The following is a 456,543-nucleotide window of genomic DNA, read 5'->3' as shown; positions in this document are numbered from 1 at the left end:
GCCCGGGGCATGTCAGCCTGCATGATCAGTGCGCCCTGGGCCCAGTACACCATCCCGCGATAGATCGCGGACAGGTCGCGCAACAGTGTCCAGGCCTCGGCCTTGCCCTGCAGGTTCAGATCACAGAGATAGCGAGGCTCCATGCCGCCAACGCCGTCGGGCACAAGCTGGTCACAATACTGGGCGATGCGGTACATCTCCCACTTGTCCACCATCCAGCTCTGGATGCGCTTGCCCAGGCCGAAACGGTCTTCGACGCAGATCCCGTAGGTCGCCCACACCGGATTGTTGGTCCAGGCCTGCTTGAAGGTTCCGTCCCAGATCCCGGTATAGGCCCGGGTTTCCGGATCGTAGTTACTCGGCACCGGCCAGCGCCGGGCTTTGCAATCGACTGTGACGGACGGGATGTTCTGGAACTGCTGGGCATCGAACTCGATGTAGAGCAGCGCGGTGTTCGGGTAACGCAGCTTCTGGTCGATGATCTCGGTGTAGCCGGCGATCATCATTGTGTCTGCGACACGGTCACTGCCGCTATTCGGCGTCAGGCGACGAACGCGAAGCAGCCAGCCCGAGGTCGCCGCTGGCAGGTCAACACGCACAGAGCGCTGATAACCGCTGGTGGTCTTGCCGTCCACAGCGCCAGGCTGGGCCTCAACATAGGGACCGCCGTCGGTGGCCACGTCAATCGCGTAGTCGATGCGATAGCCGTTGGTGTTGCCCGCATTGTCCTGGCTGGCCAGGCGCGGCCAAGAGAAGCGCAGGCGCACGGCGGAGAGCTGGGTGTTGCTCAGCGAGCGCACGAACGGGTTGTCGCTGCGTAGTTCGACGTTGGTGGTGGTCTCGCTTTCGATCGCGGGAATGCCCTGGATGTAGTCCTGCTCAACAGAGCCACGCCGCCACTCCCACTTCACGCCCGGAAAATTCACGTTGCCGCTGGCATCCATGATCGGGGTGTTGTCCAGGTAGATATCCCGATCTGTCGGCGCACCCTCGAACTCACCCTCGCCCACCGCGATCAATATCTTGGCGATGTTGGTGGACCGGAGGCTGTCAGGTGCCTCTACCGGGGTTTTCGGCTTGCTCTCGCCGCCCTTGGCGCCGACGACGTCGAGCTGAAGTGCTGCGCCCATGTTTCCTCCAGGCATAAAAAAACCGCCCGGAGGCGGCTTGTGAAAACGCAATTCAAACGAATATTGTGGAGACGCTAGTTGTGAAGCGTAATCTTGATATTGCTTACAGCAATGTCATATCGGAGGCTAAGCGCCTCGACAGCCTCATTGATCGAAATATTTAGCTTGGGGTCTTCTTCCGTACGAATATGTTCGGATTGCTCGAACAGAGCAAAGACCTCGGAGTCCTTACCAGCGTCGAGCCACTCTGTCCGACCTCCCATTCCTTCGGCCGAAAAACTCAATCTGGGATTTTCTTTGAAACTCGAAAACTCAATCGTCCAACGACAGTCATCTTCATTGGGATATTTAGTAACGCTCAGAACTTTCGCAGCGCAAACAAAGCGCCCATACTCAGCGAACAAAACGTAATTCCAAGTCAGCGAGAGAGCCTTGGCGTGCACTTCCGTGACCTGCAACCGCCAATTCCGACGGACTTCTAATAGATCATTCTTGGCTAGAAACTGAACAATCCCTGGCATGGCAACCTCCTTGTTTTTTCCATCTATAACTTATCCTCCGCGTAAATACTAGCACTGATAATCGCCCCGCCCCACCGGCGCTTTCCTATGCAGATTGGAACCGGGTTGCCGCTGGCAGTGGTGTTCTTGGCGCTGCCGAAGGCGTAGCTCGGTAGGTTCTCCGGTGCGGCACTCTGGGAGAGACCCTTGGCCTGGGGACTGAGCATCTGGATTACCCCGCCAGCGACCAGCGCCACACCCCCTGAACAGCCCAGGCCTGCCCGCTATAAGTTCCCACAACGATCATTACCGCGCCGATGATGGTCTGAAGAATCCCGCCTCGCTTGCTACCTGCAATCACCGGCGCGATCCGAATCTCACGAGTGCCGCCCAGTTCGAAACTCTCGAGACCAACGTTCTTCCGATTACGGAACACGGCGAAGCGCAAACCAAGTCCATCGAGGCGCCTGATCTCCGCTTCGAAGCCCTGAATCGTGGCTTTCAGCGCCCTGAAAACCTCCCAGGCCTGACCACTATCGATCTGCCGTCGGTGCGTTCGGCCAAACTTCTGCGCCAACGATCCAGAGAGCTTGATAATGGTCATCGGGGAGTAGTGAGCAACAGTTGCCGCCATGCTTCCTCCAGGTAAGAAAAAGCCGCCCGTAGGCGGCTTGTGTTAATAGGCTGTCGGCGACAAGTCGAGACTCATCGCTGAATCGATCGATATCCTGAATCGCTTCGTGCCTCCTGGCTGGATGGTGGTCTCACGTTCTTTCAAGCCGCTTCCGCAGGAGGAGGCGGAAAGCATCCGCTCACCAGGGGACACATAGAATTTTGCTGTCTCACCTGGACCAATCTCTGCTGCGCGACGACCGTCAATGCTGACCTTGGTGTTGCAGCCGCCTCCGGTAAAACCCGTGTCTCTCGTAACCACGATGACTGCCTGATCTTTTGACGGGGACTGGAAGGCGAACAACCGGGAGCTCGGCACCGGGTCCGCTTGCTCCGCCGGAATGGGTGAAGTTGCACACCCCGCCACCGCCATCAGCGCCAAGCCTGCAATCAAAATCCGCATGGTTCTCCCTCCATTGAAAACCTGGACTGTATCACCGTGCATCCCGATGTCGCAGCACCAGGCGCGTCCGGTCGAGCCAAGGCCCGCCGAACACGATGATTTCTGATGGCCTGCCATACAGGTGGTGGAGGAGGAACGGCCCAGGCCCGAACACCTCCGCGCGCTCGCCGGGGAGCGCCGCGTCGACGCCCAGGTAGATGCCAGCATGGTTCGGGTGCACAGTCCGCCCCACGGCCATGACGATCATATCGCCACGCTGTGGCTGGCTGACCTGCTGGAATCCGGCAGCCTCGTAGGCCTGCTCATAGAGGCTCGGGCCTTCCGCTCTCTCCCACCACCCCTCTTCCCGCGCGTAGGCCGGGAACTCCAGCCCCCATTCCCGCGCATACCAGTCTGCGCAGATCTGCCAGCAGTCCCATGCGCCGTGCACGAATTGCCTACCGAGCAGCGGCGTGTCGCCGGTTGGGGTGATCGTTCGCAGATCGCCCTCCGGCCAGGACAGGATGTGCCAGGGCAACCCTGTGGCCTCGCACATTGCCAGGTCGCGCGGCGACGGCCTGCTGGTGGCGTCCGGGTGCGAGTGCACGATGCCGATCACCTGGCCGTGGTCTTCCGCCTCGGCGTACTGCTCCGGCGCAATCCTGAACTCCTCGGTCGGCTCGGTAGCCGTATTGTTGCACGGGAAGTAGACCTGCTTGGGCCCGACCGCTAGCAGCAGCCCACAGCACTCGCGCGGATACTCTGCCGCGGCGTGCTGCTGCACGGCGGCGAGGATGTGCTTCAGCATCATCAGCTCCTGGCGATCAGGGACACGGCGGGGAAGCCGCCGAAGGGGATAGGGTTACCAGTGCCATGGCGGACGATACAGCCGCTGTCGAGACAGCCGTTGCACTGGTCCTTCGCGGGGTCATCGGTCGGGTTGCCGTCCATGTCGTAGTAGGGGCCGGTGTAGCCACAGTCAGGGCCGCGGTATCCGTTGGTCATGGCCCAGTGGCAAAGCTGGGTCATCTGCCGGCCAAGGGTCTCACCACCCACGTCGCCGGGGCTGGCCAACTCCCAGGCCACCACGCTCCCGTTCTCGGAGACCTTCTGGTCAAGAAACCAGACCTCTATGCTCTCCTCGGCCGGATCGGCCTCAGGATTACCTTGAGGGAAGTTTTCTGCGTCCAGGTACCGCTTCAGCGTGTGCCGAATGGTCAGCTTGAACTCCAAAAGATCATCGAAGGCGAGGCACAAGGCGGTGATGCGACCGTTAACGTTGCCTACCGAGAGATTCGGACGCACCGCGGTACCGTCCGAGTTGGCACTGATGCCCTCGATCTGCATCGGCCAGGCGCCATATTCTTCGCCCTGCCACCAGATCGACTTGGCAGGGAGCTGGTCAGCATCTGCGCCAGCAGCCTCCAGTTCTGCCGGGGTGTGCGGAATCGCGTGCCCGTGGAACCGGAGGATGTCAGCTCCCCAATCCGAGCCGTCGAGTTCGAACAGCAGCACTTCGCTTCCCGGCTCGAGCAACTGGGTATCGTGAGTCAATGACATGGATGTACCTTACGGGTGAAAAGCCCGTTCGAAGGTGGCAGCGACCTTGAACTGGTCGCCACCCAACGGGGTAGGCTTCGGGTCTTTGCAGGTGAATAGGCCCAGCTCACCCAGTGGAGTGGTCCAGAGGAACGCCTTTGCGCCGGCGTGACGGTCGAAGAAGTCCATGACATCCTTGGCCCTGGCCTTTCCGCCGGTGATGGTCACCGGGTAGCTGTCTTCCTTGTTGTTGGGGCCATCACCGACCACTTGGCGGTAGCCGTCGCCGAACCGGGACTCCCTCACTCGGTACTGGATGTCTGGTGTCTCGCCGCGCTGGGTGGCCCAGCGAAACGTTTCGATTGCCATCAGCCTCTCCTGTTTACGTTGCGGTAACTCAGTCCTCCGGGGCGCCAGGAGTCGGCCACTGCCTTTTCAGCAGCAGCCTGCATCTGCTTCTGCATGTTCTGCTGGAGCAGCGCTTGGTCAAGCTCCATGCCCTGCCCGCCCTGATCCTGAGTGCTGACGCTGACAGCCGCGCTGACCTGGATGGATGCTCCACTCGCAGCCTGACCGGAGACCTGCCGAGGTACTGCAAGCGGTGTGACCAAGCCGCCGTCGGCATAGCCGCGGGTGTTGAGCATTTCGAGATAACCGAGCATGCCAGGCTGGCTCACCACCTCCCGACGAAGCACGAACTCACCCGCATGGACGATACCGGCAGGGTCGTACTTGCCACCCTCACCGGTGAAGCCGCCATCCGAGAACGTCGGGGTGTAGGTCATGCCCGATGACGCACTGCCAAGGCTGTAGTCAAAACCGCTCGAGCCCGCTGCGCTGGCTGCCCCCGAAGCTCCGGACGAGGCAGCGCCCGCCCCACCTCCAAACCAGGCGCCGATTGCGGTACCGGCGATACTCGACAGCAACCCAGATGCGGCTTGGCGTGTCGCGATCCTCGCCATATCCGCCAGGATCGACTTGGTGAAGTCCGAGAACGAGAACTTGCCAGCTAAGGCGAAGTTCACGACAGCGTCTTCCATGCTGGTGAAGGCACTGGTGAAGAGCGCCCTCGTCTGGCCGGCAACATCCCTAGCCTGGTCCAGATAGTTCTGGAAGGCGGAGGATGCACCCTTGCGCCAATCGCCCTGCGCGACCGTCATCTGGTCGTAGTTGGCGATGGTGGTTTCTTGCAGGTCCTTCTCGGTCTTGCTCAGGGCTGCCAGCTTCTGGTTGTACTCGTCGAGGCTCATGCCACGGGAGCCGTCGCCGTACTGATTGGCCAGGTCCAGGCGCTGCTGGTTCATCCGGTCGGTGATGCCGTTCTGCTGATCCTGCAGTCCGCGCCGCCGATCACCGAGCCCAAGGCCATCGGCCGAGCGCTGGCCCTGCAACCTCAAAGCCAGGACCTGCCGGTCAAGGGCGTCGGTGTAGGTCTGCACTGCCCTGGCCTGCTTGGCCAGTCGGCCCTGCTCGTTGGTCGCCAGCACCGCCAGTTCGGTGTCGGCGTCCTTCTGGGCCTTGACCATGGCAGCGCGGGCATCAGCGATCTTCTGGTCCAGTTGGATGCGCTGCTGGGCACTGGTAGTGCTCTTCCCTTTTGCCTCCTCCAGAGCCTTGATCTCAGACTCGTAGGCGTGGGTGACCTCGCCCTTCTGCTGCTCGATGATTGCGGCTCGCTGGGAGGCGTACGACTCCTGGGAGATGATCCCGGCCTTCTGCGCCGCATCCAACTCCTTCTGGTGGTTCTTGTACTCAGACAGGATGGCGCTCAGCGCGTTTTTCTGGTCGTTGAAGCCTGAGAGATCAATCGGAGCGGTCTTTCCGACCTTGTCCTTGTTCCTGTCTGCAATGCCCTTGGCAAGAGTGTCGAATGCACCTCCTGAGATTTTGTCACCATCGAAGGACACACCATCCAGTAAAGGACTCTGTTTGCCCGTTTCCTTCACGGCGTCACGCAGATCAATGAATTGCTGCTTGAGGTCTTGCAGCGCCTCTCCTCTCTTGCGCTCAGGGTTGGCCTTGTCGAGCTGATCGTTCAGCTTCTTCTGGAGGTCGACTTGCTTCTGTATCGCCGCTTCACCGTCCGCGCGATCCTGGCGCTCTTTCACGCCGGCAGCGATTCGCTTCTGGATCAAGGCAATTTCGTCGGTGTACTGCTTCTTCAGGGCGTCCCGGGAGCTATCGCTGAACCAGAACTGCTTGTCGATATCAGCAACCTGCTGCTGCAGTACTTGCATCCGAAAATGATCAGGATCAGCCGCTACCCCCTGCTTCAGCTCATTCCAATACCTACGCACAGCACTGGTTGCGTCATCCCACAGCTTGGCGATTCCCCTAGTGGACTCACTTATCTCCTTGTTGCGACGGGTCATCTCCTCCGAAACTTCGCCTGCCAGGAGCTTCAAGGCATCCATGTGGCGCCCCTGATCTTCAAGGGCCTGAATCTGCTCAAAGGTAGCCAAGGTGACCGCGTGATACTTGGAATTGAACTCCAGCGCAAAGGCCGTGACCTCGCTCTTGGCCTCGACAAACATCTGCGTGAACTTTCCTGCGCTTTCGCCTGTGGCGGCGGACAGCTGGGTGGCTGCTGCCGCAACGGCATCAAATGTCTCGCCAGTGAGCTTTCCAGAGCCGACCAGTGCGAGCAATGCTTCATTCGCTTGGCTGAAGTACTTTCCATTGGCTAGCTTGTTCTGCAACTCAACCAGCTGCGAAGAAGACTTCCCTGCAATCCCGCCTGTGGCAACAAGGGTCTTGTTGAGTTCGTTGAGATCACTTACCCCCGCAGCCGCTGCCACCGCCAGACCAGTTACGGCTGCAGCGCTCAGCGTTAGCGGGCTGATAAGTCCGGCGATATACCCTCCCATAGCCTTCGCTGCTGGACCGATGCCCCCAAGGGAGTCTTTCAACTGCCCGCCTTGTTGAATGGCCACCATCATCAGAGGCTGGCCGCCTGCGATGGATGTCACGATGTCCGTGAACTGCATCGGAACCATGCGCAGTGCTGCAGCGGTCTGCTTGGCCGTCATGCCGGTTCTGTTCAGCGCAGCGTCGGCGCCGCCAAGCGCAGTACGCGCCTGATCAATCTTCGCCTGGTACTCGCCGAACGTCTCCGCGTCGAGCGCACCGCTGGTGCGGAAGCCCTTCAGCTTCTGCTCCATCTGGTCCAGCCGGCTCATGGCCGCGATGGTCGGGTCGATCTTGCCCAGCAGTTCTTCGAGCGCCCGGCCTTCTTCCCGGTGAGCGCCAGCGGCCTTCTTCGCCGCCTCCGCCTGGCGCTCCTCCGTGGCGATGAGGGCCTGAGCACGGCTGTTGATGGATGCCTGGCGGCTGGCACTGTCCGATAGAACGGCGTTCGCCTGGGCGGTGACTTCGGCGCTATGCTCGGTCGCCCGGTTGAGCGACTGCACGTACTGACTGGCCTCCAGCGAGGCCTTGGCCACGGCCAGGATCCTGGCCTGCTGCTCGTCGGCGGATTCGGCAGCTCGCCGACCAGCTTGGGCACCGGCATCCGTAGCGCTGGTGAGCGCCTCCTGCACCTTGCCCGCCTGCGCGGCCTCGGCCCGAAACGCACCCATGTTCGCTGCAGCGCTGCTGAACGCAGTGGAGGCGTTGGTGACGGCGCGCCCCACGGTAGCTATCTGCTGTGCCAACTCGGTCTGCTTGGCGTTGAGCGCCTGCAGCTCCTGCACAATCTGCCGGGTGTCACTCTGCAGGCTGCCCAGGGCAGTCTCCCAGGCACGCCCGGTTCGTGCGGCCGATTCCTCGCTGCGCTTGCCGGCATCAGTCAGCTGGTCGAGGTTGTCCTTGGCCTCGACGGCATCACCGGAATCGATCTGTAGACCGAGGGAGGCAATGGTGGTCATGATCTACTCCATCGATTCGGCCATGACGGCCAAGGCCTCGACCTCCATGACGCGGAGATCGGGAAAAATGTCGGTGAGGTCGCGGCGCTTGATGCCGAGCATCGAGGCCGTTGCGGGTATGGCGGTGTAGTCCAGGCCAGAGGGCCCTCCAGAAGCCACCCGCCACTGTGTGCCCAAGGCATCGAACAAGCGGAAGGCTGACCATGCGTCTGGCCAGACCTCCACCACTTCCTCCTCGATGTCGCCCGGGGTAAGCCCAAGCACCGCCAGTTGCTCGGCGGAGGGACCGCGCTCGTAGCAGGCCCTGGCCGCCGCTCTCAGTTTCCCAAGCGGGCCGGGCTGTAGGCGGCCTGGTAGGCATCGATGACCGCCTTCGGAGCGCCGGTGCAGGTGCGCACCAGGTCAACGATGGCCTCAGCACTGAACTCGTCTTCCAGGTCCCAGCCAATGACGATCTCGCCTAACTGCTCGGCCTGCAGGGCGATTTCGCCAGTGGTGACCTCCTCCCAGCTCGCACCGTCCTTCTGGACCTTCACTGCCCAGGCGTCCCGCGCCTTGTTCCAGCGATCGAACATCGAGGAAAGGGCAACGCGGTCCATGTAGCGGAACTGGAACTCTACTGGAGCCGGCTCGGCGCCAATGCGCGGAACCTGCACCACAGCGGCGAACTTGGGGTTCTGCGCGATCTTGATCTTCGCCATGAGTGCTCCTTACGCGCCGGCCAGGATGCGAACAGGGCGGCCCGACAGCGCGATGCTGATGGTGCGCGTCATGAGGCTGTTCCGGTCCATGGTTGGGGTGGTGGTGATGCTCACGTAGCCCGGGTAGAGGATCTGGTCGCCGCCTGGCAGCTTGAGGCGCACCACCACGAGTTCCTTGCTGTCACCGTAGGTCTCTACCAGGGCGACGTAGGCCGCGCTTGGCTGGTCCTCGACGGTGATCGACAGGGTGATCGGGTTGCGGTTGGTCGGGAACTGGCGGTCGTCGTCATCCTCCAGATAGCCCACGGTCAGGTACTGCTGCTCACCGCCGGCCGAAGTGAACGCGGTCACCTTGGAGATCTGCGCCCAGGCAGTCACGGGGAGGACCGAGCCTACGCCAGCGCCCGGCGTGTACTTGTCCACGTTGGTGGTATTGAGGCCCTTCAGGGCAAACGTGTCGGCTGCGACGCTGGTGGCGCTGACAGCGCGATCGGCGATGAGTGCCCAGCCGGAACTGACCAGCAGGACGTCGCCGTTGGCAATGTCGTGGTCGGCGGCAGTGGCCATCGGTGGCGCAGCATTGGTCAGGGCGGTGAAGGCGACGGCAGCGCCGAAAACGCTGGCGATTTCCAGCGCAGCGCCGTTCGGCAGCGGGAATTTTGCGGCCATGGAATGTTTCCTCGTTGTTGCCCGCCGGGCGGCGGTTGGTTATGCCCCAGCGGGCGGTTGGTCCGCGACTCCGCGGTAAGTGAAGCTGGCCGGGACCGTGTAAGTCGCCGACTCGGGTATGGTGGGGCCCTGGTCAATTGGCTCGGTGACCAAGCCCTCGAAACCGTTGCGGCTGAGCACCGAATCCACGCGGAAGAGGCTCGAAAGCTCGTCCACCAGAGCCTCAGCGGTTTCCAGAGGTTGGCCCGCCGGGCAGACGATGCTCACCTGGTAGACGCCGGTGTACTCGTAGGCTTCGCCGCCAAGGTAGCGGCAGGTGGTTGCCCCTGGCAGTTGATAGGCCTGCAGGTAGGTTTCACCTGGCAAGGCAGAAAATTCTTGCTCGAAGTTCGCGACCCGGATCGGGCGCGCAGTCGCCCAGGCCATGAGCTTGATCTCGATGGCCTGGCGCGCTCGTGCATGGCTCATACGCTGTTGTTCCTGGTGGCTTCGTCGACGATGCGCTGGAAGTTGGCTAGGGTGACCCGGACCATGCCGGCTGGCGCCTGCGTTGAATGTCCGTACTCGAGCGGAATGGCGTACGGCAGATTGTTCACGATGTAAGCGGTTTGGCCGATGGTCAGGGCCTGCACTCGGGTGATGAGCGCGGTAATGGCCTCGCTACCCGACGGGTCTATTCGGTCGAGCTCCTCAGTAGCCGGCGAATCGATGGAGAACTGCCAGTTACCCCGGAAGCGGCCACCGACGTATCCCTTGCCCGCTACCAGGCCATTGGTGGCGAAGTTCTGCTCGCGCTCGGTCTTGGTGAGGGGCTTGGCGTACTTCACGCCTTTGCGCAGATTGCCGGCCTTGGTGAAGTTGTCCTGGTTCAGATTGATCAGGGTGTTGCGTACCGCGACCTTGAAGTCGTAGTCATCGGCAGCCCTGTTGGCCTTGGCCCGGTGGGCCACGTTGGCCGCCCACAGCTCCGGGTTGCCGACCGGCGACATGCGGATCACGCTGCTGCCGATCTCGATCACAATCTCGCGGAAGGTGGCGTCCAGGGCTTGCTCCGCCTGCTCGGCGAATGCCCGTATTGCTTCGGCGAAGCCACCCTGCTGCCCGCCGTACCGCTGGGCCATGTGTGAGCCGCGCGCCATGTCACCTCCTCAGCTGAATGGTCCAGGTCGCCTGGGCTGGGTCCTCTGAAACATTGAGCACGCGATAGCCGCCCACCTGGTCGCCAATCTTGGGCGCTGCCGGGACATCACTGACAGCGCCGGCCTGCCCCTCGAATAGTTCGCTCTGGAGTACCAACAGCTTCACATCCTCGGTCTGGATGCGGGTACCGTCGATCTCCTTGGCCAGATAGCTGCCGAACACGCCGCGGCCGTTGTAATAGGTGGTCGAGGCCGGGACGGTGCCGCCGATCTCGGGGTCGTATCCGCCCTTTACAGCACGGCTCCCTACAACCGGCTTCACCGCATCGGCCAGGCCATCTGGATCGTCGAACGCTTCCGCCAACTCGGTCTGGAGTTCTTCGCGCATGCCCATGGGTCAGATCCTCTTGAGCATTACGGTCCCCGAGCGCCGGATCCAGGGAGCGATGAGGTCGAGGGCGAAGTTCTCGCCAGCGGAGCGATCTACAGATCCAGCGACGTAGGTCTTGCTGGTCGAGGTGCCAGCCTGGGCCGACACCGTCTTGCTCTGCACCTCGCGCTGGGTGTCCTTGTAGAGCTTGCCGGCCGCAGCCAGCTTGGCCACCTGTGCGCCGGCAGTCACGATGGCATCCGGCACTTGGTCTGGCACCGGTCGCTTGATCTTGGCCGTGAGCCAGGCATTTGCCATGGCAACGGCGAGGACCGCATCACCGTTGCCTGCCCAACCCTGCCCGAGCGCCTGGTCGACGTCAGCGGTGGTGATGAAGTCGGTCATGGCTTATTCCTTCGACGGGATGAGGGCCTGGAGATCGGGCTTATTGAGGGCTGGGTCGAAGGTGATGCCCTGGGCCGTCAACCACTCCTTCAGCTCCGGCACCTTCATCTTGTGAGGGTCGGTCTCGTCGCCGCCCTCTTCCCCGATCGCCTTGTCGATCTCGGCCTGGCTGCTGACTGGGGCGTAGCCGTTCGGCGGGTAGTTCGACGCTTTGTAGCCCTGCTCCACCCACTGGGCGATAGTCGGGCCATCTAGGCGCAGACCTTCCTCGATCTCGCTCACGCTGATGCCCTGGCGTTGGTACGCCTCGCCGATGTGGGGAGCATCGCCCTGCACGGACACCGAGGTAGCGCCGTCGATCACGCCGAAGAACTGGTCCAGGCGGCGATAACAGGTGCCGCGCTCGATGCCCGGGGTGTTGGTGTAGATGACTTTCATGCTGATCTCCTGCGCAGGGCGCCAGGCCGGCGCCCCGCATCATGGGGTCAAGGGGTGGCGGTGCCGCTGATGACGGCAGCGAACGGAACCTGCTTGCGGTCGAAGACGCGCTTCCAGTTCGCTGCGGCGGCGTACTGGACTGCAGTCGGGCTCAAGTTGCGGTTCTCGCTGCCCTGCCAGCTGAAGCCAGCCGGCTGAAGGATGAAGGTCTTGCGCTCCCACAGGACCTCGGCGCCGCCGCCGTTGCCGCCGCCAGGCTTGCGCTCCAGCTCGACTGGCTTGGTCGGATCGCCCTCGCCATAACCGAAGGCTCCCTGGCCGAAGAACAGCGACAGATACTGGCCCGGCGCGTAGGTCAGGGCGTCATCCATGAACACTGGTTTGCCCAGGTAAGTGGCCAGGATGATCTTGCCCTGCGAGTCGCGCAGGTACTCGATCATGTCCTGCTTGACCATCTGGTTCATGACCACCGAGTGCACACCGATAGCGGCGAACATGTCGGCGGCGTCGCCGGCGGTGAAGGCGGCGTCCTGGAAGGCATTGGCGCTGATCGAGGCGCCCGAGTCCTTGACCATGTCGCCTCCGTTCTGGGCGATGTTGGCCGCGATGATGCCCCGGCCGGCGCCCATCAGGTAGCGCTGCCACTGACGAGTCCAGTAAGTACCGAAGCGGTTGCGGATGTGCTGCATCGGCTCGGCGTTGGCCAACTCGGCAGCCAGATCGGAGACACCGTAGCCCTTGTTGAGGTACAGGGTGCGGGCACGCATGCTGCCCTGCTCGGCCTTGCCTACCGCGCCCTGGTCATCAGGGTCGTCGTTGGAAATGTTTGGCGCCTCGTCGGCGTCGAGATCTTGCCAGTAGCTGATCTCGGAGGTGCCCTGGCCGTTCTTGGCGATGTCGTCCAAGGTGGCCGAGCGGGTGATGATGCCCGACTCGAAGACGGCGGTCTTCTCAGGGGAGTTCACCGGCTCCAGGGTGCCGTAGTAGTCGGAAACGAAAATGTCCGACAGTTGGGTGGTTGCCATGGGTTAGGTTCCTCGGGTGGCTTGGAGTTTTTTGAATGCTTCGGGGTTGTCACGAGCCATCGCAGCGCGTTCGGTCTCGGTGTACTCACCCCATTTCTTCGTGGCCTTGCCACCGTTGTCGCCGGTCTGCCCGGCACCCTGAGCCCTTGGCCACAGGTGGGTAGCGGTTTCGCGCAGCGATTCCGCCCATTCCAGAGGAGACAGTGGGGTTTTGCCGTCCTTCCCGTACACGACTTCGCCGGCACGGTCGGTGGCAACGGGCTCGCCGTCTTCGCTCAATTTGAAGGTGCCGCGGGCGCGGAGGATGATGTCCTCGGCAGCCTCGGGCAGCGCACCGGCCTTGATGGCAGCAGCGCGGATGGAGTCGGCCAACACCTTGTCGCTGTACTTGGCAGCAAAGGCTTCGGCCTTGTCCGCACGTTCGTTGGCGGCCTTGACCTGTTTGTCCAGGTCGGTGCGCAGGCGCTCGGTGCGGCGGTTGATTACCTCGTCCAGCTTGCCCTCGGCGATCAGCTTGGTCTCTTCGTCCTGACCGGCTTTGGCCAGCAGGCCTTTGACCGCTTCGATGTCCAAGCCGTCGAACTGGCCTTTCAGCTTGTCCAGTTCGGCCTTGATGGTCTTGTTGGAGCCGATCAGCTCGGTGTTTTTGGACTTGAGGCCCGAGACCTCGCCGTCCAAGTATTTCTGGACCTCGCTACCAAGGACTGCCTTGAGAGCGGCGGCTTGGGTTTCGTCGAGAGTCAGACCGTGGGCGGATGGGTCAAAGTCGAATGGCATGTGGCTATCCCCTGGGGACTGGTTGGCCCGCCTCGCGGGCATAAAAAAACCCGACACTTGGCCGGGTTCAAATTGAGGTTTAACGCTTGGGTATTCGCTCGCAGTCGGGGACTAGCTGGTTCACCCGCTTGAGCATCGACATGAGCCCACCATGCAGCCCAGTCTTGGTCGCTTTCCGACGAGACAAATGCTCTTTAACCAGAAGCCCGGGCCCGTTGTAGATCTCTTCGAATGTGCCGTCACGATTCATTCGAATGCCTAGGTAGTAGTCAGGAACATGATGTACTGGAAACGTGAGGCTTGTTCCGAACGTTGTTTTGATCTGCACATTGCGTCCATCATCAGTAACCGCATCGTGGTGCTTGGTTAGCCCTTCATTCAGAGTCAAGCAGTAAGCCAGACTCGCCACGACCTCCCCGATGTCTCCGACCAGGCGTCCATCAGGAGTGAATGGCTTGCCCGGATAGGCCTCTTGAAGCATTGCGACTGCGGTGAAAAGCCCATTCAAGGCCTCTTCAATCTTCGACTGGATGGCTCGGTCCATGCTAGCTCCTTAAGTGGAGCTGAGATGCTAACTCAGATTCCCGCCCTCTCGAACGCCAACGGCTCCAGCTCCTTGAGCTGATCCAGCGTCAGCGGCTTGAAGTTCTTGTCCAACTGCAGCGAGGCGAACCGCTCCGCAGTAAGCCCGCCATCGCGGAACAGCTTTGCGCGCACCGGTCCCAGCGCAGCGTCCTGGAACGCCGGTGGCTGCGTTTTCAGCCATTGGTAGTAGCTGAGGCTGGCGGAGACCTGCGCGCCGCCAGATGCGCCCACAGATGCGCGCGTGGCGCCCTTCGCGAATGCTGCTGAAAGCTTGGTGATGGGCGTGATGGTCGTGCGGCAGTTGATGTGAAAAGGCGGCACCGGCCCCTTCCCTATCTCGAACTCACGCCCGTCCAGGCTCTTGCACTGCTGGCTGGTCTTCCGGTCGAGGGTGGCCACGATGCGGTAGCCCGGAACGAGTTCGGCGTTAGCGGCGAGCGTCTCCATGCGTGCCGTCGCGGACACGTGCTGCACGGCGGTGTGCACAACCGACCTGGCGTTGCGGTTACTGACCGCCAGCACGCCATCGGTGAAGTTCTGCGCAGCAGTACCCCGAATGGCCTGGGTGATCTCTGCGTTGGTCTGACCCTGCACCACGCCAAGGCGGATGGCGTTGGTCACCCGGGTAGACTCAGTGCGCGTCCAGCCGCTCAGGAAGGGCTTCAGCAGCGTACCGCCGTCGATCCCTGCCACCTGAAGGGGCTGCGTATTGATCGCGGCCCGGATCAGCGAGTCGGTCGGCATGATGGCATTGATGAGCAGTGCCTTGGACAGGCTCCGGCTTTCGAAAGCGGCCAGGTATAGCGCGATGTCCACCAAGTCTGCCTGCATGCGATCGCCAAACGCTTGGTAGATGCCCAGCAGCTTGCCGCCTACACGGCCCAAAAATTCTTCAAGGCGCGTCCGGCTGTATGTCGTCAGTTCCCGGCGCGTAAGCTGGTCACGCACTTGTGTGTCCACCAGGCGCAGGACCGTCTCGAACTTCTTGACCTCACCCGCTTTAAGCCGCTCCAGCAGCACCGCGTGCCGACTGACCTGTTCCAGCAGCATCTCGTCCGCCGTTTGCGTCGGTTTCGTCGCCATCGTCTTTGTCCAGGTTGATGCCGGCCGACTCACGTTCTTCGCTTATCAGTCCGGCCTCTTCGTCGTAGGCCCGCTCGGGCAGCTTGCCGGTGGTGAGGTACTGCCAGTAGGTCTCGGCGCTGATCGTGCCGGCCATGACGCTCTTCTGCAGCTCAGCCAGCACCTGGGCGTTGGCCTCTGGGATTACGAACTCGGGCTTGACCGTGAAGACGACATCATCCGGGTTGTAGCCAGTCCACTCAGCCGCGTAGCGCAGTGCTTGCTCGATGGCGGCCGCCGCGGTGATGACGATGCTGTGCAGCGTGGCGTGCTGGTCGTTCTGGCGCGTCTTGCGGGCCTCGCCCGATTCCGTGCCGGACACGTCCATGACCTTGGCGCCTGCCTCTAGGGCCGCGTTCTTCTGGTCTTCCATCGCAGTGCGGACGGCCTGGATGCCAGCGCCCTGGAACTCCAGATAACCGCACGCCCCCTTAGGCCCCAGATCCCAGGCTGCCGATGGTCCGGTTACGCTGAGTTCCACGCTCTCGTCCAGGCCGGACACCCACGGCTGCGGGTGGCTGGTCTGGTGCAGTGCGGTGAAGTAGTCGGCGCTGAGCTGGTACGACTTCAGCGCGGCCCGGGCCATGGTCAGCAGCGGGATCTCGTCCACGTCCGGGGAGTTGTCGGTGGATCCGCAGTAGATGACCGGGATGTAATCCAGGGCGCGCACCAAGTTGTTGCTGCCGTCGACAGTGCCCAGTGGGCGGTCGTCCTCGATCAGCTCGCCGGCCTCGTTGCGCACGCCAGTACGGCAGACCGAGCCGTCCATGTAGAACTCGCGATAGACCGTCTCGCATTCGTGGCTGTATCGATCCTGCTCCTTCCGCCTGAACTCGCGGAACACCGACAGCACCAGGTCCTGACGACCACCTTGGTCGGCGGTGTCCCAGTTGATAGCGTTGCGCACTGCGTAGGTGGCGAAGTACGGCTGGCCCGCGTCATCGATGTTGACCACCAGCGGCACCCGGCCATGGGAAATGGCTTGGCGCACGATCCGCAAGAACAACTGGGTCAGGCCGAATCCATCAGCCGTGGCGTTATCCTCCAGGCTTTTGAGGCCGGCGGGCAGCTTCACCTCGGGGATTAGACGAGAAACCAAACCCATCATCGAGCGCAGGGAATCCCGCACCCAGTGTTCGTACTGGGCCCTGGCGGTGTAGTTCAGGTACAAGTAGGCATTGCCCGCGCCGTCCAGCTTCTCGGCCTCGGTCATTCCGCTCGGTTTTGGCAGATTTCGCGGATTGCGCTTGATCGCGCCCTCGCCTTCCAAGGCGTCGTCCATCATCCGCCACTCGTCGATGTGAGCGTCGTAGTCTGGGTTGGTGGATTGAACAGGCATTACGCCAAACCTCCGATGCGGCGGGTGCCGGCGGACTGAGTCTTGATCGGGAACCGCTTGGCGATGAAATAGCCTGCGGCGTCGTTCATGTGGTCGTGCCCCTTCTTCGGGTCTTTGTCCGGCTCACCCTTGTCGGTGTAGGTCTGCCGCTCCAGGCATTGGGTCAGCTGCGGGCATTGGTCGATGTTGACCTTCAGGCGCCTCTCCCCGTAGGTGTTGAGGAACATGGAGTTGACCGCGTTGATCCGGTCTTTCACGCCGGGGTTCTGTGAGTCGACCACGACGGTGAAGCCGGCCTTCTTGAGCAGGGACAGGTCCGATTCGCTGGCGTTCTTGCTGCTGGTGTTCTGGCCGCTGGCGTCGGGGTACACGGAAACGCTGTGGCCGGAGAAGCGAACCTTGATCTTCTCGATCATCTCCGGGGTATCACGCACCGAATGGAACTCGTCCAACGCCAGCGGCAAGCCGTCGCGAACCACGTACACGACCGCGGCCATCTTCATGACGTTGAAGTCCATGCCGATGTGCACGGCCTCTCCCGGCTTGATGCGCTCGCTGGTGCGGCACTCGGCACGGTCGAAGGTGTAGTAGACCACCCCTGCGTAGTTCTCGAACCCTGCCTCGTATTCCTGGCGGAACGTGCGCGGGTCCATCTTGCGGCGAGCCGCGTCCAACTCTTCAGCCGGGACGTTGCCGCCCTGCAGCGAGGTGTACTGCCAGCTCTTGTGGTCTGGCTCACCACCTGGCTGGCCGTCGCGATAGGTGTCGTAGCAGTGGTTGAAGCCCTTCGGAGTGCCGATCCGCAGCGCATGTCCGCCCTTCCTCGACTCCCCGGTCTGGGGGATCGTGTACTGGCAGGTGGAGAGCATTGGCCTGAGCACTTCTTCCCAAGCCGCCCACGGGCAGTCCGCCCATTCATCCACCAGGACGAAGAACAAACCGGAACCCCGCAGGTTGTCGTAGTTGTCGAGACCGACCACACGCATGATATGGCCGGACTTGAGGGTGATCGAACATTCGGTCTCGTTCGGCCGGGTGGCGCGCCATGCTTCGGGGATGGCCTGCTTCAGCCGACGCCAAAAGACCCGTTTGGCCTGCTTGAACGTCGGCGCGCCGTACCAGATCTCGTCCTCGATGCTGACGCCCCACTCCGCCGCCAGCCGGGCCGCGCGGCGCATCTCCGCCTTGCCGAGGAAGGTCTTGCCGAATCGCCGCCCACACACCGCATCGCGGAAGCGCGCCTCAGGCTGAAAGCCCCAGACGTAGATGTTCGCCTGCTTCGGCGTCAACTTTACCGGCGGGTCATAGGTACGGGGTAGTCGGGACACCTTCGTCTGGCTCCAGCTTGTACTCAGCAACTGCGTGCTGCTGGTCCGCCTGGGAGCCCAGGGGCTTGTCGGGTTCGATCTTGCGGTTGACGTACATGTCGCCGCATTCCTTGGCGGCCTGCTCCAGCAGTTGGGCAGTCAGCGCCATATTCCTCATGCTCTCGGCCTTCTCAGCCATCCGACCCAAGGCACGCAATCTAAATGCACGATTGGCGATTGGGATCTCCGCCGTCTCCTCCCGGAAGCGCTTGCGAGTGTCCTCGAACAAGGTCCGCCACTTAGCTGCCAGGTTGGCTCCGGCGCGCTTGGTCGGGTCGTGTTGCTCCACCTGCTGGCGGGTCACATCGATGTCAAACTCTTGCTTTACAGCTTGTGAGACCTGGGTGGGCGTGTCGAAGCACGCTAAAGCCTGAACGATGAAGGCTTTCACATCGCTTTTCAGGGCTGCCATAGATTGGGTTCCGTCTCATGCCTGTCTCACATCAGGCCGACTTGAGCAGACAGGTTCCGCAGGCCCTCGAAATGTTGATCTTGGCCACCTCGGGCGGCCGGCTTGCAGCGTCGATCAGCTGCTGTACGTCATGGCTGGCACCGTAGCGCCTCACCACGCCAACGAATTCCTCGACGTCGTGGCCACGCAGGTAGAGCTTGGGCAGCCCGTCGCGGGTGAACTTGGGTGCGCCGAACTCATCAGTCGCTTGAGCGATGTGATAGAGCTCGTGTTCGACGAGGGCGCAGAACTCAGCGTCGGTGCACTGTGCGCAGTAGTCGGCGGCCAGGGTGATTAGGTAGTCGGGCTCCTCACCGAACCATTGCCGCATCTGCTGCTCTTGCCGGGCCTTCTGCCAGCCACCGGCGCGGAACATGAGCTGCTCGGCCTGCCCAAGGACAATTCTCCCCTGCTTCGCGAACCCGTTGGACGCCCACAGCACGCCGATGTTGGCGTCAATCAGGTGGGCATGCTCCGGGTTATGGATGCTGCCTGTGTCCGCAAGGATCTCGGCTTCCGCCCACTCCCAAACCTCAGGCGCCGGGCGTAGAGTCAGCCACAGCGATTCCAGCAAATCGGCCGGCGGCATCGGTCTACTCATAAGTCACGCTCAGCTTGATAACGGGGCAGGTTGACGCTATTGATGGCAATCCACTCATGAGCAAGGAGCCCAAGATGAACGAGCGCTACGCCGCAAAGAAAGTAATTACCGCAAGTGTGCAGGGGAACAGTGGCGGCCAAAACACCGGCACCAGCTCCACCTTTCATTGGGAGGTACAGGAAAGGTCTACAGGGCACAAAGTCGAAGGCCCCTTCGTGGGCCAGGCAGAAGCAGAGAATGCTTGCCTAAGGTTGAACTATCCTCGCCCTTGATCCTGAAGTGCCGCACACCTGCGGCACACCTACCTTGCCCCAGGAGAGCATATGGATTTTGACCGAGACGAGGCTGTAGCAATCAAAGCTGAACTGCAGCGATGGCATGACGAAGCTCGAAGTCTTATCAACGACGCTTCCGACAAGTCAAGGCTGTCCGGAACTAGCATCGACTCTCTCAAGTCAAGGTTTGTAACACTGAAAGCCGAGATTAAGGAGGCTGCAAAACACGAGACGCTTTCCCGGCGCAAGGCTGAGAAAACAGATCTCGAACGATGCTACTTTGGTCCCGCAGTCAGAAGCACCTCGGCGAACTTCCGCATGCGGACAGATACAAGTCCACACAGTGAGCTTTGGTCGAGAGGGCTTTTCGAAGTGGAGATGGAGCTTTTGTACAAGCTGCACAGTATCGAGAAACTGCTTAGCGACCACTCTTAGGTGCGCGCCACAAAACGGAGCAACTCTGTTTTGTGGCGCGGCTACGGACTTACCCGATTGAGGGCCTCATCAGCCTTGTCGGCGGCCTGGGTGGCGGTGGTCGCGGCTTTCGACGCCTTGGTTGCTGCGCTCTCGGCCTTCCGGGTCAACTCATCCAGGCGCTGGTCGCGCTCTGTTATAGCTGCATCGTAGGCAGCACGGATCTCGGCTACCTGGTGGGCCTGGGTACTGGCCATGGCCCAGTAGGCCGACTGCCAGCCGAGAACTGCACCACCTGCGATCAGCAACGCAGCAATCACCCACACCTCAGCCCGGCGCCACCAGCGGCGAGCAATGAATTCAATTGCGCACTTGTCCATCAGGCTGTGCCTCCAAGCTGGGAGCGAAGCCGGGAGATTTCGGCGCTCTGGGTGGTCACCTTCTCGGTGAGCTGGCCCACCTGGCTGGTGAGAGCTTCGATCTTCCCCTCCATCCGCCCTACGGCTGCTGCAAGCTCGTTGCGCTCCTTAGCGAACTGGTCGGCGCGAGCCTCGGCCAACTTGCGGGCCTCGCGCTCGGAGTCGAGCAGTTCATTCAGCCGGCGGACCGTGCCGATGTCGGCATTGTCCATGGCGCGGTCTGTGGCGTCCTTGGAAAGGAACTTGCGCAGCCACAGAAAGCCGCCCAGCAATACGGTGCCCGTTCCGCCCAGCCAGGTGGCTGTGCCTGGGCCGAGGTCGGTCGGGTCCATCCAAGATCTCCAGAAATGAAAAAGCCCGCACAAGGCGGGCAAGGGGAGCTACGCAGAAAATGTTAAATCTGGTGACTGTAGAAGAGCGAGTACGACTCGATACCGTCGTTGGGCTGCTTTATGCCAGCGTTGGAATAGTGAATGGCTCGGATGCCCACCTTCTGGGTCTCCCCGATCTTCAGGCCTGCACCGATCCGGTCTTCGAAGTTGAACCCAGAACCGAACTCCTGATCGCCTGCTGATGTGCCGGAGAACACCGCCACACCGACGCCCGCTTCAACGAATGGTTTCACGTTGCCGCTGCCGAATTCATAAACAAAGACCGGGGAGAAGGACAGCGAATGCGCACCACCAGAAGCATCGCCTGCTTCCCAGTAGGTGTAACCTGCATCCCAGTAGCCAGTTAGGCGCCCGGTGCTCGACTCGAGCCAGGTTTTATCCCAGTTGAAGCCAAGGCCTATGCGGGCAGTGATGCCACCTTGGCCAGTTGCGCCGATGGCGCCAGAGAGTTCGGCCGCGCCAGCTGAGGCGGCAAAGAGGCTGAAAATCGCCGCAGCGATAAAAGTTTTCATGATCACGGTCTTCCATGGTTGTTTGTTAGCAAACTATCAGAAGCAAAGTGAGATCAAAACGTTCAGCACCTTTCAACCACTTTTTTGGCGCCTATGCCGCGAGGTTTGGCTGTTATAGCGATCAGCGGCGAAGATGCTTGAAATAGCCGTGGTAGACAACCGCATGCGCTTTCCTACGGGCAACAAAAAACCCGACACGATGGCCGGGTTATGTGTGCCACTCCTCAACACGCGCAGGAATGACAGGATGGTGATAATTTCGCTCAATCGCTCACCGGTGTCAACAGCCAATTACGCGGCGTGACTCATGAGCAACCCTTCTGCTTCCAGAATGCGCTGAACCTCCCCTAGCGCTTCTGCCACCAGCTCGTTCAACCTCTCGTTGATATCTGCCCTCCAGCGCCGCCGGGTGGACTCAGGTGCGGCATCCAGATCCCATGTGTTCATGTCGTAGAAACTGTCGGGCAGGATGATCACATCTTCCTCCACGGCCTCGACGCGCTTCTTGCCAGCGACTCCAGCAGCAACCGCGGCCCTGATGAGGGCCTCTCGACGCCATGCCGGAGTATCCAGTGGAATGTCCACAGATACCGCCTTGCCACCCTTTCGCGATGCCCCTGGTAGCTTAGGAATGGCCCAGGCCGTGACTGCCTTGAACACGAACAGTGGCTTGGCGGGGCTCGGGATCAACGGCTTCACCGCAGCGATCGCCTTGACCTTCATTGCTTTGCTGGTGCCGTACTTCGCCACCAAGGCGTCCCAGTGACGCGGGATCAGCTGGTGGTGAATGCGCGCCGCCAACCAGTAGTCGACTTGGGTTCGGTCCAGATCTCCACTGGTGGACGACAGCGAAGCGAGGCAGCCGCCCTCCTCCTCGTTCGGGTTGTAAAGCTTCTGCCAGGCCTGGCCCTTCGCCGCGCCTTTCTCACCTGCCGCCAGGGCGGCAACCACTGCTCCGGATACATTCGAGTAGATCATGCTGCTGCCCTCCTAAGGTCCTTAAGTTTTTGCCTGTACAGCGCCTTGATGGCCTGCAGGTCTTCGATGGTCAGGCGCTGGGGCTTATGAGGCCCTTCTAGCCAGTCGACCTGGTGGGCGCCGATACGCTTCACCAGGCGGATGCGGTACTCGATCGCGTTACCCGACAGGTTCCGGTTGCACTTGACGCACTGCCGGTGGACGTTAAGCGGCTCGAAGCGCAGCTCCGGGCAAGCGCCTACCGACCGGTAATGGCCGGCATCCCAGCGGCTGCCGGTGATGAGGTCTTGGTCGCTTGGGAGCGAGTCGCAGCTGATGCATGGCAGGCCAGCGTCTCGCTCGCGGATGTACGCGTTGAACACCTTCTGTGCTTCGGCTATATGCTCGCGCCGATCCTTGAGCTTCTCCCGTCTCTCCTTGAGGTCTTCCCGGGCCTGCCTGGTGATGGCCTTAGCCGCGATCTTCTGGAGCTTCGGGTCTTTGGCTATGGCTCGGGCGCAAGCGATGCTGCACACCTTCTGGGTGCTCATGGTTGGCCTGAAGGGCTTTCCACAACCTGGCGCCCTGCACTTCTTCGGCTTGATCTCCTTGGCCAGGGTCATGCGGCCTCCTCCCCTAGCAGATCACCGAAGAACACGCCCTTGGCTGTGAACTCGACAGCGATGCGATCGGTGTACATGCAACCCTGCTCGCGATTGAACAGGCGAGTCACCGGGAACCCGTCGGGACCGAACATGGCGCAAGCGCCCATCCAGCGGAGCTTGATCTCGTACGGCAGGTGCAGCAGCGCCAGGTTGTAGCCTTCACGGAACTCGGCGCTGGCCGAGCGCATGATCGGCACACCGTGGTGAAGCTTGCAGTATCGGCGGACGTCCTCCACATCACCCATCTCGGTGGACTTCGCGATCCGCTCGTACATCGCGAACCAAAGAGCGTTCTGGTCCAGGGTGCGGTCCTTGCCCGGGCGCATGCTGACCACGACGAACTTCTTGTCGCGGAACATGCGGGTGAGCATGGTCACGGCCTCGGACAGTTTGGCCTGGCTGTTGACGCTGATCTTCTCGGTCATGCGGCCTCCGCAGGCTGCCCATTGCGAGCAGAAAGAATCCAGTCTCGCGAGATGAAGGCATCGACCACGAACCCACCGAGGTCAACTGCGAGTGGGTCACCTTCGCCCTTACCCCGGGCGACATAGAACATCCGGCCCTCGCGCCCCTGGACCGGGTCGAAGACGAAGTAGCCGCCGTCCGTAACCTCAATCAGTATCTGGTGATTTCCTGCCTGGATGTTCAGCGACGGCGCTGTGCACAGATACACGCCTTCGTCAGCCAACGGCGGGCAGTCCACGCTGTAGAACGCGGTGTAGCCAACGCCGAGGAACTCCAGCATGTTGCGAAGCGTGATGGCACCATCCCGGTAGGCCTGGTGGAACTCTTTGATCAAGTCGGCCGCCGGCCGCTCGACGATCATCGCCATGCAGGTAGATACGCAACTGACTGGGCAAGGCTGCATTTGCAAAGTGATCAGTGGTTTCATTGGGCGCTCCCGAGATAGTTGGCGATCGCAGTTCGTGTTTCACGCTTACGGAGATAGATTTCGACGCGGTGGCGCTGAGCCTCCTTGCGACGGGCTTGGTCCTTCCGGATATTGCTCGCCGAGAGAATTGCGCGGACCTGGTCCAGCCTTGCGCGAAGCTCAGGCGACACCTGCGGGCGCACCTCGCCGGTGAGCAAGCCAGCGATGGCCTGCCCTTCGCTGGTGATCGGTTCGAGGCGAAGGTCAGCCAGATACCGGGTTCCGGTTTCGTGGCTGATTAACTGCGAACGAACCGCACCCTCGATCGCGGTGACTCGCCGTTGGGGGTCGCAGCCCAGAGAGACCTCCCACTTCACCGGTTTGGCTTCGGATCGCGCGAAAGTGACCAAGCGCTCGTAAGAGCTAATGAACGCCATGCGTGCTCCAACCTTGTCGCCGGCCCGAAGGATGGGGTTCGAAGCGGACATGGCCTGGCGAATCTCCTGGGTCAGCACCACGGTTTCGAATTCATCGCTGGCGGAAAGCGCTATGGACCAGGCCTCGTCCTTCCCTGGGCGGCCGTCAGCAGCCTGGATGCGTTGCAAGATCGCACCCATGGTCAGCCGAGTAGTCAGCTCCCGGCGGCAGGACTTGAGCGCAGCGGCGACGACATCCGGAGGGAAGTCAGCCAGGTCGTCGGCCATGACTTCGGCTGCCGTCGGCGTGACGGTCTGCCCCAAAGCCTCGGCAGTTGCGCAGATGGCCAGAGCCAAGCGGGCAATCTGGTCGGGCGCCATGCGGTTAGAGGAATTCATTCGACTGACCTCCGGCGCGGTCCATGATTCGCTGCGCGGCCTCGAGGCCGGCGTTCAGGTTGGCTTGGGTCTGCTCCAGTTGACGGGCCGTCGTCGAATTCATCTGGCGGTTGGTCGCCCACTGGGTGTGGTAGGCCTCAGCCCTCGCAAGCAAGTCGCCAAGTCCATGGCAGCCGTTGATGAGCTTGGAGTCGTTGATGCCCACGAAGAAAGCAGCGACGTGGTGTGCGACAGCGACGCCCAAGCGGTCGACGAGTTGACCCATCTGTCCTGCGACCCGAGCGTTCCATACTGGCCAGGCGTCATAGCGCTTGCGGTAGGCCATCGCGTAGTTGGCCCAGGACTTGTAGGTCTTGCAGGATGGATCTTTCGGGCCCGGCATGTCGGCTGGGATTTCACACCGTGGCGTCTCGACCGGAACGACCGCCAGCACGGCAGGTTGCTGCGGCGCAGCCGGAGCGTCCTGCAAACTGTGACTGGTACCCTGATTGGTACCATGATCACTGGTATCCTGATTTGTCGGAGATTTTTCCGACCTTGGATCGGATTTTTTTCCGACCTCGCTCGGAGATTTTTCCGACCCAGATCGGATTTTTTTCCGACCTACCACCTCGGATTTTTTTCCGACCCTCGCCTTCTTAGAGGTCGGATATTTTTCCGACCCATCTTGCTTTCGGTTCCACTCCTTCCCTTTCGCGGTCAGCCTGATCAGCGTGACGCTGGAAGTGCTCGATAGTTCGATCAAGCCGGCCTCGCTCAGCGCCTTCAAGAGGCGGTACGCAGTGTCAGGCTTGTCGGTCAGCAGCGGCAGTTCCTCGATGATCTTCGCTTTGCTGAGGGTGTAAAAAATCCCTGCGTCAGTCTTCATCGAGTTCGCCCAGCTGGGTACCTCGTAGACAAACGCGAAGAGCAACGCCTGCTGGGAGTTGAGCCCCCACTCGAGCGCCTTCGCCTGGTTGATCGTGACGGTGTATTGCATGTCAGCCCTTCTTCGCTGACGGCGCCAGCTGGAAGGAGGCTTGGCTGAAAGGATGTGCACGGGTATGCATGATTTCCCCCGTAACGCTGAGGTGGATAGCTGCCTACTTTGGGCAGCAGTAGATGCCCGCTCTCCGGGCTTATCAGGGCCTGGTCAGGCCCTGCGCTGGAACGGCGTGACCGTCCCCCTCGCGTTTCGAGGTTTCGTTCGGCTGGCCAGCTCTCGATCGATCAACTCGGCAGCAAGCGCTTCCGGGGTTACCCCCCTTCTCATCGCCTCTCGCTCAAGCAATTCCATCGAGCCCGGATCCAGACCGAATTGTTCGGTCGGCATAGGGCCTCCTCGCGGCCTTCAGGCTGCGGTCTGATCGCCGGTATTCTCCGAAGCCAGGGCAGCCAGCTGCGCTTCGAGCAGTTCGCGGCACAGCACGGCACGCTGGGTGCGGTGGTACGCGGCAAGCGCTTGGATCAAATTGAACGTGTCCTCATCGACCCGGACCTTGATCTCGCGGTCATGCAGGTGATTGCGGTTGGCGTACATGCGGGAGTAGCTCCTTGCAGTTGGAATTGGTTAGGCGGCGACTTGTGCCGGCGGGAACGCATCATCGAGGGCGCAACTGGCTCCCAGGACGTTCAGCGCTTCCACGATCTGGCGTGCCTCTTGAAGGCCTGGGTTCCTGAGGCCTGATTCGTAATTCGCCAGGCGGGACTGATTCCAGCCGAGCTGACGGCGCAGCGCTGCCTGGGTAACGCCAGCCCTTTCGCGGATCGTTCGGACTTGGTTCATACGGTCTTCCTCCATTGATGACCGAAGGATAAACACGCATCGTGTTAGTTGCAATCACAATAAGTGAAAGCCGGGTATTTCGTTTCGTGATGAAATTCCGCGCATGAACGAATCATTGAGCCAGCGCATCAAGCGCCTGAGAAAAGCCAAAGGGATGTCCCAGGCCCAGCTTGCGGAGGCCTGCGGCTGGAAATCCCAATCCCGGGTTGGCAACTATGAGGTCGGCACTCGCGAGCCGACCCTGGCCGATATCGCCTCGATGGCAGCAGCCTTGGGCGTGGACCAGTCCGAGCTGCTCCTGAATTCGCCGGCGCCTGAACCAACTGCCGCACCTGAGCGGAGCATGGTCGATCTTGTGAAGCAGATGCTCGCGAAGAGCGGAAAAGGCTTTTCAGAAGAGGCGCGCCGCCGGCTTCTCGCAGCAGCTGAGGAGCCGCAACCGTCAAACGTGATTGAGGCTGACTTCTCCCGCCCAGGCCTGGTAGGTGATGAGGTCTGGATTGCCCACTACGATGTCCGGGCATCGATGGGCGGTGGTCAGAGCGCGCACGACTTTCCAGAGCTGCTCAAGGACATCCGCGTCAGCCCGAGCCATCTACGGGAGCTGGGCGTTGAGTTCGAAGAGCACTTCCACCTCAAGTTGGTCACCGGCTGGGGCCAGTCGATGGAGCCCACCATCAAGCACCGCGACCCGCTGATCGTGAACATCAACGTCCGCGAGTTCGTGGGCGACGGGATCTACCTCTTCGTCTGGGATGACCTTCTCTACATCAAGCGCCTGCAGGTGGCTGATGAGGAGCACTTCGAGATGATTTCGGACAACCCTCGGCACAAGGATCGGCTGATCCGTAGGGATATGACCTACATTCAGGCACGGGTTCTACTGGTGTGGAATGCCCATTTAGTATGAAGCCACAACCCCCACTCCACTTGAGGGTGGACTTCAAATCAGCTACGAGAAACGGATAACTCATGAAGCGCCCTCTGATTGAGCCGAGATTGGTCGGCAAACGATTCGATGACCATACGATCCCGTTAGAATTGCTCAAAGACCTTGCGGTCCTAGAGGAATTTCTGATCGCCGTCGCAAAATGGATCTATGTCCAAGACAATGGCCGGCAACGCTCGCCGAAGGGTTTCACAAGCCCGCTGACCCTGGCTTTGTCCGAAGTGAAAAAAGGCAGCGCCTGCCCAGCGATCGTCATCGAATACGAAGATCCCTCCGCAGGGCTGTTCCCAGCTGCCAATGAAGACTTCTTTTACCGAGCAGCAAACGCTATTGGCAGAGCGATTGATGCGGCGGAACACAATGAACCCATCACTCAGCTCCCGGCGAATCTACTCGGATATTTTGATCGTTTTGGGCGAGGGTTGCGTGACGGGGAGATTCTTGAGTTCTTTCCAGGAGAAGCGAGGCCAGCAAGGCTCACCAAGCTAACGCGCAGACGCCTCCTGCTCGCATCGCAGAATGAGGAGATCACTGAGGAGGTGACCGTTCGCGGGCTGGTTTCAGAGCTTGATCAAGCGAAAATGAGCTTTGAGCTTCAGTTGCCGACTGGCCGGAAAATTACGTCATCTGTAGATGCAATCCACCTCGATACCATCCTCGAGGCAACGAGTGGCTATAGGAAAGGAGTGAAGGTTTCGATCTCGGGTGTTGCTCGATTTGACCGCCACGAGCGGCTAGACTCATTCGACATGATTGAGGATGCTGTCATCATCGACACCAATGATCCTTTAGCACGAATTGATGAGCTCAGGCTTTTGAGACCTGGGTGGCTCGACGGTATAGGCTCCGTCCCTAGCAAATCTGAGTTCGATTGGCTCGAATCATTTTTCGCTACAAGCTATCCGGCCACTCTGCCAACTCCTTACATCTATCCAACGGAGGATGGAGGAATTCTGCTTGAGTGGAGAACGGCTAACCAAGACATGAGCATGAACATTGACCTTGGAGCGCTCCAGGGTGATGTGCATTGTTTCAATACCCAGACCAAACAAGAAATCGAAGAAGTGTTCGACTTGAGTGACCCTGAGCACCTGCAAAGTCTGATCGACCTGATTTCTAAGGCTGCAAAGGGAGAGATTTGATGAAAGGAAACACGCGTCTTCTGCGTCAGATAAATCCAAACTGGATTCAGGACGGCCGAATCACCTCTCAAGCTTTCAGCCCTACGCCCAAGGATGAGATGAAGCTATCCTGCTATGATGGAGATCTGATTGAGCCGCCTGAGGCTCACGAACATTTCGTAGATACACTTGGACTGCGCTCGGTGGGTGTTCTGGCAGTCACTGTGGACGAATGTACAGCGTTGGAACTTCCAGCTTTACCCGATCCAGCTCCTTTCAAAGAGCACGCTATCATTGATTTTGAAGGCAATGGGAAGGGCGACATCAGGCGAAAGTCAAAAGAACTACGCTCGCTCGCTGAGGCCCGTGATTGGCTCTACAAGCCCTGAGAAGCCATAGCCCGCAAGTGCGGGCTTTTTTGTGGGTAGCTTAGAGCGATTCTGGGCTTATTCCGATCTTCCTGAGCGATTGGGCCAGAGTTGGATCTATCAGCACTTCGCCAGTTGTAGACGCTGCCTGATTGATGCCAACCGTCCGGTATTTCAATGTATGCCCGGCGAGCATCTGCTTCAGGATTTTCTTGGCCTTGTCGCCGCCAGTGATGGTATATGGGCTCATCAGCTGAGTGACATTGAGCATGGCCTGGTCTTGGGTCTGCTTCACGAGAGCTGCCTGCTCAGGTGGCAGGTTCAGAGTGTATTGAGGGGCCGAAGGCATCATGCTTACCGGGGTTTCCTGCGGTGTTATCGTCCAGGCTTCATTCTGATCAATACGCAGCTGCACTGTACCCACTGGGATCTTGAATCGGCCCCCGGACATGAGTCCGACGAAGATCTCATCGCCTTCCTTGCGCACCACTGGATAGAAATGGAGCGACCTGGTCACGATTGAGCCGGACGATGGAAATTCACTTGTGGTAACCATCATGGTGGTCTTGTCGGTGAACTCATCCGTGCTTCCGGTTGCTTGCCAGGTAGGGCCCACTGCGCATCCGCTGAGTAACAGGGCGGCAAGCGCTGCAGTAGCAGTCCTTTTCATTGCGATGCTCCGTTTTGAGATGACGCATTGTAGCAGTGCGCCATCACCATTCAGAGAGCCTTTTTCGATCAGAAAGGCGCCTCCTCCTCCACCCTCTCCTCCTCCCAATCTCGCTCCGCGACCAGGTCGTCTCGATCGTCTGCGCTCTGCGGCTCCCACCGAACGGTCACGCTCTCGTCGTCATTGAACGTCAGGTCCAGCTCTGGTGTTTCGGCCAGCAGCCCCATCACCTCCTCCCACTCCATGTCACCGTCCGTGTCCAGGCGATGGATCGTCACCCAACGCTGAGCCTGCGCGATTGGGTGGTTGATCATCGACGATACCCGCAGGCCCAGGCGTTCCAGTCCGGTCATTTCCTGCCGCGACTGCGGCGCCGACTTCTTCTGCTTCGCCATTCCTTCCTCCATTAACTGTACATACATCCAGTACCGAGCAGAGCATACATCACGCCTTGTGAAAGGTGAACACGCTTCGCTTGGAAGAATTTCAACACGGCTTCGAAAATAAATCACATTTCGTGTTGACAAAAAAAACACATTGCGTGGTATTTGCCTCAACACCGCAGTCACTCACGAGGGACTGCAGAGGCCCTCACAGGCCGCCGCTCTTTAACAGCCAGCGCCATGCCCGACTACCCGGCCCAGCCGGTTAGGTCACTCCCGGCTCCATCGGTGGGAGGTCAGTAAACCGATGAACAAAACCGCACTTGCCTCTACCGGCGACCAGCGATCCGACAGGCCCGAAAGCCTGCCAACGCGCAGCCCACTGCGACGGCGGACGAGGTGTTGACCGAACTGAGTGAATGACCTGGTAAGCGGGTGCGTAGAAACACCACGAGATTCACTGAAGCACCTGGGCGACCGGGTGCTTTGGGAATCCACTGGAGGAACACGACATGCGCAATTTCAATCAGCTTCGCACCGAAGGCGAAACCATGGAGCAATTCAAGGCTCGTCGTGCTCGCGGCGTAGCAATCAACCTCATGGGCTTCATGGCCGAGTGCCGCGAAGGTGCCGGCTGGGGGCCAGCGAAAGCCGAAATGATCCGAGCTTTCCACTACCACCGCGCTCGACTGCACACACGCTTGGCGCTGGCACCGCTACTGCCATGACGATTTCACTGGCTGGCCTTGGAGACAGGGCCAGACGGGAAATCAACCGAACAGAGGTATAGGACATGAAGCTTGCAGAATTGGAAAGACAGCGAATCAGCCTGACCGCGCTGATCGGCGAAGAAAACGATCGACACAAGAAGCAAATGGACAACCTGAGCAAGGATCTGGCAGAAACGAACCGGCTGATCGCGGCATCGGCCGACGGCCTTGACCTGGACGCGCTGAAGATTGCCGAGTCGGTGCTTGAGGTTCGTGGCTCCTACGATAAGGCCGGCAACGACAGGGCTTTCGCACTTCAGAAGGCTGTCGACGATCTCGCCAATGGCGCGGCCGCGCTGAAGAGGACGTACTTCGGCACCAAGAGCTACGCGCACTGGCACGGCCAATTTGTTGAATGCAGCTACGGCATGGCGCCATCCCATGGCAGCGTGATCTTCTCCATCGGAATCCGTCGAAGCGAACTCGGCCGGGATCTTTCGGAAAGTGAAATCGAAGCATCCCTGTACTACCTGCGAAATCTACAGCGCATCCAAGCGGCATCCGTACAAACAGCCGCCTGAACAACCAGCGCCACGTCAGCCTGACGTTAACTGCCCGATTCACCTGGCCCCCCATCACCAGGCTGCATCGGTGTGTGACCCGGCAAGGCCGCTTGATCAGCGGCGAGGGCTACACCGGTTGACGCGGTTCGAATCCGCGAGCCGGGTTACACACCAATGCAGCCCATCAACTGGAAGTTAATTGCATGGCCAAATCGTTCAAGCAAATGATCAAGGATGGCGAGGTGCGGCGCGCCGACGCCATGAAGGTGCAGCTCGAAGACCTTCATGAAGAGTCGGGCTTCAACCTGCGCATCGAAGGCGAAGCGCTCGAAGCAAGCATCGACGCTCTGGCCGAGTTCATCGCCAACGGCGGTCAGATCCCGGCCCTTGAAGTTCGACCTCGGGCAGAAGGTGGCGTGTGGATCGTTGACGGTCACCGTCGGCGGCGCGCCCTGATCAAGCTGGACAAGGCTGGTCGCCTACCTCGTACGCCGAACAAAGACGATCCAAGCATCCTTGAAGCCTGGGTCGCCGTCACCGCATTCGAAGGCAGCGACGCAGATCGCGTGGCTCGGATCATCAGCAGTCAGGAGAACGAGAAGCTCTCCCCGCTCGAACTGGCCGAGGGCTACAAACGGCTCAGGGCGTTCGGCTGGACCGTGGACCAGATCGCGAAAAAGGTCGGCAAGACTCGTCAGCATGTCGAGCAGGTCGTTACCGTCGGCAATGCAAACACCGACGTACAGAGCCTGGTCGCCGCCGGCCAAGTATCAGCAACAACTGCCGCTCAGGTAGTCAGGGCGCACGGAGACAAAGCCGGCAAGGTGCTTGGAGCCGAGCTCCAGAAGGCTCAAGCCAAAGGGAAGACCAAGGTGACCGCCGGCACTATGCGCGGGCCGTCGATTTCCCGGCCGAAGCTTGAGGCCATTCACGCTGCAGCCGATGCACTGCTCCTGGCTATCCCGCAGGACAAATCTTTCGGCCTCCCTACCGACCAGTTGCAGGCGCTCCGGGATGCAGTAGCTGCCGCAGGTTCTCCACCACGCAATTGAATTGCACTCCCCCTTTACGCAGGCGAATCCGGGGCCCTAACAGGCCAGACCAGATGCATCCCGGGTAGCGCCGGGCGCCTGCCCCATCTCCCCTTCACCTTCGACCGCATTGGCAGGTACCAAGCCAGCATTTCACGGCTGGGTTTGGTCACCCGCGCTTGGTGCCTGACCAATGCGGTCCCTCCCTGGAGGCAACATGAACGCAGCTCTGCAGTCCGCTCAGCACGAATGGGACAACCGCCAGCCGGACGAGCCAGATGACGGTGAAGCTGAACGCATCTGGATCGACAACGCTACGGAAGATCTGTTGCGCGGCGTCGACGTGGAATTCAAGCGCCACGGCCATCCCAAGCAAAGCGTGACTTTCGAACAGTTTGCCGGAGCAGTTGACGAGCACCTGAGCACCTTGCTGCTCTGGTCCACCGAGAGCGGCTCCGTCCTGGGTCGCCTCTACCTGGCTGCCCGCGCCGGCTGGAAATCGGAAGGCCAGGCCGCTGCCGCTGAAATCCTGGATGACGACGACAAGCTTCGGGAACTTGCCCGCACGCTGCTGGAGCCGCTTGCCAAGGACGCCCTCATCGCTGAAGCCGAGGCTGCGGAATGAGCCCCTACGTCCTCATCGACCAGCAGCTCGAAGCCCTCGCTCATCCAAGTAGCCCAGTCAACTTCGCCGCCACCATCCAGCGCCAACTGGTCGAGATGATGAAGGACGAGCGCATCACGATTGAAGAATTCGAACACTACTGCGCACGCCTCAACAAGATCGTTGACGGGCGCCAGGAGGCTGCATGACTACGCCAGTTGTGAAATCGCTCATCGACGAGCAGCTCGAAGAAGCCAAGGCCGCCCAGGTCCGCGGCACCTTGCAACTCCCGGTCGGAATGCGCGTCGCTGACCTGCCCTACCCGATCAAGGCCGACTGGCTGAAGCGCCGGCCGATCAACCTCGGTCGTCGACAGTGACCTCCTTCCAGCGGGCCCGCCGAATCGCCACTTGGCGCGGCTCGTTCTTCGCCATCACCTTCTTTGCTCTCTGGATGCTGCTGAGCTCGCTGGCTGGCGGCATCACTTCCTGAATCACACCCGAGCACGGCGGGCCCTTCGGGGATAACCGTACCCATTCGGGAGCGTAAGCCGGCAAGAGCGCGCAACCATCACCGGCAGCCAGGGCGTCCGCCTTACTTCACGGGCGTGACCTGGCATTCCCCCTTTCCCGCTTCCCAACCGCAGGCGCCGCCCTGGCGCGAGGTATTTCAATGTCTGCGCAAACACAGCTCGTCGAGGTTCCACCGAAAGAGACGGCCCTCCAGGTGTTTCAGGCCGCCAACGGCCTGGATCCGTTCCTCCAGAAGATTCGCAACGAAATCGACGCATTCATACCGGATGTCACGACCCGCAAGGGCCGCGAGGCAATCGCCTCGATCGCCTATAGCGTGGCCCGCTCCAAAACGGCGCTGGACAACGTTGGCAAGGATTTGGTCGCCGAGCTCAAGGAAATCCCGAAGAAGATCGATGCCGAGCGCAAGCGGATGCGTGACACCCTCGATGCCTGGCAGGAGGAGGTTCGCCGCCCGCTGAACGAGTGGCAGGCCGCAGAAGATGCCAGGGTGGACAGGCACAACGAGCAACTGGATCGATTGAAGTCGTTGGCGGAAGGCTTGGCCGAACTCAGCTCGGCGCAGCTCAAGGGTCTGATCAGTGACGCCGAAAGCGTGGAGCTCGGCGAGCACTGGGAGGAGTTTGAGCCAGAGGCAGCCCGTGAGAAGGACAAGGTGGTGACTGCTCTGCGCGCCGCCCTGGTGAAGCGGGATAGCTACGAAGCTGAACAGGCCGAACTGGCCCGTCTGCGCGCCGAGGCCGATGCCCGCGAGAAGAAAGACCGTGAAGAGCGAATCGCTCGCGAGGCGGCCGAGAAAGCTCGCCTGGAAGCCGAGCAAAAAGCCCAGACTGAACGAGAGGCCGCACACCGCCGAGAGCAGGAAGCCAAGGCAGCGGCCGACCGTCGCGAGCTGGAACTGAAGCTGCTGGCCGAAAAGGCAGAGCGCGCCGCTGCACAGGCCGAAGCAGATCGACAAGCCGCACTGCGACAGGCAGAGCAGCACCGCCAAGAAGCTTCACGTCGCGCCGAACAAGCAGCCCAGCAGGCTCGCGAAGACGAGCGCCGTCGCGCTGACGCCGCTGCCACCGAGATTCTTCGGCAGCAAGAAGCCCGGGAACGGGATGAAGAGCACCGCCGCGTCATCAATCGTGCTGCCCTGGACGCCTTTGTCGAAGGGGGCATGACCGAGGAATGCGCCAAGCAAGCGATCACCCTCGTCATCCAGCGCAAAATTCCCAATATCACCATCCAGTATTGAGGTAGCCATGAGCAATGCAGCCTTGGCCGAACGGCAGAATGAAACCCAGCTTCTGGACGCTCCCGCCGGAGCGGTACAAGCCACCGAATCGTCCATGATGATTCAAATGATTCAACGCGCCGCGGCTGACCCGGCAGTGGACGTCGACAAGATGGAGCGCCTGATGCAGATGCACGAGCGCTTTGTCGACCGCCAAGCCTCGGCTGCTTTCAACGCTGCCATGGTCCGCGCACAACGGCGGATAAAACCGGTTGCCCGACGGGCGCTTAATGTTCAGACCAATAGCACCTACGCCCGACTGGAAGACATCGACCGAGAGATCAGCCCGATCTTCACTGAAGAAGGTTTCTCGCTTTCGTTCGGTACCGGCGACTCCCATCTGGCTGGTTACATTCGGGTGATTTGCGACGTGATGCATGACCAGGGGCACACCAGGCAATACAAGATGGACCTGCCGCTGGACGCCACCGGCATTGGGGGTAAGACGAACAAGACCGGCGTCCACGCTCATGGATCCACCAACAGTTACGCCCGCCGCTATCTCACGATGAACATCTTCAATGTCGTCATGGCGAACGAGGACACCGACGGCAACGCGGAGCCGCCCGAAGAGCCCGTCATCACCTCCCGCCAGGCAGCACAGCTCGAGGCGCTGTTGAAAAAATGCAGCCCAACGATGGCTGGCCTGTTCATTGAAAAGTATGGCTGCGCGTCGAACGTCTACAAATCCGAGTTCGACGAGGTACTGGCGAAGCTCACCAGGTCAGCCAATCGCACTCAGCAGGAGCCCGTTGATGCAAATCATCACTGATATTACTCAAGGCACACCTGAATGGCTGGCCTTGCGCCTTGGCATTGTGACCTGCTCCGAGCTCGCGTGCCTCATGGTGAACGGCAAGGGGGAAGCGGGTTTTGGCGTTGAGGCCTTCACGTACATGCATACCCTGATCGGTGAGCGGATCACTGGAGAAGCGGCTGACACATTCAAGGGCAACCGCCACACCGAACGCGGCCATGAGCTCGAAGCTGTAGCGCGGCGGCTCTACCGCGATCGCGAAGAGGTCGAGACCACCGAGGTCGGGATTATTCTGAACCACGGCATCGGCTACTCACCTGACTCGCTGGTCGGGGCCCAAGGCCTCACCGAGATAAAAACAAAACTGCCGAAGCTGCAGGTGGAAGTCATCCTGGGCGGCGAGATTCCAAAAGAACACGTCGCGCAGTGCCAAGGCGGCCTATGGGTTTCCGACCGCGAGTGGATCGACTTCATTTGCTACTGGCCCGGCATGCCTTTGTTCATCAAGCGGGCGTATCGCGACGAGGCGATGATCCGCAAGCTCGCGGAACGCGTGAAGACTTTCTACGAGATCTTGGAGGAACGCGAGAATCGCGTCCTGGGGCTAGCAGCATGACTAACAACTACATCCTCGCCGGCGCCGAACGCCAAGCACAACTAGAGGCAGCGAAAGCTGCCTTCTTCGCATCTGGCAGGCAGGTGATCCAGTTGGGTAACTGCCCTGCTCTCCCGCTTCCTGTGAGGAGCGACAAGATAGACCCTGAAACGGTCCTGGTGCGAAAGCGTCGACGCCCCACCGCTACCGATCGGGCGAGGCTGCGCCAGATGGCGGACGACTTATGAGCAAGCGCAAGCCTCACAACTTCCGGGCGCGGATGGACCGCGCCTGCCGAGCCCTTCTCTCCAGCAACCACGTCGCGGTGGTCAACATCGACCCGAGCGGTCAGCAGATCATGATGAGCTGGAAGAGCTGCAAGCAGATCCGTAGCCGCCAGATCGTCGATGCCGTCTGCGACATCGCGCACCGGTGGACGATCTACATCAGCGTGATGTGCCTGAAGCCTGACGGCGAGCAGTACTACAAGTCGAAGGAGTTTGCCACCGAGGGCAACTACCTGGCCTCGCACCTGACGGACGTCATTGAGGCGACCTACACCGATCTATGCCGCACGGCCAACCCGAACCACCGGATTGCCTCCGGCTGGATTGCCATCCCTACCAACACCACGCTCGACGAGCCGCAGGCAGCCAAAGTGTTTACCGCGGCCGGAGCCTGGGTCCAGCAGAAAGCAGCATGAGCAAGATTTCCAACCGCGTTCGGCATGGCCGGCGCCAGCAGTTTATTCATCTGCCGCCCAGCGGCTTGGGAGGCGCCTATGGCGAACAAGGACAAAGCGAAGGGTGCGGAGTATTCGCGCCGGGCCAGGGAGAAGAAGAAGGCAGAGGATGCCCGACTAGGTGTCGAGTACGTTGTGTTCGAGAGCCAGCCGGGATCAAGAAGCTGCTCGCTGCCGAGGTGAAGGCTCACGGCTACGATCAGGTGCAAGCGCTTTGGCAGGACATGGCGCTGTCCTGGGCTGCTGCTGATCCAGAAGAGCGGGCGCGCCGACTGCAACGACCTGACGCGCCAGCTTTTTACATCTCGCCAAAACTAGCGCGACAGTTCGAATCGTCGAGTATGGCGGAATTGAAGCGATTCCCCGGGTGCGAGGTCATACCCCCGGATTGCTAACACCAAGCACTCGCCGAATGACCGCGGAGAGGACTTTGTATTCGCGCAGGTCTTCGGTGTTTGACAGGGCAACTTCACCATCGGCGGTGTAGATGGCGCCATTGGGGCCTACGTGGAACTTGCCTACGAGAACTTCGTTCTCAGGAGCAAATTCCTTAACAGCTATCCGAGCTTCGAGCAGCGCTTCTCCTCCCCGATACAGCATCGTCGAGTAAATGCTGAATGGCTTTCCGGACACATTTCCGGACACGAGCACGCCATCCTCTTCAAGCTTGAAGGTAACCTGATCGTTAAAGTGCTTATTCCCTAAGTCCTTCCAAAGCTCGATGAGCTCGAGATATCGATCCCTGGAGCGCTTGTAGCTATAGGCGGCACGAGAAACCAGGGTCTTCAGCTCGTTAACGTCTTCATCAAAATCCGATTTTTTCACCGAAACACTCCATTTAAACCGGGCGGATTGCCACGCACTGGTCTACCTCAAAAAACATCAAATTGCCACCACGCCGCATCCGGCCACGGAGGGCGGCGCATGCATGGAGAAAAACAATGCCACAGCTCAATCGCAGCGCCAGCATCATCTTCGGTGATGCCGAGATCATCATCCGTGAGCCCCATCCCGGTCGTCAGCCCTGGGATCAAGAGAAGGCCTGGGAGCGCGAGTACCGCAACCAGGTGCTGAAGCGCATAGTGCAGACGCTCAACCGCCTGGGCTGGACCTGCGCCATGCCAGAGCTGAAGGAGCGTGACAAGCGCGACCAGTACGGCATTGCCGAGAACTTCCGCCGCAACAAGCGCGTGTGCAGCAAGGGCGACCTGAAAGCCGATCTGGAGCTTTCCGGCGCCTCGATCACCTTCCAGATGTTCCAAAACGTTAACGCACCCGATCGGCCTGACCACGATGGCCGGTACCAGAACGACAAAGAAATGCACATGCCGTACCTCATGCGCCTGGAGATGGAGCGCACCCGCCGACGGATCCGTACCTACCTCTGCAACATCTTCAGCGGCTACTACTTCGACGAGGAGTGGATGCGCCAACATGAACGCAAGGTCGGTCCTGGGAACCTCACAGCCATGGAGCGTATCCAGCTCCACTACGAGAGCAGCGTGCACTTCAAAGGTGTCGACTGGGAAAAGTACAAGTCCGGCTCCTGGATGAGCAGCAACCTGCGGTCGGCGGACGGCCAGATGCTGGAGCATGGCCAAACCGTCTGGTTCACCGACTACGAGGGTCGCTGGCAGCGCGGGACCGCGCTCTACAACATCAACAACATGTGGTGGGTGGCCACCGGGCCGTACAGCTACACCAACGAATGCTGCCGCGAGCTGTACGTGGCTCCGCCTGAGCTTCCCCGGGTCAAGGTGAATCAGGCGCGACGCCGCAAGCGACTGGAATCACTGATGTCGGCTGCCGCGGCGAAGCTGGACTTCAAGCGCGCCGAGGTACTGAAGAACATCCTGTTCCCGCCCGAGGAGTCGCTCTACATGATCTGGACTGACCGCCACGGCGGAGCCTACTTCGGCCCGAATTACAGCGGCTACACCAGCGACACGACCCAGGCTGGCAAGTACACCCGCGCCGAGCTGAAGCCGTACCTTGGCGATGCCGACGAGAACGACCACCTTCGCGCCGTACCTGTTCGCAAAGCCGCCTGATCCGCGCGCGCCGGAGTTCGTTTCAATACCTAGACTACTTCCGCTCGTACTTGAACTTGCCGAACTCGATCTTTGTGCCGGACTGAGTGAGCCGGTAAATCCCGTAGCCAATAGTTGCGACTGCGGCGACGGAAGCGGTGAGTTTAGGGTTGGCGACAGCTACTCCGACCGCTGCAGACCCTGCGGCCACAAGCGCCTCCTTATTCTGAACAGCCAGCGTTATCAGCGTGGCAGCTCCGGCTCCAGCTGCAACAAGCTCGCCATCAATAGGTCGGCCCGACTTGTGATCAATGGTATCCGTCATCTGATTTCTCCGAGGCATTAGATTGCCAGCACATACAACACTAGTCGGAGGCTTCTGACTAGCTACCCAATCCTTTTTGAGAACGCCTATCCAGCTAGGGCAGCGCCTGCAAGGAGCATCCATGGCTAAGTTTTATTACCAGATCAAAGGCCGCCGCCCGGCAAAGGGCCCTTATGGGGAGGCTGAGTGGGCTTGGCCGCCAGTGTTCAGCGGAATGGTCGAGGCTACTGACCGAAAGGCGGCGAAAGCCACGGTCGAGGATCAATACGAACGCAAGTTCCCGTCACGCGTACTGCGCAAGGACATGGAAGCGCACGAGTATCTCTTGCACATTCAGCCGATCGACGAGAGCGACACGTACCTACTGGGCCGATTCGAAAGCAGGTCGTGCAAGGAGTGCGGCACCGCCTTCAGATTGATCGACAAGTACAACGACCCGCACACGGAAACGAAAAGCCACGACTACTGTACCGAGGCGTGCCAGACGGCCGCCAAGTTTCGAGACCTGTCGGAGTTCCGCCTGGCCAGCGAGGGTCGGTCGCCGCCAGTGATTTACCAGGTGCGACAAAAGTCCAGCGGCCGCGTCTACATCGGCCAGACCACCCAGCCATTTACGCTGCGCTGGTGGCAGCACCTGAGCAACCCAACCAGCTGCAAGTTCCACGCGGCACTGGGCGGATCGGACATAACCGACTGGGAGTTTTCCGTTATCGAGGTGATCGCTTACCCGGATGATTGCACAAACCGGGCAGCCTACATCACCGAGCGCGAAAGCCACTGGATCAGGGTTTTATCGTCAGTAGAAACCGGCTTCAACACCGTTCGCCCTGCCGGCTCAATTGATCCATCTCAGGTTCTGCTGCCTATCGCAGACCCCGCCTGACCCTCCGGCGCTGCCCGCCAGCGCGTCAGCACAGGCCACCAGGCCAAGCTGCTTGGACGAGCTCATTCCACAGCTGAAGCAGGTTCAGCGCCAGCAGGACGATCAGGTTCAGCCGTTTCAGTTTCTTCATTTGGTAATGCTCCAAGAGGTGGTGTCCTGGTGTGTCACATCAAGGATTCCAGTTGGCCGTCGCCATTTCCTCTTGGGTTTTTTCCAAGCGCTGCCCGCCAGCGCCTTCCCCTCTCAAACGATAACGAATCACGCCGCCCAGGCGAGGACCGCCCATGTCTGCATTCCAGAAAAAGAATCCGTTCGACTTCAAGACCCAGTACGGCCTCGGCCTGGATCCACAGGATGACGAGATAGTCGTTGACTTCTTCTGCGGTGGCGGCGGCGCCGGGACCGGCCTGGAGATGGGCCTGGGCCGTCCGGTGGACGTGGCCAAGAACCACAGCCCGGCGGCGATCAGCATGCACACCGCCAACCATCCGCACGCTCGCCACTTCACCACCGACGTGTTCGAGGGTGACCCGGACGAAGAGTGCCAGGGGCGCCGCGTCGGCTGGTTCCACATGAGCCCCGACTGCACGCATCACAGCCAGGCCGCCGGCGGGCAACCGCGCAAGCGTGAGATCCGGAACCTGTCGTGGATCGGCCTGAAGTGGGCCGGGAAGAAGCAGCCCAGGGTGATCAGCCTGGAGAACGTGAAGCAGATCCTGCAGTGGGGCCCGCTGATCGCCAAGCGCGATAAAGCAACTGGCCGGGTCGTCACCTTGGACTTGGTCCCACACCCGACAAAGCCCAAGAGCAAGATCAACCGCGTGGCCGAGCCCGGCGAACAGGTGCCCGTGTCGAACCAGTTCCTCGTGCCAGACCCAAAGCGCAAGGGCACGACCTGGAAACGATTCGTGGCACTCCTGGAAGGCCTGGGTTACCAGGTGGAATGGCGCGTGATCAAGGCCTGCGACTTCGGCGCTCCGACCAGCCGGGAACGCCTGTTCATGATCGCTCGGTGTGATGGCCAGCCAATCGTCTGGCCGGAGCCTACCCACGCCAAGAATCCGAAGAAGGGCCAGCAGAAGTGGCGCACTGCAGCCGAGTGCATCGACTGGTCCTTGCCAAGCAAGAGCATATTCGGACGGTCCAAGCCGCTGGCCGACGCCACAATGCGACGGGTCGCCAAGGGCATGCAGAAGTTCGTACTGGACAATCCGAACCCTTTCATCGTGCCAATTGCGAACTGGTCCAGGGAGGCGGCTCAGGACATCAACGACCCGCTGCGCACGGTGACGTCTTGGCCTCGCGGCGGTTCATTCGCCGTCGCCAGCCCAACACTGGTGCAAACCGGGTATGGCGAGCGCGACGGCCAGCAACCTCGAGCGCCCGGCCTTGATCAGCCGCTCGGCACCGTCGTCGCCGGCGGGGTGAAGCACGCGCTGACAAGCGCCGTCATCTTGTCGGCGACCCACCAGGGTGCCGACCGGGTCAACGATCCAACTGAGCCACTGCCCACGGTAACCGCTGCCAACCGCGGGGAGCTCATGGTCGCCAGCCCTGTTCTGGTTGGCGCCGGCGGCTTGTCGTACTCAGGAAAGCCCACCGCTGCGGATCAACCCGTCGGCACGCTGATGGCCCAGAACCATCGGGCGCTGGCAGCAGCCCACCTGGTCAAGTTCCGCTTCGATAGTGCTGGCGCGCCCATCGATGAGCCGACCCCAACCATCACCAGTGGCGGCAACTACAAGCGGCCGGCGGGTGCGGCCCACGCGATGGGCATCAGCACCGCGTTCATTGAGCAGGCCAACGGCGGGTTCAACACCACGCCAGCCAAGGGCGCCGACGAGCCGATGAGCACGGTCACCAACAGTGGCAGCCAGCAGCGCCTGGCAATTGCCTCGCTGCTCCACCTACGCGGCAACTGCGACGGGCGCTCGGTCGAGGATCCTCTCCGTACCGTCAGTGCAAGAGGCCAACATCACGGAGTAGTCGAGTACAAGCTGTCGCCGGAGCACGAAGAAGGTGCCCTGCGTGTGGCTGCATTCCTTGTCAGCTACTACGGCGCCAGCCACGCGCAGCCAGTGGGTGAACCGCTTCCGACAATCACGACGAAAGATCGTCTGGCCCTGGTCACCGTCTACGTGAAGGGTACGCCCTACGTCATCGTCGATATCACCCTGCGCATGCTGAAGCCCCACGAGCTCTACCGTGCCCAGGGATTCCCCGCTACCTACAAGATCGACAAGGGTGCAGATGGAAAGCCGTTCACGGTAACCGAACAAGTGCACATGTGCGGTAACAGCGTGAGTCCGCCGCCAATGGCTGCTCTATCCCACGCCAACAATCCATGGCTCATCCCAACCCGGATTGCATCAGCTGCATAGCGCAGTCCTCACCAAAGCGCAGAGCCAACCAATGAAGTCGACCATGCCTTGAGCAAGGGCCTGAATTAAAACTTCTTCGAGTACACGCTTCATCGATCCCTCCATCAGGTTAGTGATTAGTCAGGAGTGAACGATGCGCTGGCGATAATGTTCGATGGTCTGCAACGTTCTGCCGATGCGCAGGACTGCCGACTGCAACCTATCCAGATCATGGCAGTGGGCTGAAGCGATCGAATAGCCGAACGAGCTCATTCGCCAATCTGGCGACGAGGACAAAAATCTTGAGGATCTGGAGAAAGTACATGAGGACTCACCGAGGGATGTGTGGTGAGTCCATTGTATCTAGCCAGATTTTCTCGCAACCTTCAATGCCTGCGAGGCTCTATGAATCCATACCTACTCACCGGACCGGCACAGATCGGCGTCAGTGGTGGTCGCACCAGCGGGCACATGCTCTGGAAAATCCTTGAGGCCCACGGCGGCAAGCTCCCGAAAGATGCGCATGCCTTCTTCCAGAACACCGGCAAGGAGCGCGAGGAGACGCTGGTCTTTATCGACGCCATGGCTAAGCACTGGGGCGTCAACATCGTCTGGATGGAGTGGTGCCGGGTTTACGGCCAGCCGGACGAAGCGCCCTGGTACAAGATCGTCGACTTCGAGACGGCCAGCCGCAACGGCGAACCCTTCACGATGATGCTCGAGTACTACGAGGCCTACCGGAAGGCGGAGAAGAATCTGCCGGCGGTGCTGCCGAACTTTAGCAACAACATGTGCACCGCCTACCTGAAGGTGAAGATCGGTGAGAAGCACATGCGAGCCCTGGGCTACGACGAGTGGGACTGTATCGTCGGCATTCGATACGACGAGCCTCGCCGCTACAGCCGGATGATGACCGCCAACGAGCGCGGCAATGCCCGATGGGACAGCGTCTGCCCGTCCTACGTCGCTGGCATCATCAAAGAGGACGTGGCCGCCTTCTGGGCGGAGCAGCCTTTCGACCTGGGCATGGATTCGGACTACGGCAACTGCGACCTGTGCTGGAAGAAGAACGAGGCCAAGCTGATCAGGACCATTCAGGAAGACCCGTCCAGTGTTATCTGGTGGTCTGGAACCGAAGAGCGGTTCGGCCAGGTGTTCCGGCAGGATCGGCCCAACTACCGAGCGCTGGCGTGGTCAGCGGACCAGCGCGCCAGGCAGACGGATTTCGATTTCGACTACCTGGCGGAGGACATTGGCTGCTTCTGCGGCGATTAGAGCAGCATCATTTTTTGGGTAGCAGTTCGATCGACGACGAGTTCATGGTCCTGAACTCATGAGCAACTGCATCAAGAGCGGAGGACAGGCCTCTATCGATGAATGCTACCTCAGTCCTCCAACCCTTCTGGCCAGCCTTGATCAGAGGAGGAACGTAGTCAGCGTCCCCAGCGACCAAAACGATAGTTGACGGCCCCTCTTGCTCATACAGCGTCGAGGTAATCTCGGTAACGAGGTAAGCGTCGTCTTGCTTGGAACGCTGTGAACCGGGGCTTCCGCTGAGATAACCGCGCATTACCTTGAAACCCTGTTTCTCGGCGACCGTCCAGAAACTGTCGTCGTCAGGAATGACGCCAGCGATGTAAGCGCTTTTCACGTATCTGGTTTTCCCATTGGCGTCCTTAGCTGCAGCCAGTAGCAGCCTTCCAAAATCGATCCGGTAACCCCGGCTCTTCCCTGCGTTCAGCAGTCCCCAGAATAGATTCTGGTCATCCACGAAAACATGAACGGATTCATTCGCCAGTTCTCCGTGGGCTGCAGCATTCCCCGCACGAACAGACGGCGTAAGTGCCGCAGACTTTTTCTTCTTGGTCATCAACAGCTCCATGTTTGGTTAACGATTCAGCGGCCCACCCTAGCCCAACAAATGGCTTAACGCCACTACAGGTATCCCCATGCCCACAGAAAACCGATCCAGCACCGAAATGGTCAGCGTGCCGCGCGACCTGGCGGAAGAAATCAACAGCGCTCTGTACGACCACGACCTGAAGGGCCTGACTGTTAGGCTGCAAGAGCTGCTGGATAAGCCAGAGCTGCACCAGGGCGATCCCGTTACACTTCCTGCCTGCATAGCCAAGCTGGGCATGAGCCACGACTGGGACCAGGGTTACGCAGATGGCTGGAAGGGATGCCTGGAAGAAGCGGCCAAACTTGGCCCGCTCTACACCCATCCAGCGCCAGCGGTGGCATCGAGCAAGACGAGATCCACTTCGGTACCGCGCAGCAGCGCATCGCCGAGGCCATCAGCATTCGCGACACCCAGGCCTCGCAGATCGAACTGTTCGAAGCGCGAGCCTAACCCCTCCCCTTACAACTCAAGCCCGCCGGCGATACCCAGTGACCAACAGCACGAGGCCCGGCACCAGGAGGCCGACCGACGTGTATCCGAACGCAGCCTGGCCTGACGCTCCAACGGCGGCGAACGCAGCGCCAATCACAATGAGCGGCACGGCGGCGAAGTAAAACGGTTTGGCTGTCTTGCCCATATCGATCCTCCTGTTCATTCCCTCTTTTTTAACACATGAGCCCGCCGACATGCGCGGGCATGGAGAGCTATTGCCATGCCAATCATCACGATCACCACCATCGTGAAGTCCGTACACGAAGTGCCAGAGGGTCTGACCATCGAGCAGATTCGGCAGGAAGCCCTCTCGGTCCTGAGCGAAGACGAAGAGGCCAATGATGACGTGGTGTGCCGTCAAGACAGCGCTATGTGCCAGGTGTACATGGGTGGCCACGATCCAATCAAACAGTCGATTGAGGATTCGATCATCGAAGGCGAGGCCTGACCACCAACTGCCGCCACCGGCGGCGTGGAGACCATCCCATGGAAACCGAAAGCACCGGTGACGTCGACAAGGTCACCGAACAGCGCATGGCCGATCTTCTCGGCTGCACCAAGCGAGCCCTCGAGGGCCGACGCCAGCGTGGGGCGATCCCTGAAGGCGTCTGGATGCGACATGGCCGCCGAATCATCTACAGCAAACGGAGATATGACGAATGGCTGGAAAGCCTCTGGATCTACCCCCGGGAATCGACGTCCATTACGGATCGCTCAGAATTCGCTTCACCTGGGAAGGTTCTCGTAGAAGCGAAACCCTTCCCTACCCCGCGACACAGAAAGGGATCAAAGCTGCATCCCAGCTTCGCGATAAAGTAAACAGCCTGATCAAGCTGGGCCTTCTCGATCATGACAAATATGCGGAGCTTTTCCCGAGCTCCACCGCTGTCGCTGGCGGAACGCCCATGTTTGGCGAGTATGCCCAGCTCTGGCTGGATAGCCGCGAGATAACCGCCGGCACTCGCCTCAACTACAAAAGCGCGCTCAACCTCTACTGGATGCCGCACTTGGCCATGGTTCGGATCGATCTGATCACAACAACTCTGCTGAGGCGGATTATCGCCGCCATCTCGTGGTCATCACCGAATGTGAAGCGAAACGCGATCACTCGTCTCTCCACGATTCTGGAGGGGGCGGTTCGTGAGGGGCTGATTCCAAAGAATCCGGCTGCCATTCTCGACCTGCCAAAGCGGTCGAAGAAGGAAATCGATCCCTTTACCCTGGATGAAGCCAACGCCATCATCGCCAGGCTGTACCAACACAAGCACTGGCCAAGCCTCATCTATGCCGCTTTTTTCGAGTTCGTGTTTTTCTCCGGCCTGCGCCTCTCGGAGGCGCTCGCGGTAAGGTGGGACGCTGTCGATCTCGAAAAGAAGACCGTTCACGTGAAGAGGACCGTCGCCCAGGGCTTGGTGGAGGAAAGGACGAAAACAGGAAAGGATCGGTTCGTACTGCTGAACGACCGCGCGCTGCACGCTATCGAGTATGCAAAGCAATACGCCGAGCGGCGCAAGGATAGGAAGGGAAAAGTGACCGAAATGCCGTACGTATTCCCGCCGTCAAAGAGCAGCGAGTACGTCAAGCAGACGTCCGACCTGCACAAGCAATGGGTTCCTGTGCTGAATGAGCTGGGTATCCGTCGCCGGCCGCCATACAACTGCCGTCACACCTATGCGACAATATGCTTAATGTCTGGCCTTAACCCCGCATTCATCGCCCAACAGCTCGGGCATAGCGTGCAGATGCTTTTATCGACCTATGCACGCTGGATTAACTCGTCCAACGACTGGCAGGAGCTGCAAAAGCTCCAAATTGGTCCGAAATTGGTCCGTAGCTGCGAAGAAACCACTTAAGTTATTGATAGGTAATACCCTTGATTTCAACAGCTAACATCACCATGCAGTTTGGCGCCAAACCGCTGTTCGAGAACGTTTCCGTCAAGTTCAACAACGGCAATCGCTACGGCCTGATCGGCGCCAACGGCTGCGGCAAGTCCACCTTCATGAAGATCCTCGGCGGCGATCTGGAGCCAAGCGCTGGCCAGGTCATGCTCGAACCCAACACCCGGCTCGGCAAGCTGCGCCAGGACCAGTTCGCCTACGAGCAGTTCACCGTGATCGACACCGTGATCATGGGCCACGAAGAGCTGTGGAAGGTCAAGGCCGAGCGCGACCGCATCTATTCGCTGCCGGAGATGACCGAGGAAGACGGCATGGCCGTCGCCGAGCTGGAAACCGAGTTCGCCGAGATGGACGGCTACACCGCCGAATCCCGCGCCGGTGAGCTGCTGCTGGGCCTGGGTATCCCGCTGGAACAGCATTTCGGACCGATGAGCGAAGTCGCACCCGGCTGGAAACTCCGTGTGCTGCTGGCCCAGGCGCTGTTCTCCGATCCTGAAGTACTGCTGCTCGACGAGCCGACCAACCACCTGGATATCAACACCATCCGCTGGCTGGAAAACATCCTCACGGCGCGCAACAGCACCATGATCATCATTTCCCACGACCGTCACTTCCTCAACTCGGTCTGCACCCACATGGCCGACCTGGACTATGGCGAGCTGCGCCTGTTCCCGGGCAACTACGACGAGTACATGACCGCCGCGACCCAGTCCCGCGAGCAGTTGCTGGCCGACAACGCCAAGAAAAAGGCGCAGATCGCCGAACTGCAGACCTTCGTCAGCCGGTTCTCGGCCAACGCCTCGAAAGCCAAGCAGGCCACGTCCCGTGCCAAGCAGATCGACAAGATCCAGCTGGCCGAGGTCAAACCGTCGAGCCGGGTCAGCCCGTTCATCCGCTTCGAACAGACCAAGAAGCTGCACCGCCAGGCCGTGACCCTGGAGAAAGTCTCCAAGGGCTTCGAAGACAAGCAACTGTTCAAGAACTTCAGCTTTACCGTCGAAGCCGGCGAGCGCGTTGCGGTAATCGGCCCGAACGGTATCGGCAAGACCACCCTGCTGCGCATGCTGGTAGGCGAAATGGCGCCGGACGCCGGCAGCGTGAAATGGACCGAAAGTGCCGAAGTCGGCTACTACGCCCAGGACCACGCCCACGACTTCGAGGACGACGTCAGCCTGTTCGACTGGATGGGCCAGTGGACCCAGGGCGAACAGGTGATCCGCGGTACCCTCGGGCGCATGCTGTTCTCCAACGACGAGATCCTCAAGTCGGTGAAGGTGATTTCCGGTGGTGAGCAAGGCCGCATGCTGTTCGGCAAGCTGATCCTGCAAAAGCCCAACGTGCTGGTGATGGACGAACCGACCAACCACCTGGACATGGAATCCATCGAGGCGCTCAACCTGGCCCTGGAAAACTACCCGGGCACGCTGATCTTCGTCAGCCACGACCGCGAGTTCGTGTCGTCGCTCGCCACCCGCATCATCGAGCTGAGCCCGGATGGTGTGGTGGACTTCAGTGGCACCTACGACGACTACCTGCGCAGCCAGGGCGTCGTGGTCTGATAAACCAATGGGGCCGCTTTGCGGCCCCAACGCCCAGTCCCACATGCCGGGACTAGAGCAACAACTGATCGATTAATTCGTTAGCCTGCTTTCTTTTATTTCCGCACGCAGCCATGATGCAAGACTTCAACCGCTTGCCTGCGAACGAAACCCCATGCCTGCCGCACCCTCCGCTTCGCCCTCGTCGCTGTCCATCACCCTGCGCATTCTCTCGATCGTCTTCTACACCTTCATAGCCTTTATCTGCATCGGCCTGCCGATCGCGGTATTGCCCGGCCATGTCCACGATGTGCTCGGCTACAGCGCCGTGGTAGCCGGGCTGGTCATCGGTATTCAATACCTGTCCACCCTGCTCAGCCGGCCCATGGCCGGGCGCCTGGCGGACAGCCTGGGGACGCGGCGGTCCATCGCCTACGGCCTGATCGGCATTGCCCTGGCCGGCCTGCTGACCTGGGCTTCGGCACTGGTGCTCAGCCTGCCGCTGGTGAGCCTGATGCTGTTGCTGGTGGGTCGGGTGCTGCTGGGGGTGGCTCAGGGGTTGATCGGCGTCGGCACCCTGAGCTGGGGCATCGGCCAGGTCGGCGCCGAGCACACGGCACGGGTGATCAGCTGGAACGGCATCGCCTCCTACGGTGCCATTGCCATCGGCGCACCGGTCGGGGTGTTCCTCGCCGGCGAGAGCGGTTTCTGGAGCATCGGCCTGGCATTGACCGTGCTGGCCCTGATCGCCTTGCTGGTGATCCGCAGCCAGCCTTCGCTGCCGGTCGTGCGTGGCGAGCGCCTGCCGTTCTGGGCCGCCTTCGGCCGTGTCGCACCGTGCGGCCTGGCCCTGACCCTGGCGTCGATCGGCTACGGCACCCTGACTACCTTCGTCACCCTCTTCTATCTGGAACGCGGCTGGAGCGGCGCGGCCTGGTGCCTGAGCGCATTTGGCGTGTGCTTCATCTGCGCGCGGTTGCTGTTCGTCAACGCGGTTAACCAATGGGGCGGCTACCGCGTGGCTATCGCCTGCATGACCGTCGAGACCCTGGGCCTTGCGCTGCTCTGGCTGGCCCCCTCGCCGGTGCTGGCTCTGGTTGGCGCCGGCCTGACCGGCTTCGGCCTGTCGCTGGTGTATCCGGCCTTAGGGGTAGAGGCGATCCGGCAAGTGCCGACCACCAGTCGCGGCGCCGGGCTTGGCGCCTACGCAGTGTTCTTCGACCTGGCCCTGGCGATCGCCGGGCCGGTGATGGGATTCGTCGCCGCCCATTTGGGCTATGCCTGGATCTTCTGCGTGGCGGCGCTGCTCTCGCTGTTCGGCGTGGCGCTGGTGACGCTGCTGTTGCGCCGCTCAGTTACCGGCGGTATGTAGGCCGGCGCGAGCGGAAACGCCCAAGGCCTTGTTGAAGAAGTGCGAGGCCTCCGACTGCAGCGACAGATGGATGCCAAGGCGATCGACACCTTCGGCATCGGTGCAAAGGGCGGGCATCCGCGCCCGCTGCACCTCATCGCAAGGTGACATGAAGACGAAATGCCCGGCGCCTTCCAGGCGGCGGTAGTTGGGCGTCACCGGCAGCTTGCGCGCCAGGGCCTCGGCGTTCTTGTCCACCGCCAGCAACTGGTCATGATCGCCACTGTAGATCAGCGAAGGCACCTTGACGTCCGCCAGCGCCTGGCGCCCGAAGCTCAGGCTCAGCGGGGCCATCAACAGCAATGCGCGAATCCGCGGGTCGGCTTCGGGGAGCAGGTCGTCGCGATCGGCGATCAGCTCACCCTGCCGGGTGCAGGCGTCGGCATCCTGCGGACGCTCCTGGCAGTACCGCCGCAGCCGCTGCAGGTCGGGGCGTGCTCCGGAAAGGATCAAGGCGGTCTCGGCGCCGGCCGAATAGCCGATCATGCCCACCTGGTCGGGGCTGACCTCGGAAGCCAGCAGTGGATCGTCGAGGGCGGCAGTGATCGCCGCGCTGATCTGCAAAGGACGGCCATAGAGATTGCTCAAGGTGCCGAGACGGCTGTGGTCCTTGTTGTTATCGCCGGGATGCACGGCAGCGACCACCACGAAGCCGCGCCGCGCCAGGGCACTGGCCAGGTCGTGCAGGGCCATGGGCGTGCCGGTATTGCCATGGGACAGCGCCAGCAGCGGGAAGCGCCCCATCACCACCGGCCCCTCGGCCGCTACGTTGAGCCGATAGCCATCGATACGCCGTACATGGGGCTGGCCGCTGGAGGGATAGAACGCCAGCACCTGCATCGGCTGGCCGTCCAGTGGGTCGGGCACCGTCATGCGATGCAGGCCGACGCTCCAGTGCTGCGCCGGTTCGGCCTGCACCAGCAGGCTGCACCCAAGCAGCGAAAGCACCAGCAACGTCCGCAGAACCTGCATTTTCGTTTCACCTTGACCCAAACGGCGATGGCCCGCTCCATGCCAAGCATAGAGCGGGCCAAAACGCAGCGTATGAAAGCTGGATGAAACTCCTGACAGCAGGATCAGGCGGCAGCGAACAGCTCGTTGGCAATCTGTGCCTGGGCCGCCTGGATTGCGCTGTTGCGCGGCTCCTCGCCATAGGCCAGGCCGTGGGCGCGGACGAACTCGACATCGGTGATGCCGATGAAGCCGAGGAGCACCTTGAGGAATTCTTCATGGCCGACACCGGTAGGCTGGCCAACATGCAGGCCACCGGCAGTGGACACCACGATCACCTTTTTGTTACCGCACAGGCCTTCAGGGCCGGCTTCGGTATAGCGGAAGGTCTTGCCGGCGACGGCGATGCGGTCGATCCAGGCTTTCAGCTGGCTGGGGATGCTGAAGTTGTACATCGGCGCACCGATCACCACGGCGTCGGCATCCAGGAACTCCTGCAGGGTATCGGCGCTCAGCTTGGCTTCATGGGCCAGGGCGGCGTCACGGGCTTCTTCCGGGGTACCGGCGGCCAGCAGGGTTGCCGAAGAGAAGTGGCTGATGGCGTCGGCAGCGAGGTCGCGGTAGATCACCTCGACACCCGGCTCGGCGGCCTGCCAGGCCTGGATCACTTGCTGGCTCAGCTGGCGCGAAGCCGAGTTGTCGCCGAGGATGCTGGAATCGATATGCAAGAGCTTCATGGGATTCTCCCTGATGTGAGGACCGCGGGTCAGCGGTGACGATGGAGTGAATCCTACCGGCATGATCAATGAGTGATAAGATGGCGAATTCGCGCCAGTTCGTCCCACCAATGGAACAATCATGCAAGACCTCAATGACCTGTTCTACTTCGCCCGCGTTGTCGAAGCCGGTGGCTTCGCCGCCGCCGGACGCCAGTTGGGCATTCCCAAGTCGCGCCTGTCGCGGCGCATCGCCGAGCTGGAAGAGCGCCTCGGCACCCGACTACTGCAACGCACCACCCGCCAGCTCAAGCTGACTGCCGTGGGCGAGCGCTACCTGCGGCACTGCCAGGCCATGCTGCTTGAGGCCGAAATGGCCGACGAGGCGGTGGCCAGCATGACCAGCGAACCTCGTGGACGCTTGCGGGTATCGAGCCCGGTCGGCCTGGCCCATGCCTTCCTGCCGGAAGTCATCACGCGCTTTCTGGCCTTGTATCCGCAGGTGCAACTGGAGATGGTCCTGGTCAATCGTCGTGTCGACCTGATCAACGAGGGCATCGACGTTGCGCTGCGCGTGCGTGATGTCGGGGATGAAGACCCCGCCCTGGTCACCCGCCGCCTCAACCGGGCACAGATGCAACTGGTGGCGTCGCCGGATTTCGCCCGCGCGCACCCGCTCGGGCACCCGTCCGAGTTGGCCGGGCTTCCAGTCCTGGGGGCAGTGGAGGCCGATCGCCTGGTGCACCTGCGCCTGCTCGACGGTAACGGCAAGCGCGAAGAACTGGCCCTGGAAGCGCGCCTGGCCATCGACGATTTCGTCGTACGCAAGGCCGCCGCCCTGGCCGGCCTTGGTTTCACCGCCCTGCCCCTGTTGCACTGCGAACAAGAGCTGGCCCGGGGCGAACTGGTCAATCTGCTGCCGGACTGGTCGATGCCCAGCGGGTTCCTGCAGGCGGTCTACCCTCATCGACGCGGTGTGCTGCCAGCGGTGCGAGCCTGGATCGACCATCTGGTGGCGTCCTTCGAGGAATGTGGAGAGCGGTATGTCTGAGCGGCTATTGAACGAAGAACAGGTAGCAGCCTTCTGCCTGGGCTTGCCAGGTGCCCGGGAAGACTACAAATGGGGCGGTGTACGGGTGTTCTCCGTCGCCGGCAACAAGATGTTCGCGGTGATGGACCTGGCGGGAGCGGGATTGTCCTTCAAGGTCGACAAGGACCTGTTCGTGGGTTACGTGGACATGCCTGGGGTCAGGCCGGCGCCGTATCTGGCGCGGGCGCACTGGATCAGTGTGGCCTGGCCTTATGCCTTGGGAAGGGAAGCACTGGAGGATCTGTTGACTCGCTCGCACCAGTTGGTAGTGAGCAAACTGCCGAAGGCGCTGCGGGCAGGGCTTACCCGGGACCTGTAGGAGCGTGGCTTGCGTCGCCCCGGCTCAGAAAATGTGCTTCCACTGCCCGAGAAACAGCCAGTCCACCCAAATGGCCTGGTGGATCAGCACAATCATCCAGAACACCAACTGGTAGGAAAGCTTGCGCGTCTTGTGCCGCCAGGCCTGCTGCCCGACCAGCGCCCCTGGCCATCCGCCGAGAAACTCAAGCAGATGCAGCACCTTCTCCGGAATCCGCTGCCCCTGCGCCAGTGCCTGGCGCTTGTCGTGCCAATAGAGCCCAGCACACACCAGGCTCGCCAGCAGGTAGACCAGCGCCGGCAGCCAGAACTGCCCGGCCAGCCCAACCTTGAGTGCTCCGCCCACGGGTAGCAGGCAGAGCATCACGAAGGCGACCAGTTTCAGGCGCGGGTAGCGCATCACCCCTGGGCCACCGACCAATCGACCCAGCCGAATACCCAGGTCGCCAGGATCAGCAGGCCAAAGCCGATGCGATACCAGGCGAACGCCGCGTAACTGTGGCTGGCGATGAATTTGAGCAGGCCGCGCACGGCGATCATGGCGAAGATGAACGAGACCACGAAACCGATGGCGAAGACCATGAAATCATCCGGCTGGAACAGGTGCCGGTATTTGTAGCCCGAATACACTGCGGCGCCGACCATGGTTGGCATGGCCAGGAAGAACGAGAACTCGGTGGCGGCCTTGCGCGACAAGCCGAACAGCAGGCCGCCGATGATGGTCGAGCCGGAACGGGAGGTTCCCGGAATCATCGCCAGGCACTGAGCGCAGCCGATCTTCAGGGCGTCGGTCCAGCGCATGTCGTCGACTTCCTGGACGCGGATCACATGCTCGCGGCGCTCGGCCCAGAGCATGATTACCCCGCCCACCACCAGTGCCACGGCCACGGTGATCGGGTTGAACAGGTAATGGTGGATCAAATCGGCAAAGGCGACGCCGAGGATCACCGCCGGGAAGAAGGCGATCAGCAGGTTGGCGGTAAAGCGCTGGGCCTGGCGCTGCCTCGGCAAGCCAACCACCACGTCGAGTATCTTGCGCCGGAATTCCCATACCACTGCCAGGATCGCCCCGAGCTGGATGATGATGTTGAAGGCCATCGCCCGTTCACCACCGAAGTCGATCAGGTCGGCCACGACGATCTGGTGGCCGGTGCTGGAGATCGGCAAAAACTCTGGGGTATACGGATTTAATGGTTGATGGGGCACCTTTACCCCACCAACCTGATACCATTATCAGATGGTTGATAGATCGACTCCGTAGTTGAGTTCCTCTGCGAAGTCCGGCAGTCCGTAACCGATGGTTTTCTTGTAGAAAGGAGAGACCTTCGCAGTCGGTGCCTTCTTCTTGTGCTTCGTGGTGTAGAGCATTCGTGCCCGCATCACCTCGAAGGAGTAACCGCGCCCTTCACGGTTCTTGTCCTTGGCCAGTCGGTTGATGGACTCCGTGTAAGCGTTGGTGACGGGCATGTCCGTCTCGAAGTAGGTCATGGTCTCTTCGCGCCAGTTTCCCACTGCCCTGACCAGATCGCTCCAGACTTCCTTTTGGCCCTTCGGGATGGTGGCTATCCACTCGTCCAGGGCGGCTTCTGCCTGGAGCCGTGTGGTGGCGTCCCAGATGCCGTAGAAGCGCTCCTTGTGCTCGTAGGCGGCCAGCAGTTGCGGGAACGCGCCTGTCCAGGTCTCCATGATGAGGCGCTCCCGGTCTGAGACTTCGTGAGCGCGTTTCAGCAGGATTTTCCGGTCTCCCTTGAGAGTCCGGCTCTGGGACGGTTTCAGCTCCTTTCTGAGGCCCTTGCGCACTCTCTCTAGGGCATCGTTGGCCATGCGCACCACATGGAACTTATCGACCACGATACGGGCCTGGGGCAGCACAGCCTTGACCGCTGCCCGGTAGGGGTTCCACATGTCCATGCTGACGATCTCGACCTTCTGCCGGTCTTTCAGCTTCATCAGGTAGTTGGTCACCACGTCCTGGCGGCGGGTGGCCAGCAGGTCGAGCAGGGTTCGCTCCTCAATGTTGGTCAGAATGCAGCGGTAGCGCTTGTTCAGGTATAGCTCGTCAATGCCCAGGATGCGGGGCGTCTCGAAGCGGTGCCAGCGCCCCAGGAACTCGGCGCGGGCGTTGAAGATGTCGCGCACCGTCTTCTCGTCCAGGCCGGTCTGTGCCGCCACAAAGGTGTAGGGGTGGTTGAAGGATTCCTTCTCCACGTACTCATGCAGCCGCAGTGTCATACGGAATCCGTCCACCATCTCCGGTAGCTGGGGCCTGAATGTTGTCTTGCAGGCCCGGCAGGTGTATCGGCGGCGGACCACCCAGAGAGTGACCCGCTTGCCGTGGATGGGCAGATCACGATAGGGAACGTCACGCTTGCCGAACCGCACGAACTCACCCTGCACGCCGCACCCCTCGCAGGCTACTGGTGTAGGTGCTTCAAGCCGAAAATGTATGTCTTCATTCTGCTCATCAGAATCCACCAACTGGTACCCAGGAAGGCTTAACGAATTAATCATCTCCCGCCTTGATCAGAAAAACAGGTAGGTGGCGTAACCGGCAATCATCGCCATAGCAAAAATGACTGCTAAAAACGCCGCTAAAAGCTTCAGCGTGAACAAAGAGCGCAACAGAATGAGCTCAGTCAGGCTGGCTCCGGCACTGCCGATGATCAACGCTAGCACCGTCCCGGCACCCACGCCTTTGGCCATCAGAGCCGCTGCCAGAGGTATGACGGCTTCAGCGCGAATATACAACGGCACGCCGATGACAGCGGCAACTGGAATGGCAAAGGGATTATCTGGGCCTGCATACTGCTCCAATAAGTCAGTGGGCATGAAACCATAGATCACGCTGCCAATCGCAATACCGATGAGCAGGTAAGGCAACACATCGATAAAGTCCGACCAAGCTTCCCGCCACACACCACTGTACTTCCCTTCTTTCTTAACCGTGACAGTGGGTTGACTGTCACAGCATTCGCTAGACGTAGAGACTGTTGTCTTCCTATCAGCCCCGCAAGAAGCCGTCTTCGGAGTGGTGTCGCAGCTGTTGGTGCCGCAACTCGATGCGGTCGATGTAGCACTGCACGGGCTTGCTGATGAACTACATCCACTGCTCTCTTGTGTCGCCGTCCGGCGCACATAACGCTCGAAGCCAAGCGTGTGAAGCAGCCATCCGGCACCTACCGCGACCACCAAAGCGGCGAGCACATAGATAGCAGTAAGTGTCCATCCAAACGTGGCAACCAGCAGGCCGACGACGATAGGATTCAGCAACGGAGATGAGAAAAGAAACACCATCATCGGCCCAAAACCGGCCCGTGCCCGAATCAACCCTTTCAACATGGGGATAGTCGAGCAACTACAGAAGGGCGTTATAGCTCCTAAACCAGCAGCAAGAAAATAGCCTCGCTTCCCACTGGAAGTCAGTAACGCTTCCACCTTGGATGGTGGGATGTGACGTTGAAGAACTCCGACCAGCAAGCTAATGCCAATGAATAAAACCGATAGCTCGATAGCGAGAAAGGCGAACATGCCTAGAGCGTCTTGGAGTTGAGATGACATTCAATATTACTCCTATATTTCTAGTATTGTCGAAATGATGTACGCAGCCTACTTGCGTTTATCCGACCTGTCAACTATAATTCTAGAAACATCGAATTATTGGGGCGTGCTATGGATCACGAAAAGGTTGCAGCCAGCTTAGCTGAGCTAGGGAATAGTCACCGACTGTCCGTGTTCCGCTTTCTGGTCAAAGCTGGCCATGATGGGGCTTCGGTCGGAGATATCCAGAAGGGGCTGGGTATTCCTGCTTCGACGCTATCACATCACCTTGCGCGCATGGCCAAGGTAGGGCTGATCCGGCAGGAGAAACATAGCCGCACGATTGTCTGTATACCCGAGTATGGGCACCTAGAGAATTTGATCGGTTTCTTACAAGAGGAATGTTGTGCAGGTGTCCGGATTGCGCATGAACCAGAACCGCTTTGACGCTTGCCCAGCTCTCGCTGTCCTCCCTAGTCAGCATCGCTATGAAGACTCAGGCGAAGGTGGAAACAGAAAATTGGCAGTAGAGTAGGCTGAAGAGGATCAATCAGATAATCCGCTGAGAAAGATTTTCTTCTTTACATCTTTGGCATTTTATCAACCAGAAATTCCGGATACCCAAACTCTGTAAGTCCCTCGACGATGCCGAGAATCACTGCCTGCATGGCGGTCCAAAAATCCATCATTCCCCGTGAGGCGATGCTCGCGGCATGCCCCTTTGTAGTATTCGTTGCTTGGTTTAGAGACCCAGACTCGCTGAGCGCCGCAGAAAAAAGCCGGCGTACCCTTCAGTTTTGGCCCGCAAAGGCCGAGATCCTATCAGACCCGTCGGACAAACGCTGCCCGGTCGTACGCAACGGAGCCTGCCGAATCAACGACTTATCCATTGGTCGAGTAGGTAGAAGCGGCAAAGCGTGCTTGGATGCTCGTGACAATAACAAGAACTCGAGGCCACTTTTATGAAGACTTTACGCGGTATGTCGATCAGCCGGCGCCTGTGGCTCATCCTGGTGCTGGCCGTAGCGATGCTGGTGACCCTCGGCTTGCTCATGCTCAACCAGATCCACACCGACCTGTACAAGGCCAAGGCCGAGAAAACCCGCCATGTGGTGGAAACTGCCGCCGGTATCCTGGCCTATTACCAAGGCCTGGAAAGCGCCGGTACCCTCAGCCGCGAAGCTGCCCAGCAACAGGCCATGAATGCCGTGCGCGGGTTGCGCTACGACCAGAACGACTACTTCTGGATCAATGACCTGGGCCCCAGGATGATCATGCACCCGACCAATCCGAAGCTCGAGGGCCAGGACCTGTCGGCGATTCGCGATCCGGACGGCTTCGCCCTGTTCAACGAGATGGTAGCGCTGGCCAAGGCCAAGGGCGCCGGCAGCATCGATTACCGCTGGCCCAAGCCCGGCGCCAGCGAGCCGGTGGAAAAAACCTCCTATATCCAGCTGTTCCAGCCCTGGGGCTGGGTCATCGGCTCGGGCATCTATATCGACGACATGCAGGCCGAGTTCTACCGCCAACTACGCGACGCCTCGCTGGTCGGAATCGGCATTGCAGTGATCCTCGCCCTGCTGGTGATCATGATTGCCCGCAGCATTGTCCGGCCCCTGCGCGAAGCCGAGGACGCCATGGCCACCATCGCCAGTGGCGAAGCCGACCTGACCCGCCGGCTCGACACCCACGGCAACGACGAAATCACCCGCCTCGGCCAGCATTTCAACGCCTTTACCGGGCAACTGCAGCAGGTGGTCAGCCGCCTGCGCGAGGCCGCCCATGAACTGGACGGCTCCGCCGGTGCCGTCGGCAGTACCGCCGAGCAGACCCGCCAGTGCAGCGAACAGCAATCGCAGCAGATGGAACAGGTAGCCACGGCAATCAATGAAGTCAGCTATGCGGTGCAGGATGTCGCCAAGCATGCCGAACAGGCCTCCGGCGAGACCAGCGCCGCCCAGGATTGCGCTCGCCAGGGCCAACAGAGTATCCAGGGCAGCCTGCGCAAGATCGACGAACTCTCGGCCACCATCGACGAAGCGGTCCAGGTCATCCAGGCCCTGGCCGGGCAGAGCACGCGGATCGGCAGCGTACTGGAGGTGATCCGCTCCATCGCCGAGCAGACCAACCTGCTGGCGCTCAACGCCGCCATCGAGGCGGCCCGGGCCGGGGAACAGGGACGCGGCTTCGCCGTGGTCGCCGACGAAGTGCGCCTGCTGGCCCAGCGCACCCAGCAGTCCACCGCCGAGATCCAGGCGATGATCGAACACCTGCAAGGCCAGTCGGAAGCAGCGGTCAAGGCCATCGACGCCAGCAGCCAGGTTTCCCGCGAGACCGTCGCGCAAGCCAGTGAAGCCGGGGCCAGCCTCGATGCCATCAGCCAGGCGCTGCATAACCTCACCGCACTCAATGCCTCGATCGCCAGCGCTACCCTGCAGCAATCCCATGTGGTGGAAGACATTAACCGCAGCGTCACCGAAACCGCAGGGCTGTCCCGCGAGACCACCCTCGCCGCCCAGCACTCGAGCGAGTCGGGGCGTGCGCTGAATCGGCTGAGTGCGCATCTGGAGAATGTGCTGGGGCAGTTCCGGGTGTGAAAAAAAACGCCGCCGACACCCATGGAAATGCCCCTGCCGGCAGCGGGTGCCGACAGGGGCATGATTGGCCGTTCTATTTTCCGGCGTCGGACGGCAGGGGGTTGCACATGTACTGCAAACGCAGCGAAGCCTCATGGGAAATGTAAGGCCGTGCCGGCTCGAGGTTCCAGTACTCCTTGAAGGGTACACCCACCACATGGCAAACGAATTGCCTGCGCATGGAGCCTGGATTGATTTGCTCGGTCCAGCGCGGATCGTTCTTGAACATCTCGTACAGCTCGCTGTAGGCCCGGTCGGTCTGGTCAGGGCCCATGCGGCGTGCACACTCCGTCGGCTTGACCTGCAGCGACCAGATCAGCCCGTAGCCCGGCTCGTCACGCTGGACCCAGGTGGCACTCTCGATGTACTTCTGGCAGTAACCCGCCTGCGCTGCGGCAGTTGCCGCCCCCTGAGCCTGCGCTGCAGCGGCTGCCGCCGCCTGAGCCTGGGCCGCTGCATTCGCGGCATCTTGCGCGGCCTCCATTTGCGCTGCGGCCATGGCGGCCTGCTCGGCCTGGGTCATTGCGAGCGCCAGCGTCGTCTGTAGCAGCAAGGGCAATGTCGCTATCAGTACCCATCCATTGATGCGTCTGTTCATCATCCTGTCTCCGGAGCTATTGATAAGTGATCCGACGCAACAACGACTGGACAGCCACAACTCGACGCCGCAAGCACAATCTGCGCGCAACGGCCGGGAGGCGAAACTGACAGAAATATCAGGTCAGGCGGAAAACCGATCGGAGGCCCCATGAAATGCCCCTGCCGGCAGCGGGTGCCGACAAGGGCATGGCTGGCCGGTTTATTTACCGGCGTCGGACGGCAAAGGGTTACAGATGTACGGGAGGCTCAGCGAAGCCTGGTGGGAAACGTAAGGCCTTGCCGGCTCGATGTTCCAGAGCTCCTTGAAGGGTACACCCACCACATGGCAGACGAACTGCCTGCGCATGGAGCCTGGATTGATGTTCTCGGTCCAGCGCGGATCGGTCTTGAACATCTCGTACAGCTCTTGATACGCGCGGTCGGTCTGGTCAGGTCCCATCCGCCGTGCGCACTCCGTCGGCTTGACCTGCAGCGACCAGATCAGTCCGTAGCCCGGCTCGTCACGTTGTACCCAGGTGGCACTCTCGATGTACTTCCGGCAGTAGCCCGCCTCGGTCTGCGCCGCCGCCGCTGCAGCCGCGGCCGCCTGGGCCTGGGCTGCAGCGGTTTGCGCTGCCACGGCACTTTGCGCGGCCTGGGCCTGGGCAGCCGCCAGCGCGGCCTGCTGGGCCTGGGTCATCTGGCCACTCTGCGCAGCTGTCTGTATCGCCTGGGCCGACTGGGCAGCACTTTGCGCCGCCTGGGCGGCAGCGGCGGCAGACTGGGCGAAGGCTGCCGCCTGGGCGGCGGCCTGAGCAGCAGCCTGCGCAGGTGATTGCCCGGAAGCCTGCGGATATTGACCGGAAGATTGCGGCGTCGGCCCGAGGACTGTGGAAGCTGGCCGGAAGATTGCCCTGTCTGGGCAGCTGCAAGGGCTTGCGCTGCCTGGGCCGCAGCCTGTGCCTGTTGCGCCGCCTGGGCCGCCTGTTGTGCGGCCTGGGCCGCCTGGGCCGCAGATTGCGCCGGTGTCAGTACTGGCGAGCCGGGTACACCAAAGCCCGGGCTGGAGGGTTTGCCAGGCCGGCAGAAGCCCGCCGTCTTGCTGTAGCCCGGGAAAGCCATCTGCTGACCATCGCACAGGAACTGTACTTGTCCGCCCTGATACTTGGGCAATATCACCTGGACGACCGGCCGATAGTTGCCCGTCACCCGGAAATAATCAGCCTGGTTCTTGAGTGCATCCGCGCGCCCGGCGGGGTCGGTGTACATGAACGCTGTGATGTTGGGCGGCTGGTCGTTCGACCTCAATATCTCGTTGGCCATCAGAAATTCGCGGCCGCCGGTAAGCTTGTAGGCGTCGATGAAGTCGCCGAAGGCTTCGGCCCGCCCCGCCTTGCCCCGGGCTTTGGACATGTCGAACGAGCATTGCATCTGGTACGGTTGCGGCCCCCAGGCGCCGTCCGGGGTCTGGTTGCGCCGGAATTGGTCCCACCAAGCCTGGCCGCTATTGACACCGACATTCTGGCAATGGGTTTCGGTTATCGAGGTTTGCGGGCTATCGCCGCAGCCTCGATCAGGGCGGTTATAGGTCCAGCCGTCCTTGGGGTAGGCGCACTGCGTATAGGAAATTGGCTGGCCCGCGCAAACATTGGCGTTTGGCGCGATGATGTAGCCGTTGTTGGTGTACACGGCGAGGTCGGCGAAGTTGATGTCGGCACGAATATAGGAATACGAGTCAGTTCCCCGCTGCTTGCTGCGCGGGCTCGACTCCCAAACGTTCCAGGCTTCGCCTTTCGCCGGGTCGGCACGGGTGGTCCCGCGCAAGGTCACTCCCGAACAGCTGTCGGCGGCCTCGCCGTCAGGGCATATGCGCGGTGTGTAGCTGTACATCTCCTGAAGAAACTTCACGGTTTCCGCACACGTCTCCGCCCGCACCACCGCCCATGGCAGCAGCAAGGGTAGCGTCGATAACAACAGGGCTTTTCTGGCAGTCGCTCGCATGGCAAGGGTCTCCTTCGCATGCTGGATTAAAGGTCCCAGGCGAAAAGGAAAACGACAAACCACTGACCCACGCCACAGAGCAAAGCCTGACATAAAGCATTCGGATGGATAACTGACAAAAATGTCAGTCCTGCCCACCGGCAAGCGCTGTCAGAAAAGTCTCATGCAGGTACAATCCGCCCCCTCTTTTCCGCTTGTAACAAGGAGCGCCGATGTCCGGCCTCGAATGGCTCGCCGTGGCCTTCAGCGCTTTCTCCGTGTGGCTGACCGTCAAACAGAACCTCTGGTGCTGGCCGGTCGGCCTGGTGGGCGTGTTGCTGTTCGGCTGGCTGCTGCGCGACAACCATCTGTATTCGCAAATGGCCCTGCAAGGCGTTTATGCCGTGCTGCAGGTCTATGGCTGGTGGCAGTGGACGCGCCCGGACAGCGTACGCGAGGCGCGCAAGGTCACCCTGCTGGCGCCGGCGCAGGTCCACCTTGGCCTGCTGGCGGGCCTGCTGATGAGCGTCGGCCTCGGTGCCGTCATGAGCACCTGGACCGATGGCCAACAACCCTGGATCGACGCCATCATCACCGGCTTCAGCCTGGTGGCACAGTGGTGGATGGCGCAAAAGCGCGTGCAGTGCTGGGCGCTGTGGATCGTGGTCGACCTGGTCAGCGTCGGCCTTTTCCTTTGGCAGGGCCTGTACCTCGCCGCCGGGCTCTACGCCCTGTTCACCCTGCTGGCGATCCAGGGTCTGCGCGAATGGCGGCGGGATCCGGCCCTGGTAGCCGCAGCATGAAAGTCCTGGTACTGACCGGCCCTGAATCCAGTGGCAAAAGCTGGCTGGGCGCGGAAATCCAAGCACATTTCGGTGGTGAACTGGTGGGCGAGTATGTCCGCCATTTCATCGATGAGCAGCAACGCGATACCTGCTACGCCGACATCGCTACCATCGCCACCGCGCAACTGGCCTGGGAAGACGCCGCCCGCCGTCGCCAGCCGCCACTGCTCATCCTCGATACCCACCTGCTGAGCAACATGCTATGGAGCCGGGTACTGTTCCACGATTGCCCTGACTGGCTCGAACCGGCGCTGCTTTCCCGCCGCTACGACCTGCACCTGCTGCTCAGCCCCGACGGGGTGCCGTGGATTGCCGACGGCCAGCGCAGCCAGCCGGCACTGGATGATCGAAGGGTGTTCTTCGAAGACAGCCGCCGATGGCTGGAGCAGCACCGGCAGCCCTTGCAGATCATCCAGGGCGATTGGTCCGGCCGCCGCGCCACGGTGCTGGCCGCCGTGCAACGCCTGCTCGACGACAAGCCGGCGGATTGCCCCACCGAGTGTTAACCGGCTGAAACAGCTCGCAGCCGGCCAGGCCGCCGGGTAGAGCCTTTGCGCGCCGATCAGCCGTGGTTGTAAAAACACTGATACACATCCCGCCAACGCCTTTGCGAGCGCCCTCCTCCCTGTGCTTCCCGGCCACATGCGGCCAGCTTGTCTCAGCGGCTTTACACCTGTCCCCGGCGTAATTCCGTCACCTTCGCACAAGCCTCTGATTCTTCTGCAAAAGCCAAAAGCGGCACAGCTTCTGCTCTGTCTCTGGCAATGCTGAGCAGGGCCAGCGAACAGAAGAAGGAACCGCCACCGTGGGGACTCACAATAAAAGCCTGCTTCACCTCATGCTTGTCGGATGCGCGCTCGGCGCCTCCCTTCTGGCCGTGCAGGCCCAGGCCGCCGGCAATGGCGTGGTGGTCCTGACCCGCGATGTGCATACCCGCCCCGCTATCCGCCAGGACCGCCCCGACCCCAGCCCGACCACCGTCAACCTCAATGCCTCCAAACGCATCGTCGGCCAGACCGATAACGAACTGAGCGACGGCGACTTCGCCAATGTCGCCAGTGGCTCGACGGTCAGCCGCATGCTGTTGCCGGACGCCGGCGGCGTGCGCGGGGTCAATGCGGTACCCGCCACGCTGCCGGGCATGGGCGGTGCCAACGGCCTTGGCGGTGGTGCGGCAGCGGGTGGCGGTGGCGCCGGGGCCGGCATCTCCAATCGGGTCGGCGGTGCCATCGGTGCCGGCCTGGCTCCCCTGCAGATGCTGACCGGAGGCAAATAGGATGGATGCCCGTGCGCTGTTCCTCGTGTTGTTCTGCTCCGCCAGCGCCTTGGGCGCCCCACCGGTACAGGACAACGCCAACATCGACGGCAGCGCCCACGGCTACAAGGGCAACCTGTCGATCAACCAGGCCGCCGGCGACCAGCAACAGCAGGCCAACAGCCGGGCCATCGCCATCGGCCACGAAGCCCAGGCCAGCACCCATATCCTCCAGCGCATCGACACCCCGGCCAGCCGCGCCGTGGATGCCAGCGCCACTATCGGCGGCAACGCCTTCGGCAAAGGCAACGGCATCCTGGGGGTCAACCAGTCCGCCGGCGCCGGGACCCAGCAGGCCAACGCGGTACGCATCGCCATCAGCGCGGTACCGCAAAGCATCGATGACAGCGTCCTGCTGCAGCAGAACGTGGCGCTGTCCAACAGCTCCGATCCAGCCGGACAAGCCCCGGGCAGCCGCCAGGTCAGCACCAGCGACCAAGCGTTCGCCAATAACCGGGGGTAGTCCAGTTGAATCAGAGCGCAGGGGTGGGGAACCGAATGGCCAACACCCTGAGCGTACGGGTCGCCGACTGACCCGAAACCGGCAACACAACACTTAACAATCAAAAACGATAATGCGGAGAAACACCATGAAACCAACAATGGCACTCAAGCCCTTGGTATTCGCACTCGCAGCGGTCATGGCAGTTGCTGCACAAGCGGGTGGCAATAACGAACACGGCGGGCATAACGGCGGCCACAATGGCGGCCACGACGGCAATACCAGCTACCTGCTGAGCCTGCTGGTCAATGCCGGGTCCGCCGCCACGGTGATCGACACCCAGACCAACGCCGCCAACTGGGTGAACAACGAGGCCACCCGCAACGACGCGAAAATGGACAACTCGGCCAACGGCTCGCAGGGCAACCTGGGCGCCAACACCGCCGCCGGCGACGGTAACCAGCAGGACAACGTCGCCGCCATCGCCACCGCTGACGAAAGTTTCGTCTTCGGCAGCGCCATGGCCGTGTCCAGTGCCACCCAGAACAACATCGGCAACGGCGTGGCGAACTTCTCCACGAAAAACACCGCGTCCCTCAACAGCTCGGCCAACGGCAGCTCCGGCAACATCGGCGTCAACGTTACCGCCGGCGACTTCAACCAACAGAAAAACAACCTCGCCATCGCCGTATCCGGCGGTCGGGTAGCCGTGGCCAGTGCCGCTGCCAACCAGACCACCACCGGCCTCGGTGTGAGCAACAGCGCCGACCGTACCTACAAAACCGATACGCTGTACTCCGGCTTCGCCGCCTACGGCAAGTATCAAGGCAACGGCTGGGGCTACGTAGAAGACGAAAGCAGCAACGGCCATGGCCATGGCCAGGGTCATGGCGGCGGCCGTACCGACAAGGACCCGCTCAAGTTCCACGAGGAAGGCGACTTCGCGCTCTTCGGCGTAGCCTCCTACCAAGTGCTGACGCCAACCGGCTGGGTCAACCCGGTGACCAACACCGCATCGCTGACCAACTCGCTGAATGGCGTGTCGGGCAACGTCGGGGCCAACGTCTCGGCAGGCAACGCCAACCAGCAAAGCAACTCGCTGTCCATCGCCGCAGGCTGCCGCGCCTGCACCGGCATGTAACAGCCACCTTGATCGGGGCCCTTCGGGGCCCCTTTCCTTGAGTTCATGGAAGGGGAAGCCCATGCGTGCGCTTTTGCTGACGCTGCTGGTAGTACTGGGCCTGCCGCTCGGCCAGGCCGTCGCCGTGCAACGCATGGCGGTCGCCCTGCCAGGCGGCACCATGGTCTACAAGCCGGTGCAAAGCATCCGCGAACGCCGCTTCGCCAATATCGTCCAGCAAAAGACCGACTTCAGCTGCGGCGCTGCCGCCCTCGCCACCATCCTAAAGCAGGCCTATTGGCTGGATGTGGATGAAGCCCACATCATCGAAGGCATGCTCGCCCACTCCGACCACGACCAGGTCCGCGTCCAGGGCTTTTCCATGCTCGACATGAAACGCTACGTGGAAAGCCTGGGCATGCGTGCCCGCGGCTACCGGATACCAGCGGAAAGCCTGCAGAGCGTGACCATACCGGTGGTGGTGCTGATGGACATCCGCGGCTACAAGCACTTCGTGGTGCTGCAGCGCACCCAGAACGACTGGGTCTATGTCGGGGATCCGGTGCTGGGCAACAAGCGCTACAAGTTCGACGATTTCGTCAAAGGCTGGAACGGCATCATCTTCGCCGTCATCGGCCCCGGCTACGACAAGGGCAATGCCCTGCTCGCCCCGCCGGCGCCGCTGACCGCCAAACACCGGATCAACGACTTTCAACCCATCGACGACGCCCAGTTGATGGAATTCGGTTTCATCCAGAGCGACTTCTTCTAACCAAAGAAAAGCGAGCAGGGAGCTCCGGGAGCACGCGATGAAGACTTCAAGCTGGCTGGTGGCCCTGTGCATGGCGGCCAGTCTTCCTCTGCCGGCGCTGGCGCAATTCAAGCCGATCGAGGTCAAGGACCAGGAACTGGCGCAGTTGCGCGGTCGCTATGTGATGCCGGGACGGATCATCAGCTTCGGCGTGGTCATGAGCAGTACCTGGCAGAACGCCAATGGTGACCGTCTCGGTGCCACGGCCTCGCTGCAGGTGCAGCAGTCCACCTTCAAACCGCAGTTCTATGTTTCCACCACCAGCGAAGCCGGTACCGGCACCTCCACGGCCCAGGGCTATGGCAGTGTCACCGGCGGCGCCGGCCTTGGCTCCGGCCAGGGGGTGGTCCAGGTCACCCGGGCCGCCGGCGACAACAACAGCGCGTACAACGACGTGCAGATCAACGTCAAGGAAGCCAACCAGGCTCCCCCGATGGGCGCCCCGCAAGGCCAGGCACTGGCCAGCGGCGGCACCATCACCACCGGCAACGGTGCTGGCACCCTCAGTGTTTCTTCCACCGCCACTGGCCTGCAGATGGGTATCCAGGCCGCCAACGGCCAGGGTTCCAGCCTTCAGCGCCTGGCCGACGGCGGCCTGATGCAGAACACCACGCTGCTCGGCGGCAACAATGCCGTGCACAACCTGACCCAGCTCAACGTGGTGCTACGAAACAACCTGCCTACTGCCGGGGCGCTGAACTGCAATCTTGACCAACTGAAGGGCCTTCGTCTTTCAGGATATTGATCTACGCTCTGTTGCAACTTATTGCGCAGTTGGAAAGGATGGCTGACCTATGCACCGCTCGTTGTCATTCAATGCAGTTGTTTGTCTGAGCACGCTCGTCCCTTCGTCGCTGATCTACGCGGCGCAGGATCCCCAGGTAGAGGCGCTGAAACAGGAGTTGCAGGCCCTCAAGCAACGTTACGAGCAACAGCAGCAGGCGCTGATGGTACTCGAACAGCGCGTTCGCCAGGTCGAGGACCAGCCGGCGGCCCCTCCCCCGAAGCGCCTGGTGCGTTCGCCGGCGTCGAAACCGGCACAACCCCAGGGTTCCGGGCAAGCGGTCGCCGCCGCCGGCAGCTCTTACGGCGAATCGCTTAAGGATGATTCGGAACCGGCGCAAAGCGTATCCAACCTTTACGACGAGGCCAGCGGCTTCTTCGGTGGCGGCAAGTTCAGCTTCGAGACCGGCATCACTTACGCGCGCTACGACACCAAGCAACTGCTGCTCAACGGTTTCCTGGCGCTGGACTCGATTTTCCTCGGCAATATCAACCTCGACCGCATCAAGTCCGACACCTGGACACTTGATCTGACCGGACGCTACAACTTCGACCAGCGTTGGCAGTTCGACATCAACGTGCCCGTGGTGTACCGCGAATCCACCTTCCAGTCCGGCGGTGCCGGCGGTTCGGGTGCGGCCCTGTCGGACGAAACCGTCACCCGCGACCCGACCATCGGCGACGTCAACTTCGGTATCGCCTACAAGTTCATGGACGAGTCGGAATATGCTCCGGATGCAGTGGTGTCGCTGCGGGTCAAGGCTCCCACCGGCAAGGAGCCCTATGGGATCAAGTTTCGCCAATCGCCCGGCAACGACAGCCTGAGCTACCCGGAAAGCCTGCCCACCGGCAACGGCGTCTGGTCCATTACCCCGGGCATCTCGCTGGTCAAGACCTACGACCCGGCAGTACTGTTCGGCAGCCTGTCGTATACCTACAACATGGAAGAGTCGTTCGGCGATATCAGTTCCACGGAAAACCAGAAGGTGCCGGGGAAAGTCAAGCTGGGTGACAGCTTCCAGATCGGTGCGGGCGTCGCTTTCGCCCTTAACGAGAAAATGAGTATGTCGTTCTCGGTCACCGACCTGATCCAGCGCCGCTCCAAGGTCAAGGCCGACGGCGAGGACTGGAGCACCGTGGTCGGCAGCGACGCCAATGCCGGCTACTTCAACGTCGGCATGACCCTGGCCGCCACCGACAAGCTGACCATCGTACCCAACCTGTCCATCGGACTCACCGACGACGCCCCGGACTTCACCTTCAGCCTGAAATTCCCGTATTACTTCTAAGCGCACAACCTCAGGCACCACTGCTCTAAAAAGCAGTGGTGAACCTGTAGGAGCTGAGCGCGTAGCTACGAAAACCCTCAGCGTATCTGATGCTTGTGCAGCAACCGGTAGAACGTCGGCCGCGACACGCCCAGTACCTTGGCCGCGACACTCAGGTTGTCACTGTGGCGGTCCAGCACATCGCACAACGCCTGGCGCTCGGCCTGGTGCTTGTAGTCTTCCAGCGTGCCCATCGGCACCACCAGGTTGCGCTGCTCATGCAGCCCCAGGTCCTGTGGTTCGATCTGCCGTCCCTCCGCCAGCACCAGCCCGCGCCGCACACGGTTGGCCAGCTCGCGCACATTGCCCGGCCAGTCATGCTTGCCCATCGCGCTCAAGGCGTTCTCGCTGAAGGTACGGGGGCGCCGCCCGGTTTCCTGGCTGTAGAAACGGGAGAAGTGGCTGGCCAGCATCGACAGGTCGCCATGCCGGTCACGCAAGGGCGCGGTGACCACCTGCAGGACATTCAGGCGGTAATACAGGTCTTCGCGGAAACGCCCGTTGGCGATGGCGCTCTCCAGGTCCACATGGGTCGCCGCCAGGACGCGCACATCCACCGCAACGGGCTGGCTGCCGCCGACCCGTTCGATGTGTTTTTCCTGAAGAAAGCGCAGCAGGTTGGCCTGCAACTCAAGCGGCAGGTCACCGATTTCGTCGAGGAACAGCGTGCCGCCATGGGCCGCCTCGATGCGTCCGACCTTGCGCTGGTGCGCGCCGGTGAAGGCGCCCTTTTCATGGCCGAACAGCTCTGACTGGATCAGGTGCTCGGGGATGGCGCCGCAGTTGATCGCCACGAAGGGCTTGTCGTGGCGCTGCGACTCGCGATGCAGGGTGCGCGCCACCAATTCCTTGCCGGTACCGCTTTCCCCGCGGATCAGCACCGGCGATTCGGTCGGCGCCAGCTTGGTCAGCAGCTTGCGCAGTTCGCGAATGGGCCGGCTGTCGCCCAGTAGTTCATGCTGCGCCTCATCGATGCGCACCGCACCCTTGCCGCGCAAGCGCCCCATGCCGAAGGCACGACCGAGGGTCACCTGGACCCGGGAGACATCGAACGGCAAGGTATGGAAATCGAAGAACCATTCGCAGACGAAATCCCCGACCTTCTGCGCCCGCAACTCCTGGGGGCTGAGCACCGCGATCCACTCGGCGCCGCTGCGGCTGATCAGGTCCTTGACTGCGTCGGGATGCTGCACGTGCCTGGCCTGCAAGCGCAACAAGCCGACATCGCATGGATGCTCCAGGGCCGTGGCCAGGGTACAGCTGTGGACTTCCCAGCCAATGCCACGCAGCCCGGGCAATAAACGATGACAATCGTCACAGGGATCGACCACCAGCAAACGACGGTGCGGGGCAGGCTCGAGCATGATCTTTCCTTGACGTCAATTTTTGGAAAAACGAATGGAAACAGCATCTTGGCAAACCCGCTTGTAACAGTAGCAACGAACGTCGGGATCCCCACTACCGTCTGTCCGTTGAAAAATCGCATTACATTTCCTTCATGGAACATTCTTCGCAATTCGCCGTCACAAGCGCCAGGAAAAAGCGAATGGCCGAAGAGGGAATAAAAAATTTTCCCGACAGGTGTGACTTACCCCGTTACTTCGGACATCAGTACAAGTAACCTGCCGCCGCGAATCACGCCCGGCAACTTTCTTTCGATGTTTGGGACCACAGAGAGACCGAACCCATGAACGCTCCGCTGCGTGTCAACGAAGCACTGCTGATTGCCGACCATGCCTTCGAACCCTTCCAGTGCGTTGCCTGGGATGCGCCAAACGGTACCGGTGAGCTAAGCCTTGCCGTGATTGACCGGACCAGCACCCGGATCGGCAGCAAGCAGGTATCGAGCAGCACCTACTCCGACCCGGCACAGTGGGCTCACCTGATCGAGGAAGTGCGCGCCGAACTGCGCCAGAAGGGTTACGACCTGCAACCCTGGACCATGCCGAAGTAACTTTCCCGAATGAAAAAAGTGCACTCCAGGGTGCACTTTTTTCTTGTCGCGAAGTTGTACCTTATTGTCGCTGCGACACATCACCGCAGTTAGCCAACTGCCAGCTCATCGATATGCCGGTATTCTGCCTGCAAACTTTCCGCCAGCTGACGGGCCCGCCCAAGACGAATGGGCGCACTTTCCATATCGAGCAATAACGTGCTGCACGGCAACGCTTGAAGTGGTTGGTCGAGGGCCAGCCGTCCGTCGGTCAGTACCAGGCAGCGTTGCGCTTCCGCCGGAAACTGCCGTTGCCGATGCGACAACCACTGCCGCGCTTGCTCCAGCGCCGCCAGCAACGGCGTCCCGCCACCCGCCCCCAGATCCGCCAACCATGGCTGCAACGCCGCCGAGGCTTTCAGGCCGTGGCGTTGCCAGCGTGGCGTGCTGCCGCTGGCCGTCAGCAGCGCCAATCGTGCCCGGGCCCGATACGCCTGGTCGAAAAAATTCGCCAGGACGCCCTTGGCCTTGCTCAGGGCTTGATAGCGCCGGGTCGAGGCCGAGGCGTCGACGATCACCAGCCAGAGTTCCGGGCTGGCAGCATGGCGCTGCGTCCAGCGCAGGTCGCCGCGCTTGCCTGGACGCCCCTTGAGCAAGGTCGCCGGCCAGTCCACCTTGCCCTGCCCCGCGCTACGCCCACGACCGCGCGCGCCCTTCTCGAGCATGCCGGCCCTGGGCCTGGCATCCACGCTGGCGCGGGCGCGGATGCTCAGGGCTTTTTTGGCCAGGCCGGCACCTCGCGCCGTGGCCCTGTCGCGACCGGCTGCGCCGGCATTTCACCCCATTGCCCGGCTAGCGTTGCCTGGCTCTGCTGCGGCTGGCCAGCCTGCGGTGCCGGTGGCTGAGCGTCGGCGGGCGATTGCTGGCGACGGTGGCGCAAGGCGAACTCGGCCACCGCCTCGATATCCGCGTCCTCGATTCGCTCGCCGCCACGCCAGGCAGCATGGGCCCGAGCCGCACGCCACCAGACCAGGTCGGCACGCAGGCCGTCCACCCCTGCCGCGAAGCAACGCTCGGTGATCAGCGCCAGCGAACGATCATCCAGTTCGATGCTTGCCAGGCGCTGGCGGGCGTCCTGGCAGCGCTGGCGCAGCGCCGCCTGGGCCGGCGCCCATTGAGCAACGAAGCCCGCAGGGTCGCCATCGAACGCCAGGCGCCGACGCAGGATCTGCCGCCTTGCATCGGGCACGGGTTGCCCGTGCAGCGCCACATTGAGGCCGAAGCGATCGAGCAATTGTGGGCGCAACTCGCCTTCTTCCGGGTTCATCGTGCCGATCAGCACGAAACGTGCGCTGTGCCGGTGGGACAGGCCATCGCGCTCGATGCGGTTGGTGCCGCTGGCCGCGACATCCAGCAACAGGTCCACCAGATGGTCGGGCAGCAGGTTGACCTCGTCGACATACAACACGCCGCCGTCGGCCTTGGCCAGTACACCCGGGGAAAACTGCACGCGGCCCTGGCCCAGCGCGGCATCCAGGTCCAGGGTGCCGACCAGGCGCTCTTCGCTGGCGCCCAGCGGCAAGGTCACGAACGGACCCTCGCCAAGCAGGTCGGCCAGGCCGCGAGCCAGGGTGCTCTTGGCCATGCCGCGCGGTCCCTCGATCAGCACGCCACCGATCTTCGGGTCGATGGCGGTCAGGCACAGGGCCAGTTTCAGGTCCTCGGCGCCGACCACCGCAGTCAGGGGAAAATGCACGGGTTCAGTCATTTCAAGCCTCTTCCTCGCCATCCAGCAGCTGTTGTTCAAGCGCCTCGCGATAAGCCCCCGGGTCCTGCCAGAGGCCACGCTGCTGGGCCTCGACCAGGCGCTCGGTGATATCGCGCAAGGCTTCGGGATTATGCTGCTGGATGAATTCGCGGGTCGCCGGGTCGAGCACATAGGCATCGGCCAGCGCCTGGTAATGGTGATCGTCGATCAGGTGGGTGGTGGCATCGAAGGCGAACAGGTTGTCCACCGTCGCCGCCAGTTCGAAGGCACCTTTGTAGCCATGGCGCTTGACCCCGTCGATCCACTTGGGATTGAGCGCGCGGGCACGGATCACCCGGTTCAGTTCTTCCTTGAGGGTGCGGATGCGCGGGCGCTCCGGCTGGCTGTGATCGCCGTGATAGCTGGCGACGCCTTGCCCGCCGAGGCTTTCCACCGCAGCGAGCATGCCGCCCTGGAACTGGTAGTAGTCGTTGGAATCGAGCAGGTCGTGCTCATGGTTATCCTGGTTCTGCACCACGGCCTGCACCTGGCTCAGGCGCCGGGCGAAAGGCGCCCGTGCCTCGGTACCGTCATCGGCGCCACCGTAGGCATAGCCACCGTGATTGAGGTAGACCTCGGCGAGGTCCTCGCGGCTGTGCCAGAGGCGTCCGTCGATGGCGTTCTGCACCCCCGCTCCGTAGGCGCCGGGCTTGGCGCCGAACACCCGCCAGCCGGCCTGGCGCCGCGCCTGCTCTGCGTCCAGACCGCTGGCGAGCAGTTCGGCGTGCTCGCTGCGCACCCGGGCCGCCAGGGGGTTCATGTCGTCCGGCTCGTCCAGCGCCGCCACGGCCTGTACCGCTGCGTCGAACAGCTTGATGAGGTTGCCGAAGGCATCGCGGAAGAAGCCGGAGACGCGCAGGGTCACGTCCACCCGAGGGCGGTCCAGCAGGCTCAGCGGCAGGATCTCGAAATCGTCGACCCGGTGACTGCCCGCCGCCCATACCGGGCGCACGCCCATCAGGGCCATGGCCTGGGCGATATCATCACCGCCGGTGCGCATGGTCGCCGTGCCCCAGACCGACAGGCCGAGCTGGCGCAGGTGGTCGCCGTGATCCTGCAAATGACGTTCGAGAATCAGGCTGGCCGAAGTGAAGCCCAGGCGCCAGGCGGTGGCCGTGGGCAGGTTGCGCACATCGACGGTATAGAAGTTGCGCCCGGTGGGCAGCACATCGAGGCGTCCGCGGCTCGGCGCACCGCTGGGGCCAGCGGGGACGAAACGCCCTTCGAGGGCCGACAGTACGCCGTGCATTTCCGCCTCGCCGCAGGCGTCCAGTTGCGGCGCAACACGCTCGGCCAGCGCCTCCAGCACCGCGCGCACATCGGTCCACTGCGCGTCGTCCGGCACCGCCAGTTCGCCTGCAAGGGTCTGCTCGATCAAGCGTGCCGAAAGCATTTCCAGACGCTCGCGGGTATCCCCCGCCGTGCGCCACGGCGTGTCGTCGAGGTTCGCCAGCCAATGTGGTCGCGGCCCGTGCCAGGGTTCCCCCAGCTCGCAGTCCAGCGGATCGAAGCCCAGCGCCAGGGCGCGGGCCAGCGCCCGCGGCAGGCTGGCATTAGCTCCGCGACCGTCGCCACGGGCTACCCGCAGCAGTGCCGCCAGGGTATCGATGCGCAGCCGGCCCGTAGGCGACTCGCCGAACACATGCAGGCCGTCGCGGATCTGCGATTCCTTGAGGTCGCACAGGTAGGTGTCCAGGCGCGGCAGCCACACCGCCGCATCGTCCAGCGCGCCGTCCAGTTGCAGCTCGCGGTCGATATGGTTGTCGCGCACCAGTTGCAGGATCTCCTTCTGCAACTCCACGGCACGCCGCGGGTCCAGCAACTGCGCCTCGTAGTATTCGTCGGCCAGGCGCTCCAGGTTGCGCAACGGCCCGTAGGTCTCGGCACGGGTCAGGGGCGGCATCAAATGATCGATGATCACCGCCTGGGTGCGACGCTTGGCCTGGGCGCCCTCACCCGGATCGTTGACGATGAACGGATAGATATTCGGCAGCGGCCCGATCAGCGCATCCGGCCAGCACCGCGCCGACAACCCGACGCCCTTGCCCGGCAGCCACTCCAGGTTGCCGTGCTTGCCGACATGGATCAGCGCATCGGCGGCAAAGCCATGGCGCAGCCAGAAATAGAAGGCCAGGTAGCCATGGGGCGGGACCAGGTCGGGATCGTGATAGACCGCACTCTGGTCGAGTTGATAACCCCGCGCCGGCTGGATGCCGACAAAGGTCAGGCCCAGGCGCAGCCCGGCAATCATCATCCGCCCGCCACGGAACATCGGGTCCGCCGAGGGTTCGCCCCAGCGCTCGCGCACCGCCCGCTGGTTGGCCTCGGGCAACTGCGCGAAGGCCGCCAGGTAGTCATCCAGGGCCATGCTTTGCATGCACGGGCGCTGGTCGAGGCTGTCGAGGTCGTTGCTGACGCCACCGAGCAGGTCGTGGATCAGCCGGGTGCCGCTGTCCGGCAGCTCGCCCACCGGGTAATCCTGCTGTTTCAGGGCACGCAGGATATTCAGCGCCGCTGCCGGGGTATCCAGGCCGACACCGTTGCCGATGCGGCCATCCCGGGTCGGGTAGTTGGCCAGTACCAGGGCCACGCGCTTCTGCCGGTTGGGCAGGCGCGCCAGCTCGCACCAGCGCTGCGCAAGCTCCGCAACGAAGTCCATGCGCTCGGGCTGCGGCCGGTAGCAGACCACATCGGACTGGCTGCGCTCGCTGCGCCAGGCCAGGTCCTTGAAGCTGATCGGCCGGGTGATGATGCGTCCGTCCAGTTCCGGCAAGGCGATGTGCATGGCCAGGTCGCGGGCGCCGAGGCCTTGCTCGCTGGCCTGCCAGCCGGGTTCGTTGTCCTGGGCGCAGATCGCCTGCAGCACCGGGATATCCCGGCGGAACGGGCGCAGGTGCGGCTGCTCCGGGCTCGACTGGGCGAAACCGGTGGTGTTGATGATCAACGCCGCATCGGTTTCGTCCAGCCAGTCTTCGACCTGGGCCAGGCAGCCAGCCTCCTTCAGGCTGGCCACGGCGATCGGCAGCGGATTCAGCCCGGCGCCTTCCAGCCGCTGGCAGAACACATCGATAAAGCCGGTATTGGCCGCTTGCAGATGGGAGCGGTAGAACAGGATCGGCACAACGGGTCGCCCGGCGTGCCAATCGGCGCGCCAGTGGGCCATTCCGGCCTCGGCATGACGCGGGTGATACAGGCTGGTACGCGGCAGTTGCCGTGGTTCGTCCCAGGGGTAATCGCGCCCCAGCCAGGAACTGGCGAGGCAGTTGAACAGGTTCCGGGCATTGGCCTTGCCGCCCTGGCGCAGGAAGTGCCAGAGGCGCTCGGCCTGCTCGGCTGCGACGTTGCCCAGGCTGCTCAGCTCCGGGTCCGGGCGATCGTCGCCCGGGACCAGGATGAGCTTCACGCCACGGGTCGCCAGCTCGACAAGCTGCTCGACGCCATAGCGCCAATAGCCGATGCCGCCGTGCAGCGACACCAGGATCACCCTGGCGTGGCGCAACACCTGGTCGACGTACAGGTCGACCGACGCGTGGTTCTGTACCTGCATGGGGTTGGCCAGGCGCAGGCTGGGGTAATCCTCCGGCAGCTCGCGGGCGGCTTCCGCCAGCAACGCCAGGTGCGAATCACCGCTGCAGAGAATCACCAGTTCGGCCGGGGTCTGGCCGAGGTCGGCAATGCTGTCGTCCGGCACGAAGCCGCCGGGCTGGGTCCGCAGCAGGTGCATGGCTCAGGCGCCCAGGGCCGCGCGCAGCCGCGCTTCGAGGGCCGAGGCATCGAGGTCCTGGCCAATCAGCACCAGGCGGGTGATGCGTGCCTCGTCGCTGCGCCAGGCGCGGTCGAAATGCTTGTCGAAACGGCTGCCCACGCCCTGGATCAGCAGGCGCATCGGCTTGCCCGGAATCGCCGCGAAGCCCTTGACGCGCAGGATGCCGGTCTCGCTGACCAGTTGGGTCAAGGCGTCGAGCAGCAGGCTTTCGTCGGCTTCCGGCAGGTCGAGGGAGATAGAGTCGAAGGCGTCGTGGTCGTGATCGTCGTGGTCATCGTCGCCGTCATGGTGCGAATCATGGTGGGTGCGGCGGCCGTCGATATGGGCCTCGGACTCGGCACCCAGGCCCAGCAGCACTTCCAGCGGCAGCACGCCCTTGCTCGCTTCGACCACCTTGACCGCTGGCGGCAGCTCTTCCTCGACCTCGGCGCGCACGGCGGCCAGGGCTTCAGGGGCGATCTGGTCGCACTTGTTGAGGATCACCAGGTCGGCGCTGGCCAGTTGGTCGGCGAACAGCTCGTGCAGTGGCGATTCGTGGTCCAGGTTCGGGTCAAGCTTGCGCTGGGCATCGACCTGGTCGGGGAAGGCGGCGAAGGTGCCGGCGGCCACGGCTGGGCTGTCGACCACGGTGATCACCGCATCGACGGTGCAGGCGTTGCGGATTTCCGGCCACTGGAACGCCTGGACCAGCGGTTTGGGCAAGGCCAGGCCGCTGGTTTCGATGAGGATCTGGTCCAGGTCGCCACGTCGCGCTACCAGCTCGCGCATCACCGGGAAGAACTCTTCCTGCACCGTGCAGCACAGGCAGCCGTTGGCCAACTCGTAGACGCGGCCATTGGCCTCTTCCTCGGTGCAGCCGATGCTGCACTGCTTGAGGATTTCGCCATCGATGCCCAGCTCGCCGAACTCGTTGACGATCACCGCGATGCGGCGGCCGTTGGCGTTGTCGAGCATATGGCGCAGCAAGGTGGTTTTACCCGAGCCGAGGAAGCCGGTGACGATGGTAACGGGAAGTTTGGCCAGTGTTTTCATGTCGGATGCCCTTGGCAGCATGGCGGGCATGGGGACGGAGGCCAGGCACCGTGCGGTCTGGACGCGTTCGCCACCGGATCACCCCGCCCGGTTAATGTGGAATCTGGTCGAGGCAGGTCTCCTGGCTTGCATTGTGTCCTCGGGACGCCATCGACGCCTTCCCGCCTTATATAACCGGCAGTGGCAATGGTCGGTGGGCTCAACGCCTACAGTTGCGGGGGCAGCCGCGGCATCGGCACCGCGTTCCCGTCTTAGCTCCGACCCGTGTCGGAGAACCTCGAACCGGCAAGGCTACGCAGTGCCCGGAGGCCGGTCAACCGCTGTATTGACGGATGTCAACGCGCGTGATTTCCTAACGCGATTCGTTTGGGTGCCTTTTTATTGCAAAAGGTGAAACGGGAAACCGGTGCGCCATGGTCTTCAAGACCGTGGCAAGTCCGGTGCTGCCCCCGCAACGGTAATCGAGGAAAACGTCTGATCCACTGTGCCAGCAGTCCGGCATGGGAAGGAGACGCCCAGGCCCATGGCCCCTTGAAAGCCCGGAGACCGGCCCACGACCGATTTGACCAAACCCGCGGTGGGCGGGCGACGTTGCACTCCTGGACTTCCATGCCCCGGAGTTCTTCGCGCTTGCCTGTTGCCACGACAACTGCAAAAGGAAAGCGCCATGCCCGTCACCACCACCGCCAGTCACGCCAGCAGTACCTCCACCACCCTCAGCCAACGTGTCATCGCTGCTGTCAGCGCCTCGGTACTGGGCCTGTGCCTGGTCTATTTCGCCGGCTTCTCGCATATCGAAGCGGTGCACAACGCCGCCCACGATACCCGCCACAGCGCCGCCTTCCCTTGCCACTGAGGTCGCACCATGTTCACTCGCATTGCCCGTACCGCGGGCTTTACCGGGCTGCTCGCGGCTTTGCTGCTGACCGTGCTGCAAAGCTTCTGGGTCGCGCCGTTGATTCTCCAGGCGGAAACCTACGAGGGCTCCGCGCCGGCTGCCGCCCATGAGCACGAGCATGCCGACGCCGCCGCTGGCGAAAGCCATCACCACGACGCCGAAGCCTGGTCGCCGGAAGATGGCTGGCAGCGCGTGCTGTCCACCACCGGCGGCAACCTGGTGGTCGCGGTAGGCTTCGCCTTGTTGCTGGCGGGCATGTACACCCTGCGCAGTCCACGCAGCATCGGTGCCGGCGCGCTTTGGGGCCTGGGCGGGTTCGCTGTGTTCTGCCTGGCGCCTAACCTCGGCCTGCCACCGGAACTGCCCGGCACTGCGGCCGCAGACCTGGCCCAGCGCCAGTTCTGGTGGGTTGGCACCGCCGCTGCCACCGCTGTCGGCCTGGCACTGATGGTGTTTGCCGGCAACTGGGTGCTGAAAATCGCCGGCCTGATTCTGCTGGCGATTCCCCACGTGATCGGCGCGCCGCAGCCGGAAGTGCATGAAAGCCTGGCGCCGGAAGCCCTGGAATCGCAGTTCATTGTCGCTTCGTTGCTGACCAATGCCGGTTTCTGGCTGGCCCTGGGCCTGATCAGCGCCTGGCTGTACCGGCGGCAGTCCGCCTGATGGCCGTCCCGCCCGGCGTAGCGCCGCTGTATGCCGGGCTGGGTTGCCGGCGTGGCGCTCCGGCCAGCGAACTGGCCGGATTGCTGCGCGATGTCATGCAGTCGCGCAACCTGCCTTTCGCCGCGCTGGTCGGTCTTGCCAGCATCGATCTCAAGCGCCAGGAACCCGGCCTGCTGCAACTGGCTGCCGATCTCGGCCTACCCCTGCACTTCTTCAGTGCCGTGCAACTCGCTGCCTTTACCCCGCGCCTTAGCCATCGTTCGGCCATTGCCTTTCAGCACAGCGGCTGTTACGGCGTGGCGGAAAGCAGCGCCCTGGCCCTGGCCGAACAACTGGGCGGCGGGCTGGCCGCGCTGCGCGTCGAACGCATCGTGCGCGACGATATGACCCTGGCATTGGCCTGGCTCCCTGCTTCTGGCGGATAATCCGTCATTCCGTTTTCCAGAGACTTCCCATGACCGTCTATTTCATCGGCGCCGGCCCTGGCGATCCGGAGCTGATCACCGTCAAGGGCCAGCGCCTGATCCGTCAGTGCCCGGTGATCATCTATGCCGGCTCGCTGGTACCCGCCGCCGTGCTCGACGGGCATAACGCCGAAACCCTGATCAACAGTGCCGAACTGCACCTGCAACAGATCATCGAGGCGATCGCTGCCGCCCATGCCAAGGGCCAGGATATCGCCCGGGTGCACAGCGGCGACCCCAGCCTGTATGGCGCCATCGGCGAGCAGATCCGCCACTTGCGCGAGCTGGGGATTCCCTACGAGATCATCCCGGGGTCACGGCCACGGCGGCCAGCGCCGCCCTGCTCGGCTGCGAACTGACCCTGCCGGACATCGCCCAGAGCGTGATCCTCACCCGCTTCGCCGATTCCTCGCCGATGCCCGAGGGCGAAGCCCTGGCCAGCCTGGCCAGCCACAAGACGACGATGGCGATTCACCTGGGGGTGCGCCATCTGCCGAAGATCGTCGAGGAACTGCGCCCGCATTACGGCGGCGACTGCCCGATCGCCGTGGTCCACCGCGCGACGTGGCCGGACCAGGACTGGGTGCTGGGGACGCTGGACGATATCGTCGCACTGACGGCGGCCAAGGGCTTCCGGCGTACCGCGCTGATCCTGGTGGGTCGTGTTCTGGCCAGCGACAGTTTCAGCGAATCGGCGCTGTACCGCGCCGGGCATGCCCATCTGTACCGGCCCTGAGGCCCCTTGCACTGCCGTTGGCGGACCTGCACTCTACGGCAACCACCACCCGAGAAAGGATTGCCCCGATGCTGGAACTTCGTCCTTGCTGCGAATGTTGCGCCACGCCACTGCCAGGCGACAGTCGCGACGCGATGATCTGTTCGTTCGAATGCACTTACTGCCGTAGCTGTGCGGGCGACCAATTGAAGGGCAAATGCCCGAACTGTGGCGGTGAATTGCAGCCGCGACCGGCGCGGGTCGGCGAGAAGCTGGTGAAGAATCCGGCGACGACGGTGCGGACGGTGAAGGCCGAGGGGTGTCCTGCACACTGAAGCTTTTAAGGCGTTGCTGATGGTGTTTGAGACTGAGATAAACCCTAGGGAGTGGACGAGATAAATCCGGGACAGTCCGGTAAGGGATGGGCCAAGGTGGGACGGTGGCTGCAATAGTGTTGCACAGGATGCAAGGGTTGGGGCATTGCTGCCCCGGTCCTCATTCCTCCAGATTGGCGTGGAAGAGATCGCCCTGGTTGCGAGCGATCACGGCCAGCCGCATGCGCTTTACGACCTTGTAGACAAACGCCAGCGAGATGCCGTGCTTCATTGCGATCTCGCGATGGTTGCGTCCGGTCCATTCATCGAAGATCTGCTGATGCAGCTTGGACGCTTGCAGATGGATGCCCTTCGGGATGTACAGTTGCTGCCCGCCCCAGACTGCCGCCATCTGCATCGCGACCTCTACGCCGTGAGCCTCGGCAACCTCATCGCTGACGTGCAGTGTCTCCTTCGCTGATTTCGTGACGTGGTCGGCGAGCGCCTGGAGCAAGTCGCCGGCAGTGCTCGACTCTTTCATACCGCCTCCTGTTGAGCCCGTTGCAGCCACTGTTTGAGTTGCTCGATGACCAGGCTGGCCTGGGCAGCGGTCAGCCATTGCAGCGCAGCCACACCCGTAACGCCTTTGACGAACTTCACCAGGGATTCCTCTGACGGATCGCGAAGCGCACCGGCATCCCGTAGTGACAGCCACAGCGAGCGGATCTTCCTAGACTGGCCGTCCTTCGCCCTTGGTCGCTTGCTGCCAGCGGTTGGACGAACCTTGAAGCCCTTCAGTTTGAGCTGTTCCAAAACCTGCATCAGCTTTGGAACGCTCAGGTCTGCTGTGGATGTGCAGCCTTCCAGCGCAGGCATTCCCGACAGCATGAGCCGATAAGTGTCGTCATCCATCTGGAGTTCGCGGCGAGCAACATGGATCGTCTTGATCAGACGCAGACGGTTGGCATTGGACTGAACTGTACTCACAGGCTGCCCTCCTGTTCGCTCACGATAATCCAGGCATCTGGATCAAGAGGCGTACGACTGTAGGCGCTCAGTAATGCACCATTGTCGCCACGGTGAGCCCACCCGATGCATTCATCATCGCTGTGATACTTCAATTTCACCGTGATGCCGCAGGGATACTCTGTAGCTGAAAGCTTCTCCAACTGACGAATGCGGCTGAGCAGTTTCTTCTCGACCGTCTTTTGCAGATGCGGAACAGCAAGCGCGGCGCGGCACTGCACCAGATCGAAACCTTCCAAGGCGCGCAAGCGGTTTTCAGTATCAACCGCACCATACTCCCGGCCTGGTGGAATAAAGGGGTTGGCTTGCGACATATCACACCCCCTGGGTCAATCGCGCGACGGGTTGGTGGCCAACCGCGTGATGCAGTTGAGCCGAACGGCCAGCCTTGTACCCGGCGTCACCCGCCACTTCGTCGCGCGCCTTGAGCTTGCGGCGCTTCATCTTGGCCGGGGCGAGATCCGGGTACTTCTTGTCCATGTAGGCCTGTATCGCTTCGACAATGTTGTCTTCGACGCCCGCGAACTGCTCGACCTTGGCCTGCACCGCGTCGATCCAGCCGTGAGCGAATGCGTCCCCCGCGCAACCTTGGTGGAGCGTTTGCAACGTTTCTGCGTTGCAAGGTAGTCCCGCCGCGCTTTCTGCAACTGGCGCTCCAGCACCTGGTACGCATAGCAAGCCAGCTCTGGCGATGCGCCGCACCCGATGTAGATAAATGAGGCTTCTTCGAACCAGGGCGCGTTGATGATGAAGGTCGAACCGAAGGCTTCAGCGCAGACTCGGGCCAGTCGCACACGCCACGCCGGGGGCTCACCCTCTGACCCTGCTGCAACCTTTACCTCTCCAGCCATGCTTGCCAGCACGTCACCCATCTCTAGGTTGTAAGCCTCCATCAGCTTGTGGGCCTGGCGCAGGGCGATCTCTGCTTCGTTCGGGTTAGAACCCTTGCCCTTGGCCATTTCCAGACACTTCTTGATCTTGTCGAGGATGCGGTCCTGGTCCATCTCACACCCCCGCCAACGTCAGGTTGATCGGCAGGTACTGGTCGGTATTGCCATGGCGCTTGTAAACCCGAATGTAAACAGCGGTACCGTTCACTTGGATGGAGTCCTTCAGGGCCTGCATTGCGGTCTTCCAGACGACATCGTTGATTTCGACCCGCAGCAGGCTGAGCACGTCCTTGACCATGAGTTGTCCCTGTTTGTTGGCTCGGAACGCTCGGTCAACCAACACCCGCAGGTGACTGTTGGCGCCCTCCGACCAGGCGCTGATGCACTTGTTGATCAGTTCGCGCGCCGCCAGGATCTCTTCGGTGAAGACAATACGGTCAGCGAAGGCGCGCTCGATCTTGTACTGCCCGTCATAGGTGGTGATCGAAACATTGCCTTTCTGGCCACCAAGCGTCACGCCATAGCGCTCCGAGGACACCGTGATCAGGTCAGCGATATCCGCCAGCGCTTGCTTCTTGAAGTTGGCCAACGCCGCACTGAGCTGCTCAGCGGCATTGCCAAGATCGCGGGCAACGCTATCACGCAGTTTGTCGTGGTCACGCACCTGGTTCTCAGGCACCAGGTGGCCCGCCGCATTCATTACAAAGCCAGCTGGAATTTCCACAGCACTCACTGATTGGGTAGTGGTACTCATTGGTCTTGCTCCTTCACGGGGGTGAACCACACGACGCGCACGCCATGAATGGTGACGGTGTTCCTGGTCTGTTTACCGACCGTCCTCCAGCAGACGCCTTGCCACTGCTGCCGAAAGGCAGCAGCAAGCGAGTCGGCGCTTTCTGCCTTGATGAAAATGGTCAGGTCCAGGACAACGGTGGCCTCAATGCGCACGCCTGCGGTGCGCAGCCCACGGGACACTGAGTTGACCGCTGCGAGCTTCTCGGCGAGTTCCGGCGTCAGTGTGTTGCAGGCCGGTAAGGCCGGTTCGATGGCAGTGCTGGGAACAAGCCGTAACCGCCGCGCAGAATTGGTTGGGTTAATGCTGGTCATCTCACACCCCCGTCACTACATCAGCGGTCACGACCGGTACGCCCAGTTGGGCCGCAAGGTTCAACGCTGCGGTCATCAGGTTGCCGATCGCCAGCGGGTACAGCAGCGAAACTTTCTGCTCACGCCCACCCGCCCGGACGGGCTGAGAAAGACGTGAAGCGATGGCGCTGATACCGGATTCGTCGATCACTTCGGCCAATGCCTTACCCGCGCTCTTGAGGCGAAACGCGAGGAACTCTTCCAGGCGGTTGCCTTCCACCGGCCCCAAGGTGACCCGCTCGCACCTTTGCACAACTTCCCGCACATCAGCATTGCGCTCACTCAACTTCACCCCCAGCTCGGGCTGGCCGATCATGATGATGCTGACCAGCTTGGTGAACCCGACCTCCAGCTCCAGGATGCGTTTGAGATGCTTGAGCGTAGGGATCGGCAGGCTGTGTGCCTCTTCGATCACCAAGCAGTGCCGATAACCGGCAGCATGGGACTCCTTCAACGCGCGGTGCAGTTGTGCGAAGCGCGCCTCCGGACTGCTCTTGGGCTTCTCCAGGGGAGCGACCGCCGCCATCATCGCTTCGGCAATGTGCGTGCTTTTCAGCGTCTTGCCCCTGGTGTCGTTGTCTTCCGAGGCCAGGACATAGGGCTCGATGATGATCACCGGGTCGTTGTTCTCGTTGATGCGGTTCACCAGGTCCCGTCGCAGCGTGCTTTTGCCGGCCCCGGACTCGCCCTCAATGGCCAGGAAGCCGCCGTGCCGCGCGGTCTGATACATCACCTCCCGCACATAACGGATATCAGGGCTAACCCACATATCCGCTGCACTCTGCAACTCGTCGAACGGATCGCGGAACAGCCCGAAGGCCTTGCGGGTGGTTGGCAGCAGGGTTTGCTTTGGCAGTAACATAGGTTCGTCCTCCCCGGACGGCTCTTGCGAAAGGGCCGGATCTGCTGTGTTGGCGCACGGCAGATCCACTTTTTCAACTTCTTCAAAGGCGTTGGCGATATCGGCGTCGTTGACACCGGCAGCACCCAGGAATACCGCGATCCGAGCTTTCAACTCGGCCTGATCCAGGCTGCGAGGCCATTGGTTGTGGTTCACCAACTGGGCGACCGTCGCCGAACTCAGCCTGAGCGACTCGGCCAAGGCCGACTGGCGCTTGCCCACGTCGATCAGCACTTGCTTCAACTTCAACATCACTCACCTCCTGCCGCCGCCCGGACAAGGGTCAGCGGTGCGCGGGCGACCTCTACAGGTCGTTTCAGCTCGGACTCGATAGCGTCCAGCTGGTCTTGAGGTACTCCTTGTGGGTACCGCTGTTGCAGCCACCCGAAGGTTTCGGATGACCAGAGAGCGCCGAGCCGAGGCCGCAGGATCTTGGCGGCCTCAACGTGGCTGTATGGCTTGAGTTCGATATCAGGCGCATTGACGTCAAGGCTGGTCCCGCGACGCGGCAGATAGGCCGGCAGCACGGTGTCGGTGACATGCTTGTGCGGATCGATCCTGCCACCAAACGGGATGGCCTTCGCCTTGCGTGCAGCTTGAGCCTCTTCCTCGCTGGTGGTCCCGGTCGCTAGCTGCTCAAGGACTTTGCGCGACAGCTGGGCTGGCGTCTCTGCATGGCGCTTGTACTGCTCACCGATGATTGCCGAGGTCTGCGCGAAGCCGAACTGGTCAGCTCCAATCCGGTCAATGACGTGGTACTGCTCCCGACCGTCTTCGCCGACCAGGACAGCAATCGCAGAGTCCTGGTCGCGCCAGCAGTTGCGGGTGATCAGCAGCTTCTCGCCGACCATTACATCCGGCACCGAGCGGACATCGAACTGAGCACCACGGAACGACACCCGCAGCATGTTGCTGACCTTGCGCTCTTCCGGCGTGCTGACGGCCAGGTCGCGGCAGACCTCAACAGACGGCGCGAGGCGCAACTGGTCAGCGGTGATCAACTGCCAGACTCCGTACCGCGTGCGACGAGTCCTGGTGTGGATCGAGGTCGCGTTGTAGTAGCGCATCCACTTTCCGGCCCACTCGTTGATCTGCTCTAGGCTTCCAGCGGACTGGAATCTCAAAGCACTCTCGAACTCGCGTTCGACAATGTTGTGAGCCTGTTCGACCTGGCCTTTCGCTCGCGCATTGCCTGCCTGGTTGATGATCAACTCGATGCTCATCGCCCGGCATAGATTGCGGAACAACCCGCTTGTCATAGCGGCACCGGGGTCGGTCATCAGCATCCACGGTACGCCGTGGAACGGGTCCGCTTCGTGGCGCTTCTGCATCGCGTTGATCAGCACGCTGCACAGGTTCTCGGCTGACTCGGCACCCAGCACGTACTCCAGGTACAGCGTGCCGCTGGCATGGTCTGTGACCACGTACCGCCACAAGCGCTGGCGTTCGATCTTCTTCAGGTTGCCCGGCTTGCCGTCGTAGAACTCGGCCTTGTCCATAGCCTTGGCACCGTCATCCGCTAGGTAAAACTGGGTCGAGATCGAGGCGTCGATCTGCCAGACGTGGTTCGGGTGCTTGCTCGCCAGCGATACCGCCGGGGCGTCGTGCAGCAGTTGCTCCGGGTGCAGCTTGTAGGCTCGCAAAGCGCGGGCGATGGCACCGTTGCTAAGGGATTTGAACTCGCCGGTCGTTTCGTCAGCCCGTCCGGCCAGGATCATGTTGTTGCTGCGCAGGCGTTCAACGGCACGTACGATGGTCGAGAGCTGCTTGTTGTTGGCCCGGATAGACTCCAGGAGCACGGCGGAAATCAAGCGGGCTTCCTCCAGGGGAAGCGCGCTATTCCCTGCATCGCTCCGGCGCTTGCGCTGATTCCTCACGGACACCTCCTTGAGCTTGCGCTGAAGGGTCTGAACCGATACGCCCAGCTCTGCTGCACCGGCTTTGTACACGGCGGTACGCTGACCATGCGGTGCCTTCGCAGCACGCTCCGCAATCTGGCTCAGAAGCTGGATCTCGATGGGCGTCATGGCTCAGTCCTGCCCCATCCAAGCGGGAGTACCGTCCAGCTCGGCGGGCAAGTGAAACTCGCTGCGCACCTCAGCCAAAGTGATCTCCAGCTGGCGGATCAGCCCGGCAGCGAACACACGCTGGTCATCGCCCCCAGCGCTGCCCAGTTCTGCGAGTTTCGAGAACCCCTCGCGCAGTGCTCCACGGATCTTGGCCTCGGCCTCGAAAGCAACTGCAGTGGTTTCCAGGCGCAACTCCGATACCGCCTCACTGGCTGGCAGTGCCTGGATGCGCTTGCGCAGCTTCTCCAGTTCCTGCCTGGTCTTGTCCAGGTCGTCGGTCTTCTTGGCCATGACCTCGGATTGAGCCTCATAATCGGCGTTCACGTCGTCGAGGCGCTGGGTCAACTCCTGCTTTTCCTTGGCGTGCTTGGCGATGATCTCTTCGGCCAGATCAACGAAGGCTTCTTTGTCGCCGGTCTGAGCAACTTCGATCAGGGCGGCTTTCTGATCGTCGGGGAGCCGGCGGTACTGGCGCATTTCGCGGTAGCCGATGCCCATGCGGGACATAGACTCAAGGGCCTCCTCACCGAAGGCTCGCAAGTTGGTAATGTCCATGTCGGCTTTGTCCACCGAGATACCAAGCATTGAGCAGAACTCTTCCCAGGTGCCGGAAAGTTCCGAACCGTTCGGAGTTTTCTTACCTGCAATGGCCTTGTAGAGCTTGTTTTCCTTGACGTAGGCAAGCTTGGAAGTCCGAACGGTTCGGGAAAACTCTTCAAAGGCACCTGCCATCTGAGCTTGGCCAAGGAGCTGATTCAGCAGGTCGCGTTCGTCGCTATGCGAGGCCAGTGTGGCCGCCATCGCATTCTGCGTAGCAGTGAGAACCTCACCGTTCAGTGCGGGCAGTTGTTCCTGCTCTGCGGGTTTAGCTTTGCTGCGTGCCATGATGTTCCCCTCAATTCATCGAGCCAGCGGCAATGCGCTGATTGATTTCCTGCATCCGGCTTTGCAGCCGAGCCATGTGTTCCGCGTGTGCCTGGGCTATCTGAAGTACGCCTACCGAATGGGCGAAGCGCCCGTTGTCCAGCTTCACGGCCAAGCCCTCTTCGATAAGGGTCTGCATCGCACGGGTGATATTGCTGGGGCTGTCACCCGTCAGTTGAGCCAGCTCGGTGTTGCTCAGGCCCGTTACGGTGTGCCCCTTGAGAGCCTTCAGTACGCGCAGCACGCGCGCAGCAGCAGAGACGGTGCGGCTCATGGCTGCCCCTCCAGTTCAAGTTGTGGTTGTTCGCTTTGCTTGACGTTGCCTTTGTGCCAAGCCAGTCCTTCCATAGCGGACTGGATAGCCGCGAGTGTGTCGTCTGCATCGACGCGCTTGGTGTAGAAGGCCAGCAACTTGCCTGCGGCAGTGGTGAGTAGTTCCTGCAGCGCCTGCATATCCTGAGCGGTGCAAGTGCGACCGGTCGGCATATCGATGGTCAGCCGGCCTGCGCTGGCGGCGATCCAGCGGGTGACGAAGTCACAACCGCAAGCCTGCTCATAAGGCCGGATCAAGTTCGCAGGCATGCGACCGCTTTGCAGCCACTTGTACAGCGCCCAGTGATCTGCCAGGCCCATCTCGTCAGCGATCCTTTCGACCCCTTTGTTGAGGTTCTCCCGTGCGTGGTCTTTGCATAGCTCAAGGGCGTGGCGCAGAGAGGTCGGACGCAGGGATTTCCAACGGCGGCGGCTCATTGGAAGCCTCCCCGAGGAAACCTTTCCAAACAAACCCGGGCTTTGCAGGTAGGCAAAATGATTTCGGTGCGTGCAATCTTTTGCTGTAAATTGACAGCCGAGGTCACCGATGGACGTGCGAGATTTCGAAGAATTGGCAGGCCGTATTGAGGGGCTTGCTCGCTGTGTGATGGTCCTGGCTGGGTCACTCCAACGTGCGGGATGCTTGAGTGAGCTGAAGCTACAAGCCGATCTGCGGATCGCAGGCCTAGGGTTGGAAGGCACTGTGGCCTGTACGTTGGATGAAATGGCCGAGCAGCTTTTGGCTGATTATCGGTATTGTTCGAGACGGGATGTATGAGCGTCATGATGGACCTCATGCGGCCAACGCCGGCTTGGCTTTCAGGCCCAGCTTGACGGCGATGTCATGAGCCTTCCCGTAGTGGGCCTTGGCTTGACCATTCAGCACGCGGTACACCTCGTTGCGGGTGTACCCGTTCTCGGTGGCCCATTCAGTGATCGTTTTACCGGCGCGACGAAAGTTTTCTTTCACTTGCTCGGCGCTTAGGGCTTTGGCATGGGTGGCCATGGCAGTGGCTCCTGTGATGCAAAGATGATTTAGGTTTGTGTAGATGATTATGAGAACCAAAGTTCTCTTAAGCAAGGGGTTTATGTGACCTTTTCTTCTCTTTCCGCTGATCGGATGAAGGAAGAGCGCGTGCGGCTGGGCTTGAAACAGGCATCAGCTGCTGAGCTATGCGGGGTATCGCGTGAGATTTGGGGGCGCTACGAACGTGGCGCTGCCGTTCCCGGCGGAGAAGTTTTGTTCTCCTTTGCCCAGGCTGGCGCTGATATTCAGTTCGTACTGACCGGACATCGCTCTAGCCAACAGAGCAACGGGGAGCCCGAGCAGATTGATGTACGGCGTTTGGAGCGCATCACTGAGATGTTGGAGAGCGCAGCCCGTCTAGCCGGTAAGCGTTGGCCTGCCACGAAACTCGCAGCGGTGGCAGCCGAGGTTTACAACGTGCTGGGCGGGGATCGAACACTGGACGAGCCTCAGGTCGAGAGGGTCTTGAAGCTGGTGGTGAATCGCTGAAGTAGCAAGGAGCGTTATGCGTAGCGATGATGAACTGGTGGCAAAGTTGTCGGTCAGGCTCACGGAGGAGATCAAGAATCTCCCTGCCGATGGTCGCGATCACGAGTTGATCGTCAAGATCAAAGGTGACTACGGGAACATCAACCTGGGAACTCAAAATTTTGAGATTCACTCAGGGAAGCAACCCCCACCTCGTGGCAGCGATCGAGAACGCGAGTGCCCGCAATGCGGCCAGCCAGCTTGGCGGTATACAAAACACTGCATGCATTGCGACTACGATATGCACCGTCATGATGAACTCGTCGCCGAAGAGGAAGCGAAGATCCGCAAATCCGAAACCGACCGGTATCTGCTGAAGGCATTTGGAGTCTTTGCCGCCATCGCGGCGACCAGTTTTTTAATCAAGGATTATTTGCCGGAGTCGTGGCGCAGTTGGGCTATTGGAGTGACCGTAGCCGCAGGGGACTAGCTTTCCTGATACTCCAGGCACATCGGTAAGCCAGCAGACACGATAAGAAAGGAAGCCAACGTGACAAAAAAACAAGCAAAACCCTGGAAAGACATGACGTCAGGAGAGCGAAAAGCCGTCTTGGTAGGCTGGGTCGCCATCGTTGCAGTGGGGGCCTATGTCTTTTGGTCCAGCAAGCACGATGCCCCCACGACAAGCATTGAGCCGGCTGAAGCTTCATCAGCCGTTACCGCTCCAGCAGCTACGTATACACAGCCAAACAGTCAATCATTGGCCAGTGCCCAGCAGTACCTGTCAGAGGTGGATCAAGCTTTGGCTGATGGCGAACCATTGCTAGCAACAACGGATCCGACAGTACTGGGCCAGCATAGTAGGCGGCTTAGTGAACTGACGGAGCAAGGAAAAGCTCTATTTGGTGAAACAGTGTTTGCGCCCTTGGGGAGATGTGGCGTGACAGGGACGTTTGCTCGCACTTTGTGGCAAGCCAAGGTTAGTGCAACTCTCCGAGGGAGCGAAGCAACTCCAGGACAGATACAAAGTGCTGAAGACCAGTATCTTTCGCAGAAAAGAGAGTGTCTCGGTACGTTCAGCCAAGGTACCGAAACGAACGGCTGATCTCTTTAAACCCGATTAAAAGCGCTTCCTGCCCACGCCGCCGATCATGGCGGCGTGTTCGTTTCGGCGCCGCCCTGGCGCCTTACCTGCAGGAGGCGTCATGCGACCCGTCAACACCCCGCGCGGTATCCGCAATCACAACCCCGGAAACATCCGACACGTCAAAGGCACTCGCTGGCAAGGTATGTCGGCGAACCAGAGCGACGCCGACTTCGTCCAGTTCACTGGCGCCCAGTGGGGCATCCGCGCTATCGCGCGCACCCTTATCACGTATCAAGACAAACATGGTCTGCGTACCCCTCGTCTGATCATCGGGCGGTGGGCCCCACCCACCGAGAACAACACCGAAAGCTACATCCGCAGTGTGGCTAACCGCATGGGCGTTTCGCCTGACGGGCGTATCGATGTGTATGACTTCAAGACCATGTTGGTTCTGGTGTTGGGGATCATCGGGCATGAAAACGGCGCCGGGCCACTCCCTGGCGGCGTTTGGTACGGCGAAGCGCTGATCAACGAAGGCTTGCAACTCGCCGGTATCGTTCCCGGTGCCTACCACGGGGAACCGGTATGAAGCTGATCGCGAATTGGCGCCGCTGCTATCGCTTGTACAGCATCCAGCTCGGGCTGCTGATCGCGCTGTTCGGGTTCCTCCAGGTCAGCATCCTGCCTATGTGGGAAGCGCAGCTCTCGGACCGAGCCTACGCGGTGCTCAACAGCGCACTGGCCCTTCTGCTGTTCCTCGCCCGCCTCGTGAAACAGGGCCCCGACCAGGACACGCCATCGTGAAGCTGCGGCTGTTGTTGCCGTTGCCTCTCACCTGGCTTTGTCTTCCACCCACCGCCGCTGGTACCTGGTTGACCTGCGCCACCCGGCGACCTCGAAAGATGCGCAATCGCTGGAGATACAAACATGGCCGCGCTTGATTTCTTGTCCCTGCCGAGCAGCTTGGCTTGGGCGGTCGCCGCCTGCGCCCTGAGTGCAGCTGCAGCTGGCTCTGTCGGGTATGGACTCGGAGATCGCCAGGCCACTGCTGCAGGAGCGGCAGACCTGGCCGACCTGAAGCGAGAGCACGCAGAGCGGGCGTTGGCCAGCGGGCAGCGGAACCTAGACGACCTCTTGAGCGAGATGCGCCGCGCCAACGACGCGGAAGCCCAGCTCTTGGCGGCTAAGACCCAACACCAAACCGAGCTGGAGCAGCTCCAGGAGCGAATCCCCAATGTCACGACCGTCTACCTGCCAGCGCCTGCGGCAAAGCCTGTGGCCATTCCTCGTTGCGTGTTCACTGCTGGCTGGCTGCGCGACTACAACGCCGCCCTCGGTGTGCCAGCCAACACCAAAGGCACCGCTGCCGGCAACGCTGAAGCAGCGGCCAAGCCCGCCCCGGCACTGATGCCGAGCTACTGGAAAGCGGCGTCACTCCCGCAGACATCCTGGCCCACGCCCAGGACTACGGCATGTGGGCTCGCAACAACCTGGCGCAGCTCAACGCCTTGCTCGACCTTCAAGAACAAAAGGACTGACCGTGTATGGATGTAGCTGATCAAGCGCAGGACAACGACTTCACTGAGGCCGCGCTGCTGGCTCATCGCAGCGGTCTGCAACGCCGCTCGGGACCGTCCGCCTATCGCTGCGAGGAGTGCGGTGATGCGATCCCTGAAGAGCGCCGCCAGGCCGAACCTGGTACCGAGCACTGCATCGAGTGCAAGAGCTCCCTGGAACACTTGGCCAAGCGAGGGCTGCGATGAACCTGAACGAACTCAACTTCGGTTTCCAAACCGTGCAGTGGCTGATCCTGACCGTGCTTGGGATCTACACCTGGCTGACAAAACGCCAGGCCGCCAGCGGTCAAGAGCTGCTGGAGCTGCGTACACGCATCGTCGCCCTGGAAGAGCGCGTGCGCCATTTGCCCGACCAGGCTGCCATTGCCGAGCTGCTCGGCGACATGAAAGCCGTGCGGGCTGAGCTGGCAGGAATGCAGTCCATCTCCCGTGCCGTGGACCGGATCAATGACTACCTGTTACGAGAAAAACCATGACCCAATACGCCGAATTCCTGCGCCAAGACATGCGCCTTGTGATCCTGCGTTTGCTTGCTGAAATGCCTGCGTACCGGGCTAACAGTTCTGTGCTCAACGCCGCCCTGGACAACTACGGCCACAGCGTCAGCCGTGACCAGGTGAAGACCGAACTCCACTGGCTTTCCGAGCAAGGGGCTGTGGCCCTGGAGGACATCGGCCCTGTTCTGGTTGCCTGCCTCACAGAACGCGGGCAGGACATCGCAGCTGGCCGGGCCCGAGTGCCTGGCATCAAGCGTCCGGGGGCCTGAATGGCGGGTAAATCGTCAGTCAGCCGCCTGCCGCCGGTGGTCAAGGCGTACTTGCAGAAGCTGTTGCGTGAAGACCGGATGACGCTCGACGAGATGATCGAGGATCTGCGCCGCCGCTTCCCCAACGAGAAGGTGCCCAGCCGATCAGCCCTGGGGCGTTTCAAGGTTGGTTTTGAACAGCTCACCGAGAAAGCCCGCCAGCATCGCGAGCAGGCTGAAGCGTTCGTTGGTGCGCTGGGTGAAGACTCCAGCGACAAGACCGGCGCACTGCTGGTTGAGGCCATTTCAACGCTCACCTACCAGGCTGCGATGGGCGCGCATGAAAAAGACGAGGTAACCATCAAGGAGGTGGCCACCCTGGCCCGTGCGGCGAAGGCGACCATGGAAGCCCGAACCCTCAGCGTGAAAGAGCGCCAGTTTATCGAACGCGCTGCCCGCGAACGTCTCCTGCAGGAGCAGGCCGCTGAGCTGGACAAAGAGGTCCGTAGCGGTGGAATGGACGAAGAACAGGCCTTGTTCTGGCGCCAGAAATTCCTGGGCGTGAAGGTATGAGCGCCCCAGCGGTAAAACCAAGCACCAGCACCCTGCGTGTCGTTGAATGGGACGAGCTGCCGGACTCCGTTCGGTCGATCCCTCAAGGCTACAACCCCATCACCGAAGGCCTGCTGATGGCCCACCAGGCCGACTGGCTGGCTATCGACGCCCAGATCAAGCTGTGCGAGAAAGGCCGTCGTACCGGCATCACCTTTGCTGAGGCTCTGGACTCGGTGATCACCGCAGCCTCGCGCAAAAGCGCGCACGGCATGGACGTGTTCTACGTCGGCGACACCAAGGAAAAGGGGTTGGAGTTCATCGGCTACTGCGCGAAGTTCTCCCGCGTCATTGCCGAAGCCCAGGCGTCGGGTGTCAGCGAGATCGAAGAATTCTTGTTCGAAGACCAGGACGAATCAGGCAACACCCGCCAGATCAATGCCTACCGCATCCGCTATGCCTCGGGCTTCAAGATCGTTGCGCTGTCGAGCAACCCGGCCAACCTGCGTGGCCTGCAGGGCAAGGTGATCATCGACGAGGCCGCCTATCACCGGAATGTGTCTGCGGTGCTCGATGCCGCGACCGCATTGCTGATCTGGGGCGGTCGTATCGTCATCATCAGCACTCACAACGGCAAGGCCAATGCCTTCAACGGCATGATCAAGGACATCCAGGAAGGCCGCTACGGTGATGCCGCGGTGGTCTACAAAGCGACCTTTGATGACGCTGTCGCCAATGGTCTGTTTGAGCGCCGCTGCATGATGCGTGGCGAGGAGCCGACCGCCGAAGGCAAGGAAGCCTGGTACAAGAGCATCCGTAACGCATACGGCCCGCGTAAGGCGCAGATGCGGGAAGAGCTGGATGCAATCCCCCGCGACGGTAACGGCGTGTGCGTACCTGGTGTGTGGATCGAGGACGCCATGCGTCCAGATCGGCAGGTACTTCGGCTTGCCCTGGACGAGAGCTTCACCCAGCAGGCGGTCTATCGTCGTGAGGCCTACATCGATACCTGGATGGAGCCGAACCTACTGCCGTTGTTTAAGCAGCTCGACCCTGAGCTGCGCTGGTATCTCGGCATGGACTACGCCCGACACCGCGACTTCTCGGTCATCTGCCCGATGTCTGTCGATCAGCAACGCCATCGTGACGTGCCGTTCGTGATCGAGATGCATAAGGTGCCGACCCGGCAGCAGCAGCAAATCCTGTTCACCATCCTGCGCGGGCTTCCCAATTTCATCAGCGCCGCCCTGGATGCCTCGGGCAACGGCGAGACACTGGCCGAGGACACTGCAGACGAGTTCGGTCATGAGCGTATTCACCAGGTGAAGCTATCGCGTGCCTGGTACGGCGCCTGGATGCCACGCTTCGTCGGCCTGTTCGAAGACGGCACGATCACGCTGCCCAAGGATGACTCGCTGCAACAGGACATCCGTGCAATCGAAACCGTGGATGGCATCCCGATGATCGTCAAAGCCCGCCAGCAAGACCTAAAAGACCCGGAGCTGTACCGCCACGGCGACTTCGCCGGGGCTGGTGTGCTGGCCAACTTCGCCACCCTGGACAGCGCGTCTGCTCCAGTCCAAGTGAAATCCCGCCGCAGTCGTGCGGCATCTCAGATCTTCCAGGGGTACGCATGAGCAGCAAGGGCCTGTGGGTCAGTCCCACCGAGTTCGTCACCTTCGCCGAAGCCCGGCGCGACAAGAGCCTGACAGAACACATCGCCAGCCGTGGCCGCAGCTTCGATGCGCAGGCCCTGGGCATGTACCTGCCCAACCCAGATCCGATCCTCAAGGCCCAGGGCAAGGACATCAAGGTCTACCGGGACCTGCGCAGCGCCGCCCTGGTTGGCGGCAACATTCGCCGTCGCAAGTCCTCAGTGCTCGCTCTGGAGCGGGACTTGAAGCGCGGGCAAGCACCTGTCCGGGTAGAACGCTTCGTCCGTGACTGGCTGGCCGACCTTGACCTGGACCGCATTGTTCGCGAGCTGCTTGATGCCGCGCTATTCGGCTATCAGCCGGTCGAACTGATGTGGAAATCCGTGGGCTTGCACCTCATACCCGAAGACCTCCTGGGCAAACCTGCCGAGTGGTTCCTGTATGACCAGGACAACCAGCTGCGCTTCCGGGCTCGCGATGCCGGCATCCAGGGCGAGCTATGCGACCCGCAGCGATTTATCGTTGCCCGGCAAGACGCGACTTACAATAACCCGTACGGATTCGCCGACCTGTCCATGTGCTTTTGGCCGGTGGTCTTCATGAAGGGCGGGCTGAAGTTCTGGGTCCAATTCACCGAGAAATACGGCAGCCCTTGGCTGATCGGCAAGCACCCACGCGGTGCCGCGACCAAGGAAACCGATGACTTGCTCGATAGCCTGGAGCAGATGGTCCAGGACGCAGTTGCTGTGATCCCGAACGACTCCAGCGTCGAAATCAAGGAGGCCGCTGGCAAGACCGGCAGTGCCGATGTCTATCGCGAGCTGCTGATGTACTGCCGCAGCGAGATCAACGTTGCGCTGCTCGGCCAGAACCAGACCACCGAAGCAACCTCGAACCGGGCCAGCGCGATGGCCGGATTGGATGTGACAGAGGACATCCGTGATGGTGACGCCAGCATCGTCGCCGCAACGCTCAACGCCGCGATCCGGGTGGTGGTCGATCTGAACTTCGGCGAAGACGTTGATGCCCCGGTCTACGAGCTGTGGGAGCAGGAGCAGATCGACAAGACGCTGGCCGAGCGTGACAAGTCTCTGACCGAGTCGGGTGTGAAGTTCACTGCCGCATACTGGCAGAGAACCTACAACCTCCAGCCAGGCGACATCGTCGAAGTCGCCCCGGTCACCCAGCCCGAGTTTGCCGAAGCTCCAAGTGTGCGCCCGGTACTGGATCAACACGCGCTCGATCAGGCGATTGAAGGGTTGGCGGCAACGGAGTTGCAGCAGCAGGCCGAGCAGGCGTTGCTTCCTGTGATCGAGGCGCTGCAGCAGGACCGCGACGAGCCCGAAGTGCTGGGCTTGCTGGCTGAGCTGGCTCCAGACCTGGACACCAGAGGACTGCAGCAGAACCTTGCTCGATTGATGTTCATCGCTGACACCTGGGGCCGCCTGAGCGCCTCGGCAGACCTGGAGGACTGAGCATGGCCAAGCCAGTCAATCCCGTTGACCTCAAAGCGATCTTCGGCCTGGAGCCTGCTGCCGCGATAACTTACCTCAAGAGCAAAGGTTACGCGGTCACCTGGGACTGGCAGGATATGCTCGATGCTGCCCACGACCAGGCTTTCACTGTGGCCAAGGCGATGCGCCTGGACCTGCTATCTGATATCCGTGAGTCCCTGGAGCGTGCGCTGAAAGAAGGCCGGACATTGAAGCAGTTCACGACCGAGCTTCAGCCGATCCTCGAAAAGCAGGGTTGGTGGGGTAAGCAGGTGATCGTCGATGGTCAGGGCGAGGCCGAGCTGGTGCAGCTTGGTAGCCCGTACCGGCTCAAGACCATCTACCAGACCAACCTGCAAAGTGCCTACATGGCTGGTCGCAAGGCTGCCATGGAAGACGCGGCGGAATCACATCCGTACTGGCGATATGTGGCGATCATGGACGGCAAGACACGGCCAAGCCATGCAGCACTCAACGGCGTCGTATACCGCCACGATGATCCGATCTGGTCAGCAATCTACCCGCCGAACGGATTCAACTGCCGCTGCCGCGTGACGGCACTTTCTGAAGCTGCCATGAAGCGTCGCAAGCTGACGCTCGCATACAGCGCCGACACCGTCCGCCGGGAAACTGTTGAGGTTGGAGTGAACAAACGCACCGGGGAAGTCAGGACCGCTGAGGTGACCGTAGTGAGGGTTACCGGATCGGATGGCAAGGTTCGCCAGTTCCGCACTGACCCAGGATTCAACCACAGCCCAGGCGAAGGCCTGGCCGACGTACTGAAAGCGAAGGGGCTGCATGATCACGCTTGAACTCGATCACCAGAATATTCAGCGTGCGCTTTCCCAGGTCGAATGGGCAGTCGGAGAACTGGCACCGCTGATGCGCGGTATCGCAGCCGAGTTCGCCAGCATCACTGAAGAAAACCTGGAAGACGAAGGTCAATCAGGTAACGCATGGCCAACGCTATCCGATGTCACTACAGCGATCCGCGAGGCGGCAGGGACATGGCCAGGTCAGATGCTCCAGATCACCGCAGGCGGCTTGGCTGCGTCGATCACCACGCATGCCGATAGCAGCAGCGCGCTGGTGGGCAGTAACAAGGTCTATGCAGCGATGATGCATTTCGGTGGAGAGAAACAGGAGTTTCCCAATCTGTGGGGCGATATCCCTGCTCGTCCGTACCTGCCCATGGACGAGGATGGCAAGCTGCAACCCGAGGCAGAGGAGTCGATCCTGGATCTCGCCCTGGCTCACCTGGAAAAGGCTGCTCGCCGGTAGCGGCCCCTGGAGCGCTGGACCTGCTCAGCCGCTCCGGTTCATCCCGCAGCGGCCTCGCATCGCTGTTTGGTGCTTTACAGGAATTTATAAAGCCACGTCCAGACGCTGCCCGACGCTTCGTTTCTCACCTCTCACCAGATTTGGCCTGACGACACTCTTTAAACCCGATTAAAAGTCAGTCTGCCGTTGACCGGTCAGGCTGTGCGTATCGTCATCAACGCAGCGCACAGCTCATGAAACCACTGCATATTTTCAAGCCCGGCAAGCACGTCGCCATGAGCGGTGACAGCTTCAGCTTCAGCGAATCAGATCTGACGGCCACCGTCTTGGCCTACGACCCTGCTCGACATGAAGCGCCCCTGGTGATCGGTCACCCCAAGCACGACGCACCAGCAGCTGGCTGGGTTCAATCGCTCAGTGCCAGTGCCGAAGGGCTGGTCGCCACGCCCACGCAGGTTGATCCGGCGTTTGCCGAACTGGTGAGCAAGGGCAGCTTCAAGAAAATCTCCGCCTCCTTCTATCACCCGGACTCACCAAACAACCCCGTCCCCGGCGTGTACTACCTGCGCCACGTCGGTTTCCTGGGCGCACAGCCGCCTGCAGTAAAGGGCTTGCGCCCCATCGAACTGGCTGACGGTGAAGGCGGTGTCATCGAGTTCGGCGACTTCGGCCATGAAGCCAGCGCGTCCCTGTGGCGACGGCTGCGTGACTTCCTGATCGGTGATCGCGGCCTGGAGATCGCCGATCAGGTGATCCCCGACTGGCAAATCAACAGCCTCGCCGAGGCTGCGCGTGAGCATGAGCCGCGCCCGTCCTTTTCAGAACCCGTCCCACCCATCACCGAGGAATCCACCGTGAAACCCGAAGAGATCGCCGCCATGCAGGCGGAAAACGAGCGCCTCAAGGGCCAGGTCCAGCAGCATCAGGAACAGAGTCGCAAAGCCCGCCTGGATGGCATCCATCAAAGCCACATCGCCTTCGCCGAAGGACTGGTCAGCGAAGGTCGCCTGCTGCCCAAGCATGCCCCTGCGTTGATCGCAGTCCTCGACTTCGCCGAGTCCAACGACAAGCCCTTGGAGTTCGGTGAGGGCGACGAACGTCAGCCGGTCACCACTGGCCTCAAGGCGATCTTCAGCGACTTGCCCAAGCAGATCGACTTCGCCGAGAAGGCCAGCAAGGAGCGCCACGGCGGTGGCTCGGTGAAGGCCGACCTGGAGTTCGCCGAGAAGAACACTGACCCCGACCGCCTGGAGCTACACCAGCGCGCAACTGCACTGGCCGCAGAGAAGAACATCCCTTACGAGTCGGCAGTCCGCCAACTCATCTGATCCCCAGGAGCCAATATGGCCGATCGTTTGAAGCAAATCCGGATCGTCGATCCGGTCCTCACCAACCTGGCGCGCGGTTATCGCAATGCCCAGCTCATCGGCGAAGCACTGTTTCCAATTGCGCTGATGGACAAGGAAGCCGGGATCATTCCGCTGTTCGGCAAGGAAGCGTTCGAGCTGTACGACACGGAGCGCGCGATTCGAGCGCAGTCCAACATCATGAACCCGGATGATGCTGACGGACTGGACGTGGTCCTGCGCGAGCACGACATCGCTTATCCGGTTGACTACCGCGAGCAGGCCGAAGCCCTGTTCGACGCTCAGGCGCGCGCTTCGCGCCGCGTCGTCGATGTGATCGATCTCCGCCGCGAGGTTGCGTGCGCCAAGCTCGCTCAAAGCCCGAGCACCTACCTGCCCGGCGCCAAGGTGACCCTGGCCGGAAACAGCCAGTGGAGCAACGGCGGTGGTGATCCGATCCAGGATGTGGAACGCGGCAAGGAAGTGATCCGCAGCCGGATCGGCGTTCGCCCAAACACCATCACCATGGGTGCATCGACCTATGCATCGCTCAAGTTCCATCCCAAGCTGCAGGAAGCACTGGGCAGCAACGAGCGCAAGCTGATCACCGTCGAGCATCTCAAGGCGCTGTTCGGTATCAACGACATCCACATCGGTGAAGCGCTCGCCAACACCAACTCGGTGGGTGACATCTGGACCGACACCCTGCAACTGGCTTACGTCGCCAAGCCACAGGGTGGCTCCCAGACCAACTACGAAGATCCTAGCTTCGGCTACACCCTGCGTCGCAAGGGCATGCCCGAGATCGACACCTTCGATGCGTCGGGCGGCAAGCTCCACTACGTGCGCAACACCGACATCTACAAACCGGTAGTGGTCGGCGCCGATGCCGGCTACCTGATCTCCGACATTAACGGTTGAGGTGGACCATGGCTGCGAAATCCACGCCACAAGACAAAGAGCCGAGCCCGGAGATTGCCAAGGATCAGGCACCTGAAGTTCGTAAGGCCCCCGATACGCCGGCCACCGAACCGCAAGCCTCGCCCCCTGCCGAGGCCAACGGGGCGCCAGAGTCCGAGCCAGAACCCGAAACGCGCGCCTACCGCGTTACTTCCCGCAGTGATGTGCTGCTCAACGGCCAACTGTACACCCAAGGTGACGAGCTTCTGCTGACCGACGCCGTCGCACGGTCCTTGCTGAGAAACCGCTGCATCGAACCCGAGGACGACTTCAAATGAAGACCAAACAGACTGTGCTCACTACCTCATTGTTGGCCCTGGTCGATCTACCTCGTCATCGCTTCGCCGGCCTGGACGGCGGCCTGTGTGCTGCAGGCGCCAAGTCCCTGGGCGCGGTTGCAGCGGATACCGAAGAGGGTAACGCCGCTCCCGTAGATGTCCTGGGCATCTGCCTGGTTTCTTCAGGCGGCGCTATCGCGGCAGGTGCCGAAGTCGAATCGGACGCCACTGGCCGTGCCGTCGTGCACGCGGAAGGTGTCAGCAATGGCACTGCGCTGGACGCCGCGACGGCAGCGGGCGACATCATCCGCATCGTGCGCGGGATCTGATCATGCGCTACTGCACCCGCGACGATGTAGGCCGGGCGATCCCTGAACTGACACTTGTTCAGCTCTCCAATGATGACCCAGCAGCTGAGCTGCCCGACGAGCGCGTGATCGAGGATGGTGTAAGGCAGGCCGAGGAGCTGGTAGACGGTTACCTGCGCGGTCGCTACGACCTGCCGATTGATCCGGTACCAACAGTGTTGCGGGATGCAGTCGTACTACTGGCTCGGCACTGGCTCTACCAGCGCCGGCCAGAAGGCGCGATGCCGGATGCGGTCAAGGACAGTCGCAAGGACACCATCAAGCTGCTGGAAAGCATCCGTGATGGTGTCGTCACCCTGGGCATGCCCACCGGTCAAGCAGCACCTGAGCCAGGCGAAATTCGTGTCCGCTCCCGTCGTCAGCAGTTTAGCGATGATGTTTGGAGGGGCTACTGATGATGCCGAAGACCCAGACCACGGTACTGCAGGACGCCTTGCTGACTCGCCTGCAGGAGCACTTCGCTCGGGAACTGTCCGTTGAGTTGTTTCCGGAAGCACCAGGACAGTACCGGCTGAACCACTCCCGTGGCGCCATCCTGGTGGCATACGGGCGCAGCAAGTTCAACAACTCCGAGGCAACCGATGCGGCCTTCCAGGAACGCCAGTTGGTCTTCCGGCTGACCCTTGTGTTCCGCCAGCTCAATGGCAAGGACGGCGTCACCAGTTACCTGGACCGCATCCGCAAGGTGCTGACCGGCTGGTATCCACCCCACTGCGACCGTGCATGCCAGCCGTTGATGGAGCAGTTCCTGGGGCACACCCAAGGCGTCTGGCAGTACGCCCTGGACATCACCACTGGCGCAACCCAGATCCAGGTCGTTGCCCCACGCAGCGATCCGCTTCTTACCCGCGCTGACTTCGAACATGAGGGTTTCCAATGAATCTCACTCGCTACCGCTACAGCGGTCCGCAGAGCGCAGCCTGCCTGCGCGTTGACGGTGGACTGCTCGACGTCCAGCTGCTACCAGGCCAGCTGGTCGGACTGCCTGCCGACCATGACTACACGAAAGTCCTGCTGGAATTGAAGCATTTGGAGCCAGATGCAGAGCCAGCAAAGGCAACCAGCCAACCCGCGAAGCCGAAGGCAGCCGCGAAGGATGAAGGAGTTCAAGCCAATGGCAGCTAATTACCTGCATGGCATCGAAACGACGGAAGTCGAACGCGGCCCTCGGGGCACGAAGGTGGTCAAGTCGGCAGTCATCGCCCTGATCGGCACCGCACCCACGGGGCCGGTCAAGACGCTGACGCTGTCGCTCAATGATATAGACGGCGCCCAGTTCGGCGGTCACCTGCCGGGCTTCAGCATCCCTGAGGCGCTGGATGGCATTTATGACTTCGGTGCTGGCACTGTCCTGGTCTACAACGTGCTCGACCCCGCCGTGCACCGGAGCAACGTCGCAGGTGCGTCGAGCACATTCGCTGACAACGACCGGCTGCAACTCGACCACGCTGCCTTGCAAGCCCTGGTCGTTAAGAGCGAGGACGGGGCGACCACCTATGACTTGGACATCGACTACAGCGCAGACATGCTGAGCGGGCTGGTCACGCGCATCAGTACCGGTGCAATTCCGCTCAATGGGAAGGTCAAGGCCGACTACACCTATGCCGACCCTACAAAGGTCACCCCGGAAGACATCATCGGTGCGGTGTCAGTGGCTGGCCAGCGCAGCGGGTTACTCGCTTTCCAGGACAGCTATAACGAGTTCGGCTTCTTCCCGAAGATCTTCATCGCACCGGGCTTCAGTACGCTCAACTCCGTGAGCGTTGAGCTGATCGTTTCGGCAACCAAAGTCGGTGGTATCGCCTACATCGACGCGCCTATCGGCACCACCGTTCAGCAAGTCATCGCCGGGCGCGGGCCATCCGGCTCGATCAATTTCAACACCAGCAGCGACCGTGTTCGCCTGTGCTACCCACATGTGAAAGTCTACGACGCGGCAAACGGCGAGCGTCTGCAGCCGTTGTCGATCCGTGCCGCTGGCCTGCGGGCGAAAGTTGATAATGACAACGGCTACTGGTGGAGCAGCTCCAACAAGGAACTCCTCGGGGTCATCGGCCTGGAGCGTCCGCTGACGGCCCGCATCGACGATGCCGGCAGCGAGGTCAACCTGCTCAACGAAAACGGCATCACCACTGTCTTCAACTCGTTCGGCACGGGCCTGCGCCTGTGGGGCAACCGCACGGCGGCCTGGCCGACCGTGACGCACATGCGCAACTTCGAAAACGTGCGGCGCACCAAGGACATCATCGACGAGTCGATCCGTTACAGCTCGCTCCAGTTCGTTGATCAGCCGATCACGGATTCCTTGATCGAGAGCATCACCGAGAGTGTCAACCAGTTTATGCGCAAGCTGATCGGTGATCAGGCGCTGATCGGTGGCGAGTGTTGGTACGACCCGGCCCGTAACCCGCAGACTGAGCTTGAACTGGGGCACGCCCTGTTCAACTACAAACTCACCGTGCCGTTGCCGTTCGAGCGGGGCACCTTTGAAACCGAAATTACCGGGGAGTACCTGGTCAACTTAGGAGCGTCCTGATGGCAGGGTTCAGCGCACACCGCATCACCAACGCCTCTCTCTACCTGGACGGCAACAGCTTTTTCGGACGTGTTGAGGAAATCGACCTTGGCACGGTCAAGGCCGTGATGAGCGACTTCCAGGGGCTGGGCATGGTCGGCCTGATCGAGCTGCCGGATGGGATCGACAAGCTCGAAGGCAAGATCGTCTGGAACAGCCTGTACTACGACGCGGCCAAGCGCTTCGCAACGCCGTTCAAGACTGTCCAGTTGCAGCTCCGGTCGAACGTACAGGTCTTCAACAGCGCCGGCCTGGTGGACGAGATGCCACTGGTCACGCTGATGACCGTCATGTTCAAGGAATACCAACTGGGCACGTACAAGCCACGCGACCCGACGAAATTCGAGTCGCCGTTTTCGGCGATCTACGTCCGGCAGATGCTCAACGGCAGCGAGGTGGTGTTGCTGGATTACCTGGCCAACATCTTCAAGGTCGGAGGTGAGGATCAGTTGGCCAGGTATCGGAAGAATATTGGGCAGGCTTGATTCGCTCAAAGAACCAAAGCCCCGCCATTGTGCGGGGCGTGTTTTTCCGGTACTCATATGGCCTAAGATGATGCCGCGTTGGCTACATCAAGTGCAGGGAGCATGTAATGATGACTAGACTCATGAGGGACACGATTAGTGTTCAGAAGCAAGATGGCAACAAAATTGTAGCGATCAAAGCAAGCGTTCAACCTGGGAAAATTTTTGCTGCGACTACTGCGTTGATTAATGTCGGAGACTTGATTGAGCGGCGAATGTCGAATGGCGGTGCGGAGACTTATGAGGTCATTGATCCGGTGTTTTATGAAAAAGGACATCAGATACCAGCGCACTATCAGATAGTGGTGAAAAAACTAGGGGTACCGGAAGCAGCAGCGAGAATCCAGAGCATCACGTACAACATAAGCGGGCACAACGCGCGCGTTAATCAAGACTCAGTCGATAACTCCTCCAACAATGTGACCATCGGTGCTGACCTACAGCAGTACGTGGAAGCTCTCAGGCAGACGGTGGCTACTCTCGACAGTGTCCAACGTGAAGAGGCCACTGACCTTGTAGATGCTCTTGAACAAAACCTAACGTCCGCGAAACCGAGCAAGAAGGTTATCTCAACCCTGCTTGACTCGTTATCACACATCGCCAACATCGGTACGATTGCCACTTCAATCTTGGCACTGATTTAAATCAGCCCCGCCACTGCGGGGCTTTCTCTTTAAACCCGATTAAAAGTCGGCACCTAGTCCAGGTGCGATGCTCAAGGCTCATTCAGAGCAACTGATCAGATTGATCAGCCTTGGAGCATCAGATGGCCGACTCACTCAACATCCCTCTCAAGTTCCCCTTCGACACTGCCGCCGGCACCCGTATCGAATCGCTGCCGATCAAGCGGCTCAAGCGCAAAGACTTGGCCGCAGCACACAACTTTTCACCGAAAGACGAAGCCGCCCAGGAAGACTTTCTGTTCGCAAAGATGACCGGCCTGACTGTTGAAGACCTGGGCGAACTCGACATCGCCGATTCCCGGGTCGTCAGTGATGTATTTCGGGAAATGGCTGGCGGCGGAGACATCGCTGTTGTCCTGGGACGAAGCGCTGCTCCTGGTGCTCAGGATGCAACCGTCGGAAATCCGCAAGCTGACAATGGATGACTATTGGCGCTGGTGCGAGGTGTGCGAGCGGGAGATCAACCGCCGCGTTGAGGCCGCCGAGCAACTGAGGCAATAAGCGTGACCAGCCCAGCGATCAGCCCGGCCAGCAAGGCACCACCCGCCGCAATGGGGGTGGCTGCCATGGCCAGCAACGGCAGGCCGAGACAGAACATCAGCACCGCCAGCCAGAACGGCAGGTTCACCAGGCACAGCCAGGCGAGCCAGATCACACCGGCGCCGATGGCGAGTGCATAAAGGGTGTTGGCGGTGATCAAGGCGACTTTTTCGAACATTTCAGCAGCGTAGCAAACTATGGCCAATGAAGTCCTGGTTGGATTGAAAATCGGCGCTGCCGTATCGGGCAGCCTGCATGCCGCGTTCGGTACAGCCAAGTCCACGGTACAGCAGCTTGGCCGGGCCACCGATGGCTTGACTGCCAAACACAAGACCTTGGGTGCAGAGTTGTCTGCCGCTTTGGCAAGTGGCGGTGCCGGCTTGGGTCGAATGCGCCGCCAATACGACCAGATCGGGCGAAGCATCGATCAGCTCAAGCTTAAGCAGGAACGCCTCAACACCAGCATCGCGCGCGGCGAAACACTAAAGAACGCTCGCGCGGACCTGCGTGGCCAGGCAATGGAGACAGTCGGAACCGCAGCAGTCATGGGAGCGCCAATAATCCAGTCGATGCGTACGGCCATGGATTTCAAGGACCAGACCAACGACATCGCAATCACGGGTGGCTTTGACGGAGCGGAAGAGGAGCGTCTGAGCAATGTCATGCGCGGTGCTGCCTTGAGGTGGAACCAGACTCAGACCGAAGTCGCTAAAGGTGCAGCCGTGCTCATCGCCGGGGTATATCGGACGCGAAAGAGCTAGCGGACTATTCACCTCTAATGGCCAAGTTCGCGACTGCAACGCGAGCCAGCATGGATGATCTAGGTTCGGTGGCTATTGCCCTGAATGACAACCTTGGCATCAGCGCTGCAGGGTTTGAGCGGTCTATGAACATGCTGGCTTCGGCGGGCAAGAGCGGGCAATTCGAACTGGCGGACATGGCCAGATGGCTACCTCAGTTGACCCCCAGTTCGCGGCTCTAGGCATTACAGGCGAGCGAGCGGTCGCCGAGATCGGGGCTTCTCTACAAATCGCCCGACGCGGCGCGGGTACCAACGACGAAGCTGCGAATAACTTCAAGAACTTCCTCTCAAAGCTAACGGCCAAGGACACGCTCAAGTCGTTTGAAGGCGCTGGTATAGACCTTCAGAAATCCATGGGCAGCCTAGTCGGCAAAGGCCTTACGCCCGTCCAAGCGATGCTGGAAATCATCACCCAGTACGTCGGGACCAAAGGGCCGAAGGCAGCAGGCGAGTTTCAGAAAGCGATGGAAATAAAGGACGCCGCCGAGCGGGAAACGGCTCTCAAACGCCTGAATGAGGCATACAAATTGGGCGAGCTGTTTGCTGATATGCAGGTGCTGTCCTTTGTACGACCTGCGTTGGCAAACCGAAAGGATCTCGCTGGAATTCAGCAGACTAGTATTGATGACGCTGATAAGGGCGTTGGTGATGCCGATTGGAAAAAGCGGATGGAGAGTCCCAAAGAGCAACTGAAGCAGCTTGGGGTCAACCTGTCTGATATAGGCATTTCCATCGGTAGTGCATTGATTCCGGCCCTGGTGGATGTCACCCAGGCAGTGGTTCCGGTGATGCAATCCTTCTCCGCCTGGGCCAGCGAGAATCCAGGCATCATTAAGGGTGTCGTGGGGCTGGTCGCCGGCTTGCTTGCCGGCAAGCTGGCTTTCATAGGCCTGGCCTACGGCGTGAACCTGATGCTGTCGCCTTTCGTTGCCATGCGCACTACCATCACCAGCCTCTCCGCTAAATGGACCCTCATGCGGGCCATATGGCAAATGGGCAAGTTTGCTCCAGCGATCAACGGGCTCAGGCGCGTGGGCTCAGGCATCGGCGCAGTATTGCGCGTCAGCGGACTGTTTCTGCGCGGAATAGCGATGGCATTCGGCGCGCCGTTGATGATGGCTGCCCGAGGCGTACTCGCCCTGGGCAAAGTCCTGGGCGGTACCTTGTTGTTCGGTCTTAAGCTGGCCGGCCAGGCCGTTCTCTGGCTTGGGCGGGCCCTGTTAATGAATCCAATTGGTCTGGCGATCACCGGAATCGCGGTTGGTGCCTACCTGATCTACCGCTATTGGGAGCCGATCAAAGGATTCTTCAGCGGGCTGTGGACGGAGATCAAAGCCGGGTTCAACGGCGGCCTAGCGGGCATCGCCGGCCTGATCGTCAACTTCTCGCCCATGGGACTGTTCTACCGGGCATTCAGCGGGGTCATGAGTTACTTCGGAATTGAGCTGCCGGCGAAGTTCAGCGAATTCGGCGGCATGATCATCACGGGCCTTGTGAACGGCATCGGCAACGCCCTCAGTGCAGCGAAAGAGTCGATTGTCGGTGTTGGCACTTCGATAAAGGGCTGGTTCACCGAGACGCTCGGCATCCAGTCGCCGAGTCGAGTCTTCATTGGCTACGGGGCGAACATCAGCGAAGGTGCAGCCATTGGTATCACTGGGCAAGCGGGGCTTGTTCGCCAAGCTACCCTTGGCCTGTCTGGGATGACGGCGGTTGATCTGTCGGCACCTAGACTTGGCCAGCCTGCAGCACCATCCCCAGTACCCACACCGCCTTCTCCTGATCGTGTGTCAATCGCTAGCCGTATGGGTGCTCCTGGGGCGGCGTCTCCCGCACAGGGCGAAAGCGGCATGGTCGTTCACTATTCACCGAAGATCGAACTGCCCCCCGGGGCGAAATCCCAGGAGATCCAGCAGGCGCTAAAGGGTGGCTACGACGAGTTCGTGCGCTTTATGGAGCGCTTCCAGCATGACCGGCGTCGTCGCAGCTACGGCCCGGATAGCGGAGGGTTCGCCTGATGTTCGCGATCCTGGGTGATATCGAGTTCAACGTTACCGGCGGTATCGTCGGAATGGAGCTGCGTAGTGCTGCCGACTGGGCCGAGCATGCGCGAATCAAAGGCAAGCCGCTCCTGGAGTGGATTGGCGACGGCCTGGACGAGATCAATCTGAGCATTGAGCTAAGGGCACAGCTTGGTGATCCAGAGGCGCGCTGGCGAGCACTGCGCGAGGCAAAGACGAAGCATCAGCCGCTGGCGCTGGTGCTGGGCAATGGGGACTACCTGGGGCCTCAGGTAATCGCAGAGCTGAATCTGGTCCACCGTCGTATGTCTCCCACTGGCCAGCTCGCTGTCGCGGCTCTGCAACTGAGCCTGCGCGAGTACACCGGCACCTTCGTCCGCAAGGTGCTTCCGACACCCGGCCTGATCAATCCCGCAGTCAGTGGTACGCCTGCCGCTGCAGCTGGCTCACCAGGTCTGCTGTCCAAGTTCATGCCATCGCCGAGCACCACGCAGACGGTGATCAGTCATGCCAAGACTGCCGCGAACGTCCTGCAGGCTGGCAAGAGCCTCTATGACCAGGTGAAGGCCGGCAACGCCTCGATGATCCTGGGACAGGTTCCTCAGTTGCTCGGCGTCACTGCCCGAGCGATTGAGCCCCTGCAGGGGCTCGCCGGCGCTGCGGGGCTTCTTACTGACGGCGCGGACCTGGCGAAGCTGGGTGATGACGTACTGGGGAATGTCATGGGTGCCCGGTCCAGCCTGAACGCCGTGGACTTGGGGAACATCGTCGAGCGCTTTTCGGCATCGAGAGATTCCCTCGACCAGGCACTGACCACCATGGACGGCGCCCGCACCCGACTTGCCGGCCTGGCCGCACAAGTCATCACCAGGAAGGCCTGATCGCATGTACATCCAACACATCACGACCGAGGGAGAACGCTGGGACTCATTGGCATGGCACTACTACGGTGATGCCCACCGCTACCAGCCGATTGTCCAGGCAAACCCGCACGTTCCGCTCGATGCCGCCCTGCCTGCCGGCCTGACCCTGGCCATTCCACTGCTTGAACAACAAGCGACAACCGAGGACCTGCCCCCATGGATGCGTTGACACCGAACCAGGTGCCGGAGGCTCGCTTCGTACTGAGCTACATGCACCGCAACATCACTCATGACATCAGCCAGCACATGCTGACACTGACATATTCAGACTTTCTGACGGGCCAGGCCGATAGCCTCGACATTGAACTGGAGGATGTAGAGGGGAAGTGGATCGACGCTTGGTATCCAGGGCACGGCGACATGCTGACCCTGTCAATGGGGTGGCAAGGCAGACCGCTGCGGGTCCTGGGCAACTTCGAGATCGACGAAGTGGAGCTGAGCGCACCGCCTTCGACAGTCAACATCCGGGCCTTGGGCGCGGGCATCCAGTCCGCGCTGCGCACAACTGAGCACCGCGCTTACGAAAACATGACGCTCGAAGCGGTGGCCAAGCAAATTGCCTCTCGCCAGGGATTGGAACTGGTGGGACGTGTCGAGCCGATCAAGCTCGACAGGCTCACCCAGCAAGAGTCCGACCTGGAGTTCCTACGCAATCTCGCCGGCGAATATGACTATGCGTTCAAGGTCACCGGCAAGCGCATGGTGTTCCACTCGATCAGTGATCTGGCCAAGGGCAAGCCGGTGGCCAGCTTTGCTCTGACCGATCTGGGGACTGTGCGGGTGCGGGACCAGATCACCGTCGTGCCTCAGAAGGTCGCGGTCAAGCACAAGGACCCGGCCAAGAAGAAGCTGATTGCCTATGACATCGTCAATGGTGAAACAGTGGCGGTGCCCAGCAGCTCCAGCAAAGCCACAACCAGCGCTGATACCAAGAAGCAACGTAAGCGTGCGGCATCTGAGGAGGTAGCCAAGGCCAAGGCTAAGGCAGACCTTGCGCGCGCAAACCGGGAGCGTACAACCGGTACCTGGACAACGAAGGGGCGACCTGACCTGGTCAGCGGCAATCTCGTGACGCTGATCGCTGCCGGCAAGCTCGGCGGCGATTACCTGATCACTGCTGCTCATCATCGAATTACCCGTAGCGGTGGTTATACGGTTGACCAGGAGACGTGCCGAGTGGGTGCCGCGTCGATCTCGTTGAACAAGGACAGCATCAAGCCGGACCTGGCGCTATCCAGTTATGGTCCGCAGCGTGAGGTAGTGGCCTGATGGGTGTTGAGCTTGAATACGGCGAAGTCAGCGCCGTGGACTACATGACGTGCCGTATCCGTGTGCGTCTGGATGACAGGGATGGGGTCGAGAGCTACTGGCTCAATGTGCCGCAGCGGAATTCGCAAGGGACCAAGCGGCGCCCACTGATGCCAGAGATAGGGGAGCAGGTGGCTGTGCTGCTCGATGCTGATGGCGTGGGTGGTGTTTGCCTAGGCGGGATCTACTCGACCGCTGAACCGCCGCCCGTAGTTGACCAAGATACCGACTACGTACGATACAGCGATGGGACGGTTGTCAGCTACAACCGGGCTCTAAGCGTCATGACCGTAGAATGCGTAGGGGACACCTTACTCAAATGCGTCCGAGGTCTTGTAGTCGAGTCCACTCAGTCCGTTGTCATCAAGGCCCCAGTAGCAACGCTGGAGATTCCATTGGTCACTGTCAAAGGAAATCTGCGAGTTACAGGAGATATTCATGCAGACGGCGCAATCATGGACACTACGGGTAATTCCAGTAATCACAAGCATTAGGAGTGCTACTGGATCAGCTTTGCCATTTTTTCCAGATCGTTGGCGACATATCTCCAGCCGAAATCATTGACCGCGTTCTCGTAGGAGCGCTGTAGACCATTCGTGTCGGGTTTATAGTCTTTCAGCCTGCTCCGTAGCTCGTCTCGAAGAATAATCGCATCCGTTTTGAACTCTCTGTCATACGCTGCCATTTTCTCAGAGTGTGACTGCCACGACCTTTGCCCATGGTGTTTAAATCGTCTGGTCAATTCCTCCCTATCGCTACCAGCCAGGAGCATATCTTGTTCCCTGTAGGCCATCTCGGTCAGTTCCATTCGCTGATGCTGGTCTAGGAAGTCTTTCAAGCGTTTCACGAAATCCAAGGTCTTTTGCCGCAGCTCAGGAGGCTTGGCGGTCGCAAACTCGCGAGCTTTTTCAGCGTTTCGTAGGGCTTCCTCTTTGTAAGTTTCAGCTTGCTCATGCTTGAGCTCGATTCTTCCCTTGAGTGATGCAATGACCGAGGCATAGAACCACTTTGCCGCCGCATAGCCCAACGCAAAGCACATTACACCGAAGACGGTAAACACGTACGGAGCCTGTGAGATCACGCTCCATTCATCCTTGAAAAGCTTGGGTATCCGGAATTTCTGGTTGATAAAATGCCAAAGATGTAAAGAAGAAAATCTTTCTCAGCGGATTATCTGATTGATCCTCTTCAGCCTACTCTACTGCCAATTTTCTGTTTCCACCTTCGCCTGAGTCTTCATAGCGATGCTGACTAGGGAGGACAGCGAGAGCTGGGCAAGCGTCAAAGCGGTTCTGGTTCATGCGCAATCCGGACACCTGCACAACATTCCTCTTGTAAGAAACCGATCAAATTCTCTAGGTGCCCATACTCGGGTATACAGACAATCGTGCGGCTATGTTTCTCCTGCCGGATCAGCCCTACCTTGGCCATGCGCGCAAGGTGATGTGATAGCGTCGAAGCAGGAATACCCAGCCCCTTCTGGATATCTCCGACCGAAGCCCCATCATGGCCAGCTTTGACCAGAAAGCGGAACACGGACAGTCGGTGACTATTCCCTAGCTCAGCTAAGCTGGCTGCAACCTTTTCGTGATCCATAGCACGCCCCAATAATTCGATGTTTCTAGAATTATAGTTGACAGGTCGGATAAACGCAAGTAGGCTGCGTACATCATTTCGACAATACTAGAAATATAGGAGTAATATTGAATGTCATCTCAACTCCAAGACGCTCTAGGCATGTTCGCCTTTCTCGCTATCGAGCTATCGGTTTTATTCATTGGCATTAGCTTGCTGGTCGGAGTTCTTCAACGTCACATCCCACCATCCAAGGTGGAAGCGTTACTGACTTCCAGTGGGAAGCGAGGCTATTTTCTTGCTGCTGGTTTAGGAGCTATAACGCCCTTCTGTAGTTGCTCGACTATCCCCATGTTGAAAGGGTTGATTCGGGCACGGGCCGGTTTTGGGCCGATGATGGTGTTTCTTTTCTCATCTCCGTTGCTGAATCCTATCGTCGTCGGCCTGCTGGTTGCCACGTTTGGATGGACACTTACTGCTATCTATGTGCTCGCCGCTTTGGTGGTCGCGGTAGGTGCCGGATGGCTGCTTCACACGCTTGGCTTCGAGCGTTATGTGCGCCGGACGGCGACACAAGAGAGCAGTGGATGTAGTTCATCAGCAAGCCCGTGCAGTGCTACATCGACCGCATCGAGTTGCGGCACCAACAGCTGCGACACCACTCCGAAGACGGCTTCTTGCGGGGCTGATAGGAAGACAACAGTCTCTACGTCTAGCGAATGCTGTGACAGTCAACCCACTGTCACGGTTAAGAAAGAAGGGAAGTACAGTGGTGTGTGGCGGGAAGCTTGGTCGGACTTTATCGATGTGTTGCCTTACCTGCTCATCGGTATTGCGATTGGCAGCGTGATCTATGGTTTCATGCCCACTGACTTATTGGAGCAGTATGCAGGCCCAGATAATCCCTTTGCCATTCCAGTTGCCGCTGTCATCGGCGTGCCGTTGTATATTCGCGCTGAAGCCGTCATACCTCTGGCAGCGGCTCTGATGGCCAAAGGCGTGGGTGCCGGGACGGTGCTAGCGTTGATCATCGGCAGTGCCGGAGCCAGCCTGACTGAGCTCATTCTGTTGCGCTCTTTGTTCACGCTGAAGCTTTTAGCGGCGTTTTTAGCAGTCATTTTTGCTATGGCGATGATTGCCGGTTACGCCACCTACCTGTTTTTCTGATCAAGGCGGGAGATGATTAATTCGTTAAGCCTTCCTGGGTACCAGTTGGTGGATTCTGATGAGCAGAATGAAGACATACATTTTCGGCTTGAAGCACCTACACCAGTAGCCTGCGAGGGGTGCGGCGTGCAGGGTGAGTTCGTGCGGTTCGGCAAGCGTGACGTTCCCTATCGTGATCTGCCCATCCACGGCAAGCGGGTCACTCTCTGGGTGGTCCGCCGCCGATACACCTGCCGGGCCTGCAAGACAACATTCAGGCCCCAGCTACCGGAGATGGTGGACGGATTCCGTATGACACTGCGGCTGCATGAGTACGTGGAGAAGGAATCCTTCAACCACCCCTACACCTTTGTGGCGGCACAGACCGGCCTGGACGAGAAGACGGTGCGCGACATCTTCAACGCCCGCGCCGAGTTCCTGGGGCGCTGGCACCGCTTCGAGACGCCCCGCATCCTGGGCATTGACGAGCTATACCTGAACAAGCGCTACCGCTGCATTCTGACCAACATTGAGGAGCGAACCCTGCTCGACCTGCTGGCCACCCGCCGCCAGGACGTGGTGACCAACTACCTGATGAAGCTGAAAGACCGGCAGAAGGTCGAGATCGTCAGCATGGACATGTGGAACCCCTACCGGGCAGCGGTCAAGGCTGTGCTGCCCCAGGCCCGTATCGTGGTCGATAAGTTCCATGTGGTGCGCATGGCCAACGATGCCCTAGAGAGAGTGCGCAAGGGCCTCAGAAAGGAGCTGAAACCGTCCCAGAGCCGGACTCTCAAGGGAGACCGGAAAATCCTGCTGAAACGCGCTCACGAAGTCTCAGACCGGGAGCGCCTCATCATGGAGACCTGGACAGGCGCGTTCCCGCAACTGCTGGCCGCCTACGAGCACAAGGAGCGCTTCTACGGCATCTGGGACGCCACCACACGGCTCCAGGCAGAAGCCGCCCTGGACGAGTGGATAGCCACCATCCCGAAGGGCCAAAAGGAAGTCTGGAGCGATCTGGTCAGGGCAGTGGGAAACTGGCGCGAAGAGACCATGACCTACTTCGAGACGGACATGCCCGTCACCAACGCTTACACGGAGTCCATCAACCGACTGGCCAAGGACAAGAACCGTGAAGGGCGCGGTTACTCCTTCGAGGTGATGCGGGCACGAATGCTCTACACCACGAAGCACAAGAAGAAGGCACCGACTGCGAAGGTCTCTCCTTTCTACAAGAAAACCATCGGTTACGGACTGCCGGACTTCGCAGAGGAACTCAACTACGGAGTCGATCTATCAACCATCTGATAATGGTATCAGGTTGGTGGGGTAAAGGTGCCCCATCAACCATTAAATCCGTATACCCAAAAGCTTGAGCAATTCCATAGTGACCTCGCTGGGCGGCAGACATCTCTGATATTGACGTTCCGCCGCAATGGAAACAAGCCGTCAGCCTGTTTGAACTCGATTAAAAGCTACTTCATGAGCTGTACTGCAGCATGAGGTCATGACCACGACCTCCTATCTACCCATTACCGCTAGCCATTGGCAACCCGCCCTAGGGAGTTCCGGCGAGGTGGTCCAGGGGCTGCGTGACATTGATCAAGCTATCCGCATTATCTTGGCAACCCCCAAGGGCAGTGACCCCCACCGCCCGGAGTTCGGCAGCGATCTGCACCTTTATATCGACTGGCCAAGCCATCAGGTCACCCCGTATCTGGTGCGCGAAACCATCGAAGCCATCCGCCGCTGGGAAACCCGCGTGTCCGTAGTGCGTGTAGACGTCCAGTTGGACGCCGAGCGTATTACTCTGCGTGCGGTCTGGTGCGTTGCAGATGGTGTCACCCAGATCACCGAGGTGCCCTATGCGCGAGCTACCTAAGCCCGAATTCGTCAAGATCGATCCGGCAGGTGTAGAGGCTGATCTGATCGCCCGCTACGAAGCGAAGTCTGGCAAGACCCTATACCCCGCACAGATCGAGCGCCTGTTCATCGATCTGATCGCGTACACGCGCTCGCGGCTGGACATGGCAATTCAGAATGCCGGCGAACAGCTCCTGGTACGGTTTTCCACTGGTCCGATTCTGGACTACCTCGGCGAACTGGTGGCCACGCCCAGGCTGCTGGCAAAACCGGCCACGTGCCTACTGCGCTTCAGCATGCCGTCCGCCCGCTCTCTCGCGCTGCTGATCCCGGCAGGCACGCGAGTCAGCACTCAGGACGGAAAGCTGACATTCGTCACGGACTATGACGTCCAGATCATCCCAGGACAGACCCAGATCACAGTGAGCGCTACCTGCGTTACGGCGGGCACTCTGGGTAACGGCTGGGCGCCAGGTCAGATCATCGTTATCAGCAACAGCCCGTTGCCAACGCTCGTTGCGACGAATGTAAATGAGACTGCCGAGGGTGCCGAGGATGAAGGCGACGACCGCTATCGAGAACGGATCATTCTAGCGCCTGAGGCCTTCAGCAACGCCGGCAGCCGGGGGGCCTACCGTTATCACGCCTTGGCGGTACATCAGTCGATCATCGACGTTGCGGTACATGGCCCTGACGAGGGGCAACTGGACGGCCATGTTGCACTTTTTATTCTGACCAGCACCGGTCTGCCGTCCGAGTCGATCCTAAATGAGGTCAAGGTCCGGTTAAGCGCGGAAAAGGTCCGCCCTTTGTGTGACACCGTACATGCCCTTGCTTGCACTGAAGTCACCTACACCATCAAAGCCCGGTTGACCTTCTATGCCACCGCCGAGCAGTCCGACACGCTGTCCGCTGCCCAGCAGGCTGCCGAGGCCTATGCCGCCGAGCGGCGAGGCAAACTCGGCCTCGACCTGGTGCGCGAACAGTTGACCGCCGCCCTGCAGGTGACTGGCGTATACCGCGCCGATCTGGAGTTACCTGTCGCGATGCGCGAGCTGAAGAGTAATGAGTGGGCCAATTGCACCGCCATTGAGCTGATACCCGAAGGAGTCGCGTATGGCTAAACAGCAGCTACCGCCTGCGCTGACCGGTGACGAGCGTTTCGCATGGTTGCATGAGCTTCTCGACGAGAGCCTGTTTGAGGCTGATCTCGGCGTCATGCTTGTTTACCTGATTGACCTGGTTAAACCGAAGTTGCTGCCGTTTCTAGCTGACCAGTTCTCCATGCTTGATGAGGCTGCCTGGTTACTTGCGGAGTCTTCTGGTGCCAGGCGCGACCTCATCAAAAATGCAGCGGCGCTACACCGTTTCAAAGGTACACCGTGGGCTATTCGAGAAGTGATCCGGCTATTGGGGTTCGGTGAAGTCGGCCTGCAGGAAGGCTTGAGCAATAAGACTCACGATGGGGCGATCTATCGCGACGGTGAGTATGTGCATGGTGACCCGACAGCGTGGGCTCGCTATCGCGTATTCCTTGAGCGTCCCATCACGAATGACCAGGCGGCGTTGGTACGCAGACTACTCCTTTCAGTCGCCCCCGCTCGCTGCCGCCTTGTTTCCCTCGATTACACGACAGTCGCCATCCGTCACAACGGGGTCGCTCGTCGTGACGGCCAATATAACCATGGGAGCAGCTAATGGCAGCGTTACCTGAAAAAGATGAGTGGTCCCCCGAAATTTATCAGATCGAGACCTCTGACCCTGTGTTGGGCGGGCCAGACGGTATCGATAACTTGCAGGCTAAACAGCTTTCGAACCGCACCCGGTGGCTGCGTGATCAACTTCAGAAGATCGCAGCCGGCGTCATCAGTGTCGGAAAAGCAACGCAGCTGACCACGGCCAGAACCCTTAGGATCAAAGGCGCAGCAACGGGCAGTGCCACCTTTGATGGCAGCGCAGATGCGGAAATCAATCTGGCGCTGGCTGTTGACCCTCTGCCGATTACCGGGGGACGTTGCGTGGCAACCTGTATCTTGATCCGGGCTGGAGTGTTGCTGTTACTCCAGGTAACTCCGAAAGCTGGGCTGCAGGAGTTCACGTAGCCGATCCCGATGGGACCGTGTTTGCGAGTCTGGGCTTTTGGGGGAACCACAAGACCATGCGGTCTGCTTACCTCGGGCTCGGGCCCACCGCGTGGGCGACGGGGAACGGAGTGCGAGTCACTCCCGAAGCCGTACGTGTAACGGGACCGATGATAGCCACACTCGATGCCGCATCCTCGGTACCGTTCTCAACACTCTCAGGCCTACCTAGGACACTTCCGGAGTACGGGGTTAACTTCGTGCCGTTCGCGCTGCTGCGAGATCTACCTGCCACGCTATCTGAGCACGGAATATCGGCGGCAACCCAAGCTGATGCTGAAACGGGCGCCGATAATGTGAAGCCAATGACTGCACTTCGCGTTTCCCAAGCCATCAACAAGCTCGTACGGCAGGCCAGTGAAAGCGTTTCCGGTTTGATGAAGCTTGCTAATCAGGACCAGACGAATGCTGGCGCAGACGATTCTGTAGCCATCACGCCGAAGAAACTTCGGTTTGGGTTTCAGGCTTTGTTTGACCGCAATGGATTCATAGTCTTTCCACGTTGGCTTGGAGGTTTAACGCTGCAGTGGGGGGTTACTCCGACCTATCTAGTCAACACGATAGGCACGCTGACTACGCGGATTACCTATCCCATCCAGTTTCCAACAGGTGCCTTTACCGTATTTGTAGTGCACGAAGGCACGACGAGCGCCCTCAGTAGCGCCGCGTTGGCGAACGGATTTGATGAGTCAGGCTTTGTCGTGTCGCTTGAAAACACGCGTAATGACCAGAGCGTGGCGGGCCGTTGGATCGCAATTGGGAGCTGAGATGAAGAAATACATCCTGTTTGACGAGTCGGGCGCTTTGGAGGCCCGGCTACTTGAAGGCATTCACACCGTCCCGGTTGGGGCAGTACCTGTTACTGACGAACTCTGGAATCGTACAATTCAAGAGCTGGATGGCGTCTGGAAGATCGACGACAACGGCCTGGTAATAAAGGACATTCCTCTGGTCGTTATCGATCAGGCCGCGTTGGAGCGAGCATGGCGTGACAGACGGATTGAGGACATCAAATGGTTGCGCGAGCGCCATCGTGACGAGCAGGACCTGCAAATGACGACGACCCTGACGTCAAGCGAGTTCCTGGAGTTGCTGGCCTACATGCAAGCGCTACGCGACTGGCCGCAATCAACTGAGTTCCCAGATCAGACCGTAAGGCCGGTGGCTCCAGCATGGTTGACCGGCGATTCATGATATTCCATTGCAGCTGGTGCAAAAACTTGGGAGGTCATTTATCTCGCCTTCCAGCTAGGATTTTTCGCGCGCGGCATCATGATGGCCTCATCGCTGGCAAGCCAGCTCCCACAGGTGTAGTGGTGCACGCGATCACTGTGGGAGCTGGCTTGCCAGCGATGAGGCCATCGAACTCACATCAATGCGTCTGCATCTTGCTCTTGATGAACCCAGCCACCCAGGTCAACACCGCGCCACCGGCACCGCCGCCGATCACGCTGCTGATGATGGCCGGGATATCCAGGGTTCCTGCCGCTCCGGCCTCGGCCAGGGATTGATCGCCGGTCAGGTGGGCCAGCACCTGCCCCAGCAGCACCCCGCCGATTGCACCTGCTACGGAGTTCAGGGTCGGCCCCATCCCCTCCTTGCTCAACCCTGCCACGTTGCCGCCAACCACACCGCTGATGATCTGGATGATCAGAGTCATGATGTCCATCGCAATAGCCCCTCTTAGCGTCTGTAAGGACACCTCGCGTGCGGGCTACTACGGATACGGCACTACCAACGGGCATCGAGGCGTCGATGTCCGACCGACGACGGCAAGCTGTGGCGGATAACCGACAGTATATGTAGGACTTTTTACTTGCGCGAATCGGCGTCAGGGCTTGACGTTTTTCAGTTCGTTCAGCAAGCCCAGCAACGCTTGCAGTTTCTCATCGCCGAACTGTTCAAGGATGCGCTGGTAGTTGCGCTCCATATCCTCGCTCATGGCGATGAAGCATTGCTGGCCCTGCTCCGTCAGACCGACGAAAACACGGCGCTGGTCGGTACTGGACTTCTTGCGCCGCACCAGGCCATCGCGCTCCAGGCGAGCGAGCACGCCGGTCATGCTCGGCTTGAGGATGCAGGCCTGCTCGGCCAACTGATGGCTTTCCAGTTCACCCTGCTGGCGCAGGATGCGGATCACCCGCCATTGCTGCTCGGTCAGCCCGTGCTCGTTGAGGGATGGGCGGAAGAAGGCCATGGCGGCTTCGCGGGCCTGAAGCAAGGTGAGGGTCAGGGAAGGTCTTGGTTTCGACATGGTCAGACTGATATCAACGATGATGGGGCAGCTTAAGAGCCGGGGTTACCGCCTGCAAGGCCCTTGGCAGGCACGGCGAATCGAGCCGGGCCAATCGTCAAATATAATGAACTGCCTCGCCCGATATAGGACCGATTTATTTCTTTATAATCAGGATGTTATAACTAATACCTAGCTCAGAACGTTAATAAATACGCACACAAAAGCATGAATCCGCTTGATATATTTAACGGCTCTGGCAAGCTATGGGGCAGGTTTCGACCGGGAACAGAGCTTCGCGTGCCTCCCGGCAGTGCTCGAAACCCCAGGCAGCGCCAGCTCGATAGCGGCGCGCCTGCACAACAATGACAGGCTGCGCCTGTCCCAAGGTGACATATGCCCAACAGCAACATTGGCAATAAGAATCAGAAATCCCGCAAACCCGTGGTCCTGATGACCATGGGCACTCAAGAGCGCAAGGGTCACGACTACCAGGTGATGACCCACAAGTACATCACTCCGCTGGTGGAACACGCCGGCTGCGTCCCGGTCCTGGTCCCCACCTGCTGCGGCATCGAAGACCTCGAGCAGTACCTGGACATGGCTGACGGCGTCTACCTGACCGGTGCCGGCAGCAACATCGACCCGGCCCTCTATGGCCAGGAAAACGAAACCCCGGGCAAGGCCCAGGACCGTGACCGCGACCTGTTCGACCTGCCGCTGGTGCAACTGGCGATCGCCCGCGGCCTGCCGATCTTCGGCATCTGCCGTGGCATGCAGGAAATCAACGTGGCCCTGGGTGGCGATATCTACCAGAAGGTATACGCCGAACCCGGCTTCAACGATCACCGGGAGAACCCCGAGGATCCGGTGGACGTGCAATATGCCGCCTCCCACAGCGTGCGCCTGAAGCCAGGCAGCTGGCTGCAGGAATTGCTGCAGAGCGACGAGATCCGCGTCAACTCGCTGCATGGCCAGGGCCTGAAAACCCTGGGCGACGGCGTCGAGCCCCTGGCTCATGCCGAAGACGGCCTGGTCGAGGCGATCCATGCGCCAAGCCTGTCGCCGTTCCTGTTCGCGGTGCAATGGCACCCGGAATGGCAAGCCGCGAAGAACCCGGATTCGGTGCGGATGTTCGAGGCATTTGGCGACGCTTGCCGGGTGCAGGCGAGCAAGAAGCAGCAAAGCAAGACCCAAAGTATCGCTTGAGATAATCACCTCAAGACACTGATTTAGAAGAGCTTTTAAATCCGAAAGGCCGTATCGAGCGCACATCGATACGGCCTTTTTTGTGCGTACCGCACCGCCCTTCCAAACAAGTGACTTTACATTAGCCACATAACTCATTGTTTTTAAATGATTTAACCCAAAACAGAATCAACCTTAAGAGCATCGCTCAAGCTGCTGTCTGCGCTAGGGACTAGCATCCATCCTCGGCTCCATTCCCACCCTTCCCGTCAGCTCGCCTTCGATCTGCCCCGACAACGACCAGACCCCGGCCATCACCCCGGTGCCATGGTTCTCCATCAGGTTCTGCCACTCCTCGTTCAATGCTGCATTGAGGATCACCCGCAACTGCTCGACCATCTCCGGTCGGTCGCTCTCATGCATCATCGCGCCGATCCCGGCCGAGGCCACCGAGATCGCCATCCCGGCCGCCTTGCCCACCGCCGCCGCCACGGCGCTGAGTGCACCCCGGGGCGCCAGGGTCGCCTCCAGGCGTGTGCTGGCTTTGCTGGCTACCGATGACAGTCCGTTGTCCGACGCCGTCGCATTGGCCGCTGCGGCCTTGCGAATCTCTTCGTGCAGGGCCAGCCAGGCCGGCAGTTGCACGAAGGGCTTTGCCGTCAGCACGCCGCGCAGGCTGGCATCCCGCGCGGCAGGCGGGCCCAGGGCAATGGCGGGAATACGCTCAAGGTGCAGGGCGAACTGGTCTGGCGCAGGCCGATAGCGCTCGCCAATCCCCTGGATCTGCTGGCCGAGCAATTGCACGTACAACTCGGTCGCACGCTCGCGGATCAGGTCGGGATTGATCTGCTCGGCCACCGGTTCCAGAACGCGCTCGCGATAGGCGTCCTGTAGATAAAGGGCCAGGCGGTTATCGGGCTGGTCGCGGTGCTGGCTCATCTTGTACCAGGCCACCCTCAGGGTCAGCCATTGCTGGGTCCAGTAGCCGGTGAACCAGGGAATGAAATTCTCTTCGGTCTGTACCTGCACCTGCTCGCGCCAGACCCGCATGGAGCGCCGTGCATAGTCCCGGCCGAACCGGCGGCGCCGCGCGAGGCCTGGACGATCTCCCGGTCCACCTGCTGCCACGCGGCGGGTGACAGCACCACCGGCGGCACCTCCGGCACGCGGTTACGCGAACCGCAACCGCACAGGATCACCAGCAACGCCAAAAGCCACACCCGATACAGGGAACGCCGGTTCACGATCGCCACCCCTTCGCCACGCTTTCTGGAGTATAGGAACGGCGTGGCTGCGGCGATCTAACTTCTGGCGATATCCAGCAGGGGCCAGTGCGCCAGGGGCTCGTATTGGCCTTTGCTGGACTCGTAGAGCATGAACTCCCTCGCATTCCAGCGAAACTCGGGCGCCACCGCTGCCTCGGGTACTTCGTGGCGGAAATCCCGGGCCAGCGTCAGGTGCGGGCGAAACGCTTTTGAATCGGCGACGAAGCCCAGTGGCAACAAGGCCTCCTGCAACTGGTAAACCCAGCGCAGCAGCGCTTTTGGTGGTTCCTGCGTGGTCAGCACCAGCGCCTGGCTGCGCCGCCAGACCTCCAGGCGATCAAGAACCAGCGGTTGCGGACGCTCCAGCGGGCGCAGCCGTGCGGCTACTTCGAAAATCGCCGGCAACTGGCTGACACCGACTGCGCCGAGAAACATCAGGGTCACATGGAAATTCCCGGTTGGTACCGGCTTGCCGCTGCGCAGGCGCAGGTCGCTGCGCCAGCGTGACAGGGCCTTGCCTTGCGTCGGGGTGCAGGGCAAGGCGAAGAACAGGCGCTTGAAGGGTTCGTTGGGTCCGGGGTCGAGACTGATCACGAAAGGCTCCTTGGGTGTCTCGCGGCACTATGACTCAAGACAGTGCCGCCCTGCCCGGCTATCGGACCTGGCCAAGCCTGCTGATATGCAGTGTTGCTGAGGGCCTCATCGCTGGCAAGCCAGCTCCCACAGTCGCGTAACCCTGTGGGAGCTGGCTTGCCAGCGATGAGGCCCTCAAAGCCGATAGAGATCTCAAACCGGCGAAATGGTCCCCAACGCCCCGATCACGATCGCCAGTGCCAGAAACCCGAACAGAAAAATCGCCATCTTGCCCATCACTGCCTCCACGTACCGAAAATAAACCTTGCATGGGGCCTATTCTCGGCAAGCATCTGTTTGCATAACAGATTCAGAAAGCACTGAAAAATACGGATCAGATCAGCAACGGAAATGCCCGACCATGCCGTGCAGACGGCTGCTCAAGTGGCTCAACTCGGTACTCGCGGCGGAAATCTCGGCACTGGCGGTGGCCGACTCCTCGGCGGTCTCGCGCACCCGGGTCACGCTTTGGTTGATCTCCTCGGTCACCGCGGCCTGCTCTTCGGCAGCTGTGGCAATCAGCTCGCTCATCTGCTGGATATTGGAAACCTGGCGGGTGATCTGTTCCAGCGCAGTGCCGGTGTCACGCACGCCATTGACCGACGCGCTGGTCTGCTCCAGGTTGGTCTGCATCATCCCGGTACTCTCGTTGGCGATGTGCTGCAGCGTGACGATCAGTTGCTCGATCTCGCTGGACGAGGCCTGGGTACGCTGGGCCAGGTTGCGCACTTCGTCGGCGACCACGGCGAAACCACGCCCCGCCTCGCCGGCCCGGGCCGCCTCGATCGCCGCGTTGAGGGCCAGCAGGTTGGTTTGCTCGGCAACGGCCTTGATCACATCGAGGATTGCGCCGATGCGTCCACACTCCTGCTGCAGCCGGCCAAGGGATTCGGCAGAAACGCCCACGCCATTGGCCATCGCCTCGATCTGGCGGATCGCCTGCTGGGACATCGCCAGCACGCTGGTCACTTCATGGTCGGCGCCCTTGGCCGCACTGGCAGCCTCCTCGGAATTGCGCGCCACCTCCTGCACGGTGGCGGCGATCTCGTTCATGGCCGTGGCGACCATATCGGTCTCGTTGCGCTGGCTGTCGATGCCTTCGCGGGTGGTGCTGGTGATCGCCGCCAATTGCGAGGCGGAAGCCGCCAGTTGCTGCGAACCACAACCGATCTGCGAAATCACCTCGCGCAGGCTCGCGGTCATGCTGTCCAGCGAGCGTAGCAGCACACCCAGTTCGTCGCCCCGCTCGGTGTGGGTTGCGCCGGTCAGGTCGCCACCGGCGATGCGCTGCGCGGTCTTCACCGCTTCGCGTAGCGGGTAGACGATCTGCCGGCTGATCAACAGGGCCACGGCGATGCCGCAAAGAATCGCCACCAGGGTGATCACCGCCAGCAGCATATGAGTGCTTTTCACCTGGGCGGAAGCTCGCTCTTCCTCGGCGTAGTACAGGGCATTGGCGCCGTCCTGGAGCTTGGAGAGCAACTGGTTGGCCGCCGTCAGTTCGGCCACCGAGCGGGCCTGCTCGCGGGCCTTGCCGTAGGTTTGCAGGTCGGCCTGGAGCTGCTGCGCCGCCCCCAGGTCCTGGGCCGGCCAGCGGCCTTCGCGGGCGTCCAGCAGCAACTGGTCGAAACCTTCCTTGAGCTTGGCGTGATGCTCCTGGTGCAAGGACTGCTGTCCGGCGTCACCGGTCAGCGCCAGGTTGTAGTTGGCCTCACGGGCGAACACGATCTCGTCGAACAGGCCGCTGATGAAACTGATGCGCTGCAACGACGCGCTGCTGTTCTGCAAGCCAACACCACCAAGCAGCGACAGCAGCAAGGCGAAGGCCAGCAGCAGGCCGAAGCCGAGGCCGAGTTTGCGGGTAACGCTGAGGTTCTTCAGCGTGAATGCCTGGGACATAGCTTTCTCCAACCAGTGAATTCGCCCTCGCCGGTCCGCAGGTGACGGTGACCGGCAAGTCTGTCATGACGCCGAAGCCGATGAGGCGCGGAGCCCGTACGAACGGCACGGGCCCTGGTGCACAGGAGTGTTCCGGAGGGGATTCACGCGCTGGGCATCCATGCAGTTCCCCAAGGATGGGAAACTTCCTTTTGCCCGGGCTTCCAAAGCCCGGCATTACCCTACTTGCAGCAAGGGAATAGTAACATTCACAAATGAATGATACCAATATGATACTACGACTGGTTCGCGGCCACGCGCCGCGCAGCCAGGTGCTTGAGCGGGTACGCAAGGTGCCTCACTGCACCACCCCGACCGGATAAACGAACGCGTTCACGTCATAGAACGGCGTGCGCTGATAGAACCAGTTCAGCCGCGCCTTGGGGTCCTGGGCGAATGCCATGTCGTCCTTGAGCTTCTTGTCGAATTCCGCCTTGAGCCCCGCATCCTCTTCCAGCATCTTCCTCGCCATCGGCTCCATCACGTATTCCTCCGGCTCCTCGGCGACCACCAGGGTCGAGTTGAAGAAGCCCCAGGACCAGAACGAATCCGGGCTTTGCGGGTGCAGCAGGTTGATCGCCAGCACACCCAGCGGCTGGTCGGTATCGATCACCACCGAGCCCGCCGGGAAGGTCTGCAAGCGCTCGAACGGCTTGCCCGTGCCGCTGACCAGCAGATGCCCTTCATACCCTGGAATCTCGTTGCTCTGCGCCCGGTCCGGCTCGAAGCCGCCGGCCACTTTCACCTCGTCCATGCGATAGAGCGTCACGGCGACGGCAGTCGGCTTGTCGAGGGTGCGCATGACGATACCGTGGGCCTTGAGCCGGGCAATCACATCGCGCCATTGCGCCGGAACGATGTACTGCCTTGGCCGCTTCACCACCAGGTCCGGCTCGGTATTGCCGGTGACCGGCACTTCGAGGTTCTTTGGCTGGTTGCTCCAGACGATGGTTTTCACACCGGTGATCGGTGAGGTCTCGTAACGGTAGTCACCGACGGTGAACGGCACCGTCTGCGGCGCACCGGCTTTCCAGGTGAGGATCACGTCCTTCTGCGCGGCGAGCCGCGCGCGGTCCTTGTCGATGGCGGCACGCAGGGTTGCCGCCTGTTCACCGATCACCTGGAACATCGCCTTGAGCATCACATAGTTGCCCAGCACTTGGGTGCGGTACGGGTGCAGGGCATGCTGCTCGATCAGGATCGAGGGCACGTTGCGGATATCGCCGTACTGGTTGGAGAAGCGCGCCAGGTCCGTGCGGTACGGATAGTAGCCTTGGGTCGGGTCCTGGTTGTCGTTGAAGCTGATGCATTCGTGGACCACGTGCCCTTCATCCTGCAGCGCCTGGTACACCGGCGTGCGCATGACCTGGTCCATCCACGCACTGCTGGCCGGCGACCAGCCGTTGCCGTTATGGCAATAGGAACTGTCGTAGGGGTACATGGCGCCGTCGGTGGAGTGGGTGTCGGCGAAGAAGCTCAGCTCGTAATGGTTGAAGACCCAGGCGACGTTGCGGATCTCGGCACTGTCGAGCTTGGTGAAGTCGCGGTTGAGGTTGTAGTTCAGGCCGTTGACCCGCCAGCCGGCGATATCCGGGCCGTTCTGGTTGATCCGGCCGTAGGCACTGCGGCGAATGTCACCATCGATGTTGACCGTAGGGATGAAGAGGATATTGACCCGTTCCAGCAGCGCGGCGAGAGGCTTGTCGCCTGCGGTCATATCACGCAGGAGCATGAACATGGCGTCCTTGCCGTTGGATTCGCCGGGGTGGATCTCGGCCTCGACGAAGATCGTCGGCTTGCCGGACTGCTTCAGCCCCGCCGGGGATTTGTCCTTGGACAGGGAAGCCACGGCCAGCACCATCGGATGGCCTTCGGCACTCCTTTCCGGCAGTTCGCTCAATACCACCTTGCCGCCCGAGGCAGCGGCGAGCTTGCGCAGCCAGGCGCGGGTCTGTTCGTAGGTGCTGGTCTGCTTGAAGTCGCTGGCTTCGGCCACGGTGATCAGTGGGTTGTCCGCCTTGGCGATATAGCGGGTACTGCTGATCTGCTGTTCGAACATCGCCGGCAGGATCCGCTGCCTGGCCGCTTCCGGGTACTTGCTGTCATCGATATAGGCCGGGGCCGAGGGCAAGGCAGCCAACGCGGACTGACCGGCGCCGAGCAGCAAAGCGGTGAAAAACAGCCTGGAGTGCTTCATGGGGGAGTTCCTTCTCACGCGGGAACTGGCAACCTTAGAACAGATTGCCAAAGGTTACGAGGAACCAGCTGCCATGTTGCACAACCTGTTCGAAGGCATCGCCGAAGCGGCGGTGGAGGAACGTTTCGATGATCTGCTCAAGCGGCCGGGGCTGCGCATCGAACGCATCGTCTCCAATGGCCAGAGCAGCCCGGAGGGATTCTGGTATGACCAGGCGGAGGGGGAATTCGTGCTGGTGCTGACGGGCTCGGCGGGCTTGCGCCTGGAGCATGAGGCCGAGGTGCGGGTGCTGGGGCCGGGGGATTTCGTGGATATTCCGGCAGGCTGCAGGCATCGGGTGGAGTGGACGGATGCGGGGCAGCCGACGGTGTGGCTGGCTGTGTTTTATGCGGTGAACTGAAGGGCCCTATCGCTGGCAAGCCAGCTCCCACAGTGTGGGAGCTGGCTTGCCAGCGATGAGGCCCTAAAGAGCAACCACGGGCTCAGACCGCCCGCAACATACCCCGATCCACGATGAAGTCGATCAGCGTCTGCAAGCCATGCCCAGTCTTCAGGTTGGTGAAGGCCCAGGGCCGCTCCGGGCGCATGCGCCTGGTGTCACTTTCCATGACCTCCAGCGAAGCCCCGACATAGGGCGCCAGGTCGATCTTGTTGATCACCAGGAAGTCCGACTTGGTAATCCCCGGCCCGCCCTTGCGCGGGATCTTCTCGCCTTCGGCAACGTCGATCACGTATACGGTGAGGTCCGCCAGTTCCGGACTGAAGTTGGCGCTGAGGTTGTCGCCGCCACTCTCGACGAAGATAACCTCGAGGTTGCCGAACTTGCGCGCCAACTCTTCCACCGCCGCCAGGTTCATCGAGGCGTCCTCGCGGATCGCCGTGTGCGGGCAGCCGCCGGTTTCCACGCCGACGATGCGCTCCGGCTCCAGGGCGCCGGCCTCGGTAAGGATGCGCTGGTCTTCCTTGGTGTAGATGTCGTTGGTGACCACGGCGATCTCGTAGTGGTCGCGCATGGCCTTGCACAGCGCTTCGAGCAGCGCGGTCTTGCCGGATCCGACCGGGCCGCCGACGCCGACGCGCAGGGGTTGCTTGTAGCTTTGCATAGGGAATTCCTCAGGATCGGAACAATCGGGTGTATTGGGTTTCGTGGCGCGACGAGGCGATCGCCAGCAATGGCAGGCCGCCACCCAGTTCTTCATCGGGCAGCAGCAGGGCGCGCTCGAGCACGGCGCTCAGGTCGTCGGAGAGATCGCGCAGCAGGCTTTGCGCGGCCTGCTGGCCGAAGGGCACCAGCTTGACCCCGGCCATTACCGCGCCTTCCAGCCAACTGAAGCCATGGCCCAACAGCAGGTCGCGCAGCGGGATGTCCCAGTACGCCGCCAGCCAGGCCATGCCGCCCAGTTGGGTCAGCTCCAGGCTGGTGCGCCACTGCGGCGCCTGGCCCAGTTGCCAGCCATCGAGCATCCGCGCCAGGGCCGCGCCACGTTGGCGTTCCTCGGTACGCAGCTCGGCGGTTTCGCGATTGGCCAGGAGGAAACGGCTCCAGTGCGCGAACGCCTCGGCATTATTGGCTTCACAGGCCCGGTACAGGCGCACCAGCAACGGCCAGTCGAGATAGCCGAGGGTGTCGTCGATCTGCTGCCGTTGCCAGGTCCGAAAGCCATCGGCGCCCTTGACCCAGCCCGCTTCCACCGCCCACTCCAGGCCCTGCGAGTAGGTGAAGCCACCCACCGGCAGGCCCGGACTGGCCAGTTGCAGCAAACGCAGGAGCTTCAGGTCGCTGTTCATCAGCCCGCCAGCAGCATCGCCGCGCCAGCCAGCAGGCCGCCGCCGAAGGCCTGTTGCAGGCGGGTATGACGGCGCAGCACGCAGCCCAGGGCAAAGCCGGCCACCAGCAGCAGGCCGCTGACGGTGACGAAACCGGCGCTGAACACCCAGAACGCGCCCGGGCTAGCCTCGACGCCATGGGCCCAGCCATGGAACAGGGCGAACAGCGGCATCACCAGCGACAACAGGACCTGGCGCCGCGGCAGCAACAGCGCGGCAGCAGCCACCAGCAGCGAACCGAGGATCATCTCCTCCATGCCGATCACACCACCGAACAGGTGGCCCAGCACCGCACCGCCGAACATCGCTGCCAGGGTCAGGGCCGGCAGGATCAGGCGGCTGCGGGTCAGTGCGGCGAGCACGCCGGTGCCCAGCAGCATCAACAGGTGGTCGAGGCCGGTCAGCGGATGCAGCAGGCCATCCTGCAGCGGATTGGCGTCATGGCCCGGGTGGGCGAATGCCGGAACGGCGACCAGCAGCAGGGCAAGGGCAAGACACTTCTTCATGGAAAACTCCTTGTTGTGATTTACAGCGCCTGGGCAGGCAGGCGGACGAACAGATGATCGGAATGGTTATGGCTATGCGGGGCGCTCTGGTAAGCGCCCGCCTCGGGTTCGAAGGGTGCCTGCTCGACACAGACCTCAAGGCCGAAGCCACGGACCATGTCGTCCAGCACATAGTCATGCTGGTAACGCAGGAAACCCGCCTCGACCTGCAGCGGCACATGACGGTTGCCCAGGTGGTAGGCCGCGCGCGCCAGCGCGAGGCCATCGGCGCAGTACACCGTTGACACCTCCTCGGCAGCAGCGATGACACGAATCACCTCCCCGCCCGCCTCGTCCGCCAGCAGTTCGCCGCCACGGATCAACTGGCCGCGTTCCAGCATCAGCCCGGCATCGCGGCCATCGTCGAGGGTGATGCGTATGCGGCTCTTGATCCGGGTATCCAGGCTCAAGGTGGCGGTGGCCGTCACGGCGCCCTCGCCCACCTTGCGGGTCAACAGAATCATCGGATTCTCCTTGCTCAAAACAGAAAGTAACGCTGGGCCATCGGCAGCACCGTGGCCGGTTCGCACACCAGCAGCTCGCCGTCGGCGCGTACCTGGTAGGTCTGCGAATCCACTTCGATATTCGGCATCAGGCCGTTGTGCACCATGTCGCCCTTGCGCACTGTGCGGCAGCCGTGGGCCAGGCCGATCAGGCTGCGCAGGCCAAGCTGCTGATGCACGCCACGGTCCAGCGCCTCGCGCGACAGGAAGGTCATGCGCGTGGCATGCCGCGCCGCGCCCAGGGCACCGAACATCGGCCGGTAATGCACCGGCTGCGGGGTCGGGATCGAACCGTTGATATCGCCCATCGGCGCCGTGGCGATCATCCCGCCCTTGACCACCAGGGCCGGCTTGACCCCGAAGAAGGCCGGCGCCCAGAGCACCAGGTCGGCCAGCTTGCCGGCCTCCAGCGAACCAACTTCATGGGCGATGCCATGGGTCAGCGCCGGGTTGATGGTGTACTTGGCGATGTAGCGCTTGACCCGGGTGTTGTCGCTGTACGACGAATCCCCGGCCAGCGGCCCGCGGCGCAGCTTCATCTGGTGCGCCACCTGCCAGGTGCGCAGCACCACTTCGCCGACCCGGCCCATGGCCTGGGAGTCCGACGAGGTCATGGCGAAGGCGCCCAGGTCGTGAAGGATGTCCTCGGCAGCGATGGTCTCGCGGCGGATGCGCGACTCGGCGAAGGCCACGTCCTCGGCAATGCTGGTGTCCAGGTGATGGCAGACCATCAGCATGTCCAGGTGCTCGTCCACGGTGTTCACCGTGTACGGCAGGGTCGGATTGGTCGAGGACGGCAGCACGTTGGCGAAGCTCGCCGCGCGGATAATGTCCGGCGCGTGCCCGCCGCCGGCGCCCTCGGTGTGGAAGGTATGGATGGTGCGGTCACCGATGGCCGCCAGGGTGTCCTCGATGCAGCCGGACTCGTTGAGGGTGTCGGTGTGGATCGCTACCTGCACGTCCATTTCCTCCGCCACGCCCAGGCAGCAGTCGATAGCCGCCGGGGTCGAGCCCCAGTCCTCGTGCAGCTTCAGGCCCACGGCGCCGGCGGCGATCTGCTCGCGCAGGGCCTCGGGGCGGGACGCATTGCCCTTGCCCAGCAGGCCGATATTGATCGGCAGCTCGTCGGCAGCCTGGAGCATGCGCGCCAGGTACCAGGGCCCGGAGGTGCAGGTGGTGGCGTTGGTGCCGGTAGCCGGTCCGGTGCCGCCACCGATGAAGGTGGTGATACCCGAGGTCAGCGCCTCTTCCACCTGCTGCGGGCAGATGAAGTGGATATGCGAGTCGATACCGCCGGCCGTAACGATCTTGCCTTCGGCGGCGATCACTTCGGTACCCGGGCCGACCGGCAGGGTCACGCCGGGCTGCACGTCGGGGTTGCCGGCCTTGCCGATGCCGAAGATGCGGCCGTTCTTCACGCCGATATCGGCTTTTACGATGCCCCAGTGATCGATGATCAGGGCGTTGGTCAGCACCAGGTCCATGGCCTCGTCGGCGAGCATCTGGCCTTGGCCCATGCCGTCGCGGATCACCTTGCCCCCGCCGAACTTGACCTCTTCACCGTAGATCGTGAAGTCCTTCTCCACTTCCACCCATAGCTCGGTATCGGCCAGGCGCACGCGGTCGCCGACGGTGGGGCCGAACATATCGGCATAGGCCCTGCGGGAAATCCGGCTCATGCGCCTGCCTCCAGCTTGCCCATGACCTTGCCCTGGAAGCCGTACACCTCGCGCTTGCCCACATAGGGCACCAGGGTCACGCTGCGCGACTGGCCCGGTTCGAAGCGCACGGCGGTGCCGGCCGGGATGTCCAGGCGAAAGCCACGGGTGGCCTCGCGCTCGAACACCAGGGTGTCGTTGACTTCGTAGAAGTGATAATGCGAGCCCACCTGCACCGGACGGTCGCCATGGTTGGCGACGCTGACCACCAGGGTCTGGCGGCCGGTATTGAGTTCGATATCGCCATGCTCGGCGACCTGAATTTCTCCGGGAATCATGCCGTCCTCCTAGACGATCGGATCATGGACGGTGACCAGCTTGGTCCCGTCGGGAAAGGTCGCTTCGACCTGGACGTCGTGGATCATCTCGGCCACGCCTTCCATCACCTCGTCGCGGCTCAGGACTTCGCGGCCGAGGTTCATCAGTTCGGCGACGGTGCGCCCGTCACGGGCACCCTCCATCACCGCCGCGCTGATCAGCGCCACCGCTTCCGGGTAGTTGAGCTTCAGGCCGCGGTCCCGGCGGCGCTCGGCGAGCAGCGCAGCGGTGAACAGCAGCAGTTTGTCTTTCTCTCTCGGGGTCAGCTCCATGGTCGCTCTCTCAGGTGGCCCAGATCCGTGGCGGGCACGGCGCCAGGCCAAGGATGGCCGGACGCAGCGCGCACCACAGGCGCAGCAGTGTGGATTGAAGGCGCTGGTTGTCGTGGTCGAGCAAGCGGACCACCAGCAGGTGCCCCAGCAGGGTTGCCCCGGCAGGGACGGCAAGATGCTCGATTAGGGTGCGTGTCTGTTCCAGCAGCTCCGGGGTGGCCGGTGCCGCGCAGAAGGTGGCTTGCAGCGGGTAACCCGCGAGCTTGTGCAGGCTGTCGCCGTCGATACGCAAGCGTTCGTGCAGGCCCGGATCGTCGGGCATGTCGATCTGCAGGCGGCTGTCCACCGCACCGTGGCTGAAGGTTTCGCCCATCACCGGACGTCCCAGGCACAGGGTTTCCCAGGCCAGCAGGCGCGCGCCCGGGGCCAGGGAAAAACGGTTTTCCAGACGGGTGCGGGCCCCGGGGAAACAGATATTGCCGTGGGGCAGCCATTCCAGCGTGCTGCCCTCGGCCAGATGGAAATGCTGCTTGAGCACCGAAACGGGGCCGGCGCTGCGGTAGAACTTGGTCGCACCGGGCATGGTCAGCAGCGCATGGGTGCCGGGGTCGAGGGTCACGTCCAGGGTCAGGCGATCGCCGCCGACCACGCCGCCTGGGGGGTGCAGCACATATACATGGCAGGGCGCGCCCTCGGGATAGAACGGCCGTTGCACCAAAAGAGGTCCGAAATGTCGACGCGCACCAATACAGGTCCTCTCCCCGCGCTGGATAAAGCGCAACTTCAGCTCGGCGCTCCAGCCTGCGGCGTCATCCGCTGGGGTGAGCAGTTCGGGTAGGGACATTCCAGTGCTTCCGAAAAACGCCGCGTTTATTGGGAAATGTCTGACATCCCGGAACTACGCGGCTGATTAAGAGCGCCTGCGAAACCCTTGTGATTGACGGGTTTGCGCGGACCTGATCGATCGATCAGTATCGATGGAAGCTGTAAAAGCATATTGCGGGCCAGAATGGCGCATGTAGGGGATTTCTTGCGGGGGATGTGCACTGGGATGGGGATGGAAGCAGAATTTGCTGTGTTCTTCAGGGCCCTATCGCTGGCAAGCCAGCTCCCACAGGTACAGCGGTGCTCTTGAGGACGCCTGTGAACCTGTGGGAGCTGGCTTGCCAGCGAAAGGGCCGTGACATTCAGCGCTGGAATTTGGCCTGTGCGACAAGGCCTTTCACATACTCCGTCCCCGGCCGGTCCAGCACCTCGGCAGTGCCGCCCTGCTCGATGATGCGCCCGTCCTTCACCACCACGATGCGATCGGCGATCGTCCTGACCACCCCCAAGTCATGGGTAACGAACACCAGGGTCATGCCCTCGGCCTGCAACTCCCGCAGCAACGCCAGGATCGCCGCCTGCACCGAGACATCCAGCGCCGAGGTGACCTCGTCGCAGATCAGCACCTCGGGTTCGCACACCAGCGCCCGGGCGATCGCAACCCGCTGGCGCTCGCCGCCGGACAGGTGATGGGGATACTTCGCCGCCGTTTCCGCCGGCAACGCCACCCGCGCCAGCGCCGCATCGATCCTTGCCCGGCACGCAGCGCCCTTGAGCCCGAAGAAATGCTCCAGTGGCGCTTGCAGGCATTGGCCGATGCTCTGCCGGGGGTTCAGCGCGCGATACGGGTTCTGGAAGATGTACTGGATCCGGTGCCGGGTCGCCGCGTCGCGCTTGCGCGCCATCAGGCTCAGGGGTTGTCCGTCGAAGCTCAATGCCCCGACGCCGCCATCGCCCAATCCGGCCAGGGTTCGCGCCAGACTGGTCTTGCCCGACCCCGATTCGCCCACCACCGCCAGGCATTCACCGCGATGCACGTCCAGGGACAGGTCGAACAGCACCTGGCGGTCATAGCTCAGGTTAAGGCCGCGCAGTTCCAGCAACGGCGTGCGCGCCTGGTGCACAACCTGCACCGGTGCTATCTCCTCCTCCGGCACTGCAATCAGTTGCGGGTGCAGGCAAGCCACCTGCTGCACGCCGTCCAGCCCCTGCAACGCCGGCTCGATCGCCGAGCATGCCGCACTGCGTCGAGGGCAGCGGGGGGCGAACGCGCAACCGGCCGGCCGCTGCCCCGGCGCCGGCGCATGCCCGGCAATCGCCCGCAGCACACGCTGACGTCCGACCTCGGGAATCGCCGCGAGCAACCCCAGGGTGTAAGGATGCCCTGGCCGCGAGAACAGCCGCTCACGGCTGGCAACCTCGACGATGCGCCCCGCGTACATGACCATAACCCGGTCCACCAGGTCCTTGATCACCCCAAGATCATGGGACACATACACCGCCGCCACGCCCTGCTCCTTGCACAGCCGGCGCACGGTAGCGAGGATATGCGCCCTTGTGCCGACATCCAGCGCGGTGGTCGGCTCGTCCAGCACGATCAGCTTCGGCCGCAACACGAACGCCAGCGCCAGCATCACCCGTTGTTGCTGCCCGCCGGACAGTTGATGCGGGAAGCGCCGCAGGAACTCCCGCTCCCCTGGCAGCCCGACATCCGCCAGGGTCTGCGCCAGGCGCTGCTCCCGCGCTGCGCGATCCAGCCCTGGCTCATGGGCCTGCAAGGTTTCCAGCAACAGCTTGCCGATACGGATCGCCGGGTTCAGGGCCAGCGCCGGGTCCTGGGCGACATAGCCGATCAAACCGCCACGGGCCCGGCGTAACGCCTCGCCGTCGAGGGCCAGCAGGTCGGTCCCGGCCACGCTCACCCGTCCGCCATTGATCCGAGCACCACGACGGGCATGAGCGAGCAAGGCGGTCGCCAGGGTGGTCTTGCCCGAGCCGGACTCACCGACCAAGCCGAGGATCTCCCCCGGCGCCAGGCTGAAATCGATGTGCTCGATCACATCGGCACCACTGTCCAGCTCGACCCGCAAGCCCTCGACCTGCAAAGCCTCGGGGTAGAAAGAACGAATGCGTTCATGAGCGCGCTCCCGCGCTGTACCGGGCAATGCCTTCGGCCAGCAGGTTGGTGCCATAGGCGAACACCGCGATCAGCAACGCCGGGGCCAGCACGGCCCAGGGCTGGATCAGCAGGCCGGCCTGGTTTTCATTGATCATCAGGCCCCAGTCCGCCGCCGGAGGGGCAACGCCGTAGCCGAGGAAACTCAAGCCCGAGAGCATACCGATGCCCCAGGTCAGCATGTTGCCGAAATGCACCAGCAGCGGTGTGAGCACATTGGGCAGGATCTCCCGCAACAGGATGCGCGTGCGGGAAAAGCCCATCATCTGCGCGGCCTCGACGAACTCCTGGCTGGCCACCGATACCGCACTGCCCCGTGCCAGGCGGATCACCCCGGGGGTGAAAGCGATGGCCACGGTCAGCACGATCAGCCACGGCTGGCGCCCCAGCATCGAAACGATCAGCAGCACCAGGATCAGGTCGGGAAAGGCCAGCCAGACATCCGCCAGCCAGGTGATCGCCTGGTCCAGGCGCTGGCGCGACAGCCCGGCGAGCATGCCCAGCGCACTGCCGACGATCAGTGCCAGGGACGCCGCGGCCACCGACATCCAGAGAATCGACAGGCCACCGGCCAGCAGCCGCGAAAGCACGTCATGGCCAAGGAAGTCATGGCCAAGCGGCGCGCCCGCCGTGGGTGCACCGTAAACGCCGCCAAGCATGTCGGTCGGCGCATGGGGCGCCAGCCACGGGCCGAAAAGGGCCAGCAGGACTACCGCCAGGGTCACCAGGCCCCGCGGCGTATCGAAGGTTCACGCCAGAATCGTGCGCTGAACATAAGCGAATCTCCTTATCAAGGTGCCTTGGCCGCCGGACGTCGCCACCAGCTCTGGATACCGCGGCGGTTGCGCTGGATAAGGCTGGCCCGGCGCGCGGTACGCAGTTTAGGGGTGAGCAGGACGGTGAGCAGGTCGGCCAGCAGGTTGACCAGTACCACGCCCAGGGTGATGACCAGCACCGCGCCCTGGATCAGCGGCAGGTCGCGCATCTGGATCGCGCTGTTGAGCAAGGTGCCGATGCCCGGGTAGCTGAATACCACCTCGGCGAGCAACGCACCGCCGATCAGGGTGCGCAGAGTCAGGGCCACGCCCTGGATCGCCGGGACCAGCGCATTGGGCAAGGTGTGGCACCAGACCAGCCGCCACTGCGGCACCCCGCGCAGGCGGGCGGCACCGACATAGTCCGAGTCCAGTGCTTCGATCATCGAGGCACGCACCAGCCGCGCCAGATACGGCAGCGCCGACAGGCTCAGGGCGAACACCGGCAAGGCCAGGTAATCCAGTTGGCGCCATAGCGGCCGGTCCGGATCGATCAGCGACACCGCCGGCAGCAGGTCGAAATGCGGCATGGAAAACAGCAGTACCAGGCCGATGGCGATCAGGTAGCCGGGCGTGGCCTTGAGCACGATCAAGGTCGCCAGGCCCCAGCGATCCAGGCGCGAATCGCGGCGCAGGGCCAGGCCGACGCCGATCGTAAGGGCCAGCGGCAGTACCACCATCAGCACGCCGAGCAGCAGCGCCAGGGTATTGCCGAAGCGGATGAACAGCAGCCCCGCCACCGGTTGCGCCGAATCCAGGGAAATCCCCAGGTCGCCGCGCAACACCTGGGCCAGCCAACTGAAGTACTGGACCAGGATCGGCCGGTCCAGCCCCAGTTGCTGGCGCAAGGTCAGGATACTTTCCAGCGGCGCCTCGGGCCCGAGGATGACCCGGGCCGGGTCCGACGGCAGCGCCTGGGTGGCGATGAACACCACCAGGCTGATGACCCAGGCCGTCAGCAGGCCATAACCGAGGCGGCCGATGAACCACGGCAGCCAGGCGGGCAAACGGGAGGTACGGATAGGCTCAGGCATGGTTCAACCACAGGCTGTCGAAGCGCCAGGAGGCGAAGGTGGTCTGTTCGCCGTGCAGGCCGCCGACTTTCTGCGAGGCGGCATCGAGCACGTCGGTAAAGCCCCAGATCAGCAGGCCGCCACGCTGGTGCTGGATGGTCTGGGCCTCGTGCACCAGCTCGCGGCGCAGGGCCAGGTCGGGCTGGCCGAGGGCCTGGGTGAACAGTTGCGAGAAGCGCTCGTCACGGAAGTTGCTGCGGTTGTAGATCGCCAGGGGCGCATCGTTGTGCAGGCCGGTGGCGAGGAAGCCGCGCGCCGGCGTCGAGCACGGCGACATCAGCCACTGCTCCTTCTGCGGGCCATTGAACACCGAACCGTCCACCGGCGTGACCTTGATCTCGATCCCGGCCTTCTTGGCCTGCTGGGCGAACACCAGCGCCGCGTTGACCTCGTTGGCGGTGGTGGTCAGTTCCAGGCGCAGGTCGGTAGCGCCGGCCTGGCGCAGCAGCGAGCGGGCTTGTTCCAGGTCGTACGGACGCTGAGCGATGGCGTGGTTGTAGGTCGGGTCCTGGGGCGAATACAGGTCGTTGGCGATCCGCCCGAAGCCATTGAGGCCACGCCCCACCAGTTCCTGGCGGTCGGCCAGCAGGCGGAACGCCTGGCGCACCCGCTCGTCCTGGAACGGCGCCTTGGCGGTATTCAGGTTGAAACCGCTGAACGAAGTGGTCGGCGAAGCCACCAGTTGCAGGCGCGGATCGGCCTTGATCAGCGCACTGTGCTCGGCCTGGATGGCACTGGCGATATCGATCTGCCCGGCGCGCAGGGCGGCGACCCGCGACACCTGGTCCTTGAATTCGATGATCTCCAGCTCGTCGGCATAGGGCTGGTTGGGCTTGAAGTAGTTCTCGAAGCGGGTGAACAGCGCCCGCTGCCCCGGCACGAAGCGCTTGAGCCGGTACGGCCCCGCGCCCACCGGATTGTTCGGATCGTAGTCGGTGGGCACGATGCCGCCGAAGGCGATCAGGGTTTCGTCGAGGGGAAGAAGCTGCGGCCTTCCTTGAAGCGGATCTCGATGGTCCGGTCGTCCAGCTTGCGCAAGGCCTGGCGATCGATGGCGCCGACCAGCCCGGCATAGGGCGAGGCCAGCTTCGGGTCGGTCAGGCGCAGGATCGAGAACAGCATGTCGTCCGAAGTGATGGTCTTGCCGTGATGGAACTCCAGCCCCGGCTTGATGCGGATGGTCCAGGCGCTGGCGTCGGCGTTGGGCTCGGCGAACTCGGCCAGGCCCAGGCGCGTGCTGACATCGTCGTTCCATTCCCAGAATTTGCTGTACAGCGCCCAGCCGCGAATGATCCCGCCGCCGGACGGCTTGTGCGCGTCGAGGTTGCCGGCCTGGTCGCCGTCGATGATGCCGACCCGCAGGCGACCGCCGCGCACTGGCGTGCCGGGGGCGACTGCCGCCCCGGCCACGGCAGCGGGTTCGCCGCCACCGCAGCCGCTGAGCAGGCTGGAACCGAGGATCAGGCCACCACCGACGACCAGGCCGTTGCCGAGAAACGCCCGGCGGGAAAATTCGTTGCGCATGGGTACTTCCTTAGGCCGGTTCGGCGGCCGTGCGGGCCTTGAGGCGCGGAACCTCGAAGCCATGGTCCAGGTCGAGCAGCGGGAACAGCAGGTCGGCGACCCGGTGCGCCTCATCGATCAGCGGGAAGCCGGAAAGAATGAAGGCGCTGGTGCCCTGGGCCTCGTACTCGCGAAGGCGTTCGGCGACCTGTTCGGCGCTGCCCACCAGGTAAGTGCCGGCAGCAGGACCGAGCAGGTTGAAACCGAACAGGCTCGGGCCGGTCCAGACGTTCGGGTAGATTTCCAGGTCGCGGGCTTTCGGCAGGCGACCTTCGCGGATCGCCTGGACATTGGCCTGGATCCGCGGGTCGTCGCTGTGGAAGCTGTCGAGGGTCTGGCCCGGCGGCAACTGGCGCTCGATGGCGACGCGGGCGGTGGCCACGGAGGTGTTGTCCAGCAGCTTCTGGGCATGGGCCCAGGCTTCTTCCTCGGTCTCGCGGACGATGATCTGCAGGCGTGTGCCATAGGTCAGCTCGCGGCCGATCTTCGCCGCTTCGGCGGCCACCTTGCGGAACTTGGCACCCAACTTCGGCGGGGTGTCGGCGAAGCTCAGGTAGACATCCAGCAGCTGCACCGAATGGGCCACGCCCGGATCGGAGGTGCCGGCGCCCCACAGCGGCACGGAAAGACGCTTCGGCGGATGCCAGCCACCCAGCGGGTGCCGTGCAGCCGCGGCCGGACGTGGCGCCAGCTTGACGAACTGGCCGTCATAGCCCTCGGTGCCACCGGCATAGATCGCCTGGAAGGCCCGCCAGTATTCAAGGCTGAACTGGTAGCGCTCGTCATGCGGGTAATGCACGCCCAGGGTCGCCAGCCCGGCATCGCTGCCGTTGACCACGTTGAACAGCAGGCGCCCGCCGGAGAACTCGTCGAAGGTCAGCGCCCACTTGGCCAGCACGGCCGGCGACACCTCGCCCGGATGCTGGGCTACCAGGAAGCGCAGGCGCTCGGTGGCATCGATCAGCGAGGCCGCCACGGCCAGGCTTTCGTTGGGGCTGGTGCCGAGCAGCGAGCCGTAGTAGCCGAGTCGGTCGGCGCTCACGGCCAGTTGCTTGAGGTGGTTGAAGTCGGTGCGCCAGCGGCCTTGCTCTTCCCATGGATAGGGGCCGTCGGGGCTGGTGAGGTACCAGAGGATCTTCACTGCCATGGTTCGATGTCCTTATGCGCGCGGGCTGTCGTTGGCGGGCACCAGGCCCAGTTCACGGGCCTGGCCGAGCAGCTTGCTCATGGTCCATTGCTGGGTGAGCACGCCCGGGCCATAAGGCCGCGATCCACCGATGGCCTCGGCCAGCAGTTGCAGTTGCGCGCCCTCCTCCAGCAGCAGGATGAATTCCGCCGTGGCCTGCAGGCCCTGGGTGCCCCACACGGTGGCGCCGCCATTGGCTTCGAGGATCGCCGGGGTGAAGGGGTTTTCCGCAAGGCTGTCGAGGATGAAGTCCACCTCGTCCTGGCGCCGGTCGATGTACACCGGCAGCTCGCGGGCGAGCTGGAAGCGCTGCACCGGCACATAGTTGAACGGCAGCGAGCGCTGGGTCTGGGCCCAGGCGCCGAGGTACGGCGAATGCACGTGGGACACCGTGGTGATCTGCGGCTGCTGGACGAACAGCCGGGTATAGCGGTTCAGCCCGCCCTTGCCCTGGCCATGCACCAGGTTGCCGGCAAAGTCGCTGACCGTGGCCTTCAGTGGCTGGTCCTTTTTCCACGGGCCCTGGTAGTTGACCGACACCAGCAGCTCGCGCCCCGGCACCCGTTCGATAAAGCCGACGGTGCCGTTGGCGGTGATGCTGTTGGTTTCCCGGTAGACCCGGAAGGCCTCGCCGGCGAGGTGGGTGACGTTGTCGACGAAGTCCTTGAGTTCGGCGTCGACCAGGTGTTCGGCAGTCAGTACGGTCATGTCAGATGTCCTTTTCAAGCGTGTCTTGGGAGGTGCGTTGGGCGAGCAGGTCACGGGCGGCCTGCAACGGGCGGTGGTCGACCCACTCGGCCAGGTCGAAGTCGGCCTCAAGGAAGCCATGCAGGTTGAGGAAGGTCTTCTGGATGTCGAGGAAGGCCAGGCGCTGCTCGGACAGGTCCGGGGCCAGGGTGGTGTGGAACTCACCGCGATACGCTTCGTCCACGCCCTCGGCGCCGGCGCGGGTCTCGTCCTGGAGAATGCGCAGCACGCCCTCGCGGTTGTCCCGCGCCCAGTCGGCGGCGCGCAGGGTCTGGGCGAGGAAGCGCACCACCAGGTCGAAATGCTCGTCGAGCAGGCTCTGGTGCACGGTGATCGGCCGCGGCGTACCGTTGTTGATGCGGTAACGCGGGTCTTCGATCTGGTCCAGGTCGATGCCCACTTCCAGGCCCAGGCGGCGCGCGGCATCGGCGGCGGAAGCGCCCTTGACGTAGACCGCATCCACTTCGCCGCGCACCAGGTAATCCAGGCCGGACCACAGGCGCTGCAAGCCCTCTTGCGGATTGGGCGCCTGCTCCTGGTCGTGCAGCGGCACCTCCACCAGGGTGACGTCATCGAAGCTCAGCCCGGCCAGGCTCAGCGCCCCCTTGTAGCCGTGCAGGCTCATGGCCCGGGCGATGCTGCCGGGACGGTTGGCACCCCAGGCCGGCAGGGCCAGGCGCTTGCCTTTCAGGTCGGCAGCGCTGCGGATGCCGGAGCCGGGACGTACGAGGATGGTCTGCCATTCCTCGATCCAGGTCAGGCCGATCAGGCGGCTTGGCGAACCGGCAGCACGGGCAGCCAGGGCCGGCACGTTGCCGCCCTCGCGAAACAGCCCGGGCAACTGGTGGTCGTAGTGATGGTGACCCAGCTGGCGGGCCTCCTGCAGGGTCAGGACCGGCAGGCCGTCGGCGGCGAATTCCTCGCCGAGCCAGCCGAGGGTGTAGGCGATGCCGGAAGCGGTCGGTACCGGGCAACGGGTGAACCAGAGTTGCTCCAGGGGCGCTGCGCCGGGCAGCGGCAAGGTAGCGGCAAGTGACATGAGTTGGCTCCATCAGGGGATCGAACGGGCCGGGTGGCCTTTGCCTGGGCTATTGCAGCGCTCGTGCCAACTCATTAATTCATTGTTTTTAAAAGGTTTTTTGCGATCACCAAGCACCGACTGCTGATCTGCCAGCACTCCCCCAGCGGGACTGCTGCTGCCTGAGCAACAATCGGCCCGGGGCTGCTGCTGGAGCAGCAACAGGGCCCGACGAAATTGCTGCAAGCCACGTCCTGCAAGGGCTTCAGGGCGATGGCACAGAACCTGCTCCAGGGCCTGGACCTGTTCACCCAAGGAAGCTCTATCGTGTCCAACCTGCCCCGCCGCCTGGAAAGCGAAGACCAGGCCATTACCGCCGCCCACGAGATTGCCGGCGAAATCGCCGCCCTCGCCGCCGACCCGCAACACAACCGCAGCCTGCCCCGCCGCCAGGCCCAACTGCTGTCCGACAGCGGCCTCACCGCCATCGGCGTACCCAAGGCCGATGGCGGCCTCGGCGCCTCGGTGGAAACCATCGTCGAGACGGTGCGGATCATTTCCCGCGCCGATGGGGGCGTCGGCCAGTTGCTGCAGATCCACAATGTGATGCTGCGCGGCGTGCTCAGCGGCTATCCGGACGAAGTGCGCCAGCGCCTGATCGACGATGTGCTGGCCGGCAAGCGCCTGGGCAACGCCCTGGCCGAGGTCGGCGGGAAGAACAAGTTCGCCCTCAAGACCCGGGTCGAGCGCCGCGAGGACGGCGTGCTGGTGCTCAACGGCAGCAAGTTCTACTCCACCGGTTCCTACCTCGCCGAATGGATCTCCCTCACCGCCGCCAGCGACGACGGCGGCGCCGGCGTGCTGCTGCACCGCGATACCCCCGGCCTGACCCTGGTCGACGACTGGGACGCCTTCGGCCAGAACAATTCGGTCAGCGGCACCGTGCGCTTCGACAATATCGAGCTGGACGAACGCTACGTGCTGCGCCGCCAGGGCCCGATGAAGCGCACCGGCCTGACCTTCCCGCAGATCCTGCATGCCGCCATCGACACCGGCATTGCCGCCGGCGCCCTGCAGGCCGGGATCGACTACCTCAACCAGCACGCCCGGCCCTGGGTCGAGAGCGAGGTGGAACGGGCCAGCGACGAGCCGCATATCATCCGCCAGATCGGTGAGTACGCCGTGGCGCTGCGTGCAGCCGAATCACTGCTGCGCGATGCGGCACGGGTCTTTGATGCCCACGAGCGCGATCCCGAGAACAAGGCGTTGCAGGACGAACTGATCCTCTCGGTGGCCACCGCCCGCGCCCACTCCGACGGCGCCTCGCTGAAGATCTCCAGCGATATCTTCTCCCTGCTCGGCGCCAGTGCCTCCCTGAGCAAATGGAACCTCGACCGCTTCTGGCGCAACGCCCGGGTGCATACCACCCATGACCCGATCCGCTGGCGCCTGCACCACGTCGGCAACTACTACCTCAATGGCGTCGATCCGGGCGAGTACACCGCGATCCTGGCGGCAAAACAGAAGGTCGGCGCCAGTCGCTGAATCCATCGCGCGGGTCGACCCGCGCGCTTCTTCGTCCTGTTTCGAGTTCTTCATGAGCCATCGACACCCGCTGTTGCGCAGCCTGGCGATCTACCGCGAAATGCCCTGGCGCTTCGCGCTGGTCGCCGGGTTGTTCGTTCTTATCAACCTGGGCCTGGTCTGGCAGCAATGGCTGATCGGCCATGCCCTCAACGACGTTACTGCCGGCGTCGCGGTGCGTCGCCTCGAGGATGGCGGCCTTGACGGCGCGGTGGCCTGGCGCTGGTTCTGGGCCATTCTCGCCGTCGCCTTCGGCCGCGCCGTTTTGCAGTACGCCGCCTCCCTCGGCTCGCTGATCCTCGGCCAGGAACTGCTCACCCGCTTGCGCGAACGCATTCTCGAACAGGTGTTGCGTCTGCACCTGGGCTACCACTGGCAGCACGGTATCGGCGAGATCGTCACCCGCACCACCCGCGATGCCGACAAGGTCCGCGATGCCCTGGTGAGCTTCTGGCGGCAATTGGTGGAAACCCCGCTGGTGGTGCTGGCCACCGTCGGCCTGCTCGGCTGGTACCACCCGCTGCTGGCCCTCGGGCCGTTGCTGCTGACCCTGCTCGGCCTGTACCTGTTCGTGCTGCAGACCGACCGCCTGGTGGAACTGGACCGGGCCGTGGGCGCGGCCTACGACCGGGTCAACCAGGATCTGGCCGAGGGCATCGGCGCGGTGCGGGTGATCAAGTCGTTCGGCCTGCAGCAGCAGCGCATCGACGGTTTCAGCGAGCAGGTCCGGCAGTTCACCGGCTTGGCGCGGCAGGCCCTGGCCTGGGCCAGCTCGCGGATTCCACTGCCCCAGGCCCTGGTGGCGCTGGGGCATGTGTGGATACTGGTGGTGGGTGCCCAGTTGGTCGCGGCGGGCAAAATCGGGATCGGCGAACTGGTCACCTCGCTGCTGATCGCTACCACCCTGGTGTTCCGTATCGAAGGCATTGGCCGGGTAATGCAGACCTTCGCCGATGCCCGCGCCAGCGCCGGGCGCATCTGGCACTTGCTCGACGCACCGACGCAGATCGAAAGCGGCCCGCGCCTGCTGCCACCTGGGCCGCTGGGCCTGCAACTGGAAGAGGTGAATGTCAGCGCCCCCGGCAGCGAGCGGGACATCCTGCGCCAGTGCTCGCTGCTGATCGCGCCGGGCGAGGTGGTCGCCATCGTCGGCGCCACCGGCACCGGTAAAAGCTTGCTGGCCAGCCTGCTGCCACGCCTGACCGACGCCGACAGCGGCCGCGTGCTGCTCGGCAACCACCAAGGTGGCTGGCAGGACGTGCGCGCCCTGGACCTGAAGGACCTGCGCCGGCGCGTGCATGTGCTGCCCCAGGAAAGCTTCCTGTTCGCCGACAGCCTGGCGGCCAACCTGCGCCTTGCCGCGCCACAGGCCACGGACGACGAACTGCTCGACGCCCTGCATCGCGCCGCCGCCGACGACATCCTCGAACGCTTGCCCAACGGCCTCGACAGCCCCCTGGGCGACCGTGGCGTGACCCTTTCCGGCGGCCAGCGCCAGCGCCTGTGCCTGGCCCGCGCGCTACTCGCCTCCCCCGACCTGTTGTGTCTCGACGACGCCACCAGCGCCCTCGATGCCATCAGCGAGCGGCATGTCCTCGACCACCTGCGTCGCCCCGGAGGCCCGACCCTGCTGCTGATCGCCAGCAAGGCCACCACCGTGGAACGTGCCGACCGCGTGCTGTTGCTGGACCAGGGCCGTATCGTCGCCAGCGGCCCACACGCCGAACTGCTGCAACGCAATGCGGCCTACCGCGACCTGCTGGGGATCGACCAATGAGCAAGAACGCCGGCAATACCGCCATGAGCGATATCGAAATCGAAGAACGCCTGGCGAAGAAGGCCCTCGACCGCAGCATGCTGCAACGCCTGCTGCCACTGCTCAAACCGGTGCGCGGCCAGGTGGCCTGGGTGATCGTGCTGGAGCTGGTGCTGGTCTTCACCGTGTTCCTGCGCCCATGGTTCGTTCGTGAATTGCTCGATCGCGGGCTGGTCCACGACGGCACTGCCTGGCTGCTGGACCTGCCGCTGGTGCTCTGGCTGGGTGCCGGGCTGGCGGCGAGCTGGCTGGGGCGGATCCTGCTGGGCGGGCTGTCGCAATACATCGCCGGCAGCGCGGCCATCGCCGTCCTCAACCAGTTGCGGGTGCGGGTCTTCGCCCATGTCCAGGCCCTGAGCATCGGCTACTTCGACCGTACCCGCGCCGGGCGCATCCTCTCGCGCGCCGACCGCGATGTCGATGCCCTCGAGCCGCTGCTGATCCAGGGCCCGCCGGAACTGCTCGGCGCCCTGCTGCGCTGCACCCTGGCGGCGCTGATGCTGTGGCTGATCACCCCGCTGTTCTTCTTCGCCCTGATTGGCAGCGTGCCGTTGCTGTTCCTCGCCACCTGGGCCTTCAAGCGCGTGGCCCAGCGCAACTGGGCCAGGGTCGCCGAGCAGCGCAGCCGCTTTACCGCGCACCTGGTGGAGAGCGTCGGCGGCGTGCGCCTGCTGCAGCAGAGCGGGCGCGAGGCGGACAACCAGCGGCGCTATCGCGGGCTGCTGGACGAATTCAACAACGCCCTGATCACCGGCAGCCTGCGCTCCGGCTGGTTCGCACCCTTCACCGCGCTGCTCGCGGCCGGCGGCATGGCGGTGCTGGTGCTGGTGGGCGCCTACTCGCTGGCACAGGGCACGGTGACCGTGGGCCAGGTCGGCGAAAGCCTGTTCTACGTGATGCTGTTCCTCGGGCCGCTGCAGGAACTGACCGATCTGTTCGAGCGCTACGCCACCGGCTCGGCTTCGGCGCAGCGGATCTTCCTGCTACTGGATACCGCGCCGGAGATCCGCGATCCGGAGCGACCACTGCCATTGCCACGGGTGCAGGGCGAAGTGCATTTCGACAAGGTGCGCTTTGCCTACCAGCCCGACAGCGGGCGACCGGTGATCGATGACCTGGACCTGCGCATCCGCGCTGGCGAGGTGTTGGCCATCGTCGGCCCGTCCGGGCATGGCAAAAGCACCCTGGTGCAGTTGCTGACCCGCTTCTACGAAGTCAACGACGGCGCCGTGCGCCTTGACGGCGTGGATATCCGCCATGTCAGCCAGGCCCAGTTGCGCCAGCATATCGGCGTGGTGCTGCAGGACAACGTGCTATTCGCCGGCAGCATCCTCGACAACCTGCGCCTGGCCGCGCGGGGGCGGACGACGCCAGCCTGATCGCGGCGGCGCGGGAGCTGGGCGCGGACGAGGTGCTGGAGCGCTTGCCCCATCAGTACGCGACCCAGGTCGGCAGCCTCGGCAGCCATCTGAGTCATGGCCAGCGGCAACTGGTATGCCTGGTGCGCGCCTACCTCGCCAACCCGGCGGTGCTGGTGCTGGACGAGGCCACCTCGGCGGTGGACGTGCACACCGAGCGACGCATCCAGCGGGCCTTGCGCAGGCTGTGCCAAGGCCGCACGGCAATCATCATCGCCCACCGCCTGGCGACCATCCGCGATGCCGACCGCATCGTGGTGATCCGCCAGGGCCGCGTGCATGAACAAGGCAGCCACGGGCAACTGCTGGCGGCGGACGGAGCCTACGCGGCGCTGTATCGCAGCCATGACCAGCTGGCCGTGCATGAACAGTGATTGCTTTTGGGGTGCTGCCCAGGCAGCACCCTGTGGTGGTCTTCAGGGCCTCATCGCTGGCAAGCCAGCTCCCACAGGTCCGGCGAACACAGTACCTGTGGGAGCTGGCTTGCCAGCGATGAGGCCTACGAGAACACCGTGGCACACAGGTTGCACCATCCCTTTTCAATTCACCAAAGGACCCGCCATGACCACCGAATTCTTCTGGCGCCTGCCCCTGGGCACCGACGGCCCGCAACTGACCACCGACAAGCACAACCGCGGCAGCTTCGCCGGCCAGCACGGGCATATCGCCCCGGGCCTGCTGGCCGACGGCAGCCCCGACGGCTTCACCTACATCGACTACATCGCCCAGGTGGCCAAGGCCGCCGAACTGGCCGGCTTCGAAGGTGCCCTGCTGCCTACCGGCCCGGAGCCATGGATAGTCGCCGCCGCCCTGGCCCGGGAAACCCGGCGCCTGCGCTTCCTGGTGGCGTTCCAGGCAACCTGGACCCTGCCCGCCTACGCCGCGCAGCAGGCGGCGATCCTGCAGCACCTGAGCCACGGACGCCTGGACTGGAACATCATCACCGGCGGCAGCCCGGCCAGCCAGCGCGCCCAGGGCGACTTCCTCGACCACGACCAGCGCTACCAGCGTACCGGCGAGTTCCTCGACATCATCGATGGCCTGTGGAACCACGAGCGCTTCAGCTACGAAGGCCAGGTCTACCGTCTGGAAAACGGTGCCCTGCCGCCGGGCCTGGGCAACGAGCGTAAACCGGCGGTGTACTTCTCCGGCTTCTCCGACCCGGCACTGGAGGTGGCGGCCCGGCATGCCGACGTTTACCTGAACTGGGCCGAGCCAGTGGACAAGCTCAAGCCGCATATCGAACGAGTCCGCGAACTGGCCGACAAGCAGGGACGCACGGTACGCTTCGGCCTGCGCGTCGATCTGTTCGCCCGGGAAACCGAGGAAGCCGCCTGGCGTGACCTGCGCCGCCAGTTCGAGCGCCTGGAAGGCAAGCCCAGTACGGTCTCCAGTGCCTTCACCCGGGCCAGCGACTCGGTCGGCGGCGCACGGCAGACCGCCTATCACCAGAACATCCACGACTTCGACGACCTGGTCATCGGCCCTAACCTCTGGGCCGGATTCGCCAAGGCCAAGCCGGGGCCGACCGTGGGCCTGGTGGGCAGTCACCAGAACATTGCCGAGCGCCTGGCCGAATACCGCGACGCCGGCTTCTCAACCTTCATCCTCGCCGGCAACCCGCACCTGGAAGAAGCCCTGCGCATCGGCCAGGAAGTCCTGCCGCTGCTGCGTCAACCCACTCCCCAGGCCTTCAAGGATACGATCGCCCCATGAGCACACCACTCGATACCCTTTGGTACACCCACAGCCCGGTGCCCACCGGCCTCGGCATCGCCGTGCAGACCGGGCGCCTGGCCGAAGCCTTCGCCCCGCTGGGCACCTCGATCCAGTCGCTGCGCGAATCCAGCGAACGGGAAGTACGCGAGGCCCACTACGACCACCACCTGCCCAACTCGGTGCGCCATGGCGGCAATATCCCGGCGATCTGGGCCTACTCGGCCGGGGTCGAGACCCGGGTGCTGGGCTTGAGCTGGGCCGATGAAGTGCAGTTGATCCTGACCACCGCCGAGAGCGGGGTGAAAACCGTCCGCGACCTGAAGAACCGCCGTTTCGGCCTGCCCAAATGGGCCAACGTACAGATCGACTTCACCCGCGCCCAGGCCCTGCGCGGCCTGGAAAACGCCCTGCGCCTGGAAGGCCTGAACGTGGGTGATTTGGAACTGGTGGACTATCCCTATGGCGGTACCCACAGCGACGAGCAGGTCACCCATGTCCACGGCGCCGCCGTCTATCTCAGTGGTGCCCGCATCAGCCGGCGCAACAACGAGCTGATCGGCCTGCTGCGCGGCGATATCGACGCGATCTTCCTCAAGGGCGCCACGGCCTTGCAGCTCGCTTATGAACTGGGCCTGCATGTGGTGATCGACACCGGCTCGCACCCCGACCCGCTGATCCGCGCCAACAACGGCACACCGCGCACGCTCACCGTGGACACCCACCTGCTGGACAACCACTTCGGCGCCTGCAAGCGCATCGTCGACGTGCTGCTGCGCACCGAGCAATGGGCCTGGGCCAACCCGGACGAGACCCGACGCTATCTGGCGCGGGAGCTGAACACCAGCGAGTACTGGGTGGCGGCGGCCTACGGCGAGGACGCCCACCGGCGCCTGCGCACGACCCTCGACAGCCGCTCGATCACCGCCCTGCAGGACTTCACCGATTTCCTGTATCGCTGGGAGTTCATCCCACGGCACTTCGATGTGCGGGAATGGATTGATTTCAGGGTGCTGGAGGCGGTGATCGGGTCGACTTCGCGGGTGGCGACCTGAGGGAAACAGCTGTTGTAGCTCATGACCTCATCGCGCATTTTCTGGCGATGGGGTCGAGGTAAAAAACGATGCATAACCACACCGAAACTTATGTTTATAAAAAAGGAAATCTCTTACACCGAGCAATAAGCAAGAAACAAACCTTGAAACAAACGGTATGAATTCCCGGCATTCAATCATTTAAACGCCATCTATAACTACTTCGCCTTACCTTCAAAGCAAGCCAAGCACAGGCGTCATCTCCGAGTGCAGAGTGTGACGCCTAACCCATGGCATTGGAAAATGCGGAGTAAATATGGATCAGTTGAAAGACATCATTTATGCACCCTGCCTGCGATCAAGTACATACGACCTTCTGGCACTAAGAGAAATCGAGGAGCGTCGCCGAAAGAGGATTAGTCCAATCATATCTGCCAGGGGTAATGATTTGACCTTGATAAGCGAGTTCGCCAAGTATTGGGAAGGTGATAGCTTCTGGCTGGACTCATCAAGATTTCCACAGGACAGCCAGACCGAACTGACAAAGAAACTGAACGATCCTAGCGGAAATTTTGACGGCAAGTTTTCTGCCTTCAGTAAGATCAAACAGATCAACCCAGGCACACTGCCCGTTGTAGGTTTCAGTTCCGGTGATAAACCGCGTAACGTGGTGCAATTCGCCCTTCGACTATATAAGGAGTTTTCAGCGGTCGCCATTCGCATTGAGGGTTCTGGTGCAGTTCTTGAACGCAACCTGGCAACAGCGCGCGCCGTTCTGAACGCTGTCAGCGACGAAGATCTAGCACGTACAACCATCATCCTGGATGCCTGGAGCATCAGCCAGATCCCTTCCATGCAGGAAGGAAGCAGCCTTCAGAAAATGCTCCGTCTGACCGAGGAGTACGATGTCGCCAACGTGATCACCCTAAGCACGTCCTGGCCCGACGACCGTCCAGACAGAGGTGTCAACGCGACTGTGCCCTGCATTGACCCTTTCTGGCAGGCGATCACGCACAAACAGTTGGGTACTAGGGGAGTAGCACATGTCTACGGGGACTACGCTGCTACTAACCCGATGCGCGATCTGCTGGACGATTTCGATCCCAAGAAAATGGCGCAGCCTATTCCTTTCGCCGGCTACTACAACGCTTGCTCCTGGCATCAGGAACGCCATGGTGCAGGTGGTGAAAACGAGAAATATCGGGATATCGCCCGCTCATTCAGGGCACTCGATAACTACCACGGTGACGAGTTCTGCTGGGGCACACGTGCAATCGGAGCGATCGCTAGTGGCGCACGTGACAAGCCCGGAAATATGGCATTCTGGAACAAGATCCGTATCAACCAACACATCTGCGCCATGCTTGAGGACCTCTCGGAAGGCTTGCTGCAAGCTCTGGGCAACCCACATGAGCCTGAGTACGACGATCTGGATGACTTGATCTAGCCGCCCTTACGGTCCTTGAGACAAGCCAGTACACAACTGCGAATCGAGTCGATAGGAACAGATCCGGAGACCTTGCCGCGGACTTCCGCCTTGGTCTCCTTCTTTTTCACAACGATACCGTTTTGCTCGCACAAGGCATCCAACTCCTCACGCCAGAGCAGACCAGTGAGGTCGTAGGCATTGGCTTGGCGATTAGGCTTAGCATTGCGCAACAACACGAGCCCTCCCAGGTCATCAGCAACAAGAATGCCGACGCCTTTGGGCGTGACCTCGAGTGCCTTCTCAAGATGGCGGCCATGGGTACACAGCCACACCTCATCGAAGACGTTGAAATAGGCATCACACTGGCTCGGCCAGCGTTTCAACGTATCGGCACCGGATTTGATTTCAAAAGCGACAAGGCGGCCATTGGCAACTGCAAGATCCGCCCGGAAGGTCATGTCGACGGACCGCCCTTCCTGCCGGTTGACGAACCCCAGCTCCTCGATAAGCACATCATTGACGTCCTTGGAGAGATGGGTGGTGACCCAACCTTTCAGGTTGTCCCGGATGGCGGCAGGCGAAAGCATGGCGATTCCTCAAACGATAAGCGGCGGGAGTATAGGAAATCGCCAAGGGCCTAGCCAGCGTCACCTATCGGTAGCAGCCAGAAGAGTTGTTTCTAAACGGCAAAGACCGATTTCGTCTTGCATGGTCGGGAAAATATGCAATAAAGGCCGCCCTACGGATTACCCGGCCTTTCGAGCCGCCATGGACTGCCAAGCCGATGAACATCAATAAGACCTGCATCGCCCTGCTGGGCCTTCTGACCCTGCCCCATGCCTCACTGTCGATTGCCGACCCTGCCAACGGCTCCGACTCAACGGCAATCTGATTCCGAAGACCTTGCAGGAAAATGGCGTGAAGATGCCGCCGTTTACCTGGAAGGTTCAGGATTTCCGGGATTTGAATCAGTACATGGTGGGGGTGATTTCAAGAGCGCGGTGATCCGGGTAGGACAATCAAGGCTGCTAAGCCATTACAGAAAGGTACAGTTGCCACCCTTTGCTTGATTCGCCGCGGCCCCTGTGGGAGCTGGCTTGCCAGCGATAGCGGTGGTGAATTCACCGGCGTCATCGCTGGCAAGCCAGCTCCCACAGGGTCCGTGTCGTCAGGCCGGCTTCCCGCCATATCAGGCAACGAAACTTCACCGATTTCCGACTTTCTTGTAGGCAATTTCCCAAGCATACTTCCGCGGCTTATCAGCTGTTGCGTGCCGGGGAAACGCTGCCTAGTCTTGCTGCCGTCGTTGATGTCTGGCGACCGGCTTTGACAGGCCGAAGGTAAAAGATTCCCCCAGCACCATCCTCACCTTGCTCGGGCGCCAAGCGCCTGGCTCCGTGTTATGGCGGCTGTATGTGGGGCGCACTCGTGCGCGCCGGGTTTTCCTTTTGCCTCGGTCTGTCAACCCACGTACAGCTGCCACCCGCCGTTTGACAGCCGCGTGTAGCAGCCCCTTTTCGCAAAAGGAAATGCTCATGAAAAAGATCGTCCCCGATCCACCCCGTGCCGTCACCGTCCACACCCGCTTTTCCGCCTGCGACGGCCACCATTCCCCGCTGTTCGCCGTCTGCGCCGGTGCCGATGTCGACGAAGCACTGGTCCATCATCCCGGACGTTGGCGGAATCGATGATGCGAGGGACAGCAGAGCAGGCTCCTGGCTGAGCCAGTTGATTCGATGCGGACCCTGTGGGAGCTGGCTTGCCAGCGATAGCGATGGTGAATTCACCGACGTAATCGCTGGCAAGCCAGCTCCCACAAGGTCCGCATCGTCAGGCTAGATACTGCAAGGCCATCGCACCCAGGCAATCCCATAACTGCTCTACCCGTTTCACGCCGAAGGCGCGCAGTCCGGAGTGAACCAAGCCCGCTACCACCTCGACCTTGGCTTCGCCTCCCGCCCCTACAAGCGCCGCCGCATAAGCCAGCCCGTGATCCCGCAACGGATCCACCCCGGCCACGGCAATGAACGCCGGCGCCAGCCCGCTGAAATTCTCTGCCTCCAGCGGCATGGCACAAGGATCCTGCCAATCACTCTGTTGCGGCAGAAACCCCGCCAACGACCGCCGCAATCCCGCCACTGTCATCAACGGTGCCTCGGCATGCTCGCTCATCGACGGCAGATGCTCCCGTGCCGTGAGCACCGGATAGATCAGCAACTGCCCCAACGGCTGCGGCCGGCCGTCACGACGCAGCGCCATGCACAGCCCGGCAGCCAAGGTCCCGCCAGCGCTGTCACCACCGACGATCAGCCGCTCGCGACTCAGCGCCGCATCGACCCGCCCTTCGCGCAAGCCATTCCATGCACCCATGCAATCCTCCAGCGGCGCCGGATAGCAATGTTCCGGCGCCAACCGGTACTCCACCGCCACGATCGCCACCGACACCCTTCGCCCAAGCGCATAGGCAAACCAGTCATGGGTGTCCAGGTTACCCAGGTTCCACCCACCACCATGCAGATACAGCAACGTTGGCCAGCCACCATGCGGTACCGGTCCCGCTGGCTTGTAGACCCGAAGCCTCACGCCATCCAGCACCCGGTCTGCGATAGACCAGCCTACCGGCGCCTCGGGCGTGCAGGCCCGACAAGCCCGCAGAAACGCCTCCCGCCGTGCCTGGATACTGTCATCGAGAGGCACAAACCGCTGGCATGCCTCGACATAGGCCTGGATTTCAGGATCAAGGCGATAACTCATGACAACACTCCAAAAACGCAAAAGCCGCCGCCCGTTCCAGGGCAGCGGCAGGGTTCAAGACAAAGGTCAGAACAACGGCAAGGTATACGCCAGAATCACCCGGTTTTCATCCCGGCGCCCGGTGGCATCGCCTTGCAACTGGACATTGCGCAGGCGCAGGGCAAGGTTCTTCAGCGGCCCGTCCTGCACGGTGTAGGTGATGTCGATATTGCGCTCCCACTCGCTGCCGTCCTCGCCCGCCACCTTGAAGTTGTCGCCCTTGACGTATCGGGCGAAGGCCACCAGTCCCGGCACGCCCAGCGAGGCGAAGTCGAGGTCGTAGCGCGCCTGCCAGGAACGCTCCTGGGCGCGGTCGAAACGCAGCACCTGCACGGCGTTGGCCGCCGCTGGCAGGTCGGTGTCGTGGATGAACGGCAACGCGCTGTCACCGGCGTTGTACTGGTAACCGACGCGGAAGGTCTGCGGCCCGAGAGTGGCGCTGAGCATTCCGGAGGTCATGCGGCTGTCCAGCTTGCCGGCCTTCTCGGCGCCGGACTCACCGGTGTCGAGGTAGTTGAGCGTTCCGGACAGGTTCCAGTCACCGAGCTTCTGCGTATGGGTGACGGTAGCGAGGTTCTGCTGGTAGACATCCTCCAGCCGCCCGCCCCACAGCCCCGCCGACCATTGCGGGGTAATCCGCCAGGTGCCACCGAGGTAATTGAAGCGGTCGCTGAACACGCTGTAGTAGTTGCCCACCTGGATATCCCGGGCGCCTGCAAATTCACGCTGGTTGACCTGGCGCATCTGGCCGACGCTGAGGTCGAGGTTGTCGATCTCCTTTACATCGAGCATGGCGCCTTCGAAGAACTGCGGCAGCAGGCGCGCGTCGCCGGAGCTGACCAGGGGGATCTTCGGGAACAGCCCGCCTACCTTCAGCTCGCTTTTCGAATACTTGAACTTGAGCGCGGCCGTGGCTTCGGAAAACTCGTCCACCGAACGCGGATCGGCATTGCGCGGGCCGCCGGCACGGTCGTAGGCGCCCGGCAGCAAGGCAGTGCCACTGCGCGACGGTGAAGAGTCCAGCTTCAGGCCAAGCCCGGCGTAGAAGTCCACGCCCACGCCGATGGTACCCTCGGTGTAGCCCGATTCACCCTTGAGGATGAAGCCCTGGGCCCACTCCTCCAGCTTGGATTGCGCGGGCTTGGTGGAGTCGCGCAGGTCGTGGTTGTAGTAGAAGTTGCGCAGGGTCAGGTTGGCCTTGGCATCTTCGAAGAACGCCGCATGGGCGCCCAGCGGCGCCAGGCCCAGCAGCAGTGTCAGGGGTTTTGCCGAGCGAGCGAAGCCCGCCCCGTACGAGGATGATTTCATTGTTGTTGTTCTCTTTTTAGGGGTGATGGATCGGTAACGCGCTGCCGGGCTCAGCGCCCGTGCCAGATAAACGTCAGGGTCGTCTCCAGGGCCTCTCCCGGGGCCAGTTCATGGGTGCCGACCTCGGTCCACTCCGCTCTGGGGCGGTTGAAGGCGTCGGCCAGATGGGAAACCGGCTCCAGGCACAGGTAGCCCAGGCCTGCGGGGGCGAAGGCAACCATGTGGGTCAGATCGCTGTGCAGCTCCAGCGTACCCTGCGGATAGTCCACCTTTAGCTTGCCGTCCCAGCGCGACTGGTAATGGGCGACCGCCTCGCCGTTGTCGGCGGCGATCTGCAGGGTTTTCGGTGCGTCCAGGTAGCTGCCGGTAGCGAGGTAGTCGGCATCGATCTGCCATTCACGCCCGACCCGGTATTCCACGCGCATCCCGGGATGACGCTGGAAGTACGGATGCAGCCCGAGCCCGGCCGGCATCGGCGTCTCGCCCTGGTTGACAAGGCGCAGGGTGACCCGCAAGCGAGGGCCCTCCAGCGCAAATTCCTGCTCGGCACGAAACGCCCAGGGCCAGTGCTGGCCCTGGTAATCGCAGCGGATCAGCGCCCTGTCGGCTCCGGCGCTGACTACTTGCCATGGCTGGGTATGACTCACGCCATGCAGGGTGTGCGGCAAGGCCGCGTGGTGGGCCGGCAGACGATGCTCGACGCCGTTGAATGCCAGGCGCGCCTTACGGATGCGGTTGGAATAAGGAAACAGCGGATAGCCCCCGGCCCGCGGCCAGTCCAGCGGGTCGAAGGACTCACTGGTGATCGGCAGCAGCAACTCCAGCCCGTCCGCGCTGAGCGAAGCGATACGCCCGCCCCACGCCGGCAGCAAGGCCAGTTTCCAGATGGCGTTGTTCAGTTCGACACGTTGCATGACACCCTCCGTTACCCCGAAGCGGGCACGACAAGCCCCTGCCGCCACGCCGAAGCGTGGCGGAGGTTGAAAGCCAAAGGACGAGAAAGCCGCTCAGTTGCGGCGCAAGCGCTCGATCACCTGCTGATCGATGTCCAGCCCCAGGCCCGCGCCTTGCGGGATCTGCAACTGGTTGCCGCTGCGCAGCGACTCCACCGGATATAGCCAGCCTGCCGGCTCGACGAACAGGTATTCCACCTGCGGCACCCACGGCTGGACAGCCGCCAGGTGCAGGGTGGCGATCAGGCCGGGGCCGAAGTACGGGCAGTGCGGCAGCACCACCGCGTCGCGCTGGCGCGCCAGTTCGCCGATGCGCAGGCATTCGGAAATACCGCCGACCTTGGTCACGCTGGGCTGGATCGAATCCACCGCGCCCGTCGCCAGGGCCTGTTCGAACTGCACTGCAGTGCACCAGTTCTCCCCCGCCGACAACGGCACGCCCTGCCCGCGCAAACTGGCCAGGGTGGCGAAGTCTTCCGGCGGGAAGATCGGTTCTTCCAGCCACGCCAGCTTGAGGTCACGCAGTGCCGGCAGCCAGTCGCGTGTATCGCTGACCTTCCAGCCGCAATTGACGTCAGTGGCCAGCGGCACGTCGTCGCCGATGGCGCGGCGGCAGGCGGCGATCTCGTCGAGCGTGACTTCATGCAGCTTGATATCGCTGAAGCCCATCTCCAGGGCCTTTTCGCAGATGGCCGGGGCCACCTCGTTGTCGGAATAGCGGACCAGGCTGGCATAGGCCGGCACGCTCTCGCGCACCGCCTCGCCGAGCAGGCGATGCAGCGGCAGGTTGCGCCGGCGCGCTGCCAGGTCCCACAGGGCGATATCGATGCCGGAGATGGCGAACAGGGTCACGCCATAGCGCCCGAACAGGTGCAGGCGCAGTTGCAGTTCCTGGTTGAACGCGGCGATATCGGTGATCTCGCGGTTCAGCAGCAGCGGCGTGATCAAACGGTCTATCAGGGCCTTGGTGGCGTTGGCGACGAAATAGCCGAAGGCATCGCCCCAGCCGACATTGCCCTGCTCGTCCTCGATGCGGACCAGCACGTTTTCCAGGGTATTCCAGGTGGTCGGGGTGATGCCCTGGCCCTTGCCGCCATCGTGGAACGGGATTTCCACGATCTGCGTGTCGATGCGGACGATCTTCATTGCGGGTTCTCCAGCAGCGAAGCCAGGGGCACGCCGGCGTACGCACCGCCGACATGGTCGCGGCCCGAGCCTTCCGCGGCCATGGCTTCATACGGCAGGTAGTTGTCGGCCAGATGCTCGCCGGCATTGTCCTGGGGCTGGTAGCCAAGGGCACGGGCGCGGTTATTGTGGAACAGCGGATTGGGGCTTTCCGAGACGCCATAGACGATCTCGTTGCGCACCTCGGGATGTTCCAGGCCGATCAGCATGAGCTGGGCCAGGTCGCGGGCGCTGGTCCACATGCGCAGGCGACGGGCGTCGGAGACCTTGGGGTCGGCATTGCCGATCCGCACGATGAAGGTCGCCACTTCGCTGCGCAGGGAGAAGGTGGTGCAGGCCGCTTCACCGAACACCTTGCTCAGGGCGTAGTAGCTGTCCGGGGCCACCGGCATGTCGTCGAAAAACTCGGCCCGGTCGCTGCGGTACTGGCCTAGCACATGGTGGCTGCTGGCGAAGACGAAACGCTTCACGCCATAACGCTGCGCCGCTTCAAGCAGGTACAAGGTGCCGTGGTAGTTGGGCTCGACGGTGCTGTTGAAGTGGATGTCGGTGCCATGGGCACAGGCCAGGTGGAGGATGCCATCGACCCCGTCCACCGCGCGCTGCACACAGGCCGGGTCGGTGAGGTCGCCGACCACCGCGGTCTCGCCTTCGTGCAGGTCCGCGACTTGCTGGCGGTCGAGCAGGCGCAGGCTGTAGCGCTGGCGCAGGAAGGGCCGCAGGGCGGTCCCGACGATACCGGCGGCGCCGGTGACAAGAAGCGTAGGCATAGCGAATTCCTGAAATCCTGGTAATTGCACAAGCGGGTTGCGGCCCGCAGGCCGCGTTTTACTATCAGGCTGCCGCGACCACGGCGTCGCGCTTGACCGGCGCCTTGCCGACGAAGAACGCTACGATCAGCGCTCCCAGCACACCGAGGCCGCCGGCCAGGGCGAAGCCGCTGCCGTAGGTGCCGGTGGCCTGGATGATAAAGCCGGTCACGGTCGGCGCTACGATCCCGGAGAGGTTGGCCAGGCCGTGCATGAAGCCGCCGGCAGTGCCCACCTGGTGATCCGGCACCGCGTCCTGGATCAGCGACCAATAGGCCGGTGCGGTGAGCATCAGGAAGCCGATGGCCACGGTCATCACCGCCACCGTGCTGGTGACGCTCTCGACCCGTCCGGTCAGGACGATGCACACCGCCGCCACCAGCAGGCAGGTAACCAGCACCACCTTGCGCGAGAACAGCTGCTTGCCGGTGCGCTTGAACACCCAGTCGATCAGCAGGCCGCCGCAGACGAAGCCGACCGTACCCACGAGCCATGGCAGCGCGGTGACGATGCTCATGGACTTGAGGTCGATGCCCTTGGCGTCGATCAGGTAGCTGGGGAACCAGGTCATGAAGAAATACAGGATGTAGTTGTAACAGAACAGCGAGACACCGGTGACCAGCACCGAGCGTTGCAGGATGATCTGCAGCACCGGGGTGCGCGGGGCCTGCTCGGCGGTCATGACCGGGGCAACACGGCCTTCGTTGATCTCGGCCAGTTCTTCCGGCGAGACCTTGGCGTGTTCCTGCGGGGTCGAGGTCGCCAGGCGATACCAGGCGATGGCCCAGAGCACGCCGACCACCGCGATCACCACAAAGGCCACGCGCCAGCCCAGCCACAGCGCCAGGAAACCGACGATCGGGCCGGCCAGCGCACCGCCCAACGGGCCGCCGGCCTGGTTGATGCCGATGGCGCGGGCGCGTTCCTTGATCGGGAACCAGCTGTTGACGGTCTTGTTCGCGGTGGTCGAAACCGGGCCTTCACCTACCCCGAACAGGGCGCGAACGATCAGCAGCGACCAGAAGTTGAAGGCCAGCGCGGTGGAACCGCAAAGCACCGACCAGAAGCTCATGGACCAGGTCAGGACCTTCTTCGGCCCGAAGCGGTCGGCCAGGTAACCGCCGACGAAGCAGAACAGTGCATAGCCGAAGAAGAAGCTGCTGAAGATCATGCCTTTTTCGGCAGGGGTCAGATGGTATTCCTGGGTAATGAAGGGCATGGCGATGGACAGTGCGGCCCGATCGACATAGTTGATGATCATGGCGATGAACAGCATCGTCAGGATCGTCCAGCGGTAATTCTTTTTCTTGTTCATGTACGTCTCCGTCCGGCGCCAGTAGCGAACCGGATCTTGTTGTTATAGCGCCGGACCCCAGGCAGGGTCCGGCTGCCTGTCGGGTCTAGACGCTGTAATCCACTGCCACCCACTCGAAGTACTGCTTGAGCTCCGCGACCAGTGCCTGGTGCGCGGGGTGTGGCAGGTACCGCTCTACCGCGGCGGCATCGTCGAAGCCCGAGTCGAGGATGTAGTCCCAGCAGATGGGGCGATCCAGCTCGTTGGCGGCGACGGTCCAGTCACGGATGAAATCGATCTCCTGATCGAGGTCGCGCATGCGCGCGACCAGGCGTTGCTCCAGTTCCGGCTGCCGCTCGACCTCGGCGAGGCGGCGAAACAACACGACGTGACGCATCATGGCGCTGCCCTCCCCTTAGCCCAGCGTCCACGCCGGCGCGTCCTGCAACGCGACCGGACGCAGGAAGCGCTCCAGCGCGGCGTAGCCGACCGAGGTGGTTTGCGGGGTGGTGGACGACGGCCAGGGCCCGCCATGCTGCTGGGCGTGGCACACCGCGACACCGGTCGGCACACCGCCGAACAGCACGCGCCCGGAGATCCTCTCGGCCGCACGAACCAACTGGCGATTGTCATCGCTGGCCTGCTCGGCACCCCATAGGGTGGTGGTCAGGCTGCCGCCGACGGCCTCCAGCACAGCCACCACTTCGGCAACCGAAGCGGCACGCACCAGCAGCGCCGCGGGGCCGAACATCTCCTCGCGCAGATGGGCATTGGCGATGAACGCCGCCGCATCGGTGCTGAACAGGCGCGGCGCCGGGCCGGCCCCATCGGCCGCCGGGGTGAACACGGCATCGGCATTTGCGGCCACGGTGGCAGCAGCCGCGTCGAAGCCCTGGCGCATGCCGGCGGTGAGCATACGGTGCGTGGCGATCGGCGCAATGGCCTCGGCCAGCTGGGCGACGAAACGCTCGCTGTGGGGCGAGTCCAGCAGCACGATCAGGCCGGGGCTGGTGCAGAACTGTCCGCAGCCGAGGGTAATCGAGGCGGCCAGCGTTTTCGCCAGGCCTTCGCTGTCTTTTTCCAGGGCGGCAGGCAGGGCCACCAGCGGGTTGATCGAACCCAGCTCGCCGAAGAACGGCACCGGACGCGGACGCTCATTGGCCGCCTGCCACAGGGCCTTGCCACCCTGGTAGGAGCCGGTGAAGGCGACGGCGGCAATGCCCGGATGCTGCACCAGGTAGGTACCGCCAGCACGGGAGGTGGCTTCGACCAGGGTCAGCAGGCCTTCCGGCAGGCCCTGCTGGCGAACCACACCGGCCGCCAGTTCGTATACCGCACGGGACAGCTCCGGGTGACCGGAATGCGCCTTGACCACCACCGGGCAACCGGCGGCCAGGGCCGAGGAGGTATCACCACCCAGCACCGAGAAGGCGAACGGGAAGTTGCTCGCCGAGAACATGGCGACCGGACCAAGTGCACGCTGCACCCGCACCAGCGCCGGACGCCCGGCAGGCGGTGCGCCGGCCACGGCATCGCTGACCACCTGGCGATACGGCACGCCCGCTTCCACCTCGCTGGCGAAACCGCGCAACTGGAAGGCGGTGCGGGCCACTTCGCCCTTCAGGCGGCCTTCGCCCAGGCCACTTTCACGGTCGGCAATGGCGACCAGTTCGGCCTGCCGGTCTTCCAGCGCGGTAGCCAGGCCATTGAGCAGCGCAGCGCGCACGGCGGCCGGGGACTCGGCCCAGAAGTCGGCGGCGGCAACGGCCTTGGCGACCACCTGGTCGATCAGCGCCAGGGACGGATCATGTTGAATATTCATTGAACGCTTCCTTCAGCGGGCCTTGGGTTCAAGGTGATAACCGCGGCCGGTGTAGTCGAAGTCCACCAGCTCGTTGATCGCCACGTCCTTGTCCGCCGGCGAGGCGTAGTAGGCGCGGATCTCGCGGATCAGGCCGCTTTCCTCGTCGAAGACGTACCACTCGTCACCGCGCAGCGCGGTGCCCGGCTTGCTCTTCCAGTGGGTCCACTCGATCACCGCTTCATTACTGTCGTGGCTGACCAGGATCTTCTCGATGGTCCACTGCGAGCCCAGGTTCTCCACGCACCACACCCACTTGCGGGCGATGGTGTCGGCCGTGCGCCAGGGCACTTCCGGCAGGCCGGCGGGGAAGTAATGCACGGCGTCCGGGGTGAAGCAGGACACCAGCTTGTCGTAGTCGCCCTCGTTGCAGGCGTCGAAGTAACGGCGGATCAGTTGCGCGTGCTTGTGCTCGGCCACGGCTCAGGCCTCCTTCTTATCGATGATCGAGGGGATCGCCGGACGGCCGTTGGCGACCCAGGCGTGGTAGTCGGAGACCGAGGCCGGGCTCGGCGGGTAGACGCCCCACAGCGGCTCGCCCGAGGCGATGCGCATGGCCAGGTAGTGCTCGATGTCGTCCTGCACGCTGCACACCTCGGCCAGCTCCTCGGCCAGGTGCGCGGGGACCACCGTCAGGCCATCGGCATCGCCGACGATGATGTCGCCCGGATACACGGCGACGCCGGCACAGCCGATCGGCACCTGCAGGTCGGCGACGTGGTGATAGGAAATGCGCGTGGTGGCGGTGATCTCGCGGGCATAGGCCGGCAGGTTCATGGCAGCGATCTCGCTACCGTCGCGCAGTGCCCCATCGGTGACGATGGCCTTGGCGCCACGTGCTAGCAGGCGGGTCACCAGGATATTGCCGGCGGAGGCTGCGGCTGGGTCGTTGCGGCTGTCGATTACCAATACGTCGCCAGGCTGCACCTGCTCCACACCAACCCATTGCAGGTTGTCGTCGTTGGGCTTGGTGGTCATGGTCTGGTAGGTGTCGATGTCTTCACGGGCAGGAATGAAGCGCATGGTGAAGGCGCGCCCGGCGAACGGCTGGGTGTCGCGGGTCATGGCGCGCAGGCCGACCAGCGCCGGCTGGCGGAAGCCGCGCTTGAACAGCTGGGTGGTCAGCGAACCGCTACTGCACGCGGCCAGCTTGGCCAGGGTGGCGTCGCTGACTTCGACGCGCTTGCCCGAGGCGCTTTCGTGGGCATCGGCATAGGTATGGATGACGGACATTCTTATAGGTTCTCCAGGCGGATTCATCCGATGGGTGGCCGACGTCATTCCCACCATGTGGAACAAGCGCCGGCTTCAACCCCCGTTGAGGCCGATTCTATGGGGGAAAGTCCCAGCAAAAAGGGGCAGAATCGGTGTCACAGCCGTTCCGTTCCAACTGATGGGAATAACCGATGAAACCAGGTGAAGGCACCGCCGCCCTTGAAAAGGCCCTCGACGTGCTCCAGGCCGTGGGCGCCATGCCCAGCGGTATAAGCCAGGCGCAACTGGCCGCCCAGGTGCCACTGCCGCGCACCACCCTGTACCGCATCCTCGCCACCCTGGTGGAGCGCGGGATGATCCGCCGCGATCCGACGCGCAAGGTCTACCGCCTGGGCTTCAACTACCTGGAGATGGTGCGCAATGCCTACCTGGAGCCGGACCTGGTAGCGGCGGCCAGCGAGGAACTGCGCGCCCTGCGCGACCTGACCGGGGAGACTTCGTACCTGGCGGTACTCGACGGCAACCAGGTGCTGTCCCTGGAGCGCTGTGATGGCGCCCATACCCAGCGCTCGGCGGCCAGCCTTGGCCAGGGCAAGCCGGTGTACTGCACCGGCCAGGGCAAGGCGATTCTCTCGGCGCTGTCGGCCACGGCACGGGACGAGATCCTCAAGGGCGTGGTAATGGAGCCGCTCACTCCGCTGACCATCACCGACCGCCGCCGATTGCTGGCCGAGCTGCAGATTACCCGCGCCCGCGGCTATGCCCTCGACGACGAAGAAATCCGCCTCGGCGTGCGCTGTGTGGCGGCGCCGATCATCGACAAGCAGGGTGTGGTGCGTGGTGCGTTGAGCGTGGCCGGGCCGGCCTATCGCCTGACCCTGGAGCGCCTGACCCTGCTCGGCCCGGAGCTGGCGGATGCGGCACGGCGGGTGGGCGAGCAGTTGCGCCCGGAAACCACCCAGCGGCCGTCGGGTGCCTTGAACGTGCTGCCGGCGCCCTGGTCGTTCCATGGCGCCTTTCCGCGCTGGCATGCCGCGAGCGGCCTGCTCTACTGGGCCGACACTCTGGCCCCGGCAATCCATTGCTGGGACGGACGAACCAGCCGCCTGCTGACCCGTCTGGACATGCCGGTGCGAGCCATGGAGCTGCACCGCGACGGCTTGCTGGTGGCCCAGGCCGGGGGCTGGTCGTTGGTGGATTGGGAAGGAAACGAGCATCCGATGCAGGATGTACTGGGCAGTCGCTTGCTCGCCTTGGCCGGGCATCCATCCGGCACCCTTTGGGCCTGTGCACGCACGGCCAGCGGTTGCCTGATCGGCGAGATGAGCAACGAGGGCGAGTTGCGTCATGGCTGGGCGCTGAGCGAGCAGATCAGCGGTTTTCGCTGGGATGCCAGTGGCAGCGCGGTGTATGCGATCGCGCCGGAGACCGGGGCTATCCTGCGCTTGCAACCGGGGAGCACGGTGGTGCGGCGCTTGGCGTCGCTGCCTCGGGGTGGCGGTAGCCTCAGCGGGCTGGCGCTGGATGCACAGGGTGGGGTCTGGACTACCCAGCGTGATGGCTGGAGCCTGGCGCGCTTCGATGCCGAAGGGAACCTGGAGCGGATGATCGGGTTGCCGGTGCCCTGCCCTACGGATCTGTGTTTTGGCGGGGATGGGATGCGGACGCTGTTCATAACCAGTGCGCGGCAGGAATTGAAGCTGGAGGTGCTGGGGAGTGCGCCGGATTCGGGGGGTGTGTTGCAGGTGGAAACCGAGGTGGGTGGGCAGGTTGTGGGTGGGATCAACAGGTTTCCTTGACCTTCCGGGCCTCATCGCTGGCAAGCCAGCTCCCACGGTACACACGATTGAGCTGCGCCCCGGATGTTGGACAAAAAATCCAACACCGGGGTGTTTTGCATGACCAAGTATTCAAAGCAGTTCAAGTTGTCCGCCATCGAAGCCTTCCTCAAGCGAGGCCGAGGTTTCCGTCATGTGGCGAACCAGTTCCAGATAGATCCCACCTTGCTTCGCCGTTGGGTCGTGGCCTATCAGCAACACGGCAGGTCCAGCCTTGAGCGTCGCCATCAGCGCCACAGCGCCGAATTCAAGATTACGGTGCTTCACCGCATGCTAAATGACCGTCTTTCTCAGCGCGCCGCCGCAGCGTTGTTCAACCTAGGTAACTCTAGTCAGCTGGGCAGATGGCTGCGCCAGTATTACAGTGACGGGCTCGCAAACCAGCTTTCTGTAGAAAAGAGTTCAACCCGCACCATGCCTAAGCCTTCCGCCAAGTCCTCCAAGCCTGCAGCCGTGCGTAACGAGGACCTCTCGCCCAAAGAGTTACTAGAGAAAGTTCGCATGCTTGAAGCGGAGAACGCCTACCTAAAAAAGCTCGAGGAGTTAGAGGAGGCGAAGCTCAGGCAGATCCGGGCAGCAAGGAAAAAGCCCAGCTGATTACCGCGCTGCGCCGACAGTTCAGGCTGAAATACCTGCTGATCGCTGCTGGTTTGCCTCGTAGCACTTACTACACCTACTTCGGGGACGAGGGCGCCGAGGATAAGTACGCTCCACTGAAACAGGCGATGCGGGGCATTCAGGAGCACCACAGGGGCCGGTATGGTTATCGTCGCATGACCGCTGCGCTGCGCCAGAAAGGGCACGTGATCAACGGCAAGAAAGTGCGCCGCCTCATGGGCGAGTTGGACCTCAAGTGCACGGTACGACCGAAGAAATACAAGTCGTACAGAGGGCTGATGGACGAAGCATCGCCGAACACCATGAACCGGGAGTTCGCTGCTGATCAGCCGAATCAGAAATGGGTGACAGACGTTACCGAGTTCAAGGTGGCTGGAGAAAAGCTTTATCTGTCGCCAGTTCTGGACTTGTACAACGGGGAGATCGTGGCCTATCAAACGGATACTCGGCCGCGTTACACCCTGGTGGGAACGATGCTTGAACGAGCGCTGGAGAAGCTGCCGGCTGACAGTAAGCCGATGCTGCACTCAGATCAGGGATGGCATTATCGCTATCCGGATTACCGCCAGCGCTTGAAAGAAGCGGGCTTGGAACAGAGCATGTCGCGCAAGGGCAACTGCCTGGACAATGCGGCGATGGAAAGCTTTTTCGGCACGCTGAAGTCGGAGTATTTCTACCGCGAGAAATTTGAGAGCATCGAGCAATTACGCGCTGGGATTGATGATTACATCCGCTACTACAACCACGAACGTATCAAGATGAAGCTCGGCGGCCTGAGCCCTGTAGCGTACAGAGCACAAGCCGCATAGCTTTAGACAAAAGTGTCCAACATCCGGGGCGCAGCTCAGATCCCTGTGGGAGCTGGCTTGCCAGCGATGAGGCCCTCAGGAACAACAGCAAATGGAATTAACAAATGCAAATTCATTATTTCTGGTTCTAAGACCAAACCAGTAGTCTCGCTCTCATGGCCCCCTGCTCCAGACAAGGAATCCCCATGAGCCAAGCCGCCACCATCATCGACTTCACCCTGCAACGCAAACGCAAGCTGGCCCAGCAACAGGGGCGTCTGCTGTGGGCGATGTATGCGCAACAGGCCGGCTTTGCCGCCAGCCCGGGGAGCCTCGCCATCACGTCATCGAAAACTCCGCGCCAGGCGTAATGGCATGACCACGCCCACCCGCTTTCTGATCACCTCCGACGAACCGCCTTTTGCCTTGCCCGAAGCCGTCACCCAGGAAGACGACGGCATCGGCCAGCGAGTCGCCAGCAACCTCCAGCGCCTGCGCGCCAAGCGCCAGCTGTCCCTCGACGCCCTGGCCCGGGCCAGCGGCGTCAGCCGGGCGATGCTGGCTCAGGTCGAATCCGGGCGCAGCGTGCCGTCGATCCGTGTGCTGTGCAAGATCGCCCGGGGCTTGAAAGTGTCGGTGGCGGCGTTTCTGGATCAACGCGAATGCGCCGGGGTCACGGTGCTGCCGGCGCGCGACAGCAAGCGTCTGGTCAGTGCTACGGGGGCTTTCGTCAGTCGAGCGCTGTTTCCGGTGGACGTACCGCAACAGTCCGAATTCTATGAATTGCGCATCAGCCCGTTGGGCGAGGAGCACTCCGCCGGACACGGCCCGGGGGTGCGGGAGAACCTGGTGGTGGCCCAGGGTGCGCTGGAAATCAGCGTCAACGACGAGCGTTTCCTGCTGTCGACGGGCGATTCCATCGTCTTCTACGCCGACCAGCCCCACCGCTATCGCAATCCGGTGGACAGCGAAGCGGTGGCCTACCTGGTGGTGACCCATCCCGAGAGCCGGGACTGAGTCACCCGCCCATCAGCAGGTGCAGCACATCATCGGCATGCCGTTGCAGCTCATCATCATCGGCATGCTGCAGTCGTTCATCATCTTCATCATCAGCATGCAGCAGCTGTTCATCATCTCCATGCTCATGCCGGCCATCGGCATCATCTTGCAGGTCATGCCGTCGGCCATGACGGTGCACTCCATCATGCATTTCATCATCGGCATCATCATGCCGTTCATGGGCATCATCGGCATGGTCATCTGATTGCAGCCCATGAGCATCAGGTTGCCGCACTGCATCATCATCGGCATGCCGCAGTTCATCATCATCTGCATCATTTCCGCGCTGTTGCGGAACATCGCCATGTCCATGCCGGCGGCAGGCTTCATGGTGCACATCATGCCGTCGTCGACCATCTTGCAGGTCATCGTGGCCATCATCATCGGCATGCCGGTCATTGGCATCATCGGCATGGTGGCGTTCATCATCGGCATCTGCATTGCGTTCATCATGGTGAAGTCCTTGTTCAAAGTGACGAGAGGAGATGGATGCAGATTCTAGGGATCGGCCACGAGGCGGCAAGATGGCGGAAAAACAGCGGCTGGCGGTGCGACGACGGGCAAACAGGACGCTTTGGCAACTCCATCCAATGCAATAATGACGATCCGTATAACATTGCAGCCATAACTGGCATCCAGACTGGAAAAACGACGCAATGGATATCGCCAGATGATCCATGCTCATAACCGCCATGCATATTCGGTCTAAGCCGCCGTGAAATAATCGCCGGTGGCGGCTCTTCACCCGCTGGCGGATCACGGCTAACCTTGGCGACCGGTCTTTTGGAATCCCCTGTCACGATGGAAATCTCTGCCCCTCAACCTGCGGCCAACGGCAAGGACAACGCCGGCGGACGCGTCCAGGTCATCGACCGCTCGATCGTCCTCCTGCGTGCCCTCGCCAACCTCAAGCACGGCGCCAGCGCCCTGGACCTGGCACGGCAGACCGGCATCGAACGCTCCACCATCCACCGACTGCTCAAGACCCTCACCTACTGGGGCCTGATCGAATCCCGCGGGGCCACCTACCATATCGGCCCGGAAAGCCTGATCTATTCCGCCGCCTACCTGAACCGCCTGAACCTGCGCCGCCTGGCCCTGCCCTATGCCATCGAATTGCAGCGGGTGATCGGCGAACGGCCGGCGATCGTCTCGCTGTCGGTGCCGGTGGGGGACCAGGTGGTGCTGATCGAGCGCATGTGGACGCCAGCCACGCCGTTGAATGTGATCGTGGACCTGGCGGATCAGTTTCCGATCGAGGGCAGCCCCAGCGGCCGGGCGGTACTGGCGACCTACAGCGAAGCGATGGCGCTTGGAGTGCTCGGGGAAGAGCGCTATGCCAAGGCGCTGCCGGGGTTGCAGTTGATCCACAGCCAGCAGGACTTCGCCTTCGGGCATGGCGAGTTCAAGCCGGGGCTGTCGTCGGTGGCGTTTCCGATCCGCCTCGCGGGCGGGCAGGCGCTGGGAGCGGTGGTGGTGGCCGGGCTGGATATGGAGGAAGAGACCCATCCCGGGTCGGCGCTGGCAGCGCATGTGCGGCGGGCTTGTGAGGGGATTGCGGCGCAGTTGGGGAATCTCTAGCCCTGCCTTGTTTATTAGGAGCACATCGAATGAACAGCGATCATAAAACCCGTGAGGCTTTGGTAGATGTAGATACTGGTCAGGTCGTTGACCACCGCCTCGTTCAGGACTGGGCAAATAGTCTCAGCACTTGCTGCCCCAAACCTGTTCCTCATTTCGAAACCAGCGAAAACGCAGCAAGCCGGGGTGATCAACCCGTTTAGTTTCGCGTCGTTGCCAATGGCCTCATCGCTGGCAAGCCAGCTCCCACAGGAATCGCATGCACCGCGGACCCTGTGGGAGCTGGCTTGCCAGCGATGGGGCCCGAAAGATCAACGCATGTCAGCCCCCAGCACCGCCAACAACCGGTTGCGCTGCACCTTCCCATAATGCGAACGCGGCAGCTCCTCAATGAAGTGCACCTGCCTCGGCACCTTGTAGCGCGATAGCAAACCGCGACAGTGCTCCAGAAGCTCCTCCACCGTCACCACGGCGCCAGGCTCCAGGACCAGGGCCGCACACACCTGCTCCCCCCATTCCAGGTCCGCCCTGCCAAACACATGGGCCTCGCGCACCGCGGCATGGCCGAGCAACGCCTGCTCCACCTCGCCCGGCTGCACCGATTTGCCGCCGCTGCGGATGATGTCCTTGCAGCGCCCGAGCACTTCCAGCAGCCCGTCAGGGCGGATTCGTCCCAGGTCGCCGCTGCGCAACCAGCCGTCCACCAGCACCTCACCGGTAAGACCCGGCTGCTGCCAGTAGCCCGCCATCAACTGCGGCCCGGCCAGCAGGATTTCGCCGATACCGCGCTCATCCACCCGGTCGATCCTGACCGCCGCCGAGAACAGCGAACGCCCGACCACGCCTTCGGCGCTTTCGCCGGACGCACGCAGCGCAACCATTTGCGCCGCCGACAGGTAGCAGCTCCAGGGGCTTCGGTCATGCCGTAGAGCACCGCGATGCGCCCGGCGAACACGCTGAACGATCCCTCCAGTACCTCGCCGGTCAAGGCCGCCGCGCCAATGTCCAGGCTCTTGAAGCAAGGCAGTTCCGCCGGCGCATTGCCGCTCTCGCGCAACAACCGCAGCAACTGGGTCGGCACCAGCGAACTGAACGCCACCCGATACTCGCGCAGCGAATCCAGGAACTGCTTGCTGTCGAAGCGACCACCCAGCACCACCTCGCCACCCGCAAGCAGATGCGCCAGTACCGCCACCGCCGCGATCGGCCACAGCGGCCGCACATTCAGCAGGACATCCCCGGGCAGCGCACCACGGCCCATGACCACGTTCTGCAACACCGCGCAGAGGCTGGCATGCCGGTGCATCACCGCCTTGGGCAGGCCGGTGGTGCCGCCGGTGTAGTTGAGCGAGGCCAGGGACTGTGCCGGCTGGGCGGCGCGAACAGGCAAGGGTGATGCGCAACCGACCGTCAGCGAAGCCAGGTGCCGACACTCGACGCCCTCCCCGCGCAACGCCTCGGCCACCCCCGAATACGCCGAGGAAAACAGCAGCAACGCAGCCCCGGCATCGCGCAACTGGGCCAGCAATTCGCCCTGGGACAAGGCCGGGTCCAGCGGCACCCGCACGCGCCCGTTAGCCATGCAGCCATAATCGGCGATCAGGTAATCGACACTGGCATCGGCCAGCAGCGCCACCCGCGCCCCTGGCTCGATACCCAGGTCGTCCAGGGCCAGGCCGAACGCCGTCAGTGCCTGGTCCAGTTGCGCGAAGGACAGGCGCCGCCCGGTAGCCGGCTCGTGCAGCGCCGACGCCTCCGGCCATTTGCCTGCGGCCTGGCCCAGCAGGGTACTGATATCCATGCTTACCACCCGCTCAGGACGATGCGTCCATTGACCAGCCGCGATTCCAGCAGCGCATGGGCTTCACCCGCCTGCGGGAAGGGCATGACCCGGTCAATCAATGGCCGTACCTGCCCGCCATGGATCAGCGCCAATGCCGTGCGCAACTGCTCCAGGGGCGCACTGCCCGAGCCTTGCAGCTTCAACCTGCGCCCGATCAGCAGCCCGGGATTCACCGGTACGCTGCCCGGCTCGACATTGCCCAGCACCACCACGCGACCGCCCAGGGTCATGCTGCGCAGGGTGTCTTCCAGCGTGTGCCCGAGGTTTTCCATGGCTACATCGACGCCGCGCTTGCCGGTCAGCTTCCACACCTCGGCGCTATAGCCGCCGGCAGAAACCACCACCTCATGGGCCCCCAGCTGGTGCAGGAACTCACGCTTGGCCTCGCTCCCGGTCACCGCGATCACCCGCGCCCCCAGGGCCCGGGCCAACTGGATCTGATGCGCCCCCAGACCGCCACTGGCGCCATTGATCAGCACCGTCTCGCCGGGCTGTAATCCGGCTTCCCCATACAGCGCGCGAACGCTGGTAGCGATCGGGCAGGACGCCAGCGCGGCGAGCGCGTAGTCCAGCCCTTCGGGCAATTCGACCGCGGAAATCGCCGGGATCCGCAGGTATTCGGCGTAGGCGCCCTCGGTATCCACCGACGGCAGGCCCAGGGCGCGGCACAGGTCCTGACGCCCGCGCAGGCAGTCGCGGCATTGCCCACAGAAACGTCGTTGATAGACCACCACCCGCGAGCCGACCTTGAGCTGCAATACGCCGGCGCCGACCTCGACCACCTCCCCGGCCACTTCATGCCCCAGCACCACCCCGGTATGGGCCCCCGGCAGTTGCCCGGCGCGGTGCAGCAGATCGTGATGGCAGACTCCGGCAGCGTGCACCCGCACCAGCACTTCTCCCGGCCCGGCCTGTGGCGTCGGAACCTCTTCGAGTTGCAACTGTTCCGGCCCGCCGAAGGCCTTAAGTACTATCGCTTTCATTTTTTATAACCATTTGAGAGGAATACAAAACATGTTCGTATAACAAACATGTTGTTTGCATTATGAACATACATTAAGTTTTCCCCACTTCGACGCGATGCCGCAAGAGGCAAAACGTCTTTCTTTCACCCGCAGCGAAAATCGTAATGACAGTCGACTACCAACCCCTTGGCGATGGCGTGGTGCAGATCACCCTGAACCGCCCCGAGCGTCTGAATGCCCTGGATGGCCAGGCCAAGCGCGAACTGGCCGAGGCCTGGGCACGTGCCGCCGCAGACCAACAGGCGCGGGCCATCGTGCTGCGCGGCGCCGGCGACAAGGCCTTCTGCGCCGGCTCCGACCTCAAGGAAATCCAGGCCACCGGCGAAGCCGTGGCCAGCGCCCTGCTTGCCCGCGCCCTGCCCGATGTCGGCCTGGACCTGAACAAACCGGTAGTTGCCGCCTTGCACGGCCACACCCTGGGCCTGGGCATCAGCCTGGCGATCCACTGCGATTTCCGCATCGCCCGCCCGGACACCCGTTTCAGCTTCCCGGAAGTGCGCCACGGCATGCTTTCCGGCTTCAGCGCGATCACCCTGCCCAGCCTGATCGGCGAGGCGGCGGCCCTGGACATCATGCTCAGTGCCCGCAGCTTCGATGCCGAAGAGGCCCTGGCCCTGGGCCTGATCAACCGTATTGCGCAGGACCCGCACGCCGCCGCCATCGAACTGGCGACACAACTGGCCGGACATTCGGCCAAGGCCATGGAATGGAGCAAGACCCTGCTGCTGGCCGACCGCAAGCGTCGCCTGCAACAACACATGGCGCTGGTCGACCAGGCCCGACAGGACGTCATGCTGTACCGATAACCAAAAGCCCAACACTTAAAAGCCTCGCCAGTACTGTCAGGAACACCCACCACCAGGAATGGACAGCGGCCCCCGATCCCGGAGCCTCACCATGTCTCGCCCCATTCTTTTCCAGCCAAGGCTCAACCTGCTGACCGCAGGCATCCTCGGCTTGTGCGTCGCGCCCCTGGCCAGCGCCGCCGATACCAGCAGCACCGACACCGCCCTGCAGACGGTAGTGGTCACCGGTGCCCGCGACAGCGGTCGCACCGTGGCCAAGAGCCTGGCGCCGATCGATGTGATCAGCGCCGACGACCTGGCCCGGTCCGGCAAGCAGAACCTGCGCGACGCCCTCGCCGCCAGCGTGCCGTCCTATACCAATGCCGCAGGTTTTACCGGCGGTACCGGGCTGTCGGTGAAGTCCGCGACCCTGCGTGGCCTGGGTGGTAACCATGTGCTGGTGCTGGTCAACGGCAAGCGCCGGCACAACACGTCGCTGATCTTCGTGCAGACCGCCGCCAGTTCCAGCGGCCAGTCGCCGGCCGACCTCGACCTGATCCCGATCAGCGCCGTGGACCATGTGGAAGTGCTGCGCGACGGCGCCGCCGCGCAATACGGTTCGGACGCCATCGCCGGGGTGATCAACATCATCCTCAAGGACAACAAGTCCGGCGGCAGCGCCAGTGCGTTGTATGGCCAGTACGAGAACCGCATCGGTGGCAAGGGCAACTTCGGTGCCCGTGGCCAGGGCCAGATCAACCAGGGCTTCGAGCTGCCCAACGACGGTTTCTTCAGCCTCAGCGCCGATATCGGCATCCAGGAAAGCTCTAACGTCGCCGGCGCCGTGCCGGAGCGCACGCGCATCTATTTCCCGGTCAATGGTGCCGCCGACCCGCGCGAAAACGGCGAAAGCCGCTACCGCCAGCAACTCGGCCAGCCGCGCTCGCAAACCTACAACTTCGGCTACAACGCCGAGTTGCCGCTGAACGACCAGGTCAGCCTGTATTCCTTCTCTACCCTCAGCCACCGCAACTCCACCAGTTGGGGCACCTACCGCACCGCCAACTCGCCGCAGAACATCGTCTCGGTGTACCCGGACGGCTTCTCGCCGCGCTTCGTGGTGGAAGAGGACGACTTCCAGACCGTGATCGGCCTGCGCAACGAGAACGTGCTGGGCTGGAAGCTGGACCTGAGCACCAGCTACGGCTACAACGACGCCAACACCCGCAACGAGAAGTCGCTGAACCCGTCCCTCGGCCCGGACAGCCCGCGCAACATGGACGGCGGACACCTGATCGCCAGCCAGTGGACCAACAACCTCGACCTGACCCGCGCCTTCGACACCGGGCTGTTCGCCAAGCCGCTGAACGTCTCCACCGGCCTGGAGTTCCGCCGTGACGGGTTCGAGATCGAGGACGGCGAATATGCCTCCTACGCCGATGGCGGCTACGTGTTCCCGGCCGGCCACCCGCTCGCCGGCCAGCGCCCGAACCCTGGCGCACCAGGCCTGGTCGGCTTCACCCCGGCCGATGCGCACAACTATTCGCGGACCAACACCGCCGGCTACATCGACCTGAGCCAGAGCCTCACCGAGCAGTGGGACGTCAGCCTGGCCGGGCGCTTCGAGCACTACAGCGACTTCGGCGACACCGCCAGCGGCAAGTTCTCCACGCGCTATGCCTTCACCCCGCAGTTCGCCGTGCGCGGCACCATCAGCAACGGCTTCCGTGCGCCGTCTCTGCAACAGCAGTACTACTCGTCATCGCTGACCGCCTGGCGCACCAGCCCGCTGACCGGGGTACTGGAACAGGCCACCACCCGCTACGTAACCGTGGACGACGCGGCCGGCCGCGCCCTGGGTGCCAAGGACCTGAAGCCGGAAAAATCCATGAACTACAGCCTCGGCTTCGTCGCCACGCCGACCGAGAACCTGGATATCACCGTCGACCTGTACCAGATCGATATCAAGGACCGCATCCTGCAGACCAGCAACCTGCAAGGCACCGCCGTGTCCAACATCCTCGCCGCCAATGGCCTGGACCCGAACCAGATCGTCTCCTATTTCGGCAACCTGGCCGACACCCGCACCCGCGGCATCGACCTGGTCGCCGACTACCGCTACGACCTCGGCGAATACGGCAAGACCAAGTGGACCCTGCTGAGCAACCAGAGCCTGCAGACCATCGAGAAGATCAAGGAACCCGATGCCCTTGCCGGCACCGGCGTGACCGCCGTCGGCCGCGACCGCCAGGGCAACCTGACCACTGCCTATCCGAAGAACGTCACCTCGCTGACCGCCGCCTGGCAACTGGGCGACTTCGACGTCACCCTCAAGGGCACGCGCTATTCCAAGGTCACCGGGCGCAACCAGATCTCCGCCAGCCGCGACGAGGAAATCCGTCCGGCGTTCATCACCGACCTGAGCCTGGGTTACTGGCTGAGCGACTCGGTCAAGGTGACCGTCGGCGGGGAAAACATCTTCGACCGCCGGCCACAGCAATTGAACGCCGAAGCCAAGCGCTTCTACTTCTTCCCCACCGACGACCCGACCTACAGCTGGTACTCGCCGTACGGCCTGGAAGGCGCGTACTTCTTCGGCAAAGTCGACGTGAGCTGGTAACCCGCGATGAACAGCCTGTCTGCAACCACCGACGCCGCGCCTGCGGCGTCGGCACCGAGCTTCGACCAGCGCCTGTACCGCAAGCTGGCCTGGCGCATCATGCCGTTCCTGTTCCTGTGCTTCGTGCTCAACTGGCTGGACCGGGTCAACATCAGCTTCGCTCACCTGCAGTTCAAGGCCGACCTGAACATCAGCGACGCCACCTTCGGCATCATCGTCGGGGTGTTTTCCATCGGCTACCTGCTGTTCGAGATCCCCAGCAACCTGTTGCTGGAGAAGTTCGGGGCGAAGAAGACCATGACCCGGATCATGATCCTCTGGGGCCTGGTCACCATCGCCACCGCCTTCGCCCAGACACCGGCGCAGTTCTATGTGCTGCGGGTGCTGCTGGGGGCGGCCGAGGCCGGGTTCTTCCCAGGGGTGATCCTGTACCTGACCTACTGGTTCCCGGCGGCCTACCGGGCGCGGATCACCTCGCGCTTCATCATGGCCATCGCCGTCTGCGGCATCGTCGGTGGCCCCTTGTCCACCTGGATCATGAGCCACTTCGGCGGGGTCGGCGGGTTCAGTGGCTGGCAATGGCTGTTCGTGGTCACCGGCATCCCGCCGGTGCTGGCCGGCCTGTTCGCCTGGTATTGGCTGGACGACAAGCCGGCCAAGGCCAAATGGCTGAGCGACGTCGAGAAGCAGACCATCGAGCAGGCCCTGGCGGACGAGAAGAGCAAACGCAAGCCTGGCGGCCACCAGCGGTTCGTCGAGGCGCTGAAGGACCGCAAGGTGTGGTTCATCACCCTGGCCTATTGCCTGACCATCATGTGTACCGGCAACGTTACCAATATCTGGGCGCCGTCGATCATCCGCGATTCCGGGGTGAGCAACCTGGGCCAGCTCGGCCTGTTCTCGGCCCTGCCCTATGTGGTCGGGGTTGGCGTGATGCTCTGGGCCTGCCGCCATTCCGACCTGCACCAGGAACGCCGCTGGCATTTCGCCCTGGGCGGCCTCACCGCCGCGCTGGCCATGACCCTGCTGCCGAACCTGATCGCCGGGCCCTGGTCGGCCATCGCCCTGCTGACCCTGATGACCAGCGGTTACCTGGTGGCCACGGCGGTGTTCTGGACCATTCCCACCTATTACCTCTCCGACCGCGCCCGGGCCGCCGGCCTGGCGCTGGTCAACTGCTGCGGGCAGATCAGCAGCCTGCTGACGCCGATCATGATCGGCAGCATCAAGACCAACACGGGCGATATCAGCCTGGCGCTGTACATCGTCGCGGGGCTTGTCACCTGCGGCGCCCTGATCCTTTTGCTCGGCGTTCCGCGCCAGGCCTTGCGCGATGCATCCTGATCCCTTTTTCGAGACATGCCCATGACCGATTACCTGGCACTGGCCAATGAACTGGCCACCCATATCCAACCTGGCGCCGCCGAGCGCGATGCGCGGCGCATCCTGCCCCATGAGCAACTGGAGCTGATCCGTCAATCCGGCCTCGGAGCCGCCCGTGTTCCCGTAGAACTGGGCGGTGGCGATGTCAGCCAGCTCGACGTGGCACGGATCTTCATCACCCTGGCCAAGGCCGACCCGAGCGTGGCCCAGGCGTTGTTTCCGCATTTCGCCACGGTGGAACATCTGCGCCTGATCGCCGACGCAGATCAGCAGCGCCGCTACCTGGGCGCTTTCGCCGAACGCCGGTTGTCCTCCGGCGCGATTGCCGAGCGCAGCGGCAAGTTCCGCGGCGAAATCCACACGCGCCTGGAGCGCGATGGCGAGCGCCTGGTGCTCAACGGCAGCAAGTTCTACAGCACCGGCTGCCTGTTCGCCGACCTGCTGAAGATCCAGGCGGTGGACGAAGCCGGTGACGCGGTGTACGTCATGCTCCCGGCCGATACCCGGGCATCACCCTGCTCGACGACTGGGACGGCATGGGCCAGCGGGTCACCGCCAGCGGCACCACCCTGCTCAAGGATGTGCCGGTGCTGCCCGAGCAGGTCATTCCCCTGGCCACGTGGTACCAGCGGCGCAACTATATCGGCGCCAGCGCCCAGCTGATCCACTGCGCCATCGATATCGGCATCGGCCTGGCGGCACTGGACGATGCGGTGGAATGGTCACGCACGGGGCGCGCCCGGTGCGCGAAAGCGGCGTCGACCAGGCGCGCAACGACCCGTACATCCTGCATACCGTGGGCGATCTTTCCGCCGCGATCCATGGCGCCGAGGCGCTGGTGGAAAAGGCCGCGCTGGCTGTCGATCTGGCCGCTCGTACCCAGTTGCAGGGCTTGCTGGAAGGTGAGGATCTGGACGCCCTGCTCGCCCGGTCCTCCATCGCCGTGGCCGAAGCCAAGATCGCCTCGACCCGCGCCGCCCTGCATGTCTGCGAGCGGCTCTACGAGGTCGGCGGCGCCGCCACCACGCAGTCGCGCTACAACTTCGACCGCCACTGGCGCAACGCCCGTACCCACACCACCCACGACGCGGTGGCCTACAAGTACAAGGCCATCGGCGACTACCTGGTGAACGGCAACTATCCGCCGATCGCCTTTACCTACTGAGGAGCCGGAATGCTGCCGTTTCGTCTTGCAGGGTTCGCATTGCTACTGGTGTCAGGGGCCGTTGCCGCCGAGGATTGGGGCGACCTGGATGCACGGATCGCCAAGGCCTTGCCCGGGGTGATCGAGCTCCGCCACCAGATCCATCAGCACCCTGAACTGGGCAACCGCGAAGTGCAGACCGCCGAGCGTATCGCCCGGCGCCTGCGCGAACTGGGGCTGGAGGTGCAGACCGGGGTCGCCCATACCGGTGTGGTCGGTATCCTGCGCGGCGGCAAGCCGGGGCCGGTGGTGGCGATCCGCGCCGAACTGGATGCCCTGCCGCTGACCGAGCAGACCGGCTTGCCCTACGCCTCCAGCGTGCGGGCCAAGGACGAAGGTGGCGATTTCCGCACCCGGGGCAAGGAGGTCGGGGTGATGCATGCCTGCGGGCATGACGCCCATATGGCCATGGCCCTGGGCGTGGCCGAGGTGCTCGCTGCGCGGCGCGACGAATTGCCGGGCACCTTGAAGCTGATCTTCCAGCCTGCCGAGGAAGGTCCGCCACTGGGCGAATCCGGTGGGGCGAAGCAGATGATCGAAGAAGGCGTGCTGCAAAACCCGGCGCCGGCAGTGATTTTCGGGATCCATGTCACTGCTGGCGCCTCCGGTGGTTTCACCCTGAGTCGCACCCGCACCACGGCGGCGGCGGACACCTTCGTCGCCCGGATCAAGGGCCGCCAGACCCATGCCGCCTTCCCCTGGACCGGCATCGACCCGGTGCCGGTGGCGGCGCAGACGATCCTCGCCTGGCAGACCATCCCCAGTCGCCAGTCGAACCTCAGCGTGTTGCCGGCGCCGGTGATTTCCGTGGGCCGGATCGAAGCCGGCGACCGGCATAACATCATTCCTGCCGAAGTGCGCCTGGAAGGCTCGGTCAGGACGGTCAGCGACGAGCAGCGCGAGGATGTGCTGCAGCGCATGCGCCGCACGGCGGAAAAGATCGCCGAGGCCTCGGGGGCCAGTGCCGAGGTGGACTACCTGCCCGGCAACTACCGCGCCGGCTACAACGACACGGCGCTGGTGGACCGGCTGTTGCCAGTGCTGGAAAGCGTCTCGACAGTGCCGGTCAAGGTGGATAGCGGCACCTACGGCGCAGACGATTTCGCCGAATATGCGCGGCAGATCCCCGGGATCTTCATGCGCATGGGGGTAACGCCGAAGGCATTGGCAGACAAGCCGGTATGGCCGACCCATTCGCCGGGGTTCCAGGTGGATGACGGGGCGTTGGCGGTAGGGATCCGGGCGTTGGCCAGGATGACCCTGAGTTATATGCAGGAGCATTGATGGTGTGCTTGAGGGCCTCATCGCTGGCAAGCCAGCTCCCACAGGGTCCGTGTGGTAGCTGACTTGCCAGCGATGAGGCCCTCAAGGTCTAGACTCAACCAGCCACCCTACCCAGGAGCTGCCGTGATGACCCCGAAAAGCATCATCTCCCACAGTGTCCGGATCGAAGCGGCGCTGAAGGATTAGGCAAGAACCCGGTCGGATCGGGTTACCGGCTGCGCCCGGCGACCACTGAAGATGCAATCGTCACTTACCCTACCGAGGAGTTGCGCATGCAAGTCATCGCCTATGGCGCCCATTCCGGCCACCAGCCGCTGGAGCCGCTGACCATCACCCGCCGCGACGTCGGCGCCCACGACGTGCGTATCGAAATCGCCTACTGCGGCATCTGCCACTCCGACCTGCACCAGGTGCGCTCGGAGTGGGACGGCACCCGCTACCCCTGCGTGCCCGGCCATGAAATCGTCGGCCGGGTCGCCGCCGTCGGGGGCATGTCAGCGGTTTCAAGGTCGGCGACCTGGTGGGCGTCGGCTGTATCGTCGACAGCTGCAAGCAGTGCGCCGACTGCGACGAGGGGCTGGAGAACTACTGCGACGGGATGATCGGCACTTACAACTTCCCGACCCGGATGCCCCGGGCTGGACCCTGGGCGGCTACTCCGAGCAGATCGTCGTGCATGAGCGCTATGTTTTGCGCATTCGCCATCCTGAAGCGCAACTGGCTGCGGTTGCCCCGCTGCTCTGCGCCGGGATCACCACCTACTCGCCGCTGCGCACCTGGGGTGCCGGGCCGGGCAAGAAGGTAGGTGTGGTCGGCATCGGCGGCCTGGGGCACATGGGCATCAAGCTGGCCCATGCCATGGGCGCCCATGTGGTGGCCTTCACCACCTCGGAATCCAAGCGCGAGGCGGCGCTGGAGCTGGGCGCGGACGAAGTGGTGGTGTCGCGCAACCGGGCGGAAATGGCGGCGCACAGCAAATCCTTCGACCTGATCCTCAACACCGTTGCCGCGCCGCACGACCTGGATGCCTTCCTGGTCCTGCTCAAGCGCGACGGTACCCTGACCCTGGTCGGCGCCCCGGCCACCAACCACCCGTCACCGAACGTGTTCAACCTGATCTTCAAGCGCCGCAGCATCGCCGGCTCGATGATCGGCGGGATCCCGGAAACCCAGGAAATGCTCGACTTCTGCGCCGAGCATGGGATTGTCTCGGATATCGAGCTGATTCGGGCGGAGCAGATCAACGAAAGCTACGAGCGGATGCTCAAGGGAGATGTGAAGTACCGGTTCGTGATCGATAACGGAACGCTGGCTGGCTGAGCTTTGTAGTGTTCTTTCTGGCCCCATCGCTGGCAAGCCAGCTCCCACAGGGTTATGCGGTGCCTGTGGGAGCTGGCTTGCCAGCGATGAGGCTCGAATGAACAACACAAACCTGGAAGAGTCCCAACACCATCACCCACACGACAAAGGTGCTGGTCATGTCCCCCATCACAGGCGGCTGCCTCTGCGGCCAGGTCCGTTTCGAAGCCCGCGGCGAGCCTTATCGCGTTGGGCTGTGCCATTGCCTCGACTGTCGCAAGCACCACGGTGCCTTGCTCAATGCCTCGGCGATCTACCCCGAAACCGCCGTCAGCGTCACGGGCCAGACCGGCACCTATCAGAATCGCCATTTCTGCCCCAGGTGCGGTTCCCCGGTGTTTTCCCGCAGCGGCGATGAAGTCGAGCTGAATATCGGCTCGCTGGATGCACCCAGCCAGTTCAAACCGACCTACGAGCTCTGGGTGATACGTCGGGAAAACTGGCTCCCGGAATTTCCCGGCATCAAGCATTTCGAACGTGACCGCACTGGCACCAGTCGCAACGAGGACTAGGCTTTTTGCTTGCTGCGCAACCGCTCCAACACCTGCTGCGCATTCTCCGAGCAGGCCTGGCCCTGCGGCCGGCTTTCGATGCCCTCGATCGCTACCAGCAACTGTGCCTTGTTGCGCGCCAGGCGTTCCTGCAAAACCTCGATCTCCGCAACCTTGCGCCTCAGCCCGGCCAGCAGTTCCTCCTGCGGCCAGGCGCCCCCGGAGGTCGGCAGCAGGCTGCGGATCTCTTCCAGGGAAAACCCGGCGCGCTGCGCACCGGTGATGAGTTCGAGCATCCACAACGCATCCGCGTCATAGCTGCGGTAACCGTTTCCCGTACGTTCTACCGTGCTCAGCAGGCCGCTGGACTCGTAGAAACGGATCCTCGACGCCGATAACCCGCTGCGTTTCGCCAACTCGCCGATTTTCATCCACCACCCCGTAGCAAAGTGCTTGACCTTAAAGTTCACTTTAAACCTAAGGTGAGGCCACGACCAATCGTGGAGCCTCCTCTTATGAACCTGTTCACGCCCCTCACCCTGCCCAACGGCAGCGTGGTCCCCAATCGCCTGGCCAAGGCCGCCATGGAAGAGAACATGGCCGATGCCGACCATGCCCCTTCTGCCGGGCTGCTGCGCCTGTACCGGACCTGGGCCGAAGGCGGTGCCGGGCTGCTGATCAGCGGCAACGTGATGATCGATCGCCGCGCCATGACCGGCCCCGGTGGCGTGGTGCTGGAGGACGACCGTCAGCTCGAACGCTTTCGCCACTGGGCCCGTGCCGGACAGGCTGGCGGCGCGCAGTTCTGGCTGCAGCTCAACCATCCCGGGCGACAGATGCCGGCCAATCTCGGCCAGCCGGCCTGGGCACCCTCGGCCGTGCCCTTGGCGCTGGGCAATATGTCACGGCATTTCGCGCTGCCCCGGGCCATGGATCAAGCGATGATCGCCGAGGTGATCCAGCGCTTCGCCAACACTGCCCGCCTCGCCGAGCAGGCCGGTTTCAACGGCGTGCAGATCCATGCAGCGCACGGTTACCTGCTCAGCCAGTTCCTTTCGCCCCTGAGCAACCAGCGCACGGATCAATGGGGCGGTTCACTGGAGAACCGCGCACGCCTGCTGATCGAAGTGGTGAAGGCCGTACGCGCCGTGGTCGCGAAGGATTTCACCGTGGCGGTCAAGCTCAATTCCGCGGACTTCCAGCGCGGCGGCTTCAGCGCCGAGGACGCCCGCGAGGTGGTGATGCGCCTGAACGAGCTGCCCGTGGACCTGGTGGAATTGTCGGGCGGCAGCTACGAAGCACCGGCGATGCAGGGCGTAGCCCGGGATGGCCGGACCCTGGCCAGGGAAGCCTATTTCATCGACTTCGCCCGGGACCTGCAAAGTGTGGCGAACATGCCGCTGATGGTGACCGGCGGCATCCGGCGTCGCCCGGTGGCCGAACAGGTGATCACCTCCGGCGTGGCCATGGCCGGGATCGGTACGGCCCTGGCCATCGAACCCGACCTGCCGCGCCAATGGCAGCAAGGGCAGGACAACGTCCCGGCACTGCGCCCCATCGCCTGGAAGAACAAGGTGCTGGCATCGATGGGCGTCATGGCGGCCGTGAAGTTCCAGTTGCGCCGGCTGGGTCGGGGCCGCTCTCCCGATAGCACGGTATCGCCGGCCTGGGCGTTGCTGATGCAGCAAATCAGCACCCTGTGGCTGACACGCCGGTATCGCAAACACATGGCCCTGCAGCAATAGTGATCCAGGGGGTGTGCCATCGCCAAATGATTGCAATATGATGCCACCCCACCATTCTGGCCCATGCAAGGAACGCCGGTGAAACGCATCGCACGAGACTTCGTAACCCTCTTCAATTGCCTCTGGTATCGCGACTTTCCCGTGACGGAGGAACACTCCATGGCCAACCCGGCCAACTGGACGATTCATATCGGCCTGGTGGTCAGGCAATGCGCGACCCTGCTCGGGGCTCGTGCATTGTTCGAGCAAGGCGGCCGTACCGATGCGGTCATACGCTTCCCGGAACAGACCCTGTCCTACGTGGAGTGGGAGTGGAAACGCGCCCATACCGATATCAACGAGTTCGAAAAGCTGCTCGAGCGTACCGATGATGCGGTGTTCCAGACCTTCATCGGCTACACGCGGGTCAATGAGCTGGACATGGCGCTGGAGCGCATACACGGGGTATGGGAAAACGCCGACAAACCATTGCTGGTGTTTCTCGTGACCTATGAATGGCACGGGCGCAATCGCTACTTCCAGCAATTGAAGACCTATGAATTCGCCAGGGGCTGCTACAAGCACGTTCGCAGCCAGCCGGCATTGCCCTGGATGGTCAACCGCAAGACCTACAACAACGTCGGCGAGGATGCCTGACGATGAACAACGCCCAGGCGCTGACGCTTGTCGATAGGGTGTTCGCCGACATTCTCCGGGCACGCTCCGTCGCTGAATTGTCGGCCATTGTCTCCGAGCACCCCGGGCTGCATGTCAATCGACTGGACCGCAAGGACTATCCGGAACTGCGGCTATCGATCAACAGCGATGAGATCGCCACCCTGATGGCCGAAGGGCTGCTGACCGACAGCGGCGAGTTTCATCCACGGATCAGCGACAGGGCGCTGTCACCGCTGGAAAAGCTGCTGTATTCCATCGCCTGGAAGAACGGCGACCTGAGCAAGGTGACGCACATCGTCGAAGGCGTGCGTGGCGTGCATGCCGAAACCGTGCGGAAAAACGGCCCGGGCCAGGTGTTCCACCAGTTCGGTCGCCACCTCGCCGACAAGCGCGAGCCCATCATCGACCAGCATGTGCTGCGTGGTTTCCTGTTGTGGCGCGCCGATCGCAACGACGAAAAAAAGATGGACGCGATCCGCCGGATCACCTTGCTCAACAACCAGGTTTCCGGGATCAACGAGTACAAGCGCTGGCTGAAAACCGAACGCTTCGAACCGCAACTGAAAGCGTCGGCGGACTACCTGATGCATATCGACAGCACGCTGTTTGCCCTGGGCAAAACCATCAAGCAGGGCAAGACCGCCGGATGATCTGCGTTTCGGGGTGATGCAACGGGGCGCCGATCAGCGCCCCGCTCATCACTGCTGAAACACCTCGGTGCGGTGATAGTGCAGGTAGTGAGCCATTGCGCCCGGCACGAAGCGCAGCGCCCGTGGCAGCCCCAAGGCCGCCCGATCAGCCTCGCCCAGCCAATGCGACACCAGCATCTGCCCCTGCTCGTCGAAAGACAGCAGGCCACGGTAGAACAGGACGTCGAGGTTCGCCGACAACAGCAACCCGTTATCAGGATCCAGACGCTCCTTCGCCGTCGCCACCGCCCAGGGCTTGATATGCGAGGCACGCAACACCTCGGCACAGGCCAGCCCGGTCACCGCACAGGCCCCGCCCCAGGTTGCCAGCAGGTCCTGGCGGAACTTGCCGCGTCCACGACGGGCTTGAAGGTTAGCCAGTTGCTCGGTCACCGGCTCGCTGCCTTCCAGCAGCGCATCCCGGTCCGAGGCCGCCACCGGTTCGCTCGGCGCGCAGTGGATCGCGTCGATCAAGCGCGCCCAGCGCTCGCCCCGCTGCGACGCGGGAATGGCATCCATGATCCGCCCCACCAGAGCCAGGTCCAGCTCGCTGGTACCTGCGGACGCCAGTTTCTCCGCGCCAATGATCGCGCGCAGATCAAGGGTGACGGGCTCGTCGAACCACCAGAAGTACTCTTCCGGGCAGATCCAGGCAGGAATACGCTGAAGGTTCTGTTTCCAGTTGCGCAGGAAGTGGTGGCGGTCATCCTCGTGGATACGCCGGACCTTGGTCACGGCCCAGGCTTCCTCCCACAGTTCCTGCAGGGCGAGCTTATCGACGATCTGCTGGCGCTGCCCCAGCAGGCGCTCGTCGAACAGGCCGACGGCGTTACCGGCGACGCCTACCAGTTGCAGGATGCCGTTGTGCGCGGCGGTCATGAACACGAAGGTCTGGCCGGCGTTCTCCACCAGCGGCGCCGCACCAGCGCCCTCGGTATGGAAGACCCGGTAGCGCTGGTTGCCCTGGCGCAGGAGCAGGCGTGGCGAGTTGTTCCATTCTTCGTGGCCGTAGCCGTTTTCCCGGGCGAAGCCACTGGTGGCGAAGCCGCCGGACGGCGCGATGTAGTTGTTGGTGTTCCAAAACACCGGCTTTTGCAGGAATAACGCCATGGGACTCGGGATCCTTAGTACAACTCGCTTGCGCAGAGCGCTGGATATTATTTGTGGGCAAATGATAGCAAAAAGACACTAGCCGTAGGAGCCCCCCACAGGGTTGTCGGCACTGCCAACTAAATACTTATTCCTGATTTTGAAAAGCAAATAAATACATAACTCGCATAATTAGCTTAGAACCAAAAAGCCTTTCCCTACCACCTGCTCCCGCGCCTATCGTTCTATCCCAAGACCCGACCCCATTCCCGGCGGAGGCCGTCCCCAACGACCTCAGCCGGAGTGAATGCGCCAATGATCCCCCTGTTTCACAACGCCCCCGCCCCGCTCCAGCTCGCTGCCGATGTGCTGGTGATCGGCGGTGGCCTCGCCGGCACCTGGGCCGCCGTCGCCGCCGCCCGTGAAGGCGCCAAGGTGGTGCTCGCCGAAAAAGGCTGGTGCGGCACCAGCGGCGTGACCGCCACCGCCGGGCCCGGCCATTGGTGGGTGCCGCCCGAGCAGCGCCAGGCCGCGATCGGCAAGCGCGTCGAGAGCGCCGCAGGCCTGGGTGACGCGCGCTGGATGGCGCGCATCCTCGAAACCACCTGGCAGTCCCTTCCGCAACTGGACCGTCTCTACCATTTCCCCAGCGATGAGCAGGGGCGCAAGCAGTACCGTGCACTGCGCGGCCCTGAATATATGCGCGCCATGCGCCAGCTTGCGCTGGAGCACGGCGTCACCCTGCTGGACCAGAGCCCGGCCCTGGAACTGCTGCGCAGCGAATCCGGCGAATTGGCCGGCGCCCGCGGCTGGCAGCGCCAGCTCAAGCGCGAGTGGCAGGTAACGGCCCCGGCCACGGTGCTGGCCACTGGCGGTTGCGGCTTCCTGTCACGCCTGCTCGGCAGCCATACCAATACCGGCGACGGCTACCTGATGGGCGTGGAAGCCGGTGCCGAGCTGTCGGGCATGGAGTTCTCCGCCTACTACTGCATCGCCCCGGCCGGCAGCACCATGACCCGCTCGATGGTCTACACCTTCGGCCGCTATTTCGATGCCGCCGGACGCGAGCTGGATATCCCCCAGGGCCCTGATTTCAACAATGCCCTTGCCCGCCATCTGCTGCGCGGGCCGGTGTTCTGCCGCCTGGACCGGATTCCCGCCGACATCCGCGCACGCCTGCCCTATGTGCAGCCGAACCTGATGCTGCCGTTCGATCGCCTGGGCATCGACCCCTACCGAGACAAGTTCGCCGTGACCTTGCACGGCGAAGGCACCATTCGCGGTGTCGGCGGCCTGCGGGTGACCGACGACCATTGCCAGACCACCGTGCCCGGCCTGTTCACCGCCGGCGATGCCGCCAGCCGCGAAACGGTGACCGGCGCGATCTCGGGCGGCGGCGCGGTGAATTCCTCGTGGGCGCTGTCCAGCGGGCAATGGGCCGGAAGTGGCGCTGCCCAGTTTGCAAAAGCCAACCGTACAGTGTTACGTACCGCGGCACGGTACACAGAAACGCCGATTCCCGCCGCCGACGCCGATTACTGCGAGACCATCCGGGCCGTGCAGAACGAATTGCATCCCTACGACAAGAACCTGTTCCGCACCGGCGCCCAATTGCAGCGCTCGTTGCTGACGCTGGACAGCCACTGGGACCGCCTGCGCGGCGACGCGCCCCACAGCGACCCGGACAGCCTGTTGCGCCGGCGGGAAACCCAGGCCCTGCTGGCCAGTGCCCGCTGGTGCTACTCGAGCGCCCTGGCGCGCAAGGAAAGCCGCGGCATCCATCAACGCACCGACGCACCGCAACGACACGACCGCTTCGACGTGCACCTGCGCAGCGGCGGACTGGACAGCCCTTGGGTCCGCCACGACCCGGTCACGCGCCCCGTGGAGACCCCGGCATGATCGAACTGATCTTCAGCGACCGCTGCAGCGGCTGCAGCCAATGCATCAGCGTCTGCCCCACCAACGTCCTCGCCCTCGGCAGCGACGGCAAACCGCGCATCGCCAACCAGGGTGCCTGCCAGACCTGCTTCATGTGCGAGCTGTACTGCGCCAGCGATGCGCTCTACGTACACCCCGACTGCGAACACCCGGTCAGCCTCGACCCCGCGCAGGTCCTGGCCAGCAACCTGCCTGGCCAATATCGCCGCGATTCCGGCTGGGACGAGTTCGCCAACGACCCGCGCTACAACAACCAGCACTGGCGCATGGAGCACATCTTCGCGCTCGCCCGGGAGCTGGCCACCCCTTCCCCCGACACAGGACCACGCCATGAGTGAATCCCTCAATCACCTGCTTGCCGAACTGCATGCCGAACGCGTGCGCACCTGGGCCCCGGAAGCCCTCAAGGTCAACATCGACCAGCGCCAGCGCCTGGTGGACGAAGCCGATCCGCAGCGCTTCATCAAGGCCGGCGACCTCGTCGAGCCCTTCGAACTGCTGAAGGTCGAAGGTGGCTCCCTGACCCTCGACCAATTGCTGGAAAACGGCCCTGCCGTGCTGGTGTTCTTCCGCTTCGCTGGTTGTCCGGCCTGCAATATCGCCATTCCCTACTACGAGCGAAACCTGCAACCGGCCCTGCAGCGTCGCGGCGTGCCGCTGGTCGCGATCAGCCCGCAGGTGCCGGAGCGCCTGGTGGAAATCCGCGACAAGCACCGCTTGGCCCTGCAGGTCGCCAGCGACCCGGACAACCGGCTCGGCCGCCGCTTCGGCGTGCTCTACAGCTTCGACGAAGCCTCGCGCCAGGCCGCCCTGGCCAAGGGCAACAGCATCGGCGCCGTTACCGGCACTGGCACCTGGGAACTGCCGCAGCCCACGGTGGTGGTGATCGGCCGTGATCGCCGGGTGCAATTCGCCGAGGTCAGCCCCGACTGGCTGGTGCGCAGCGAAGCCCAGCCGATCATCGACGCGGTGGATACCGCCCTCGATGCCGACGGCCTGGTGGTCCGCCACGCCTGGGCCTGAACCCTTCTTCTTCACCAACTACAGGAGTTGCAGCATGAGCACACGGCAATTGCACCTTGGCGCGATCCTCACCGGTGTCGGCACCGATCAGCAGGAATGGCTGAACCCGAGCATTCCCGGCAACGCGAGCATCGATATCGACTGGTACAAGCAGCAGGCCCGGGCGGCCGAAGCGGCGAAGTTCGACTTCGTCTTCATCGTCGACAGCCCCTACATTACCCCGGACTCGGCGCCGCACTTCCTCAATCGCCTGGAGCCGCTGACCTTGCTCTCCGCGCTGGCCGGCGCCACGGACAGGATCGGCCTGGTGGCGACCCTGACCACCTCCTACACCGAACCCTTCAACGTCGCCCGCCAGTTCGCCTCGCTGGACCACATCAGCCATGGCCGTGCCGGCTGGAACGTGGTGACCACCGGACTGGAAGGCGCCGCCGGCAATTTCGGCCGCGAGCAGCATATCGACCACGGCGAGCGCTATCGCCGCGCCCATGAGCATGTGGCGGTGGTCCAGGGGCTATGGGACTCCTACGAGGACGATGCCTTCCCCGGGATCGGGCCAGCAAGCGCTTCCTCGATCCGGCCAAGCAGCATCGACTGGACCATCGCGGCGAGTTCTTCTCGGTCGCCGGGCCGCTGAACATCTCGCGCTCGGCCCAGGGCCAGCCGGTGATTTTCCAGGCCGGGGTGTCGGAGTCCGGTCGAGGGCTGGCCGCGCACATTGCCGAAGGGATCTTCGCCGGGGTCGACAACTTCGACGATGCCCGCGAGTACTACGCCGACATCAAGCGCCGGGCGGCGCAGGCCGGGCGCGATCCGGCGCAGGTACTGGTGTTCCCGGGGATCACGCCGATCATTGCCGATACCGATGAAGAGGCGCAGGCGATCCTCAAGGCCAGGCATGGCGAGCTGGACCTGAACAAGGCGCTGGTGCAACTGGGGCGGCCGTTCAATTACCACGACTTCAGCCAGTACCCGCTGGATGAGCCGTTCCCGGAGCTGGGTGACCTGGGCAGCAATGGCTATCGCGGACATGCCGAGAAGATCAAGCGGGTCGCGCGCGAACAGGGCCTTACCCTGCGCGAGACAGCACTCAGGTTCGCCCGGCCCTTTACCGGCTTCGCCGGGTCGGCGCGGACGGTGGCCGACGAAATCGAACGCTGGTTCAAGGAAGGCGCGGTGGACGGATTCAACGTGCACGTCGGCGCGCCGGCGGCGTTTGCGCGCTTTACCGACGAAGTGCTACCGATCCTGCGCGAGCGTGGGTTGTTCAGGGAGGACTATGCGGGTCGGACCTTGAGGGACCACCTGGGACTGGTGGTGCCGGTGAACAGGAATAGTGTGAAGGCGGCTGACGTAGCCTGATTTTGAGGGCCTCATCGCTGGCAAGCCAGCTCCCACAGGGGTCGTGTGGGAGCTGGCTTGCCAGCGATGAGGCCCTTTCTAAAAATGCAATAATTAAATATTCATCTGATTTTTTATTCTGAAAAATAATAATAAAAATAGATCAAAACAGTATTTCTTCCCTTCCCTTCCCCCTTGCTACAGTCCCTCCAGACCCGACCCCTCGCACGGTGGAGGCGCCCGATTCATCCACCTGCGAGTACGCCCCGATGAGCCATAGCATTACCCGCCTGCCGAACCACAACCATCGCCTGCAACTGAGCGCCCCGACCACCCACGCCGATCTTCACGCCGAACGCCTGCACCGCAAGCAGCGACTCGCTGCGTCCTATCGGCTGTTCGCCGAGCTGGGCTTCGAGGTCGGCCTGGCCGGGCATTTCACCGCCCGCGACCCGATCGAGACCGACCATTACTGGATCAACCCGCTGGGCGTGCCGTTCTCGCAGATCCGCACCAGCCATCTGCTGCGGGTCAACGGCCAGGGCCAGGTAGTGGAAGGCGACGGCCTGCTCAACACCAGCGCCCTGGAACTGCACTACGAGTTGCAGAAGGCCCGTCCGGAGGTGGTCGGCATCGCCCATCTGCATGGTTTCCATGGCCGGGTGTGGTCGTCCCTGGGCCAGTTGTTCCAGCCGATCACCGCCGAGTCCTCGGCCTTCGTCGGCGAGCAGGTACTGTTCGACCGCCATGCCCTGGGCAGCGCCGATCGCGACCTGGTGGCCCAGGCCTTCGTCGAGACCTTCGCCGACAACAACCTGCTGGTCTGGCAGAACCACGGCCTGTGGACCACCGGCCAGACCGTGGAAAGCGCGGCGTGGCGCTTTATCCTCGCCGACGACACCGCCCGCGCTCATCTGCTGGCGTATGCCGCCGGCCAACCGCGCATTCCGCAGGTGGGCGAGGACAGCTTCGATGCGGCACAGCGCGAGCTGTTCGGCTGGCTGAACTTCCTGCCGCTGTGGGACCGCATCGTCCAGCAACAACCCGACCTGCTGGACTGAGCCATGAACATCGACCTTCACCGCCGCCGCTTCATCCAGCACAGCGCCCTGCTCGGCCTCGCCGCAGGCATGGCTCCGGCGCTGGCGAACACCCCGAAGGCACTGCGGGTCTGGCGCTACAAGGGCCAGGCCGCAAGCTTTCTCGGCGATGCCGGGCAGGCCGCCACGCCCTATCCGGTGGAATGGGTGGACATCCCCGGCGGTGCCATGGTGCTCGAGGCGTTCGCCAGCGCCAGCCTCGACTACGCCTTCATGAGCCCGGTGCTGCCGTTGTTCGCCAGCGCCGCCGGCAACCCGCTGGTGCTGATCGCCAGCTACCAGGGCGAGCAGAACCGTAGCGGCGTGATCGTCAAGCGCGGCAGCGGCATCCGCTCGATCACCGACCTCAAGGGCAAACGCATCAGTTTCGTACGCGCCACCGACACCCACTACCTGGTGCTCAACCTGCTACGCCACAACGGCCTCACCCTTGACGATATCCAGGCCCGGGCGATGCCGGCGCGCGATGCGCTGATCGCGTTTCAGAACGGCCATCTCGACGCCATCGTCGCCGGCGGCATCGGGGCGCTCCAGGCCTTGACGCAAATGGACGGCGAACTGCTGGCCGATGCCAGCCGCTACCAGTGCGGCAATTACCTGATCGCCACCAGCGCCAAGGTGTTGGCGCAACCGGGCAAGCAGGCACAGATCGCCGACTTCCTCGAACGCGAACGCGCCACCTGGGACTGGGTGGAGCGCAATCCCGACGCCTGGGCCGCGCGCAACGAAGCCCTGACCGGGATCTCCCGGTCGCTCTACCTGCAACAGTTCGACCAGCGCCAGCGGCCATGCCGCCTGCTCCCGGTCAGCGACGAGGACATCGCCGCGCAGCAGCGCATCGCCGACCTGTTCCATGACAGCGGCCTGCTGCGCCAACCGGTGACGGTCCGCGACTTCTGGGACCGCCGCTTCAGTTCATTGCTCAGCGGCCAGGGATCCGCCGCGGCATAAGCGTACCGGCGCGCGCCGGACGAGACACAGGCACGCCGAACCACGGGAGCAATGGACCTCCCGCAGGCCCGGCCATGCCTGGAAAACGTGAAACAACCTATGAGAGCCCGTTCGATCGCACATCCAGGGCCTGACTGCCAATCGAACCCTTAGGAACCGTCATGAAGTCCGTATTCACTCCCTTGTCCATGGCCCCGGCGCTGCTCGCCGGCTACCTGTTCAACCCGCTGGCGCTGGCCGCCGACAGCGATACCGCGCTCGGCACGGTGATCGTCACCGGTTCGCGCGGTAGCGAGGTGCGCACCGTCACCAGCAGCCCGGCACCGATCGACGTGATCGACAGCAAGCAGCTCGAACAGACCGGCTCCAGCAGCCTGCGCGAAGCCCTGCAGAAAACCCTGCCGTCGTTTCCCAGCGCCCTTCCGGCACCTCCAACGACAGCGTCGCCCGCCCCTACAGCCTGCGCGGCCTGAACGGCTCCAACGTGCTGGTGCTGGTCAACGGCAAGCGCCGCCACAACAGTTCGGTAATCAACCTCGACTCCACCGCCGCCTACGGCACCAACCCGGTGGACCTGGACATGATCCCGATCAGCGCCATCGACCATGTCGAAGTGCTGCGCGACGGTGCCTCGGCCCAGTACGGCTCCGACGCCATCGCCGGGGTGATCAACATAATCCTCAAGCAGAACGACAACGGCGGCTCGGTCAGCACCCAATATGGCCAGTACTACGAGGACGGCGACGGCGGTAACCTGCGCCAGACCCTCAACCAGGGCCTGGCCCTTGGCGACAACGGCGGCTTCTTCAACTACGCCCTGGATGCCAAGTCGGTGCAGACCGCTACCCGTTCCCGCGAGGCCACCGGCAACCTGTACTTCGCCGGCGACCCGCGCAACGCCACGGCCGACCGCGAAGTGCAGAAGAACGGCCTGCCGAAGATCAAGGCGATCAACCTGTCGTACAACGCCGAACTGCCGGTGAGCGACGACCTGACCCTGTATTCCTTCTCGACCCTGAGCCAGCGCGATGCCAAGGGCGGGCAGAACTACCGGCGCCCCAACTCGACCAACATCATTCCGCAGATCTACCCGGACGGCACCGCGCCCTTCTACACCCTCAAGGAAACCGATTACCAGGCCGCTGCCGGCGGCAAGGGCGAGATCGCCGAGTGGCACTGGGACCTCAGCTCCACCTTCGGCCGGGCGAAAAGCCAGGCCGGCGCCGACGAAACCCTCAACGCCTCCCTCGGCCCCAGCAGCCCGACCCACTTCGATACCTACAGCAATACCTTCGACCAGTGGACCAACAACCTTGACCTGACCCGTGCCTTCGAGGTCGGCCTGAGCAAGCCGCTGCAGGTGTCCTGGGGCCTGGAGCACCGCCACGAGCGCTACAAGACCGAGTCGGACGACCCGCTGTCGTGGATCAACGGTGGCTATATCTACCCCAGCGGCCCGCTGGCCGGACAACCCGGCTCGGTGGGCGCCCAGGGCGCGATCACCCTGACCCCGGAAGACGAAGGCCAGGCCAGTCGCAACAGCTACGCCAGCTACCTGGACCTGGGCTTCAACCCCACCGAGAAGCTCTACCTGGGCGCCGCCGCACGCTTCGAGAAATACGACGACAACAGTGGCAATACCCGCAGCGGCAAGCTCACCGCGCGCTATGACTTCACCCCGACCTTCGCCGTGCGCGGCACGGTGAGCAACGGCTTCCGCGCACCATCGCTGTCGCAGTCCACCTACGCCCAGACCGCCAACCAGTACACCACGGTCAACGGCGTGTCGCAGTTCGTCGAGGCCAAGACCGCCCGGGTCGACTCAGCCCTGGCCAAGGCCCTTGGCGCCGAGGACCTGAGCCCGGAGAAGTCGCGCAACATCAGCCTCGGCCTGACCTGGCAGCCGCTGCCCCAGGCCAGCGTGACCCTCGATGCCTACCAGATCGAGATCCGCGACCGCATCGCGCTGACCGGCTTCCTCTACGGCAACGGCGTCGATCAGATCCTCGTCGCCAACGGCTACAAGCCCGGCTACCGCATCAAGTACTTCACCAATGCCGCCGACACCACCACCCGCGGCATCGACCTGGTGGCCGACTACCGGGTCGATTACGGCCAGTTCGGCCGGGTGAAATACGGCATCGGCGCCAACTACAACAAGACCGATATCGACGACATCAAGCAGACCCCGGCCGCCCTCAAGGCCGCCGGCAACAATCTTGAACTGTTCGACCGCGTGGCCCAGGGTTACCTCACCGTGGCCAACCCCAAGACCAAGCTGATCCTCAGCGCCAACTGGCAGATCGAGCGCTTTACCGTCAACGCCGCCGTGACCCGCTACGACAAGGTCACCGCCCGCGACGCCAACCCCAACTACGACGTGACCTACGGCGCCAAGTGGCTCACCGACCTGGAAGTGGCCTATGCGGTCACCGACAACTTCGATATCGCCGTGGGCGCCAACAACCTGTTCGACGTGCGCGCCGATAACAACGCCTACCCGGCCGGCGACGTCAACGGTTTCCCTAAATTCGGTTCGATCTCGCCGTTCGATCCGTACGGCGGCTTCTGGTACACCCGCGTCGCCTACAACTTCTGACCCCAACGATCGAGCGCCCGCCTCGTTCGGCGGGCGCCAGGAGAATGTTCATGAGCCAAGGCCAGTTCGTACTCGGCGCCTTCATCCCCGGCACCCTCAGCGGCAGCGCCTGGCGCCTGCCGGAGGCGCCGCTGGATACCTTCCGCAGCCTGGAGCACTACCAGTACATCGCGCGCAAGCTGGAGGCCGGGCGCTTCCATTCGCTGTTCTTCAACGACACCCTCGACGTCAAGCTCGACCTGGCCCTGCAACGCGGGCCCAACAGCGTGCGCTGGGACCCGCTGATCCTGGCCCCGGCGCTGGCCGCCAGCACCCGTCATATCGGCCTGATCGCCACCGCCAGCACCACCTACAACGAGCCCTACAACGTGGCGCGCAAGTACGCTGCGCTGGACCACCTGAGCGGTGGCCGGGCCGGCTGGAACCTGGTCACCTCCCTGGGCGGCGGCGAGAACTTCAATCGCCAGGAGCATGTCGAGCATGACGACCGCTATGCCCGCGCCGAGGAGTTCTACGACGTGGTCAGCGGCCTGTGGGACAGCTGGGCCGACGACGCCTTTATCCAGGACAAGGCCAGCGGTACCTGGCTGGACATCGACAAGCTGCACGTGCTCGACCACCAGGGCGAGCACTTCCAGGTCCGCGGCCCGCTCAACGTATCGCGCTCGCCCCAGGGCCATCCGGTGGTGGCCCAGGCCGGCGCCTCGGTGGCGGGCAAGCGCCTGGCGGCGCGGGTCGGCGAACTGATCTTCACTGCCCAGCACACCATCGAGCAGGGGCGCGCCTTCTACCAGGAAACCAAGGCCGCGGCCGCTGCTTTCGGACGTGGCGCCAATGAGCTGAAGATCCTTCCCGGCGTGTCCCCGGTAGTCGGCAAAACCCTCGCCGAAGCCCAGGCCAAATACGACCGCCAGCAGGAACTGCTGGAGCCGAAGGCCTTCCTCAGCTCGATTTCGAAGTTCGTCAGCCTCGGCTACGACCTGTCCGAACTGCCCTTCGACGAAGTGGTGCCATTGCCACCGGAGCATTTCACCACCAACACCCACCAGAGCCGGCAGAAGCTGGTGTTCGACCTGATCCGCCGCGAGCGCCCGACCGTGCGCCAGCTATTCAACCAGCTCACCTCCGGCGGCCATCGGATCCTGATCGGCACCCCGGAAAGCATCGCCGATGACCTGCATGCCTGGTACGAAGCAGGTGCCGCCGACGGCTTCAACATCATGTTCAGCGGCCTGCACTCGGCCATCGACGATTTCGTCGACTGTGTGGTCCCCGAGCTGCAACGCCGTGGCCTGTTCCAGCGCGAATATGCCGGTACCACGCTGCGGGAAAACCTCGGCCTGCCCTACCGCACCAACCGGTTTTTCTGAGGAGCGCCCATGATTCGACCCCTGGCAATCCTGGCCATCGCCGTGGCCCTGGCCGGCTGCGACGGCAAGCCCGAGCAAACGGCCGCCACCGGCACCCCGGCGCAGCCGCAGACTGGCGGTGTACTGCGCGTGGCCTTCGACGGCGACCCGAACTGCATCGATCCGCAGCAGGCCGGCAACAACACCGCGCTCAACGTGGGCCGGCAACTGGTGGACTCGCTTACCGACCAGGACCCGCAAAGCGCCGAGATCCTGCCCTGGCTGGCCGAGCGCTGGGAAGTCAGCGAGGACTCGCGACAGTTCGATTTCCACCTGCGCGAAGGCGTGACCTTCGCCGATGGCAGCCCGCTGGATGCGGCGGCGGTGAAGGCCAATTTCGAGGCGATCGTCGCGCTTGGCGCACGCGCGCAACTGGCCGGGACCTACCTGGCGGGCCTTGAATCGGTGGAGGTCACCGGCCCGTCGAGCGTACGCGTCACCTTCAAGCAACCCAACGCCCAGTTCCTCCAGGCCAGTTCCACCATGAGCCTCGGGCTGTTTTCCCTCGACACCTTGAAACGCAATGCCGAGGAGCGCTGCCAGGGCGCCCTGGTGGGCTCCGGGCCGTTCACGGTGAAAAGCTTCGAGCACAACAGGCTGGTGCGCATCGAAGCCCGCCCCGACTACCGCTGGCCGTCTTCGATTGCCCAGCATCAGGGCCGCGCCTGGCTGGACGCCATCGAGTTCCATATCCTCCCCGAGTCCGGCGTACGCCTGGGCAGCCTGCTGTCCGGGCAGATCGACGTGAACACCAGTGTGCCGGTGCAGGACGAAGCGGTGCTGCAAGCCCAGGGCGTGCCCTCGATCAACCGCCCCAACCCGGGCATCGTCTTCAGCCTGACGCCGAATGTCTCGCGGGCGCCACTGGATGAGCTGGCAGTGCGCCAGGCGCTGAACAAGGCCATCGACCGCAGCCAGTTCCAGGGCGTGATTTCCCGTTACCAGAAGCCGGCGACCTCGGTACTGGCGAGCAGCACGCCGTATTACCAGGACCTGAGCAGTCATCTGGCCTACGATCCGGCGGGCGCGGAAAAGCTGCTGGATGACGCCGGCTGGCGCAAGGGTGCCGATGGCTGGCGCCAGCGCGACGGCAAGCGCCTGGGCTTCACCCTCGACTACTGGCAGGCCACCACCCCGGTGCTGGAGCTGGTACAGCAACAACTGCGCAAGATCGGCGTCGAGTTGCGCCTGAACAAATCCACCATCGGCCAGGTCAGCCTGCAACAGACCTCCCTCGACTACAGCCTGTGGTTCTTCAACCTGACCCGCGCCGATCCGGACGTACTGCGCACGGTATTCCTGTCTCCGGGACGCAACGTCAACGTTCGCGCACCGCTGCCGCTCGACCGGCTGCTGCTCGACTCGGCGGCCAGCCTCGATGGGCAGAAACGCGGCGCGCTGATCCAGCAGGCCAGCGCCGAATTGCTGGACCTGGGCCATGTGCTTCCGCTGGTGGAAATGGCCACCGTCACCGCCTTCCGCGACGTGGTGCACGGCCTGCACTACGAGGCCTCGACGCGCCTGCAGTTCTACGACACCTGGCTGGCACAACCGGGAGGCCACTGAGCATGCACACCTCTGCATTCTGGCGTCTGGCCCAGGCCCTGCTGGTGCTGTGGGCGGCCTTCAGCCTGTCGTTCGCCATTCTTTATGCGCTGCCGGGCGATCCGGTCGGCATCCTGCTCGCCCAGGGCGGCGAACCGGGCACGGCGGATCCGGCACAGGTCGCCGAACTGCGGGCTCGCTATCACCTCGACGGCAGTCTCTGGCAGCAGTACGGCGGCGCCCTGTGGCGGTTGCTGCACCTGGACCTTGGCGTATCGCTGCAGACTGGCAAGCCGGTCGCGGCGGCCCTGGCCGCAGCCCTTCCGGCAACCCTGGCCCTGGCCTTTGCCGCACTGCTGATCGCCGTGCCGCTGGGCATCGGCGTGGCCCTGGCGGCCCACCAGGTGCGCCGGCGCCCGCTGCAGGCGGCGCTGCACAATGCGCCGGCGCTGGTGGTATCGCTGCCAACCTTTTGGGTTGGCCTGCTGTTGCTGCAACTGTTCTCCTTCCGCCTGCACTGGTTGCCGGCGATGGGCGATCACGGTCTCGCCAGCCTGGTGCTGCCGGCTGTCACCCTGGCCCTGCCCTGCGCCGCGATGATCGCCCAGGTGCTCGGTCGTTCCATCGCCAGCGTCAGCCAGCAGCCCTTCGTCCAGGCCCTGCGCAGCAAGGGGGTCGGGCGCTGGTCGTTGCTGTGGCGGCATATCCTGCATAACGCCTCGATCCCCCTGCTCAGCCTGACCGGCACCCTGCTGGGCAATCTGCTGGCCGGTGCGGTGGTCACCGAGACGGTGTTCTCCCGTGACGGCGTGGGCCGCCTGGCCCAGGCGGCGGTGGCCAGCCAGGACATCGCCGTGGTCCAGGGCGTGGTGCTGCTGGCCGCGGCCCTCTATGTGCTGACCAACCTGCTCACCGACCTGCTCTACCCGTTGCTGGACCCACGCATTCGCCAAGGGAGCCGACCATGATCCTGCACCCCGCCATTTCCTCCTTGCCTGCGTGGCGCTACCGGCCTGGCTTGCCAGTAGCGCTGAGCCTGGTGCTGTTCGTGCTTCTGCTGGGCTTGGCGTTCTTTCCCGGGCTGTTCACCAGCCTCGATCCGTTGCTGGCCGACCCCACCCAGACCCTGCGCGCGCCCTCGGCGCAGCACTGGTTCGGCACCGACCATCTGGGCCGCGACCTGTATGCCCGTTGCGTATACGGTGCAGCACTGTCGTTGCAGGCCACGGCCATTGCGGTGGTTATCGCCCTGCTGGCCGGAACCTTGCTCGGCGGCATCGCAGGCTGGTTCGGTGGCGCGGCCGACCGCGTCCTGGCGGTGCTGGTGGAGGTGCTGATGGCGATTCCGGCCCTGCTGCTGGCCATGGCCATCGTCACCGCCCTGGGTTTCGGCACGCTGGAGATCGCCATCGCGGTGGGGCTGTCGTCGGTGGCGGTGTTCGCCCGGCTGGCCCGGGGCGAAGTCCTGCGCTGGCGCAGCCGGGTCTTCGTCGAAGCCGCCCAGGTGGTCGGCGTTGGTTCCTGGACCAATCTTTGCCGGCATGTACTGCCCCATGCCGCCGGGCCGTTGCTCGCCCTGGCGGCACTGGAGTTCGCCAGCGCGGTGCTGGCGGTCTCGGCCCTCAGTTTCCTTGGCTTTGGCGCCCCGCCGCCGCAACCGGAATGGGGCCTGTTGATTGCCGAAGGGCGCAACTACATGGTCGCCGCCTGGTGGTACACCACCCTGCCGGGGCTGGTGGTGGCCGGCGTCGTGCTCGCCACCCAGCAGCTTGGCCGGGGTTTGCAACGTCTTCAGGGAGAACATCCATGAGTACGCCATTGGTGCGTATCCGCCAGTTCGGGGTCGAGTATCCGGGGGCGGCGCAGGCCGCCGTGCAAGGGCTGGACCTGGACATCGCGGCAGGCGAGATCGTCTGCCTGGTCGGCGAGTCCGGCTCCGGCAAATCCACCACGGCCGCGGCGCTGGCCGGCTTGTTGCCCGAAGCGGCGCAGCAGCACGGGCAGCTGTGGTTCAAGGGCCAGGCGCTGGACAGCCTCGACGAACGTGCCTGGCGCCAGCGTCGTGGCCGCCTGGTCGGCTTCGTGCCGCAGGATCCGGGTACCTCGCTGGACCCGGTGAAGACCATCGGGGCCCAGGTGGTGGAAGCCATGACCGTGCACGGCATGCCCCTGGCCCAGGCCCGTCCGCGTGCCCTGGAGCTGCTCCGGGACGTCGGGCTCAAGGCGCCGGAAACCCTGCTCGCCCGGTATCCCCATCAACTGTCCGGGGGCATGTGCCAGCGGGTGCTGATCGCCATTGCCCTGGCCAATGACCCGCCGCTGCTGATCGCCGACGAGCCCACCAGTGCCCTGGATGTCAGCGTGCAACGACAGATCCTCGACCGCTTGCAGCAACTGGTCCGCGAGCGTGGCAGTAGCCTGCTGCTGATCACCCATGACCTGGCGGTGGCGCTGGATCGCGCCGACCGGATCCTGGTGATGCGCCACGGTCGCCTGCTGGAAAGCGGTACTCCGGCGCAGCTGTGGCATGCGCCGGCGCACCCCTACACCCGCCAGTTGCTCCAGGCCTCGCCACTGGCGCGCTTGCAACAGCGTCGCGTGGCGCCAGCGCTGAGCCGGGAGCTGCCGCTGTTGCAGGTCACCAGCCTCAACCGGCGCTTCGACAAGCGCGGGGCGGCGGCGGTGGATGGTGTCAGCTTCAGCCTGCAACGTGGCACCACCACCAGCCTGGTGGGCGAGTCGGGCTCGGGCAAATCCACCACGGCGCGGATCATTCTCGCCCTGGAACGGGCCAGCTCCGGCAGCGTGCGCTTCGACGGGCTCGAAGTGCTCGGGGCCGGTCGCCGCCAACTGCACGGTTACCGGCGACGGGTGCAACTGGTCTACCAGAATCCTTATGCCGCGCTGGATCCGCGCCAGGATCTGCTGGCAATCGTCAGCGAGCCGCTGCGTGCGTTCGGGATAGGCCAGCGGCGCGATCACCGGGCACGGGTACTCGCGTTGCTCGAACGGGTCGGCTTGCCGGGCGACCTGCTGCATCGCCGCCCTGCCCAACTCTCCGGCGGCCAGCGCCAGCGAGTCGCGATAGCCCGGGCACTGGCGGCGGAGCCGGAGCTGCTGGTGCTGGACGAGCCGCTGTCGGCGCTGGACGCACCGGTGCAGGCGCAGGTGCTGGATCTGTTGCAGCGTTTGCAGGAGAAACTTGGCTTGACCTATCTGTTCATCTCCCACGACCTGGCGACGGTACGCGGGATCAGTGACCAGGTGCTGGTAATGAGCCAGGGGCGGCTGGTGGACCAAGGCCCGACCGAAGAGGTATTCGGGCGACCGGGAAGCGACTATACGCGGCGGCTGCTGGAGGATATGCCGGGGCGGTTGGTGCCGGAGGCTGAAGTGCAAACCAGGGCAGTGAATCTCTGAACATCCAAGGCTTGCAACCTCCCTGTGGGAGCTGGCTTGCCAGCGATTGGGCCAGATCTCACACCATCATTGCCCGAGCCGGCCTCATCGCTGGCAAGCCAGCTCCCACTGGGTTGCGTGCAAGCTACAGATGCCTTCACCCATTCTTCATCACCACCCGCACACGATTCTCCACCGGCCGGCTCAGCATTGCACCGTCCCTGTGGGAGCTGGCTTGCCAGCGATTGGGCCAGAGCTCACAACACGATTGCCCGTGCCGGCCTCATCGCTGGCAAGCCAGCTCCCACAGAGTTATATGCAAGCCGCAGCTGCCTTCATCCATTCTTCATCATCCCTACCAGCACGCGGTTCTCCACCGGCCGGCTCAGCAGATAGCCCTGCACTTCATGGCACTGGTCGGCACTGAGCAGGTCCAGCTGCCGTTCGGTCTCGACCCCTTCGGCGGTGACCGTCATGCCCATGGCGTTGCCCAGGTTGATGATCGCCTGCACCACGCTGCGGTCGCTGTCGCTCTTGCCCAGAGCCTGGACGAAGCGCTTGTCGATCTTGATGCTGTCGAACGGATAGGTGCGCAGGTAGCCCAGCGACGAATAGCCGGTGCCGAAGTCGTCCATGTTCAGGCGCACGCCCAGCTCCTTGAGGGCGGTCATGGTCGCCAGGGCGTTCTCGATGTCGTTAAGCATCACGTTCTCGGTGATTTCCAGCTCCAGGCGGTGCGCCGGCAGGCCACTGTGCAGCAAGGCCTCGCGGACATCGCGCACGACATTGCTGCGGGTGAACTGCGCCGGTGACATGTTCACCGACACCAGCACCGGCTGCGGCCAGGCCTTGGCCGTGCTGCAAGCCTCGCGCAGCACCCAGTTGCCCAGTTGGACGATCAGCCCGGACTCCTCGGCCAGCGGGATGAACTCGTCCGGCCCGATCAGGCCGCGTTGTGGATGCTGCCAACGCACCAGGGCCTCCACCGACGCCACGGTGACCCCATCGATCAAAAAGCGTGGCTGGAAATGCAGGACCAGTTGTCCGTGTTCGATGCCCAGCGCCAGCTCGCGCTCCAGGGTGCGCTTGCCCTGCACGGCATCGTTCATCTGCGCCGAGAAGTGCAGCCAATTGCCCTTGCCGGCCGCCTTGGCGTTGTACAGGGCAATATCGGCGTACTTGATCAGGTCCGCCGGCTGCCCGCCGTGCTCGCGAGACAGCACCACGCCAAGGCTGGCATCGATATGCAATTGCTGGCCGTCATGCTCGATGGGCCGGCGCAGGGTAACGATGACCCGCTGGCACAGGGCATCCATTTCCTCCCGGGTGCCCGGCCGCGCCACCACCAGGACGAACTCGTCACCGCCCAGACGGGCCACAAGGTCGCTGTCGCGGGTGATGGTTCCCAGGCGCCGCCCCACTTCGATCAACACCGCATCGCCGGCCGGGTGACCGAGGTGATCGTTGATCGGCTTGAAGTTGTCGAGGTCCAGGATAAGCACAGCCAGGTCCGCCTTCCCTTCCAGCAGGGCCTGTTCGATAAAGGCGAACAGCTTGTTGCGGTTGGGCAGGCCGGTCAGGGCGTCGTGCTGCGACAAGTGCTGGATACGGGCATGGGCCGCCACTTCATCGGTGATGTCGAAGCTGGTACCGCGAAAGCCCTGGAGCTGCTCGTGATGCAACACCGGCCGCGCCGTCAGTCGGCAGATACGCTGTTGGCCGAGGTGGTCACGGTACTGGCAGCGCAGGCTGTCGGAGCCGTTGACGCTGCCTAGTTGCGCCAGCCAGTGCTGCAGATGGGCAGTGTCGCAACTCATCAGGTCGGTCAAGGGCCGGCCCAGCCACTCCTGCACCGGGTAGCCGGTCAGTTCGGCGAAACGCCCCGACAGGTAGGTGAGCCGGAGCTGGGCATCGGTTTCCCAGATCCAGTCCGAGGCCGCCTCGGCCACCGCCTTGAAACGCTCCTCACTGACTTTCAGGGCTTCGCGGGACGCTGCCAGTTCCTGATAGTTGCGGTCGTTGCGCGCGCTGACGCTCAAGGCCTGGCGGGCGAAGGCGAGCATGGCCAGGAGGATTACCAGGGTCGCCAGGGCCAGCGGCGGCATCACGGTCAGGGCCAGCTCGCTGCCAGGACGCTGGACCGGCCACACCAGCCAGTAGCCGCTGTTGTCCAGGCGCATGTGGTCCTCGCCCGGCGCGTCATAGCCACGCGCAGTGACCGAAAACGAAGCCAGGCCGACGCTATCGGCCAAAGGCTGCAATACCACCGGGGTCAGGGGCCGGACGAAGACCAGCACCCGTTGCGGCCCGGGGACGTGATGGGGCAACTGCGGCGGGCGGATCACCGCAGCGCTGAACAGCGCCGGGCCATCGCGAAAGCGGATATAGCCCGACGTAGCCTGGTCGTCCAGCAGTGCCACCCGCGCCTGCGCCAGGATCCGTTGCTTTGCCGGGGTCAGGGCCTCCAGCGGCTGGTCGCTGAGCTGCCCGTCGACGACTGCGTAGCTGGTGGTGTTCTCGTCGATGACGAAGACCCCGGCATAGCCATCGCTGCTGTACAGGGTCGGGCCGATATTGTCCTCGGCATAGGCCCATTGGCGGTTGTTGCCGATGCCCAGCTCGTCGTAGGCCGCCTGCCAGAAGGCATGGGACAGCAGGTAGGTCTTCTCGGACTTCTCCAGGCTTTGCCGGACCGAACCGGCGAGAAAGGCGCTGCGCAGTTGCTCGCGTTCATCGAGGGCCACGACGATGCGGTAGAGGGACGCCAGGCCGACCGCGAGGATCAACAGGATGGCGCCGGAGAAACCCAGGATCAGTTGCCGTGTCAGGCGGCTGCGGCTTGCGCTGGTAGAGGTCGTCCCTGCTTGCATGCGTGTCCTCGTTGGCCAGGATCATGCGGACCTTGGGGGAACGGTGGCGCCGGGCCTTGGTATGCCCTACGTGAAAACTGAGGGTCCGCTTGGCCAGGGTGTTCAAACAAGGCGACGGACGGGCATCTGCAAAAAGCCCGAAGGCCGCGTCTGCGGCCTTCGGTGATCGTGCTATTGCTCTCCTTGCGGGTTGATATCCGGGTCGGCTCCGGCACCCGGCTCGCCCAGCGGGTCGATGTTCTGCGGGTTACCCGCGTCCTGGCGCTGGTCGATCCCCGGCGCAGGCGCCAGTTGCAGCACTTCGCTGGTGTAGGCCCACTCCCGCTCCACCGCCGCCGGGTCGTCGTTCAGGTGCGTCCCGTAGCTGGGAATGATCTGCTTGATCTTTTCCTGCCAGGCCGAAGATTGCAGCCGGTCCTTGAATACCTTCTGCATCAGGTCGAGCATGATCGGCGGCGCCGTCGAGGCACCCGGCGAAGCGCCCAGCAGGCCGGCGATGCTGCCGTCCTTGGAGGTCACCACTTCGGTACCCAGCTTGAGCACGCCGCCCTGGTTTTCGTCCTTCTTGATGATCTGCACGCGCTGGCCGGCTTGCCACAGGCGCCAGTCTTCCTTTTTCGCATGGGGGAAATAGGTCTGCAGGGCGGCGAAACGGTCGTCATCGTTTTGCATCAGTTGGCCGATAAGGTATTTGACCAGGTCGAACTCGCGCACCCCGACCCTCACCATCGGCCAGACGTTATGCACTGACATGCTGGCGAACAGGTCGAGCAGCGAGCCTTCCTTGAGGAAGCGGGTGGAGAAGGTCGCGAACGGCCCGAACAGGATCACCCGCTTGCCATCCAGGACCCGGGTGTCCAGGTGCGGCACCGACATCGGCGGCGCGCCGGTGGAAGCGATACCGTAGGCCTTGGCCATGTGCTGGAGGGCGATATCCTGCTTGTCGGTCACCAGGAACGAACCACCCACCGGGAACCCGGCATAGTCCTTGGCCTCGGGGATGCCGGACTTCTGCAGCAGCGGCAGCGCCGCGCCGCCGGCCCCGATGAACAGGAACTTGGCGTCGGTGGTGGTCTTGCTGCCGTCCTTGAGGTTCTTGTACTCGACCCGCCAGGAGCCGTCGGCGTTGCGGGTGATGTCCTCGACCTCGCTGTTGAGCTTGAGGCTGAAATTCTGCTGTTTCTGCAGGTAGCCTACGTACTGGCGGGTAATCTCGCCAAAGTTGACATCGGTGCCGATCGGGGTCCAGGTGACCGCCAGCTTTTGCTGCGGATCGCGGCCTTCCATCATCAGCGGCACCCATTTCCTGATCTGCTCGTGGTCTTCGGAATACTGCATCGGGCGGAACAACGGGCTCTTCTGCAGGGCTTCGTAACGGCGCTTGAGGAAGCTGATGTTGTCATCGCCCCAGACGAAGCTCATGTGCGGCGTGGTGTTGATGAACGAACGCGGGTTGTTCAGCACGCCGCTCTTGACCTGCCAGGCGAGGAACTGACGGGTGATCTGGAACGACTCGTTGATCTCCACCGCCTTGGTGATATCGATCTTGCCGTCCTTCTCCGGGTGTAGTTCAACTCGGCCAGGGCCGAGTGGCCGGTACCGGCGTTGTTCCAGCCGTTGGAGCTTTCCTCGGCCACCTTGTCCAGGCGCTCGACCATTTCCATCGACCAGCCCGGCTCCAGTTCGTTGAGCCAGATGGCCAGGGTCGAACTCATGATCCCACCGCCCACCAGCAGCACATCGACCTTCTTCGGCTCGGCGGCCTGGGCGCCGGCGAGGTTGCATGCCAGCGCAAAGCCGACCAGCGCGCCTCTCCACATGATCCGGTTATTCATCTTTTCTCCCACGAGGCGAGCCCCGATTCGATTGGCGTGTGTTCCCTGCCCGATGGAATGCCCATGTTGTCCTTGATGCACGCAAGGCACCAGGCTTGAGGCTCGAAGGCAGCACTGCAAGGTTCGAGACCCTCCATCGACGAACAGTTCAAAGGTTAGCCGAGACTCCCGGGCTTGCCGGGGCGCGGCGTCCCCTGAGTAGCACGAACGGCGTGGCCGGGGCTTTAGTCGTGGCGGGCAAACATCAATCAAGACTGATGCCAGTCGCAATAATCATGAATTTTTCCTGACCCGACGTCGACATACGCTGTGCCGGAACCTCGAGTGCCCTCAAGAGGCACCGGATCTCGATAACAATTCCAATACCTGCCGAGGATCCCCCATGTCCGTTCCGTCCAATCCCGACGAGCACCTGCTCGCCAGCCACGGCTACCGCCAGGAGCTGGATCGCGGCCTGAGCCTGTGGTCGTCGTTCTCCGTGGGCTTCGCCACCATCTCGCCGGTTGTCGGCATCTATTCGGTGATGTCGCTCGGCGCCATCAGCGTCGGGCCCTCCTGGGTGTGGATCGTGCCGTTGTGCCTGTTGCTGCAGCTAAGCGTGGCACTGGTGTATGCCGAGTTGTCCTCGCAGTTTCCCCTGGCCGGCGGCTGCTACCAGTGGGTGCGGCGCCTGGTCGGTGACCGCCTTGCCTGGTTCACCGGTTTCCTGTACCTGGCGGCGGCGCTGGCCTCGCTGACCACCGTGGCCTATCTCGGCGGTTTCTGGCTGGGTTTGCTGCTGTTCGATGAACCGCCCTCGGCCAATGCCCAGGTGGCCTGCGCAGCCGCGCTGCTGGCGCTGGGGCTCGGGGTGAATCTGCTGGGAATCAATCCACTCAAGTACTTCGTCAACGCCGGCATCCTTGCCGAAGCCATCGCTTCCATCGGCATCGGCGTGCTGTTGCTGCTGTTCTTCCGCAATCATTCATTCGAGCTACTATTGAGCAGCATGGGCGCGGAAAACGCGTCCGGCGGGTCCTACTTGAGCGGGTTGCTGACTGCCATGGCCGTGTGCGGCTGGGCCTTTCTCGGTTTCGACGCCTGCTCGCAGCTGTCCGAGGAAACGACCGATGCGCGCGTTTCCACACCGCGGGCAATCCTGCGCTCGATGCTGGTGGTAGGCCTGACGGTGATGCTCACCGCCTTCGCCGTGACCCTGTCGTTCAAGGACCCCGCCGCGCTGGTCAGCGGGCAGGTCATCGATCCGGTCACTCCGGCGGTGTCCGATGCGTTCGGCCGCTGGGCCGAACGCCCCTTCGTCGCTATCGTCCTGATCGCGTTCGTCGCCTGCGTGGTCTCGGTGCAGACCTACATCGGCCGGGCCATCTTCGGCATGGCCAGGGACGGTATCCTGCCTGGGTCCGGGCTGCTGCGCCGGGTGGACAAGCGCAAGGTGCCGATGGCGGCGATGCTCTGCAGTACGCTGCTGGCCAGTCTTGGCCTGATCCTGGGCCTCAACGCAACCGCCGTGGGCACGCTTATCGCCTTCGGTAGCGGCGGCTTCTTCTTCGTTTTCCTGATCGTCACCGCCAGCGCCTTGTACGCGCGCCTCAGCGGGCGCTGGGACCCGGCCAAAGGCGCCTTGCAATTGGGTCGCAAGGGGCTGGCGGTCAACTGGCTGGCCGTGTTCTGGCTGCTCTTCGAGGCAGTCAACGTGGCCTGGCCGCGGGAACTGCTGGCGCCGCCTGGCGCCCCCTGGTTCCAGGTCTGGGCGGTGGTGCTGGTGTTCTCCGCGCTGGCGCTGTTCGGTCTCACCTACCTGGCGCTGGCCAAACCCCATCGGCGTATCGCCAGAAGCCTGAGCTTCGCCGGTCGCGCCGTCGAGTAATCCTCCCCCGTCCTTGTCCCGTCACCGGCGTCCTGCCCGGCGGGACAAGGCATGCCTGAACACAGGAACCGACCATGATTCACTACTGGAACTACCCCACCGAAATCTTCTGCGGCGTCGATGCCCTCACGGTGCTCGGCGAACGGTGTGCCCTGGCTGGCATGCATCGCCCGTTGCTGGTCACCGATCCTGGCATGCTGGAGTTGCCGCCATTGCGTGCAGTGCGTGAGCATCTAAAAGCGGCAGGCATCGATCACGGGCTGTTCCATGGCCTGTCGGGTAACCCGAGCCTGGAGCACGCTTGTGCCGGGGCAGCCGCGTTCGCCGAGGGCGGTCATGACTCGCTGATCGCCCTCGGCGGCGGCAGCGCCATCGACGCCGCCAAGGGCATCGCCCTGCTCAGTCGCGATCCGCAGGGCGCGGCACGGTTCGAATGGACGCAGATGCTTGAGCATTACCCGACCCTGGCTGATTACCCGCCCCTTAACCTGCCGCCACTGATCGTCATTCCTACCACCGCCGGTACCGGCTCGGAACTGGGACGCGAAGCGGTACTGACCGATACCGCCCAAGGCGTGAAGAAAGTCATTGGTCATCGCGAGATGCTGGCGCGCGGCGTGATTCTCGACCCTCGCCTGACCCTGGGCCTGCCGCCCGGCCTCACCGCAGCCACCGGCATGGACGCCCTGACCCACCATCTCGAAGCGCTGTTTTCGCCACTATGCCATCCGATGTCGGCGGGGATCGCGGTGGAAGGTGTACGCCTGGTCCGGCTACATCTGGAAAACGCCATGCGCGACGGCAACGACCTGCTGGCCCGGGAAGGCATGCTGATCGCCTCTGCCAGTGCCGCCGTGGCCTTCCAGAAGGGCCTGGGCGGCGTGCATGCCCTCGCCCACCCGCTGGGTGCGCGCTATCACCTGCATCACGGCCTGCTCAATGCGGTACTGCTGCCGTACGTGCTGGTGGCCAATCGCAGCGCGATAGAAGGCGATGCTGCACGGCTGGCACGCTATCTCGAGCTGGAAGATGGCAGCTTCGACGGCTTGCTGGCATGGGTGCTGGAATTGCGGGCACGGGTGGGGATTCCGGCAACGTTGGCGCAGCTTGGGTTGAATGGCGACGATGCGGCTCTGGTGGGAGAACTGGCGCTGGCGGATATCTCGTCATCGCAGACCAATGCGCTGCCGCTGGGGGCCGGCGATTATGCGCGGATCTATCGGAATGCGGTGGGTGGCGTATTGAAATAGATGCGCGGTGCCGCTACTGGCTCCATCGCCGGCAACGCCGGCTCCCACAAGATGCCTGGTCGACCACGAAATCCACGCCAGACGCTAGGCCTGTGGGAGCTGGCATTGCCAGCGAGAGGCCCGAGAGACCCGCTTCTCACCTTGGCATTGATGCCATCAGGAACACCTTGAGCCGGCGCCGGGCGCCACTAGTCCGTGCACCGCCAGCAGATCCTCGACAAATGCCCGCGCCGCCTCGCTCCGGGGCCGGCCGCTGTAGGTGATCATGCTGTGCATCACCTCGTACTTCAGGCGCTGCGGCTGCAACGCACGCATGCGCCCGCGCTCGATCCAGATCTGCGCATAGTGGGTCGGCAGATACCCAAGGTGCGTTCCGGCCAGCACCGCATGGGCCACGGCCTCCATATGGTAGGCCGTGGCCCGGCTGCACAAGGGACGCAGCGGCAGGTCCTGGTTTTCCGGAAGGAAACCGTGACTGATCCAGTTGCATCCGGCAATCCGCTGCAAATCCGGGTCAGCCTCTTTGAACAGCGGATGCCGATCACCGCAAAACACGCCAATCTCCTCGTTATACAACGGCAGGTACTCCAGGCTCGCCCGCGAACGGCTGAAATAGGACACTGCCAGGTCGAGTTGCCCATCGATCACCGCCAGCTCCAGCTCGGTCGGCGAGTTGACGTACAGATTCAGCTGCACATCCTGTTCGCGTTGGTGAAACCTTGCCAATGCCTCGCCGAAGCGCGCCTGGGGCAACGTGGCGACATTGTCCGCCATGCCCACATAAAGATCGCCCACCAGGTTGCCCGACAACCCCTGCGCCTCGTCACGGAACAGGCCTATGGCTTCGAACATTGCCTGCGACGCTTCGAGAATTCGCTTGCCCTTGGCCGTCAGGCGAAACCCGCCCTTGCCCCGCTCGCACAGGCGATAACCCAGGCGCTGCTCCAGGCTGCCGATCTGCATGCTGATATTCGACTGGCTCATGTTCAGCTCGGCCTGCGCAGCGGTGAACCCGCCGCAGCGCACCACGGTGGTGAAGATGCGCAGCAGGCGCAGGTCGAGGTCGGTGACGGTACGGAGCATGGTGACAAAGGTCCGGGCAAAGGACGTCCAGTGTACCTATGGCGACGTCCGCCGCCACCGCCCCGTGCCGTAATAGCCGGCTTGGTAAGCTGGAGATTCCAGGCGGTATCCTTTCCGGTCATCAGACCTGGGCAGGCAACGAAGCGGCAGTCGCGCTGTCTGTATAGGCAGCCCCGTCACAAAGGACTTCATCGTGCCCAACACCCCACCCGCGTCGACGATGCTTCGACCGCTGACATCTCCGGCCACCCGAAGGACATCTTCTTCGCCGCGGTGGAAACCACGCGCATGCCGATGATCGTCACCAACCCCAACGCCGCGGACAATCCGATCATCTTCGCCAACCAGGCGTTCCTCGATATGACCGGCTATAGCCCGGAGGAGATCGTCGGACGCAATTGCCGCTTTCTCCAGGGGCCGGACACCGATCCGGAGGTGGTCGGGGCGATTCGCGGCGCGATCGAGGGGCGCTACGACTTTTCCACCGAGATCCTCAACTACCGCAAGGACGGCAGCAGCTTCTGGAATGCCCTGTTCATTTCGCCGATCTTCAATGAGAAAGGCGAGCTGGTCTATTTCTTCGCCTCGCAGCTGGACGTCAGTCGCCGCCGCGACGCCGAGGACGCCCTGCACCAGTCGCAGAAGATGGAAGCCCTGGGCCAGTTGACCGGTGGCATCGCCCATGATTTCAACAACCTGCTGCAGGTCATGGGCGGCTATATCGACCTGATCCGTACCGCGGCGGAGAAGCCGGCCCCGGACATGGAGCGCATCCGCCGCAGTACCTTCCACGCCCGCTCGGCGGTGGACAAGGCCAGTACCCTTACCAAGCAGCTGCTGGCCTTTTCCCGCAAGCAGAAGCTGCAGGGCCGGGTGCTCAACCTCAACCAACTGGTGGACACCGTGCGCCCGCTGGTCAACCGCACCTTCGGCGACGGCGTGCAGGTGGAATATGACCTGGAGCAGACACTGAAGAACTGCCGCATCGACCCCACCCAGGCGGAAGTGGCCCTGCTGAACATCTTCATCAACTCGCGGGATGCGCTGATCGGTCGGCCCAGGCCGCAGATCTTCATCGAGACCCGCAACGTCACCGTGCGCGACCTCGCCACCACCTCCTACGACGGCCTGCTGCCTGGCCACTACGTCAGCCTGGCGATCACCGACAACGGTATCGGCATGCCGGCAAGCATCCGCGACCGGGTCATGGACCCCTTCTTCACCACCAAGGAAGAAGGCAAGGGCTCCGGGCTCGGGCTGTCCATGGTCTACGGCTTTGCCAAGCAGTCCGGCGGTACCGCGCGGATCTATACCGAGGAAGGCATCGGCACCACCCTGCGCCTGTATTTCCCGGTGGACGGCGGCCCGGTGCTGCCACTGGAGCGAAACAAGACGGCGGAGGCCAGGAACGGCCACGAAAGCGTGCTGATCGTCGAGGACCGCCCGGATGTGGCGGAACTGGCGAAAATGGTTTTGGAGGACTACGGCTACCAGGCCGATCTGGTGCTCAACGCCCGCGAGGCACTGAAGCGCTTCGAGGCCGGCGAGCGCTACGACCTGCTGTTCACCGACCTGATCATGCCCGGCGGCATGAACGGCGTGATGCTGGCCCGGGAAGTGCGGCGCAATCATCCGTCGATCAAGGTGCTGCTGACCACCGGCTACGCGGAGAACTCCATCGAGCGCACGGATATCGGCGGTTCCGAATTCGAAGTGATTTCCAAGCCCTACCTGCCCCATGACCTGGCGCGCAAGGTCAGGCAGGTGCTGGACTCACCGGGCGGAGTCTGAAGACCGCAAGCGCGCCGCGTACCCACAGGGTTCTGCGGCGCGCTTGCGATAAAAGAATTAGTTGCAACAGAGTTAATGAGAAGTATTACCATGCGCACCATTCTGTAACCTTTTCATGGAAGCGCGCGCATGCCCTCCTTTGCGTCCCCGCATCACGCCATCGGCGAACTCTATGTGGCCCACCACGGTTGGATCGTCCAGTTGCTCCGGCGCAAGCTGGGCAACCATCAGCAGGCGCAGGACCTGGCGCAGGACACCTTCGTCCGCCTGATGCGCCAGGGCGCACTACCCGGCTTGCGCGAACCCCGCGCCTACCTGGCCACCGTGGCCAGCCGCCTGTGCGCCGAACTCTTCCGCCGGCGCGCACTGGAAAACGCCTACCTGGCGTCCCTGGCAACCCTTGATCCGCAGGAAATGCCCTCGGCAGAGACCCGCCTGCTGGTCCTCGAGGCGCTCGACGCGGTCGGTCGGGTGCTCGACGGGCTGGGCGCGCGAGTGCGGGAAATCTTCCTGCTATCGCAACTGGATGGCCTGACCTACCCGCAGATCGCCGAAGCGCTGGGGATCAGCGTCAATGTGGTGCAGAAGGCCATGCTCAAGGCCTATCGCACCTGCTACGCCGCGGTCTACGAGCTGTGAGGCCGTTACAGCCATTGCAGCGCCAGAGCATCGACGAGCAAGTGCTTGAGCAGGCACTGCACTGGATGGTGCTGCTGCAATCCGGGGTCAGCAGCGCGGCCGATCAGCGGGCATGCGACGCCTGGCGTGCACAGAGCGCAGACCATGAACTGGCCTGGCAGCGTCTGGCCAGCTTGAACCAGGACCTGCGCCAGACCACCCGTAACCTGCCGCCGGCCAAAGCCCGCAGCCTTCTGCAAGCGCGCAGCGGCAGCTCGCGACGTACGCTGCTCAAGGGCATTGCCGGCCTGGCGGTGCTCGGCGCCGCAGGCATCGGGGTGCGAGAAACCGGCCTGGTGCCGGAACTGTTCAGCGACTACCGCACCGGTACCGGCCAGCGCGAGCGCCTGCAACTGGCCGGCGGGGTCGAGTTGCAACTCGATACGCGCAGCGCGGTGGACCGGCACGCCACCGACCTGAGCCTGGAGCTGGGCCGCCTGCTGATCAAAACTGGCCCTCAGCCCCATTGGCGCGTTCGCACCCGGGATGGCTGGGTCACGCCCGGGGCGTCCAGCAAGCTGGTGATCGCCCTGGACCTGCCGCGAACGCCCGGCAGCCAGCTGCAGGTCTTCACTGGCAGTGCAGCGCTGGAACTTGCCCAGGGCGATCGACTGACACTTGGTGCCGGACAGCAGCTGAACTTCAAGGCCGGGCGCGCTTCTCCCCCGCGCTCCGTGCAAACTGCCGAACTGGCCTGGAGCGACGGATTGCTGGTCGCCGAGCGCATGCCCCTTGGCCTGCTCCTGGCCCACCTCGACCGCTACCGCCGAGGAGTACTGCGGTGTGCGCCGGAGATTGCCGAACTGCCAGTATCGGGCTCGTATTCGCTGGATAACCCGCAGGCCAGCCTCGAGCTGCTGGCGCGCATGCTGCCGATCAAGGTGGAGCGGGTACTGGGTATCTGGACCACGGTGTTGCCCGCCTGAATCTCGCTTACGAATAAAAATAATTCGCGATACCTGGCAGTTTTTTCCTGTTCGCGCATCAAGACAGGCAGAACGCTGAAAAACAGTGCCCCTGCCCACTCAACGGATCGTCTTCATGCTCTCACGCCCTACCCCACTGGCCTTCGCCCTGCGCCTGGCCCTGCTCGGCGCTACCCTGGGCGCCAGCCAGCCGTCATTCGCCGCCGAGGCCGCGACCCAGCAACAAAGCCGCAACTACCGGATTCCCGCGGGCAGCCTGGACAGCGTCCTCGGCGCCTTCGGCCAGCAGGCCGGGATAATGATCGGCGTGGATTCGGCGCTGACCGCCGGCCTGCACAGCGACGGCCTGAGCGGTGACTACAAGGTTGCCGACGGCCTGGCCCTGATTCTCCTCGCCAGCCCTCTGCAGGCCATTGCCGACGGCCCCGGCTATCGCCTGGTCAAGCGCCCCGAAAGCGACGCCCTGCAACTGGCCGCGACTACCATCAGCGGCCAGGGCATGGGCGAAATGACGGAAAACTCCGGGTCCTATACCACCGGCCTGGTCAGCATCGGCTCCAAGACCCCGGTCAGTCTCAAGGACACCCCGCAAAGCGTCTCGGTCATTACCAGCAAGCTCATCGAGGACCAGCGCATGACCACCCTGCCCGAGGCCATGAAGCTGGCGCCGGGCATCACCACCCGCAGCGCCACCTATCACTCGAAACAGTTCTACTCGCGCGGGTTCGGCATCGATAACCTGCAGATCGACGGCGCCGCACCGATGGATATCGGCAATGGCGTCGGTACCTTCTACAGCGACCGCCTCTACGACCTGGCCGCCTATGACCATGTCGAGGTCTTGCGTGGCGCCAGCGGCCTGCTTGGCGGCACCGGCGACCCGGGTGGCATCGTCAACCTGGTGCGCAAGCGCCCGCTGGATCACTACCAGCTCAAGCTCGATACCTCCGCCGGCTCCTGGGACAACTACCGCAGCGAGGTCGACCTGACCGGCCCCCTGGCGTTCGACGGCGCGGTGCGCGGGCGTCTGGTGGCCGCCTGGACCGACCGCCAGTACTTCATGGACAACCGCAGTACCGAGAAGCCTTTGCTGTACGGCGTCCTCGAAGCGGATCTCGGCGCGGACACGTTGCTGACCGTCGGCGGCAGTTACGACAAGGTCAAGGAAAACGGCACCGGCGACGGCCTGCCCCGCTACAGCACCGGCGGCGACGTACACCTGCCGCGACACAGTTGGTACACCACTCGCCAGGCCTGGAGCGACAGTTCGACCAAGGAGTGGTTCGCCAAGGTCGATCACTACCTGAGCGAGGACTGGAAGCTCAATAGCTCATACACCTGGAACTACAACAGCTCCACTACCGAAGGCGTGATTCCGTATGGCTCGGTGGACGAAACCAGCAACACCGGCCCGTACTGGTGGGGCAGCTACGTGTCGAGCTGGAGTGAGCAGTCGGTGTTCGATATCAACCTGTCCGGCGGCTTCGATGCCTTCGGCCGCCGCCACGAGGTGCTGCTCGGTGCCGACTACCAGAAGGTCACCAGCCGTTGGCGCGCCGCCGGCGGGATGGTCGGCAAGGGCGGCCTGATCGACCTGTGGAACCCTTCGGCCACGCCGCTGCCCAGTGACGACTCCAGCCATGCCTTCTGGCGTGATTACTCACCGAACACCCGTGAGCAATACGGCGTCTACTCGACCCTGCGCCTGCAATTGAGCGACCCGCTCAAGCTGGTGGCAGGCGCCCGTGCCCAGCGCTACAAGTTCGAGCAGGCCTACAGCAAGCGCAACAGCGACGGCACCGGACCCTGGGCCTTGCAGGACCGTGTGTTCGATCGCGAGCCGACTACCCTGGTGCCCTTCGGCGGCCTGATCTACGCCCTGGACGATCAGTGGTCGGCCTACATCAGCTACAGCGAGGTATTCAAACCCCAGGCACAAAAACTGATGGGCCCGGAAGACGCCGCGACGTCCATCGAGCCGATGACCGGCAAGACCTACGAAACCGGGATCAAGGGCGAGCTGCTCGGCGGCGCCCTGAACGTCAGCGCGGCGCTGTTCCGTACCACCGCGAGCATCAGGCCGCGATCGACCCGGCCTACCCCGACCCAGCCTTCAGCTACAGCGGCGCCTGCTGCTACCTGGCCCAGGACAGGATCGTCAGCAAGGGCCTCGACCTGGAGGCCAGCGGCGAAATCACGCCGGGCTGGGAGGTGCTTGCCGGCTACACCTACAACCGCGTGCAGAACGATACCGAGGAAACCCTCTACAGCACCATCACGCCCAGGCACCTGTTCAAGCTCTGGAGCATCCATACCCTGCCCGGCGCGCTATCGGCAGTACGTGTCGGCGGCGGTATCACTGCCCAGAGCCCGACCTACGTGACCGGCCAGGCCTATCGCCTCGATGCGGCAGGCAATGCCATCGACAGCCGCGCCTACGACTTCAGCCAAGCGGGCTATGCGGTATATGACGCGCTGGTGGAGTACAAGGTGGACCAGAACTGGACCGTCGCGCTCAAGGGCAACAACCTGTTCGACCGTCGCTATTACGAAAGCGTCGGGACATCCGAGTACGGCAACTACTACGGGGAGCCACGCAACTTCACCCTGACGCTGCGTGGCGTGTTCGACTGATCCGCCGCGTCACTCGATGCGCAGGCGCCAGCGGTCGTAGCGGCTGAGGCTGAGCCGCGACAGCGCAAGCACGTCGATGTGCTGGAACGCCGTCGGCGGGCATTGCAACACATGCATCAATGCCGCGCGAATCACCATCGGGTGGGTAATGGCCTGCCAATGCCCGGTGGCCGTCCAGCCCTCCAGCCAGTCCGCCACCCGCTGGCACAGCCGCGCCACGGACTCCCCGCCATGGGGTGCGGCCTGGGGATCATGCAACCATTGCTGCAGAGCATCGGGCTCGTCTTGGGCCAGGCGCTTGAGCGACAGGCCCTGCCAGCGCCCAAGATCGCAGTCGCGCAGCGCTGGCTCGGGCTGCGCGGCGAGCCCCAGCAGCTCGGCAGTCTGTCGCGTACGCCACTCCGGCGCGACCAACGTGCGCGCCTGACCGTCGAGCGCGACGGGTGAGGCGAGCGGTACCAGCACCCCCTCCTCCTCCAGGTGGAAGCGGCCGACGCGCTGGGCATCGCTGCGGGCGTGACAGATAAGGGTCAACTGGCTGTTGTTCATGGACGGGCCTGGACGAGGACGGGGCGGCTGCGCGCATTGTGTCACAGCTGAAGTGGAGCGCCGTTCAAGCTTCTCGCCCAAGCGCCGATAACCCTTGGACAACTATGGACATCACGGGCCCACTCATGAACCCGATCAGCGCAGGATTGCGAATCTCGCCTGTTTACACCGCGCCGCAGCGCGCAGCCGACTCCAGCATCGGCGTACAAGCGCCCGCCGCTACCACCAGCGGCAATGTCACTCTGGGCCAGACACGCAACGATAACGATGGCTACACCTACCCGTCACGCAGTACTGCCACGACCGCGAGCTATGCCCTGGAGCAGGACGCCGTCGACAAGCTCAGCCTCAGCCTGCTGACCGGGGTACAAGGGGCATCACTGGGCGAACGCGTGCGTGGTGTGGGGGCGGCCTTGGTCGAGCAACTGGTCCTCAAGGGTGGAACGTCCGTTTCGCAATCGGCGTTGCGCTACGCTGCCGGCGCCGAACCCGGCGCCGAAGCCGTGAAGCTGCGCGGCGACAGCTTGCGCCATGCGCCAGACAATGCAATCAGCCTGAGCCTGACCACCGCTTCAGGCGCCACCATTACCCTGTCCCTGGCCAGCGACGACAACGGCCTCGCAGTCAGCGCCGAGGTCCAGGGCGGTGAACTCAATGCCTACGAACTCAAGGGCCTGGCAACGCTGGCGGAGGGTTTCCAGGCCGCCATCGACGGCCTGGCCCAGGAACCGCCAAGCCTCAAGCTGGACGGCCTGGTCAGCTTCGATTCGAACCTGTTCAAGTCCTTGCAGATGAATGCCAGCCTGCGAACCGCCAGCGGCGAGCCGCAGGTGTTCGACCTGAGTCTCGATGACAAGGCACGCAACCTGAGCCTGCAAGGGCCGTCGGGGAACATCAGGCTCGATCTGGACACCCGCGACAGCAGCCTGCTGGGCAACGCCGGCCAGCGTCAGGCCGCGATCGACAACTATCTGCAGCAGTTCGACGCAGCGCAAAAGCGCGGCAACGGCGACAAGGACCTGATGAATCTGTTCAAGGACGCTTTCGTCCAGCTCAACCGCGTGGACGATGGCAGGCTCGCCAAAGAGGCCGTTTCGCCCCAGGGACGAAACGATCGGCTACTGCTCAGCGGCCTTGCCGACTTCAGTGCCTCGATCGGCCAGCCGGCGAAGTCGGTCAACCCGTTGCTGCCCGGGGAAACCGACCGCTTCGACTATCGCGTTTCGCAAAGCACCACAGCCCAGGGCAAGGCCCTGTCCAGCCGCTCGATCCAGCAGGACCAGCAGTCGAGCCTCGACGCCGCCTGGCATGTCGGGGCCAACCCGCAAGTGCCGCTGGCCCTGAGCAAGGACTACAAGTCGCAGAACTACAGCTATCACGAGATCACCGACGAAGCGAAAAGCAGCACGCGCCTGGGCTTCAACAAGGACAACCGGCTGGTGGAGGCCAGCGCGACCCAGCAGGCCAGCCAGAACGAGCGGGTGCGCAGCTATGTCGATGGCGTGCTGAGCAGCGAAACCAACACGCCCAAATCGGTCTCGCAGACGCGCAACCTGCTCGGCTTGCTGGATGACGTACTGCAGCGCGAGCGGATCTCGCTCCGGGAAAAGGGCGTCTCGGTGCTGGAGTCGCTCCTGGCGGGCAAGCGCGATGAATGGTGGTTGCAAGGTGATCCCGCGAAAGTCGCAAGCCGCTAAATGGCGACCATGCCAGGAGGAACCACGCGGTATCCAATCCTGCTTTCCAGTTATGACCTAGAGAACAACGCCGTGAGTTTTTTTTGCAAAGACCTTTCCCTGGGCGAAATCACGGCGCTGGCCGCCACAGGCACTTTGTGTCTGATTTTCTGGATCGCCATGCTCAGGGAAATCCACCCGCCCGGCGCAAAAGCCAGAGCAAAACGCCCCCTGTTTTTCAGAAACAAGGTCTACCGTCAGCTGTTCCGTCTTCACCGTTACACCTTGGTAAAAGGGGTCTCCATCGCATTGATGTTGTTCTCACTGGCCGAAGCGCTCGTGCTGGGCTTTGATCTTGTCTTTGGAACCAGCCCATCATGGAGCTACGCGAGCGTGCTGGCTCTCTTCGGCCTTGCTTACCTGTTGGGCTCACTAGCAGGATCGCAAGGCTTGACCGTCGGCCTGGACAAAAGGCTCGGATTGAGCTGGGACAGAGATGACCGCCTGGCCATCCATATCACCCAAAGGACAATCCCCGCTCTGAACGTCCGGTTCATCCGCTCACTGAGCAACGCGGTGATCCGGCATCGCCATGCGTTGCTGGCACAGGCCATCAACCAGCGGCTGGTATTGGAAACCTGGCTGCTTGCGCCTTTGCCTTATCGAAACACGCCAGAAGTGAAGCAACTGCAGTTCTGGACCAGTTGGAAACTCCTCGAGTTCTTCGAACCTTCGTTTAAAGGTGGGGCGATCGGAATGAGGAGATGGGCGAAGAAGCGGTACAAAAAAAGGGCCGTCGAGCGCAAGAACGGCCAACCCCTGAAGGCATTCGGGACACTCCGGGCAATGGCCGCGACGCAAAAATTCATACTTACGATTGTGTCCATGCTATGGCTGACAGTGCTTAGCCCGGTCATTGGCTACCGACTATGGACTTTGCCGAAACCTGCGTTCAGCAGCCAGTTTCCAATGGCCAACGGAACACCGGCTACCCGAATGCTCAACTTCATGGAAAGAACCCTGCGCGGACAGGCACCTCATTGGCAATTGAAGCTTCTGCCCTTGAGAAGGATGAGCCTGTTCAGCGTGATCGCCTTGATCGCCAGCTATCCGAGCGCAGGCCAACAGGTAAGCGGCTGGGTCACCGGACTGGAAATCAGCTAACGAGAACAAGGACCACTGATCACCATGACACCCCGTGAGCAACTGCGCCGAGACGGCTATCTGCTGCTGCGCCAGGCGATCCCCGAGGCCTGGCTGGATGACCTGCGCGCTGCCTTCGACGCCGGTGCCCGCGCCTCGCATGAATGGCCGGTACCCCGTGGCCGCGACTGGCGCCACTCGCTGCTCGACAGCCATCCGCGGATCCAGGACCTGTGCCGCCTGCCCTTACTGTTGGCGGCCACGGGAACGATCATCGACGAACCCTTCTTCCTCTCCCATGTCGAGGGGCGCGAACCCCTCGCCGGCGGTGGCCATCAGCGCCTGCACCGGGATATGTGGGGACACCGACCGGGGGACACGGTAACGGCCATGGCCTACTTCGACGACTTCGGCCCGGATAACGGCGCGACCCGCCTGGTCCCCGGCACCCATCGCTTCGAGCCGGGGAAACGCCGTTCGACTTCGACGATGAAACCGGCGTGGTGCAGGTATCCGGCAGGGCCGGGGATATCCTGGTGTTCGATGTCGACCTGGTCCATGGCGCCAGCCTCAACACGTCGGGCGCACGGCGCCGCTCGGTCCTCATCAACTATTGCGCCGAACCGCTCTACGCCACCCACCTGCAGACCGCACCGATGCGCAATGTGAGCATGGATAGCAGCGAGCGCTTCGAGCCCATGGACTACGCGTTCGAGCAGCACATGCCGGGCAGCAAGGACTGAGTTGTCAGTACCGGCCTCATCGCTGGCAAGCCAGCTCCCACAGGTTCGGCGGCGCACGCAATACCTGTAGGAGCTGGCTTGCCAGCGATGAGGCCGGTACTGAAAAGAAAGATGTCGAATCTTTCATCCAGCCCGCAGCCCACGGCGATCCTGGCGCTCCTGCACTGACCTTGTAGAAACCCCAAGCGAAGCGCTTGACCCGCCTCTCCTGCGCGAGTAAGGTGCGCCGCAATTTCAACCCCCATAGGAGTCCTGCCTTGGACAGTTGTCCCAGTCGATTGCGACAGGTCTGAACAGCGAGCACGTCCGGCAGCACTTTCCCTGCCACTGTCTCGCTGATCACAGCGGACAGTGGCGATCCGCATCCCGTCCGGGATGACGCATCCTCATTCTCCCTTCCGACATTGCCCGGCAGCGTTCGCGCGGCTCGGTGACGCCACGACCTTTCGCCATCCATAACGCGCATTCGCGCCGGCTTGCAGCCGGCGTCAACACCGGACTCTATCCGTAGAGAAACGGAGGTGAATCATGGATTGGAAAATCTTTCTGCTGCGCGCCGCCGCAGCGCTCGTCCTCGGTGCCCTGATCGGCGCCGAACGGCAACTGCGCCAGCGCCTCACCGGCCTGCGCACCAACGCCCTGGTCAGCACCGGCGCCTGCCTGTTCGTGCTGATGACCCAGAGCGTCCCGGGCCTGGCCAGCGACGCCTCGCGCATCGCCGCCTACGTGGTCTCCGGCATCGGCTTCCTTGGCGGTGGCGTGATCATGCGCGACGGCCTCAACGTCCGCGGCCTGAACACCGCCGCCACCCTCTGGTGCACCGCCGCCATCGGCGTGCTGTGCAGCATGGGCCTGCTGCTGGAAGCCGCACTGGGCGCCATGGTGGTGCTCTGCGCCAATATCCTGCTGCGCGATATCGCCCAGCGCCTGAACCATCAGGACGTGGTGCCGCCCACCGAATCGGGCCAGCACTATGTCGTGGAAATCGTCTGCCGCGCCGAGGATGAAATCCAGGTGCGCAGCCTGATGCTGCACAGCTTCGACGGAGCCAGCCTGCGCCTGCAATCGCTGCACAGCGAGGACCAGGCCAACCCGGCAAAACTGGAGGTGCGCGCCGAACTGCTCGGCAATCACGACGCTACCAGCCAGCTGGAGCGCCTGGTCAGCCGTATCAGCCTGGAAAAAGGCGTCAGCTCGGTCCGCTGGCAAGTCTTCGAACTGGCGGCCGATTGAAGCCGCTGAACATCAACCCGAGAGGAGCATCCGGAGCCCGGCCATGAATCCCGACCCCAGTCCCGTGACACCCAGAACCGGGCTGGACGGCAGCTAGCGATCGCCTTTCGCGCTGCCGTCCGGCCTGACCCGACGGCAGCGCAGTCCCTGCGCTGCACAAGCCCTACTGGTGGCGGCCCGCGCGGCAACCACCCGGGAGTAGATCATGCTGTTCAAACGCTTCGGCCAGCGCCTGCTGGCCTTCTTCGACCACGGCCTGAGCCGGCACCTGCGCCGCCAGGCGATCCTTGAATCACTGCGTGGCGGCAGCGCCCGCAGTCACCTGCCTGCAGACTTCGTGCGCCAGCTCACCCTGGTCGCCAAACTGGATAACGACGCCCTCTTCCAGCGCTTCGGCAGCCGTGCCGAAGGGCTCGACGAGGCTCGCGTCGAAGCCATTCGCGCGCGGGCCGGGGCCAACCTGGTGGGCCAGGAAAAACCGGTCTCGCCCCTGCGCCACCTGTGGTGGTGCTACCGCAACCCGTTCAACCTGCTGCTGACCCTGCTGGCCTTGGTTTCCTGGCTGACCGAGGACCTCAAGGCCGCTACCGTGATCGGCAGCATGGTGCTGATCTCCACCCTGCTGCGCTTCGTCCAGGAGTCGCGCTCGAACCACGCCGCCGAGCGTCTGAAAAGCCTGGTGGCGAATACCGCCAGCGTGTTGCGGCCCGGGGTGCCCGGGGCCGACCGGCGCGGAGCGGTGGAAATTGCCTTCCGCGACCTGGTGCCCGGTGACCTGGTGCTGCTCAGCGCCGGCGACATGATCCCCGCCGACCTGCGGGTGCTGGAAGCCAAGGACCTGTTCGTCAGCCAGGCGGCGCTCACTGGCGAGTCCCTGCCGGTGGAGAAATTCGCCCTGCCCCGTCATGGCGCCGCCGGCAGCCCGCTGGAGCTCGACAACCTGTGCTTCATGGGCACCAACGTGGTCAGCGGCAGCGCCCGCGCGCTGGTGGTCGGCACCGGCGAGCACACCTGGTTCGGCAACCTCGCCGAACGGGTCCTGGCCAGCGACCGCGAGCCCACCGCCTTCCAGCAAGGGGTGAACAAGGTCAGCTGGCTGCTGATCCGCTTCATGCTGGTGATGGCGCCGCTGGTACTGCTGATCAACGGCTTCACCAAGGGTGACTGGCTGGAAGCTTCGCTGTTCGCTCTGTCCATCGCCGTCGGCCTGACCCCGGAAATGCTGCCGATGATCGTTACCTCGACCCTGGCCAAGGGCGCGGTGGTGCTGTCGCGCAAGAAAGTCATCGTCAAGCGCCTGGACGCCATCCAGAACTTCGGCGCCATGGATGTACTGTGCACCGACAAGACCGGCACCCTGACCCAGGACCGCATCGTCCTCGAACGCCATACCGATGTGTTCGGCACCCCCTGTGACGCGGTGCTCGACGATGCCTGGCTCAACAGCCACTACCAGACCGGCCTGAAGAACCTGCTGGATGTCGCCGTGCTGGAACACGCCGATGCCGGACGCATGGCGCGCCTCGGTGAGCGTTTCGCCAAGGTCGACGAAATCCCTTTCGACTTCCAGCGCCGGCGCATGTCGGTGGTGGTCGGCGAGCAGGACAACGGCCACCGCCTGGTGTGCAAGGGTGCGCTGGAAGAAGTGCTCGAGGTGTGCACCCGGGTGCGCATCGGCAGCGATGAAGTGCCCCTGGACGCCGCCCTGCTGGCGCGCATCCGCCAGCACACCGCCAGCCTCAACGACGATGGCCTGCGGGTGGTCGCGGTAGCGGTACGCCAGTTGCCGGGCGCTCGCGAGCAGTATCGGGTGGCCGATGAAAGCGACCTGCTGCTGACCGGTTATATCGCCTTCCTCGACCCGCCACGGGACAGCACGGCGGCGGCCCTGAAGGTGCTGGCCGAACAGGGAGTCGAGGTCAAGGTGCTGACCGGCGACAACGAGCGCGTCACCCGCCGGGTCTGCCATGACGTGGGCCTGCCGCTGAAGGCCTGCTGCTGGGCGGCGAGATCGATGCCCTGAGCGATCGGCAACTGGGTGAACGCGCCGCCGAGTGCAACCTGTTCGCCCGCCTCACCCCGGCGCACAAGGAGCGCATCGTGCGCCTGCTGCGCCAGCGCGGGCATGTGGTCGGTTTCATGGGCGACGGCATCAACGACGCCCCGGCCCTGCGTGCGGCGGATGTAGGCATCTCGGTGGACTCGGCGGTGGATATCGCCAAGGAAGCGGCGGACATCATCCTTCTGGAAAAGAGCCTGATGGTGCTCGAAGAAGGCGTGGTCGAAGGGCGCAAGACCTTCGCCAACATGCTCAAGTACATCAAGATGACCGCCAGTTCCAACTTCGGCAACGTCTTCAGCGTACTGGTGGCCAGTGCCTTCCTGCCCTTCCTGCCGATGCTGCCGCTGCACCTGCTGGTGCAGAACCTGCTGTACGACGTGTCGCAGACCGCAATCCCGTTCGACCATGTCGATGCCGAGCAACTGCGTAGCCCGCAGCGCTGGCAGGCCGAGGACATCGGGCGCTTCATGCTGTTCTTCGGCCCGCTGAGCTCGATCTTCGACATCCTCACCTATGCGCTGATGTGGTTCGTCTTCGCCGCCGACACGCCGGATCACCAGACCCTGTTCCAGTCCGGCTGGTTCGTCGAAGGGCTACTGTCGCAGACCCTGGTGGTGCACCTGATCCGCACCCGCAAGCTGCCCTTCGTGCAAAGCCGGGCGGCCTGGCCGCTGCTGGCGATGACCGTGGCGATCGTCGCCATCGGCCTGTTGCTGCCGATGTCGCCACTGGCCGGGTACTTCAAGTTGCAGGCGCTGCCGTGGACCTACTTCCCGTTCCTGCTGGCCATCCTGGTGGGCTATGTGGGCGTGGTGCAGGCGATGAAGGGATGGTTTGCGCGGCGGTATGGATGGAATTGATACAAGCCTCATGAGCAGCGCATGACACTGTGGGAGCTTGCCAGCGATAGGCCGGAACTGACAAAGCAAGGGGAGTTGGTGCACCATCGAGGTCACTCCCCTTGCCCGGCCGCGACCATGACCTACCTCTATTCCCTGCTGCTGATCACCGGCATCTACCTGGCCGTCCTGGCCAGCCCCGGACCGAATTTCTTCATCCTCAGCCAGATGGCCCTGAACCAGCGCCATCGCGACGCCCGCTATGTGGCCTTCGGCATCGGCACCGGCTCAGTGTTCTGGGTCATCCTCTCGATCGCCGGGCTGGCGACCCTCCTGTCGCAACATCCCTGGCTGTCATCGGCGGTACGCCTGCTCGGCGCGACCTACCTGGTCTGGTATGGCGGCCGCCTGCTCTGGTCGGCCTTGCACCCGGTGCCACGCAGCACCGTCATCGACCAGTTGCAGCTGGACGGTTCGCGCCTGGCGGCCTTTCGCACCGGCCTGCTGACCTGCGTGACCAACCCCAAGGGCGCAGCGTTCTGGACCAGTGCCTTCGCCGCGATCTTCCCGGCCCATCCGCCGCTCTGGTTCTACCTGGTCACCGTGGTGCTGATCGGCGTGCTGTCGTTCGCCTGGCATGTGGGGCTGGGCATGGTGTTCGGCACCTCCCGGCTGCGCGGGCTGTACCTGCGGGTCGAGCGCTGGATCAACGGGTTCGCGGGCGCAGCGCTGGTCACGCTGGGGGTGCAGCGGATCTTCAGTCGCTGAGCTTGCGACCGGCCCAGATCACCGCCTGGCCGGCGATCACGCTTTGCTGCTGCGGGTCGTAGGTCAGGGTTGGCGAACCATGCAGTTGGTAGCCTTGGGCGAGCAGTTCGGAAATGCGTTTGCAGAAGGCGGAATCGTCCTTGCCGGTGACAAGGCGGTAGACCGGCAGGCCGTCGGGGGTGGTGGCGCTCATGAGAGGTCCTTGCTGGAAAAAGGGCACAGCATATCAGCCCTCCCACAGGGGCCACATCGCAACCAGGGACCGCGTCGTCGCTGTGTTAAAGAACCCCCAGCAAGGTCCACAACCGCCGCGCTTCGGCATCCGAATTGATAAGTTCGCCCAGCAGTTCGCGCAGCGGCTTGTTGCCCCATTCCACGCCGCGACGGATCAGGTACGGCACCGGGCTGTGCGGCTCGGTACGGGCCAGGTAGTCGGCGATCACCAGCAGTTGCCGGTAGGCTTCCTCACGGGTGCGCGGCTCGGCGAACGGCGCGCGGGTTCGATTGCGGCAGACAGGTCCATCGCGCGGGGTTTCTCCGGTTCGGGTTGCGTGGCTTCGGGCTCGGGCGACAGCAATTGCGGCGGGTGCAGCGCGAGGAATTCACGCAGCAGGTTTTCCAGGTTGTCCAGTTGCTTGCGCAAGCGCACGAACGAAGGCCCCTCGCCGCCCAGGTTGCGATCGCACCAGCCATCGAGCAGCAACAGTTGCGCCTTGGTGGTTTCCACCGCCTTGACCCCTTCAAGCCACCAGGCGACCGGCGTTCGCCGAACCTCGTCGTTGACCTTGTTCTGCAATGCCTGGGCCGCTTCGGCAGCGACCTTGGCCGGCTTGCTGTCGTTGATCTGCACCTGGCGTTGCTTCATCTGCTGCCAGCTGTACAGGTTGAAGACGCCGATCTCCGCGGATACCTGGGGAAACAATGGCATCCGGGTATGGATCACCTCGTCATAGCGCCGCGCCATCCAGAGCAGCGGCGCGGCGCGGCGACCAGGGTCATCGTCGTCCAGTTGCGGATGCAGATCGCCGGGGTAGCACTCGCACAGGCCACCGATCAGCGCCAGGGCATCGACCATACCCTTGAGCCCCTCACGGTGCAGCCAGGCCTCGCCGAGCCAGGCCGCGATCATCAGGTCCTTGCTGCGCGTCTTCATTACATCGCTGGCGATCACTTCGACCTTTTCCCAGTCGGCACGCTTGACCTCGGTGGTCGACCACACGCCCGTGGGCAGGCTGGTGTCATCTTCGCGGCGCAGTTCCTTGATGCGGTCGAACACCGCCTCGTAGTGCAGGTCGGTACCACAGGGCAGGTTCGCGGAAACGGGTTCGAGCAGCTGGCTGACCCGCGCGGAGAAGCCGGGGGTAGTCATGGTAGATCTCCTGAATCGACCACGGCACGCGAGGCGTAGCCGAGGGGGGATGACGGCGCCTGGACCGGTAGCGGATGAATGGACAGCGGCGCCTTGCCCCCCTGGCTCATCAGCGACAGGCGCAGGAACATCCGCGTCTGGTTGTCTTCCTCGGGCTGGGCGTGCACCGGCACTTCCAGGCTCAGGGGGAATTCGGTGTAGTCGACATTCGGCTGGCGCAGCGTGGAACCGTGGGCTGCCATCATGCGCAGCAGCGCCCAGGGCCCCTGGTACTGCCATTCGGCTTCCAGGCCGTTGACGTGGAGTTGCTGCTGCACCGGGTCGTTGACCGGCCGCTGGGTGCCGTCGCGGGCCCAGCGCAAGCGCAGATCGAGGGTCTGGCCGAGGCTCCAGTGCAACACCTGCTCATCCCCGGCCAGACGATTTCACGATTGCCGGCAGCCAGGGTCCAGGCGATGACCTGGTCGGCGCCGCGTTCGCTGTCGCGGTCGGTACGCCAGGTCACTTCCATGTCGATCCCGGACAGGCCGGCCTTGTCGCGCATGAGGATCGCCCCGAGCCAGGGGCGGGCCAGTGCGATCCGGTCGAGGAATTCGCCGGCCGCCGCGCGATCGCGGACCGTCAGCAGGCCGAGACCGTCCCGCGCCTGTGGCAGGCGGTTGTCGATCAGGGTGAGGAAATACTGCACCCGTGCAGGGTCCGCGTCTGGCGCATGGCGGTCGCTGGCAAAGGGGAAGCGCCCGGCCAGGTATTGATTGAAATAGCCGGCCAGTTCGTTCCAGGCGCCGGCCACGCTCTGCCGCTGGAGGTACTGGCAACGCTGCAGGGCGGTGCGCTGCAGGGCATTCCAGTGCTGGGTGAGTTGCCCGGAAGCATGGGGCGCGAGGGCCGAGCCGAGGATCTTGGCGCAACTGCCCTGGTCCATGTCGTTGAAGTCGCGCACGATCAGTTGGGTGATCAGGGCTGGCGAGCTGGACGGGTTCTGGGCCTTGTACTTGACCATCTCCTCGCTAAGGGAATTGAAACGGCTGACCAGCTCCGCCTCGCCGAGGTTGAGGCTCGGCAACTGGGTCATCAGCCAGTCCTTGGCCGGCGCCGCCTGTTCGGTGATCGCGGTGATCACGGCGAACTGTTGCTCCAGGCTGCCCTTCAGGTCCTGGGAATCCACTGCACGGAACAGGCGCAGGCCCAGGTCCTTGGTGCCGTCCCACTGGTTGATGGCGCTGTAGTCACGGAACAGCGGCTGCTGGTAGACCTCCTCGATGGCCAGGGACACATCGGCCAGGGCGCTGCGGTTCAAGGCGCTTTGCAGGCCGCTGGCCAGGTCCGGGCGCTGCAACTGGATAAACGCACCGTGCACGGCCAGGGCCTGGTCGGTGCGCACCTGGAAGGTCGCGGCGCGGGGCAGCTCGCTGTCCACGGTCTGTCGGCCGAGGCTGGCCCACATGGCATCGCCCGCCACCGTTTCGGCCGTTTTCAGCAAGGCATTGCGGTACACCGGAGGAATGCCCGCCAGCGACTCGTGGGCATACTGCCGATAGCTGTCGGCATAGCTCTGCGCCAGGCGCAGGCCCTCGCCGTCCACATGGCTCAGCGGCGTCGCCTCGCCCAGCGCATCCTCGCGCAGGGCCCGGGCGACGAAGTCACGCTTGAGCAAGAGGTTGATCGCGCTTTGCAGATGGACGATCCGGTCCTGCAAGGCCAGTTGCCCGGCAGCGTTCTGCACCAGCAGGTTGCGGCTCGACGAGCCCTGGGCGATCCACTGTTCCTTGAAGGCGTATTGCATCTGCTCGGCCTGGCGCTCGGTCTCGTCGGCGATGGCCGGGCCCAGCAGCTTGCTTTGGCGGATCTTTTCCAGCAGTTCCCCGTAGCCTGCCACCAGGTCCTGGCCCTTGCCGCGGCTCCAGGTGGAGTTGGTCAGGTCGATGGCCGACTGCAGGTCTTCGATCAGCGCATCCACATGTTCCAGCTCGCGCAGGGTCTGCCCGGCACCGTTTTCCAGGCGGTCAAGGTAGAGCTTGAGGTAGCCGGCGGAAACGACATAGCCATCGGTGCGGAAATAGTGCCCCAGCCAGTTGCCCATCAACTGGTTGAAGTTGCCCTGGATGGTGCTGCGGTACAGCGACAGGTCCAGGGGCTTGAGCGGGCTGATGCCCTGGTTGACCAGCAGGCGGTTGTAGTAGCGCTCGTTGGGCAGGGTCCCGGCGTTCAGGTTCATGTCCAGGACCTGGTTGCTCAGCGGGATCAACTGGTCGAGCGGGGTCTTCTGGTTGGCCTGGGCCTGGCCATAGAGGCTGGCCGCCTGCTCCAGGCGCAGCACCTTGTGCACCAGTTCGCGCGCCTTGAGGTAGCTCGGCCATTGCGCCGGATCACCGCCCTGGGGCGCAGCCGTACGCCGGGTGGCCTCGGCGATGGCCAGTACATCACGCAGCTCAGCCTGCAGCAGGTCGTGGATCGGCTGCTGCATATGGGTCATGGCGGTGCGCTGCAGCACCCGGTCCATGTCCTGGTCCAGCGACGAGAACCAGGAGGTCGGATAGGCCAGCGAGGTGAAGTGCCAGCGTGGCGCACGCTCCAGCACATTCCAGAAACTCTGCACGTTGTGCCGGGTCAGTTCCTGGCGATGACTGTCGTCAGGGATCGCGACGTAGTCGTTCTGTGCGTTCTGCAACAGCCGCGACAATTCGCCGGCATCGCGCAGCGAATCGCGCCACACCCAGATCATGCCGATGGCCCAGAGCACCCCGACCACCGCCGCGCTCACCGCGACGATCCGCTGCCAGCGCTGGCGCAGTTGCAACAGCCGCGGAATCGGCCGGGCCAGGCCGCGCTCGGCGTTGATGCGCTGCTGCCAAAGGCCGTGGGCGAAGACGTTCTGCACCCGCAGCTGGTCCAGCGCAGTCAATGCCCCGGCCTCGCCCGGCATCGCCTGGGTGCCGGTGAAGTACAGGCCGCGCAGCGCCGGCGCCTCGCCGTGGGTGTTGCCCTGGAACACCGGCCACAGCAGCATCTGCAGGTTGCGTCGCATGCCCTCGAAACGCTGCGGCAGGGTGTCCAGTTCGTTGCTCAGTTGCCCGGACAGGGTCCCCATTTGCACGATCGCCTCGGACAGCGCATGGCTGATGCCATCCACCGCGTCGTCGGTCCACTGCGATTGCCAGGCCGCCTCCGCCGGATACGGCGAAGACCAGCCGAGCGCCTGCTTGCGTGCCTGCTCCGGCAAGGCCCGGGCCAGTTCCTGGAAGCCCGGCACCTCGTCCATCCCGGTGACCAGCACATAGACCGGCAGGCTGGTACCCAGGCGTTGCAGCAGGTCGATGAAGCGCCGGCGTGCGTCGAGGCCCAGGGTCGCGGCGCGGTCGGCGTCGAGCAGGTCGGCGGCGGCGATGGTCCAGATCACGCCGTCCAGCGGGCGGCGCGAGCGCAGGCGCAATAGCAGGCCAATCAGGTTCCACCAGCCGCCGGCCTGCTTCATGCCCTCGCCGGGCATGAACAGCGCCTGCGGCACCACCAGTACAGCGCCGCTGGGGTCCGCCCACCAGCGACCGAACCAGGCCGGTTTGTCCACCGGATTGAGGTTCCAGTCGGCGCACAGGCGCTTGCCTTCGACCTCGTCGCCAAGCATCAGCAGCCAGGGTGCCTGGTAGCGGTCGCTGACCCCCTGTTCGTGTTCCATCTGACGCACGGCCAGGTAAAAGCTGCGCACCGTCGCGCCATTGCGGCTGCGTAGCCATAGCACCAGCAGCACCACCAGCAGCAGGACGACCAGGATGCCAATCACCCAGGCCACGACGGACAGGCTCATGAAATCGGCTCCTGGACCTGGTGGGGCACGGCCAGGTGCAGCACCGGCGACAGTTCCTGGCCGATATCGCGCCAGAACAGGTGGCCGACTGCGACCAGCAGCAAGGTCACGCCAAGGATCAGCAGGCCCAGGCGCACCCCGTCGCCCATGGTTTCACGCGGCGCAAGCTGCTGTGGCCGGACAATGGCCGGCTCTGCCAGCAAAGCACTGACGTTGGTGTAGTCCGGATCACGCTGGCGGGTGAAGTTGTACAGCGCATGCCGCCATTTGGCGTGCAGCGCTTCGCCGCCCGGTCCGCGCAGGCGGCCATGGAAACCGAGGATCAGGCACAACAGGTACACATTGCCCAGGTCCTGGCTGGTCGGTGCCTGCTCATCGAGCAGGCGCTTGATCTCCACCGGCAGGCGATCGCCGGCCTGGCGGCTGCTGTACAGGCGCAACTCCAGGGGGCGCTCCTGCCACACCGGCTGGCCGGGCCAGTCGGCGAACAGCAGGGTCTCGTCGACCAGGGCGACGAAGGCGTAGACCATCGACTTGACCTGCAAGGGCGCCGAATCGCCGACGCTGGCAAAGGCCGTACGCCAGAGGCGGCGGGTGGCGCCGGTGGAGAGCTCGACCACCTGGTCGACGAGCTTGTCGAGGTCCTGGCCGCGCTTGTCCAGTTCGTCCCAGGCTTGCGCCCAGTCCTGCCAGGCCTGGTGAAAGGCACTGGTCAGGGGCGCATCCTGCACGCCGCGATAACGCGAAACGGCAATCCCTTCTGGCATAGGCTTCCCTACCGTGTCAGGCGTCTTGTTCTTCGTGGTCGTCGTCGATCAGCAGTACGATCTGCCAAGGCCGGAAGGCTTCACCCGAGCCGGTGGACACGATCTGCAACGGCTGGTGCGGGTCGAAACCCGGGCCACCGGCCTCGATCACGAACAGGCGGGTATCGTCGCCGACCCCGTAGGCCACCTGATCCTTGCGGCTCATCGGGTTGTGCGCCAGGCCCGGGCGGCGCTGGCGCGCCAGTTCGGGCACCTGTGCGGCAGAGGCGATGATGGTCCGCCCCAGCCACAGGCGGGCACCCTCCTCGGGCGTTCCGGCCGGCATGCGCAGGCCGATGACCAGGGTCTGGCTGGCCGCCGACGATGGCAGGCTGATCTCGTAGACATTGCCCATCTGTTTAAACAGATGGCTGCGATAGCCCAGGCGCAGCTTGCCCAGTACCTGCTCCATCCAGCGCAGCACCTCGTCGTAGCCGCGGTACAGGTCAAGAAAATCCAGCGGCGCAAAGGCCGGAACGCCCCTGGCCGGATCGAGCACCGACCAACTGCCGGCCATGCCCAGCAACAGCCCGTGCAGGCCCTGGGGCGTGGCGATGCGGCTGTTGAGCAGGCCTTCGACTTCCGGCAGGCGCGCCCACAGGGCTGCCGATTGCCGGCGCAGTTCCTCGGCACTAGCGGCATCCCCTTGCAGCGCCTGCAGGCGCTTGCCGAGGAAGACGCATTTCTCGCGGATCATCGCGCAGAGCTGGAAGACCCGCTGGCCCAGGGGCGATTCGGGCAGGATGCGCGGCGTCGGTGCAATGAAATCATCCATTACCTTGTAGCCGCCATCGGCCTTGCTGATCCGCAGCAACGGCAGGCACACGGTGTCGGCCTTGCTGGCATCGGTCACCAGGCGCGGGTGCGGTATCCAGACCTGGACGGGCTCGTCATCGAGGTTGTTGTCGAGGTTGGGTACCGGCTCGCTGAGCGCCGACCGCCAGCGACCGTCCAGCGGACGCAGGCGCTGGCCCTGCCAGATCGGGCTGACGGCGAGGTAAAGGGTGACACTGGCATCGGGCGCGGCGGCGATCACCTCGACCAGGTCGAACTCGGGCAGGCCGCCCTCCCCCGGTTCGATACTGATCGGCATGCCGTCGGGCAACGTAGCCTCCAGGCCGAGGATGCGCAGCTTGCCGGCGACCAGCGCCGGCTGCTCCCAGGACAGTTGGGTCACGCCCCAATACCAGGGGTTGGCGGCCCTGGCCAGGTGCGCGGCAATGGCCTCGGCCCGCAGTCCTTGCAACTGAAAATGCTGGGGCAGCAGTTGCATGCCTTCGTACCAGCAGACCACATCAGGTCGCACGCTCATAGGTTCCCTTGACATCCTGTATTTGGCATCTGTGCAAACGTGCCCGCGCTCAGCGCAGGTTCTGGTCGAGCAGGGTCATCTCGCGCGCATCGAATTTCAAGCGGATGCTGCGCTGGTCTTCCAGGCGCAGGCGATGGGCGCCCGGGCTCTGGTAATTGGCAAAGGCCACGAGCCCTACCGAGGGTTTTCCGTCCAGCGGGAAGGTCGAGGATTCAATCAACTGTCCCGGCACCAGTTCCAGGCCCCAGACATAAAGATATTGACGAAAGTCGCGCTGATATTGATCGCGCGTTGCAAACCATTGTTTTGCTGTAAGTCCCGATAACTTTGCAAGCAAATCATTATCGTTAACTGCAATAAAGTCGACCGCGATGGGCGAGTCATCATTTGCACGCAAAGCAACATCGAGGGTAACTCCGTCGACACTTACCCTGGATCCAAAATAGGCGCAGCCGGCCATATGGGCCAAGCCTAAAAGTATCACCGTCATCCTGAAAAACTTGAACTTCTTAAGACGCATAATGATCCAAGAAAAGTTTTATTTGCATTTCCGGATGCCTGTTATAGCATCCATGCCAATTCGCCACCACGACGAATTGAGGTGATTGCGGAAAACAGGATCCTCCAACGCGAGTGTGTCCGCTCCGCGGTCTAAGCAAGGGAATGCGATCAGTGGGAAACCGTTGCATTGCGCCCGCCTTCTGCATCGGAGTCAGCCACTATGGAAGAGAGTATTCAGCACAAGCTGGGCCGGGTTCGTCCGCCTCGTGTGCAGATCACTTACGACGTCGAAATCGGCAACGCCATCGAGAAAAAGGAACTGCCGCTGGTCATGGGCATTCTGGCCGACCTTTCCGGCGCCACGCCCAACCCGGAAAAACTCAATGAGCGTCGCTTCGTCGAGATCGACAGCGACAACTTCAACCAGGTCCTCAATTCGATCAAGCCCAGCGTTACCGTCAACGTCAAGAACACCCTCAGCGGTGGCAACTCCCCTCTTAGCGCCAAGCTGGTCTTCGAGTCGATCGAAGACTTCGATCCGATCAACGTGGTGAAAAAAGTCGATGCACTCAAGGTGCTGTTCGGTGCCCGCGAGCGCCTGCGCGATCTGCTGACCAAGCTCGATGGCAACGACAGGCTCGATGAAATGCTGAAGCAGGTGCTGTCCAGTGCCGACGAGGATCTTGAGCTGATCAAGGCGGCCCGCTCCGATGCCACGGCGAAAATCGACGCCAAGCCCGAAGACAAGACAGACGACGCGGATACCGGCGAAACCCCGGAAACCAAGTAACCGGCCCGACGCCTGATTCGCCCGCCCGATCATTCCCCTTGCATCCGGAGACTTCACCATGCCCGCGTCCAGCACCGAGAATCCAAGCGAAGGCAGCACCCAGACCCTGACCCTGCTGGAAAAGATCATCCAGGAAGGCCAGATCGTTCATGACGAGAGCCAGAAGGTCTACGCCCAGGACCTGATCGCCGAGTTCGCCAGCCAGGTGCTCGACAAGGCCCTCACCGTCAGCCAGGGCGAAGACCCTGACACCCGCGCCCTGATCAACAACCGCATCGAGCAGATCGACAAGCTGATCGGCGACCAGCTCAACGAAATCCTCCACGACGAAGCCTTCCAAAAGCTCGAAGCGTCCTGGCGCGGCCTGCATATGCTGGTCAGCAACACCGAGACCAGCACCCGCCTGAAACTGCGCCTGCTCAACGTGTCCCAGGACGAACTGAAGAAAGACCTGACCCGCGCCGTCGACTTCGACCAGACCGTGCTCTTCAAGAAGATCTACGAAGAGGAATACGGCACCTTCGGTGGCAACCCGTTCAGCGTCCTGGTCGGCGATTACTTCTTCGGCCGCCACCCGCAGGACATCGCCTTGCTGCGCAAGCTGTCCGAAGTCGCCGCCAATGCCCACGCGCCCTTCATCGCCGCGGCCAGCCCATTGCTGTTCGACATGAAGCAGTTCACCGACCTGGGCGTGCCGAAGGACCTGGCCAAACTGTTCGAAAGCCTGGAACTGGGCCCCTGGCAAGACTTCCGCAATACCGAGGACTCGCGCTACGTATCCCTGGTGCTGCCGCGCTTCCTCCTGCGCCTGCCCTACGGCCCGGACACGCTGCCGGTGGAAGGCATGAACTTCACCGAAAACGTCAGCAACCCGGACGGCAAGCAGTACCTGTGGGGCAACGCCGCCTGGGCCCTGGCCCGGCGCATCACCGACGCCTACGCCAAGTTCGGCTGGGCGGCGGCGATCCGCGGCGCCGAGAGCGGCGGCGCGCTGACCAACCTGCCGCAGCACACCTTCAAGACCGCGTCCGGCGACCTGACCCTCAAGTGCCCGACCGAAGTGGCGATCACCGATCGCCGCGAAAAGGAGCTCAACGACCTCGGATTCATCGCCCTGTGCCACAAGAAAAACACCGGTACCGCGGTATTCTTCGGCGGCCAGACCACCAACAAGCCACGCACCTACAACACCAACGAGGCCAATGCCAACGCGCGGATCTCCTCGATGCTGCCGTATGTACTGGCGTCGTCGCGCTTCGCCCATTACCTGAAGGTCATCATGCGTGACAAGGTGGGCAGCTTCATGACCCGCGACAACGTACAGACCTACCTGAACAACTGGATCGCCGACTACGTGCTGGTCAACGACAACGCGCCCCAGGACATCAAGGCCCAGTACCCGCTGCGTGAAGCCCGCATCGACGTGACCGAGGTCGCCGGCAAGCCGGGCGCCTACCGTGCCACGGTGTTCCTGCGTCCGCACTTCCAGCTCGAAGAGCTGACCGCCTCGATCCGCCTGGTAGCCACCCTGCCACCACCGGTCGCTGCCTGACCCCGGCTCCTGCGGGCCCGGCCCGCAGGAGTGCTTTCCCTACCTATTCGAATTTTCTGACTGCAGGAGCTTCACGCGATGGATGCGATCATTCTGGACCTGGGCGACGACATCAAAGGTGACTCGCTGATCGAAGGCTACAAGGACAAGATCGAGATCATGTCCTACAGCCACAACGTTGCCATGCAGGTGACCAACGACGTCAGCAACACCGAGCGGACCTCGGGCAAGCCCTTCGTCGGCGAATTCACCCTGACCAAGTTCATCGATACCTCCACCCCCAACCTCAATCTCTATTGCGTCTCCGGAAAGCCGGTGGCCGAGGCCAAGATCACCGTCGGCCGCAACGCCGCCGAGAGCAGCGGGCAAATCATGCCCTTCATCGTCTACACCCTGACCAACGTGATCTTCTCCAATGTCAGCGTCAGCGGCGGCACCGGTGGCAAGCCGGTGGAAACCATTTCCCTGAACTTCACCAAGATCAAATGGGAATTGACCACGCAGAAAGACGACGGCACCAAGGAAGGCGTGGCGGGCACCAGCTGGGACATGACCCTGAACAAGGCCGGTGCCTGACTAGATGTCCAGCGGTCACCGCCCCCTGCTGTTCGAACGCCTCGGCGACCCTGCGGGCGAGGCGCCGACCCTCGACCGCCAGGCCCTGGCCGATTCGGTCCGCGAGGAACTGACGCGGCTGCTCAACAGCCGCCGTGCGGGCCCGACACTGAGCACGCCGCCCACGGTGCTGGACTACGGCATTGGCGACTGGAGCGGCCTGCAGGCCAGCAACAGCGACGATCGCCGGCGCATCGCCCGGGAAGTCCGCGCCGCCATCAACCACTTCGAACCACGCCTGAAGGCCGGCGAGGTCGAAGTACGCCAGGTGGCCGGACAACCACGGCGGCTGAATATCCTGGTCAGCGGCATGCTGCGCCAGGGTGGCCAGCAATGGCCGGTGGCCTTTGTCCTGGACAAGCAGGACTCGGCGGTGGAGGTCAGCCATGAGCGACTCGATTGACCCGCTGCTGCTCAACTATTACCAGCGCGAGCTGACCTGGCTGCGCAACGCCGGCAGCGCCTTCGCCGAGCGCTATCCCAAGGTGGCCCGGCGCCTTGAGCTGTCGCCCGGAGAGAGCCAGGACCCTCATGTGGAACGGCTGCTGGAAGGCTTCTCCCTGCTCTCGGCACGCCTGCAACGGCGCCTGGACGACGACTACGCCGAATTCAGCGACGCCCTGCTCGAACAGCTTTACCCGCTGGCCCTGCGCCCCTTGCCTTCCTGCGCCATCGTGCGCTTCGAACCGGACCTGACCAAGGGTGCGCTCGACAGCGGCTATACCCTGCCCCGCGATACCCCGCTGTTCGTCACCACGACCCGTGGCGACAGCCTGCATTTTCGTACCGGCGCCGAGGTCACCCTGTGGCCGTTGCAGATCAGCGAAGCGGTACTGCTCGGCGCCGACGAGGCCCGCGAGCTGACCGGGCTGCACCAGGCCGCGTCGGCCCTGCGCCTGCGTATCGATTGCCTGGGCAAGGCGTCCTGGAACGAACTGGACCTGCGCCATCTGCGCGTGCACCTCGATGCATCGCCCATGGTCAATGCCGCGCTTTACGACCTGCTGGGCGCCCATACCATCGCGGTGTGCAATGGCGCCAGCCGCGAGCGCCTGCTGCGCCTGGACCGCCTGCCGCAGGTGGTGGGCTTTGCCGAGCACGAGGCACTGCTGCCCGAGGAGGACGGCGTACATCCCGGTCTGCGCCTGCTGGCCGAGTACTTCGCCTTCCCGGAGAAATTCCACTTCTTCGACCTGCCCCTCGACCCGCGCCAGATCGAGGGCAGCAGCCTGCAGCTGTACCTGGTGTTCGACCGCCCGGCACCCACGCACCTGTTTCTGCAGCCCGGCGACTTCGCCCTGGGCTGCGCCCCGGCGATCAATCTGTTCCGCCGCACCTCCGAGCCCTTGCGCCCGGACGGACGCAGCAGCGAATACCGCCTGGTCGCCGACAGCCATCGTGAAAACAGCGTCGAGATCCACAGCATCCGCAGCCTGCGCGCCCTGGGCGCCGATGGTGTGGTGCGCCCGCTGGCGCCCTACTACGGCAGCCAGCACGGCAGCGCTGCCACCCGGTACTGGCACGCACGGCGCATCCATGGGCTGACCCCGAACCGCATCGGCAGCGACATGATGATCAGCCTGGTGGACCCCGGCTTCGATCCACTGCGCCAGGCCTGGGACTTCAGCCTCAGCGCCGACCTGCTGTGCACCAACCGCCATCTGGCGCAGAGCCTGGCGGCCGGTACCCGGCTATCCTTCGAGCGCCCCGGCGCACCGGCCAGCGCATACCTGGTCAACCCGCCCAGCGCCCAGGGGGTACCGAGCCTGGACGGCCAGTCGCGCTGGCGCCTGGTGTCGCAGCTCACGCTCAATCACCTGTCGCTGGTGGAAGGCCCGCAAGCCCTGGGGCCCTGCGGGAAATCCTGGTGTTGCACAACCTGCGCAACGAAGCCAGCGCCAGCCGGCAGATCGACGGCCTGAAGAGCCTGAGCAGCGAACGGCGCGTCGCCCAGGTCGGCAACGATGCCTGGCGCGGCTGGCGCAAGGGCCTGGAAGTTCGCATCCAGCTTGACCCGACCCACTTCGCCGGGCATAGCACCGTGCTGTTTTCTGCGGTGCTGGCGCAATTCTTCTCGCTCTATGCCACCGCCAACCGCTATATCAGTACGGTACTGGTCGATGCCGATGACCCCACCAAGGAAATCAAGACATGGAGCCCGCAAGCCGGCATGCCCCTGAGCCTCTGAGCCAGACACTGCGCGAGCGCCCGCAAGGTTTCGAGCTGCTCCAGGCCCTGCTGATCCTCGAACACGAGAACCGCAAGGCCACCTCCCTCGGCTGCGGCAGCGTCCCGCAGAACGAAGCGGTGCGCCTGCGTGGCCCGCTGACCCCGGTGTTTGCCGTGGCACAGGTGGAAAAGCTCAGCCATGACACGACGGATCCGCGGCCGATCCTGAGCACCCCGGTGTTCGGCCTCGGCGGTGCAGACGGCCCGCTGCCCTACGCCTTCCAGGAATGGCTGCAACAGCGTGCCGTGGCCCGCGACCATGCCCCGGCGGAATTTCTCGACCTGTTCCAGCATCGCCTGCTCAGCCTGCTCTACCGCGCCCTGCGCAAGCATCGCATCGCCTTCGGTTTCGCCAGGCCCGAGGCCAGCCCGGTGCATCGGCAACTGCGTGCCTTGAGCGGCCTGCTGCCCCAAGGCCTGCACGAGCGCCAGGGCCTGCCGGACGCCGTGCTGCTGGCGCGCACCGCCCTGCTTGCCGGCGGACGGCGCTCGCTGGCCGGCTTCGTGTCCATCGTCCGCCATCATTTCGGCCTACCGCTGAGCATCGCCCCCTACACCGGCGCCTGGTGCGAAATACCGCCCGGCAGCCGCAGCGTGCTTGGCCGTGGCCGGCGCAACCTGAGCCTTGGGCGCACGGCGATCGCCGGCAAGCACATCTGGGACGAGCACGCCGGCATTACCCTGACGTTCAGCCCGCTCAGCCAGGCCCAGGCCGACTCATTGCTGCCCGGCGCCGACGTACACGGGCAGTTGGCCGACCTCGCCGCGCTGTATTTCGGTCCCGACCTGGACTGCAGGCTGGTCCTCGAAATCAAGGGTGCGCCCGTGCTCCACCTGGGCCGCCAGCACGATACCCGGTTGAACTGGAACAACGGTGTCCGCCGCCGCGCGGATCCGGATCAGCTCCAGCGCATCGAAACCCGCTTGCGCCAACCCGACAGGGAGTGAACATGGAACTCGGCAGCCTGATCGCCTGTTTGAACCCGGATACCCGCGACGCCCTGGAGCGCGCGGCCCAGCGCTGCCTGCAGCGCGGCCATCATTTCGTCGAGGTGGAGCACTTTCTCCTCGAACTGCTGGAAATCCAGGGCGGTGACCTGGCCTGCCTGCTGCCGCCCTTCAAGGTCGAGCGCGACGCGCTGGCCGAGCAGATCAACCGGGCCCTGGAGCTGTTCAAGTCGGGCAATACCCGCACGCCATCGCTGTCGGCGCAGACCATCGACCTGCTCAAGGAAACCGTGCTCCAGGCCAGTATTCGCGGCGGCGGGCAGCGTATCCGCTCAGGGCAACTGCTGCTGACCCTGCTTGAACGCGAGGCGTTGCGCAGCCAATTGCTCAACAGCGCCGCCGGCCTGCTGGCCATCCCGCTGGACGGCCTGCGCGCACGGTTCCAGGAACTGACCCGCAGCTCCCGCGAGCAACCGGCCGAGCCAGCGCCGTCCAAGCGCGGCAAGGGCGCGGCGAACAGCAGCGAAGATCCGATCCTCGAGCAATACACCCAGGACCTCACCGCCGACGCCAGGGCCGGCCGTATCGACCCGATCATCGGTCGCGAAGGCGAGATCCGCCAATGCATCGACATCCTCCTGCGTCGCCGGCAGAACAACCCGATCCTGGTCGGTGCGCCGGGCGTGGGCAAGACCGCGCTGGTCGAAGGCCTGGCGCTGCGCATCGCCGCCGGCGACGTACCACCGGCCCTGCAGGACGTTTGCCTGCGGGTACTCGACCTCGGCCTGCTGCAGGCCGGGGCCGGGGTCAAGGGCGAATTCGAGCAGCGCCTCAAGGGCGTGATAGACGCCGTGCGCAGCTCGCCCAGCCCGACCATCATGTTCATCGACGAGGCCCATACCCTGATCGGCGCCGGCGGCGCCGAAGGTGGCAGCGATGCGGCCAACCTGCTCAAGCCGGCCCTGGCCCGGGGCGAGCTGCGTACCCTGGCCGCGACCACCTGGCAGGAATACAAGAAATACTTCGAGAAGGACCCGGCCCTGGCCCGACGCTTCCAGCTGGTCCAGGTGGAAGAACCGAGCGAGGCCACCTGCGTGCAGATGCTGCGTGGCATCGCCGCCAGGCTGGAGCAGCACCACGGCGTGCTGGTGCTGGACAGCGCCATCCAGGACGCGGTGAAGCTGTCGCACCGCTACATTTCCGGGCGCCAGCTGCCGGACAAGGCCATCAGCATCCTCGACACCGCTTGCGCCCGGGTTGCCCTCGGCCAGCACGACGTGCCGCCGCCCCTGGAAAACCTGCGCCACCGCCAGCACAGCCTCGATGAAGAGCTGCAACGCCTGCGTCGCGAGCAGGCCACCGGCCAGGATCACCGCGACCGCATCACCACCCTGGAAATCGAGCTGACCCTCAACCAGGACGCCATGCGCGAGCTGGAAAGCCGCTGGAGCGAAGAGCGCGAAGCCGTGCGCGAATTGCTCGAAACCCGCCGCGAGCTGCTGGCGCTGAGCGAGAAGGCCGACGCCGACGGTGAGCGCCGCGATCCCGACACCGACAGCCGCATCGATTACCTGGCCGCCGAACTGCTGCGGCTCGAGGCGGGCCTGGATGCCATTCGCCAGGATGATCCGCTGGTACCCGAGCAGGTCGACTCGAAGATCGTCGCTGCGGTGATCGCCGGCTGGACCGGTATCCCGGTGGGCAAGATGCTCGCCGACGAAGCCCATGCCGTGCGTACCCTCGGCCAGCGCATGGGCCAGCGGGTGATGGGCCAGAAAGCCGCGCTGGATACCATCGCCCAGCGCCTGCAGGCCTACCGTGCCGGCCTGACCGACCCACAGAAACCGGTCGGCGTGTTCCTCCTGCCCGGCCCCACCGGCGTGGGCAAGACCGAGACCGCCTACGCCCTGGCCGACGCCCTGTACGGTGGCGAGCGCAACCTGATCAGCATCAACCTGTCGGAGTACCAGGAAGCCCACACCGTCAGCCAGCTCAAGGGCGCCCCGCCCGGCTATGTCGGCTACGGCAGCGGCGGCGTGCTCACCGAAGCGGTGCGGCGCAAACCCTATTCGGTGGTGCTGCTGGACGAGATCGAAAAGGCCCACCCGGATGTGCTGGAAGCCTTCTACAACGTCTTCGACAAGGGCGTCATGGAAGATGGCAGCGGCCTGATCGTCGATTTCAAGAACACCGTGATGCTTGCCACCAGCAACGTCGGTGCCGAACTGATCCTCGACACGGCGAAGGCCGACCTGGACGGGGACGCGTTCAACGAGCGCCTGCACAAGGTGCTGTTGCAGGCCTTCCGCCCGGCGTTCCTGGCGCGGATGACCGTGGTGCCCTACCACCCGCTGGACGAGGCCACGCTGGAAGGTATCGTCCTGGCCAAGCTGGAGAAACTGCGCGAACGCTACAAGGCCGCCACCGGCAAGCAGTTCGACTTCGACCGCGGCATCGTCAAGGCGGTACTCGGTAAATGCAGCGGCGCCGGAGCGCGGGATATCGAAAATGTGCTTATGAAGCAGGTCACCGGAAAACTGGCGGAGTGGGCACTTGAGTAAAAGCGCCGTGAGCCTGCCATGACCGTGTACAGTCACAGTTTTGCCCGATCCATCCCGAGAGCCCTAGATGCCCCGCGCCACCGACAGCACCACCAGCCTCTCCCTCAGCGCCAGTGCCCTCCCCGATCTCTATCCCGAGGCGCTGAGCGGCACCGAGCTGCTCAATGGCCTGGGCATGCAGATGCTGCGCGGGCACTCGGATGCGGCGCTGGCCCTGGCCGATGCGGTGGCCAGCCATGTCACCGTCACCCTGCACAACGATGAGCACATGCGCCCGCTGGACGGCCTGGTGGCCGAGATCCGCCAGATGCCCGCCGATGCCAGCGCCGACCGCTACCAGTTGCTGCTGCGGCCCTGGCTGTGGTGGCTCAACCTCGCAAGCAACAACCGGGTATTCCAGAACCTGACCACGGCGGACATCGCCAGCCAGATCTTCGATGCCCACGGCTTCAGCGACTACAAGCTGTCCCTGAACGGCAGCTACACGGCCAGGGAATACTGCGTGCAATACGGCGAAAGCGACTTCGCCTTCGTCTCGCGGTTGCTCGAGGAAGACGGCATCTTCTGGTTCTTCACCCACGAGGCTGGCGTGCATACGCTGGTGCTGGCCGACAACAACGACGCCTTCCCGGCCATCCCCAACGGCCCGGCCATCCAGTACCTGGGCCAGGGCATGGGGTGCGCGAGCTGCACGGCATCCGTTCTGGGCAACTGGTGATGCAGGCGGTCGCCGGGGTCTATTCGGCAAGCGACTACACCTTCGCCACACCCACCACCGAGCTGTACAGCCAGGCCGAAGCCAAGGCCGGGCCGCTGAACCTTTACGAACACCCCGGCGGCTACATCGAAAAGGCCCGCGGCGATGCCCTGACCAAGCAACGGGTCGACGGCCTGCGCAGCCAGGAGCAGCGCTTCATCGGCGAAAGCGACTGCCGCTGGCTGGTGCCCGGCCATTACTTCTCCCTCAGCGGCCATGACGACGAAGCCCTGAACAGCGACTGGGTAGTGACCTCGGTCACCCACGACGTCGATCACCAGCATTACCGCAACCGCTTCGAGGCTATCCCCAAGGCCACCGCCTACCGCCCGCCCCGGGTCACGCCCAAGCCGCGCATGCATACCCAGACCGCCAGGGTGGTCGGCAAGGCCAGCGAGGAAATCTGGACCGACCAACATGGCCGGATCAAGATCCAGTTTCCCTGGGACCGCGACGGCAAGGGCGACGAAAGCAGTTCGTGCTGGGTCCGCGTGGTCCTGCCCTGGACCGGCCAGGCCTTCGGCATGCAGTTCGTGCCCAGGGTCGGCCAGGAAGTGATCGTTACCTTCATCGATGGCGACCCGGACCGCCCCCTGGTCAGCGGCTGCGTGTACAACGGCGACAACACTCCGCCCTGGCCCCTGCCGGAAAACCAGACCCAGTCGGGCATCATGACCAACTCGTCGAAGGGCGGCGGCGGCTTCAACGCCCTGCGCTTCGACGACAAGAAGGACAGCGAGGAAGTGTTCCTCCAGGCACAGAAGGACTTCAACACCAAGGTGCTCAACGATGTCACCGTGGACATCGGCCACGACGAAACCCAGACGGTGAAGAACGCCCGGACCCGCACGATCAAGGAAGGCGATGAAACCATCACCCTGGAAAAGGGCAAGCGTACGGTGGCGATCCAGACCGGCAGCGACAGCCTCGACGTCAAGGACAGCCGCACCGTCACCGTCGGCGGCGACCAGACCCACCAGACCGGCGGCAACTACACCGACAAGGTCAGCGGCAACTACAGCCTGACCATCGATGGCGACCTGAGCATCAAGGTCAGCGGATCCATCACCCTGCAAAGCGGTGCCAGCTTCAGCATCAAGAGCGGCGCCGACCTGGCGGTGCAGGCCAGTACGTCGATCGCGCAGAAGGCCGGTACCTCCTTCGCCAACCAGGCCGGCACCTCGCTGGAGAACAAGGCCGGCACGACCCTGACCAACGACGCCGGCGTCAGCCTGACCAACAAGGGTGGCGCTGAACAGACCGTGGACGGCGGCGGCATGCTGACGATCAAGGGCGGACTGGTGAAGATCAATTGAAGAATACCGCCAGGGGTGATGCTTTCCAGCTTGAACGCGGCGACTCGCGGCTTACCGGGCGACTGCTCGAGGGTGACCTCGATGGCCCCCTGCGCATCGAGGAAAACGCCCGGCCCCAGGCCAGCCTCAACTATGCCGGCGGGGTGCTGCACGGGGTCAGCCAGACCTTCCATGCCAATGGCCGGGTCTCGGCACGGTTGCCGTTCAGCAACGACAAACTGGAAGGCGTGGCTAGTTTCTACGGCGAGGACGGCCAGTTGCTGCGTTCAGCCAGCTACCGCCGCGGACTGCTGCATGGCGAGGCGGTCAGCTACTTTCCCGACGGCACCGTGGCCGAGCGCGAGCTGTACAGCAATGGTGTACGCGAGGGGTTGCAGCAGCGGTATCACCCCAACGGCAAGCTGGCGATGAGGGCCCAGTACCTCAATGGCCAGGCGCTGGATCCGGGGCAGAAATATGCCGAGGATGGCCGGCCGCTGAATGCGGCGGGGAAACCGGTTTCGCGGTTGAAGTGGTGGTGGACCAATGGGGCGGAATAAGGTCCGGGATCTGCTTTGACCTTGAGGGCGTAATCGCTGGCAAGCCAGCTCCCACAGGGATTTGAGCTGTGGGAGCTGGCTTGCCAGCGATTAGGCCCTCAAGGCAACTCAAGGAATCAGGGTCTGGACCTGGCCGGCGAAGTTGATCTTGATCACCCCGGCCCAGTTGCACATCAGCATGCTGTTGGCATCCAGCGCCGGCATATTGCCCAGCAACACCGTGGGCGCGCCGGGAATCCATGGCGAGGCGGTGGCCGGGATGCACGGCATCGGCGTCAGCACCCCGAGGGCGGCGGCGGTAGCGGCGGCGACCATCGGGTTGGCCATGCTCGTGCACATGCCGAAGGTGGGGATATTGACCAGCGGGATATGGTCCATGATGTTCGCCGCCGGCACCCCACCGACCATCACCCGGTTGACCGGCAGGACATTCAGTGCGCAAGGCGCAGCACCGAAGCTGCATTGCAGCAAGGCGCCGGTGCAGACCTGGGGGCAGGACATCAGCAAGCTCCAATCCGTGGGAATCGAAGTGTCAGACTCTACCCCATTCCCATGACATTTCCTTCTCCAGATCAGTCCCCATCAGCGGCATATTTCTTCCAGTTATTTATCTAGCTTTATTGATAATTGGACTGCATATAAAAACTTCTCTAAAACCTGTTCACCCGGCCACTGTTCGCCGGGCAACTGTTCACCCAGCAACACCTGGGCAACAGTTGCCTTCCGTGCCAACACCTCGGGTAGCCGCGATACCAATGCAACCCATTGATTCATAAGGCTTATGGAAACTGGAACGGCTCTTGCTGCGTTCCAGGCAAACCACAGCGCCAAGGAATCCGAATCAATGAACACCGCATTCAACATCGTCGCCGTTTCCGGTGGGGCCTGGCGCCCATCGCGCACCCTGGTCCTGACCGAGGCCCTGATCGGCGCGCTCGGCCAGCATCTGGACTTCAACGTGCAGGTCATCGAACTGGGTGACATCGCCCGCCCCGTCGGCGGCGCACTGTCACGCAGCGAATTGCCCGCCGACGTCGAGGCACAGCTGTTGGCCATCGAACAGGCCGACCTGCTGATCGTCGCCGCCCCGGTGTATCGCGGCTCGTACCCGGGCCAGTTCAAGCACCTGTTCGACCTGATCGGCCAGGATGCCCTGATCGACACCCCGGTGCTGCTCGCCGCTACCGGCGGCAGCGAACGCCACGCGCTGGTCATCGATCATCAACTGCGCCCGCTCTTCAGTTTCTTCCAGGCCCTGACCCTGCCGATCGGTGTCTACGCCTCGCAAGCCGATTTCGACGATTACCGGATCACCAGCCCGGCCTTGCAGGCACGCATCGCCCTGGCTGCGGAACGCGCCGCCGCCGTGCTTGGCGGGGTGATCGACAGTGCACCCCGCAAGATCGCTTGAGGCATGCCCATGACCCTGCCTTCGCCTACCCTGCAAACCCCACTGCAAATCGCCCGTGAGCTGGCTGCCGGATTTGCCGCCACCGCCGTCGAACGCGACGCCCGCGGCGGCACGCCGAAAGCCGAACGCGATGCCCTGCGCGCCAGCGGCCTGCTCGGCCTGGTCATTCCGACCCAGTACGGCGGCCTTGGCGCCAGCTGGAGCGAAACCCTGGAAGTGACCCGCGAATTCGCCCGGGTCGATAGCTCCATCGCCCACGTCTTCGGTTTCCAGCACCTGATGCTGGCCACCGTGCGCCTGTTTTCCCGCCCCGAGCAGTGGGAGCCCTGGTTCGAACAGACCGCGCGCAAGCACTGGTTCTGGGGCAATGCCCTGAACCCGCTGGACACACGCACCGTAGTCAAGCGCTTCGATGGCTGGGTGGAGTTTTCCGGCAGGAAGAGCTTCTGCTCCGGCGCCAGCGATTCGGAAATGCTCATTGCCTCGGCAGTGGATGAAAGCGCCGGCGGCAAGCTGTTGATCGCCGCCGTACCGAGTGCGCGCAGCGGTATCACCCTGCACGGCGACTGGGACAATATCGGCCAGCGCCAGACCGACAGCGGCAGCGCTACCTTCGAGCGGGTGCGCATCGAACACGGCGAGCTGCTCCTCGATCCCGGTCCGCTGAGCACGCCGTTCGCCTGCCTGCGTCCGCTCATCGCCCAGTTGCACTTCGCCAACCTGTTCCTCGGCATCACCGAAGGCGCCTTCGCCGAAGCGCGCCAGTACACCCTCAACGAAAGCCGTCCGTGGTTCCGCTCCAGCGCCCGCCACAGCGGCGAAGACCCTCATGTGCTGCGCCACTACGGTGAGTTCTGGGTCGGCCTGGAAAGCGTGCGCCTGCTGATCGGCCGTGCCGCCGACCTGCTCGACCAGGCCTGGGCCAAGGGTACCGCCCTCGGCGCCGAAGAGCGCGGACAACTGGCCCTGGCCATCGGTACCGCCAAGGTCGCCGCGACCCGCCACGGCCTGGACATCTGCAATCGCCTGTTCGAGGTCACCGGCGCCCGTGCCACCCACGCCTCGCTGCGGTTCGACCGGCACTGGCGCAACCTGCGCACCCAGACCCTGCACGACCCGGTGGACTACCGCGTCCACGAGCTCGGCGAATGGGCGCTCAACGGTACGCGCCCGACTCCGACCTTCTACTCATAAGGCCCGCCCATGCAACTGCTGACCCTGCCCCGTCCCCGACCCTGGCCACCTCGATCCGCGCTACCGCGCAGGTCTTCGAAGACCCGCGCTCGCAAGCGCTGCTGGCCCACCTGCAACAGGTCGCGCCCAGCGAGGCGAGCGTGCTGATCATCGGCGCAACCGGGACCGGCAAGGAACTGGTGGCGCGGCATATCCATAACCTCAGTGGCCGGCGCAACGGGCCGTTCGTGGCGGTCAACTGCGGCGCCTTTGCCGAGTCGCTGGTGGAAGCCGAGCTGTTCGGCCATGAGAAAGGTGCCTTCACCGGCGCCCTGGCCGCCAAGGCCGGCTGGTTCGAGGAAGCCGACGGCGGGACCCTGTTCCTCGACGAAATCGGTGACCTGCCGATACCGATCCAGGTCAAGCTGCTGCGCGTACTGCAGGAGCGCGAAGTGGTGCGCCTGGGCTCGCGCAAGAGCATCCCGATCAATGTGCGGGTGCTGGCGGCGACCAACGTGCAACTGGAGAAGGCCATCAACGCCGGGCACTTCCGCGAAGACCTGTACTACCGCCTGAACGTGGTCAGCCTGCAACTGCACCCGCTGCGCGAACGGCCGGGGACATCCTGCCGCTGGCCCGGCACTTCATCGCCGAATACAGCCGGCGCCTCGGCTACGCCGAAGTCAGCCTCAGCGAAGAAGCCCGCCAGCGCCTGGCAAGCTACGACTGGCCCGGCAACATCCGCGAGCTGGAAAACGTCATCCACCACACCCTGCTGCTGTGCCGCGACCAGGTGATCCGCGCCGAAGACCTGCACCTGTCGAACCTGCGCATCGAGCGCGAGGGCGACAACAAGCCACGCCAGGAAAGCGCTGACGAACTGCTCCAGCGCGCCCTGCTGCAACTCTTCGAGGAACAGGGCGAGGGCCTGCATGAAAAGGTCGAGGACGCCCTGCTGCGCGCCGCCTACCACTTCTGCCACTACAACCAGGTGCACACCGCGCAGTTGCTCGGCCTGTCGCGCAACATCACCCGCACCCACCTGATCCGCATCGGCGAACTGGTGGTCAACAAGCGCCGGCCTGCCCCGGCGGCTTCGATGGCCGGGTGATCAACCTGTCGATCTGAATTCCTAGAAAGCCCCTTGCTACGCGTGCCTACCTACCAACGATGGCAACAAGGACACTGCAATGAGTCTCGATATTTTCTGGTTCCTGCCGACTTCCGGCGACACCCGCTACCTTGGCCACTCCGCCAGCGGCCGTCCGGCGACCAACGCCTATATGCGCCAGATCGCCGTGGCCGCCGACCAGCTCGGCTACGACGGCCTGCTGATCCCCACCGGTGCCAGTTGCCTGGACCCCTGGGTCACCGCCGCCAGCCTGGTGCCGGTGACCCAGCGCATCAAGCTGCTGGTGGCGCTGCGCACCTCGCTGGGCAACCCCACCGCCTCGGCGCGCCAGGCCGCGACCCTCGACCAGGCCAGCAACGGGCGCCTGCTGCTCAACGTGGTGCCTGGCGGCGACGCCACCGAACTGGCCGCCGACGGCGTGTTCCTCGAACACGACCAGCGCTATGAAGCCTCGGACGAGTTCCTGACCATCTGGCGTCGCCTGCTGCAGGGCGAGAACGTCGATTTCGCGGGCAAGCACCTGAAGGTCGAAGGCGCGCAGAACTTCTTCCCGCCGGTGCAGCAGCCCTACCCGCCGCTGTACTTCGGTGGCTCCTCGCCCGCTGCCCATGAGCTGGCAGCCAAGCATGTCGATGCCTATCTGACCTGGGGCGAGCCGCCTGCCGCGGTGGCCGAAAAGATTGCCGACGTGCGTGCCCGCGCGGCGAAGCATGGCCGGACCGTGCGGTTCGGCGTGCGCCTGCACGTGATTGTCCGCGAAACCAGCGAAGCCGCCTGGGCCGCGGCCGACGAGCTGATCAGCCATCTGGACGACGCCACCATCGCCGCGGCCCAAGCCAACTACGCGAAGATGGACTCCGAAGGCCAGCGACGCATGGCGGCGCTGCATGGCGGTGATCGCAACCGGCTGGAAGTAGCCCCCAACCTCTGGGCCGGGGTCGGCCTGGTGCGCGGTGGCGCCGGGACCGCCCTGGTCGGCGATGCAGAAACCGTCGCCGCCCGTCTGCTGGAATATGCCGAGCTGGGAGTGGACAGCTTCGTGCTGTCCGGTTACCCGCACCTGGAGGAAGCCTATCGCTTCGCCGAGCTGGTCTTCCCGCTGCTGCCGGGCAAGGGCAAGGTCACCGTGGACGGCGCCTTCACCGGCGGTGCCTTCGATGTCCGTGCCGGCAAGGGCAAGGAGCAGGCGGCATGAAGATCATCGACTTGCGCTGCCGCCCGGCCTACCTGCACCCTTTCTTCGGCGGCGTACCCGGCTCGCCCGAGCACGACACTGCACGCTGGCTCAATCGCCGGGTCGGTACCCAGGGTGCCGACAACCATTTCGAGCGCTCCCTGACCCAGGAAGGTTTCCTTGGTGAAATCCGCGCAGCCGGGCTGGACAAGGCCGTGGTGGTGGGCCGGCACACCCCGGGGCAGCATCTGTCCAACGACCTGGTCCACAGCGTGGTCCACGGCCATCACGAGCTGCTCGGCATCGGCGCGGTGGAGCCGGTGCTGCAAGGGATAGAAGGTGCCCTCGCGGAAATCGACCGGGCCATCGATGTGCTGGGCCTTGCCGGTATCGACCTGGAGCCGGGCTTTGCCGAGCCTGCGCGGCATCCGGACGACCGCCTGTACTGGCCGATCTACGAGCACCTGCAAAAACGCGGTGTGCCGCTGTTCATCATGAGCGGGCCGACCACCCCGGACCCGGCCTACAACGATCCGGGGCGCCTGGCTGCGGTGGCGCGGGCCTTCCCGCAGTTGAAGATCGTCGTCAGCCATGGCTACTGGCCGAATGTGCAGCAGGCTATCGGGGTGGCCTTCCGCTACGAGAACATCCACCTGGTACCGGACATGTACCTGTTCCAGCCCGGCAGCGAAGGGTACGTGCAAGCAGCCAACGGCTTCCTGGGCGACCAGTTGCTGTTCGGCTCCTCGTATACCTTCCGCCCGATCGGGCAGAGCATCGAGGATGCGCAGCGCCTGGGCTTCAGGGATGAGGTGGTGGAGAAGTTCTTCTACCGCAATGCGCTCAGGGTGCTGACGCCTGGCTGATGCAGCCGGCTCCGTCGCTGGCGACGCCTGGGAACCGGCGGTGCCAGCGTCCAGGCCTTGCTCATTCGATGACCGAATGAACTACCCTGACCCCGTCCGCCGTAGGCCGGTTGATGAACAGGCTGTCCAGCAACGGACTGTCCGAATGCAACACCGCGTTCCAGTTGGCCGAGCAGTGGATGTAGCGACGCCGTAGCAGGCCGATCTCCTGCGCATCCGGCGCCTGCCCGCAGAGCACCTTGGCGGCGATGGCCTGCAACTCTTCGGGCAAGGTCCAGTCGTCCGGCTCCAGCGGCACGCCGGCCTGCACCGCCTGTTCATGCATCAAGCGCAGGTACACGCGCGACAACGCGCCACTCACCTGGCGCTCCCCTGAATCCACACCCTCACCCGCTTTTCCCGCTGGATATCGCGCTTGGGCAGGAAAGGCTGATCGATGCTGCGGCTTTGCAGCTGCACGCTCAGCCCCAGTGCCTCCCATTCCTGGCGACGACGCTCCAGGCACTGGCTCGCCAGTTGCCAGGCCCGGGTCTTTTCCAGCGGCACATGTGCCCACTCGAGGCTGCTGAATGGCCGCTCCAGCACCAGACGCTCGAGCCCGTCCCGATAGCCCCCGCCGATATCGCAGTGATCCCCGGGCAACAGCCGGTCGTCCGGCCCGGCAACCAAGGGAAAATTCAAGCGCCGCTCATCCGCCGCCACCAGATGCACAACCCGCCGCGCCTGATTGGCACGCAGGGCCAGGCGCAAGCCGTCAAAGTCGTCGTTGGCCGCGCTCAGGTTGCCCTTGAGCGGCGCGATGATGCTGGCCACCGTGTCGAACAGACCGATGAAATTCAGGCTCAACGGCAGATCACCACAGACGCTGCGCAGCCCCTGCAGGTCGTTGGCCAGGTGACGTACGGCCGCAGCGCCGCGACTGAATCCGAACAGATCGAGCTTGATGTCCGAAACCGCCACCGACGGATTGTCAATCAGGAAACGCTGGAGCAACGCCTCGACCTGCCTCGGCACCTGCGCCACCCGCGCCGCCACGCCCGAAGCGCCCCGTCCGGTAGCCTGGGCGAGCAGGGCGTCGGGCTCACCGCACGCGGTGCCAATACCTTCGATGTACACGGCCAGCGCAGCCTGCCGCACATCAGCGGGCACATGCAGGCTGTGCCGATAGCGCTGGAACAGCCATGCCACGTTGCTTTCGCCCAGGGCATTGCTGCCGGCCCCTTCTCGCCCGCTGTTATGCAGGTTCATGCCGGTGCCGTCGAAGAACAGCCCAAGGTGCAGGGTGATGTCCTGATGTCGCGGAGGGAGTGTCGGATTCATGATGGTTCCTGTGTCGTGCGAACAAGGAACCGATCGGATCACCCCGCGCAATCGCGGGGTATAAGGGAAATCGACTCAGCGCGTAAGAACAGGCTGATGCTCAGGCCAACAGCGCCTGGATCTGTTCGCGCAGGCTATCGAGGTCGAACGGCTTGGCCAGGATTGGCGCGCGGAAGGCGATGGGGCTGCCGGATTCGCGGATTTCCGCCGGATAGCCGCTGATGAAGATGACCTTCAGGTCAGGCCGCAGCTTGACCGCCGGCTCGGCGATGTCGACCCCGGAGATTCCGCCGGGCAGGCGAAAATCGGTGACCATCAGGTCCAGGTGCGGCTTGCTGGCGAGGATCTCGAACGCCTGGGCGCCATCCTCGGCCAGGAGGACGCGGTAGCCCTCCCCCGACAGGTAGTCATTGAGGACCATACGGATAACCGGCTCGTCCTCGACGACCAGTACTACATCTTGCGCATCTACGCTCATGCCAACGCCTTGATTCTTTTCATTCGGGTGATGATGACCATACTGACCCGGGGCTACGCAGAGGTTGCTTCGGAGCGACCACTTTCATCATTTTGTTCATGCACATCGCATACCAGCGGCAGATGGACGCGGAAAGTCGCACCCTCGCCTTCGGCGCTGCTGACCGAAATGCGCCCGCCGTGGGCCAGGACGATCTGTTCGGAGATATACAGCCCCAGGCCGAGCCCGGCGACGCTGTGGGTGGAGTCGACCCGTTCGAACTGCTGGAAGATTCGCCGCTGGTTCTCCGGGCTGATGCCGATGCCTTGGTCGCGCACTTCGACGCAGGCCATGCCCTGGTCATCCAGCACGCGCACCTGCACCGGCCGTTTGGCACCGTAACGCAAGGCGTTACTGAGCAGGTTGGCGATCACCTGCTCGATACGGAACTCGTCCCAGATGCCTTCCAGCGGCCCGGCAACTTCCAGCTCGATGACCGAACCGACCGCCGCGGCCTGGGCCGCGAAGTTCTCCACCAGGCCACCGACCAGCTGGGTCAGGTTGAAGCGCGACGGGCTGATGGACAATTTGCCGGTGCGGATCCGCGATACATCGAGCATGTCCTCGATCAGCCGGATAAGGCTGTTGATCTGGCGCTCGTCGCGCTCGACCATGGCCCGCATCTTGTCGAGGGTGAAGGCGTCGGCGTTGTCCCGGGACAGGTGCAGCTTGCGCAGCTGGGTCTCCAGGATCAGGCCGTTGAGCGGCGTACGCACCTCGTGGGAAACGATCGACATGAAGTCGTCGCGCATGCGCACGGCCCGCTCCAGCTCGCCCCGTGCCACCTGCAGCTGTTCGAGCAGTTGCTGCTGCTCCTGCTGGCTGCGCGCCAGAGCCTGGACCTGACGGTCCAGGGCCTTGCGTTGGCGATACAGCTCGACGAAGACCTTGACCTTGCTCTTCACCGCCAGGGTATCCAGCGGCTTGTGCAGGAAGTCCACCGCGCCGCTTTCATAGCCCTTGAACGCATAGTTCATCTCGCGCCCGGCGGCGCTGACGAAGACGATGGGGATGTGCTTGGTTTTCTCCATCCCGCGCATCAGCTCGGCCAGCTCGAAACCGTTCATGCCGGGCATCTGCACATCGAGGATGGCCAGGGCGAATTCGTGCTCGAGCAGCAGCGACAGGGCCTGGTCGGCGGAGCCTGCCTGGTAGACCTCGCGATCCTCGGCCTTGATCAGCGCTTCGAGCGCCAGCAGGTTTTCCGGAAGATCATCGACGATCAGCAGTTTGGCTTGGATGTGGCTCAGCATTCTTGTGATTCCAGCTTGGCGAGCAAATGCCCGATGCCATTCAAAGGGAGTATATGGTCGGGCCGATGCAGCGCCAGCGCTGCCTCCGGCATGGCCGGGACCTGGGCTTCGGCCGGGTCCTGGACGATGCTCAGACCACCGTACTGGCTGATTCGTGCCAGACCGGCGGCACCATCTTCATTGGCCCCGGTCAGCAATACTCCGGCGAGGTTTGCCCCATAGGCGTCGGCGGCGGATTCGAAGAGGATATCGATCGACGGGCGGGAGAAGTGCACGCGCTCCTCCTGGCTCAGGGACAGGCTGCGGTCACGCTCCACCGACAGGTGATAGCCGGGCCCGGCAACATAGATCATTCCCGCCTCGATGCTTTCCTTGTCCCGCGCCTCCACCACCGGCCGTCCCAGCCTGCGGGCGAAGACCTCGGCCAGGCGGCTGTCGTGGTCATCGGGCAGGTGCAGCACGCAGATCAGCGGCAGGCGATAGAACCTGGGCAGGCAGGCCATTACCGTCAGCAACGCGCTGACCCCGCCGGCCGAGGCGCCCATGACGATCGCTTCGATGCGTCTCATAGCTTGCGGTAGATCCGTTCGGGCTTGACCAGCGCCTCGAAACGTTTGGCATAGGCGGAAAAATCCAGGGTCTCCTTGCTGCCCAGAACGAGGAACCCGCGGTGGCACAAGGACTCATGGAACAGCCCGAAGGAGCGATCCTGCAGGTCTTTGTTGAAATAGATCAGCACGTTGCGGCACGACACCAACTGGGTTTCGGAGAACACGCTATCGGTGGCCAGGCTGTGGTCGGCGAAGGTCACGTTTTCCCGCAGGCTGCCGTCCATGATGGCGTTGCCGTAGGCACAGGTGTAGTAGTCGCTGAATGCCCGGGTACCGCCGGCAGCCACGTAGTTGCGCTCGTAGGTGCGCATGGCGTCCATGCTGTAGATGCCCTGCTTGGCCTTCTCCAGGGAGTTGGGATTGATGTCCGTGGCGTAGATGATGGTGCGTTCCAGCAAGCCTTCCTCGCGCAGCAGAATGGCCATGGAATATACCTCTTCGCCGGTGCTGCAGCCGGCGATCCAGATCTTGATCGATGGCCAGGTCTTCAGGTGCGGGACCACCTCCCGGCGCAGCGCGAGGAAGTGGCTGGGGTCGCGGAACATCTCGCTGACCGGGATAGTCAGGTACTGCAGCAATTGCAGAAAGATGCCCGGGTCATGCAGCACCTTCTCCTGCAGCGCGGTCACCGTGGCGCAGTCGAACTGGCGCACGGCATGCAGGATCCGGCGCTTGATCGAAGCGCCGGAGTAGTCGCGGAAATCGTAGCTGTACTTGAGGTAGATGGCCTCGATCAGCAGGCGGATTTCGATGTCGGTATTACGCTCGCTAGTCAAATTCGCTCCAGTTGCGGCAGCCACACGCGGATCAGGGAGAACAGCCGGTCAAGGTCGATCGGCTTGGCCAGGTAGTCGTTCGCGCCTGCCTGCAGGCAGCGTTCCTGATCGTCTTTCATTGCCTTGGCGGTGACGGCGATGATCGGCAGCTTGCGCCAGCGCGGGTCCTTGCGGATCAGGCGGGTCGCCTCGAAACCATCCATCTCCGGCATCATCACATCCATCAGTACCAGGTCGATATCACCGCCCTGCTCCTCCAGGCGTTCGATGGACTCGCGACCGTTGCGCGCGATCTCCACCAGGGCGCCCTTGTGCTCCAAAGCACTGGTCAGGGCGAAGATATTACGCACATCGTCGTCCACCAGGAGGATCCTGCGTCCTTCGAAGACCTTGTCGCGGCTGCGCGCGGTGCGCAGCATGCGTTGCCTTTCGTGGGACAGCGTCGATTCGACTTTGTGCAGGAAAAGTGTCACTTCGTCCAGCAGCCGCTCCGGCGAGCGCGCGCCCTTGATGATGATCGAACGCGAATACTTGAGCAGTTCGGTCTCTTCATCGCGGCTCAGGTTGCGCCCGGTGTAGACGATCACCGGCGGGAAAGACTGGATCTCGTCGACGGTCATGCGCTTGAGCAGTTCGTTGCCCGGCATGTCCGGCAGCTTGAAGTCGATCACCATGCAGTCGTAGATGTGCGCCTTGAGCAGTTCCAGGGCCTCCTGGGCGGTAGCCACGGCGGTGATCTGCACATCGTCGTCGCCGATCAGGCGGGCAATGCTCTCGCGCTGCAGGTCGTCGTCCTCGACCAGGAGGATGTGCTTGAGCTTCTGGGTGAGTTTCTCTTCGAGGCGGGCGAAGACGGTTTTCAGCTCCTCGCGGCTGGTGGGCTTGACCACATAGCCCACCGCGCCCATGTGCAGCGCGGTCTCGATACGGTCCTCGACGGAAATCACGTGCACCGGGATGTGCCGGGTCGCGGCCTGTTCCTTGAGACGTTGCAGCACGGTCAGGCCGGAATGGTCGGGCAGGCGCATGTCCAGCAGGATGGCATCAGGAACGAAGCGCTCGGCCAGGTCGAAGCCGTCGTCGGCGGCATGGGCGACCAGGCAGTTGTAGCCCAGTTCGTGGGCCAGATCGAAGAGGATGCGGGCGAAGTTCGGCTCGTCCTCGATCACCAGGATGCAACGCTTGCTGAACGGCGCCTTGTGCCGGTCGTCCTCGAAGGCCAGGCGACGCACCGCGCCCTCGGCCGGCGGCACGCCCTGCGCCGCCACCCGCGGTGCCGGGGTCGGCACGGCCGGTACCAGCGGCTGCGCACGAACAGGCGCCAGCGATGGCGTCTGGTCGACGATGGGCTCGTAGCTTTCCGGCAGGCTCAGGCTGAATACGCTGCCCTGCCCCGGAGTGCTCTGCACTTCGATCTCGCCACCGAGCAGGCGCGCCAGGTCACGGGAGATCGACAGGCCCAGGCCGGTTCCGCCGTAGCGGCGATTGGTGGTGCCGTCGGCCTGGTGGAACGCTTCGAAGATCGCCTGCTGCTGATCGGCGGCAATGCCGATGCCGCTGTCCTGCACGCGGAACACCACACCGCCGCCGGGCTGCGCGGCCACGGTCAGGCTGACCTGGCCCTGCTCGGTGAACTTGAGTGCATTGGACAGCAGGTTCTTGAGGATCTGCTCCAGGCGCTGGCGATCGGAGTACAGGGTCGCCGGCACCTGCGGCTCGACGTTGACGGCGAAGGCCAGGCCCTTGTCCGCCGCCAGCGGCTCGAACAGCCCGCGCAGGCCGTCGGCCAGGCGCGCCACCTGGAAGGTCTCGGCACGCACGTCGAGCTTGCCGGCCTCGACCTTGGCGATGTCGAGGATATCGTTGATCAGGTTGAGCAGGTCGTTGCCGGCAGAGTAGATCGACTCGGCGTACTTGACCTGCTCGTCGCTGAGGTTGTCCTGCGGGTTCTCGGCCAGCAGCTTGGCCAGGATCAGCGTGCTGTTGAGCGGCGTACGCAGCTCGTGGGACATGTTGGCGAGGAACTCCGACTTGTATTTGCTCGACCGCTGCAGCTCCTCGGCACGTTCCTGCAACTGGATCTGCGCTTCGTTGAGTTCGTTGTTCTTGATGTCCAGGGCGTCGCGCTGCGAGGCCAGGGCTTCGGTACGCTCGGCCAGCTGCTCGTTGGTCTGCTCCAGCTCGGCGCGCTGGGTTTCCAGATGGGCCTGGGACTCCTTGAGCACCCGCGACTGCTCCTCGAGCTCTTCGTTGGCGGTCTTGAGCTCTTCCTGCTGGACCTGCAGCTCCTCGTTGAGCTGTTGGGTCTGGGCCAGCACTTCCTGCAGGCGCTGACGATAGCGGGCGCTTTCGATGGAGGTGCCGAGGTTGCCGGCAACCCGCTCCAGCAGCTCATGGTCGCGCGGGTTCAGCGGGCGCAGGAAGCCCAGTTCGATCACCCCGTTGATCTGCCCGTCATGGGTCATCGGCATCAGCATCACGCTGCGCGGCAGGCCGTCGCCCAGGCCCGAACTGACCTTGAAGTAGTCCTGCGGCACTTCCTCCAGGGCCAGCAGGCGATTTTGCACCAGCACCTGGCCGACCAGGCCTTCACGAGGGCCGACCACCTGGTCGAGGGCCTCCTGGTCGCGGGAAAAGCCGTAGCTGGCGACGCGATGCAGGTTGTCGAACTCGTCGCGCACGTAGAGCGCAGCGACCACGCTGCCGAGGTAGTTGGAGAAGAACTGCAGGATGTTGTGCCCGAGGGTCGGCAGCGTCTGCTGCCCCAGCACCCGCTCGGCCAGTTGGGTCTGCCCGCTCCGGATCCAGGCCTGTTGCTCCAGGCGCTGGGTGGAGCGCTCCTGGGCGTCGATATTGGCCTGGTAGCTGCGCGACAGGTTGACCAGGTCGCGCCGCCCGACCCAGGCCAGCAGGCCGCTGACCACCACGACGAACAGCAGGTACAGGGAAATCGATACCCAGGTGGTGGTGCTCACCTGCTCGTTGCGCTCGGCCCGCAGGCGCTGCTCCAGGGCGACGAAATCCTCGTATTCCTTGCGGATCTGGTCGGTCAGGCGCTTGCCACGACCGGCCTCGATGTCGGAGCGGTAATCGTCGCCATTGCGACGCCGGTCGATCATTTCCTTGCCGAAGGCATTCCATTCGGCCTGCAGGGCTTCGAGGCGGCTAAGGCGATCGAGCTGGATCGGGTTATCCGCCACCAGCTCGCGCAGGGTATTCATCTGCGCCGCGATACGCGGCTTGGCCAGCTCGTAAGGGTCGAGGAAGTGTTCTTCCCCGGTCAGCAGGAAACCACGCATGCCGGTTTCCTTGTCGATGGACAGCTTGAGCGACTCGTTGGCGTTATTGATCACCCGGTCGGTATGCCCGACCCATTGGATCACCGAAAGCAGGTACGCAATCACCGCAACGAACACCACGGCACTCAGCAGCCCCACTCCCAGGGGCAGGCTGATGTTGCGCACCAACAGCTTCTGGAAGCGCTGCTGGTCGATAGGGCTTGACTGATTCATCTGTTGGTCCATGCGGCAGAGTGTGACAATTGTTTTCTGGGCTTTGGGTCGGGCGCGAGCGCGACCTGAACGGCGCTGATGTCCCAGTCTATCCGTCTTCGCGGCTATTGGCAGGGCATAAAGCCAGCATTTGAGGCATGACGTCCGGATTCGTTCCGTGCATTATCACGGCCCCGCTATGCTCAACCAGGTCGCCCCGGGGAACTTCCAGCCGCGTGCCGCTTACAGAGTGAGTAACCATCATTGCCTCAGGAGTCACCCATGCCCGACACCCTCCCGCTTCTGGTCGTTGAAGACGACGACATCGTGCGCATGCTGATGCTCGACGTACTTGAGGAACTGGGATACGAGGTCAGGGAAGCAGAAGACGGGGAAACAGCCCTCGCGCTGCTGCGCAGTGAACAGCAGTTCGCGCTGATGCTCACCGACGTCGGCCTGCCCGGTATCGACGGCAAGGAACTGGCCCGCCAGGCCCGCGAATTGCGGCCGCAGCTACCGATCATGTTCGCCAGCGGTTATGGGCAGAGCATCGACCTGCCGGAAGGCATGCACATGATCAGCAAGCCCTTCGGCATCGATCAGTTGCGCGACAAGATGAAGGCGATCCTCGGCTAGGCCGCGATAGGCATAGGTGTCTGCATATCTTTTGAGGTAGAAGGCCCGCCACTAGATCGCATCAGGGCTGGCAGGTGCTCGTCATGACTTTTCCGGCGCCCTCGAGATCGAGCGCCGCCCGCGCGGCGCATCGCCGGCAACGCCGGCTCCCACATTTGTTGCAACGTACCTATGCCTGACAGGCCATAGTGATCGCCTTGCTTGTACGACGCGATACCCTGTCGAACCCAACAGTCTCCCCGCAGTAGATCGCCGAACATCCAAAGGCTGGCAGCGCAGATCTCACAGGCCATGGCACGTTGCAACAAATGTGGGAGCTGGCTTGCCAGCGATGCGCCGCGCGGGCGGCGCTCGATCTCAAGGGCACTGAAGATCTCCCGGCGTGTGCCTAGCGGCCACCACTATACCCATGCCGCAATAGGCCCCTCTCCCTGCCCCGAACGCAAAATTGTGACCAACGGGTCACGCCCACCCCCAGCGTCTCCTACACTCATCAATCCTGCCTGCCAGCCGCACGGAAGCACCATCCAAAAAAGTTTGAACCTTCCGTGAAACCGGCCAGTCAGGAATTCAAGTAGGTCATCGTTTCCGGCATTCCGGACGCGGCCCGCCCATCTCTACCCTTCGTCACCTCGTCAACGGCAGGAGCGCCGATTGGCGCAGCGCTTGCACGGACGACAGGGACGCAACACCGCCAGCAGAAAAAGAGAGAAGGGATACAGGCATCGAATTCGGGCGAATCGCCCATCAGTACAAGGGACGGAGAGAAGTTAAATGATCAGTGCCGCTGTCGAACCGCAGTTCAATCCAGACACCAGCGCCCCCGTGGGCAGTGATATCGTCACCACCGGCCGTGGCTTCATTGGCGATAACAGGCAGAACCGGCACAAACGCAAAGTCTTGTTCGTCACTTCGGAAATCGCCGACCTGGTCAAGACCGGCGGCCTTGGCGACGTCTCCGCCGCCCTGCCCCGCGCCCTGCGCCATTTGCACGATGTGCGGGTGCTGATTCCGGGCTACCCCCAGGTCATGGACAGCGACTACCCCATCCATGTGGTCGGCCACCTCGGTGGCCATGCCGCCCTGCCGCCTTGCCAGATCGGGCGCATGGACCTGCCCGACGGCCTGGTCATCTACGTGCTGATCTGCCCCGAGCTGTACCAGCGCGAAGGCACGCCGTACGGCGCCAACAACGGTCGCGACTGGCCGGACAACCATATCCGCTTTGCCCGCCTGGGCCTGGCGGCGGCGGAAATCGCTGCCGGCGAAGGCATGGTCCACTGGACGCCCGAGCTGATCCATGCCCACGACTGGCCTGCGGGCCTGGCCCCCGCCTACATGCACTGGCGCGGCCTGAACACGCCGACCCTGTTCACCATCCATAACCTTGCCTACCAGGGCGTGCACAGCCTGGGCTGCTGCCCGGAGCTGGCGATTCCCGAGCATGCGCTGCAACAGGAAGGCATGGAGTTCTACGGCAAGCTGTCGTTCCTCAAGGCGGGCCTGGCTTACTCCAGCCACATCACCACGGTCAGCGCCACCTACGCCCGCGAGATCACCACGCCGGCGTTCGGCTGCGGACTCGACGGCTTCCTCGCCAGCAAGGCCCAGCAAGGGCTGCTGAGCGGTATCCCAAACGGCATCGACGAGAGCTGGAACTCGGCCACCGACAGCCACCTGCAACATAATTTCGGCCTGAACGATTGGGAAGGCAAAGCGGCCAACGCCACCCAGGTTCGCGAGCTGTTCGGCCTTGAGCCTTCCACCGGGCCGCTGTTCGCCGTGGTTTCGCGCCTGGTCTACCAGAAGGGCCTGGACCTGACCCTGGGCGTGGCCGAGTACATCGTCCAGCAGGGCGGCCAGCTCGCGGTGATCGGCCGCGGCGAGCCCGAAGAGGAACAGGCCATGCGCGAGCTGGCCCTGCGCTTCCCGGGCCGGATCGGCGTGCGCATCGGCTTCAACGAAACCGATGCCCGGCGCATGTTCGCCGGCAGCGACTTCCTGCTGATGCCGTCACGCTACGAACCTTGTGGCCTGAGCCAGATGTACGCCCAGCGCTTTGGCTCGTTGCCGATCGCCCGCAACACCGGCGGCCTGGCCGACACCATCGAAAACGGCGTGACCGGCTTCCTCTTCGACGAATCCACCGTCGAGAGCTATCGCGAAGCCCTGGGCCGGGCCTTCTACGTGTTCGAGAAAAAGCCGCTGCTCAACGCCATGCGCTGCCTGGCCATGACCCAACCCTTCAACTGGTGCCAGGCAGTGGAACCCTACGCCCGGCTCTACGAGGACCTGGTCGTTCGCGCCACGTGCGTGCGGGGGTGAGCCATGCCGGCACTGCCCCTGCGCTTCACCCATGGTGCGCTGGTCGAAGACGGCCAGCGCACCTGCTTCTCGCTCTGGGCGCCTGACGCCCGTACCGTCGAACTGGAACTGGACGGCGCCACGTTCGCCATGGCCCCCGAGGCCGACGGCTGGTTCCGCCTGCACCGGCGCTGCGCCCAGGGTGCCCTGTACCGCTACCGGATCGATGGCGAGCTGTCGGTTCCCGATCCGGCCTCGCGCTTCCAGCCCCAGGGTGTGCATGGCCCGAGCCAGGTCGTCGCGCCCGGGCGTCATCACTGGCGCCATGAGCAATGGCGCGGGCGGCCATGGACCGAGGCGGTCATCCAGGAACTGCATGTCGGGCTGCTAGGTGGCTATGCCGGGGTCATGCGCGAGCTGCCGCGCCTCGTCGAACTGGGCATCAACGCGATCGAGCTGATGCCGATCAACCAGTTTCCCGGCGAGCGCAACTGGGGCTACGACGGCGTCCTGCCCTTCGCGCCGCAGCACAGCTACGGCAGCCCGGACGAGTTGATGGCGTTGATCGACCAGGCCCATGGCCTGGGCCTGATGGTCATGCTCGATGTGGTCTACAACCACTTCGGCCCGGATGGCAATTACCTGCACCGCTACGCCGAGCGCTTCTTCCGCGAGGACAAGCACACGCCCTGGGGCGCCGCCATCGACTTCCGCCGCCCGCAAGTGCGTGACTTCTTCATTGAAAACGCGCTGATGTGGCTCAGCGACTACCGCTTCGATGGGCTGCGCCTGGACGCGGTCCATGCCATCGAGGACCCCGATTTTCTCCGCGTGCTGTCCAGCGCCGTGCGCCAGCATTGCGGCGAGGACCGCCATTGCTGGCTGGTACTGGAGAACGAAGCGAACCAGGCGAGCCTTCTGGAAAGCGCCTTCGATGGCCAATGGAATGACGACGGCCACAACACCCTGCACGTCATGCTGACCGGCGAGAAGGAAGGCTACTACGCGGACTTCCAGGCGCCGACCGAGCGCCTGGCGCGCTGCCTGGGCGAGGGTTTCGTCTACCAGGGCGAAACCAGCCACCACGGCACGCCCCGTGGCGAACCGAGCGCGCACCTGCCGCCGACGGCCTTCGTGCTGTTCCTGCAGAACCACGACCAGACCGGCAACCGCGCCTTGGGCGAGCGCCTGTCCAGCCTGTGCTCGCCCCAGGCGTTGCGCGCGGCGACCACGCTGCTGCTGTTGTCGCCGATGATCCCGCTGCTGTTCATGGGCGACGAGTGGGCCAGCGAGTCGCCGTTCCTGTTCTTCACCGACCATCACGACGAACTGGCCGACGCCGTGCGCGAAGGCCGCCGCGCCGAGTTCAAGGGCTTCGCCGCCTTTGCCGACCCGGCGCAAAGGGCGCGGATCCCCGACCCCAACGCGCTGCAGACCTTCCTCGACTCACGACCGCGGCGCAACGCCGACAGCGACGACTGGGAGGCCTTCTACAAACGGCTGCTGGACCTGCGTCGCCAGCACTTGGTGCCCCATCTGCCTGGCACCCGCGCACTGGGTGCACAGGTGCTCGGCGACAGGGCAGTCAGTGCCCGTTGGCGCCTGGGTAACGGCAGCGAACTGCGCATCGACCTCAACCTCGGCCCGGATCCGGTGCAGACGCACCTGCCGGCTACCTATCAACCGCTGTTCAACTGCACTGAAGAAGTGCACCAGCCAGGCACGCTGCACCCGTACAGCGCCCTGGTCAGTCTCGATTCCACCACAGCAGCGGAGCCTGCCCCATGAGTGACCTGCAACTGCACCATCTGGCCCGACGCGCTGGCGTCGCCGTGGACTGGATAGACGCCAACGGCCGTGCACAACAGGTCAGCGAAGCCAATCTGCGCCGGATCCTCGGCGCCCTTGGCCACCCCGCCGACGATCCGGACAGCGTCGCCAGCAGCCTGGCGGCACTGGAAGACGCCGAAGACGGGCAACACCTGCCGCCCCTGCTGACCGCGGATGTCGATGCCCCGCTGGACCTGTCGCGCTGGTTCGACGGCGCCAGCCTGGTCCACGCAACCTTGGAAGACGGCAGCGAGCAAGCCCTGCGCCTCGATGCCCATGGCAAGCTGCCGGCCGGTTTGCCGATCGGTTACCACCGCCTGAACATAAACGGCGAGGGCTTCACGGTTGCCGTAGCGCCGCAGCGCTGCTTCACCCTGGCCGACGCGCAGCACCAGGCCACGCCCCGCGCGTGGGGCATCAGTGCCCAGTTGTACAGCCTGCGACGCCCCGGTGATGGCGGCTTCGGCGACTGCCAGGCCCTCGAAGCCCTGGCCCGCAGCGCAGCCGAACGCGGCGCCGACGCGCTGGCGATCAGTCCGACCCATGCGATGTTCGCCAACGACAGCCACACCTTCAGCCCCTATTCGCCGTCCAGCCGCCTGTTCTTCAATGCCCTGTATGCCAGCCCGGAACTGCTGCTCGGCGAGCGGGTGGTACGGGTTGCGAAGGAGTCCCTTGAACAGCCTTTCGAAGAGCTCGAGCAATTGCCGCTGATCGACTGGCCCCTGGCCGCGGCAGCCAAGCAGAAATTGCTGCGCGCGCTGTACCGTGACTTCAGCCGCGGCGAGCATCCGCTGCGAGAGGATTTCCAAAGCTTTCGCAAGGCCGGTGGCCAGCCGCTGGAGGACCATTGCCGTTACGAAGCCCTGCTCGATGCCGCCGCCAGCCGCGGCATCGGTACCGACTGGCGCAACTGGCATGACGACTGGCGTGACCCGGGCAGCCTCGAAGTGGCACGGTTCGCCGAGCACTACCCGGCCGCCATCGAGTACTACGCGTTCTGCCAATGGCTGGTAGCCCGTGGCCTGCAACGGGTGCAGCAGGCCGCACGTGGCCAGGGCATGGCCGTGGGCCTGATCGCCGACCTCGCCGTGGGTGCCGACGGTGCCGGTAGCCAGGCCTGGAGCCGGCAGGCCGAGTTGCTTGCCAACGTGCATGTCGGCGCGCCCCCGGACATCCTCAATCGCGCCGGACAGAACTGGGGGATCAGCGCCTTCTCGCCGCAGGGCCTCAAGCGCAATGGCTTTCGCGCCTTCATCGAAATGCTGCGGGCCAACCTGGCCCATGCCGGCGGCCTGCGCATCGACCATGTGATGGGCCTTTACCGCCTGTGGCTGATTCCCGCCGGAGCCAGTCCCCAGGAAGGTGCCTACCTGCATTACCCGATCGACGACCTGCTGCGCCTGCTGGCGCTGGAGTCGGTACGCCACCGGGCGATCATCCTTGGCGAAGACCTCGGCACCGTGCCCGAGGGCCTGCGGGAAAAGCTCGCGGCCAGGGGCATCCTCGGCATGCGCGTATTGCTCTTCGAGCAGGACCCGCCGGGGCATTTCAAGCCCATCCTCGACTGGCCCGACAGCGCTCTGGCCACCACCAGCACCCACGACCTGCCGCCGCTGGCCGGCTGGCTGGCCTCCCGGGACATCGACTGGAACCACCGCCTGCAACTGATCGACGCCATCACCGAACGCGACTGGCGCGACACCCGACAGACCGAAATCAAGGGACTAGGCCAATTGCTGGAACGCAACTATCACACCCCGCTGCAGAACCCCGATGCCGTGATCGACGCCAGTGTGCGCCTGCTCGGCCATACCCGCGCCCCGTTGGTGCTGCTGCCGCTGGAAGACCTGCTCGGGGTCGATGAACAACCCAACCTGCCCGGCACCATCGACGGCCATCCCAACTGGCGCCGGCGCTTCGCCGCCCCGGCCGCGGCGCTGCTCGACGATGCCGACGCCGCGCGCCGCCTCGAACTCCTCGCGCAGGCGCGCGAACAAGCCTGGGAGCGCGACCGATGAAAGCCCTGACCGCGACCCTGCGCCTGCAATTCCACGCAGGTTTCACCCTCGACGACGCCGTGCCGCTGGTGCCCTACTTCGCCCGCCTGGGCATCAGCCATGTCTATGCCTCGCCGCTGCTGGAGGCGCGCCCCGGTTCCATGCACGGCTATGACGTGGTGGATCCGACCCGGGTCAACCCGGAGCTGGGCGGCGAAGCGGCCCTCGAACGGCTGGTGGCCGCCCTGCGCCAGCACGGCATGGGCCTGCTGCTGGATATCGTGTCCAACCATATGGCCGTGGGCGGCGAACACAACCGCTGGTGGCAGGACCTGCTGGCCTGGGGCCGGCGCAGCCGCTATGCCGAGTTCTTCGATATCCAGTGGCACTCCCCGGATCCGCTGCTCGAAGGCCAATTGCTCCTGCCGTTCCTCGCCGACGACTACGGCAAGGTCCTGCAGCAAGGCGCCGCACCGCTGCGGTTCGACGCTGCCAGCGGACACTTCCTCATCCACCACCACGACCACCGCTTCCCCATCAGCCCAGCGGACTACGGCCTGATCCTTGCCGGCAGCCAGTTAAGCGAGCTGCGCGAACTGGCCGGACGCTTCGCTGCCTGCGCCAACCCGGACGAGGCCGAAGCGCTGCTGCAAGCGCTGGCCGGGCTGGCACGCAATGCCCAGCACGCGGTGGATATCGAGCGTTTGCTGGAGGGCTTCGACTCGCGCCAGCCCGAAGGTTTCCAGCGCCTGCACGCCCTTCTCGAACGCCAGCACTACCGGCTGGCAAGCTGGCGCACGGCCGCCGACGATATCAACTGGCGACGCTTCTTCGACGTCAACGAGCTGGGCGGCCTGCGGGTGGAAAAACCGACCGTGTTCGAAGCCACCCACGGCAAGGTCTTCGAACTGATCGCCCGGGGCCTGGTGGACGGCTTGCGCATCGACCATATCGACGGCCTGGCCGACCCGCGTGGCTACTGCCGCAAGCTGCGCCGGCGCACCACCGCCCTGCTCGCCGGGCGACCGCTGGACGCGGCGCTGGAGCATCTGCCGATCTATGTCGAGAAGATCCTCGGCGCCGATGAGCGCCTGCACCGCGACTGGGGGTGGACGGCACCACGGGCTATGAATTCATGAACCAGGTCTCGCTGCTGCAGCACGACCCGGCCGGCGAAGCTGCGCTGACCGCGCTATGGCAGGACCTTAGCGAGCGTCCGGCCTTCACCGACGAAGTGCGCCAGGCGCGTCAACTGGTGTTGCAGGGCACCCTGGCCGGCGATTTCGAGTCGGTGGCCCAGGCCCTGTTGCAGGTCGCCCGCAACGACGTGATGAGCCGCGACCTGACCCTCGGCGCCATTCGCCGGGCATTGCAGGCGCTGGTCGAGCACTACCCGGTGTACCGCACCTATATCGGCGCCTGTGGCCGCCCTGCCGAGGACGAAGCTTTCTTCCAGCAGGCCCTGGAGCAGGCGCGGGCCAGCCTCGGCGATGCCGATGCCAACGTTCTCGACTACCTGCAACGCTGGCTCGGCGGCGAGCCTTGGCGCAGCCTGCCACCGGGACGGGCGCGCAAGCAGTTGCGCCATGCCTGCGTGCGCTTCCAGCAACTGACCTCGCCCACCGCCGCCAAGGCGGTCGAGGACACCGCCTTCTATCGTTCGGCGGTACTGCTGTCGCGTAACGACGTCGGCTTCGATGCCGAGCGCTTCAGCGCGCCGCCCGCTGTCTTCCACGCCCACTGCCAGCAACGCCTGGCGGCGTTTCCGGGCAACCTGCTGGCCACCGCCACCCACGACCACAAGCGCGGCGAAGACATGCGCGCGCGACTGGCAGTGATCAGCGAACGGCCGGAATGGTATGCCCATCGCGTCGAACACTGGCGCGAGCTCGCCGCGCCGCTACGCGAAGCACTGGCCGACGGCCCGGCGCCCTCGGCCGGTGATGAACTGATGCTCTACCAGACCCTGCTTGGCAGCTGGCCGCTGGACCTCGACCCGAACGACGGCGTCGGCCTGCACGGCTATGCCGAGCGCCTGCGGCAGTGGCAGGTCAAGGCGCTGCGCGAAGCCAAGCTGCGCAGCAGCTGGAGCGCCAACAACGAGCCTTACGAAGCGGCCTGCGCGGCCTTCCTTGACGCCATCCTGCTGGATGCCCAATGCCAGCAACTGCGTCGTTCCATCGCCGAAGCGGCACTGGCGCTGGCGTGCCCGGGTGCGCTCAACAGCCTGGTGCAGACCCTGCTGCGCATGACCGCACCGGGGATCCCGGACCTGTACCAGGGCGCCGAGTTCTGGGACTTCAGCCTGGTCGACCCGGACAACCGCCGTCCCGTGGACTTCACTGCCCGGCGCCAGGCCCTGGGCGAGGACCTGCCCGTCGGCGAACTGCTCGGCCAGTGGCGCGACGGACGGGTCAAGCAAGCCTTGATCGGCCAGGTGCTGGAGCGCCGCCAACGCTTCCCGGACCTGTTCCTGCACGGTGACTACCTGCCGCTGCAGGTGCTTGGCAAGCATGCCGAGCGTGTCCTGGCCTTCGCCCGTGTGCACGACGGGCAACAGGCGGTGGTCGTCGTGCCACGCCTGGCCGCCGGCCTGCTCGGTGGCCAGGCGCAACCGCTGATCCCGGCGCAGAACTGGGACGACACGCGGGTGCTGTTGCCGTTCGAACTGCCTGCCAGCAACTGTTCGGGACTTTTCGAGCAGCGCGTAGTCACACACAACAGAGAGCTGTGGCTGAACAGCGCGCTGGAACACTTTCCCGTGAATCTCTTTATCGATCGCATCGAGTCATCAGGAGCCTAGCCATGAGTGTCGAAGAAAAACGCATACGCGAATTCGCGTACCAGATCTGGGAGTCGGAAGGCAAACCCGAAGGTCAGGAAGAGCGCCATTGGGACATGGCGCGCAAGCTGGCCGAGGCCGAAGCCCTGGCGCCGCAAGCCAAGTCCGCCGGCAAGACGGCGGGCAAGGCCGCCAGCACGCCGGCCAAGCCCAGGGCCGCGGCCAAGCCCAAGGCCGAACCGGCTGCGAGCCTGGGCAGCAAACCTGCCGTGAGCAAGCCGGCGCCCGCTGCGGCGAAAAAACCGCGCGCACCGAAGAAACCCGCCCCGCTCTGATCCCGGGCTTCCAAATCGTTTGATCCGCCACACGCGACAGCCTCCGGGCTGTCGTGCAGGCCTCCTGTACCCCTAGAATCGCTTCAGGTGACCCATGAGCCGTCGTCAAGAAAAACCCGCAAACGTACACACCGAACCCTCGCGCATCCGTGAAGGCCTGCCCTTCCCCCTCGGTGCGACCTGGGATGGCCTTGGGGTCAACTTCGCCATCTTCTCGGCCAACGCCACCAAGGTCGAGCTATGCCTGTTCGACGCCAGCGGCGAAACCGAGATCGAGCGCATCGAACTGCCCGAGTACACCGACGAGATCTTCCACGGCTACCTGCCCGATGCCCATCCCGGCCTGATCTACGGCTACCGCGTACATGGCCCGTACGAGCCGCACAACGGCCATCGCTTCAACCCCAACAAGCTGCTGATCGACCCCTATGCCAAGCAACTGGTGGGCAGCCTCAAATGGTCGGAGGCGCTGTTCGGCTATACCATCGGCCACCCGGACGGCGACCTCAGCTTCGATGAACGTGACAGCGCGCCCTACGTGCCCAAGTGCAAGGTCATCGACCCGGCCTACACCTGGGGCCGCGACCGCCGCGTGGGCACGCCCTGGGAAAAGACCATCGTCTACGAAGCCCACGTGCGCGGCATCAGCATGCGCCATCCGTCCGTGCCCGATGCCGCCCGCGGCACCTTCGCCGGGCTGATGAACGACGACCTGATCGGGCACATCAAGGACCTCGGCGTAACCGCCATCGAACTGCTGCCGATCCATGCCTTCGTCAACGACCAGCACCTGCTGCAAAAAGGCCTGAACAACTACTGGGGCTACAACAGCATCGCCTTCTTCGCGCCCCATCCGCGTTACCTGGCCAAGGGCAAGATCGCCGAGTTCAAGGAGATGGTCGCGCACCTGCACGATGCCGGCCTGGAGCTGATCCTCGATGTGGTCTACAACCACACCGCCGAGGGCAACGAGCTTGGCCCGACCCTGTCCATGCGCGGTATCGACAACGCCTCGTACTACCGCCTGATGCCCGATGACAAGCGTTACTACATCAACGATTCCGGCACCGGCAACACCCTCGACCTCAGCCATCCTTGCGTCCTCCAGCTGGTCACCGACTCGCTGCGCTACTGGGCCGGCGAGATGCATGTGGACGGTTTCCGCTTCGACCTGGCGACCATTCTCGGCCGTTACCACGAGGGCTTCGACGAGCGCCACAGCTTCCTCGTGGCCTGCCGCCAGGACCCTTTGCTGCGCCAGGTCAAGCTGATCGCCGAGCCCTGGGACTGCGGCCCGGGCGGCTACCAGGTGGGCAACTTCGCCCCGGGCTGGGCGGAATGGAACGACCGCTTCCGCGATACCGTGCGGGCGTTCTGGAAAGGCGACGAAGGCCAACTGGCCGATTTCGCCGCGCGCATGACCGCCTCCGGCGAGCTGTTCAACCGCCGTGGTCGCCGGCCTTACGCATCGGTCAACTTCATCACCGCCCATGATGGCTTCACCCTGCGCGACCTGGTTTCGTACAACGACAAGCACAACGAGGACAACGACGAAAACAACCAGGACGGCAGCAACAACAACCTGTCCTGGAACCACGGTGTCGAAGGCCCGACGGACGACCCGGAAATCAACGCCCTGCGCCTGCGCCAGATGCGCAACCTGTTCGCCACCCTGCTGCTGGCCCAGGGCACGCCGATGATCGTCGCCGGCGACGAGTTCAGCCGCACCCAGCACGGCAACAACAATGCCTATTGCCAGGACAGCGAGATCGGCTGGATCAACTGGGACCTGGACGAAGACGGCAAGGAACTGCTGGCCTTCGTCAAGCGCCTGACCCGGCTGCGCCAGAGCTATCCGATCCTGCGCCGGGCGCGCTTCCTGGTGGGCGACTACAACGAAGCGATCGGGGTCAAGGACGTCACCTGGCTGGCGCCGGATGCCAACGAAATGAGCGTCGAACAGTGGGAAGACGCCAATGGCCGCTGCCTGGGGATGTTGATGGACGGACGCGCCCAGGTCACCGGGATCCGCAAGCCGGGGGCGGACGCCACCTTGCTGTTGATCGTCAATGCGCATCACGACACCGTGCCCTTCACCTTGCCCGAGGTGCCCCAGGGCGAGTACTGGAGTGCGCTGATCGATACCAACCAGCCGAAGCGGCGCAAATCGCCGAAGCTGGCGTTTGGCAGCCCCTACGAAGTGACCGGACGCAGCCTGGTGTTGCTGGAACTGGTGCGGGACGAAGAGGCATGACCGCGGCAGGAGCGTGGCTTGCCACGCTCCTGCAACGATTCGAAATAGCAATCCCTGCTGAAAGACCAAGGATCTATATCGAAAATCAAACAGCGTTTATTTTCATAGGCTTGTATCCAACAACAATCCCTTCAAAGCCTTTTCACAAAATCTTGACGCCCCGCCCCCGCTCTCCTTGACTGAACCTTAGCAGCATCGCTCCACACTCAATCCGAGCCTCTAGCCCGCGCCTTTGCGCGCGGACAGGCTTCGTTTTGCTGGTTTGGGTCGCCCCTCCTCGAGCCGTGACATCAGGCCAGACCCTTGGCTGTCATCTTGAGGAGAACGTCATGAAAACAGCGTACAACCCGACCGGCCTTGAATCCTTGTTCCTGGCGATGTCCGCCTCGCTGCTGCTGGCTGCCCCGGCGGAAGCCCTGGAACTGGAAGACCTCGATCCATCCCTGTTCTACGACACGCCGATGTTCAGCGTGCCGAAGATGAGCCTCGACGGCCTGGGAGCAAGGACGCCCGGTATCTCCTCCGCCTACCGCACCGAGGTGTTCGTCGGCCACAGCGACCCGCAAAGCGGCCCGGCCCTCAAGCGTGCACAAACTTCAGGCAAATACTCGACGGTACCTGCGCAAGGCGATAGCGTCGGGGTCTACTGGCGCCTGAGCCATGACCGGGGCTGGCATGTGGATGCCATGGCCAAAAGCACCCGGTTCGACGCCAGCGGGCACAACCCCCAAGGCGCGCCCATCAGTGACAATGCGCGTGGTGTGGTCCTGTCGGTGGGAGGCGGCTTTCCCATCGGCCTGGGCAAGAACTGGGTGATCGAGCCACAGGCACAGGTCATCAACCAACAGTACTTCGCCGTCGGCCAGGCCAATACGCTCGACGGGCAACCAGGCTGGAGTGGCCGGGTCGGCGCGAAGTTGTCCGCAAATTACGTGGTCAGCGGCATGCCCATCCAACCCTTCGTGCGGACCAACGTCTGGTATGACTTTACCAATGCCGCCACGCTGAGCCTGGACAAGGTCGACAAGATCAGCAGCGGGCGCAACTCGCCCACCGTGGAAGTGGGTCTGGGCCTGGTGGCGCGAATTACGCCAAGGGTGGCGCTGTTCGTCAGTGCCGATTACAGCAGTGACGTGGATGACAATGACCTGAACGGCTTGATCGGCAATCTTGGCGTTCGGGTGCGTTGGTGAGCGCTGCGGGCTGGCCGGTCAGCGCTTCGCCTCCAACTGCCTGGCTGCCTCCACACCTGCGCTGGTCAGCCTGATCGGGAATTCCACGCTGGGCTCGTGTTCCTGCACCGTGACCGGATTGCCCTGGATCAGCTTGCGCTCCTGCAGGGTCTTGAGCATTCCGGCAACGGCCTTCTCGCCGCGGTAGTTGTCCAGTACTTCCTTGCCAAGCCCCTCCGGATGCGCGTGCAGCAGACGGGTCAGGACTTCACGTTCCAGTTCATCGTTGCTCATGACTGCCTCTCTCGATGCGATGGTCGTTGTGCTTGTGACCTTGTTACGGCAGAGGAGATTCAACCGGATTGCCGCGCTGGCATAACCGGCGGCCAGCGGCTTAACTCATTGGCTCCCCCCTGCATACCAAGGAAGGTCCGATGAGCCCCGCCACCGATGGAAAACTCAGTGTCAGCGCGCTGACCGCTCTGGTCGTGGGCTCGATGATCGGCGCAGGGATCTTTTCCCTTCCCGCCACCTTCGGCCGCGCCAGCGGCGGTTTCGGGGCGATCCTCGCCTGGCTGATCGCCGGCGCCGGGATGCTCATGCTGGCCTTCGTGTTCCAGACCCTCGCCCGGCGCAAGCCGGACCTGGACTCGGGGATCTACGCCTACGCCCGTGCCGGTTTCGGTAACTACCTGGGCTTTGCCTCGGCGTTCGGCTTCTGGGCCGGCACCTGCATCGGCAACGTGTCCTATTTCATCCTGATCAAGTCGACCCTGGGTGCGTTCTTCCCGGTGCTGGGTGATGGCAACACCGTGGTCGCCATCCTCCTCTCCTCGCTACTGCTATGGGGCTTCCATCTGCTGGTGCTGCGCGGGGTCCAGGAGGCGGCGGTGATCAATACCATCGCCACGGTGGCGAAGATGATCCCGATCCTGGTGTTCATCATCGTCGTGGCCGTCGCCTTCGACCGAGAGCTGTTCATGATGAACTTCTGGGGAGGCCCTGCCGCGATCGCCCCCGACCCGGACCTGGCCCATCTGGACGACTACGGCCGGATCGGCCACGCCGCCGCCGAACTGGTGACCGTGCCACAGGAGTCGCTGTTCGAACAGGTGCGCAGCACCATGCTAGTGACCGTATTCGTGTTCCTCGGAATCGAGGGCGCCAGCGTGTATTCCCGCTATGCGCGCAACCCGCGGGACGTGGGCCTGGCGACGGTACTGGGCTTCGTCGGCGTGTTGTGCCTGCTGATCCTGATCACCCTGCTCAGCTACGGCGTGCTGTTGCGCCCCGAGCTGGCGGCGCTGCGCCAGCCGTCCATGGCCGGGGTACTGGAGATGATCGTCGGGCGCTTGGGTGCGATCTTTATCAGCATCGGCCTGATCGTCTCGGTGCTGGGAGCATTTCTCTCCTGGACGTTGCTGGCCTGCGAAGTGCTGCATGCCGCGGCCCACGACCAGGCCATGCCGAAGCTGCTGACCCGGGAGAACGTCCATGGCGTGCCCAGCGCGGCGTTGTGGCTGACCACGCTGTTCGTGCAACTGTTCCTGGTCCTGACCTATTTCACTGAGGCGGCTTTCACCCTGGCACTGGAACTGACCAGCTCGCTGACCCTGGTGCCCTATCTGCTGGTTGCGGCCTATGCGGTGAAGCTGGCGCACACCGGCGAGAGCTATGAAAACGGCGCCGGGCGTGGCAAGGATCTGCTGGTTGCGGTGCTGGCTACCGCCTATGCAGTGTTGATGGTGCTGGCTGGAGGGCTGAAGTACCTGCTGCTGTCGGCGCTGATATACGGGCCAGGGACGCTGCTGTATCTCAAGGCGCGGCACGAGCAGGGAATGGCGGCGTTTACCAGGCGGGAAAAAGGAGTGTTCGCACTGATGCTGCTGGGGGCTGCCGTGGCGTTGGCAGGGTTGGCTGGGGGCTGGATTGTGTTGTGACGGTGGTCGCCCTATCGATGCTGGTGTGGAAAATCGGCAAGCGATGCGAGGGTCGTAGTGCTTGTGAACCTCTTGCGGCAAAAGGGACTCAAGCGGATTGCCGCCCTGTCATTTCTGCCAGTTGTGACCAATCCCGGGCAGCCCTAGCATGGAACGAAACTCTCCACCGGCCCTGGACGAAACGGAGTACACACTTCCATGAGCGTCCCCCCCGATACATTCGCTACCGGCGCGCCCCGGTGCAGGCTGGGATTCAACGCCGAGTACGTGGAACGTCACGGCGTGCAGATCCTCGGCAGCTATCGGGCCTACAGCCCGGTACTGATGCGCTTTCAGAATCCGGACAACCAGAGCCCGTTCGCCAGGGGTGGGCTGAATGCCTATGCCTATTGCCATGGCGATCCGGTGAATTTGGCGGATCCAACGGGGCATTTCGCACTGGCGTTACAAACCCGGCGCTACCTATGGTTGACCGCCGTTATCGGATTCGCCACCGCTGCCATCGCTGGGATCGGTGCGGCGGGAATGAAAAAAAGCAAAAGCAGGGATGCTGCCATTGCAATCGCAGGCATTGGTCTCGCTCTCGGGATCGCCGCTGCTGCGCCGCTGGCGATAAACAAGTTCCAATCTGCAGATTTCAGGGCCCCAGGGCGCTGGTTGCTAACGCGAATGAGGTACCCGCAGAGGGAGACGCCCCCGGTTGTCAGCAGTGCCAGCGTACAGGGTGTCGCCAGTTCCGGGCATACGACGCCCGGGACATTTGTTCCTTCAACACCTCCGATCGAGCCAAACGCTTCACCGACGCCGCAGCGTTTGCCAGACGGTATAGCTCCAACCTACCCGATTGCTAGCTTGATCGACTTCGACGGTCTACCCAGCTATCTGTACGCTACGGATCCTTACTTCAAGCGGCGTTATCACCAACTGATTGAGGGACCTCCTCCGGCGAGCAGCCCTGAAAGCATCAGGAAGACATCCCTCAAACGCTCCGGAGACCGGTAATGCTGGAGCTATTACCCGGAAAAGAGCGGCCTCCACTCCCCCGCTGCACTGGAGAGTTCCGGGCCGCTGGGCGGCCCTTCGCGATGCATCGATGCTGCAGCCGTCCACTCTGAAGCCGGCAGTATCATAGGGATCTTCAAGCCGGCCGCAGGATCAACACCCCCAACGGCGGCAGATTCACCTCCAGCGACATCGGCTGCCCATGGCTGGGCACCGCACTGCCCTTCACCGCCCCTTCGTTGCCGAAGTTGGAGCCGGCATAACGTTGCGAGTCGCTGTTGAACACTTCGTCCCAGCGGTCACCAAATGGCACGCCGATACGGTAGCCCTCGCGCGGCACCGGGGTGAAGTTGGCGACCACCAGCAGCGGCTCGCCACTGGCACTCCAGCGCAGCCAGGCGTACACGCTATTGTGCGCGTCATCGCCAATCAGCCATTGGAAGCCCTGCGGCTGGCAGTCCTGCTGGTGCAAAGCGCCCTCCTCCCGATACAGCCGGTTGAGGTCGCCGACCAGGCGTTGCACCCCCAGATGCTCGCTGTATTGCAACAGGTACCAGTCCAGTTCGCTGTCGTGGTTCCATTCGCGCCATTGACCGAACTCGCAGCCCATGAACAGCAACTTCTTGCCCGGATGACACCACATGAAGGCCAGGTAGGCCCGCAGGTTGGCGAACTTCTGCCAGCGGTCGCCCGGCATCTTGTCGATTAGCGAGCGCTTGCCATGCACCACTTCGTCGTGGGAAATCGGCAGGATGAAATGCTCGGAATAGGCATAGATCAGGCCGAAGCTCATTTCGTTGTGGTGGTGCTGGCGGTGGATCGGGTCGTTCTGGATGTAGTGCAGGGTGTCGTGCATCCAGCCCATGTTCCATTTGTACGAGAAGCCCAGCCCGCCCTGCTGCACCGGCTGGCTGACCCCCGGCCAGGCAGTGGACTCCTCGGCGATGACTAAAGCGCCCGGCACCTCCAGGCTGACCACATCGTTGAGATGACGCAGGAAGTCGATGGCTTCCAGGTTCTCCCGTCCGCCATGGCGGTTGGGTACCCACTCACCGGCCTTGCGCGAGTAGTCGCGGTACAGCATCGAGGCCACCGCATCGACGCGCAGGCCGTCGATATGGAACTCGCGCAGCCAATGCAGTGCCGAGGCCAGCATGAAGCCGTGGACCTCGGTGCGCCCCAGGTTGTAGATCAGCGTGTCCCAGTCCTGGTGGAAGCCTTCCAGCGGGTTGTCGTACTCGTACAGCGCAGTACCGTCGAAACGCGCCAGGCCGTGGCTGTCGGTGGGGAAATGCGCCGGCACCCAATCGAGGATCACGCCGATCCGCGCCTGGTGGCAGGCATCGACGAATGCGGCGAAATCTTCCGCGGTGCCATAGCGCGAAGTCGGCGCGAACAGCGACAGCGGCTGGTAGCCCCAGGAACCGCCGAAGGGGTGTTCCATGATCGGCATCAGCTCGATATGGGTGAAGCCCAGCTCCTGTACGTAGGGAATCAGACGTTCGGCCAGCTCACGCCAGTTGTACAGGCGGCTGACTTCACCGGCCTCGTCCAGCTCGCACTGCCAGGAGCCGGCATGCAGTTCGTAGATCGACAGCGGCGCCCCGATGGCCTGGGTTTCCCCGCGTTCGCGCAGCCATTGTTCGTCACGCCATTCATGGGCCAGCGGACCGGCCACCTTCGACGCCGTACTCGGCGGCAGCTCGGTGGCACGGGCCAGCGGGTCGGCCTTGAGCGGCAGCACGCCGTCGCGTCCGAGCACCTCGTACTTGTAGGTCTCGCCGGCCCGCAGCCCGGGGATGAACAGCTCCCACACACCGCTGGCGTGACGCAGGCGCATGGGGTGACGGCGGCCGTCCCAATTGTTGAAATCCCCCACCACCGAGACCCGCCGCGCATTCGGCGCCCATACCGAGAAGCGTACGCCCTCGACGCCGTCCACCGTCACCGGCTGGGCGCCAAGACGATTGGCCAGGTCGCGGTGATTGCCCTCGCTGAACAGATAGAGGTCCATGTCGCCCAACTGCGGGCCGTAGCTGTACGGGTCCGGGGTTACCTGCTCACCACCGGCCCAATTGATCCGCCAGCGGTATTTGTCGACATCCCGCTGCACATGCGCGGTAAACAGGCCCGGCACAGTCTCCTGCTGCAATTCGGCGATCAACTCGTCGCTGTCGCCAGCCAGCGCCTGCACGCTCAAGGCCTCCGGCAGATAGGCCCGTAGCCAGGTGCCTCCTGCACCATCGGCGTGCGCGCCGAGCACCGCGAACGGATCGGCGTGCCTGGCATTGACCAGATCGTCGATATCGCTGCGGCCCAGTCCGCCCTGTTCCTTCTTGTGCACGCTCATTTACTGCTCTCCCCAGGTACTCACAAGCCCATGGAGACCATGCAAGGGCACGGCCAGCCAACTCGGGCGATTTTCCGCTTCATAGGCGATTTCATAGGCAGCCTTTTCCAGGCTGAACAATTCCAGTGCCGCCTGCTCGCCGCCTTCCTTGAGCCAGGCATGCGGCAGGCTGGCGGTAGCCAGGCCATAAGCCTGGACGAAGGCGTGGCGCGAGGCGTGCAGGTAGCGCTTGGCGACGCGCTGGCGGGCCTGCAGGTTGTCCGGCAACGCACCGGCCCCTGCCGCACCGCGCAAGGCCATCGCAGCAGCGTAGTCGAAGGATCGCAGCACACCGCTGACATCCTTGTATGGACTGTGCCTGGCCCGGCGCTCTTCCAGGGGCCGTGCAGGTTCGCCTTCGAAGTCGATCAGGTAGGCATCGCCCTGCACCACCAGGACCTGCCCCAGGTGCAGGTCGCCATGCACGCGCATCACCAGGCCGCCCTCGGCCTGCTGCGCCAGTTGCCCGACCTCGCGCAACAGGCCATCGCGCTGCTGTTCCAGATCCTTGACCAGCGCCTGGCTTTCCTCGTCCAGCTCGTCGCGATGCTGCACCAGCAGATCGAGGGCGGTGCGCAACTGCTCGGCAATCTGCTCACTCCAGCGGCGGGTGTCCTCGCCGTCGCTGATGCGGGTCTGGAAGGCTTCGTCGTCGGTGGGCCGGGCCAGCGCCTGGTGCATTTCGCCAAGGCGCTGGCCGAGCAAGGCGGCGAAGCCGGTGAGGTCGTCCAGCGCGCTGGCGTACGCTTCGCCACGCAGTTGCGGCGGCTCCATCTCGTCGCGGATGGCCCGTTCCAGGTTGTTCTGGGTCCAGTCCCAGGCATCGCCCTGGTTGTTCAGATAGCCTTGGGCGATGGCCAGCAGATGGGGCTCGCCAGCGGCATCGACGCGGTTCAGCCAGCCCAGCAACGGCGAGATATTGGCGAAACCGGCGGCGGTCAGGTAGGCGCCCATTTCCAGTTCGGGATGCACGCCGCCGTTGACCCGTCGGATCAGCTTGAGTACCAGGCGACCACCCACCACCACCGAGCTGTTGGACTGCTCGGCAGACAGGTAGCGCACCTCGGCATCGGCATCCAGGTTCAGTTGTGCCAGTTGCGGCGTCGATTCGAATTGCAGCTCGCCATCGCTGCCCGGCAGGCGCAGGTGCTCCTGGAAACCGCCAAGCAGGCCACGGACGAAGGTTTCCAGGCTGAAGGCATCGGTGATAAAGCCCACCTGCCTGCCGCGACGGACCCGGGCCAGCGCCAGTTGCTGTGGCAACGCGGTGTGGATCTGGTCTTCGCCGACCAGGCCGAAGGGCAGGAAATAGCGCCGGCGCTGGCCGCCGCTGTCCACCTCCAGCTCGCCCAGCAGTACCGGCGTGGTCGGCGTGCCGAAACGCACGCCGTAGGCCAGGTGGACCTTGTCGATGGATTGGTCCTTGCCGGCGAACCAGCGCCGTTTCGGCAGGTATTCGGGAAGGATGCTGTTTTCGAGGGTTTGCCGGGCCGGAGCCTCGAGCAGTTCCTCCATGCGTTTCTTGACGACCAAGGTAGTGAGCTCCGGCAAGGGTTGCGCTGCCTCGACGTGCCAGCTGGGCATCTGGTCCTTCGGGGCGAGGAGGAACCAATAGAAGCCATAGGGCGCCAGGGTCAGCAGGAACGGCAGATGGCCGATGGGCGGGAAGGCGCAGCCGCCGAGCATTTCCACCGGCACCCGGTCGATCCAGGGTGCCAGGTCCAGCTCCACGGCCTGGGCGGCGCGCGACACGTTGGCCACGCACAGCACGGTTTCGCTGACGCCCTCGGGGCTTGTGTACTCGCGCAGGTAGGCGAGGATGCGGCGATTGTTCGGTGCCAGCATCTTCAAGGTGCCGCGGCCGAAGGCCTTCTGCTGCTTGCGCACGGCGAGCAGGCGACGGTTCCAGTTGAGCAGCGAGTGCGGATCCTCGGCCTGGGATTCGACATTGATGGTCTGGTAGCCGTACTGCGGATCCATGATCGGCGGCAGCACCAGGCGCGCCGGGTCGGCGCGGGAGAAGCCGCCGTTGCGGTCGATCGACCACTGCATCGGCGTGCGCACGCCATCACGATCGCCCAGGTAGATATTGTCGCCCATGCCGATCTCGTCGCCGTAGTACAGGGTCGGCGTGCCGGGCATGGACAGCAACAGGCTGGTCAGCAGCTCCACCCGGCGCCGGTCACGCTGCATCAACGGCGCCAGGCGGCGACGAATGCCGAGGTTGATCCGCGCGCGGCGGTCCGCTGCATAGTAGTTCCACAGGTAGTCGCGCTCGCGGTCGGTGACCATCTCCAGGGTCAGCTCGTCGTGGTTGCGTAGGAAGATCGCCCATTGGCAATTGGCGGGAATCTCGGGGGTCTGGCGCAGGATATCGGTGATCGGGAAGCGGTCTTCCTGGGCCACGGCCATGTACATGCGCGGCATCAGCGGGAAGTGGAAGGCCATATGGCACTCGTCACCCTCGCCTTCGCCGAAATACTGCTGGGTGTCCTCGGGCCACTGGTTGGCTTCGGCCAGGAGCATGCGGTCGGGATAGTTGGCGTCGATCTCGGCACGGATGCGCTTGAGCACCGCATGGGTTTCGGCGAGGTTCTCGTTGTTGGTGCCGTCGCGCTCGATCAGGTAGGGAATGGCATCCAGGCGCAGCCCATCGACGCCCATGTCCAGCCAGAAGCGCATGACGCCGATGACCGCCTTCATCACTTGCGGGTTGTCGAAGTTCAGGTCCGGCTGGTGCGAGTAGAAGCGATGCCAGTAGTACTGGCCGGCCACCGGATCCCAGGTCCAGTTGGACTTCTCGGTATCGAGGAAGATGATCCGCGTGCCGTCGTACTTCTGGTCGCTGTCGGACCACACGTAGAAATTGCGTGCCGCCGAGCCCGGCTTGGCCCGTCGCGCCTTCTGGAACCAGGGATGCTGGTCGGAGGTATGGTTGATGACCAGTTCAGTGATCACCCGCAGGTTGCGCTTGTGCGCCTCGGCGATGAAGCGGCGCACATCGGCCATGGTTCCGTAGTCGCTGTGCACCGCCTTGTAGGCGGCGATGTCATAGCCATCGTCACGCCGCGGCGAGGGGTAGAACGGCAGCAGCCAGAGCGTATTGACGCCAAGCTCGGCGATGTAATCGAGCTTGGCCAGCAGGCCGGGAAAATCGCCGATACCGTCGTTGTTCGAATCGAAGAACGACTTGACGTGGATCTGGTAGATGACCGCGTCCTTGTACCAGAGCGGATCATCGATAAAGGCTGCGGGACGGGTTTTCTTCGCCATGCTCGACTTCCCTTCCTTACACCTTGTCCAGGCGCCAGATACCGAACGGCAGGTGCCAGGGTTCGATGCGCATCCACTGGGTCTTGCCATACCACTCCCAGCGATGGCCGTTCATCAGGTCCTCGCCACGGGTCACGGCATTGTCATCCAGGCCCAGCTCCCACAACGGCAGCTCGAAGTGCGCCTCCTGGGCGTTGTGCGGATCAAGGCTGACCGCCACCAGGACGAAGCTCTCGCCATCCGGGGAGGGCTTGCCGAAATACACGATGTTGTCGTTCCAGGCGTTGTAGAAGCGCACGCCCAGGTGGCTGTGCAAGGCCGGCTGCTGGCGACGGATGCGGTTGAGCTGGGCGATCTCGGCGATGATGTTGCCCGGCTGGGTGAAGTCCCTCGGGCGGATCTGGTATTTCTCCGAATCCAGGTATTCCTCCTTGCCCGGGATCGGCGCCGCCTCGCAGAGCTCGAAGCCCGAATACATGCCCCACAGGCCCGAGCCCATGGTTGCCAGGGCCGCACGGATGAGGAAGCCGGCGCGCCCCGACTGATGCAGGAAGAACGGGTTGATATCCGGCGTATTGACGAAGAAGTTCGGCCGGTAGCACAGCGACCATGGCGGCTGGTTGAGCGTCTCGAAGTACTCCTGGATCTCGGCCTTGGTATTGCGCCAGGTGAAGTAGGTGTAGCTCTGGCTGTAGCCGACCTTGCCCAGGCGGGCCATCATCGCCGGCTTGGTAAAGGCTTCGGCAAGGAAGATCACCTCGGGATGGCGGCTACGGATATCGGCGATCAACCACTGCCAGAATGGCAGCGGCTTGGTGTGCGGGTTGTCCACGCGGAACTGCTTGACGCCTTCCTGTACCCAGCCTTCCACCACGTCGCGCAGCGCCAGCCACAGCGACGGCACGGCGTCGGCGGCGTAGAAGTCGACGTTGACGATGTCCTGGTATTTCTTCGGCGGGTTTTCCGCGTAGCGGATGCTGCCGTCCGGTCGCCAGGAAAACCAGCCGGGATGCTCGGTCAGCCAGGGATGGTCCTGGGAGCACTGGATGGCAAAGTCCAGGGCGATCTCAAGCCCGTGGTCCGCAGCGGCGGCGACCAGGCGACGGAAGTCCTCGCGGCTGCCCAGTTGCGGATGGATCGCATCATGGCCGCCGTCCGCGCTGCCGATGGCATAGGGGCTGCCCGGGTCGCCGGGTTCGGCGCTGAGGGCGTTGTTGCGGCCTTTGCGGAACTTGCTGCCGATGGGATGGATGGGCGGGAAATACAGCACATCGAAGCCCATGTCGCGGATCATCGGCAGGCGCGCATGTACGTCGTTGAAGGTGCCGTGGCGCTGGGGATCGTCGGTGATCGAGCGGGGAAACAGCTCGTACCAACTGGCAAAGGCGGCACGTTCGCGCTCCACGTCCAGGGGGAACTCGGGACTGCGGCTAAGGTAGCTGCGCGGATCGGCCTGGGCCATAAGCACGCGGGTCTCGCTGGCCACCAGCATTTCCACCCGGGGCGCCACCGGCAAGCCCTTGCGCAAGCGCCGGGCAAGCCCGGCCAGTTCCTCGCGCAGCGGCCCGGCGCTGCGTTCGGCGGCATGCTCGAGGTGCAGGCGGCCCTCCTCCAGCTCCAGCTCTACATCCACGCCGGCGGCGAACTTCTTTTCCAGGTCGTGACAATAGGTGGCATAGCCATCGATCCACGCCTCGATGACGAACAGGTGGCGGCCCATCTCGTTGATGCTGAAGCTGCCCTCCCAGCGGTCATTGCCGAGGAAGGTCATGCTGATGCTGCGCCAGCGCCGGCTATGGGCCTGGCGCCAGTTGAGGGTCACCGCGAGGACATCGTGGCCATCGGCATAGACCGTGCTGCCGACCGTTACCGTGCGGCCGACCTCGGTCTTGACCGCATACAGGCCGGCGTCGATCACCGGCGTGGTGTTCTCGATCACCACCCGGGGCAGCAACAAGGCCTGGGCCAGGGTCAGCGGATCGTCGGCAGGATTGTCGGCAGCGGCCATGCGCTCGGTTACGAAAGGCTCATTGCGGGTCATCGAACATCGCTCCGTTACGGCGTGGCGGTAAGGGTTCAGAGCAATGGCAGGCGCGGGGGTTCAATAAAAAATGAGCGTTGCCGCGGGAAAGCGGTCCAAGCCAAAGACACGATCACCGTCCTTGCGAGGTACAGCGATGAGTATCCCCATCCCGGCGGAGACGCCCGATCCGAATATCGACGACCCGACCCTGCCGCCAGCGGTGCCCGACGAGGAAGATCCGGAGGGCGTGCCGGTCAAGCCGACCGTGCCGCCGACCGTTGGCGATCCGCCCAGCGAGGAGCCGCCGGTGAAAGGTAGAGCGTAGACGGGTTAATGAAGTTCGAGGGTGTTGCTGATGGCCTCATCGCTGGCAAGCCAGCTCCCACAGGGATCGCGTGCACCGCAAGACCTGTGGGAGCTGGCTTGCCAGCGATGAGGCCCGAAAGAACAACTCAGTTCTGCCTGAGCTCCTCGATACTGATCTCGCGCATCCTGAACTTCTGCACCTTGCCCGTCACCGTCATGGGGAATTCCTCGACGAAACGGAAATGCCGCGGGGTCTTGAAGTGTGCGATGCGGTTCTTGCACCAGGCTTGCAGCTCCACATCAGTGGCGCTGTGCCCGGGATGGAACTTGATCCAGGCGACGATCTCCTCGCCATAGCGCTCATCGGGAATGCCGATCACCTGGACATCCGCCACCGCCGGATGGGTGAAGAAGAACTCCTCCAGTTCCCGCGGGTAAATGTTTTCACCGCCACGGATGATCATGTCCTTGTTGCGCCCGGCAATGCACACATAACCCTGTTCGTCCATGCTCGCCAGGTCGCCGGTGTGCATCCAGCCCGCCGGATCGATGGCTTCGGCGGTGGCCGCAGGGTTGCCCCAGTAGCCGAGCATCACGCTATAGCCTCGGGTGCACAGCTCGCCGATCTGCCCGCGCGGCACCACGCAGCCATGCTCGTCGATGATCTTGCTCTCCAGTTGCGGCTGGGTTCGCCCGACCGTGGTCACGCGCAGTTCCAGTTCGTCGTCCGGGCCGGTCTGCAGCGACACCGGGCTGGTCTCGGTCATGCCGTAGGCAATCTGCACTTCGCTCATGTGCAGTTCGTTGATTACCCGACGCATCACCTCGATCGGGCAGATGGCCCCGGCCATGATCCCGGTGCGCAGGCAGGACAGGTCGTGGTCGGCGCGCTGCGGCTGGTCGAGCACGGCGATGAACATGGTGGGCACGCCGTACAGCGCGGTGGCCCGCTCCTCGGCCACGGCCTGCAGGGTCAGGGCCGGGTCGAAGGCGTCGTTGGGGTAGATCATGGTGCTGCCGTGGGTCATGCAGCCGAGGTTGCCCATGACCATGCCGAAGCAGTGGTACAGCGGCACCGGAATCACCATGCGGTCATGCTCGGTCAGGCCCAGGCTCTCGCCGACCATGTAGCCGTTGTTGAGGATGTTGTAGTGGCTGAGGGTAGCGCCCTTGGGGAAGCCGGTGGTACCGGAGGTGTACTGGATGTTCACCGCCTGGTCGAACTGCAGGCTTTGCTGGCGGGCAACGTAGTCATCGAGCCCGACCCTGGCGCCCTGCTCGCCCAGTGTTTCCCAGGCCAGGAAGCCGGGTGGCGGCTCGCTGGCCAGGCTGATCACCCCGCGCAGGTCGGGCAGGCGTTCGCAGGCGAGCTGTCCCGGCGCCTGGTGGGCCAGTTCCGGCAGCAGCTCGGCGAGCATGACATGGTAATCCGAACTCTTGAATGCCCCGGCACAGATCAACCATTGGCAGCCGGACTGCCTGAGCGCGTACTCCAGCTCGCTGGTGCGATACGCCGGGTTGATATTGACCAGGATGACCCCGGCCTTGGCGCTGGCGAACTGGGCGATGCACCACTGCGCGCAGTTCGGCGCCCAGATTCCCAGGCGGTCGCCGGTCTTCAGGCCCAGGGCCATGAACGCACGGGCATGCAGGTCGACGGCGGCGGCCAGTTGCGCCCAGCTATAGCGCACCTGCTGATGACGGACCACCAGCGCTTCTCGATCGCCAAAGCGCGCTACCGTGCGGTCGAAGGCCTGGCCGATGGTCATGGCCAGCAAGGGTTTGTCCTGGCGACCCTGGGTATAGCTCGGTTGATTCATGACGTTCCCTTTTTGTGGTTGTTCTGGGAGCTGATCGGGGCGGGAAATACTCTCGCCCAAATTAACGTTAACGTAAAGGTCACGTTGACGATTGACACTGCACTTTCTCAGGTTTACGTTAACGTAAAGGTGAAATCGACATCGCGCCCAGCGCCAGGATCCGCACGCCTGCGACTCCGCCCCATCCAAGAACAAACAATAGAAGGTGCCCGAGCATGCTTTATCCCTCCCTGAACTTCGCCCTTGGTGAAACCATCGACATGCTGCGCGAGCAGGTGCAGGCCTTCGTCGCCAGCGAACTGGCACCGCGCGCCGCGCAGATCGACCACGACAACCTGTTCCCTGCCGATATGTGGCGCAAGTTCGGCGACCTGGGGCTGCTCGGCGTGACCGTCAGTGAAGAATATGGCGGTGCCGGCCTGGGTTACCTGGCCCATGTGGTGGCCATGGAGGAAATCAGCCGTGGCTCGGCCTCGGTCGCCCTCTCCTATGGCGCCCACTCCAACCTGTGCGTGAACCAGATCAACCGCAACGGCAACCACGAGCAGAAAGCCAGGTACCTGCCGAAACTGATCAGCGGCGAGCATGTCGGCGCCTTGGCCATGAGCGAGCCCAATGCCGGCTCCGACGTGGTGTCGATGAAACTGCGCGCCGACAAGCGCGGCGACCGCTTCGTGCTCAACGGCAGCAAGACCTGGATCACCAACGGCCCGGACGCCAACACCTACGTGATCTACGCCAAGACCGACCTGGAAAAGGGCCCCCACGGCATTACCGCGTTCATCGTCGAGCGCGACTGGAAGGGCTTCAGCCGCAGCAACAAGTTCGACAAGCTGGGCATGCGTGGTTCCAACACCTGCGAACTGTTCTTCGACGATGTCGAGGTGCCGGAGGAAAACATCCTCGGCCAGCTCAACGGTGGCGTGAAGGTGCTGATGAGCGGGCTGGACTACGAGCGCGTGGTGCTGTCCGGCGGCCCTACCGGGATCATGCAAGCCTGCATGGACCTCGTTGTCCCTTATATCCACGACCGCAAGCAGTTCGGCCAGAGCATCGGCGAGTTCCAGCTGATCCAGGGCAAGATCGCCGACATGTACACCCAGCTCAACGCCAGCCGTGCCTACCTGTATGCCGTGGCCCAGGCCTGCGACCGTGGCGAGACCACGCGCAAGGACGCCGCCGGAGTGATCCTCTACACCGCCGAACGCGCCACGCAGATGGCCCTGGAGGCGATCCAGATCCTTGGTGGCAATGGCTACATCAACGAATTCCCGGCCGGCCGCCTGCTGCGCGATGCCAAGCTGTACGAGATCGGTGCCGGTACCAGCGAGATCCGCCGCATGCTGATCGGCCGCGAGCTGTTTAACGAGACCCGCTGAAACGCCGCCTCGCTTCCGCTACCTTCTTGCGGCTTCCCACGGAAGCCGCCGAGGACCAACAATGATTCTCAAGTCTCAGTTGAACACCCGCGCCCCGGACTTCGCCGTCAACAGCGCGGCCATGCTGGAACAGGTCAAGGCCCTGCGCACCCTCCTCGCCCAGGTGCAACAAGGTGGCGGGGCCAAGGCCCAGGAACGCCATACCTCGCGCGGCAAGCTGCTGCCCCGCGAGCGTATCGATCGTCTGCTCGATCCGGGCTCACCTTTCCTCGAAATCGGCCAGTTGGCGGCCCATGAGGTCTACGGCGAAGAGGTCCCCGCCGCCGGCGTGATCGCCGGCATCGGCCGGGTCGAAGGCGTCGAGTGCATGATCGTCGCTAACGACGCCACGGTGAAAGGTGGCTCCTACTATCCGCTGACCGTGAAGAAACACCTGCGCGCCCAGGCCATCGCCCAGCAGAACCGCCTGCCCTGCCTGTACCTGGTGGACTCCGGTGGAGCGAACCTGCCGCGCCAGGACGAAGTCTTCCCCGACCGCGAGCATTTCGGGCGGATCTTCTTCAACCAGGCCAACATGAGTGCCCAGGGCATCCCGCAGATCGCCGTGGTCATGGGTTCCTGCACCGCCGGTGGCGCCTACGTGCCGGCGATGTCCGACGAGACCATCATGGTCCGCCAGCAGGCCACCATCTTCCTCGCCGGCCCGCCGCTGGTGAAGGCGGCCACCGGCGAGGTGGTCAGTGCCGAAGACCTGGGCGGCGCCGACGTGCACTGCAAGACCAGTGGCGTGGCCGACCACTATGCCGACAACGATGAACACGCCCTGGCGATTGCCCGCCGCTGCGTGGCCAACCTCAACTGGCACAAGCAGGGCGAACTGCAGGTGCGTACGCCGATTGCCCCGCTGTATGCCGCGGAGGAGTTGTATGGCGTAGTGCCGGCAGATGCCAAGCAACCCTTCGATGTGCGCGAGATCATCGCGCGTCTGGTGGACGGCTCGGTGTTCGATGAATTCAAGGCGCTGTTCGGCACCACCCTGGTCTGCGGCTTCGCCCACCTGCACGGCTACCCGATCGCCATCCTCGCCAACAACGGCATCCTCTTCGCCGAAGCCGCGCAGAAAGGCGCGCATTTCATCGAACTGGCCTGCCAGCGGGGTATTCCCCTGCTGTTCCTGCAGAACATCACCGGCTTCATGGTCGGGCAGAAGTACGAAGCCGGCGGCATCGCCAAGCACGGCGCCAAGCTGGTCACCGCCGTGGCCTGCGCCAGGGTTCCGAAGTTCACCGTGATCATCGGCGGCAGCTTCGGTGCCGGTAACTACGGCATGTGCGGGCGAGCCTACGACCCGCGCTTCCTGTGGATGTGGCCGAATGCGCGGATCGGCGTGATGGGCGCCGAGCAGGCCGCCGGGGTGCTGGCCCAGGTCAAGCGCGAGCAGAGCGAGCGTTCCGGGCAGGTCTTCAGCGCCGAGGACGAGGCCAGGCTCAAGCAGCCGATCCTCGACCAGTACGAACACCAGGGCCATCCCTACTATTCCAGCGCGCGTCTTTGGGACGACGGCGTCATCGACCCGGCGCAGACCCGCGAGATCCTCGCCCTGGCCTTGTCCGCTTCGCTCAACGCACCGATCGAAGCCACCCGCTTCGGCATTTTCCGGATGTGACCGATGACCGACTTCAGCACCCTCGAACTGATCAAGGATCCGCGCGGCTTCGCCACCCTGTGGCTGAGCCGCGCGGACAAGAACAACGCCTTCAATGCGCAGATGATCCGCGAGCTGATCGTCGCCCTCGATGAACTGGCCGCCGATGCCAGCCTGCGCTTCGTCCTTCTGCGTGGCCGGGGCCGGCATTTCAGTGCCGGTGCGGACCTGGCCTGGATGCAGCAAAGCGCGGCCCTGGATTACCAGAGCAACCTGGATGACGCCCGTGAGCTGGCAGAACTGATGTACAACCTGGCGCGCCTGAAGCTGCCGACCCTGGCGGTAGTCCAGGGCGCGGCCTTCGGTGGCGCCCTGGGCCTGATCGCCTGCTGCGATATGGCCATCGGTGCCGAAGAGGCGCAACTGTGCCTGTCGGAAGTGCGCATCGGCCTGGCTCCGGCGGTGATCAGCCCGTTCGTGGTCCAGGCCATGGGCGAACGCGCCGCACGTCGCTACGCCCTGACCGCCGAGCGCTTCAGCGGTATCCGTGCCCGCGAGCTTGGCCTGCTGGCGGAGGCTTATCCGGCGGCCGAGCTGGACGAGCGCGTGGAAGACTGGATCGTCAACCTGCTGCAGAACAGCCCGCAGGCCATGCGTGCCAGCAAGGAATTGCTGCGCGAGGTCGGCCCCGGTGAACTGACCCCGGCCCTGCGTCGCTACTGCGAGAACGCCATCGCCCGGATCCGCGTCAGCGGCGAAGGCCAGGAAGGCCTGCGCGCCTTCCTGGAAAAACGCCAACCGGCCTGGCAGGCCGCCCCATCCTCCTCTTCATCCACCACGGAGCCCCGCCCATGAGCCGTCCCGAGCTGACCACCCTGCTGGTCGCCAACCGTGGCGAGATCGCCTGCCGGGTGATGCGTACCGCAAAATCCCTGGGCCTGACCACCGTCGCCGTGCACAGCGCGGTGGACCGTGAAGCGCGCCACAGCCGCGAAGCCGATATTCGCGTCGATCTTGGCGGTGCCAAGCCGGCGGAAAGCTACCTGGTGATCGACAAGCTGATCGCCGCGGCCAAGGCCAGCGGCGCCCAGGCGATCCATCCCGGCTATGGCTTCCTCTCGGAAAATGCCGGGTTCGCCAAGGCCATCGAGGACGCCGGGCTGATCTTCCTCGGCCCGCCCGCCAGCGCCATCGAGGCCATGGGCAGCAAGTCGGCGGCCAAGGCGCTGATGGAAACCGCCGGGGTGCCCCTGGTGCCGGGTTATCACGGCGAGGCCCAGGACCTGGAAACCTTCCGCGCCGCGGCCGAAAGGATCGGCTACCCGGTGCTGCTCAAGGCCACTGCCGGCGGCGGCGGCAAGGGCATGAAGGTAGTCGAGCAGGAAAGCCAGCTGGCCGAAGCCCTGGCCTCCGCACAGCGCGAGGCACAGTCCTCGTTCGGCGATGCGCGGATGCTGGTGGAAAAGTACGTGCTCAAGCCGCGCCACGTGGAAATCCAGGTGTTTGCCGACCAGCATGGCAACTGCCTGTATCTCAACGAGCGCGACTGCTCGATCCAGCGTCGCCACCAGAAGGTGGTCGAGGAAGCCCCGGCACCGGGCCTCAGCGTCGAGCAACGCAGAGCCATGGGCGAGGCAGCGGTGCGCGCGGCCCAGGCCATTGGTTATGTCGGTGCGGGGACGGTGGAATTCCTTCTGGATGCCCGCGGTGAATTCTTCTTCATGGAGATGAACACCCGCCTGCAGGTGGAGCATCCGGTGACCGAGGCGATCACCGGCCTTGACCTGGTGGCCTGGCAGATCCGCGTCGCCCGCGGCGAGGCCCTGCCGATCAACCAAGAGCAGGTGCCCCTGATCGGCCATGCCATCGAAGTGCGGCTGTATGCGGAGGATCCGGCCAATGACTTCCTCCCCGCCACCGGCCGGCTGGCGCTGTATCGGGAAAGCGCGGCAGGCGATGGTCGCCGCGTCGATAGCGGGGTCGCCGAGGGCGACCAGGTATCACCGTTCTACGACCCGATGCTGGGCAAGCTGATCGCCTGGGGCGAGGACCGCGAGCAAGCGCGCCTGCGCCTGCTGGCGATGCTGGACGAGTTCGCCATTGGCGGAGTGAAGACCAATATCGGTTTCCTGAGGCGGATCCTCGCCCATCCGGCGTTTGCGGCGGCGGAGCTGGATACCGGCTTTATCCCGCGCTACCACGACGATCTGCTGCCACCACCAGGCGCCCTGTCCGCCGGCTTCTGGCAGGCCGCGGCAGAGGCCTGGGTGCAGGGGCTGGCGGCCAACGTGCGCGGTGACGATGCCGTCTCGCCGTGGGCTTCCCGGCAGGGCTTGCGCGCCGGCGTTCCGGCGCACATCAGCCTGCACCTGAGCAGCAACGGCCAGCAGCAGGCGCTGGGGCTGGATCGAACCGCGCCCTCGCTATTCAACCTCGACGGCGAATGCCTGCGCATCGACGACAACGGCGTGCGTCGCCAGTACCAGGCGATCCGCCGGGGGGACACGCTGTACCTGCGCTGGGACGGCGAGCTGCATGCGGTCCAGGCCTTCGACCCGATCGCCGAGGCCGAAGCCGGTCATGGCCACCAGGGCGGCCTGACGGCGCCGATGAACGGCAGCATCGTACGCGTACTGGTGGAGCCTGGGCAGGTGGTCGAGGCCGGAACCCAACTGGTGGTGCTGGAGGCCATGAAGATGGAACACAGCATCCGCGCCCCCACGCCGGCACGGTGGCGACGCTGTATTGCCAGGAAGGCGAGATGGTCAGTGAAGGGAGTGTGTTGGTGGCGTTGGAGGAGTGAATTCTTAGCTACAAGCTGCAAGCTTTAAGCTGCAAGGAAAAGCAGGTGGTGTCGTAGCCGCTTTTTCTTATGGCTTGCGGCTTGAAGCTGAAAACAGAAACGGCGCCCGGAGGCGCCGTTTTCATTGACCTAGGTTCAGAAGCGAATCCCGCCCTGGATGGCGACCCCGAGCAATTCGCAGTCCTCGCCACACAGCATCATCGGATAGGTCGGATTGAGCGGCTTGAGGAAGCGCTGCCCCTCCTCCACCACCAACTGCCGCAACACGCCCTGGGAGTGGCCCGGTACCCGGGCGATGACCAGGCGTCCGACCTGCGCCTGCACCCCCGGATCGACCAGGACCAGCATACGGCACAGAGGCTCAAGCCAGCCGGCGCGGTCATCGCATCGCCCTCGACCCGCAGCCAGAATGCCTTGCCCTGGGCCTTGTAGTCGGTGATTTCCTCGGCCACCGGCGCATCCTCGGCAACATCCGTCAGCACGACCCAATCCGACTGCGGATAACGGAAGGTCATCGGCAGGCCATAGTTGGCCGGCTCCTCCTCCGAGTCCGGGGTAGCCTTCATGCTCATGTGGGGCAGTTCGAGTGCTACCAGCACACGGTTCATGCGCGTGAGGGTCAGCTCCCGCTCACCACGCAGCCACAGGCCCACGCAGCCCTGGGTGACCCCGACGCGTTCGGCCAGTTTCTCTTGCGTGAGCTTGAGTTCACGCATCCGATCTTTGACTAGTGCGATCCATTTTTCCATCGCAGGCACGATACGGACTGCCCATTCTCGCTCAATACACAAATTGTAGTATTTAAAACGCTGTAAAAAATACACCAGGTACTATATTTCCCCGTGCCTCTCCACAACCCCAAGGAAGACCCTCCTCATGAGTGCCAGTACCTCCAGCCACCTGGACAGCGACTCCTCGCGCCGTGCCCTCGATTATTACTTCAACCCGGCTCCGGAGAACGCGCCCGGACTGGAAGACATGCAGCTGGTGGTGGCGCGCGACGACCTGTCGCCACAGGCCGCCGCCGAGCAGGCGGCGTGGCTGCTGCGCTGCGCCTCGGGCACTGCCTACCAGGCCGCACAGATCGCCCGGGACAAGGCCCAGGACCAGATGCTGATGTCCATGCACCTGATCAACCTCGCACGCGCGATGATCGACCACAGCCACAGCCGCATGCCGAAAGACGAGGAAAGGAAGGAATAACAACAGCGTGAGGGCCCGGATTGCCTGGACTCCAGGCACGGGAAGAAAGAATTTTCGGAGAATTACCGAAAATTCATTTGACTTGAAAATGAGAACGATTATTATTGATCGCAACTGGTCGCGAGACTGGTTGGATAACCCGGAGCCCTTAGGTCGGACTCCAGATTATCTCCTCATCAGGCTAATCACGGTTTTTGACCCGGCTTTTTGCCGGGTCTTTTTTTTGGGCTCTTCAGGCTAATGAAGGCGATGTGTTGCTGAATGTGGCGATGATATCAAAGGACCATCCCTGTGATAAGCCCATGGCTGGCCTTTGCTGAAATTAGCACTTGAGAATCAATCTCGTTAAGACTAAGCTCTCAACCGCATCATGGAAGATGCCCCCTACCTCCCTCCTCCGTTTCCACCGCAAGGAGCTGGAACCATGACCCGTCTGCTGCTGCCACTGGACCATCACGCCGAACCCGCCGACACCGCCGAACTCGCGCTGCTGCACCGCCTGAAAGCGCTGCCACGCCGGGTTCAGCAGGTATTCCTGCTGAGCCGCCTCGACCAATTGACCTACGCGGTCATCGCCAGGCGCCTGGACCTGTCCGACGCAAGCGTCGAGCGTCATATGAACCAGGCCCTGCAGGCCACCCTGCCCGCCCCTGCTCCGCTCGCCCGTGCTGCCGGCCAGTGGTATGTGCGGCTGCAAAGTCCGCTGATCACCGCCAGCGAGCGCATCGATTTCCGTCGCTGGCTGGACGCCGACCCGGAGCACCTGGCGGCCTTCCACGCCACCGAGCTGCGTTGGCGCAGCCTGCTGGCGCCGGCCCGGGCGCTGGGCGAAAACCTCTGGTACCGGCAGACCCGGGCCGCGTTTTCCCTGGGTGGCTGCACCGTCGCCATGGGTCTTGGCCTGGCCGCCGTGCTGGCCCTGGGTTTCTGGTACTGACCGGGTTGTGTAGAGTTGTTGCCCACAACAACTCTGCAAAGGACCCAGGCCAATGACCGCACTGAGCATCGACAGCGACTTCGACTCCGGCAACATCCTCGTTCGGGACACCAGCAATCCCGCCCAGGTGCGCCTGGCGATCCGCCCCGACAGCGCCAGCGCGCATTTCCAATGGTTCCACTTCAAGGCCAGCGGCCTGACGCCCGGCCAGACCCACGCCTTCACCCTGGAGAATGCCGGCGAGTCCTCCTACAACAAGGCATGGGACGGTTACCACGCCGTCGCCTCCTACGATCAGCGCAACTGGTTCCGTGTTCCGTCACGCTTCGATGGCCAGGCCCTGCATTTCAGCCTCGAAGCCCAGGAGCCGCAGGCCTGGTTCGCCTACTTCGAGCCCTACTCGCGGGCTCGCCACAATCAATTGATCGAGCGTGCCCGGCATCTGCCGGGTGTCAGCCTGCTGGCCACCGGGCGCAGTGTCGAAGGCCGCGATATTCCGTTGTTGCGGGTCGGTGACGGCGCCGCGGGCAAGCGCAAGGTATGGATCATCGCCCAGCAGCATCCCGGCGAGCACATGGCCGAGTGGTTCATGGAAGGTGTGATCGACCGTGTCGCCGACAACGATGCCGGCCTGCAACAACTACTGAGCGCCGCCGACCTGTACCTGATCCCCAACATGAATCCCGACGGCGCCTTCCACGGTCACCTGCGCACCAACGCCAAAGGCTTCGATCTCAATCGCGCCTGGCAGGATGCAAGCAGCGAGCAAACCCCCGAGGTACTGTTCGCCCAGCAGCAGATGAAGCTGCATGGAGTCGACCTGTTCCTCGATGTCCATGGCGACGAAGAGATTCCCCACGTGTTCACTGCCGCCTGCGAGGGCAACCCGGGCTACACCCCGCGTATCGCCGCGCTGGAGGAGCGTTTCCGCAAAACCCTGTGCGCGCTGACCCGGGACTTCCAGGATGTGCATGGTTATCCCCGCAGTGCACCGGGCCAGGCCAACATGACCCTGGCCTGCAATGCCGTGGGCCAGGCCCATGACTGCCTGTCGCTGACCCTGGAAATGCCATTCAAGGACCACGACGACGCACCGAACCCGGCCACCGGCTGGTCGGGCAAGCGCTCCAAGGAACTGGCATCGGCGGTGCTGGATGCGGTCGGGCAGATGGTCCACGAATTGCGTTGAAGGCGCTGGCTAAGCTCTTGTAGAACAAAACACAACTCTTTGACTTGCTGGGACCTTGTGTGGGGGTTCGGCGTTCCGATAAACCCGCTTCCACAGGGGCCGGGTACATCGCCGGATCCAGGGTGAGGCTGATGCCCTATCGCTGGCAAGCCAGCTCCCACAGGGTTCTGAGCTGCCCCTTGTGGGAGCTGGCTTGCCAGCGATTGCGGCAGTGAATTCACCATCGCAATCGCGGGTGCCCCCACAGGGTGCGCGTCGTGCTTGCAGCTGTCTAGAAAGCCACATCCAGGATCACGCTATCCTGGTACGCCCCCGCCGGCGGCGTGGCCTGGTCGGTGTAGACCCTGGCGTTGTAGTTGAACACCTGGCTGCCCGTGCCGGTGCCGTTGCCCGGGTTGATATCGGCATCGCTGCCGGAGCGACGCGCGCTGGTCAGCGAACCCCAGCGCACGGTACCGGCACTTTTGAAAATGTCGTAGGCCAGGTAATTGTTGGCCGGCGACTTCATGCGCCGGCGCCCGCCCGACACATACAGGCCGTCATTCAGGCCCACGGTATAGGCACTGCCCTTGGTGCAGTTGAGGCTGACGCTCTGGCTCACCGTGGAAAACCCGCTCACCACCGGAGCGCTGCCGAAGTTGATTGCCGGGGTGGTGATCTGGCAATCGGCGGTGACGGTCAGGGTCACGGTCATGGTGGTGCTGCCGGTCAGGGTCTGGCGCCCGACGCACAAACCGCCGACGCCGATGCCGTAGCAATAGTCCCAGTTCCAGAACACGGTGAAGGTTTCCGAGTAGTTGCCGGCGGCGACGTTGCTTCCGGTCAGGGTCCGCAGGTACACCGGTATGGTCGCCGGCACCACGTTGCCGAGGATCCCCAGCGCATCGAGGATGCCGTTGCGCGCGAAATCGAAGGGCTGGCCGCGGGTGATCGGGTAGGACGTGGTGTTGTCGGCATACAGCGTGTACTGGATGACGTCGCCGGTGGGCCCGACCAGGCCGGTGGTGCCTCCGGTCGGCGTGAAGGTGGCCTTGAAGAAGTCATCGCTGCGCAACAGCGTCACCAGCGAGCCACTGCAACGCAGGCCGGCATTGGTGCTGGACGAGGATTGCACGGTGGACGCCAGCGTAGTGGAGGCCACGCTGCCGAACGCCACATTGCCGGCCTGCACCACCGAACACAGCGCCTGCACGGGCTCGGCAAGCAACAGCAGCACCAGCATCGGCAGCAGGCGTTTCATTTGCACACCAGCGGGCCGAGCAGCGGCACATCGTCCTGACCGGCGTCGAGGCTGAAATGCACCAGGCAAGTGCCGCCGCCGGCGATCCGTACCTCCAGGGTATTGTCCTCGGCCAGTCCTTCCAGATAGACCAGTCCGTCCCACCCGACCACTGCGGCAGCGCCGGTCTGCTGATGGCGGACCTGGCTGCCCAACGGCAGGTCCTGGTGACTGGCATCGACCAGCTCGATGCTCGCCGCGCGTACCCGGTTCAGCGGGAAATTCAGCAGGTACCCGGCGCCACGGCGTACCGCTACCCGCTGCTCGACGTTTTCCGCGCGCACGTTGGCCGGCAGTTCCAAGGTGTCGATTTCGTACTTGCCGCGGTAGTAGGCGCTGCTCCACGGCACCAAAAGGTGCCCCTTGCTGTCGGTACGGCCGACGTTCTGGTTCTCGTAGCGCACCGGCACATCGGCGAAGCCCTCGGTACTGACCACGACGAAGGCATCATCGATCCGGTTGGCGGCGAACACGCCGGCATCCATCCACACCAGCGAGCCGCTGGCATCGGCCCAGCGGGTCATGGCCTGGCTGGTGCCATAGGTGCCGGCCTGGAGCTGCACCGACTGCAAGCGCCAGGTCAGGTCGGCCTGGCGATAGGCCGACTGGTCGCCGCCGCTGGCGTAGCCGAGGTTGTAACCCAGGCCACCATCGCTGGGCACCGCGCGGCTGTAATTGACCCGCTGGACATTCTCGCCGCTCTGGTTGCGCTCGGTGCTCAGGCTGAGGGTGCCGTACAGGTCGAAAGGAATCACCAGTTGCGCCTGGGTCGCCCACTGCTCGCCACCAAGCTCGCGGTTGGCCGACAGGTACAGGCTGGTATTGCCCCACAGCGACTTGCTCCAGCTCAGGTTCACCAGGCGGGTACGCGAGTTGTCGCCGGCGCGTACGTCGAAATAGCCGGCGCCGAGGCTACCGTAGCGTTCCAGGTTGAGGCTGAGGGTAACCTGCTCGCTGCGCTGGCTCAGGCGGGCATAGGGACTGTCCAGCAACGAGGCGTCGGCGTAGTCGCCATACCGCTCCAGGCGCTGGTAATTGAAGCCGATGCGCTGGCTGTTGTACTGATAGCCGAGGCTCAGTTGCTGGCCGCTGCGGCTATCGAAGGTGCTTTGGCTGACCGCGGCGTTGACTACCCCGAAGGTGCCCACCAGCAGATTGCCGCCGATCCCGCCAAGGGCCAGGGACTGCGCCGCCTCGCCGTGGGTTTCCAGGGTAAAACTGTCGCTGATGCCGTAGCGCAGGCTGGCCGAGGTCAGGCCCTTGCCGTAGGAGAAATCGCTGATCCCGTAATTGCGTCGCAAGGCACCGGCTGCCACCGAGAAATCGCTCATGCCTTTCTGCAGCAAGGTGCTGGTGACGTAGAACGGCAAGGTGGTGGACACCTGCCGCCCCTGAGCATCGGTGGTCACCACTACCGCATCGCCGGCACCGTTGATATAGGGCACGTTGGTCAGGGTGTAGGGCCCGGGCTGCAGGTCGGCGCTGGCGCTCTTGTAGCCGTTGATGAACAGGTCCACCGACGACGGCACCGCCGCCTCGCCGGCGAAGGCCGGCAGCGGATAGGTGACCAGGTCCGGGCGTACCGAGAAGTCACGCGATAGCAGTACCCCGCCCAGGCGCACCGAGCTGGTCCAGGGCAGCGCGCCGCTGATCACGTCGCCCGCCTCGAAGGTCAGCAGGCGCTCCTCGTCGGTGTAGCGAAAGGTCGTGTCGTAGCGCAGGAAGCCACGCTGGTTGTCGGCGTAGTTGCGCCCGCTGATCTGCTGGCGCCATTGGCCCGTGGTGGAGAACGTCCCCCAGGCGTCGAACACCCGCAGCTCGTTCCACACCGACAGGCTGCTGCCGATATCGTCGGTGTCGTTGAGGTAGGCATCGTAGTTGAGCAAGGCGCCAAAGCTGCTGTTGGCCTGGCCGCCCGGGCCCAGGGAGCGGTTGCCGATGCGCTGGCCAGGCAGCCAGGCCGGCGGGACCTGGAGCATCAGGCGCTGGGCCTGGCTGTCGTAGTCGCTGTGCAGGCCGGCGACGCTATCGAGCGCGACCTCTGCCGGCACCGGCACGGGGAAGTCGATACCCACGGCACGCAGGTCGCTGGCCGCCACGTAGAAGCGCCCGGAACGCTGGTGCACGACCACCACGTTACCGCTGTTCATCTGGTTGACCACCAGTTCCAGATACAGCTCGGCATCGCTGATCGCCTCCTGCGCAGAGGGCGGCGGCGGCAGCTCGCCGGCCCACGACGTGGCACCGAGGCACCACGCCAGGCCACCCGCCAGCAACAGCGGGCAGGAATCCGTGGTCAATCCCTTCACGCACCTTTCCCCGCCATCGTCGGGTGCTCCCTGGCCCGAGGTTCATCCTTTGTCCACCCGGCTCACTGGCCCTGGGCTATGGTTTGCGCCGCGTCACCGCCATTGATCCGTCCCTTGAGCGCGGTAGACGCCGAGGCCTGCAGTGGCGCCGGCCAGCGCATGGTCGCGCCCGGCAGCACATAGCCGAGCAGCCCTTCCACCAGCGGCCGGCTCTGCCCGCCCTGCTGCATCACCACATCGGTCAGGCGCGCATGAACCGGACCGGTATTGCGGATCTCCACCCAGGAGCGCCCCTGCGCCGATACCTGGCGCCAGCTCAGTTGCGGCTTGCCGACCCCGGCGTCGCTGCGCTGCCCGCTGGGGTCGGCCTTGCCCCACAGGCCCTGGCCGTAGACGAACAGCGGCACCGAATAGCGCATTTGGAAGCGGATCGCGGCCTGGGGCTTGTCGGCGGTGTCGGGCGGCAAGGCCGGAGGAATTTCATCGATGATGATGCGGTAGGCCTGCTCCTGGCCCACCGGCGAGGTACCGGTGCGGGTCAGGCGGATGAGCTGCTTCTGCCCCGGCGCGATCTTCGCCAGCGGCGGGCTGCCGATGATGTCGCGCTGGTTCTGGTATTGATCGTCGAACCCGCCCTGGCGCCAGGCGAAGATCCGCACCTGCAGGTTGGCTTCCTCGTTGCCGCGGTTTTCCAGCCACAACGCGCCGGCCTTCTGTTCGGCCTCGATCACCGGGTCGATCGGCCAGATCAGCACCGATGTCGCCGCCGACGTCGCTCCGGCCCACAGCAGCAATGCCCCAATGCCAGCCTCGCCCTCTCCCTGAACATCCCGCTCTCCTTCGTGGTGGTCGTGCAATACCGGCGTGTACGCCGTCAAAAGGTCAAGGTCACCTGCAGCACATCGCTATAGCTGCCCGCGGGCAGCGCTCCGGTCAGTTGCGCCCGGGCATACACGGGCAGCTTGATGGCCGTCGGATCGGCATAGCTGACAGTGACGGTCTGGTCGATGCCCAGCACCTGGCTGAAGGCGGCGTCGCTGTACAACTGGTAGGCCACCAGGTTGCTGCCGGTGCTGCGCTTGAGGTTGCGCACCCCGTTGTTGTTCTGCCCCCCGCCGATCTTCATGCTCAGCGTCACGCCAGGCGTGCATTGCAGGGTCACGGTGGTACCACCGAGCTGGGTAGTCACGGCGGCGGTGGACAATGCCGAATAGCTGCCGAACGCCAGGTTGCCGTAGTTGGTCACCCCGCCAACCACCAGGCACCCGGCCTGCACGGTCGCATTGACCAGGAAGGTGCTGCTGGTGGCCGCATCCAGGGGTATCGGCGCTGCCGCGGCGAGCAGCGCCAGGGCCAGCGCCAGGCGCCCGTGCATGGCTCAGAAACTCAGCTCGACCGCCACGGTGTCGGTATAGGTGCCCGGGGGCAGCCCGGCCTTGCCCACGGCCTTGCCGTACAGGTTGACGGTCTGCGGCGTACCGCTGCTGGTGGGCAGGGTAATGGTGCCGTTGATCGGTATCACGGTGGTCAGCCCGGAGTCGGAATAGAAGTCATAGGGCACCGAATTGCCCGAGCCGTCGGCCAGTGCGCGGGTACCGCCGGTGGATGCGCCGTCATGGGCGCCGGCGCCGATCTTGATCACCGGGATCGCGCCATTGGAGCAGAGAATGCTCATCGCCCCGCCACCACCCGCCAGCACCTGGGCGCCCGCCGTGGTGAACAACGCCGTCTGGGTGCCGAAGTTCAGGGCGCCGAAATTGACCCGGTGGTGGCCGTGGAGCCGTTCACCTGGCAACTGGAGATCAGCACCAGCGAGGCGTTTATCTGCCCGGTGACCGTGGCCGCCTGGGCCTGGGAAGCCAGCAACAGCCCGATGCCGGCAAAAACGAAGCGATTCAGTTGCGGTTTCATGGTTCACTCCTTGATGGCTGTTACCAGTCCAGCGTCACCGTCAGGGTGTCGCGATAAACGCCCGCAGGCAGGGCCTTGGGGTTGGCTACGACCACGCCGTAGATAGGGATGGGAATCTGTTGCGCGCTGCTCACGGTGAAGTTGAGCTGCTGGCCTATCCCGTAGTTGCTGCGTCCGCCCGGGTCGGTGGAGAGCTGGTAGGGAATCAGCACGCCGCCGTTGCTCAGCCGGCGCGTGGCGCCGTCGGGGTTGGCGCCGCCATTGATGGTCACGGTGAAGGCGCGGACCTGGGGGTTGCAACTGATCTGCAGGTTGCCACTGCCGCCAGGTTCATCGATGGCCGCACGCAGGGTCTGGTTCCACAGCGGGCCCTGCTGGCCGAAATCGAGCACGCCGCCCGCCGCGCTGGCCGGCGCGGTACTGGCCGGATCGCTGCTGATCTGGCAGGCCGAGGTAAGCACCAGGCGCGCCTCGATATGTCCGCTGATCGCGCCATGGGCTGCCGGGCTGAGCAACAGCGGCCCCAGGCCCAGCAGGAGAATGCGTGATGCATGCATGCTGCTCGCTCCCTAAGCAGTGCGGTTCATGACCCTCACCAGGTGACGGTCACCTTCAACAAGTCCGAATAGCGCCCCGTCCGTGGAAGCTCGGTTTGTGTGTCGATACGTGCGTACAAGGGAAGTTCCACCGTTCCGCTGTCCGGTACCCGGCCATGCTGGGCAATATTCACCGACAGCGGCACACGCCAGGCCGGATCCTGATAAAGGCGGTAGGGTATGGGCCGGGCCTTGGGATCGGCGGATACCAGGTAGCGCACCTCGCCGGTGCCGCCATGCAGGCCGCCATCGACCCGCACCTGATAGGCCGTGTCCGGATTGCACTCCAGCCGTGGCGGGCGCTGGACCAGCAACTGGCTGCCCAACGGCCCGGAGGGATCGTCCAGCCGTGGACTCTGGCCGAAATCCAGCACGCCCAAGGCCTGTGCGGAAGCCGACCGTGGCTCGTGGATGAGCAGGCAGCCCCGCTGTACGTCGATGCGAACCTCGACGAGGAAATCCGTGGCGGCAACGCTTTGGGCCGCGTACAACCCCAACAACGCCACCAGTGACCTTCCCTTCACCGTTCCTCCCTGTCCTTGCAGGAATTGACCTGGGGTTCAGGGTAGCAGTCGAGGAAAATGCTGCCAGCCGAACAAGAAATGTACAGCTCATGTATAGGAAATATCCGACGAATACGGGCGGTCGCGACTGGCAGCACTTTTCACTATCTGGTTAATATTGCCGCCGTTCGTCACCTGTCATTGTTCGAGGAACATCTCTTGCCCGCCTGGATCCGCTCGCCCCTGCGCGCCTTGCGCCAACGCCTGGCCGCCGCCCCTGCCGCCGAGCCTGGCAAAGCCCGCGAGATCCAGCGGTTTTTCGCCGACAAGGCGCAGCAGCAAGGCTACAGCCTGAGCCAGGGCCAGCAGCAGGTGATTGCAGCCATGGCCGAGCAGGCCGCACGTCTGCCAACCGGGAGGGCCCGCAGCCTGTACCTGCACGGCCAGGTCGGGCGCGGCAAAAGCTGGCTGCTGGACGGTTTCTTCACCGCGCTGGGCGATGTTCCCAAGCGGCGCCTGCACTTCCATGACTTCTTTGCCCGGCTGCACCAGGGCATGTTCGAGCACCGCCGCCAGGACGATGCCCTGGCGGTCACCCTCGACGCGTTGCTCGGCGACTGCCGCGTGCTGTGCTTCGATGAGTTCCATGTGCACGATATCGGCGATGCCATGCTGCTCACGCGGCTGTACAAGGCCCTGTTCGAGCGCGGCATCTTCGTTCTGGTGACGTCCAACTATCCGCCCAAGGGGCTCTTGCCCAACCCGCTGTATCACCAGCGTTTCGAACCGGTCATCCGGCTGATCGAAGCGCGTATGGACGTGCTTGAGGTCGGTGGCGAACGGGACTACCGCGCCCTGCCCGACGCCGGGCGCCAGCAGCGCTTTACCCAGGGATACTACGTCTGGCCCGGGACTGCCGGGCAATTGCAGCGACTGGGCTTCGGTAGCGCGACCCACGAGCAAGTGCTCCAGGTGAACAAGCGCCAATTGCGCGCCCGGGTGCGTGACGAGCGCAGCGTGGTCTTCGATTTCGCCAGCATCTGCGAACAGGCGACTGCGGTAATCGATTACCTGGAACTGATCCAGCGTTTCGAGCACTGGACCATCGAAGGCCTGCCGGACCTGCAGGAATGCACCATCGCCGCCCAGCAGCGCTTCATCAACCTGATCGATGTGCTGTATGACCGTGACAAGCCGCTGCTGCTGATCGGCGAGCAGCCGCTGGCGCAAAGCCTGGGCGGCAGCGTGGCCGACCTGGCAAGGACGCGGAGCCGGCTGGGGCAGTTGCAGCAGGTCGGGCCTGAATGATGTGGTGGGGCTGATCGCTGCGAGGTGCCCGTCTGAGAACCCCTTTATGGCCACCTGGCGTATGCCGGGTGGCCATAACGAGGTTCTCAGGCACTACGCGCCAACCCCGCCAATACCTCCTCGATCTCCACCAACACCGCAGGATCATCCAGGGTGGACGGCGCCACATAAGGCTGCTGGTCGGCGATCTTGCGCAGCACCGCGCGCAGGATCTTTCCGGAACGGGTCTTGGGCAGCCGCTTGACTACCCGCACCTGGTTGAAACAGGCCAGTGCACCGATCTGCTCGCGTACCGTGGCCACCAGCTCGGTCTGCAACTGCGCCTCCCCGCTGTCCACACCATCCTTGAGCACCAGCAGCGCCAACGGCACCTGGCCCTTGATTTCGTCGCGCACGCCCACCACCGCGCACTCGGCCACCGCCGGGTGACGGGCGACCAGGTCTTCCATCTCGCCGGTGGACAGGCGATGCCCGGAAACGTTAATCACGTCGTCGGTACGCCCCATGATATAGACGAAGCCGTCTTCATCCAGGTAGCCGCCGTCGCCGGTGTGGTAATAGCCGGGATAGGTCTGCAGGTACGACTCCAGGTAGCGCTGATGATCGCCCCACAGGGTCTGGCTGCACCCGGGCGGCAATGGCAGGGCGATGACGATGGCGCCCTGCTGGTTGGCACCGAGCACCTGGCCATCTTCATCCAGCACCCGCACGTGGTAACCCGGCACCGCCCGGTTGCTTGACCCCGCGCGCCCGCCGCTGCCATGCAGGCCCAGGCAGGGTGCAGTCACCGGCCAACCGGTCTCGGTCTGCCACCAGTGATCGTGCACGGCCTTGCCGCTGATGCTTTCCAGCCATTGATGGGTACTGGAGTCGAGGCGCTCGCCGGCCAGGAACAACTGGCGCAGCGAGCTGATGTCGTAACGGCGCAGCAGCAGGCCCTGCGGGTCTTCCTTGCGGATCGCACGCATGGCCGTCGGTGCGCAGAACAGGCCGTTGACCCGGTACTGCTCGACCACCCGCCAATAGGCCCCGGCATCCGGGGTACGGATCGGCTTGCCCTCGTAGAACACCGTGGTGCAGCCGTTCATCAACGGGCCATAGACGATCAGCGAATGCCCGACCACCCAGCCGACATCGGAAATTCCCCACCATACGTCGCCGGCCTGCATGCCGTAGATGTGCTTCATGGCAAAGCGCAAGGCCACGGCATTGCCGCCGTTCTCGCGCACGATGCCCTTGGGTTTGCCGGTGGTTCCGGAGGTGTACATGATGTACAGCGGATCGGTCGCGAGCAGTTCCACCGGCGGCACCGGGGTAGCGTGTTGCAGGGCGGCCTGCCAGTCCAGGTCACGGCCTTCGACCAGCGTGGCGCGGGCCTGCGCTCGTTGCAGCACCAGGACCTTGCGCGGCTGGTGCGCGGATTGCTCCAGGGCCCGGTCGACCAGCGGTTTGTACTCGATGACGCGGTCGAACTCCAGGCCGCAGGACGCGGTGAGCAGCAGGGTCGGCCGCGCATCGTCGATGCGCAGCGCCAGCTCGTGGGGAGCGAAGCCGCCGAACACCACCGAATGCACCGCGCCGATCCGCGCACAGGCGAGCATGGCCATCGCCGCCTCGGGCACCATGGGCATGTAGATGACCACCCCGTCGCCCTGTGCCACACCGAGCTCGCGCAGCAGTCCGGCAAGGCGCGCCACCTGGTCGCGCAACTGGTTGAAGGTGAAGGTCTGCTGGCTGCCGGTGACCGGCGAATCGTAGATCAGGGCCAGTTGCTCGCCGCGGCCGTCCTCGATCTGCTGGTCAAGGGCCAGGTGGCAACTGTTCAGCCGGCCGTCGGCGAACCATTGGTGGGTGCCGTCGGGGTTGTCGCGCAGGATCTCCGTAGGCCTGCGCAACCAGGCCAGGCTTTGCGCCTGCTCGGCCCAGAACTCGGCGGGCGCGGCGATGGAGCGGTCATAGCACTGCTGATAACTCATCGATCAATAACCCTGTGTTTGTTGTTATTAAAGGGCGAATCTCGAGTATGGCCTGCTCGCGCCAGCCTGCTATCGAACTTAAGTCGCATGGGGGACGGGCTTTGCCCTTATCATGACGGCCTTTTCTTCCACGGCAGCACCCATGCATTCTCTCGACGATCTCAAATCCGGCCGCCTGGCAGGCAGCGTGCGCCTCGACCTGGCCTGCGGCCTTGAGCAGTTCCCGCAGGAAATCTTCAACCTTGCCGACAGCCTCGAAGTCCTCAACCTCACCGGCAACCGCCTGACCAGCCTGCCCGACGACCTGGGTCGGCTGCACAAGCTGAAAGTGCTGTTTTGTTCGGAGAATCGCTTAAGCGAACTGCCGCGGGGGATCGGTGGTTGCGCGCAGTTGCAGGTTGTTGGCGTCAAGAGCAACCGCATCGAAGAACTGCCCTAGGCCCTTGGCGACTGCCCCGGGTTGCAAAAGCTGATGCTCTCCGGCAACCGTCTGCGCCACCTGCCGGACAGCCTGCAACGCTGCACAGGCAACTGGCGTCCCTGCATCGTCCATAGGAGCCCCCAAAACAAAGGGACCGCATGCGGTCCCTTTTTCACGGCTGGTGGTGTCAGCCCGCAAGGCCGACATAGACGTTCTGCACGTCGTCGTGCCCGTCGATGGCGTCGAGGAAGGCTTCCACTTCCGCCAGCGCCTCGGCGCTCAGGCTCGCGGCACTGACCGGGTTCTTCGGGGTGTAGCCGATCTTCGCCGAGATCACGGTGAAGCCCTGGGCCGGCAGGGCTTTTTGCACGCTGTCCAGGTCGGTGGTTTCGGTGATGAAGAGGGTCGCGCCCTCTTCGGCAGGCTCGAAGTCCTGGGCGCCGGCCTCGATGGCGGCCAGCTCCGGATCGGCATCGGCGCTGTCCGGCGTTGCCTCGATCAGGCCGACATGGTTGAAGTCCCACGACACCGAACCCTCGGCGCCCAGCTGGCCCTTGCGGAACAGCACGCGGACTTCGGCGACGGTGCGGTTGACGTTATCGGTCAGGCACTCGACGATCAGCGGCACCTGGTGCGGGGCGAAACCTTCGTATTTCACCGCGTGGTACTGCACCTGCTCACCCAGCAGGCCGGCGCCTTTCTTGATGGCACGTTCGAGGGTCTCGCGGGTCATGGAAGCCTTCTTGGCCTGCTCGACCACCAGACGCAAGCGTGCGTTCATGTCCGGGTCGGCACCGCTGCGTGCGGCGATCTGAATTTCCTTGGCCAGCTTGCCCATGATCTTGCCCTTGGCATTGGCAGCTGCTTCTTTATGCTTGGCTTTCCACTGTGCGCCCATTTCGACTCTCTTTGTTCCAGGTGCTTGTTCCAGGTGCCGGTTGAGGAAGCGACCGGCAAAGTGGCGAGCAGTTTATACGCGCCGTGTCGGGCAATCGACAAAAAAGTCAAAACCGCCTGCGTTGCAGAGGGCAGTTTTCTTCAATACCGGCGCAGGTGCACGCCAATAGAGTAAAGGCCTCGTTCCCTGCAAGAGAAACATCCATGAGCCTGACTCTCTCCATGGCCGCCTTCGCGCTGGCCGCTTCCATCTCCCCCGGCCCGGTCAACCTTGTCGCCCTGGCCGCCGGCGCCCGCCACGGCTTGCGCCCGGCGCTGCGGCATGTCACCGGTGCCACCCTGGGCTTCTGCCTGCTGCTGATGCTGGTGGGCCTGGGACTGCATGCAGTGATGCTGCGCTGGCCCGGCCTGACCGACGCGCTGCGCTGGGCCGGAATCCTGTTCCTGCTGTACATGGCCTGGAAACTGGCCGCCGACGACGGCCGGCTCGGCAATGGCGAGCCGCAACGCGCCCCCGGTTTTTTCTACGGAGCGCTGATGCAGTGGCTCAACCCCAAGGCCTGGCTGGCCTGCGTCGCCGGGGTCGGCGCCTTCGTCGGCGAAGGCGAGACCGCCTTGCTCTGGCGCTTCACCTTGATCTACCTGGTGATCTGCTACCTGTCGGTGGGCTGCTGGGCCTGGGCCGGCACGGTGATCCGCCGCCATCTCGAAGAACCACGGCGCATGCGCCTGTTCAACCGTTCGCTGGCAGCGCTGCTGGCTGCCAGTGCCGGCTATCTGCTAGTGGGCTGAACGATAGTGCCCCGGGGTCGCCGCCAGATGCTGCTTGAAGGCACGCTGCAGATGGGCCTGGTCGGCGAACCCGGCCTCATGGGCAACCTCGGCGATCAGCCGCCCCTGGCGCAACTGCGCGCGGGCATAGCGCACCCGCTGGTCGAGCAGGTAGCCATGGGGCGTCAGGCCAAAATGCTGCTTGAAGGCGCGGGTCAGGTAGGACGTCGATAAACCCGCCGCCTCGCCGATGTCTTCCAGCTTCAGCGGCTCGGTACAGTGCTGGCGAATGTAGTCCGCGGCCCGCTGCACCCGCTCATTGCCCTGCGCCGTCGCGCTCGGCGCGGCCTGGATCTGCTCGCGCAACTGCCCGAAGAAGCGTTCAGCGGCGAGGCACTTGTCGTCGCTGGCAGCGAGGCTGTCGGTCAAGCCCTCGTACAGTGCCAGCAGCGAGCGATACAACTGCGGCGCGGTGCTCAGGGTCTGCCCCAGGGGCTCGAAGCCCTGCGCGCGCAGCCAGGGCATATCGACATAAAGCATCAGGTACGACCAGGGCTGGTCGGCGATCGGGTTGCAGGCGTGCACCACTCCGGGGTTCATCATCACTACCGTCCCCGCCTCCACCTCGTGCCAGCGCTGCCCGTCGAAATAGGTGCTGCGCCCGGCGGTGATCGCACCGATCGAGAAGCCTTCATGGGAGTGCCGCGAATAGCAGACCTTGCGCCCGTCGGCGACACCACGGGCCTCGATGAACGGCAACGCCGGATCGCGCCAGAAAGTCGAACCATTGCTCATCGAAAAGTCTCCCGGAGTCGTACGAAAACGACGACGAGCCTAGCACCCGGCAGGGTCCGGTGCCAGGCGTTCTTCACCGCTCAAACCTTGATCGATCAGGGGCCTGAGCAAGGCCATGAGGTCCCGGTACAGCGCGCTTGCGGGGTGATCCCGGCCGCGATCGAACAGCGCCAGCAACTGGTCGCCCACGCTACCCTCGGCCAGCGGCTCGTAGCGCGCTGCCATGTACAGGGTTTCGAACAGCGAGTGATAGCCGTTGCGCAGCCAGAACGCGCTGTTGGCCAATTGGAAGCGCCAGTACTCAGGCAGCGACGGCAAGCCGTCGAACAGTTGCGGCAAATCGCGACACAGCGCCTCGGTGGCGGCACTGATGCCGCCGATGAACGGGGTGTCCAGCTCGTCCATATAGCGCGTGGCGGGATGCAACGGGTCGGGTACCCATTGGTGGGTGCTGCGGTATTTGTCTTCGGCTATCAACCAGCGATTGTCCCCGGCCAGCAGGCGCTCCGGCCGGGCATTGAGGATCAGCCAGGGGTCGGGGCGCGCCAGGGCGTTGCCGGCATCCAGCCCGTGCGGATTGACCTGGGCATGCCCGCCGCCAAGCTGCCCGGCCCGCAGGCGCAACACCTGGAACAGCAACTGTCGACGCAGGTCGCGACTCTCTGCAACGGCTTGCTGGTCCTCGCCGAGCAGCCACTTGAGCAAACGCAGGTTCCGCGCCCGATGAGGCATGGGCTCCAGGGCCAAGCCCGGCAAACGCGTTGCCTGGGCCAAGGTGGCCTGGACATAGGCGTCGTCCAGCAGCTTTTGCAGGCCACCGCGCTTGAGCATCCGTGCGGCAATGGCCGCAAGCGAGGCATCCAACGCCGGCCAGCACCAGATCCGGTCGGCCAGGGCGCGCTCCCGGAGCATTTTGCCCAGGGCATTGCCCTGGCCGTCGCGCAGGCTTGCCCGCGGCGCTTCCGGCACCGCCAGCAACGCCCCGGGCGTCAGATGATTGCGCTCCAGCAAGCGTTGCCACTGGGCCGTGAACGCCGCTCGCTCGCGCGGGCTGTTGAGCCAGGGGCAAGCGCCCTCGCCCTGCTCGCGCAAGCTGTGCAAACGCTCGAAGAACGCCGAGTTATGCGCCCAGGCGCGCTGCACCTCGGCGCCGCGCAGATGACGGCTGCCCTGCCGGTCCACCACGGCGAAGGGGGTCACCGCCAGGTAGTCGCGGCCATGAGGCAGTTCCAGCAGATACAGGTGCTGGCCAAAACCCACGGAGCGCTCCAGCTCACGGATGCCGACGAAGCGACCGTCGCGGTCAGGGTCGTAATGGCTGGCGGCGTAGCTGTCCACGGCGATGGTCTGGAAGCTGGCGATATCGGCGTAGCGGTTGAGCAGATCCTCCAGGCGCCGCGGCAGATCCACCTCGCGCACCTTGCCTTGCGCGCCCGGCTCGTCGAACGCCTCGATGCCGATCTGGTTGCACTCCTTGCGATCGACGTTGATTACCCGAAGCCGCGAGCCATCGTCCATCACCCGTACCAGGAAACCGCTGCGCAGCGTGTGTTCGGAGACCAGCCAATGACCGAGGAACACCTCCACGAAGGCAGTGCGCACCAGCACCGAGCGGATCGGCGCAAAGGTCGGCGAACGTCCCGGCTCGTGCTTGAGGCGATAGTGTTGCTGCCAGGCCAGGGAGCGCGCCGCCGTACCGAAGGAAAAATTCATCAGGCTGCGGGTTGCAGTCACCAGGCGGCCGTGCTCCAGGTGCATGTCCTTGTAGCGTCCCTCGAAATCGGCATCGACCAGCGCCACGTTCATCCGCACGTACCCAGGCCGCTCCTCCATCAGCAGCAGCGACAGGTTCACCGGCAAGCCGTCGGAGGCCGCGGGCACCTCGGCCAGGTCCACCGGCTTGCCGTCGAGCAGCGCGCGGTAGCGTTCGGCGAGCGCCTTCCAGCCCTGTTGCCGGGCGAAGGGCGTGACCCGACGGGCATCGCCTTCGCTGTCGATCTTGCGTTGCAGCAGGTCGATCATCCGTTGCAGGCGCTGCAGCAGCCCCGCACATGGGTTGCGCAGTCCGTCACCGGCCCGGATCAGCCGCAACCCCTTGCGCCAGGCGCCTTCGAAGCCGTGCATGGCGGCCTGCTGGCGACTATAGAGCGAGATATCCCGGTCCAGCGCCTGGCGGTACGGGCTATGGCTGTCGAGCGCCTCGCGGTGGCGGCGCAGCATGGCCAGGTGTTCGTCGATGCCCTGCGGGTTGTTGTCCATGCTTAAGTGCTGCGCGGCCAGCACGTTGAGGGTGGTGTGCTGGATCTCCAGCAGGCGGGCGTCGGTCTCGTCCAGGTAATCCGCACGTTCGCCAGGAGTGAGGTGGAACCAGGGGCTGCGCTTCGGCGCGGCGGCGATGCGCTGGTCGATCAGGGTGTTGAGCAGGCGGGAATAGTCCCGCGAGGGCTGGATCATGGCGGTCGTCCTTGAAGGCCAGGAAAAGCCGCGATGCTAGCGGCACCCCGGACACAAGGGCGCCGGCAAAACCTACCCTGCGTCGTGCACCACTACTAGCAACTGCGCCGGCTGCTCGCCTAGGGAGCGCAGGCGATGCGGGGTCTGGGCGTTGAAGTAAAGGGCATCGCCACGCTCGAGAATGACCCGCTCGTTCATGAAATCCACTTCGACCCGGCCCTCGTGGACGAAAAGGAATTCCTCGCCCAGGTGCTCCTTGAAGGTGGAGTCGCTGAAGTCCATCGGCGGGCTGATCAGGAACGGCAACAGGCTGCGCTGGCCGATCTGGTTGGCCAGCACCGCGTAGCCCGGCCCCTCGCCACTGCCGGCCAGCGGTTGGCGCTCGCCGCTGCGCACCAGGCTGTAACGCGCCTGGTTCGGTGCATCTTCGGCGAACAGTTCCTCGACATTGACGTTCAATGCCCGCGCCAGCTTCAGCGCAGCGGCAATCGACGGCGTATTCAGACCACGCTCGACCTTGGACAGGTAGCTTTTGGTCATGCCGGCTTTGTCGGCCAATACCTCAAGGGTAATGCCGAGTTTTTTTCTCAATAATTTCAAACGGATAGACATGCGCTGCAGTTGATTCCGGTCAGTGGTGCAACTTTTCGCTTGCTTATGACACTTTGTGTCATATAGCCTTGTTTGTGTCACAACGCAAACCGCCCCCGCTCGTTTTCCAGGCAATCGGGGGCGGGCTCCACTTACTTCACCGAGGACCACTCGATGACCGACACAATGACACTGCCCAAGGACCAACTGGTCCGCCAGGCGCTTGCGCGGATGCAAGGTTCGCTTGCGGATAATACGTGGACTGTACGGGAAAAGCTGGCCCTGACCTGCCGCATTCTCTTCGACCGCGGCCATGATTCCGGCCTCGCCGGGCAAATCAGCGCCCGCGGCCCGCAGCCAGGCACCTTCTACACCCAGCAACTGGGGCTGGGCTTCGACGAGATCAGCGCCAGCAACCTGCTGCTGGTCAACGAAGACCTGGAGGTGCTCGAAGGCAGCGGCATGGCCAATCCGGCCAACCGTTTCCACAGCTGGCTGTACCGCGCCCGCCCGGACGTCAACTGCATCATCCACACCCACCCGACCCACGTCGCGGCCCTGTCGATGCTGGAAGTGCCGTTGCAGGTGTCGCACATGGATGTCTGCCCGCTGTATGACGATTGCGCATTCCTGCAAGCCTGGCCGGGTGTGCCGGTGGGCAACGAGGAAGGCGAGATCATCGCGGCGGCGCTGGGCGACAAGCGTGCCATCCTGCTTTCCCATCATGGCCAGTTGTCCACCGGTACCGATATCGAGCAGGCCTGCGTCACCGCCAACCTGATCGAGCGCGCGGCGCAACTGCAACTGCTGGCAATGGCCGCAGGTGCCGTCAAACCCATCGATCCGGCCCTGGGCCGCGAAGCCCACGACTGGATCGACCGGCCCAAGCGCCACGGTGCCGCCTTCAACTATTTCGCCCGGCAAAGCCTGCGCAAGCACGCTGACTGCCTGAACTGACCTTTGCTGGAGCACAGACCATGAGCAATCCTTTCCACGGCATCATCGGCTACACCGTCACCCCCTTCAGCGGCACCGATGGCGAACGTCTCGATCTCGCCGCCCTGGGCCAGTCCATCGAACGCCTGATCGAGGGCGGCGTGCAGGTCATCGCGCCGCTGGGCAGCACCGGTGAAGGCGCCTACCTGAGCGATCGCGAATGGAGCCAGGTGGCCGAGTTCAGCCTGTCGCACATCGCCCGGCGCGTGCCGACCATCGTCAGCGTGTCGGACCTGACCACCGCCAACGCCATCCGTCGTGCGCGCTTCGCCGAAGAACAGGGGGCCGATGCAGTGATGGTACTGCCAGCGGCCTACTGGAAGCTCAGCGAGGCGGAAATCCTCCGGCATTACCAGCGCATCGGCGACAGCATCGGCATCCCGATCATGCTCTACAACAACCCGGCCACCAGTGGCACCGACATGTCGGTGCAGTTGATCCTGCGCATCGTCAAGGCGGTGGAAAACGTGACGATGGTCAAGGAGAGCACTGGCGATATCCAGCGCATGCACGCCCTGCAGCAACTGGGCGAAGGCCAGGTGCCGTTCTACAACGGCTGCAACCCGCTGGCCCTGGAAGCCTTCGTCGCCGGAGCGACGGGCTGGTGCACGGCCGCCGCCAACCTGATTCCGCAGCTCAACCAGCAGCTCTATCGCGCGGTGACGGACAATGACCTGGAGCGCGCGCGGGCGCTTTTCTACCGGCAGTTGCCGTTGCTCGAATTCATTCTCAAGGGCGGCCTGCCGGCAACGGTGAAGGCCGGTTTGAAGCTGACCGGCATCGATTGCGGCGTGCCGAGGGCGCCGGTGTTCCCGCTGGATGAGGCCGGGCAGGAGCAGTTGAAAGGGTTGATCGCTCGACTCGGCTGACACCCAGGTTCATGAAACAACGCTGGCTCCCACAGGGATAGGCAGCACCGCGGATGAGCTGCGCCCCGGATGTTGGACAAAAAATCCAACACCGGGGTGTTTTGCATGACCAAGTATTCAAAGCAGTTCAAGTTGTCCGCCATCGAAGCCTTCCTCAAGCGAGGCCGAGGTTTCCGTCATGTGGCGAACCAGTTCCAGATAGATCCCACCTTGCTTCGCCGTTGGGTCGTGGCCTATCAGCAACACGGCAGGTCCAGCCTTGAGCGTCGCCATCAGCGCCACAGCGCCGAATTCAAGATTACGGTGCTTCACCGCATGCTAAATGACCGTCTTTCTCAGCGCGCCGCCGCAGCGTTGTTCAACCTAGGTAACTCTAGTCAGCTGGGCAGATGGCTGCGCCAGTATTACAGTGACGGGCTCGCAAACCAGCTTTCTGTAGAAAAGAGTTCAACCCGCACCATGCCTAAGCCTTCCGCCAAGTCCTCCAAGCCTGCAGCCGTGCGTAACGAGGACCTCTCGCCCAAAGAGTTACTAGAGAAAGTTCGCATGCTTGAAGCGGAGAACGCCTACCTAAAAAAGCTCGAGGAGTTAGAGGAGGCGAAGCTCAGGCAGATCCGGGCAGCAAGGAAAAAGCCCAGCTGATTACCGCGCTGCGCCGACAGTTCAGGCTGAAATACCTGCTGATCGCTGCTGGTTTGCCTCGTAGCACTTACTACACCTACTTCGGGGACGAGGGCGCCGAGGATAAGTACGCTCCACTGAAACAGGCGATGCGGGGCATTCAGGAGCACCACAGGGGCCGGTATGGTTATCGTCGCATGACCGCTGCGCTGCGCCAGAAAGGGCACGTGATCAACGGCAAGAAAGTGCGCCGCCTCATGGGCGAGTTGGACCTCAAGTGCACGGTACGACCGAAGAAATACAAGTCGTACAGAGGGCTGATGGACGAAGCATCGCCGAACACCATGAACCGGGAGTTCGCTGCTGATCAGCCGAATCAGAAATGGGTGACAGACGTTACCGAGTTCAAGGTGGCTGGAGAAAAGCTTTATCTGTCGCCAGTTCTGGACTTGTACAACGGGGAGATCGTGGCCTATCAAACGGATACTCGGCCGCGTTACACCCTGGTGGGAACGATGCTTGAACGAGCGCTGGAGAAGCTGCCGGCTGACAGTAAGCCGATGCTGCACTCAGATCAGGGATGGCATTATCGCTATCCGGATTACCGCCAGCGCTTGAAAGAAGCGGGCTTGGAACAGAGCATGTCGCGCAAGGGCAACTGCCTGGACAATGCGGCGATGGAAAGCTTTTTCGGCACGCTGAAGTCGGAGTATTTCTACCGCGAGAAATTTGAGAGCATCGAGCAATTACGCGCTGGGATTGATGATTACATCCGCTACTACAACCACGAACGTATCAAGATGAAGCTCGGCGGCCTGAGCCCTGTAGCGTACAGAGCACAAGCCGCATAGCTTTAGACAAAAGTGTCCAACATCCGGGGCGCAGCTCAGGACCCTGTGGGAGCTGGCTTGCCAGCGATTGGCCCGCCCAGACAACATCGTTGCCTGTGCCGGCCTCATCGCCGGCAACGCCGGCTCCCACGGGAATGGGCCAGCTTTCCAGCAATTCGTGACTCTCGGGCAAAGATCTTGTGCCCCGCCAGCCATTTTTCCCATGAGTCAGGCTCGGGATACTACCCTCATTCCCACCCCAAACGATGAGGACATCCCATGACTCTTCCCCTGTTCGGCCTCGGCACCTTCCGCCTCAGGGGCCAGGTGGTCATCGACTCGGTGAGCCAGGCCCTGGAGCTAGGCTACCGGGCCATCGATACCGCGCAGATCTACGGCAACGAAGCCGAGGTCGGCCAGGCGATCGCCGCCAGCAGCGTGCCCCGCGAGCAGTTGTACCTGACCAGCAAGATATGGACCGAGAACCTCGGCGCCGATCGCCTGATCCCCAGCCTGAAGGAAAGCCTGCACAAGCTGCGCACCGATCATCTGGACCTGACCCTGATCCACTGGCCCTCGCCGAACGGCGCCGTTGCGGTGGACGAATTCATGGGTGCATTGATGCAGGCCAGGACCGAGGGCCTGACCAGGGAAATCGGTGTGTCCAACTTCACCATCGACTTGCTGCGCCAGGCCATCGAGGTGACCGGGCCGGGCCAGATCGCCACCAACCAGATCGAACTGCACCCGTACCTGCAGAACCGTCGGCTGGTGCAGTTCATGGCTGCGCAAGGCATCGCCGTAACCTCCTACATGACCCTCGGTTATGGCAAGGTCCTGCAGGATCCGGTGATCCAGGCAATCGCCACGCAGCACAACGCCACCCAGGCGCAGGTTACCCTCGCCTGGGCCATGCAACTGGGCTACGCGGTGATCCCCTCTTCGACCAAACGCGACAACCTGGCCGGTAACCTGAAGGCGGTAGACCTGCGCCTGAGCGACGCGGACATGGCCCGCATCGCAGCGCTGGACAGCGGCCAGCGGATTACCGACCCGGTGGGGCTGGCACCGCAATGGGACTGAGTCAGCCCTGTTCGGTGCAGCTATCGGACAGCATCCGGTAACCCAGCTTCTGCACCTGGCCGCTGGAGTCGAGGTAGGTCATCACGGCGTTGACCACCTTGCACTGCGGGTCTTGCGCTGGTTTCTGGATGTTCAGCACCTTGGCGACATCCAGGTGCATGCCATAGTGGTATTGCACGACACCCTGCTGGGAAGCCAGGGCAGTGATGGGCAGGAGCAGGACAATAGGCACGAGCAAACGCAATTTCATGGCGGATCTCCTTCGTAAAAGGTACGCACCGAGCTGCGGTTACATCACCTTTGAGTGTGGATCCGCCTTGCCGACTCCGTAATCCGGGGGATCAACGGCCATGCGATCGGTTAATCTGACGAGCTGCACCCCGCCTCGGAATCCTGCCTTCATGGAACTGCACATCACCCTGCACGGCCGCAAGGAGCTGGCCGACCAGCTTTACCGGCAATTGCGCGACGGCATCGACAGCGGCCGCCTCGCCGCCGGTACCCAGTTGCCGCCGACCCGGCTGCTGGCCGAACAGCTCGGGGTGTCGCGCAAGACCGTGGCCGAGGCCTATTCGCGCCTGACCTATGACAACCTGCTCAGCGGCCAGGTCGGGCGCGGCACCTTCGTCACTCCGCAACCGCCCGCGCCAGCGGCCTCTGCGCCCGACACCCCGCTGGCCGGCGCCGACACGCTGGCGCGCTGGCGGGCCCGTGGCATCCCCATGGGACGCCCGACCCTGGCACAGCCATCGCGCTACGACTTCGTCGGCGGCGCCTCGAGCAAGGCGCACTTTCCCTTCGACACCTGGCGCCAGTGCTCACAGCACGCCCTGCGCCAATGCCAACGCACCGACACCCGCTACAGCAATGCCCAGGGCCTGCACGAATTGCGCGAAGCCATTGCCCGGCATATCGCCTTCGCCCGGGGCGTGCGCTGCACGGCGGCGGACGTGCAGGTGTGCAATGGCGCCCAGCAGGCGCTGGACCTGATCGCCCGGGTGCTGATCGAGCCGGGCTGCAGCGTCGCCATGGAAGACCCCGGCTATCCGCCGGCCAAGTACCTGTTCGAGGCACTCGGCGCGCGGGTCCGGCACGTGCCGGTGGACCGCGAAGGCATTCGCGTGGACCTGATCGAGGACGGCGTGCGCTTGATCTACGTGACCCCGTCGCACCAGTTTCCCCTGGGCATGCCCATGAGCCTGGAACGCCGCCATGCCTTGCTGGCCCGCGCCGCAGCGCTGGGCGCGCTGATCATCGAGGACGACTACGACAGCGAGTTCCGCTATGCCGCGCGGCCCACCGATGCCCTGCAAAGCCTCGACCGAAACGGCCTGGTCGCCTACGTCGGCACCTTCTCCAAGACCGTGCTGCCGGAATTGCGCCTGGGCTATGCGATCCTGCCGCCGGCGTTGCAGGAACCGGTGTGCATCGCCAAGCGCTTGAGCGACTGGCATACCTCGACCTTGAGCCAATGGACCTTGGCGCGCTTCATCGACGAGGGGCACCTGGTCAGGCATGTGCGTCGCAGCCACGCGCTGTATGCCGCGCGGCGCGAACGGATCCTGCAACGGCTGGAGGCGGACCTGGGCCAATGGTTCGAGGCGATACCCACCAGTGCCGGGTATCACCTGAGTGCACTGGCCAAGGGCGAACTGGACGTGGAAGAGGTCATCGCGCAGGCGCGCGAGAAGGAGGTGGGTCTGTACTCGCTAAGACCCTTCCATACCGAGGCGGCGCCGAAACCCGGCTTGCTGCTGGGATTCGGCGCCATCGAACTGCTGGATATCGACCCGGCGCTGGACCGCCTGCGCGAGACCTTGCACGCCCTCAGTTGACCAGGCTGGCCGGTTGCGGCCGGTCCGCCATCGCTGGCGCATAGCCCTTGGGCGCGAAGCGTCCGGTCACCAGCAGCATCAGGACCACGGTGGCCGACAGCAAGGTCCAGGACGCCTGGAAATCGCCGCTGATATCCCGCAGCCAGCCGGTCAGGTACGGCACCAGCCCGGTGATGATGAAGCCGATGCCCTGCACGAAGGCCGCGAGCCCGCCGGCCTGGCGCGGGTCCTTGAGGTGTTCGAGGGTCAGGGTAAGGCTCAGGCTGAAACAGGCGCCCAGGCCGAAACCGATCAGGCTGACCCACAGTCCCGGCGACAAGGCCGGATCCAGCAACAAACCGGCAAAACCGATCAACTGCGAGGTCAGCGCCAGCCACAACCCGGGACGTCGGTCGACCATTGTGCGCAACAACAGCGGCAGCCCCAGGGCACCGAGCACCTGGCAGACAGTCATCACCCCACCAGTTCGCCACCGCCACGGGCGCTGCCACCGACCTGCTGGTAGTAGGCCGGCAGCCAGGCCACCATGCTGGTATAGCCGCCATTGATCAGGCCGAAATACACCGCCAGCAGCCATGCCCGGCGATTGCCGAAGAAATGCCCGCCACCATTGCCGCCACGACCGGCGGCGGCCTCCAGCCTCGGCCCGACCAGCCCGAGCAGAAGCAGTGCGAACAGCACCGGCAACAACCACACGCCCAGCCCGGCCTGCCAGTGGCCGAAGTGCTCGGCTACCCGCGGTCCGAGTACCGCCGCCACCCCGCCGCCACTCATCAGTGCCGCCGAGTACACCCCCATGGCCAAGGCAAGGCGCCGGGAAAACCAGCGGTTGACCAGCCCTGGCATCAACGCCTGGACAAAAGCCACGCCAAGCCCGGCGAGCACCGCGCTGGCGATCAACGCCGTGCCGCTGTCCAGCAACAAGCGCCACAGGCAGGCCAGGCCGATGGCGCCGAGGCCCAGCAACAAACCACCCTGCTCGCTCAACCAACGCCGCAGCCACGGCTGCAACAGCGGCACCAGTCCCATGCACAGCACCGGCAGCGTGGTCAGCAACGCCGCCTGTTGATAGCCGATGCCGGTCCCGGCGCGGATATCTTCCAGCAGCGGCCCGATACTGGTCAGGATCGGCCGCAGGTTGAGCGTCACCGCGATCACCAGGGCCATCAACGCGATCCCGCGCCCACGCGAACGTGCCGCGATCATGTCGGACGCACTTGCTGCCATTGGCCGTAAAGCCCCTCCTCACCCGCCGGTTTCAGCGGACGCAGCGCTAACGATTGCTGCTGCGGCGGCCGGCTCATCTGCTCGTACACCGCGGCGGTGGACAGCCCATAGGGTTCGCCCTCGGCGTTGTCGTAGGCGAACCATGCCCGCTCGATGCCGCACAGGTGCATGGCGGCCAGGCACATCGGGCACGGATGGCCGCTGGCGTAGATCTCGCAGCCATCCAGGCGTGCACGCCCCAGCACTTGGCTGGCCTGGCGGATCGCCTGCAACTCGGCATGGGCCGTGGGATCGTTACTGCTGTGGATCTGGTTGACCGCCCGGGCGATCACCTTCCCCTGGTGCACCAGTACCGCACCGAAAGGCCGGCCACCGGCGCGGATATTGTCCCGGGCCAAGGCAAGGGCCTCGCCCATGAATGCTTCGTTGGCCATGCCGATTCCTCGCTGACGAATGAGGGGCGATTATCCCGGGCGCCGGGTGTAGCATGAAATTAATTGATTTCATGCATACCAGTGGATTTACGCATGCTTGACCCACTACTGCTTCGCGCCTTCGTTACCGTGGTCGAAACCGGCAACTTCACCCGGGCCGGCGAGCGGTTGCACCTGACCCAGTCCACTGTCAGCCAGCAGATCATCCGCCTGGAGCAAAGCCCGGTGCCCGCCTGCTGGATCGCAGCCAGCGGCAGGTCTGGCCTACCGAGGCCGGCGAACGATTGCTGGGCTATGCCCGGCGTATCCTGCGCCTGGAAGAGGAAGCGCGGCAGGCGCTCGCCCCGGTGAAGACGGAAACCGCCCTGCGCCTGGGCGCGCCGGAGGACCTGGCCGGGGAACTGCTGACCGAAGCCCTGCGCGGATTTATCGGCGAACGCCCGCACCTCCGCCTGGAAGTGGAAAGCGGCTTGAGCAACCCGTTGCTGCACCTGTATCGCAATGGCGAGCTGGACATCCTGTTGGTCAAGCAATGGGGCGCGGACCGCGATGCCCATGCGCGTTGGCCAGAACCGTTGTCGTGGGTGTGCAGCGCCCGCGGGATGGTGGCGGATGATCCGTTGCCGCTGGTGGTATTCCCGGTTGGCGCGCTGTATCGGCAGGAGATGATCCACGCCCTGGAAAGCAGCGGGCGGCCATGGCGGATCAGTTATTCAAGCACCAGCCTGGCCGGGCTGGGGCCGCGGTAAGCGCCGGGCTGGGGATCAGCCTGGTGCCCAGCCGGTGTGTGCTGGACGGGCATCGGGTGCTGGGGATTGACGATGGTTTTCCTCCGGTCGAGGGGCTGGAACTGGCCCTGTATGCCAGGGCCGGGCTGGATGAGGATGGGCTGGCGTTGCGGGACTTGCTGGAAACGCTATGCACGACGCGATCAAGGGATGGATTTGGGACAGAACAGAACACGTTGGCTTTGCGTTGACCTTGTGGGCTAACCCGCGATTACGCTCGTGGCGGCACCACCGCAATCGCTGGCAAGCCAGCTCCCACAGGGACACTGTGGGGGCTTGCCAGCAGGGCCCTCAAGGTCACCTATTGGCCTCCTGGTAAATCCCGGAATTGGCTATTCGGCCAGAGGCCATTGCCGATTAAGGTGTGCGCCATCCTCTAGCACAATGGAGCCACCGAAATGACCACCCGAATCGAATGGGCCAAGCACGCCCCGGACGCCTACAAAGCCATGCTCGGCCTGGAACAAGCGGTGCTGAAATCCGGCCTGGAGCACACGCTGCTGGAGCTGATCCGCCTGCGCACCTCGCAGATCAACGGCTGCGCCTATTGCGTGAACATGCACGCCAACGACGCACGCGAAGCCGGGGAGACCGAAGCGCGCCTGCAAACCCTCAGCGTCTGGGCCGATACCCACTTCTTCACGCCAAGGGAACAGGCAGCCCTGGCCTGGGCCGAGAGCCTTGCCCGCCTGCCAGAGAAACACGCCCCGCAGCATCAGTACGAAGCCCTGCTGGAGCACTTCAGCGAAAGCGAAGTGGTCAACCTGACCCTGGCCATCGCCACCATCAATGCCTGGAACCGCTTCGGCGTGGGCTTTGCCATGGTTCCAGCCTGATCCGGGCTAAAGGCTGGAGAGACGCTGGCGATAGCTGCCGGGACTCTCCCCGGTCCATTTCTTGAACGCCCGGTGAAACGCGCTGGGCTCCTGGAAGCCGGTCTGCGCGGCGATCTCGGCGACGCTGAGGTCGCTGTCGCGCAGGCATTCGAAGGCCATGGCCCGGCGGACCTGGTCCTTGATCTGCTGGAACGAGCAGCCCTCGCGCTCCAGCTGGCGACGGAAGCTGCTCGGGCTCAGGCCCAGCTCGCCGGCCAGGGCCAGCAGGGTCGGCCACTGGTCGTACGCGGTGCCGCGCAAGTGCCGGTAGACCTGCGCCGCCACCCCGCCCTGGTTGCGCCAACGCACCACCAGCCCTTGCGGCGCCGTGCGCAGGAAGGTTTTCAACGCCCCGAGATCCTGCACCACCGGCAACTTCAGATAGTCGGCAGCGAACTCCACCTCGGTACGCCCGGCCCCCAGGTGCAGGTTCGGCCCCCACAACAGCGCATCGCCTTCAAGCCGCATCCGCGCGTCGGCCAGCTCGGTGCGGTCGATAGCGATGCGCCGCCCGCCCAGCCAGCACAGCAGGCTGATCACCAGCACCAGGAAGGTTTCTTCGGCGTAGACCCGACGTTGCGGGTCGTCGATGCATGAGTGCAGGCTGATCACCGCACGCTGCCCGCGCAGGCTGAGGGTGCCGCGGGTGTCGCGCAGGAACAGGGCGAAATTGCCCAGGCATTGGCGCAGTGCCTTTTCCAAGTTGGGTTCCTGGATCAGCCCACGGCAGATCAGGGCGAAGCTGCCCAAGGGCATGCCATGGCTGTCGAGGCCGAAGAATTCGTCATCGAGGGTTTCGATCAGGATCAGCCATAACCGGGCGAACGCCGTTGCCGGCACCCGCGCGCTGCTATCCTCCAGCAACGCTGGCTCGATGCCGGCCTGGCGCAACAGCGCCGCGGCCCGCGCCGGCTGTTCGCGCAGGGCGTAAAGCATGATGTGGACGAAGTACACCGCGACCGAGTCGTTTTCCCGCATGAACAGTTCCGCGTTGGCCCGCCCTGCATTGCAAAAAATGACAGGCAGGCTGGACAGTTAAGGCATAGGCCCGGCCCCGTCCCTTGCCTAGACTCGCTGGCAAACCGGGCGTGACCGGGCGCCATTGTCGCAGAGCGGCTGGTGCCTGGCGACGCTTTCGCTATCTGGAGTGGATCATGAACAGCAACGATATCTATGTAGTCAGCGCGGTGCGCTCGGCCATCGGCACCTTCGGCGGCTCGCTCAAGGACCTGCCGCTGGCCGACCTCGCCACCCAGGTCACCCGCGCCGCCCTCGAACGCTCCGGCGTTGCACCCGAGCAGATCGGCCATGTGGTGATGGGCAACGTGATCCCCACCGAGGCCCGCGACGCCTACCTGGGCCGGGTGGCCGCAATGAACGCCGGCATCCCCAAGGAAACCCCGGCCTTCAACGTCAACCGCCTGTGCGGTTCCGGCCTGCAGGCCATCGTCTCCGCTGCGCAGACCCTGCAACTGGGTGAGGCCGAAGCCGTGCTGGCCGCCGGTGCCGAGGCCATGAGCCGCGGGCCCTACCTGCTGACCCAGGCCCGCTGGGGCGCACGCATGGGCGACATGAAGAGCATCGACTACATGCTCGGCATCCTGCATGACCCGTTCGAAGGCTTCCACATGGGCATCACCGCCGAGAACGTCGCGGCCAGGCACGGCATCAGCCGCGAGATGCAGGACGAAGTGGCGATCACCAGCCAGCAGCGTGCCGCCCGCGCCATCGCCGAAGGCCGTTTCGACAGCCAGATCGTCGCCATCGAAGTGCCTGGCCGCAAAGGTCCGGTGCAGTTCAAGGTCGACGAGCACGTGCGTGGTGAGGTCAGCGCCGAGCAACTGGCCGGCATGAAAACCGCCTTCAAGAAAGACGGCAGCGTCACCGCCGGCAACGCCAGCGGCTTGAACGACGGTGCCGCGGCGCTGGTCCTGGCGACCGGAGCGATGGTCGAGCGCGAAGGCCTGAAGCCACTGGCGCGCCTGGTGGCCTACGCCCATGCCGGCGTCGAGCCGGAACTGATGGGCCTGGGCCCCGTACCCGCGACCCAGAAAGTGCTGGCCAAGGCCGGCATTACCGTCGCCGACCTGGACGTGATCGAGTCCAACGAAGCCTTCGCCGCCCAGGCCTGCGCCGTATCCAGGCTGCTTGGCTTCGACCCGGAGAAGGTCAACCCCAACGGCTCCGGCATCTCCCTGGGCCACCCGGTGGGCGCCACCGGCGCGATCATCGCCACCAAGGCCATCCATGAATTGCAACGCATCCAGGGTCGTTACGCCCTGGCGACCATGTGCATCGGCGGCGGCCAGGGTATCGCCGTCCTGTTCGAACGCGCTTGAGGACCCACCGCATGAACCTTCATAACATCGCCGTGATCGGCGCCGGGACCATGGGCAACGGCATCGCCCAGGTCTGCGCGGTGGCCGGTTACCAGGTCACCCTGATCGACGTGTCCGACGCCGCCCTCGAGCGTGGCGTGGCCACCCTGCGCAAGAACCTCGAGCGCCAGGTCAGCAAGCAGACCCTCGAAGCGGCCCAGGCCGAGGCGGCTATCGGGCGCATTCGCACCAGTACCGACTACGCGCAGCTCGGCGACGCGCAACTGGTGATCGAGGCCGCCACCGAAAACCTCGAACTGAAGCGGCGCATCCTCCAGCAGGTTGCCGCCAGCGTCAGCGACACCTGCGTGATCGCCACCAATACCTCGTCGCTGTCCATCACCCAACTGGCCGCTACCGTCAGCCAGCCCCAGCGCTTCATCGGCGTGCATTTCTTCAACCCGGTGCCGATGATGGCCCTGGTCGAGGTGATCCGCGGCCTGCAGACCGACGACGCCACCTACGCCGCGGCCATGGCCCTGACCGGCCAGGTGGGCAAGACCGCCATCACCGCTGGCAACCGTCCGGGCTTCGTGGTCAACCGCATCCTGGTACCGATGATCAACGAGGCGATCTTCGTGCTCCAGGAAGGCCTGGCCAGCGCCGAGGACATCGACACCGGCATGCGCCTGGGCTGCAACCAGCCGATCGGTCCGCTGGCCCTGGCCGACCTCATCGGCCTGGACACCCTGCTGGCGATCATCGAGGCCTTCCACGAGGGCTTCAACGACAGCAAGTACCGCCCCGCCCCGCTGCTCAAGGAGATGGTCGCGGCCGGCTACCTGGGCCGCAAGAGCGGCCGCGGCTTCCACGTCTACGGGTAAGCCGCCATGCCCAGGACCTGTGCCGATTATGAAGAACGCCGCGACAAGGCCCTCGAACTCTTCGCCCTCAAGGGCTTCGGCCAGGTCAGCATGCGCGAGCTGGCGGCGCACGTGGGCCTTACCGCCGGCTCGCTGTATCACCATTTCCCCAGCAAGCAGCACCTGTTGTTCGACCTGATCGAGGAGCTGTACGAAGAATTGCTGGCGACCCTGCATCCGTCAGGTCGGGGTCGGGATGCCACGGCGCGCCTGTCGGCAGTGATCCGTGCCCATTGGGAGCTGCATGCGGAACGCCCGTTGCAGTTTCGCCTGGCGGAACGGGACCTGTGCTGCCTGAGCGAAGAGCAGCAGGCGCAGATCGCCGGGATGCGCCAGGACTACGAGCAGCGCTTGCTGGCGTTGATCGCACCGACCTCGCGCCTCAGCGGGCCGGCGCTGCAAGCATCGGCGCAGGTAGTGGCAAGCCTGCTCAATAGCCTGCCGGGGTGGCTGCAGAACTCTGCCGCGCCTGAAGCGCAACGCCTGGCCTTGATGGAAAGCATGTTGCGTGGAGCGATCGAGCGCGGCTTGCCGGCTGGGATCAGTTCTGCGGCCTAGGCTCTGTACAACACTATCGGATCAGGTCCACCCGATCGGCCAACCCCTTGACCCGCTGCAGGTCGCCGTCCCTGACCGCGACCCGCAAGCGCCCCAGCGCCCTGCCCTGGATCCGCTCCACACCCCCTTGCAACAAGCGCAGCCCTGGCAGTGCCTCGCTTAACGCCCCCAGGTCCGGCTCCAGGCCGTGTTCGCCGGTGTAATGCAGCTCCAGCACCCGCTCCCCGGCGGCCTCGACCTCTTCCTGATGTGCCGACGGCGCCAGCAACAGGCGGCTGACTTCGTGCCGGGGATCGCCGAACACCCGCCAGACCTCGCCCTGCTCTACCACCCGCCCGCGCTCGAGCACCGCTACACGGTGACAGAGGTCGCGGATCACCTCCATTTCATGGGTGATCAGGACGATGGTCAGGCCCAGGCGGCGATTGATATCGCGCAGCAACTGCAGAATTGCCTGGGTACTTTCCGGGTCGAGGGCCGAGGTGGCTTCGTCGCAGAGCAGGATCTGTGGTTCAAGCACCAGCGCCCGGGCGATGCCGACGCGTTGTTTCTGCCCGCCGGACAGTTGCGCGGGCCAGGCATCGCGGCGTTCCTGGAGGCCGACCAGGGTCAGCAGTTCCTCCACTCGCCGCGCCCGCTGCGCAGCGGGCACGCCGGCCATCTGCAACGGCAGCTCGATGTTCCCGGCCACGGTCCGGGTGGACAGCAGGTTGAAGTGCTGGAAGATCATCGCGACCTGGCGGCGCAGCGGACGCAGTTCGGCGCTGCCCAGCCGGGCAATGTCCTGGCCGTTGATCAGGACCTGGCCGGCGCTGGGGGTTTCCAGGCGGTTGATCAGGCGCAGCAACGAGGACTTGCCGGCGCCGCTGCGGCCAATGATGCCGAAGATCTCGCCACGCTGGATATGCAGGTCGATATCGGCCAGGGCGGTAAGGTTGCCGTAGCGCTTGCCGATGCCCTGGAGGTGCAGATGGGTGGTGAGGGTTTCCGGGGGAAGCTGGTCATGGGGCGGGTCCGGGATTGTTGTGTTGTTGCTGAGTGCCAATCGCTGGCAAGCCAGCTCCCACAAGGTCCCTGTGGGAGCTGGCTTGCCAGCGATGAGGCCCTCGAGGCAGATGAAGATCCAGGCTCAGAACCCCGGCGCGATCTGCCCCTTGTACCGGGTCAGGATGAACTGCCTGACCTCGGGCGTGTTCAACGCCTTGGCCAGCTTCTGGATGCCCGGGTCCTGGATATTGTCCGGCCGCGCGACCAGGTACTCGACGTACAGGTCCTTGCCCTTCTCGACGATCAGCGCACTGCTGGTGTCGATTCCGGCCTCCAGCGCGTAGTTGGCGAACACGAAGGCCAGGTCCACCTGGTTCACCGCTCGCGCCAGCAGCGCGCCTTCCAGTTCACGGATCTTCAGCTTCTTCGGGTTCTCGACGATATCGCGCTGGGTGGCCAGGGTGTTGCTCGGGTCCTTGAGCTTGATCAACCCGGCCTCGTGCAGCAGCACCAGGGCCCGACCGGTATTCACCGGGTCGTTGGGAATGGCGACGCTGGCGCCGTCGGGCAGGTCCTTGAGGTCCTTGATCCTGGTCGAGTAGGCACCGAAGGGCTCGATATGCACGCCCACCACCGGCACCAGGTCGGTGTGGCGGGTCTTGTTGAAATCATCGAGGAACGGCCGGTACTGGTAGTAGTTGGCGTCGAGGTTCTTCTGTGCCAGTTGCAGGTTGGGCTGGATGAAGTCGGTGAACACCTTGATATCCAGGTCAACGCCTTCCTTGGCCAGCACCGGCTTGACGAATTCGAGAATCTCCGCGTGCGGCACCGGGGTGGCACCGACGGTGAGCCTTTCATTGGCATGTGCCGAGAAACTGATGAGTGCGGCGGCCAGGACCGCCAGGGACTGCTTGAACATGGTTCTGACTCCAATGGACTGTAAAAAAACGGATTTCAACGTCGGGTAAAGTGCCGCACCAGGCGGTCGCCGCTCATCTGCAGGGCCTGCACCAGCAGGATCAGCAGCAGCACGGTGACCACCATCACATCGGTCTGGAACCGCTGGTAGCCGAAGCGGATCGCCAGGTCGCCCAGCCCGCCGCCACCGATCACCCCGGCCATGGCGGTGTAATCGACCAGGACAATGGCCGTCACCGTCACCGCCGCGATCAGTCCGGTGCGTGACTCCGGCAACAGGGTGTAGCGGATGATTTGCCAGGTGCTGCCGCCCATGGCCTGGCTGGCTTCCACCAAGCCGCGATCGACCTCGCGCAGAGCGGTTTCCACCAGCCGCGCGAAAAACGGCGTGCAGCCCACCACCAGCGGCGGAATGGTGCCGCGTACGCCCAGCGAGGTGCCGGTCAACAAGGTGGTGACCGGGATCAGCACGATCAGCAGGATGATGAAGGGCAGCGAGCGCAGCACATTGACCACCAGCGACATCACCCGGTAAAGGCCGGGGCTGGCGAGCAACTGGCGCTGCCCGGTGAGGTACAGCAGCACACCCAGGGGCAGGCCCAGCAGCACGGTAAACCCCAGGGCAGCGGCCAGCATGCTCAGGGTTTCCAGGCTGGCCTGGCCGACTTCGCTCCAGTTCAGGTTGACCAGCAACTCGTTCATTGCCCGCGCTCCCGGCGCAATGCCGCTACGGGATGCGGCGCGCGCAGGCGGTCGCCCTGGCCGAACAGCTTGTGGCGCAAGGTGCCCTCGCTGTACTCACGCTTGAACAGACCACGGGCCTGCAACTCCGGCACCAGCAGGTCGACCACGGCGATAAAGGTTTCCGGGGCGACCACGCTGGCCAGGTTGAAGCCGTCCACGCCGGTTTCCTCGACCCATTCCTGCAACTGGTCGGCCACCGTCCGGGCCGAACCGACCAGCACCGGACCGTCGCCACCGATGGCGCAGTAGTCGGCGATTTCGGCGGTGGTCCAGGTGCGCGTCGGGTCGGCCCGGGTAAAGGCCTCGACCGCCGACTGGATGGCATCGCTGGGTACTTCCTTGAGGATCTGCTCTGGTGCGTAGCGGGAGAAATCGATCCCGGTCCAGCCCGACATCAGGGTCAGCGCCCCGGTCGCGCTGGCGTACTCGCGGTACTCGCGCAAGCGCGCCAGGGCCGCCTCGTCGGTCTCGGCGACGATCACCGTCAACTGTTCAAGGATGACGATATCCTCGGCCGCGCGTCCGGCAGCCACGGCTGCGGCACGGAAGTCGGCGACCTGCTTCTTCAGCACCGCCTTGCTCGGTGCTGCAACGAACACGCATTCGGCGTTGGCTGCGGCAAAGGCCCGGCCCCGGCTTGAAGCGCCGGCCTGGTAGAGTACCGGGGTACGCTGCGGCGACGGCTCGCTGAGGTGGAAGCCGGGAACCTTGAAGTAGGTGCCCTCATGTTCGATGCCGTGCACTTTCGCCGGATCGGCATACACCCCGCTGTCGCGGTCGGCGCGGACCGCGTCTTCCTCCCAACTGTTTTCCCACAGCTTGTAGCAAACCTGCAGGTATTCCTCGGCCAGGGCATAGCGCTGGTCATGGGACAGTTGTTCGCGCTGGCCAAGATTGCGCGCACCGCTGCTCAGGTAGGAGGTAACAATGTTCCAGCCCGCGCGGCCCTTGGTCAGGTGATCGAGGGTGGACATGCGCCGGGCGAAGGGAAACGGATGCTCGAAGGACACCGAGGCGGTCACCCCGAAGCCCAGGTGCTCGGTGGCCGCCGCCATGGCCGGGACCAGTTGCAGCGGATCGTTGACCGGCACCTGGGCGCCGCTGCTCAGGGCCGCGTCGGCATTGCCGCCGTAAACGTCATAGACCCCCAGTACATCGGCGATGAACAGACCATCGATGCATCCACGCTCCAGGGTCCTGGCCAGTTCCACCCAATAATGAATGTCGGTGTAGCGCCGCGACTGGTCGCGGGGATGGCGCCACAGGCCCGGGGACAGATGGCCGACGGTATTCATGGCGAAGGCATTGAGACGGATCTGCTTGCTCATGGCCGGCCCCTAGTTCCAGTCATGCCGGGCGGGCTTGATGCCGTTCAGCGCCCAGTTGCCCACCAGGTGGTATTTCCAGCGCACCGGGTCGTGCAGGGTGTGCACCCGGGCATTGCGCCAGTGCCGGTCGAAGTTGTGCCGGGCCAGGGAGGATCGGGTGCCGCCCAGTTCGAACAGGCGGTTGGTCGCCTCGATGGCGGCTTCGGTGGTCAGCACCTTGGCCTTGGCCACGGCTACCGAGGCGGCGGCCACGTTGTCTTCGTCTGGAGCCGGCTTGGCCGCGTCGAGCACCCAGCCGGCGCGCTCGAGCAGGGCCTCGGCGGCTTCCTGGCGGATTTCCAGGGCGCCGACCTGGATGATGGTCAGCGGGTCATCGCCGGCCTTTTCCACCCCCGCGTCCACCCAGGGCCGGGCATGCTCGCGAACGAAGGCGATGGTGTCGTCCAGTGCGGCGCGGCCGATACCTGCGTCTATGGCGGCGGTGGTCAGTTGGGCGAAAGGTCCGGCCAGGGTCGGCACTTCATAGGAGCGGTAGCTGGGAAATAGATTGAAGGCCGGCACGCGCAGGCCATCGGCGATGACGGTACCGCTGGAGGTGGTGCGCTGGCCGATGCTGTCCCAGTCATCGACCACCACCAGCCCCGGCGTGCCACGCTCGACGAAGGCCAGTTGCGCGCGGTCCTGTCCGTCCAGGGCGAGGACGCCGATCCAATGGGCGTAGAGCGAGCCGGTGCAGTAACCCTTGCGCCCGTCGATGCGATAGCCCTCGCCCTCCTCGACCAAGCGGGTGCGGATGTCGGTCACGGTCTTGCCGCCGGTCTCCGACAGGGCGTTGGCAAAGCGATGACCCTTGAGCACCAGGTCGAAGAAGAAGCGCTTTTGCTCCTCGGTGCCTTGCAGGCGGATGTCCTCCAGCAGGCAGTAATGGTTCTGCGGGATCTGGCCGAGGGACGGGTCGGCGGCGGAAACGATGGCGATCACCCGGGCCAGCGTGGCGAAAGACACCTCGGCGCCCCCGTAGGCACGGGGCACGGTAATGCCCCACAGGCCGCTATTGGAAAAGGCATCGACCACATCGGCCGGCACCCGGCGCTGGCGGTCGCGCTCGGCGGCACCTTCGCGCAGCAACGCGGCGATACGGTGGGCAACGGCGATCGCTTCGGCATCGTCGCGGATGATATGGGCGTCCGGTTGACGGATGTCGTAAAGGGCGGAAACGGCAGGTGTGGACATGGGAGGTTGAATCCTGGAATGCGATGACCAGAGGGCTATCGCATATCCCATGCCAACAGATAAAAACCTTTACTTTCAATAGCTTGAATTAAAAGCCCAACACTTTTACCGGCTGGTCGGCCAGCAAAATGTTGGGCTGCTGTTGCTGGGTGTACAGTTGGATGCAGATCAGTCGCTCACCCCGTTCAACCCTTGCTGTGCTCCGGCGAACTTGGCCCGGTACCGGCCTTGATCCCGCGGGGCCCCCAGATGCCCCAGACAATCAACCCGAGCACCGGGAACAACACGATACCGACGAACCAGGCCACCTTGACCCCGTCCGGCTTGTCGCTTCGGAAGATACTGACGATGGCCCAAAGGTCCACCAGGATGATGATGACCGCAACAGCGATCCAGAAATAGCTGACCGGATCCGACATGATGATTCTCCTGAAACAGGGCTGTTTCAAAGTTGGGTCATCGCCTGCGGATCCGGGTTCAAATTTTATTGCGCAGCAGTCAGTCAATTAACTGTTGCGCTAACTAATGACGCCCCTTCAAACCGCCGCTGCCATGCCCATGCCGACCGAAACACCGGCCAGCTGCCGCGCACGCGCCGCGCCCCAATTCATCGCCCGGGTCATGGTTTCACCCGGGCGGGAATCGTAGATTTCCTCGACCAGCAGCGTGCCAGCCGCAGAATAGACGCCTATGAACAACTGGGTTGCGCCTATCCGGGACAGGCGCACCTGCACATCGACGGTTTCACCGCCTTCCAGCACTTCTTCATGGGATCGGCTCATCAAAGGTGCTTCGGCCCAGGCCCAATAATGCTTTCCGCGATATTTCATGACCACACTCCTGTGCCCGTTTTTAATTTAAGTACCCTGCTGAGCCTAACGCCCAGGATTGTTTCCGCCAACAAGCCCGGTCATTATTCGTGAATAACTGACGACCGGTTAACAGTTACTGCCACAGCGAACAATTCAGCAACTCCTTTGAACTTTCGTGGCATATCGAAATAACCATTTCAATCAATAAAACCTTTTAACCCGAGGATTTTCCAGGGGCACCGCTGTGGCTTTTGGCATGTTCCTGCGCGGTGGAATCGCGCTTGCCATGCCCGGGTTCATCTGGCCGGCGGGCGTCGTTATCCCGTTCCACTTCGCCGGGCATCTGCTGGTCGGGTGCGGCGCCGGGGTGCTTGCTGTCAGCCATGGCTGTTCTCCATCGATGGGGGATGCAGAACCGACCGCTGCGCTTGACGAAAAGATCCCCGGACACGACCACCGGCACGCTGACGACCATTCGGCGCCCGAAGCGGACAAAAAAGGAACACTGCAAACCTGCGTCGTTTCCAGATGTTCATTGCGTACAGGAGATCGCTCCGATGAAAGCTCACCTGGTCAAACTGCTCACCCACCCGGACTACGCCTGGGTCGACATCCGCAGCGAAGAAGAACGGCAGCCGCGTCAGTACCTTCCGCACTTGCTGCTCTGGGCGCTGCTCCCGGCGATCTGCCTGTTCATCGGGGTCACCTGGACCGGCTGGAGCCTGGCCGAAGGCGACCGGGTACGGGTGAGTGTCGCCAGCGGACTGCAACTCGGGGTGCTGCTGTACCTCACCATGCTCCTCGGCACCCTGATCATGGGCGGCTTTATCCGCTGGATGTCGCGAACCTTCGAAGCGCGGCCAACCCTGAACCAATGCATCGGCTTCGTCGCGTACACCACCACGCCCTACTTCCTGGCCGGTATTACCGGGCTCTATCCCAGCCGCTGGCTAGCGGTGGCCGCGCTGATCGCGGCCGGAGCCTATGCCACCTACCTGCTGTTCGTGGGCCTGCCGAAGTTCATGCGGTTGAACCAGGACAAGGGGTTCCTCTATGCGGCTTCCGTGTGGGGCGTCGGCTTGCTGGTGCTGGTGACCATCCTGGTGAGCATGATCCTGTTCTGGTTCAACACCTTGCAGCCTGAGTACCTGCGACCTGCGACCTTGCCTTGAGGCCCTCATCGCTGGCAAGCCAGCTCCCACAGGGACCGGGTGCACCGCTGGACCTGTGGGAGCTGGCTTGCCAGCGATGAGGCCATCAGCAACACCCTCTACCGTGAGCCTTGTTCGATGTTGTAGTGGAAGGTGTTCTTGATCCCGGGCACTTCCACCGCCTTGCCATCCACGATCCTCGGCTGGTACCGAAAGCTGCGCGCCGCCTGCAACGATGGCTGGGCAAACCACGGATGGCAACCCTCCACCACCTGTGGATCACGAACCCGCCCTTGGGTATCGACGGTGTAGCTCACCGTGCAATCCCCCTGGATGCCCTTGTCCAGCGCCCGTTGCGGATAGTCCGGAGCCTTCTTGGTGATCGGCAGGTACTGCTGGCTCGCCGCCGCTGCGGCACGGGCACGCTCATCCGCCGCCCGGCGCTCGGCAGCCAGGCGCTGCTCAGCCAGCCGCGCCTCGGCTGTTTCCCGCGCCAATTGTTCCTGTCGCTGCTGCTCCTGGCGTTGGCGGCTCTCTTCACGCTGGCGCTTCTGCTCCGCCACCCGCTCCTGCTTCTGGCGCTGCTGCTCGCGCTTGAACGCCAGCTCCGCCTCGCTCGGCACCACCGGCGCCGGGGCTTTCACCCTTTCCGGCGGTGCAGGCTCGACCGCCGCCGGCGCAGGCGGCTCTGGTGCAACCATAGGCTCGACCACTGGCTCAGGCACCGGCACGCTGATCAACTGCGTAGTGATCACCGGTACCACCGGAGCCGGCAAGCGCGGGGTGTAGCCATGCCCGAGCAAGGCCACCGCCAACACCACATGCAGAGCCACCGCCACCCCGGCGGCCCCGGCATTGACGCGCCATTGCGGCAGCGTGACGAAAGGCCCCGCAGCGGGCAGCGGCAGACTCATCGCATTCATCTCAAGGCTCCTCGGTAATCAGGCCCAGGTTGCTCACCCCGCCGCGCTGCAACTCGGCGATCCCGGCAACCACGCGCCCGTAGTCGGCGCCCTGGTCGGCACGCACATAGACCTGGGTGTCACCGCGCTCGGCAATGATCTGCCCGACCTTGTCGCGCATCTCTTCGAGGCTGACCGCGCTATCGCTCTGCCCGTCGAGCTTGAGGTCCGGCCCGACATTCCAGTAGAAGCCGCCATCGACCTTCACCGACAGGGTCAGCACCTGCCGCTCGCTGTCGGCGGGCATGGCCCGGGCGGCGACCTTGGGCAGTTCGAGCTTGACGCCCTGCACCAGCATCGGCGCGGTGACCATGAAGATCACCAGCAGCACCAGCATCACGTCGATGTAGGGCACCACGTTCATTTCCGCCTTCACAGCGTGCTTGCGCTGGGGTTTGAGCAACATCGGAAAACTCCTTCTCAGGCCACCGCGGCCATGCTCGGGGTGCAGTGCAGACGCTTGTGCAGGCGTGCCAGCAGTTCATTGGCGAAGGCGTACTGGCGGGCACTGAGCATCTGCCCGCGGGCGCTGAAGCGGTTGTAGGCCATGACCGCCGGGATAGCCGCGAACAGGCCGATGGCGGTGGCGATCAGCGCTTCGGCGATGCCCGGGGCCACGGTGTTGAGTGTCGCCTGCTGGACCTGGGACAGGCCGAGGAAGGCATTCATGATGCCCCACACGGTGCCGAACAGGCCGATATAAGGGCTCACCGAGCCCACCGTGGCGAGAAAGGCCAGGCCCTTGTCGAGGCGCTCGTCCTGCTCGGCGAGGGATACCTGAAGGCTGCGCTCGACGCCTTCGAGCACGGCGCCGTGTTCGATCTGCGGCTGGCGCTGCAACTGGGCGAAGGCCTGGTAACCGTCGACGAACAGGCGTTGCAACGGCGTCTGGTCATCGCCTTCGGCAGTGTGCGGCTGGCTCTCGCGGTACAGCTGGGCCAGGTCGCCGCTGGCGCGGAAACGCTGGAGGAAACCGTCCGAGGCCTTTTCGCTGCGGCCCAGGCTCCAGCCGCGCTGGACGATCAGGTACCAGCTCAGCAGCGAGGCCAATACCAGACAGGCCATCACTGCCTGCACCACCAGGCTGGCGTCGCTGACCAGGCCCCAGATGCTCATGGGTTCGCTTGCGTGCATGTTCTTGCTCCTTGGCCCCGCGCCGGGCGGGGCGTCGTGTAATTGGATGACACCGGTATTGCCGGCTGATGACAGCGGTTCAATCGAGCTGCAGCGCCTCGGCTACCTGGCTCCAGGCAATCGCCTTGAAGTTCTGCCGCCCTTCGGGCATGCGCTTGCGGCCGTCCTGCACCAGCAGCAGGCCCTGGCTCCACGGCCCGCCGAGGTTGGCCGAGGTGACTTCCAGACCGTCGGTCTGCGAAGCACCGTCGATACCGCGCTCGGCATTCAGGCCGATGGCGAAGGCACCACGCAGGCGATACGGCGCTGCGGCCTCGACCACTACGTAACGGTCGTTGCCCTGGCTGGAGATCACCAGGTAGTCGCGCTTCTGGCCGTGATAGAAGGCCAGGCCTTCGATATCCGCCTTGATCGCGCCGCCCACGGCGATGACTTTTTCAAGCGTGGTGGGGGCGTCGGCGCGGGCATCCAGGGTCCAGACCGCCTTGTCTTCCTCGCCGATGAACAGGCGCTGGCCACGGTCGTCGGCCACGCAGCCTTCCGGCTGGGTCGCGGTGGCGAAACGGCGCACCAGCTCGCCCTGGACCAGGCCTTGCGCCGCACCGAGGCGGTATTGCAGAAAGCTGCCGTCCTTGTCGTTGACGATGGCGTGGATCGCTCCGCCGGCGTCCTTGAACAGGCACAGGCCGTAGATGTCCTTGAGCGGGGTGGCAACCTCGCCCAGCGGGCTGACTTCGCCGGTCCGCGGCTCGATGGCGAACAGCTGCAGGCTGTTGTGATCACGGTTGCTGGCCACCGCCAGGTCCACCGTGCGCTCGCCGAGCCTGAAGCCGTTGCGCACATCGACGTTGTTGAGCCGGCCGGCGCGCAGGTCCTGCAACTGCTTGCCGGCGAGGTCGTAGACCAGCAGCCCGCCCTTCTTGTCGGTGCCGAGGATCCGGCTCTGCTGCGGGTTGGCGGCATTGACCCAGATCGCCGGATCGTCCGCCGCATCGCCGAAGCTCGGCACCGGCTCGGTCTGCATGCGGGCCGGCAAGACCGGGACCGGCGCGGCGACCTTGGCCAGCGGCAGGTCCCAATCGAGCCGGGCGCGACGCTGGCCTTCGTCATCGACGATCAGCAGGTCCAGGCCCTTGGCGTCGCGGCGCACGCTGAGTTGCTCGGGTTCCTTGAGAGCGGCCAGCGGCAGGCTCGCCTCGGCTTTCCAACCGGCGCCGGTCTGGCGGTACAGGTGCAGGTTTCCGGCCAGCGGGTCGAGGGCCAGCAGGCCGCCGGGCACCACGGCCATGCCGGCGGCACGTTTGGCGATGGCACCGAACGGCGCGCGCAGGTCCACCGGGCGCCGTTGCAGCGGCGCCTCGGCCGCCGCGCCATAGCGCCACCAACCCACGTTCTGTTCATCGACGAACAGGCTGTCGCCGCTATCGTCGCCCTGGCAGTGCTCGCTCAGCGGCGGCAGGCTCAGGCCACGAACGCGACGGGCTTCGCTCAACGGCTGATCCGCGGTTGCCACCAGCCACTGCTCGCCCACGCCCTCCGCGCCCATCAGGAAGACGAAGCTGTTGCGCGCGCTGTCGCGATACAGGCACAGGCCCTCGACGGGAAAATCGCGCTTGGGCAGGTACAGCGGCGTGCTCCAGCCGGTGTCCCTGTGCAGTTGCACCAGCAAAGCCTGCTGGCGCTTGGTATCGACGCTGGCGACCAGCAACGCGTGCTGGCCGCTGCGCAGGTCGAGGCCCTTGTAGCGGCCATCCAGCTGGCTCAGCACCTGGCCATCGGCCTTGAGCAGTTGCAGGCCATGCTTGCCGGCGACCACACGGTCGGCACCGGGCCAGAAGCCGTCGCTGGCCAACAGTCGGGCATTCTCGACACTGCCGGGCAGGCGCTCGCCGAGGGTCAGGAGCGGCGCGGCAGCCTCGGCCTGGGACAGCGCCAGGGACAGCAGCAGGCCGCCGGCGAAGGTGAAAGGTCTTGCATTGAACATGTTCGGGTCTCGGCTGGCGGTCAGAAGTGGGTCAGGGTCAGGCCGACCTTGTAGGTCGGGCCGTATTCCTCGTACTGCGAGTTGAAGCGCGAGCGCCCGGTGTAGGTGTAGTAGGACTCGTCGGTGATGTTCTGCGCCTCGAAGGTGAGCTGCAGATTCGGAGTGAGGAAGTAACCGGCCTTGAAATCGACGAACAGCTGGTCGTCCGAGTACAGGTCGTGGGCCTTGTCGTCCACCGCGGCGACTTCCGCCAGGTATTTCGACTTGTAATTGGCCGCCAGGCGCAGGCTGAGCTTGTCGTCTTCCCAGCCCAGGGTCAGGTTGCCGACGGTGTCGGACTGGTTCGGCAAGTCGATGCGCCGGGTCAGGCCCTGGCCTTCGATGTCCGCGCGGGACTTGCTCAGGGTCAGGTTGCCGCCCAGCAGCAAGCCGTTCCAGGGCGCCGGCAGCCAGTCGAGTTTCTGCGAGTAGGCCAGTTCCAGGCCGTACAGCTTGGCGCTGCTGCCGTTGGCATAGGTCTTGGCCTCGTCGAAGTCGACCCACTCGCCGGTCCCGGCCAGGTCGGTGTTGTAGACGAAATTGTCGATGTCCTTGTAGAACAGGAAGGCCGAGACGGTGCCGGCACGTCCCATGTAGTGCTCGATGCCGAGGTCGAGGTTCATCGATTCCAGCGGCTTGAGGTTCGGGTTGCCGAAGCTGGCCTCGCCTTCGCTGTCGTCGATCATGAAGCCCGGCGCCAGCTGGCCGAAGGTCGGGCGCACCACGGTGTTGGTCCAGGCCGCACGCAGTTGGGTCTGCGGGGTGAACTGGTAGCGTGCATGCAAGCCCGGGAGCCAGTGGTCGTAGCGCTTGCGGCTTTCGTTGGGGCTGTAGACGCCATCGCGCAGGCCGGTGCCCTTGGCCTCGAATTCGGTGCCCTCGTAGCGCACCCCGCCGATCAGGCGCCAGGCGTCGATATCGACGGTGTTCATCAGGTAGGCGGCGTTGATGTCTTCGCGCATGCTGAAGTCGTTGATCCGCGACTCTTCCTCGTCGTAGAAGGCATCGCGGTCCATGCCGCCGATCAGGCCCTTGATCGCCCCGGCGCTGATGCCGTTGCCGAAGTTCCCGAGGACGTAATCGACCTTGCCGCTCTGGTAGCCCGCCAGGGTCACGTCGTCGAAATCGTCATACACCCAGACGTCGGTGTCGGCACGTTTGTCGCGGCGGCTGGCCTTGGCGCCGAACTTCACCTGGGAGGCATTGCCGGCCAGGTCGTAGTCACGGGCCAGATCCAGGCGCAGGTTCTTTTCCTCGTCGGTGGAGTTGGCTTTTTCCCATTCCACCTTGTCCAGGGTGAAGGCGTCCGCGTCGTAGAAGTCAGCGCCCGTGCCCAGGCGTGGTTTGCGCGTGCCATCGAAGCCGATGCCGCTGAAGTCGCCTTCGAACCTGGCATTGGCGATACCGCCCGGGTCGTTCTCGCTGGACCGGCTGAAGCCGGCTTGGCCGCTGAGGGTCCAGGCATCGATCAGGCGTTCACCGCCGAATACATAGGACTGGATTTCCTGGGTGTCCTCGCGGGACTTCAGGGCGCGCCAGCCCTCGCCGTCACCGCGCTCGCCGGAGGCTTGCGGATCTTCGAACTCGACCCCGGCGGCGTTGCGGGTCTCGGTGTCCTTGAAGCGGCTGTAGAGGGTGCGCAGGTAGTAGCTGGAAAAATCGTCCGGACGATAGTCGAAGTTCAGCCCGGCGCCGGTGCGTTCGCGACGGATGCGGTAATCGCGCTGCTCGGCCTCTTCCAGGCGCGCCTGGTCGCCATCGAAGTCCCAGGCGCCGCCGGTCTCGACGTTGTCCGAACCGAAATCGCGCTGCTGCCAACTGAACGCTGCGGCCACCCCGAAGTTATCGATACCGTCGCCGAGGCTGAATTTGTTGCTGAAGGCGCCGGAGAATTTCGGGCTGGTCTGGCTGGTGTTCTCGTCATGGCTGGCTTCGCCGCTGGCGGTATAGAACAGGCCCGGATGATCGAAGGCCGAAAGGCTTTCCACCTCGATCGTACCGCCGAGGGAGTTGGCGTCCATGTCCGGGGTCAGCGACTTGACCACCGACAGCGACTGCACCAGTTCGGTGGGCAGAACGTCCAGGGCCACGGCGCGACGGTCGGCTTCCGGGGCCGGCAGCAGGGTGCCGTTGATGGTCACGCTGTTCAGGTCCGGGCCGATGCCACGCACGCTGACGAAACGCCCTTCGCCCTGGTCGCGCTCGACCGACAGGCCGGGAATCCGCTGCAGGGCTTCGGCGGCGTTATCGTCGGGCAACTGGCCGACAGCGTCGGCGTGGACCACGCTGCGAATGCTGTCCGAGGCCTTCTGCTCCTTCAGCGCCTGGTCCAGGCTCGCGGCCTGGCCGACAACGTTGACGTGCTCCACCTTGTCTTCGGCAAAGGCCGGCAGGCTGGCGGCGATGGCCATGCCGAGCAGGCTGATCTTGAATCTGACGATTGCCACGTTATTGCTCCCCTGAAGTCGGTCCGCCACACCGGGGCGGAAACTGAGGGGCACGCTAGGGCGGGTGTGTGGCAGATCTGTGACAGGAATGTCCAGGGCGGCCGGATCGGGGCATTTTCGGGTGGTTTTCCCGGGGAATTGACCTGATATGACCCCCTTTCAAGAACACTAAGGGCCCTGTGGGAGCGGGTTCACCCGCGATTGCAATAGTGAAGCCACCACCGTAATCGCGGGTGAACCCGCTCCCACAGGGTTCGCGGTGGCCTTGAGATCCACCATTTTTTTCACATCTCCCAGCGTCCAAATAGACCCCCCACCCTGTAACCCAAGCGTCATTTGCCTTTGTTTCCTTGGCCGCCAGAACCCACCGATCAAGGATCCTCCATGTACCGCCCGAGCCTGCTGGCCCTCGCCCTCGCCGCCTGCATCGGCAGCGCCACCGCCACCGAACCCCTGCCCCATTCCCCTGGCGCGCCCTATGCCGCCACGGGCCTGGCCGACCGCATTGTCCTGACTCCCGGGGCCAATCCCGCCCGGGAAATGGCCGTGACCTTCCGTACCGACAGCCGCCAGACCAGCAGCCATCTGCAACTGGCGCCGGCGCTGGACGGCCCGCAACTGGAAAAACGCGCCACCCTGGTCGAAGGCAGCAGCCAACCGCTGGACACGGAAAACGGTGCAGCCCGGTATCACCAGGTACGTCTCGCCGGCCTGCAACCAGACACCCCCTATGTGTACCGGGTCAAGGGCGCCGAAGGCTGGAGCGAATGGCTGCAGCTGCGTACCGCCGCCCAGGGCTTCAAGCCCTTCCGCTTCATCTACCTGGGTGACACACAGAACGACATTCTCTCCATTGCCTCGCGCAGCGTGCGCCAGGCCCTGCACGCCACCGCCAGCCCGGCGCTGGTGGTCCATGCGGGCGATCTCACCTCGCAGCGCGACGACCTGGTGCACGACGACGAATGGGGCGAATGGAACCAGGCCGGCGGCTTCCACTACGCCGCAGTGCCGCAAGTGGTCGCCGCCGGCAACCACGAATACGTGGACAGCCTCAACCCCGATGGCAGCGAAGGCCGTGTGCTCGGCCCGCATTGGGCGAAACAGTTCGCCCTGCCGGGTAACGGCGTGAAGGGACTGGAAAGCACCACCTATTTCATCGATTACCAGGGCGTGCGCTTCATCGTCCTCGACGGCACGGCCGCCCTCGACCTGGACACCCTCGACCGGCAGAGCCAGTGGCTTGAACAGCGTCTGAAGGAAAGCCAGGCACGCTGGAAGATCGTGGTCACCCACCAGCCGCTGTTCACCTGCGCTCGTCCGGAGGACACCGGGCCGCTGAAGGCAGCGTGGAAACCGCTGTTCGAGCGCTACAAGGTGGACCTGGTGTTGCAGGGGCACGATCACTGCTACAGCCGCGTTAGCAACGAAAACGGGCGTGCCGCAGCGAAGAAGGCGCGCGCCGCCGGCAAGGTCCAGGGCCCGGTGTACATGGTTTCGGTGGCCGGTTCGAAGATGTACGGCCTCAACGACCGCGCCCGCCGGCAGCCGGACCGCAGCGCCGAGGACACCCAGCTGTACCAGACCGTCGAGGTGCTGCCGACGCGCCTTGAAGTGCGCAGCTTCACTGCCAGCGGCACGCTCTACGACGCCTTCGACCTGAACCGCGACAAGCAGGGCCGCAATCGCCTGAGCGAGCCGGCCGGGAAACTGCCCGTCGAACGCTTCTGCAGCGGTGAAGCAGGCCCGGACCAGTTGCCCTGCACATCACGCAGCAAATCCTTGTAACACTCCTGTGACCCAGATCGGGCACGCTGGACGGACCCGGTGCGGAGACCTTCGATGAAATCACTGCTCAAGCTGCACACCCTGACCTTTGTCGGCCTGGCCGTCGCCGCCAACCTGGGCTTGCAGGTGTACCTTGCCTTCGGCGAAGTCAAGCCGTGGGCGCAGATCAACTGGATGGACGTGATCGGCGAAGGCGGCTCGGGGCTGATATGGCTGGTCTGGCTGGTAATGCTGATGCGCAGCCGCCCCGCTGGCCGGGTCAGCCGCCTGCTCGCGGTGGGCATGGCCTGCGTGTGTTTTTCCTGGTGGATGGATGTGCTCGACGAGTTTATCCGCCTGGCCCCGGACGCGGTCTGGGACAACTGGCTGGAAACCGCGCCGATGCCGGTGGGTCTGCTCCTGGTGACCTTCGGCATCTATCACCTGCACAAGGAGCAGCAGGCGATCAACGCGCAGATGAGCAAGCGCGAGGGGTTGTTCCGCGAGCACCTGCTGTTCGACAAGCTTACCCCGCTGGGCGGCGCCCAGTACCTGCGCCAGCACGTGCAACTGGCCCTGGAGCAGGCCGAACGCGCGCAGCAGCCATTGTCGCTGGTGGTGCTGGACATCGATGATTTCAGCGCGGTGAACCTGGTGCATGGCGAGGCCGAGGGCGATCACCTGTTGCAGATGCTGGCCCAGTTGCTGGTGCTCAACCTGCGCCAGCAGGACGTGCTCTGCCGCCTGGCCGGCGACCGCTTCGTCGTGGTCATGCCCAACACCGGCGAAACCCAGGCCCGCTGGCTGGCGCAGGAGCTGCAACAGGCGGTCGCCGGCTTCGCCTACAAGACCTTGCGCCACGGCGAGCGCCTGCAACTGCGCGCCAGCGTGGCTGCGGCCATGGCATACGACGACGATGTGGAAAGCCTGCTCAGGCGGGTCAATCTCGGCATCGCCAAGGCCAGGCGGCAAGCACCGCAGCGGGGCGCGGCATGAGCGGCTACGAGCGCGACCAGCGATTTATCGTCGGTCACTACCAGCCTGCCACCCTGATCGACCTGGCACTGTCCAGGGGCATCGACAGCCATCGTCTGCTGCGCGGCTGCGAGGTGTTCTACGAGGACCTCAGCCGAGGCACCACGCGTTTCAGCCAGCAGCAGTTCCTGACCCTGATCGACAACGCCCGGCGCCTGCTGGATGCTGATGACAGCGCCTTCCTGTTCGGCCAGCGCCTGCTGCCCGGGCACTACGGCGAGGCCAGCCAGACCCTGCTGCATGCCCGAGACCTGTACCAGGCGCTGGAACACCTGTGCGAATTCCATGCGCTGCTCAGCCCGTTGCTGACACCACGGTTGATGCTCGAAGAGCATTACCTGCACCTCTACTGGCAGGACGCGTGTGGCGCTGGCAACCAGGCGCAGTTTCTAGGCGAGGCCTGTCTCAGCGCGGTATTGGCGATGAGCCGGCGGCTGGTGGGCGAGCATCTGCCGTGGCGTATCCAGTGCGCCTGGAGCCAGCCGCGGCATATCGAGCAGTACTGGGTGTATCTCGGTGAGGAGGTGCGCTTCGATGCGCAGATCACCCTGCTCTCCTTGCCACGGCAGCATATCCACCGACCGCTGCCCAATGCGGCGGCCACGCCGGGGCTGGTGGCGCGACAGGCGTGCCTCGAGCAGCTGGCCGCGCTGGGCGGTGGTTCGAGCTTCCTCGACCTGTTGTTCGATCACCTGCACGCGCATATCCACGAGCCGATCAATCTCGACCGCGTAGCGGCCGCCTTCGGCATCAGTCCCACCACCTTCAAGCGCAAGCTGAGCAAGCATGGCACCCACTTCCAGCAGCAACTCGACCTGGTTCGAAGGCACGTGGCGTTGTACCTGTACCAGATGAAGGGGTACACCAACGAAGAGGTGTGCAACTACCTGCGGTTCAGTGATACGACCAATTTCCGCAGGTCGTTCAAGAGGTGGACCGGGTTGACGCCGAGCGGGTTGGCCCGGTGGTTTGGATGATGTGGGTGCTGAGGGCCCTATCGCTGGCAAGCCAGCTCCCACAGGTTCTGCGTGCGCCGCGGACACTGTGGGAGCTGGCTTGCCAGCGATGAGGCCAGTACAGACACCATCAGAAGTGGGTAGTCACCGACACCCCATAAGTCCTGCGATCCCCTCGCGCATCCCAGGCGATATCGAACGGCAGCGGCACGCTGTCGGTCTTGTAGCGCTTGTCGGTGAGGTTGTTCACATAAGCGCTCAGGTCCAGGTCCTGCTTTCCGGCGAAGTGATAGGTCAGGCTGGCATTGCCCAGCGTGTACCCGCCCTGCGACACGCTATGGTCCTCCTGGGCGGTCGGCAGGAAGTAGATGCGGCTCTGGTAGCGCCAGCTGTTGTCCAGGGTCACGGCATCACCGCCTTCCAGCGGGATCCGGTAGCTCGCCCCCACCGACAGGGTCCGCTCCGGCGAGCGGGCAATGCGGTTGCCCGAGTAGTCCGGACCGCCCGGCGAGGAGAAGTCCTTCAGTTCGGTATGCAGCAGGCCCAGCGAGCCGCGCAGTTGCAGGTTCTGCAACGGCAGTGCCTGCAGTTCGAATTCGGCCCCGCGAATCACCCCCGCACCGCTGTTGGTCAGCAGCGACACCACCTGCCCGTTGCTCACCGAGACGGTGTTCACCTGGATATCGGCATAATCGTAATAGAAGACGTTGGCGTTGGCGATCAGGCGCTCGTCGAACCATTCGCTCTTGATCCCCAGTTCGTAGGCATCGACGTTCTCCGGCGCCACCACCGACGTCTCCGCCTGCACCGTAGCGCCGCCATTGAAGCCGCCGGAGCGGAAGCCCTTGGCATAACGGAAGTACACCCGGGCGTTGTCATTGAGCTGGTACTCGGGGGTGAAGTCGTAGGTCAGCTTGTTCCAGGTGCGTTTCTCGTCCTGGGTGGCGACCGTGGCCAGGGTACCGGTGTAGGTCTTCCACCACCGGTTGCTGCTGGCGAAGGACACGTCCGCAGCATCCGGCGAAGCGACCCGATTTAGGTCGATGTCCTTGGTCTCGCGGGTCCAGCGCAAGCCCAGGGTGAAACTCAGATCATCGCTGGCCTGCCAGGTGCTGCTGCCGAACAGCGCGTAGCTGGTGGTGCTTTGGTCGAGGTCGGTGCGGCCATAGCTGGCAACACCGAAAGGCGCATTGTAGGCGGTGGGCAGGATCGCGCTGCTGCTGGTGCTGTCGAGGCTTTCGTGGAACAGGTGGGTGCCGACGATCCAGCTCACAGGCTGGTTCCTGGCCGAGGACAGACGCAGTTCCTGGGACACCTGGCGCCAGTGATCGTCACCCCAGGAGCGGCCGAACTCGTAGATGCCCATGTTCGGACCTTGGGCCTTTTCCTGGATGTCGTCGAAGGCGGTGATCGAATCCAGGGCCAGCTCGCCAAGGTCCCAGTGCAGGTTGAGCTGCACGCCGTTGTGCTCGATGCGGTCCTCGCCCTTGCCGGTGAAGGCGGCTTCATCGTCCTTGAGCGCAGGCGCCGGGCCGAACAGCGTGGTGCCGCCAGGGCCAGCGCCCCAGGCACGGGTGGCGATACCCTGGCCCTTGTAGTCGCGGGAACGGATCTGCAGAGTGGCATCGAGGTCGTCGCTCAGGCGGGCGAGGATCTGCGCGCGCACCGCCTGGTCATGCACGTCGCCGACGGTGTGGCCATCGACGATGTTCTTCAACTGGCCGTCCTTGCTTTGGTCGACGAAGGCCACCCGGGCGGCCAGGCGATCATCGACGAGCGTGCCGCCATAGGCCCCCTCGTACAGGCGCGAATCATAATTCCCGGCATCGAGCTTGAAGTAGCCGTTGCCCTCTTCGAACTGCGGCTTGCGCGAGACGAAGTTGATCGCCCCGCCCGTGGTGTTCTTGCCCCACAGGGTGCCCTGGGGCCCGCGCAGGATTTCCACCCGTTCCAGGTCGTAGAGCGGACCGCCGGTGGCGATATGCGGGCTGATATAGGTGTCATCGACATAGATGCCCACCGGGTAAACGGTGGTCGAGGCCATATCGCCGGAGCCCATGCCGCGGATGTACCAGCGTGGCCGCTGGTTGCCGGCGAACTCGGGAGCGATGGCGTTGGGCACATCCTGCAGGGCCTTGCCGGCGGTAAAGCCGCCACCGGTCTGTTCGATGCTCTTGCCGGACACCGCGGAAACCGCAGCGGCGACGTCCTGCAACGATTCTTCGCGCTTCTGCGCGGTGACGGTCACGGTGGGCAGGGCATCGGGCTTGTCGGTGTCATCAGCCAGGGCGGCGTGGATGGGTAGCAAGGTCGTGGCGATCAACAGCGCCAGGGGCTGGCGGCGCAAAGGGAGGGTCATGGGCAGCTCTCTGATTACGGACTGGCTGCACCATGGCAATGCCCGTGCCAGAGGCTGGGGGGCTTGTGAATCAAGGGCTGTGGCGGGGATGGGGATTTGACTGCTTTGTCAGGAACAGTGACTCAGCAGTGGATTGCTGCTTCTCGAACAAACACCTCGGACCCTGTGGGAGCTGGCTTGCCAGCGATAGGGCCCCACTGGCAACACAGTTGTCCGGTCTGGCCTCATCGCTGCGGTGCGGCGATCCGACAAGCCAGCTCCCACAGGGATTTGCTACTGCATCAGAACGCCAGACCCACCTTCACGCCAAACTCGTCACGCTTGAGCTTGGTGTTGTCGGCCACTGCCGAATCCTCGTCCAGCTTGTATTCGGTACGGGTGTAGTAGGCACCGACCTGGATCGGCATGCCGCCCTGCTGGTTCATCAGCAGGCTGACTTCGGCGTAGGGGTTGGTGCGGTCCTTCAGGTCGACGCTGTCGCTGCCGAAATCCTCGACCTTCAGGCGCGCACGGCCATCGATGGTGTGGCGGGCACCGACTTCGACGCGCAGGGTCGAGGCATCGAACTGGTGGTTGTAGCCCAGTGCAGCCTTGGCGAACGGCGATTTGACGGTGAGCTTGGTGTCGATGTCGTTGATGTCCGGCTCGAAGCGCGACCAGCCGTAGCCGCCGCCCACGCTGACATCGACGAAGTTGCGCGCATCCAGCGCGGCACGCCAGCCGAGGTCGAGGTCGGCCTGGGCTTCCTTGAGCTTGTTGTCGTTCTTCTTGCCGTACTTGGCCTCGGCACCGATCTGGTAGATGAAACCGGATTCGGCGGTGAGTTTGTTGCCGAAGGTGGCGAATACTCCGCCCTGGCCCATATGGCTGTCGTCGGATTCGCTGCCGCCTTCGAACTTGAACTTGTCGTAGCTGCCCGTCAGACCGAGGGTAAACAGCGGGTCGGTGCTCGGCGCGGCGACGGCAGCCAGGGGAGCCCCCAGCAGGGCCAGGATGCAGGTCGGGGCGAGCAGGTTACGGGTACGCATTGGTGAAGCCTCCATGACGGTAAACGTATTAACGAATGCAGGGCTTCGAGGGCATGGTCTGTAGGAAAGTTCGAAATAAAGTGAAATTTTTGTGAAATCTCTCGGGCCTCATCGCTGGCAAGCCAGCTCCCACAGGTTCAGCAGCGCCGCGAATACTGTGGGAGCTGGCTTGTCGGACCGCCGCACCGCAGCGATGAGGCCAAATCAGCCAATGAAGGGCAATGGCGCCCGCGCCGCCCGCACAGCCGCCATCTGCCGATCGAACTCCGGCAACAGATAATCGAAGCAGAACCCGGCACTCTCCAGCTTCTCCCGCCGCAGCGGCTGCGCCAGCCCCTCGGCACAGCGGGCGCTTCTGGCCCAGGCAAAGGCCAGCAGGCTGATCGAACACAGTTGCAGGAAGTCCCCGCGGCCCGGTACGGATATTCGCTATCCCCGGCACTGAACGCCTGCAGCTCCGGCAGCAATCCTTCCAGCCCGTCGCACACCTCGCCCAGCGCATCGGCGTACACCGAGCCGCTCGCCTGCGCTTCCGCGCGCAGCTCGGCGAGCAGCAGGCCGAAGCCCTCGCCCCCATCGCCGAGCACCTTGCGCAGCAGCAGGTCGTTGGCCTGAATCTCGTTGCTGCCTTCGTAGATCATGGCTATGCGGCTGTCGCGCAGGGTCTGTTCGATGGGGAACTCCGCCGTGTAGCCGTACCCGCCGAACACCTGCAACGCCTTGCTCGCCAGCTCGAATCCCTGGCTGGTGAAGCTGGCCTTGACGATAGGCGTGAGCAACGCTCCGAGGGTCTCGGCCTTGTCACGCTGCGCCGGGTCAGCCGCTTCGGCGGCGATATCCAGCCAATGCGCGGCCCAGTAGCCGATGGCGCGCATGCCTTCGGTACGCACCCGCAGTTCCAGAAGAATCCGGCGCATGGCCGGGTGCAGGTGGATCGGGTCGGCCAGTGCCGGCGCGACGCCCTCGGGATGCCTGGGGGCGCGCATCTGTCGTCGCTCCAGGGCGTAGTCCCGGGCCACTTGCCAGGCCGCTTCGGCATGTCCCAGCCCCTGCAAGCCAACATGCAGGCGCGCCGAGTTCATCATCACGAACATCGCCGCCAGCCCGCCGTGGGGCCGGCCCACCAGCCAGCCGCGAGCGCCTTCGAAACGCAGGGCGCAGGTGGCGCTGCCGCGAATGCCGAGCTTGTGTTCCAGGCCATCGCAATGCACGCCGTTGCGCTCGCCGCCGTCCAGCCATTTCGGCACCAGCAGCAGCGACACGCCCCTGCTGCCGGCAGGTGCTTCCGGCAAGCGGGCGAGGACCAGATGAAGGATGTCGTGGCTCAGGTCATGCTCGCCACCGGAGATGAACAGCTTGTTGCCACTGACCGCATAGCTGCCGTCGTCCAGCGGCTCGGCGCGACAGCGCAGCAGACCGACATCGCTGCCGGCCTGGGGCTCGGTCAGGCACATGGTCGGCAAGGTCTCGCCGCTGACGATGCCGGGCAGATAACGCGCCTGCAATTCGGGCGAAGCGTGGGTCTTCAGGCACAGATAGGCGCCATGGGCGATCCCGGTATACATGGCCCAGGCATGGTTGCTGGCGTAGAGCATTTCCAGCAGCGCCGCATCCAGTACCTGGGGCAGGCCCTGGCCGCCCTGCTCCACCGCACAGGCCAGCGCCGGCCAGCCGCCTTCGACATAGGCGCGGTAGGCCGCCGGGAAACCCTCCGGGGTGATGACTTCGCCATTCACCAGCCGGCAGCCCTGGCGATCACCCGGGGTATTCAGCGGAGCCAGGATCTGGCTGGCGAAGCGCGCCGCCTCTTCCAGCACCTGCCCGGCAAGGTCGAGATCGACCTCGGCGAACGCCGGCATTTCCCGCCAGTCGCGGTCGGCGCGCAGCCAGTGTTGCAGCACGAATTGCATATCGCCCAAGGGCGCCCGGTAGGCCATGGGTTACCTCGTTCAAGCAGCGAATTGGGGGTTTTCGATCAACAGCGCCATGCCCTGGCCGCCGCCAATGCAGGCCGCGGCGATGCCATAGCGCAGGTTGCCTTCGCGCAACTGGCGAGCGAGGGTCTGCACCAGGCGCAGGCCTGTGGCCGCCAACGGATGGCCGAGGGCGATGGAACCGCCATGGACGTTCAGGCGCTCGGGGTCCAGCTCCAGCGCACGGGCCACCGCCAGCACCTGTGCCGCCTGCGCCTCGTTGATCTCGAAGCGGTCGATCTGCTCCAGGCGCAAGCCGCTGCGCTCCAGCAGCAGGCGGATCGCCGGGGCCGGGCCGATGCCCATGGTCCGGGGCGGCACGCCGACGGCCGTGGCCATCAACAGCCGGGCCAAGGGTGGCCGCTCGCACGCCGAGTAACGACAGACCAGCGCCGCCGCTGCACCATCGACCACCGCGCAACTGTTGCCGGCGGTCTGTACGCCGCCCCCGTGGATGGCCCGCAGGCGGGCCAGCGCGGTGGCATCGGTAGTACGGGGATGGCTGTCACGAACGACTTCGCTGACGCCCCGGGGCAGTTCGATCTCCCGTGGCAGGCAGTCGTCAGCCTCGAAGACTGTACTGCGTACGGCGGCGATTTCCGCGTCGAACCACCCGGCCGCCTGGGCGGACAGGGCCCGCTGATGGCTGCGCAAGGCCCAGGCATCCACCGCTCCCCGGTCCAGCCCGTATTCCCGGGCCAGGTTCTCGGCGGTACCGATCATGTCGACGCCCGCCGCCGGGTCGTACAGTGCCTCCCAGAGAAAATCCCTGAACCCGACCGGCGCCCCCAGGCGGAAGCCGCCGCGGTGCTCGTACGCCGCAATCGGGTTGCGCGACATCGACTCCGCGCCTACGCACAGCACCCGCTGCACGCCGTCACGCAACTGCTCGCCGGCCTGGCGCAGCAATTCCAGCCCCGTGCCGCAGATCCGCTGTACCGCCAGCGCCGGCACCGCCTGCGGCACGCCGCTGTACAGGCCGATATGCCGGGGCAGCATGTACGCATCGAAACTGGCCTGGGCCATGCTGCCGGCCAGCACGCTGTCGACGCTGCCCGGGGCGACCGCCGCCCGTTCCAGCGCCGCCCTGCCTGCATGGATGCCCAGGTCGATGGGCGACACGCCGGCCAGCGCACCACCGAGGTCGACCCACGGCGTACGCGCCATCTCGACGATCGCCACATCGTCGAAGCGGCTGCACAGGCTCATGGTTTTTCTCCGGCGCGCACTATGCCCGGTGCCTCGCCGCGATACAGCGCCTCGACCTGGGCAGCGCGCCGTTGCAGCACGGCGCGCTGGTTGATCGAACCCTTGTCGATGATCTCGCCTTGGTCGATCGAAGGTGCTTCGTCCTGCAGGGCCAGCCATTCCAGGCGGCTGGCATTGCCCTGGGCGTCGCGGTTCAGGCGCTCGAGCCAGTCGGCGAACCAGGCGCGCACCGGGGCACTGGCCAGTACTTCGGCGTCACTGGCCTGCCCGTCCAGCCCCGCCAGTTGCCGGCATTCGGGCAAGCGCGGGAAGACCAGGATGCCCAGGCATTCCCGATCCGGCGCCGCCACCACGATGTCCTGCACATAGGGCGAGCCCTCCAGCACCGCGCGATTGCGCAGCGGCCCGACGCTGACGAAGACCCCGGACGAAAGCTTGAAATCCTCGGCGATGCGGCCATCGAACATCAGGCCGAGCTGGCTCTGCTGCGGGTCGGCAAGCTTGATCGCGTCGCCCGAGCAATAGAAACCTTCGTCGTCGAACACTTCGGCGGTCTGCTGCGCCGCGCGCCAGTAGCCGGGCATGATGTGGGGGCCGCGGAAACGGCCTTCGAGCTTGTCGCCCACCGGCACCAGCTTGACCTCGCACCCCGGCGCCGGCAGGCCGATATAGCCGGCCATGGACAGCGGCCCGGTGGTGAAGGTGCAGGACGGCGCCGCCTCGGTCATGCCCAGCCCGGCCATCATGCGGATGCGTTCGCCGCAGTGTTGCTCGGCGATGCGGTCGAGCCGGTCCCAGATACTCTGCGACAGCCCCGCCGCAGCGAAGAAGAACAGCTTGATGCGGGCAAAGAACACCTCGCGCAGCCCGGCGTCCTGCTCCAGCGCCTTGACCAGCTCTTCCCAGCCCTTGGGCACGGTGAGGTAGGCCGTGGGCGAAATCTCGCGCAGGTTGCGCAGGGTCTCGGCGAAGCCCTGGGGCGTCGGCTTGCCGGCATCGAGGTAGAAGCTGCCGCCGTTGTACAGGACGATGCCAAGGTTATGGCTGCCGCCAAAGGTGTGGTTCCACGGCAGCCAGTCCACCAGCACCGGCGGCTCCTCGGCGAACACCGGGAAGGTCTGCAGCAGCATCTGCTGGTTGGCACAGAGCATGCGCTGAGTGGTAATCACCGCCTTGGGCAGCTTGGTCGAGCCGGAGGTGAAGAGGAATTTGGCGATGGTGTCGGGGCCGGTGGCGGCAAAGGCAGCATCGGCCCTGTCCAGGTCGGTGGGCTCCAGCAGCGAAGCGAAATCGATCGTCTGACGCCCCTCGACGACGCCGCGCACGCTGATCACCGCCACCGAGGGATCCATCACCGCATCGATGGCGCGCTGGAACGGCTGGCTATCGCTGACGAAGACCACGCCCGGGGTGAGCACCTCGCAGACATGCCGCAGCTTGGCGAAGTCCTGGGACAGCAAGGCGTAGGCCGGCGACACCGGGCAATAGGGAATGCCCGCGTACATGGCGCCAAGGGCGATCTGCAGATGCTCGATATCATTGCCGGACAACAGCGCCAGCGGACGCTCGGCGCTCAGGCCCAGGTCGAGCAGGTGAGCGGCGATGGTCCGCACCTGCCGGAGCATCGCGGCGTAGCTGATCTCGCGCCAGGCACCGCCGTTTTCCCGGGCGGCGATAAAGGTTTGCCCGGGGCGTAGTTCGGCCCAGTATTCCAGGCGTTCGAGCAGGCGCGCAGGCAGCGGCGCCAAAGGCTCCAGCGCACGCATGCGCAGGATGCCCCCGACCTCGCTGACTTCTACTTCGGGATGACCGATGGACACCTGCCGATAGCGCGGAGGTTGGGCACGGTCGGTCGGCCGTGGACTGGCTTCGGAATTCACGCAGGTTGCTCCTTGTTCTTGTTGTCTGTCGTGCCGCCACCCGGATGCGCCAGGCGGCGGGTACTGCCGGGCGGATCAGATGGGGTAGTGACGGACACCGTGCTGCAGGGTGATCCAGCGCAACTGGGTGAACTGGTCGATCGCAGTGCGGCTGCCGAAACTGCCGTAGCCACTGGACTTGACCCCGCCGAACGGCATCTGCGCCTCGTCGTGCACGGTCGGTCCGTTGATATGGCAGATGCCCGACTCGACCCGCTGGGCCAGGGCCAGGGCGCGGCTGGTGTCGCGGCTGAAGATGGCCGAGGACAAGCCGAACTCGGAGTCGTTGGCCAGGGCCAGCAGCGCGTCGTCGTCCGTGCCGCGCAGAACCACCGCCACCGGGCCGAAGGACTCCTCGCGATACAGGCGCATGCTGGCGTCCACCCGGTCCAGCAGGGTCGGCTGCAGGATGCTGCCGTCCAGCTGGCCGCCGCAGACCAGGCGTGCACCCTTTTCCACGGCATCGTCGATCAGCGCCTTGATGCGCTCGCCGGCGCCGCTGTCGACCAGCGAACCGAGCACGGAGGCCGGGTCCTGCGGATCGCCGGCGCGCAGGGTGGCGATCTTGGCGGCGAGCTTGTCGACGAAGGTGTCGGCGATCTTCTCGTCCACCACCAGGCGTTCGGTGGACATGCAGATCTGGCCCTGGTTGAAGTAGGCACCGAAGGCCGCCGCTTCGACGGCGGCGTCGAGGTCGGCATCGTCCAGCACCAGGAACGGCGCCTTGCCACCCAGTTCCAGCAGCGCCGGCTTCAAGTGCCGCGCCGCCAGTTCGCCAACGATGCGCCCGACATGGGTCGAGCCGGTGAAATTGACCCGGCGCACCGCCGGGTTGGCGATCAAGCGCTCGACGATCTTCGGCGCGTCGGCCGGATCGTTGCTGATCACGTTGACCACACCATCGCCCAGGCCGGCGTCCTGCAGCACCTGGCCAATCAACCGATGCACCGCCGGGCTAAGTTCGGAGGCCTTGAGCACCACGGTATTGCCGCAGGCCAAAGGCATGGCGATGGCGCGGGTGGCGAGGATCACCGGGGCGTTCCATGGCGCAATACCCAGGACCACGCCGCAGGGCGCACGTACGGCCATGGCCAGGCTGCCTGGCACGTCGGAGGGGATGATTTCGCCGGTGATCTGGGTGGTCATGGAGGCTGCTTCACGCAGCATGCCGGCGGCCAGCTTGACGTTGAATCCGTACCAGTTGGCCATGGCGCCGGTCTCGCCGGCGGCGGCGATGAACTCCGAAGTACGCGCCTGCAAGGCATCGGCGGCGGCCAGCAGGCGGCTGCGGCGTTCGTTGGGGGCCAGGCGCGACCAGGCCGGGAAAGCGGCACTGGCCGCGGCCACCGCCGCGTCGGCGTCGTCCAGGGTGGCGGCGGCTACCCGCGACACCACTGCGCCGGTCACCGGGTTGCGCCGTTCGAAGGTTCGTCCGTCACTGGCGGGACGCGACTCGCCGCCAATCAGCAAAGGCACCTGCAACATGCTCGTTCCTCGTTGGTTGACTTTATCGGAAGCACGCGATGGCGACGTCGCTGGACGTCGCCGTGGGCATTCAGCGTTTATACGCCTGCAGGCCCGGCTTGATGCTCTTGTCGTCGAGGAATTGCTTCATGCCCTGCTCGCGACCGCCTTCGGTGTCCAGCAGGCGCGACTGGTCGAGCTTGGCATACAGGTAGTCTTCGTTCTGCTCCCAGGTCAGCTCGCGGCAACGCTTGAAGCCGTTCTTGGCGGCGCGCAGGACCACCGGGTTCTTTTCCAGCAGGTTCAGCGCCAGCTCGCGAGTGGTCTGGCGCAGTTGCGCCAATGGCACGCTTTCGTTGACCAGGCCCATCTCGGCGGCTTTCGGCCCACCGAAGGTCTTGCCGGTCATGATGTAGTACAGCGACTGGCGATGGCCCACGGTGTCGGCCATGGCCTTGCTCACCAGGTTGCCCGGCGGGATGCCCCAGTTGATTTCCGAAAGGCCGAAGGTGGCTTCGTCGGCGCAGATTGCCAGGTCGCAGGCCACCAGCGGGCTGAAACCGCCGCCGAAGCACCAGCCGTTGACCATGGCGATGGTCGGCTTGGCGTACATGCGCAGCAGCTTCCATTGCCATTGCGAGGCTTCGCGGCGGATCTTTTCCTGGAGGATCTCGGGGCCGGCGTCCACTTCGCGGAAGTATTCCTTGAGGTCCATGCCGGCGGTCCAGGACTCGCCCGCGCCGGTCAGTACCAGCACGCCGGCCTGTGGGTCCTGCTCCAGGGTTTCCAGGACATCGACCATCTCGCGGTTGAGGGTCGGGCTCATGGCGTTGCGTTTGTCCGGACGGTTCAGGGTAACCCAGGCGATGCCCGATTCCAGTTCGACCTTGACGGTGGTCCAGCGGCCTTCGTAGTTGCTCATGTGATGCACTCTTGTTGTTCGAGGTGATGGTTAGCAAGCTAATCGAGCAAATTAGTTATGTCAATTAACTATTATGAAAATTATCCTTTTGCGTGAGTCAGTTGAACGGCTTTCTTTGCTGAACGCGCTAGCCATATCCCCTTCGGGCGGGCAAACTGGGTAACTTTCTTATTCATGATCCAAGGAGTTCTGCTTCCGATGGCAAGGTCCGCCCGCAACACCGACACCGCCCCCGAGCCAGCCCCGGCGCTGGATGCCTCCCTCGAAGACCTGATCGGTTACGCGTTGCGCCGCGCCCAATTGAAGCTATTCCAGAACCTGATCGCCCGGCTCGCGGTGCACGACCTGCGCCCGCGCAGTTCTCCGCGCTGGCGATCATCGACCAGAGCCCCGGGCTGATGCAGGCCGACCTGGCCCGCGCCCTGGCCATCGAGCCGCCGCAGGTGGTGCCGTTGCTGAACAAGCTGGAAGAGCGGGCGCTGGCGGTGCGCATCCGCTGCAAGCCGGACAAGCGTTCCTACGGGATCTTCCTGAGCAAGACCGGGGAAGCGCTGCTCAAGGAACTCAGGCAGATCGCCAGCGACAGCGACCGCGATGCCACAGCGGCGCTGGATGACAGCGAGCGCGCGGAGTTGCTGCGCTTGTTGAAGAAGGTGTACCAGGACTGACGGACAACACATGGCCCTGTGGGAGCTGGCTTGTCGAACCGCAGCACCGCAGCGATAGGGACGGCAAGACCAATGATGCTGCCTGATCTGGCCAAATCGCTGGCAAGCCAGCTCCCACAAGGTCCGAGTCAGCCAAGGTTTTGTGCCAGGCTCTAAATCCTGTGGGAGCTGGCTTGCCAGCGATGGGCCGGCAAGGGCAATGATGCTGTCTGATCTAGCTAGCTCCCACAGGGTCATGTGTCATCCGTGAGATGCGGGTTACCAGATCGGCAAGGTGTAGGTCACGATGAACCGGGTCTGGTTTTCGTCCCTGAACGCCGCGCCCGTCGGGAAGTCATTGCGATAGATCGACTTCCTCGCCAGGAACCCGACGTTCTTCATCGGCCCGCTCTGGATGACGTAGCCCAACTCCATCTGGAACTCACGCTCCTTGCGGTCGTCGGCATTGAGCGAGGCCAGTTCGATATTGTCTCCGCGCACGTAGCGCAGCCGGCTCTTGAGCCCCGGCACGCCGAGGGCGACGAAGTCGTAGTCGTAGATCGCCTGCCAGGTGTGCTCCTTGGCATTGAGGAAGTCCGAACTCATGGTCAGCTCGCTCATGCCCATCAACTCGGTACCCGACACATAGGGCGTGGCCGAATCGCCGCTGGAGTGCATATAGCCGATACCCAGCCTGTGCCCGCCCAGGCGGTAGCTGAACATCGCCGAGGCGTTGACGTTGTCCACCCTGCCCGCGCGTGCCTGGCCGTCCTCGCGGCTGAAGAAGCTGCGCAGGTCGGCGCTGAAGGTACCATCGCCGATGCCCTGCTCGTAGAGTGCGGCCAGGGTGTCCTGCTGGTAGAGGTCCTTGAGCTCGGCATGATAGGCGCGAAACCCGAGGGACTTGTTCAACTGGTAGTCGGCACCGGCATAGAGCATGTGCGGCGAGGTTTCCGCGCCACGGAAGCGGCCATTGGGCGAGGCGATCGCCATGCGCTCGTAGCTGGTGGAGTCGCGCTTGTTGATACGGTCCAGGTAGCCGGCGTTGACGGTCAGGCCGTCGATTTCCTTCGAACTCAGGGTGGTGCCGCGGAATGTCTGGGGCAGCAGGCGCGACGGACTGGCGAAGGCGAACGGCAGGAAGATCAGGTTGTCGCCGCTCTTCACCGTGGTCTGGCTGATCTTCATCTTGGCGGTCATTGCCAGCCGCGAGTAATCATCGGCCGCGACCTTGTCGCTTTTCGACACCGGCAGCAGTTCGGTGCCGCTGCGATCAGGCGCCGAATCCAGCTTCAACCCCAGCAAGCCCCGGGCATCCAGGCCGAAGCCCACCGGCCCTTCGGTAAAGCCGGACTCGACGAACAGATTGAAACCCTGTGCCCACTCCCGCGCGGCGCTCTTGGCGCCGCCGTCCTTGTAGTCGCGATCCAGGTAGTAGTTTTTCAGCGCAAGGTTGGCGTGGCTGTCTTCGAAGAAGCCGCCAGCCAGGCTCGGGGTGCTGGCCAATGCCACCGCCAGCGCCAGGAAAGCGCGGGTATCACGAACGCAGTGCTGCATAAGGGGAGTCCACTCTTGTTGTTTTTGTTTTCTGGCAGTCGGGCGATCCATCGGGCATCGCCTCGCAGCGGAGAATGGGAAGGCGGCCAGGCTCCGTCAACGGTAAATGACCGATAATCGAACATTAATTTTATTGGGTAAGCGGATTAAATGGTTGATCTTACCTTTGCATGAGAGTGAGACAGACCGGCATCTCATCGGATTATCTGGTTGATGCTTCACCTACTGCTGGTGCATGTTTCCTTCGCTAATTCCAGCAAGAACCCCACACGCCTCAACTTCCCGGTCATCGTTGCAACTCGCTCTCAGTGAAACGAGTTGTTTCTCAAGCGCTTGCAGAGCGGTTATCTGCGACCGCACATGAGAGATGTGATCATCGAGCAAGGCGTTGACGGCGGTACAAGGCTGATGAGGGTCGTCCTCATAGCTCTGTAGTTCGTGAATCTCAGCCAGTGACAGGCCCAGGATTCTGCAGCGACGGATGAAGGCCAGCCCCTCACCATGCTTCTCGGTATAGACACGGTAACCGTTGTCCTGCCGATCAGGCGGCGGCAACAAGCCCTGCTGTTCATAGAAGCGGATCGTCTGTGTTTCGACCCCTACCAACTGCGCCAACTGACCAATGCGCATCAGCCTCCTCCCCAACGGATTCTTTACTCTATTGACCTTATAGTAGCTTTATAGTTTTAAATGGTACCACAACATTGTTCAAGTGGAGTCGTATCATGAGCAAATCCTGTGGTGGCGCCTGTGGCGGTGATGCAACGTCCGCAGCGGATACCGATATACAGGCCTCCTCCGAGGCGCCAGGGAGATGGGTCAGTGTTTATGCCGTGCCGAAGATGGACTGTCCATCAGAAGAACGAATGATTCGCCTAGCCCTGAACGGCTTTGAGGAGATTCGGGCGCTGTCCTTCGACTTGTCGAACCGCCGGCTGAAGGTCGTGCATGACGGCGAGGTCGAGCCCGTCACCTCGAAACTGAAGACCTTGGGGCTAGGCGCCTCGCTTCAGGAAACCGTCGCTGCAAATCCGGAGACCATCAAGGCCGCCGAGTTTTCGGCAGCTTCTGCTAAGCAAGAATCCGGGACCCTGCGCTGGTTGCTCGGCATCAATGCACTTCTGTTCGTGGTGGAAATGACTGCCGGTCTGATCGCCCGGTCCACCGGCCTGATTGGAGAATCCCTGGACAATTTTGCCGATGCGGCGGTGTACGGGCTTGCCCTTTATGCGGTTGGACATAGCGTGAAAATGCAGGTACGTGCCGCGCATCTTGCTGGTGTACTGCAACTGATCTTGGCTGTGGGCGTGCTCGTAGAGGTGGTGAGACGCTTTGTATTCGGTAGTGAGCCTGAATCGCTGGTGATGATGGCTATCGCATTCGTCGCATTGATTGCCAATACCAGTTGTCTGCTGCTCATATCCAAACATCGGGAAGGCGGGGCGCACATGAAGGCAAGCTGGATATTCTCGGCCAACGACGTGGTGATCAACCTGGGGGTCATCACCGCCGGCGCCCTGGTCGCGTGGACCGGTTCCAATTATCCGGATCTGATTATCGGCACCATCGCGGGGGGCATTGTACTTAACGGTGCCAGACGCATTTTGGCGTTGAAGGGTTAAATAATGCTCATTATTGGCAAAAAGCTCTCGCCGTATGCCCTATTGTCCATATCGGGCCTGCTGGCAGCGTCTGATCAGGCTGTAAAGTGGCTGGTGCAGCAATCAATGGCCTATGGCGAGTATGTTTCGGTGACCCCGTTCTTTAACTGGGTGCACCTATGGAACACCGGTGCCGCATTCAGTCTTTTTGCGAATGGTGGAGGCTGGCAGCGCTACTTTTTTATCGGAATCGCGGTAGTGGTCTCGATTTTTCTGATCAAGCTGATCCTTGAAAATCGTCATAAAGGAGAAGCCATCGCTTACAGTCTTATCCTCGGTGGCGCCATGGGCAACCTGATTGACCGGGTCTTTCGCGGCTATGTTGTGGATTCCTTTGATTTCTATTGGCGAGACTGGCATTGGCCGGCCTTCAACCTGGCTGATATTGCAATTGTCCTCGGTGCCTTACTTTTCGTTTCCAGCAGCTTGTTGGGTAAAAAAGCAAACACCAATGCCGAGTCGGATGGATCTGACTGACACCTACGCCTATACAACACCATGACCGAACTTCCCGACAACATCCTTCACCTGCCGCAATACCAAGTACTGGGCTGCAAATCAACCGACGACGAAATGCACTTCCAGGTGGACGTGCCCGATCCCATCGCCTGCGAGGAATGCGGCGTGCAGGGTGAGTTCGTACGGTTCGGCAAGCGTGACGTTCCCTATCGTGATCTGCCCATCCACGGCAAGCGGGTCACTCTCTGGGTGGTCCGCCGCCGATACACCTGCCGGGCCTGCAAGACAACATTCAGGCCCCAGCTACCGGAGATGGTGGACGGATTCCGTATGACACTGCGGCTGCATGAGTACGTGGAGAAGGAATCCTTCAACCACCCCTACACCTTTGTGGCGGCACAGACCGGCCTGGACGAGAAGACGGTGCGCGACATCTTCAACGCCCGCGCCGAGTTCCTGGGGCGCTGGCACCGCTTCGAGACGCCCCGCATCCTGGGCATTGACGAGCTATACCTGAACAAGCGCTACCGCTGCATTCTGACCAACATTGAGGAGCGAACCCTGCTCGACCTGCTGGCCACCCGCCGCCAGGACGTGGTGACCAACTACCTGATGAAGCTGAAAGACCGGCAGAAGGTCGAGATCGTCAGCATGGACATGTGGAACCCCTACCGGGCAGCGGTCAAGGCTGTGCTGCCCCAGGCCCGTATCGTGGTCGATAAGTTCCATGTGGTGCGCATGGCCAACGATGCCCTAGAGAGAGTGCGCAAGGGCCTCAGAAAGGAGCTGAAACCGTCCCAGAGCCGGACTCTCAAGGGAGACCGGAAAATCCTGCTGAAACGCGCTCACGAAGTCTCAGACCGGGAGCGCCTCATCATGGAGACCTGGACAGGCGCGTTCCCGCAACTGCTGGCCGCCTACGAGCACAAGGAGCGCTTCTACGGCATCTGGGACGCCACCACACGGCTCCAGGCAGAAGCCGCCCTGGACGAGTGGATAGCCACCATCCCGAAGGGCCAAAAGGAAGTCTGGAGCGATCTGGTCAGGGCAGTGGGAAACTGGCGCGAAGAGACCATGACCTACTTCGAGACGGACATGCCCGTCACCAACGCTTACACGGAGTCCATCAACCGACTGGCCAAGGACAAGAACCGTGAAGGGCGCGGTTACTCCTTCGAGGTGATGCGGGCACGAATGCTCTACACCACGAAGCACAAGAAGAAGGCACCGACTGCGAAGGTCTCTCCTTTCTACAAGAAAACCATCGGTTACGGACTGCCGGACTTCGCAGAGGAACTCAACTACGGAGTCGATCTATCAACCATCTGAGGGTGGTATCAGATTGATGGGGTGAAGGTGCCCCATCAACCATTAAATCCGTATACCCATTTTATTAACTATTCGGCCGAGACCGACGGATTTTCCGTCGCGCCGGCGTCTAGCGCAAGCCTCTTCAAAAGCCTCGTCGATCAGAAAAAACCAGCTGCAAAAATAGTTATTCTTGTTATCTTGTTTTCACGCCGGTGTCCGAGACCGGTGCAAGCAGAACTACAACAACAAGAACGAGGCCATGCCATGGACACTTCACTGCGTCGTCCGACGCTGACAATCGCTTTGTGTTTCATCGTCGCGCTGATCGAGGGTTTCGACCTGCAATCGGCCGGCACCGCAGCTGCCGGGTTGCGCCAGAGTTTCGAGCTGGACCCGAAGATGCTCGGCTGGGTATTCAGTGCCAGCATCATCGGCCTGTTGCCGGGAGCGTTCTTCGGCGGCTGGCTGGCCGACCGGATCGGGCGCAAGAAAGTCCTGGTGGCGGCGGTCATCCTGTTCGGCGTGTTCTCCCTGTGGACCGCCTATGTCGCCACCTATAACCAGTTGCTGCTGGCCCGGCTGATGACCGGCCTGGGCCTGGGTGCCGCCCTGCCCAACCTGATCGCCCTGTGCGCCGAAGCGGTGGGCGAGCAACGGCGCAGCACCGCCATCAGCATCATGTATTCCGGGGTACCGCTCGGTGGTGCGCTGGCAGCGGTGGTGGCGATGTTCTCCCATGATCACTGGCAGATGACCTTTATCATCGGTGGCCTCGCGCCCCTGCTCGCGGTCCCGCTGATGCTGGTCATGCTTCCGGAATCCCGCGCCTACCAGCAGGCCGGTGCGGTGCTGCAACGGCCTTCCACGTCCAGCGCGCTGTTCGGCGAAGGCAGGGCCAGTGCCACGCTGATGCTGTGGCTCGCCTACTTCTTCACCCTGACCGTGATGTACATGCTGCTCAACTGGCTGCCGTCGCTGCTGATCGGCCAGGGCTTCAGCAAGCCGGATGCCGGGCTGGTGCAGATGCTGTTCAACATCGGCGGCGCGCTGGGTTCGCTGCTGGGCGGCATGCTGCTGGACCGTGGCAGCCCGCAGCGGGTCACGCTGTGCATCTATGCCGGCCTGCTCGTATCGCTGGCCGGGCTGGGGTTGTCGGTGGGCGTGACGGCCATGGCCATTGCCGGGTTTGCCGCAGGGCTGTTCGTGATCGCCGCGCAACTGGTGCTCTACGCGCTGGCCCCGCCGCTGTATCCGACCGCCGTACGCGCTACCGGTGTCGGGGCGGCAGTGGCCATCGGGCGCCTGGGTTCGGTGAGCGGACCGCTGGCGGCCGGACAGATCCTTGCAGCCGGTGCCGGGACGGCCGGCGTGCTGCTCGCCGCTTCGCCGGGGCTGGTGGTAGCGGCGCTGGCGGCGATCCATGTGATGCGGCGTTCCGGACAGGCTACGGAGAGCGTTTCCGCACCGTTGCAGAAGGCCGGGTCCTGATGTCTATTTCACCCAGGGCATCCGCGTCTTCCAGGCTTCAATAGTCATACCGGTCCACCGCCCTGCGCCGCTCGTTGTCATCGCGCATATCGTAGTTGGCGGTGGTCTGGATATTGCTGTGGTGCGCCAGTTTCTGCGCGATGGACAGGTCATGCTCCTCGATCACCCGGGTAATGAACGACCGGCGGAAATCGTGGGGCATGATCTTCACCCCCACCTGTTGGCCGCGCTGGCGGGCGATGTAGTAGATTGCGTGCTTGGTGATGCGCTCGCGGGTGATATGGCTGCCGCGGCGAATGCGGTTGAACAGGAAGCCATCGTCCTGGACGCCCGGCGGTAACTGCTGGCGACGGAACGTCAGCCAGGCATCGAGCTTTTCGAAGGCCCAGGCCGGGGCGTACTTGATCAACTGCTTGTTGCCCTTGCCCAGCACCTGCAGGCTGCGCTCGGCAAAGTCCACCTGGGCCAGGTCGATGTTCACCGACTCCGATTTGCGCATGCCGGTGCCATACAGCAAGGCGATCAGCGCCGCATCGCGCAGGCCCTGGGGCCGCGGATCGGCGGCACAGACCTCCATCAGTTCGCGGATCAGGCTGCGCTTGAGGTTGCGCCCCACCGGCAGGCGGGTGCCTTGCACGCCCTTGACTTCGCGAATGCGCAACAGCCGCTCCTGGTCGATCAGGCCCAGGCGCCAGGCTTCGTTCATCACGCCGCGAACGGCATTGACGTAGAGCGAGGTACTGTTGGGCGCGTAGCCATCGCTGCGCAGGGCGGCAACCAGATCGGTGATATGCGCGGGTTCGAGCTGATGCCAGGGCACGTCGCGGATATCGCACTCGTCGAAACCGAGACGGTCGGCGGCGTCCTGCAGCACATATTTCATGGTCAACTGGCTGGAGGGGCCAATCGGGCGAGGTATTGCAACAGCGGGTTGGGCAGTGACTCGGGCAAACCTTGGGGTTCCTCGGCGGGGACTGGAAGCGGCTCAGGATGACCGAGGCCCCGTATGCGGGCAAGTGCTTTCCAGCCTACGCGAACCTCACACCAGCCGCTCGAAGATCGCCCCTTCGACGCCCAGCACCTCGCCGTCGCCGGAATAGATGCCAACCCCGTCTCCCACACGTCCTTGATCTGCCCACCGGCGCTGCGGATCCGGTAGCTCAGTTGATAGGGCTCGTGCTTGAGCAGCGCGCATTGCACGCAGTACCAGATGTACTCCGCATACTCGTCGAGGATCAGCGAGCCGTAGCTGTGCTCCGGGCTGGAGGTCAGGTATTGCGGTGGATAGCCGGTCAATGGCAGGCACCCTGCGCTGACGTACTCCATGTACCAGGTGCGGTCGTTGCGCCCGCGGTAGATCAGCCCCGGCAGTTCATCCAGCAGGCCGGAAGCGAACGGAATCGGTGCAGCAGGCATCACCGGTGCACCGCGATGCACCCTCGTGGCCAGGGCCAGGCGCGAGCCGAGGCGGAACTTGCGCAGCAGATTGCGCACGTAGATCTTCACCGTGCCGTCGCTGATTCCCAGTTCCCGGGCGATCTGCTTGTTGCTCAGGCCCGCGCCGATCAGCGCCAGGGTCTGGCTCTCGCGCTCGGTGAGGTCGTCCCGCGCGACGGGCGACTGCAAGGCATTATCCATCCCTCTCCTCCTGCAACCCTGGGGAATTGATTCCCAAGGCAGCAACTTTCGTGCCCTGCCGCGCCCACTACTCCTTTTGGCATACCCCCTCTAGCGGATTGAGAGAAATTTCCTGAGGAGAAATTATTTCCCTCACGAAGAAACAGCCGCAGAGAAAAGCCATGACCGATCACCCTTTCAGCGTCCCCCGCTACGAGCCCCAGGCCGGGCCGGCGGATCTGCTGGTCACGCAGTACCGCGACGCCGGGTATCCCGCCGCGCAGCAGCTGGTGCAGGGCGATTACGCCAGCAACGCTGCCTTGCAGCAGGCCCTCGCCGCCCGCCTTGAACTGGCCCGCTGCGGCCTGCGCCTGGAATTGCGCGGCGACGAAGCGTTCATCTGGCCGCTGCAAGCCCTGGCCCAGGCCGCCGGCCTGCAGGGCGATGAAATCCTTCTCAGCCGCCTGCCGGGCAGCCGCCGGGTGTTCTGCGTGCACTGCGCCCAGTGCCAGCCGGCCAGCGCCGCCGAATCCCTGACCTGCGCCCACTGCGGCGTACACCTGGAGGTGCGGCGCCACTTCTCGCAACGCCTTGGCGCCTACCTGGGTGTATGCGCCGATGCCGACCTGCCGTATGCCGACCTGCCGAATGGAGAGCCCCGCCCATGATCGATGTCCGCGTCGCCGCCATCCATGAACTGACCCCGGTGATCCGCGAGTACCGCCTGCAAGCCATCGACGGCGCCCTGCCCGGCTTTTCCGCCGGAAGCCACGTCCAGGTGCACCTGCCCGATGGACGGCGCAATGCCTATTCGCTGCTCGGCGACCCGGCGGACAACAGCGAATACCGCATCGCCGTGCGCCATCAGGACAACTCCCGGGGCGGCTCGCGCTACCTGCACCAGGTACTGTGCAGTGGCGATCGCTTGCGCATCAGCGCCCCGGCCAACCTCTTCCCGCTCTACAGCAAGGCCCGGCAGCACCTGCTGGTGGCCGCCGGGATCGGCATCACCCCCTTCATGGCCCACAGTCGCGAGCTGCTGCGCCGCGGCGAAGACTTCGAGCTGCACTACGCCTACCGCAGCGGCAGCAGCGATGCCTACCTGGGCGAACTGCGCCAGTCGCTCGGCCCGCGCCTGCACGAGTACCCCGCCGGCATCCGTCGCCTGGATGCCCGGGCGCTGCTCAAGGACCGCCCACTGGGCGCCCACGTTTACAGCTGCGGCCCGCAATCCCTGCTGCTGGCGATAGCCGAACAGGCCGCCGCCCAGGGCTGGAGTCCGCGCCGCGTTCACAGCGAAGCCTTTGCCGCGGCCGAACCGGGCCTGCCCTTCAGCGTCGAGCTGCAGCGCAGCGGCCGCCAGTTGCAGGTCGGTGCCGAGCAAAGCCTGCTCGAAGCCCTCGAAGCCGCCGGCGTCGAAATCCCCAACCTGTGCCGTGGCGGCGTGTGCGGCCAGTGCCAGACGCCCTACCTGAAAGGCGACGTCGAGCACCGCGACCACTTCCTCGCCGCCAACGAGCGTGCCACCAGCCTGATGCCCTGCGTATCCCGTGGCTGCGGCAGCCCGATCCTGCTGGATATCTGACCCGGAGCCTTCGCCATGACCCTGACCTTCAAGCCACTGGAAACCTACCGGGACGACTTCAGCTTCGCCAACAGCGCCGAAGCCATCGCCCGCTTTCCCTTCCCGTTCCCGGAAGACCAGTACATGTACTCGGTGAACCTGGAGCCGGCCACCTCCCGCGATCCCGGCTCGGTGTTCGAGCATCTGTTCGACGTCGATGAGCATTACGTCTCGGAGATGGCCGAGCGTGCCCGCGTGCTCGAACTGGACCCGCAGCGCTGCCTGGTGATGCCGCACATGGCCCAGGCCGCCTGGGACAGCCTGGCCCTGCTGATGCAAAGCCTGGCCACGGACTACCCGCAATACTTCCGCCTGGCCCGCGACGGCGATGCCTGGCACTGGCAGAACCTGGCCCTGGGCATCGACCAGCGCTTCACCTTCGGCGACCCGGCCACCCTGCCGTGCGAGCCTCTTGAGTACATCACCCGGCAGATGCAGGGCGACTTCGCCCTGCTCGACCAGCGCGACAACGACCTGTTCATGGACGCCGGCATGGTCACCTGCCCGGCCGACTGGTCGCTGCGCTTCGACGCTGGCATGAGCTTCCAGCAATGGCACGCGCCGGTGCCCATGGCCCATCGCGCCGGCGTGTTCGAGCGGGCCTTGAAATACCTGCTGAACATCCAGGTCGGCCAGCCGGTGCGCCGCCTGAACTGGACCCTGACCATCAACCCGCGCCTGGACACCTCGCCCGAGACGTATCACCAGTGGGGCAGCGACCGCGGCAAGGTCACCGCCGACAACGCCGGGGCCCTGGTGCACCTGCGGGTCGAGCTGCAGTTGATGGTGCGCCTGCCGCGCTCCAACGCGCTGATGTTCAGCATCCGCACCTACCTCATCAGCCTGGACGAACTGGTCACCAACCCGGCCTGGGCGCAACGCCTGTACCGGGTGATGCGCGACCTGCCGGAGCCGATCGCCGACTACAAGGGCATCAGCCGGTACCGCCAGCCACTGCTGGACTGGCTACGACCGTTCGATCCCCAAGCCTGAACCCGACTCATCACGACAAAAGGACATTTACCATGGCCAACTCCTGGCGCATCAGCGCGCTCCGCGAACGCCACCTGGCGCTCGGTTCGAAACTCGAAGACTGGAACGGGATGGGCACCGCCTGGACCTACGCCAGCGATCTTGCCGACCACCACGAAGCCATCCGTACCCGTGCCGGGCTGATGGACGTTTCCGGGCTGAAGAAGGTCCACTATGTCGGCCCCCACGCCGAAAGCCTGCTGCAGGACGCCACCACCCGGGATATCTCCAGGCTCTATCCGGGCAAGTCGGTGTACGCCTGCATGCTCAATGAAGACGGCACCTTCGCCGACGACTGCATCGTCTACCGCACCGGCCCCAATGCCTTCATGGTGGTCCACGGCGCCGGCAGCGGCCACGAGATGCTGGTGCGCTCGGCCCAGGGCCGGCAGGTGGCGGTGCTGTTCGACGACGACCTGCACGACCTGTCGCTGCAAGGGCCGAAGGCCGTGGACTTCCTCGCCGAGCACGTGCCCGGCATCCGCGAGCTGCCGTACTTCCATCACCTGCAGACCAAACTGTTCGAGCGCCCGGTGATGATCTCCCGCACCGGCTACACCGGCGAACGCGGCTACGAAATCTTCTGCAAGGCTGCCGATGCGCCGCTGATCTGGGACAGCATCCTCGAGCAAGGCGCCGGCCACGGCATCATTCCCTGTGCCTTCACGGCCCTGGACTGGCTGCGGGTCGAGAGCTACCTGCTGTTCTACCCCTACGACAACTCGCAGATGTACCCCTTCGCCGACCAGAAGGCCGGCGACACCCTGTGGGAACTGGGGCTGGACTTCACCGTGTCCCCCGGCAAGCAGGACTTCCGTGGCGCCGGCGAGCACCTGCGCCTGCAGGGCAAGGAGCGCTTCAGGATCTACGGCGTGCTGCTCGACGGCCACAGTGCCGCGCAGAACGGCGACACCCTGTGGCACGACGGCCGCCAGGTCGGGGTGATCACCTGCGCCATGTACTCGCGCCTGACCGAACGCTCCATGGCTATCGCCCGGGTCGAGCCGCAGATCGCCACCCAGGGCCTGCCCCTTGAAGTGCGCGGCAGCCTCGTCGCCAAGGCCATCGCCCACAGCCTGCCGTTCGACGATCCGGAAAAGAAAAAGCGCACCGCCAAGGGCTGACGAGACCACGACCATGACCCACTACATCCTCAAGATCAGCTGCCCGGCCACCTCCGGCATCGTGGCGGCGGTGACCACCTACCTGGCCGGGCGCCAGTGCTATATCAGCGAACTGGCGCAGTTCGACGACGAACTGGCCGGGCGCTTCTTCATGCGCGCGGTGTTCCGGTTCAACGACGGGATCAAGCCCGGGCTGGATGCCCTGCGTGAAGGCTTCACCGATACCGCCGTGCCCTTCGCCATGGACTGGGAACTGTTCGAAGGCAACCGGCCCATGCCGGTGCTGCTGATGGTCAGCAAGTACGACCATTGCCTGACCGACCTGCTCTATCGCCATCAGAAAGGCGAGCTGGACATGCGCATCACCGCCATCGTTTCCAACCACCTCGACCTGCGGGCCATGGCCGAGCGCGAGGGCATCCGCTTCGTCTACCTGCCGGTGACCAAAGACACCAAGGCCCAGCAGGAGGCCGCGCTGCTGCAACTGGTGGAAGAAACCGGCACCGAACTGGTGGTCCTCGCCCGCTACATGCAGATCCTCTCCGATGACCTGTGCCGCCAGCTTTCGGGACGGGCGATCAATATCCATCACTCGTTCCTGCCGGGGTTCAAGGGCGCCAAGCCCTATCACCAGGCCTATGCGCGGGGCGTGAAGCTGATCGGTGCAACCGCCCACTACGTCACCTCGGACCTCGACGAAGGACCGATCATCGAGCAGGAAGTGCAGCGCGTCGATCACGCCTGGCTGCCCGACGACCTGGTGCGCATCGGCCGCGACACCGAGACCGTGGCCCTGTCGCGGGCGGTGAAATACCACCTGGAGCACCGGGTGTTCCTCAACGGCGAGCGCACGGTGATTTTCCGCTAGCCCCCCCTCAAGCACACCGCGACCCCTGTGGGAGCTGGCTTGTCGGACCGCCGAACCGCAGCGATTGCGATGGTGGGGCCACTACCGCCATCGCTGGCAAGCCAGCTCCCACAGGGTCCGCGGTCTGCTCTGGGTCATCACTAGGAGTAGATGCCATGAACCAACGCGTTGCCATCATCGGCGCCGGCCCCTGCGGCCTGGCCCAGTTGCGAGCCTTCCAGTCCGCCCGGGCCAAGGGCGCGGACATCCCCGAGCTGGTGTGCTTCGAGAAGCAGGCCGACTGGGGCGGGATGTGGAACTACACCTGGCGCACCGGCCTCGACCAGCACGGCGAGCCGGTTCACGGCAGCATGTATCGCTACCTCTGGTCCAACGGGCCAAAGGAATGCCTGGAGTTCGCCGACTACAGCTTCGACGAGCACTTCGGCCGGCCCATGGGCTCATACCCGCCAAGAGAGGTGCTCTGGGACTACATCAAGGGCCGGGTGGAGAAAGCCGGGGTGCGCGAGCTGATCCGCTTCAATACCGCCGTGCGCGATGTGCGCTTCGACGCCGACAGCCAGACCTTCGTGGTCACCGCCCACAGCTACGCCGACGACCTGACCTCCAGCGAAACCTTCGACTACGTGGTGGTCGCCAGCGGGCACTTCTCCACCCCCAACGTCCCGAGCTTCCCCGGCTTCGAAAGCTTCGCCGGACGCATCCTGCACGCCCACGACTTCCGCGACGCCCTGGAATTCAAAGGCAAGGACGTGCTGATCGTCGGCGGCAGCTACTCCGCCGAGGACATCGGTTCGCAATGCTTCAAATACGGCGCGCGCAGCATCACCAGTTGCTACCGCAGCGCGCCCATGGGCTACCAGTGGCCGCAGAACTGGGAGGAAAAACCCTTGTTGACCCACGTCACGGGCAGCACCGCGTTCTTCGTCGACGGCAGCAGCAAGCACATCGACGCGATCATCCTCTGCACGGGATACAAGCACCATTTCCCCTTCCTTCCGGAAGACCTGCGCCTGAAGACCGACAACCGCCTGTGGCCGCTGAACCTGTACAAGGGCGTGTTCTGGGAGCAGAACCCGCGGCTGGCCTACCTCGGCATGCAGGACCAGTGGTACAGCTTCAACATGTTCGATGCCCAGGCCTGGTATGCCCGCGACGTGATCCTCGGGCGCATCGCCCTGCCCGACCAGGCCGCCATGCATGCCGAAGACCAGGCCTGGCGCGAAGAGGAACTGAAGCTGGAGAACGCCCAGCAGATGTTCGAATTCCAGGGTGAATACATTCGCCAGTTGATCGCGGCCACCGACTATCCCAGCTTCGATATCGCCGAGGTCAACCGCACCTTCCTGCAATGGAAGCATGACAAGTACGAAAACATCATGGGCTACCGCGACAAGTGCCATCGCTCGCTGATCACCGGAACCCTCGCTACGCCCCATCACACCCCCTGGCTGGAAGCGCTGGACGACTCGCTGGAGGCCTACCTGGCCGAACAGCCGGGCCCAGGCAAGCGCACGGCACCTTGAGGAGCAGCCCATGCAAGCACCCGTGATTTCACGGCCGCAGGAGCCGGCGCTGTTTGCCCGCAATCCGCTGGTGGAACGCCACCGCGTGGCGCCGGGTGGGCTCACGGTAGTGGAGCTGGAGCCCGGTGATCGCCTGGAAGTGATCGACGTCGAAGGCGACCAGCGCGCCGAACTACTGGCCTTCGCCGGCAACCGCCAGGCGCTCGGCGCCCTGGGCTTGCGCCCCAGCCCCGGTGCGGCGTTTATCGGCCATCTGCTGCATGACGGCAGCCGCGAGGCAGCCCATGTGACGGCGGGACTGGCCCGCCGTGGCATCGACTGCCGACAGTTACCGGACGCCGCGCGACTCTGGTCCGAGGCAACACCGGCGGGACACAGCCGGGTGTTCCATAGCGGTGAAAACCTGCTGGTACTGGTGGCCGCCCCCGGCGGCGCCACGCCGGTGGACAGCCAGGCGCGGGCCAGCGAACTGCGCCTGCTGGTACGCCGGGCCACTGCGCGGGCGGCCTTTGTACCGCCGTTGCCCGCACCGCTGGGCGAGGTGCTGGACGAGTTCACCATCACCCCCGGCACCGCCCGCGACTACCAGGTCGGCGCCGGGCAGTACATCCAGGTGCTGGATGTGGCCGGCCGGCAGTGTTCGGACTTCGTCGCTTTCGACCGGCGAGGCCTGGACAGCGGCGCCCAGATCGACCTGGACCCGACCGTGACGCGCACGCTCAACGGCAATGCCTATCCCGGCCCGGGCCTGTTCAGCCGCTTCTACGACCGCAACCTGCAACCCATGCTCGAAGTGGTGCGCGATACCGTTGGCCGCCACGACACTTTCGCCCTGGCCTGCACGGCGCGCTACTACGAGGCCCAGGGCTATTTCGGCCATGACAACTGCAGCGACAACATCAGCCGAGTGCTGGCCCGCCATGGCGTGACGCCGCGGGCGGGCTGGCCGGCGATCAACTTTTTCTTCAACACCGCTGTGGATGCCCACCAGCAACTGACCGTCGATGAACCCTGGTCGCGGCCCGGCGACTACGTACTGCTGCGCGCCATGACCGACCTGGTCTGCGCCAGCAGCTCGTGCCCGGACGATATCGACCCGGCCAACGGCTGGCAGCCCACCGACATCCATATCCGCGTCTATTGCGCCAAGGAGCGCTTCAGTCTCGCCATGGCCACTCGCAAAGCCCCCGACGCTCCAGCGCAACTGACCCGCGAAAGCGGCTTCCACCCCGGCACCAGCGCCCTTACCCGGCAATTCACCGAATACCGCGGCTTCTGGACCCCGCGCCAGTTCGACGGCTACGGCACCCTCGCCGAGTACCATGGCTGCCGCGAACGGGTGGCGGTGATGGACCTTTCGGCGCTGCGCAAATTCGAAGTGCTCGCCCCGACGCCGAGGCCCTGCTCGACTACTGCCTGACCCGCGACGTGCGCAAGCTCGCGGTGGGCCAGGTAGTGTACAGCGCCATGTGCTACGAGCACGGCGGCATGCTCGATGACGGCACGCTCCTGCGCCTTGGCGCCGATGCGTTCCGCTGGATCGGCGGCGAGGAGCATGCCGGCGACTGGTTGCGCGAGCAGGCGGCGCGGCTGGGCATGAAGGTGTGGGTCAAGAGCGCTTCCGAGCAGATCCACAATATAGCGGTGCAGGGCCCCCTGGCCCGTGCCCTGCTCAAGGGCATGATCTGGACGCCGGGCACCCAGCCGGCACTGGAAGACCTGGGCTGGTTCCGCTTCCTCACCGGGCGCCTCGACGACTACAACGGCCCACCACTGATGGTTTCGCGTACCGGTTATACCGGTGAGCTGGGCTACGAGATCTGGTGTCACCCACGGGATGCCATGGCGATCTGGACCCGGCTCTGGCAGTTGGGTGATCCGCTGGGGCTGGTGCCGCTGGGGCTGGATGCGCTGGACATGCTGCGCATCGAGGCCGGGCTGATCTTCTCCGGCTACGACTTCTGCGACCAGACCGACCCGTTCGAGGCCGGCATCGGCTTCTGCGTACCGCTGAACAGCAAGCAGGCCGACTTCATCGGCCGCACCGCCCTGTTGCGGCGCAGTGCCGAGCCGCAGCGGCGCCTTGTCGGGCTGCTGCTGGAGGGCAATGAAACCGCGGCCCACGGCGATTGCGTGCGGGTCGGCCGGGCCCAGGTCGGGGTCATCACCAGTGCCACCCGCTCGCCCGTGCTGGGGCGCAACATCGCCCTGTGTCGCCTGGACGTGGCCCATTGCGCGCCAGGCATGCAGATCGAAGTAGGCAAGCTCGATGGCCAGCAGAAACGCATCACCGCGACCGTGACGGCCAGCACCATCGCCTACGATCCGGAAAAACGTCGGGTGCGTGCGTGAAACTGGATGGGAAATTGCAGGTAATCGGGACAGGGATTGTCCCTTTTGCATGGAGAACCTGACGATGTGGTTCAGCAAAGCGTCCAGCGACCTGGCCAACGAGCTCAGCCAGTGGCTCGAACAACTTTCTCGCAATGGCTCTGTTACGGGCCATTCACCGCTATTGCAGCGCCAGCCGCGGCTGCTCGGCACGCTTGAACATCTGCAAAGGGACTGGAGCGAACTGCAACGGATTCGCCAGCAGGCCGAGGGTTATGTAGCACCGCCGTGCACCGCGGATGAGCTGGATGCGCTGCAACAGCGCCTGGCCGAGGCCGATGCGCGGGTGCAGCAGCTGACCACGGAGCGCGATGCCGTTGCACAGCAACTGCAGGTGTTGAGTGCCGAGCGCGAGCGCTGGAGCGAAGACCGCCAGGTCTGGGAGTTGACCCAGCGCACCCTTACCGAAGGCTGCTGGGCGATGAACGTGGTCAACGGTGATCCGGACCATCCGCACAACGTGATTCGCTGGTCGGAGCAGTTCCGCGCCCTGATCGGCTACAGCCGCGAGGAGTTTCCCGATGGCTGGGACAGCTACTTCGGCGTGGTCAATGCCGACGACCTGAAGAACGTGATGAAAGCCTTCAATGCCTCGATGGTCGACAGTGGTGGCGACGGTGTCTACGCGGTGGAGTACCGCATGCGCCACAAGACCCGTGGCGAGGTTTGGTTCCGCGAGCGCGGGCGCTGCCTGCGCGATGCCAAGGGACGGCTGACCTGGGTGACCGGTGCGGTGCGCGAGATCAGCGACGAGAAGACCGCCGCCAGCCTGCATGACCGGGAGCAGGCCAGCATCCAGGCCACCTACGGGCATATCGCCCAGGTCGCCGGGGTGATCCGCGGGATCGCCGAACAGACCAACCTGCTGGCGTTGAATGCGGCCATCGAGGCAGCCCGCGCCGGGGAAGGCGGCCGGGGGTTCGCGGTGGTGGCGGACGAGGTGCGCAACCTGGCCCGCAGGACCCAGGAGTCGGTGCAGCAGATCCAGAACATGTTGCAGTCCTGAGACCGCTATCGCTGGCAAGCCAGCTCCCACAGGACCTGTGGGAGCTGGCTTGCCAGCGATGAGGCGCTGAACAACACACAACAACAAAAGCCTTGAAAGGCAAGCAGTCCACTTCCCTCTGCCCACCACAACATTCCTAAAGCATTTGCATCGAGGATCGAGTGATGGAAGAACAGAAAGCCCCGACCCTGGAGGAATTGAAGGGTCTGATCGAAATGACCAACACCCTGAACATGGAGATCTTCTACTGGTGGTGCATCGCCTTGATGATCCTGATCCATGCCGGGTTTCTCTCCTATGAAATCGGCGCATCGCGCCTGAAGAACGCCCTCGCTGCCGGCGTCAAGAACATCCTTGCCTTCGGTTTCATCGTCCCCACCTTCTTCCTGTTCGGCTGGGCCATCTACAACGCCTTCCCCGATGGCCTGGTGCCGCGCATGGATGCCCTGGCCGCCGCGATGCCGTGGAGCCAGGCGATGGGCCCGAACATCAAGGACAATGCCACCGGCATCTTCTGGGGGGCCTTCGCGCTGTTCGCCGCCACCACCGGTTCGATCCTGTCCGGGGCGATCATCGAGCGGGCGCGGATGAGCGCCTTCATCATCATGACCATCCTCCTCGGCTCGGTGCTCTGGCTGTTCGGAGCGGCCTGGGGCTGGCACCCGGAGGGCTGGCTCACGGTCAAATGGGGCTACCACGACGTCGGCGCGGCCGGGGTGGTGCACATGATCGCCGGCTTCTTCGCCCTGGCCGTGGTCATCAACCTCGGCGCACGGATCGGCCGCTTCAACCCTGACGGTAGCGCCAACGCCATCGTCGGCCACAGCATGCCGATGAGCGTGGTCGGGCTGATGCTGATCATCGTCGGTTTCTTCGGCTTCCTCGGCGGCTGCATCATCTACAGTTCGGGCGCGCAGTGGATCAACATCTACGGCCAGCCGACCACCCTCTCCGCCTTCGCCTTCAATACCCTGATGGGCTTCGCGGGGGCCTGATCGGCGCCTACCTGACCAGCCGCGAGCCGTACTGGATGATGTCCGGCGGCCTGGTGGGGATCATCTCCGTGGCCCCCGGCCTGGATCTCTACCACCCCGGCCTGGCCTACCTGATCGGCATGGGCGTTGCCGCCGTGGCACCACTGGTCAACAACCTGCTGCTGAAATTCCGCCTCGACGACGCGGTCGGCGCATTCGCCGTGCACGGCTTCGGCGGCTTCGCCGGGCTGGTGATCAGCGGCGTGTTCCTTTCCGGTTACCCGAACATGAACGGCATGGCCGAAATCAGCTTCATGGGGCAACTGGGCGGTGCCGTGGTCATGGCGTCGCTCGGGTTCATTCCCGGCTACCTGGTGTCCTGGGCGCTGAAGAAAGCGGGCGTGCTGCGGGTGCCGGCGCATGCCGAAGAGCGTGGCCTGGATCTCACCGAAGTACCGGCCCAGGCTTATCCGGAATGGAGCGGGATCTATGGCGAGCCGGTGAAAGCCAAGCCGGTGATGATCGCTGAAAGCAAAGCCACTGTCTGAGGGGAAACGCCATGAGCATCAGTACCTATGAAGGCGCCAGCGCCGTATTCACCTTTGCCGACAAGCCTGCCGTACTGGCGGTGATCACCCTGGTGGTGATCGCCGCCACGCTGTATGCGCTAGTGACTACGTTCGTGCATGAGAAGCACAGCTATGCGATGCCGGACGAAGATCTACCGAAGCTGAAGTAAAGCCACAAAGCGACGCGGACCCTGTGGGAGCGGGTTCACCCGCGATTGCGGTAGTGAGTTCACAATAGCAATCGCGGGTAAACCCGCTTGTATGGTAGGACTTGAAGGGAGGAGGAGGGACATAACTCGCTTCTGACTGTCGCGAGCAGTACAGACCGTGGGAGAAATCACCCCTCCTCCTTTCAGCACCCCAAGCGCCGATAAGGAATGCCTCGTTTGCAAGCGACGATAGATGCAAGCCTGCGCCAGGGTGCGCCCTTCAAGTCCCGTCACGCTACAGAGAGCAGTTAGCAATGGCAATGCCCGTCGTTCCCGTCGAAGCCGGTGTGGATGTCGCCAAAGACGAATTGGTGATTCAAAGCGGCCCAGACACCAAGCCTTTCGCCATCCCCAACACTCCAAAATCGATCAAGACCTGGCTCAAGACAGTACCCAGAAGGTCTGCCCTCGCCATCGAGGCAACCAGCTCCTATCACATGGAGCTTGCCGAGCAGGCTCATGGTGCGGGCTTGAGCGTCTATGTGGTCGATGGTCTCAGGCTGAGCCGCTACCGTGACAGCCTCGGTGTACGAGCGAAGACTGACGCCAATGACGCCACCTTGCTCGCCCGTTTTCTGAACAGGGAACGCGCGTCACTGAAGATGTGGGTGCCGGCACCGCCTGGCCACCGCGAGCTCCAGATGCTGCTGCGACGCCGCGCCAAAATTGTGGAAATGCGCGGCATGATGCGCATGAGTTTGTCGGGAGAAAAGTTGTTCGAGAAAGAACTGGAGGTCATCGAAAAGACGTGCAAACGCCTTGAGCGATTGTTCGAAATGCGTTTGCGCGAAATCGTCAAGGAAACGGGACTTAGGGATCAGTTACGCCGCCTTCAACAGCTGCCTGGTGTCGGTTTCCTCACGGCAGTTGGTTTGACGATGTCGTTCATTCGCGGTGAATTTGCCAACAGCGATGCGTTTGTCGCGTACTTGGGAATGGACGTGATAACGGCTCAGTCCGGGAAGTGGGTCGGCCGAGGGAGATTAAGCAAGCGCGGGGACTCGGAGGTTCGCAGGCTACTGCACAACGCGGCGATGAGCGGCAGTCGAACCCAGACCTGGAAGCAGTTTTACGCACACCATCTGGAGCGAGGCAAGAAGACCACTCAGGCGCTGGTAATCCTTTCACGGAAGATGGCACGGCTGGCCTATGGCTTGATGAAGAGCCAAACGGACTGGAAACCGCAGGTCTATACCGGAGGTGCAAAACCAGTTGGCTGACTGGAGCTGCTGCGCAGCTCACAGCGATTAGACCTCTGAAACAGCCTTACACCTGGGAGCGTCCTCACAGGTGCGACAACCCACGCCTGTAGAAAATGGAGAGGGCAGAAAAGGCCGTCGGCGAAAAAGTTGCCTCCGGCCATAGAATCTCCCACAAGGTCCCTGCAAATCAAAGAGTTATGTTTTGTTCTATCAGAGCTGGCTTGCCAGCGATGAGGCACTCAAACACACCACCTCAAGCAACCTGCCCATCCCCCACCAGCTTCAACCCGACAATCCCGCCGACGATCATCAACAGGCACACGCCCTTCAACACACCCAGCGATTCTCCGAGAAATACACTCCCGTAGATCACCGTCCCCAGCGTGCCGATCCCCACCCACACCGCATAGGCAAGCCCCAACGGCAATTCCCTGACCGACAGGCTCAGCAGGTAGATGCTCAGGGCCAGGAACACCCCGCAATACAGGCTCGGCCACAAGCGGGTAAAACCATCGGTGCGCGGAATGATCGAGGCATACAGCACTTCGCAGGCCCCGGCCGCCAGCAGATACGTCCATCCATTCAACCAGCCCACTGCCCTTCTCCTTTCATCACACAAGCAAACGCCGGCACAAAGCGCCGGCGCTGTTTTCACTCAGGGGTCAGTTGGAATACTTGTATCCCACCTCGCCGTGCGCGGAGAGGTCCAGGCCGTCCACCTCGGCCTCTTCCTCCACCCGCAGCCCGCCACAGAACGCCGCGGCGATCTTGAAGGCGACCCAGCTGCTGACGGCCGAGAAGACGATGCTGAACAGAATCGCTCCACCATTGACCATCAACTGCTCCATCAGCCCGCGCCCTTCGGCAAAGCCCTGGCCACCGATGGCAGTGAGGGCGAACACTGGGGTCAGCAGGCCGCCGAGGATCCCTGCCACGCCATGCACGCCGAACACGTCGAAGGCGTCGTCCAGGCCGATCATCGGCTTGAGCTTGTCCACCGACCAGACGCACACGGGTCCTGCGATGAAGCCCAGCAGGATAGCGCCCATAGGGCCGACGAAACCGCAGGCGGGAGTGATCGCCACCAGGCCGGCAATGGCCCCGGAAATCGCGCCGAACAGGCTGGGACGACCGCGGTATTGCCATTCGACGATCAGCCAGCCAAGGGCACCGGCACAGCTGGCAAGCATGGTGTTGACCATCACCAGCATGGCGAAGCCGCTGGCGGCCAGGGCGCAGCCACCACAGAAGCCGAGCCAGCCGACCCAGAGCATGCAGCCACCGGTGTAGGTCATGGTCATGTTGTGCGGGGCCAGGGCCTGGGTGCCGAAACCGCGCCGGCGCCCGAGCATCCAGGCGCCAACCAGGGCCGCGATGCCCACGTTCAGGTGCACCACGTTGCCGCCGGCGAAATCCTGCACGCCAAGGTTGAACACCCAGCCACCACCCCAGCCCATATGGGCCATGGGCAGGTAGTTGAGGGTGAGCCAGAAGGCCATGAACACCATCACCGCAGAGAACTTCATGCGCTCGGCGAACGCACCGACGATGATCGCCGGGGTGATCGCGGCGAACAGCAGCATGAACAGGAAGTACAGGTATTCAGGGATGGTGCCGGTGATCGAATCCTTGCCCACCCCGTGCAGGAACAGCTTGTCCAGGCCACCGATGAAGGATTGCAGCGAGCCGCCATCGGTGAAGGTCAGGCTGTAGCCATAAAGCGCGAACAGCACTGCGGCCAGGGACGCGGTACAGAACACCTGCATCAGGATCGACAGCACATTCTTGCTACGCGCCATGCCGCCATAGAACAGGGCAAGGCCGGGCAACATCATCAACAGCACCACCAGCGAACACAGGGCCACGAAGGCGGTGTCGCCGCTGTCGATGGCCGCCGGCGCGTCCTCGGCCAATGCCGACGTCGCGCCCAACATCAAGGAAAGGCCCAAGGTACCGCGGACCACAGGTGAATACCGGATCATTGCCCACTGCCTCCAATCGATGGCATGCCGGTGACCGCAGCGTCAAACGGGCCGGCATTCGTTATCGCTGCGGCGCACCGCAACTGTTTGATAGCCAGGGGACAACGCAAGCGCCTTGCCAAGTTGGGCAAAACGCCACGAATTCATGGCAATCGATTGAAAACAAAGGTGTTTGTCGGAGCGGACGCGGCATGGCATGCGGGCATAGAACGATTCCCCATAGGAAATTTAGTTTCTTTTAGTGCAATCAACGCTGAGGCTTCACCAGTTTGGTGCTCCGGCTGCAAGCCCTCTGCCGTGGGGCTTTTCCTGTCCGGATCATCAGGATTTACGGCATACCGTCCACCAATAAAGTGATTGCAAACAAGAAACACTCGCAGATAATATCCGCGCGCATTTTCTTCTTGTCCTACAAATTTCGTCAGGATTCCCACCCCGATGCGCCGTACCATCGTCTCGCTCTGCCTGCTCCACGCCGTCCCTGCCCTGGCCCTCGCCGCCGAACCCAGCCTCCAGCTCGAAGCCGTGAACATCAACGACAGCGCCGACTACGAGCGCGCCGATGGGCCGGTGCAGGGCTACAAGGCCACCCGGTCGGCCAGTGCGACACGCACCGACACCGCCCTGCACGAAACGCCGCAGTCGGTCAGCGTGGTGCCTCGCGCAGTGCTGGAAGACACCGGCGCAACCCGCCTGCAGGACGCCCTCGACTACGCCGGAGGCGTCGGCCGGGCCAACAATTTCGGGGCCAGGGCCTGACCACCGTCACCGTGCGCGGCTTCACCACCGGTGAGTACTACCGCAATGGCTTCCCAATGAACCGCGGCTATCCTGGCGCGCCGGACTCGGCCATCGTCGAGCGCCTGGAAGTGATCCGCGGCCCGGCCACCAGCCTGTATGGTCGTGGTGATCCCGGCGGCACCTTCAACGTGGTCACCAAGCAGCCATTGCCCGAAACCAAGGTCACCGTCGGCAGCCAGCTCGATGATCAGGGCATGCACCGCGCCACCCTCGATGCCACTGGCCCGCTAAACCAGGACGGCAGCCTGGCCTATCGCCTCAACGTGCTCGGCGAAGGTGGCGAGAGCTTCCGCGATGACGTGGAAAGCGAGCGCTACGAAGTGGCGCCGGTGCTCAGCTGGCAGGTCAACGACGCCACGAAGATCGTTTTCGAAGGCGACTTCATGCGCAATAACCATCCGCTGGACCGCGGCCTGACCCGCTATGCCACGCAACAGGGCAGCGCCTCGCGGGACACCTATCTGTGGGAGAAAGGCAGCGACAACCTGCTGCATAACGACAACGACATGGCCCAGGTGCGCTTCGAGCATCTGCTCAACGACGACTGGACCCTGGCCGGTGGCGTGCAATGGCTGGACGGTTCGCTGCAAGGCAACGCCGTGGAAGCCAACGCACTCCAGGCCGATGGCCGCACCCTTGGGCGCAACTTCAACTGGCGCAAGCTGGAATGGTCCGATCGCGACTACCAGTTGAACCTGACCGGTCACTTCGACACCGGGGCCTTCAGCCACACCCTGCTCACCGGCATCGAATACGAGGACTACGACTACCAGTCGATCATCCTGCGTTCGGCAGCCGGCGCCAGCGCCTACCCGATCGATATCTACCATCCGGTGCTCGGCCAGCCACGCCCGGCCCTTACCCGCACCACCACCCACGACAAGGAGAACCTCAAGACCTGGGCGTTCTTCATCCAGGACCAGGTGGCCCTGACCGAACGCCTCAAGGCCCTGGCCGGCGCCCGCTTCGAACGTTTCGAGCACGACTACGACAACCGGCTCAACAGCACCGGCGACTTCACCAAGGCCGAGAACGGCGTGACCCCGCGCCTGGGCCTGCTCTACGACCTGACCGACACTGTCGCGGTCTACGCCAACACCGCACGCTCGTTCAAGCCCAACAGCGGCGCGGCCCGTGAAGGCGGTGGTTTCGATCCGGAAAAAGGCCGGTCGTGGGAGCTGGGGGTGAAATGGGAAGCCCTGGAACGCCAGCTCGCGGTGGACGCGGCGATCTACCACATCGTCAAGGAAAACGTGCTGACCCGCGACCCGATCGACCCGACCTACAGCATCGCGGCCGGCGAGGTTCGCAGCCGTGGCCTGGACATCAACGTCGCCGGCAACATCACCCCCGAATGGCGGGTGATCGGTGGCTACGCCTATGTCGATGCCGAAGTGACCAAGGACAACCGCCTGCCCACCGGCACGCGCCTGGCGAACATCCCGCGCAACAGCTTCAGCCTGCTCAACACCTATGAATTCCAGGACGGCCTGGCCAAGGGCCTGGGCCTGGGTGTCGGGGTGAAATACGTCGATGATCGCAACGGCCAGACCGAAGCGGTGACCTACACCATGGAGCGCTACAGCGTTGTCGACCTGTTGAGCTTCTACAAGGTCAACGAGCATGTGCGGCTGAACCTGGATGTGAAGAACCTGTTCAACAAGGGCTATGACGAAGGCGCGTTCAACACCTATGCCTATCCGGGAGCACCGCGCACGGTGCAGGCCGGGGTGGCGTACACCTTCTGACGCTGAACCGAAGCTTGACACCTGACCCTGTGGGAGCTGGCTTGCCAGCGATAGCGGTAGTGAGTTCACCATCGTCATCGCTGGCAAGCCAGCTCCCACAGGAGTGTGTGCAAGCCGCAGATGCCTTCATACATTCTCCAGCATCCCCACCAGCACGCGGTTGTCCACCGGCCGGCCCAGCTTTGCACCGTCCCTGTGGGAGCTGGCTTGCCAGCGATCGCGGTAGTGAATTCACCATCGTCATCGCTGGCAAGCCAGCTCCCACAGGTGTGTGTGCAAGCCGCAGATGCCTTCATACATTCTCCAGCATCCCCACCAGCACGCGGTTGTCCACCGGCCGGCCCAGCTTTGCACCGTCCCTGTGGGAGCTGGCTTGCCAGCGATCGCGGTAGTGAATTCACCATCGTCATCGCTGGCAAGCCAGCTCCCACAGGGTTTTGCGGTGATGCTGGAAAGGGGTTAGTAAATCCCGCGATAGATCGCCTCAACCTCCCCCACATCCATATCCCGCGGATTGCTGTCGATCAGCCGCTGCAACCCGCCGACCACATCCCCGGCCATGCCCGGGATCGCCGCTTCATCCACGCCAAGCTCCGACAAGCGCAGTTCCAGCCCGCTGTCGCGCACCAGCCCTTCGATAGCCTGGACAAAGGCTTCGGCCGCAGCCCCTTCGTCAGCAAACACCGCTCCCGGCAACAGATGCCCCGCCAGTTCCGCATACAGCCCACGTGCCGCTTCCAGGTTGAAGCGGATCATCGGCGCCATGACCAGCGCATTGGCATGCCCATGGGGAATATGGAACCGCGCCCCCAACGGATAGGCCAACCCATGGATGGCCGCCACCGAGGCGTTGACGAAGGCCATCCCGGCCATCAGCGAACCTTGCAGCATCGCTTCCCGCGCCGCCACGTCGCGACCGTCCGCCAGCACCTTGCGCAGGTTGCCACCGAGCAACCTTAGCGCGGTGGTCGCCAGGCCATCGGAGATGGGGTTCTTGCGCGTGCGGCTGGTGTAGGCCTCGATGGCATGCACCATGGCGTCCAGCCCGGTGGCGGCCGTGACCTGCGCCGGCAGGCCGAGGGTCAGTTCGGGGTCGAGCAGCGCTACGTCCGGCATCAGTTGCGCCGAGTACACCGCCTGCTTGCGCTGCTGTTCGTCGGTAATCACCGAGACCCAGGTCACTTCCGAGCCGGTGCCCGCCGTGGTCGGCACCAGCACCAGCGGTACGCGCCGCCCTTGGGCTTTGTCGGTGCCGTACAGGTCCTCCAGAGGCTGTTCGCTGTTGACCAGCAAGGCTACCAGCTTGGCCGCATCCAGCGAGCTGCCGCCGCCCAGGCCCAGCACGCCATCGGCGGCGAATTCCCGTCCCCGCTCAACCGCCTGCCTGACCACGGCAACCGGCGGATCCGCCACTACCTGGTCGAACACCGCCACCTGGCAGCCTGCCGCTTCCAGCGCCGCTACGGCCGTGGCGGCAAAGCCCAGCTTGACGATGCCCGGATCACAGACCAGCAGCACCCGCCCCGCCCCCAGCCCGGCGAACACCTCGCCGATGCTGCCCAGGCTCCCCGCCGCGCAGACGATGCGCGGCACGCTTCTGAATTCATGGTTCATCGCGAGCGGCCCTCACAACACCGAGGCATAGATGGCCCGCGCATCGTCACGGGTGACCGGACGCGGATTGTTGACCAGCAGGCGCTGGACCTTCATCGCATCGTCGCTGAGGCGGTCGAGGTCCTCCTCGGTGACCCCAACTTCGGCCAGGCGCTGGGCAAACGGCATGCGCTCGACCAGCGCCGTGATGAAGCCGATAAAGGCATCGCAGGCTGCCGCCGGGCTGTCGAAACGCTGCCCGGGCAACACGCTTGGCGCCAGCTCGGCATACAGGTCCTGCGCGGCGCTGCGATTGAAGTTCAGCACCGGCACCAGCACCAGCGCATTGCTCAGGCCGTGGGGCACGTGGAAATGCCCGCCCAGCGGGTAGGCCAGCGCATGCACTGCCGCCACCGGGGCGTTGGCGAAGGCCATGCCGGCCAGCATCGAGCCCAGCAGCATGTCGGAGCGGGCCTTGAGGTCGCCCGGCTCGGCGAGCACGCGGTCCAGGTTGCCGGCCAGCAGGCGCAGTGCCTGCACGGCCAGGCCATCGGAAAGCACGTTCTTCTTGTGCAGGCTGGTATAGGCCTCAATGGCATGGACCATGGCATCCACGCCGGTCATGGCACTGACCGCCGCCGGCAGGCCGACGGTCAGGCGCGCATCGAGCAGGGCGATATCCGGGTACAGCAGCGGGCTGACCACACCTTTTTTCTCGTGGCTCGGGGTGGTGACGATGGCCACTGCGGTGACTTCCGAACCGGTCCCGGCCGTGGTCGGCACCTGGATCAGCGGCAGGCGCGGCCCCTGGGCCAGGTTGATGCCGTAGATGTCCTCCAGCTTCTGCTCGCGACCACAGAGCAGCGCCACCAGCTTGGCGGTGTCCAGCGAGCTGCCGCCACCCAGGCCGATCACCGCCTGGGCGCTACAGCCGCGCCCGGCTGCCACGGCATCAAGTACCGAGGCCTCTGGCGGATCGGCCTGTACGTCGCTGTACAGCGTCACGTCAACACCCGCTTCGCGCAGCGCTTGCATCGGCGCGTCCAGCAGGCCGGCTTTGTGCAGCCCGGGATCGCTGACCAGCAGCACCCGGCGGGCCCCCAGTTCGCGGCACAGCGTACCCAGGCGCAAGGCGCCATCCACTTCGCAGATCACCCGTGGCGTGGTTTCAAAGGTAAAGTTCGACATGGCTTCTTATCCTGCTTGTACGCTGCCGCGCTCGATGCGGTAGACGGCATCGACCAGGTCAGCGGAATGGGTGTCATCGGATTCGGAGATCAGCACGCACAGGCCTTCGTCGCCGAGCCTGGCGATCACTTCGCTCAGGCGACGGGACAGCACCGGGGCCACGCCTTCGAAGGGTTCATCGAGAATCAGCAGGCGCTGGCCGGGCATCAACGCCCGGGCCAGGGCCACCAGCTTCTGCTGCCCGCCGGACAGTTGCATGGCCCGGCGTTCGCGGAACTGGGCAATTTCCGGAATCAGGCTGTAGACCCACTCCAGCCGTTCGGCGCTGCCGGGCAGTTTGTTGGCCCAGACCGGCAGGAGGATGTTCTCCTCCACGGTCAGCGCCGGGATCAGCCGGCGGTCTTCCGGCAGGTAGCTGATCCCCGCCGCCGCGCGCTGGTGGCCGGGCTGGGCGCGCAGGTCGCTGTCGTTGAAGCGGATCGAGCCGGAATCGGCCTCGAGCAGGCCCATCAGGGTGCGGATCAGGGTGGTCTTGCCGGCGCCGTTATGGCCGATCAGGCCGACCATCTGCCCGGCGCCGACGTTGAGCGAGACGTTGTGCAGGATCGGCACCGACTCGATGGAGACATTGAGGTTGCGGATTTCCAGGCTCATGCGTGTGCTCCCTTGTGCGCCTTGTGACCACCGGTGACCAGCTCCTGGACCCGGGCATTGGCCAGGACGTCCTCGGGCGGGCCGTCGGCCAGCACCTCACCGCTGTAGAAGGCGAGGATGCGCGACACGTAGCGGCGCACCACGTCCATATCGTGTTCGACGAACAGCACCGTGACCTGGTGGCGCGACACCACCTGCATCACCGTGTCCATCAGTTGGGTCTTCTCCTCGGCGCTGACGCCGCTGGTGGGTTCGTCCAGCAGGAGCATCTGCGGGTCGCCGATCAGGGCCATGGCGATGTCGATCAGCTTGCGCACGCCCTGGGGCACGGCGGTGACCTTGCTGTCGCGCCAATCGAGGATGCTGAACTCGCCAAGGATCGCCTCGGCGCGGGCAATCCGCGCGTCGCTGCGCAGCGGCCGCAACAGCGACGGGAACGGCGATTCGGCAGCGGCCAGGGCGATCAGCAGGTTGTCCAGCACCGTCAGTTCCGGGAACAGTTGGGCCACCTGGAACGAACGGGCCATGCCGGCGCGGGTGATCGCCCGCGGCGTGCGGCCGATGATCGATTGCTGGTTGAAGAGGATTTCGCCACGGCTCGGCTTGAGGTAGCCGGTGACCATGTTGATGAAGGTGGTCTTGCCGGCACCGTTGGAGCCGATCACCCCCACCACCTCGCCCTTGGCGATGCGCACGTTGACATCCTTCGCCGCGGTGACCGCGCCGAATTCCTTGTACAGACCACGGGTTTCCAGAATGCAGCTCATGCCTTGGCCTCCACGGCTTTGGCCCGGCGGGCCTGGCCACTGAACAGGCTCCACAGCCCCTTGGGCAGGAACACGATGATTGCCAGCAGGGTGATGCCGAGGATCATCTGCCAGCTATGGGGCACCAGCTCGATGGCATAGGTACGCACCACGGCGAACAGGATCGCGGCGATGATCGGCGCCGCCACATGGGCCGTGCCGCCGAGCAAGGCGATGAAGACGAACTCGCCGGAAGTGATCCAGTAGGCCATTTCCGGGTCGATGTGCCCGGCGGCCACGGCCATGAAGCCACCGCCCAGCGCCGATACCCCGGCAGCGGCGACATAGTTCATGTACAGCACCCAGCGCGGTGACTGGCCGAGGTATTCGACCCGCACTTCGTTCTCGCGGATCGCCTCGCACATCGCCCCGGCGCTGCTGCGCCCGTAGCGGTGCAAAAGTACGGCGAGCACGGCGCTGGCCGCGACGATGATGACGAACAGCGCCAGGGGCGCCTGCCCCGCTGCCGGGCTCCAGCCGAACAGGGTCCAGGCCTTGACGTTGAAGCCGTCGGTGCTGCCCAGGGCCGGGCTTTTCACCAGCATGCCGTAGAGGATCATGGAAAACGCCAGCGACAGCATGGCGAAGAAGATCTCGCGGTAGCGGGTCATCAACAGGCCCAGCAGCATCGCCAGCGCCACTGCTGCGGCCACGCCGATCAGCAGCAGGGTCGGCAGGTCGCTGAGCGCCAGGAAATGCCCGCTCATGCCCACGGCATAGCCACCCATGCAGAAGTACAGGCCCTGGCCGAAGGTCACCAGGCCTGCGCGCATCTGCATCACCACGCCCTGTACCACCATGGACTTGGCCAGGGCCATGGTCAGCAGGAACACCAGCCACTGCGGTGCGATCACGCCGCCGAGGGCGAGCAGTACGGCCACGCCCAGCAGAATCGTTTCGGTTCGATCAAGACGCATCAGATTTTCCTCGCCAGCACGCGGCCGAACAGGCCCTGCGGACGCACCGCCAGGACCAGCGCCATCACGCCGTAGATAACGAACAGTTCGAATTGCGGTGCGTAATGCACCGCCGCCGCACGGCTCAGGCCCACCAGCAAGGCGCCCAGGGCGGCGCCCTCGATGCTGCCCATGCCGCCGATCACCACCACGGCGAAGGCCAACACGATGATCTCCACGCCGATGCCCGGGGCCACCGAGATCGCCGGGGCGGTCAGGGCGCCAGCCAGGGTGCCGAGCACGGTGCCGAGGATGAACACCAGGGTGAATACCCGGCGCACGTTGACGCCCATGGCCTGGGCCACTTCGCGGTCATGGATCACCGCACGCAGGACCTTGCCCTGGTGAGTGCGCTCCAGCCACAGCCATAGCGACAGGCCCAGCACCAGGGAAACGCCGACCAGCATCAGGTCATAGTTGGACACCTTGAGCCCGGCCAGCACGCTGCGGCCCATTTCCGCGTAGGGCTGGTAGGCGAAGTACGGGTTGACGCCCCAGATCATCTTCATGGCGTCTTCGAGGATCAGCAGCAGCGCGTAGGTGATGATCACCATCAGCACTTCGTCGCGGCCGTACATGAAGCGCAGCAGCCCGCGCTCGATCAGCAGGCCGACGACCAGGCCTGCGGCAAGCGCACAACCGAGCATCATCAGGTAGCCGACCCAGACCGGGCCGATCCCGTTGTTGAAATACCAGCCCACCAGCGAGGCGGCGGCATAGGCACCGATGGCGTAGAAGCTGCCATGGGCCATGTTGAGAATGCGCATGACACCGTAGATGACGGTGAGCCCCGCCGCGACCAGAAACAGCCACGAGGCATAGATGGCGCCGTCGATCAGCACCGCATAAAGACTCATCATTTCGATCCTGCCTTTGGCAAGCGTGGCGGCCGGGAAGTGGCCGCCACGGTTAGGTCAAGAAGTGCCGCTCAATTGCACTGGGCGCCCGGGAAACCGGCCTTGATCCAGTCGTGGGCGGTGGTGCCGTCCGGCGGGGTCACGCATTCGCCAGAGAAGGCGATGACGTTCTGCACGCTGCCCTTCTTGGTGGCGGCGTCGTAGTGGTACTCGCCGTAGGCGATGCCTTGCATGGCCTGGTGGCCGCCGGCACGGGCCATCTGCACGGTGCCCGAGACCGATTCGAAGGTGGCGCCCTTCATGGCCTTGGCCATTTCCAGCGGGGCCGGGACCGTGCCGGCTTGGGCACCGGCGTTCTCGGCGGCGAACTTCAGGCCGAGGATGGCCTGGGCCATCTTGCTTGCCGGGTAGGTCGGCGAGGATTTGTAGGCAGCCTGGTACTGGCGGGTGAACCAGTTGTTCAGGGCGTTATCCGGCGCGAAGGCTCCGAACGGGCCGCGGCCGCCGATGATCATGCCGTTGGGGGCCTGGTCCTTGTAGCGCTCCAGGGCCGACTCGCCGCAGGTCAGCACGGCGGTGGCATCTTCCAGCAGGCCGCGGGAGTTGGCCTGAAGCACCAGCGCCTCCATGTCGCCGCCCCAGAAGCTGGAGTGGATGATGTCCGGGCGCTTCACCGACAGCGCCGAGATTTCCGCACCGTACTGGCCCTGGAAGACCTTGGGCATCTGCGACTCGACCACCTGGCTCTTGGGCATGACCTGGGCCATGGACAGGGTGAAGTCGCTCCAGCTGTCCTGGCCCCAGGCGTAGTTCTGCTGGATGCCGCCGATACGCACGGCGTCCGGGCGGGTCTTGGCCAGGTAGCGGGCGGCACCGATGTTGTCCACGGCAGCGTCGAGGCTGGTGCGGAATACGTATTGCGGGGTCTTGTCTTCGGTGAACAGCTGGGAGGTGCCGCAGTCGTAGAACACGGTCATGGCGCCCAGCTCCTCGGCCACTGGCGCGATCGCCAGGCAGTCGCCGGACGAGATGTAGCCGACCACGGCATCGACCTTCTGGCGCTGTACGAGGTTGCGGAATTCCTCGACCTGCTTGGCCGCACCACCGGCCTCGTCGATGATCACCATCTCGATTTCGGCGCCGTTGATGCCGAGCTTGTCGTAAGGCGCGGGCAGCTTGCCCTGGTTCAGGCCCTCCACCAGCACCTTGGCAGCGTTGGCCGACGGTTCGCCGAACGGACCGGCCGCCGGGCCGGAGAGGAAGGTCACCACGCCGATGCGGAACTTGCCGTTCTCGGCGGCAACGGCCGCGCCGTTGAAGCCGGCGGCAGCGATGGCCAGGGCCAGTGGCAGGGTCTTGCAGTGTTGCTGGAGGCGTTTCTTGTAGTTATTCATGGCGTTTCCATTGCGGGCTTTACGGGTTAAGGGACGGGCTAAGGGGCGTGCCCCTCGGGGTTACGGATCTGTTGGGCCAAACGCCGGGCACGCGTGGCCGGATCGGGTTGCAGTTCCTCGGCGGAATACAGCTGCCAATTTCCGAGCATCAGCCGGGCCGGCGGATAGTCGTTGTTGGGCACCGGCGTACCGACCGCCTGGGTCTGCTGGATCTGGTGGGTCAGCGGGTCGATGCGCGAGGCAAAGCCGGGCGGATCTTCCGGCAAGGCGATTTCCAGCCCTTCGAGGGCGCGGATCAAGGATTCGGTATCGGTGGCACCAGCGGCCTTCTGGCTGGCCCTGGCCAGGATCATGACCCCGGTGTAGGCGCCTTGCGCGGCGTAGGTCGGGAAGCGTCCGGTCAGGGTGTGGAAGCGCTCGACGAAGGCACGGTTGCGCGCTGTGTCGGGGAAATTGTTGTGGTGCCGGGCGGACAGGATCAGGCCCGGGGGCGCCTTATCGCCAAGGGAGGCAAGGAAGTCGTAGTTGCCACCGGTATCGAAGTTGGCCAGGCGCGAGGTCTCGAACAGGCGTGTGCCGGCCGCCTGCTTGACGAAGGCATGGAAATCTCCGCCCCACAGGGCCGAGACGATGATGTCGGGTTTGGCCTGCTCCAGCGCGGCGATATAGGCGGAATAGTCCGGCTCGTAGAGGCGCGGCCAGAGCTCGGTGACGTCGTCGAACTTCACCCCCTGCTGGCGCAGCGCTTCATGCAGGTCGTCGCGCGAGACGTGGCCGTATTCGTAGTCGGGGCCGATGAAGGCCAGGCGTGTCCAGCCGGTCCTGGCCTGCAGGTCCTTCAGGTAGCGGGCGCCGGCGGCCATGGAGGTCCAGGTGTCGTTGGTCACCCGGAAGTAATAGCGGTGGCCGTTTTCCAGGCTCATGCGCGACGAGGCGTGATCGGTGCCGATCATCAGCACCTTCTGTTCCCGGGCCAACTGGCTCACGGCGATCGCTACCCCCGAGGAGACCATGCCGCACAGCACCTGCACGCCGTCCTTGCGAATGAAGGCGCGGGCCAGGCCGGTGCCGTAGGAGGCCTTGGACTGGTCGTCGTCGATGATCACGCGCATCCGCGGTACCTGCTCGCCGGCTTCGCGCAAGCCTTGCAACTCGCTCAGGGCCACCTGGATGCCGGCAATGCTGTCCTGGCCATAGATCGCCGCGCGCTCGGTCATCGGGTACAGGCAGCCAAGGGTCAGGTCCGCCTGGGTGGCGGCAGCGCCCAACTCGACACGACCGGCGTCGGCCGTGCAGGCAAAGCCCAGCAGCAGAACGCTCAGGGCGATAAGGGATGGCAGTCGGGAAAACGACGATTGCATGTCAGTACCTTGGGGCGTTCGTGGACGCCTCTTGTGGTTAGCGCAAGGGTTATCGCAAAGGCTGTGCCAGCCTCTGCGCGGTGCGTCATAAGAAACCGTGCAAGCGCTCTGGAACAAGGCTTTGCACGGCGATTCACGGCGAGTTCGGAACACCGTGGCGCGGTAGGGCGCGGTGTTGGGCGGGAGACGTTGAGCGGTAACCGCTCAGCGCGGGCGAGCGCTTGAGCGGTTACCGCTCATCGAAGCGCTCGATGCCCAGGCGTTGCAGGCGACGCTTGAGGGCGTGGCGGGAGATACCGAGGATCTCGGCAGCCATGCCCTTGTGCCCGGCGCTGCGGCTGAGGGCATCGAACACCAGTTCGCGTTCGGCGCGCTGCAATTGATCCTCGATCGGCAAGCGGCTGGCGTCCACGGGCCCGGCGGCCTGCATCAGCTCCGGCAATTGCACTGCGGCGATGGCCTGGCCGGGCATCAGGATGGTCAGGCGCTCGATCAGGTTCTTCAATTCACGGACATTGCCCGGCCAGCGATGCCGCAGCAGCGCCGCCTCGGCGTCGGCCTGGAACGCGATGGCCGCGCCCTGCTCTTCCCGCGCCTGGCGCTCGGCGAAATGCCGGGCCAGCAGAAGGATGTCGTCGCCACGCTCGCGCAGCGCCGGAATATCGATGGTGATCACGTTCAGGCGGTAGAACAGGTCTTCGCGGAAACGCCCCTGGCGTACGTCATCGGCGAGGTCGCGGTTGGTCGCCGCCACCACCCGCACATCGGCGCTGCTGGCCTGGCTGGCGCCGACCGCACGGTAGCTGCCGTTCTCCAGGAAGTGCAAAAGCTTGGCCTGCAACGCCAGCGGCAGCTCGCCGATCTCGTCGAGGAACAGCGTGCCGTTGCTCGCCTGGGCCACCAGGCCGACACGCTTCTGGTGAGCGCCGGTATAGGAGCCCTTCTCGGAACCGAACAGCTCGGCCTCGATCAACTGCTCCGGCAGCGCCGCGCAGTTGACCTCGATAAACGGCTGGCCGGCGCGGTTGCTGGCGTCGTGCAAGGCCTGGGCGACCAGGGTCTTGCCGGTGCCGGATTCGCCAAGCAGGAGGATCCGTGTCGCCGAACTGCGTGCCACCCGCAGCACCGCCCCGTGCAAGGCGCGCATGGCCGGGCTCTGGCCGAGCAGAGCGCCTGGGGCCGCATCGGCGTCGATCGGCGCCGGCACGGCCAGGGTGGCCTGGATGGTGGCCAGCAGGTCGTCCAGTTCGAAGGGCTTGGTCAGATAGTCCGTAGCCCCGCCCTTCACTGCCTGCACGGCGGCGCGGGTATCGCCATGGGCGGAGATCATGATTACCGGCAGGGTCGGGCGCAGCTTGCGCAGGCCGTCGAGGGTGGCAATGCCGTCCAGGCCCGGCAGGCCGAGGTCGAGCAGGACGATATCGCAGCGCGTGGCGCTGTCGGCCAGCAGCGCCAGCCCCTCCTCGCCGCTGCCGGCTGCGCCGACATTGAAACCCTCGGCGCGCAGGGCGTAGCTGAGGGAGCGCACCAGCGCTTCTTCGTCGTCGATGATCAGTACATGAAAGTCGGACATCACAGGCTCACTTCAAATCGGTCGGGCAAGGCGCGGGAAAGTCCAGGGTCACCACGGTGCCCTTGCCGGCGGTACTCGCGATCTCCATTCGCGATGCATTGGCTTGAAGCAGTTGCTGGCAGATGCTCAGCCCAAGGCCGGTGCCCCGGGGCTTCAGGGTGAAGAACGGCTGGCGTACGCGGTTCAGGGCATCGACGGGGATGCCACAGCCATCGTCGCTGACGCTGACCAGCACACGCTCGCCGTGGCGGTAGCCGGCAAGGCTGACGCGCTGGCCGGCAGCACAGGCCTCCAGCGCGTTCAGGCACAGGTTCAGAAGGATCTGCCGGGCCTGGTCCGGGTCGACGAACAGGCGGACGCCGGCGGCGCAACCGGCTTCGAAGTGGATGGCGCGGGCCTCGGCTTGCGGGGCGATCTGCCGCTTCACCCGCTCGAACAGGCTGTGCAGTTCCACGACTTCCGGGTTGGCCGGATGGGGACGGCCGTATTCCAGCAAGTCGCTGGTAACGTGGGAGAGCCGGTCGATTTCCTGGCCCAGGTCGCTCAACAGCAGGCGCCGCTCGCTTTCCGGCTCGCGGCGCAGCAGGGCCTGCACGGTGGTCTTCATGGTCGCCAGGGGGTTGCGCACTTCATGGGCCACGCCAGTGGCGAAGGTACCGAGCACGGCGAGGTTTTCCGAGCGCACGGTCTGCTCCATCACGTCCGCCAGGCGCCCGGCCATGACGTTGAAGGCGCGAGTCACCCGGCCGATCTCGTCATTGCTCGACTGTTCCGGCAGGCGGTAGCCGAGGTCGCCCATGGACAGCTGGTGGGCACCCTCGACCAGCGTGCCCACCCGTGCCCGCAACTGCCGTGACAGGGTGAAGAACACCACCAGGATGAACGCGATGAAACCGACGGCGGCCAGGTACAACCACCAGCGAGCATCGTCCAGCGGCTTGAGGATGGCTTCGGGCTGCACGCTGAACACCACCTGCCAGCCGGGCAGGATCAGCGGGCCTTCGCGCAGGTCGTCGGGGGCCGCGACCTGGCGACCGGTGGCATCGATAAAGGCGCCGCCGGGCACGCGCAGCAAAGGCGTCACCACCCCGCTCAGGCCGGCGCTGGTGAGCAGTTCGGTCAACGAGGCCAGACGCAGGTGCAGGCCGATGCTGACCCGGTGATCGGTGCGTCCGTTGCGGATGGTCTTGCGGATCAGCAGCCAGCCGGAGCGCCCGGCCTGGGGCAAGGCCGGGCCGATCACCTCGATATCGCCGACCTTCTGCCTGGGCAATCCGGCCAGGGACCAGTCCTCGTTGCTCCAGTACGGCGCCCCGAGGCCGCCGGGCCGGGCAAAACCTTGAGCAGGCGTTCGTCGTCGCTGAAGAACAGCACGCCGTAGAGAAACGGCAGCTCGCTTTCCAGCTTCAGCAGGGCATCGATATCGCCGACGGAATGGCTTTGGTCGGCGATGAAATCGGGCATGTTCGGGTGATTGGACAAGGCCGAGAGCTGATAGAAGCGCTCATCGAGGAAGGACGACACGCGGTTGGCCGTGGACAGCGCCTGGGCATCGAGGCGCTCACCGGTCAGGCGGTTGAGCAGGTCCTTGGCCAGTTGTTCATAGAGCACGGCCAGGGCGATCAGCGCCACGCTCATCACCAGCGTGGACAGCAGGGTATAGCGTGCGACCAGGCTGCGCCGCGGCCGGGCAAACCGGCGCCACAGCGCAGCAGCGGGGAATTCGACATCCATGGGCTTTGTAATTGTTGTTCATGTAGTGGCGGGGAGGATAAGGAGCCGGGGATGGGGTTGTCCATTGGCGCAATGTCGGGGATGGAGATTGTTGTCGCTCTTTCGGACCCTATCGCTGGCAAGCCAGCTCCCACAGGGACACTGTGGGAGCTGGCTTGCCAGCGATGAGGCCCGCGAAAGCAACTCAACCCGACCTGCTGAACCCCTGCTGCCCCAGCAACACCCCACTGCTCCTAAACCACCACCCACCTGTCCCAACCCCAGCAAACCCGGGCCCTCCAGCCAACTGGCGCGAAACCTGCTCTGCCCTGCCCCACACAGCAATCACAGGTCCGCACCATGACGTCCCACCCTCCTTTCACCCGCCGCCGCTTCCTCGGCAACAGCCTCGCCCTTGGCGGCCTGGCCCTCGGCGGCAGCCTGTTGGCCGGTTGCGGCGACGACAGCCAGCCCGGCAGCCACGCGGCCGACCAGGGTCCACGCTACGGCGGACGCCTGCGCCTGGGCATCCTCGACGGCAACCAGGCCGGCAACCTCGATGCCCACAAGCCGGTCGGCAGCGGGATCATTCGCGGCTTCGCCCTGTACAGCAAACTGTGGGAATGGGACGAGAACATGCTGCCGCGCCTGGCCCTGGCCGAAGAGGCCGAGGTCAGCCCGGACGGCAAGGTGTGGACCCTGCGCCTGCACAAGGACCTGGAGTTCCACCACGGCAAGACCATCGATTCCGAAGACCTGCTGTTCTCCATCCGCCGCCTCACCGACCCGCAACTGGCCTCGCCCTACGCCGCGCTGCTGCACTGGATCGACCGCGACAACCTGAAGAAGCTCGATGAACGAACCCTGCGCGTGCGCTTCAAGGACGGCGCCGGCTTCGTCCCGCTTCCGGAAACCTGGGTGAATTTCGGCGGCATCGTGCCGGTGGACTATCACCCGGTGACCAACCCGGTGGGCGCCGGGCCGTACAAGTTCAAGAGTTTCTCCGCCGGCCAGCGCTCGCTGTTCACCCGCTTCGAGAACTACTTCAAGTCCGGCCGGCCCTACGCCGACGAGCTGGAAATCATCGGCTTCAAGGACCAGACCTCGCGTCTGGCCGCGCTCAAGGCCGGCCAGCTGGACATGGCCAACGCCCTGGCCGCCGAGCACCTGCGTCTGATCGAAAACGATCCACGGTTGCAGGTGCTGACATCGGTCACCGGCAACTGGCTGGGCTTCGACATGAATACCCGAAAAGCGCCGTTCGACGACCCTCGGGTACGCCAGGCGTTCCGCCTGCTGGCGAACCGCGAGGAGCTGGTGGCGCGGGTGCTCAATGGCCAGGGGCGGCCGGCCAACGACCTGTATGCACCCAACGACCCGACCTTCGACCACAGCATTCCCCACGTCGCCAGGAGCTGGACAAGGCCCGGACCCTGCTGCGCGAAGCCGGGCAGGAAAACCTGGAGCTGGACCTGGTCACCGTCCAGGACGGCGTGGCGCTGTCGTCGGCGCTGGTGTATGCCGAACAGGCGCGCAAGGCCGGGGTGCGGATCAATGTGCGCCAGGTGGATGCCGCCACCTTCAACGGGCCGCAGCACACCGAATGGACCTTCAGCACCGGCGGCAGCATCGGCGCGCCCTTCCTCACCTGCGCCCTGCATGCTGACGCCCCGGTATCGGTGGCGAACAAGACCCACTTCGACGATCCACGGTTTTCCGAGCTGTTCCTTCAGGCCCTGGCCGAACCGGACGTGGAAAAACGCAAACCGCTGGTGCATGAAGCGCAGCGGATCCAGTACGAGCGTGGCGGGATGCTGGTGTGGGGCTATGCGAACCTGGTGGACGGTTTCGCGCAGCGGGTGGGTGGGGCGGCGGCAGAGAGGACGCTGTTTCCGACGTGGCGGTTTGATCAGTTGTGGTTGAAGGAACAGGTATAGTTTTTGAGGGCCTCATCGCTGGCAAGCCAGCTCCCACAGGGATCGCGTGCACCGCTGAACCTGTGGGAGCTGGCTTGCCAGCGATGAGGCCCTCAAAAACACATCAGGTATGACTGATATCCCGATCCTTGGTCTCGGGCATGAAGAAGATCCCCAGCACCGCAGTCATCACCGCGATGACGATCGGGTACCAGAGCCCGTAGTAGATGTCACCGGTCGCCGCGACCATGGCGAAGGCCACCGTCGGCAGGAAACCGCCGAACCAGCCGTTGCCGATGTGGTACGGCAACGACATCGAGGTGTAGCGGATCCGCGCCGGGAACAGCTCCACCAGCCAGGCGGCGATCGGGCCGTAGACCATGGTCACGTAGATCACCAGGATGGTCAGGAGCAGCAGCACCATCGGATAGTTGGTCTTGGCCGGGTCGGCTTTTTCCGGGTAGCCGGCTTCCTTCAGCGCAGCGCCCAGGGATGCGGTGAAGCCGTCGTTGGCGGCCTTGAATTCTGCCGCCGGCAGGCTGCTGCCTTCGAAGCTCGGCATCATCTTGCTGCCGATGCGGATCTGCGCCACCGCACCCGGCTCGCCTACCTCGTTCTGATAGGGGATCGCCCGTTTCGCCAGCAGGCTCTTGGCCACGTCACAGGAACTGGTGAAGCGCGCCTTGCCCACCGGGTCGAACTGGAACGAGCACTGCGCAGGATCAGCGATCACCGTCACCGGATTCTGCTGCTGCGCCGTGTAGATATCCGGGTTGCCGAACTCGGTAAGGCCCTTGAAGATCGGGAAGTAGGTCAACGCGGCCAGGATGCACCCGGCCATGATGATTTTCTTGCGGCCGATACGGTCGGACAGGCTGCCGAAGATCACGAAGAACGGTGTACCGATCAGCAAGGAACCTGCGATCAGCAGGTTGGCGGTCTGCGGGTCGATCTTCAGGGTCTGCAGCAGGAAGAACAGCGCATAGAACTGCCCGGTGTACCAGACCACCGCCTGACCGGCGGTGCCGCCGAGCAGCGACATGATCACCACCTTGAGGTTGTCCCAGCGGGCGAAGGATTCGGTCAGCGGCGCCTTGGACGCCTTGCCTTCGGCCTTCATCCGGTTGAACACCGGCGACTCATGCAGTTGCAGGCGGATATACACCGACACCGCCAGCAGCAGGATCGACAGCAGGAACGGAATCCGCCAGCCCCATGCCTCGAAGGCTTCGGTGCCCAGGGCAGTGCGGCAGGCGAGGATCACCAGCAACGAGAGGAACAGGCCGAGGGTCGCGGTGGTCTGGATCCACGAGGTGAAGAAGCCGCGCTTGCCGGGTGGCGCATGTTCCGCCACGTAGGTCGCCGCGCCGCCGTATTCGCCGCCCAGGGCCAGGCCCTGCAACAGGCGCAGGGTGATAAGGATGATCGGCGCCGCCACCCCGATGGCGGCGTAGCTGGGCAGCAGGCCGACAATGGCGGTGGACACGCCCATGATGATGATGGTGATGAGGAAGGTGTGCTTGCGCCCGATCATGTCGCCCAGGCGGCCGAACACGATGGCACCGAACGGGCGCACCGCAAAGCCGGCGGCGAAGGCCAGCAAGGCGAAGATGAACGCGGTGGTTTCATTGACCCCGGCAAAGAAGTGCTTGGCGATGATCGCCGCCAGGGAGCCGTACAGGTAGAAGTCATACCATTCGAAGACCGTGCCCAGCGACGAGGCGAAGATCACCTTGCGCTCGTCCTGGGTGATGCCTTTGCCGGACGTGCTGCCCGGCGTGGGCGTTGAAGTGCCGTAAGTGACCGCCATAACGTTCTCCGTATTGTTCTTGTAGGCCGGAGCATCCCGCTGATAAATCCATACGCACTCTGGCCATTCAAAAGGCTGATGACATCGGATCACGGACTGCGCCGGGCCTGGGGGAACAGGCGGACGGCCTCGCGTTGCACGCAGGTTTAAGCGTAATAGGCCGCTGGCGGAAATCCAGCGCCTTCGCATAAGGTCGCCGGACGGTTCAAAGGTGGCGGAATACGGCGGCAGCGGCAATCCCCGCAGCAATCGCCGGCAGTGGTTTCTTCACCAGCAGCATGACCACCGCGGTGCTCGCCAGGGCTAGCCGGGCACCGTTGTCGCCGCTCACCGCCAGGGGCGTAAGCACCGCTACCAGCACCGAGCCGGACATGGCGCCGATGAATTGCTGCACGCGGTAGCTGATCGGTACGAAGGACATCACGAAGACCCCGCCCCAGCGGGTGGCCAGGGTCACGACGGCCATGATCAGGACCAGGATCAGCGGGCCATGGCCCGCGGTTTCGATAGTCATTTGTGCTTCTCCATCCAGATCGCACCGACGATTCCGCCGGCCAGGGCGCCGACCACCACGTGGCTGTTTTCCGGCAGGTAGCGGTAGGCGAGCAGTGCCGAGCCGGCGGCCACGCCCCAGATCAGCAGCATGCGCAGGTCTTTCTTGCCGCCCACCACCATGGACAGCAGGAAGCAGCCCATGACCATGTCCAGGCCCCAGCTCACCGGGTCGGCGACCAGGTTGCCGAAGTACAGGCCGAGCCAGGTGCCGAGGATCCAGGTCGACCACAGCGCCAGGCCGCCACCAAAGAGGATGCCGAGCCCCGGCTTGCCGGCGGACAGCGCCTGCATCGACATCGCCCAGTTGGCGTCTGAAACCACCAGCATGATCCCGTAGCGCCGCGCGACCGGCAGCTCGCGCAGCCAGGGATACAGGGTCGCGCCCATCAGCAGGTGGCGGGCATTGATGGCGAACACGGTGACGATCAACGGCACCAGCGGCACCTGGGCGCCCCACAGGTCAAGGGCGGCGAACTGCGAGGCACCGGCGAAGACCAGGGTGCTCATCCACAGGATGGTGCTTTGGTCGAGGCCGACCTGGGCAGCGGCGAGGCCGAAGGCCAGGCCGAACACCACCACGAACAGGGAGATCGGCAACAACAGCCGGAAGCCGTCACGGATCTCGTTGTACCCCAGCTGCGTGGAGCCTTTGACTACCGATAACACAAACACTCTCCTGTTTTTCAATCGTGCGTGTACGGACGCCGGCCACTATCCGGCAGACACGTCATTGCGAAAAGCGCATATTACGCGATCAATCCATTCGCTTATCGAATGCAACGGAGTACATACTCATGCAGGATCTGCAAATCGACTGGCTGAAATGCTTCGTGGCGGTGGTCGATACCGGCTCGCTGTCCAATGCCGCGCCGGAAGTCCATCGTTCGCAATCGGCGGTGAGCATGCAGTTGAAGAAGCTCGAAGCTGCCGTGGGCCGGCAGTTGCTGGTGCGCGATGCACGGCAGCAGCAGCTCACCCCGGATGGCCAGGTGCTGCTGGGTTACGCCCGGCGCATCCTCGACCTGCACAGCGATGCACAGCAGACATTCCACGGCGCCGAACTGACCGGGCGGGTGCGTCTCGGCGTACCGGACGACTACGCCGCGCGCTACCTGACCCCGGTGCTCAAGCGTTTCGCCCTGCGTTATGGCGCGGTACAGATCGAGCTGGACTGCGAGCAATCGACCTTGCTGATCCCGCGCATCGAACAGGGCGACCTGGACCTGGCGCTGATCTCCCGCGACCACCCTCGGCGCGGGACCCTGCTGTTCCACGAGCCGATGGTTTGGGTTGGCTCGCCGCAGTTCGACATCTGGCGTCGCGACCCGCTACCCATCGCCACCTACGAAAGCACCAGCCTGGCACGGCGTTGTGCGATCAACTCGCTGGCATTGCAGGGGCGGGATTACCGGGTGGTGTACAACAGCTCGAGCCTGGCCGGGCAGATCGCCGCGGTGGAAAGTGGCCTGGCGGTGGCGGTGCTGACCCGTTGCAGTGTGCCGGAGCACCTGGAGATCCTGGGCGCCGAACATGGGCTGGGGCCGCTGGAGCCGATGGAAGTGGCGGTGTATCGCAGCCGCGCATCGCAGGGCTCGCAGCCGGTGGACCGGTTGCAGGGGTTGCTGGTCAAGACCCTGAGGATGGCGGCGACCTGAAGGGCCTCATCGCTGGCAAGCCAGCTCCCACAGGGGCCGCGGTGCCGCTGAACCCCGTGGGAGCTGGCTTGCCAGCGATGAGGCCTGAACGATCACCAACGAATCCACCTGGCATCCGCCACACGCCCATAGCCCATGACCACCTTCATCAGGGTCGCGAAAGCTCTCGCCCTCCTCCAGCCCGCTACCGGGCGAGGCCCGATGATCACCGTCACTCCCAATATCCACTCCTGAAATCCTGAAACTGGCTCCTGGCTTTCGCGCGCTGACCATCATCGACTAATCGCGCCTTCAGCCATCATTCTGCTTGCGACGGCTGCCAATGCGCGAACTATCGCTAACATAAGGAAATCCAATACATCCGATAAAAACCCATAAGTAATAAGTAATAAGAGCCTTGCAATGAGCAGAACCCCACCTTCCACCGTGGTCGAAACCACGCTTTCGCAGAAACTTGCGCAGCGCCTGCGCATGCGTCACCTGTTGATCCTCCAGGCGATCGAAGAACACCGTTCACTGACTCAGGTCGCCCAGCACATGGCGACCAGCCAGCCCGCCGTGACCCAGATGCTCGCCGACCTGGAGCTGCTGTTTGGCGGCCCGCTGTTCGAACGCTCCCCGCGCGGCATGCTGCCCACCGAGCTGGGCCGGCTGGTGCTGGCCCGGGCCCAGGCGATGATTGCCGACCTCGGCCATTGGGCCCGGGATATCGAGGCGCTCAACCAGGGCCGTGCGACCCACTTGCAGGTCGGGGTGATTCCCTTCCTGCCGGGTCGCCTGTTGGCCATGGCGATCAACCGCACCCGTCCCCATGGCCGGCGAATCACCGTCACCCTGCAGGAAGACACCAGCGACCACCTGCTTGAACGCCTGCGTAATCACGAGCTCGATTGCGTGATCGGCCGCGCGTCGGCGGTACTGGACATGACCGAGCTGCGCCACGATGTGCTCTACCAGCAGGAGCCGCGCCTGATCTCCCATCGCCAGCTGGCCACGCGTCTGGCCGACAAGCCACTGCGCTGGCATGCCCTGGCTGAACTGGACTGGGTACTTGGCGCCCGGCAGACGCCGATGCGCGAACAGATCACCGACTTCTTCATGCGCGCCGGGGTTACGCCACCCGTGCCGATCGTCGAGAGCCTGTCGGCGAAAGTGATCGGCGAACTGGTGGCGGCCAACGAATCGGCGGTGTCCATCGTGCCCGCCGACGTCGCCGAGGAGCTGGCACGCATCGCCGGGGTGGCGATCCTGCGCCATCGCTTCGGCTGGACCCTTCCCCCGGTAAGCCTGTTCCAGCGCGTCAGCGGAGCACAGTACGAGGAACAGCAGCTTTTCGCCACGGCGCTGAAGATCGCCGCCCAGGAAATCGCCCTGACCACCCAGTGAATCCGGCAAGCGCGTCTATTTCGGGGCGTGCGGATAAGTTTTTTGGTATGAGCTGATCACAAGTTCGAATTTCCCCCTTTGTGCGCAGCCACACCATAATGGAGCCAGGAAACGCACCTTATTGGTGCAATTACTCAGGAGAGCAAGGAATGGATTCGATTTATCTGGTTGTCGCCCTCGGTGCCGTGGTCGCCGGATTCGTGCAGGGGCTTTCCGGGTTTGCCTTCGGCCTGGTGGCCATGTCGTTCTGGGCCTGGGTGCTGGACCCCAAGCTGGCGGCAACCCTGGCGGTATTCGGTGCCTTGCTGGGGCAATTGGTCGCGGCCATTTCGGTACGCCGTGGCTTTGATATCAGGCAACTGGCACCTTTCGTCCTCGGCGGCCTACTCGGCATTCCCCTTGGTGTAGCGCTGCTGCCGCAACTGAACATGGACTGGTTCAAGGCAATTCTCGGCACCCTGCTGGTACTGTGGTGCCCGATCATGCTGATGTCCAAGCACCTGCCAGTGATTGCCTTCGGCGGCCGGGTGGCCAACGGCGGGGTCGGCTTTGCGGGCGGGATCATGGGCGGCCTGGGCGGCTTCACCGGCACCCTGCCGACCCTCTGGTGCACCCTGCGCGGTTATGATCGAGATACACAACGCTCGATAATCCAGAACTTCAACCTGTCGATGCTGCTGGTGACCATGGCCACCTACCTGGGCTCGGGCATCGTTACCCGCGACATGTGGCCGATGTTCGCCATCGTCGCCCCGGCCATGCTGATCCCGACCTTCCTCGGGACCCGCCTCTACTTCGGCATCAGCGACGTGCGCTTCCGCCAGGTGGTGCTGAGCCTGCTGACCGCCTCCGGCATCGCCCTGCTGAGTTCTTCACTGCCCAACCTGCTGGCCTGATCCCGGCGCCAGGCGTCGTCGCGCGCCTGGCCTGCCCACGCCTTCGCATCTCCCTCTGCCGCAAGGGGCGGCAAGGCATGCCCACAGGAACCCACATGGAGCAGAACACCTCATGGACGGCGAGCACCTGCACTGGAATGCCTCCGCGCAGCGGAGCATGATCTCCCCCTCGATGAACCCGGCGCCACCCGCCCCCCTGACCGCACGGGAACGTGAAGTCCTGGGCGAAGTGGCTGCCGGCAAGACCGCCAAGGAAATCGCCAGATCCCTCGGCATCTCGATCAACACGGTCAAGTTTCATGTCCGCAACACCCTGCTCAAACTAGGTGCACGGAACATGACCGCGGCAGTAGCCCTGGCCCTCACGCTTGGCTGCCTGCCCTGAGCCCTCCTTCGACTAGCCGCGCCTGCCGCGCTTGCGCCTCCAGCAGATGGCCGACGATCTCCCGCGCATGGACCACCAGGCGCTCGATGGCCGACACGTAGAACAGGCTGCCCTGGGTCAGCGGCCCGATCGCGTAAAACCCATGCTGGCCCTCGACCTCATGGGTCTCGGGCGCCACCGCAATGCCGCCATGGCGATGCTGGCGGACGATCCCGGCATCGAGTAGTTGCTCGATCAGGGGCGACGCCAGGCGCGCCAGGTTGCCGGAAAAGCCGGTGGCATCGATAGCGCAGTCTGGACTCAGGGTCTGTTCACCCAGGTCGACCAGAATCCGCCCGTCCGCCGCGATCCGCGTGGACCGGTAGCCGCGATGGATACTCAGGCGCCCCTCGGCCAGCAACGTTTCGATACGGCGCGCGTTATGCAACGGCATCGGGTGCCGGTAACTCATCCACAAGCCTTGGTACTTGCGGAAGAACCGGCGCTTCTCGCTGCTGTCCAGGCGCGTCCAGAACCCGTCGATCATTCCCTTGGTGGCATCCAGCGCGATCTGCCAGTCACGCCGCTGCCCGGCACTGGCGATCTCCGCCCGCAACCGTTGCAACGGCGCCATCGGTGCCAGCAGCCCCGGGTATTCGCCCGCCCAGTTCCGCGCCTGGCGGAACCAGGCGAGGAAACCCGCCAGGCTGCTGACCCGCGGCTCGCCCGGTGGCGCCTCGGCCTGCTGCTCGTCGACCACCCCGCGCACCAAGGGCAGCCGGCCAGAATTGGAATACAGGGAGATATGCCCTGCCCCCAGCCGGTCGGCGAGCAAGGCCATGTCGATGGCGGTCAGCTTGGAACCAAGGATGCCGACATGGGCTCCCGGCCGGATGCTAGCCTTCAGACGTTCGAGATCGTGATAGGGGTTGCTGAAACAGCCCGGCACCTCGGCGAAGTGGTCACGCTTGGGCACATGGCCAACCGCCAGGATCACTTTGCCGAACGCTGCCTGGCTCGCGTCGCTGCGTACCCGGTAAACCTCGCCGATCCTATCGATGCCGTGCACCGTCTCGGCCTGCGTCCTGACCCGTACACCGTGCCGCGCCAGAACCCTGCTGGCGGCCGCCAACTCCTCCATCAGGTACTGGCCCATCAGGCGCCGGCCGACGTAGCCGGCGCGCTGCTCCGCCAACTGCCCGGGCTGGCGCTGCAGCCAGCGAGCGAAACCGTCGGGCACATCGGGTTCGGTGCCCAAGGTGAAGCTGGCCATGTTGAGGATGAAGTCCTCGATGGTGCTGTCCTGGCCATAGGGAATACCCGGGCCAAAACGGCCGCTCTGCTCGTAGATGACCACTTCGCTACCTGCGAGTTGGTCAGCCTGGGCGGCCAGCGCCTTGCAAATCAGTACGGCGCTGCAACCGCCGCCGATGAGTGCGATGTTCATATCAAACTCCCTGTTGGGTCTGCGCGCCTCAGGCGCCGCTACGGCAGGCGCCATGGAATTCGCGCATGATCATGTCGGCGCGGATATTGCCGGGCGCCCCGAGAAAGCTCTGGATCAGTTCGATCAGCGATGTCGGCGCACCCTCCAGATAGCGTCGGATCGAGTGGCCGTCGTGCAGGCGTACCGGGTCCTCCCGCAGCACGACCCCCTTCAGGCGCAACACCCGGCGTGCCGGCCCCTTGCGGTAATGCACCCAGCGACCATGGCAATAGCGATGAGCGCCGCCAAGGCCGGCATGCAGGCGGTAGACCGTGGCATCCCGTTCGGCATCGGTTTTCGGCAGGTAATCCGCCGTGGTGGTACCGGCCAGGCTGCGGATATCGTTGTACGCGGTGATGTCCACCACCGGCGTTCCCGGCAGTTCGAGGTTGATATCGCTGGCCGAGCCGAAGGAGATTCCCACTGCCCGGTTGAAGATCTCCTCCTGCTCGATAGCCGAATAGCCCAGGGCCTGCATGTCGCGGCGCAAGGCGTTGTCCAGTTGCTGAAGGGTGGAAATACCGGAGCTATGAGCCAGCAGGTGCAGACGCGGCAGGTCGTCGATGCCCTGGAATGACAGGCGCTTGGCTATCCGGCCATCGTCCAGCAAGGGCAAGCCGGTGCTGTCGCGCCGCACCGCACCGCTGGCATCACGGGCCAGGTGCTGGCTATGCTCGACGATGCGCGGCAGCAGGAGTTGGTCGTAGATCAGCCCGGCGCTGTGGCCAATGATCTGCTCATGCCAGGGAGTATTGAGGGCAAAGCGATTGTGCAGCATGGTCGCCTCGACTACCGCATTGCCCTGGCCGTCGATGCCGGAGTGGATCAGCCCGGCCACACCGACCGGGCGCCCGGCGACCTCGGCGAGAAAGCGCCCGAAGGTCGCGGTCAGCCCCTTGCCCAAGGCAATGCCCTCGGGATAGTTGGTGGTCGGCGTGCTCGGCAGCACGACCCAGGCATGCTGCTCCAGCTCGGCGGGCAAGCGCCCCTGCTCGACCTCCTCGACCTCGACCGTACGCACCCGGTACAGCCGGGTGCCAGCCTGCTTGGCCTCGACATCGCTGCCGGCACGCCGGCGCAAGGCACTGAAATGCTCATGGATGGTCTCGAACAGAATTGCCATGGTGCTGCTGTAGTCGGCGTCGAAACGCAGTTCGGTATTCACCGCCAGGGTGCGCGAGCGGTTGTAGCGGCAAGGGATCGAGGCCAAGTATTCGAGCAGGCGCAGATCCGCGCCCTTGAACTGGCTGCGCTCGACCTGATAGCTGTCGGGCGGCAGGCCATCGCTGGCGGCCAGGGTCGCCAGGGCCTCGTCCCAGGCCAGGGTCGGACGACCCGCCTCGACCAGCAGTTCGCGGACGAAATTGATGGCCTGCAATGCATAGAGCCGCTTGCCGAAATTGGCCAGCGGCCGGGGATAACGGTCGCGCTCCTCAATGAAATAGCGCACATGCAGGCCAGCGTCGGCGATGGCCCGCACGGCTAGTTCGCCAAGCCAGTCGGATGGCGGTACTGCCTGGCCAGCGAGGTGTACATCGAGGGCGTCGAGCAACCGCCGCTCGCGCGCCAGATAGTCCTGGCGAAAAGGCGTCAACGCTTCCAGGACTTGCTCTGCCAGGACCCGCGGAGCGTTGGGCGGCGCACTGCTGGCGAACGGCTTGAGGGCCGCAGCCACGGTGCGGAACAGCGCCACCTCGCGCAAGGGCATGTGCAGGCGCTCGCGAGTCTGTTCCGCCGTCAGCACCTGTACGCCCAAGGCTTCTAGCCGCCGCCGTGCATAACGCACCTGCTCGGCAGTGGTTGCCTTGCGCACCCCGCCGGGTACCTGTTCATCGGGCACAGTGAGCGCGTCTTCCAGACCGACCCGTACACCATCCAGCCCAAGATGCACGGCCACCTCGGGCAGGATGCGCAACAGCGGCCCCGGCAGCAGGGCAGAAATCTGCGCACCCGGCAGCTGTTGGCGAATTCGCCGGACCAGCGGTCTCAGGTACTCCACAGTACTGGCAATAGCCTGCGCCAGCGCCGCCGGGCTGCCGTCGATCACCTGGGTAATGACGGACTTTCGCACCGCAGCGGGAATCAGCGAGTCGTCGTGCAGGCTGCCATCGACGGCACGCCGGTACTGATCGACCCCAGCCACCAGCATGAACAACACCGGCTCGCCGGTTTCGCGCAGGCGCGGCGCGTAATCGCCGAGGGCGCTGTCGAGGATGCCGTGATTGAACACCTCGATCTCCGGCCTGACTCCCGCCGTGGCGAAATGGCGCAATTGCGCGTCGAGGAACCCTGGCGTGTTGTCGTAGCTGCCACCGGCCTGGAAGATCACCGGGCCAGGGCTCAGCGAGGCCATCTCCGCGCCCCGTTGCGCGGCGCCATAGTCGCGCAGGTGTTCGCGGCGCAGCGGGCTGTCGTAGTCGCTGCCGCCGCGCACGCTGGTGGACAGGTTGAGCACCGCGGCTGGCACCTGTTTATGCAGCGTACAGACGATTTCGTCGTATTGCTGCGCATCGATCAGGTTGCGTTGCCTACCGCTGGCAAGGGTATCGGCCGTCGACCCTATAGGCAGTTGCCGGAAGTCGGACAAGTCGCGAGTATGCAGGTGAACGATGGCCGCGCCCTCGATTACCGCTTCATGGGCGGCATCGATGATCGCCCCTGGGGTCACCGGCACATACGGCGACGCCGCGCGCAACGGATTCCACCAGCCACTGCCGACACGGTGCCAGCCGCGCCCGGCCAGCGCCGTCAGCAATTCGCAGTGGTCAGCCTCGATGGCCCGGATCAGGGCCGGTGGCAGAAACGGCAATTGAGCCGGGTCGGTCTGGGTCAGCGCCTCGGAGTCGTCGGCCGTCCAGCCCGAACCGGTCAGGACCTGGACGATATCCTGTTGCAGTTGGCGCGAGCCCAGTTGCCGGATCCAGGCGAAGGGCACTGTGGCACTGTTGCTGGCTGCCGGGCTCAGGAGCAAACCGCCGGGCCCGATGGCTTCCCAGCCGGCATCGGTGAGTGCCTGCGTGGACAAGCCGCGGGCATCGTCGAGGCTGGAGTCGGCAAGGAACTTCGGTTCGACAGAGGATACGAAGCGGGGTACGGCACCAACCGGAGCCGCGGTAATGAACATGCTGATGGCCATGAATCCTCCTTTTCTCGTGGCAATAAGGCCTGCAAGGCGCCCCGGAGAAACACCGTCCGGAATGCTCCGGGGTCGGTAAGGATTTGATTCAATCGGCGCGCGGGAGGTAACTACCCAAAGGAGTGGGGAAGGCTGAAAAAGCAGGTTGGAGAGGCTCGCAGCCAACCTGGAAATGCCCGGGGGAAAAAAAGCACCGCATCAGCGGTGCCCGGCAAAACGCCTTCCAAGCAGAACCTCCGCGTTCAGCTTTCAAACACCGGCCGCGATGCCTTCTCGATCGCCGCCATGGCCTCGGCTTCGCCCATCACTCCGCTCTCGGCCATGATCGCCAGCAACGAGCGTCCCTCATTGACCGACTGCCGCGCCAGCTTGCTGACCTTGGCATAGCCCAGGCGCGGTACCAGCGCGGTGGCGACGGCCATGGAGTCGGTGAGATGGGCCAGGTTGCGCGCCTCATCGGCCTGGATACCGGCGATGCATTTTTCGCGAAAGCGCTGGATCCCCTGGGTAAGCAAGGTGATGCTGTCGAACACCCGCGAGGCCACCACCGGCTCGAAATGGTTGATCTCCAGTTCGCCGGCCTGCACCGCCTGGGCCACGGCGACGTCGTTGCCGATCACCGCGAAGCTGAGCTGGATCATGGCCATCGGCAGTACCGGGTTGACCTTGCCCGGCATGATCGAGGAGCCGGCCTGGGCTTCCGGCAGCTTCAGTTCCCCGACTCCGCCGACCGGGCCGGAAGACAGCTTGGTCAGGTCGCCGGCGATCTTCGCCAGGGCCGCCGCGCAGGTGCGCAGCTCGGCGGAAACGCGGGAGAACACGTCCATGTTCTGCATGGCATCGAAGGCGTTTTCCGGGGCCCGGTAAGCCACGCCGGTGACCTCGCCCAGATGGCGATACACTGCACCTCGATAGGCGGCCGGGGCGCCGAAGCCGGTACCGATGGCGGTACCGCCCAATGGCAGGGTATGCAGCTTGGCCCGCACCGCGACCAGCTCTTCGGCCAGGCGATGGGTGAGCGAAGCGTAGCCGGAGAACAACTGCCCCAGGCGCATCGGCTGGGCATCCTGCAGGCAGGTACGGCCAAGGTGGAGTACGTCGGCGAACTGGACGGCCTTGGCGTCGAACTGCGCGGCAAGCTGGCGGACCTCGTCGATCAGGCCTCCGAGCATGGTGTGAGTAGCGATCTTCAAGGCCGCCGGGTAGACATCGTTGGTCGATTGCGAGGCATTGACCTGGTCGTTGGGATGGACGATGTCATAGCGGCCCGCGGCGTGACCCATGAACAGCTGGGCGCGGTTGGCCACCACCTCGTTGAAGTTCATGTTGGTCGAGGTACCGCCGGAGCCTTCCAGCAGGTCGACGATCAGCGAATCATCGCAGTTGCCGGCGATGATGTCCTGGCAGGCGAGGACGATGGCCTCGCTCTGCTCCGGGGAAATCACCCCGCAGTCCAGGTTGGCCAGGGCGGCGGCCCATTTGCATTGGGCAAAGGCATCGCGGAACGCCGGGTAGTGAGCAATGCTCAGCGGCGAAACGCTGAGATTGTCGAAGCCGCGCACGGTGTTGACGCCGTACAGCTTGCCAGCGGGGATCCGTACTTCGCCGACGTAGTCTTGCTCGATCCGCTCGCCGACGCTTTCAAAAATACTCACGGGAATCTTCCTCATCGATGGTTACCAGTGTTTCGACACCTTTGCCCAAGGCGCTCAGCCGCGGCAGGAAGGTGTCCAGGATTACGTTGCGCGCCGTCTCGCAGGCATCGGCGAAGAAGGCGCTGTATTCGTTGCGACGGGCCACCAGGTACAGCGAGCGCTCCAGGCTCAATTGCGGCACCAGGTGGGCGGTGACGTTTTCCACCCAGGTGCAGGCCTGGAGGAAACACATGGGGCTGGTCACGGCCCAGCCGATGCCATCGGCGACCATGGCGGTCAGGGCGTCGGCGTTGTCCAGTTCCAGGCGGTTGGGCATGCGCACGCCGAGCCCACGCATATGCCGTTCGATCTGCAGGCCCACCTGGGACAGGCGGTTGAAGCGCACCACCGGCAGCACGTTGGCCAGGGCGCGCAGGTCGTCGAGACTCTGCAGCGGTTTGTCCAGTGCCTTCGGGGTGATGACGAAGTAGCGCTCGGTGAACAACCGGTAGCGCACCACGTCGTTGGCGTCCATCAGCGGATCGCTGGTGATGATCAGGTCGAGGTCACGGCGCAGCAGCGACTCGCCCTGTTGCGGGCTGAGGCCGGTGCGTACCGACAGTTGCGCGACCCTTCCCAGCATCTGCCGGGTAAAGGCCGAACCGCAGGTGGCGGCGAAGGAGTCCACCAGGCCGATGCGCAGGTCGGGCTTGACCCCGCGCCCGGCGTCGAGCACCTGTGCCTTGAGGTTGCACAGCTCCTCGCTAAGGATCGCGCCGCGGTTGCGCAAGGCCAGGCCGAACGGCGTCAGGGTCAGCGGCCGGGTGGTGCGATCGACCAGGATCACGCCGAGATCGTCCTCCAGTTGCCGAACCATCTGCGACACCCCGACTGGGAAATCCCCATGCGGCTTGCCGCCCCCGACATGCTGCCCTCCTCGGTCACGGCAACGAACACCTGCACCGCGTACATATCGATAAGCTTGCCGGCTGGCATGGGCATCTCCTCTCGGGTTACTTGGTGTCGGCGAAGCCCAGCGGCGCGGGCTCGCCCTCGCCTTCCGGGCTAACTGCAGCCAAGGCTTCCTGGCTGGTTTCCGGGGCGAACAGATGGCAGAACACTCCGCCGAACAGCAGCACCGCGACACATACGCCCAGGGCGGCATGAATGCCCAGGTGCTGCACGGCAATCGGCAGCAGGAACGTGGCGAAGGCCGAGCCGAAGCGGCTGGCGGCCACCGCCAGGCCGATGCCCGAGGCGCGCAGGTGGGTCGGGAACAGTTCCGGTGGGTAGACGAATTCCAGGTTCACGGCCGCCGCCAGTACGCAGGCGAAGAAACCGAAGGCCAGGATGGTGCCCAGGGGGCCGAACCCGCCATAGGCCAGCACGGCGAGACCGATGGCGCTGAGGTAGAAGGTGCCGACCAGGAAGGCGCGACGGGAAATCCGGTCGATGATCAGCAGGCCGAGCAGCGCGCCGATCATCAACAACACGTTGTAAACCAGGCCGCCGACGAATTTGTCCTGCACATCCAGCGCTTCAAGCACCCGGGGCGAGAAGGTACCGAGGGCGAAGAACGGGATCACCTGGCAGGTGTAGAACACGCAGCCGACCAGGGTATTGCGGCGCCAGCGCCTGCTCATCAGTTCGCCGAGGCCACCGCGTTTCTTCGCCATGGCAGGCGCTGCGGCCGGCAAGGTCACGTGAGGACCGAACCTGGCATGGATGATCGCCAGCGCTTCGGCGCTACGCCCTTTGGCCATCAGCCAGATCGGCGATTCGGGCACGCCCAGGCGCAGCGGCAGGATCAGCAAGGCCGGCACGCCGCTCAACGCCAGCATCAGGCGCCAGGCATCCGGGCCGATATCGCGGATGGCGAAGCCCACCAGGTAAGCCGCGACGTAACCCGCCGCCCAGGCTGCCGCCAGCACACTTAGCAGACGCCCGCGATAACGTCGTGGGGCAAACTCGGTGACCAGCGACTTGGACACGACATAGTCGAAGCCGAGCACCAGGCCCAGCAGCAAGCGCAAGGCCAGCAACTGCTCAGGAGAATTGACGAAGAACTGCGACGCGGAGATTACCGCGAACAGCAGCATGTCCCAGGCGAAGATGGTGCGCCGACCGAACCTGTCGGCCAGCGGACCGGCGAACAGACTGCCGATGAACAAGCCTGCCAGCGACGCCGCGCCGAGCAGCCCCATCCACAGCGCTGTCAATTGCAAAGGCCCCGCCGCCATGCTCACGGCGATGCCGATGATGCCCAACACGAATCCATCGCTGAACTGCCCTCCTGTTCCGCTGAAAACCGTTCGAATATGAAAACGGCTCAACGGAAGGTCTTCGAACGCTACCTGGCTCATTCGTATCTCCACCTGTTGTTCTAGTTGTGGGGACCGGTGTTTGTGACCGGATTACGATCGAGTGTACGGCTGCATATTCAAGGAAACAGCATGTGCAATCGGAGTATCAGGACTGTTGATACTAGCTGCCAGAATCGTTGATAACAGCAGGTTTGCGGGGCATTGGTCGGGGACGTTGCATCCGTGGGGAAGCAGATCATCGTGACAACGAGCTGTCCGTACGCGACGCCGTGGACTGATGGCGCATATAGGTGCGCAGAGCGATCTGCGGGCTACCGCGCCAGGGTTCTTCGCTGGTGAGAATCGCGGCAATGCGGTCGACACGGAAATCGCGGTAGGCCGCGCGGGTGTTGCACCAACTGCCAACCGTCCACTTGCCATCCCAGTAGAACAGGCCGATGGGCTGGATCAGGCGTCGCGAGACCACACCATCAAGGCTGGTGTAGGTGATCTGCAATACCCGCTTGTGCTCGATGGCCTGGCGCAGGGTGCTGAGGTGACCGCGGGTCACCGCGGTGCTGCTGTTCAGCGCGCGGGTCGGGCTCTGTTGCGGATCACTGGTTTGGTGCGGCGCGCTGGCCGCGACCTTGCTGAGCAAGGTGCGGGCGGCACTGGAGAGCTCGTTGTCGGCGCTGCCGGCGAGCATTTCCATGCCCAGGGTCAGGGCGTCCACCTCGATGCGGCTCAGGCGCAGTGGCGGCATCTCGAAAGCGGCGTCGAGGGCGTAGCCGACACCCGTGGTGCCGTAGACCGGTACGCCGCTCAGGGACAGGTCGTCGATATAGCGGTAGATGGAGCGCACGGACACGCCGACCCGTTCGGCCAGGCGCTCGGCGGTGATCGGCTGGTGAACGCGGATCAGGTTCACCAGTTGGAACAGGCGGTCGGCCTTGTGCATGTGAGGTACCTCGTGTCCGTGTTGAATCAAGAGCTTTTCTGTTGTCCTTACGGGCCTCATCGCTGGCAAGCCAGCTCCCACAGGAACCTTGTGGGAGCTGGCTTGTCGGACCGCCGCACCGCAGCGATGAGGCCCTCAGCAACGACACCCGCTAACGGGTCACCACCGAAATCCTTTTCCCACCCTGCTCCGCCACTTCCTGGGCCTGTCCGTCGCGCTGCTTGCCCTGCCTGGCCAGCCCCACCAGCCGGGGAATCAACGGTCCTTCCGGCAGATGCCGCCAGAAGCGTCCCGGCATATGCATGCGCAAGGCATCGGGATTGACCCGCGCCGGGTTGAAAGTGTGGCGGTAATAGGTCAGCCACAGGTCCGCATCAGGGTCATCGGCCTGCTCCGCCCACTGCCGCCATTCAGGCGGACATTGGCGGCGGTAGTCGAAATCCTTGCCGTCGTAGCGGATGCCATCGCGTGAGGTGGCGATCAACCAGCGCTGGCGGCCCAGGCGCTCGGCAAAATGCCCGCTGGCGGTTTCGAGAATGTCATGGGCCGGTTCGTGGAAGGCCACCAGGTCCAGTTGCAGCTGTTCAGCAACCGCCGTCGGCAACGGCACGAAACGAACGAAGGCATGCAGATGGTGCGCCTCGCGGGTGACCTGCTTGATGCGCCGTTGCAGCTCGCTGCCCAGGCGATCGCCCGCGAGCATGGCGGTGCGGTCGCCATGGGCCACCCGCCAGAGCACTTCGTAGAGCAGGTTCCAGCGCTGCTCGCCACGATATCGGGCGGCCAGTTGCAACTGCGCCAACAGTTCCGCCGGCACCTTCGCCCGGAACGGCCCGGGGCCGTCGGGCAAGCCATCGGCCACGGCGAGCAAATCCTGGATCGGGCCCTGCCCCCAGTTCACCTGCGCCGGATCGATGCCATGGCCAAGCAGCACCCGCGCCTGATCGCGCCAGGTGGCGAAGTCATCATCGCAGTCGAGGGCGATCATCCCCACAACCCCATCTGCACCGGCGCCACCGGGTCACGCAGGCGGGCACGCAGCAGGCCGCTGCGGGTTTCCGCCAGGGCCGGACGGTAGTCGCTGGTAACGATGAACGGCCTGGCCTTGTCCAGCACGCAGCGCAACTGGATCAGGTCGTCGTAGCGCACCCGTCGCTCGCGACGCAGCGCCACCAGGCGCTGTACGCTGCGCAGGCCGATACCCGGGATACGCGCCAGCAGGGCCGGCTCGGCCCGGTTGATATCCACCGGGAACACCTCGCGGTTGGACAGCGCCCAGGCCAGCTTGGGGTCGATGTCCAGGGCAAGGTTGCTCGCCTCGCTGAGCAGCTCGCCGGCCTTGTAGCCGTAGCCGCGCATCAGGAAGTCGGCCTGGTACAGGCGGTGCTCGCGCAACAGCGGTGGTGCGGCCAGGGGCACGCTATCGGGGCTGTCGGGGATCGGGCTGAAGGCGGAGTAGTACACGCGCTTGAGGCCGTAGCCCTGATAAAGCGATTCGGCATTGCGCAGGATGGTGCGGTCGTCCGAAGTGTCGGCACCGACGATCATCTGCGTGCTCTGCCCGGCCGGCGTGAAACGCGGCGCCCTCGCCTCGCCGGCCACCGCCTGCTGCCCGCGATGGATGGTGCCCATGGCCTGGCGGATGGTGGCCACCTGCTTTTCCGGAGCCAGGCGCTTGAGGCTGGCATCGCTGGGCAGCTCGATATTGACGCTGAGGCGGTCGGCCAGGCGTCCGGCTTCCTCGATCAGCAGCGGGTCGGCGTCGGGAATGGTCTTCAGGTGGATATAGCCGCGGAAGTCGTGCTCCTCGCGCAGCAGGCGGGCCACCCGGACCAATTGCTCCATGGTGTAGTCCGCCGAGCGGATGATGCCCGAGCTGAGAAACAGCCCGCTGATGCAGTTGCGCCGGTAGAAATCCAGGGTCAAGCGCACCACTTCCTCGGGCGTGAAGCGCGCCCGCGGCACGTTGCTGGAACGGCGGTTTACACAGTACTGGCAGTCGTACAGGCAGAAGTTGGTGAGCAGCACCTTGAGCAGCGAGACGCAGCGCCCGTCGGGCGTATAGCTGTGGCAGATGCCCATGCCGTTGGTCGCGCCAAGCCCGTCGCTGCCCTTCGAGCTGCGCTTGGGGGCGCCACTGCTGGCGCAGGATGCGTCGTACTTGGCGGCATCGGCGAGGATGCCGAGCTTGGCGATGAGTTGCATGGGGAGCCTTTCCCGAATACTGAATATCCATACAGTATTTCGAGATCAACCGGAGTGCAAGAGCCTGTTGTCGGTCGCGCGATCAGTCGGTAGCGGGCTGGACCGTGCTGGCCCAGCAGGTTGCATATTCATTGTGTGCATCGATGACGGCATGCGCGGCGGCGAGCGCGGTCATGTCGTTACCAGGCATGAGTTGTTCCGACGTCGTGTCCGTTGATTCGCTTGCTTGCTTGCGCACAAGGGCCTCGACCGCCTTGCGAGTGTCGAACGAACTCTTGGTGATGGCGTCGCTGACGTTCGACTGCAGCTTGACCACATCGCCAAGCACGCGCTGTTTATGCTTGCTGGCAAGCTTGAGCGCTTCCTCGATATCAGCCTGCTCGGCTTGCATTTGGTGCATGGCCATCATCATCAATTTTGGAGACGGTTCCTGCGGCCGGTTCTTTTTCGGCAACCGCTGGATGAAAGCACGGTTCGTGGTGAAATCGGCGACCAGCGTCTCCTGCTCGCCGGCGAGCGCGGTCTTGCGCGATATCAGCCCTTGGACGGCCTCCCCCTTCGGCGCGTAAGCAAGGATTACCTGAGAAGTCCTCTGCGCGCATGACAAATAGTCCACCGCATCCTTGTAGATCTTGCGTTGCTCCTTGTAGTTGCCCCACTCCTCCAGACCGAAAGCGGTGGCGATGATTGCTGCGGAGGATTTGTAGAGGTCGGATCCGGAGTGGGTGGCAGCGCCGACCGCCGCCGTGGCGGCCCCGAACAAAGCCAGGGCGCTCAAGGTACTTCTGTTGGTCGCAGCACCGTTGATGTAAGGGAGATAATGTTTTTTCAGAAGATCGATCGCATAGGACGGCTGCGGCTTATCCAACGGTTCGCCTTTCTCGTTGAACGCCGGGGTGGGGTCCATGTAGTCAGGCTCTTTCAGGTTCCTGAATGAGCAAGCGGTCAACGAAAGCCCCACGAGGACGATAACAAGCGTACGAATAACAGACATGCCGACATCCTTGCAAGCAGTGATAGCCAAATAGAATCACGGCATTCTGAATTGCGCCAGTTTGTTGAGCGCTTCCTGGTCGGTTCCGATTGGAAAAGGTCGTTTTTGCTTTACCAGCTCAAATAGAACATGCCCTTGGCCAGCACCACGATCAGCAACAGATGAGTAAAGACGCTGGCATGGATGAAGCGAACCGCCTGCGCCGTCATGCGCCCGCTGCGCATCAGCCAAAGCGCGGTGACGAAGTGCCCGAGCACGCTGATCGCGACAAGGATCTTCACCCCCAGCAAGGTGCCGAAGGGCGATGTCCAGGGTGTTGCCAACTGCGCCATGTAGCGCTCGCGGACCATGCCGGCCCCGGCACCGAACAACACCAGCAACACCCAGGGCATCAGCCGCCGGGCGCGTTGGCCGACAGCGTGTTCGAGCATCATCATCATGCGATCGGGCAACTGGCGACGGATCCCGCCGAGAAACAGCACTTCGAAGAACACGGTGCCGATAAAGACGATGGCAGCGAACAGGTGCAGGGTCAGCAGAACGGGATAGATCATGGCGGGGCCTTATTGTGCCGGCCAGACTAACCGTGCTGCGGCACTCCGGGCTTGACGCCCGTCAAGCCGGTGGAACTCCGCTCCGGCGCGGTATTTCGAATGTCATATCGACAGCCGCTTCGCCAGGAGGCACCCGATGCATAACCTCGAAACCCCGCGCCTGAAGCTGGGCGTATTCAATCCGCTGGACAGCCTCGGCCAGGCGCTGATCGCCGCCGCGCTGCATCGCCAGTACGAAGTGAGCGCGCTGCTCGACGATCTCAATGGCATCACCGCGCGTCCCGGCTTGCGCTGCAAGCTGGGCAGCCTGGAGTCGGTTGAGACGGTAAAGCAGGCGATTGCCGGGCTGGATGGGGTATTCGCCTGCCTTGGCGGGGAACGCCAGGAAGACCTGCCGGCGCACTGTGGTTGCCTTATCGACGGTGCGCTCGCCCTTGGTGATGCCGGCGCGCCGCGATTGTTCCTGGTTGGCCGCTGGGAATGGTTGGTGGACTCCGACGACAGCGACGACGAAGCCCTGGGTGCGGGGCTGCGGCGCAGCCTGGACGCCAGCGGACTGGACTGGACGCTGGTGGAAATGCCGCCATTGGCAGCCGGGTTGCGGGTCGATGATTTCAGTGGCGAGGCCACGACCATCGGCAGCGAGGCCCGACGGGCGCTGGACTGTGCCGAGGCACTGCTCGACGAGCTGCGCCTTGGGCTGCACCGGCATCAGTGCCTGCGCTTGCGCGGCGCAAACGGAGGGCGTGATTGATGTCCGGCCCCGATGCGCTTCATCAGATCTTCGGCCTGGTGCTGCTGGCCATGGCCTTCAGCGCGTTCATTCTGTTCGTACGAAGTTATCGACCGGCGGGCGTAAGCGGGCGTTGGTACGACCTGGTGCTGGGCTTTATCGCCCTGTGGCTGGCGTTGTGGCCGGAGCTGGGTCATTTCATCGGAGACCCGAGCCTGGCCAGAGGGCTGGGGCTGCTGCTGCAAGGCATCGCTACGGCGGCGGGGTGCATTCTCGGGGCCTTGGTGGCGAAGGCCTTGCGCTTGTTGCTGCTTGAAAGACGACGGCCTGTGCAGAACAGAAACCATGAGCCAGACCAGAAACACGGCAGGACTCCGCGGTAGAAATCAGGCTTTCGCCTACTCGCTTGATCGTTTGGGTTCTGCCATCCTGCAACGATGCCTAATAGCCATCACCGCAGACGATATCCCGAATGACCTACATAACGCGAATTTGTTACAACGAATCCAACTGGCAGCATCCAACCGGGAGCGCAACGGAGGCCAGGACGACTTATTACTCCCGGCATCGTTACGGTCACGAGGAATGGCTGTTCCGCTTCGAGTGGCAGATTGGCGGTTGGCAGTACGGATTTCTTCAGGGTGTGAACAAGGGGCGTAAAACCCGGCTCAAGTCTGGAGAACGTGCTGGAGAAGTGGTTCTTTTCACGATCACTCCCCGCGGACGTCGTTACGTAGCCAGAATCAGGCATATCGAGTTCCTGGACGAAGCGCAAAGCAATGCCGCGCTGGAAATCTATAAAAGGAATGGCTGGTTCAAGCAGATGTTGAAGGAGATCGACAAGGTCGAAGGTGTCAAGGAAAGCCTGGGAAATACCAACTGGGCCCGTTACATGCTGAATGTCCGCTTTCGCCCGGAAGATGTCGAATGGTTTCCCGAGGATACCCTGGCGACATCCAGTGATCCGGTCATGCACTGGAATCGCTACCAATTGATCGCGCCGGATCAGGACTATGTGGTGCCTGAAACGGGTGTTAAACGTCCTGTCAGGATTGGCGTGAGCGTCCCCCGCAGCAGCGTAACTACTTCAGGAACGGGTCGGAGGGGCGCGAATGCTCGCCCGAACACGACATGATTCGCAGCGCACTGTGTCAGGAGCTCGAATGGGAATATCCAGACGCGAAGATCGTTTGCGAAGAGAACTACGTGGACGTCACGGTCGTCACCGCCAGCGAGCGTGTCCTGTTTGAAGTCAAGTCGGACTTGTCGACCCGTCGCGTATTGCGCCTGGCAATCGGTCAGTTGCTGGAGTACGCCTGGTACTGGGAGCCGCACACTGATCGGAACACCCGACTGGTGGCAGTAGGCAGAACGTCGCTCGACGCAGCCGACAGTAGCTATCTCGACTTCCTCTCTAAGACACTCGGGCTCCCCTTGAGCTATCGCCAGGTCAAGCTTCCATCGGAAGCCTGAACACTTTATGGCAACGCGCTTGCAGGGCTATCCGCAGTTGCGAAGGTGGGATTAAGACAGACCCCGGCGAACTTCCCGACGGTCATCCCACCCGCCTCAGACCTCGCGTAACATTTCGCAACCCCTTATTCAGCAAAACGCCATCGCCGTGCGCTTCCCGGCCATCGATACCGGCAAAAGCGCATCCCGCCCTTTCGATATGTATCGAGTACGGGCACAATGCGGCTCTTTTTTTGGCTGGCCTACCCGGAGCCTCGAAGTGATCAAGACCCCGTACTACCTCATCGACAAACAAAAGCTGCTGGGCAACCTGGAGAAGATCGCCTATGTGCGCGAGAAATCCGGGGCCAAGGCCCTGCTTGCGCTGAAGTGCTTCGCCACCTGGTCGGTGTTCGACCTGATGCAGCAGTACATGGACGGCACCACTTCGTCCTCGCTCTACGAGCTCAAGCTCGGCCGCCAGAAGTTCGTCGGCGAGACCCACGCCTACAGCGTGGCCTGGGCCGACGACGAGATCGACGAGATGCTGGTCAACTGCGACAAGATCATCTTCAACTCCATCGGCCAGTTGCAGCGCTTTGCCGAGGCGTCCGAGGGCAAGGTCCGCGGTCTGCGGGTCAATCCGCAGGTGAGCAGCTCCGACTACCTGCTGGCCGACCCGGCGCGCCCGTTCAGCCGCCTCGGCGAATGGGATCCGGTCAAGGTCGAAGGCGTGATCGAGCAGATCTCCGGCTTCATGTTCCACAATAATTGCGAGAACGGCGATTTCGACCTGTTCGACAAGATGCTCGGCACCATCGAGGAGCGCTTCGGCCACCTGTTGCACCAGGTCGAGTGGGTCAGCCTGGGCGGCGGCATCCACTTCACCGGCGAGGGCTACGCCCTGGATGCGTTCTGCGCGCGCCTGAAGTCGTTCTCCGAAACCTACGGCGTGCAGGTCTACCTGGAGCCGGGCGAAGCGGCGATCACCAACAGCGCCTCGCTGGAAGTGACCGTGCTCGACACCCTTTACAACGGCAAGCACCTGGCCGTGGTCGACAGCTCGATCGAAGCGCACATGCTCGACCTGCTGATCTACCGCCTCAACGCCAAGATGGCCCCCAACGATGGCGAGCATACCTGGATGGTCTGCGGTAAATCGTGCCTGGCCGGCGACATCTTCGGCGAGTACCAATTCGATCGTCCGCTGACCATCGGCGATCGGCTGTCGTTCATCGACGCCGCTGGCTACACCATGGTCAAGAAAAACTGGTTCAACGGCCTGAAAATGCCGTCCATCGTAGTGAAACAACTCGACGGTAGCGTCGAGGTGGTTCGTGAGTTCGGTTTCGAAGACTACCTGTCCAGCCTTTCCTGAGCTGGCAGATAAGGAGAGATAGAGAATTGAAGAAGAACGTTCTTATCATTGGTGCAGGAGGTGTCGCCAAGGTGGTGGCCCACAAGTGCGCGCAGCACAACGACGAACTCGGTCGTATTGCAATTGCGTCGCGGAACATCTCCAAATGCCAGGCCATCATCGACAGCGTCAAGGCCAAGGGTAGCCTCAAGGTACCCGCCGACATCCAGGCCTTTTCGCTCAATGCCCTGGATGTCGAGGCGACCAAGGCGCTGATCCGCGAGACCGAATCGCAGATCGTGATCAACGTCGGCTCCGCCTTCCTCAACATGTCGGTGCTGCGTGCCTGCATCGATACCGGTGTCGCCTACCTGGACACCGCAATCCACGAAGAACCGGGCAAGATCTGCGAAACCCCGCCCTGGTATGGCAACTACGAGTGGAAACACCTCGAGGAATGCCAGCAGAAGAACATTACCGCCATTCTCGGTGTCGGCTTCGACCCGGGTGTGGTCAACGCCTACGCGGCGCTGGCGAAGCAACAGTACTTCGACCGCATCGACTCGATCGACATTCTCGACGTCAATGCCGGGTCGCACGGCAAGTACTTCGCCACCAACTTCGATCCGGAAATCAACTTCCGTGAATTCACCGGACAGGTATGGAGCTGGCAGAACAGCCAGTGGACCAGCAACACCATGTTCGAAGTGAAGCGTACCGACGACCTGCCGGTAGTCGGCTCGCAGAATCTCTACCTCACCGGCCACGATGAAGTGCACTCGCTGTCGAAGAACCTCGACGTGCCCAACGTGCGTTTCTGGATGAGCTTCGGCGAGCATTACATCAATGTGTTCACCGTACTGAAGAACCTCGGCCTGCTCTCCGAACAGCCGGTAAAAACCGCCGAAGGCCTGGAAGTGGTGCCATTGAAAGTGGTCAAGGCCGTATTGCCGGATCCGGCCTCGCTGGCCCCCGGCTACACCGGCAAGACCTGCATCGGCGACCTGGTCAAGGGCACCAAGGATGGCCAGCCGCGCGAGGTCTTCATCTACAACGTGGCCGACCACGAGGAAGCCTACGCCGAGACCGACAGCCAGGGCATTTCCTACACTGCCGGCGTACCGCCAGTGGCGGCGGCCCTGCTGGTCGCCCGCGGCCAGTGGGACGTGCAGCGCATGGTCAACGTCGAGGAACTGCCGGCCGAACCGTTCCTGCACGCCCTTGACGTGATGGGTCTGCCGACCCGGGTCAAGGACGAGAACGGCGATCGCCCGTGGGCTTGATAGAGTCCGCTGCGTAAAAAAGAGGGGCGCCTGAGAAGGCGCCCTTTTTCGTTATGAATCTCTCAGGACTGACACGGAACCCTGTGGGAGCTGGCTTGCCAGCGATAGCTGTAGTGAATTCACCATCGTAATCGCTGGCAAGCCAGCTCCCACAGGGTCCGCGATCGGCTCTTGATACTCGTCCTAGCCGAATTGCTCACGGTATTCGCTGGGGGTCACGCCCAGCCTTTCGCTGAACACCTGGCGCATGTAGCGCACGCTGCCAAAGCCGCTGCGCCAGGCCACGGTCTTCAGTGGCAGGTCCTCGTTTTCCAGCAATGCCCGAGCCCGGTCGATGCGGGCGTTCTGCAGGAAAGCCATCGGCGTCATGTTGACCTCGCGCATGAACACCCGGGAAAAATGCCGCGGGCTCATGGCCGCCAGCGCCGCCATGCGCGCGATGCCGAACGGTTCGTCGAGATGGGCCAGTACATGGTTCTGAACCCGGGTGATCGGCGTCTCTTCCTTGGCCACCTCCCCCGCCAGTGGGCTGAAACGCGCCTGGCCACCCTGGCGCTTCATCACCACCAGCAATACCTTGGCCACGTCCTGGGCGACCTTCTTGCCGTGATCCTCGGCAACCACCGCCAGGGCCAGGTCAATACCCGCCGTAACCCCACCGGAGGTGATCAACTGGCGATCACGCACGAAGATCTGGTCGGTTTCCACCCGGGTTTTCGGAAACGCCCTGATCAACCGCTCGGTGTAGTGCCAGTGAGTGGTCGAGCGGTAGCCGTCGAGCAGCCCGGCATGCCCGAGAATGAAGGCACCAGTGCAGATCGATCCATAGCACCGAGCACGCGTGGCCACATCCTTCAGCCACAGGCTCAGCGGTGGACAGATCTCGTTGTAGCCCCCGGCCCACCGGGAACCAGCAATAGGTCCCACTGCCCTTGCCGGGGATCGATCACGGCATCCGACAGCACACTGATGCCGTTCGAAGCACGGATCGCCCCCGGCACGGCCCCGAGGGTGGTGATCCGGTAATGGTCCTCGGGCTTGAGGTAGCGGTTGGCAATGGAGAACACCTCCAGCGGCCCCGCCATGTCGAGCAGGAGAAAATCCGGGAATAACACCATGGCCACGCTTTTCATCGAAACAAGTCACCGCAGATCAGGAGAACAGTGCGACGCATTATGACCTTTCCTGCAGACGGATCGAAAAACGGCGAAAGATTGTCCACCATGAGAGGACAGTAATTCCATCTCAACCTACTTATTGCTCGCCGAGGTAAACAGTAATCTACCTCCATCAAAACGCGGTTGCTCTTTCGCAACCCCGACCTGACAAGGAGATACATCATGCTGACCCTGCGCAAAGCTTCCGACCGCGGCCTGGCCAACCATGGCTGGCTGAAGTCCTTCCACACCTTCTCCTTCGCTCATTACCGTAACCCGGCCGAGCAAGGTTTTTCCGACCTGCTGGTAATCAATGACGACCGGGTCAGCGAAGGCAAGGGTTTCGGCCAGCACCCGCACCGCGACATGGAGATTTTCTCCTACGTGCTCGAAGGCGCGCTGGAGCACAAGGACAGCATGGGGACCGGCTCGGTGATCCGCCCGGGCGACGTGCAACTGATGAGCGCGGGCCGTGGCGTCACCCACAGCGAGTTCAACCACTCCCATGACGAGCCGGTGCACTTCCTGCAGATCTGGATCGTTCCGGCGGTGGTGGGTGCCGAACCGCGCTACCAGCAAGCGCACTACGGCGCCGAGGAAAAACGCGGTCGGCTGAAGCTGATCATCTCGCCGGACGGCGCCGACGGTTCGCTGCAGATCCGCCAGGACGCACGGGTCTATGCCGGCCTGTTCGATGGCCAGGAAAGCGCCACCCTGAAACTGCCGGCCGCGCGCAATGCCTACGTCCATGTGGCCCGCGGCAGCGTGGTGCTCAACGGCCTGCAACTGAACGAAGGCGACGGCGTGCGCCTGCGTCAGGAGCAGATCCTTGAACTGCGCGATGGCGAGGATGCCGAAGTGCTGGTATTCGACCTGCGACCGCACGAACTGCCTGGAATGGCCTGAGCCGCATCACTACGAGCCCTGGAGAGTCAGGGCTCGTAGCCTTCCACGATGATCACTTCCGCCTTGGCCACCCCCTGCCGGTGGCTGCAGGCTTCCTGATACTGCGCCGAGCGATAGCACGCCACGGCCTGCTCATACGAGTCGAACTCGATCACCACGCTGCGCTGCGGGGTCGCTCGTCCCTCCATCGCCTCGCTGCGCCCGCCCCGGGCCAGCAACTTGCCACCGAATGCCGCGAAAGCCGCCGGTGCGCGCTGGGTGTACTGCTGGTACTGCTGTGGATCCGTTACATCGACGTGGGCGATCCAGTAGGCCTTCATGGGTCAAGCTCCTCTTGGCGGAATATATTAGTATTATGGTATACCATAATTTTTTACGAACCACAGTGAGCGCGCGGCAATGGCTTTCAACAGCATCGAAGAAATCCTTGAAGATTACCGCCAGGGCAGGATGGTCCTGCTGGTTGACGATGAGGACCGTGAAAACGAAGGCGACCTGCTGATTGCCGCCGAGCGTTGCGACGCCGGCGCGATCAGCTTCATGGCCCGCGAGGCGCGCGGCCTGATCTGCCTGACCCTGACCGACGAGCACTGCCAGCGCCTGGGGCTGGAGCAGATGGTGCCGGCCAATGGCAGTGCATTCAGCACGGCCTTTACCGTATCGATCGAAGCGGCGCGCGGGGTCACCACCGGCATTTCCGCTGCCGATCGTGCCTGCACGGTAGCGGCTGCGGTCGCCCCGGGTGCGACCGCCAACGACCTGGTCCAGCCCGGGCATATCTTTCCCCTGCGCGCGCGAGAAGGCGGCGTGCTGACCCGGGCCGGGCATACCGAGGCCGGTTGCGACCTTGCACGGCTGGCCGGCTTCTCCCCCGCTTCGGTGATCGTCGAGGTATTGAACGATGACGGCAGCATGGCCCGGCGTCCGGACCTGGAGATCTTCGCAGCCAGGCATGGCATCAAGATCGGAACCATTGCCGACCTGATCCATTACCGCTTGAGCACCGAACAGACGGTCAAGCGCATTGGCGAGCGGGAACTGCCGACGGTGCATGGCACGTTCCGCCTGGTGACCTACGAAGACCGCATCGAAGGTGGTGTGCACATGGCCATGGTCATGGGCGACATCCGCCGCGAACAGCCGACCTTGGTGCGGGTGCATGTGATCGATCCACTGCGCGACCTGGTCGGAGCCGAGTACGCCGGGCCGGCGAACTGGACCTTATGGGCAGCGTTGCAGAAGGTCGCGGCCGAAGGCACCGGGGTGGTGGTCATTCTTGCCAACCATGAATCGTCGCAAGCCCTGCTGGAGCGGGTACCGCACCTGACCCAGCCGCCACGGCCGTACCAGCGCGGCACGAGCAGAACCTACTCCGAAGTGGGCACCGGGGCCCAGATCCTGCAGGACCTGGGCGTAGGCAAGCTGCGCCATCTCGGCCCGCCGCTGAAATATGCTGGCTTGACCGGGTATGACCTGGAGGTGGTGCAGAGCATTCCGTTTGAAGAAGGGATGGTGGGCTGACCTTGCCAGCCCCCACGGCCCTCCAGGGCGTTCTTGCCGCCGCAAGGAGGCCCCTCCAGCCCGGGCAGTGGATAACCATCCACCTGATATTTCTGTCAGTTGTGCCGCCAACCCCCGCTCATTACCGTTAAGCGCATCTCTCCGTTTCTTGTGGTTTTCGCGTCGGTCCGACGATGTCCGCAACCGTCCTCCGATGCTCATCCGAGGAGCTTGCGCAATGGCGAACAATTGGGTGGAACTGGGTCAGGTCTGGTCGGGCCGCGATCTGGATGAGGGTGAACGGGTCACGGTCAGCGTGCTCGACAAGGCTACGCAGACGCTGCTGGAGCAGGCCACCTTCGTCTCCAAAGCTGGCCGCCTGGGTCAATACACCTGGGTGATGGACCTGTGCAAGCACGTCAATGCCCAGTTGCAACTGATCCGTGCCGGCGTTCCGAAGGGCGACGAGTTGGAGATCCCGGGCAGTTGCTATCTCAATAAATTCTGGGGCATCACTGACCGCAACGTGCAGGTCATCACCACGACCGCCAGCGAGAACAACTGGACTGCGAACAAACGGATCGACCTCCACCTCAGCGAGGACGTCAAGGCCGGCTCCACCCTCCAGCTCAAGGTCTGCAACTCCAAGGGACAGGAGCTCGAAACCATCAGCTTCAAGTCAGTCGCAGGCCGCTGCACCCGCGGCTTGTGCGCCATGGACTTCGCCACCGAGATCAACCGCACCAGCCTCTATGTCCGGGCTGGCTTCAAGTGCGCAAACCAGATTGCTCCCGCTTTGCACATCACGGGGAACTGGGTCTGGATTCCGTTCAATGCCGAGCTCACCGTGACCTTCTCGATCGACCAGTCGAGCGCCTCGCCGGTCCCCAACCAGACTACCCAGACGGAGCAGGCGGCCGTGCCCTCCTCGCTCGCCGCGCCGAGCAACTGGACGGACCTCGGTCAGGTCTGGTCGGGCCGTGATTTGGATGTGGGGGAGCGTGTCACGATCAGCGTGCTCGACAGCGCCACGCAGACGATGCTGGAACAGGCTACCTTCGTCGCCAAGGCAGGACGTCTGGGTCAATACACTTGGGTGATGGACCTGTGCAAGCAGGTCAATGCCGAGTTGAAGCTGATCCGGGCCGGCGTTCCCAGGGGCGACAAGCTGGAGATTCCGGGCAGTTGCTATCTCAACAGATTCTGGGGCATCACTGGCCTTGCACTGCAGGTCATTACCACGACCGCCAGCGAGAACAACTGGGCTACCGACAAGCGGGTTCACCTCAATCTCACCGAGGACGTCAAGGCCGGCTCCACCCTCCAGCTCAAGGTGCGCAATTCGCAGGGCCAAGTGCTCGAATCCCTCAGTTTCCAATCCGTCGCGGGGCGCTGCACCCGGGGTTTGTGTGCCAGGGATTTCGCCGCCGAGATCAACCGCACCAGCCTGTATGTGCGGGCCGGCTTCAACTCCGCAGACCAGATCGACCCCGTCCTGCAGCTTGGAGAGAACTGGATCTGGGTGCCGTTCAACGCCGATCTCTGGGTGAGCTGGTCGATCGACCCGTCGCACGCAACCGAGCACGACGAGGACTGGTCGATCGACCTGTCAAGCACCTGGACCGAACTGGGCGACGTCCGCGCGGGCCGCAACCTGACCGAGGGTGAGCGGGTCACCGTCAACGTCTTCGACAAGGCTACGGACACCGTACTGGAGCAGACCACGTTCGTGCCAACGCCCGGTCGCCTGAGCCAGTACATCTGGTTGACGGACCTGTGCCGGCACGTCAACGGCAACCTCAAGCTAATCCGCGCCGGCGCCCAAGACGCCACTGGCAACTGGGACATCCTGCTCGGCGACGCCGTGAACAAATACTGGACCTGGTCCCGGAGCGAGCTCGAGGTCATCACCACGGTGGCGCATGTCGACAACTGGGATGGCATTCACCACCCGACTATCAACATCACCCAGGCAGTTGGCGCGGATGCGGTGCTGCGCGTCAATGTGCGCAACAAGTTCCGCCGCCTGCTTGAAACCATCACCTTCACCCCGGCTGCCGGCCGTACTGCTGCCGGGCCATGCGGCCATGATTTCGCGAGCCACATCAACAACACCAGCCATTTTCTCCGTGCAGGTGCGCAGAGCCCGGACAACCCTGGCCTGATCCAGCCTGACCTGACGCCGGGCTCGAACCTCATCTGGATCCCTGCCAATGCCAACTACAGCGCATCCTGGACGACCGATGCGGTGACGGAGGCTTGCAAGATCAGCGCTGACCGCGATGCACTGGAAGGCGAGCGCATCACCTTCTTCGCCTTCGACAAGGATGCCAACTACTTCCTTGAGCGTATCGTCCTGACCGCCCGGGCCAGTGCCAATACCCTGGCGAAAGACAAGTGGCCGGCCGCCCTGGCCAAGCTGATCAACGACTCGTCCGCCCATGCCTCGGCCACGGCCACCGCGATCAGCCAGAAATACGCCGATCTCCGCCTGTTCAGCACCGCCCTGCACCTGGACAACTGGGTCCAGGACACCACGATCGCGGCCACTGCCGCGCTGACGGCCGCCGACCGTATCGTGGTCAAGGTGGCGACACAGGCGCGGAGAAATTTCTGCGAAGCGGTAACCTTCACCCCCGATCCCGCCCGCCTGGCCGCGACCCAATGGGCCAAGGACCTGGCGGCCTATATCAACGAGCACAGCCTTTACCTCAAGGCCGGGGTCAAGGACAGTACGAAGAAGACCATCGTCCCGACCGAGCACGCCAGCAGCAACGTGATCTGGATACCCCAGGATTCGATGCTCACGGTGACCTTCGAGAAAACCCAACTCAGGGAGCTGGCGCCGATATCCTTGCATCACGACCTGGCGGTGGGCGAGAAGAGCTATGTCTATGTGATGGACGACGAGACCGATGTGATCCTGCGTGAAATCGCCTACACACCAACGGCCGGGCGCGCTGAACAGTATTCGGAGGCGCATGACTTTGCCGCCGCGATCGACAAGGCTACGGAACTCGTGGTTGCAGGACACAAAGTCGGCGATGCCGTTCCAGTGCCGACGTGGAGCAGCTATCAGAACAAGATCTGGGGCTGTGCAAGTACGGTGCGAGCATTCCATACCATGCTCAGCCTGGGCAACTGGGACCAGGGGGCCGTCATCGGCGACCACGATCTGGTCGAGAACGAACAGGTCGTCGTCAACATCAAGGGCAAGAAGAGCGGGCGGATCCTGGAAACGCTGGCGTTCACGCCCAAGGCAGACCGTTTGACGCAGACGCTGTGGCCCAAGGATTTCGCCAGCATGATCAACAAGACCAGCAAGTTCATCCGTGCCGGTCGGGAAAACACCACGGACGACAAGATCGAGCCGTGGCACCAGAAGGACGCGAACACCTTCTGGACGCCAAAGGGCTCGGGGCTGGAAGTAGAGATGCAGACACTTCAGGATATCGCCAAGCCGTTGCCGGGAATGAGCAGCGAGACAGTGCAGTTGTTCGAGCAATGCATGGAGTCGCGCAAGCATGTAACGGTCGATGCCAGGACCGGAGAGGGAGTATTGCGCATCCCCCTGGCAGAGTTGTTCGCCGATGACAGCCTGAAGAATCCTCTGGCGATCAGTCTTTCATACGAAAAGACCAACGGCTTGCATGTGCAGGTGGGCAGTTTCTTGAATCGGGTGAAACTGGTCACCGGTACCGAGGGGACCGAGGCGCAAATCACCTTGAGGGATGGGCGGGTTGTCGGCGTCAACCTTGGCACGATTTCGCTCAATGGCGGGGATTTCATCATCCGGCCATTCAGCGAGGAGGTGGCGACCGAGTCCAATGGCGTTCAATCAGTTACGGCGGGCTATGTGGTCACCTACAAGGATGGCAGCCGTGACACCTTCAGATTCTTCATCCAGACCGCAGGTGAACATCAGGTGAACTGGACCCAGTACAGGCTGCCGTCCGGCCTGTGCCTGGATTTGAAATACAACTTCTTCGGGCTGGAGCAAGTCACCAAAGGTGAGCAGGTGCTGATGAAGGTCGATTGGCATTCATTCGAGGACCTCAAGGACTCCGGCATGTGGCGGCTGCCCAAAACCATCGTGATCTTCCCTGACAGCAAGATTGAAAAAAGAACATTCACCTTCGTCAGGGCAAGTTGCAACGGTCAGCAAACCAGCCTGCATGGGGACGGTTTCGCCACCTCGGGCAAGGTCCAGTACCTGATCAAGCGAGACCGGGCAGGCAACCTGACCAGCTTCGAGGCCGAACATCAGCACGCATTCGACACTGCAGTCGACAAGGCCATGCACCGCGAAACCCTGGAGTACGACGGTGACAACAGGATCACCCGCCATGTGGTGTCTCCGGGAGGCGGCATGGACGATCTGGTACACGACTATGGCTATTCAGATACCAGGACCACTCTGGTCGGTTACTACAAAAACGCAGTACCCCGCGCCGCGTTCGTGCGCCATCACGACTTCAACAACCAACAGAGCTGCGTGGAAAGCTATGGCAGCGAGACCGCGCCGGTCTGCAAGCAACGGACCCATATGCTGGATACCCGGAAGAAGTGGCTGGTGTCGCAGAGCCGAACCTGGGAGGGCGATGTGCTGGTAGACCAGCAGACCCTTGCGCTGGACGGCATCGGCAATCCGACGCGACGCGACAACAATGATGAAATCACCCAATGGACCTACTACAACAATTACCAGCAGTTCCGGGTCACGGAAACCGAGACCTACGTCGAGGATTGGAGCTTCTTCGCCTGCCTGTTCAAGGTCATCGACTATGCCAACGTCCTCGGCGCGGTCTTTGCCGTTGGCAGCTCCAGCGGCATGACCTGGGGGACCCGCCTGGATACCAAGGTCGAAATGCTGCCGGCCGTCAACGACTATGCGAAGAAAGCCTTCGACCTGCCGGTGGATATCGTCCACTGCGGCAGTGACCGGCCATTTTCCGGCGATGTGGAGTCGGAACTGGTCAGCCGCAGGATCGACGGCAAGGAAGTGCCGCAGCGCCTGACCTACTTCGGCTATGGCAACTTCGACGGGCACATCCGCGCCAAACAGAAACTGACCATTCTCCAGCCCGACTGCAGCTCGGTGGACGTGACCGCTGAGCAATTGGCCGTGGCGACCAAGGCCGCGGCCCCCTTCGTCAAGAGCCTGAAAGAACAGATCAGTTCGGCGGACCCGCAGGAAAAGCCCGGTTACGAGGAGATGCTGAAGGACCTGAACAAGAGCGTCGAGGAGCAGAGCAAGGCCAACAGCCAGGGCTTCAAGCTGAACAGCAAGAAGACGACCGGTATGACCCTGGAAACCTACGCTTACCACATCGACAAGACCAAGCCAGGCTACGGCATGGTCGCTTCCTGCAAGCACAGTTTCGTCGATGACAAGGGTGCCAGCGACACCATAGGCACCACCAGCAGCTATGCCTACAGCCTGGATACCGCCGATAGCGACAAGCTCATCATCGAGACTACCGTCACCGATAACGCCAGCAAGGGGTCCGTTACCACCAGCCAGACACGCTCGCGGTTGACCGGACGGCTATTGGAAAGCACCGACAGCGAAGGCTACAAGACCGTCCGCAGCTACGACCCCCTGGGCAACCTGCTCAGCGAAACCATCAGCCTGGACGGCGTGGATATGCGCAAGACCACCTGCACCCTGGCACGCAATCTGGTCTGGCAGTACGAGATGACTGAGCACCATGCCACTACCCGGGTCGAGCGCGATGCCATCGGGCGCAGGATCTCCCAGGCAGCCAGGCCGAAGGGGCGTGACACCTATGTGGAAACCCACCGCTGGGCCTACGACAAGCTTGGCCGCAGCGCCAGCCTGGTGGAAACCGACTACGACGGGCTCAGTAAAAAGCTTGTCGATCGCGAGACCCAATGGAGCTATGACGCCAGTGGCACCGTCACCACGACCCACCTGCTCAAGGACAGCACGGGCAAGGAACTGGACAAGGTGATCCGCAAACGCACCCCCGACGCCAGGGGCGAGAGCTTTACCCAGGGCAAATTCCGCATCGATCGGCAGTTCGATGCCAGCCAGCACCTGATGACGGAGCAGTATTCACTGACCGGTGGCGAGGGCTGCAAGATCGAGCGAAGCATGACCCCCGAGGGGCTGATGAAGTCGGTGCGCTATCTCAGGGTCGAGTCCGCCACCAAGGAAACCGAGCAGGACAAAATCGACTTCACCTACGACAAATACGCCCAGCTGACCAAGGTTGCGCCCAAGATCGGAGCGGCCTCCAGCTACACCTACGATGCTTCGGGGCGTCTGCTGACCAGCACGCGTGATGGTGTGGTGCTGCGCAACTCGTATAGCCAGGGCAACCTGGCGGCCGCCGCCAACGGCGGCTGGGTCAAGAGTGACACCGCCACGGAGGTCAAGCTCGGCTCCCAGAGCGTGGACTTCCTCGGCCGCGTCACCGAGCAGTGTGCCGGAGACAACACGGTTTCGTTCAGCTACAGCGGTGCGTCGACCAAGGGCACACGCACGACACCCGATACCGCACCGCCCCCAATGAAGGGGTACGAATCCGTCATCTACCAGAACGTTTGCAAGCATACCCAGTACCTGTATATGCAAAACACGAGCTCGTCGCTGTGTTTCAGCCTTGGAGGACGGGTGATCAGCTTTACCGACCTTACCAAAGCGGTTACCACCTATGAGTATGACTTTTTCGATCGCCTGGTCGGGTCGGAGAATGAACACTGTGTGTGCAGTTGGACCTACGCCGACAATGGCCTGCTCATCAGCGAAACCGTCAAGGCGGTAAAAGCCTCCGATCTCGTGATGAAGGTGGAGTACGCCTACGACGGGCTCGGCCAGGAGATCAAGCGCACCTTCACTTGCACGGGGGTGGAGATCAGCGTGGAGCGCACCCTGCGTGGGGATGGACGCCTGAGCAAGAGCGTCATCAAGGAAAATGGTACGGAGAAATCCGCCGACAGCTACGAATACGACGACTGCCTGCGCCTGAAGAAATGGGTGGAATCCTCCAGCCGGACAGATACCTACAGCTACGACCTGCTCGGCAGCACGATCAGCCATACCAACTCGTCCAGCGGCAAATCCGACCTGTTCTACTACGTCGATGGCAAGCCCGGCATGGTCAGCCAGGTGCTCACCCAGAAAACCACCGACAAGGTTCCGGACACTGCACCGGGTACGGCGAACACGTACGACACCAAGGGCAGCCTGACCATCGACGGGAACCGGCGCCTGAGTTACCACGACAACGGCCAGGTCAATACGTATTCCACCGATGGCGACACGACCCTGTACACGTTCAGTTATGACAGCGATGGTCGGGTGCGCGGCGGCAGTAACGGTACCCTGACCGAGTTCTATCACTACCGCGGCGACTGCGTGCATGCCCTGGTCCAATATGATACCGCCCAGGGCGCGGCCTTCGCCGAGCGCACGCTGGTGCTGCGCAATGAAAGCCGCGCCTGCCTGATGCAGGACGCCATCACCGACAAAAGGGAAAGCCGCTCCTTCGAACTGCGCGACGCCAACGGCACGGTCTTCGCGAGCATAGACCTGGTCACCAAGGCCATCACCTACTTCCGCTACGAGCCTTATGGCAAGCGGCACTCAGGGGCCAAGGCGGATAACTGGCTGGGCTTCAAGGGTGAGCCGCTGAACAGCATGGGCCTGTATTACCTGGGCAATGGCCATCGCCTCTACGACCCGGCCTGGGGGCACTTCCTCTCCCGGGACGCCAAGAGCCCGTTCGGTGTGGGCGGTGTGGCGGGGTACGTGTTCGGCAATGCCGACCCGGTCAACCATGCGGACCCCAGCGGGCGCGAGGTCATCGCCCAGTACTCGCGCTGGCTCGGCACGGCGATTATCCAGAGCACCGCGTTCCGCATCGTGGTTGGTGCGGTGGGTGTGCTGTTGGCGCCCTTCACGGCGGGGACATCCATGCTCCTGGCGGTGGCCACAACGATGCTGGCGGCGCTGTCCTTCGCCTTCGACCTGGCCTCCATCATCATCTCGGAAAGCGATCCGGATCTGTCGAGGACCCTGGAAAGCTGGGGGCAGGCCTTCGGCGTGGCCAGCGCGGTGGCCGGGATTGGCATGGGCGTAAACGGTCTCAAGAGCTTTCCGCGCAACTGGTTCCGCGTGCGTGGCGGGCCATCGACGCGTTTCCCGGTGAAATGGCCCAACACGGTCGCCAGCGAGCTGCGCATCGCCCAGGAAGCCCGCAGCAGAGCGCTGACCCAGTTGATCAAGCACGCGGACGAAGCCAAGGCGGCGGGGAGCTTCGACGCGTTCAAGGCGGCCTACCTCAACAATGACGCTGCCGGGACTGTCGGTGGTCTGGTACAAGGCACCGGCTCAGGCATCACCCTCCTGCAGGAAGCGGCTGATACCGGCCGCAAGCTGTTCAAGGGCACCATCCGCCAGTTCGATGATTCGCTGTTCGACCTGCTCGGTTACACACTGGACGCCAACTCGGGGCCCAATGTGCTCATTCAGAAATTCATGCCCGCGACTGACAGCGAAACCGAAAGCAGATCGCTGGTCGCCCTGCCGATGCCTGGCCGGGAGACGCTGTTCCCCTGAGCCGGCGTGAACGCCACCCATCGCTGGCAAGTCAGCTCCCAGAACCTGGGGGAGCTGACTTGCCAGCGACGAGGCCCTCAACTCCCCCAAGACCCTCGAATCAGAAAACACCCCCGAGTGATGGCCGGTCGCTCCGTCCCTCTTGCGAAAAGTTTGGAATACCATAATATGATATCCCGTAGACCTTAAAGCTGCAGGGCCGGCACCTACAATCACAAACGGCCAACCGACACTTTGGAAAAGCTGCTCCCCGAACTGATTGGCGGGCGACAGAAAGCCCGCCTCGAATAACAAAAGCAACGAGGGCGTAACCATGCTGTTGAACAAACGTGTAACCGCAGTGCTGTCCGCCAGCCTGCTGACCCTGGCATGCCAGGTCGTCCAGGCAGCCGACAGCCTGAACTTCGTCAGTTGGGGCGGTACTACCCAGGATGCGCAGAAAGCCGCCTGGGCAGAGCCCTTCAGCAGGAGCACCAGCATCAAGGTCGTGCAGGACGGCCCTACCGACTACGGCAAGCTCAAGGCCATGGTGGAAAGCGGCAACGTGCAGTGGGACGTGGTCGACGTCGAAGCCGACTTCGCCCTGCGCGCCGCCGCCGAAGGCCTGCTCGAACCCCTGGATTTCAACACCATCCAGCGCGACCGCATCGACCCCCGCTTCGTCTCCGACCACGGCGTAGGCTCGTTCTTCTTCTCCTTCGTGCTCGGTTTCAACGAAGGCAAGCTCGGCGGCAACAAGCCCCAGGACTGGAGCGCGCTGTTCGATACCAAGACCTACCCGGGCAAACGCGCCCTGTACAAGTGGCCAAGCCCTGGCGTGCTCGAACTGGCCCTGCTGGCCGACGGCGTGCCGGCCGACAAGCTCTATCCGCTGGATCTGGATCGCGCCTTCAAGAAACTCGACACCATCAAGAAGGACATCGTCTGGTGGGGCGGCGGCGCCCAGTCCCAGCAACTGCTGGCTTCCGGCGAGGCGAGCCTCGGCCAGTTCTGGAACGGTCGCGTCTACGCCCTGCAACAGGACGGCGCACCGGTGGGCGTGAGCTGGAAACAGAACCTGGTCATGGCCGATTTCCTCGTGGTGCCCAAGGGCGCGAAAAACAAGGATGCGGCCATGAAGTTCCTGGCCAACGCCGCCAGCGCCAAGGGCCAGGCCGAGTTCGCCAACCAGACTGCCTACGCCCCGGTTAACCTGGACTCGGTCAGCCTGCTCAAGCCCGAACTCGCACCGAACCTGCCCACCGCCTACGCTCAGGATCAGGTCACACTGGATTTCGCCTACTGGGCGAAGAACGGTCCGGCAATTGCTACCCGCTGGAATGAGTGGCTGGTCAAATGAAAGTCGCCATCAACGCCTTGCAATCGGCGACCGGTGCCAGCGGTACCGGCGCCCAGGGAGCGGCCATGAGCCTTTCGCCCACCCTGCGCCAGCGCTGGCGCGGTAGCCGCAACCTGCTGCCGGCCCTGCTGTTCCTCGGCCTGTTCTTCTTCGCACCACTGGTCGGCCTGCTGCTGCGCGGCGTGCTGGAACCGGTGCCGGGATTGGGCAACTACGAGCAACTGTTCGCCAACTCGGCCTATGCCCGGGTGCTGTTCAACACCTTCTCGGTGGCCGGCCTGGTCACCCTGATCAGCGTGCTGCTCGGTTTTCCCCTGGCCTGGGCGATCACTCTGGTGCCCCGCGGCTGGGGCCGCTGGCTGCTGAACATCGTGCTGCTGTCGATGTGGACCAGCCTGCTGGCGCGAACCTACTCCTGGCTGGTGCTGCTGCAGGCGTCGGGTGTGATCAACAAGGCGTTGATGGCCGTGGGCATCATCGATGCCCCGCTGGAGATGGTGCATAACCTGACGGGCGTGGTGATCGGCATGAGCTACATCATGATTCCGTTCATCGTCCTGCCGCTGCAGGCGACCATGCAGGCCATCGACCCGATGGTGCTGCAGGCCGGTTCGATCTGCGGCGCCAGCCCCTGGACCAACTTCTTCAAGGTGTTCCTGCCGCTGTGCCGTTCGGGCCTGTTCTCCGGAGCCTTGATGGTCTTCGTAATGTCCCTGGGCTACTACGTGACCCCGGCCCTGCTCGGCGGCGCCCAGAACATGATGCTGCCGGAGTTCATCGTCCAGCAGGTGCAGTCGTTCCTTAACTGGGGCCTGGCCAGCGCCGCCGCGGCGTTGCTGATCGTCATCACCCTGGTGCTGTTCTACTTCTATCTGAAGCTGCAACCGGAATCCCCGGTTGGCAACGCGAGGTAAGCGACCATGCTCCTGACTCCCAATGCCATGGGCCGGCGCCTGCGCTTCGGGCTCTATGCCACGACCGGGCTGATCGCGCTGTTCCTGCTGCTGCCGATCGTGTTCATCGTGCTGTTGTCGTTCGGCTCTTCCCAGTGGCTGGTATTCCCGCCGCCAGGCTGGACGCTCAAGTGGTACGGCCAGTTCTTCTCCAATGCCGAGTGGATGGACGCGGCCCTGGCCAGTCTCAAGGTCGCCGTGCTGACCACCTTCTGCGCCGTGGCCCTGGGCTTGCCCACGGCCTTCGCCCTGGTGCGCGGGCGCTTCCCTGGCCGCGAGATGCTCTACGGCCTGTTCACCCTGCCGATGATCGTGCCGCTGGTGATCATCGCCGTGGCGGTGTACGCACTGTTCCTCAAGCTGGGCTGGACCGGAACCCTGTTTTCCTTCGTGGTCAGCCACGTGATCGTCGCCCTGCCCTTCACCATCATCTCGATCATCAACTCGCTGAAGCTGTTCGACCAGTCGATCGAGGACGCCGCGGTGATCTGCGGCGCCTCGCGCCTGCAGGCGGTGTTCAAGGTGACCTTCCCCGCCATTCGTCCAGGGATGATTGCCGGCGCGCTGTTCGCCTTCCTCGTGTCGTGGGACGAGGTGGTGCTGAGCGTGATGATGGCCAGCCCCAACCTGCAGACCCTTCCCGTGAAAATGTGGACCACCCTGCGCCAGGACCTGACGCCCGTGATTGCCGTCGCCTCGACGCTGCTGATCGGCCTGTCGGTGCTGGTCATGGTGATCGCCGCCGCCCTGCGCCGGCGCAACGAAGTCAGCGCCTGAGCGCCTGGAGAACAACGATGAGTGCAGTGATCAAAGATACCGCCCAGGCCCGTACCCTCGTCAGCCTGCGCAACCTGAACAAGCATTACGGCGATTTCGCAGCGGTCGACAACATCAGCCTGGACATCCAGGACGGCGAGTTCCTGACCTTCCTCGGCTCCAGCGGTTCGGGCAAAAGTACCACCCTGTCGATGCTGGCCGGTTTCGAGACGCCGAGCAGCGGCGAAATCCTGGTCGGCGGGCAATCGCTGGTCAACGTGCCGCCGCACAAGCGTGACATCGGCATGGTGTTCCAGCGTTATTCGCTGTTCCCGCATCTTTCGGTGCGCGACAACATCGCCTTCCCCCTGGCCATTCGCAAGCGCAGCGCCGCCGAACGCGACAAGCAGGTGGACGCGATGCTCAAGCTGGTGCAACTGGAGAAGTTCGCCCATCGGCGCCCGGCGCAACTCTCCGGAGGCCAGCAACAGCGCGTGGCGATCGCCCGGGCGCTGGTGTACGAGCCACGCATCCTGCTGATGGACGAGCCACTGGGGGCGCTGGACAAGAAGCTGCGCGAAGACCTGCAGGATGAACTGCGCCAGTTGCACCGGCGCCTGGGCATCACCATCGTCTACGTGACCCACGACCAGGAAGAAGCCATGCGTCTTTCACAGCGCATCGCGATCTTCAGCCACGGCAGGATCGTCGGCCTGGGGACCGGGTTTGACCTGTACCAGAATCCGCCGAATGCCTTCGTGGCGTCGTTCCTCGGCAACTCGAATTTCCTGCGGGTGCAGGCCCATGGGAATGGAGCGGCGAGCTTCGAAGGGCAACCGGTGGCGATGCGTCTGACCTCGGGTGTGGGCGATGGGCAGGAAGTGTTGCTGATGGTTCGGCCGGAAAAAGCGCTGGCCTTGAGTCGTGAGCAGGCTGTCCGGGGAGCACTGCCAGCGGGCTGGAACGAAGTCACGGCGAAGGTCGGCGAGGTGCTGTTCCTCGGCGAGAGCCAGACCTGCTCCGTGGTAACGGCTGGCGGCACGCAAATGACGGTGAAGGCCCTGTCGGCGGCCGGCATGTCGATGAAGCCGGGCGACGAGGTGAAAGTGCGCTGGGCCGTGGCGGATGCCTGTGTGTATACCGAATGGCAGGAGAGTGATCTGAGCAAGGCTGCCGGGGCACATTGAAGCAGCGATGAATGAAAAATCCCGCTCCAATGGCCGGGATTTTTATTGGCTGGGAGATCATCGCTGGCAAGCCAGCTCCCACAGGTTCAGCGGTGCACGCGGTCGCTGTGGGAGGGCGGATACCTGTGTGTGGAGGGTGATCTTAACAAGGCCGCCAAGGCACATTAAAAGCGGCGGTGAATGAAAAAATCCCGGTCCATTGGCCGGGATTTTTATTGTCTGGGAGATCCTCGCTGGCAAGCCCCCCACAGGTTCAGCGGTGCACGCGGTCCCTGTGGGAGCTGGCTTGCCAGCGATGAGGCCAGTCAGGCTGGCGCAGAGGTGCGGATCAGGTGATCGAACGCCGCCAACGAAGCCTTGGCCCCCTCGCCCACCGCAATCACGATCTGCTTGTACGGGACGGTCGTCACGTCACCCGCTGCGAACACACCCGGGATGTTGGTCTGGCCCTTGGCATCGACGATGATCTCGCCACGCGGGGTCAACTCGACAGTGCCTTTCAGCCAGTCGGTATTCGGCAGCAGGCCGATCTGCACGAAGATCCCTTCCAGCGCCAGCTCATGCTCGGCATCGCTGGTGCGGTCCTTGTAGCGCAGGCCGTTGACCTTCTGCCCATCACCCAGCACCTCGGTGGTCAGGGCGCTGGTGATGACCTTGACGTTGGGCAGGCTGTGCAGCTTGCGTTGCAGCACGGCATCGGCGCGCAACTGGCTGTCGAACTCGATCAGGGTCACCTGGGCGACGATACCGGCCAGGTCGATGGCCGCTTCCACGCCGGAGTTGCCCCCGCCGATCACCGCCACGCGCTTGCCCTTGAACAGCGGGCCGTCGCAGTGCGGGCAGTAGGCCACGCCGCGGCTGCGGTATTCCTTCTCGCCCGGTACGTTCATTTCGCGCCAACGGGCACCAGTGGCGAGGATCACGGTTTTCGCCTTGAGGGTCGCGCCGCTGTTCATACGCACCTGGTGCAGGCCGCCGTCGGTGGCGGGCAGCAAGGCGTCGGCACGCTGCAGGTTCATGATGTCGACGTCATACTGCTTGACGTGTTCCTCCAGCGCCGTGGCCAGTTTCGGGCCTTCGGTTTCCTGCACCGAGATGAAGTTCTCGATGGCCATGGTGTCCAGCACCTGGCCGCCGAAACGCTCGGCCGCGACACCGGTGCGGATGCCCTTGCGCGCTGCATAGATCGCCGCCGCCGCACCTGCGGGACCACCACCGATCACCAGCACATCGAAGGCGTCCTTGGCGTTCAGCTTGTCCGCCTGGCGGGCGCTGGAGCCGGTGTCCAGCTTGGCGACGATTTCTTCCAGGCCCATGCGGCCCTGGCCGAAGACTTCACCGTTGAGGTACACGCTCGGCACCGCCATCACCTGGCGCGATTCCACTTCGGCCTGGAACAGCGCACCGTCGATGGCGACATGACGCACGTTGGGGTTGAGCACCGCCATCAGGTTCAGCGCCTGGACCACGTCCGGGCAGTTCTGGCACGACAGCGAGAAGTAGGTTTCGAAGTTGAACTCCCCTTCCAGCCCGGCGATCTGTTCGATCAGCTCGGCGCTGGCCTTGGACGGGTGCCCGCCGACCTGCAGCAGGGCGAGGACCAGGGAGGTGAATTCGTGGCCCATGGGGATGCCGGCGAAGCGCAGGCTGATTTCACCATTGGGGCGATTGAGCGAGAACGACGGGACGCGGGCGTCAGTGCCGTCCTCGCGCAGGGTAATGAGGCTCGACAGGCTGGCAATTTCGCGCAGCAGGTCGTGGAGTTCGCGGGACTTCGCGCCGTCATCGAGGGAAGCGACGATCTCGATCGGCTGGGTGACCCGCTCCAGGTAGGCTTTCAACTGAGTTTTAAGCGTGGCGTCCAACATACGGGCGATTCCTTTTTTCAATCGGTGTAAATGCAAACGCCCGGGCGAAAGCGCCCGGGCGTTTGTGCGGGGCGGGTACTGCAATCAGGTGCGGATGACCGCCCTCGACTTCGTCATGACCGGCTTAGATCTTGCCGACCAGGTCCAGCGATGGGGCCAGGGTGGCTTCGCCTTCTTTCCACTTGGCCGGGCAGACTTCGCCTGGGTGGGCAGCGACGTACTGGGCAGCCTTGACCTTGCGCAGCAGCTCGCTGGCATCGCGGCCGACACCGCCGTCGTTCAGTTCGACGATCTTGATCTGGCCTTCAGGGTTGATCACGAAGGTACCGCGGTCAGCCAGGCCGGCTTCTTCGATCAGCACGTCGAAGTTGCGCGAGATGAGGTGAGTCGGGTCACCGATCAGCGGGTACTGGATCTTGCCGATGGTTTCGGAAGTGTCATGCCAGGCTTTGTGGGTGAAGTGAGTGTCGGTGGACACACCGTAGATTTCCACGCCCAGCTTCTGGAACTCGGCGTAGTTGTCGGCCAGGTCGCCCAGCTCGGTCGGGCACACGAAGGTGAAGTCGGCTGGGTAGAAGAACACTACGGACCACTTGCCTTTCAGATCGGCGTCGGAAACCTGAACGAAGTTGCCGTTGTGGTAAGCGGTTGCGGTGAACGGTTTGACCTGGCTGTTGATGATTGGCATCGGTATCGCTCCTTCAGGGTTGGAAAAACTTGATGGAGGAATCCTAGCCAATAGAGCCGATCAATGCTCATTGGCAAAAATGATGTTGGTGATTGGTTTTGGCTATAGCCGGTGGGTATTAATAGAAGTTGTAGAGACTTGCGGAGATCTCTGTGGGAGCTGGCTTGCCAGCGATAGGGCCAGAGCTGACAACATCTTTGTCAGTGCCGGCCTCATTGCTGGCAAGCCAGCTCCCACAGGGTTTGTGTTGGCTTCGGGTCAGCGGGTCACGGTGCGCATGGTGACGAATTCTTCCGCTGCCGTCGGATGGACGCCGATGGTGTCGTCGAACTGCTGCTTGGTCGCACCCGCCTTCAGTGCGATGCCCAGGCCCTGGATGATTTCGCCCGCCTCCGGGCCAACCATATGGCAGCCGAGCACGCGGTCGCTGTCGGCGTCGACCACCAGCTTCATCAGGGTCTTTTCCTGGACCTCGGTAAGGGTCAGTTTCATCGGGCGGAAACGGCTCTCGAAGATCTTCAGCGAGTGCCCCGCCTGCAGTGCCTGCTCCTCGGTCAGGCCAACCGTCCCGATCGACGGCTGGCTGAACACCGCCGTAGGGATATTGGCGTAGTCCACCGGGCGGTATTCCTCCGGTTTGAACAGCCGCCGCGCCACCGCCATGCCTTCGGCCAGCGCCACCGGCGTCAGTTGCACGCGACCGATCACATCGCCGATGGCGAGGATGGAGGATTCGTCGGTCTGGAACTTGTCGTCGACCCGGACGAAGCCACGCTCGTCCAGTTGTACCTCGGTGTTCTCCAGGCCCAGGTTGTCCAGCATCGGACGGCGCCCGGTGGCATAGAACACGCAGTCGACGACCAACTCGCGACCGTCCACCAGGGTCGCCTTGAGGCTGCCGTCGTCCTGCCGGTCGATGCGTGCGATGTCGGCGTTGAACTGAAGGTTCAGACCGCGTTTCTCCAGCTCTTCCTTCAGATGGGTCCGTACCGAGCCGTCGAAACCTCGCAGGAACAGGTCGCCGCGATAGAGCAAGGTGGTATCGGCGCCCAGCCCGTGGAAGATGCCGGCGAATTCGACCGCAATGTAGCCACCGCCGACAACCAGCACGCGCCTGGGGAGATCCTTGAGGTAGAACGCTTCGTTGGAGCTGATGGCCAGTTCGCGTCCGGGGATGTCCGGAATCTGCGGCCAGCCGCCGGTGGCGATCAGGATGTGCCTGGCCGAGTAGCGCTTGCCCTCGACTTCCACTTCATGGGGCGCGGTAATCCGTGCATGGCCTTCCAGCAGGGTCACGCCACTGTTGACCAGAAGGTTGCGATAGATACCGTTGAGGCGCTGGATCTCGCGGTTCTTGTTGGCGATCAGTTGTGCCCAGTCGAACTGGGCATCTTCCAGCGACCAGCCGAAACCGGAGGCCTGCTCGAACTCATCGGAGTAGTGCGCGCCGTATACCAACAGCTTCTTCGGCACACAGCCGACGTTGACACAGGTGCCGCCCAGGTAGCGACTCTCCGCTACCGCCACCCGGGCGCCGAAGCCTGCGGCAAAACGCGAGGCACGCACACCGCCGGAACCGGCACCAATCACAAACAGATCAAAATCGTAGGCCATGTCTCTCTCCTCGGCAGTGCGCCAGCATAGCGCCTGTTAACGCCATAAACAAAAGGGTCTGGAACACTGACGATTGAAAAGCTGTCGCCCAAGTCAAAAAAATGAATCCATACGGAGTCGGCCCAGTCAACCCTTGTGAACGCAGTAATCTGACGAGGTATAGCGATGACTATCGAAGCAGAGACACTCGTACTACTGACCGAAGCCCTGAAAAAACGCGGCATGCGCCTGCTGGCCGACATCAACTTCATTCGCGCGCCGTATCGTCGCAATCACCGCTGGGTCTGTTGCATCGCGCAGACAACCCGCAAGCCGCGCACCCTGCGTGCGTGAGCCACAAAGCAAAACGCCCGATACGGAGATCGGGCGTTTTGTCGGTAGCGGTCGGAACTCAGTAGGCCTTACCGGTCTTGTAGAAGTTCTCGAAGCAGAAGTTGGTTGCCTCGATGTAGCCTTCGGCGCCACCGCAGTCGAAACGCTTGCCTTTGAACTTGTAGGCCATAACGCAGCCGTTCTGGGCCTGCTTCATCAGGGCATCGGTTATCTGGATTTCACCACCCTTGCCCGGCTCGGTCTGCTCGATCAGGTCGAAGATGTCCGGAGTCAGGATGTAGCGACCGATGATGGCGAGGTTCGACGGCGCATCTTCCGGCTTCGGTTTCTCGACCATGCTGTGGACGCGGTAGATGTCGTCACGGATCATTTCGCCGGCGATGACGCCATACTTGTTGGTTTCCTGCGGATCGACTTCCTGGATGGCGACGATCGAGCAGCGGAACTGCTTGTAGAGCTTGACCATCTGGGTCAGCACGCCGTCGTCGTCGAGGTTGACGCACAAGTCGTCGGCCAGGACCACGGCGAATGGCTCGTCACCGATCAGCGGACGGCCGGTCAGGATGGCGTGACCCAGGCCCTTCATCTCGGTCTGACGGGTGTAGGAGAAAGAGCATTCGTCCAGCAGGCGACGGATTCCAACCAGGTATTTTTCCTTGTCGGTACCCTTGATCTGGGTTTCCAGCTCGTAGCTGATGTCGAAGTGGTCTTCCAGGGCACGCTTGCCACGACCGGTGACGATGGAGATTTCGGTCAGGCCGGCCTCGAGGGCTTCTTCGACGCCGTACTGGATCAGTGGCTTGTTGACCACCGGCAGCATTTCCTTGGGCATGGCTTTGGTTGCTGGCAGGAAGCGAGTGCCGTAGCCGGCTGCCGGGAACAAGCATTTCTTGATCATAAAAGTCCTTAACGAAGGGCTGTGCGTACGAAATTCGGCGCAGTCTAATCAGGCGGCATCAAGCTTACAATGCCCCGCCCGGCCGCGCCCGCTGCCATCATAGAGAAATCCGTGGGGAGATAGTTCCCACGGCTTGAAATTATTGGCCATGCGCCAGTATTCCAGCGACAAAAAGGCGCCATTTCCCGCATGGGAAAGGGCGCCCTGATCATCGTTTTTCAGGCTGATCGACTACTTGCCCGTGCCCTGTCCGACAAGCACACCCTCCACCGTCTGACCGTACAGGTTGACCCCGTCGTTGGCATGGAACTTCAGCCGGGTTTTCTCCACCGAACCCTCCACCAGCCTGGGATCCTGCGGCCGCTCGTGCTTGTTGATATAGGCCGCAACATCCCACGCCTGCTGGTCGCTGAGGCTGCCGGGCTTGCCCAGGGGCATGTTGTACTTGATGAAGGACGCCGCCGTGTTGATCCGGTGCATGCCCGCGCCCCAGTTGTAGGAGTCCTTGCCCCACAGCGGTGGCATCACGTAATCATCGGCGACCTTTTGTCCCTCGCCATCAGCGCCGTGGCAGAGGGCGCATTGTTGTTGGTAGACCTGCTTGCCCCGAGCGATGTCGTAGCCACCCGCAGGCTGGGCGACATCGGGATAGCCGCGACCCGGCGGCTCGACACCGATCTGGGCCTTGCTGGCCAGCCAGTAGGAATACACCGACAATACGCTGATCTCATGGCTGTCAGCCGCAGGCGCCTTGCCGTTCATGCTGAACTGGAAACAGCCCTGGATGCGCTCGGCGTAGGTGTTCACCTTGTCGTTCTTCTTGCGGTACGCCGGATACATCGGATAGGCGCCCCACAGCGGCGCGGAATGCGCCATGCGGCCCTGGTCGAGGTGGCAATTGCTGCACTTCATGCCGTTGCCGACATACGCCGGCGCCAGGCGTTGGGTATCGACAAACAGCGCATAGCCATCCCTGACCATCTTCCCGAACGCGTTGTCAGGCAGTTCGCTTTGCGCCGGTGGCATGAAGACCGGAGCCTGGCTGGCCGGCGGCACCTTCAGTTGCGATTGGTCTTCCATGGCCACCTGTGCGGCATGAGCCGAACCCAGCGCGCAGGCCAATGCGGTACAAACGATTGCTTTCATGGCCTGGCCTCCTGTCCAGCGGCGAAGTACTCGGCGATCGCCTTGACCTCGTCATCGGTCATGGCCTTGGCCACGCCCACCATCAATTGATTCGGATCGTTGTGACGACTGCCGTCGCGCCAGGCGTTGAGCTGCGCGACCAGGTAGGTGGCCGGCTGCCGGGCCAGTGGCGGGAAGTGCTCGCCGACGCCAACGCCACCCGGGCCATGGCATTGCACGCAGCCGGGGATCTGCCGGCTCCAGTCGCCGTACAGGGCCAGTTGTTCGGTCGGATCGCTGGCCATCTGCTGACGCCGGCTGCCGGGCGCCACAGGAGCTGGCATGGCCGCCAGGGTCTGGCTCACGGCGGCGATTTCATCATCGCCCAAGGCCTTGGCCAGCGGCTCCATGATCGGGTTCCTGCGCGTACCGTCGCGGAAATCGCGCAACTGCTTGCTCAGGTAGCCGGTCGGGAGCCCTGCCAGTCGTGGAAAACCGGCGGCGGCCAGGCCCAAACCATCCGGGCCATGGCAGCCTTGGCAGGCCATGGCGGCGGGATTGGCGCCTCCCTGGGCAAGGATCTTCTGGCCCGGGTCGGCATGCGCGGCCGGCAGAGAAAACAACAACAGGCTACTGATCAGGATTCGATCCACTGTGATCATCACGGCATTCCCTTTTTCTTCTGGTTATATGCTTAGACTCAAAAAATATAAGCCTATGGATAGTAGGGCTATTGTTCAGCCACTACAACGCCGGAAAGCACCAGAAAAGGGCATTTGGATCGGTGAATCGATTAACGAGGGGGAATTTCAAGGACGGCACAAAAACCTGTGGGAGCTGGCTTGACGGCGATAGGGCCAGGCCTGACAACATCACCGTCAGTGCCGGACTCATCGCTGCGGTGCGGCGATCCGAAAAGCCAGCTCTCACAGGGTCTTGTAGTGTTCACCAGAGGGCTGGTATCAGCCCGAAATGCACTGGGTCGCGGCGTTGTTGACGTCGGAAAGGCGCAGCGGGAAGTTGTTCAGACGCTCGTGCAGCTTGATCGCGCTGCCATTGGAGCGTTCATTGATGTTCATCACCGCGGCAGGGGCGTCGGACAGCTTCTGCGGGACGATCACCCGGATCGAATTCTTCTCGCCTCGAGTTACCTGCAAGGGGTCACGGCTGTCCTTCAAGTGCTCCTGCACGCATGTCAGGTACTGCTCGGGCGATTTGCCGGAAATCACGTCGAGGGTTTCAGGGCTCTGTTCCAGCTCGGCCACACTGGCACAACCGGTCAGCGTCAGTGCCAAGGCAGATACAAACCATTTCATCGAGAACCGCTCCTGCATATAAAAAACCTCAGACCGCTAGTAGGCCAATTTGCTCCCTTGAATGTCAGATTTATCGTAAGGAATGTGACGAGTCCTACATTCCTCTCCCACGCTTCTGTTATCGTGCCGCTTTGCCGAAATATCCCTTGCGGAGCCGCTACATGAAATTCGTACACCAGCGCGAGCATCTGAACGAAGACGATATCGTCGTTATCGAGTGCTCCCAGCGCTGCAATATCCGCCTGATGAACGACGCCAATTTCCGCAGTTTCAAGAATGGCGGGCGCCATACCTACCATGGCGGCGCGTTCGACCGCTTCCCGGCCAAAATCACCGTGCCGAGTACCGGTTTCTGGAACATCACCATCGATACCGTGACCCAACGGCCGATCTCGGTGACGCGCAAGCCGGCCTTCACCCACAAGATCAAGATCATCCGTCGTTCATCGTCGCAGTTGAGATAAAAGCCCCATGAGTACCAACATCAAATACGTCATCAAGTACAAGCTCGACGGCGAACGCCGCTGGGATTTCGCCGTCCTTGCGGACAATTCGCTGGAACAGGCGCAGCAAGCGCTGCGCAAGATCCACGGCGACGACGCCGACAAAATCACCGATATCCAGGTCAGCAAGGCACTCTGAGGTCGCTGGCCGTCGTAGAGGAGTTCACGAGTAATGAGCCGCTGGCCGGATTCACGCATCCTCGATCTGTTGGCAATTGATCTGCCGATTCTCCAGGCACCGATGGCCGGTGCCACCGGCTCGGCCATGGCGATCGCCGTGAGCGAGGCCGGCGGCCTGGGCTCCCTGCCTTGCGCTATGCTCGGCCCCGAGCAGATCCGCCAGGAACTGCAAGCCTTCCGCCAGGCCAGCCGTGGCCCGCTCAACCTGAACTTCTTCTGCCACACCCCACCGCCCGACGATCCGGCGCGCATAGCGCGCTGGAAAGCAGCGCTCAGACCCTACTACGAGGAAGTCGGTGCCGACTTCGAGGCGCCGACACCGGTGTCCAGCCGCGCGCCGTTCGACGATAGTGCCTGCGCGCTGGTGGAGGAATACAAGCCCGAGGTGGTCAGTTTCCATTTCGGCCTGCCGCAGCCGCGCCTGCTGGCCCGGGTCAAGGCGACCGGGGCCCGGGTGCTGTCCAGCGCCACCACGGTCAGCGAAGCCTTGTGGCTGGAGCAGCACGGCTGCGACGCGATCATCGCCATGGGCTACGAAGCCGGCGGCCATCGCGGGATGTTTCTCAGCGAAGACCTGAACAGCCAGGTCGGTACCCTGGCGCTGGTCCCGCAGATCGCCGACGCGGTGCGCGTGCCGGTGATTGCCGCCGGCGGCATCGGCGACGCCCGGGGCATCGCCGCAGCCTTCGTGCTCGGTGCGGCAGCGGTGCAACTGGGCACCGCCTATCTGTTCTGTCCGGAGGCCAAGGTTTCCGCCATGCACCGCAGGGCCCTGCATACCGCACGGGAAAGCGACACAGCGCTGACCAACCTGTTTACCGGACGCCCGGCCGGGGTATCTGCAACCGCATCATGCGTGAACTGGGCCCGATGAGTGAGCTGGCCCCGGCCTTCCCCCTGGCCGGTGGCGCCTTGATGCCGATCCGGGCGCTAAGCGAGCCAGCGGGCAACAGCGATTTCAGCAACCTGTGGTCCGGCCAGGCATTGCGCCTCGGCATCGAACGACCTGCTGCAGAACTCACCCGCACGCTCGCCGAACAAGCACTCACCATTCTTGGCCGTTGAAACAGGTCTTCCCGTTGGCAAGGACATCGCTATATATTTAGGTATATAGCGATTGGCCTTTACTCAACCCCGGAGTCGTTTCATGCGCAGCCACACCCCTCGCCTGGCCCTGGCCGGCCTGTTCACCCTGCTCGCCTTCAACCCTGCATGGGCCGATGAGGTCCAGGTCGCCGTCGCGGCCAACTTCACCGCACCGATTCAGGCCATCGCCAAGGACTTCGAAAAGGACACCGGTCACAGTCTGGTCGCCGCCTTCGGCGCCACCGGCCAGTTCTACGCGCAGATCAAGAACGGCGCACCGTTCGAAGTGTTCCTTGCCGCCGACGACACCACTCCGGCCAGGCTCGAAAGCGAAGGCGCCACCGTCAAGGGCTCGCGCTTCACCTACGCCGTGGGCACCCTCGCCCTGTGGTCGGCCACGCCTGGCTATGTCGACGACAAGGGCGAGGTGCTCAAGGCCAACCGGTTCCAGCATCTGTCCATCGCCAATCCGAAGGCCGCACCCTACGGCCTCGCCGCCACCCAGGTGCTAGACAAGCTCAAGCTGACCGAAGCCACCCGGGGCAAAATCGTCGAAGGCCAGAACATTACCCAGGCCTTCCAGTTCGTCTCCACCGGCAATGCCGAGCTGGGCTTCGTCGCCCTGTCGCAGATCTACCAGGACGGCAAGCTCAGCGGCGGCTCCGCGTGGATCGTGCCGGCCGAGCTGCACGACCCGATCCGCCAGGACGCGGTGATCCTCGAAAAAGGCAAGGACAACCCGGCCGCCAGGGCACTGGTCGATTACCTGAAAGGTCCGAAGGCTGCCGCCGTGATCAAGTCCTACGGTTACCAACTCTGATGCCCCTCGATGCCAGCGACTTCGGCGCAATCTGGCTGACCCTCAAGCTGGCGTCGCTGACCACCCTGCTCCTGCTGCTTCTTGGAACGCCCGTCGCCTGGTGGCTGGCCCGCACCCGTTCGTGGTGGCGCGGGCCGGTCGGTGCGCTGGTGGCCCTGCCCCTGGTGCTGCCACCCACGGTGATCGGCTTCTACCTGCTGCTCGCTCTCGGCCCCCACGGTTTCATTGGCAAGACCACCGAGGCCCTTGGGCTTGGCACCGTGGTGTTCAGCTTCAGCGGCCTGGTGATCGGCTCGGTGATCTACTCCATGCCTTTCGTGGTGCAACCATTGCAGAACGCCTTTGCCGCCATCGGCGATCGTCCGCTGGAAGTGGCCGCGACGCTGCGCGCCAGCCCGCGGGATACCTTTTTCAGTGTGGTACTGCCGCTGGCCCGGCCCGGTTTCGTCACCGCCAGCATCCTCGGTTTCGCCCATACGGTTGGCGAGTTTGGTGTGGTGCTGATGATCGGCGGCAATATCCCCGACAAGACCCGGGTCGTCTCGGTGCAGATCTTCGACCACGTCGAGGCCATGGAATACGCCCAGGCGCACTGGCTGGCCGGGGCGATGCTGGTGTTCTCGTTCCTGGTGCTGCTGGCCCTGTATGGCAGTCGCCGCGGCAAATCGGCCTGGGGTGCAACATGAACGCGCAGATCCATGCCCGCCTCAAGGTAGCCCGCGGTGATTTCACCCTGGATGTCGACCTCGACCTGCCCGGCCAGGGCGTCACCGCGCTGTTCGGCGCCTCCGGCTCGGGCAAGACCACCTGCCTGCGCTGCCTGGCGGGCCTGGAACGGGCCGCGGATGCCCGCATCGAGGTCGCCGGCACGGTCTGGCAGGACTCGGCCCGGGGCATCTTCGTCCCGCCCCACCAGCGTCCGATCGGCTATGTGTTCCAGGAAGCCAGCCTGTTCAGCCACCTCACGGTGCGCGACAACCTGGCGTTTGGCTACAAGCGCATCGATCCAGCGCTGCGCCGCATACACTTCGAACAGGCCTGCGAACTGCTGGGCATCGGTCACCTTCTGCAACGCAAGGCCACGACCCTGTCCGGCGGCGAACGCCAGCGCGTCGGTATCGCCCGGGCACTGCTGACCAGCCCGAGCCTGTTGCTGATGGACGAGCCCCTGGCGGCACTGGATGCGCCGCGCAAGCGCGAGATCCTGCCGTATCTTGAGCGTCTGCGCGACGAGTTGCGGATCCCGCTGATATACGTCAGCCACGCCCAGGAGGAAGTCGCGCGCCTGGCCGATCACCTGGTGCTGCTGGAACAAGGCACCGTCCTGGCCAGCGGCCCGCTCAACCAGACCCTCGCCCGTCTCGACCTGCCCCTGGCCCGCGATGAAGACGCCGCAGTGGTGCTCGAAGGCCGGACCGGCGCCTACGACGAGGTCTACCAACTCCTGGACGTCCATCTGCCGGACAGCGCGTTGAAACTGCGCATTCCTCACGCGCCCCTGGCGCACGGATCGGCCCTGCGCATCAGGATCCAGGCCCGGGACATCAGCCTCAGCCTGGCGGAGGACCCGCGTTCGAGCATCATCAACCGCCTGCCGGTGACCCTGCGCGCCCTCTCCGACCAGGGCAGCCCGGCGCAGATGCTGGTCAGCCTCGACGCAGACGGGCATCCGCTGCTGGCCCGGGTCACGCGCTATTCCTGCGACCAGCTCGGCCTGCAACCTGGCCAGAAACTCTGGGCACAGATCAAGGGCGTGGCGCTGCTCGGCCAATAGCGCCAAGTGAATCCGCCAGCCACAGCCGGGAATGAAACTCATTTATCAATCAAACTAAAACCTTACAAAAAAAACGTTAATTATCGAAAGTTTCTCTTTTCACAAGAGAAATTTCCCATATTCGTTCAAGCCCCCTATGCTTGCGGGGTGCGAATCTCGCCAGGCGAAGTTCCCACCTGTCCGTCGACTCCCAATCCAGAAAAAGGCACCAGCAAATATTTTGCTCGGGGAATTAATTTTCAACGAATGCGTCTTTAATGAAGGGAAAGAGGGAAGCGCTTCCGGCGCCCCCATCCTCGGTGGGGTACTCGCCCGCGAGGCATTTCAAGTTACCAAGGAGAAATACATGCTGATACTCACCCGCAAAGTCGGCGAAAGCATCGTCATCGACGATGACATCAAAGTCACAATTCTGGGCGTCAAAGGGATGCAAGTGAGGATTGGCATCGATGCACCGAAAGATGTCCAGGTGCACCGCGAAGAGATCTACAAACGCATTCAGGCCGGCAGCCCTGCGCCGGAGAAAGGAGAAGGCAGTCACTAAGGCTTCGGCCTGATTGCAGTCGCACGGATGCGCCTGTCCCTTGCCGGACACAAGCAGATTGCCGGGTCTAGCTCTCGGCCGGTGGTAATACCTGCCGGACCATGGCAACCAGTTGTTCGGGATCGAAAGGCTTGTCCAGCACAGCATCGAACAGCCCGGGATTTTCCCGGCCGACGCTGGCTTGCGCGCCACTCATGAGAATGATCGGCAGCGTATTGAACTGGGGGTCGACGCGAAGCTTCCTGGCGAGCTCCTCGCCATTCATCAACGGCATCATATAGTCGGTGATCAGCAGTTCGACCCGAATTTTCTCCTGTGGCTCCTCTGCGTTCTCGTGTTGGTCCGGCTTCAGGATCTTCAGCGCGCCCAGCCCGTTGCTGGCTTTCTTCACCTGATACCCCGCCTCCTCAAGGATAAACTCGAGGATATCGCAGATCACGTATTCGTCATCGACCACCAGGACTGTGCTCATATCGTCACACTGCGGCCCTCAGGACCGCTCAAGTGGCTGGGCAGTACCCGACAACACCGCGGCAGCCTCGTTGAATGCCTTGTGCAATTGCATCCCGTCTTCGCCGAAGCGGACCTCCAGCAAGGCCGGGTCGTAAAGGCTGTCACGCACCTTGAGGATTGACAGCACACGCTTGAGCTGCGAGTTCAGCTCGACGAAGCGCATCAGCAGCAAATTGTCGACAACGCTCGACAGCTCCGGTGCCGGGGCGATGATTTCCGAACCGAACAGGTCGCGCATCTCCCAGGTCGCCAGCACCGTCACGTCGCGGGCGCGCAGTTCACCCATCAGTGCACGAAAGAATCCATTGAGGCGTTCCGGACGGGTGGCCAGCCGGGTGAACCCACCAAGGTTGTCGATGAGCACGCGCTTGCTTCCATGGGTTGCCACCTGCCGCAGCAAGCGCGCGCCAACGTCGTCGAGCAAGCCCTCGGTGGTGGGTTGCCAGGCGATCTGCAGTGCGCCTTCCCGTTCCATTGCCGCGAAGTCGAGCCCCAGGCTGGCAGCCTTCATGCGCAGGCGAGGGGCCGGCTCATAGAAACCGAAATGCAGCCCGGGCGCGTCGGGTGTGGCTGCGCCCAGGAAACTCAGGCCCAGGGACGTCTTGCCACTGCCCGAAGGCCCCATCACCAGGGTCACGGAACCCTGCGCCAGCCCGCCCTTGAGCAGATCGTCGAGGGAAGGTGCGCCGGTGCCGACACGGACAAAGGTCTCGCTGCCCGCCCCCGAGGGGTGCCCGTACAGGGCTTCGAGACGCGGGTAGACCTGCAGGCCGTCGTCGGTGATTTCGCATTCGTGCAGGCCGGACAGCGCTGCGCTGCCCGAGTCTTGCGCAACTGGATACGCCGCACCGCACGGGCGCCGTGCAGGTCCTCGCCCAGTTCGATCACACCGTCGACCATGGTGTGCTCGGGACAGTCCTCCTCGAAGTGGACACTGGTCAGCAGCAACAAGGTACAGCCGGCGAAGGCGGCATGGGCCTGCAGTTCGGAAATGAATTTCTTGGCGTCGAGCGCGGTTTGCGCCCGCGAGCGGGCATTGAGCAGACCGTCGATGATCAACAGCGAGGCGCCCTGGCGGGCGATTTCCCCGCGCAACAGGCGCACCACCGCTTCCAGGCCGTCCTGCTCGAGGGTATCGAAGGCACTGAGATACTGGATCTGTTCGCCGATTTTCGCCGGGTCGAAAAACGACAGGGTCGACAGGTACTGGAACAGTCGCTCATGGGATTCGCTGAGCAGGGTCGCCACTAGCACCCGGCCGCCGCGCTGCACATGATTGAACGCCAATTGATTGGCCAATACCGTCTTGCCCGAGCCGGGACGGCCCTGGACGATGTAGGCGGCGCCAACGACAAGACCGCCCTTGAGCAGGTCGTCGAGCCCCTGGATCCCGGTCACTAGACGCTTGAGCTGTTCCACCTTGATTGTTCCTCCCCGTTGGCCGGCAGCGGGATGCAGAGGGTCATGCAGGTGCCTTTGCCCGGCTCGCTGTCGACCCAGATCCCGCCATTGCTTTGCCTTGCAAAACCGTACACCTGGCTCAGGCCCAGGCCCGTGCCCTTGCCGAAACCCTTGGTGGTGAAGAACGGCTCGAAAATCCGCGGCAGCACCTCGGCATCGATACCGGTGCCGGTATCGATGACGCTGATCGCAGCGAAATCACCGACCAGGCCATCACGCTCGCCCTGCAACCGACGATTGCCGGCAACGATGCGGATCTCCCCGCCCGCCTCCATCGCGTCGCGGGCGTTGAGCACCAGATTGAGCAACACCATTTGAAGTTGCCCGGCGTCCACTTCAACCGGGCCAGGTCCTCGTCGCACAGCACATGCAGTTCGATATTCTTCGGCAAGGCCTGGTGCAGCAGTGCGTGGATGGACTCGATCACCTCGGCAAGATCGACCCGTACCACGTTGAGTTCCTTGCGTCGAGCAAAGCTGAGCAATTGCTGGGTCATCTGGCTGCCGCGCTGGCCGGCATCGAGAATATGCTCGAGCATGCGCCGGGTACGTTGTGGATCGGAGCTGTTGAGCGCCAGCCTGGCCGAGTTGAGGATGATGGTGAGCAGGTTGTTGAAGTCGTGGGCCATGCCCCGGTCAACTGGCCAAGGGCCTCGAGCTTTTGCGACTGGAACAGCTGGGCGCGCATGGCATCCAGTTGCAGCGCGGCCTCGCGCCGGTCAGTGATGTCCCGGGTGATCTTCGCCAGGCCAATTATCTCGCCCTCCCGCGAGCGCACCACATCCAGCACCACCAGGGCCCAGAAACGCGTGCCGTCCTTGCGCACGCGCCAACCCTCGTCCTGGGCACGGCCCTTGCTCAGGGCCTGGCTGACGAGAGTAGCGGGACGCCCGTCGGAACAATCCTGCTCGCTGAAAAACAGCGAGAAATGCCGCCCGATGACTTCCTCGGCCCGGTACCCCTTGATGCGCTCGGCACCGGCGTTCCAGGAAACAATGCAACCATTGAGGTCCAGCATATAGATGGCGTAGTCGACCACCGTCTGTACAAGTTGCTCGTACAGGCCGGCATTCATGCCATGCAGGTCGACGCGTTCGGATGGATCCATTTCGGGGTCCGCTGGCTAGGGTTGGACGATAACTACAGCATACGCTGAGGACGACCTGAAAAGACGCCTGCTCCTGCAGCGGAGTTCCCCTTTTTTTGCGGTAATAGGCCGCCGCAACCCATAAATATGCCCCGCAACCATTGCGCTGGATCAAGGTATAGCGCGATTGTAAGCACTGCGCCTGCCGACGTGGCGGCGAATTGCTATAGTTCGCGCCCCCGGGTATCGACAAGACGAGCGGTTGAGGAAAAGGATCTTGGTCATCAACATACGCATGCAACGCATCCACGACGATCTGGAAACCACCGCCGACGGCATGGAACAACTGGCTCGCGGCCTGGCCGGGCACGCGGTCTATCTGCAGCATTCGGTGCATGCAGGCGATGCTGTCGAGGTCAGGGCACGGGTCAGCGGCCTCACCGACTCAATCAACAAGCTGCGCGCCGTGGCCAACAGCATCGAATTGCGCTAGGCCGCCCGGATGCTCCCCGAACATCCCGCGGCACTGCGCAGCCTCAAGGCACGGCGCCTGTATCGTCGGCATGGCCAGGTCGGTCTGTTCTTCGTTGGCGGTCTCTCGGTGCTGGCCGGCATGACCGATGCCATCGGCTTTCTTGCCAGCGGCGACTTCGTTTCCTTCATGAGCGGCAACACGACGCGCCTGGCGGTAGCTGTCAGCGAAGGCCAGTTCGGGCTGGTGCTGCGCCTGGGCCTGCTGGTAATAACTTTCGTCCTTGGCAATGCCCTGGGCGTGATGATCGCCCGTTCCAGCCGCAAGCGCGCCTGGCCGCTGCTGGCTCTGACCTCGCTGCTGTTGCTGAGCGCAGCCTTTTGTGGCGACTACCTGGAACTCCTGGCGCTGCTGGCGGCGATCCTTGCCATGGGCATGCTCAACGCCGCCGTGGAGGAAGTGAACGGCCTGCCTATCGGCCTGACCTACGTCACCGGCGCCCTTTCCCGTTTTGGCCGGGGCCTTGGCCGCTGGCTGATGGGCGATCGTCGCGCCGGCTGGCGCATGCAACTGGTGCCATGGGGCGGCATGCTGTTCGGTGCGGTCCTTGGCGGCTGGCTGGAACATCGTCTCGGATTCGCCGCGCTGCTGTTCAGCAGTGCGCTGGCGGCATTGATCGGATTGGCTTCGTTGTTCATTCCACGACGTTGGGTGCAGCGCTATATGGCGCGTTGAAGCTGCTTGCCCGTTGACTGGAATATAACGATGAGTTATAAAGCGCCCTTGCTTCGAGCAGCTTCTTGAAGCTCGGAGAACCTGCGAGTGTGGTGGAATTGGTATACACAGCAGACTTAAAATCTGTCGGCGCAAGCCTTGCGGGTTCGAGTCCCGCCACTCGCACCACCTTCCGGAAAGCGCCCTCATGGGCGCTTTTTTCATATCTGCCAGTCGCTTACCGGTGATCTAGGAAACCAAACCCGATACATGCGGTCATAACCTTGCCATCGACCCTATCGCGTCGATTCGAGGACATCACCGTGTTGACCCGCCTGACCCAGTTTTCCCTGCTTGCCGCGATCCTGCTTTCCGCCGGCTGTGCCCATCACCATCATCATGACCGCGACGACGGCTGGCGCGGCGGTGACCGCGATCAGCGGCGCTGGCACGACGATGACCGCCGCCGCTATGACGACCGTTACGACTATCGTCGCGACGACCGCCGCTACCGCGATGACGACTGATATCCCTGACACACGATCGCTTCAACGACACTGAGGTTTCTGCCATGCGTCTCACACTGCCTACTCTTGCTCTAGGTTTTCTGATCTCCCAGGCCGCACTGGCCGGTGACGGCACCACCGCCATTGGCGGCGGCCTCGGCGGCGCGCTGGGCAACGTGGTTGGACAACAGATCGGCGGCAGCACAGGCGCGGCCATCGGTGCCGGCCTGGGTGGCGCTGCCGGTAGCGCCGTCGGTGCGAAGAAAGGCAATCGTACCGAAGCCGCGATCGGCGGCGGCCTTGGCTCGGCCGGTGGCTCGGTGCTGGGCGGCAAGGTCGGCGGCTCCACCGGCTCGACCATCGGTGCAGGCCTCGGCGGGGCAGCGGGCGGCGCGCTGGGCAATCACCTGGCCGATGACGATCGCCACGACTCCGGCAAGCACAAGCATAAGCGTCATCATCGCGGTCATTGATAACGCAGCGCTTTGCGCCGTGTTCTCGAAGTGCAGTGCTCTCGACAACGGGAGCACTGCACAGCCCAAGGCATATCCCACGCATTGACTCAAGCATTCGTCTGACCCAAGCTTGGCGCTTTTCCGTAATCCCCGTCCGGATCACGCATGCCCCGACCGCGTACCTACCTGTTCGCCGGCCTCGCCCTGTTATTGCTGGCGGGCCTGGGCAGCCTGGCGCTGCAAAAGGCCCCTCCGGCACCCAATCCGGCACTCCAGCACTCCTACGTCAAGGCCTTGGCCCAGGCGCATAATGGCCTGCCCGGAGCCGCCCGGGTGCTGTACCAGCAGCTCGGGCGCGACGACCTGTCGGCCATCCGCCGCGCCAGCCTCTACGCAGAACTGCCCAACTATCCATCTCCCCAGGCCCTGAAACTGGCCAGCCAGGACCTGCATAACGACGATCCGCTGGTACGTCGCGCCGCCCTCGAGGCCATCGCCGCCATGGTCCCGGCCAACCAGCGCAGCCTGCTCCTCGGCCCGTTGCTCGACGATGAGGACGACAGCGTACGCTTCGCTGCGGTGGACGCCCTGGCAGGCTTGAGCCCCGATGACATCGGCCTGTACTTCGCACCGTGGCAGAACGTGCTCGACCAGTACCAACTGGCCCTGCAAACGCGCAGCGACGATGTGCAGGACCAGGTGCACCTGGCCCGCCTCTATCTGCAGGAACGCGACTTCCCCGCCGCCGCCAGCGCACTGGACCAGGCGCTGAAGCTGGAGCCGGAGAACCTCGAGGCCATAGCCACCCGGGTACGTCTGCTCGACAGCCAGGGCCAGGGCGAGGGCTCTCGTGCGGTATTGGCCGAAGCCTTGCAGCGCTATCCTGATTCCGCCTTGCTGCAATATGAACTGGGCCAATGGCTGCTGCGTCATCAGCAGGACGAATACGCCCTGCTGGCATTTTCCAGGGCGGTGGAGCTGGAGCCGGACAACAGCGACTATCGCTATACCCTGGCGGTCAGCCTGCACAGCCTCGACCAGCTCCAGGTGGCGCAGAAGCAGCTGGAAACCCTGCTCGCCCGGCAGCCGGCCAACCGCAAGGCGCGGGTGCTGCTGATCGAGTACTGGAAGGAAAGCGGCCAGTTGCAGAACGTGCAGATCCTCCTGGCCCAGCTGGAGCAGCAGAACCCCGACGATCCCCTGGTCCAGCAAGGCCTCTGACGCTACCGGCGTCCTTCGCGCAATCGGTTTGAACCCGCGCTTTCCCGGCGCGGTCCAGAGAGAGTGCATCCGCTGCAGATGAAACGCTGCCCGCGGCGCTTTCCAAGGAGATCGACCGTGAATCATTCGTCAGCCAACAGCGAGCGTGCGCTGATCCTGGCGCCACCGCCGATCAGCGACCACACCGGGACCTGCTGGAACAGGCCGGGCTCATTGCCCTGGCCATGGGCAATGTCGAAGAGCTGGCCGACGCGCTTGACCAAGGTGCAGGCCTTGCGATCATTGCCCGGACATGCCTGGTAGATGCCGAATCCTCGCGGCTCGAATTCCACCTGCGCAGCCAGCCGTTATGGTCGGACCTGCCGGTAGTGCTGCTCGGCGACGGCGATCAATCCACAGCTTGCAATTCGCATCTGCGCCTGGCCCTGGGCAACCTGTTCTTCCTGCCCTGCCCCTTTGCCGACCAGGCCCTGCTGGACCTCGCCCACACCTCCCTGCGTGCCCGGCGTCGCCAGTACTACAGCTGCCAGCAAGGAATGGAACTGGCCAGCCTGCAGCGTCAGACCGAAGAGCGGGTTCGCCATTTGCGCGAAGAAGAGCAACACCTGCACCAGAACCAGAAAATGGAGGCCATCGGCCAACTGGCCGGCGGTGTGGCCCATGACTTCAACAATCTGCTCACCGGTATCGGCGGCAGCCTGGAATTGATCCGCCAACGCATCGACCAGCAACGCCCGGAGGACGTTCCCAGGCTGGTGGACATGGGCCTCACTGCGGTGCAACAGGCTGCCAGCACCACCCATCGCCTGCTGGCCTTTTCTCGGCGCCAGTCGCTGGACGACCGCCCGGTGCAACTGGCCGCCCTGCTGCAGCGCCAGCGCCTGAGCGATTTGGTCGGCCCGGGCGTACGCCTGAAACTACGCATCGATAAGGACCTGTGGCCGGCCAGGGCCGATGCCCGGCAATTGCAGGAAGCGCTGGACAACCTGCTGGTCAATGCCCGCGACGCCTTGCCCCATGGAGGCGAGGTGAGCATCCAGGTCAGCAATCTCCATCTGCTGCATCCCTTTCCCGAAGCCCATCCCCTCGATGGCAACGATTTCGTCCGCATCAGCGTCAGCGACAACGGTTGCGGCATGTCGCAGAGCACCCTGGAACGTGCTTTCGATCCTTTCTTCTCGACCAAGGGCAGCAGCCAGGGCTCCGGTCTTGGCCTATCCATGGTCTACGGCTTCAGTCGCCAGTCCCACGGTCATGTCAGCTTGCGTAGCCGGATGGGCCAGGGCACCGAGGTGGAGCTCCTGCTGCCACGTCATCATCCGGAACACTCCGCAGCTTCCGGTGCTGCGGCAAGCCCGGTCGACGGAGGGCAGCCATGACCCAGGCACAACGCCCTGTTGAACTGAGCCAGGTCGAGCCGGTCAGTGCCCTGCGCGTGCTCACCGTCAATGTGCACAAGGGCTTCAGCCCGCTGAATCGTCGCTATGTGCTGCCGGAGCTGCGCGAGGCGGTGCGTGCGCATCACGCCGACGTGGTGTTTCTCCAGGAAGTGCTCGGCAGCCACAGCCGCCATGCCCAGCGCCATCCGGGCTGGTCGCCGTTGCCGCAATACGAGTTCCTGGCCGACAGCCTGTGGCCGATGTTCGCCTACGGTCGCAACGCGGTGTATCCCGAGGGCGAGCACGGTAACGCCCTGCTGTCGAAGTTTCCCATCCTCGAACATCACAACTTCGATGTCAGCGTCGATGGCAGCGAGCAACGCGGCCTGCTGCATTCGGTGCTGGCCCTGCCCGGCGAACGCCGGTTGCACACCATCTGCGTGCACCTGGGGCTCGACGAGCGCCAGCGCACCCAGCAACTGCATTTGCTGTGCGGCCTGCTCGACACCTTGCCCGAGGACGCACCGGTGGTGATCGCCGGCGATTTCAACGACTGGCGCCAGCGCGCCGACACCCTGCTCGCCAGTCGCGGCCTGTTCGAGGTGTTCACCCGCGCCTATGGCGCACCGGCGCGCAGCTTCCCGGCGCGCTGGCCACTGCTGCGTCTTGACCGAATCTACCTGCGCAATGCCCGGGCCCATGAGCCACGGGTGATGTCGCGTAAACCCTGGTCGCATCTGTCCGACCACCTGCCACTCTGTGTCGAGGTCCTGTTATGAGCACCGAATGGCGTGCGGAAAACGAAGTGCAGCTACTGATCAACGGCGAGGAATATTACCCGTCGGCGTTCGAGGCCATCCGCCAGGCCCGGGAAGAAGTGCTGCTGGAAACCTTCATCATCTACGAGGACAAGGTCGGCCTGGAACTCCAGCAGGTACTGATCGAGGCCGCCCGACGCGGGGTGCGGGTGCAGGTGCTGGTGGACGGCTATGGTACCGCCGAGCTGAGCCGCGAATACCTCCAGGCGCTGTTCGATGCCGGTGTGGACCTGCAGGCCTTCGACCCGAGTCCGATGCGTCTGGGGGTGCGAACCAACCTGTTTCGCCGCCTGCACCGCAAGATCCTGGTGATCGACGGTTCGCTCGGCTTTATCGGCGGAATCAATTACTGCGCTGACCATCTCGGCGACTTCGGCCCCCTGGCCAAGCAGGACTACGCGGTCCAGGTGCGCGGCCCGATCGTCGATGATCTGCGCAAGGCAACCCTCAAACTGCTCGACAGCCATGCCCGCATCGGCCAGCGCAACCGCGCCTGGTGGCGCCGGGCGCCGGTGTTGGAGCCAGACAGCGAACAGGCGCAGATGCGCCTGATCATCCGCGACAACAACGAGCACCCACCGACATCGAGCAGCAATACCTGCGCGCCATTGTCAGCGCCCACGAGCGCATCATCATTGCCAACGCCTACTTCTTCCCCGGCTACCGCCTGCTGCGTGCCTTGCGCAATGCCGCGCGGCGCGGGGTAGACGTGACCCTGATCCTGCAAGGGATGCCGGACATGCCCTGGGTACGCCTGTGCTCGCGGCTGCTGTACAACTACCTGCTGCGCGACGGGGTGAAGATCCACGAATATTGCGAACGACCGCTGCACGGCAAGGTGGCCCTGGTGGACCGGCACTGGAGCACCGTCGGCTCGAGCAATCTCGATCCACTGAGCCTGTCGCTGAACCTTGAAGCCAACCTGGTGATCCGCGACGAAGCGTTCAACCAGCGCCTGTTCGAACACCTGGACGAACTGCGCAACAAGCGCTGCAAGACGGTGAGCCTGCAACGGGTGCTGCGCGGTTACTGGTGGCGCGCGCCGCTGATTTTCCTGACGTTCCACTTCACCCGTTACTTCCCGGCGCTGGTCGCCGGCTTGCCGGCGCACAAGCCGCGGGTAAAGCCGCTGTACCAGGACGCTGAAACCGTGCAGGAGCGCCTCTCTTGAAAAAGACCCTGTGGAAACGCGCGCGCCAGGCGCTGACGGTGCTGTTCTTCATCCTGGTCCCGGTGTTGCTGTTCATGCTTCTGCGCAATCAGGATTGGGGCGAAGTCTGGCATGCGTTGACGTCCTACCGGCCAACCGTGCTACTCCTCGCCCTGGGTTTCGTGGTGTGCAGCTTCGTCCTGTTCAGCAGCTACGACCTGCTCGGTCGCCGCTATACCGGTCACCGCTTGCCGGCGCGCCAGGTGTTGCCCCTGGCGTTCGTCTGCTATGCCTTCAACCTCAACCTGAGCGCCTGGGTAGGCGGCGTTGCCCTGCGCTTTCGCCTGTATTCGCGCCTGGGACTGGACACCCCCACCATCACCCGCATCCTTGGTTTCGGCCTGGTCACCAACTGGCTGGGCTACCTGCTGGTCGCCGGTTGCCTGTTCACCCTCGGCTTTCCCAAGCTTCCCGCCGGCCTGGAAATCGGCAGCAGCGGCTTGCGCGTGATCGGCATCGCCATGCTGATCGCGGCCATCGGCTATCTGTTGGCGTGCCGCTTCGCCAAACGGCGGGAGTGGAACATACGCGGGCAACAGATCACCCTGCCCTCCTGGCGCCTGGCCGCGCTGCAAGCGCTGATGGGTGCCGGCAACTGGTGCCTGATGGGCCTGGTGATCCATACCCTGTTGCCGGAAAAGGCTGGTTATCCGACCTTGCTGGCGACGCTGATGGTCAGCAGCATCGCCGGGGTGATCACCCATATTCCGGCGGGGCTGGGCGTGCTGGAAAGTGTGTTCATCACCCTGCTGCAAGGTCAATACAGCCAGGGCACGCTGCTGGCGGCGCTGATCGGCTACCGCGCCGTGTATTTCCTGCTGCCGCTGCTGGTCGCCTGCGTCACCTACCTGGTATTGGAGCGGGTGGCCGCCCGTCAGCGCGGCCGTGCTGGCACGTCGGCGACCGAGGGCGAAGCTGGCTGAAGCATGCTGGCGACCTTGCGCAGCAGCGCGTTCAGGTCGAACGGTTTGACGAGCAGGTCCATGCCCTGCTCGTCCAGCCCGCTGGTGCTGAACGACTCACGGGTAAAACCGGTTATGAAGAGAATCCGCTGCCGGGGCGCGCGAGCACGCACGGCCTTGGCCAGCTCGATGCCGCTCAGCCCGCCGGGCAAGCCTATGTCGGTGATCACCAGATCGAGGGATCCGGCGCTTTCATAAGCGGCCAGGCCACTGTTGGCATCCCCCGCCTCCAGCACTTCCAGCCCCTGGTCCTGCAGGGATTCACGAATGACCATGCGCAATACCGGCTCGTCGTCGATCAGCAGGACCCGCAGACGACCGGCCGGCATGCTCAGGGGCGCCTGCGGTTGCGCGGGCTCCGGCTGCGGTTGTGGCAGGGGCAGGTCGGAGCCAATGAAACGCGGCAGGAGCAGCTCTATACAGGTGCCCTTGCCCTCTTCGGAAACGATGCGAACGCTGCCACCGGACTGGCGCACGAAGCCATACACCATGGATAGGCCAAGGCCACTGCGCTCGCTCGCAGGCCGGGTACTGAAAAAGGGATCGAAGGCCCTGGCAGCCACCTCCCGCGACATGCCGCAGCCGTTGTCCTCCACCCTGAGGCAGCAATAATCGCCCGGTGGCAGGTCGACACCAGGCAGTTCGCTGTAATGCCGTTCGTTACAGGTACTGATCTTCACCCAGCCCCGGGGGCGCATGGCATCGCGCGCATTGGCACACAGATTGATCAGGGCGTTTTCCATCTGGCTGACATCCACCTCGATCAACCAGGGACGCGGGTCCACCTGCCAGAGCAGCTCGATATCCGGACCGATTGCCTGGTGAATCATCGGTTCGATATTCGTCAGCAGGTCGTTGAGATCCGCAGGCCGCGGTGACAATGGCTGGCGACGGGAGAACGCCAGCATGCGCCGGGTCAGCTCGGCAGCGCGATCGGCGGCCTGGCGGGCGGCGTGCACGTACTTGTCGATAGTATCCATGCGCCCCTGGGCCACACGGCGCTCGAGCAATTCGAGGCTGGTGCTGATACCGGTCAGCAGATTGTTGAAGTCGTGGGCCACGCCAGCGGTCAACTGACCCACCGCTTCCATTTTCTGGCCATGACGCAACAGCTCCTCGGCCTGGAGCAAGGTGTCCTCTCGCTCACGGGCCAGGGTGATATCGTGGCCCAGCAAGGTGGTGGAGTCCGAGCCGGGCATGGCGCCCAGGCTGAATCGACGGTAATGCCCGTCGACATGACGCAAGCGCCCCTCGCCGCTCGGCTGGGCGCCGTGGAGGAGTTGCCGGACGATGAGGTGGTCATCCGGGTGCAGCATGTCCAGCAGTGACCGGCCATGCAGGTCGTCATCCCAACCAAGCAGTTGCCGGCAGGCCGGGTTGAACGTGCGCAGGCGCAGATCCGCCTGCACCACCAGCATCAGGTCGCTGGACAGCTCCCACAAGCGGGTGTGGTCGGCCGTCCGTTCCTGCACCTGGCGTTCGAAGGATCCGGCCAGCTCGCGCCATTGCCGCTCGGACTCGACGCTGCTGGTGGTTTCAAGCACGGTATCGAGAAACCCGGCGACCTGGCCGCTCTCATCGCGCACCGGGCTTGCGGAAAAAGTGAAATAGACTTGTTCGAGCGTGCCGTTGCGGCTGGTAACCAGCGGGAAGTTCTCGAGAAAGACCGCTTCCCCCTCCATGACCCGGAACACCAGCTCGCCCACTTCGCCCCAGATGTCGCTCCATACCTCATTGAACGGGCGGCCCAGCGGGTTCGGCTTGTTCCCCAGGATGGGCACGAAGGCGTCGTTGTAGAGCGTGATCATATCGCTGCCCCAGACCAGGCAACTGGGGAAGCGCGACGCCAGCATCAGGTCCACGGCGATGCGCAGCGAATTGGGCCAGCGATGCAGGGGCCAAGCGAGGTACTGCTCCAGTCGAACTGGCGTACCGCCTCGCTCATGCCCTGGTTGTGGACCGGACGAGGTGCAAGATGAATGATATGCATCGCTGCGCTTCCTTGACCGCTGTCAGCGATCAGACTCCTGTCCTATGTCTTCGTTCCACAACGCCGGGCGCTCGCGGATGAAGCGGGTCATCAAGTCGATGCATTGCGCATCCTGCAGTACCGTGACCTGCACACCGCGCTCGCGCAGCAGGGCTTCTTCGCCCATGAAGGTGCGGTTTTCCCCGACCACCACCTCGCGGATCCCATACAGCAGGATCGCCCCGCTGCACATGGCGCAGGGCGAAAGGGTGGTGTACAGGGTGGCCTGGGCATAGACCCGCGCATCCTGGCGCCCGGCATTCTCGAAGGCATCCATCTCGCCATGCAGTACCACACTGCCCTGCTGGACCCGCCGATTGTGCCCGCGGCCGATAATGCGGCCCGCATGGACGATCACCGAACCGATGGGAATGCCGCCCTCTTCCAGGCCCAGACGGGCCTCGTCGATGGCGGCCTGCATGAACTGCGACTGCTGCTGGGCATCGACCATGTCACTCTCCTGTGCAATTGCAGACAACTTTCAAAACGCTAGCACATAGCCATAGCTCGTGGCGGGCTTTTCCCGGGGAACTATGCTGTACAGGTTCGAAATCACCTCCGACCTCCCTCCCCACCCCGCCGAGGATCACCGCAATGAGCCAGAAAGTTCTGGTGGTGCTGACCAATACGGCCAAATACCCCACTCTCAAGCGCGCTACCGGCCTATGGCTGGGCGAAGCCGTGCATTTCGCCGATGTCCTCCGGCAGGCTGGTTACCAGGTCGATTATTGCAGCCCCGCGGGCGGCTACGTGCCCGTCGATCCGCACAGCCTGAACCTGGCACAGGACATCGACTGGCAGTGGTACAACGACAAGGCGTTCATGAACCGCCTCGGCAACACCCTGGCGCCTGGACAGGTAAGGCCCCGGGATTACCGGGCGATCTACTACGCCGGCGGGCATGGCGTACTGTGGGATTTTCCGGATAACTACGGGCTGCAGGAGATTGCCCGGCAGATCTGGGAAAACGGTGGCGTGGTGGCCTCGGTCTGTCACGGCGCGGTGGGCCTGTTGAACATCAAGCTCAGTGACAACTCACTGCTGCTGCGTGATCGCGAAGTGACCGGTTTCTCCAATATCGAGGAGCAACTGGCAGAGCTGGACAAGGTAGTGCCCTTCCTGACCGAAACCGAGCTGGCCGCCCGCGGCGGGCTCTATCGCAAGGCAGAAGACCCGTGGGAAGCTTTCGCTGTCGTGGACCAGAAGGAAGGGCGGCTGGTCACCGGACAGAATCCGGCCTCCGGCGCTGCGGTCGGGCGCCTGGTGGTCAGCGCGCTCGAGTCTGCGCAAACATGACAGCGTCCTGACGAAACGAAGAATCCGACACGTCCTGTCAGCTGCTCGTACAGGAAGCGGGTATAGCGCTCACTTATGCTGATCGGCTTCGGTCCGGCCCCATCCGGTCGTGGCCTTCTGCCTATAGGTGAATCATGCCCCTTCGTACTTCCCGTTCCAGCCACGCACTGCTCACCCTGCTGACCTTGCCGCTGATCGGCCTGGCTCCCGTGGCCTTCGGCTTGCTGGTAATGGCCTGGCAGGTCAACAAGCAGCTTGACGAGTCCTCCGTTCTTGCCCTGCGCGATGCCCGGCTGGGTGTCGATGGCCTGATCGACTCGCTGCATGGGGCCAGCAACAAGGTCCTCAACCTCGCCGAGTACCCCTGTGACAAGGCTCTGCCCGCCCTTCACAGCGAGGTGGTCGGCAACCCGGAGCTGCGCTCGCTGACTCTGGTCCGGGAAAACCGCGCCTATTGCAGTACCCTGCGCGGCGAATCCGGGTTACTGGTGGACCCCGGCGACTATTTCAACCATCGCTTGCGCCTGGAAGCGGGCAACGACAACACCCCGGACTCGGCAATTCTCTATTACCGCCTGCAGGAGTATCCCTACGGTGTACTGGCGGTGGCCGACGGCGAGATCCTGCAACGGATCCTGCGCGGTACGCGGCAACCGGAAAGCGTAAAGCTGCAGTTCGGGCCGACGCTGATCGGCGCAACCGGCGAGGTCCAGGACAGCCTGCATGCCCTGGAAAGCGAGCCCGACATGAGTCAGGTGTCGCCTGTTTACGGCTACACCATCCATATCATTCACCCGCCGGGGCATGCCGCACGGCAGTTGCTGGACAACAGCATGGTGGTCGCACCGTCGCTGTTGCTGGTGGGCATCATGACGGCGGCGGGGAGCTATTGGGCGATGCAGCGGCGGCGGCGCGGGGTGCGCCGGGCGGTATAGCTATAAGCCACAAGCTTCAAGCCGCAAGGAAAAGAAATCCGTGCCGCTGCTGCTTTTGCTTATCGCTTGCGGCTTACAGCTTGCAGCTCCAATAAAAAGCCAGCTTGCGCTGGCTTTTTATTGGAGCTCTCAGGGGCCTCAGTCGGTGCTCAGCACCCCACGGCGCACCTGGTCGCGCTCGATCGACTCGAACAGCGCCTTGAAGTTGCCTTCGCCGAAACCATCGTCGCCCTTGCGCTGGATGAATTCGAAGAACACCGGGCCCATCAGGGTTTCCGAGAAGATCTGCAGGAGCAGACGCTTGTCGTCCGGGTTGGACGAACCGTCCAGGAGAATGCCGCGCGATTGCAGCTCGGCGGTTGGCTCACCATGGGCTGGCAGGCGGCCTTCGAGCATCTCGTAGTAGGTTTCCGGCGGCGCGGTCATGAAGCGCATGCCGAGTTTCTTCAGGGCATCCCAGCTCTTGATCAGGTCGTCGGTGAGGAAGGCCACGTGCTGGATGCCCTCGCCGTTGAACTGCATCAGGAACTCTTCGATCTGCCCGGCGCCCTTGGACGACTCTTCGTTCAACGGGATGCGGATCATGCCGTCCGGGGCGGTCATGGCCTTGGAGGTGAGGCCGGTGTATTCACCCTTGATGTCGAAGTAGCGGATTTCGCGGAAGTTGAACAGTTTCTCGTAGAAACCGGCCCAGTAGGTCATGCGCCCGCGGTACACGTTGTGGGTCAGGTGATCGATGATCTTCAGCCCGGCGCCGACCGGATTGCGATCGACTCCCTCCAGCCAGTTGAAGTCGATGTCGTAGATCGAGCTGCCTTCCTCGAATCGGTCGATAAGGTACAGCGGGGCACCGCCAATGCCCTTGATGGCC

Annotated in this window: 419 protein-coding genes, 1 tRNA gene, 40 pseudogenes and 2 riboswitches (2 of these 462 cut by a window edge); of the genes and pseudogenes, 239 read left to right on the top strand and 221 right to left on the bottom strand. The window is 63.6% G+C overall.

Annotation, left to right across the window (positions count from 1 at the left end; translation table 11 throughout):
- The 24 genes and pseudogenes from CSV86_RS10145 to CSV86_RS10030 all read right to left on the bottom strand — a co-directional run.
- Positions 1-1,130, bottom strand: partial view of a TipJ family phage tail tip protein gene (locus CSV86_RS10145; protein WP_009395961.1) — the 5' portion only. Its footprint begins 2,716 nt before the window's first position; 1,130 of the gene's 3,846 nt are visible here — the first part of the coding sequence; the start codon lies at positions 1,128-1,130; its stop codon lies off the left edge, out of view.
- 74 nt (positions 1,131-1,204) lie between these two features.
- Positions 1,205-1,651 (bottom strand): hypothetical protein, encoded by a 447-nt coding sequence (locus CSV86_RS10140; RefSeq protein ID WP_009395959.1) that lies wholly within the window; start codon positions 1,649-1,651, stop codon positions 1,205-1,207.
- A 23-nt stretch (positions 1,652-1,674) separates the two neighbouring features.
- Positions 1,675-2,264 (bottom strand): annotated as a pseudogene (locus tag CSV86_RS10135) (tail assembly protein).
- Positions 2,265-2,306: 42 nt separating this feature from the next.
- The gene (locus tag CSV86_RS10130; RefSeq protein WP_009395955.1) at positions 2,307-2,705 is read right to left on the bottom strand and encodes a DUF2846 domain-containing protein; all 399 of its coding nucleotides are present in this window, start codon (positions 2,703-2,705) and stop codon (positions 2,307-2,309) included.
- Positions 2,706-2,736: 31 nt separating this feature from the next.
- A complete protein-coding gene (locus CSV86_RS10125; RefSeq protein ID WP_037059041.1) occupies positions 2,737-3,492 on the bottom strand; it encodes a C40 family peptidase in 756 nt (251 codons plus the stop codon).
- A 2-nt stretch (positions 3,493-3,494) separates the two neighbouring features.
- Entirely contained in the window at positions 3,495-4,244 is a 750-nt protein-coding gene (locus CSV86_RS10120) for a phage minor tail protein L (protein WP_009395951.1), read from the bottom strand.
- A gap of 9 nt (positions 4,245-4,253) precedes the next feature.
- Entirely contained in the window at positions 4,254-4,592 is a 339-nt protein-coding gene (locus CSV86_RS10115) for a phage tail protein (RefSeq protein ID WP_009395949.1), read from the bottom strand.
- Positions 4,592-8,089, bottom strand: a complete 3,498-nt coding sequence (locus CSV86_RS10110) for a phage tail tape measure protein (RefSeq protein WP_170394555.1) — start codon at positions 8,087-8,089, stop codon at positions 4,592-4,594. Before CSV86_RS10110 ends, CSV86_RS10115 begins: the two co-directional genes overlap by 1 nt.
- A 3-nt stretch (positions 8,090-8,092) precedes the next feature.
- Complete coding sequence (locus CSV86_RS10105) at positions 8,093-8,353, bottom strand: DUF1799 domain-containing protein (protein ID WP_009403968.1); 261 nt, start codon at positions 8,351-8,353, stop codon at positions 8,093-8,095.
- A 53-nt stretch (positions 8,354-8,406) separates the two neighbouring features.
- Complete coding sequence (locus tag CSV86_RS10100) at positions 8,407-8,790, bottom strand: phage tail assembly chaperone (RefSeq protein ID WP_009403963.1); 384 nt, start codon at positions 8,788-8,790, stop codon at positions 8,407-8,409.
- 9 nt (positions 8,791-8,799) lie between these two features.
- Positions 8,800-9,459: a phage tail protein gene (locus CSV86_RS10095; protein ID WP_009403961.1), complete on the bottom strand. Its 660-nt coding sequence runs from the start codon at positions 9,457-9,459 to the stop codon at positions 8,800-8,802.
- Positions 9,460-9,498: 39 nt separating this feature from the next.
- On the bottom strand, positions 9,499-9,927 hold the full coding sequence (locus CSV86_RS10090; protein ID WP_009403959.1) for a phage tail terminator-like protein: 429 nt from the start codon (positions 9,925-9,927) through the stop codon (positions 9,499-9,501).
- Positions 9,924-10,598, bottom strand: coding sequence for a hypothetical protein (locus CSV86_RS10085; RefSeq protein ID WP_009403957.1), 675 nt, complete (start codon positions 10,596-10,598; stop codon positions 9,924-9,926). The genes CSV86_RS10090 and CSV86_RS10085 overlap by 4 nt, the downstream gene beginning before the upstream one ends.
- Before the next feature lies 1 nt (position 10,599).
- Complete coding sequence (locus CSV86_RS10080) at positions 10,600-10,992, bottom strand: hypothetical protein (protein WP_009403952.1); 393 nt, start codon at positions 10,990-10,992, stop codon at positions 10,600-10,602.
- A gap of 3 nt (positions 10,993-10,995) precedes the next feature.
- Positions 10,996-11,373, bottom strand: a complete 378-nt coding sequence (locus tag CSV86_RS10075; RefSeq protein WP_009403950.1) for a hypothetical protein — start codon at positions 11,371-11,373, stop codon at positions 10,996-10,998.
- Positions 11,374-11,376: 3 nt separating this feature from the next.
- The gene (locus CSV86_RS10070; protein ID WP_009403948.1) at positions 11,377-11,811 is read right to left on the bottom strand and encodes a hypothetical protein; all 435 of its coding nucleotides are present in this window, start codon (positions 11,809-11,811) and stop codon (positions 11,377-11,379) included.
- Positions 11,812-11,858: 47 nt separating this feature from the next.
- Positions 11,859-12,836: a major capsid protein gene (locus tag CSV86_RS10065; protein ID WP_009403946.1), complete on the bottom strand. Its 978-nt coding sequence runs from the start codon at positions 12,834-12,836 to the stop codon at positions 11,859-11,861.
- 3 nt (positions 12,837-12,839) lie between these two features.
- Positions 12,840-13,613, bottom strand: a complete 774-nt coding sequence (locus CSV86_RS10060; protein WP_009403945.1) for a hypothetical protein — start codon at positions 13,611-13,613, stop codon at positions 12,840-12,842.
- Between the two features lie 79 nt (positions 13,614-13,692).
- A complete protein-coding gene (locus tag CSV86_RS10055) occupies positions 13,693-14,157 on the bottom strand; it encodes a DUF6998 domain-containing protein (RefSeq protein ID WP_009403944.1) in 465 nt (154 codons plus the stop codon).
- A 32-nt stretch (positions 14,158-14,189) separates the two neighbouring features.
- On the bottom strand, positions 14,190-15,248 hold the full coding sequence (locus CSV86_RS10050) for a phage head morphogenesis protein (RefSeq protein WP_009403943.1): 1,059 nt from the start codon (positions 15,246-15,248) through the stop codon (positions 14,190-14,192).
- Complete coding sequence (locus CSV86_RS10045; protein WP_170394552.1) at positions 15,199-16,659, bottom strand: DUF4055 domain-containing protein; 1,461 nt, start codon at positions 16,657-16,659, stop codon at positions 15,199-15,201. Before CSV86_RS10045 ends, CSV86_RS10050 begins: the two co-directional genes overlap by 50 nt.
- Positions 16,659-17,987 (bottom strand): phage terminase large subunit family protein, encoded by a 1,329-nt coding sequence (locus CSV86_RS10040; RefSeq protein WP_009397128.1) that lies wholly within the window; start codon positions 17,985-17,987, stop codon positions 16,659-16,661. The genes CSV86_RS10045 and CSV86_RS10040 overlap by 1 nt, the downstream gene beginning before the upstream one ends.
- Positions 17,962-18,438: a DUF2280 domain-containing protein gene (locus CSV86_RS10035; protein ID WP_009397127.1), complete on the bottom strand. Its 477-nt coding sequence runs from the start codon at positions 18,436-18,438 to the stop codon at positions 17,962-17,964. Before CSV86_RS10035 ends, CSV86_RS10040 begins: the two co-directional genes overlap by 26 nt.
- A gap of 31 nt (positions 18,439-18,469) precedes the next feature.
- Entirely contained in the window at positions 18,470-19,066 is a 597-nt protein-coding gene (locus CSV86_RS10030) for a putative metallopeptidase (protein WP_009397126.1), read from the bottom strand.
- Between the two features lie 86 nt (positions 19,067-19,152).
- Here CSV86_RS10030 and CSV86_RS10025 point away from each other — a divergent pair, with 86 nt between their 5' ends.
- Positions 19,153-19,350, top strand: a complete 198-nt coding sequence (locus tag CSV86_RS10025; RefSeq protein WP_009397125.1) for a hypothetical protein — start codon at positions 19,153-19,155, stop codon at positions 19,348-19,350.
- A 51-nt stretch (positions 19,351-19,401) separates the two neighbouring features.
- Entirely contained in the window at positions 19,402-19,788 is a 387-nt protein-coding gene (locus tag CSV86_RS10020) for a hypothetical protein (protein ID WP_009397124.1), read from the top strand.
- A gap of 41 nt (positions 19,789-19,829) precedes the next feature.
- Here CSV86_RS10020 and CSV86_RS10015 read toward each other — a convergent pair whose 3' ends face one another.
- The 12 genes from CSV86_RS10015 to CSV86_RS09960 form a co-directional block, all read right to left on the bottom strand.
- A complete protein-coding gene (locus CSV86_RS10015) occupies positions 19,830-20,147 on the bottom strand; it encodes a hypothetical protein (RefSeq protein ID WP_009397123.1) in 318 nt (105 codons plus the stop codon).
- Complete coding sequence (locus CSV86_RS10010) at positions 20,147-20,518, bottom strand: hypothetical protein (protein ID WP_009397122.1); 372 nt, start codon at positions 20,516-20,518, stop codon at positions 20,147-20,149. Before CSV86_RS10010 ends, CSV86_RS10015 begins: the two co-directional genes overlap by 1 nt.
- Positions 20,519-20,580: 62 nt before the next feature.
- Positions 20,581-21,090 (bottom strand): acyloxyacyl hydrolase, encoded by a 510-nt coding sequence (locus CSV86_RS10005; protein ID WP_170394549.1) that lies wholly within the window; start codon positions 21,088-21,090, stop codon positions 20,581-20,583.
- 291 nt (positions 21,091-21,381) lie between these two features.
- Positions 21,382-22,068, bottom strand: coding sequence for a hypothetical protein (locus tag CSV86_RS10000; protein ID WP_009397144.1), 687 nt, complete (start codon positions 22,066-22,068; stop codon positions 21,382-21,384).
- Positions 22,065-22,670 (bottom strand): recombination protein NinG, encoded by a 606-nt coding sequence (locus CSV86_RS09995; protein ID WP_009397145.1) that lies wholly within the window; start codon positions 22,668-22,670, stop codon positions 22,065-22,067. The genes CSV86_RS10000 and CSV86_RS09995 overlap by 4 nt, the downstream gene beginning before the upstream one ends.
- Positions 22,667-23,137, bottom strand: coding sequence for a hypothetical protein (locus CSV86_RS09990; RefSeq protein WP_009397146.1), 471 nt, complete (start codon positions 23,135-23,137; stop codon positions 22,667-22,669). The genes CSV86_RS09995 and CSV86_RS09990 overlap by 4 nt, the downstream gene beginning before the upstream one ends.
- Complete coding sequence (locus CSV86_RS09985; protein WP_009397147.1) at positions 23,134-23,604, bottom strand: hypothetical protein; 471 nt, start codon at positions 23,602-23,604, stop codon at positions 23,134-23,136. The genes CSV86_RS09990 and CSV86_RS09985 overlap by 4 nt, the downstream gene beginning before the upstream one ends.
- A complete protein-coding gene (locus CSV86_RS09980) occupies positions 23,601-24,398 on the bottom strand; it encodes a hypothetical protein (RefSeq protein WP_240160408.1) in 798 nt (265 codons plus the stop codon). The genes CSV86_RS09985 and CSV86_RS09980 overlap by 4 nt, the downstream gene beginning before the upstream one ends.
- Positions 24,385-25,377: a hypothetical protein gene (locus tag CSV86_RS09975; RefSeq protein ID WP_009397149.1), complete on the bottom strand. Its 993-nt coding sequence runs from the start codon at positions 25,375-25,377 to the stop codon at positions 24,385-24,387. Before CSV86_RS09975 ends, CSV86_RS09980 begins: the two co-directional genes overlap by 14 nt.
- Before the next feature lie 153 nt (positions 25,378-25,530).
- Positions 25,531-25,710 (bottom strand): hypothetical protein, encoded by a 180-nt coding sequence (locus CSV86_RS09970; RefSeq protein WP_009397150.1) that lies wholly within the window; start codon positions 25,708-25,710, stop codon positions 25,531-25,533.
- A gap of 18 nt (positions 25,711-25,728) precedes the next feature.
- Complete coding sequence (locus CSV86_RS09965; RefSeq protein WP_009397151.1) at positions 25,729-25,917, bottom strand: hypothetical protein; 189 nt, start codon at positions 25,915-25,917, stop codon at positions 25,729-25,731.
- Between the two features lie 30 nt (positions 25,918-25,947).
- On the bottom strand, positions 25,948-26,163 hold the full coding sequence (locus tag CSV86_RS09960; RefSeq protein ID WP_009397152.1) for a helix-turn-helix transcriptional regulator: 216 nt from the start codon (positions 26,161-26,163) through the stop codon (positions 25,948-25,950).
- 103 nt (positions 26,164-26,266) lie between these two features.
- Between CSV86_RS09960 and CSV86_RS09955 the strand changes: the two genes are divergently transcribed.
- From CSV86_RS09955 to CSV86_RS09945, 3 genes are all read left to right on the top strand, one after another.
- Positions 26,267-27,073, top strand: coding sequence for an XRE family transcriptional regulator (locus CSV86_RS09955; RefSeq protein WP_009397153.1), 807 nt, complete (start codon positions 26,267-26,269; stop codon positions 27,071-27,073).
- Between the two features lie 62 nt (positions 27,074-27,135).
- Positions 27,136-28,254 carry a hypothetical protein gene (locus tag CSV86_RS09950; RefSeq protein ID WP_009397154.1) on the top strand — a complete coding sequence of 373 codons (1,119 nt, stop codon included), beginning with the start codon at positions 27,136-27,138 and terminating at the stop codon, positions 28,252-28,254.
- Entirely contained in the window at positions 28,254-28,622 is a 369-nt protein-coding gene (locus CSV86_RS09945; protein ID WP_009397155.1) for a hypothetical protein, read from the top strand. Before CSV86_RS09950 ends, CSV86_RS09945 begins: the two co-directional genes overlap by 1 nt.
- A gap of 40 nt (positions 28,623-28,662) precedes the next feature.
- On the opposite strand, the gene CSV86_RS09940 is transcribed toward CSV86_RS09945, so the two are convergent.
- Positions 28,663-29,271 (bottom strand): hypothetical protein, encoded by a 609-nt coding sequence (locus CSV86_RS09940; protein ID WP_009397156.1) that lies wholly within the window; start codon positions 29,269-29,271, stop codon positions 28,663-28,665.
- A 68-nt stretch (positions 29,272-29,339) separates the two neighbouring features.
- A complete protein-coding gene (locus CSV86_RS09935; RefSeq protein ID WP_009397157.1) occupies positions 29,340-29,666 on the bottom strand; it encodes a DUF1654 domain-containing protein in 327 nt (108 codons plus the stop codon).
- 500 nt (positions 29,667-30,166) lie between these two features.
- On the opposite strand from CSV86_RS09935, the gene CSV86_RS09930 reads away from it, so the two are divergent.
- The 11 genes from CSV86_RS09930 (at position 30,167) to CSV86_RS09880 (ending at position 36,863) form a co-directional block, all read left to right on the top strand.
- On the top strand, positions 30,167-30,382 hold the full coding sequence (locus tag CSV86_RS09930) for a hypothetical protein (protein WP_009397158.1): 216 nt from the start codon (positions 30,167-30,169) through the stop codon (positions 30,380-30,382).
- Between the two features lie 65 nt (positions 30,383-30,447).
- On the top strand, positions 30,448-30,945 hold the full coding sequence (locus CSV86_RS09925; protein ID WP_009397159.1) for a hypothetical protein: 498 nt from the start codon (positions 30,448-30,450) through the stop codon (positions 30,943-30,945).
- A 185-nt stretch (positions 30,946-31,130) separates the two neighbouring features.
- Entirely contained in the window at positions 31,131-31,979 is an 849-nt protein-coding gene (locus CSV86_RS09920) for a ParB/RepB/Spo0J family partition protein (RefSeq protein WP_009397160.1), read from the top strand.
- A gap of 196 nt (positions 31,980-32,175) precedes the next feature.
- On the top strand, positions 32,176-32,583 hold the full coding sequence (locus CSV86_RS09915; RefSeq protein WP_009397161.1) for a hypothetical protein: 408 nt from the start codon (positions 32,176-32,178) through the stop codon (positions 32,581-32,583).
- A complete protein-coding gene (locus CSV86_RS09910) occupies positions 32,580-32,771 on the top strand; it encodes a hypothetical protein (protein ID WP_009397162.1) in 192 nt (63 codons plus the stop codon). The genes CSV86_RS09915 and CSV86_RS09910 overlap by 4 nt, the downstream gene beginning before the upstream one ends.
- The gene (locus CSV86_RS09905; protein WP_037059616.1) at positions 32,768-32,941 is read left to right on the top strand and encodes a hypothetical protein; all 174 of its coding nucleotides are present in this window, start codon (positions 32,768-32,770) and stop codon (positions 32,939-32,941) included. The genes CSV86_RS09910 and CSV86_RS09905 overlap by 4 nt, the downstream gene beginning before the upstream one ends.
- A 293-nt stretch (positions 32,942-33,234) precedes the next feature.
- Positions 33,235-34,335, top strand: a complete 1,101-nt coding sequence (locus CSV86_RS09900; RefSeq protein WP_037059619.1) for a coiled-coil domain-containing protein — start codon at positions 33,235-33,237, stop codon at positions 34,333-34,335.
- A gap of 7 nt (positions 34,336-34,342) precedes the next feature.
- On the top strand, positions 34,343-35,146 hold the full coding sequence (locus CSV86_RS09895; protein WP_009397165.1) for an ERF family protein: 804 nt from the start codon (positions 34,343-34,345) through the stop codon (positions 35,144-35,146).
- Positions 35,130-35,747: a lambda exonuclease family protein gene (locus tag CSV86_RS09890; RefSeq protein ID WP_009397166.1), complete on the top strand. Its 618-nt coding sequence runs from the start codon at positions 35,130-35,132 to the stop codon at positions 35,745-35,747. The genes CSV86_RS09895 and CSV86_RS09890 overlap by 17 nt, the downstream gene beginning before the upstream one ends.
- Before the next feature lie 223 nt (positions 35,748-35,970).
- On the top strand, positions 35,971-36,429 hold the full coding sequence (locus tag CSV86_RS09885) for a hypothetical protein (protein ID WP_009397168.1): 459 nt from the start codon (positions 35,971-35,973) through the stop codon (positions 36,427-36,429).
- Positions 36,426-36,863: a hypothetical protein gene (locus tag CSV86_RS09880; RefSeq protein ID WP_240160407.1), complete on the top strand. Its 438-nt coding sequence runs from the start codon at positions 36,426-36,428 to the stop codon at positions 36,861-36,863. The genes CSV86_RS09885 and CSV86_RS09880 overlap by 4 nt, the downstream gene beginning before the upstream one ends.
- On the opposite strand, the gene CSV86_RS09875 is transcribed toward CSV86_RS09880, so the two are convergent.
- Entirely contained in the window at positions 36,844-37,293 is a 450-nt protein-coding gene (locus CSV86_RS09875) for a hypothetical protein (RefSeq protein ID WP_009397169.1), read from the bottom strand. The genes CSV86_RS09880 and CSV86_RS09875 overlap by 20 nt on opposite strands.
- A 116-nt stretch (positions 37,294-37,409) precedes the next feature.
- On the opposite strand from CSV86_RS09875, the gene CSV86_RS09870 reads away from it, so the two are divergent.
- Positions 37,410-38,519, top strand: coding sequence for a hypothetical protein (locus CSV86_RS09870; protein WP_009397170.1), 1,110 nt, complete (start codon positions 37,410-37,412; stop codon positions 38,517-38,519).
- A gap of 34 nt (positions 38,520-38,553) precedes the next feature.
- Here CSV86_RS09870 and CSV86_RS09865 read toward each other — a convergent pair whose 3' ends face one another.
- Positions 38,554-38,823 carry a hypothetical protein gene (locus CSV86_RS09865; protein WP_009397171.1) on the bottom strand — a complete coding sequence of 90 codons (270 nt, stop codon included), beginning with the start codon at positions 38,821-38,823 and terminating at the stop codon, positions 38,554-38,556.
- Between the two features lie 121 nt (positions 38,824-38,944).
- Between CSV86_RS09865 and CSV86_RS09860 the strand changes: the two genes are divergently transcribed.
- From CSV86_RS09860 to CSV86_RS09850, 3 genes are all read left to right on the top strand, one after another.
- Positions 38,945-39,706: a GIY-YIG nuclease family protein gene (locus CSV86_RS09860; RefSeq protein WP_009397172.1), complete on the top strand. Its 762-nt coding sequence runs from the start codon at positions 38,945-38,947 to the stop codon at positions 39,704-39,706.
- Positions 39,707-39,990: 284 nt separating this feature from the next.
- Positions 39,991-42,087, top strand: a complete 2,097-nt coding sequence (locus CSV86_RS09855) for a DNA cytosine methyltransferase (protein ID WP_170394546.1) — start codon at positions 39,991-39,993, stop codon at positions 42,085-42,087.
- A 450-nt stretch (positions 42,088-42,537) separates the two neighbouring features.
- Complete coding sequence (locus CSV86_RS09850) at positions 42,538-43,341, top strand: adenine nucleotide alpha hydrolase family protein (protein WP_009394845.1); 804 nt, start codon at positions 42,538-42,540, stop codon at positions 43,339-43,341.
- Between the two features lie 7 nt (positions 43,342-43,348).
- Here the strand turns inward: CSV86_RS09850 and CSV86_RS09845 are convergent, their stop codons facing one another.
- On the bottom strand, positions 43,349-43,936 hold the full coding sequence (locus tag CSV86_RS09845) for an NYN domain-containing protein (protein ID WP_009394844.1): 588 nt from the start codon (positions 43,934-43,936) through the stop codon (positions 43,349-43,351).
- Positions 43,937-44,248: 312 nt separating this feature from the next.
- Here CSV86_RS09845 and CSV86_RS09840 point away from each other — a divergent pair, with 312 nt between their 5' ends.
- Positions 44,249-44,419 (top strand): hypothetical protein, encoded by a 171-nt coding sequence (locus tag CSV86_RS09840; RefSeq protein ID WP_009394843.1) that lies wholly within the window; start codon positions 44,249-44,251, stop codon positions 44,417-44,419.
- Between the two features lie 16 nt (positions 44,420-44,435).
- Here the strand turns inward: CSV86_RS09840 and CSV86_RS09835 are convergent, their stop codons facing one another.
- Positions 44,436-44,606, bottom strand: a complete 171-nt coding sequence (locus CSV86_RS09835; RefSeq protein WP_009394842.1) for a hypothetical protein — start codon at positions 44,604-44,606, stop codon at positions 44,436-44,438.
- Positions 44,607-44,681: 75 nt separating this feature from the next.
- On the opposite strand from CSV86_RS09835, the gene CSV86_RS09830 reads away from it, so the two are divergent.
- From CSV86_RS09830 to CSV86_RS09815, 4 genes are all read left to right on the top strand, one after another.
- A complete protein-coding gene (locus tag CSV86_RS09830) occupies positions 44,682-44,909 on the top strand; it encodes a hypothetical protein (protein WP_009394841.1) in 228 nt (75 codons plus the stop codon).
- Positions 44,910-45,120: 211 nt separating this feature from the next.
- Positions 45,121-46,314, top strand: coding sequence for a tyrosine-type recombinase/integrase (locus tag CSV86_RS09825; protein WP_009394840.1), 1,194 nt, complete (start codon positions 45,121-45,123; stop codon positions 46,312-46,314).
- Between the two features lie 20 nt (positions 46,315-46,334).
- Positions 46,335-47,921: an ABC-F family ATPase gene (locus CSV86_RS09820; protein WP_009394839.1), complete on the top strand. Its 1,587-nt coding sequence runs from the start codon at positions 46,335-46,337 to the stop codon at positions 47,919-47,921.
- A 154-nt stretch (positions 47,922-48,075) separates the two neighbouring features.
- Positions 48,076-49,272, top strand: coding sequence for an MFS transporter (locus CSV86_RS09815; RefSeq protein ID WP_009394838.1), 1,197 nt, complete (start codon positions 48,076-48,078; stop codon positions 49,270-49,272).
- Here the strand turns inward: CSV86_RS09815 and CSV86_RS09810 are convergent.
- Positions 49,252-50,283 carry an alpha/beta hydrolase family protein gene (locus CSV86_RS09810; RefSeq protein WP_009394837.1) on the bottom strand — a complete coding sequence of 344 codons (1,032 nt, stop codon included), beginning with the start codon at positions 50,281-50,283 and terminating at the stop codon, positions 49,252-49,254. The two genes, CSV86_RS09815 and CSV86_RS09810, sit on opposite strands and share 21 nt — an antisense overlap.
- A 104-nt stretch (positions 50,284-50,387) precedes the next feature.
- Entirely contained in the window at positions 50,388-50,999 is a 612-nt protein-coding gene (locus CSV86_RS09805) for an FMN-dependent NADH-azoreductase (RefSeq protein ID WP_009394836.1), read from the bottom strand.
- Positions 51,000-51,120: 121 nt separating this feature from the next.
- Between CSV86_RS09805 and CSV86_RS09800 the strand changes: the two genes are divergently transcribed.
- Both CSV86_RS09800 and CSV86_RS09795 read left to right on the top strand, forming a co-directional pair.
- Complete coding sequence (locus tag CSV86_RS09800) at positions 51,121-52,029, top strand: LysR substrate-binding domain-containing protein (RefSeq protein ID WP_009394835.1); 909 nt, start codon at positions 51,121-51,123, stop codon at positions 52,027-52,029.
- Positions 52,022-52,387 (top strand): MmcQ/YjbR family DNA-binding protein, encoded by a 366-nt coding sequence (locus tag CSV86_RS09795; RefSeq protein ID WP_009394834.1) that lies wholly within the window; start codon positions 52,022-52,024, stop codon positions 52,385-52,387. The genes CSV86_RS09800 and CSV86_RS09795 overlap by 8 nt, the downstream gene beginning before the upstream one ends.
- Positions 52,388-52,411: 24 nt before the next feature.
- On the opposite strand, the gene CSV86_RS09790 is transcribed toward CSV86_RS09795, so the two are convergent.
- Genes CSV86_RS09790 through CSV86_RS09775 form a run of 4 tightly spaced genes read right to left on the bottom strand, consistent with a single transcriptional unit; the run spans position 52,412 to position 55,914 of the window.
- Positions 52,412-52,786: a DUF1294 domain-containing protein gene (locus CSV86_RS09790; protein ID WP_009394833.1), complete on the bottom strand. Its 375-nt coding sequence runs from the start codon at positions 52,784-52,786 to the stop codon at positions 52,412-52,414.
- Positions 52,786-53,592, bottom strand: a complete 807-nt coding sequence (locus CSV86_RS09785; protein WP_170394543.1) for an undecaprenyl-diphosphate phosphatase — start codon at positions 53,590-53,592, stop codon at positions 52,786-52,788. Before CSV86_RS09785 ends, CSV86_RS09790 begins: the two co-directional genes overlap by 1 nt.
- 27 nt (positions 53,593-53,619) lie before the next feature.
- Positions 53,620-54,897, bottom strand: a complete 1,278-nt coding sequence (locus tag CSV86_RS09780) for an ISL3 family transposase (RefSeq protein ID WP_000610830.1) — start codon at positions 54,895-54,897, stop codon at positions 53,620-53,622.
- Between the two features lie 12 nt (positions 54,898-54,909).
- Positions 54,910-55,914 carry a permease gene (locus CSV86_RS09775; protein ID WP_040363373.1) on the bottom strand — a complete coding sequence of 335 codons (1,005 nt, stop codon included), beginning with the start codon at positions 55,912-55,914 and terminating at the stop codon, positions 54,910-54,912.
- Positions 55,915-56,055: 141 nt separating this feature from the next.
- Between CSV86_RS09775 and CSV86_RS09770 the strand changes: the two genes are divergently transcribed.
- A complete protein-coding gene (locus CSV86_RS09770) occupies positions 56,056-56,370 on the top strand; it encodes an ArsR/SmtB family transcription factor (RefSeq protein WP_000349485.1) in 315 nt (104 codons plus the stop codon).
- Between the two features lie 515 nt (positions 56,371-56,885).
- On the top strand, positions 56,886-58,520 hold the full coding sequence (locus CSV86_RS09765; protein ID WP_009405431.1) for a methyl-accepting chemotaxis protein: 1,635 nt from the start codon (positions 56,886-56,888) through the stop codon (positions 58,518-58,520).
- 73 nt (positions 58,521-58,593) lie between these two features.
- On the opposite strand, the gene CSV86_RS09760 is transcribed toward CSV86_RS09765, so the two are convergent.
- From CSV86_RS09760 to CSV86_RS31380, 3 genes are all read right to left on the bottom strand, one after another.
- Complete coding sequence (locus CSV86_RS09760; RefSeq protein ID WP_009405433.1) at positions 58,594-59,157, bottom strand: DUF2599 domain-containing protein; 564 nt, start codon at positions 59,155-59,157, stop codon at positions 58,594-58,596.
- A 201-nt stretch (positions 59,158-59,358) separates the two neighbouring features.
- Positions 59,359-59,838 carry a DUF2599 domain-containing protein gene (locus tag CSV86_RS09755; RefSeq protein WP_170394541.1) on the bottom strand — a complete coding sequence of 160 codons (480 nt, stop codon included), beginning with the start codon at positions 59,836-59,838 and terminating at the stop codon, positions 59,359-59,361.
- Positions 59,835-61,139: a hypothetical protein gene (locus CSV86_RS31380; RefSeq protein ID WP_205346237.1), complete on the bottom strand. Its 1,305-nt coding sequence runs from the start codon at positions 61,137-61,139 to the stop codon at positions 59,835-59,837. Before CSV86_RS31380 ends, CSV86_RS09755 begins: the two co-directional genes overlap by 4 nt.
- A 212-nt stretch (positions 61,140-61,351) precedes the next feature.
- Between CSV86_RS31380 and pnuC the strand changes: the two genes are divergently transcribed.
- The 8 genes and pseudogenes from pnuC (at position 61,352) to fapF (ending at position 67,723) form a co-directional block, all read left to right on the top strand.
- On the top strand, positions 61,352-61,921 hold the full coding sequence (gene pnuC / locus CSV86_RS09745) for a nicotinamide riboside transporter PnuC (RefSeq protein WP_009405437.1): 570 nt from the start codon (positions 61,352-61,354) through the stop codon (positions 61,919-61,921).
- Positions 61,918-62,469, top strand: coding sequence for an AAA family ATPase (locus tag CSV86_RS09740; RefSeq protein ID WP_009405439.1), 552 nt, complete (start codon positions 61,918-61,920; stop codon positions 62,467-62,469). Before pnuC ends, CSV86_RS09740 begins: the two co-directional genes overlap by 4 nt.
- Positions 62,470-62,768: 299 nt before the next feature.
- The gene (gene fapA, locus CSV86_RS09735; RefSeq protein ID WP_051032735.1) at positions 62,769-63,239 is read left to right on the top strand and encodes a functional amyloid chaperone FapA; all 471 of its coding nucleotides are present in this window, start codon (positions 62,769-62,771) and stop codon (positions 63,237-63,239) included.
- Position 63,240: 1 nt separating this feature from the next.
- Positions 63,241-63,812: pseudogene (gene fapB / locus CSV86_RS09730) on the top strand (fibril amyloid subunit FapB).
- A 56-nt stretch (positions 63,813-63,868) separates the two neighbouring features.
- Positions 63,869-64,861: an amyloid-like fimbrin subunit FapC gene (fapC, locus tag CSV86_RS09725; protein WP_037061959.1), complete on the top strand. Its 993-nt coding sequence runs from the start codon at positions 63,869-63,871 to the stop codon at positions 64,859-64,861.
- 61 nt (positions 64,862-64,922) lie between these two features.
- Positions 64,923-65,612: a fibril amyloid maturation endopeptidase FapD gene (fapD, locus tag CSV86_RS09720; RefSeq protein WP_009405446.1), complete on the top strand. Its 690-nt coding sequence runs from the start codon at positions 64,923-64,925 to the stop codon at positions 65,610-65,612.
- 37 nt (positions 65,613-65,649) lie between these two features.
- Positions 65,650-66,396 carry a fibril amyloid subunit FapE gene (gene fapE, locus CSV86_RS09715; RefSeq protein ID WP_009405448.1) on the top strand — a complete coding sequence of 249 codons (747 nt, stop codon included), beginning with the start codon at positions 65,650-65,652 and terminating at the stop codon, positions 66,394-66,396.
- A 49-nt stretch (positions 66,397-66,445) separates the two neighbouring features.
- A complete protein-coding gene (gene fapF, locus CSV86_RS09710) occupies positions 66,446-67,723 on the top strand; it encodes a fibril amyloid transporter FapF (protein ID WP_009405450.1) in 1,278 nt (425 codons plus the stop codon).
- Positions 67,724-67,800: 77 nt separating this feature from the next.
- Here fapF and CSV86_RS09705 read toward each other — a convergent pair whose 3' ends face one another.
- Entirely contained in the window at positions 67,801-69,126 is a 1,326-nt protein-coding gene (locus CSV86_RS09705) for a sigma-54 dependent transcriptional regulator (RefSeq protein WP_009405452.1), read from the bottom strand.
- Between the two features lie 323 nt (positions 69,127-69,449).
- On the opposite strand from CSV86_RS09705, the gene CSV86_RS09700 reads away from it, so the two are divergent.
- Positions 69,450-69,716, top strand: a complete 267-nt coding sequence (locus CSV86_RS09700) for a hypothetical protein (RefSeq protein ID WP_009405454.1) — start codon at positions 69,450-69,452, stop codon at positions 69,714-69,716.
- 89 nt (positions 69,717-69,805) lie between these two features.
- Here the strand turns inward: CSV86_RS09700 and CSV86_RS09695 are convergent, their stop codons facing one another.
- Genes CSV86_RS09695 through cobW form a run of 4 tightly spaced genes read right to left on the bottom strand, consistent with a single transcriptional unit; the run spans position 69,806 to position 76,300 of the window.
- The gene (locus CSV86_RS09695) at positions 69,806-70,420 is read right to left on the bottom strand and encodes a vWA domain-containing protein (RefSeq protein ID WP_009405456.1); all 615 of its coding nucleotides are present in this window, start codon (positions 70,418-70,420) and stop codon (positions 69,806-69,808) included.
- A gap of 44 nt (positions 70,421-70,464) precedes the next feature.
- Complete coding sequence (locus tag CSV86_RS09690; RefSeq protein WP_009405459.1) at positions 70,465-71,463, bottom strand: magnesium chelatase ATPase subunit I; 999 nt, start codon at positions 71,461-71,463, stop codon at positions 70,465-70,467.
- A 1-nt stretch (position 71,464) separates the two neighbouring features.
- Positions 71,465-75,226, bottom strand: coding sequence for a cobaltochelatase subunit CobN (gene cobN, locus CSV86_RS09685; RefSeq protein ID WP_009405461.1), 3,762 nt, complete (start codon positions 75,224-75,226; stop codon positions 71,465-71,467).
- A gap of 3 nt (positions 75,227-75,229) precedes the next feature.
- Positions 75,230-76,300, bottom strand: a complete 1,071-nt coding sequence (gene cobW, locus CSV86_RS09680) for a cobalamin biosynthesis protein CobW (RefSeq protein WP_009405463.1) — start codon at positions 76,298-76,300, stop codon at positions 75,230-75,232.
- Between the two features lie 94 nt (positions 76,301-76,394).
- Positions 76,395-76,595, bottom strand: a riboswitch (cobalamin riboswitch).
- 56 nt (positions 76,596-76,651) lie between these two features.
- Positions 76,652-76,870, top strand: a riboswitch (cobalamin riboswitch).
- 97 nt (positions 76,871-76,967) lie between these two features.
- Here cobW and CSV86_RS09675 point away from each other — a divergent pair.
- The 5 genes and pseudogenes from CSV86_RS09675 to CSV86_RS09655 all read left to right on the top strand — a co-directional run bounded on the left by CSV86_RS09675 (position 76,968) and on the right by CSV86_RS09655 (position 79,375).
- Positions 76,968-77,156, top strand: coding sequence for a CbtB domain-containing protein (locus tag CSV86_RS09675; RefSeq protein WP_009405465.1), 189 nt, complete (start codon positions 76,968-76,970; stop codon positions 77,154-77,156).
- 9 nt (positions 77,157-77,165) lie between these two features.
- Positions 77,166-77,861, top strand: a complete 696-nt coding sequence (locus CSV86_RS09670) for a CbtA family protein (RefSeq protein WP_009405467.1) — start codon at positions 77,166-77,168, stop codon at positions 77,859-77,861.
- On the top strand, positions 77,861-78,286 hold the full coding sequence (locus CSV86_RS09665) for a cobalamin biosynthesis protein (RefSeq protein ID WP_009405468.1): 426 nt from the start codon (positions 77,861-77,863) through the stop codon (positions 78,284-78,286). The genes CSV86_RS09670 and CSV86_RS09665 overlap by 1 nt, the downstream gene beginning before the upstream one ends.
- Positions 78,287-78,315: 29 nt before the next feature.
- Positions 78,316-79,061 (top strand): annotated as a pseudogene (gene cobM / locus CSV86_RS09660) (precorrin-4 C(11)-methyltransferase).
- 68 nt (positions 79,062-79,129) lie between these two features.
- Positions 79,130-79,375 (top strand): DUF1272 domain-containing protein, encoded by a 246-nt coding sequence (locus CSV86_RS09655; protein WP_009405472.1) that lies wholly within the window; start codon positions 79,130-79,132, stop codon positions 79,373-79,375.
- A 160-nt stretch (positions 79,376-79,535) separates the two neighbouring features.
- On the opposite strand, the gene CSV86_RS09650 is transcribed toward CSV86_RS09655, so the two are convergent.
- The 13 genes from CSV86_RS09650 to CSV86_RS09595 all read right to left on the bottom strand — a co-directional run bounded on the left by CSV86_RS09650 (position 79,536) and on the right by CSV86_RS09595 (position 87,628).
- Positions 79,536-79,895, bottom strand: coding sequence for a Mor transcription activator family protein (locus CSV86_RS09650; protein WP_009405474.1), 360 nt, complete (start codon positions 79,893-79,895; stop codon positions 79,536-79,538).
- Complete coding sequence (locus tag CSV86_RS09645; protein WP_009405476.1) at positions 79,892-80,341, bottom strand: gp16 family protein; 450 nt, start codon at positions 80,339-80,341, stop codon at positions 79,892-79,894. The genes CSV86_RS09650 and CSV86_RS09645 overlap by 4 nt, the downstream gene beginning before the upstream one ends.
- On the bottom strand, positions 80,338-80,694 hold the full coding sequence (locus CSV86_RS09640; protein WP_009405478.1) for a hypothetical protein: 357 nt from the start codon (positions 80,692-80,694) through the stop codon (positions 80,338-80,340). The genes CSV86_RS09645 and CSV86_RS09640 overlap by 4 nt, the downstream gene beginning before the upstream one ends.
- Before the next feature lies 1 nt (position 80,695).
- Complete coding sequence (locus tag CSV86_RS31850) at positions 80,696-80,926, bottom strand: hypothetical protein (protein WP_240160502.1); 231 nt, start codon at positions 80,924-80,926, stop codon at positions 80,696-80,698.
- Positions 80,821-81,339 (bottom strand): DUF2786 domain-containing protein, encoded by a 519-nt coding sequence (locus CSV86_RS09635; protein WP_240160474.1) that lies wholly within the window; start codon positions 81,337-81,339, stop codon positions 80,821-80,823. The genes CSV86_RS31850 and CSV86_RS09635 overlap by 106 nt, the downstream gene beginning before the upstream one ends.
- 46 nt (positions 81,340-81,385) lie before the next feature.
- A complete protein-coding gene (locus CSV86_RS09630) occupies positions 81,386-82,024 on the bottom strand; it encodes a DUF3164 family protein (protein WP_037061975.1) in 639 nt (212 codons plus the stop codon).
- Positions 82,021-82,377, bottom strand: coding sequence for a hypothetical protein (locus CSV86_RS09625; RefSeq protein ID WP_009405484.1), 357 nt, complete (start codon positions 82,375-82,377; stop codon positions 82,021-82,023). The genes CSV86_RS09630 and CSV86_RS09625 overlap by 4 nt, the downstream gene beginning before the upstream one ends.
- A gap of 1 nt (position 82,378) precedes the next feature.
- Positions 82,379-83,569 carry an ExeA family protein gene (locus tag CSV86_RS09620; RefSeq protein ID WP_009405487.1) on the bottom strand — a complete coding sequence of 397 codons (1,191 nt, stop codon included), beginning with the start codon at positions 83,567-83,569 and terminating at the stop codon, positions 82,379-82,381.
- Positions 83,569-85,344 (bottom strand): TnsB C-terminal domain-containing protein, encoded by a 1,776-nt coding sequence (locus CSV86_RS09615; RefSeq protein WP_009405489.1) that lies wholly within the window; start codon positions 85,342-85,344, stop codon positions 83,569-83,571. The genes CSV86_RS09620 and CSV86_RS09615 overlap by 1 nt, the downstream gene beginning before the upstream one ends.
- 3 nt (positions 85,345-85,347) lie before the next feature.
- Positions 85,348-86,271: a hypothetical protein gene (locus CSV86_RS09610; RefSeq protein WP_037061979.1), complete on the bottom strand. Its 924-nt coding sequence runs from the start codon at positions 86,269-86,271 to the stop codon at positions 85,348-85,350.
- A gap of 10 nt (positions 86,272-86,281) precedes the next feature.
- On the bottom strand, positions 86,282-86,584 hold the full coding sequence (locus CSV86_RS09605; protein ID WP_009405493.1) for a helix-turn-helix domain-containing protein: 303 nt from the start codon (positions 86,582-86,584) through the stop codon (positions 86,282-86,284).
- A complete protein-coding gene (locus CSV86_RS09600) occupies positions 86,581-87,060 on the bottom strand; it encodes a hypothetical protein (protein ID WP_037061982.1) in 480 nt (159 codons plus the stop codon). The genes CSV86_RS09605 and CSV86_RS09600 overlap by 4 nt, the downstream gene beginning before the upstream one ends.
- A gap of 355 nt (positions 87,061-87,415) precedes the next feature.
- On the bottom strand, positions 87,416-87,628 hold the full coding sequence (locus CSV86_RS09595) for a BcepMu_gp16 family phage-derived protein (protein WP_009405496.1): 213 nt from the start codon (positions 87,626-87,628) through the stop codon (positions 87,416-87,418).
- Between the two features lie 84 nt (positions 87,629-87,712).
- Here CSV86_RS09595 and CSV86_RS09590 point away from each other — a divergent pair, with 84 nt between their 5' ends.
- The 25 genes from CSV86_RS09590 (at position 87,713) to CSV86_RS09470 (ending at position 103,666) form a co-directional block, all read left to right on the top strand.
- Positions 87,713-88,138, top strand: coding sequence for a helix-turn-helix domain-containing protein (locus CSV86_RS09590; RefSeq protein ID WP_205346236.1), 426 nt, complete (start codon positions 87,713-87,715; stop codon positions 88,136-88,138).
- Between the two features lie 16 nt (positions 88,139-88,154).
- Positions 88,155-88,607: a hypothetical protein gene (locus tag CSV86_RS09585; protein ID WP_170394539.1), complete on the top strand. Its 453-nt coding sequence runs from the start codon at positions 88,155-88,157 to the stop codon at positions 88,605-88,607.
- A 60-nt stretch (positions 88,608-88,667) separates the two neighbouring features.
- Entirely contained in the window at positions 88,668-89,222 is a 555-nt protein-coding gene (locus CSV86_RS09580; protein ID WP_158487739.1) for a hypothetical protein, read from the top strand.
- A gap of 100 nt (positions 89,223-89,322) precedes the next feature.
- Complete coding sequence (locus tag CSV86_RS09575) at positions 89,323-89,793, top strand: structural protein (RefSeq protein WP_037061987.1); 471 nt, start codon at positions 89,323-89,325, stop codon at positions 89,791-89,793.
- Positions 89,790-90,008 carry a DUF7940 domain-containing protein gene (locus CSV86_RS09570; protein ID WP_009405504.1) on the top strand — a complete coding sequence of 73 codons (219 nt, stop codon included), beginning with the start codon at positions 89,790-89,792 and terminating at the stop codon, positions 90,006-90,008. Before CSV86_RS09575 ends, CSV86_RS09570 begins: the two co-directional genes overlap by 4 nt.
- A 123-nt stretch (positions 90,009-90,131) precedes the next feature.
- Positions 90,132-90,758, top strand: coding sequence for a DUF4055 domain-containing protein (locus CSV86_RS09565; RefSeq protein ID WP_240160406.1), 627 nt, complete (start codon positions 90,132-90,134; stop codon positions 90,756-90,758).
- On the top strand, positions 90,749-90,967 hold the full coding sequence (locus tag CSV86_RS09560) for a TraR/DksA C4-type zinc finger protein (protein ID WP_009405508.1): 219 nt from the start codon (positions 90,749-90,751) through the stop codon (positions 90,965-90,967). The genes CSV86_RS09565 and CSV86_RS09560 overlap by 10 nt, the downstream gene beginning before the upstream one ends.
- Positions 90,964-91,257, top strand: coding sequence for a DUF2730 family protein (locus CSV86_RS09555; RefSeq protein WP_009405510.1), 294 nt, complete (start codon positions 90,964-90,966; stop codon positions 91,255-91,257). The genes CSV86_RS09560 and CSV86_RS09555 overlap by 4 nt, the downstream gene beginning before the upstream one ends.
- Positions 91,254-91,547 (top strand): VpaChn25_0724 family phage protein, encoded by a 294-nt coding sequence (locus CSV86_RS09550; protein WP_009405512.1) that lies wholly within the window; start codon positions 91,254-91,256, stop codon positions 91,545-91,547. Before CSV86_RS09555 ends, CSV86_RS09550 begins: the two co-directional genes overlap by 4 nt.
- On the top strand, positions 91,548-92,099 hold the full coding sequence (locus CSV86_RS09545; RefSeq protein WP_009405514.1) for a phage protein Gp27 family protein: 552 nt from the start codon (positions 91,548-91,550) through the stop codon (positions 92,097-92,099).
- The gene (locus tag CSV86_RS09540; protein ID WP_009405516.1) at positions 92,096-93,715 is read left to right on the top strand and encodes a hypothetical protein; all 1,620 of its coding nucleotides are present in this window, start codon (positions 92,096-92,098) and stop codon (positions 93,713-93,715) included. The genes CSV86_RS09545 and CSV86_RS09540 overlap by 4 nt, the downstream gene beginning before the upstream one ends.
- Complete coding sequence (locus tag CSV86_RS09535) at positions 93,712-95,208, top strand: DUF935 domain-containing protein (protein ID WP_009405518.1); 1,497 nt, start codon at positions 93,712-93,714, stop codon at positions 95,206-95,208. Before CSV86_RS09540 ends, CSV86_RS09535 begins: the two co-directional genes overlap by 4 nt.
- A gap of 2 nt (positions 95,209-95,210) precedes the next feature.
- Positions 95,211-96,038 carry a phage head morphogenesis protein gene (locus tag CSV86_RS09530; RefSeq protein ID WP_170394536.1) on the top strand — a complete coding sequence of 276 codons (828 nt, stop codon included), beginning with the start codon at positions 95,211-95,213 and terminating at the stop codon, positions 96,036-96,038.
- Positions 96,025-96,507, top strand: coding sequence for a phage virion morphogenesis protein (locus CSV86_RS09525; protein ID WP_009405522.1), 483 nt, complete (start codon positions 96,025-96,027; stop codon positions 96,505-96,507). The genes CSV86_RS09530 and CSV86_RS09525 overlap by 14 nt, the downstream gene beginning before the upstream one ends.
- Positions 96,508-96,740: 233 nt before the next feature.
- Positions 96,741-97,835, top strand: a complete 1,095-nt coding sequence (locus tag CSV86_RS09520) for a hypothetical protein (protein ID WP_009405524.1) — start codon at positions 96,741-96,743, stop codon at positions 97,833-97,835.
- 15 nt (positions 97,836-97,850) lie between these two features.
- Entirely contained in the window at positions 97,851-98,774 is a 924-nt protein-coding gene (locus CSV86_RS09515) for a major capsid protein (RefSeq protein WP_009405526.1), read from the top strand.
- Between the two features lie 8 nt (positions 98,775-98,782).
- Positions 98,783-99,091 (top strand): hypothetical protein, encoded by a 309-nt coding sequence (locus CSV86_RS09510; RefSeq protein WP_009405528.1) that lies wholly within the window; start codon positions 98,783-98,785, stop codon positions 99,089-99,091.
- The gene (locus CSV86_RS09505) at positions 99,088-99,420 is read left to right on the top strand and encodes a DUF2190 family protein (RefSeq protein ID WP_009405530.1); all 333 of its coding nucleotides are present in this window, start codon (positions 99,088-99,090) and stop codon (positions 99,418-99,420) included. Before CSV86_RS09510 ends, CSV86_RS09505 begins: the two co-directional genes overlap by 4 nt.
- Before the next feature lie 2 nt (positions 99,421-99,422).
- Positions 99,423-99,854, top strand: coding sequence for a gp436 family protein (locus CSV86_RS09500; protein ID WP_009405533.1), 432 nt, complete (start codon positions 99,423-99,425; stop codon positions 99,852-99,854).
- Positions 99,854-100,339 carry a Gp37 family protein gene (locus tag CSV86_RS09495; protein ID WP_009405535.1) on the top strand — a complete coding sequence of 162 codons (486 nt, stop codon included), beginning with the start codon at positions 99,854-99,856 and terminating at the stop codon, positions 100,337-100,339. Before CSV86_RS09500 ends, CSV86_RS09495 begins: the two co-directional genes overlap by 1 nt.
- Positions 100,336-100,584, top strand: coding sequence for a hypothetical protein (locus CSV86_RS09490; protein ID WP_009405537.1), 249 nt, complete (start codon positions 100,336-100,338; stop codon positions 100,582-100,584). Before CSV86_RS09495 ends, CSV86_RS09490 begins: the two co-directional genes overlap by 4 nt.
- Positions 100,574-101,995, top strand: a complete 1,422-nt coding sequence (locus CSV86_RS09485; protein WP_009405539.1) for a phage tail sheath subtilisin-like domain-containing protein — start codon at positions 100,574-100,576, stop codon at positions 101,993-101,995. The genes CSV86_RS09490 and CSV86_RS09485 overlap by 11 nt, the downstream gene beginning before the upstream one ends.
- Complete coding sequence (locus tag CSV86_RS09480) at positions 101,995-102,519, top strand: phage major tail tube protein (RefSeq protein ID WP_009405541.1); 525 nt, start codon at positions 101,995-101,997, stop codon at positions 102,517-102,519. Before CSV86_RS09485 ends, CSV86_RS09480 begins: the two co-directional genes overlap by 1 nt.
- Before the next feature lie 107 nt (positions 102,520-102,626).
- Positions 102,627-103,202 (top strand): hypothetical protein, encoded by a 576-nt coding sequence (locus CSV86_RS09475; protein WP_009405543.1) that lies wholly within the window; start codon positions 102,627-102,629, stop codon positions 103,200-103,202.
- 122 nt (positions 103,203-103,324) lie between these two features.
- Positions 103,325-103,666, top strand: a complete 342-nt coding sequence (locus CSV86_RS09470) for a phage tail assembly protein (protein ID WP_009405544.1) — start codon at positions 103,325-103,327, stop codon at positions 103,664-103,666.
- Between the two features lie 35 nt (positions 103,667-103,701).
- Here the strand turns inward: CSV86_RS09470 and CSV86_RS09465 are convergent, their stop codons facing one another.
- Positions 103,702-103,941, bottom strand: a complete 240-nt coding sequence (locus tag CSV86_RS09465) for a hypothetical protein (protein WP_240160404.1) — start codon at positions 103,939-103,941, stop codon at positions 103,702-103,704.
- Positions 103,942-103,978: 37 nt separating this feature from the next.
- On the opposite strand from CSV86_RS09465, the gene CSV86_RS31845 reads away from it, so the two are divergent.
- The 6 genes and pseudogenes from CSV86_RS31845 to CSV86_RS09440 all read left to right on the top strand — a co-directional run bounded on the left by CSV86_RS31845 (position 103,979) and on the right by CSV86_RS09440 (position 109,329).
- Positions 103,979-104,542 (top strand): phage tail tape measure protein, encoded by a 564-nt coding sequence (locus CSV86_RS31845; RefSeq protein ID WP_240160403.1) that lies wholly within the window; start codon positions 103,979-103,981, stop codon positions 104,540-104,542.
- A gap of 17 nt (positions 104,543-104,559) precedes the next feature.
- Positions 104,560-106,601: pseudogene (locus CSV86_RS09460) on the top strand (phage tail tape measure protein).
- Positions 106,601-107,485: a phage tail protein gene (locus CSV86_RS09455; protein WP_009405551.1), complete on the top strand. Its 885-nt coding sequence runs from the start codon at positions 106,601-106,603 to the stop codon at positions 107,483-107,485. The pseudogene CSV86_RS09460 and the gene CSV86_RS09455 overlap by 1 nt, the downstream one beginning before the upstream one ends.
- Positions 107,486-107,489: 4 nt before the next feature.
- The gene (locus tag CSV86_RS09450) at positions 107,490-107,696 is read left to right on the top strand and encodes a tail protein X (RefSeq protein ID WP_009405553.1); all 207 of its coding nucleotides are present in this window, start codon (positions 107,490-107,492) and stop codon (positions 107,694-107,696) included.
- Entirely contained in the window at positions 107,684-108,796 is a 1,113-nt protein-coding gene (locus CSV86_RS09445) for a phage late control D family protein (protein ID WP_009405555.1), read from the top strand. Before CSV86_RS09450 ends, CSV86_RS09445 begins: the two co-directional genes overlap by 13 nt.
- The gene (locus CSV86_RS09440; RefSeq protein ID WP_009405557.1) at positions 108,796-109,329 is read left to right on the top strand and encodes a phage baseplate assembly protein V; all 534 of its coding nucleotides are present in this window, start codon (positions 108,796-108,798) and stop codon (positions 109,327-109,329) included. Before CSV86_RS09445 ends, CSV86_RS09440 begins: the two co-directional genes overlap by 1 nt.
- Positions 109,330-109,334: 5 nt before the next feature.
- On the opposite strand, the gene CSV86_RS09435 is transcribed toward CSV86_RS09440, so the two are convergent.
- Positions 109,335-109,895, bottom strand: a complete 561-nt coding sequence (locus CSV86_RS09435) for a hypothetical protein (RefSeq protein WP_170394533.1) — start codon at positions 109,893-109,895, stop codon at positions 109,335-109,337.
- Positions 109,896-110,116: 221 nt separating this feature from the next.
- Positions 110,117-110,431, bottom strand: a complete 315-nt coding sequence (locus CSV86_RS09430) for an ArsR/SmtB family transcription factor (protein ID WP_000349485.1) — start codon at positions 110,429-110,431, stop codon at positions 110,117-110,119.
- Between the two features lie 141 nt (positions 110,432-110,572).
- Between CSV86_RS09430 and CSV86_RS09425 the strand changes: the two genes are divergently transcribed.
- The 8 genes from CSV86_RS09425 to CSV86_RS09390 all read left to right on the top strand — a co-directional run bounded on the left by CSV86_RS09425 (position 110,573) and on the right by CSV86_RS09390 (position 116,757).
- Positions 110,573-111,577, top strand: a complete 1,005-nt coding sequence (locus tag CSV86_RS09425) for a permease (protein ID WP_040363373.1) — start codon at positions 110,573-110,575, stop codon at positions 111,575-111,577.
- A gap of 12 nt (positions 111,578-111,589) precedes the next feature.
- Positions 111,590-112,867 carry an ISL3 family transposase gene (locus tag CSV86_RS09420; RefSeq protein ID WP_000610830.1) on the top strand — a complete coding sequence of 426 codons (1,278 nt, stop codon included), beginning with the start codon at positions 111,590-111,592 and terminating at the stop codon, positions 112,865-112,867.
- A gap of 199 nt (positions 112,868-113,066) precedes the next feature.
- Entirely contained in the window at positions 113,067-113,441 is a 375-nt protein-coding gene (locus CSV86_RS09415) for a GPW/gp25 family protein (protein WP_037062368.1), read from the top strand.
- Complete coding sequence (locus CSV86_RS09410) at positions 113,425-114,546, top strand: baseplate assembly protein (RefSeq protein ID WP_009407728.1); 1,122 nt, start codon at positions 113,425-113,427, stop codon at positions 114,544-114,546. Before CSV86_RS09415 ends, CSV86_RS09410 begins: the two co-directional genes overlap by 17 nt.
- Positions 114,539-115,120 carry a phage tail protein gene (locus tag CSV86_RS09405; protein WP_009407730.1) on the top strand — a complete coding sequence of 194 codons (582 nt, stop codon included), beginning with the start codon at positions 114,539-114,541 and terminating at the stop codon, positions 115,118-115,120. The genes CSV86_RS09410 and CSV86_RS09405 overlap by 8 nt, the downstream gene beginning before the upstream one ends.
- Positions 115,120-115,524: a hypothetical protein gene (locus CSV86_RS09400; RefSeq protein WP_170394530.1), complete on the top strand. Its 405-nt coding sequence runs from the start codon at positions 115,120-115,122 to the stop codon at positions 115,522-115,524. The genes CSV86_RS09405 and CSV86_RS09400 overlap by 1 nt, the downstream gene beginning before the upstream one ends.
- A gap of 239 nt (positions 115,525-115,763) precedes the next feature.
- A complete protein-coding gene (locus CSV86_RS09395) occupies positions 115,764-116,330 on the top strand; it encodes a gp53-like domain-containing protein (protein WP_170394264.1) in 567 nt (188 codons plus the stop codon).
- A 1-nt stretch (position 116,331) separates the two neighbouring features.
- Entirely contained in the window at positions 116,332-116,757 is a 426-nt protein-coding gene (locus CSV86_RS09390) for a phage tail assembly chaperone (RefSeq protein WP_009407734.1), read from the top strand.
- Positions 116,758-116,935: 178 nt separating this feature from the next.
- Here CSV86_RS09390 and CSV86_RS09385 read toward each other — a convergent pair whose 3' ends face one another.
- Positions 116,936-117,232, bottom strand: a complete 297-nt coding sequence (locus tag CSV86_RS09385; RefSeq protein ID WP_009407735.1) for a hypothetical protein — start codon at positions 117,230-117,232, stop codon at positions 116,936-116,938.
- A gap of 162 nt (positions 117,233-117,394) precedes the next feature.
- Positions 117,395-117,817, bottom strand: a complete 423-nt coding sequence (hpaR, locus tag CSV86_RS09380; RefSeq protein WP_009407736.1) for a homoprotocatechuate degradation operon regulator HpaR — start codon at positions 117,815-117,817, stop codon at positions 117,395-117,397.
- Between the two features lie 375 nt (positions 117,818-118,192).
- On the opposite strand from hpaR, the gene CSV86_RS09375 reads away from it, so the two are divergent.
- Positions 118,193-119,005: a gamma-glutamyl-gamma-aminobutyrate hydrolase family protein gene (locus CSV86_RS09375; protein ID WP_009407738.1), complete on the top strand. Its 813-nt coding sequence runs from the start codon at positions 118,193-118,195 to the stop codon at positions 119,003-119,005.
- A 204-nt stretch (positions 119,006-119,209) separates the two neighbouring features.
- Here CSV86_RS09375 and CSV86_RS09370 read toward each other — a convergent pair.
- The 4 genes and pseudogenes from CSV86_RS09370 to CSV86_RS09355 form a co-directional block, all read right to left on the bottom strand.
- Positions 119,210-120,237, bottom strand: a pseudogene (locus tag CSV86_RS09370) (hypothetical protein).
- A 48-nt stretch (positions 120,238-120,285) separates the two neighbouring features.
- Complete coding sequence (thpR, locus tag CSV86_RS09365) at positions 120,286-120,843, bottom strand: RNA 2',3'-cyclic phosphodiesterase (RefSeq protein ID WP_009407742.1); 558 nt, start codon at positions 120,841-120,843, stop codon at positions 120,286-120,288.
- Positions 120,844-121,221: 378 nt separating this feature from the next.
- Entirely contained in the window at positions 121,222-122,280 is a 1,059-nt protein-coding gene (locus tag CSV86_RS33305) for a methyl-accepting chemotaxis protein (protein WP_446532472.1), read from the bottom strand.
- 838 nt (positions 122,281-123,118) lie between these two features.
- Entirely contained in the window at positions 123,119-125,017 is a 1,899-nt protein-coding gene (locus CSV86_RS09355; RefSeq protein ID WP_009407746.1) for a M14 family metallopeptidase, read from the bottom strand.
- 73 nt (positions 125,018-125,090) lie between these two features.
- Here CSV86_RS09355 and CSV86_RS09350 point away from each other — a divergent pair, with 73 nt between their 5' ends.
- Positions 125,091-125,417 (top strand): cupin domain-containing protein, encoded by a 327-nt coding sequence (locus CSV86_RS09350; RefSeq protein WP_037062380.1) that lies wholly within the window; start codon positions 125,091-125,093, stop codon positions 125,415-125,417.
- Between the two features lie 82 nt (positions 125,418-125,499).
- Here CSV86_RS09350 and ureG read toward each other — a convergent pair whose 3' ends face one another.
- The 16 genes and pseudogenes from ureG to CSV86_RS09270 form a co-directional block, all read right to left on the bottom strand.
- Positions 125,500-126,120, bottom strand: a complete 621-nt coding sequence (gene ureG, locus CSV86_RS09345; RefSeq protein WP_009407750.1) for an urease accessory protein UreG — start codon at positions 126,118-126,120, stop codon at positions 125,500-125,502.
- Positions 126,121-126,130: 10 nt separating this feature from the next.
- The gene (locus CSV86_RS09340; RefSeq protein WP_009407752.1) at positions 126,131-126,805 is read right to left on the bottom strand and encodes an urease accessory protein UreF; all 675 of its coding nucleotides are present in this window, start codon (positions 126,803-126,805) and stop codon (positions 126,131-126,133) included.
- The gene (locus CSV86_RS09335) at positions 126,805-127,350 is read right to left on the bottom strand and encodes a HupE/UreJ family protein (RefSeq protein WP_009407755.1); all 546 of its coding nucleotides are present in this window, start codon (positions 127,348-127,350) and stop codon (positions 126,805-126,807) included. The genes CSV86_RS09340 and CSV86_RS09335 overlap by 1 nt, the downstream gene beginning before the upstream one ends.
- Before the next feature lie 20 nt (positions 127,351-127,370).
- Positions 127,371-127,853 (bottom strand): urease accessory protein UreE, encoded by a 483-nt coding sequence (gene ureE / locus CSV86_RS09330; protein ID WP_009407757.1) that lies wholly within the window; start codon positions 127,851-127,853, stop codon positions 127,371-127,373.
- A gap of 14 nt (positions 127,854-127,867) precedes the next feature.
- Complete coding sequence (gene ureC, locus CSV86_RS09325) at positions 127,868-129,571, bottom strand: urease subunit alpha (protein ID WP_009407759.1); 1,704 nt, start codon at positions 129,569-129,571, stop codon at positions 127,868-127,870.
- Complete coding sequence (locus tag CSV86_RS09320; RefSeq protein WP_009407761.1) at positions 129,568-129,888, bottom strand: urease subunit beta; 321 nt, start codon at positions 129,886-129,888, stop codon at positions 129,568-129,570. Before CSV86_RS09320 ends, ureC begins: the two co-directional genes overlap by 4 nt.
- Positions 129,889-129,897: 9 nt before the next feature.
- The gene (locus CSV86_RS09315) at positions 129,898-130,200 is read right to left on the bottom strand and encodes an urease subunit gamma (protein ID WP_009407763.1); all 303 of its coding nucleotides are present in this window, start codon (positions 130,198-130,200) and stop codon (positions 129,898-129,900) included.
- A 10-nt stretch (positions 130,201-130,210) separates the two neighbouring features.
- Entirely contained in the window at positions 130,211-131,044 is an 834-nt protein-coding gene (locus CSV86_RS09310) for an urease accessory protein UreD (protein WP_037062373.1), read from the bottom strand.
- A gap of 343 nt (positions 131,045-131,387) precedes the next feature.
- Positions 131,388-133,217 carry a dipeptide ABC transporter ATP-binding protein gene (locus CSV86_RS09305; protein WP_170394527.1) on the bottom strand — a complete coding sequence of 610 codons (1,830 nt, stop codon included), beginning with the start codon at positions 133,215-133,217 and terminating at the stop codon, positions 131,388-131,390.
- Positions 133,159-133,976: pseudogene (locus tag CSV86_RS09300) on the bottom strand (ABC transporter permease). Before CSV86_RS09300 ends, CSV86_RS09305 begins: the two are co-directional and overlap by 59 nt.
- A gap of 15 nt (positions 133,977-133,991) precedes the next feature.
- On the bottom strand, positions 133,992-135,050 hold the full coding sequence (locus tag CSV86_RS09295; protein WP_009407770.1) for an ABC transporter permease: 1,059 nt from the start codon (positions 135,048-135,050) through the stop codon (positions 133,992-133,994).
- Positions 135,043-136,613, bottom strand: a pseudogene (locus tag CSV86_RS09290) (ABC transporter substrate-binding protein). Before CSV86_RS09290 ends, CSV86_RS09295 begins: the two are co-directional and overlap by 8 nt.
- A gap of 10 nt (positions 136,614-136,623) precedes the next feature.
- On the bottom strand, positions 136,624-137,799 hold the full coding sequence (locus tag CSV86_RS09285) for an LLM class flavin-dependent oxidoreductase (RefSeq protein ID WP_009407772.1): 1,176 nt from the start codon (positions 137,797-137,799) through the stop codon (positions 136,624-136,626).
- A gap of 12 nt (positions 137,800-137,811) precedes the next feature.
- A complete protein-coding gene (locus CSV86_RS09280; RefSeq protein WP_009407773.1) occupies positions 137,812-138,546 on the bottom strand; it encodes a class II aldolase/adducin family protein in 735 nt (244 codons plus the stop codon).
- Position 138,547: 1 nt separating this feature from the next.
- The gene (locus CSV86_RS09275) at positions 138,548-139,624 is read right to left on the bottom strand and encodes an ABC transporter substrate-binding protein (RefSeq protein WP_009407774.1); all 1,077 of its coding nucleotides are present in this window, start codon (positions 139,622-139,624) and stop codon (positions 138,548-138,550) included.
- 12 nt (positions 139,625-139,636) lie between these two features.
- Positions 139,637-139,918 (bottom strand): hypothetical protein, encoded by a 282-nt coding sequence (locus CSV86_RS09270; RefSeq protein ID WP_170394525.1) that lies wholly within the window; start codon positions 139,916-139,918, stop codon positions 139,637-139,639.
- 12 nt (positions 139,919-139,930) lie between these two features.
- Here CSV86_RS09270 and CSV86_RS09265 point away from each other — a divergent pair, with 12 nt between their 5' ends.
- From CSV86_RS09265 to CSV86_RS09240, 6 genes and pseudogenes are all read left to right on the top strand, one after another.
- Positions 139,931-141,148: an acyl-CoA dehydrogenase family protein gene (locus CSV86_RS09265; RefSeq protein ID WP_037062382.1), complete on the top strand. Its 1,218-nt coding sequence runs from the start codon at positions 139,931-139,933 to the stop codon at positions 141,146-141,148.
- Between the two features lie 52 nt (positions 141,149-141,200).
- Positions 141,201-142,964: an ABC transporter ATP-binding protein gene (locus CSV86_RS09260; RefSeq protein ID WP_009407776.1), complete on the top strand. Its 1,764-nt coding sequence runs from the start codon at positions 141,201-141,203 to the stop codon at positions 142,962-142,964.
- Positions 142,961-144,795 (top strand): annotated as a pseudogene (locus CSV86_RS09255) (ABC transporter ATP-binding protein). The gene CSV86_RS09260 and the pseudogene CSV86_RS09255 overlap by 4 nt, the downstream one beginning before the upstream one ends.
- 187 nt (positions 144,796-144,982) lie before the next feature.
- Entirely contained in the window at positions 144,983-146,137 is a 1,155-nt protein-coding gene (locus CSV86_RS09250) for an LLM class flavin-dependent oxidoreductase (RefSeq protein WP_009407780.1), read from the top strand.
- On the top strand, positions 146,134-147,192 hold the full coding sequence (locus CSV86_RS09245; RefSeq protein ID WP_009407782.1) for an ABC transporter substrate-binding protein: 1,059 nt from the start codon (positions 146,134-146,136) through the stop codon (positions 147,190-147,192). Before CSV86_RS09250 ends, CSV86_RS09245 begins: the two co-directional genes overlap by 4 nt.
- 295 nt (positions 147,193-147,487) lie before the next feature.
- The gene (locus CSV86_RS09240) at positions 147,488-148,618 is read left to right on the top strand and encodes a beta family protein (protein WP_009407784.1); all 1,131 of its coding nucleotides are present in this window, start codon (positions 147,488-147,490) and stop codon (positions 148,616-148,618) included.
- Here CSV86_RS09240 and CSV86_RS09235 read toward each other — a convergent pair.
- Complete coding sequence (locus CSV86_RS09235) at positions 148,615-149,187, bottom strand: sce7726 family protein (RefSeq protein ID WP_009407786.1); 573 nt, start codon at positions 149,185-149,187, stop codon at positions 148,615-148,617. The two genes, CSV86_RS09240 and CSV86_RS09235, sit on opposite strands and share 4 nt — an antisense overlap.
- A 283-nt stretch (positions 149,188-149,470) precedes the next feature.
- Here CSV86_RS09235 and CSV86_RS31835 point away from each other — a divergent pair.
- Both CSV86_RS31835 and CSV86_RS09230 read left to right on the top strand, forming a co-directional pair.
- Positions 149,471-149,605: pseudogene (locus CSV86_RS31835) on the top strand (cytochrome c); the annotation flags it as partial.
- A gap of 530 nt (positions 149,606-150,135) precedes the next feature.
- A complete protein-coding gene (locus CSV86_RS09230) occupies positions 150,136-150,291 on the top strand; it encodes a hypothetical protein (RefSeq protein ID WP_009407790.1) in 156 nt (51 codons plus the stop codon).
- Positions 150,292-150,430: 139 nt separating this feature from the next.
- On the opposite strand, the gene CSV86_RS09225 is transcribed toward CSV86_RS09230, so the two are convergent.
- From CSV86_RS09225 to CSV86_RS09180, 10 genes are all read right to left on the bottom strand, one after another.
- Positions 150,431-151,354 carry an alpha/beta hydrolase gene (locus CSV86_RS09225; protein ID WP_009407791.1) on the bottom strand — a complete coding sequence of 308 codons (924 nt, stop codon included), beginning with the start codon at positions 151,352-151,354 and terminating at the stop codon, positions 150,431-150,433.
- A gap of 66 nt (positions 151,355-151,420) precedes the next feature.
- A complete protein-coding gene (locus CSV86_RS09220; protein ID WP_009407793.1) occupies positions 151,421-152,701 on the bottom strand; it encodes an OprD family porin in 1,281 nt (426 codons plus the stop codon).
- Between the two features lie 50 nt (positions 152,702-152,751).
- Positions 152,752-153,615 (bottom strand): aldose 1-epimerase, encoded by an 864-nt coding sequence (locus tag CSV86_RS09215; protein ID WP_009407794.1) that lies wholly within the window; start codon positions 153,613-153,615, stop codon positions 152,752-152,754.
- 93 nt (positions 153,616-153,708) lie between these two features.
- A complete protein-coding gene (locus CSV86_RS09210; RefSeq protein ID WP_009407795.1) occupies positions 153,709-154,800 on the bottom strand; it encodes a mandelate racemase/muconate lactonizing enzyme family protein in 1,092 nt (363 codons plus the stop codon).
- Positions 154,797-155,609: an NAD-dependent epimerase/dehydratase family protein gene (locus CSV86_RS09205; protein ID WP_009407797.1), complete on the bottom strand. Its 813-nt coding sequence runs from the start codon at positions 155,607-155,609 to the stop codon at positions 154,797-154,799. The genes CSV86_RS09210 and CSV86_RS09205 overlap by 4 nt, the downstream gene beginning before the upstream one ends.
- A gap of 64 nt (positions 155,610-155,673) precedes the next feature.
- Positions 155,674-156,963, bottom strand: a complete 1,290-nt coding sequence (locus CSV86_RS09200; protein WP_009407799.1) for an MFS transporter — start codon at positions 156,961-156,963, stop codon at positions 155,674-155,676.
- An 85-nt stretch (positions 156,964-157,048) separates the two neighbouring features.
- A complete protein-coding gene (locus CSV86_RS09195) occupies positions 157,049-157,342 on the bottom strand; it encodes a Dabb family protein (protein ID WP_009407801.1) in 294 nt (97 codons plus the stop codon).
- Positions 157,343-157,357: 15 nt separating this feature from the next.
- Positions 157,358-158,764 (bottom strand): aldehyde dehydrogenase (NADP(+)), encoded by a 1,407-nt coding sequence (locus CSV86_RS09190; protein WP_009407803.1) that lies wholly within the window; start codon positions 158,762-158,764, stop codon positions 157,358-157,360.
- 12 nt (positions 158,765-158,776) lie between these two features.
- Positions 158,777-159,223 (bottom strand): nuclear transport factor 2 family protein, encoded by a 447-nt coding sequence (locus tag CSV86_RS09185; protein ID WP_009407805.1) that lies wholly within the window; start codon positions 159,221-159,223, stop codon positions 158,777-158,779.
- Positions 159,224-159,226: 3 nt separating this feature from the next.
- Entirely contained in the window at positions 159,227-160,036 is an 810-nt protein-coding gene (locus CSV86_RS09180; RefSeq protein WP_009407807.1) for an RraA family protein, read from the bottom strand.
- 173 nt (positions 160,037-160,209) lie between these two features.
- Here CSV86_RS09180 and CSV86_RS09175 point away from each other — a divergent pair, with 173 nt between their 5' ends.
- The 4 genes from CSV86_RS09175 to CSV86_RS09160 all read left to right on the top strand — a co-directional run bounded on the left by CSV86_RS09175 (position 160,210) and on the right by CSV86_RS09160 (position 164,279).
- Positions 160,210-161,817 carry an IclR family transcriptional regulator domain-containing protein gene (locus tag CSV86_RS09175; RefSeq protein WP_009407810.1) on the top strand — a complete coding sequence of 536 codons (1,608 nt, stop codon included), beginning with the start codon at positions 160,210-160,212 and terminating at the stop codon, positions 161,815-161,817.
- Positions 161,818-161,916: 99 nt separating this feature from the next.
- Positions 161,917-163,283, top strand: a protein-coding gene (locus CSV86_RS09170; RefSeq protein WP_085982835.1) for an IS3 family transposase whose coding sequence is annotated in 2 segments (ribosomal slippage) — positions 161,917-162,382 and positions 162,382-163,283 — 1,368 coding nt in all. Because the reading frame shifts where the segments join, the coding sequence is not laid out codon by codon here.
- A 185-nt stretch (positions 163,284-163,468) separates the two neighbouring features.
- The gene (locus tag CSV86_RS09165; protein WP_009395453.1) at positions 163,469-163,633 is read left to right on the top strand and encodes a hypothetical protein; all 165 of its coding nucleotides are present in this window, start codon (positions 163,469-163,471) and stop codon (positions 163,631-163,633) included.
- A gap of 4 nt (positions 163,634-163,637) precedes the next feature.
- Positions 163,638-164,279: a helix-turn-helix domain-containing protein gene (locus tag CSV86_RS09160; protein ID WP_009395452.1), complete on the top strand. Its 642-nt coding sequence runs from the start codon at positions 163,638-163,640 to the stop codon at positions 164,277-164,279.
- 12 nt (positions 164,280-164,291) lie between these two features.
- Here CSV86_RS09160 and CSV86_RS09155 read toward each other — a convergent pair whose 3' ends face one another.
- Complete coding sequence (locus tag CSV86_RS09155; RefSeq protein WP_080604708.1) at positions 164,292-164,774, bottom strand: hypothetical protein; 483 nt, start codon at positions 164,772-164,774, stop codon at positions 164,292-164,294.
- 348 nt (positions 164,775-165,122) lie between these two features.
- Here CSV86_RS09155 and CSV86_RS09150 point away from each other — a divergent pair, with 348 nt between their 5' ends.
- Entirely contained in the window at positions 165,123-165,902 is a 780-nt protein-coding gene (locus CSV86_RS09150; protein ID WP_009395443.1) for an IclR family transcriptional regulator, read from the top strand.
- A gap of 311 nt (positions 165,903-166,213) precedes the next feature.
- Here CSV86_RS09150 and CSV86_RS32700 read toward each other — a convergent pair whose 3' ends face one another.
- Genes CSV86_RS32700 through CSV86_RS09140 form a run of 3 tightly spaced genes read right to left on the bottom strand, consistent with a single transcriptional unit; the run spans position 166,214 to position 168,728 of the window.
- Positions 166,214-166,699, bottom strand: a complete 486-nt coding sequence (locus CSV86_RS32700) for a class I adenylate-forming enzyme family protein (protein WP_311985804.1) — start codon at positions 166,697-166,699, stop codon at positions 166,214-166,216.
- Positions 166,651-167,703, bottom strand: coding sequence for a class I adenylate-forming enzyme family protein (locus CSV86_RS09145; RefSeq protein ID WP_283811560.1), 1,053 nt, complete (start codon positions 167,701-167,703; stop codon positions 166,651-166,653). The genes CSV86_RS32700 and CSV86_RS09145 overlap by 49 nt, the downstream gene beginning before the upstream one ends.
- A 2-nt stretch (positions 167,704-167,705) precedes the next feature.
- Positions 167,706-168,728: an alcohol dehydrogenase catalytic domain-containing protein gene (locus CSV86_RS09140; protein WP_009395440.1), complete on the bottom strand. Its 1,023-nt coding sequence runs from the start codon at positions 168,726-168,728 to the stop codon at positions 167,706-167,708.
- 146 nt (positions 168,729-168,874) lie between these two features.
- On the opposite strand from CSV86_RS09140, the gene CSV86_RS09135 reads away from it, so the two are divergent.
- From CSV86_RS09135 to CSV86_RS09105, 8 genes and pseudogenes are all read left to right on the top strand, one after another.
- Entirely contained in the window at positions 168,875-169,576 is a 702-nt protein-coding gene (locus tag CSV86_RS09135) for an enoyl-CoA hydratase/isomerase family protein (protein ID WP_009395439.1), read from the top strand.
- A 91-nt stretch (positions 169,577-169,667) separates the two neighbouring features.
- Entirely contained in the window at positions 169,668-172,175 is a 2,508-nt protein-coding gene (locus CSV86_RS09130) for a TonB-dependent receptor plug domain-containing protein (protein WP_009395438.1), read from the top strand.
- Between the two features lie 6 nt (positions 172,176-172,181).
- Positions 172,182-173,519: an MFS transporter gene (locus CSV86_RS09125; RefSeq protein ID WP_009395436.1), complete on the top strand. Its 1,338-nt coding sequence runs from the start codon at positions 172,182-172,184 to the stop codon at positions 173,517-173,519.
- A gap of 21 nt (positions 173,520-173,540) precedes the next feature.
- Positions 173,541-174,221 (top strand): acyl-CoA dehydrogenase family protein, encoded by a 681-nt coding sequence (locus CSV86_RS31825; RefSeq protein ID WP_240160399.1) that lies wholly within the window; start codon positions 173,541-173,543, stop codon positions 174,219-174,221.
- A gap of 55 nt (positions 174,222-174,276) precedes the next feature.
- The gene (locus CSV86_RS31820; protein ID WP_240160398.1) at positions 174,277-174,723 is read left to right on the top strand and encodes an acyl-CoA dehydrogenase family protein; all 447 of its coding nucleotides are present in this window, start codon (positions 174,277-174,279) and stop codon (positions 174,721-174,723) included.
- Positions 174,724-174,732: 9 nt separating this feature from the next.
- On the top strand, positions 174,733-176,046 hold the full coding sequence (locus tag CSV86_RS09115; protein WP_009395434.1) for an amidohydrolase: 1,314 nt from the start codon (positions 174,733-174,735) through the stop codon (positions 176,044-176,046).
- Between the two features lie 272 nt (positions 176,047-176,318).
- Positions 176,319-177,366: pseudogene (locus CSV86_RS09110) on the top strand (NAD(P)-dependent alcohol dehydrogenase).
- A 158-nt stretch (positions 177,367-177,524) separates the two neighbouring features.
- Positions 177,525-177,917, top strand: coding sequence for a GFA family protein (locus CSV86_RS09105; RefSeq protein WP_009395432.1), 393 nt, complete (start codon positions 177,525-177,527; stop codon positions 177,915-177,917).
- On the opposite strand, the gene CSV86_RS09100 is transcribed toward CSV86_RS09105, so the two are convergent.
- Positions 177,914-178,327 (bottom strand): MerR family transcriptional regulator, encoded by a 414-nt coding sequence (locus CSV86_RS09100; protein ID WP_009395431.1) that lies wholly within the window; start codon positions 178,325-178,327, stop codon positions 177,914-177,916. The two genes, CSV86_RS09105 and CSV86_RS09100, sit on opposite strands and share 4 nt — an antisense overlap.
- A gap of 84 nt (positions 178,328-178,411) precedes the next feature.
- On the opposite strand from CSV86_RS09100, the gene CSV86_RS09095 reads away from it, so the two are divergent.
- The 3 genes from CSV86_RS09095 to CSV86_RS09085 all read left to right on the top strand — a co-directional run bounded on the left by CSV86_RS09095 (position 178,412) and on the right by CSV86_RS09085 (position 180,948).
- Positions 178,412-179,641, top strand: a complete 1,230-nt coding sequence (locus CSV86_RS09095; protein ID WP_009395430.1) for an NADH:flavin oxidoreductase/NADH oxidase family protein — start codon at positions 178,412-178,414, stop codon at positions 179,639-179,641.
- A gap of 78 nt (positions 179,642-179,719) precedes the next feature.
- On the top strand, positions 179,720-180,277 hold the full coding sequence (locus CSV86_RS09090) for a hypothetical protein (RefSeq protein ID WP_170394523.1): 558 nt from the start codon (positions 179,720-179,722) through the stop codon (positions 180,275-180,277).
- A 2-nt stretch (positions 180,278-180,279) separates the two neighbouring features.
- Positions 180,280-180,948, top strand: coding sequence for a hypothetical protein (locus tag CSV86_RS09085; RefSeq protein ID WP_009395428.1), 669 nt, complete (start codon positions 180,280-180,282; stop codon positions 180,946-180,948).
- A gap of 48 nt (positions 180,949-180,996) precedes the next feature.
- Here the strand turns inward: CSV86_RS09085 and CSV86_RS09080 are convergent, their stop codons facing one another.
- A complete protein-coding gene (locus CSV86_RS09080) occupies positions 180,997-182,097 on the bottom strand; it encodes an HNH endonuclease (RefSeq protein WP_009395427.1) in 1,101 nt (366 codons plus the stop codon).
- Positions 182,098-182,391: 294 nt separating this feature from the next.
- On the opposite strand from CSV86_RS09080, the gene CSV86_RS09075 reads away from it, so the two are divergent.
- The 13 genes and pseudogenes from CSV86_RS09075 (at position 182,392) to CSV86_RS09020 (ending at position 197,405) form a co-directional block, all read left to right on the top strand.
- A complete protein-coding gene (locus tag CSV86_RS09075) occupies positions 182,392-183,978 on the top strand; it encodes an FAD-dependent oxidoreductase (RefSeq protein ID WP_009395426.1) in 1,587 nt (528 codons plus the stop codon).
- Positions 183,975-184,355 carry a 4Fe-4S dicluster domain-containing protein gene (locus tag CSV86_RS09070; RefSeq protein WP_009395425.1) on the top strand — a complete coding sequence of 127 codons (381 nt, stop codon included), beginning with the start codon at positions 183,975-183,977 and terminating at the stop codon, positions 184,353-184,355. Before CSV86_RS09075 ends, CSV86_RS09070 begins: the two co-directional genes overlap by 4 nt.
- Complete coding sequence (locus CSV86_RS09065; RefSeq protein WP_009395424.1) at positions 184,348-185,040, top strand: peroxiredoxin-like family protein; 693 nt, start codon at positions 184,348-184,350, stop codon at positions 185,038-185,040. Before CSV86_RS09070 ends, CSV86_RS09065 begins: the two co-directional genes overlap by 8 nt.
- 34 nt (positions 185,041-185,074) lie before the next feature.
- Positions 185,075-186,402, top strand: a pseudogene (locus tag CSV86_RS09060) (LLM class flavin-dependent oxidoreductase).
- Positions 186,403-186,650: 248 nt separating this feature from the next.
- Positions 186,651-187,442, top strand: coding sequence for a class II aldolase/adducin family protein (locus CSV86_RS09055; RefSeq protein WP_009395421.1), 792 nt, complete (start codon positions 186,651-186,653; stop codon positions 187,440-187,442).
- Between the two features lie 3 nt (positions 187,443-187,445).
- Entirely contained in the window at positions 187,446-188,432 is a 987-nt protein-coding gene (locus tag CSV86_RS09050; RefSeq protein WP_009395419.1) for an ABC transporter substrate-binding protein, read from the top strand.
- A 161-nt stretch (positions 188,433-188,593) separates the two neighbouring features.
- A complete protein-coding gene (locus tag CSV86_RS31815) occupies positions 188,594-188,905 on the top strand; it encodes a hypothetical protein (protein ID WP_240160397.1) in 312 nt (103 codons plus the stop codon).
- Positions 188,893-191,031, top strand: coding sequence for a TonB-dependent receptor plug domain-containing protein (locus CSV86_RS09045; RefSeq protein WP_376699752.1), 2,139 nt, complete (start codon positions 188,893-188,895; stop codon positions 191,029-191,031). The genes CSV86_RS31815 and CSV86_RS09045 overlap by 13 nt, the downstream gene beginning before the upstream one ends.
- A gap of 50 nt (positions 191,032-191,081) precedes the next feature.
- Positions 191,082-192,401, top strand: a complete 1,320-nt coding sequence (locus tag CSV86_RS09040) for an LLM class flavin-dependent oxidoreductase (protein ID WP_009395414.1) — start codon at positions 191,082-191,084, stop codon at positions 192,399-192,401.
- 9 nt (positions 192,402-192,410) lie between these two features.
- A complete protein-coding gene (locus tag CSV86_RS09035) occupies positions 192,411-194,006 on the top strand; it encodes an ABC transporter substrate-binding protein (RefSeq protein WP_009395412.1) in 1,596 nt (531 codons plus the stop codon).
- A gap of 2 nt (positions 194,007-194,008) precedes the next feature.
- The gene (locus tag CSV86_RS09030) at positions 194,009-194,953 is read left to right on the top strand and encodes an ABC transporter permease (protein WP_009395410.1); all 945 of its coding nucleotides are present in this window, start codon (positions 194,009-194,011) and stop codon (positions 194,951-194,953) included.
- Positions 194,950-195,795 carry an ABC transporter permease gene (locus CSV86_RS09025; protein ID WP_009395408.1) on the top strand — a complete coding sequence of 282 codons (846 nt, stop codon included), beginning with the start codon at positions 194,950-194,952 and terminating at the stop codon, positions 195,793-195,795. The genes CSV86_RS09030 and CSV86_RS09025 overlap by 4 nt, the downstream gene beginning before the upstream one ends.
- A complete protein-coding gene (locus CSV86_RS09020; protein WP_009395407.1) occupies positions 195,792-197,405 on the top strand; it encodes a dipeptide ABC transporter ATP-binding protein in 1,614 nt (537 codons plus the stop codon). The genes CSV86_RS09025 and CSV86_RS09020 overlap by 4 nt, the downstream gene beginning before the upstream one ends.
- Positions 197,406-197,719: 314 nt before the next feature.
- Here CSV86_RS09020 and CSV86_RS09015 read toward each other — a convergent pair whose 3' ends face one another.
- Both CSV86_RS09015 and mqo read right to left on the bottom strand, forming a co-directional pair.
- Entirely contained in the window at positions 197,720-200,254 is a 2,535-nt protein-coding gene (locus CSV86_RS09015; RefSeq protein ID WP_009395406.1) for a bifunctional diguanylate cyclase/phosphodiesterase, read from the bottom strand.
- A gap of 171 nt (positions 200,255-200,425) precedes the next feature.
- A pseudogene (mqo, locus tag CSV86_RS09010) lies at positions 200,426-202,074 on the bottom strand (malate dehydrogenase (quinone)).
- A 397-nt stretch (positions 202,075-202,471) separates the two neighbouring features.
- Here mqo and CSV86_RS09005 point away from each other — a divergent pair.
- Positions 202,472-203,956 (top strand): APC family permease, encoded by a 1,485-nt coding sequence (locus tag CSV86_RS09005; protein ID WP_009395403.1) that lies wholly within the window; start codon positions 202,472-202,474, stop codon positions 203,954-203,956.
- Positions 203,957-204,030: 74 nt separating this feature from the next.
- Positions 204,031-205,206: an iron-containing alcohol dehydrogenase gene (locus tag CSV86_RS09000; RefSeq protein ID WP_009395402.1), complete on the top strand. Its 1,176-nt coding sequence runs from the start codon at positions 204,031-204,033 to the stop codon at positions 205,204-205,206.
- 156 nt (positions 205,207-205,362) lie between these two features.
- On the opposite strand, the gene CSV86_RS08995 is transcribed toward CSV86_RS09000, so the two are convergent.
- Positions 205,363-206,289 carry a LysR family transcriptional regulator gene (locus tag CSV86_RS08995; RefSeq protein ID WP_009395401.1) on the bottom strand — a complete coding sequence of 309 codons (927 nt, stop codon included), beginning with the start codon at positions 206,287-206,289 and terminating at the stop codon, positions 205,363-205,365.
- Positions 206,290-206,448: 159 nt separating this feature from the next.
- On the opposite strand from CSV86_RS08995, the gene CSV86_RS08990 reads away from it, so the two are divergent.
- The 5 genes and pseudogenes from CSV86_RS08990 (at position 206,449) to CSV86_RS33895 (ending at position 212,318) form a co-directional block, all read left to right on the top strand.
- Positions 206,449-208,080: a hybrid sensor histidine kinase/response regulator gene (locus tag CSV86_RS08990; protein ID WP_170394729.1), complete on the top strand. Its 1,632-nt coding sequence runs from the start codon at positions 206,449-206,451 to the stop codon at positions 208,078-208,080.
- Between the two features lie 129 nt (positions 208,081-208,209).
- On the top strand, positions 208,210-208,719 hold the full coding sequence (locus tag CSV86_RS08985) for a sigma-70 family RNA polymerase sigma factor (RefSeq protein WP_009395399.1): 510 nt from the start codon (positions 208,210-208,212) through the stop codon (positions 208,717-208,719).
- Entirely contained in the window at positions 208,716-209,684 is a 969-nt protein-coding gene (locus CSV86_RS08980; protein ID WP_037058845.1) for a DUF4880 domain-containing protein, read from the top strand. The genes CSV86_RS08985 and CSV86_RS08980 overlap by 4 nt, the downstream gene beginning before the upstream one ends.
- Before the next feature lie 115 nt (positions 209,685-209,799).
- Positions 209,800-211,695 (top strand): annotated as a pseudogene (locus CSV86_RS08975) (TonB-dependent siderophore receptor); the annotation flags it as partial.
- Positions 211,605-212,318: a TonB-dependent receptor domain-containing protein gene (locus CSV86_RS33895; protein ID WP_512700228.1), complete on the top strand. Its 714-nt coding sequence runs from the start codon at positions 211,605-211,607 to the stop codon at positions 212,316-212,318. The pseudogene CSV86_RS08975 and the gene CSV86_RS33895, both read left to right, overlap by 91 nt.
- A 9-nt stretch (positions 212,319-212,327) precedes the next feature.
- Here CSV86_RS33895 and CSV86_RS08970 read toward each other — a convergent pair whose 3' ends face one another.
- The gene (locus tag CSV86_RS08970) at positions 212,328-212,867 is read right to left on the bottom strand and encodes a histidine phosphatase family protein (RefSeq protein ID WP_009395396.1); all 540 of its coding nucleotides are present in this window, start codon (positions 212,865-212,867) and stop codon (positions 212,328-212,330) included.
- A gap of 125 nt (positions 212,868-212,992) precedes the next feature.
- Between CSV86_RS08970 and CSV86_RS08965 the strand changes: the two genes are divergently transcribed.
- The 6 genes and pseudogenes from CSV86_RS08965 (at position 212,993) to CSV86_RS08940 (ending at position 221,331) form a co-directional block, all read left to right on the top strand.
- On the top strand, positions 212,993-214,564 hold the full coding sequence (locus tag CSV86_RS08965) for a hypothetical protein (protein ID WP_009395395.1): 1,572 nt from the start codon (positions 212,993-212,995) through the stop codon (positions 214,562-214,564).
- Positions 214,565-215,707 carry a hypothetical protein gene (locus tag CSV86_RS08960; RefSeq protein WP_009395394.1) on the top strand — a complete coding sequence of 381 codons (1,143 nt, stop codon included), beginning with the start codon at positions 214,565-214,567 and terminating at the stop codon, positions 215,705-215,707.
- A 93-nt stretch (positions 215,708-215,800) separates the two neighbouring features.
- Positions 215,801-216,429 (top strand): annotated as a pseudogene (locus tag CSV86_RS08955) (phytanoyl-CoA dioxygenase family protein).
- Positions 216,430-216,957: 528 nt separating this feature from the next.
- Positions 216,958-217,662 (top strand): MgtC/SapB family protein, encoded by a 705-nt coding sequence (locus CSV86_RS08950; RefSeq protein ID WP_009395392.1) that lies wholly within the window; start codon positions 216,958-216,960, stop codon positions 217,660-217,662.
- Between the two features lie 256 nt (positions 217,663-217,918).
- Positions 217,919-220,584: pseudogene (gene mgtA, locus CSV86_RS08945) on the top strand (magnesium-translocating P-type ATPase); the annotation flags it as partial.
- 117 nt (positions 220,585-220,701) lie between these two features.
- A complete protein-coding gene (locus tag CSV86_RS08940) occupies positions 220,702-221,331 on the top strand; it encodes a LysE family translocator (RefSeq protein WP_009395390.1) in 630 nt (209 codons plus the stop codon).
- Here the strand turns inward: CSV86_RS08940 and CSV86_RS08935 are convergent.
- The 6 genes and pseudogenes from CSV86_RS08935 to CSV86_RS08910 all read right to left on the bottom strand — a co-directional run bounded on the left by CSV86_RS08935 (position 221,321) and on the right by CSV86_RS08910 (position 229,143).
- On the bottom strand, positions 221,321-221,524 hold the full coding sequence (locus CSV86_RS08935; protein WP_009395389.1) for a DUF1737 domain-containing protein: 204 nt from the start codon (positions 221,522-221,524) through the stop codon (positions 221,321-221,323). The two genes, CSV86_RS08940 and CSV86_RS08935, sit on opposite strands and share 11 nt — an antisense overlap.
- Before the next feature lie 85 nt (positions 221,525-221,609).
- A pseudogene (gene tssA, locus CSV86_RS08930) lies at positions 221,610-222,700 on the bottom strand (type VI secretion system protein TssA).
- A pseudogene (locus CSV86_RS08925) lies at positions 222,697-226,505 on the bottom strand (type VI secretion system protein). The pseudogenes tssA and CSV86_RS08925 overlap by 4 nt, the downstream one beginning before the upstream one ends.
- Positions 226,502-227,272: a DotU family type IV/VI secretion system protein gene (locus CSV86_RS08920; RefSeq protein ID WP_009395386.1), complete on the bottom strand. Its 771-nt coding sequence runs from the start codon at positions 227,270-227,272 to the stop codon at positions 226,502-226,504. The pseudogene CSV86_RS08925 and the gene CSV86_RS08920 overlap by 4 nt, the downstream one beginning before the upstream one ends.
- Before the next feature lie 16 nt (positions 227,273-227,288).
- Positions 227,289-228,623, bottom strand: a complete 1,335-nt coding sequence (gene tssK, locus CSV86_RS08915; protein WP_009395385.1) for a type VI secretion system baseplate subunit TssK — start codon at positions 228,621-228,623, stop codon at positions 227,289-227,291.
- A 49-nt stretch (positions 228,624-228,672) separates the two neighbouring features.
- Positions 228,673-229,143: a hypothetical protein gene (locus CSV86_RS08910; RefSeq protein ID WP_037058835.1), complete on the bottom strand. Its 471-nt coding sequence runs from the start codon at positions 229,141-229,143 to the stop codon at positions 228,673-228,675.
- A 201-nt stretch (positions 229,144-229,344) separates the two neighbouring features.
- Here CSV86_RS08910 and tssB point away from each other — a divergent pair, with 201 nt between their 5' ends.
- The 9 genes and pseudogenes from tssB (at position 229,345) to CSV86_RS08865 (ending at position 240,431) form a co-directional block, all read left to right on the top strand.
- On the top strand, positions 229,345-229,914 hold the full coding sequence (tssB, locus tag CSV86_RS08905) for a type VI secretion system contractile sheath small subunit (RefSeq protein ID WP_009395382.1): 570 nt from the start codon (positions 229,345-229,347) through the stop codon (positions 229,912-229,914).
- 58 nt (positions 229,915-229,972) lie between these two features.
- On the top strand, positions 229,973-231,466 hold the full coding sequence (gene tssC / locus CSV86_RS08900) for a type VI secretion system contractile sheath large subunit (RefSeq protein ID WP_009395380.1): 1,494 nt from the start codon (positions 229,973-229,975) through the stop codon (positions 231,464-231,466).
- A 78-nt stretch (positions 231,467-231,544) separates the two neighbouring features.
- Positions 231,545-232,042 (top strand): Hcp family type VI secretion system effector, encoded by a 498-nt coding sequence (locus CSV86_RS08895; RefSeq protein WP_009395379.1) that lies wholly within the window; start codon positions 231,545-231,547, stop codon positions 232,040-232,042.
- A 4-nt stretch (positions 232,043-232,046) separates the two neighbouring features.
- Entirely contained in the window at positions 232,047-232,484 is a 438-nt protein-coding gene (gene tssE / locus CSV86_RS08890) for a type VI secretion system baseplate subunit TssE (protein ID WP_009395376.1), read from the top strand.
- Positions 232,468-234,269 (top strand): annotated as a pseudogene (tssF, locus tag CSV86_RS08885) (type VI secretion system baseplate subunit TssF). Before tssE ends, tssF begins: the two are co-directional and overlap by 17 nt.
- A complete protein-coding gene (tssG, locus tag CSV86_RS08880) occupies positions 234,233-235,258 on the top strand; it encodes a type VI secretion system baseplate subunit TssG (protein ID WP_009395373.1) in 1,026 nt (341 codons plus the stop codon). The pseudogene tssF and the gene tssG overlap by 37 nt, the downstream one beginning before the upstream one ends.
- A gap of 2 nt (positions 235,259-235,260) precedes the next feature.
- Positions 235,261-237,819: a type VI secretion system ATPase TssH gene (gene tssH / locus CSV86_RS08875; protein ID WP_009395371.1), complete on the top strand. Its 2,559-nt coding sequence runs from the start codon at positions 235,261-235,263 to the stop codon at positions 237,817-237,819.
- Positions 237,820-237,886: 67 nt separating this feature from the next.
- Positions 237,887-239,892, top strand: a pseudogene (tssI, locus tag CSV86_RS08870) (type VI secretion system tip protein TssI/VgrG).
- On the top strand, positions 239,889-240,431 hold the full coding sequence (locus tag CSV86_RS08865) for a toxin-antitoxin system YwqK family antitoxin (protein ID WP_009395364.1): 543 nt from the start codon (positions 239,889-239,891) through the stop codon (positions 240,429-240,431). Before tssI ends, CSV86_RS08865 begins: the two are co-directional and overlap by 4 nt.
- A 108-nt stretch (positions 240,432-240,539) precedes the next feature.
- Here the strand turns inward: CSV86_RS08865 and CSV86_RS08860 are convergent, their stop codons facing one another.
- Together CSV86_RS08860 and CSV86_RS08855 are read right to left on the bottom strand one after the other, a co-directional pair.
- Positions 240,540-240,932 (bottom strand): DUF4280 domain-containing protein, encoded by a 393-nt coding sequence (locus CSV86_RS08860; RefSeq protein ID WP_009395363.1) that lies wholly within the window; start codon positions 240,930-240,932, stop codon positions 240,540-240,542.
- A gap of 102 nt (positions 240,933-241,034) precedes the next feature.
- Entirely contained in the window at positions 241,035-241,295 is a 261-nt protein-coding gene (locus CSV86_RS08855; RefSeq protein WP_158487693.1) for a hypothetical protein, read from the bottom strand.
- Between CSV86_RS08855 and msuE the strand changes: the two genes are divergently transcribed.
- The 5 genes and pseudogenes from msuE (at position 241,276) to CSV86_RS08830 (ending at position 246,187) form a co-directional block, all read left to right on the top strand.
- A complete protein-coding gene (msuE, locus tag CSV86_RS08850) occupies positions 241,276-241,842 on the top strand; it encodes an FMN reductase (RefSeq protein ID WP_009395362.1) in 567 nt (188 codons plus the stop codon). The genes CSV86_RS08855 and msuE overlap by 20 nt on opposite strands.
- A 9-nt stretch (positions 241,843-241,851) precedes the next feature.
- Positions 241,852-243,036 carry an acyl-CoA dehydrogenase family protein gene (locus CSV86_RS08845; RefSeq protein ID WP_170394520.1) on the top strand — a complete coding sequence of 395 codons (1,185 nt, stop codon included), beginning with the start codon at positions 241,852-241,854 and terminating at the stop codon, positions 243,034-243,036.
- A 9-nt stretch (positions 243,037-243,045) separates the two neighbouring features.
- Positions 243,046-244,126: pseudogene (locus tag CSV86_RS08840) on the top strand (sigma-54 interaction domain-containing protein).
- Between the two features lie 79 nt (positions 244,127-244,205).
- Positions 244,206-245,342: an FMNH2-dependent alkanesulfonate monooxygenase gene (gene ssuD / locus CSV86_RS08835; RefSeq protein ID WP_009395357.1), complete on the top strand. Its 1,137-nt coding sequence runs from the start codon at positions 244,206-244,208 to the stop codon at positions 245,340-245,342.
- Entirely contained in the window at positions 245,339-246,187 is an 849-nt protein-coding gene (locus CSV86_RS08830) for an amidohydrolase family protein (RefSeq protein ID WP_009395356.1), read from the top strand. The genes ssuD and CSV86_RS08830 overlap by 4 nt, the downstream gene beginning before the upstream one ends.
- A gap of 61 nt (positions 246,188-246,248) precedes the next feature.
- On the opposite strand, the gene CSV86_RS08825 is transcribed toward CSV86_RS08830, so the two are convergent.
- The 7 genes from CSV86_RS08825 to CSV86_RS08795 all read right to left on the bottom strand — a co-directional run bounded on the left by CSV86_RS08825 (position 246,249) and on the right by CSV86_RS08795 (position 254,176).
- Positions 246,249-246,548, bottom strand: coding sequence for a hypothetical protein (locus CSV86_RS08825; protein ID WP_170394517.1), 300 nt, complete (start codon positions 246,546-246,548; stop codon positions 246,249-246,251).
- Positions 246,545-247,507, bottom strand: coding sequence for a T6SS phospholipase effector Tle1-like catalytic domain-containing protein (locus CSV86_RS08820; RefSeq protein WP_170394514.1), 963 nt, complete (start codon positions 247,505-247,507; stop codon positions 246,545-246,547). The genes CSV86_RS08825 and CSV86_RS08820 overlap by 4 nt, the downstream gene beginning before the upstream one ends.
- Before the next feature lie 100 nt (positions 247,508-247,607).
- Entirely contained in the window at positions 247,608-247,985 is a 378-nt protein-coding gene (locus tag CSV86_RS08815) for a response regulator (RefSeq protein ID WP_009395352.1), read from the bottom strand.
- Positions 247,986-248,038: 53 nt separating this feature from the next.
- Entirely contained in the window at positions 248,039-249,277 is a 1,239-nt protein-coding gene (locus CSV86_RS08810) for a hybrid sensor histidine kinase/response regulator (RefSeq protein WP_009395350.1), read from the bottom strand.
- The gene (locus CSV86_RS08805; protein ID WP_009395348.1) at positions 249,271-249,846 is read right to left on the bottom strand and encodes a chemotaxis protein CheB; all 576 of its coding nucleotides are present in this window, start codon (positions 249,844-249,846) and stop codon (positions 249,271-249,273) included. Before CSV86_RS08805 ends, CSV86_RS08810 begins: the two co-directional genes overlap by 7 nt.
- The gene (locus CSV86_RS08800; protein ID WP_009395346.1) at positions 249,843-250,664 is read right to left on the bottom strand and encodes a CheR family methyltransferase; all 822 of its coding nucleotides are present in this window, start codon (positions 250,662-250,664) and stop codon (positions 249,843-249,845) included. Before CSV86_RS08800 ends, CSV86_RS08805 begins: the two co-directional genes overlap by 4 nt.
- Complete coding sequence (locus CSV86_RS08795) at positions 250,661-254,176, bottom strand: response regulator (RefSeq protein ID WP_009395344.1); 3,516 nt, start codon at positions 254,174-254,176, stop codon at positions 250,661-250,663. The genes CSV86_RS08800 and CSV86_RS08795 overlap by 4 nt, the downstream gene beginning before the upstream one ends.
- Before the next feature lie 261 nt (positions 254,177-254,437).
- On the opposite strand from CSV86_RS08795, the gene CSV86_RS08790 reads away from it, so the two are divergent.
- The 8 genes and pseudogenes from CSV86_RS08790 to CSV86_RS08755 all read left to right on the top strand — a co-directional run bounded on the left by CSV86_RS08790 (position 254,438) and on the right by CSV86_RS08755 (position 267,489).
- Positions 254,438-254,791 (top strand): response regulator, encoded by a 354-nt coding sequence (locus CSV86_RS08790; RefSeq protein ID WP_009395342.1) that lies wholly within the window; start codon positions 254,438-254,440, stop codon positions 254,789-254,791.
- Between the two features lie 774 nt (positions 254,792-255,565).
- Positions 255,566-257,116, top strand: coding sequence for a glycogen synthase GlgA (glgA, locus tag CSV86_RS08785; protein ID WP_009406540.1), 1,551 nt, complete (start codon positions 255,566-255,568; stop codon positions 257,114-257,116).
- A gap of 3 nt (positions 257,117-257,119) precedes the next feature.
- On the top strand, positions 257,120-258,883 hold the full coding sequence (gene treZ / locus CSV86_RS08780; protein ID WP_009406541.1) for a malto-oligosyltrehalose trehalohydrolase: 1,764 nt from the start codon (positions 257,120-257,122) through the stop codon (positions 258,881-258,883).
- Positions 258,880-260,946: a 4-alpha-glucanotransferase gene (malQ, locus tag CSV86_RS08775; RefSeq protein ID WP_009406542.1), complete on the top strand. Its 2,067-nt coding sequence runs from the start codon at positions 258,880-258,882 to the stop codon at positions 260,944-260,946. Before treZ ends, malQ begins: the two co-directional genes overlap by 4 nt.
- Positions 260,943-263,728, top strand: a pseudogene (locus CSV86_RS08770) (malto-oligosyltrehalose synthase). The gene malQ and the pseudogene CSV86_RS08770 overlap by 4 nt, the downstream one beginning before the upstream one ends.
- Positions 263,729-263,730: 2 nt before the next feature.
- Positions 263,731-264,042: a DUF2934 domain-containing protein gene (locus CSV86_RS08765; RefSeq protein WP_009406544.1), complete on the top strand. Its 312-nt coding sequence runs from the start codon at positions 263,731-263,733 to the stop codon at positions 264,040-264,042.
- Positions 264,043-264,136: 94 nt separating this feature from the next.
- Entirely contained in the window at positions 264,137-266,296 is a 2,160-nt protein-coding gene (glgX, locus tag CSV86_RS08760; protein WP_009406545.1) for a glycogen debranching protein GlgX, read from the top strand.
- Positions 266,297-266,625: 329 nt separating this feature from the next.
- Positions 266,626-267,489 (top strand): autotransporter outer membrane beta-barrel domain-containing protein, encoded by an 864-nt coding sequence (locus CSV86_RS08755; RefSeq protein WP_009406546.1) that lies wholly within the window; start codon positions 266,626-266,628, stop codon positions 267,487-267,489.
- An 18-nt stretch (positions 267,490-267,507) separates the two neighbouring features.
- Here CSV86_RS08755 and CSV86_RS08750 read toward each other — a convergent pair whose 3' ends face one another.
- Entirely contained in the window at positions 267,508-267,762 is a 255-nt protein-coding gene (locus CSV86_RS08750; protein ID WP_009406547.1) for a hypothetical protein, read from the bottom strand.
- Between the two features lie 140 nt (positions 267,763-267,902).
- Here CSV86_RS08750 and CSV86_RS08745 point away from each other — a divergent pair, with 140 nt between their 5' ends.
- Both CSV86_RS08745 and CSV86_RS08740 read left to right on the top strand, forming a co-directional pair.
- Positions 267,903-269,408 (top strand): amino acid permease, encoded by a 1,506-nt coding sequence (locus CSV86_RS08745; RefSeq protein ID WP_009406548.1) that lies wholly within the window; start codon positions 267,903-267,905, stop codon positions 269,406-269,408.
- A 198-nt stretch (positions 269,409-269,606) separates the two neighbouring features.
- Positions 269,607-270,410 carry an RHS repeat-associated core domain-containing protein gene (locus CSV86_RS08740; protein WP_009406549.1) on the top strand — a complete coding sequence of 268 codons (804 nt, stop codon included), beginning with the start codon at positions 269,607-269,609 and terminating at the stop codon, positions 270,408-270,410.
- Positions 270,411-270,546: 136 nt separating this feature from the next.
- On the opposite strand, the gene glgB is transcribed toward CSV86_RS08740, so the two are convergent.
- The 3 genes from glgB to CSV86_RS08725 are packed head-to-tail and all read right to left on the bottom strand — an operon-like array spanning position 270,547 to position 278,113.
- Positions 270,547-272,760: a 1,4-alpha-glucan branching protein GlgB gene (glgB, locus tag CSV86_RS08735; protein ID WP_009406550.1), complete on the bottom strand. Its 2,214-nt coding sequence runs from the start codon at positions 272,758-272,760 to the stop codon at positions 270,547-270,549.
- Positions 272,761-276,072 (bottom strand): maltose alpha-D-glucosyltransferase, encoded by a 3,312-nt coding sequence (gene treS, locus CSV86_RS08730; RefSeq protein WP_009406551.1) that lies wholly within the window; start codon positions 276,070-276,072, stop codon positions 272,761-272,763.
- Between the two features lie 16 nt (positions 276,073-276,088).
- Complete coding sequence (locus CSV86_RS08725; RefSeq protein WP_009406552.1) at positions 276,089-278,113, bottom strand: alpha-1,4-glucan--maltose-1-phosphate maltosyltransferase; 2,025 nt, start codon at positions 278,111-278,113, stop codon at positions 276,089-276,091.
- Positions 278,114-278,249: 136 nt separating this feature from the next.
- On the opposite strand from CSV86_RS08725, the gene CSV86_RS08720 reads away from it, so the two are divergent.
- Entirely contained in the window at positions 278,250-278,420 is a 171-nt protein-coding gene (locus CSV86_RS08720; protein ID WP_009406553.1) for a hypothetical protein, read from the top strand.
- 127 nt (positions 278,421-278,547) lie between these two features.
- Here CSV86_RS08720 and CSV86_RS08715 read toward each other — a convergent pair whose 3' ends face one another.
- Positions 278,548-280,221 (bottom strand): AMP-binding protein, encoded by a 1,674-nt coding sequence (locus CSV86_RS08715; RefSeq protein ID WP_009406554.1) that lies wholly within the window; start codon positions 280,219-280,221, stop codon positions 278,548-278,550.
- A gap of 215 nt (positions 280,222-280,436) precedes the next feature.
- Between CSV86_RS08715 and CSV86_RS08710 the strand changes: the two genes are divergently transcribed.
- The 4 genes from CSV86_RS08710 to CSV86_RS08695 all read left to right on the top strand — a co-directional run bounded on the left by CSV86_RS08710 (position 280,437) and on the right by CSV86_RS08695 (position 286,076).
- Complete coding sequence (locus CSV86_RS08710; RefSeq protein WP_009406555.1) at positions 280,437-281,600, top strand: isovaleryl-CoA dehydrogenase; 1,164 nt, start codon at positions 280,437-280,439, stop codon at positions 281,598-281,600.
- 61 nt (positions 281,601-281,661) lie between these two features.
- Positions 281,662-283,266: a carboxyl transferase domain-containing protein gene (locus CSV86_RS08705; protein WP_009406556.1), complete on the top strand. Its 1,605-nt coding sequence runs from the start codon at positions 281,662-281,664 to the stop codon at positions 283,264-283,266.
- A gap of 3 nt (positions 283,267-283,269) precedes the next feature.
- On the top strand, positions 283,270-284,100 hold the full coding sequence (locus CSV86_RS08700; RefSeq protein ID WP_009406557.1) for a gamma-carboxygeranoyl-CoA hydratase: 831 nt from the start codon (positions 283,270-283,272) through the stop codon (positions 284,098-284,100).
- Positions 284,097-286,076: an acetyl/propionyl/methylcrotonyl-CoA carboxylase subunit alpha gene (locus CSV86_RS08695; protein WP_376699738.1), complete on the top strand. Its 1,980-nt coding sequence runs from the start codon at positions 284,097-284,099 to the stop codon at positions 286,074-286,076. Before CSV86_RS08700 ends, CSV86_RS08695 begins: the two co-directional genes overlap by 4 nt.
- 107 nt (positions 286,077-286,183) lie before the next feature.
- Here CSV86_RS08695 and CSV86_RS33005 read toward each other — a convergent pair whose 3' ends face one another.
- Both CSV86_RS33005 and CSV86_RS33000 read right to left on the bottom strand, forming a co-directional pair.
- Positions 286,184-286,396 carry a S24 family peptidase gene (locus CSV86_RS33005; RefSeq protein ID WP_311985802.1) on the bottom strand — a complete coding sequence of 71 codons (213 nt, stop codon included), beginning with the start codon at positions 286,394-286,396 and terminating at the stop codon, positions 286,184-286,186.
- A gap of 287 nt (positions 286,397-286,683) precedes the next feature.
- Positions 286,684-286,764 (bottom strand): annotated as a pseudogene (locus CSV86_RS33000) (Cro/Cl family transcriptional regulator); the annotation flags it as partial.
- A 160-nt stretch (positions 286,765-286,924) separates the two neighbouring features.
- Here CSV86_RS33000 and CSV86_RS08685 point away from each other — a divergent pair.
- The 3 genes from CSV86_RS08685 to CSV86_RS08675 all read left to right on the top strand — a co-directional run bounded on the left by CSV86_RS08685 (position 286,925) and on the right by CSV86_RS08675 (position 289,377).
- A complete protein-coding gene (locus tag CSV86_RS08685; RefSeq protein ID WP_009406560.1) occupies positions 286,925-287,251 on the top strand; it encodes a hypothetical protein in 327 nt (108 codons plus the stop codon).
- Positions 287,252-287,675: 424 nt separating this feature from the next.
- Positions 287,676-288,188, top strand: a complete 513-nt coding sequence (locus CSV86_RS08680) for a sigma factor-like helix-turn-helix DNA-binding protein (RefSeq protein ID WP_009406561.1) — start codon at positions 287,676-287,678, stop codon at positions 288,186-288,188.
- A 52-nt stretch (positions 288,189-288,240) separates the two neighbouring features.
- The gene (locus tag CSV86_RS08675) at positions 288,241-289,377 is read left to right on the top strand and encodes a M14 family metallopeptidase (RefSeq protein ID WP_009406562.1); all 1,137 of its coding nucleotides are present in this window, start codon (positions 288,241-288,243) and stop codon (positions 289,375-289,377) included.
- A gap of 271 nt (positions 289,378-289,648) precedes the next feature.
- On the opposite strand, the gene CSV86_RS08670 is transcribed toward CSV86_RS08675, so the two are convergent.
- From CSV86_RS08670 to CSV86_RS08640, 7 genes and pseudogenes are all read right to left on the bottom strand, one after another.
- Complete coding sequence (locus CSV86_RS08670; protein ID WP_009406563.1) at positions 289,649-290,617, bottom strand: Csu type fimbrial protein; 969 nt, start codon at positions 290,615-290,617, stop codon at positions 289,649-289,651.
- Positions 290,614-292,956, bottom strand: a complete 2,343-nt coding sequence (locus CSV86_RS08665) for a fimbria/pilus outer membrane usher protein (RefSeq protein ID WP_009406564.1) — start codon at positions 292,954-292,956, stop codon at positions 290,614-290,616. The genes CSV86_RS08670 and CSV86_RS08665 overlap by 4 nt, the downstream gene beginning before the upstream one ends.
- A 71-nt stretch (positions 292,957-293,027) precedes the next feature.
- On the bottom strand, positions 293,028-293,768 hold the full coding sequence (locus CSV86_RS08660) for a fimbrial biogenesis chaperone (RefSeq protein ID WP_170394726.1): 741 nt from the start codon (positions 293,766-293,768) through the stop codon (positions 293,028-293,030).
- Positions 293,769-293,839: 71 nt separating this feature from the next.
- Positions 293,840-294,340, bottom strand: a complete 501-nt coding sequence (locus CSV86_RS08655) for a Csu type fimbrial protein (RefSeq protein ID WP_009406566.1) — start codon at positions 294,338-294,340, stop codon at positions 293,840-293,842.
- Between the two features lie 3 nt (positions 294,341-294,343).
- A pseudogene (locus CSV86_RS08650) lies at positions 294,344-294,876 on the bottom strand (Csu type fimbrial protein).
- Between the two features lie 20 nt (positions 294,877-294,896).
- A complete protein-coding gene (locus CSV86_RS08645) occupies positions 294,897-295,433 on the bottom strand; it encodes a Csu type fimbrial protein (RefSeq protein ID WP_009406568.1) in 537 nt (178 codons plus the stop codon).
- A gap of 35 nt (positions 295,434-295,468) precedes the next feature.
- Positions 295,469-295,996: a Csu type fimbrial protein gene (locus CSV86_RS08640; protein WP_037062159.1), complete on the bottom strand. Its 528-nt coding sequence runs from the start codon at positions 295,994-295,996 to the stop codon at positions 295,469-295,471.
- A 198-nt stretch (positions 295,997-296,194) separates the two neighbouring features.
- Here CSV86_RS08640 and zapE point away from each other — a divergent pair, with 198 nt between their 5' ends.
- Complete coding sequence (zapE, locus tag CSV86_RS08635; RefSeq protein ID WP_009406570.1) at positions 296,195-297,283, top strand: cell division protein ZapE; 1,089 nt, start codon at positions 296,195-296,197, stop codon at positions 297,281-297,283.
- A gap of 86 nt (positions 297,284-297,369) precedes the next feature.
- Here zapE and CSV86_RS08630 read toward each other — a convergent pair whose 3' ends face one another.
- Positions 297,370-299,259 (bottom strand): propionyl-CoA synthetase, encoded by a 1,890-nt coding sequence (locus CSV86_RS08630; RefSeq protein ID WP_009406571.1) that lies wholly within the window; start codon positions 299,257-299,259, stop codon positions 297,370-297,372.
- Positions 299,260-299,401: 142 nt separating this feature from the next.
- On the opposite strand from CSV86_RS08630, the pseudogene CSV86_RS31805 reads away from it, so the two are divergent.
- Positions 299,402-299,782 (top strand): annotated as a pseudogene (locus CSV86_RS31805) (leucine-rich repeat domain-containing protein); the annotation flags it as partial.
- A gap of 85 nt (positions 299,783-299,867) precedes the next feature.
- Here CSV86_RS31805 and CSV86_RS08620 read toward each other — a convergent pair.
- Complete coding sequence (locus CSV86_RS08620) at positions 299,868-300,578, bottom strand: YebC/PmpR family DNA-binding transcriptional regulator (protein ID WP_009406573.1); 711 nt, start codon at positions 300,576-300,578, stop codon at positions 299,868-299,870.
- A gap of 203 nt (positions 300,579-300,781) precedes the next feature.
- Here CSV86_RS08620 and CSV86_RS08615 point away from each other — a divergent pair, with 203 nt between their 5' ends.
- Positions 300,782-301,369: a LysE family translocator gene (locus CSV86_RS08615; protein WP_009406574.1), complete on the top strand. Its 588-nt coding sequence runs from the start codon at positions 300,782-300,784 to the stop codon at positions 301,367-301,369.
- Here the strand turns inward: CSV86_RS08615 and CSV86_RS08610 are convergent.
- From CSV86_RS08610 to CSV86_RS08600, 3 genes are all read right to left on the bottom strand, one after another.
- On the bottom strand, positions 301,358-302,143 hold the full coding sequence (locus CSV86_RS08610; protein WP_009406575.1) for an AraC family transcriptional regulator: 786 nt from the start codon (positions 302,141-302,143) through the stop codon (positions 301,358-301,360). The two genes, CSV86_RS08615 and CSV86_RS08610, sit on opposite strands and share 12 nt — an antisense overlap.
- A gap of 39 nt (positions 302,144-302,182) precedes the next feature.
- The gene (locus tag CSV86_RS08605) at positions 302,183-304,597 is read right to left on the bottom strand and encodes a hypothetical protein (RefSeq protein WP_009406576.1); all 2,415 of its coding nucleotides are present in this window, start codon (positions 304,595-304,597) and stop codon (positions 302,183-302,185) included.
- 72 nt (positions 304,598-304,669) lie between these two features.
- Positions 304,670-305,209 carry a helix-turn-helix domain-containing protein gene (locus CSV86_RS08600; RefSeq protein ID WP_009406577.1) on the bottom strand — a complete coding sequence of 180 codons (540 nt, stop codon included), beginning with the start codon at positions 305,207-305,209 and terminating at the stop codon, positions 304,670-304,672.
- 153 nt (positions 305,210-305,362) lie between these two features.
- Here CSV86_RS08600 and CSV86_RS08595 point away from each other — a divergent pair, with 153 nt between their 5' ends.
- From CSV86_RS08595 to dkgB, 4 genes are all read left to right on the top strand, one after another.
- Positions 305,363-306,145 carry an aldolase gene (locus CSV86_RS08595; protein ID WP_009406578.1) on the top strand — a complete coding sequence of 261 codons (783 nt, stop codon included), beginning with the start codon at positions 305,363-305,365 and terminating at the stop codon, positions 306,143-306,145.
- A gap of 20 nt (positions 306,146-306,165) precedes the next feature.
- Entirely contained in the window at positions 306,166-307,053 is an 888-nt protein-coding gene (locus CSV86_RS08590; RefSeq protein WP_009406579.1) for a dihydrodipicolinate synthase family protein, read from the top strand.
- A gap of 105 nt (positions 307,054-307,158) precedes the next feature.
- Positions 307,159-308,525, top strand: a protein-coding gene (locus tag CSV86_RS08585) for an IS3 family transposase (RefSeq protein WP_085982835.1) whose coding sequence is annotated in 2 segments (ribosomal slippage) — positions 307,159-307,624 and positions 307,624-308,525 — 1,368 coding nt in all. Because the reading frame shifts where the segments join, the coding sequence is not laid out codon by codon here.
- A 258-nt stretch (positions 308,526-308,783) separates the two neighbouring features.
- Positions 308,784-309,587, top strand: coding sequence for a 2,5-didehydrogluconate reductase DkgB (gene dkgB, locus CSV86_RS08580; protein WP_009400934.1), 804 nt, complete (start codon positions 308,784-308,786; stop codon positions 309,585-309,587).
- Position 309,588: 1 nt separating this feature from the next.
- Here the strand turns inward: dkgB and CSV86_RS08575 are convergent, their stop codons facing one another.
- Positions 309,589-309,837 carry a DUF2790 domain-containing protein gene (locus CSV86_RS08575; RefSeq protein ID WP_009400932.1) on the bottom strand — a complete coding sequence of 83 codons (249 nt, stop codon included), beginning with the start codon at positions 309,835-309,837 and terminating at the stop codon, positions 309,589-309,591.
- Positions 309,838-309,988: 151 nt separating this feature from the next.
- Between CSV86_RS08575 and pdxR the strand changes: the two genes are divergently transcribed.
- On the top strand, positions 309,989-311,422 hold the full coding sequence (gene pdxR / locus CSV86_RS08570) for a MocR-like pyridoxine biosynthesis transcription factor PdxR (RefSeq protein ID WP_009400930.1): 1,434 nt from the start codon (positions 309,989-309,991) through the stop codon (positions 311,420-311,422).
- 5 nt (positions 311,423-311,427) lie between these two features.
- Here pdxR and CSV86_RS08565 read toward each other — a convergent pair.
- Positions 311,428-312,628, bottom strand: a pseudogene (locus CSV86_RS08565) (CynX/NimT family MFS transporter); the annotation flags it as partial.
- Positions 312,625-313,083, bottom strand: coding sequence for a nucleoside deaminase (locus CSV86_RS08560; protein WP_009400927.1), 459 nt, complete (start codon positions 313,081-313,083; stop codon positions 312,625-312,627). The pseudogene CSV86_RS08565 and the gene CSV86_RS08560, both read right to left, overlap by 4 nt.
- Before the next feature lie 93 nt (positions 313,084-313,176).
- Between CSV86_RS08560 and CSV86_RS08555 the strand changes: the two are divergent.
- Positions 313,177-314,062: pseudogene (locus CSV86_RS08555) on the top strand (LysR substrate-binding domain-containing protein).
- Between the two features lie 207 nt (positions 314,063-314,269).
- Complete coding sequence (locus CSV86_RS08550; protein ID WP_009400924.1) at positions 314,270-314,707, top strand: carboxymuconolactone decarboxylase family protein; 438 nt, start codon at positions 314,270-314,272, stop codon at positions 314,705-314,707.
- A gap of 6 nt (positions 314,708-314,713) precedes the next feature.
- On the opposite strand, the gene CSV86_RS08545 is transcribed toward CSV86_RS08550, so the two are convergent.
- Complete coding sequence (locus tag CSV86_RS08545) at positions 314,714-315,724, bottom strand: AraC family transcriptional regulator (RefSeq protein ID WP_009400923.1); 1,011 nt, start codon at positions 315,722-315,724, stop codon at positions 314,714-314,716.
- A 176-nt stretch (positions 315,725-315,900) separates the two neighbouring features.
- On the opposite strand from CSV86_RS08545, the gene CSV86_RS08540 reads away from it, so the two are divergent.
- From CSV86_RS08540 to CSV86_RS08530, 3 genes are read left to right on the top strand one after another with little or no spacing between them, the layout of a single operon-like run.
- Positions 315,901-317,085: an acetyl-CoA C-acyltransferase family protein gene (locus CSV86_RS08540; RefSeq protein WP_009400922.1), complete on the top strand. Its 1,185-nt coding sequence runs from the start codon at positions 315,901-315,903 to the stop codon at positions 317,083-317,085.
- Between the two features lie 11 nt (positions 317,086-317,096).
- Positions 317,097-317,948, top strand: coding sequence for a 3-hydroxybutyryl-CoA dehydrogenase (locus tag CSV86_RS08535; RefSeq protein WP_009400921.1), 852 nt, complete (start codon positions 317,097-317,099; stop codon positions 317,946-317,948).
- 6 nt (positions 317,949-317,954) lie between these two features.
- Positions 317,955-318,545: a TetR/AcrR family transcriptional regulator gene (locus CSV86_RS08530; RefSeq protein ID WP_009400919.1), complete on the top strand. Its 591-nt coding sequence runs from the start codon at positions 317,955-317,957 to the stop codon at positions 318,543-318,545.
- A gap of 13 nt (positions 318,546-318,558) precedes the next feature.
- On the opposite strand, the gene CSV86_RS08525 is transcribed toward CSV86_RS08530, so the two are convergent.
- From CSV86_RS08525 to CSV86_RS08490, 8 genes are all read right to left on the bottom strand, one after another.
- On the bottom strand, positions 318,559-319,590 hold the full coding sequence (locus tag CSV86_RS08525) for a methionine ABC transporter ATP-binding protein (protein ID WP_376699737.1): 1,032 nt from the start codon (positions 319,588-319,590) through the stop codon (positions 318,559-318,561).
- A gap of 84 nt (positions 319,591-319,674) precedes the next feature.
- Positions 319,675-320,451: a MetQ/NlpA family ABC transporter substrate-binding protein gene (locus CSV86_RS08520; protein WP_009400915.1), complete on the bottom strand. Its 777-nt coding sequence runs from the start codon at positions 320,449-320,451 to the stop codon at positions 319,675-319,677.
- A 35-nt stretch (positions 320,452-320,486) separates the two neighbouring features.
- Entirely contained in the window at positions 320,487-321,152 is a 666-nt protein-coding gene (locus CSV86_RS08515) for a methionine ABC transporter permease (RefSeq protein WP_009400913.1), read from the bottom strand.
- The gene (locus CSV86_RS08510; RefSeq protein WP_009400912.1) at positions 321,149-322,522 is read right to left on the bottom strand and encodes an LLM class flavin-dependent oxidoreductase; all 1,374 of its coding nucleotides are present in this window, start codon (positions 322,520-322,522) and stop codon (positions 321,149-321,151) included. The genes CSV86_RS08515 and CSV86_RS08510 overlap by 4 nt, the downstream gene beginning before the upstream one ends.
- 9 nt (positions 322,523-322,531) lie before the next feature.
- On the bottom strand, positions 322,532-323,755 hold the full coding sequence (locus CSV86_RS08505; protein ID WP_009400911.1) for an SfnB family sulfur acquisition oxidoreductase: 1,224 nt from the start codon (positions 323,753-323,755) through the stop codon (positions 322,532-322,534).
- A gap of 185 nt (positions 323,756-323,940) precedes the next feature.
- Positions 323,941-324,174, bottom strand: a complete 234-nt coding sequence (locus tag CSV86_RS08500) for a PLD nuclease N-terminal domain-containing protein (protein ID WP_009400910.1) — start codon at positions 324,172-324,174, stop codon at positions 323,941-323,943.
- A gap of 117 nt (positions 324,175-324,291) precedes the next feature.
- Positions 324,292-324,585, bottom strand: coding sequence for a hypothetical protein (locus CSV86_RS08495; protein ID WP_009400909.1), 294 nt, complete (start codon positions 324,583-324,585; stop codon positions 324,292-324,294).
- A 196-nt stretch (positions 324,586-324,781) separates the two neighbouring features.
- Positions 324,782-324,952, bottom strand: a complete 171-nt coding sequence (locus tag CSV86_RS08490; RefSeq protein WP_009400908.1) for a hypothetical protein — start codon at positions 324,950-324,952, stop codon at positions 324,782-324,784.
- Between the two features lie 172 nt (positions 324,953-325,124).
- Between CSV86_RS08490 and CSV86_RS08485 the strand changes: the two genes are divergently transcribed.
- Positions 325,125-325,739, top strand: coding sequence for a Yip1 family protein (locus CSV86_RS08485; RefSeq protein WP_009400906.1), 615 nt, complete (start codon positions 325,125-325,127; stop codon positions 325,737-325,739).
- A 98-nt stretch (positions 325,740-325,837) separates the two neighbouring features.
- Here the strand turns inward: CSV86_RS08485 and CSV86_RS08480 are convergent, their stop codons facing one another.
- The 5 genes from CSV86_RS08480 to CSV86_RS08460 all read right to left on the bottom strand — a co-directional run bounded on the left by CSV86_RS08480 (position 325,838) and on the right by CSV86_RS08460 (position 332,248).
- Positions 325,838-326,641, bottom strand: coding sequence for an energy transducer TonB (locus CSV86_RS08480; protein ID WP_009400903.1), 804 nt, complete (start codon positions 326,639-326,641; stop codon positions 325,838-325,840).
- A gap of 1 nt (position 326,642) precedes the next feature.
- The gene (locus CSV86_RS08475; protein WP_009400901.1) at positions 326,643-327,086 is read right to left on the bottom strand and encodes an ExbD/TolR family protein; all 444 of its coding nucleotides are present in this window, start codon (positions 327,084-327,086) and stop codon (positions 326,643-326,645) included.
- A 14-nt stretch (positions 327,087-327,100) separates the two neighbouring features.
- Positions 327,101-327,814, bottom strand: a complete 714-nt coding sequence (gene tolQ, locus CSV86_RS08470; protein ID WP_009400899.1) for a protein TolQ — start codon at positions 327,812-327,814, stop codon at positions 327,101-327,103.
- 79 nt (positions 327,815-327,893) lie between these two features.
- Entirely contained in the window at positions 327,894-329,798 is a 1,905-nt protein-coding gene (locus tag CSV86_RS08465) for a phytase (protein WP_009400897.1), read from the bottom strand.
- A 20-nt stretch (positions 329,799-329,818) separates the two neighbouring features.
- Positions 329,819-332,248: a TonB-dependent receptor gene (locus CSV86_RS08460; RefSeq protein WP_051032706.1), complete on the bottom strand. Its 2,430-nt coding sequence runs from the start codon at positions 332,246-332,248 to the stop codon at positions 329,819-329,821.
- A gap of 420 nt (positions 332,249-332,668) precedes the next feature.
- On the opposite strand from CSV86_RS08460, the gene CSV86_RS08455 reads away from it, so the two are divergent.
- Genes CSV86_RS08455 through CSV86_RS08445 form a run of 3 tightly spaced genes read left to right on the top strand, consistent with a single transcriptional unit; the run spans position 332,669 to position 336,060 of the window.
- Positions 332,669-334,069 (top strand): purple acid phosphatase family protein, encoded by a 1,401-nt coding sequence (locus CSV86_RS08455; RefSeq protein ID WP_009400895.1) that lies wholly within the window; start codon positions 332,669-332,671, stop codon positions 334,067-334,069.
- 54 nt (positions 334,070-334,123) lie between these two features.
- Positions 334,124-335,044 carry a GGDEF domain-containing protein gene (locus tag CSV86_RS08450; RefSeq protein ID WP_009400894.1) on the top strand — a complete coding sequence of 307 codons (921 nt, stop codon included), beginning with the start codon at positions 334,124-334,126 and terminating at the stop codon, positions 335,042-335,044.
- On the top strand, positions 335,041-336,060 hold the full coding sequence (locus CSV86_RS08445) for an AraC family transcriptional regulator (protein ID WP_009400893.1): 1,020 nt from the start codon (positions 335,041-335,043) through the stop codon (positions 336,058-336,060). Before CSV86_RS08450 ends, CSV86_RS08445 begins: the two co-directional genes overlap by 4 nt.
- A gap of 109 nt (positions 336,061-336,169) precedes the next feature.
- Here the strand turns inward: CSV86_RS08445 and CSV86_RS08440 are convergent, their stop codons facing one another.
- The 7 genes and pseudogenes from CSV86_RS08440 to CSV86_RS08410 all read right to left on the bottom strand — a co-directional run bounded on the left by CSV86_RS08440 (position 336,170) and on the right by CSV86_RS08410 (position 346,913).
- Complete coding sequence (locus tag CSV86_RS08440; RefSeq protein ID WP_009400892.1) at positions 336,170-338,398, bottom strand: TonB-dependent receptor; 2,229 nt, start codon at positions 338,396-338,398, stop codon at positions 336,170-336,172.
- Between the two features lie 281 nt (positions 338,399-338,679).
- Complete coding sequence (locus CSV86_RS08435; RefSeq protein WP_009400890.1) at positions 338,680-339,426, bottom strand: outer membrane beta-barrel protein; 747 nt, start codon at positions 339,424-339,426, stop codon at positions 338,680-338,682.
- A 204-nt stretch (positions 339,427-339,630) separates the two neighbouring features.
- Positions 339,631-341,363: pseudogene (locus CSV86_RS08430) on the bottom strand (acyl-CoA dehydrogenase family protein).
- 12 nt (positions 341,364-341,375) lie between these two features.
- Positions 341,376-342,608: a thiolase family protein gene (locus tag CSV86_RS08425; protein WP_009400884.1), complete on the bottom strand. Its 1,233-nt coding sequence runs from the start codon at positions 342,606-342,608 to the stop codon at positions 341,376-341,378.
- A complete protein-coding gene (locus tag CSV86_RS08420) occupies positions 342,605-344,488 on the bottom strand; it encodes a feruloyl-CoA synthase (RefSeq protein ID WP_009400876.1) in 1,884 nt (627 codons plus the stop codon). Before CSV86_RS08420 ends, CSV86_RS08425 begins: the two co-directional genes overlap by 4 nt.
- 75 nt (positions 344,489-344,563) lie before the next feature.
- The gene (locus CSV86_RS08415; protein WP_009400873.1) at positions 344,564-346,012 is read right to left on the bottom strand and encodes an aldehyde dehydrogenase; all 1,449 of its coding nucleotides are present in this window, start codon (positions 346,010-346,012) and stop codon (positions 344,564-344,566) included.
- A gap of 70 nt (positions 346,013-346,082) precedes the next feature.
- Positions 346,083-346,913: a p-hydroxycinnamoyl CoA hydratase/lyase gene (locus CSV86_RS08410; protein WP_009400868.1), complete on the bottom strand. Its 831-nt coding sequence runs from the start codon at positions 346,911-346,913 to the stop codon at positions 346,083-346,085.
- 198 nt (positions 346,914-347,111) lie between these two features.
- Here CSV86_RS08410 and CSV86_RS08405 point away from each other — a divergent pair.
- Positions 347,112-347,581: pseudogene (locus tag CSV86_RS08405) on the top strand (MarR family winged helix-turn-helix transcriptional regulator).
- Between the two features lie 258 nt (positions 347,582-347,839).
- On the opposite strand, the gene CSV86_RS08400 reads toward CSV86_RS08405, so the two are convergent.
- Together CSV86_RS08400 and cadR are read right to left on the bottom strand one after the other, a co-directional pair.
- Positions 347,840-349,117 (bottom strand): OprD family porin, encoded by a 1,278-nt coding sequence (locus CSV86_RS08400; RefSeq protein ID WP_009397853.1) that lies wholly within the window; start codon positions 349,115-349,117, stop codon positions 347,840-347,842.
- Positions 349,118-349,339: 222 nt separating this feature from the next.
- Positions 349,340-349,747, bottom strand: a complete 408-nt coding sequence (gene cadR / locus CSV86_RS08395; RefSeq protein ID WP_009403731.1) for a Cd(II)/Pb(II)-responsive transcriptional regulator — start codon at positions 349,745-349,747, stop codon at positions 349,340-349,342.
- A 95-nt stretch (positions 349,748-349,842) separates the two neighbouring features.
- Between cadR and CSV86_RS08390 the strand changes: the two genes are divergently transcribed.
- The 4 genes from CSV86_RS08390 to mhpT all read left to right on the top strand — a co-directional run bounded on the left by CSV86_RS08390 (position 349,843) and on the right by mhpT (position 354,036).
- Positions 349,843-350,739 (top strand): cation efflux transmembrane domain-containing protein, encoded by an 897-nt coding sequence (locus CSV86_RS08390; RefSeq protein ID WP_004364974.1) that lies wholly within the window; start codon positions 349,843-349,845, stop codon positions 350,737-350,739.
- Between the two features lie 3 nt (positions 350,740-350,742).
- Positions 350,743-351,255: a signal peptidase II gene (gene lspA / locus CSV86_RS08385; protein WP_003821921.1), complete on the top strand. Its 513-nt coding sequence runs from the start codon at positions 350,743-350,745 to the stop codon at positions 351,253-351,255.
- A 21-nt stretch (positions 351,256-351,276) separates the two neighbouring features.
- On the top strand, positions 351,277-352,566 hold the full coding sequence (locus CSV86_RS08380; RefSeq protein WP_004574636.1) for an ISL3-like element ISPpu12 family transposase: 1,290 nt from the start codon (positions 351,277-351,279) through the stop codon (positions 352,564-352,566).
- 246 nt (positions 352,567-352,812) lie between these two features.
- Positions 352,813-354,036, top strand: coding sequence for a 3-(3-hydroxy-phenyl)propionate transporter MhpT (gene mhpT / locus CSV86_RS08375; protein WP_009397855.1), 1,224 nt, complete (start codon positions 352,813-352,815; stop codon positions 354,034-354,036).
- 37 nt (positions 354,037-354,073) lie between these two features.
- Here the strand turns inward: mhpT and CSV86_RS08370 are convergent.
- Both CSV86_RS08370 and CSV86_RS08365 read right to left on the bottom strand, forming a co-directional pair.
- Positions 354,074-354,987, bottom strand: a pseudogene (locus CSV86_RS08370) (site-specific integrase).
- A gap of 88 nt (positions 354,988-355,075) precedes the next feature.
- Positions 355,076-355,674: pseudogene (locus CSV86_RS08365) on the bottom strand (LuxR C-terminal-related transcriptional regulator).
- Between the two features lie 161 nt (positions 355,675-355,835).
- Between CSV86_RS08365 and CSV86_RS08360 the strand changes: the two are divergent.
- The 12 genes and pseudogenes from CSV86_RS08360 (at position 355,836) to CSV86_RS08310 (ending at position 368,196) form a co-directional block, all read left to right on the top strand.
- The gene (locus CSV86_RS08360) at positions 355,836-356,321 is read left to right on the top strand and encodes a dimethylamine monooxygenase subunit DmmA family protein (protein ID WP_009397861.1); all 486 of its coding nucleotides are present in this window, start codon (positions 355,836-355,838) and stop codon (positions 356,319-356,321) included.
- Positions 356,318-357,238 (top strand): PDR/VanB family oxidoreductase, encoded by a 921-nt coding sequence (locus CSV86_RS08355; protein WP_009397862.1) that lies wholly within the window; start codon positions 356,318-356,320, stop codon positions 357,236-357,238. The genes CSV86_RS08360 and CSV86_RS08355 overlap by 4 nt, the downstream gene beginning before the upstream one ends.
- A gap of 15 nt (positions 357,239-357,253) precedes the next feature.
- Positions 357,254-358,270 carry a heme-dependent oxidative N-demethylase family protein gene (locus CSV86_RS08350; protein WP_009397863.1) on the top strand — a complete coding sequence of 339 codons (1,017 nt, stop codon included), beginning with the start codon at positions 357,254-357,256 and terminating at the stop codon, positions 358,268-358,270.
- Positions 358,271-358,302: 32 nt separating this feature from the next.
- Positions 358,303-359,433, top strand: a complete 1,131-nt coding sequence (locus tag CSV86_RS08345; protein ID WP_009397864.1) for an aminomethyl transferase family protein — start codon at positions 358,303-358,305, stop codon at positions 359,431-359,433.
- Positions 359,434-359,446: 13 nt separating this feature from the next.
- Positions 359,447-360,301: a formyltetrahydrofolate deformylase gene (gene purU / locus CSV86_RS08340; RefSeq protein ID WP_009397865.1), complete on the top strand. Its 855-nt coding sequence runs from the start codon at positions 359,447-359,449 to the stop codon at positions 360,299-360,301.
- A gap of 155 nt (positions 360,302-360,456) precedes the next feature.
- Positions 360,457-361,827, top strand: a complete 1,371-nt coding sequence (locus tag CSV86_RS08335; protein ID WP_009397866.1) for a trimethylamine monooxygenase — start codon at positions 360,457-360,459, stop codon at positions 361,825-361,827.
- Positions 361,828-361,837: 10 nt separating this feature from the next.
- Positions 361,838-364,179: pseudogene (locus tag CSV86_RS08330) on the top strand (trimethylamine N-oxide demethylase).
- Between the two features lie 49 nt (positions 364,180-364,228).
- Positions 364,229-365,215 (top strand): annotated as a pseudogene (locus CSV86_RS32995) (methyl-accepting chemotaxis protein); the annotation flags it as partial.
- Positions 365,216-365,388: 173 nt separating this feature from the next.
- Positions 365,389-366,219 (top strand): ammonium transporter, encoded by an 831-nt coding sequence (locus tag CSV86_RS32685; RefSeq protein ID WP_283811559.1) that lies wholly within the window; start codon positions 365,389-365,391, stop codon positions 366,217-366,219.
- A gap of 35 nt (positions 366,220-366,254) precedes the next feature.
- On the top strand, positions 366,255-366,746 hold the full coding sequence (locus CSV86_RS32680) for a hypothetical protein (protein WP_283811558.1): 492 nt from the start codon (positions 366,255-366,257) through the stop codon (positions 366,744-366,746).
- Between the two features lie 11 nt (positions 366,747-366,757).
- Positions 366,758-366,937 (top strand): hypothetical protein, encoded by a 180-nt coding sequence (locus CSV86_RS08315; protein WP_009397873.1) that lies wholly within the window; start codon positions 366,758-366,760, stop codon positions 366,935-366,937.
- Between the two features lie 293 nt (positions 366,938-367,230).
- Complete coding sequence (locus tag CSV86_RS08310; protein ID WP_009397694.1) at positions 367,231-368,196, top strand: IS110 family RNA-guided transposase; 966 nt, start codon at positions 367,231-367,233, stop codon at positions 368,194-368,196.
- A gap of 235 nt (positions 368,197-368,431) precedes the next feature.
- On the opposite strand, the gene CSV86_RS08305 is transcribed toward CSV86_RS08310, so the two are convergent.
- The 3 genes from CSV86_RS08305 to CSV86_RS08295 all read right to left on the bottom strand — a co-directional run bounded on the left by CSV86_RS08305 (position 368,432) and on the right by CSV86_RS08295 (position 370,612).
- On the bottom strand, positions 368,432-368,773 hold the full coding sequence (locus tag CSV86_RS08305; protein ID WP_009404044.1) for a DMT family transporter: 342 nt from the start codon (positions 368,771-368,773) through the stop codon (positions 368,432-368,434).
- A gap of 67 nt (positions 368,774-368,840) precedes the next feature.
- The gene (locus CSV86_RS08300; protein WP_009404043.1) at positions 368,841-370,160 is read right to left on the bottom strand and encodes an ammonium transporter; all 1,320 of its coding nucleotides are present in this window, start codon (positions 370,158-370,160) and stop codon (positions 368,841-368,843) included.
- 143 nt (positions 370,161-370,303) lie between these two features.
- The gene (locus CSV86_RS08295; RefSeq protein ID WP_158487734.1) at positions 370,304-370,612 is read right to left on the bottom strand and encodes a hypothetical protein; all 309 of its coding nucleotides are present in this window, start codon (positions 370,610-370,612) and stop codon (positions 370,304-370,306) included.
- Between CSV86_RS08295 and CSV86_RS08290 the strand changes: the two are divergent.
- Positions 370,599-372,709 (top strand): annotated as a pseudogene (locus tag CSV86_RS08290) (TonB-dependent siderophore receptor). The gene CSV86_RS08295 and the pseudogene CSV86_RS08290 overlap by 14 nt on opposite strands.
- 459 nt (positions 372,710-373,168) lie before the next feature.
- Here the strand turns inward: CSV86_RS08290 and CSV86_RS08285 are convergent.
- The 11 genes from CSV86_RS08285 to CSV86_RS31790 all read right to left on the bottom strand — a co-directional run bounded on the left by CSV86_RS08285 (position 373,169) and on the right by CSV86_RS31790 (position 384,825).
- Positions 373,169-374,323, bottom strand: coding sequence for an iron-containing alcohol dehydrogenase (locus CSV86_RS08285; protein ID WP_009407033.1), 1,155 nt, complete (start codon positions 374,321-374,323; stop codon positions 373,169-373,171).
- Positions 374,324-374,335: 12 nt separating this feature from the next.
- A complete protein-coding gene (locus CSV86_RS08280; protein WP_009407035.1) occupies positions 374,336-375,490 on the bottom strand; it encodes an iron-containing alcohol dehydrogenase in 1,155 nt (384 codons plus the stop codon).
- 6 nt (positions 375,491-375,496) lie between these two features.
- The gene (locus CSV86_RS08275) at positions 375,497-376,144 is read right to left on the bottom strand and encodes an ABC transporter ATP-binding protein (protein ID WP_009407037.1); all 648 of its coding nucleotides are present in this window, start codon (positions 376,142-376,144) and stop codon (positions 375,497-375,499) included.
- The gene (locus tag CSV86_RS08270; RefSeq protein WP_009407039.1) at positions 376,141-376,911 is read right to left on the bottom strand and encodes an ABC transporter ATP-binding protein; all 771 of its coding nucleotides are present in this window, start codon (positions 376,909-376,911) and stop codon (positions 376,141-376,143) included. Before CSV86_RS08270 ends, CSV86_RS08275 begins: the two co-directional genes overlap by 4 nt.
- Complete coding sequence (locus CSV86_RS08265) at positions 376,908-377,867, bottom strand: branched-chain amino acid ABC transporter permease (RefSeq protein WP_009407041.1); 960 nt, start codon at positions 377,865-377,867, stop codon at positions 376,908-376,910. Before CSV86_RS08265 ends, CSV86_RS08270 begins: the two co-directional genes overlap by 4 nt.
- Positions 377,867-378,763: a branched-chain amino acid ABC transporter permease gene (locus CSV86_RS08260; protein ID WP_009407043.1), complete on the bottom strand. Its 897-nt coding sequence runs from the start codon at positions 378,761-378,763 to the stop codon at positions 377,867-377,869. The genes CSV86_RS08265 and CSV86_RS08260 overlap by 1 nt, the downstream gene beginning before the upstream one ends.
- Positions 378,764-378,834: 71 nt before the next feature.
- Positions 378,835-380,157 (bottom strand): ABC transporter substrate-binding protein, encoded by a 1,323-nt coding sequence (locus tag CSV86_RS08255; protein ID WP_009407044.1) that lies wholly within the window; start codon positions 380,155-380,157, stop codon positions 378,835-378,837.
- A 38-nt stretch (positions 380,158-380,195) separates the two neighbouring features.
- On the bottom strand, positions 380,196-381,518 hold the full coding sequence (locus tag CSV86_RS08250) for an ABC transporter substrate-binding protein (RefSeq protein WP_009407047.1): 1,323 nt from the start codon (positions 381,516-381,518) through the stop codon (positions 380,196-380,198).
- A 229-nt stretch (positions 381,519-381,747) separates the two neighbouring features.
- The gene (locus CSV86_RS08245) at positions 381,748-383,091 is read right to left on the bottom strand and encodes a sigma-54-dependent transcriptional regulator (RefSeq protein ID WP_009407048.1); all 1,344 of its coding nucleotides are present in this window, start codon (positions 383,089-383,091) and stop codon (positions 381,748-381,750) included.
- Positions 383,092-383,098: 7 nt separating this feature from the next.
- Positions 383,099-384,364: a sensor histidine kinase gene (locus tag CSV86_RS08240; protein WP_240160396.1), complete on the bottom strand. Its 1,266-nt coding sequence runs from the start codon at positions 384,362-384,364 to the stop codon at positions 383,099-383,101.
- On the bottom strand, positions 384,331-384,825 hold the full coding sequence (locus tag CSV86_RS31790; protein WP_240160395.1) for a hypothetical protein: 495 nt from the start codon (positions 384,823-384,825) through the stop codon (positions 384,331-384,333). Before CSV86_RS31790 ends, CSV86_RS08240 begins: the two co-directional genes overlap by 34 nt.
- A 339-nt stretch (positions 384,826-385,164) precedes the next feature.
- Between CSV86_RS31790 and CSV86_RS08235 the strand changes: the two are divergent.
- Positions 385,165-386,741: pseudogene (locus tag CSV86_RS08235) on the top strand (ABC transporter substrate-binding protein).
- Between the two features lie 103 nt (positions 386,742-386,844).
- Here CSV86_RS08235 and CSV86_RS08230 read toward each other — a convergent pair.
- The 3 genes from CSV86_RS08230 to CSV86_RS08220 all read right to left on the bottom strand — a co-directional run bounded on the left by CSV86_RS08230 (position 386,845) and on the right by CSV86_RS08220 (position 389,751).
- A complete protein-coding gene (locus CSV86_RS08230; RefSeq protein ID WP_009407067.1) occupies positions 386,845-388,530 on the bottom strand; it encodes an MFS transporter in 1,686 nt (561 codons plus the stop codon).
- A 205-nt stretch (positions 388,531-388,735) separates the two neighbouring features.
- The gene (locus CSV86_RS08225; protein WP_009407068.1) at positions 388,736-389,044 is read right to left on the bottom strand and encodes a branched-chain amino acid transport AzlD family protein; all 309 of its coding nucleotides are present in this window, start codon (positions 389,042-389,044) and stop codon (positions 388,736-388,738) included.
- The gene (locus tag CSV86_RS08220; RefSeq protein WP_009407069.1) at positions 389,041-389,751 is read right to left on the bottom strand and encodes an AzlC family ABC transporter permease; all 711 of its coding nucleotides are present in this window, start codon (positions 389,749-389,751) and stop codon (positions 389,041-389,043) included. The genes CSV86_RS08225 and CSV86_RS08220 overlap by 4 nt, the downstream gene beginning before the upstream one ends.
- Positions 389,752-389,879: 128 nt before the next feature.
- On the opposite strand from CSV86_RS08220, the gene CSV86_RS08215 reads away from it, so the two are divergent.
- The 4 genes from CSV86_RS08215 (at position 389,880) to CSV86_RS08200 (ending at position 393,407) form a co-directional block, all read left to right on the top strand.
- Positions 389,880-390,740, top strand: coding sequence for a LysR family transcriptional regulator (locus CSV86_RS08215; protein ID WP_009407070.1), 861 nt, complete (start codon positions 389,880-389,882; stop codon positions 390,738-390,740).
- Positions 390,741-391,142: 402 nt separating this feature from the next.
- Complete coding sequence (locus CSV86_RS08210) at positions 391,143-392,126, top strand: LysR family transcriptional regulator (protein ID WP_037062228.1); 984 nt, start codon at positions 391,143-391,145, stop codon at positions 392,124-392,126.
- Between the two features lie 149 nt (positions 392,127-392,275).
- Positions 392,276-393,022, top strand: a complete 747-nt coding sequence (locus CSV86_RS08205) for a sulfite exporter TauE/SafE family protein (RefSeq protein WP_009407072.1) — start codon at positions 392,276-392,278, stop codon at positions 393,020-393,022.
- A gap of 112 nt (positions 393,023-393,134) precedes the next feature.
- Positions 393,135-393,407: a helix-turn-helix domain-containing protein gene (locus CSV86_RS08200; protein ID WP_009407073.1), complete on the top strand. Its 273-nt coding sequence runs from the start codon at positions 393,135-393,137 to the stop codon at positions 393,405-393,407.
- Here CSV86_RS08200 and CSV86_RS08195 read toward each other — a convergent pair.
- From CSV86_RS08195 to CSV86_RS08150, 11 genes and pseudogenes are all read right to left on the bottom strand, one after another.
- The gene (locus tag CSV86_RS08195; RefSeq protein WP_009407075.1) at positions 393,385-394,833 is read right to left on the bottom strand and encodes an FAD/NAD(P)-binding protein; all 1,449 of its coding nucleotides are present in this window, start codon (positions 394,831-394,833) and stop codon (positions 393,385-393,387) included. The two genes, CSV86_RS08200 and CSV86_RS08195, sit on opposite strands and share 23 nt — an antisense overlap.
- A gap of 28 nt (positions 394,834-394,861) precedes the next feature.
- Positions 394,862-398,008 (bottom strand): beta-keto acid cleavage family enzyme, encoded by a 3,147-nt coding sequence (locus CSV86_RS08190; RefSeq protein ID WP_009407077.1) that lies wholly within the window; start codon positions 398,006-398,008, stop codon positions 394,862-394,864.
- A 242-nt stretch (positions 398,009-398,250) separates the two neighbouring features.
- Positions 398,251-399,663 (bottom strand): aspartate ammonia-lyase, encoded by a 1,413-nt coding sequence (locus CSV86_RS08185; protein WP_009407079.1) that lies wholly within the window; start codon positions 399,661-399,663, stop codon positions 398,251-398,253.
- On the bottom strand, positions 399,650-400,519 hold the full coding sequence (locus CSV86_RS08180; RefSeq protein ID WP_240160469.1) for a LysR family transcriptional regulator: 870 nt from the start codon (positions 400,517-400,519) through the stop codon (positions 399,650-399,652). Before CSV86_RS08180 ends, CSV86_RS08185 begins: the two co-directional genes overlap by 14 nt.
- A pseudogene (locus tag CSV86_RS31785) lies at positions 400,499-400,548 on the bottom strand (hypothetical protein); the annotation flags it as partial. The pseudogene CSV86_RS31785 and the gene CSV86_RS08180, both read right to left, overlap by 21 nt.
- Before the next feature lie 107 nt (positions 400,549-400,655).
- On the bottom strand, positions 400,656-402,005 hold the full coding sequence (locus CSV86_RS08175; protein ID WP_009407083.1) for an MFS transporter: 1,350 nt from the start codon (positions 402,003-402,005) through the stop codon (positions 400,656-400,658).
- A 196-nt stretch (positions 402,006-402,201) separates the two neighbouring features.
- Positions 402,202-402,903 (bottom strand): helix-turn-helix transcriptional regulator, encoded by a 702-nt coding sequence (locus tag CSV86_RS08170; RefSeq protein WP_009407085.1) that lies wholly within the window; start codon positions 402,901-402,903, stop codon positions 402,202-402,204.
- 151 nt (positions 402,904-403,054) lie between these two features.
- Positions 403,055-403,891: a TIGR03915 family putative DNA repair protein gene (locus CSV86_RS08165; protein ID WP_009407087.1), complete on the bottom strand. Its 837-nt coding sequence runs from the start codon at positions 403,889-403,891 to the stop codon at positions 403,055-403,057.
- Positions 403,888-405,108, bottom strand: a complete 1,221-nt coding sequence (locus tag CSV86_RS08160) for a putative DNA modification/repair radical SAM protein (protein WP_009407089.1) — start codon at positions 405,106-405,108, stop codon at positions 403,888-403,890. Before CSV86_RS08160 ends, CSV86_RS08165 begins: the two co-directional genes overlap by 4 nt.
- An 82-nt stretch (positions 405,109-405,190) precedes the next feature.
- The gene (locus CSV86_RS08155; protein WP_009407091.1) at positions 405,191-406,102 is read right to left on the bottom strand and encodes a hypothetical protein; all 912 of its coding nucleotides are present in this window, start codon (positions 406,100-406,102) and stop codon (positions 405,191-405,193) included.
- Between the two features lie 110 nt (positions 406,103-406,212).
- Positions 406,213-406,656 (bottom strand): CopD family copper resistance protein, encoded by a 444-nt coding sequence (locus tag CSV86_RS08150; RefSeq protein WP_009407093.1) that lies wholly within the window; start codon positions 406,654-406,656, stop codon positions 406,213-406,215.
- 136 nt (positions 406,657-406,792) lie between these two features.
- Between CSV86_RS08150 and CSV86_RS08145 the strand changes: the two genes are divergently transcribed.
- The 6 genes from CSV86_RS08145 to CSV86_RS08120 all read left to right on the top strand — a co-directional run bounded on the left by CSV86_RS08145 (position 406,793) and on the right by CSV86_RS08120 (position 411,481).
- The gene (locus tag CSV86_RS08145) at positions 406,793-407,410 is read left to right on the top strand and encodes an NAD(P)H-binding protein (RefSeq protein ID WP_009407095.1); all 618 of its coding nucleotides are present in this window, start codon (positions 406,793-406,795) and stop codon (positions 407,408-407,410) included.
- On the top strand, positions 407,410-407,772 hold the full coding sequence (locus CSV86_RS08140; RefSeq protein ID WP_009407097.1) for a hypothetical protein: 363 nt from the start codon (positions 407,410-407,412) through the stop codon (positions 407,770-407,772). The genes CSV86_RS08145 and CSV86_RS08140 overlap by 1 nt, the downstream gene beginning before the upstream one ends.
- A gap of 89 nt (positions 407,773-407,861) precedes the next feature.
- A complete protein-coding gene (locus CSV86_RS08135; protein ID WP_170394511.1) occupies positions 407,862-408,524 on the top strand; it encodes a hypothetical protein in 663 nt (220 codons plus the stop codon).
- Complete coding sequence (locus CSV86_RS08130; RefSeq protein ID WP_170394508.1) at positions 408,521-408,862, top strand: hypothetical protein; 342 nt, start codon at positions 408,521-408,523, stop codon at positions 408,860-408,862. Before CSV86_RS08135 ends, CSV86_RS08130 begins: the two co-directional genes overlap by 4 nt.
- A 259-nt stretch (positions 408,863-409,121) precedes the next feature.
- On the top strand, positions 409,122-410,219 hold the full coding sequence (locus CSV86_RS08125; protein ID WP_009407099.1) for a carboxynorspermidine decarboxylase: 1,098 nt from the start codon (positions 409,122-409,124) through the stop codon (positions 410,217-410,219).
- Between the two features lie 26 nt (positions 410,220-410,245).
- Positions 410,246-411,481, top strand: a complete 1,236-nt coding sequence (locus tag CSV86_RS08120; RefSeq protein ID WP_009407100.1) for a saccharopine dehydrogenase family protein — start codon at positions 410,246-410,248, stop codon at positions 411,479-411,481.
- A gap of 183 nt (positions 411,482-411,664) precedes the next feature.
- On the opposite strand, the pseudogene CSV86_RS08115 reads toward CSV86_RS08120, so the two are convergent.
- Positions 411,665-412,614 (bottom strand): annotated as a pseudogene (locus tag CSV86_RS08115) (GlxA family transcriptional regulator).
- Between the two features lie 207 nt (positions 412,615-412,821).
- On the opposite strand from CSV86_RS08115, the gene CSV86_RS08110 reads away from it, so the two are divergent.
- Positions 412,822-413,544, top strand: a complete 723-nt coding sequence (locus tag CSV86_RS08110; RefSeq protein ID WP_009407102.1) for a pirin family protein — start codon at positions 412,822-412,824, stop codon at positions 413,542-413,544.
- Positions 413,545-413,570: 26 nt separating this feature from the next.
- Here CSV86_RS08110 and CSV86_RS08105 read toward each other — a convergent pair whose 3' ends face one another.
- Complete coding sequence (locus tag CSV86_RS08105; protein ID WP_009407104.1) at positions 413,571-413,864, bottom strand: DUF1330 domain-containing protein; 294 nt, start codon at positions 413,862-413,864, stop codon at positions 413,571-413,573.
- Between the two features lie 79 nt (positions 413,865-413,943).
- Here CSV86_RS08105 and ribBA point away from each other — a divergent pair, with 79 nt between their 5' ends.
- The 6 genes from ribBA to CSV86_RS08075 all read left to right on the top strand — a co-directional run bounded on the left by ribBA (position 413,944) and on the right by CSV86_RS08075 (position 427,866).
- Positions 413,944-415,065, top strand: coding sequence for a bifunctional 3,4-dihydroxy-2-butanone-4-phosphate synthase/GTP cyclohydrolase II (gene ribBA / locus CSV86_RS08100; RefSeq protein WP_009407106.1), 1,122 nt, complete (start codon positions 413,944-413,946; stop codon positions 415,063-415,065).
- 217 nt (positions 415,066-415,282) lie between these two features.
- Positions 415,283-423,631, top strand: a complete 8,349-nt coding sequence (locus tag CSV86_RS08095) for an RHS repeat-associated core domain-containing protein (RefSeq protein WP_009407109.1) — start codon at positions 415,283-415,285, stop codon at positions 423,629-423,631.
- A 313-nt stretch (positions 423,632-423,944) separates the two neighbouring features.
- On the top strand, positions 423,945-424,970 hold the full coding sequence (locus CSV86_RS08090) for a polyamine ABC transporter substrate-binding protein (RefSeq protein ID WP_009407111.1): 1,026 nt from the start codon (positions 423,945-423,947) through the stop codon (positions 424,968-424,970).
- The gene (locus tag CSV86_RS08085) at positions 424,967-425,884 is read left to right on the top strand and encodes an ABC transporter permease (protein WP_009407113.1); all 918 of its coding nucleotides are present in this window, start codon (positions 424,967-424,969) and stop codon (positions 425,882-425,884) included. Before CSV86_RS08090 ends, CSV86_RS08085 begins: the two co-directional genes overlap by 4 nt.
- Positions 425,885-425,890: 6 nt before the next feature.
- Positions 425,891-426,700, top strand: a complete 810-nt coding sequence (locus tag CSV86_RS08080) for an ABC transporter permease (protein ID WP_009407119.1) — start codon at positions 425,891-425,893, stop codon at positions 426,698-426,700.
- Between the two features lie 17 nt (positions 426,701-426,717).
- Positions 426,718-427,866: an ABC transporter ATP-binding protein gene (locus tag CSV86_RS08075; protein WP_009407120.1), complete on the top strand. Its 1,149-nt coding sequence runs from the start codon at positions 426,718-426,720 to the stop codon at positions 427,864-427,866.
- 305 nt (positions 427,867-428,171) lie between these two features.
- Here CSV86_RS08075 and ahpF read toward each other — a convergent pair whose 3' ends face one another.
- The 3 genes from ahpF to gorA form a co-directional block, all read right to left on the bottom strand.
- Positions 428,172-429,734: an alkyl hydroperoxide reductase subunit F gene (ahpF, locus tag CSV86_RS08070; protein ID WP_009407125.1), complete on the bottom strand. Its 1,563-nt coding sequence runs from the start codon at positions 429,732-429,734 to the stop codon at positions 428,172-428,174.
- Positions 429,735-429,858: 124 nt separating this feature from the next.
- The gene (ahpC, locus tag CSV86_RS08065) at positions 429,859-430,422 is read right to left on the bottom strand and encodes an alkyl hydroperoxide reductase subunit C (protein ID WP_009407126.1); all 564 of its coding nucleotides are present in this window, start codon (positions 430,420-430,422) and stop codon (positions 429,859-429,861) included.
- A 258-nt stretch (positions 430,423-430,680) separates the two neighbouring features.
- Positions 430,681-432,036, bottom strand: coding sequence for a glutathione-disulfide reductase (gorA, locus tag CSV86_RS08060; RefSeq protein WP_009407127.1), 1,356 nt, complete (start codon positions 432,034-432,036; stop codon positions 430,681-430,683).
- 165 nt (positions 432,037-432,201) lie between these two features.
- On the opposite strand from gorA, the gene CSV86_RS08055 reads away from it, so the two are divergent.
- Positions 432,202-432,369: a hypothetical protein gene (locus tag CSV86_RS08055; protein ID WP_009407128.1), complete on the top strand. Its 168-nt coding sequence runs from the start codon at positions 432,202-432,204 to the stop codon at positions 432,367-432,369.
- Between the two features lie 58 nt (positions 432,370-432,427).
- Here the strand turns inward: CSV86_RS08055 and galU are convergent, their stop codons facing one another.
- The 4 genes from galU to CSV86_RS08035 all read right to left on the bottom strand — a co-directional run bounded on the left by galU (position 432,428) and on the right by CSV86_RS08035 (position 435,708).
- On the bottom strand, positions 432,428-433,267 hold the full coding sequence (galU, locus tag CSV86_RS08050; protein ID WP_009407129.1) for a UTP--glucose-1-phosphate uridylyltransferase GalU: 840 nt from the start codon (positions 433,265-433,267) through the stop codon (positions 432,428-432,430).
- A gap of 231 nt (positions 433,268-433,498) precedes the next feature.
- Positions 433,499-434,413, bottom strand: coding sequence for a c-type cytochrome (locus tag CSV86_RS08045; RefSeq protein ID WP_009402592.1), 915 nt, complete (start codon positions 434,411-434,413; stop codon positions 433,499-433,501).
- Complete coding sequence (locus tag CSV86_RS08040; RefSeq protein WP_009402593.1) at positions 434,410-435,054, bottom strand: c-type cytochrome; 645 nt, start codon at positions 435,052-435,054, stop codon at positions 434,410-434,412. Before CSV86_RS08040 ends, CSV86_RS08045 begins: the two co-directional genes overlap by 4 nt.
- 300 nt (positions 435,055-435,354) lie before the next feature.
- Positions 435,355-435,708, bottom strand: a complete 354-nt coding sequence (locus CSV86_RS08035) for a hypothetical protein (RefSeq protein ID WP_009402594.1) — start codon at positions 435,706-435,708, stop codon at positions 435,355-435,357.
- A gap of 161 nt (positions 435,709-435,869) precedes the next feature.
- Between CSV86_RS08035 and CSV86_RS08030 the strand changes: the two genes are divergently transcribed.
- From CSV86_RS08030 to csrA, 7 genes and pseudogenes are all read left to right on the top strand, one after another.
- Positions 435,870-436,172 carry a DUF1883 domain-containing protein gene (locus CSV86_RS08030; RefSeq protein ID WP_009402597.1) on the top strand — a complete coding sequence of 101 codons (303 nt, stop codon included), beginning with the start codon at positions 435,870-435,872 and terminating at the stop codon, positions 436,170-436,172.
- 7 nt (positions 436,173-436,179) lie between these two features.
- Positions 436,180-436,350, top strand: a complete 171-nt coding sequence (locus CSV86_RS08025; RefSeq protein WP_009402599.1) for a hypothetical protein — start codon at positions 436,180-436,182, stop codon at positions 436,348-436,350.
- Between the two features lie 33 nt (positions 436,351-436,383).
- A pseudogene (locus CSV86_RS08020) lies at positions 436,384-437,456 on the top strand (NAD(P)H-dependent flavin oxidoreductase).
- 82 nt (positions 437,457-437,538) lie between these two features.
- Positions 437,539-438,297 (top strand): molybdate ABC transporter substrate-binding protein, encoded by a 759-nt coding sequence (modA, locus tag CSV86_RS08015; RefSeq protein ID WP_009402603.1) that lies wholly within the window; start codon positions 437,539-437,541, stop codon positions 438,295-438,297.
- Positions 438,297-438,983: a molybdate ABC transporter permease subunit gene (modB, locus tag CSV86_RS08010; RefSeq protein ID WP_009402605.1), complete on the top strand. Its 687-nt coding sequence runs from the start codon at positions 438,297-438,299 to the stop codon at positions 438,981-438,983. Before modA ends, modB begins: the two co-directional genes overlap by 1 nt.
- A complete protein-coding gene (gene modC / locus CSV86_RS08005) occupies positions 438,980-440,071 on the top strand; it encodes a molybdenum ABC transporter ATP-binding protein (protein ID WP_009402607.1) in 1,092 nt (363 codons plus the stop codon). The genes modB and modC overlap by 4 nt, the downstream gene beginning before the upstream one ends.
- Positions 440,072-440,417: 346 nt before the next feature.
- A complete protein-coding gene (csrA, locus tag CSV86_RS08000; RefSeq protein WP_009402608.1) occupies positions 440,418-440,615 on the top strand; it encodes a carbon storage regulator CsrA in 198 nt (65 codons plus the stop codon).
- 67 nt (positions 440,616-440,682) lie between these two features.
- Here csrA and CSV86_RS07995 read toward each other — a convergent pair whose 3' ends face one another.
- The 3 genes and pseudogenes from CSV86_RS07995 to CSV86_RS07985 all read right to left on the bottom strand — a co-directional run bounded on the left by CSV86_RS07995 (position 440,683) and on the right by CSV86_RS07985 (position 443,696).
- Positions 440,683-441,087, bottom strand: a complete 405-nt coding sequence (locus CSV86_RS07995; RefSeq protein WP_009402610.1) for a response regulator — start codon at positions 441,085-441,087, stop codon at positions 440,683-440,685.
- Between the two features lie 18 nt (positions 441,088-441,105).
- A pseudogene (locus CSV86_RS07990) lies at positions 441,106-442,547 on the bottom strand (ATPase domain-containing protein).
- Positions 442,526-443,696, bottom strand: a pseudogene (locus CSV86_RS07985) (two-component system sensor histidine kinase NtrB). The pseudogenes CSV86_RS07990 and CSV86_RS07985 overlap by 22 nt, the downstream one beginning before the upstream one ends.
- A 256-nt stretch (positions 443,697-443,952) precedes the next feature.
- Here CSV86_RS07985 and CSV86_RS07980 point away from each other — a divergent pair.
- From CSV86_RS07980 to CSV86_RS07935, 10 genes and pseudogenes are all read left to right on the top strand, one after another.
- A complete protein-coding gene (locus CSV86_RS07980) occupies positions 443,953-444,168 on the top strand; it encodes a hypothetical protein (protein WP_100228123.1) in 216 nt (71 codons plus the stop codon).
- A 9-nt stretch (positions 444,169-444,177) separates the two neighbouring features.
- Positions 444,178-444,882 carry a YoaK family protein gene (locus CSV86_RS07975; RefSeq protein ID WP_009402617.1) on the top strand — a complete coding sequence of 235 codons (705 nt, stop codon included), beginning with the start codon at positions 444,178-444,180 and terminating at the stop codon, positions 444,880-444,882.
- A gap of 83 nt (positions 444,883-444,965) precedes the next feature.
- Positions 444,966-445,050, top strand: a tRNA-Leu gene (locus tag CSV86_RS07970).
- Positions 445,051-445,145: 95 nt separating this feature from the next.
- Entirely contained in the window at positions 445,146-445,388 is a 243-nt protein-coding gene (locus tag CSV86_RS07965; RefSeq protein ID WP_205346233.1) for a hypothetical protein, read from the top strand.
- Positions 445,389-445,432: 44 nt separating this feature from the next.
- Entirely contained in the window at positions 445,433-445,840 is a 408-nt protein-coding gene (locus tag CSV86_RS07960) for a glycine zipper domain-containing protein (RefSeq protein WP_009402621.1), read from the top strand.
- Positions 445,841-445,987: 147 nt separating this feature from the next.
- Positions 445,988-447,043, top strand: coding sequence for a HEAT repeat domain-containing protein (locus CSV86_RS07955; protein WP_009402623.1), 1,056 nt, complete (start codon positions 445,988-445,990; stop codon positions 447,041-447,043).
- 224 nt (positions 447,044-447,267) lie between these two features.
- Positions 447,268-448,422 carry an ATP-binding protein gene (locus CSV86_RS07950; protein WP_170394505.1) on the top strand — a complete coding sequence of 385 codons (1,155 nt, stop codon included), beginning with the start codon at positions 447,268-447,270 and terminating at the stop codon, positions 448,420-448,422.
- The gene (locus CSV86_RS07945) at positions 448,419-449,201 is read left to right on the top strand and encodes an endonuclease/exonuclease/phosphatase family protein (RefSeq protein WP_009402627.1); all 783 of its coding nucleotides are present in this window, start codon (positions 448,419-448,421) and stop codon (positions 449,199-449,201) included. Before CSV86_RS07950 ends, CSV86_RS07945 begins: the two co-directional genes overlap by 4 nt.
- A pseudogene (gene clsB, locus CSV86_RS07940) lies at positions 449,198-450,411 on the top strand (cardiolipin synthase ClsB). The gene CSV86_RS07945 and the pseudogene clsB overlap by 4 nt, the downstream one beginning before the upstream one ends.
- Positions 450,408-451,373 (top strand): lysylphosphatidylglycerol synthase domain-containing protein, encoded by a 966-nt coding sequence (locus CSV86_RS07935; protein ID WP_009402631.1) that lies wholly within the window; start codon positions 450,408-450,410, stop codon positions 451,371-451,373. Before clsB ends, CSV86_RS07935 begins: the two are co-directional and overlap by 4 nt.
- On the opposite strand, the gene CSV86_RS07930 is transcribed toward CSV86_RS07935, so the two are convergent.
- From CSV86_RS07930 to CSV86_RS07925, 3 genes are read right to left on the bottom strand one after another with little or no spacing between them, the layout of a single operon-like run.
- Positions 451,325-453,265 (bottom strand): hybrid sensor histidine kinase/response regulator, encoded by a 1,941-nt coding sequence (locus CSV86_RS07930; protein ID WP_240160394.1) that lies wholly within the window; start codon positions 453,263-453,265, stop codon positions 451,325-451,327. The two genes, CSV86_RS07935 and CSV86_RS07930, sit on opposite strands and share 49 nt — an antisense overlap.
- Positions 453,265-453,402, bottom strand: a complete 138-nt coding sequence (locus CSV86_RS31780; RefSeq protein WP_240160393.1) for a hypothetical protein — start codon at positions 453,400-453,402, stop codon at positions 453,265-453,267. The genes CSV86_RS07930 and CSV86_RS31780 overlap by 1 nt, the downstream gene beginning before the upstream one ends.
- Before the next feature lie 22 nt (positions 453,403-453,424).
- Complete coding sequence (locus CSV86_RS07925) at positions 453,425-453,892, bottom strand: nucleoside deaminase (RefSeq protein WP_009402634.1); 468 nt, start codon at positions 453,890-453,892, stop codon at positions 453,425-453,427.
- A gap of 143 nt (positions 453,893-454,035) precedes the next feature.
- Between CSV86_RS07925 and CSV86_RS07920 the strand changes: the two genes are divergently transcribed.
- Positions 454,036-454,737, top strand: coding sequence for a type 1 glutamine amidotransferase domain-containing protein (locus CSV86_RS07920; protein WP_009402636.1), 702 nt, complete (start codon positions 454,036-454,038; stop codon positions 454,735-454,737).
- Positions 454,738-454,871: 134 nt separating this feature from the next.
- Entirely contained in the window at positions 454,872-455,672 is an 801-nt protein-coding gene (locus tag CSV86_RS07915; RefSeq protein ID WP_009402638.1) for a CSS-motif domain-containing protein, read from the top strand.
- A 138-nt stretch (positions 455,673-455,810) separates the two neighbouring features.
- On the opposite strand, the gene hppD is transcribed toward CSV86_RS07915, so the two are convergent.
- Positions 455,811-456,543 carry the 3' portion of a 4-hydroxyphenylpyruvate dioxygenase gene (hppD, locus tag CSV86_RS07910; RefSeq protein WP_009402640.1) on the bottom strand. The gene runs 344 nt beyond the window's last position, so 733 of the gene's 1,077 nt are visible here — the last part of the coding sequence; its start codon lies beyond the right edge, outside the window; the stop codon is at positions 455,811-455,813.

The sequence above is a fragment of the Pseudomonas bharatica CSV86 genome, assembly GCF_000319305.2.
Classification (GTDB): domain Bacteria; phylum Pseudomonadota; class Gammaproteobacteria; order Pseudomonadales; family Pseudomonadaceae; genus Aquipseudomonas; species Aquipseudomonas bharatica.
The sequence above is the reverse complement of the archived record's forward strand: the minus strand, read 5'-3'. Positions and strand labels throughout refer to the sequence as shown.

Coding starts and splice junctions, on each gene's coding strand:
- CSV86_RS10140 (WP_009395959.1), bottom strand. CDS start 1,651: ATGCCAGGGATTGTTCAGTTTCTAGCCAAGAATGATCTATTAGAAGTC.
- CSV86_RS10130 (WP_009395955.1), bottom strand. CDS start 2,705: ATGCGGATTTTGATTGCAGGCTTGGCGCTGATGGCGGTGGCGGGGTGT.
- CSV86_RS10125 (WP_037059041.1), bottom strand. CDS start 3,492: ATGCTGAAGCACATCCTCGCCGCCGTGCAGCAGCACGCCGCGGCAGAG.
- CSV86_RS10120 (WP_009395951.1), bottom strand. CDS start 4,244: ATGTCATTGACTCACGATACCCAGTTGCTCGAGCCGGGAAGCGAAGTG.
- CSV86_RS10115 (WP_009395949.1), bottom strand. CDS start 4,592: ATGGCAATCGAAACGTTTCGCTGGGCCACCCAGCGCGGCGAGACACCA.
- CSV86_RS10110 (WP_170394555.1), bottom strand. CDS start 8,089: ATGACCACCATTGCCTCCCTCGGTCTACAGATCGATTCCGGTGATGCC.
- CSV86_RS10100 (WP_009403963.1), bottom strand. CDS start 8,790: ATGGCGAAGATCAAGATCGCGCAGAACCCCAAGTTCGCCGCTGTGGTG.
- CSV86_RS10095 (WP_009403961.1), bottom strand. CDS start 9,459: ATGGCCGCAAAATTCCCGCTGCCGAACGGCGCTGCGCTGGAAATCGCC.
- CSV86_RS10090 (WP_009403959.1), bottom strand. CDS start 9,927: ATGAGCCATGCACGAGCGCGCCAGGCCATCGAGATCAAGCTCATGGCC.
- CSV86_RS10085 (WP_009403957.1), bottom strand. CDS start 10,598: ATGGCGCGCGGCTCACACATGGCCCAGCGGTACGGCGGGCAGCAGGGT.
- CSV86_RS10080 (WP_009403952.1), bottom strand. CDS start 10,992: ATGGGCATGCGCGAAGAACTCCAGACCGAGTTGGCGGAAGCGTTCGAC.
- CSV86_RS10075 (WP_009403950.1), bottom strand. CDS start 11,373: ATGACCGACTTCATCACCACCGCTGACGTCGACCAGGCGCTCGGGCAG.
- CSV86_RS10070 (WP_009403948.1), bottom strand. CDS start 11,811: ATGAAAGTCATCTACACCAACACCCCGGGCATCGAGCGCGGCACCTGT.
- CSV86_RS10065 (WP_009403946.1), bottom strand. CDS start 12,836: ATGGCAACCACCCAACTGTCGGACATTTTCGTTTCCGACTACTACGGC.
- CSV86_RS10060 (WP_009403945.1), bottom strand. CDS start 13,613: ATGCCATTCGACTTTGACCCATCCGCCCACGGTCTGACTCTCGACGAA.
- CSV86_RS10055 (WP_009403944.1), bottom strand. CDS start 14,157: ATGGACCGAGCCATCCAGTCGAAGATTGAAGAGGCCTTGAATGGGCTT.
- CSV86_RS10050 (WP_009403943.1), bottom strand. CDS start 15,248: ATGCTGCTGGAACAGGTCAGTCGGCACGCGGTGCTGCTGGAGCGGCTT.
- CSV86_RS10045 (WP_170394552.1), bottom strand. CDS start 16,659: ATGCCTGTTCAATCCACCAACCCAGACTACGACGCTCACATCGACGAG.
- CSV86_RS10035 (WP_009397127.1), bottom strand. CDS start 18,438: ATGGCAGCCCTGAAAAGCGATGTGAAAGCCTTCATCGTTCAGGCTTTA.
- CSV86_RS10030 (WP_009397126.1), bottom strand. CDS start 19,066: ATGCCGCCGGCCGATTTGCTGGAATCGCTGTGGCTGACTCTACGCCCG.
- CSV86_RS10025 (WP_009397125.1), top strand. CDS start 19,153: ATGAACGAGCGCTACGCCGCAAAGAAAGTAATTACCGCAAGTGTGCAG.
- CSV86_RS10020 (WP_009397124.1), top strand. CDS start 19,402: ATGGATTTTGACCGAGACGAGGCTGTAGCAATCAAAGCTGAACTGCAG.
- CSV86_RS10015 (WP_009397123.1), bottom strand. CDS start 20,147: ATGGACAAGTGCGCAATTGAATTCATTGCTCGCCGCTGGTGGCGCCGG.
- CSV86_RS10010 (WP_009397122.1), bottom strand. CDS start 20,518: ATGGACCCGACCGACCTCGGCCCAGGCACAGCCACCTGGCTGGGCGGA.
- CSV86_RS10005 (WP_170394549.1), bottom strand. CDS start 21,090: ATGAAAACTTTTATCGCTGCGGCGATTTTCAGCCTCTTTGCCGCCTCA.
- CSV86_RS10000 (WP_009397144.1), bottom strand. CDS start 22,068: ATGATCTACTCGAATGTATCCGGAGCAGTGGTTGCCGCCCTGGCGGCA.
- CSV86_RS09995 (WP_009397145.1), bottom strand. CDS start 22,670: ATGACCCTGGCCAAGGAGATCAAGCCGAAGAAGTGCAGGGCGCCAGGT.
- CSV86_RS09990 (WP_009397146.1), bottom strand. CDS start 23,137: ATGACCGAGAAGATCAGCGTCAACAGCCAGGCCAAACTGTCCGAGGCC.
- CSV86_RS09985 (WP_009397147.1), bottom strand. CDS start 23,604: ATGAAACCACTGATCACTTTGCAAATGCAGCCTTGCCCAGTCAGTTGC.
- CSV86_RS09980 (WP_240160408.1), bottom strand. CDS start 24,398: ATGAATTCCTCTAACCGCATGGCGCCCGACCAGATTGCCCGCTTGGCT.
- CSV86_RS09975 (WP_009397149.1), bottom strand. CDS start 25,377: ATGCAATACACCGTCACGATCAACCAGGCGAAGGCGCTCGAGTGGGGG.
- CSV86_RS09970 (WP_009397150.1), bottom strand. CDS start 25,710: ATGCCGACCGAACAATTCGGTCTGGATCCGGGCTCGATGGAATTGCTT.
- CSV86_RS09965 (WP_009397151.1), bottom strand. CDS start 25,917: ATGTACGCCAACCGCAATCACCTGCATGACCGCGAGATCAAGGTCCGG.
- CSV86_RS09960 (WP_009397152.1), bottom strand. CDS start 26,163: ATGAACCAAGTCCGAACGATCCGCGAAAGGGCTGGCGTTACCCAGGCA.
- CSV86_RS09955 (WP_009397153.1), top strand. CDS start 26,267: ATGAACGAATCATTGAGCCAGCGCATCAAGCGCCTGAGAAAAGCCAAA.
- CSV86_RS09950 (WP_009397154.1), top strand. CDS start 27,136: ATGAAGCGCCCTCTGATTGAGCCGAGATTGGTCGGCAAACGATTCGAT.
- CSV86_RS09945 (WP_009397155.1), top strand. CDS start 28,254: ATGAAAGGAAACACGCGTCTTCTGCGTCAGATAAATCCAAACTGGATT.
- CSV86_RS09940 (WP_009397156.1), bottom strand. CDS start 29,271: ATGAAAAGGACTGCTACTGCAGCGCTTGCCGCCCTGTTACTCAGCGGA.
- CSV86_RS09935 (WP_009397157.1), bottom strand. CDS start 29,666: ATGGCGAAGCAGAAGAAGTCGGCGCCGCAGTCGCGGCAGGAAATGACC.
- CSV86_RS09930 (WP_009397158.1), top strand. CDS start 30,167: ATGCGCAATTTCAATCAGCTTCGCACCGAAGGCGAAACCATGGAGCAA.
- CSV86_RS09925 (WP_009397159.1), top strand. CDS start 30,448: ATGAAGCTTGCAGAATTGGAAAGACAGCGAATCAGCCTGACCGCGCTG.
- CSV86_RS09920 (WP_009397160.1), top strand. CDS start 31,131: ATGGCCAAATCGTTCAAGCAAATGATCAAGGATGGCGAGGTGCGGCGC.
- CSV86_RS09915 (WP_009397161.1), top strand. CDS start 32,176: ATGAACGCAGCTCTGCAGTCCGCTCAGCACGAATGGGACAACCGCCAG.
- CSV86_RS09910 (WP_009397162.1), top strand. CDS start 32,580: ATGAGCCCCTACGTCCTCATCGACCAGCAGCTCGAAGCCCTCGCTCAT.
- CSV86_RS09905 (WP_037059616.1), top strand. CDS start 32,768: ATGACTACGCCAGTTGTGAAATCGCTCATCGACGAGCAGCTCGAAGAA.
- CSV86_RS09900 (WP_037059619.1), top strand. CDS start 33,235: ATGTCTGCGCAAACACAGCTCGTCGAGGTTCCACCGAAAGAGACGGCC.
- CSV86_RS09895 (WP_009397165.1), top strand. CDS start 34,343: ATGAGCAATGCAGCCTTGGCCGAACGGCAGAATGAAACCCAGCTTCTG.
- CSV86_RS09890 (WP_009397166.1), top strand. CDS start 35,130: ATGCAAATCATCACTGATATTACTCAAGGCACACCTGAATGGCTGGCC.
- CSV86_RS09885 (WP_009397168.1), top strand. CDS start 35,971: ATGAGCAAGCGCAAGCCTCACAACTTCCGGGCGCGGATGGACCGCGCC.
- CSV86_RS09880 (WP_240160407.1), top strand. CDS start 36,426: ATGAGCAAGATTTCCAACCGCGTTCGGCATGGCCGGCGCCAGCAGTTT.
- CSV86_RS09870 (WP_009397170.1), top strand. CDS start 37,410: ATGCCACAGCTCAATCGCAGCGCCAGCATCATCTTCGGTGATGCCGAG.
- CSV86_RS09865 (WP_009397171.1), bottom strand. CDS start 38,823: ATGACGGATACCATTGATCACAAGTCGGGCCGACCTATTGATGGCGAG.
- CSV86_RS09860 (WP_009397172.1), top strand. CDS start 38,945: ATGGCTAAGTTTTATTACCAGATCAAAGGCCGCCGCCCGGCAAAGGGC.
- CSV86_RS09855 (WP_170394546.1), top strand. CDS start 39,991: ATGTCTGCATTCCAGAAAAAGAATCCGTTCGACTTCAAGACCCAGTAC.
- CSV86_RS09850 (WP_009394845.1), top strand. CDS start 42,538: ATGCTCTGGAAAATCCTTGAGGCCCACGGCGGCAAGCTCCCGAAAGAT.
- CSV86_RS09845 (WP_009394844.1), bottom strand. CDS start 43,936: ATGACCAAGAAGAAAAAGTCTGCGGCACTTACGCCGTCTGTTCGTGCG.
- CSV86_RS09840 (WP_009394843.1), top strand. CDS start 44,249: ATGCCTGGAAGAAGCGGCCAAACTTGGCCCGCTCTACACCCATCCAGC.
- CSV86_RS09835 (WP_009394842.1), bottom strand. CDS start 44,606: ATGGGCAAGACAGCCAAACCGTTTTACTTCGCCGCCGTGCCGCTCATT.
- CSV86_RS09830 (WP_009394841.1), top strand. CDS start 44,682: ATGCCAATCATCACGATCACCACCATCGTGAAGTCCGTACACGAAGTG.
- CSV86_RS09825 (WP_009394840.1), top strand. CDS start 45,121: ATGGCTGGAAAGCCTCTGGATCTACCCCCGGGAATCGACGTCCATTAC.
- CSV86_RS09815 (WP_009394838.1), top strand. CDS start 48,076: ATGCCTGCCGCACCCTCCGCTTCGCCCTCGTCGCTGTCCATCACCCTG.
- CSV86_RS09810 (WP_009394837.1), bottom strand. CDS start 50,283: ATGCAGGTTCTGCGGACGTTGCTGGTGCTTTCGCTGCTTGGGTGCAGC.
- CSV86_RS09805 (WP_009394836.1), bottom strand. CDS start 50,999: ATGAAGCTCTTGCATATCGATTCCAGCATCCTCGGCGACAACTCGGCT.
- CSV86_RS09800 (WP_009394835.1), top strand. CDS start 51,121: ATGCAAGACCTCAATGACCTGTTCTACTTCGCCCGCGTTGTCGAAGCC.
- CSV86_RS09795 (WP_009394834.1), top strand. CDS start 52,022: ATGTCTGAGCGGCTATTGAACGAAGAACAGGTAGCAGCCTTCTGCCTG.
- CSV86_RS09790 (WP_009394833.1), bottom strand. CDS start 52,786: ATGCGCTACCCGCGCCTGAAACTGGTCGCCTTCGTGATGCTCTGCCTG.
- CSV86_RS09780 (WP_000610830.1), bottom strand. CDS start 54,897: ATGATTAATTCGTTAAGCCTTCCTGGGTACCAGTTGGTGGATTCTGAT.
- CSV86_RS09775 (WP_040363373.1), bottom strand. CDS start 55,914: ATGTTCGCCTTTCTCGCTATCGAGCTATCGGTTTTATTCATTGGCATT.
- CSV86_RS09770 (WP_000349485.1), top strand. CDS start 56,056: ATGGATCACGAAAAGGTTGCAGCCAGCTTAGCTGAGCTAGGGAATAGT.
- CSV86_RS09765 (WP_009405431.1), top strand. CDS start 56,886: ATGAAGACTTTACGCGGTATGTCGATCAGCCGGCGCCTGTGGCTCATC.
- CSV86_RS09760 (WP_009405433.1), bottom strand. CDS start 59,157: ATGAACAGACGCATCAATGGATGGGTACTGATAGCGACATTGCCCTTG.
- CSV86_RS09755 (WP_170394541.1), bottom strand. CDS start 59,838: ATGACCCAGGCCCAGCAGGCCGCGCTGGCGGCTGCCCAGGCCCAGGCC.
- CSV86_RS31380 (WP_205346237.1), bottom strand. CDS start 61,139: ATGCGAGCGACTGCCAGAAAAGCCCTGTTGTTATCGACGCTACCCTTG.
- pnuC (WP_009405437.1), top strand. CDS start 61,352: ATGTCCGGCCTCGAATGGCTCGCCGTGGCCTTCAGCGCTTTCTCCGTG.
- CSV86_RS09740 (WP_009405439.1), top strand. CDS start 61,918: ATGAAAGTCCTGGTACTGACCGGCCCTGAATCCAGTGGCAAAAGCTGG.
- fapC (WP_037061959.1), top strand. CDS start 63,869: ATGAAACCAACAATGGCACTCAAGCCCTTGGTATTCGCACTCGCAGCG.
- fapD (WP_009405446.1), top strand. CDS start 64,923: ATGCGTGCGCTTTTGCTGACGCTGCTGGTAGTACTGGGCCTGCCGCTC.
- fapE (WP_009405448.1), top strand. CDS start 65,650: ATGAAGACTTCAAGCTGGCTGGTGGCCCTGTGCATGGCGGCCAGTCTT.
- fapF (WP_009405450.1), top strand. CDS start 66,446: ATGCACCGCTCGTTGTCATTCAATGCAGTTGTTTGTCTGAGCACGCTC.
- CSV86_RS09705 (WP_009405452.1), bottom strand. CDS start 69,126: ATGCTCGAGCCTGCCCCGCACCGTCGTTTGCTGGTGGTCGATCCCTGT.
- CSV86_RS09700 (WP_009405454.1), top strand. CDS start 69,450: ATGAACGCTCCGCTGCGTGTCAACGAAGCACTGCTGATTGCCGACCAT.
- CSV86_RS09695 (WP_009405456.1), bottom strand. CDS start 70,420: ATGCTCGAGAAGGGCGCGCGCGGTCGTGGGCGTAGCGCGGGGCAGGGC.
- CSV86_RS09690 (WP_009405459.1), bottom strand. CDS start 71,463: ATGACTGAACCCGTGCATTTTCCCCTGACTGCGGTGGTCGGCGCCGAG.
- cobN (WP_009405461.1), bottom strand. CDS start 75,226: ATGCACCTGCTGCGGACCCAGCCCGGCGGCTTCGTGCCGGACGACAGC.
- cobW (WP_009405463.1), bottom strand. CDS start 76,300: ATGAAAACACTGGCCAAACTTCCCGTTACCATCGTCACCGGCTTCCTC.
- CSV86_RS09675 (WP_009405465.1), top strand. CDS start 76,968: ATGCCCGTCACCACCACCGCCAGTCACGCCAGCAGTACCTCCACCACC.
- CSV86_RS09670 (WP_009405467.1), top strand. CDS start 77,166: ATGTTCACTCGCATTGCCCGTACCGCGGGCTTTACCGGGCTGCTCGCG.
- CSV86_RS09665 (WP_009405468.1), top strand. CDS start 77,861: ATGGCCGTCCCGCCCGGCGTAGCGCCGCTGTATGCCGGGCTGGGTTGC.
- CSV86_RS09655 (WP_009405472.1), top strand. CDS start 79,130: ATGCTGGAACTTCGTCCTTGCTGCGAATGTTGCGCCACGCCACTGCCA.
- CSV86_RS09650 (WP_009405474.1), bottom strand. CDS start 79,895: ATGAAAGAGTCGAGCACTGCCGGCGACTTGCTCCAGGCGCTCGCCGAC.
- CSV86_RS09640 (WP_009405478.1), bottom strand. CDS start 80,694: ATGTCGCAAGCCAACCCCTTTATTCCACCAGGCCGGGAGTATGGTGCG.
- CSV86_RS09635 (WP_240160474.1), bottom strand. CDS start 81,339: ATGGCCAAGGGCAAGGGTTCTAACCCGAACGAAGCAGAGATCGCCCTG.
- CSV86_RS09630 (WP_037061975.1), bottom strand. CDS start 82,024: ATGAGTACCACTACCCAATCAGTGAGTGCTGTGGAAATTCCAGCTGGC.
- CSV86_RS09625 (WP_009405484.1), bottom strand. CDS start 82,377: ATGACCAGCATTAACCCAACCAATTCTGCGCGGCGGTTACGGCTTGTT.
- CSV86_RS09620 (WP_009405487.1), bottom strand. CDS start 83,569: ATGTTGAAGTTGAAGCAAGTGCTGATCGACGTGGGCAAGCGCCAGTCG.
- CSV86_RS09615 (WP_009405489.1), bottom strand. CDS start 85,344: ATGACGCCCATCGAGATCCAGCTTCTGAGCCAGATTGCGGAGCGTGCT.
- CSV86_RS09610 (WP_037061979.1), bottom strand. CDS start 86,271: ATGGCACGCAGCAAAGCTAAACCCGCAGAGCAGGAACAACTGCCCGCA.
- CSV86_RS09605 (WP_009405493.1), bottom strand. CDS start 86,584: ATGAGCCGCACCGTCTCTGCTGCTGCGCGCGTGCTGCGCGTACTGAAG.
- CSV86_RS09600 (WP_037061982.1), bottom strand. CDS start 87,060: ATGAGCCGCCGCCGTTGGAAATCCCTGCGTCCGACCTCTCTGCGCCAC.
- CSV86_RS09595 (WP_009405496.1), bottom strand. CDS start 87,628: ATGGCCACCCATGCCAAAGCCCTAAGCGCCGAGCAAGTGAAAGAAAAC.
- CSV86_RS09585 (WP_170394539.1), top strand. CDS start 88,155: ATGCGTAGCGATGATGAACTGGTGGCAAAGTTGTCGGTCAGGCTCACG.
- CSV86_RS09575 (WP_037061987.1), top strand. CDS start 89,323: ATGCGACCCGTCAACACCCCGCGCGGTATCCGCAATCACAACCCCGGA.
- CSV86_RS09570 (WP_009405504.1), top strand. CDS start 89,790: ATGAAGCTGATCGCGAATTGGCGCCGCTGCTATCGCTTGTACAGCATC.
- CSV86_RS09565 (WP_240160406.1), top strand. CDS start 90,132: ATGGCCGCGCTTGATTTCTTGTCCCTGCCGAGCAGCTTGGCTTGGGCG.
- CSV86_RS09560 (WP_009405508.1), top strand. CDS start 90,749: ATGGATGTAGCTGATCAAGCGCAGGACAACGACTTCACTGAGGCCGCG.
- CSV86_RS09555 (WP_009405510.1), top strand. CDS start 90,964: ATGAACCTGAACGAACTCAACTTCGGTTTCCAAACCGTGCAGTGGCTG.
- CSV86_RS09550 (WP_009405512.1), top strand. CDS start 91,254: ATGACCCAATACGCCGAATTCCTGCGCCAAGACATGCGCCTTGTGATC.
- CSV86_RS09545 (WP_009405514.1), top strand. CDS start 91,548: ATGGCGGGTAAATCGTCAGTCAGCCGCCTGCCGCCGGTGGTCAAGGCG.
- CSV86_RS09540 (WP_009405516.1), top strand. CDS start 92,096: ATGAGCGCCCCAGCGGTAAAACCAAGCACCAGCACCCTGCGTGTCGTT.
- CSV86_RS09535 (WP_009405518.1), top strand. CDS start 93,712: ATGAGCAGCAAGGGCCTGTGGGTCAGTCCCACCGAGTTCGTCACCTTC.
- CSV86_RS09530 (WP_170394536.1), top strand. CDS start 95,211: ATGGCCAAGCCAGTCAATCCCGTTGACCTCAAAGCGATCTTCGGCCTG.
- CSV86_RS09525 (WP_009405522.1), top strand. CDS start 96,025: ATGATCACGCTTGAACTCGATCACCAGAATATTCAGCGTGCGCTTTCC.
- CSV86_RS09520 (WP_009405524.1), top strand. CDS start 96,741: ATGAAACCACTGCATATTTTCAAGCCCGGCAAGCACGTCGCCATGAGC.
- CSV86_RS09515 (WP_009405526.1), top strand. CDS start 97,851: ATGGCCGATCGTTTGAAGCAAATCCGGATCGTCGATCCGGTCCTCACC.
- CSV86_RS09510 (WP_009405528.1), top strand. CDS start 98,783: ATGGCTGCGAAATCCACGCCACAAGACAAAGAGCCGAGCCCGGAGATT.
- CSV86_RS09505 (WP_009405530.1), top strand. CDS start 99,088: ATGAAGACCAAACAGACTGTGCTCACTACCTCATTGTTGGCCCTGGTC.
- CSV86_RS09500 (WP_009405533.1), top strand. CDS start 99,423: ATGCGCTACTGCACCCGCGACGATGTAGGCCGGGCGATCCCTGAACTG.
- CSV86_RS09495 (WP_009405535.1), top strand. CDS start 99,854: ATGATGCCGAAGACCCAGACCACGGTACTGCAGGACGCCTTGCTGACT.
- CSV86_RS09490 (WP_009405537.1), top strand. CDS start 100,336: ATGAATCTCACTCGCTACCGCTACAGCGGTCCGCAGAGCGCAGCCTGC.
- CSV86_RS09485 (WP_009405539.1), top strand. CDS start 100,574: ATGGCAGCTAATTACCTGCATGGCATCGAAACGACGGAAGTCGAACGC.
- CSV86_RS09480 (WP_009405541.1), top strand. CDS start 101,995: ATGGCAGGGTTCAGCGCACACCGCATCACCAACGCCTCTCTCTACCTG.
- CSV86_RS09475 (WP_009405543.1), top strand. CDS start 102,627: ATGATGACTAGACTCATGAGGGACACGATTAGTGTTCAGAAGCAAGAT.
- CSV86_RS09470 (WP_009405544.1), top strand. CDS start 103,325: ATGGCCGACTCACTCAACATCCCTCTCAAGTTCCCCTTCGACACTGCC.
- CSV86_RS31845 (WP_240160403.1), top strand. CDS start 103,979: ATGGCCAATGAAGTCCTGGTTGGATTGAAAATCGGCGCTGCCGTATCG.
- CSV86_RS09455 (WP_009405551.1), top strand. CDS start 106,601: ATGTTCGCGATCCTGGGTGATATCGAGTTCAACGTTACCGGCGGTATC.
- CSV86_RS09450 (WP_009405553.1), top strand. CDS start 107,490: ATGTACATCCAACACATCACGACCGAGGGAGAACGCTGGGACTCATTG.
- CSV86_RS09445 (WP_009405555.1), top strand. CDS start 107,684: ATGGATGCGTTGACACCGAACCAGGTGCCGGAGGCTCGCTTCGTACTG.
- CSV86_RS09440 (WP_009405557.1), top strand. CDS start 108,796: ATGGGTGTTGAGCTTGAATACGGCGAAGTCAGCGCCGTGGACTACATG.
- CSV86_RS09430 (WP_000349485.1), bottom strand. CDS start 110,431: ATGGATCACGAAAAGGTTGCAGCCAGCTTAGCTGAGCTAGGGAATAGT.
- CSV86_RS09425 (WP_040363373.1), top strand. CDS start 110,573: ATGTTCGCCTTTCTCGCTATCGAGCTATCGGTTTTATTCATTGGCATT.
- CSV86_RS09420 (WP_000610830.1), top strand. CDS start 111,590: ATGATTAATTCGTTAAGCCTTCCTGGGTACCAGTTGGTGGATTCTGAT.
- CSV86_RS09415 (WP_037062368.1), top strand. CDS start 113,067: ATGACCACGACCTCCTATCTACCCATTACCGCTAGCCATTGGCAACCC.
- CSV86_RS09410 (WP_009407728.1), top strand. CDS start 113,425: ATGCGCGAGCTACCTAAGCCCGAATTCGTCAAGATCGATCCGGCAGGT.
- CSV86_RS09405 (WP_009407730.1), top strand. CDS start 114,539: ATGGCTAAACAGCAGCTACCGCCTGCGCTGACCGGTGACGAGCGTTTC.
- CSV86_RS09400 (WP_170394530.1), top strand. CDS start 115,120: ATGGCAGCGTTACCTGAAAAAGATGAGTGGTCCCCCGAAATTTATCAG.
- CSV86_RS09390 (WP_009407734.1), top strand. CDS start 116,332: ATGAAGAAATACATCCTGTTTGACGAGTCGGGCGCTTTGGAGGCCCGG.
- CSV86_RS09385 (WP_009407735.1), bottom strand. CDS start 117,232: ATGGACATCATGACTCTGATCATCCAGATCATCAGCGGTGTGGTTGGC.
- hpaR (WP_009407736.1), bottom strand. CDS start 117,817: ATGTCGAAACCAAGACCTTCCCTGACCCTCACCTTGCTTCAGGCCCGC.
- CSV86_RS09375 (WP_009407738.1), top strand. CDS start 118,193: ATGCCCAACAGCAACATTGGCAATAAGAATCAGAAATCCCGCAAACCC.
- CSV86_RS33305 (WP_446532472.1), bottom strand. CDS start 122,280: ATGCTGCTGGCGGTGATCACCCTGGTGGCGATTCTTTGCGGCATCGCC.
- CSV86_RS09355 (WP_009407746.1), bottom strand. CDS start 125,017: ATGAAGCACTCCAGGCTGTTTTTCACCGCTTTGCTGCTCGGCGCCGGT.
- CSV86_RS09350 (WP_037062380.1), top strand. CDS start 125,091: ATGTTGCACAACCTGTTCGAAGGCATCGCCGAAGCGGCGGTGGAGGAA.
- ureG (WP_009407750.1), bottom strand. CDS start 126,120: ATGCAAAGCTACAAGCAACCCCTGCGCGTCGGCGTCGGCGGCCCGGTC.
- CSV86_RS09340 (WP_009407752.1), bottom strand. CDS start 126,805: ATGAACAGCGACCTGAAGCTCCTGCGTTTGCTGCAACTGGCCAGTCCG.
- CSV86_RS09335 (WP_009407755.1), bottom strand. CDS start 127,350: ATGAAGAAGTGTCTTGCCCTTGCCCTGCTGCTGGTCGCCGTTCCGGCA.
- ureE (WP_009407757.1), bottom strand. CDS start 127,853: ATGATTCTGTTGACCCGCAAGGTGGGCGAGGGCGCCGTGACGGCCACC.
- ureC (WP_009407759.1), bottom strand. CDS start 129,571: ATGAGCCGGATTTCCCGCAGGGCCTATGCCGATATGTTCGGCCCCACC.
- CSV86_RS09320 (WP_009407761.1), bottom strand. CDS start 129,888: ATGATTCCCGGAGAAATTCAGGTCGCCGAGCATGGCGATATCGAACTC.
- CSV86_RS09315 (WP_009407763.1), bottom strand. CDS start 130,200: ATGGAGCTGACCCCGAGAGAGAAAGACAAACTGCTGCTGTTCACCGCT.
- CSV86_RS09310 (WP_037062373.1), bottom strand. CDS start 131,044: ATGTCCCTACCCGAACTGCTCACCCCAGCGGATGACGCCGCAGGCTGG.
- CSV86_RS09305 (WP_170394527.1), bottom strand. CDS start 133,217: ATGGCACCAACCTGCTGGCCGAAGGCATTGCCCGGTACAGCGCGGGAG.
- CSV86_RS09295 (WP_009407770.1), bottom strand. CDS start 135,050: ATGCCTGAGCCTATCCGTACCTCCCGTTTGCCCGCCTGGCTGCCGTGG.
- CSV86_RS09285 (WP_009407772.1), bottom strand. CDS start 137,799: ATGGCAGTGAAGATCCTCTGGTACCTCACCAGCCCCGACGGCCCCTAT.
- CSV86_RS09280 (WP_009407773.1), bottom strand. CDS start 138,546: ATGACCGTACTGACTGCCGAACACCTGGTCGACGCCGAACTCAAGGAC.
- CSV86_RS09275 (WP_009407774.1), bottom strand. CDS start 139,624: ATGTCACTTGCCGCTACCTTGCCGCTGCCCGGCGCAGCGCCCCTGGAG.
- CSV86_RS09260 (WP_009407776.1), top strand. CDS start 141,201: ATGAGCCATCGACACCCGCTGTTGCGCAGCCTGGCGATCTACCGCGAA.
- CSV86_RS09250 (WP_009407780.1), top strand. CDS start 144,983: ATGACCACCGAATTCTTCTGGCGCCTGCCCCTGGGCACCGACGGCCCG.
- CSV86_RS09245 (WP_009407782.1), top strand. CDS start 146,134: ATGAGCACACCACTCGATACCCTTTGGTACACCCACAGCCCGGTGCCC.
- CSV86_RS09240 (WP_009407784.1), top strand. CDS start 147,488: ATGGATCAGTTGAAAGACATCATTTATGCACCCTGCCTGCGATCAAGT.
- CSV86_RS09235 (WP_009407786.1), bottom strand. CDS start 149,187: ATGCTTTCGCCTGCCGCCATCCGGGACAACCTGAAAGGTTGGGTCACC.
- CSV86_RS09230 (WP_009407790.1), top strand. CDS start 150,136: ATGAAAAAGATCGTCCCCGATCCACCCCGTGCCGTCACCGTCCACACC.
- CSV86_RS09225 (WP_009407791.1), bottom strand. CDS start 151,354: ATGAGTTATCGCCTTGATCCTGAAATCCAGGCCTATGTCGAGGCATGC.
- CSV86_RS09220 (WP_009407793.1), bottom strand. CDS start 152,701: ATGAAATCATCCTCGTACGGGGCGGGCTTCGCTCGCTCGGCAAAACCC.
- CSV86_RS09215 (WP_009407794.1), bottom strand. CDS start 153,615: ATGCAACGTGTCGAACTGAACAACGCCATCTGGAAACTGGCCTTGCTG.
- CSV86_RS09210 (WP_009407795.1), bottom strand. CDS start 154,800: ATGAAGATCGTCCGCATCGACACGCAGATCGTGGAAATCCCGTTCCAC.
- CSV86_RS09205 (WP_009407797.1), bottom strand. CDS start 155,609: ATGCCTACGCTTCTTGTCACCGGCGCCGCCGGTATCGTCGGGACCGCC.
- CSV86_RS09200 (WP_009407799.1), bottom strand. CDS start 156,963: ATGAACAAGAAAAAGAATTACCGCTGGACGATCCTGACGATGCTGTTC.
- CSV86_RS09195 (WP_009407801.1), bottom strand. CDS start 157,342: ATGATGCGTCACGTCGTGTTGTTTCGCCGCCTCGCCGAGGTCGAGCGG.
- CSV86_RS09190 (WP_009407803.1), bottom strand. CDS start 158,764: ATGAATATTCAACATGATCCGTCCCTGGCGCTGATCGACCAGGTGGTC.
- CSV86_RS09180 (WP_009407807.1), bottom strand. CDS start 160,036: ATGTCCGTCATCCATACCTATGCCGATGCCCACGAAAGCGCCTCGGGC.
- CSV86_RS09175 (WP_009407810.1), top strand. CDS start 160,210: ATGAAACCAGGTGAAGGCACCGCCGCCCTTGAAAAGGCCCTCGACGTG.
- CSV86_RS09165 (WP_009395453.1), top strand. CDS start 163,469: ATGAGCCAAGCCGCCACCATCATCGACTTCACCCTGCAACGCAAACGC.
- CSV86_RS09160 (WP_009395452.1), top strand. CDS start 163,638: ATGACCACGCCCACCCGCTTTCTGATCACCTCCGACGAACCGCCTTTT.
- CSV86_RS09155 (WP_080604708.1), bottom strand. CDS start 164,774: ATGATGAACGCAATGCAGATGCCGATGATGAACGCCACCATGCCGATG.
- CSV86_RS09150 (WP_009395443.1), top strand. CDS start 165,123: ATGGAAATCTCTGCCCCTCAACCTGCGGCCAACGGCAAGGACAACGCC.
- CSV86_RS09145 (WP_283811560.1), bottom strand. CDS start 167,703: ATGGATATCAGTACCCTGCTGGGCCAGGCCGCAGGCAAATGGCCGGAG.
- CSV86_RS09140 (WP_009395440.1), bottom strand. CDS start 168,728: ATGAAAGCGATAGTACTTAAGGCCTTCGGCGGGCCGGAACAGTTGCAA.
- CSV86_RS09135 (WP_009395439.1), top strand. CDS start 168,875: ATGACAGTCGACTACCAACCCCTTGGCGATGGCGTGGTGCAGATCACC.
- CSV86_RS09130 (WP_009395438.1), top strand. CDS start 169,668: ATGTCTCGCCCCATTCTTTTCCAGCCAAGGCTCAACCTGCTGACCGCA.
- CSV86_RS09125 (WP_009395436.1), top strand. CDS start 172,182: ATGAACAGCCTGTCTGCAACCACCGACGCCGCGCCTGCGGCGTCGGCA.
- CSV86_RS31825 (WP_240160399.1), top strand. CDS start 173,541: ATGACCGATTACCTGGCACTGGCCAATGAACTGGCCACCCATATCCAA.
- CSV86_RS31820 (WP_240160398.1), top strand. CDS start 174,277: ATGGTCACGCACGGGGCGCGCCCGGTGCGCGAAAGCGGCGTCGACCAG.
- CSV86_RS09115 (WP_009395434.1), top strand. CDS start 174,733: ATGCTGCCGTTTCGTCTTGCAGGGTTCGCATTGCTACTGGTGTCAGGG.
- CSV86_RS09105 (WP_009395432.1), top strand. CDS start 177,525: ATGTCCCCCATCACAGGCGGCTGCCTCTGCGGCCAGGTCCGTTTCGAA.
- CSV86_RS09100 (WP_009395431.1), bottom strand. CDS start 178,327: ATGAAAATCGGCGAGTTGGCGAAACGCAGCGGGTTATCGGCGTCGAGG.
- CSV86_RS09095 (WP_009395430.1), top strand. CDS start 178,412: ATGAACCTGTTCACGCCCCTCACCCTGCCCAACGGCAGCGTGGTCCCC.
- CSV86_RS09085 (WP_009395428.1), top strand. CDS start 180,280: ATGAACAACGCCCAGGCGCTGACGCTTGTCGATAGGGTGTTCGCCGAC.
- CSV86_RS09080 (WP_009395427.1), bottom strand. CDS start 182,097: ATGGCGTTATTCCTGCAAAAGCCGGTGTTTTGGAACACCAACAACTAC.
- CSV86_RS09075 (WP_009395426.1), top strand. CDS start 182,392: ATGATCCCCCTGTTTCACAACGCCCCCGCCCCGCTCCAGCTCGCTGCC.
- CSV86_RS09070 (WP_009395425.1), top strand. CDS start 183,975: ATGATCGAACTGATCTTCAGCGACCGCTGCAGCGGCTGCAGCCAATGC.
- CSV86_RS09065 (WP_009395424.1), top strand. CDS start 184,348: ATGAGTGAATCCCTCAATCACCTGCTTGCCGAACTGCATGCCGAACGC.
- CSV86_RS09055 (WP_009395421.1), top strand. CDS start 186,651: ATGAGCCATAGCATTACCCGCCTGCCGAACCACAACCATCGCCTGCAA.
- CSV86_RS09050 (WP_009395419.1), top strand. CDS start 187,446: ATGAACATCGACCTTCACCGCCGCCGCTTCATCCAGCACAGCGCCCTG.
- CSV86_RS31815 (WP_240160397.1), top strand. CDS start 188,594: ATGAAGTCCGTATTCACTCCCTTGTCCATGGCCCCGGCGCTGCTCGCC.
- CSV86_RS09040 (WP_009395414.1), top strand. CDS start 191,082: ATGAGCCAAGGCCAGTTCGTACTCGGCGCCTTCATCCCCGGCACCCTC.
- CSV86_RS09035 (WP_009395412.1), top strand. CDS start 192,411: ATGATTCGACCCCTGGCAATCCTGGCCATCGCCGTGGCCCTGGCCGGC.
- CSV86_RS09030 (WP_009395410.1), top strand. CDS start 194,009: ATGCACACCTCTGCATTCTGGCGTCTGGCCCAGGCCCTGCTGGTGCTG.
- CSV86_RS09025 (WP_009395408.1), top strand. CDS start 194,950: ATGATCCTGCACCCCGCCATTTCCTCCTTGCCTGCGTGGCGCTACCGG.
- CSV86_RS09020 (WP_009395407.1), top strand. CDS start 195,792: ATGAGTACGCCATTGGTGCGTATCCGCCAGTTCGGGGTCGAGTATCCG.
- CSV86_RS09015 (WP_009395406.1), bottom strand. CDS start 200,254: ATGCAAGCAGGGACGACCTCTACCAGCGCAAGCCGCAGCCGCCTGACA.
- CSV86_RS09005 (WP_009395403.1), top strand. CDS start 202,472: ATGTCCGTTCCGTCCAATCCCGACGAGCACCTGCTCGCCAGCCACGGC.
- CSV86_RS09000 (WP_009395402.1), top strand. CDS start 204,031: ATGATTCACTACTGGAACTACCCCACCGAAATCTTCTGCGGCGTCGAT.
- CSV86_RS08995 (WP_009395401.1), bottom strand. CDS start 206,289: ATGCTCCGTACCGTCACCGACCTCGACCTGCGCCTGCTGCGCATCTTC.
- CSV86_RS08985 (WP_009395399.1), top strand. CDS start 208,210: ATGCCCTCCTTTGCGTCCCCGCATCACGCCATCGGCGAACTCTATGTG.
- CSV86_RS08970 (WP_009395396.1), bottom strand. CDS start 212,867: ATGAACAACAGCCAGTTGACCCTTATCTGTCACGCCCGCAGCGATGCC.
- CSV86_RS08965 (WP_009395395.1), top strand. CDS start 212,993: ATGAACCCGATCAGCGCAGGATTGCGAATCTCGCCTGTTTACACCGCG.
- CSV86_RS08960 (WP_009395394.1), top strand. CDS start 214,565: ATGGCGACCATGCCAGGAGGAACCACGCGGTATCCAATCCTGCTTTCC.
- CSV86_RS08950 (WP_009395392.1), top strand. CDS start 216,958: ATGGATTGGAAAATCTTTCTGCTGCGCGCCGCCGCAGCGCTCGTCCTC.
- CSV86_RS08940 (WP_009395390.1), top strand. CDS start 220,702: ATGACCTACCTCTATTCCCTGCTGCTGATCACCGGCATCTACCTGGCC.
- CSV86_RS08935 (WP_009395389.1), bottom strand. CDS start 221,524: ATGAGCGCCACCACCCCCGACGGCCTGCCGGTCTACCGCCTTGTCACC.
- CSV86_RS08920 (WP_009395386.1), bottom strand. CDS start 227,272: ATGCCAGAAGGGATTGCCGTTTCGCGTTATCGCGGCGTGCAGGATGCG.
- tssK (WP_009395385.1), bottom strand. CDS start 228,623: ATGAGCGTGCGACCTGATGTGGTCTGCTGGTACGAAGGCATGCAACTG.
- CSV86_RS08910 (WP_037058835.1), bottom strand. CDS start 229,143: ATGCGTCTTAAGAAGTTCAAGTTTTTCAGGATGACGGTGATACTTTTA.
- tssB (WP_009395382.1), top strand. CDS start 229,345: ATGGAAGAGAGTATTCAGCACAAGCTGGGCCGGGTTCGTCCGCCTCGT.
- tssC (WP_009395380.1), top strand. CDS start 229,973: ATGCCCGCGTCCAGCACCGAGAATCCAAGCGAAGGCAGCACCCAGACC.
- CSV86_RS08895 (WP_009395379.1), top strand. CDS start 231,545: ATGGATGCGATCATTCTGGACCTGGGCGACGACATCAAAGGTGACTCG.
- tssE (WP_009395376.1), top strand. CDS start 232,047: ATGTCCAGCGGTCACCGCCCCCTGCTGTTCGAACGCCTCGGCGACCCT.
- tssG (WP_009395373.1), top strand. CDS start 234,233: ATGGAGCCCGCAAGCCGGCATGCCCCTGAGCCTCTGAGCCAGACACTG.
- tssH (WP_009395371.1), top strand. CDS start 235,261: ATGGAACTCGGCAGCCTGATCGCCTGTTTGAACCCGGATACCCGCGAC.
- CSV86_RS08860 (WP_009395363.1), bottom strand. CDS start 240,932: ATGTCCTGCCCCCAGGTCTGCACCGGCGCCTTGCTGCAATGCAGCTTC.
- msuE (WP_009395362.1), top strand. CDS start 241,276: ATGAACACCGCATTCAACATCGTCGCCGTTTCCGGTGGGGCCTGGCGC.
- CSV86_RS08855 (WP_158487693.1), bottom strand. CDS start 241,295: ATGTTGAATGCGGTGTTCATTGATTCGGATTCCTTGGCGCTGTGGTTT.
- CSV86_RS08845 (WP_170394520.1), top strand. CDS start 241,852: ATGACCCTGCCTTCGCCTACCCTGCAAACCCCACTGCAAATCGCCCGT.
- ssuD (WP_009395357.1), top strand. CDS start 244,206: ATGAGTCTCGATATTTTCTGGTTCCTGCCGACTTCCGGCGACACCCGC.
- CSV86_RS08830 (WP_009395356.1), top strand. CDS start 245,339: ATGAAGATCATCGACTTGCGCTGCCGCCCGGCCTACCTGCACCCTTTC.
- CSV86_RS08820 (WP_170394514.1), bottom strand. CDS start 247,507: ATGAATCCGACACTCCCTCCGCGACATCAGGACATCACCCTGCACCTT.
- CSV86_RS08815 (WP_009395352.1), bottom strand. CDS start 247,985: ATGAGCGTAGATGCGCAAGATGTAGTACTGGTCGTCGAGGACGAGCCG.
- CSV86_RS08810 (WP_009395350.1), bottom strand. CDS start 249,277: ATGCTGAGCCACATCCAAGCCAAACTGCTGATCGTCGATGATCTTCCG.
- CSV86_RS08805 (WP_009395348.1), bottom strand. CDS start 249,846: ATGAGACGCATCGAAGCGATCGTCATGGGCGCCTCGGCCGGCGGGGTC.
- CSV86_RS08795 (WP_009395344.1), bottom strand. CDS start 254,176: ATGAATCAGTCAAGCCCTATCGACCAGCAGCGCTTCCAGAAGCTGTTG.
- CSV86_RS08790 (WP_009395342.1), top strand. CDS start 254,438: ATGCCCGACACCCTCCCGCTTCTGGTCGTTGAAGACGACGACATCGTG.
- glgA (WP_009406540.1), top strand. CDS start 255,566: ATGATCAGTGCCGCTGTCGAACCGCAGTTCAATCCAGACACCAGCGCC.
- treZ (WP_009406541.1), top strand. CDS start 257,120: ATGCCGGCACTGCCCCTGCGCTTCACCCATGGTGCGCTGGTCGAAGAC.
- malQ (WP_009406542.1), top strand. CDS start 258,880: ATGAGTGACCTGCAACTGCACCATCTGGCCCGACGCGCTGGCGTCGCC.
- CSV86_RS08765 (WP_009406544.1), top strand. CDS start 263,731: ATGAGTGTCGAAGAAAAACGCATACGCGAATTCGCGTACCAGATCTGG.
- glgX (WP_009406545.1), top strand. CDS start 264,137: ATGAGCCGTCGTCAAGAAAAACCCGCAAACGTACACACCGAACCCTCG.
- CSV86_RS08755 (WP_009406546.1), top strand. CDS start 266,626: ATGAAAACAGCGTACAACCCGACCGGCCTTGAATCCTTGTTCCTGGCG.
- CSV86_RS08750 (WP_009406547.1), bottom strand. CDS start 267,762: ATGAGCAACGATGAACTGGAACGTGAAGTCCTGACCCGTCTGCTGCAC.
- CSV86_RS08745 (WP_009406548.1), top strand. CDS start 267,903: ATGAGCCCCGCCACCGATGGAAAACTCAGTGTCAGCGCGCTGACCGCT.
- CSV86_RS08740 (WP_009406549.1), top strand. CDS start 269,607: ATGAGCGTCCCCCCCGATACATTCGCTACCGGCGCGCCCCGGTGCAGG.
- glgB (WP_009406550.1), bottom strand. CDS start 272,760: ATGAGCGTGCACAAGAAGGAACAGGGCGGACTGGGCCGCAGCGATATC.
- treS (WP_009406551.1), bottom strand. CDS start 276,072: ATGGCGAAGAAAACCCGTCCCGCAGCCTTTATCGATGATCCGCTCTGG.
- CSV86_RS08725 (WP_009406552.1), bottom strand. CDS start 278,113: ATGACCCGCAATGAGCCTTTCGTAACCGAGCGCATGGCCGCTGCCGAC.
- CSV86_RS08720 (WP_009406553.1), top strand. CDS start 278,250: ATGAGTATCCCCATCCCGGCGGAGACGCCCGATCCGAATATCGACGAC.
- CSV86_RS08715 (WP_009406554.1), bottom strand. CDS start 280,221: ATGAATCAACCGAGCTATACCCAGGGTCGCCAGGACAAACCCTTGCTG.
- CSV86_RS08710 (WP_009406555.1), top strand. CDS start 280,437: ATGCTTTATCCCTCCCTGAACTTCGCCCTTGGTGAAACCATCGACATG.
- CSV86_RS08705 (WP_009406556.1), top strand. CDS start 281,662: ATGATTCTCAAGTCTCAGTTGAACACCCGCGCCCCGGACTTCGCCGTC.
- CSV86_RS08700 (WP_009406557.1), top strand. CDS start 283,270: ATGACCGACTTCAGCACCCTCGAACTGATCAAGGATCCGCGCGGCTTC.
- CSV86_RS08695 (WP_376699738.1), top strand. CDS start 284,097: ATGAGCCGTCCCGAGCTGACCACCCTGCTGGTCGCCAACCGTGGCGAG.
- CSV86_RS33005 (WP_311985802.1), bottom strand. CDS start 286,396: ATGCTGGTCCTGGTCGATCCGGGGGTGCAGGCGCAGGTCGGACGCCTG.
- CSV86_RS08685 (WP_009406560.1), top strand. CDS start 286,925: ATGAGTGCCAGTACCTCCAGCCACCTGGACAGCGACTCCTCGCGCCGT.
- CSV86_RS08680 (WP_009406561.1), top strand. CDS start 287,676: ATGACCCGTCTGCTGCTGCCACTGGACCATCACGCCGAACCCGCCGAC.
- CSV86_RS08675 (WP_009406562.1), top strand. CDS start 288,241: ATGACCGCACTGAGCATCGACAGCGACTTCGACTCCGGCAACATCCTC.
- CSV86_RS08670 (WP_009406563.1), bottom strand. CDS start 290,617: ATGAAACGCCTGCTGCCGATGCTGGTGCTGCTGTTGCTTGCCGAGCCC.
- CSV86_RS08655 (WP_009406566.1), bottom strand. CDS start 294,340: ATGCACGGGCGCCTGGCGCTGGCCCTGGCGCTGCTCGCCGCGGCAGCG.
- CSV86_RS08645 (WP_009406568.1), bottom strand. CDS start 295,433: ATGCATGCATCACGCATTCTCCTGCTGGGCCTGGGGCCGCTGTTGCTC.
- CSV86_RS08630 (WP_009406571.1), bottom strand. CDS start 299,259: ATGAGTTATCAGCAGTGCTATGACCGCTCCATCGCCGCGCCCGCCGAG.
- CSV86_RS08620 (WP_009406573.1), bottom strand. CDS start 300,578: ATGGGCGCACAGTGGAAAGCCAAGCATAAAGAAGCAGCTGCCAATGCC.
- CSV86_RS08615 (WP_009406574.1), top strand. CDS start 300,782: ATGAGCCTGACTCTCTCCATGGCCGCCTTCGCGCTGGCCGCTTCCATC.
- CSV86_RS08610 (WP_009406575.1), bottom strand. CDS start 302,143: ATGAGCAATGGTTCGACTTTCTGGCGCGATCCGGCGTTGCCGTTCATC.
- CSV86_RS08605 (WP_009406576.1), bottom strand. CDS start 304,597: ATGATCCAGCCCTCGCGGGACTATTCCCGCCTGCTCAACACCCTGATC.
- CSV86_RS08600 (WP_009406577.1), bottom strand. CDS start 305,209: ATGTCTATCCGTTTGAAATTATTGAGAAAAAAACTCGGCATTACCCTT.
- CSV86_RS08595 (WP_009406578.1), top strand. CDS start 305,363: ATGACCGACACAATGACACTGCCCAAGGACCAACTGGTCCGCCAGGCG.
- CSV86_RS08590 (WP_009406579.1), top strand. CDS start 306,166: ATGAGCAATCCTTTCCACGGCATCATCGGCTACACCGTCACCCCCTTC.
- dkgB (WP_009400934.1), top strand. CDS start 308,784: ATGACTCTTCCCCTGTTCGGCCTCGGCACCTTCCGCCTCAGGGGCCAG.
- CSV86_RS08575 (WP_009400932.1), bottom strand. CDS start 309,837: ATGAAATTGCGTTTGCTCGTGCCTATTGTCCTGCTCCTGCCCATCACT.
- pdxR (WP_009400930.1), top strand. CDS start 309,989: ATGGAACTGCACATCACCCTGCACGGCCGCAAGGAGCTGGCCGACCAG.
- CSV86_RS08560 (WP_009400927.1), bottom strand. CDS start 313,083: ATGGCCAACGAAGCATTCATGGGCGAGGCCCTTGCCTTGGCCCGGGAC.
- CSV86_RS08550 (WP_009400924.1), top strand. CDS start 314,270: ATGACCACCCGAATCGAATGGGCCAAGCACGCCCCGGACGCCTACAAA.
- CSV86_RS08545 (WP_009400923.1), bottom strand. CDS start 315,724: ATGCGGGAAAACGACTCGGTCGCGGTGTACTTCGTCCACATCATGCTT.
- CSV86_RS08540 (WP_009400922.1), top strand. CDS start 315,901: ATGAACAGCAACGATATCTATGTAGTCAGCGCGGTGCGCTCGGCCATC.
- CSV86_RS08535 (WP_009400921.1), top strand. CDS start 317,097: ATGAACCTTCATAACATCGCCGTGATCGGCGCCGGGACCATGGGCAAC.
- CSV86_RS08530 (WP_009400919.1), top strand. CDS start 317,955: ATGCCCAGGACCTGTGCCGATTATGAAGAACGCCGCGACAAGGCCCTC.
- CSV86_RS08520 (WP_009400915.1), bottom strand. CDS start 320,451: ATGTTCAAGCAGTCCCTGGCGGTCCTGGCCGCCGCACTCATCAGTTTC.
- CSV86_RS08515 (WP_009400913.1), bottom strand. CDS start 321,152: ATGAACGAGTTGCTGGTCAACCTGAACTGGAGCGAAGTCGGCCAGGCC.
- CSV86_RS08510 (WP_009400912.1), bottom strand. CDS start 322,522: ATGAGCAAGCAGATCCGTCTCAATGCCTTCGCCATGAATACCGTCGGC.
- CSV86_RS08505 (WP_009400911.1), bottom strand. CDS start 323,755: ATGTCCACACCTGCCGTTTCCGCCCTTTACGACATCCGTCAACCGGAC.
- CSV86_RS08500 (WP_009400910.1), bottom strand. CDS start 324,174: ATGTCGGATCCGGTCAGCTATTTCTGGATCGCTGTTGCGGTCATCATC.
- CSV86_RS08495 (WP_009400909.1), bottom strand. CDS start 324,585: ATGAAATATCGCGGAAAGCATTATTGGGCCTGGGCCGAAGCACCTTTG.
- CSV86_RS08490 (WP_009400908.1), bottom strand. CDS start 324,952: ATGGCTGACAGCAAGCACCCCGGCGCCGCACCCGACCAGCAGATGCCC.
- CSV86_RS08485 (WP_009400906.1), top strand. CDS start 325,125: ATGAAAGCTCACCTGGTCAAACTGCTCACCCACCCGGACTACGCCTGG.
- CSV86_RS08480 (WP_009400903.1), bottom strand. CDS start 326,641: ATGAATGCGATGAGTCTGCCGCTGCCCGCTGCGGGGCCTTTCGTCACG.
- CSV86_RS08475 (WP_009400901.1), bottom strand. CDS start 327,086: ATGTTGCTCAAACCCCAGCGCAAGCACGCTGTGAAGGCGGAAATGAAC.
- tolQ (WP_009400899.1), bottom strand. CDS start 327,814: ATGCACGCAAGCGAACCCATGAGCATCTGGGGCCTGGTCAGCGACGCC.
- CSV86_RS08465 (WP_009400897.1), bottom strand. CDS start 329,798: ATGTTCAATGCAAGACCTTTCACCTTCGCCGGCGGCCTGCTGCTGTCC.
- CSV86_RS08460 (WP_051032706.1), bottom strand. CDS start 332,248: ATGGCCATCGCCGCCAGCCTGCCGGCCTTTGCCGAAGACAAGGTGGAG.
- CSV86_RS08455 (WP_009400895.1), top strand. CDS start 332,669: ATGTACCGCCCGAGCCTGCTGGCCCTCGCCCTCGCCGCCTGCATCGGC.
- CSV86_RS08450 (WP_009400894.1), top strand. CDS start 334,124: ATGAAATCACTGCTCAAGCTGCACACCCTGACCTTTGTCGGCCTGGCC.
- CSV86_RS08445 (WP_009400893.1), top strand. CDS start 335,041: ATGAGCGGCTACGAGCGCGACCAGCGATTTATCGTCGGTCACTACCAG.
- CSV86_RS08440 (WP_009400892.1), bottom strand. CDS start 338,398: ATGACCCTCCCTTTGCGCCGCCAGCCCCTGGCGCTGTTGATCGCCACG.
- CSV86_RS08435 (WP_009400890.1), bottom strand. CDS start 339,426: ATGCGTACCCGTAACCTGCTCGCCCCGACCTGCATCCTGGCCCTGCTG.
- CSV86_RS08425 (WP_009400884.1), bottom strand. CDS start 342,608: ATGAGCCTGTGCAGCCGCTTCGACGATGTGGCGATCGTCGAGATGGCG.
- CSV86_RS08415 (WP_009400873.1), bottom strand. CDS start 346,012: ATGTTGCAGGTGCCTTTGCTGATTGGCGGCGAGTCGCGTCCCGCCAGT.
- CSV86_RS08410 (WP_009400868.1), bottom strand. CDS start 346,913: ATGAGCAACTACGAAGGCCGCTGGACCACCGTCAAGGTCGAACTGGAA.
- CSV86_RS08400 (WP_009397853.1), bottom strand. CDS start 349,117: ATGCAGCACTGCGTTCGTGATACCCGCGCTTTCCTGGCGCTGGCGGTG.
- cadR (WP_009403731.1), bottom strand. CDS start 349,747: ATGCGCATTGGTCAGTTGGCGCAGTTGGTAGGGGTCGAAACACAGACG.
- CSV86_RS08390 (WP_004364974.1), top strand. CDS start 349,843: ATGAGCAAATCCTGTGGTGGCGCCTGTGGCGGTGATGCAACGTCCGCA.
- lspA (WP_003821921.1), top strand. CDS start 350,743: ATGCTCATTATTGGCAAAAAGCTCTCGCCGTATGCCCTATTGTCCATA.
- CSV86_RS08380 (WP_004574636.1), top strand. CDS start 351,277: ATGACCGAACTTCCCGACAACATCCTTCACCTGCCGCAATACCAAGTA.
- mhpT (WP_009397855.1), top strand. CDS start 352,813: ATGGACACTTCACTGCGTCGTCCGACGCTGACAATCGCTTTGTGTTTC.
- CSV86_RS08360 (WP_009397861.1), top strand. CDS start 355,836: ATGACCGATCACCCTTTCAGCGTCCCCCGCTACGAGCCCCAGGCCGGG.
- CSV86_RS08355 (WP_009397862.1), top strand. CDS start 356,318: ATGATCGATGTCCGCGTCGCCGCCATCCATGAACTGACCCCGGTGATC.
- CSV86_RS08350 (WP_009397863.1), top strand. CDS start 357,254: ATGACCCTGACCTTCAAGCCACTGGAAACCTACCGGGACGACTTCAGC.
- CSV86_RS08345 (WP_009397864.1), top strand. CDS start 358,303: ATGGCCAACTCCTGGCGCATCAGCGCGCTCCGCGAACGCCACCTGGCG.
- purU (WP_009397865.1), top strand. CDS start 359,447: ATGACCCACTACATCCTCAAGATCAGCTGCCCGGCCACCTCCGGCATC.
- CSV86_RS08335 (WP_009397866.1), top strand. CDS start 360,457: ATGAACCAACGCGTTGCCATCATCGGCGCCGGCCCCTGCGGCCTGGCC.
- CSV86_RS32685 (WP_283811559.1), top strand. CDS start 365,389: ATGGAAGAACAGAAAGCCCCGACCCTGGAGGAATTGAAGGGTCTGATC.
- CSV86_RS32680 (WP_283811558.1), top strand. CDS start 366,255: ATGATGTCCGGCGGCCTGGTGGGGATCATCTCCGTGGCCCCCGGCCTG.
- CSV86_RS08315 (WP_009397873.1), top strand. CDS start 366,758: ATGAGCATCAGTACCTATGAAGGCGCCAGCGCCGTATTCACCTTTGCC.
- CSV86_RS08310 (WP_009397694.1), top strand. CDS start 367,231: ATGGCAATGCCCGTCGTTCCCGTCGAAGCCGGTGTGGATGTCGCCAAA.
- CSV86_RS08300 (WP_009404043.1), bottom strand. CDS start 370,160: ATGATCCGGTATTCACCTGTGGTCCGCGGTACCTTGGGCCTTTCCTTG.
- CSV86_RS08295 (WP_158487734.1), bottom strand. CDS start 370,612: ATGGTACGGCGCATCGGGGTGGGAATCCTGACGAAATTTGTAGGACAA.
- CSV86_RS08285 (WP_009407033.1), bottom strand. CDS start 374,323: ATGAACCATGAATTCAGAAGCGTGCCGCGCATCGTCTGCGCGGCGGGG.
- CSV86_RS08280 (WP_009407035.1), bottom strand. CDS start 375,490: ATGTCGAACTTTACCTTTGAAACCACGCCACGGGTGATCTGCGAAGTG.
- CSV86_RS08275 (WP_009407037.1), bottom strand. CDS start 376,144: ATGAGCCTGGAAATCCGCAACCTCAATGTCTCCATCGAGTCGGTGCCG.
- CSV86_RS08270 (WP_009407039.1), bottom strand. CDS start 376,911: ATGAGCTGCATTCTGGAAACCCGTGGTCTGTACAAGGAATTCGGCGCG.
- CSV86_RS08265 (WP_009407041.1), bottom strand. CDS start 377,867: ATGCGTCTTGATCGAACCGAAACGATTCTGCTGGGCGTGGCCGTACTG.
- CSV86_RS08260 (WP_009407043.1), bottom strand. CDS start 378,763: ATGAGTCTTTATGCGGTGCTGATCGACGGCGCCATCTATGCCTCGTGG.
- CSV86_RS08255 (WP_009407044.1), bottom strand. CDS start 380,157: ATGAATAACTACAAGAAACGCCTCCAGCAACACTGCAAGACCCTGCCA.
- CSV86_RS08250 (WP_009407047.1), bottom strand. CDS start 381,518: ATGCAATCGTCGTTTTCCCGACTGCCATCCCTTATCGCCCTGAGCGTT.
- CSV86_RS08245 (WP_009407048.1), bottom strand. CDS start 383,091: ATGTCCGACTTTCATGTACTGATCATCGACGACGAAGAAGCGCTGGTG.
- CSV86_RS31790 (WP_240160395.1), bottom strand. CDS start 384,825: ATGGATGTCGAATTCCCCGCTGCTGCGCTGTGGCGCCGGTTTGCCCGG.
- CSV86_RS08230 (WP_009407067.1), bottom strand. CDS start 388,530: ATGGCGGTCACTTACGGCACTTCAACGCCCACGCCGGGCAGCACGTCC.
- CSV86_RS08225 (WP_009407068.1), bottom strand. CDS start 389,044: ATGACTATCGAAACCGCGGGCCATGGCCCGCTGATCCTGGTCCTGATC.
- CSV86_RS08215 (WP_009407070.1), top strand. CDS start 389,880: ATGCAGGATCTGCAAATCGACTGGCTGAAATGCTTCGTGGCGGTGGTC.
- CSV86_RS08210 (WP_037062228.1), top strand. CDS start 391,143: ATGAGCAGAACCCCACCTTCCACCGTGGTCGAAACCACGCTTTCGCAG.
- CSV86_RS08205 (WP_009407072.1), top strand. CDS start 392,276: ATGGATTCGATTTATCTGGTTGTCGCCCTCGGTGCCGTGGTCGCCGGA.
- CSV86_RS08200 (WP_009407073.1), top strand. CDS start 393,135: ATGGACGGCGAGCACCTGCACTGGAATGCCTCCGCGCAGCGGAGCATG.
- CSV86_RS08195 (WP_009407075.1), bottom strand. CDS start 394,833: ATGAACATCGCACTCATCGGCGGCGGTTGCAGCGCCGTACTGATTTGC.
- CSV86_RS08190 (WP_009407077.1), bottom strand. CDS start 398,008: ATGGCCATCAGCATGTTCATTACCGCGGCTCCGGTTGGTGCCGTACCC.
- CSV86_RS08180 (WP_240160469.1), bottom strand. CDS start 400,519: ATGGTTCGGCAACTGGAGGACGATCTCGGCGTGATCCTGGTCGATCGC.
- CSV86_RS08175 (WP_009407083.1), bottom strand. CDS start 402,005: ATGAGCCAGGTAGCGTTCGAAGACCTTCCGTTGAGCCGTTTTCATATT.
- CSV86_RS08170 (WP_009407085.1), bottom strand. CDS start 402,903: ATGCACAAGGCCGACCGCCTGTTCCAACTGGTGAACCTGATCCGCGTT.
- CSV86_RS08165 (WP_009407087.1), bottom strand. CDS start 403,891: ATGATCGCCCTCGACTGCGATGATGACTTCGCCACCTGGCGCGATCAG.
- CSV86_RS08160 (WP_009407089.1), bottom strand. CDS start 405,108: ATGCAACTCATCGCCAAGCTCGGCATCCTCGCCGATGCCGCCAAGTAC.
- CSV86_RS08155 (WP_009407091.1), bottom strand. CDS start 406,102: ATGTCTGTTATTCGTACGCTTGTTATCGTCCTCGTGGGGCTTTCGTTG.
- CSV86_RS08150 (WP_009407093.1), bottom strand. CDS start 406,656: ATGATCTATCCCGTTCTGCTGACCCTGCACCTGTTCGCTGCCATCGTC.
- CSV86_RS08145 (WP_009407095.1), top strand. CDS start 406,793: ATGCATAACCTCGAAACCCCGCGCCTGAAGCTGGGCGTATTCAATCCG.
- CSV86_RS08140 (WP_009407097.1), top strand. CDS start 407,410: ATGTCCGGCCCCGATGCGCTTCATCAGATCTTCGGCCTGGTGCTGCTG.
- CSV86_RS08135 (WP_170394511.1), top strand. CDS start 407,862: ATGACCTACATAACGCGAATTTGTTACAACGAATCCAACTGGCAGCAT.
- CSV86_RS08130 (WP_170394508.1), top strand. CDS start 408,521: ATGATTCGCAGCGCACTGTGTCAGGAGCTCGAATGGGAATATCCAGAC.
- CSV86_RS08110 (WP_009407102.1), top strand. CDS start 412,822: ATGCTGACCCTGCGCAAAGCTTCCGACCGCGGCCTGGCCAACCATGGC.
- CSV86_RS08105 (WP_009407104.1), bottom strand. CDS start 413,864: ATGAAGGCCTACTGGATCGCCCACGTCGATGTAACGGATCCACAGCAG.
- ribBA (WP_009407106.1), top strand. CDS start 413,944: ATGGCTTTCAACAGCATCGAAGAAATCCTTGAAGATTACCGCCAGGGC.
- CSV86_RS08095 (WP_009407109.1), top strand. CDS start 415,283: ATGGCGAACAATTGGGTGGAACTGGGTCAGGTCTGGTCGGGCCGCGAT.
- CSV86_RS08090 (WP_009407111.1), top strand. CDS start 423,945: ATGCTGTTGAACAAACGTGTAACCGCAGTGCTGTCCGCCAGCCTGCTG.
- CSV86_RS08085 (WP_009407113.1), top strand. CDS start 424,967: ATGAAAGTCGCCATCAACGCCTTGCAATCGGCGACCGGTGCCAGCGGT.
- CSV86_RS08080 (WP_009407119.1), top strand. CDS start 425,891: ATGCTCCTGACTCCCAATGCCATGGGCCGGCGCCTGCGCTTCGGGCTC.
- CSV86_RS08075 (WP_009407120.1), top strand. CDS start 426,718: ATGAGTGCAGTGATCAAAGATACCGCCCAGGCCCGTACCCTCGTCAGC.
- ahpF (WP_009407125.1), bottom strand. CDS start 429,734: ATGTTGGACGCCACGCTTAAAACTCAGTTGAAAGCCTACCTGGAGCGG.
- ahpC (WP_009407126.1), bottom strand. CDS start 430,422: ATGCCAATCATCAACAGCCAGGTCAAACCGTTCACCGCAACCGCTTAC.
- gorA (WP_009407127.1), bottom strand. CDS start 432,036: ATGGCCTACGATTTTGATCTGTTTGTGATTGGTGCCGGTTCCGGCGGT.
- CSV86_RS08055 (WP_009407128.1), top strand. CDS start 432,202: ATGACTATCGAAGCAGAGACACTCGTACTACTGACCGAAGCCCTGAAA.
- galU (WP_009407129.1), bottom strand. CDS start 433,267: ATGATCAAGAAATGCTTGTTCCCGGCAGCCGGCTACGGCACTCGCTTC.
- CSV86_RS08045 (WP_009402592.1), bottom strand. CDS start 434,413: ATGAAAGCAATCGTTTGTACCGCATTGGCCTGCGCGCTGGGTTCGGCT.
- CSV86_RS08040 (WP_009402593.1), bottom strand. CDS start 435,054: ATGATCACAGTGGATCGAATCCTGATCAGTAGCCTGTTGTTGTTTTCT.
- CSV86_RS08035 (WP_009402594.1), bottom strand. CDS start 435,708: ATGAAATGGTTTGTATCTGCCTTGGCACTGACGCTGACCGGTTGTGCC.
- CSV86_RS08030 (WP_009402597.1), top strand. CDS start 435,870: ATGAAATTCGTACACCAGCGCGAGCATCTGAACGAAGACGATATCGTC.
- CSV86_RS08025 (WP_009402599.1), top strand. CDS start 436,180: ATGAGTACCAACATCAAATACGTCATCAAGTACAAGCTCGACGGCGAA.
- modA (WP_009402603.1), top strand. CDS start 437,539: ATGCGCAGCCACACCCCTCGCCTGGCCCTGGCCGGCCTGTTCACCCTG.
- modB (WP_009402605.1), top strand. CDS start 438,297: ATGCCCCTCGATGCCAGCGACTTCGGCGCAATCTGGCTGACCCTCAAG.
- modC (WP_009402607.1), top strand. CDS start 438,980: ATGAACGCGCAGATCCATGCCCGCCTCAAGGTAGCCCGCGGTGATTTC.
- csrA (WP_009402608.1), top strand. CDS start 440,418: ATGCTGATACTCACCCGCAAAGTCGGCGAAAGCATCGTCATCGACGAT.
- CSV86_RS07995 (WP_009402610.1), bottom strand. CDS start 441,087: ATGAGCACAGTCCTGGTGGTCGATGACGAATACGTGATCTGCGATATC.
- CSV86_RS07975 (WP_009402617.1), top strand. CDS start 444,178: ATGCTCCCCGAACATCCCGCGGCACTGCGCAGCCTCAAGGCACGGCGC.
- CSV86_RS07960 (WP_009402621.1), top strand. CDS start 445,433: ATGCGTCTCACACTGCCTACTCTTGCTCTAGGTTTTCTGATCTCCCAG.
- CSV86_RS07955 (WP_009402623.1), top strand. CDS start 445,988: ATGCCCCGACCGCGTACCTACCTGTTCGCCGGCCTCGCCCTGTTATTG.
- CSV86_RS07950 (WP_170394505.1), top strand. CDS start 447,268: ATGGGCAATGTCGAAGAGCTGGCCGACGCGCTTGACCAAGGTGCAGGC.
- CSV86_RS07945 (WP_009402627.1), top strand. CDS start 448,419: ATGACCCAGGCACAACGCCCTGTTGAACTGAGCCAGGTCGAGCCGGTC.
- CSV86_RS07930 (WP_240160394.1), bottom strand. CDS start 453,265: ATGCTGGCGTCGCGCTTCCCCAGTTGCCTGGTCTGGGGCAGCGATATG.
- CSV86_RS31780 (WP_240160393.1), bottom strand. CDS start 453,402: ATGCATATCATTCATCTTGCACCTCGTCCGGTCCACAACCAGGGCATG.
- CSV86_RS07925 (WP_009402634.1), bottom strand. CDS start 453,892: ATGGTCGATGCCCAGCAGCAGTCGCAGTTCATGCAGGCCGCCATCGAC.
- CSV86_RS07920 (WP_009402636.1), top strand. CDS start 454,036: ATGAGCCAGAAAGTTCTGGTGGTGCTGACCAATACGGCCAAATACCCC.
- CSV86_RS07915 (WP_009402638.1), top strand. CDS start 454,872: ATGCCCCTTCGTACTTCCCGTTCCAGCCACGCACTGCTCACCCTGCTG.